Origin of the sequence: Streptomyces sp. PTY087I2 (assembly GCF_001687325.1) — a bacterium.
GTDB lineage: Bacteria > Actinomycetota > Actinomycetes > Streptomycetales > Streptomycetaceae > Streptomyces.
In genome coordinates this window covers 115344-463136 of sequence record NZ_LZRD01000001.1, presented here as the reverse complement: position 1 = coordinate 463136, position 347793 = coordinate 115344, and the positions used below count along the sequence as shown (strand labels likewise).

The following is a 347793-nucleotide window of genomic DNA, read 5'->3' as shown; positions in this document are numbered from 1 at the left end:
CCCGCCCCAGGCGTCCGCCCCCACGCCGAACGGACGTCCGCAGCAGCCCCCCGGCCAGGCCCCGCCCCTCCCGCTGCGCGCCGAGCGCATCGACCGGCCCGCGCCCCCCGCCTCCCCGCCCGAGCGCGGCGGCCCGAGCGCGGCGGCTGTCCATGAGCGTGACGACCGGCCCGCCCCGGCCGCCGTCCACGAGCGCGATCACGCGGCGCCCTCTCCCGCCCGGCCCGAACTGCCCAAGCGGACGAACCAGGAAAGCCTCGTCCCGCAGCTGCGCGAGGCCCCCGCCCCGCGCGTCGAGGACGAGCACGCCCTGCACGACCCCGGCCTCATGGCCGCCTTCCGGCGCGGCGTCGACCTCGCCGAGGCCCAGAACGCCGAGGAGGAGAGCCCCGAGAGCGGATACGGGAACCCCGGCGGCACCACGACGACCGGGGGGCAGACCGCGCTCGACGCCCCTCTGGAATCCCTCTCGCCCCTCCCCGTACGCGGGGCCACCGCACCGCACGACCGGCCGGGTCCGGCCCGTGGATCGCGGCCGGACCACGCGCTGCCCGCGGGCGGCCTGCCCGTACCGGACAGCTACCCGCCCGACGCGTACCCGCACGACACCGCCACGTACCGGCGCGGCAGCCGCACCGAAGGCGCCCACGACCGTGGGACGGGCGAGCCCTTCGTGCCGGGCCAGGCCGTCCCGGAACCCCGCAAAGACACCACCTTCAAGGAGTAGACACCATGACGAGCGATATGCCGTCCGGCCAGGTCTCGGACCTGGACTGGCTGCTGAGCGGGCTGGTCCAGCGCGTGCCCTACACGCGCAGCGCGGTGCTGCTCTCCGCCGACGGGCTGGTGAAATCCGTGCACGGCATGGACCCCGACAGCGCCGACCACATGGCCGCCCTGGCCGCCGGTCTGTACTCGCTGGGCCGCAGCGCCGGGGCCCGGTTCGGGGACAACGGCGACGTCCGGCAGGTGGTCGTCGAACTGGACTCCACGCTCCTGTTCGTCTCCACCGCCGGATCCGGCACCTGTCTCGCCGTCCTCGCCGGACGTGAGGCCGACGCCGCGGTGCTCGGCTACGAGATGGCGATGCTGGTCAAGAGCGTCCGTCCCTATCTGACGACCCCGCTGCGGCAGCCGGCCGGCGCGCCGTTCACCCCGGGGATCTGAGGATGCCGGCCCCGCAGGACGGGCCCCTGCTCGACGACGCGGCCGGCCGGCTGATCCGCCCGTACACGATCAGCAACGGCCGGACCCGGCCGTCCACCGCGTTCGACCTGCTCTCCCTGATCATGGCCACGGGCATCGAGCCGGACATCCCGCTCGGCCCGGAACACACCATCGCCCTCGGCATGTGCGAAGGGCCGATGTCCGTCGCCGAGATCGCCGCACACCTCCGGCTGCCCGCGGTCGTCGCCAAGGTCATCCTCTCCGACCTGGTCGCCTGCGGCGCGGTCACCGCGCACGCTCCCGCTTTCCACGACATGCCCACCGACCGATCCCTGCTGGAGGCAGTGCTCGATGGTTTACGACGACAGCTCTGACCGCACCGGAACCGCCGAGTTCTTTCCCGTGGCCCTCAAGGTTCTGGTCGCCGGAGGATTCGGCGTCGGCAAGACGACGTTCGTGGGCGCGGTCAGCGAGATCGCCCCGCTGTCCACCGAGGAGTTGCTGACCCAGAGCAGTGTGGGGACGGACAACCTGGAAGGGGTCGAGTCCAAGACGGCCACCACCGTCGCCATGGACTTCGGCCGGATCACCCTCTCCGAGCAGCATGTGCTCTATCTGTTCGGCACCCCGGGCCAGGAGCGCTTCTGGTTCATGTGGGACGAGCTCTCGCAGGGCGCGCTCGGAGCGGTCGTGCTGGCCGACACCCGGCGCCTCGCCGAATGCTTCGGCGCGATCGACTTCTTCGAACGGCGCGGCATCGGATTCATCGTCGCCGTCAACGAGTTCGACGGCGCCTACCGCTACGAGCCGGACGAGATCCGCGCCGCGCTCGACCTCGGGCCCGAGGTGCCCGTCGTCCTGTGCGACGCCCGGATCGCCAGCTCCGGCACGGGCGCCCTCGTCACCCTGGTCCAGCACCTCATCAACGCCACCTCGGCGCCCGCCCCACTCCAGACCTTCGGAGCCCACCCGTGACATCCTTCGCCACCGGCCGGATGCTCCTCACACCCGCCGACCGGCACGGCCCGGCCCGCGCCAAGCGGCTGCGCAAACTGGACCTCGGCGAACGCCCCGACGCCTCCTACGACAACTTCGACGCCTTCGCCGACAAGGTGGCCGAAGTCACCGCCACGCCCTTCTCGATGGTCAACTTCATCGACGAGAACCGGCAGTTCTTCGCGGGGCTGCACACCCCGGCGGGCAACCGCGGTGGCCGGGACCTCGGTTCGGCCGCGGCGGGCAGCAACCGCAGCAGCCGCTACCTGGCCCGCGACCACGGCTACTGCCCGCACGTCCTCGTCCGGCGCAAGGCCCTCGTCCTCGACGACGTCTGCGACTACCCGCGCTTCGCGGGCAATCCGGTGGTGGACGACATAGGCATCCGCTCCTACCTCGGGGCGCCGCTGATCGACCGCACCGGCATCGCGCTGGGCACCGTCTGTGCCATCGACACCGTGCCACGCCCCTGGGGACGGGCCGGACTCGACACCATCAAGTCGCTCGCCCATGAACTCGTCCGCCAGATCGACGACCGGGAGGGCCACCGCACCGTCTGACACCGCCGCCTCCCCCCCGGCGCTCAACTCCCGGGCGGCGCACCGGTACTGCCCCGCAGGACCACGTTCCCCTCGATCCGCAGCACCCGCGAGCGCCTCGCCCCCGAAGGCGTCCGCAGGGCGAGGGCGATCACCTGCTCGCCCATCTCCGTGAGCGGCAGCGCCACCGTGGTCAGCGGCGGCGACACCTCCCGTACGACGGGGATGTCGTCGAACCCCGCGAGCGACATGCCCTCCGGGACGCGCACACCGGCCTCCCGCAGCGCGGCCAGCGCGCCGACCGCCATCACATCGGTCACCGCGAACACACAGGTCGGCCGCGCGCCCCCGGCGGCCAGCAGCTGACGGGCCGCCGCGTGCCCGCCCTCCCGGGTGAACGCGCCCCGCACCACCCGCCGAAGGGTGATGCCCGCGGCCGCCAGCCCCTCGCGGAACCCCGCCAACCGGTCGGCCACCGTGGTCAGTTCGGGTGGACCGCTGAGCACCGCGAAGTCCCGGTGCCCCAGCGCCACCAACGAGGCAGCGAGCGCCGCCGCCCCGGCCCGGTTCTCCGGCTGCACGGTGTCCACCCGCATCGACCGGTGCCGGCTGACCACCGCGACCCGGCCGCCCGCCCGGACGTACGGCTCCAACTCGGCGTCCATCGCCCGCTCCCAGGCCCGGTCCTGGAAACCCGAGCCGATCAGCAGGATCGCCCGAGCCCGCTGGGCCCGCAGCATCGAGACGTACGCGATCTCCCGCGCCGGTTCCCGGAAGGTAGAGGCGAGCATCACCAGCAGATCCTGCTCGGCGGCCGCGCGCATCACCCCGCTGGCGATGCCCGCGAAGTACGGGTCGCCCACGTCGTGGCAGATCAGCCCCACCGTACGGTTGCCCTCGGCGCTGGCGAGGGCCTGGGCATGGGCGTTGGGGATGTAGCCGAGGAGATCGGCCGCCGCACGCACCCGGCCGCGCAGATCGTCGCGGACCCGGGTGGTGCCGTTGAGGGCCCGGGACGCGGTGGCGAGCGAGACGCCGGCCTCGCGCGCCACCGCGTCGAGCGTCACATGAGCGGCGGGCGCCCGTCGTCGCGTATCGGGGTGGACCGGTGTTTCCCGTTCACTCAACTCGACCCCCAGGGGTGCGGTGGTGGCAGGGCCCCGAAACTTCGGGACGACCTCTTGACCGTGCGCGGGAGCAGTCATTAGCGTGGCGGCACCTTACCAGAAAGCGCTTTCTGAAAGCGCCTTCACGGTCGGCCCGCAGCATCGCAGCATTGCACAGCTCTCCACAACTGCCCTCTAAGTTCAGGGAGTTCACCGTGAGCCAGAGCGCGCTCAGCAAGCGCCCCGCCGATGCGGCGGGGGTCGCCCGCAGGGCCGGTCCCACGCCCGGGGAGCGGCTCGTCCGCGCGGCGGAGCAGAGCTGGCGGCCCCTCGCCCTGCTGCTGGCCGCTCTGGTCGTCTGGTGGGTGATCGCGGCCGCCGAGCTGATCGGGGCCTATCTCGTGCCGTCGCCCGGTGCGACGCTCGACGTCCTGACCTCGAAGGCCGGTTACCTCTGGCAGCACACCTGGGTGACGACGTACGAGACGCTCCTCGGCTTCGCCATCGCGGTCGCCGTCGGGGTGCTGGCCGCGGTGGTGATGGTCTACTCCTCGACGGTCGAGCGCACGCTCTACCCGATCCTGCTCTTCGCCCAGGTCGTGCCGAAGATCGCCATCGCCCCGCTGTTCGTGGTGTGGCTCGGGTTCGGCATCGCGCCCAAGATCCTCATCGCCGTGCTCATCGCGTTCTTCCCGGTGGTGATCTCGATGGTCACCGGGCTCAAGGCCGTCGACCCGGAAATGCTCCAACTGTCCGCCACGATGGGGGCGAAGCCCTGGCAGACCTTCGTGAAGATCCGCTTCCCGGCGTCCCTGCCGCATCTGTTCTCCGGACTCAAGGTGGCCGTCACGCTCGCGGTGACCGGCGCGGTCGTCGGCGAGTTCGTCGGGGCGAACGAAGGGCTCGGCTACGTCATCCTCCAGGCCAACGGCAACCTCGACACACCGATGCTCTTCGCGGGGCTCCTGGTGATGTCGCTGATCGGCGTCGTGCTGTTCGTCGTCGTCGAGATCGCCGAGAAGCTGCTCCTGCCGTGGCACGCCAGCCGCCGGGACACCTCGGCCACCACCACGTTCTGAACCACGCACCGACCTCCTCGTGAGAAGGGCCAGCCCATGCATGCGCGCAGACTCCTGATCGGTGTCGTCCCCCTCGTCCTGGTGGCCACCGCCTGCGGCGGCGAGGACTCCTCGACCAGCACCAGCGACTCCGGCAAGAAGCTGGACAAGGTCACGCTGACGCTCAACTGGTATCCGTACGGCGAACACGCGCCGTTCTACTACGGCAAGCAGCAGAAGATCTTCGAGAAGCACGGCATCGACCTGGACATCCGGGCGGGTCAGGGCTCCCAGAAGACGGTCCAGGCGACGGCCGCCGGGCAGACCGACTTCGGCTGGGCCGACACCCCGGCCCTCCTCGCGGGTGTCGACCAGGGCGTGAAGGTGAAGAGCCTCGGTGTCTTCCTCCAGACGACCCCGGCCTCCGTGCAGTCCTTCGACGCGAAGGGCATCAAGGGGCCCGGCGATCTGAAGGGGCGGACGATCGCCGGGACGGCCGGGGACGCGCTGTCCAAGACCTTCCCGATCTTCCTGAAGAAGAACGGCATCGGCGAGTCCGATGTCACCGTCCAGAACACCGACCCGGCCGGCAAGATCGCCGCGGTGATCTCCGGAAAGACCGACGGCCTCCTCGGTTACGCCAGCGACCAGGGCCCGACCATGCAGGACAAGGCCAAGAAGCCGGTCTCCTACCTCCGGTTCTCCGAGCACGGCCTGAACTTCTACTCCAACGGTCTGCTCGCCGGGCAGAAGATCCTCGCCTCGAAGCCGGCGGTGGCGGAGCGCATGGTGAAGGCGGTCAGCGAGGCCTGGGCGGCCGCCGCGAAGGCGCCCGAGCCGGCGGTGGCGGCCATGGAGGGGGCCTCCGAGCAACTGCCGCCGAAGACCGTGCTGTCCGAGCAGTTCGCGACGACGCTGACCCTGCTCCACACGGCGGCGACCGAGGGCAAGGCGCCCGGCGTCAACACCGAGGCGGACTGGCAGCAGACCATCGACGTGTTCGCCGAGGCCGGCATGGTCACCAAGCCGAAGGCCGTCGGGGAGTACTGGGACACGAAGACGGCCCTGAAGGGATGACGATGCCGAAGCAGCAGACGACACCGCGCGTCCCGGCCGCCGCAGGGGCGGGACCGGCGGCCGGGGTCCGGCTCGCGGACGTGGCGGTCCGGTTCCGGAGCAAGAAGCGCGATGTCACCGCGCTCAGCGATGTCTCGCTGGACGTGGCGCCGGGGGAGTTCGTCGCCATTGTCGGACCGTCGGGGTGCGGCAAGTCCACCCTCCTCAAACTGGTGGCCGGTCTGCTCACCGCCTCCTCGGGGGACGTCCTGCTCGGCGGCGAGCGCGTCACCGGCCCCCGCCACGACATCGGTTACGTCTTCCAGCGCGCGGCCCTGCTGGAGTGGCGCTCGGCGCTGCGCAACATCCTGCTCCAGGCCGAGATCCGCCGCATGGAACCGGCCGTGGCGCGCGCCCGGGCCGACGAGCTGATCCGGATGACCGGACTGGGCGGATTCGAGGACGCCTACCCGCACGAGCTCTCCGGCGGGATGCAGCAACGCGTCGCGCTCTGCCGGGCGTTGCTGCACGAACCGCCGGTCCTCCTGATGGACGAGCCCTTCGGCGCGCTGGACGCCCTCACCCGCGAGCAGATGAACACCGAGCTGAACCGCATCTGGCGCACCACCGGCACGACGGTCCTGTTGGTCACCCACTCCATCTCGGAGGCCGTCTACCTGGCCGACCGGGTGGTGGTGATGAGCCCGCGCCCCGGCACCGTCACGGAGATCATCGAGGTGGGCCTGCCCGCCGAGCGCGACTACAGCGAGACGCTGGGCCGCCCGGAGTTCCGGGCGGCGGCGGCCCACATCCGCGATCTGCTGGGGGCGGTGTCCGCGCACGACTGAGGGCGTCCGCGTTCGTGGAGAAGGTTTCGGTCCCGGGCAGGGTCTCCTGCCCGGGACCTCTGCGTTAAGGGGTCTAACGAAAGCCATTGCGGTGAGCGCTCGCAGTGGTTATGGTCTCTAACAGAAGCGAGCGCATCAAACTCACGTGCTTCCGCTTCCCTCGCTGCCTCCGCCCGAAGGGACCCGTCATGACCGCCGCCCAGCCCCTCCACACCGTCCTCGGCTCCGGACCCGCCGGTACCGCCCTCGCCCGCGAGCTGGTCCGCCGGGGCCACCCCGTACGGCTCGTCGACCGGTCGGGGAGCGGCGCCGCGCTCGAAGGCGTCGAGCGGTACGCCGCCGATGTCGCCACCTCCGAGGGCGCCCGCGACGCCGTGGCCGGGGCCGCCGTCGTGTACCACTGCGTCAACGTCGGGTATCACCTCCAGGTGGAGGTCATGCCGAAGATCCAGGAGGCGGTCCTCGATGCCGCCGAGGCGGAGGGCGCGCGGCTCGTCGTGCTCGACACGCTCTACCCGTACGGGGAGACGCACGGCGCGGTGATGACCGAGGACACCCCGTGGAACGCCACCACCCGCAAGGGCCGGATGCGGGCCGAGCTGGACGCCCGCTACCTCGCCGCCCACCGTGAGGGCCGGCTCCCCGTCGTTCTCGGGCGCTCCGCCGACTTCGTCGGGCCCGGGGTCCTCAACTCCACGCTCGGCGGGGCCGTCTTCCCGGCCGCGCTCACGGGGCAGCCCGTGCCCGCACTCGGCGACATCGACCTGCCGCACAGCTACACGTACATCGAGGACGTCGCGGCCGGCCTCGCCACCCTCGGCGAACACCCGGACGCCGACGGGCGGGTGTGGCACCTGCCCACCGCACCGGCCCGCACCACCCGGGAGATCCTCACGCTCATCGAACAGCGCACCGGCCGGCCGATCGACCTCACCGTCATCACCGAACCGCGCCCCTTCGGCCCGTTCGACGAGACCTTCATGGCGGAGTACGCCGAGATGTTCTACCAGCACACCGAACCGCAGATCCTCGACTCCTCCGCCATCGAGAAGGCCTACGGACTCACCCCCACCCCGCTGGAGACGGCGCTGGACGCCACCCTCGCCTGGTACGAGGAGTTCTTCGCCGCCCACCGCTGAGACGCGGCCCGGCCCCGGGCGCCGTACCGCACACCCGGGGCCGGACCGCGACCACGACGGCTCAGTAACGCAGCCGGGACAGATACCGGTAGCTGGCCCGCGCCGAGGCGAACGGATCGGCCGGGGCGTCGTGCTCCACCAGCCACTGCTTCACCCCGCCCTGCCGCGCGGTGTCGAACATCGCCGGGAAGTCCAGGATCCCCGACCCGACGTCCGCGAAGTCCCCGTTCGGCGCCATGTCCTTCACATGGAGCGCGGGGAAGCGCCCCCGGTGCCGGACGAACAGCTCGCCCGGGTCGGACGAGCCGCCGTCGGCCGCCCAGTACAGATCCAGCTCGAAACCGACCAGCTCCGGATCGGTCTCGTTCAGCAGGATGTCGTACAGGCTGACGCCGTCCACCACCTCATGGTCGCTGCCGTGATTGTGGTACAGCAGCTTCAGCCCGGACTCCCGGGCGGCCAGACCCGCCCGGTTGAACTGCCGTGCCACCTCCCGGTATCCGTCCGGCGAGTGCAGCGAACCGGGCAGGCTCGGCACCACGATCCACTGACCCCCGAGGGTGTGGACGTCCTCCAGCGCCTGCGGAAGCCCGGGACCGGTCACGATGTCGTAGCCGACATGTTCCAGCACCGCCTTGAGCCGGGTTCGGTCCAGCATCTGCCGTATCGCGGCGGGGGAGTTGCCGTGCCGGCCGCTCACGCCGACCGTCGCGTACCCGATCTCCGCGAGCTGCTCCAGCGTGCCCTCGAAGTCTTCCGCGAGCGGCGTCCGCATGGTGTACAGGTGCATGCCGATCCCCGACGGCGGGATCCGCCGGCACCCTCGGCGGGCCGTCGCGGCGGCCGGGGAAGCGCCCAGGCCGACGGCGGCCACCGCCCCCAACGCCGTACCGAGAAAGGCTCTTCGGGCTCCGTTCGCGTGCTGCGTTCCCACGGGACTCCTCACTTCACGTCGATTCACTTCACGTCGATGCGGACGGCGCCGGTGGTCGTGTCGCCCTTGTTGTCGGTGACCGTCAGATGCGCGGTGTAGGCGCCCTTGCGGTCGTAGGTGTGCGTCGCCGTGGGCCCCTCGGTGCCGGACGGCTTCACGTTGTCGCCGAAGTCCCAGTGGTACGAGGCGATCGTGCGGCCCTCGGCGGGCTCGACCGTGCTGCTCAGCGAGACAGCGAACGGAGCGGTACCGGACGCCGGTTCGGCCTTCACCGTCACCGTCGTCCCGCCCTCCTTCTCCACGCCCGGCCCGTTGAAGTGCAGCCAGTCGACCGAGAACAGGTCGGCCTTGTCGGGAGCCCAGTCCGGGTTGGTGAAGACCGCGTACAGCGTGGTCGACCCGCCCGGGTCCTTGAGCTCCGTCGTCGGGGAGATCAGCTTCTCGTAGCCGCCGGTGTTCGGGATCTCGACCGAACCCAGCAGCTCACCGGTGGGGGAGCCGGCCCGGAACTCCACCGTGCCGCCGAGCCCGCCGGAGGACGCGCCGACCGTCACCGATTCGACGTTGGCGAGGTTCACCGGGGCGAAGGCGACCCAGTCGCCGTCCTCGATCTCGATCAGCCGCTTCCCGCCGGACGCGTCGGCCCGACTCCCGATGTCCGCACCGCCGTTGGCGCCACCGGTCGCCGTGCGGTGCTCGGCCTCACGGAAGGAGGTGCGCAGGGTCAGCGAGGTGGATCCGGTCAGCGCCGGGGCGTCCGGGGCGCCCTTGTCCTCGTACTGGGCGGTGATCCCGTAGTAGAGGTTCTGCCCCGGACCGTGGCTGTCCCCGGCGTCCGTGACGATCTCCCCTGTGCAGCCGGTGTAGTTGTCCAGCGGATGCAGATGGGTGTCATGGCCGAGCTGCGACTGCACCACGACCCGCGAGCAGTCGATCGGCCCGCTCTCGTCGTCCTCCGCGTCGGTCACCTTCACCGTGAACGGGATCGTGTCGCCGAAGCTGAACATCCCGCCGTCCGGCGGCTGTTGGATCGTCACCTCGGGCCGCGTATTGCCCACCGTGATGTCCTGCACCGCCAGCGCCGTCAGCTCGTCGGGGCCGGTCACGGTGAGCCGCGCGGTGTGCAGCCCCTTCGCGGTGTACGTGTGCGAGGGCGCGGCCTCGGTCGAGTCCGTGGTGCCGTCACCGTCGAAGTCCCAGGCGTAGGTGACCGGTTGATCGTCCGGCAGTCCTGAACCCTCGCTGGAGAACTTCACGGTCAGCGGATCCGGCCCGCTGTCCCGGTCGACGGAGATCTTGGCGTCGGGCAGCCGCCCGTCACCGACGTAGTCGATCCGGTAGATGCCCGCACCCTCGTTGCTCCCGCCGCGTCCGGTACCGCTGCCGAGGCCGAAGTCGATGACGTACAGCGCCCCGTCGGGACCGAAGTCCGCGTCGAAGGGCTGGTTCCACTCCATGTCCTCGAAGATGCCGTTGATCGACTGGAGATCGCCCGCCTTCACCGGGTCGAACCGGGGATCGGTGAACGTCTGGTCCTCGCTCTGGTACGAGAACGTCTTGAACCAGCCCCGCGTCAGCTCGTAGTTGAACGCCTTCCCCTCGAAGTACTCGGGGAACTTGGTGCGGTAGGTGTTGTCCGGGTCGAAGTCGTAGACCGGGCCGCCCATCGGACCGCCTCCCCCGGTACCCACCTCCGGGAATTCGGCGGATGCGGAGTACGCGTACCAGACCGTGGCGGGCTGGGCCGGCGGCAGTTCCCGCAGACCGGTGTTGTTCGGCGAGTCGTTCACCAGAGCCGAGCAGTCGAACTTCGGGCCGGACGTCTTCGTCACGAAGTCGTAGTCGTTGAACGGAGTGTTGTCGCCGATGCAGTACGGCCAGCCGAAGTTGCCCGCCTCCGTGATACGGGTGAACTCGACCGTGCCCTCCGGCCCCCGGTCCGCCTTCGCCTCACGGGCGTCGGGGCCGTAGTCCGCGACCATCAGGGCCCCGCTGATCGGATCGGTGGTGATCCGGAACGGGTTGCGCATGCCCATCGCATAGATCTCGGGCCGCGTCTTCTCCGTACCCGGGGCGAAGAGGTTCCCCTGGGGGACGGAGTACGTCCCGTCGTCCTCGGGCGTGATCCGCAGGATCTTGCCCCGCAGGTCGTTGGTGTTGCCCGCGGTGCCCTGCGCGTCCCAGGCGCGGCGGCCCTCGCCCTCGTCGATCGGCGTGAAGCCGTCCGAGGCGAACGGGTCGGTGTTGTCGCCGGTCGCCGCGTACAGATTGCCGTCCTTGTCGAAGGCGAGCGAACCGGCCATGTGCGAGTTGGCCCGCCCCTCGCCGCGCAGCGTCGGCACGGTCAGCAGCCGCTTCTCGGATGCCGGGTCGACGGTGGTGCCGTCAGCGGTGAAACGGGACAGGTTCAGCCGCTTCTCGACCTTGTCGGAGTAGAGCAGATACAGCCAGTTGTTCTCGGCGAAGCCGGGGTCGAGCGTGAGGCCCAGCAGGCCGTCCGACTGACTGGTCATCTCCGGGGTGTACGCGAAGTCCAGCGCGGTGGAGACCTTCATCGTCTCCTGGTCGATCACCTTCAGCTTCCCGGTCCGCTGGGCGAAGAACACCCGGCGGTCGGGGGCGACGGCCAGCTCGAACGGGTCGGCCAGATCGCTCGTGGCCAGCGGGGTCCGCTGGAACGAACCGGTGCGCGTCGCGGTGCAGTCACCCTCCGCCGCACCGGCCGCCCACTGGATGCCGCCGAGCAGGTGCTGGACGAACGCCTCCTCCTGGAAGGCCGCCTTGTCGTGCCCGCCCGCCGTGAACCAGGAGCGGCCCCCGTCGTAGTTCTGGCACCAGGAGAACGGGTGGTCGACGCCCTCGTCGAGCCCGTCGATCCCGTCCCGCACCTTGATCTGGGCGAGGGTGTGCACCTTGGACGTGGGGTTGGTGCGCCAGTTGTACCACTCCTCCTGGCGCTCCCAGAGGTCGGGAAGGTGCTGTGTGGAGGGGTGCGCGTGGTCGAGGACCTTGATCCGGCCGGTCTGCGGGGCGGGGTGCTTGTCGAAGATCGCGCCGACCAGGCCCTCGTACCACTCCCAGTCCCGCTCGCTCGCGGACGCGGAGTGCAGCCCGACCCAGCCGCCGCCCGCGCGGATGTACCGCTGAAGCGCGGAACGCTCCTCCGCGTTGAGCAAGTCACCTGTCTCCGGCGTGGAGTTGGTGTTGTTGAAGACGACCGCCTGGAAGCGGCCGAGGTCGGCGTCGTTGAAGACCGAGGAGTCCGCGGTAGCCTCGACCGCGAAGCCGTGCTCGGCCCCGAGCTTCTCGATGGCCTCGATGCCCGCCGGGATCGAGGGGTGGTCGGAGTTGGTGACCTCGGAGTACACGAGCACCCGGTACGCATCGGCCGCCTGCGCGCCGGCCGGCGAGGCCACCAGCAGGGCGAGGACCAGCGCCAGGAGCGAGGTGACGACGATGAGGGGGGACGGGCCGCCGGGGGATCGGCCGACGCGGCCGGCCCGGCGTAACGAACGGCGTCTCATGGGGCGCTCCCTGTGCGGTAGAAGCCGACTGTGGGGTAAATAGAAAGCGCTTTCTGAAGTACGCCGTTCAGAGTAGGTTCAGCCCTTCGGCGGGGTCAATGGGTGTGCAGGGCCCACGGTGTGGAGCGGGGCGCGGGGTCGTGGGCGGGGGGCCGGTCGCGGGTGGATGTCGGTGCTGGGCGTTACGGTCGGATCGAACCCGGCAACAGGGTGCCGGGGCGCCGTCGAAACGGAGACCCGGGATGACCGCCGACGCCACGATCACCGCCGCCGACGTCCGCTCGACGGCGCTCTCCCTGCCCGACACCACCGAGAAGCTCGCCTGGGGGCAGCCCACCTTCCGGGTGGCGGGCAAGATCTTCGCCTCGCTCGGCGACGACGAGATGTCGATGGGCGTGAAGTGCCCCCGCGAGGACCGCGCCGAGCTGATCGCCGCCGAGCCGGAGAAGTTCTTCATCCGCGAGGGGCACGACGACCACTACGCGTGGATGCGCGTCCGGCTGGCGGCGCTGGAGGACGCGGACGAGCTGGCCGCGATCCTCGCCGACTCCTGGCGGCAGGTCGCCCCACGCCGGCTGGCGGCGGCGCATCCGGAGCTGGCTGCGCCGGAGCCGGACGCGCCGGGGAAGGGCGAGCAGGGGGAGGGTTGAGGGCGGCAGACCGCCGGGGTCCCCCGGGCATTCGTCGGGGTCCCCTGGGCATTCGGGGGAGGGGCTGAGGGCGGGGGCAGGCCGTCAGGTCCCCCCACCGGGCATTCGCCGGTCACGTCAGGGGCGCAGGAACCCGGTGATCCGCTCCCGCAGGCCCTGCGGGTCCAGGCCGTGGGCCGTGAGGTGCTCCTCCATCTGCCCGTACCGGCGCAGCTCGGCGCGGCCCACCCCCAGCCCGAGCACCCGGTGCGGCAGGTCCATGAGCGCTTCGCCCGCGGCGGCGGATGAGGTGCCCGCGAGATACGGCTCCACGATCACCACGTCCGCGCTCGTGGCGGCACCGGCGGCCCGGCGCACCCCCGCCGCGTCGAAGGGCCGCACCGTCGTCACGTACAGCACGGTGACGTCCAGCCCCTCGGTGGCGGCGAGGACGTTGTCGAGCATCGGGCCGACGGCGATCACGGTCCCGCGCCGCCCTTCGCGCACCACGCTGAATCCGCCCGCGCCGCCCACCGGCCGCGCCTCCCGGTTCTCCTGGAGCGAGAGACGTACGTACACCCGGTCGTCGCCGGTGACCGCCTTCCGCAGCAGGGCCTCGGCCTCGTCCGGATGGCCCGGCACGTGCACCGTCCAGCCGTCCAGCGTGTCGAGGAGGGCGACATCGCCGGGTGCCATATGGGTGAAGCCCCCGGCCGGCCAGTCGTACGAGCCGGCGGCGCTCACCAGGACGCCGCCGACGCCCTGGTGCCCGAAGTCCAGCTTGACCTGCTCGAACGGCCGCTCCACCAGGAAGCTGGCGAAGGTGTGCACGATCGGCCGCATCCCTGTCAGCGCCATGCCGGCACTCGCCCCGACCAGCAGCTGTTCGCGGATGCCGACGTTGATCACCCGGTCCGGGTGGGTGCGCCGGGCCGGGGCGAAGCCGTCGGCGCTGATGTCGGCGAGCACGACGGCCAGCCGTGGCTCCTCGTCCAGGAGCTGCGAGGTGGTGCTGATGAATCGGTCGCGCATGGTGTCCATGAAGGGTCCCTCCCGGGTTCTCGGTCCGCTGCGGTCAGTTCTTGGGTTCGACACGGGCGACGACGGCCAGCGGCCGGCCCGGGTGGGGCGTGCTGTACGCCTCGTACAGGGCCTCGTGGTCGCGGCCGTCCACGGTCACCGCGTCCCATCCGGCGGACGCGAAGCGGGAGGCGATCCCGCCGGGCCAGCCGTGGGTGGCGGACGCGTTGTCGATCACGAGGGTGTGGAGCTGTTCGAGCCCGGCGGGGCCCGCGTGGGCGATGGCCTCGTGGTTGCTGCCCTCGTCCAGCTCGGCGTCGCCGATCAGTACCCAGACCCGGGGATCGGTGCGGCCCTGGGCGCGCAGCCCCAGCACCGTCCCGACGGCGAGCGGCAGCCCATGCCCGAGGGACCCGCTGCCGATCTCCGCCCCCGGCACCAGCAGCCGGTCCGGGTGGTGGCCGAGCGGCGAGTCGTACGACCCGAAGCCGGGCAGCACCTCCTCGCCGAAGAAGCCGTGCGCGGCGAGGACGGCGTAGTAGGCCATCGGCCCGTGCCCCTTGGACAGCAGGAAGCGGTCCCGCCCGGGATCGTCGACCGTCTCCGGTGTGACCCGGAGCACCCGGTTGTAGAGGACCCACAGGGCGTCGAGCGTGGAGTGGGCGGCGGGGGCGTGCTTCTCCGCCCCGGTCATCAGAGCGATCAGCCGGGGCAGATCCCGGAAGTCGGGCGAGGGTACGGGCGTGGGCGCGGGTGCGGCCTGGCGGTCGGGGGCCGGTGCGGCAGTCGAGTTCGTCATGACCCCGAGCGTTCAACATCAACCATGGTTGAGGTCAAGCGGGGAATGGTGTTGGTGACCACCTGCCGGAGTGCGGTATTGTTCTCATGCGCGTTCGGCCAGGGGAAACCCCAGGTCAGGCGGGTATCGGGACGTGGCGCAGCTTGGTAGCGCACTTGACTGGGGGTCAAGGGGTCGCAGGTTCAAATCCTGTCGTCCCGACTGGAGACAGTCGTAGATCAGGGCCGGTTTCGGAGCAATCCGAAACCGGCCTTGATCGTTTTTGGGGACCGGCTGGGGACCGGTGGTGAGCAACGGGGAAGCCCTCCCTCCGCGGCTTCGACGATCGACCGGAGTCACCCCTCGGCTTCGTCCTCGTCAGCCTTCCTTCCGGAGGCCACCGCCCGCCGCCAGGGTCGATCTTCATTTCGAACGAAGCCACCCACGGGTGAAAGCCATGCCGACGCTCGCGAGCGAGCCTGTCGGGGAGCGCCTGCTCTGGTGGGATTGCCGAAGTCATCCACTGATCCACCTGTTGTCCACGTGGATCGAACCCCGGAGGAATTCATGAAGCTTGTCAGCGGCAGCCGTGTGGGGCTCGCGATCGCCAGTGTGATCGCGTTGCCGATTCTCGCCGTTGCGGTGCCGACAGCCCTGGCCGGCGCCCAGCCCTCGGCTGCCCTCTCGGCCAAGGCCAAGCCTGCGCCGACGGTGACGGTGACGCGTACGGTGAAGCCCAAGCCTGCGCCGACGGTGACGGTGACGCGTACGGCGAAGCCGAAGCCCGCACCCACCGTGACGGTGACGCGTACCGCGAAGCCGAAGCCCGCACCCACCGTGACCGTGACGCGTACCGCGAAGCCGAAGCCCGCACCCACCGTGACGCGTACCGCGAAGCCGAAGCCCGCACCCACCGTGACCGTGACGCGTACCGCGCAGCCCAAGCCCGCACCCACCGTGACGGTCACCCACACCGCACGCCCCTGGATCGACGTGGACGTGACCGCCGACACCCGGTGACCGCCCGATCGAGCCGGCTCGCCGCAGGGATACTGGGGTGAGCGTGCGTGCGCGGGGATCAGGGGGCGGTGCCGATGATGTTCGGCTACGGGGACGAGTGGTGGGTGCTGCTGGTCGTCCCGGTGTTCCTGTGGATCCCCTTCGGGCCGCTCGTCATGGCAGGGATGGGCGTGTGGTGCGCGTTGCGACCCGGTCGACGGCCACGGCTGTGGTCGGTGCTTCTGCCGCTGCTGCCCGTGGCGGTCTCCGCGACCCTGGTGACCCTGCCCATGGACAGCTGGGGCCGGCCCGGCCACACACGCGACGTCGTCCACTACGTTCTCGCGTACGTCGGGGGCCTTACGGTGCTGCCCTGGCTGCTCGGCCACGGCATCGCACGCCTCACCCGCGCCCTGCGCGCCCGCCGCGACCGGGCCGGATCGGATGCGGCGGGCGCTCCGGACCAGCCCTGAAGGCTGCTGCACAACGGCGATCATGCTGAGCGGAACGCGGTGTCCGTCGCGGACACCACCGCCTTCGCGGCCTTCTCCGCGTCGCTGAACGTGCCGGGCAGCGCGGTGACCGCCAGACCCACCGATCGGCCGTCGTCGGTGGCGCCGCCCCGGGTTTCGTAGCCGTCGATGTCGCCGCCGTGCCCCCAGTACTCGCCGCCGCAGCTCAGCGGGATGCTGAAGAGGCCGAGTCCGTAAAGCCATCCGGGCATGAGCGGCGCGTCGACCGTCTTGCGCATCTCGGTGAGTTGCTCGGGTGCGAGGAGCTTTCCGTCGAGGAGCAGGCGGGCGAACTTCGCGAGGTCGCTCGGCGTGGAGATCATCTGGCCGGCGGCTCCGCCCCAGGTTGCACCTGAGGACACCTCGGTGTCCCGCCCATGCCTCCGCTCTCCGGCCGTGCGGGACCGACGCCTATGATCACCAGCCCGGAATCCGACGCTGAGGAGGCGGGTCAACTGCCTGCCGTCGTACTCGTCCACGGCCTGTACCACCGCCCCGAGCACTTCGATGCGGTCGCGCACCGCCTGCGGTCCTCGGGCGTCGAAGCCGTCGCCCCCGAACTCCACCGGGGCTCACTGGCGGCCGACATGAAGGCGGTCCAGGCCGCCGTCGACGCGCTGCACGAGCCGCCGCTGCTGCTCGGGCACTCCTACGGCGGATCCGTGATCACCGGAGTGCGCGGAGCGCGCCATCTCGTCTATCTGGCGGCCTTCGCCCTGGACACCGGGGAGAGCGCGGCCGCTCTGGGCGGGGCGTCCGCGGAGCTCAGGGACGCGATCAGGCCCGAACCCGACGGATCGACCAGCCTGTGCCCCGACCGCGCTGCCGACGTCCTCTACCACGACTGCCCCGCACCACTCGCCGCCCGGGCAGTCGGACTGCTCCGCCCCCAAGCCCCCGGCTGCGGGCGGGGAGTTCCGCGGCACCACAGCTGGAAGGACACCCCGTCCACGTACATCGTCTGCGCCCAGGACCGGGCCATCGACCCCGCTCTGCAACGGACGATGGCCTCACGCTGCACAGCGGTACGCGAGTGGGGGACCGGCCACTCCCCGTTCGTCGGGCAGCCCGATCTCCTCGCGGGATTCCTGCGGGAACTGCTCGTACCGGGGTACCGCCCGTAGTTCGCGACGAGCCCATGGGCCAGAGTGGGGCCCATGTCCACCACATACGCGACCATGCCGTTCCACCTGGAGACCGAGCGCCTGATCCTCCGGCCGTGGGCCGAATCCGACGCCGCCGAGTTCTGCGACCTCCTTGCCGAACGCGGCAACGGGAAACCCCCGGTGGAGCGCATCCGGACATCCATCGCGGAGTTCCTCACCGCGACGGAGACCACGGGGATCGCCCTGCTGCCCGTCCAGCGCCGGGAGGAAGGCGATTTCATCGGCTACTGCGGACTGATCATCGGCCGCACCACGCTGGAGGAGCCCGAGATCGCGTACGAGCTGTTCCGGCACGCGCACGGGCGCGGTTACGCCACCGAGGCGGCCGGCGCCGTACTGGAAGCCGCCGCGGCGACCGGGCGCAAGCGGCTGTGGTCGACCGTCGGCACATGGAACACCCCGTCGCTCCGGGTACTGGAGAAGCTCGGATTCCATCGGGATCACGTCTCCACGGAGGAGAACGGCGAAGTGGTCTGGCTCACACGATCGTTGCCGTGAGGCGAGGACGCGCGTGCTGGGCGTACCTCCGGCGTTCACCGATGCGTCATGGCCCCTTCCGTTCTGTTCGGTTCTCTTGGAACATCCTGTTCGCTTCTGTTTCCCACACCTCAATCCGTTCCCCACACCCCAAGAGGCCCCTCACTCATGGCAGATATGAATCGGCGCCGCTTCTTCCAGATAGCCGGTGCGACGGCGGGATTCGCCGCCTTGTCGGGCAGCATCGACCGCGCCGCCGCCATCCCCGCCCACCGTGCCTCCGGGACGATCAAGGATGTCGAGCACATCGTCGTCCTGATGCAGGAGAACCGTTCCTTCGACCACTACTTCGGCGCGCTGAAAGGCGTGCGGGGGTTCGGTGACCCGCGGCCCGTGACGCTGCCCAGCGGGAAGTCCGTCTGGCATCAGGCCGACGCGGCGGGCAAGGAGACCCTGCCGTTCCACCCGACCGCCGACGACCTGGGGATGCAGTTCCTCCAGGGCCTCAACCACGACTGGGCGGGCGGCCACCAGGCGTACAACGACGGGCGTTACGACCGCTGGATCCCGGCCAAGACGCCGACGACCATGGCCTACCTGACCCGGGACGACATCCCCTTCCACTACGCGCTCGCCGACCGCTTCACCGTCTGCGACGCCTACCACTGCTCGTTCATCGGGGCCACCGACCCCAACCGCTACTACCTCTGGTCCGGTCACACCGGCAACGACGGGGCGGACGGCGGCCCGGTGCTCGGGAACGAGGAGCAGGGGTACGGCTGGCGGACGTACCCCGAGCGGCTGGAGGAGGCCGGGGTCTCCTGGAAGATCTACCAGGACATCGGTGACGGGCTGGACGCGGCGGGCCGCTGGGGCTGGATCGACGACGCCTACCGGGGCAACTACGGCTGCAACTCGCTCCTCTACTTCCACAACTACCGGAACGCCGAGCCCGGCGACCCGCTGTACGAGAAGTCGCGCACCGGCACCGACGTGTCGGCCGGCGGCGGCTACTTCGACGAGATCGCCGCCGACGTCAAGAACGGGAAGCTGCCCCAGATCTCCTGGGTCGCCGCCCCCGAGGCCTTCAGCGAGCACTCCAACTTCCCCTCCAACTACGGCGCCTGGTACATCGCGGGACTGCTCGACGCCCTCACCTCCGACCCCGAGGTGTGGAGCCGCACCGCCCTGTTCATCACCTACGACGAGAACGACGGCTTCTTCGACCACGTCGTACCGCCCTACCCGCCGACCTCCGCGAACCAGGGCCTCTCCACGGCAGACACCTCCACCGAGGTGTACGCGGGCGGCCCCTCGTACGCCCCCGGCGTCTACGGGCTCGGGCCGCGCGTCCCGATGCTGGTCGTCTCGCCCTGGAGCACCGGCGGTTACGTCTGCTCCGAGACCTTCGACCACACCTCGGTGCTCCGCTTCATGGAGCAGCGCTTCGGGGTGCGCGAGCCCAACATCTCGCCGTGGCGGCGCGCCGTCTGCGGCGATCTGACGTCCGCCTTCGACTTCGCCCGTACCGAGCCCGCCCCCGGCGACCTGCCGGACACCGCCGCCTACGAGCCGCCGGACCGCGAACGGCACCCGGACTACCGGCCCACCCCGCCCGCCGTCGGCTCGATGCCGAAGCAGGAGCCGGGCAGCCGCCCCACCCGGCCGCTGCCGTACGCCCCGTACGTCGACGGCGCGGTCGACGCGGCCACCGGAAAGATCTCGCTCACCTTCAGCCCGGGGACGGCGGCCGGTGCGCAGTTCTACGTCACCTCCGGCAACCGCACCGACGCCCCGTGGACGTACACCGCCGAGGCGGGCAGGACGATCTCGGACGCCTGGAACTCCGCGTACTCCGGCGGCACCCACGACCTCACCGTCCACGGCCCGAATGGTTTCCTCCGTACGTTCAGGAGCCCGGGTCCGACCGCCGGTCCCGAGGTCACCGCCCGGCACAACGACGGGAGCGGCAACCTCGACCTGACCCTCACCAACCCCGGTGACACCGAGGTCCGGCTCACCCTCGCCAACGCCGCCGCCTACGGGGGAGCGGAGCAGACGGTCACCGTCCGGCCCGGCGCCACGGTGTCGCGCACGATCGACCTGCGGGCGGGCAAGCGCTGGTACGACGTGTCCGTCACGGCCGAGGGCGACCCCGTCTTCCTGCGCCGCTTCGCCGGCCATGTCGAGACGGGGGCCGCCGGGGTCAGCGACCCCGCCACCATCACCGGCTGAGGGCGGGGCCGGAGGAGCAGAGGCAGACGGCGGGACCCGGGCCGTTTCCGGTCCGGGCCCCGCCGTTCGCCGTTTGTCGTTCGCAGTTCCGTGCGGTGTGGTGCGTGCGGGTCAGACCTCGCCGCCGTTGCCTCCTCCGGCACCGGACGCGGCCTTGATCCCGCCCGTGATCTCGTCCAGGACGGACAGCTTCGGAGCGTCCTTGTTGATGTCGAACCCGGACCGGACCACGACGAGCATGTTCTTGGAGACGGGGGAGGGGAACACCAGCGATTCCACGTAACCGTCGTCGCCCTTCTCCGTCACCACCTTCCAGCGCACGACGTACCCCTTGCCGCCCGCCACCGTGACGGCCTCGGACTTCAGCTCCTCGTGCGAGGTGATCTTCCCGTAGCTCTTGCCGCCGTAGGATTCCGTGGCGTTGACGGTGATGTCCTTCTTCGCCGCCTCCTCCGGACTCCCCGCGGCGAGCTTCATGGCGGCCGCCGGGGCCGAGAACACACCGCCGCGCACACAGGTCTCGGAGCTGTCGCCGGGGCACGCGTGCTCACCCGTCGTCAGCCCGGCGCCGACCGCCCCGGACGTTCCCTTCCACCCCTCGGGCACCGGCAGGCTGATCCCGGCGGCCAGGTCCGTGGCGAAGCCCGGCTCGGTCGGCGGGAGCTGCTGCCCCGGCCCCTGGTCTTCGCCGTTCTCCCCGTCGTTCCCCTCGCCGCCCCGGCCGCCGTCCTTGTCGCCGCCGTCGGGTGCGCCCGGCAGATCGGGGGCGGCGGACGGTGAGGAGGCCGCGGTGTCCGGCCGGCCGCCGTCGCGGTCCTCGCCCAGCAGATACACGCCGCCCCCGATGGCGGCGAGCACCACCACACCGACCGTCACACCGACGCCGACGCGGATCCCGCGACGGCGTGCCGCACCGGGCGACGCGCGGACATGGCCGGTCCACCGCGCCCCGTCCCACCAGCGTTCCTGAGCGGGGCCTTTGCCTGAGTGCCCGGGGTCTGGATGCCAGCCGGGCGGGGTCATCTGGGTCACGGGGGCACCTTATGCGGATCGGGTGAGAATCACATGAACCGACCAGGCGCCCTCGCCCGGTCCCGGTCAGGGTTCGATCAGGCCGGCCCGGATCGCGTAACGGGTGAGCTCCAGACGGTCCCTGAGGCCGAGCTTCTGGAGCAGGTTGGCGCGGTGCCGCTCCACCGTCTTCACGCTGATGACGAGCATCTCGGCGATCTCCTTCGAGGAATGGCCCTCGGCGACCAGCTTGAGGATCTCCTCCTCGCGCTCCGTGATGGCCCGCGCCGGCAGGTCCTCACCCTCCTTGGCCCGGTCGAGGAAGTTGCGGATCAGCGCAGTCACCGCGCCCGGGTAGAGGAACGGCTCGTCGCGCATCGCCGCCCGGCAGGCCTCCACCAGGTCCCGGTCCGCGACCGACTTGAGGACGTACCCGGCGGCACCCGCCTTCAACGCCTCGAAGAAATACTGCTCGTTGTCGTACATCGTGAGCATCAGGATGCGCAGGCCCGGCATGACCCGGGAGAGTTCGCGCGCCGCCTGGAGGCCGGTGAGGCGGGGCATCGCGATGTCCAGGATGACCAGGTCGGGCTGTTCGCTGCGGGCCATCTCGATGGCCTCGGCGCCGTCGCCGGCCTCGGCGACGACCGTCAGGTCCGGTTGGCCGTCGAGGATCAGCCGGACTCCACGGCGTACGAGGGCGTGGTCGTCCGCCAGCAGGATGCGGGTCGGGGCGGCGGCGCCCCTGGCGGGCGTGGCGATGGACGGGGAGGTGGGCATGGTCACTTGCTTCCGTTGCTTCCGTTCGGGACGGGCACATCGAGCCGTACTTCCGTGCCGCCGTGCGGCCCGGGACCGAGGGAGACCTCGGCGCCGACCAGCAGAGCGCGTTCACGCATACCGCGCAGACCGGCCCCCTCGGGGGTGTCGCCGAGACCGCGGCCGTCGTCGCGGATGAGCAGCTCCACCCCGCCCGGGCTGCGCCGCAGCGAGAGTTCCAGGTGGGTGGCGCGGGCGTGCCGGACCGTGTTGGTGAGGGCTTCCTGCGCGATCCGGTAGACGACCAGTTCGGCCTCCGCGCCCAGCTCCGGCAGATCCTTCTCCATCCGGCGGCGGATCGTCAGCCCGTCCGGCGTCGGGGTCTCGGTGATCAGTGCCGTCAACGCGCTCACCAGGCCCAGTTCCTCCAGCACTCCCGGCCGCAGCCGGCGCGCGATCCGGCGGATCTCGTCGAGCGACCCCCGGGTGATCTCCTGGACCTGCCGCAACTCCCCGCGCAACGGCTCCGGGGCATGGTCCGCGACCCGCTTCAGCTCCAGCAGCACCGCGGTCAGCGTCTGCCCGACCTCGTCGTGCAGCTCCTGCGCCACGCGGCGGCGCTCGGCCTCCTGGGCGGAGAGGGCGCGGGCGCTGCTGGTGGCGCGCTCGGCCTCCAGCCGGTCCAGCATCGTGTTGAACGTCTCGATCAGCGACGCGACCTCGCCGTGCCCCGCGACCTCGGGACGCGGGCTCGGGCGCAGCAGATCGGTGGTCGTCATCGCACGGGTGACCCGCTGGAGAGGAAAGAGGCCGATCCGGAGCAGGGCCGCGTTGGCCGCGAGCATGAACGCGATGCCGCCGGTCAGGATCATGGCCTCGGTCAGCAGGACCGGGGTCGAGATGGTGATCGGCCCGAGCAGCAGCAGGGCGCCGGCCGCGACCAGCACGGCGGCGTTGAGCAGGAAGATCCGCCAGAACAGGGACAAGGTCGAACGGCTCCTTCGGAGGGTCGGGTTGTACGTGTCGTACGTGCGCGCTGACAGCCTCCACTATCGCCGCTGCGGCGGGTGTGTTTGTCATCCGCCCGTCCGTTCCCGTCTGCATGGTGCGCACCCCCGGATATGGGTGCTGCCCCTGATGGCCCCCGAAGGCCCTCCCCGACGACCATGAGGTCCAGGGCCCCGGGGGCCCTGCCCCGTGCCGCACCGCGGGGACCGGGGCTTCAGAGGCCGAGAGGTTTCCGTACCGGGAGGGAGACACCATGCCCACGTACGACGAGCGGCTGCGCGATCTCGAGGAGCAGCTGCGCCACGATGATCCCGGCTTCGCCGAGGCGATGTCCGACGGGACCCCGCGCTCCCCGCGCGAGTACCGCCGGCGCAACGCCTGGCTGTGGCTCGCCGTCGGACTCGCCGTCCTGGGCCTGGGCATCACCATGGGTCACGGCCTTCTGATCGCCACGGGCCTGGTCGTCTCCGGCGCGGCGGCCAACCTCTTCGACCCGCAGCGCGGGCGCCTGCACGGGCGGGACATCCCCAGCACCCGCTGACGCGCACCCTCTGCTTCCTGCTCCTGGCGGTGCCCGCATACACCGCCTCCTCCGGCCTCCTTCCGGCCGGTGCCAGGCCTCGTCCGGACGCCGGACGAGGCCTTCGCACGTACGGCACGTGACGAGGTCTTCGCACGTACAGAACAAGAACGCATGGCCGATGGGTCTGTGGTCCGACCACAGGCTCCGTGTGACATAGGCTGCTTGTCCGGATCCGGCCGAGGCAGGGAGTGACGGATGCCCGTCGAATGGCAGCCCGTGCAGCAGTCCCGTACCCATGAGCTCGTGCTCCGCAGCATCGAGGAACGGGTCGTCGCCGGAGAGCTCCGCGCCGGTGACCGGCTGCCGCCCGAACGGGAACTGGCCCCGGTGCTCGGCGTCAGCCGCTCCGCCCTGCGCGAGGCGCTGCGGGTGCTGGAGACCATCGGCGTCCTGGTGGCCCAGCCCGGCCGGGGGCCCGACGCCGGGGCCCGGATCGTACGCAACCCGGACGACGCCCTGGGCCGCCTGCTCCGCCTGCACTTCGCCCTCGGCAGCTACAGCCTCCACGACGTTCTGGAGGCCCGCGTGGTCCTGGAGCGGTCCAGCTTCGAGGGCGCCGCCTGTCACGCTCCGGACGAAGACCTCGACGAGGCGGAGAAGCTGGTGGCGGCCATGGCGGAACCGGGGATCGGCGTCAATGCCTTCAACGATCTGGACACCCGCTTCCACGTCCTCATCGCCCGCAGCTCCGGCAACGCCCTGACGTCCACGCTGACCTCCGCCGTACGCGAGTCCGTGCGGCCACTGATCCTGCGCGCCCTGGAAGCCGCCGAGGACTGGCCGGCCACCGCCCGCGCTCTCAACGCCGAGCACCGCACGCTTCTCAACCTCGTACGGGAGGGGAGCGGCCCGGAGGCCGCAGACCTGGTGGAGTGGCATATCCGCGGGCTGCACGGGACTTTGGTGGACGGCCCCGTCGAGCCCACAGGCCCTGGCAGCTCCTAAAAGGCTGGGCGCAACCCCCCGCCCCGCCCCAGGTTGAGTCCGGCAACGCCACGCGTCGCCGGACGTTCCCTTCAGCGGCCCGCGCCTAGTATGGTCCGACCATAGAAACCTCAACGCTGGCTGAACCCGACCGGGGAGGCGCCCCATGCGCATCGGACTCTTCGCCACCTGTCTGGGAGACACGCTCTTCCCCGACGCGGTGAAGGCAACCGCGATCCTGCTCACGCGCCTGGGCCACGACGTGGTGTTCCCGCCGGGCCAGACCTGCTGCGGGCAGATGCACATCAACACCGGCTACCAGCGTGAACCCGTGCCCCTGGTGCGTAACTTCGCGGACGGGTTCGGTGACGCCTCGATCGAGGCGGTCGTGATGCCGTCGGGTTCGTGCGCCGGTTCCGTCCGGCACCAGCACCGGATCGTCGCCGACCGCTACGGGGACGCAGCGCTCCGCGCCGGAGTGGACGCCGTCGCCGCGAAGACGTACGAGCTCTCCGAACTCCTCGTGGACGTCCTCGGCGTCACCCGGGTCGGCGCGTACTTCCCGCACCGGGTGACGTACCACCCCACCTGCCACTCCCTGCGGATGCTCCGCGTCGGCCACAGACCGCTCCAACTCCTCCGCGCCGTCGAGGGCATCGACCTCGTCGAGCTGCCCGGCGCCGACTCCTGCTGCGGCTTCGGCGGCACCTTCGCGCTCAAGAACGCCGAGACGTCCACCGCGATGCTCCACGACAAGATGGACAACATCACGGCCACCGGGGCCGAGGTGTGCACTGCCGGGGACTCCTCCTGCCTGATGCACATCGGCGGCGGGCTCTCCCGGATCCGGTCCGGTACCCGCACCCTGCACCTCGCCCGGATCCTCGCCGCGACCCGCACCACGCCCGACGTCCTGACGGAGGCCTCCGTATGAGCACGTTCCTCGGCATGCCCGCCCCGCCGCCCCGCTCCCCGTACGGCACCGGCAACCTCCGCGGCGACCGCGCCTTCCCCCGCGCCGCCCACGACGAACTGGGCAACGACCAGCTCCGCCGCAACCTCGGCCGCGCCACCGGCACCATCCGCGCCAAACGCCTGAGCGTCACCGGCGAACTCCCCGACTGGGAAGCCCTGCGCGACGCCGGCTCCGCCATCAAGACCGACACCATGAACCGGCTCCCCGAACTGCTCGAACAACTGGAGCGCAAGGTCACCGAGCGCGGCGGCACCGTCCACTGGGCGCGCGACGCCGCCGAGGCCAACGCGATCGTCGCCCGCCTCGTGAAGGCCACGGGCAGCGACGAGGTCATCAAGGTCAAGTCCATGGCCACCCAGGAGATCGGACTCAACGAGCACCTGGAGTCCATCGGCATCACCCCGTACGAGACCGACCTCGCCGAACTCATCGTCCAGCTCGCCGACGACAAGCCCTCGCACATCCTGGTGCCCGCCATCCACCGCAACCGCGACGAGATCCGGCAGATCTTCCTCGACCGGATCCCCGGCGTCGACCCGGAACTGGACAACGTCCCCGCCCACCTCGCCGCGGCCGCGCGCAGCTACCTCCGCGAGAAGTTCCTGACCACGAAGGTCGCCGTCTCCGGCGCCAACTTCGGCATCGCCGAGACCGGCACCCTGGCCGTCGTCGAGTCCGAGGGCAACGGCCGCATGTGCCTGACCCTGCCCGACACCCTCATCACCGTCATGGGCATCGAGAAGGTCCTCCCGCGCTACCAGGACCTGGAAGTCTTCCTCCAGCTCCTGCCCCGCTCCTCGACGGGAGAGCGGATGAACCCCTACACCTCGCTGTGGACCGGGGTGACGCCCGGCGACGGGCCCCAGGACTTCCACCTGGTCCTCCTCGACAACGGACGCACCGCCGCCCTCGCCGACGCGATCGGCCGGGCGGCCCTCAACTGCATCCGCTGCTCCGCCTGCCTCAACGTCTGCCCGGTGTACGAGCGGACCGGCGGCCACGCCTACGGATCGACCTACCCCGGACCCATCGGCGCCGTCCTCACCCCGCAACTGGCCGGAATGCACGCGGCGAAGGACGACCCCAACAGCTCCCTGCCGTACGCTTCCAGCCTCTGCGGAGCCTGTTTCGACGCCTGCCCGGTCAAGATCGACATCCCCTCGCTGCTGGTGGAGCTGCGCCATCAGCACACCGAACAGACCGGCGTCACCCCGGAGAAGCTGGCGATGAAGGCGGCCGCCGCCGTGATGTGCCGCCCGGCCCTGTACACCGCCGCACAGAAGGCGTCCGCCCTCGGCAGGGTCGTCGCCGGGCGCGACGGGACGATCTCACGGCTGCCCCCACCACTCAGCGGCTGGAGCGGCAGCCGCGACACCCCGGCCCCGCCCCGCGAGACCTTCCGCTCCTGGTTCGCCTCCGAGGAGGGCCGAGCCACCCTGCGAGCCGCGGCCACCGACCGGAACAGCGAGCAGAAAGGCGAGGACGCGACATGAGCAGCGCCCGCGACACCGTGCTGGGCCGGATCCGCGACGCGCTCGCACTGGCCCCGGCGCCCGCCGTCACCGTCCCGCGCGACTACCGCACCGGCCGCGCCCTGCCCGACGGCGAACGCCTCGCCCTCTTCACCGACCGGCTCCTCGACTACAAGGCACAGGTGCACCCCTGTACGGCGGACCGCACCGCCCAGGTCATCGGCGAGGCCCTGCGGGAGCACGGCGTGCGCCGCATCGGCGTGCCGGCCGGGCTGGACGCGCGCTGGCTCAGCCGGTACGAGGGCGAGGTGCGGGAGGACCACCCCGAAGTCCCGCCCGCACAACTCGACGCCCTGGACGCGGTGGTGACCGCATCGGCCGCAGGCTGCGCCGAGACCGGCACGATCTTCCTGGACGGTTCGCCCGGCCAGGGGCGCCGGGCGCTGTCCCTCGTCCCCGATCTGCATGTCTGCGTCGTCGACCTTTCCACCGTCGAGGCGGGGGTGCCCGAGGCGGTGGCACGCCTGGCGCCCGAACGGCCGACGACGTTGATCAGCGGGCCGTCCGCCACCTCCGACATCGAGCTGGAGCGGGTGGAGGGCGTCCACGGCCCCCGTACGCTGGTGGTGGTGATCCGCACAGACGCGTAGGGGGCTTTACGGGCATCCCCAGGGGCCTCTATCCGTGACCGACCGTCACCGCGTCCCGGCCGAAGGCGATACGCGTCCGCGCCCCGTCCTCCGCCCAGTACACGGTGACCGTGTCATCGGCCACCTCCACCCGGTCCACCACCTCGTCCAAGGCCCCATCCCCAAGGGCGGCCTCCGGATCGGCCGTGAGGGAGGCCAGCGCCGCCAGGACCGCCGTGCCGGTCACCTCGGCGCCGAGCCGGGGCACGGTCACCCAGCGTGCGAACGCCGTTCCCTGCGGGGCCCGTACGTCCTCGGGCGCTTCCCACCCGTGCAGGCCCCGCAGCAGCGAACGCACCGGGCCGCCCGGATCGGTCGCCCAGCCCGTCAGCTCGGCCCGCGCCCCGTCCGGCGCGCCCAGCACCCGGTGCACCCGCAGCTCATGGCGGCCCCGCGCCACGGTCACGCTCTCCACCCGCAGCCCGGGGACGGTGGACGGGCCCGCCGGGAACACCGGCAGATGCCAGGAGGCCGCCCAGCCCCAGCCGTCACCGTGCCCGGACCCCAGCGGACGGATACGCCGCCGGGCGCTGCGCGCCCCGCCGACCGTCACCGACAGATGGTTGTCCGCCGTGTTCGCCGCCGAGGTCGGCCCGGTCACGGTGGAGTACGCGAGGCGCGCGTAGTGCGGGTCCTCGTCGGCGGCCGACTCGCCCTCGTCCGGGCGGACATGGTCGCTGCCGTGGTTGTGCAGCCGCACCACGCCGTCCGCCCCCGTCGACTGCACCAGAAAGCCCGCCGCCGGAACGGACAGCACCCGGTCGGGACCCTCACTCGGAGCCGCCTCCTCCGGCGACGCCCACAAAGGATGCTCGGCAGGCGCCAGGAGAGCCACGAACGCTTTCGACGCCCAATAGGGCGACGCGGGACCGGAGTACGTCTGGAGCGTCGCCGTGTGCGGACCGTGCCAGCCCAGGCTCAGCAGCCCGTCGTTCCCGACCGCGCCGCGCTCCAGGAAGTACCGCAGCGCCCCGCTGACCACGCGCCGGGAAGCTCCCGGGGTGAGCGGCGTGTGTCCGGTCACCGCGCCCAGACCCACCCCCGCGCTCGCCGCGAACCGGTAGGTCAGCGAACGCCCGAAGTGCAGCGGAGCCCCGTCGCCGCCGAACATCAGCGAGAAGCTCTCCAGATGCTCGCGCAGCCGCGCCCCGTAGTGTGCCGACTCCCTTTCGTCGCCCGCCAGATGGGCGTCGAGCAGCGGATACAGGTGCAGCGCCCAGCCGTTGTAGTGGTCGAAGGCGCGCCCGTCCCCGTCGGCGTACCAGCCGTCGCCCCGGTACCAGTGCTCCAGCAGCTCCGACGCCCGCTCCCGGGCCCGCGCCGTCTCCGCGTCGCCCCGGCCCACCGACTCCAGGAACCCGGCGACGGTGTACGGGAAGAGATACCAGTTGTTGCCCGCCGGAACATGCCGCAGCGCGCCCCGCAGCCACTGCTCCGCCCGGTCCTGTACGCCGGATGCCAGCCGGTCCCAGAGCCAGGGCCGGGTGAGCCGCAGGCCGAGGGCGACGGAGGCGGACTCCACCATGGGCTGCCCCTGCACATGGTGGTCGAGGATCAGCGGCCAGGACTCCGCGTCGTCCCGGCCCGGCGTCCGCGTACCGGCGTCGAGCCCGTCGGCGTACCGCTCCAGCAGACCGTTCGGGTCCGTGCCGCCCGCCCCCGCGACCCGGAACCCGGCCGCCAGGAACGTACGCGCGTACCCCTCCAGGCCGTCGGAGCGGACCCCCGAGTGCGACGGGGGCCCGGGCAGGTCGAGCCGGGCGCCGCCGGGCGTGGCCCACTTCCAGGCCGCCTCCAGCATGCCGTCGGCGGCCGCCTCCCAGTGGGCGCGCGTGTATCCGGTGTACGGGCTCGACGTGCGGTCTTCCGGAGGGAGTCCGAAAAGGTCACCAGCAGAGGCGTTCATGCGTGAATCCTGATCGAGCGATCAATGAGGGTCAATGAATCGATCAGAGGCAGGCTCAATCGATCAAACGCTCAGGAACGGGATCAGGAGCAGAGATTACAGAGAACAGGGGAGCGGGATCGAGGAACAAGGTCAGGGAAGCAGCAGCCAGTCCGTGCCCACGGCGGCCAGCAGTCCCGCTCCCAGCAGCCAGCTGGCCAGCCGGGTGCGGCCGTTCCTGCTCAGCTCGATCATCACGCCGCACAGGATGAGCGCGAGCCCGTAGACGCCGACGACGAGCACCGATGAACGGCTCGCGATGCGCAGCGCGAGCACGACGGCCATCGCGGCCATGCCCAGCGAGGAGAGCACGATCCGCAGACGCCGGGCCTGACGCGGAGTGAGTCTCTTCTCGTCCTGACCGCCCGAAGCGCCGAGCGCGTCGCCCTCGGCCTGCGCCTGCGCCTGCGCCTCCGCGTCCGCATCCGACTCCACCTCCGGATCCGCATCCGCCTCGGTCTTCGCGGCGGCCCCCGTGGCCGTGTCGGTGTCGGCTATCGGAACGTCGACGTCCCTGCGCTGGTCCTGGTCCTGGTCAGAAGTGCTCATGGAGCCGGATCGTAGTAGCTGTAGAGGCCCCGGGTTCGCGGACCCGGACCTTCCGGTCGCCTGCCCGGGCCCGAAGCAGCCTTCGGGCTATCCCCGCAGGCGGGGCGCCTCGGCCGCCGCGTCCACCGGCGGGCCCGATTCCACCCTGACCGCCAACTCCCGTGCCCAGTCGGACAGGGCCGCGACCTCGATCCCGTACGGATCGGCGTCGGCGAACGGGGCGAGCGCCCCCGCGCCCCGGCGCAGCAGCCGCGCCCCGCCCGCCGTGTTGCCCCGGGCGGAATGGGTCAGCCCCACCGCGAGCTGGGCCAGCCCCCTCCAGAGCTCGCGTTCGTCCTCCGGCCCCGACTTCCAGGCGTCCTCGAAGACCTCGTGCGCATGGAACGGCATCCCCGCGTCCAGCAGGCGCTGCGCCTCCGTGAGCGTCTCCGCAGGCGTGCGGACGACCCCCTCCGGCTGTCGTTCGACGCCCGGCGCCCCGTACGGCAGGGGGCGGCCCAGTCCGTCACGGGGGCGCGCATTGCGCGCCCGTCCCTCGGCATCACGGTCTCTGCGCGTCTCGTTCACCACTCGATTGTGCCCCGCACCTGCGGGGAATCGTGCGAACCCGCTAGACGAGCACCCGCGCACGACTAGGCTCGACCGTCGAGAAGACTGCCTCTGTGGGAAGGGTGGGCATGAAGCCGTCCCGGCCGTTGTACGAGCGTGAACCGGAACTCGCCGCCGCTGCCGAGGCGGTGGACGCCCTCTGCGGGGCGCAGGCCGTCGGCGGGCTCCTGGTCTTCAGCGGAGAGGCGGGGCTCGGTAAGACCGCGCTGCTCGCCGAGATCCAGGCGATGGCCGCCGACCGCTGCACCGTGTGGTCCGCCCGGGGAGGCGAGACCGTCACCTCCGTACCGTTCCATGTCGTACGGCAGTTGCTCCAGCCGGCCCTCGACCGGTTCCCGCCCGACGAGACCCGGGCCCTGTTCGGCGACTGGTTCGAGATCACCGCCCCCGCCCTGGGTCTTGCCGAGCCGAGCGGTCCGCAGCCCGATCCCCAAGGTGTGCGCGACGGACTGGACTTCGTCGTCGGCCGGCTCGCATCCCGGCTCAGCCACCGGCCGTTGCTCCTCATCGTGGACGACGCCCACTGGGCGGACGGCGAATCCCTCGCCTGGCTGGCCTCGTTCACCGCCCGCCTCGGCGAACTGCCCGTCCTCGTGGTGCAGGCCCACCGCCCGCAGGAGCTGGCCGAACGCGACGCCAACTACATCGCCGACCGGGAGGCCGAACGAGGCGGCAGCCAGGGCACGGTGACCCGGGTCGCGCTGCGGGCCCTGACCCCGGACGCCACCGCCGTCCTGGTCCGCGCGGGCCTCGGCGAGCACGCCGACGACCCGTTCTGCCGCGAGGTGTGGGCCGTCACCGGAGGCAACCCGTACGAGGCGGTCGAGCTGGTCGCCAAGGTCCAGGACCGCGAACTGCCGCCGGTGGAGGAATCGGCGGGCGAACTGCGCGAACTCGGCGCGTCCGCCCGGGGCAGCGGGCTCGTCGCCCGGCTGGAGCGGCTCGGCACGAACGCCAACCGGTTCGCCTGGGCCGCAGCCGTCCTCGGCACCGACATCTCCCAGGAACTGGCCGCCACCCTCGCCGGAATGAGCCCGGCGGAGGCCGCCGACTGCACGGCCCGGCTGCGCGACGCCCGTATCGTCAGCGGCTTCGACCCGCTGGAGTTCGTCCACCCGCTGATCGCGACCGCCGTCTACCGCTCGATCCCGCCGGCCACCCGAACCGCCATGCACGGGCGCGCCGCCTGGGCGATCACCCGTGCCGGTCTGGGTGCCGCCGCGGCCTCCCGGCATCTGCTGGAGGTCCACCCGGACGACGACCAGGAACTCGTCGCGCAGCTGCGGGAAGCCGCCGGCCAGCACCTCGCCGTCGGTGCGCCCGAGGCCGCCCGACGCTGCCTGGAACGCGCCCTGGAGGAGCCGCCGCGCCCCAAGGACCGTGCCGTCCTGCTGTATGAGTTGGGCTGCGCGACGCTGCTCAGCTCCCCGCCCACCACGGTCCAGCACCTGCGCGCCGCCCTCGACATGCCGGGGCTCGACGACGGGCTGCGGGTCGACGCGACCTTCCGGCTCGCCGCCGCCCTCGCCCACAACAACCAGCTCAAGGACGCGGCCCTGTCGCTGGCCGCCGAGGCCGCGCGCACCGCGCCCGGCCCCGGGCTGATGCGCCTCCAGGCGGCCCACTTCATGTGGGAGGGCATGCAGGCGGCCGAGGACGACGGGCCGGCCCGCTCCCGACGGCTCACCCGCAACGCCGACCACCTCAAGGGCCGCGACAACTCCGAACGGGCCCTGCTCACGCTGCGGGCCTTCGACGCCATGCTGCGCGGCGAGAACGCCCAGCTCATCGTCGACCTCTGCGAACGCGCCCTGGTCGACGGCAGCCCCGCTCGCGGCCTCGGCTGGACCGACTCCGAGTGGGGCTTCGAGCTGCCCACCATGGTCGGTATCACCTACACGTTCGTCGACCAGCTGGACCGCGCCGAGAGCCTTTTCGGCGAAGCGGTCCGGGCCTTTGAGATCTCCGGCTGGAGCGGCGCGCACCTGGCGTTCGCCCACACCCTGCTCGGCATGGTCCACCGGCGCCGCGGCCGTCTCGCCGAGGCCGAGGGCTTCCTGCGCGAAGGGCTCCGCCTCGCCGACCGTGTCGGCTCCGGGCTGCCCGTGCACTGGGACGCGGCCTGCCTGCTCATCGACACCCTGCTGGCCCGGGGCCGCACCGACGAGGCCCGCAGGATCGCCGACCGGTACGACTTCGGCCCGCCCTACCCCAGCGCCATGGTGCTGCCTGACGGACCGTGCGTACGAGGCCGCCTGCTGCTGGCAGAAGGCCGCAAGGAGGAAGCGATCGCCGAGCTCGAAGCGGCGGGCGCCGCTCTGGAGCCGCGCGAACGCTTCAACGGCATCTGGGCCCCGTGGGCCGGTGACCTGGCCCGCGCCCTCGCCGAGGACGACCCGGCCCGCGCGGCACACCTCGCCGCCCGGAACCGCGTCCACGCCGAACGCTTCGGCACACCCACCGCCCTCGGCGAGGCCCTGCGCTGCGTCGCCCTCTTCGCACCCCCGGAGCGCTCCGCACAACTCCTCGCCGAGGCCGTGGGCCACCTGGAGAAGTCCTCCTCCGCCTACGAGCACGCCCTCGCCCGGGTCGACTACGGCATCGCGATCGGCTCGCACCGTGAGCTGGCCCGCGCCCAGAAGCAGGCCATGGCCTGCGGGGCCGAGGGACTGGCCGCCCGCGCCCAGCAGGCACGCGCGTCGATACGGTCCTCGGAGTGAGGTAATGTTTGTCCTGCGTGGTCACCCGGGGCAACCGGGAGGAAACGCGGCGGGACGTGGCGCAGCTTGGTAGCGCACTTGACTGGGGGTCAAGGGGTCGCAGGTTCAAATCCTGTCGTCCCGACTCGTGAGAGTCGTTCAACTGTGGGGCCGGATCAGAGGAATCTGATCCGGCCCCACAGTCGTTCCGGCGTCAGGCCAGCAGCTTCGCCTTCGCGCGCTCGTACTCCTCGGCGTTGATCGCGCCCTTGTCCTTGAGCTCGGCGAGCTTCGCCAGGTCGTTCACATGGCCGCTGCCGCCCGAGCCGCCCTCCGTCCCGGCGGCGCGGCGTACGTAGTCACGGAACGCGGCCTCCGAGTCCTTGGCCAGCTTCTCGTCGCGCTCGTGCATGCTGCGTCCGCGGACGATGAGGTAGATCAGTACGCCCAGATAGGGCAGCAGGATGACGAGGACCAGCCAGCCCGCCTTGGCCCAGCCGTTCAGGGAGTGGTCCCGGAAGAGGTCGGTGACCACCTTGAACAGCAGGAAGAACCACATGACCCAGAGGAACAGGTACAGCATGGTCAGGAAGAGGTTCAGCAGCGGGTAATCGTCCATGGGAGCCTACTCCGATCGCACGGATGGTCCCTTATTCATACAGCTGGTCCGATTGGTCCGCATCCGGCGATCCGCAGCACGTGTGCCGGCGGGTGCGTGACGCCCAGCTCCGGTCGCCAGGCCGCCAGGATCTGCGCCGACGGATCGAACAGCGGGGCCGGCAGCTCCTCGGGCGCGGTCCACCGCCAGGCGCTGATCAGGTGCGGCTCCGTCACCTCGGGGTCCCCGGAAGTGAGCCGTACAGTGGCCGCCATGCTGATGCGGTTGATCCCGCCGATCACGTCGTGGACCATCGCGATGATCTCCACGGACGCCTCGTCGACCACCAGGCCCGTCTCCTCGCGCAGCTCCCGGACGGCCGCCGCGGCGATCGACTCGTGCGTCGCGTCGACCTTCCCGCCGGGCAGCTCCCACGTACCGCTGTGATGCCGGCCCAGCAGAATGCGCCCCCGGCCGTCCTCGACGATCACCCCGACTCCGAGGGCGGCCTGTGCCGTGGGCGGGCGGGTGTTGCGGGCGGGCGCGGTGACGGGGTCGGCCGACATGGTGCTGGTTCTCCGCTCTCCGGTACGGGTACGAGTACGGGCCACCGTAGCGAAACCGCCGGGCCGCGCGCGCTCAGATCACCAGGCGCAGCGATCTCTCCGCGATGCCGAGCCGTACGCTCTGACCCCAGGTCAGCTCCAGCGCGTCGGACTCCATCCCGTCGCCGAAGACCACGATCCGGTCCGACTCCACGGTCAGCCGCAGCCCCTGCCCGCGCGTCAGCTCGCCCGCCACCCGCGATGTCCCGGTCGCCGGGGACGGCCAGGCCTCACGCACGAACCACAGGAGGCGCGCGTCGCACGGCGCGGGCAGCGGCAGCGCGCTGCCGCGCTCCAGCCACAGCGAGCGGAGCCAGCCGGTGGCGCCCGTGCCGGTGCCGACCAGCACCCCGGAGGACGCCTGCGCCTCGCCGGGGGTGCTCTCGCCGTCGTCGCCCAGGCGGTAGCGGGCCGTCTGGTGGCCGGGTGGCCCGAGGTAGATCTCGTTGAGGGCGATGAGGCGCTGTGTGTCGTCGGCGACGGCCTCGACCATGGTCAGCTCATCCGCTTTCCCTCCGGCGGCTGTCGCGGAGCGCAGCAGGGCCGCCGCGTCGGCGTGCCGGTGGCGTACCAGGACGCCGGGATTGCGCCCCGGGGCCGTGTCGATACCCACCACCGGCTGCCCGGACAGATACTTCGCGGTGTTGGCGACCAGACCGTCCTGGCCGACCACGACCACCACGTCCTCCGGGGCGAACAGGAAGCGGTCCAGGTCCGCCCGCTCCACCCGGGTGGAACGCCAGGTGAGTGGCACCGCCGCCGCCACCTCGCGCAGCGCCTGCCGGGTGGCCTCGTGGCGGCGGGCCACCTCGTCGATCGAACGGCCCCGGCTGGACAGGAAGAACGCGGCCTGCCCGTGCGTCCCGTGCCGGGCGAGCAGCTCCTCGTACTCCGTCCGCCGGTGGACGAGCACCGCCCGGGGCGCCAGGCTCACGCTCCCGCCCCGCCTTCCGGGCGGCCGAGCTTGGCGAGCAGCCCGGTGAGGACGTCGGGGGAGAGGGTGAGGCTCTCGATGCGCGGCAGGTTCTCCGCGAGCCGGGTCGCCGCCAGGGCGTGCAGCGTGGCCGGATCGACCTCGCCGTGCACCCGTAGCCAGGCGGCCTGCGCCTCGGCCCGGGCCCCGCCCGTCTCGCGCGCCGCCTCGGCCTCCGCCCGCGCCAGGCGCACCTTGCGGGCCGCCTCCGCCTCCGTCCGTACGCCGTCGGCGGCGGCCTTCTCCTCGGCCTCGCGGCGGGCGTTCGTGCCGCGCTGGTCGACCAACTGCTCCTCGCGCCGGGCCAGTTCGATCTGGCTGGCCAGCTCGTTCTCGGCGATGGCGCGTTCGCGTTCGACGGCCACGGCCCGCCGTTCGTAGGTCGCCCGGTCCGCCTCCTGCTGGATCTGCTCGCGGGCCGGGGTGCGCAGGGCGCGCTCCACCTCGGCCTCGGGGCGGATCGCGACGACGCGCACGGCCACCACGTCGATGCCGGTGGCAGGGAGGCGGGGCTCGGCGGCGAGACCGGTGGCGACCCGTTCGCGTACGGAGGCGACGCCGTCGACCAGGGCCACGGCCAGCGGGGTGCGGGCCAGGACGTCCAGGGTGTGCTGCTGCGCGGTCTCGGTGAGGAGCGTGGCGATCTGCTCCAGCGGGGCCCCGCGCCAGCTGCCGGTGTCCGGGTCCACGGAGAAGTCGAGCCGGTTCGCCGCCTCGGCCGGGTCGCTGATCCGGTAGGTGACGGTGGCCTGCACGGTCACGTCCTGGAAGTCGGCCGTACGGGCGTGGAACGCCATGGCCAGCTCCCGGTCGTCGACCGGCACCTCGGAGAGCGCCGCCGACAGCGACCGGTACCAGAAGCTGAGCCCCTGGCCGTCGTGGGCGAGCTTGCCGCGCTTGTGGTGGCGGATGTGGGCGGTGGGCGCGGAGCGCAGGTGACGCCAGCCGAGGCGCCGGGTGATGTCGGCCATGATGGAGACCCTCTTGGATTTCGTCATGACGACGATAAGGGGTGAATGCTATTAGAGTCAAGGTGACTATTAAGGGGGTGTGGGGTGGCGGGTGGCCGCGTACCTGGCCGGGATCTCGCCGCCTCCGTGTACGGCGAGGTCGGCGCCGTTGACGTACGAGGAGAGGTCGCACGCCAGCCAGAGGCAGGCCCGCGCCACATCGTCCGGCTCCGCCAGTCGCCCCATCGGAACGACGCCCGCCACCGCGTTCCCCTCGTCGTCCCCGTACAGCGTGGTCGCGTTCTCGGTCCGGATGAGGCCCGCCGTGATGTGGTTGACCCTGACCTGTGGCGCCCATTCCAGGGCCAGCGCCCGGGTCAGTCCGAGCAGGCCCGCCTTGGCGGCGGAGTAGGCGGCGGTGCCCGGCTGCGGGTCGTGGGCGGAGACGCTGCCGATATTGATCACTCTCCCGCCGCCCGGCTGCTCCCGCATCACCAGGTTCGCCGCCTGGGCCGTATAGAAGGGGGCGAGAAGGTTGAGCGCGACCACCTTCTCCACGAAACGCGGCGAGACTGTCGCCGCGTCGGCGTCCGGGGAGCCGCCGGCGTTGTTCACGAGCACGTCGAGCCGCCCGAACCGCTCGGCGGTGGCCGCGACGAGATCGGCAGCCTCCGCCGGATCCCGCAGGTCGGCGGCGCGGAACGCGGCTTCGCGCCCGTCCGCCGATGGTGGGGCGGCAGGTGCGCCCCGCCCGCAGATCATGACGTCCGCGCCGCTCGCCAGGAAGGCACTCGCGATCGCCGCCCCCAGGCCCCTGGTGCCGCCGGTGACGAGCACGGCCCGCCCGGTGAAATCCATCGCGTGGGAGTGGGATCGGTCATCCATGGTCGGCCCTCCTCCGCGGAATCTACCAAGCGCTTGTTAGGTGCGGTAGAGGGCTGCCCGAGCAACGCGCGGATACACGGGCGGCCGGTGACCTCCGCAGAGGTCACCGGCCGGCCGGGCGGTGCGCCGCCCCCGTCCCCACGGTGCGGCGCGGGTGGACCGTCCCCCTCCGCGGGGGCGGGCGGTCCACGTCTGTCAGGACTCCGGCGCTCCCGCCGTGAGTCCGAGGCCCGGGAGGATCGCCCGCTCCACGAACCGGGTCAGATACGCGGCGTCGGCGTACCGCCCCTCCAGCAGCGGCCGGGCGCGCAGCACACCGAGCAGCTGGGCCGCCACGAACTCGGCCGCCGGCAGGTCCGCCGCGATCTCGCCGCGCTCCTGGCCCCGCCGGACCATCGCGTCGATCGCCGCGACCTCCGGCAGGATCAGCGCCTCGCGCAGCGCGCACAGCAGCTCCGGGCTCTGTAGCGCGGCATGGCTGAGGGCGTGCATCAGCGGGGTGTCGCTCCCCGAAGCCTCGCCGATCGCCCGCGCGGCCTCCAGCAGGTCCCCGGCCAGCGTCCCGGTGTCGATCTTCGGGAGGCGCATTCGCCGGGTGCCGTGCAGCGCGGCCACCACCAGCTCCGGCTTGGAGCCCCACTGCCGGTAGAGCGTCGACTTCCCGCATCGCGTGCGCGCGGCGACGCCCTCCATGGTCAGCGACTCGTAACCGCTCTCCCGCAACAGTTCCAGCACCGCCGTGTAGAGCTCCTGCGCCCGCTCCGGTGTGATCTTCGACCGGGGGGACGAGAGGGCTGACTCCGGTACGGAATCGGGCGACGGCATGGGCTGTACCTCCAGCAGCGGTGCGGCGAGGCTCTCGATACGCCAGTGTACCGATACGCGCGTGTACCGATACGCCGACGTATCGGTACACTGGCGTATCGATACGGCGTGGATCGGAACGACCGGGCCGTCCCGCTACCGCTTCGCATCCAAGGGGGCACGGGTGAGACTCGCCCGCACCGAGCCCACGGACCAGGAGCCGGACATACGTGCCCGACCGCCCCTCGTCCGCGAGTTCCTTCTCGTGGCCGGACTCTTCCTGGCCTACAAATTCGGCCGTCAGGCCGCCAACGGCCATGTCGAGGAGGCGTTCCGCAACGCGGGGAGCGTCTGGGACCTCGAACGTGCCCTGCACCTCCCCGGTGAGGAAGCCGTCCAGAGGCTGCTGCTGTACAGCCAGCCCCTGATCCACGCGGCGAACACGTACTACGCCGCCGTGCACTTCCCGGCCAAGGCCCTCTTCCTGGTCTGGCTCTACTGGCGTCGCCCCGCCCATTACGTCCGGTCGCGCCGGGTACTCGCCGCGCTCACCGCCTCGGCCCTGGCGCTGCACCTGCTGTTCCCGCTGGCCCCGCCCCGGATGCTTCCGGCGGGCGGGCTCGTCGACACCGGCCAGGTCTACGGGCCGACGGTGTACGGGCAGACGCCCGCGACCGACACGATGGCGAACCAGTTCGCCGCGATGCCCTCGTTGCACGTCGGCTGGGCCGTGATGGTCGCCGTCGGGCTGATCGCCGCCACCCGCTCGCGGTGGCGTTGGCTGTGGCTGTTGCACCCGGCGATCACGCTGTTCGTTGTCGTGGGTACGGCGAACCACTACTGGCTCGACGCGATCGTGGTCGTGGCCCTGCTCGCCGTCGCCCTCGCCGCGTTCCGGCTGCCGGTGCGAGGCGGGTCCGCCCCGGCCTGGCCGGCGAGCCGCGTGCCCGCCGGGGCGACCGGCGTACGGTCCGTCGCGCAGGCCACCCCGGAGGCCGCGCGGGAGTGGACCCCGGAGCGCACCCCGAGCGGGGTCGGCCGATGAACGCCACCCTGCTCGCCGTCGCGCTTTCCCTGGTCTCCGCCGGTGCCTATGCGGCCGCCGCCGTCGCCCAGTCCCGGCTCGCCGGGCGTACCGACCCCGGCACCGGAGTCCTGCGGATGCTGGGCCGGGGCGCCTGGTGGTCGGCGGTCGGCCTCAACGCCGTGGGCGCGCTGCTGCACGTCGCCGCGCTCAACTACGGCCCGCTCACCCTGGTCCAGCCCCTGGGCGCGCTCACCCTCGTCGTCGCCGTCCCGCTCGGGGCGCGCGCCGCCGGGCGCCGCGTCGGCCGCATCGAGTGGCGGGGCACCGCCCTGACCCTGCTCGGCCTCGGCGCGCTGCTCCTGACCGCGGGCGGCTCCGCCCCGCACGAAACCCTCACCCTGCCCGAAGCCCTCGGCGTGGGCGCGGCCACCATGGCGGTCGTCGCCGGGCTCAGCCGGCCCGGGGCCCGTCCGGGGCTGCGGCACGCCGCGGCGTCCGGGATCACCTCCGGTGTCGCCTCCGCGCTCACCCAGACCCTCACGGTCGCCGTCACCGACCACTCCGGCGGCCCGCTGTTCAGCTGGCGGCTGCTGACGGTGGCGCTGCTTGTCTCCGCCTTCGCGATGGGCGGCCTGCTGCTGTCCCAGACCGCGTACCGGGGCGGGCTCGGCGCACCGCTCGCCGTGGTCACCCTCGCCAACCCGGTCGCCGCCGCCGCGATCGGCCTGGCCCTGCTCGGTGAGCGTCTCCAGGGCGGGCCGGTCAGCCTGGTGCTCGCCCTCCTCGGTACGGCGGCGGCCGCGCGCGGGGTGATCCTCCTCAGCCGGGCCCAGGCGCGGAACGCGGACCCGGGTGAGGTGGTCGAGGGGCCCGTGCCCTTGGATCCAGTGCCCTCGCGGGTCGTGATCGGGAGCCCTCGCCCCGCGGTCGTTCCGAAACCCGTGGCCGTACGGGCGGGCGGGGCGCCGTACCCGTAACGCGGAGCCGTAGCCGTCATGCCGAGCCGCACGCGCAATGCCGAGCCGCACCCGTAACGCGCGCCGCGCCTGTGATGCGGGGCGCCACGCCCGTAAACGGTCCGTGTGGTCAGGCGGCGTCCAGGTCCGCGATCGCCCTGGTCAGCCAGCCGATCCAGAACGTCTCCAGGTCGATGCCGCCCCGCAGCACCAGGTGGCGCAGCCGCCCCTCGTCGGTCGTCGGCGGCGGGGAGAAGTCCCGCTCCTCGATCTCCTGGTACTCCGCCAACTGCCGCTCGTGCAGAGCGAGGTGGCGGCGCAGCTCCGTGCCCAGGCCGGTCGTCCCGACGACCGCGGCCGCCCGCATCCGCACCAGCAGCGGATCGCGCACCGGGCGCGGATCCTCGGGGAGCGCCACCCAGGCCGCCAGCTCCTCGCGGCCCGCGGGCAGCACCTCGTACTCCTTCTTCTGCCCCCGGGCCGGCACCGCCGTGGGCAGCGCCCTGATCCGTCCCGCCTGCTCCAGTTTGCCCAGCTCGCGATAGATCTGCTGGTGGGTCGACGGCCAGAAGTAGCCGATCGACCGGTCGAACCTGCGGGTCAGTTCCAGGCCCGAGGACGGCTTCTCCAGCAGGGCGGTGAGAATCGCGTGCGGCAGTGACATGACGTGCATCCTAAGGACGGGGGCGCGCGGTGGTACGGCCCCCGCCCCGGGACGGGCTCAGAGTGTGGCGGCCAGCTCCGTGCCTTGGCGGATGGCCCGCTTCGCGTCCAGCTCGGCCGCCACGTCCGCGCCGCCGATCAGATGGACCGGGACGGACCCCGCGCTCAGCTCCTCGTACAGCTCGCGGCGCGGCTCCTGGCCCGCGCACAGCACGACCGTGTCGACCGGCAGCACCCGCCGCTCACCGTCGACGGTGAGGTGCAGACCCTCGTCGTCGATGAGGTCGTACGAGGCTCCCGCGATCATCTCGACGCCCCGGTGGCGCAGTTCGGTGCGGTGGATCCAGCCCGTCGTCTTGCCGAGCCCCGCGCCGACCTTCGTCGTCCTGCGCTGGACCAGGTGGACCGTGCGCGGCGACTTGGGCCGCTCGGGGGCGCGCAGCCCGCCGCGGTCCTCGTACGCCGTGTCCACGCCCCACTGCCGGAAGAACGTCTCCGCGTCCAGGCTCGCCGCGTCGCCGCCGTCGGTGAGGAACTCCGCGACGTCGAAGCCGATGCCGCCCGCACCGACGATCGCGACCCGGTCGCCCACCGGCGCCCCGTCGCGCAGCACGTCCAGGTAGCTCACGACGTTCGGGTGGTCCGTGCCGGGGATCGCGGGCGTACGCGGCTCGACGCCGGTGGCCAGCACGATCTCGTCGAAACCGTCCAGGGTCCCGGTGTCGGCCCGGGTGGACAGCCGCACCTCGACGTCCAGCTCCGCCAGCCGCGTACGGAAGTAGCGGAGCGTTTCGTCGAACTCCTCCTTGCCCGGCACCCGGCGGGCCACGTTCAGCTGCCCGCCGATCTCGTCCGCCGTGTCGAACAGGGTCACCGCGTGTCCCCGCTCGGCCGCCGTCACCGAGCACGCGAGGCCCGCCGGACCCGCCCCGACCACGGCGACGCGTTTACGGGTCCGGGTCGGGCTGAGGACCAGCTCGGTCTCGTGGCAGGCGCGCGGATTGACCAGACAGGAGGTGATCTTGAGGCTGAAGATGTGGTCCAGGCAGGCCTGGTTGCAGCCGATGCAGGTGTTGATCGCGTCCGCCCGGCCGGCCGCCGCCTTCGCGACGAACTCCGGGTCGGCCAGGAACGGGCGGGCCATCGAGACCATGTCCGCCCGGCCGGAGGCGAGGATCTCCTCGGCGACCTCGGGGGTGTTGATGCGGTTGCTCGTCACCAGCGGTACGGAGACCGCGCCGCGCACCTTCTCGGTCACCCAGCTGAACGCACCGCGCGGCACGGAGGTGGCGATCGTGGGGATGCGCGCCTCGTGCCAGCCGATGCCGGTGTTGATGATCGTCGCGCCCGCCGCCTCGATCTCGCGTGCCAGCGTCACGACCTCGTCCAGCGTCGAGCCGCCCGGCACCAGGTCCAGCATGGACAGCCGGTAGATCAGGATGAAGTCGTCGCCGACCCGCTCACGGACCCGGCGCACGATCTCGATGGGCAGCCGGATGCGGTTCTCGTAACTGCCGCCCCAGCGGTCGGTGCGGTGGTTGGTCGCGGAGACGATGAACTCGTTGATCAGATAGCCCTCGGAGCCCATGATCTCGACGCCGTCGTACCCGGCGAACCGTGCCAGCTCCGCCGCCCGGACGAACTCCTCGATGGTCTCCTCGACCTGCTCGTCGGTGAGCGCGTTCGGGACGAACCCGCTGATCGGGGCCTGGATCGCGCTCGGGGCCACCAGGTCGGGGTGGTGCGCGTACCGGCCGAAGTGCAGGATCTGCATCGCGATCCGGCCGCCCGCCGCGTGCACCGCCGAGGTGATCTCGCGGTGCTGCTCCGCCTCCGCCTCGGTCGTCATCTTGGCCCCGCCGGGGAAGGAGCAGGCCCGCTCGCTGGGGGCGATGCCACCGGTGACCATCAGGCCGACACCGCCTCGGGCGCGCTCGGCGTAGAACGCCGCCATCCGCTCGAAGCCGCGCTCGGCCTCCTCCAGGCCGATGTGCATGGATCCCATGAGCACCCGGTTGGGCAGGGTGGTGAACCCGAGGTCGAGCGGGCTCAGCAGGGTCGGGTAGGGGCTCATCCGGGATCTCCTCCGCAGGGGGCGTCGGATCAGTTGTAGACCACCCCGAGCCGGTTATGCAACAAGTTGCATAATGATCTGCGTCGCACGGCGGGGCGTGTGGTGATTGGGCCGAGCCCCGTACGGCGTAGTCGGTCGCGCCCGCCGACCCCCTGCCGACGAGAGTGGGATCCGTATCGGAAACGCCTCGCCAACCTCTCTCGACAACCTCTCGCCCCTCCCTCGACAACCTCTCGCCCCGGGAGTCCTCATGGTCTGTTTCAACCGGCGTGATCTCGGTCTGCTCGCGCTGCGTGTCGGCACCGGCACGGTGCTCGCCGCCCACGGCAGCCAGAAGCTGGCCGGCTGGTTCGGCGGCGGAGGCATCCAGGGCACCACGGCGGCGATGGAGGCGATGGGGTTCCACCCGCCCAAGCCCAGCGCCGTGGCCGCCGGACTCGGCGAGGCGGGCGGCGGCACGCTGCTGGCACTGGGGCTCGCCACCCCGGCGGCGGGCGCCGCGGCCGCCGCCGCGATGGCGGGTGCGGTGGCCGTGCACGTCCCGGCGGGTTTCTTCGCCCAGGGCGGCGGCTACGAATACCCGGCGCTCCTCGGCTTCACCGCCGCGGCCATCGGCCTGACGGGGCCCGGGCGTTACTCCCTGGACCATGTCACCGGACATGTCCTCGACCGCCCGTGGATGGTCGCGCTGTCCTTCGCGGGCGCGGCGGTCGCGGCCGCCACGGTGGTGGGCAGGCGGGCGAAGGGGCAGGCGGCGCAGAAGCAGGAGACGTCCTGATGGGGGAGGACCCGTCCCGGGCGGCTGATGCTTCCCGGGGTGCGGATTCGCCCCGCGCCGTCGATGCGGCCCGGGCCGCCGACTCCGGGGCCGCCGACCCCTCCCGGGCCGGCGACCCGCCCGACCCACTCGACCCGTCTGGTCTCGGCCAGGGTCCCCGCCCCGGGCCCGGTCAGGGCGATACGCCGTGGCAGCGCGGCGACGGGCCGGCCGGGCCCGACCCGGACAACCTCTGGGTGACCGGCGGCGTGCTCTTCGCCGGCGTGCTGATGCTCTGCCAAGGCGTCGTCGCGGCCCTGGAGGGCATCGCGGCCCTCGCCGACGGGGACGTCTACGGCGATGTCGGCGAGTACGCCTACCGGATCAGCCTCACCGGCTGGGGCTGGATCCACCTCGTGCTCGGCGTCTGCGTCGCCGTCACCGGGGCGGGACTGCTCAAGGGGGCGCGATGGGCCCGGGTGACCGGCATCGTCTTCGCCTCCCTGAACCTCTTCGCGCACTTCCTCTTCCTGCCGTACGCGCCCCTCTGGTCGGTGATCGTCATCGCCCTGGACATCTTCGTGATCTGGGCGCTCGCCGCCTACCGGGACCCGGGCTGGGCACCCGGGGACGCACTGCGCCGGCCCTGAGGCGCTTGAGGCCCTTGCTCAGGACCTCTCGCGGCTCAGCGCCCCCGGCCACCACGCCTTCGGCCCGATGTCGCGGACCAGCGCCGGTACGAGGAGCGACCGGACGACCAGCGTGTCCAGCAGTACGCCGAAGGCCACGATGAACGCGATCTGGACCAGGAACGCCAGCGGGATCACGCCCAGCGCCGCGAAGGTGGCCGCCAGGACGACGCCCGCCGAGGTGATGACCCCGCCGGTCGTGGTCAGCCCGCGCAGGATGCCCTCCCGGGTGCCGTGGCGCAGCGACTCCTCCCGGACCCGGGACATCAGGAAGATGTTGTAGTCGACGCCCAGGGCGACCAGGAACACGAACCCGTACAGCGGAACCGACGAATCCGTGCCGCTGAAGCCGAACACATGGGTAAAGACCAGCGAGGAAATCCCCAGCGTGGCGAAGAAGTTGAGCGCCACGGTCGCCACCAGCAGCACCGGCATGAGCAGCGACCGCAGCAGGAAGACCAGGATCACCAGAATGATCGCCAGCACCACCGGCACGATCAGCGTGCGGTCGTCCTCGGCCGTGCGCTGGGTGTCGTACTGCTGCGCGGTGTAGCCGCCGACCAGGGCATCCGATCCCGGTACCGCGTGGACCGCGGTGCGCAGCGCGGCCACCGCCTCCTTGGCCTTGTCGCTGTCCGCCGCGTCTTCAAGCGTCGCGTCGATACGGACCTTGCCGTCGACGACGAGGGGTTCGCCGCCCGGCCGCCCGCTCGCGCTCACCGGTACGGCCGAGGCGACCCCGTCGGTGCGCGTCGCCGCCTCGGTCACCTCGGGCAGGCGGTCCGCAGCGGCGATGATCACCGCCGGATTGCCCGAGCCGCCGGGGAAGTGCTCGCTCAGCGTCTCCTGGGCAGCCACGGACGGCGCGTCGTTGACGAAGATCTCGTCCAGCGGCACGCCCTTGGAGGTGAGGGTCGGGGCGAACGCGGCACAGGTGATCAGGGCCGCCAGGGTGATCGCCCAGACCTTGCGGGGCGCCCGGTCGACGAGGGCCGCGACCTTGTGCCAGATGCCCTGCCCGCCGGACATCTGCCCGCCGGAATCCTGCCCGCCGGAGGCGCTGTGGTCGTCGACGGGCCTGGGCTTCGCCGGCCAGTAGGCCTTCCGGCCCAGCAGCACCAGGACGGCGGGCAGGAAGGTGAGGGCGCTCAGGACCGAGCAGACGATGCCGATCGCGCCCACCGGCCCGAGGGCCCGGTTGTTGGTGAGGTCGCTGAGCAGCAGCGCGAGCAGCCCTGCCGCGACGGTCGCCGCGCTCGCCGTGATCGGACCGAAGGACTCGCGCAGCGCCACCCGCATCGCGGCGAACCGGTCGCCGTGGACGGCGAGCTCCTCCCGGAACCGGGCGGTGAGCAGCAGCGCGTAGTCCGTCGCCGCGCCGATCACCAGGATCGACAGGATGCCCTGCACCTGACCGTCCACGCGCACGATGTCGTGGTCGGCGAGGACGTAGACGATCGCGCAGGCCAGACCGAGGGCGAAGACCGCGCCGAGGATGATGACGAAGGGCAGCAGCACACTGCGGTAGACCAGCAGCAGGATGACCAGCACGGTGATCAGGGCGACCCCGAGCAGCAGCCCGTCGATGCCCGCGAAGGCGTCGGACAGATCCGCCTGACTGGCAGCAGGCCCAGCGAGCCGCACCGTCGTGCCGGACACGGACGCGCCCGCCGTCTCGACCTCCTCCAGCACCGTCGGCAGTTCGTCCCCGAGATCCGGGCTCAGCTGCACGATGCCCTGGAGCGCGAGGCCGTCCTCGGAGGGCAGTGCGGGGGAGGGGGTTCCCACGACGCCGTCCTTCCCGGCGAGTGAGGCGAGGGCGCCGGTCACGGCCTCGCGCTGCCCGTCGTCGACCGGGGCGTCCTTCTCCGCCGAGGTCCAGACGAGGATCACCGGCAGGGTCTCGTTCTGCTGGAACGCCTTCTGGGCTTCGATGACTTGCGTGGACTCGGCGTTCCGGGGCAGGAAGGCTGCCTGGTCGTTCGTGGCGACCTCGCCGAGCTTTCCGGCGTACGGTCCGAGCCCGCCGCCGATGCCGAGCCAGGCGATCAGCAGGACGACGGGGACCAGCCAGCGGACCGACCGTGCGGGGGTGGGCATGTCTCTCCCGAGGGGTGGAGATGTCTCATCGATGAACAATCTCAATTGTTGAAATACATTACGGGACGGCTGCCCGGGAGTTCGTACGGGGGGTGAAGGGGCGGGCGTAGGAACGGAGGAGCGAGGGAAGTTCAGCGACGCGTCGGGGGGACCAGGGGAAGTTCAGCGACGCGTCGGGGGAACCGGGGGAATCTCCACCAGCTCCTCGTTCATCGCGGCGAGGAAGCGCAGGACGGTCGTCAGTTCGCCCTCGCCGAAGCGCGCCCTGGCTCGTGCCGTGGCCTCGGCGAGCGGCATGAAGTAGTCGCGGGCGACGGTCCGGGCGCTCGGCTCGTAGTAGACGTGCACCACCCGGCGGTCCGCGCTCTCCCGGGCCCGGCGGATGTGCCCGGCCCGCTCCAGCCGGTCCAGACAGGCGGTCACCGCGCCGGAGGTGAGCCCCAGATGCTCCCGCAGCGCCCCCGGTGTCAGGGGTGACGGGGCGTCGAGGATGGCCGCGAGCGCACTCACGTCCGTGGGGTGCAGCTGCTGGTTCACCGCGAAACCGTGGGTCATCCGGTTGATCTCGCCGTTCATCCGGCGCAGCTCGACCGCGAAGGCGTGAAGGTCTGCGAGCGGCGCCTCGGAATCCGAGGCGCCGCTCCGGGTCGGTCGGTCGTCGGCGTGTCTCACGCCTTCAGCGTATAGAACCCCCGCTCAGGGGCCGCGCGGTGTTCCGGTGTCCCGGTGTTCCTAGGACGGCGGCATGAGCACCGTGTCGACCAGGTTCACCGTGGCGTTGGCCGTCGGCACATCGCCGCAGACGATCTTCGAGGAGTCGTTCACCGTGAACGCGGTGCCCGAGCCCTTCGTCGTGAGGTCGCTGCCCTCCAGCGTCTTGAAGGTGCCGTCCTCCATCTGCTGGGTCGTGACCTTCTCGCCCACCACGTGGTACGTCAGCACCTTGGTGAGCTGGTCCTTGTCGTTGAGGAGCGCCTCCAGATCGGCCTGCGGGATCTTCTCGAACGCGGCGTTGGTCGGCGCGAACACCGTGATGTTCTCCGCGTTGTTGAGCGTGTCGACCAGGTCGGCCTTCTTCACCGCGTCGACGAGGGTGGAGAGTTCGGGGTTGTTGGACGCGGCGGTGGCGACAGGGTCCTTCGCCATGCCTTCCAGGCTGCCCGCGCCTTCCTTCGGTACGGAGGCGCAGGCGGGGCCGTACGGGTCGGCGGGGGCGGCAGCCTGCGCCTGCGGAGCGAGGAACGCCAGAGAGGCGGGAAAGGCGAGGGCCGCGGCGGCCGCCGCGGTGCGCTGTAGACGGGTGATCGTCATGATGTCTCCTCCGGCGATCGAGGGGGGCTTCACCGTCGCCCCTATGGGTCTTCTCCGACATCCCCACGCTGACGCGCGTCCGCCCGCTCCGCCTGCCGCGTCGATTCTGCGTCGAAACCGCCTCCCGGGACCTCCGCCGCCTCGATGCGCCGCATTGATCCGCGGCGCGGGGGCAACCGGGATGACATGAATACCCGTTCAGCAGCAGCGCAGGGGAGTGGCCGGGCACGGCGTGCCGCGAACAGTGACGCCATGGAGGCGGCGGGCCGCGCCGGGTTCGCCGCCCGTGGGGTGATCTACGTTCTCGTGGGCTTCCTCGCCCTGCGGATCGCGTTCCCCGGAGGCGACGGGAAGCAGGCCGACCGGGGTGGTGCGATCGCGGAGATAGCCGAGAAGCCCTTCGGAACGGTTCTGCTGTGGGCGCTGGGCGCAGCCGTGGCGGGCATGGCGCTCTGGCGGCTGTCCGAAGCGCTGTTCGGCGGGGCCGGACCCGACGAGCACAAGCCCGGCAAGCGGGCCATGGCGGCGGGCCGCGCGGTCTTCTACGCCTTCGCCGCCTACTCCGTGCTGTCCTTCGCCGCCGGGGACTCCGGCAGCGGCAGCGGCTCGTCCGACCAGCAGTCGCAGGACATCACCGCCACGGCGCTCGGCTGGCCGGGCGGTCAGTGGATCGTCGGCATCGGCGGCGCCGTGGTGGCCGGCGCGGGCCTCTGGATCGCGGTCCGGGCCGTCATGCGCACGTACCACAAGCACCTGAAGCTGTCGCAGATGTCCCGCCGGGTCCGCCGGGCCGTGGACGTGACCGGGGTGTCCGGCGGAGCGGCGCGCGGCAGCGTCTTCGCCGCGGCGGGCGCGTTCGCCATCGCCGCCGCCATCGAGCACGAGCCCGACAAGTCCAAGGGGATGGACGACACCCTGCGCTCCTTCGCCGACACCCCGGTCGGCCCGTGGCTGCTGGTGCTCATCGCCCTCGGACTGGTCGCCTTCGGCGTGTTCTCCTGGTTCAACGCCCGCTACCGCAAGGTCTGAGCGGATCCGTCCCGCAGCGGGCCGCCCGCCGCCGTCCTCCCGCGGCGGCGGCTTCGCGCGCGGCCTGCTCGGGGTGGCGGCGACGCCAGTACGGGTTGTCGTGCGGCAGGCCGCCGGTCACCCGCCCGTACATCCCGAACGTGAGGATCAGCAGCCCCATCACAAAGCTGAAGATGACGTTCGGCATGCTGAAGTCCAGGACGTTCGCGGACCGGTCCAGGACGAAGAGATGGCCGAAGCCGCTGAGCAGGAAGAGCGAGCCGACGGTCATGTTCACCGTGGAGGCGACATTGCCGCCCACCGCCGCCCCGGCGATCAGCACCGCACCGACGAGCAGCGAGATCAGACTGAGGAGCCCGTTGGACGACAGTCCGGCGATCCGGCTGCCGTCGGTGGTGAAGAAGCTCAGCTGATTCGCGAAGCCGAGAGATCCGAACACCACCAGGATCGCTCCGCAGAGCCCCGCGCCGATCCGGTACACCGTTGCCAGCCAGTGGTCGACGGGGAGTTCGTCGCTCAGTTTCATGACCGTCTCCTGTCTCTTGTCGCTTCTCTTGCCGCTCCTGTCCCGGTGTCTCAGCGAACCGCTCGGGGATGCGCCGGACAACATGCGTCGCTTTTGCGTCGTATGGTGGATTTATGGATCCGGCAAGCGATCTGGTCCCGGAAGCCCCGGCCGACGGAGGTCTGACCACTGGCGCGGTGGCCCGCCTCCTGGGCGTCGCACCGACGACGCTGCGCTCGTGGGACCGCCGCTACGGCATCGGCCCGGCCGCGCGGGAGGACGGCCGGCACCGCCGCTGGACCGGGGCGGACATCGCGGCTCTGCGGAACATGTGCGCACTGACGAGCGCAGGCCTGCCCCCGGCCGAGGCTGCCCGCACGGTCCTGGCCGGAGCGTCGGGCGCGGGGCCGTCGGCCGCCGCATCGTTCGGCGGGGGAGAGCCGCACACCGGACCGTCGGGCGCCGTCTCGTCGGACACCGGATCGTCGGCCGCCGCGTCATCCACCGCCCCGGGCGCGCCCCGCTCGGCGCGCGCTTCGCGGGCTCCCGGGCCGCTGCCGGTCGGTCGGGCCCGCCAGGAGTGCCGGGGTCTGGCCCGGGCCGCGGTCCGGCTGGACGCGCCGGCCCTGGACGACCTGCTCACGGCGGTGCTCGACCGTTACGGGCTCCCGGCCGCCTGGGACGAGGTGATGATGCCGGTGCTGCACGCGGTGGGCCGTAAGTGGGAGACGGCGGGGGAGCGGTACATCGAGGTCGAGCACCTGCTGTCGTGGCATGTTTCCGGCGCGCTGCGCGGGGTCGCGGCCGGGCACACCCCCGCCCCCGGTGCGGGCCTCGCCCTGCTGGCCTGTGCGCCCGGCGAGACCCACACCCTCGCCCTGGAAGCACTCGCCGCGACCCTCGCCCAACAGGGCCTGCCGGTCCGCATGTTCGGCGCCGCCGTGCCCGCCGGGGCGCTGGAGGACGCGGTCCGGCGCACCGGCCCCGCCGCCGTGGTGCTCTGGGCGCAGTCCCGGGCGACGGCGAGCCCCGCGCTCGTGGCCCGGTTGGACGCGATCGAGTGGGGCGTACGGGGCGCGCGCAGACGTCCCGTCGTCTGCGTGGCCGGACCCGGCTGGGCCGGACGGCGGGCCCCCGGGGCCCGCCGCCTGTCCGGGCTGGCCGATGCGGTGGACACCCTCGCCACGCTCTAGCGGGTGTGCGGCAGGTCAGGGCCGGACACGCGCCCCACTGCCCTCCGTCAGCGCAGGCAGGGGCCAGGGCCTGATAAGCCCACGGCCCGCCGTCAGCCCAGGAAGTCCGACAGCCCCGTCAGAAGCCGCTCCACATCGCCCGCGTCGTTGTACGCGGACAGCCCGACGCGCAGGCCGCCGCTCTCGCCGATCCCCAGATGCCGGGAGGCCTCCAGGGCGTAGAACGAACCGGCGGGTGCCTGCACACCCGAGCGAGCGAGAGCACGGTAGGCGTCCGCCGCGTCCCGGCCCTCGAAGGTGAGCAGCAGGGTGGGGGTGCGCTCGGCGGCCCGCGAGTGCACCGTCACCCCGCCCCATTCGCGTACACCCTTCTCGATGCTCTCCCGCAGCGCGGTCTCGTGGGACTCGATCGCCGCGTACGCCGACAACAGCCGCTCACGACGCCCCGCGAGCCCACTGGCCGCTACGGTCCCCAGGCCCGCGATGAAGTCCACCGCCGCGCGGGTCCCCGCCATCAACTCGTACGGGAGCGTCCCGAGTTCGAAGCGCTCCGGTACGGCGTCGGTGGACGGCGCCAGCTTGTCCGGGCGGAGCGTGGCGAGCAGTTCCGGCCGGGCGGCGAGCACCCCGTGGTGGGGGCCGAAGAACTTGTACGGGGAGCAGACGAGGAAGTCCGCCCCGAGCCGCTCCAGGTCCACCGCGCGGTGCGCCGTGAGATGGACCCCGTCCACGTACAGCAACGCGCCCGCTCCGTGGGCGAGTCGGGCGATGGCCGGGATGTCCGGCCGGGTGCCGATCAGGTTCGAGGCGCCGGTCACCGCGACCAGCCGGGTGCGCCCGGTGATCCGCGCTTCGACGGCCTCCGGGGGCAGTTCGCCGGTCGCCGGGTCGAAGTCGGCCCACCGCACCACCGCCCCCACCCGCTCGGCCGCCTGCACCCATGGGCGGATGTTGGCATCGTGGTCCAGCCGGCTGACCACCACCTCGTCGCCCGGCTCCCAACTCCTGGCCAGGGTGCGCGAGAAGTCGTACGTGAGCTGGGTGGCGCTCCGGCCGAACACGATCCCGCCCGGATCCGCGCCCAGCAGATCCCCCATCGCCCGCCGGAATTCCCGGACGATCTCCTCCGCGTTGATCTCGCCGGGCAGTGTGGTGCCCCGGTTCGACAGCGGACGGCTCATCGCCTCGCCGATCGCGGCGACGACGGAGGCCGGGGTCTGGGTGCCACCGGGGCCGTCGAAGTGCGCCGTACCGGAGCGCAGGGCGGGGAACTGCGCGCGCACCGCGCTGACGTCGTACGACAAGGAGGCTCCTCGGTTCGCTGGTGGGGCTGCCGGATCTCGCCGCGATCATCGCAGGGCGGCGCCCTCCGGCGGAAGGAGCCCGGGGCCCGCCCGCCGTGCACGCCCCGATGAGGAGCACGCGGCGACACCGCTCGCGCGCGGGCGCACGGCTCCCCGCTCCGACGCACGCCCGAGCGCGGGAATTCGCCTCCCGGCGCACAGGAATGCGCCGTCCCCCGACCTGGAGATGATCCTACGAAGTCATTTCCCCGAAACGTGACCTCGCTCGGTTGTGCGATCCTTTCCGTATCGCCTTTCGTGGAGAAAGTCCCGGTCGATTTCTCTACGTCGGGCGTGATTAAAGCCGTGGGATCGGGAAATAGATGATCTGGGCTGATGGGGTCGGGGGCATCAGTTCACGCCACGGCCGAATTCCATCCGAGCCGGGTGTCTGAAATACATCAGTGCGGGGCCATGGTCGCCCAGGAGTTCACCGAGACTCCCAGAGCCGGTCCGGCCTGCGCTGATGCCAAGGAAATGGTCTCTCCCGGTTGCGTTCCCTTGTAGGGGGTCACGTATGGACGAGCGCGAGCGCGCCGCCGATGGCGAAATTCATTCGGCCGACTATTCGGTTCCAGGGGAGGGGGTCGCAGAGAATTCTGCTTCCCGTATTCTCCGTGCCGTCGCCTACCCCGTACTCCTTCTCGCGGTCGTGTGCGTCGCGGCGTTCGCATTGCGCCTGCGATGGGATCCGGCGTGGGTCAGCCCGCTTTTCCTGATCGGGGTGATCGCCTATCTGGCCATCCTGGAGCGGCTGATTCCTTACGACCGGAACTGGCACCCCGGAAAGGCCGAATGGCGTTGGTACGGCATCTACTTCCTGCTCACCATGGCCGGAAGCGGACTGGCGCAACTGCTGGTCGCCCTGGCCGTCGGCCTGATCTCGCCCGAGGAGCCGGCCCACCACCTCTGGGCCGAGATCCCGGGCGCCCTCCTCACCGGATCGCTGGTGAGCTACGCCGTACACCGGCTGGGCCACCGGAACGCCTTGCTCTGGCGACTGCACGGGGTGCACCACGTGCCGGAGAAGGTCAACGTCGCCAACAACGGGGTCAACCATGTGCTGGACATCGTCCTCGCGCAGAGCCTCGTCCAACTGGCCCTGGCCCTCGTCGGGTTCTCCCGCCCCGCCGTTCTGGTGGCCGGACTCTTCGTCGCCGCACAGGGCTACTTCGTCCACGCCAACATCGACGTCCGGATCGGCCCGCTCAACCATCTGCTGGCCAGCCCCGAGCAGCACCGACTGCACCACAGCACCGATCTGTCCGAAGCCGGCCACTACAGCTCCGACCTGTCGTGCTGGGACCACCTCTTCGGCAGCTTCACCTGGCGCCCCGGCCGCGAACCCACCGCCGTCGGCCTCCACGACCCCGCCTCCTTTCCCGGCACCGGTGAAATCCTCGCCGCCCTCCTGCACCCCTGGCGACGCGGACCCGCCCCGCGCCCCGGCCCGGAGTGAGAGCCCCGCTCCCCCCACGTGCCTCACCACGCCTTACCGCACCACGACTTGAGGAGTTCGAATGGCCGACGCGAACAGCCGGGCGTTACGGAACAAGGTGGCGATCATCGGGATGGGCTGCCGCCTGCCCGGCGGTGCCTCGGACCACCGCACGTACTGGCGGAACCTGGTGGCGGGCAAGGACTGCATCACCCCCACCCCGCCCGACCGGTACGACGTCCGCACGCTCGGCAGCCGGTTCCGCGACAAACCCGGGCGGCTCGTCGGCGGCCGCGGCGGATACATCGACGGCTTCGACGAGTTCGACCCCGCGTTCTTCGGCATCAGCCCACGCGAGGCCGACCACATGGACCCGCAGCAGCGCAAGCTGCTCGAAGTGGCCTGGGAAACCCTGGAGGACGGCGGCCAGCGCCCGGCCGACCTCGCGGGGAGCAACGTCGCCGTCTACGTCGGCGCGTTCACCCTGGACTACAAGATCCTGCAATTCGCCGACCTCGGCTTCACCTCGCTGGCCGCCCACACCGCGACCGGGACCATGATGACGATGGTCTCGAACCGCATCTCGTACTGCTTCGACTTCCGCGGCCCGAGCCTGTCCGTCGACACCGCGTGCAGCTCCTCCCTGGTCGCCGTCCACCTCGCCTGCCAGGCGCTGCACAACGGGGAGAGCGACCTCGCGCTGGCCGGCGGCACCCTGCTGCACATGGCCCCGCAGTACACCGTCGCCGAGACGAAGGGCGGGTTCCTGTCGCCCGAGGGCCGCTCCTGTACGTTCGACGCCGCCGCCGACGGCTATGTGCGGGCCGAAGGCGTCGGCCTCGTCGCGCTGAAGCGGCTGGACGACGCCGTACGGGACGGGGACCGGATCCACGCGGTGATCCTGGCCAGCGGCGTCAACCAGGACGGTCACACCAACGGCATCACCGTGCCCAACCCCGACGCCCAGGTCGACCTCATCCGCCGGGTCTGCGCCGAGGCGGGCATCACCCCCGGCGACCTCCAGTACATGGAGGCGCACGGCACTTCGACCCCCGTCGGCGACCCGATCGAAGCGAACGCCCTGGCCCGCGCGCTCGCCGTCGGACGGGCCCCGGGCGCCCGCGCCTACGTCGGCTCGGTCAAGACGAACATCGGCCACACCGAATCCGCCGCCGGGATCGCCGGGCTGATCAAGACCGTACTGAGCATCGAGCACCGCACGATCCCGCCCCACATCAACCTGGAGAACCTCAACCCCGCCATCGACCCGGCGTCCCTGCCGTACGAGATCCCCACCCGGCCCACCGCCTGGCCCGCCCACGAAGGGCCCGCCCGCGCCGGGGTGAACTCCTTCGGCTTCGGCGGCACCAACGCCCATATCGTCCTGGAGGAGGCCCCGCCGCCCGTTCCGCCGGCCCCCCGGAACGCCGCAGCCGCCGAACGGCGCTGGAGCATCCTGCCGCTCAGCGCCCGTCGCCCGGAGGCCCTGCCGGAGCTGGCGGCCGGGATCCGGGCCGAACTGGCGGGCGACGACGGCCCGGCCGTGGCCCTCGACGACCTCGGCCACACCCTGGCCCACCGCCGCCAGCACCTGCCCGAACGGCTGGCCGTCGTCCACTCCTCCCGCGCCTCCCTCGACGAGGCCCTGGCCGCCCACGAGCGGGGCGAGCCGCACCCCCGGGTCGTCCACGGCCGGGCCCGGGACGCCGCCGACCGCAAACTGGTCTGGGTCTTCACCGGCATGGGCCCCCAGTGGTGGGGCATGGGCCGTCAACTCCTGGCTGAGGAACCGGTATTCCGGGAGGCCGTCACCGCGTGCGACCGCGCGCTGCGGGAGTTCGCCGACTGGTCCCTCGTCGAGGAGCTGACCGCCGACGAGTCCGTCTCCCGGATGGCCGAGACCTGGCTCGCCCAGCCCGCGAACTTCGCCGTACAGGTCGGCCTGGCCGCCCTGTGGCGGTCCCACGGAGTACGCCCCGACGCCGTGGTCGGCCACAGCACCGGCGAGATCGCCGCTTTCCACGCGGCGGGCGTCTACTCCCTGCGGGACGCGGCCAGGATCGTCGTGCACCGCAGCCGTCTCCAGCAGACCCTGGCCGGCACGGGCACCATGCTCGCCGTCGGTCTCACCGAGGACGAGGCCGAGCGCCGGGTGCGCCCCTACAGCGACCGGGTCTCCATCGCCGCCGTCAACAGCCCCACCGCGATCACCCTGGCCGGGGACGAGGCGGCGCTGACCCTGCTCGCCGAAGAGTTGCGGGCCGAGCAGCAGTTCGCGAAGTTCCTCACTGTCGAAGTGCCCTACCACAGCGTCGGCATGGAACGCATCAAGGATGAACTGCTCGCGGAACTGGCCCCGTTGGAGCCGCGTGCGGCTCAGGTTCCGTTGTATCTCACGGGTGTCGAAGGAACCGCCCGGGGCGGGGAACTCGACGCCGCCTACTGGTGGAAGAACGTCCGCGACCGGGTCCGCTTCCGGTCGGCGATCGACCGTATCGCCGACGACGGCCACCGCGTCTTCCTGGAGATCGGCCCGCACCCCGTCCTCGGCCACGCGATCCGCGAATGCCTCGACGCGGGCGGGAGGTCCGCGCTCACCCTGCCCTCGATCCGCCGCAAGGAGGACGAGACCGAGCGTTTCGCCGTCTCCCTCGGTACGCTCCACACCCTCGGCGTCCCCGTCGACTGGGACCTGCTCCAGCCCACCGGCCGGCCCGTCACCCTGCCCCGCCACCCCTTCCGCCGCGACCGCCACTGGACCGAGCCCCGCCCGGTCGCCCAGGTCCGGCTCGGCCACCGCGACCACCCGCTCCTCGGCCGCCGCACCGACGCCACCGAACCCACCTGGCAGGCCCGCCCGGACACCGAGGCCCTGCCCTACCTCGCCGACCACCGCATCCAGGACACCGTGGTCTTCCCCGCCGCCGGCTACCTGGAGATGGCGGCCCAGGCCGTCCTGCGGCTCACGGGCGGCACCACCGCCGTCCTCGCCGACATCGATCTGCGCAAGGCGCTCTTCCTGCCCGACGGCGAGGACCGCACCGTGGAGGTGTCCCTCTCCCTGGAGAACGCCGCCTTCACCATCGCCTCCCCGACCGGGGAGGACGGCGAACGGGCCGTCCACGCCGCCGGAATCGTCCGCACCGGCCAGCGCCGCCGCACCGCTCCGCCGCTCGACGCCCCCGCGATCCGGGCCAGATCCCGCCGCCACCTCGAAGGGCCCGACTGCTACACCGCGCTGGCCGCCCTCGGCTACCACTACGGGCCCGCCTTCCAGGCCGTGGAGGAGGTCTGGATCGGCGCCGACGAGGTCCTCGCCCGGATCCGCCCGCCCGAGGCGATCGGCGACGACGCCGCCAGCCACCACCTTCACCCCGTCCTGCTCGACGCCTGCTTCCAGACGCTCCTGACGCCGCTGATCCCCGTGGCCCCCGAGGACCCCGCCCCGGCCACCGGGATCAGGCTGCCGCTCTCTCTGGACGAGGTCGCCCTCGAACCCATCGGCGACCAGCCCTTCTGGGCCCACGCCACCCTGCTGCCCGCCGACGCGGACACCACCCTCGGCAACATCGCCCTGTACGCCGACGACGGCACGCCCCTCGGCCGTATCGAAGGCTTCCGCGCCGCCGACGTCGAGAAGGCCGCCACCGCCGTCGCCCGCACCACGATCGACTCCTGGCTCGCCGAACCCGTCTGGACCGACTGCCCGCCGCTGCCCGCCGAGGACACCGCAGCCCCGGCGCGGGACGTGAGCTGGCTGCTCCTCGCCGACACCGGAGGCCTCGCTGACGCCTTCGCCGCCCTGGCCGAGACCCGGGGCGAACGCTGCCGCCTGGTGCACCGGGGCGCGGCCTACACAGCCTCCGCCGACGGCCGCACCTACACCGTCGACCCCGCGTCCGACACCGACCTGCGACGCCTCTTCGCCGACCTCGACCGCGACGGCGGGCCCTTCCGGGGGACCGTCCTGCACCTGTGGAACCTGGACGCCCCCGCCCTCGCCGCGTGCGACCGGACCGCCCTCGCGGACCACACCGGCGCGGGCGCGTACTCCCTGATCGCCCTCGCCCGCCAGCTGTCCTCCCGGGGCGAAGGGGGCCGCCTGCACATCGTCACCCGAGGCGCCCAGCCCGCCCTGCCCGGCGAAGCCCCCGAACCCCTCGGAGCACCCGCCTGGGGCATCGGCCGCGTCCTGCGCCACCAGGAACTCACCGACCACCCCGGCAAACTCATCGACCTCGACCCCCGGCGCCGGCCCGGCCCCGAAGGCGACCGGGCCGAGGCCGCCGCACTCCTGGCCGAAGCGCTCAGCGACGACGAAGCGGAGATCGCCCTGCGCGACGGCGGCCGCCGCACCGGCCGCCTGTGCCCCGCCGGGGACCTGACCCGGCCGTTGCCGCTGCGCCTGCGGGCCGACGGAAGCTACCTCGTCACCGGCGCGTTCGGCGCGCTCGGCCGGCTGCTGTGCCGCACGCTCGTACGCCGGGGAGCCCGCCGGATCGTCCTGGTCGGGCGCACCCCCGTACCGCCCCGGGAGAAGTGGGCCGGAACCGACCCCGCCACCGCCGAGGGCCGGGCCGTGGCCCTGCTCCGCGAGCTGGAGACGCTCGGCGCACACCCGGTCCCGGCGGCCTTCGACATCACCGACGAGGACGCCCTGACCGGCTGGCTCGACGCCCACCGGCGCAGCGGAGCACCGCCCGTACGCGGGGTGTTCCATCTCGCCGGCCAGGTCCGCGACACTCTTGTCGCCGATCTCGACCGGGCCGCCTTCGACGCCGTCCACGACCCCAAGACCGTCGGAGCCCACCTGCTGCACCGGCATCTGCGGGACGAACCTCTCGACCACTTCGTGCTGTTCGCCTCGATCGCCTCCCTGCTGACCACGGCGGGCCAGACCAACTACGCCGCGGGGAACGCCTTCCTGGACGCCCTCGCCCACCACCGCCGCGCCCAGGGCCTGCCCGCGCTCAGCCTGGACTGGGGCCCCTGGGCCACCGGCATGATCGAGGAACTCGGCCTGGTCGAGCACTACTTGCACAGCCGGGGCATGAGCTCGCTCTCCCCGGACACGGGTATGGCCGTCCTGGAGCGCGTCATCGGCCAGGACCACGCACAGCTCGTCGTCGCCACCGTCGTCGACTGGCAGGTCTTCCTCGCCTGGTACCCGTCCCCGCCGCCGCTGGTCGCCGACCTCGCGGCCGCCGCCGCCCCGCCCGCGGAGACCGCCTCCGGCAACGGGTTCCTCGACACCTTCCGTACGGCCGGGGACGAGGCCCGACGCGCCCTCGTCGCCGAGCGGTTCGCCGCCCTGGCCGCCACCGTCCTGCGTACCGGCGCGGACCGTATCGACCCCGCCACCGGTCTCGGCGAACTCGGCCTCGACTCGCTCCTCGCCATGGAGTTACGGGCCCGGATCCACGCCGAACTCGGCGTCGCCCTGCCCGTGGTCGCCCTGCTCAGCGGCACCCCGGCCGGGGAACTCGCCGCGCAGCTCCACGACGGAATCAGTGCCCTGGCATCCACGACAGACCCCGAAGGAACGGCGGGCGCGGTCCAACTCCACAGCGACGAACGGCAGTACCCGCTGACCCAGAACCAGAAGGCGCTCTGGTTCCTCAAGCACCTCAACCCCGATGGTTACGCGTACAACATCGGCGGGGCCGTCGAGGTGAACGTCGCCCTCGAACCGGATCTGATGTTCGAGGCCGTCCGCCGGCTCATCGCCCGCCACCCCGCGCTGCGCACCAACTTCCTTCTGGCGGACGGGCAGGCCGTGCAGCGGGTCTCCGAGGACGCCAGGACCGACCTCGCCCTCTTCGACGTCCAGGGCGAGGACTGGGAGACCATCCACGCCACGATCGTCGAGGAGTACCGCAAGCCCTACGACCTCGCCCACGACCCGCTGATCCGCTTCCGCCTCTTCAAACGGGGGCCGGACCGCTGGATCATCATGAAGGCCGTCCACCACATCGTCTCCGACGCCATCTCCACCTTCACCTTCATCGACGAACTCCTCGCCGTCTACGAGGCGTTGCGCCGCAACCAGGAGCACCGGCTCCCGCCGGTCGAAGCCCGCTACCTCGACTTCCTCAACCAGCAGAACGCCTTCCTGGCCGGACCCGAAGCCGCGGGCATGCTCGACTACTGGCGGTCCCATCTGCCGGCCGAGGTCCCGCTCCTGGACCTCCCCGTCGACAGACCGCGCCCGGCGGTCCAGACCCACAACGGGGCCTCGGAGTTCTTCGTCCTCGACGACGCGCTGAGCGCCCGCGTCCATGCCCTGGCCCGGACACACGGTGTCACCCCGTTCATGGTGCTGCTCAGCGCCTACTACCTCCTGCTGCACCGCTACTCCGGGCAGGACCACATCGTCGTCGGCAGCCCGGTGACCGGCCGCACCCGGCAGGATTTCGCCTCCGTCTACGGCTACTTCGTCAACCCGCTGCCCCTGCACGCCGACCTGTCCGACGACCCGACCGTCGCCGAACTGCTCCAACAGGTCCGCCGGACCGTGCTCGGCGGTCTGGACAACCAGGAGTACCCCTTCGTCCTCCTCGTCGAGGAGCTGGGCCTCCAGCACGACCCCAGCCGCTCCGCCGTCTTCCAGGCGATGTTCATCCTCCTCACCCACAAGGTGGCCACCGAGCAGTACGGGTACCGCCTGGAGTACATCGAACTACCGGAGGAGGAAGGCCAGTTCGACATAACGCTGTCCGTCTACGAGGACGAGGCGGAAGGCCGGTTCCACTGCGTCTTCAAGTACAACACCGACCTCTTCCTCCCCGAGACCATGCGCCGCATGGCCGCCCACTACACCCGCCTCCTCGACCGGATGACCCGCGCACCGGGCGAACAGTCCGCCTCCCGGCTGGCGATGCTCGGCGACGGGGAGCGGGAACGGCTCGTGGGGGAGTGGAGCCGTCCGGCGCTGCCGTCCAACGGCCCCCAGGACGACGGTCCCTTCACTCCGGTCCACGCGCTGATCGCCCGCGCCGCGGCCGAACACCCCACGGCCGTCGCCGTCATTACTCCCTCTCCGCACGGCGATGCACACCGGCTGACGTACGCGGAACTGGAACGGCGGGCCGCCGACACCGCCGTTCGCCTGCGGACGCTCGGGATCGGCGAAGGCTCGGTCGTCGTGCTCAGCCTGGACAAGTCGCCCGAGCTGATCGTCGCCCTGATCGCCGTGCTGAAGGCGGGCGCCGCCTATCTCCCGCTCCGGCCCGACCAGCCGGCCGACCGGCTCGCCCACCTCGTATCGGCCACCGGGGCGGAGCTCGTCCTCGTCGCCGACGACTCCGGGCCCGGGGCAACCGGAGCACTGACCGTCCCGACGCTCACCCTCGCCGCCCTCGCCCGCACCGAACCGCACCCCGACGGCCCGGCGGCCCCGGCCGCCCCGGACTCACCCGCGTACGTCATCACCACCTCCGGCTCCACCGGCCGCCCCAAGGCCGTACGCGTCAGCCATCGCAACCTGGCCTCCGCCCAGGCCGCATGGCGTGCGGCGTACCGGCTGGACACGGACGTGAGAACCCACCTCCAGATGGCCGAACCCTCCTTCGACGTGTTCACCGGCGACCTGGTGCGCGCCCTGTGCTCGGGCGGCACGCTCGTCCTGGCCGACCGCGACCTCCTCTTCGACACCACACGCCTCTACCGTACGATGCGTCAGGAACGCGTCGACTGCGCCGAGTTCGTGCCAGCCGTCGTCCGCGGACTGATGGACCACTGCACACGGGAAGGACTGCGGCTGGACTTCCTGCGGCTGCTGGTGGTCGGCTCGGACGCCTGGAGCGTGGGCGAGTACCGCAGGCTGGCCGAGCTGTGCGGACCCGGAACCCGGCTCGTCAACTCGTACGGCCTCACCGAGGCCACCATCGACAGCGCGTACTTCGAGGGGCCTGTCGACGACCTGGAGCCCGGCGCGATGGTCCCGATCGGCCGCCCCCTGCCCAACAGCTCCCTCCATATCCTCGACGCCCACGGCGAGCCCGTCCCGCCCGGTGTGCCCGGCGAACTCTGGATCGGCGGCGACGGCGTCGCCCTCGGCTACGCCGGGGACCTCGAACAGACCGAGGAGCGTTTCATCACCCGTACGCTCTCCATGGCCGCCGACGCCCGCCCCGAACGGCTCTACCGCACCGGCGACATCGCCCGCTGGGACGCGCACGGCCGCGTCCATCTGCTCGGCCGGACCGACGGGCAGATCAAACTGCGCGGCCACCGCATCGAGATCGGCGAGATCGAGGCGCACCTCGCCCAGTGGCCGCCGCTCGCCCGGGCCGTCGTCACCGTACGCACCGACACCGGGGGAGACGAGGCCCTCTGCGCCTACTGCGTACCGGAGGCCGGAGCGACCCTGGACGTCCGGGCGCTGCGCCGCCATCTGGCTCGCTCACTGCCCTCGTACATGATCCCGTCGCACTTCACCGAGCTGCCCGAACTGCCGCTCACCGCCAACGGTAAGGTCGACACGGCCGCCCTGCCCGCACCCGGCGCCGAGGCGGGCGACCGGCCGCACGAAGAACCCGTGACGCTGTACGAGACCAGTGTCGCCCGGCACTGGAAGGCACTCCTGGGGCGCGAACAGGTGGGCCTGGAGGACGACTTCTTCGAGCTCGGCGGCAGCTCGATCAAGCTCATCGAACTCCTCCACCTCCTGCGCACCGAGTTCGGCATCGGCGTTCCCGTCAGCAGGCTCTACCAGGTCACCACCCTGCACGGCATGGCCGCCACGGTGCAGGACGTCCTGCTCGGGGCGAGCGCCGACGAGCTGCCCAGCCTGACCTTCAACGCCGGACAGCACCCCACCCTCTTCTGCTTCCCGCCCGCCGGCGGCCACGGGCTCGTCTACCGGGGCCTGGCCGCCCAGCTCCCCGACCACCGCGTCATCGGCTTCAACTACCTCCCCGGCGACGACAAGATCGCCCGGTACGCCGACCTGATCGAGGCCGACCAACCCGAAGGGTCGTGCCTGCTCCTCGGCTATTCCCTCGGCGGCAACCTCGCCTTCGAGACCGCCAAGGAGCTGGAGCGGCGGGGCCGCCGCGTCGCCCACGTCGTCATCCTCGACTCCCGCCGCATCCTCACCGCCTACGAACCGGACGCCTCCGGCATCGCCGCCTTCGAGGCCGAACTCGCCGACCACGTACGAAAACACACCGGATCCGACGCCGTCACCCACGAAACCCTCGCCCACGCCGCCGAATACCTCGCCTTCTGCGGGCGCACCCCCAACACCGGCACCGTCGCCGCGACGGTCACCGTCATCACCGACGAGGAGAAGGCCGCCCTGTACGCCGCCGGGGAACACGGCACTTGGCACGGCAGCTCCACCGGCGCCACCGCCGTACTGCGCGGCTCCGGCGTCCACGCCGACATGCTCGACGCCAAACACCTGGTGCGCAATGCCCAGTTGGTGCGCTCGGTCATCGCCGGGGAGGTGCCCCATGACGGCTGAGAACAGGACCGCCCCCACGGAGTCCTCCGACTGGACGACCAGGGAACGCACCCCCGGCACCCCGCCCCGCGTCATCGTCGTCGGTGCGGGTGTGGCCGGCCTCTCCACCGGCTGCTACGCGCAGATGAGCGGTGCCAGGACCCGCGTCTTCGAGAAGCACGTGCTGCCCGGCGGCTGCTGCACCGCCTGGTCGCGGGACGGCTACCTCTTCGACTACTGCATCGAATGGCTCATCGGCACCGCCCCGGGCAACGACGCCCACCAGGTGTGGGCCGAACTCGGCGCGCTGGACGGCAAGTCCGTCACCAACTTCGAGCTGTTCAACAAGGTCGAGGACGAGTACGGCCGGTCGGTGACGTTCTACAACGACCCCGACCGCCTGGAGGCCCACCTCCTGGACCTGTCGCCCGCCGACGCCCCGCACATCCGGGCCTTCACCCGGGACCTGCGGCGGTTCATCGACATCGAGCTGTACCCGTTCCTGACCGCGCCCGCCCTGCGGACCGTACGGGAACGGGCCGAGACCCTGCGGACGGTGCTCCCCGCCTTCCGGCTGTTCTGGCGGACCGCGGCGACCCCGATGCACGCCTTCGCCGACCGGTTCCAGGACCCGCTGCTCCGCAAGGCGTTCCGCAACATCTTCTTCCAGGACCCGGGAGGCTTCCCGCTGCTGCCGTACCTCTTCAACATGGCGGCCGCCCACCACGGCAATGCCGGTTTCCCGCAAGGCGGTTCGCTCGGCCTCGCCCGGTCGATCGAGGAGCGTTACCGGAGTCTGGGCGGCACGATCACCTACCGGGCCCGGACGGAACGGATCCTGGTCGAGAACGACCGGGCGATCGGCATCGAACTACGCGGCGGAAAGCGGTACTTCGCCGACCATGTGGTCTCCGCATGCGATGGTCACACCACCGTCTACGGGCTCCTGGGCGGCCGGTACACCGGCCCCCGCATCGACAAGCTCTACACCGACCTCCTCCACCGTCCCGGCACCCTCTTCCCCGCCGTCGTCTCCGCCTTCGTCGGCCTGCGCGGCGACCTGGACCCCGACGAGGCGCACAGCACCACCCACCTCCTCGGCCCGGCCGACGCGGACCACCTCCCCGGCGCGTTGCAGGACAGCCTCGTGGTCCAGGCCCGCTCCCGCTACTCGGGAGGCTTCGCGCCACCCGGCCGCTCCGTCCTGCACTGCACCTACTTCAGCGACTACGCCCACTGGAAGGACCTGCGCACCCGCAACCGCAAGGAATACCGCCGCCGCAAACGCGAAGTCGCCGACTTCGTCCGGGACTTCCTGGAGCGCCGTACCCCCGGCATCGCCGACCGCATCGAGATCGTCGAGGTCGCCACGCCCGCCACGACCCACCGCTACACCGGCAACCTGGGCGGCTCCATCCTCGCCTGGAAGGCCTTCTCCGACGCCGACGACGTCGCCGCGCGCCTGGTCGGCAAGGACCGGATGCGGCTGCCCGGACTGAGCGGCTTCTCCATGGCCGGCCAGTGGGTCGGCATGGGCGGTCTGATCCGCGCCGCCTCCACCGGCCGCTTCGCCGTCCAGTACCTCTGCCGCGAACTCGGCCTGGAATTCCGGGCCTGGGAGAGCAAGGGCGACGAACCGTGGCACCCCGGAAAGCTGGGGCACCTGCCGCAGCTCGACCGGTGGTCGGCACGCGAGGGCGAGAACTCATGAGCGGCAACAGGAGCAGGCCCCGGCGAGACGGCGGCGCGCGCAGCCCCCGGGAGACGATGATCATCATCGGGGCCGGGCTCGGCGGCCTCTCCACCGGCTGCTACGCCCGGATGAACGGCTACCGCACCCGCGTCCTGGAGATGCACGAGATCCCCGGCGGCTGCTGCACCGCCTGGGAGCGCGGCGGCTTCACCCTGGACGCCTGCGTCAGCTGGCTCCTCGGCAGCGGCCCCGGCAACGAGATGCACCAGATCTGGCTGGAGCTCGGTGCCCTCCAGGGCAAGGAGATCCGCCACTTCGACGTCTTCAACATCGTGCGCGGCACCGACGGGCGGGCCGTCCACTTCTACTCCGACCCGGACCGTCTCGAAGCCCACCTCATCGGCATCTCACCGGCCGACGCCCGCCTCGTACGGAGATTCTGCGGACAACTCCGCAGCTTCCGCAAGGCGTTGGCCGTCTACCCCTTCCTCAAGCCCGTCGGACTGATGGGGCGGCGGGAGCGCTGGCGGATGCTCGCCTCGTTCCTGCCGTACTTCAACGCCGTACGCACCTCGATCACCGTCCTGATGACCGACTTCTCGGCGCGGTTCAAGGACCCCCTCCTGCGGGAGGCGTTCAACTTCATCCTGTACGAGAAGCACCCGGCCTTCCCCGTCCTCCCGTTTCACTTCCAACTCGCCTCGCACGCCAACCTCTCCGCGGGCGTCCCCGAGGGCGGCTCCCTCGGCCTGGCCGAATCGATCGAGGCCCGCTACCGGCAACTCGGCGGCGAGGTCACGTACAACACGAAGGTCGAGTCGGTGATCGTCGAGGACGACCGGGCGGTGGGCGTCCGGCTCAGCGACGGCGGCGAACTGCGCGCGGACATCGTCGTGTCGGCCTGCGACGGCTACACCACCACGATGAAATTCCTGAAGGGCGCCTACCTGGGCGAGGACTACCGCAAGCTCTACACCGAGACCATCCATGAACCCGGCATGGTCTTCCCCGGCTACTTCACCCTCTTCCTCGGTCTCTCCCGCCCCTTCCCCGAAGGTGACCCCTGCACCACGCACCTCATCGACGAGGCCCTGGCCGCCGAGCTGACCGGCATCCGCCACCCCAGCATCAACGTCCAGTTCCGCAGCCACCATTACCCCGAGCTGTCCCCGGACGGCACCACCGTCGTCTACGCCACCTACTTCTGCGACATCGCCCCCTGGCGCGCCCTGGACGAGGGCCCCGAACAGGTCACCCGCACCCGTGGCGGCCAGGAACTGCACACCCTGCCCGTACGTCACGGGCGCGGCTACTACGCGGCGAAACGGCGGGCCCGCGAAGCGCTCGTCGGCTTCCTGGAACAGCGCCACCCCGGCCTGCGGGACGCGATCGTCGTCCGGGACGTCTCCAGCCCCCTCACCCAGGTCCGCTACACCGGCAACTACGACGGGACCGTGCTCGGCTGGCAGCCGTTCGTGGAGAGCGGGGAGAAGCTCGAAGAGCTGGTCAAGAAGCACGGCCCGGGCCTTCCCGGGCTGCGCGACTTCTACCAGTCCGGGGTCTGGGCCACCACCGGCGGCCTCATCCGGGCCGCCGCCGCCGGACGCCACGTCATGCAGTTCGTCTGCCGCGACGACGGCAAGCCCTTCACCGCGTCGGTCGACCCCACCGCACCCCCGCCGACCCACCGGGTCATCCCCGTGCCGATCCGCCCCGCCGCGCCGACGGAGAGGAAGCCATGAAGACCGCGAAATGGGTGGTCCGCGAACACATGGAGGGCGTACCCGACGTGGGCCGCGTCTACGAGAAGGTCGTGGAACACGTCGACGTCACGCTGGCCCCCGACGAGATGCTGCTGCGCACCCTGTACGTCTCCGTCGACCCCTACCTCCAGGGCATCGCCCTGGACACCCCCATCGGCCGGCACATGGGCGCCGACTCGATCATGGAGGTGGTGGAGGCCGGACCGCGCGCCGCCCACCGCGTCGGCGACCTGGTCCAGGGCTTCGGCGGCTGGCGTACGCATGTGATCTCGACCGGCGCCCCCGAACTCTGGCAGACCGGCACGTTTCCCATGGTCTTCCCGGCGTACCGCAGGCTCGACCCCCGCTGGTACGACGACGACCTGCCGCTGTCGACGGCCCTCAGCGTGATGGGCGGCCCGGGGATGACCGCGTGGGGGACCCTCTCCAAGTACATGACGATCAGCCCCGGCGACACGCTCGTGGTCAGCGGGGCCTCCGGCGCGGTGGGCGCCCTCGTCGGCCAGCTCGCGGCGCTCGCGGGGGCCCGGGTGATCGGCACCACCTCGTCCCCCGAGAAGGCGGACTACCTCACCGGGCTCGGGTTCGACGCGGTGATCGTCTACCGCCACGGGGACGGCGCGGACACCGTGCGCGAGGCGCTGACCCGGGCGGCCCCCGACGGCGTCGACCGGTACTTCGACAACCTCGGGGGCACGGTCACCGACGCGGTGTTCCCCATGCTCAACATCGGCAGCCAGGTGGCGGTGTGCTGGCAGTGGGCGACCCAGGTGGGCAACCAGGACACGGGCCCCCGGCTGCTGCCCTACCTGATGTTCCCGCGCGCCACGGTCCGCGGCATCTTCTCCCTGGAGTGGTTCACCGAAAGCAACTGGCAGGCCCTGCACACCGATTTGGGCGGCCGGGTCCGGCGCGGCGAGGTCGTCTGCGACCACACCGTGCACCACGGCTTCGACACGATCCCCGCCGCCTACGGCAGCCTCTACGGCAACAGGTCGGCCACCCGAGGCAAGGTACTGGTCGAACTCTGACTCTGAGCGCGGCCCACATCGCATCCACGCAAATCCCCACCCTGGGAGGCAAGGTGACCGAGACCGACTCCAAGGAATCGCCCCCGGCCCCGGAGCCGATGCACCGGCTGCACTTCGAGGAACCGGGGCCGCCCTGCCCCACCGAACTTCCGGGCGGCACGCCCGCCTGGCTGGTCAGCCGGTACGCCGACGTCCGCCAGGTGCTCTCCGACCCGCGCTTCGGCCGGGCACAGCTGTACGCCCCCGACGCCCCGGCCCTCTCCGGCGTACCGGACCTCGTGAACGACCCCGACCTGATGTTCAACCAGGACGGCCCGGACCACCTGCGATTGCGCCGCACTCTGCGGCGCGCGTTCACGCCGAGGGCGGTCGCCCGCTGGCGGCCGTGGATCGCCGCGATCGTCGAGGAACTTCTCGACCGGCTGGAGGCACGGCCGCAACCTGCGGACGTGGTGGCGGAGTTCGCGCTCCCGTTGCCGGTGGCGGTGATCAGCCGGCTGATGGGACTGGAAGAGTCGGCGTGGAACCGCCTACGGGAATGGAGCGAACACGCTTTCTCCGACGGCACCCACGAGGGTGAACAAGTTGCCGCGGCGCTGGGGGAGTTCAGCGCGTTCGGCGCGGCCCTCCTCGCGGAGCGGCGCCGGACGCCGGGCGACGACCTGGTCAGCGGCATCGTCACGGCGGCGGACGCGGAAGGAGGCGTCCTGGAGGCGCAGTTGGTGAGCCTGGTGTGCGGGCTGGTCGTCGGCGGCCACGACAGCACGATGACGATGCTCGGCAACGCGCTGCTCTACCTCCTGGGCGAACGCCGTGACACCTGGCCCCGCCTGGGGGCCGACGAGGAGGCCGCGGGACGCGTCGCGGACCGGCTCGTGCACCTCGTACCGCTGGGCGACGACCGGGGCAGCACCCGGCACGCCGCCACGGATGCCGAGGTCGGCGGGGTGACGATCCCGGCCGGCGCGATCGTGCTCGCCGACTGCGGCATGGCCAACCGCGACCCGGAGGTCTTCCCGCCCACCACGCTCCACGACCTGTTCGCCCCACTGGAGGCCCCCACGCTCTCCTTCGGCGCCGGCCCCCACTACTGCCTGGGCGCCTGGCTGGCCCGCACGGAACTCCAACTGGCCCTGCACCGCCTGGCCGCCCGCTTCCCGAACCTACGCCTGGCCGACCCGACGGACCCGATCGTATGGCGGACGGGAACCACCTCGCGCAGCCCGCGGCGGCTGGGGGTGAGCTGGTAACGGTGGGGATGGTCAGCGGTTGATCGGGCGTCTATAGCCTGTGCGCATGGGTCGCTAGCCGATTGCCGGCTCGGTAGGGGGAGATATGACGACGGTGACATCCGGGTGGGGACGTGTTGGGCACTGGCTCTTCGGCCGCACCGAGAATCGTGTGCGTGCTCGTGCGGATCAATCGATCAGTGAGGCGCTGGAGCGTATCCCATTGGCTGGGCCCGATCTGAGGGAGCGACTGGAGGCCGCTGCCTGTCGGCGAGATGAAGGAGGTGAGCGCTTCGTGGCCATGTTCATATACTCGCCTTTGGCCTTCGTGATCTGGATACCGCTCGCAGGGATGGCCGTCTTCGGTGGCGCACGGCTTTTCATGATCTTCACAGCGGTGATATTCACTTGCTTCACAGTGATGACGTGGCGAACGGTTCTTCACCGCCTACTGTTCGCCCGGCTGGTTTTCCCCCTGACCGCCTTCTTGGCCGTGCTCATGTGGGGGATGGTGTACAGCTCTGAACCCGGGCTCGTGATCTCGTCCTCCATCGCACTGTTCAGCATGTTGGTGTTGGTTCTCGGCTCTCTTCCCGCCGTCATCTGGCTCTACCGGAAATGGCGTAACTCTGCTCGACAGCAGGCCCACGCCTACGATGCTCTGGCGATGGCCGCAGTTCACGTGGTTGACGTGATTCATGGAGAGCGTCACCGTTGGCACCACGGCAAGCAGGTGCGTCGGTGGTGCGAGTTGCTGGAGAACTTCGCGGTCGAGGCCACTGTCTGCTTGTCGCTCAAGGACCGTGTTGATCCTGCTGATACCGGATTGCGGCGCGAACTTCGGGAGGAGGCGCTGCGTGTGGCTGAAGCGATCCGTTTGCACAAGCGGGTTCTGGTCACTGCCAACTGCACTGAAGATGTGGATGGAGTAGTCGAATCTCTCGTTCGTGGAATCGATGCTCTTGTGCGCGAGGATCGATCTGCTTTGCTGGCCAATGCCCCTGATCTCCCTTCGACGGCGAATAGATTGCGCGTAGCGGGTGCTCGACTGCTCCCCGGGGCTGTAGTCATCGGAAGTGCTTTTGCTCTGCCGCTGGTTCCCGGAATTCCTCCCTCTGTTGAGGAATCTGCTCGCTGGATGCTTGCTTTGGTGGGGGCGAGCATGATCCTTTCGTCAAGCCCGGAAGCGGTGGGGACCGTGCGGGATGTCCTGGGCAAGGTGCTCCCCTTTAAGTGACACATGGCCGCCGCTGCGCAGGAACGGCTGCGGAAGAGGGCGGGCCCGGAGGAAGTAGCATCGTCGCCGACGTGGCGAGGTGAAGGCCGTCGCCTGCTGACAAGGCGGTGTGAAGCGTGGAACAGAAGAAGCCCTGGACGATCCAGTGGCACATTGCCGCCGATGGAACGGTGATCAAGCAGCGGTCGCGGGGCAGTGCGGAGCACGAACAGCTCTTCCAGCAGTTCGCGACGGTGCGGACGCCGAAGATCGAGCAGCTCGATGCCATGGAGGAGGGGCTGCGGCGTGCCAGCACCTCTGGCGAGCGAAGCTCCAGGGCTCTCCTCCATGTGGCTTACGTGGCTTGCGCGGGGCTCGTGGCCGGGATCGTGTCGTCCTGGGCCGGCATCGATACCGGGTTCCTGACGCTGGGGTCGCTCGCTGTGGTCGTTCTCCTCGGGCTCAGCACGGGCGTCATCATGCGGGCATCGATCAGTCGCTATCAGCGCGCCCATCGGGAGGCCGGGTTCGCATCGTCGAACGGCGTCACGCTCGCCGCTCGCGAGGCCCGCACGATGATCGGTGAACCAGGTGCCGTTTCCGGCAGGGAGTTCGCCGCCGTCCGGGCCTGAGGGTCGAAGACCACCCGCTACCGCGATGACGCCCCGCAGGTGCGGGCCGCATCCTCGGTCCTGTCCTTGATGCGGTCGGCGGTGCCGGTGTACTGGCGCTGCACGCCGACCGTGTGCGTGGGTCAGTCCTCAGCCGCTCGGGTCCCAGCGGCGAGCAGGTCGATTCCGCACACCGTCGCAAGCTCTGCGGCCACTGAGGTCAGTGGGGTCTGGAGCGCTGCGAGGTCCGCGCGCATGGCGGCGGATCGTTTCCACTGTCGTTCATGTTCGACGATGCCGGTACCCGGTGGACGGGTGGCTTCGTATTCTTGCAGCGCGGGATGCCAGGTGGTCAGGAACGGTCTCAGGTGCTGATTGGCGAGGGTCGTCGCAAGGCCTGGCAGCGTGAGGGGTCCCGCTGTTTCGCCGGCCATGCGGTGGAGGACCTCGCGGATGGTGACGAACAGCGTGTGAAGTGAGGAGAGGGCTTCCCGCAACGATCCCTGCTCGGCGGCGAGCGGCTGGACTCCGACTCGGGTGACGAGTTCGACCTGGAGGTCGAAGGCTGCTGCTTGCTCAACGGTGCCGGAGGCCGCGGAGGGGCCTCTGTGCAACGGCGCTACGGCGGATGGCGGTCGAGGGACTGTGGAGGGTCGCTCGGAACCCTCGGGCGGGTTCAAAGAGTTCGGCGTCAGCGCGTGCAGGAGCGTGCGTCGGAGATCTTCCTGCCGCGCTGTGTCCTTGTCGTGGCGACGCACCGCGCGGGCCAGCAGAGGGTGGATGGTCCAGGACTGCTCCAGCCGGGGATCCGGGCGCAGTGCCCCGGACCCCAGGAGTGCCTCGATGGCCTCCGCGGCCAGCGACGTCACTTCCCACGGGGCGTAGGAGGTGGCTGTGGAGAGCAGGTCCTCAAGGGCGGAGCGCGTCAGTGGCGCCGGGCAGGCCAGGGCGAGCAGGCGCAGGATGTCGTCGGTCGGGAGATGGCCGGTCAGAGGGGCGGACAGCAGCGCCGTCGCAGAGGTGCGGGAGCCTCGCGCCTTCGGACCGCCCGGAAGGTGCCTGCCGGCCAGAATGTCGGGCCCGGGGGCGTGCAGCTGGTTTCGCAGGTGGATGAAGTCGCTGTGCGGAGCCAGGTTCGCGAGCAGGTTCAGTGCCTGAGGGAGGCCCCCGACGTCGTGGACGAGCGCGATCGCGGACGCGCGCTCCAGGCCGTCAGCAGGGCGTCGTCCGGACGTGAGCAGATGCAGGCCGTCGGAGTCGTCCAGAGGCGGTACGTCGATGGTCTCGGCGAACGAGGGATAGCGCAGCGACCGCGTGGTGACGAGTGTCGCGCTGAGCAGGTGCGGTCCGCGAAGGAGATGGAGATGTTCCTCGGCCAGGCCGTCGGGGACACCGTCCACCACCCACAGGCAGGGCGTGTTGCGTTCCCCCAGGTGCACCGCCAGGTGACTCAGCAATCCGGGCAGGGTTTCCGAACGGGCGTTCAGCCCCAGTGCCGACAGGACGGTAGAGATCTGATCGGCATACGCATCCATGACGTCCGACGGACCGGAGCCTTCACAGGAACTCAGGTCGAACCAGAAGACCCCGCCGGGAAACGAGGAGCTGAAGTGCAGGGCATATTCCTGGGCCAGCAGAGTCTTACCGATGCCCGGCATGCCACGTAGCTGCGCCGTTCGCCCGGCGCCGGCCTGCGCGACCAGCGGAGTGCGATGACGGTGCAGGGCCGTGTGGATGAGCCACTGCTCGGCGAGACGGCCGGTGAAAGCGACCGATCCGGTACGGGCCGGCGCAGGAAGCCACGGGACGAACGGCGCGTGAGCCAGGTTTCCCATGGGCGCGGTGATCACTTCGGTGTGGGCGGCCACGCGCTCGGCCAGCCGGGCGATCGCTGCCTGGGTGACGGGCCAGGGCCAGTGCCGGGCGTCGCGCAGTTCCACGGGATGCACATGATCCGCCGATTGCTCGGGGTTGATGACCAGGGCGCGGCGGCGAGGATCCCCTTCGTGCTGACCGCTCAGATAGGCGTACGTGAGTTCCCACTGGCATGCCCGCCGCTGCGGGTACTCGGTCGAGTACACAGCGAGCAGGACCTTGGAGCGCGAAAGAGCCTCTGTGATGGTGGCGGTGATCGATGCGAAGTCGTCCACTGCCGTGTCGTCGACGAAGACACGCAGCCCGGCAGTCCGGAGAGCGGGCACCAGGGCAGCGATTTTCTGCGCATCGGATCGGCTGTAGCTGACGAAGACGTCCCATTCAGCGTCGGCACCGGCGTGGTCCACCATCAGAGCGCTTCCCTCGCACCGTCAACCGGCAGGCACCCTGAATCCTGCCTGTACCCCGAAAACAGCGGGGGGGGGGGCAGGTTGACGGGTCGCACGTGCAAGGCGGGACGTTGTTGCGTGGGACAGGGAGATCATCACCGAACCATCATGCGACATGCGTGGACCCGGACGGGCGACCGGGCGATGCCGCTATTCCGACTCGCGCGGCCCGGAACCGGTCGTTGTCGCAGGCGGCGCGGACCGTACAGGGTGGTGCAGATACCCCGACGGATCCGGGATGCCGGCGATCTCCCCCAGGCCGATCACATAGGGGCGCAGCCTGAGCTGCAAGGAACGGAGTTCGGCACGGAACACCGCGTTCTCGTCCCATTCCGACGCATCCCGCTCCGGGTACGCCTCTTCGAACGCCCTCAGTCGTGGATGCCACTTGGCGAGAAATGGGGCCAGCTCAGCGTTGCGGATGTCCCGAGCAAGCTCGTACACGGAACTCCCTCTGGCGGCAGGAACCGGTGCGGAGTCGGGTTCAAGGGGTTCACGACAGAGGTCGAAGAGCGTCTTGAGGGATGTGAGCGCTTCGCGCAGGTTGCTGTCGTCGTCCAGTGGATGGATCGCTACGCGGGTGGCCGCCTGGAAGAACAAGCCTTGGGCGGCCTGACGCATATCTTCTGCCTTGGTCCGGAACGACTTCTCGCGGCGGAGCACGACGAGCCGCCCGTCCATCCGCTGGGTGGAGCCGCGGCGAAGCTCCGCTCCCAGGACCAGTGCGACTCCGACGAGACAGCCCACCACGATCGACAGCCGTCGACCTCCCGTCTGGCTGATCGAATATGCCGCGATGCCAACGACACCGCCCGCGAGTCCGGCGAGTACGGTGCGCGTTGCCACGCGTATCGCCATCGCGGTCCGCTGCTCCTGATTCCCTGCCAAGACTCCCCCTGACGGTGGGCCGGCCCTTGTCCCGGCGCACATCCGTCTCGTCCGCCCGTACACACAGCATCTCGCCCAACTCAGCGTGCTCACATAGAGGATAGAGATCCACCGGCACTCCCGAAGCGTGGTCCTGGGAACAACGGGGACATGGAACCGCTGTCCGCCCGACTGGGTGACGGTGATCACAGCCGCCCCCAGGGGGAGAGCTGCATAGGCTTGGGTCCAGAAGAACCCTGGGGAACGCCGCCCGCGCACGCGACGCGTTGTAGCCTAAGGAAACAGCCCTTGACCTGCAATAACGCAGGCAGGGAGCCAAAACTCGGGAGCACTCCGAATGATGCGCACCATGTTCAAGTCCAAGATCTGACTATTTGGCGCCGCCGCAGGTCAGGGGCATCATGTGCCCCCCTCAGGTCAGCAAACGGTCAGCACGCGTCCTAGTCGTGTCCTCGTTTGCTGACCTCGACCTGCAGTGCGCGGAGCCTGAGCATGATCCTTGGGCTGGAACGGATGGAGCTACACATGGTGCGACAGCTGGCCCGCGGCATGGGGTCCTTCTCCAAGAGCTGCGGCTGCGCCAAGCCGACCCGCTGCCCTCATCCCTACCTGATCCGCTTCAGGGATGCCCTCGGCAAGCAACGCGAGGAGTCCGGTTACGGCACGCAGGACGACGCGATCGAACGCCTTACGCAGCTCTACGCAGAGAAGAAGACCACGGCACCGTCGGTGGCGGCGGCCCGTCGGGAACTGGGGCAGCTAACAGTCGAGAAATACGCGAGGCAATGGCGGCCCCGGCAGCGCAAGATGACGGACTACTCCACGGGGGAGCACGTCGACAGTTCGATCAACGTTCACATCGTCCCGCGTCTGGGGTCACGAAAGCTGAACTCGGTCACACCGATCGTGGTCGAGCGGTTCCTGGATGAAATGGAGAACGACGGGGTTGGCCGCGGAAATCAGGTGAACATATTCCGCGTCCTCAAGTCCATTCTGAGGGATGCGTACGCCAAGGGGGCCATGGCGGACGACCCGGTGAAGGGAGTCCAGGACCCGGAATACGTGCGCGAGCAGGTCGCCATCCCGCCTCTCGTCTACGTGAAGCAGGCGCTGATTGTCGCCGATGAGGATCTCGCACTGGAGATTGCCATGATGGCGGGGTGCGGTCTCCGCAACGGCGAGGCGCGGGCAGTGAACGTCAACAACGTCGTGGCCCAGGACGTCTACCGAGTGCGGGAGCAGATCCATTCCAACACCCTGAAGCCGGCGAAGCTGAAGCATCGCAAGGTGGGGGAGTTCCGGGAAGTTCCGCTGCCGCAGTCGGTGCGGGAAGCGATCGAGCGCTACGAGGAGAAACACGGCACCACGAAGGACGGCTATCTCCTGCGAGGTCCGGGCGGCTACTTCACCGAAGGCATGGAGCGGCGGCGCGTCAAGCGGCTTTTCGTGAACCTTCCGCCGGAAGAAGACATCGGGATGTATGGCTTCCGGCACTACTTCGCCTCGAACGCTTTGGGGAACGGCATACCCATCACCGATGTCGCGGAATGGATGGGCCATAAATCCATCGAAGAGACGTACCGGACCTACCGGCATCTGATGCCGGGCAACATCACCAAGGCCGCCCGGATCCTGGAGGCCGGTCTCTGGGAAGCGGCTTAGTTCGGTTCGGGAGGCGCACCCCCCCCTTTAGCCAGTGACGAGATCCATCGGCGTGCGCCTCCCTGGGTGGTGACGCCGTGCTTGGGGCCTCCTCCGTGGCGGAAACATCCGACCGGGCCTGTTCACGCTCGCTGCTGCCCCTGGTGACGTTGCGGTACCTGTCGTCGTGCGGCTGGAGGACCCCCCTGTGCTGAGGATGAGCCCAGGGAACAGTCAGACGATGATCCTTTGTGTTCCCCCCGACGTCGGTCCTGAGCTTGGTTCGCCTGCTTGCGAGGGGGAAATGGCGTCGCTTGTCAGTGGAGGTGGGGAGAATGGGGGAGTGACAGACTACGTTTTCGGTTTTCATGTCCCTCGAGTGTGCAGGGTGCGGGGTGAGCAGGTCGCTGCTGAAGATCTGATCGTGCAGGCCGCCGAAGCGTTCCGAGCGGGCGATGAGAACGTGGTCATGGACGCCGAGCAACTTCGGCCGGGAGCCTTGGCGCTTCCTGCTGTCGTCGCGGCGGCAGGGGCCATGGTGGTGTTGGGAGAGCCCGGAGCAGGCAAGACGTCCGTCCTGGAGCAGCTCACCAATGAATTGCCCCGTGTCCTCGACACTTGGAGCCGAGCTGCCGACGCGTGTCTTTGGGTGACAGGTGGGGATCTCACCGAGCACTCCTACGAGGAGGAGCTGGGGTCTCATCTTCTCTCCTTGCCTTTCGGAGGAGACTCTGCCGGAGGCGCAGGAGTGCTGACGGTGGTCCTTGACCAGGCCGATGAGAGTCCACTTCTGTCTCGTCTGTCCAGGTTGCTGAGAAGGTCGTTGAGCGGCCGGGACACTAGCAGGGTTCGGTTTCTGATGGCCTGCCGCACCGCCGACTATCCGGCGGCGCTGACGTCTGCCTTGGCTGAGGCTTTCGGCGCGTGCCGATGCGTCGATCTGGCTCCGTTGAGCCGCATGGAGGCTGTCGCATTGGCCGACAGCGCCGTCGTCCGGGGAGAGGACCTGGTGGTAGCAGCTGAGTCGGCCGGCGCCGCTGTCCTGGCTGGCGTGCCGTTGACCTTGGAATTGCTGGTCCTGACCTATCAGGCTGACGGTCAGCTGCACGGGCGGCCAGAAGAGTTGTTCGCACGTGGAGTGGCGCGGCTTGCTGAAGGCCCCGCCCCTCACCGACTCAAGAAGCCGCTGATCACCACGGCTCTTCAGCGTCTGACGGTGGCGGGACGCATCGCTGCGTGGATGCTGTTGTCCGGCCACCGGACGGTATGGCGTGGCGCCGCGTTTGCGGCCGGCACCTACGATCTGCCCGGCGACGTACTAGTTGGGGGAACGGAGCGGACTGCGGCTGGACCGTTCGAGGTTTCGCCCCAAGTGGTCGAAGAATGCTTGGCAACCGCCCTGTTCACAGCGCCGGATGACGGCAGGAGGGCATTCCGCCATTCCTCCGTAGCCGCCTACCTCGCAGCCCGGTACCTGACCGATCGGAAGATCACGCAACGGCAGCTGGAGAATCTCTTCCTGGTCGGCGCACCGGACGGCGAGACATCGACCATTCCAGCACCGCTGCGGGAAACCGCGGCCTGGCTGGTGGCCATGAACCCCTCCGGCGGCGATTGGCTTGCTACCGCCGATCCTGAGAGCCTCGCGGTGCACAGCGCGCTCGTGCGTTCCGACGAGGTCCGGCGGCTCACGGTCACAGGCTGCTGGAACGTGCGGCGCAGGTCGAACTGGGAGACACGAGATGGCAGCTCGCCCGCTGGGATCTGCGCCATCCCGCACTCGCTGACCAGCTCGCCGACAACTTGGAGCTTGACCCTGCCGAAGGTTCTGCCAGCTGGCAGTCCACAGCACGAATCCGTCTGGCGATCCAGCTGGCCCAGGAAGCCGGTACCGGTCACCCCAGGTTGGCGGGCGCCCTGCTGAGGTTGGTGCAGGACGACACATGGCATGAAACGGAGCGTCGTTTGGCGGCGCGTGCCGCGTTCGCCTGCGACCCAGGCCGTGCCGTGCCCGTCCTCGTCGAGGTGCTCGACACGCTGTCCGACCCGCCTTCCGCCGAGCGGGTGGACCCCGACCACGAGCTCCGGGGAACTCTGCTGGGCCTTCTGTGGCCGCACCATTTGGACGCCGCGACGATGCTCGGTGCCCTCCGGCCTCCGTCTCCGGACCTGTACGGCAACTACGCCCACTTCCTCAGGAATATGCCAGGGGAGTGCAGCGATGAGGATCTGCCAAATCTTCTGGCTTGGGCATCCAACGTAGTCTGCCGACCGGACAGTGGCTATGTCTTCTCGCGCGATCGCTTCGAGATCTCGCTGATCAACGGGGTGATTGACCGTGTGATGAAGACATCGGAAGCGACCGAGTGCGTGGACACTTTGGCGAAGATCATTTTCAGTCTCCTCCATAGCCACCACAAGGTCCAGCTGCCGGACTGCCTGCAACCCGATGAGTACGGCGACGAGACGCAAGAGACTCGCTCACGACGCAGGCTTCTGACCCAAGCCCTTGTCAGAGAGGCTGTCCGAGCAAACTTCGACCCGCGCACGGCGGCCTACCAGATCGCGTACGACTGGGAACGACGCTCGTCGCTACGGCTCGACGCCGCCTCGGTGCCTGAGCCGGCGACCCGTCATCAGCTCATCGATCGGGAGGACTTCCCCTGGGCCTTGGAGCAGACCGCCGAGGCGGCGGGAGCCGGCGATGAAGCGGCCACCCGGGTGTACGGCGAGCTCGCCTCCTGGACGTTCCCATCGGACGACCTACATGCGTTCGAACTGGCCTACGACGAAACGCACCCGGCCTGGCCATATCTGCGCTCCTTCTATACGGCCATCCCTGTCAACAGTCCGCTAGCTGAGGCGCTGCGCCACAACTACAGCGCTGACAGAGCGCATTGGCCGGAAGCCGGAGCGTTCATGGCCCAGCAGGCACGGCTCCTCGCTGAAGCAAGGGCGGGCGACAACGACAGCCTGTGGCAGTTTCTGTGGGGTCTACGCGTTGACCTGCAGACGGGGGAATTTGCTCAGAATGCGTCGGGTGCCCTCTCAACCTGGCCAGCCGCCGTAGCTCTCGGTGACGATCTGTCGGATCTGCGTGAGCTCGCTCGCCGCTACCTCACCACCGAGCATGACCGTGCGGATTCCTGGCTTCCGCTCGCCCGTCGCAACAAGTGCTCCTGGGCGGGATACGCCCTCCTCACCGAGCTGCACAGAGCGGATCCCCTGATCGAATTCCCCGCGGAGGTCTGGAGCTCGTGGGCAGCCGCGATTCTCACCGAGTTCATGGGCATGGCGACGAGCTACATGGAACCCGTGCGAGTGGACTTGCTGCGCCTGGCAGCCCGTCATGCACCTGAGTCCGTTGCCCACCGCGTTGCCCAGGCAGCCCGAGCGGCGCTGACAGCAGGCCGACAGCCTATCGTGCTCAATGCGATTGATCCGCGCTGGGCTGCTGACCTACGCGTGTGTTTCGAGAACCTCGCCATTGAACTTTCCAGCTGTCTCGGGCTCGCGTCCGGGGCGGTCGAGAGGGCTCTAGCAGGCTCACCAGAGAATTCAGGTCACTTGGCAGGCTTGCCCGACAACGATGAGGGGCGTGAGGCCGCGCTGCGGACCTGGCACAGCATCCTGGCCGCCCTTCTCACCACCGACAGCCGAGTCGTGCACGAGATCATTGATGCCAGCGTCGACGGACCTCGAGAAACTCCACTCGCCGTACGAGCTGCCGTCCTCGCTATGCACGCCCTATTGACCGCGGACGCCGAGACGCACTGGCCACGAGCCAAGAGTTTCGCGGCGACTGACTCTGAACTCGGCCGCAGGCTGGCCGAAGCATGCGCTATGACGGAGGCGGAGCGCATCCAAGGCTCCCTCAGTGAGCCTCGCGTCGCCGACTTGTACTTGTGGCTCAGCGGGTTGTACGACCCCGAGGAGGACGAGCCTCTTCGCGGAGTTCGCTGGATCACGGATGAGGATCAAGCTCGCACATGGAGAGACCGCCTACTAGCTGAGCTAAGCCGACGAGCCACCGCTGAGGCAATTCGTCAACTGCGCCACCTCGCGACTCAGTACCCCACCCGACTGGTCATTGCCGCAGCACTCGGCGAGGCGACCAAGCAGTATGCCGTTGCGAGTTGGGGCCAGGTGCGCACAGAGGACGTCATACGACTCCTGCAGGACCCAGCACGGCGCGTCATCCGCACTAGCACAGATCTCTTGGATGTGGTGTACGAGGCCCTTGAGGAGGTGGGGCGGGCGCTTCCCACGCACTGTGAGTTGCTCTGGGACCGCACACCGGGCAACAGGCCCCGAAGGCCATCCGCGGAAAACCCAATCATCCCTGACGTGTGGCGTCCCAAGCCCGAAGCAGCCCTCTGCGCCTACCTCACACATGAACTGCTTCTGCGGCTGGCCGGCCGCCGTGTCGCGGTCAACCGGGAAGTGCTGATCCACCCCACCGACCCATACGGCGCGGGCGACCGCACTGACCTCCTCGTCGAGGCGATGCCCTCGCTGGGGGACGACCCCAACATCACTGCAGGGGAGTCCATCAAGCTGGTCATTGAGGTCAAGGGCTCCTGGAACGACGAAGTTCCGACGGCACAAGCGGAGCAGCTGGCAGATCGATATCTTCCGGAATCAGGAACGGACGCAGGCATCTACATCGTCGGTTGGTATCCGATCGAACTCTGGAACGCCACGGGTGACAAGCGCAAGACCCAAGCGAAGAAGCTCCGGCAGGATACGCTCCTCGCCCATCTGCTGGACCAAGCGGCGAGCCTCTCGCGAATCGGCACTGTTCACGTTCGCCCCATGGTGATGAACATTCCGAGGCCAGAGAGGCAAAGGGAGTGAACGGCAGAGCTCAGCGCAGCGCTCGTGCAACGGCCTGTCGGGAGTGGTCAGAGTCCTCTGTGGCACAGCAACCAGCTGGCGCCACGCTCGTGCCTTCCCGACAAACTGCCATCTTGAGTAGTTGACGTCTTCCTTCTAGGCGGCCTTGGCCAGTGGGCCCTGCGGGCCGGGACACGGCTGAGGGGCGACGCCGCTGGTGGCCCCGGTCCGTGCGGCCCGAGCCGCCCTGGTCGTTGCCCTGACCGCCGCCGTCATCCTGGTCGCCATCGGCTGGTGGCTGTGCCATGACGTCTACCGTCAGAGGACCAAGATCGCCCAGGACCAGGCTCAGGCCCCTCTCCTCGCTCTGGCCGACCCACTGCTTGAGGGCATGATTCCCAGCCGCAGAAGCGCCGTGCCGTACGAAGTCGTCGCGACCGGCCGCAGCACATCCGTCGCCTCCCCGGTGAACTCAGCAGCGCCGAGGCCGCAAACCTGGGCGTCGCCACGGACGCCACACTTCGGGTCCATGTGGTGGTGCTCCCGCACACGACGGGGGCGATCACCGACGAGATGGATCTCCTGCTGCTGCGGGCCTGATTCGTCGGCCTGGTACTGATCTCAGCCGTCACCTAATTCACCGTACGCATCGCTCTGCGGCCGGTCGAAGCGATCCGCGTCGCCACCGCCTCGCTCACCGCGAGCGACCCCCGTGAACGAGTCGCCGTTCCCGCTACGGGGCGCGAGATCACCGGCCTGGCCACCACCATCAACACCACCCGGCAACGCCTCGGTGACGCTGCCGCCCGGGAGCGACGCTTCGTCGCGCACGCAGCACACGACTGCGTAGCCCGCTCACCACCCTGTGGGCCAGCCTCGAGGTGGCCCACATCTACCCGGAACACACCGACTGGCCCACGGCGATCACCACCGCCGCGTGGCAGACCAGACTCTGGAGACCCTCGCCGAGGACTGCTGCTCCTCGCTTGCCTCGGCGCCCAGGCGCCGGCCGACTGTGGACCAGTCGACCTGGCGGCTCTCGTCTCGCAACTCGCCGAACGGGACGAACAAGCTGATCCTGTTACGAGTTCTCATCCTGGTGTTCCACGTGGCGAAGAACGTGGTTGCCTGGCTCAAATTAGGTAGCAAGTCCGTCGTCTATCGGCGGGGACGGGTGATGTACCAGGTGCCACCGACCACCAGCAGGGTGAAAAGCACGTGGAAGGCGCCCCACGCACCGATGAGGGCGAGTCTGTCCTTGAGGGTGAAGGAGCCGGTGAGGGAGACCTGCAGGCTGCCGACGGCGAATGCGATGGCGGAGGTGAAGACCGCGACGAGTTCGACGGAGCGTACGTGGTTGGCCCGAGCGGTCTCCTGGCTTTCGCGCTGGGCCTTCTCCAGTTCCTCGCTTCGCCGGTCGAGCTCCGAGCTGAGCTGCTCCCACCGCTGGTTGTGGCGGCGTTCCTGACCGGCGAGGACCCGGGCGTGTTCGGTGTCGAGTTCGGCGCGCAGGCGGCCTTCGAGGATGGCGTCGCGCTTGGCGATGAACTGTTCCTGAAGGAGTTTGTGGCTGCCGCGACTGCCCGATGCGGGGAGGTGGCGCAGTGCGGTGTCGATGCTGTCCAGGGCCGCGTCGTTGGCGCGGACCATGTGCTGCCCTGAGGCCAGCCGGAAGTGGAACATGTGGTCGTGCGGGTGGTCGCGTACCGCCTCTGCGGCCCGGTCGCGCAGGAGTTCGCCGTGTCCGTCGAACGGAGTGGCGAATTGAATTCCGTTGAGGCAGATGTCCACGACATGGCGGGTGCGCTCGGGGGAGGACCAGGCGTGATCCAGCAGTCCGATCGCGTGCTCGGCGGTGATGGCGCGGCTACCGAAGGCGGCGAAGGAACGCAGGGCGGTGAACAGAGGTGCTTGGCGATGTACGCCAGCGGCGAGGGCGAGGAGCGAGGAGTCCAGGAACTGGTGCAGTTCATCGAAGCAGAGGTTCGCCCGCAGCTTTCCTGCGTGGTAGAGGGTGGCGAAGTGGGCGGTGTCGCCAGCCGAGGTGTCGGTTCCGACGATTTCTTCGGCTGCCCGGGAGAGCTCCAGGGCAGATTCGACACTGTCTCTGGTGATGAACGCGTACCCCAGGCTCCACTTCTCTTGCACCTCGGTGCGGTGCTCGCGGGCGATGTGCCTGATGAGCCAGGCGGAGCAGGCTGCTGCTGTGCGAATGTTCGGCCGGTCGAGGAAGCGCAGCCGCCAGTAGCGGTCGGCGCAGATCAAGCGGGCGTCCCCGCCGAAATCCGCCGACGTCACGTCGAACGACGGCTCTGTTCCTGCTTCGAACAGGGCGGTGGCGACCTCCTCGCAGACGCGGTCCACCTCACGTGAATCCGATGTCGAGACCTGATCGAGCCGTGCGAGATGTGCTGCGGATTCCACGATGATCCCCCAGGGTCGAGTGCTTCCGCTACGTGCCTACCACGACACGGTGGGCCAGGGAGCCATATCATTCGATCATGTGGGTGGATGTGGTGACGGCGGTGCATGAGCCCTACTCGGTGTTCCTTCCATCCGCGTGGCACTCACTCCGTAGGCAGGGGCATGCGGAGTGGACGTGGCTGGTGCAGATCGACGGACCACCGGACGAAGTCCTGGACGCGCTGCGCGGCTGCGGCGCCGCAGACGATCACCGGGTCTCCGTCGCAGCACACGGTACGACGGAGGGGCCGGCCGTGAGCAGGAACATCGCCTTGGGCCGGGCGACGGCGGCCCTCGTGCAGAACATGGACGCCGACGACGAACTGGAACCGGACGCGCTCGCCGCCCTGGCTGAAGCGCTCACTGCGCGTCCCGCCGTTGGCTACGCCGTGGGGCACGCCCGCGACCTCCTGCCCGACGGAGACCTGATCGACCATGCCCTGCCGGTGCCGGCGGGCGTCCTGCCTCGCGGTGCGCTGCTTGATCAATGGGCTGACGACGTGCCTGTCCATCCTGCGGGGGTGATGTGGCGGCGCTCCCTGCTCTTGTCGCTCGGCGGCTGGTCCGCACTCCACGGAATGGAGGACACCGCTCTGCTCATGGCCGCTTCGGCCTCCGCGGATGGCGTTCTCGTCGATGCGCCAACCCTCCGCTACCGCCGACACGCGGCTCAGCGATCTAAGCAAACCTCAAAATTTGCGGGGGGGGGGTGCAGGTTGCGCTCATCCGCAGACGAGCCGCCCTCCTCCGCGCACTGCCGTCGTGGACTGAGACAGCGGGCGATACTGAACCATCTTCTGACGATGGCTTCTGAGGCACCGCCGGGAAGCCCTGACAGCCTGGGAAGGTCGACGCGCTCGTCAGGGCCCATCCCGTCAGCATTTGATGATGCTCACTGCGACCTCGCCGCGTGCTCTCTCCTTGCACTTCACGGACCCGTCCGTGCCCTGTCGCGCTATGCCCTTGACCTGGATTTTCGGGAGGAGCTGAGGGCCAAGCGCGCGATTGCGGCGCGATTCCGCTCGCTCCTGACCGCAGGTCCACTCGTCGAGCGCCGGCATCCGGTGCATCACGCGCCGTCCCGTGCGGTAGCTGGGAGGTCTCAGGGCTTAGAGACGCCCTATTCTTGCTGTTCAGGGGCGCGTCCCTCCTGCGTGCCCCCGCCGGACATCCCGCTTCGTGAAGGCGCAAGACTAGCGGTCATACTGCGAGGCGGCGCATAACTGACCCAGAACGGAGACGCCGTGACGGACCTCCCCGAAGACGGCCAGGCCATAGAAGCCGTACCGACGGTGTACAGCGGCACCACCTTCCGTTCTCGGCTCGAAGCCGACTGGGCCTGCACCCTCGACACCCAACGCATCCTCTGGCAGTACGAGCCCGAGCAAATCACTTTGCCGTCAGGGGTGCGTTACCTGCCGGACTTCTGGCTGCCTGAGATCGGGACATGGCTTGAGGTCAAGGGACCAGCCACCCCCCGCAAGGAAAAGGCCGTCGAGTTGGGCAAGATGCGCGCCTGTTGTTGCGACGGCCCCTGCGCCTGCGCGTGGCCCGGTGGCGAGATGGTCCTCCTTGGCTGGGTCGCGGAACGCACTCACGGCGACATCAACGTGGCTCGCAGCCGGTCGGGCTACGCCAGTTGGGCCGCCGCTCACGGCCCCAGCGCGTACTTCGCGCTGTGCCCCTGGTGCGGGCTCAGGCAGTGGATTACCCTGCGGCGCCCGTGGCAGTGCCGCGCCTGTCGCTGCAGTCTCGAAAGCGAGGGGCTCTACCAGCCCCACGACCGTGTGCTGCCTTTCGGGAGCGGCTCAGGGTGGTCGCCTGCGGACACAGTGGCCATCCGCAGGGAGATAGCCGAACAGATAGCTGAGGAAGAGGCCGCCGACTCGGAGGACTCTTGCCCGTAAGCCCCGTACGAAGAGTGAGGGCGCGGACGCGCAATGCTCGCCCACTCGTGGGTGAAGGTCCACCCTCGGCTTGTACCGACTCGGCGCCGTGCGGTCGCCACAAGGCGGCGATATTTCGGAGGCCCTCCAGCCAGGTCGGTCGCAGCCGCTGAACCTTGCGGGTCTGAAACAGATCGGCGTGGCCGGCGTTCCGACAACATGGCGGCCTGACGCTGCGGGCCGCTTCCGCCGAAGGAGGCTCATCATCCGCGTCCACCGCCGACACCCCTACGCCGTCTTGGTCGATGCCGTCACCCTTCTCAATCAGGACCTGAGCCCCACCGCCCGCCTTGCATACGCAGTCCTCGCCGCAGACCAGCTGGTCGACGTGGGCAGCGCCACCTTTGACCTGGAACACATTGCCCGCACTGTGGGCCTGGCCGACTCGGACGCGCTGCTACCAGTCCTTGCTGAACTCACCGCGGTCGGTGTAGTCGACGAGCGTGAGCACCACGGACTGGGGCTTGCCCTCTCTGTCAACCTAGAGGCGATACCCCCAGCGAACCAGCAACCGTGCGTGCCCTGCGATGACTGCGGCCAATGCTCGTGCGGCGGCCTGAGAGGGGTTTGTCAGCCCTGCTCGGAGGCCCGGGCGTCCCGTGTCCCCGAGGCTGAGAGAGCCAACGAGATGGACTCCCGGTGGGTCTATGCCGTGTCCACCGAAGCCGACCCGACGTCCATAAAGATCGGTGTTGCCGCGAACATCCAGAAGCGCCTTAAGCAGCTCCAGCTTGGATCAGCTTCTCCCATAGTGCTGCGATGGCAGTCGCCGGGCGGATTCCCGTTGGAGAGCCACCTCCACGAGAAGTTCACCCGGCTGCGGATCGCAGGGGAGTGGTTCAACTTTCAGCGCACCGCAGACCCAGTGAAGGCCATCAACAAGGCGACGCAGACCTTCCTTCAGCAGTACGAATCCATCCACTGAAGTTGAGTTCGTGATGACGTGGCCGGTCGGGCGATTCTGATACCCAGTCCGGTCTTGGCGAGGCTGCGCCTCGCCAACTCATTGTCGGAGTCACTACCGACCAGCTGCGCCTGCACAGTGACATCAAAGAAGCGGCGGTTGTATTACCAAGTCCTAGGCGGATCACGCCCGTCGGGCGAGCGTAAGCAACGCACGGTGGACCGCATGATGGGGCCGCCCCCCCCCGCCTGATCGGCGTGGGGCGACCTACGGCGGTCCTGGGGCGCACTCCGGCGAGTCGGTTAGAGAGGTCGAGGCATCGGTCGCGAAAGAGACGGCTGGGCACAGGACGGTCACCTCGTGCACGGGCGGACGTATCAGGCGCGGCCAGCGGTCCAGGGCGGCGGGCCAGGAACCGAGGAGTGCCTCGGCAGCGGTGAGGACCGGCCCGTAGGCGCGGTGAACGGTGGACAACAGCGGGCGTCACCTAAGAGGGTGAAACGCTGCTCCCTCGTTGCACCCTTGGCTGTGCACAAACGCCCTGGTCAGCGCTGTGGGGACTTTGTGATCGCGACACGCTGGCTCACATGCTTGCCTTCACGTCCCGATAGTTCCGGCATCATCACCTCAATCACGCAGAGCTCTCTGTCAAGAACACTCAGTAAAGTGAGATGGAGGAGTGGCGGTGCTCGATGCCGTTATGAGCCGGCGCATGACCACGCTGGTCAGTGCCACGATTCGCCTTGGGTACGCCTGGATGGTCCGGCGCGAGGAGCCCCGGGCTTGGCGCGAAGTCATGAGTATGACCGGGGTGGTCAACTCAATCCTCGGCGCCGACCGAGAAGCCCTGAGCCCGGCTGAACTCGTAGACCAGCTGTCGAGGAAGCCGCTTCGGCATATCGCTCCCGACATTTTCAAGGATGATCCTCTGGGGCGGGTCACGATCCTGGAGTGGGGCGAGCTCAGTGACGACGTCTACTCCGATGGGTGCTCAGCGATTGTCGCCGTGCTTGAGCGAGGCGATCGCGGTCGTGGCTGGATGCCCACTTGGACGTGGATGCAGCACGAGATCATCGAGAACGAGGCGTTCCTCGGACTCAAGGCGGGGGCGAGCGATGCGGACTATGTGACGCGTCGGCGGTTCACGACCGAGCACCCGGCCGGCGAGCGTGAGGCCATCGCTGACGCCTGCAGCGATGCCGGGATCTTGCCGCCGGTCCGCTACGTTCCCCTCCCGCCGGATCGCGCTTACGAGGGGCGGTACTGGTGGCCCTGCCCTGTGTGCCGGTGGCCCATGCGCGTCAACGGGGCTTCCGTACGCTGCAGTTACTGGGCTCACAACGCCGAGTACGCCATCCGGAGCTTGAAGGATGGCCAGCCTCCCAAGCTCCGGCCCCGTGACGACACAGTGCGCAGGCAGCCAGCGGCCAAGACCGTACACCGGGACGGCGGCCGTCAGACGGTCTGCGTCGAGTTCTCCGTGTGGCGTTTTATCGTCGTACCAGGGATCGAAGAGCTCAAGTTGTACAAGAGGTGGGCAGGCAAGCCGCCGCTGATCGTCGAACTCTGGCCCCGTCAGGATCTCTACGACGTGAGGTTCGCGATCAAGGAGCTGGGTTGGGAGCTGGCGGTCGACCTCAAGGATGTTGCCAGCGCCTCCGGTCTGGCCGGCGAGATCGCCCAGAAGCCGCTCGCCGCGAAGACCATCGTCCTCCCGGATCATCGCGGCACTGCGCAGCGAGCGGAATTGCAGGACCTGCTGCCCGACTACACCGTCCTCATGGTCGAGGACGTGAACCGGATCGTGAAGAAGAAGCTCGCCGAAGCCAAGAAGGCACAGTGAAAGACGAACGCGATCGAGATGGCCTTGAGCGGAATCAATCCCGGCTCCTGTCGCGCCTACTGGCCTGCGCTTGTGCCTGTGCACAGGTATATTTCCCCGACGGGCGAGGAGGCACCACACTGACGGCCTCGCACTACCTGTTGACGGGAAAGTACGACACCTGGGCAGCCTTCGCGGACCTTCCTCTGGACGATCAACGTCGTCTCAGCCGTCTGCTCGCCCACAGGGCGAACCCTCTGGCAAATGACACAGCGTTCCGTGATTACGCCAGCACGAACTTCTTCGAGCGTCGGGTTCCCGGCTTCCGCCTGCAGGACGGTGAGGAGCAGGTAGTCGGCCACCACGGTCTTGACCCTCGAACCTGTGCGGATCAGCTCCTGGCGGAGATGGACGACATCCGGGCGTCCGCCCTGGTCGTGAGCGCGATTGCGAAACCGGGGGAGTACTCCCACACACTGCGTGTCCCGATGGCAGGCCGTCAGAAGGCCCCCGTACTCGCCTACTACACTTTTGAAGAGCACCAAGCGCCTCCACGCCAGCCACAACCGGTGCCACTACAAACGGCCCCCGAGCTTTCAGAAGTGGTGCTCAAGGTTGAGGACTTTCTGCAACTGAACACGGAACTCGATGAGGGGAAGGGAAGCGCGTTCCGGGCTGCGACGCTCGTCCCCTTCTTCGAGAAGATGCGGACCGTACAGGGGGAGGCCGCTGGTGGCGCCATGAAGTTGCGGGCGGGCCCGACCAGTGTGCTGAGCGCCCCCACAGGCTCAGGGAAAAGCGTCCTGCTTCGAAGCTACGCCACCTGGGCCGTGCAAGAAGGTCACACCGTGGCCCTGGTCGTCGATACCAACGCCAACGCGCTGAAAGTCGCGCACGGGATCGAGGAGGATCTTGAAGAGTGGGGTGTCCGAGAGCGGCTGGGAACCGAAGCCTCAGCGGTAGTGGTTCCGCTGATGTCGCCGAACAGCCTGATGCGGGAGCTGGATCGAGCCGTCAAAGGCTCGCATGATCCGGACTACATCGACTGGGTCTTCGCGAGGATCGGCTACTCCTGTCAACTGCCCGCGTGTGCCTCGGTGGAAGAAGCCGTCGACACGTGGGTGCCGGGTGGCGAACCCTGCACGAAGTTGACTCCCGTACGTCCCGAGCGTGGAGAACCCTACCGGAGCATGCCGGCACCGAAGGTCTGCCCCTTCAAGCAGGGATGCGGGAAGTTTCGGCTGGCCCGGCGGGCAAGCTCGGCACGCATCATCGTGACCACACACGCCAACCTCTACGAGGGACGCATGCACATCCCGTTGGAGGCGGATGACGGGACGGTGGACGAGAAGGTCAGTGTGGAGAAGTTCCTCATGACGCGCGCCCAGGTTGTGCTCATCGACGAACTCGACGCCTTTCAGTCGACCGTAATGGACCGATCCGGGCGCGGGCTGACTTTGGCGTGGGGCGATCGTGGACACGATCGCCCTCTCCTGGAAGTGGACACTCAGCTCGTCAGCGCGTTCGGCCGACTTCCCGGGGCTCTGGAGGAACGCACCCGGTCGAACGTTTCGGAGTGCAGGCGCCTGGCTGAGACGTACACGATGCATTTGGCCCGGGGCGATCTCGCTCTGAGTGACCAACTCCCCGACGAGCCACACCAGAAGCCGCGCAAACAGCGAGGCGGCCGTCGATGGATTGTCCCCCAGCGCTGGGATGGATGGCTGGGCAGACACCTCGCCGCCTTCCTCGCCGACGACGCGTCCAGCTCGTCGACCGATCCTGATCCACGAGATGCCGTGGGGGCGGCAGTACTCATGGAAGCGGTGTACGACAGCAATATCGCGAGCCATCTTCTGCCCGAGCACATCCGCGAGTTCGCGCGGCTGGTGCGGGGGATCACCTCCGCCACCGATACCGCCGGAGTCCTGGAGCATGCTCGCGGCGAGTTGTTCGAGTCACTTGCCCCCTGGGTTCCCGCGCCGAAAACACGGGCGGCGGTGATCGACCGCCTCGTGCGCAGGATGTTCCTTGTCCCGCTGAGGGGCATGCTGTATAGCTTCGTGCACGACGCACCGCAGCTCAAACTCGCCGGCGTTCCCGCGGCAGAGGAAATCACCCAGGCTCTGGGCGGCTACGAGATCTGGAGAGCAATTCCGCATGGTCCGCTCGGACGGCTAGTGTTCGCCTTTACCGAGGACCACAACCCCAAGTCGCCTCATGAGACCAAACTGAGCGCTGCTGCGTTCGGCGGTGACCCCCACCGGTACATCACCTCGCTGGGACAGATCACGGCGCTCGCTCACTCGGGGCACCCGAGAGTAGTCCTGGGGCTCTCGGCGACCGCTTACATGCCGGGGGCCCACCGGCACCACATTCACATCCGCCCCGAGTTCATCGTGCCGGACGAGGCATCGACCGTGGTCATTGATGCCCGGGCCATCCCGGACCTGGCGGGCGAAATGATCAGGATCTCGGGGCTTTCCGGAAAGCGGAGACGGGAAGCCACGCGACAGCTCGGGATGAAGCTGTGGAGTGAGCTCTCGCGAGAGCTAGAAGACCTCGCAACACAGGACGTCCCCGGCGTTCAGGACGCGATCTTGCTCGCCACGACCTCCTACCAAAGCTGCCGTGACCTAGCCGAAGGAATGCGCGCCGCCGGTGCTCCACCCGGGCTGATCGCGGTCGCAGTACGGCCCGACGCGGATGCTGACTCCGCGACGGAACTGGAGCCCGAGGACCGGCCTTGGATCGAGATCGCGGGAGACCAACTGGAGGACTTCGGCTCCCGAGCGCACGCACGGATCCTCATTGCTCCTCTCAAGCGAGCCGAGCGCAGCCTCAACATCCTCACACCGGGTGAGCGCCGATCCCGGATCGGTTCCATCTGGCTTGCGGTGCGCCCCATGTCCATCGTTGACGACCCCGACGAGCTGCTCGCCCACGTGGGCGCCAGGGCCCTCGACGACCGCCGTTCCTGCGACAAACCCTGGCTCGAACTCGCGCGCTCCAAGAAGACGGCCGGTCAGTACTTCGACGAACTGCTGAGCAGCGAGCGTTACTTCAGTGCGTTGCCTCGCCGGGCCAAGAAGGCTATCGCCGCTGAGCTCATCGCCTCCATCATCCAGTTGGTCGGCCGTGCGCGCCGGGGTGGGACACCAGGGCGTATTCGCCTCGTCGACTATGCCTTCCTCGACCCCAAGGGCAACTCCGACCTGCCCAGTCTCATCCGCCAACTCCGGGCCGACTGGGCCCGCTCCGGTGAACTCGGCACCATGCTCACGACCAACGGCGAGGCGCTCCGGGCCTTCTTCACCTTCGCCGACAACCACAAAGTCACCACAGACTCATTGGACACCGCATGCTGACCACCCTGGCCTACCTCCTAGCCCCCGAGCGTCTCGGCACCGTAGTCCTCTACCGACTGAACGAGGACTTCGCCGAGGCATGGAGCCAGCTGCCTCGCTTTCGCGACAACTACACCTCCAGGCCGATCCGGCCCGCATACGCAGGACTCGCCACAGCACTTTCCGCGGTGACCAACCAGCCCATCGTGATCATGCCGGACATCGACACCATGCCCGACGACGACCGCGCACTTCCCACCGTCCTGGCTACCACCAAGCCCATTGCGCCACGTCTGCTCACCAGGGCCGTCCGCAGCTGGGAACAGCTCATCCACGGTGGCACAGACGCCAACACCCTCTCCCCGCTTCTGGCGCAGAGCGAGATGGACAAGCCCAAGCTCGGATCCTTCATCCGCCACGCGGCCTCTGGCCGGCCGCGTGCCCCACAGTGGTTCTACCGAGTCGCCGCGTGGAACTTCGCCGCCGCACTCGCGCGCGAGCCGCTCCACCTTCCTGCCGGCACTACGGACGCAGGCCGTCGCCTCGAATGGCTGATGGATACCAGAGGCAGCCTGCTCGCCTGGGATCACGTTCTGAAAGGCAAAACGGAACGGCCGGCGAGGATCGGCTACGCGATGCACAAGCTCGACTTCCGCGTCATCACGCTGCCCGGCGAGCCACGGATCGGTATCCACGTTCTGCCCACCTTCAGCAGGATGGCCACACACTGGGCCGGCACGCGCACCGCATTCGTCGAACGAGGCAAGAACAACACCGTGCTTCGCCTGCCTGTCGGCCATCGCCGCGTAGGCGAAGGATGGGAGCCGTACGCTCGCAACTTCGCCGCCCAAGTCGTCGCTGCCTGCAACCTGGAAGCCATCAAACTTGGGACCAACGAGGCTCTCGCTGAGGTGAAGGAGTCATCGGTGAGGGCCTTGGTCCCTGGCCCCACCGACCATCCTCTGGGCAAGGGCACAGGTACGCGCTTCAACCTCTATCTCGCCAACCACGTGAAGGAGGTTGCGGCGAAGCTGAAGGTCGAACAGGTTGTGTACGAACGGACCGACGTCGAGGTCGTCCGTTACACAAAGGGCCCTGTCGCGCGGGAAGATCTCGACCACGCTCTGAGCGGCACGGGCCGAGACCAGGTGCGGGTCCTCGCCCTGTACGACGACGAGTACACGCGGGAGCGCATGATCACCGCTCTTACTCCATACCTTGAGGAACCGGAACAGACGGAGGAGTGGGGGGACAACCGCGATCACCGTCTTACCGAGCGGCTGTGCGTACAGCTGCGGCGCTTGCCCGCTTTGACCTCGTCGGCGCCGCCCGACTGGAATCGCGAGCTCTCCTTCCTCGCACCACTCTCGAGCACCATGCTCACTGGCGTGTGGGTCGAGACGATCTGGAATCCGAAGAAGCGAACCCCACGAAGGGGGCAACCGGACGTCTACGACCCGAAGCAGGATCTCCGCAGGCACTTCCATCGGCGCGGCGCTGTCTCCCAGTTCATTGCTCAGCGCCCTCGGCCGAAGCCGCCGAAGCTTGAAGACGAAAACGGGCTGTCCCAGGACTCGGCGTTGAACGCTGACCTTCAGGCAATGGTGGGTGACCTTGATGCAGAGCTTCAGGTAGGCGAGGAGGTAAAGAAGCCCAAGGGGAAGCGCCCGCGCCTGGACTACCCGGCCATTAACGGACTGCGTGACCTGATGTTCCGCCTCGGAGCGGTCGACGGACGCCTGGCCGAGGGCGTAACACTGGATCGCCCCACGATCCTGGTTGGCCTGCATCTACGTCAGCAGCGGGTCAGCGCGAAGTTCGGTTCTGCTGACAAGACCCAGATGGTGGAGGTCCTCACGGCACTCCACACCGATCCGGACCCGAGCAAGCCCTGGCGACTGGAGATGTACAGCCGTCGCGACCACGCCTGGCTACCCCTTCCGCTGGGAGAAGCAGCCTTCGGCTCCGGCCCGATCGGTGTGGACCAGCACGCCCGTCACAAAGAAGGAGCCGCGCTTGTCCGCGAGCACATCAAAGCCGCGCTACGGATCCTGCCCGGACAGTCGCCCCTCGTCATCTTCGTGGACACAGAAGCGTGCCGGACCATCTGGCCGGGACTGCAGCATGCCCAACTCGGCGAAGGAACGCTCCCCAGTGAGGGGCTCGACGACAACGACCGCTCGGTTGCCGTGGTCAGCATCAACACCTCGTACGGCGAGGTCCCCACGCCTGTGGACCGTGCCGACGCCCGGGGGCGACGCGACCCGGCGCGGCCACAGGCCCCGGACGCCTGGCTGCACGAACGAACCAGCTCCACAGGAGTATCCAGCTGGTACTTCGCCCAGAAATCACGTAGCTACGACGGCTTCGGCCAAACCGCCGTCAACGGAAGTACGTACACCCGCTTCACGATCCCCGAGGACCTCAAAGAGACTCTGCTACGCAAGGACTGGCACAGCTTCACCGCGACCCAGATCACTGTGCCGCAGCCGGGCGCGCATCGGCCGAAGGACCTCGCCGCGCTGGCGGCGGCGCTGTGCCATCAGTCCCTCGCCTGGGACGCGCGAACCCGCCATCCCGTCCCGCTCCACGTCGCCGGTGCGGTGGACCGAAACCACCCCGAGTACCGGGGCTCCAGCTTTGAAGCCGAGACCGACGAGCCCGGCGAGGATGCCTCCTGATCGCTGAGGCCGACGCTGTGGCCGCACCTGGTGACGCTCCGAGGACACCGGGCCGGCCAAGAAGGCACCAGAACCATCGATGAACGAGAAGGAACTGGGACATCCCAAGGACTTTTCGGGGATCTTCCGTCGCGTAAGCAGGGAAGGCCCGGACACCGCCGAAAGACACGAAGGCGCTGGGCAGGGCCTCGTTCAAAGCACTCGATGATGTTCACCGAGAGCCCGCCCCGCGCGGTCTCCTTACTTCACGCTCATGTGGGCCCTGGTCTCCTTCATGGCCTTGAAGACCTCGTCGAGGGAGACCTTGTGGCTGCCGTCGTCCCGTAGCACCATCCGGGCCGCCGACCATGTGGCAGGTCAGGCCCGGGCTGTGTTCCGTGGCGACCCGGGCGGCGTTCTCCACCTGCTCCGGGGAGCCGCCGAGGACCTCGGCCAGGGCGCCGACTGCCATTGAGCCAGCCGAGCCGACCTCTGCCCTCTGGTACGAGTACGCCCAAGACCAAGCTGGTGCCGCGGTCTGCACGAACCCGTCGGAACAAGGCCACGAGTCAGTCCTTTGGGGTATCGCGGTGGATGCAGTGGGAACTGGCCCGGCTGGGTATCTGCGTCAGGTATGTGCCTCGAGCGCGGCCGGACCGTGCTTGAAGTCCGGGTCGACCTGCTCTGCCAGGTCAATGCCCGTGGCCTGGTTGGCCCAGGCGGCGGCGTTGCGCAGGTGGAACTCGACGGCATGTTTCTGGAAGGCGGCCCAGTCTTTGGTCCGCTCGTCTACCGCTGTACGCAACTGGGCCAGAGTGTGCTGGTTGTGCGGCTCCAGATCGCCCTGAAGGCGACCCTGTTCCAGGGACCGCACCCAGGGCGAGTGCTGACAGTAGGCCAGCAGGTCGTCGCCGACGTGCTCCTTGAGGTAAAGCAGGTCGTCTTCCCCGGTGACCTTGTTGCCGATCACAGCGATCGGGATACCGAACTCATGTGCGTGGTCGCGATACTGCTGGTAGACCGAAACGCCTTTGCGGGTGGGTTCGGCCACGAGAAACGTCATGTCGAAGCGGGTGAAAAGTCCGGATGCGAAAGCATCCGCTCCGGCTGTCATGTCGACAACGATGTACTCGCCAGGGCCGTCGACGAGATGGTTGAGATACAGCTCGACCGCACCGAGCTTGGAGTGGTAGCAGGCCACTCCCAGGTCCCTCTCCTCGAACGTGCCAGTCGCCATCAGAGGGACGCCTCCCACGCTCTGGACGTGCCGTGTATGGATCTCGTCGTCGCCTAGCGGGCGCAGCAGCTTGGAACCCCGGCCTGGCGGAGTGGTCTTGACCATGCTTTGGCCGGATGCGATGCGCGGATTCGAGCCGCGCAGGTAGTCCTTGATCTCACGCAGGTTGTCGCTGAGCGGCGGCGCAGTGAACGGCTCGTCCCTGCCGAGGCTGAGGGCCTCGGCCAGATGCTGGTTGATGTCACCGTCTATGGCTACGACGGGTGCGCCCGAGCGTGCCAGCTGACGAGCGAAGAGAGCCGACAGTGTGGTCTTGCCACTACCGCCCTTCCCGACAAACGCGACGCGCACGACTAACCACCCCTATTGAAAATGAATGTCATGTGAGTTAGGTCTACTGGGGTGGTTGCGCCTCTGTCAAATCCGGTCTTCCTCAACTCGCTGGCACCGGAGCCAAGTTGACGCCAGGCCCTTGCTGCCTGCGGCCGGGGTGGGTCTTGTTCCTGAAATCCCCCAGCCGCCAGTGGTCGTTGGCCGGGTCGAGCGGGCGGCTCCCGACATGTCGGGAGCCGCCCGGCCTGCATGCTGACCGTCACGTGAGGCAGCGCCTTGGTTTCTGAGCAAAGAGGCGGCCCGGGAGTCGCCCCGTGACTCGCGGCCTCGCTCCCGGGGCGTAGCGGCAGTGTGGAACGGCTTCGGCGTCCGCCGCGATCAGTACTTGCGGCGTGTCGGTCAGGCCCTGGCGGCCTGGCTCGCGACGTGGAGAGCGCTGAGCGGCGGGGCTGGGGCAGTGTCTCCCTTGGTGGTCGAGTCCAGACCCCGCGCACCATGCCCAATATGGATATGATAACGATTGTCAGATGCGGTGGTGTCGGGAGGGTGAGACATGGCCAAGACGAAACGCACCACCGAGCTGCCTCTTGCAGCCGACGTTGCGGCACGGCTGGCGCGGAATCCGGAGGTGATGGCCTTCGTCATGAGCCCCGTGCTGCAGCTGTACCGCATGGACGTGCCCCGGCACGTCGAAGTGGGGGCACACGGCAGAGCGCGCCTGTGGTGGTTCGGCGTGATCCCTGGATGGACCCACCACATCATTGTGCGAGGGCTCGACTCGTTGGAGATCTGCACCGAAGAGCGCGGTGGGCCCGTGCGCATCTGGCGGCACCGCCTCACGTTCGTCCCCCTCGGAGAGCGCCGGTGCCGCTATACGGACGAGGTCGAGACCGAGGACGGCTGGCGCGGAGCGCCGGTACGGCTGTTCATCCGGCTCATGTTCCGTCACCGTCACCAACGGTGGCATCGACTGGCCCGCATGGTGAACTGAACTCACCGCGCGATCACCAACCCTGTAGCGATCCAGAGCGTCCTCAGTTGGCACACGCAGCAGGGTGCATACGGCATCGGAGAGGAACTGGCGATGGTGCACAGACATCAGATCGTGTTGGGGCCGGCGCAGGAGACGTTGCTAATTCCGCTCTATGGGCGAGCCGTCGAGACTCGTAAGCGTCATCCGATGGCGATCGACCCCCGCGCCGTGGAGATCGTAGAGGCGATCGACTACGACTTCGCCAAGTTCGACGGCGACCGGAGCCTGGCAGGTTCGGTCCTGCGTGGATTGATCTTTGATCACTGGGTTGCCGGCTTTTTGCGTGCGCATCCGTGCGGCACGGTGGTGGAGATCGGCGCAGGACTGAACACGCGGTTTGAGCGGCTTGATAACGGTTCTTGCCACTGGGTTGAACTTGACCTGCCCGACTCGATGGACCTGCGGAGGAAACTGTTCGAGGAGAGCGATCGACGTTCCATGATTGCGGCCTCGGTCGTGGACGACGCATGGGTGGCTCAAGTGCGTGAGTACCCTGGTCCGTACTTTTTCGTCGCTGAAGCGGTACTGATCTACCTCACCGAGGCCGATGCACGCAGGGCAGCTGGCCGGATCGCAGGCAGCTTCCCCGACTCCACGTTGGCCTTCGACACCTGGGGTGAATGGATCCTGCGCAACCAGCGGCGCCGTGTTCAGCGGCGGCGCGACCCTCTGAGAAAGATGTCCGCCACGCTTGAGTGGGCATGCGACGATCCCCGCGAGATCGAGTCGTGGCACCCCGGCATCACGTTGACTGCCAGTCACACCCTCGCAACGCCACCGCGCGCTGTCCGAACAGCACTCCCCTTGCACATGCGCGCTTTGCTGCCGGTGATGGGTGCACTTCCGCAGACGAAGGCCTATCGACTGAACCTGTTTGCTCTGGACTCAAATGCGAGCAAGACAGAGTAGTAAGCGACCTGGGGTTGATGGAGGTCCCTCAAAGCCTGGGGCGGCGCCGCTGAATTGAACCAACACGGCGAGGAACCGGAGGCGGCGCCGGTCGGCGAGGGCGGTCGCCGACACGCCGGGAGCGCGTTCGTTCAGGTATCGCCGCGCCCAGTCCAGTCCGCCACGCCTCTGTCAACCGGAGCCGCGGCCCGGCAGGCGCCCCACTGCGTCGATAGGAGCTCCCAGTGACCGCGAGCAGCGACTTGCGATCACGCGGCTATTGAAAACGATTACCATTGCGCTTATTCTCGCCTGGGAGGCTGCGCGTGGCGCTTCTTCGGCAGCCTAGGGGGGTTTGCCGGGGGAGTGCCGCACGCAGCCGACTCTCTTCGCGAAGGGTGGCTGCGGTATGTAGCGCTCGATGAATGACAGTCGGGTGTGATGGCTGGGAGCTGGGCTCGATTAAGTGCCTGGTGAGGCTGAGTGCGGGCCGCGAACCGATGCTCGGCTGTTGCTTCGCGGGAAGAGCGGACGCGGTGGGTGCCCGCTGGTGGGCTCCGATAGTGCGGCGAAGTGTGCCGTTCGGTGTGGGGCTTTCAGCCGGGAAGTTCGGGCTGGTCGCCTTTGTGCAGGTCGGCTGGGAGTGTTGGGCTGCCATTACCTCGGCTGAGGATGGTCTCCAGGCCATGGATACGTGGGCCCAGAACGCGTCGTGTCACCTCGGCTTCCATTGCTCCACTGAAGCCGCCTGTGGTCGGTGGGGCCGCGGCGATCGAGGTGTGGTCGCAGACCAGAAGGTCCAGGTTGATTGCTGTTGCAGCAGCGGATCCGGCCGCAGCCGCTACCGGTGCGCTGGCCAGTACATCGCTGACGCTTCCGGCCGCCCACACGCCGCTGACACCTGTGAAGCCGGACGAGTCCACTGCGACCTGCTCGCTGGCCTCCGTGGGGTGTGGGCGAATCGAGACGCCGAGGCCGTTCAAGAAATCAACACACGCCATGACGCGAGGTGAGATCACGAGTCTCTGTGCGGGTACCTGCGTGTTCGAGGTCAGGTGCGCACCGGCTAGTTGCCCGTGGCTGTCGATCTCCAGTCCGCCGATCTCGCCTTCCAAGATTCGAACTCCTAGTCCAGTCAGCTGCGCTCGTTGACCCATCGAGAGATCGTCTGCTCCGCGCAAGATCAGAGTCAGCTTCTCCGTGAGCTGGCGAAACAGCAGCGCCTGACGGAAGCTGCCCACCACGGCAATCGCCAAGTCGCGGGCTTCCCAGCGGTGGGTGTGACGCCAGTGCAGCACTTCGTGACCCCACCGCTCCTTGAGGCCTGGCACATCGGGCAGCTCGGCCGCGAGTCCAGCGGCCACCAGTACGCGACGGGACTGTATCCGTTGCCAATCCTCTGTCACGACTGAAAGCTCTTGTCCGTCCCGGTGCACCTGCGCTACTCGGCTTCCAAGGGTGGGACCTTATGCCGGGAGGCCTGCTCGCGCCCCATTCTCAGCAACTTCGTGTAGGAGGTTGTTCGACGGCCCAGGAGGCCGTGCATGTTGAAAGCGTCGCTGTCCGGGGCGGCGGGCGACTCCCCCGCGTCGATGACGAGAACCGACCTTCGCAGTCGTGCCAAGGTCAACGCTGCCGAGATCCCGGCAACCCCGCCACCGACCACGACCGCATCCCACACGCGTCCATCAAAGCTCAACTGCTCGATCTCCCTCATGGCTTCACCATGCGTCCGCCGGGCCGGTGGCGCAATCGTTCTTGCTGTTCCGGCAAGGCCGTGCCCTGCAGGGTGCGTCCCGGTGGGTGCGATTGGCCGGTTGGCGTCCTCGCCTTCGCCGGCCTGGTTGTCGCCCCAAGGTGTGGCGAACAGGGGTGCCTTGCGGTCGAGTCGTTACCGGGGAGCATTGTCAGCCCTTAAAATAAATGATAATCATTTTCAGTCATTGTTCCTCTCCTCCCGTGAGCCTCCTGTCGGGAGGGTCGTCGGGCTGCTCGCTCCCTGATGGAGCGATTCGAGTAAGCAAAAGGACACGCAAAGTGAGCTCTTTCAATCGTCGATCCTTCCTGGGGCTCGGCGCCCTCACCGCAGCAGGGCTGACGGGATTTCTGGCAGCATGCTCATCCGGATCCTCCGGGGGGCAGGGGGAGGGGGGGACTGTCCGTGCCGCCTTCGCCGGAGGCGGTTCCAGCGAAACCCTCAACTACTTCGTCGGGCCTACTGCCCTGGACTTCGTCCGCGCCCGACTTGTGCACGGGGCGCTCGGCGCCGTCGATCCCAAGCGCCCCGACGGCGTCGAGTACGGCGTTCTCGAAACGATCGACGTCAGCGACGACCTGACCACCTACACGCTGCGCTTGCGGGACGGCCTCACCTTCACGGACGGTTCCCCGCTGACCTCGGCCGACTTGCTGTACTCACTCTCTGCGCCGGACACTTTGCAGGGGCTCCCCTTCACCCGCATCGTGGGCCGAAGCTTTGACCTCAAGTCCGCCAAGGTTGAGGACGAGCTGACTGTCCGTCTCCCGGCCCGGACCCCGATCGCGGACGGGCGACTGCTGCTGTGCCAGAGCATGTTGGCGATCAAGGACGGCACTACCGACTTCACCCCGGACACCCCGTCGTGCGGGCCGTTCGTCATCCACTCGTACGAGCCTGGTCGGCAGACTGTGCTTCGTCGGAACCCCAAGTACGCGGCGCCTGACGCTGAGGCCATCAGCCTCAAGGAGATCCAGCTGCTTTCCATCGGAGACGCCGAGGCTCGCGTCAACGCGTTGCGCGGTGGGCAGGTGGAGTTCGTCAACGCTGTTTCGCCCACCGCCGCCCGCACATTGGCCAAGGCCAAGGGCTTTGAGGTCTCGGCAGGCAAGCCTCCGTACGTGTCGAACCTGCGCTATGTGATGAACCTTCAGCACAAGCCCTTCAAGGACGAACGGGTTCGGAGCGCGTTCCGACTGGCGGTCGACCGTGAGGCCATCGTCCGTTCGGTCTACTTCGGCCGCGCCTACCTTGGCAACGACGTTCCGGCGCTCGGGTTCGCGACCTACAACAAGGACCTGGAGCAGCGTGCTCAAGATGTGGAACGGGCCAAAGCGCTCCTTCGTGAGGCCGGCTATGACGGCATGTCCATTGAGCTGACGGTGGGTCCCGAACTGACCGGCATGGTGGAGACGGCGACGCTGATCATCGAGAATCTTCGGTCCATCGGCGTCGATGCGTCCCTCAAGGAGTTGCCGGCAGGACAGCTCTACGCGGATTTTGAGGCGTACCAGAAGCTTCCGTTCGCCGCTGGGTACAACCCGCCGGCGCCTTTCGAGCCCAACCATGTCCCTGGCAATTTCCCCGATGTCGACAAGCTGGTGGCTACCGCGCGCAGCGCCACCGAGCAAGCCGAACGGGCATCAGCGTCGGCAGACGCCCAGCGTCTCCTGTGGGAGAAGGGCAACGAGATCATTCCGGTATTCGTACCCACGGTTGATGTCCACGTCGAGACGATGAGCGGCGTACGCCACCTGCAGTTCCCCGACCTCTCCGCTGTGGAGATCGAATCGGTGTGAAGGGGAGGGAGGTAGTTTCTCGGGTCTTGGCGGCCCTTGTCACCCTGCTGGTGCTCTCGGTGGTGAGGTTCTTCGCCACCGAGTTGCTACCCGGGGACGCCGTCGGCGTGGCGGCCGGCAACGACGCCACGGAGGCTGAACGCGCTGAGATACGAGAGCGCCTGGGCTTGGACCAGCCCGCTATGAGCCGCTACTTGGAATGGCTGACACAGCTCCTTCGGGGGGACCTGGGACGGTCGCTGTCGAGTGGACGGGCGGTCGGTGACATGCTGAGTTCACGGTTTGGCTATTCGCTGGTACTTATCCTTCTGGCTGCCGCTGCTGTAGTCGTGCTCGCCGTCGTACTGGGCCTTGCCGCGGGGATGAGGGTCGACAGCAGGCTTGATCGGCTGCTGTCGGCCGGGACCGTCACATTGATCGCGGTGCCCGAGTTTCTGCTTGCCAGTGCCCTGTTGATGGTGCTGGCACAGCACTGGCGACTTCTCCCCGCAGTCTCGATGGTGCCGCCCGGGGACGCACCCTGGGCCCACCCCGATTTGCTTGTCCTGCCGGTGACAAGCCTCGTTCTCGGTGGGCTGGGAGTGGCCACCCGGCTGGTGCGGGCTGCCACGGCGGCCGTAGCCGACAGCCCTGCCGTCGAGCAGGCTCGTCTGGATGGGGAGTCGGGTTGGGCACTGGCGGTGTGGTATGTGCTGCCCGCTGCGGCTGGCCCTGCGGTTCAGGGCATGGCCGTCATGGTCTCCGGACTTCTTGGAGGAAGTCTGGTCGTCGAAGCGCTCTTCAACTACCCAGGTGTAGGCGCCGAGCTGGCCCGCGCCGTCGCCTACCGCGATGTGCCGGTCGTGCAGGGTTTCGGGCTGGCTCTGGCCGCAGCCGTACTAGTCGTTCTCTTTTTGGGCGACCTGCTCGGGAGACTCTTGGACGTGCGGTCGCGGCCGGGCACGCGGCGAGATCCGATAGCGGGGGGAGCGCCATGATCCGCCCCATTCTGAGATCACTTCCGATAGCAGTCCTGGGGCTGGTGGTAGTGGTCGCCCTGCTCGGCCCGTGGCTTCCCCTGCCGTCACCCACGCAGCAGGTGGGCATCCCGTTTGAGTCAGCAGGTGCCGATAGGCCGTTCGGCACGGACCTCCTTGGTCGCGATGCCCTCACAAGAACGCTGCACGGAGGCCGGATTCTCGTTCTGCAGGCCCTGGTGGCCACGGCCCTGGGAAGTGTCGTGGGCCTGGCTGTCGGAACTCTGGCCGGTCTGGCCGACCGCGGCCCGCTCGTCGGCCTCATGAGAATGGTGGACACGCTGGCCGCCGTGCCCCCGCTGCTCGTCATGCTGCTGGTCGCCGCCGGACGGCCCGGCAGCGACTGGGCCGTGATGGTCGCTGTCACAGCAGTCAGCCTGCCCTTCTCCATACGTGTCATCGGGGGGGCGACCGCGCGACTGGCTCACCTCTCCTATGTACGCACGGCGCTGGCGCGAGGAGACGGCAGGCTGCGCGTCATCCGATACGACATCCTGCCGAACATCGCACGGGAGGCCCTTGCCGAGGCGGGCATCCGATTCATCGCGGCCACCCAGCTCGCGGCAACAGCGGGATTCCTAGGGCTGGGATCCCCGGCTCCGGCAGCCAACTGGGGCCGCTTGGTGCGCGAGAACCTTCCAGGTGCGACCTTCAGTCCCTGGCCCGCCCTTGCCCCCGCCGTCTTGCTTGTGATCCTCGCACTGGGAGCCACTCTCGCGGTGGACCGTCTGACCCCCTTCCGGGGGCCTGCCAGGCATGAACGGAGCGAAGCGCAGTGAACCTGATCGAGATGTCAGGGCTGAGTCTTGTCGCGGCAGAGCGACCCGTGCTGACCGACTGCTCATTGAGCGTGCGGCAGGGAGAGCGGATCGGTCTGACAGGGGAGTCCGGATCCGGCAAGACTGCACTCGCCCATGCCTTGCTGGGATACACAAGGCGAGGCATTTCTCGCTCAGCAGGAACCGTACGGGTCACCGGTCGCGACCCGTTTGATCCGGTAGCAGCGAAGGCCCTACGAGGCACCACGGTGAACTACCTGTCCCAGGACAGCTCTAGTGCACTCCCTGCCGAACACCGCATCGCATGGGTGCTTGACCGAGCGGCACGGCGGGCCGGCACTCCGCAGGCGCACAGGCGGGTTCTTCGCGCTCAAGCGCTGGAGCGCATGCGGTTGCCCGCCAGTTTGGAACGCGCCTTTCCCCATGAACTGTCCGGTGGGCAGGCTCAGCGTGTTGCCTTGGCCGCCGCCCTGACGGCGGGAGCGAAGCTGCTGATTCTCGACGAACCGACCAGCGGTCTCGACCCGAAGCTGGTTGATGAGACAGTACGACTCCTCCGTACCATCCCGGCCGACATCGCCTTGCTGGTGGTGAGTCACGACCTGGAGGTCGTTTCCCGCCTCACTGAGCGCCGGCTGAGTATGGAGGAAGGACGACTGGTCGAATCCGGCAGGCCAGGGGCCCGCCCGGTAGTCAGCCAGGGGTCGGGCCTCTCAGGCGCTGCGCGGAAGGCGTCCCCGATGCTCGGCAACGTCGCGGCGAATGGGAGCAGTCCTGTCCCGGAAGGGGGACAACCCCTACTGAGCGCTCAGAACGTCGGTGGCATCTCCGACCGGCCACCCGTCCTGAGGGGCACTTCGTTGAGCCTGGTAGCGGGCGAGTGCGTGGCGATCGTAGGAGGATCGGGGGTCGGTAAGAGCACGCTGGCGTGTGCTCTGGCTGGGACATTGGCTCCGACCAGCGGAACCTTGTGGTTCGAAGGGAAAGCTCAGCCGTGGCTGACTTCCCGCCGCACGAGGGCTGGAAAGCTCTTCGTCGCCCATGTGGACCAGGACAGCAGGGCGGCGCTCAACCCTCGGGAACGCGTGGGGCCGGCTCTGGAGAGGGCGCGCTCTGCCGCGAGCCGAGGAGGCGGCGCGCCGCTGTCGGTGGCCGAGCTCCTGCAAGTCGTCGAACTCCCCGACTACGCGGCGGCCCGGCTTCCGAGCGAGCTCAGTGGCGGTGAACGGCAGCGTGTCAATCTGGCCCGTTCATTGGCCTCAGGGCCGCGGGTGCTGGTGTGCGACGAGGCAACTTCGGCGCTCGACCTGAGGACCGAACAGAAGGTCCTCGAGAATCTGGCTACTTTGCGGGCGGCCCAGGGCCTGTCAGTGCTGCTCATCACGCATCGTCGGCAAGTCGCAGCGGTGGCTGACCGGACCTACCTGCTCGCGGGCGGGACTCTCACCCCTTACGTCGCCGGTGACCCTATCTCCGGTGCGATTGATCGCTCTACCCCTTATTGATCCGCAGGGTCGGCCAAGGCTGCGAGGACGCTCCAGGCGGCAGCCGCCGACGGATATCCGAAAGCGAGACAACTGCAGTGAAACCTTCTCTGGCATGCGTAGAACGGCGAGTTCCGTTTGATCGTGACGTCATCGCGGTGGCGGCCGCGCTCGCCGCGGAGTCGACGGACGCCTACGTGCTGTACGAGAACCGAGAGGAGGTCTGCTGGGCGGAGGGCGAGGCCGCAGCCGTGGAAGTCGATGCCACGGGGGTCTGGCTCGAATGCGGAGGCGAGCGCAGCCCTCTGGATACGGACCTACGACCGCTGGCCGCTGCCGGACAGGCGCTGGCTGAGATGGGCGGAGCCGACTGGCGGGCTTACGGGTGGGCAACGTTCGAGCTGGCCACTTCCTGTAGCGACGCCGGTAAGTCGCCTGGGCCGCTGGCGCGGCTTTTCCTGCCCAGGGCGGAGATACGGTTCGGAGACGGAGTCGCGGTCCTGCGAGCCCAGGACGAGAAGGCTCTGGACGCCATGGTGCTTCGACTGGCGGGGGCGGAGAGCCGACCTGCTATCTCTGAAGGCCGGATTGAGGCCGATGTAGATTTCCACGGCGCCGATGCGTATCGCCAAGCGGTGGCCGAGGCCGTACGAGAAATCCGTCAGGGGGCCCTGGACAAGGTCATTCTCTCCAGAGAGGTGCCTGTGCCCGGGGAGATCGATCTGCCGGCCACCTACGTGACGGGGCGGAGGAACAACGATCCGGCCCGGTCATTCCTCCTCCGTCTCGGGGAATGGGAGGCGGCAGGGTTCAGCCCGGAGATCGTAGCCCGGGTGACCGCCGAGGGCGAGGTCAATGCGCAACCGCTGGCGGGTACCCGTGCCCTCGTGGGCGAACCCGCCGTGGATGACGCAGCACGAAAGGAGTTGCTGCGGGATGCGAAAGAGGTCTTCGAGCATGCCATCTCGGTGCGGCTGGCTGCCGAGGAGCTTGCCGAGGTCTGCGAGGACGGCACGGTCCGAGTGGCCGAATTCATGTCAGTCCGTGAACGCGGCAGCGTTCAGCATCTCGCCTCATATCTGGTAGGCAGCCTGCGGGAAGGAGCCACCAGTTGGGATGCGTTCGCCACGCTCTTCCCCGCGATCACCGCGTCCGGCATCCCCAAGAAGGAGGCGTGTGAACGGATTCGCCTCTCTGAGAAGACCAGTCGGGGGCTGTACAGCGGCGCCGTGATCATGGTCGACGGCGACGGGACTCTGGACGCGGCGCTTGTGCTCCGCAGCGTGTATCGGCGCGCCGGCCGTACGTGGCTGCGGGCGGGTGCCGGAGTCGTGGCACAGTCCGATCCGGAGCGGGAGCTGGAGGAGACACGAGAGAAGCTCCGCAGCGTAGGCCGCTTCCTGGTGCCTGCCGTTGAACCGGTGCATTCCGCTTCCTGAGCCGACGGGGCCTCGCTGTCCGAACCCGGGCGGGTGCCGGACAGCGAGGCGGTGGCCCTTCAGTCCTCGAACAGCTCGATCGCGCCGGCCGGGCACCGGTGCACAGCCTCCCGCACCGATTCGAGTTCAGTGTGTGGCGGCTCTGCATGCAGGAGCACGACGAGACCATCGTGTTCGTCCTGGTCGAACACCGTTCTGGCGGCTATCACGCACTGCCCGGCTCCTACGCAGACATCCTGATTCACCTGGATACGCATGACTCTCCCTTCTGCTGCTCTGCCCGGCTCGTCGACCGGGGCGGCGTACTGATCACTGAGTCTGGCTGCTGGATCCGTTCTCGAAGAGCGCTCGGAGTGCCTTCTTGTCGGTCTTTCCCACGGGGGTGAGCGGCAGGTGGGCGATCTTCCGTACAGAGTCGGGCGTCTTGTAGGGGGCGAGGCCGCGGTCCCGTAGGAACGCGGCGAGCTCGCGAGGTGTGGGCTCCTCTCCGCGGCAGACGACGAATGCCACGGAGCGTTCACCGAGGGCGATGTCTGTGGCCGGGACCATTGCCACGGCGAGGATGTCCGGATGCGCCAGAAGGTGATCCTCTACCTCTGTGGCGGCGATCTTCTCGCCGCCGCGGTTGATCTGGTCCTTCACCCGGCCCACGACATTCAAGTGACCGCTGGGCAGACGGCGCACGAGGTCTCCGGTCCGGTAGAAACCGTCTTCGGTGAAGTGGGTGGTGTTGTGCTCGGGGGAGCGGTAGTACCCGCGTAGCGTGTACGGGCCGCGGGTCAGCAGCTCACCCACCTCACCGTCCGGAACCTGCCTGTCGGTCCCATCGACGATGATGACCTCGTCCGCCGGGGAGACGGGATGGCCTTGAGTGGAGCACACGAGGTCCTCGGGATCGTCGAGCGCGGTCAGGTTGAGCAGACCCTCAGCCATGCCGAACACCTGTTGCAGACGGCATCCCAGCGTAGGACTGACGCGCCGAGCCAGATCATCGGCGAGCCTCGCACCGCCGACCTGGAGGACCTGAAGGCTACTGAGATCCGCCTCGCTCGTCTCGAACTCAGTCAGCCAGTAGGGAACGAGAGAGGGGTTGACGGCAGTGATCGTTACCCGCTCCCGCTCAATCAGCTCGAAGGCTGTGCTGGGGCTCGGACTGGGAGCGATGACGACCCTGCCCCCGGCCTGCAGAGTGCCCAGGATACCTGGGCAGCTCATCGTGAAGTTGAAGGCGATGGGGAGAATGGCCAGGTAGACGGTATCCGGCCCCATCTCGCAGGCCTCGGCCGCGGCTCGTGCGTTGTAGAGGTAGTCCTGGTGCGTCCGCGGTATCAGTTTGGGCGTCCCTGTGGTTCCGCCCGAGAGCAGCAGCAGGGCGAGTTCGCTGGCAGCCACGTCTGGGCGAGGTGCTTCCGCCTCAGGCACCTTCGAGGAGCGCAGCTCTTCGTACGTAGTAAAACCTGAATCACTGGCCACTTCTCCGACAACGATTACGTGGCGTAGCGATGGGTGCGCCGCACGCACGTCAATGGCCAACTCTCGGTGGTCGAAGCGAGCGTGCCGATCAGGGATGACGTAAGCCACCGCTTCGGTGACGGTGGCCAGATGGGAGATTTCGTACCGGCGGTGCCCCGGCATGGCGTGTACGGGGACAGCCCCCAAGCGTTGTAGCGCAAACCAGGTCGTGACGAACTCGGCACAGTTGGGCAGCTGCACGATGACGCGATCACCCTTGCGGAGGCCCAAGCGGTACAGCGCGCGGTAGACGGCGCCCACCTCGGCTTCCAGCGCACTGTAGGTCCATCGTCGGTGCCCGTCCACCAAGGCGATGTCGTTCGGCCGCTCTATCGCCTGGGTGGCAGGGAGCGCGCCGAAGACCTCTTCCTTCCAGTACCCCGCGGCTCGATAGCGCTGCTGCGCCGCCTCGGGCCAATCGGGCCAATCGGCTGGTTGGAGGGTTCCGGGTGCCGGTCGGGGGTTCGTCATGGGTGCATCTCCCTGCTGTTGCAGCGCTGTTCATCGCGCCGGAGGCCTGGGCTAAGGTACTTGAATATGATTATCATTCTTAACTAGTGCGAGGAGGGCATGTTCGTGGCAGAGATTTCACAACCGGAAGCCGGGACGCCGGGCGAGTCTGAGGTCGTGGCGGCGGTCTGCGCCGTTCTCGAAGTGCCCGCCGAGGACATAGCGCTCGATGTGGACCTCTTCGAGCTGGGGCTGGACTCGTTGGGCCTGATCCGACTCACGGCCGATTGGCGCCGGCGAGGGCTGAAGGTCACCTTCGAAGAGCTTGCCGAGGCCTCCACCCTGCGCCGGTGGATCGAGATCCTGCGCGACGCGGGAACAGCTACGTCGGCAACTGCCCAGAACGAGGTGCACAGGAAGACCAGGGAGCAGGAGCCGGCCTCCACGGACGAAGGCTTCCCTTTGGGCGTCATGCAGCACGCCTACTGGATCGGACGTCAGGACGACCAGCCCCTCGGTGGGGTGGGGGCACACTTCTATGCCGAACTCGATGGGGCGGGTGTGGATCCGGAGCGGCTCGATCGGGCCGTGGCCCAACTGCGCCGACGCCACGAGATGCTGCGTGTGACCGTGCTTGATGACGGGCACCAACGGATCCGCGAGTCCGTGTCCGGCCCCAGCGTCGTGATCCACGATCTGACCGGCCGGAGCGGAGAAGAACTCAACGAGGAACTCGGCCGGCTCAGGGACCTCTACACCCACCGCCGTATGGACGTGGAGAAGGGGCAGGTCTTCGACGTTGCTCTCAGCCTGCTCCCCGACGGTGCGACCCGACTTCACATCGACCTCGACATGGTCGCCGCGGACGCCGCGAGCATGCGCGTGCTCCTGCGGGATCTGCGGCATCTCTACGCCCGCCCCAACGCGCCGTTGCCCGAGATCAGCGGCAGCTACCGCGACTACTTGGAGACTGTGCGGTCGAGCCGGGAGGGGGACCGGGCCGACGCACGTAAGTGGTGGCAGCAACGGCTACCCGAGCTCAGCGCTCCGCCACAACTGCCCACCGTGGAGGACCCACTGAGCCCGGCCGCCGCCGGCAGCGCCTACCACCACACCACCCGGCTGTTCCACCGACTCGACGCCAGCCGCAAGCAAGTCCTCCTGGAACGGGCAAGGCGACACCGGTTGACTCCTACCGCAGTACTGGCTGCCGCCTTCGCAGAGGTGATCGCGGCATGGAGTGCGGAACCCCGCTTCCTCCTCAACCTCCCCCTGTTCCACCGCGATCTGGGCTATCCCGGAGCCGCGGACATGGTCGGCGACTTCAGCAGTTCGGTCCTGCTCGATGTGGACCTCACCGGCGAGAAGTCCTTCGCCGCTGTTGCGAACGAGATTCAGACCAGCCTGCGGACAGTCATCGCACGGGGCGCCTACTCCGGCGTGGAAGTGCTGCGTGATCTCACCCGTGCGGCCGGCGGGACACCCGTCCTCGCCCCAGTCGTCTACACGAGTGCGCTCGGACTCGGCGAAGTCTACGACCACGAGGTTCGGCACACATTCGGTGAGCCGACGTGGATCATCTCGCAAGGCCCGCAGGTGTGGCTCGACGCGCAGGTCACGGAACTCGACGAGGGACTGCTGCTCAACTGGGATGTGCGGGATGCCTTGTTCGAACCAGGCGTCCCGGAGGCCGCGTTCGACGCGTACCGGCGCCTCCTGGAAACGCTCCTTGACGACGAGGGGGCATGGTCCCTGCCAGCTCCGGTACACATCTCCGAGACGCAGCGCAGTACCCGCGCACAGGCCAATGACACCGACGCCGAAGGAGTCGAGGAGCTTCTCCACCAGGGTTTCCACCGGGCGGCGTCCCGCTCCGGGGAACGCGTCGCGATCATCGACGAGTCCGGACGGCAGGTGACCTACGGGGAACTCGCCGAACGAGCCGGTCGGCTGACAGCGCTCCTCACCGCTGAAGGGGTGCGTCCTGGAGACTCAGTAGCCATCTCGCTGCCGCGAGGCGTGGGGCAGGTAGCAGCCGTGCTGGGTGTCCTCGGTGCCGGCGCGACATACGTGCCCATCGGGCTCGACCAGCCGGCAGAACGCGTCACACGCATCCTCGATGTGGCCTCCGTTGCCGCGTTGCTGACTGATGCCCCGCATCTGGACGCGGAGAGGGGAACCACGGCCAAGATCCTGTCGGTGGAGCAGGCAGAAGGACTGCGACCCGCTCCTCCTTTCCTCGACCAGCCGGTCGAATCGATTGCTTATGTCATCTTCACGTCTGGGTCCACCGGTATACCCAAGGGCGTAGAGGTCTCCCACGGCGCGGCGATGAACACCATCGTGGCGATCAACAAGAAGTTCGACGTGAACCACGGCGATCGCAGCCTGGCTCTGGCGGGGCTGGACTTCGACATGTCGGTCTACGACCTGTTCGGTCCGCTGTCCGCCGGAGGTTCTGTCGTCCTGATCGGTGAGGGCTCCCGGCGTGACGCGGACCACTGGGTTCGCCTCATCCGCGAACATGGCGTGACAGTGGTCAACTGTGTTCCCGCACTACTGGAGATGATCGTGACTGCCGCCGAATCCTCTGCGGCGGTCATGGGGGAGTCACTGAGACTGACACTCCTGGGCGGTGACTGGGTGGGGCTGGACCTCCCCGGGCGCCTGCGCCGTCTGGTCCCGGAGGCGCGGTTCGTCGCGCTGGGAGGCATGACGGAAGCCGCAGTGCACTCGACCGTCTTCGAAGTCGATGAGGTTGACCCGCGATGGTCCTCCGTCCCCTGGGGGGTGCCGCTCGACAATATGCGGACGAGGGTGGCTGACTTCCGTGGCAGGGACGCCCCCGACTGGGTACCCGGCGAGCTATGGGTCAGCGGCGCGGGGCTGGCCGCCGGATACCGCGGTGACGAGAAGCGCACCGCGGAAAGGTTCGTCGAGCACGAAGGACGCCGCTGGTATCGGACAGGAGACCGAGCCCGCTACCGCTCCGACGGTGTCCTGGAATTCCTCGGCCGCATCGACCACCAGGTCAAGCTCCGAGGTCACCGGATCGAACTCGGCGAAGTGGAAGCGGCCGCCTCGGGCATAGACGGGGTGTCCGCCTGCGTGGCGCAGGTCATGGGAGCACCGCGGCGACTGGTACTCGCTGTCGCCAGCATGGCATCACCCACCCTCTCACCTGATGTCGTTCTGGAGGAGTTGGCGCGCCTGTTGCCGCCCTTCATGGTGCCTTCTCACGTACTGGTTCTCGATTCCCTGCCGCTGACTGCCAACGGGAAACCCGATCGCGCCAAGGTCGCGGCTCTCGCTGAGGCCCGCGCAAGCGACGGAGGGGACGAAGAGCGCGGAGAGACACCCCTGGGCTGGGCTGAGTCAGTACTCGCACAGGTGTGGTCCGAACTCCTCGGAGTTTCCGACATCCGGAGGGGGGACAACTTCTTCGGCCTCGGTGGAGATTCCCTGCTGGCCACTCGGCTCATCGCGGCCCTCCGAGCCCGCGGGGTCGGCGGAGCCAAGGCGACGCGGCTTTTCGCGAACCCGGGGCTCGCCGAGTTCGCCGAAGGGCTCTTCCGGGAGGACCAGGCCGGGGCGCAAGCCTTGGGGCCCGGCGACCCGGAACGGCGCCACGAGCCTTTCCCGCCCACGGACGTACAACGTGCGTTCCTGATCGGACGTGATGATCGCCTCCCGCTGGGGGGCGTGGGGACTTATCACTACAGCGAGTTCGACGGGGCGGACGTTGACATCGACCGTCTCCAACAGGCGTGGCGTGTCCTCATCGAGCGCCATGAAATGCTGCGGGCGGTCTTCGATGCCGAGGGTCAGCAGCGAATTCTTCCGGAAGTCCCCGACTTCGTCATCAGCGTGACCGACGTCGCAACCGAGACCGAGGCGGTCGAAGCTCTGGAGCGGCTGCGGACTAGTGCATCCCACGCGCGGCTGGACGTGACCCAATGGCCGCTGTTCGATCTTCAAGCGGTGCGCTATCCCCAGGGCGGTGGCACCAGGACCAGGGTTGCTCTTGGTCTGGACTACATCGTTCTCGATGGTGCCTCCATCATCGCTCTCCACGGAGAACTGGACGCGCTCTATTCCGACCTCAACACCCCTCTGCCGCCCATCGATGTCTCCTTCCGCGACTACGTCCTTGAGATCGTGCCCGAGAAGGACGACGTCGAGCGGGCCCGCGCCCACTGGTTGCGTCGGCTGGACGAACTCCCGCCCGCCCCCGCTCTCCCCCTGGCCGTCGATCCCTCGACCGTGTCCCGCCCCTGGTTCACCCGTCGCAGTCGTCCACTGGAGGCGGAGCGCTGGGAAACGCTGCGGGCCAAGGCACGGCACCACGGGCTGACGCCCTCAGCCGTTCTCCTGATCTGCTACGTGGATGTCCTGAGCGCGTGGAGCGACCAGGCCGGCGTCACCGTGAACCTCACCCTTTTCAACCGCCTGCCGGTGCATCCGCATATCTACCGGGTGGTGGGCGACTTCACTTCGGTATCCCTGGTCGGTCATGCGCCACAGGCGGGGGAGACCTGGCTGGAGGCCGCCCACCGTCTCCAACGTGTCATGGGGGAGGACCTCGATCACCGGGAGGCTTCCGCGATCTGGCTCATGCAGGAGTTGGCCCGGCGCACCGGCACGGTCGAGGCAGCGATGCCGGTGGTGTTCAGCAGCTCCGTCGGTGTGGGCGACATCGGGGTGAAAGACCTCTCGGAGACCTTCCCGGCGAAGGTCCACACCATCTCGCAGACTCCTCAGGTGATGCTCGACAATCAGGTGACTGAGTCGCGCGGCGGCATCATGGTCAGCTGGGACGCGGTGGAGGACCTTTTCCGCCCCGGGGTGCTCGACGCCATGTTCCATGCCTACAACGCCCTCCTGGACCACCTCGTCGATCACGACTGGGAGCACGAACCTCCATCGTTTGAGCAGCCGTCGTTCCCTGCGCTCGACCGCTCTCCCCGGCCTTCGGCTAAGGCCCCTTGCCTTGCTGGGACGCTGCACGCGGACGTCCTGCGCAAGATGCAGGAAGCACCTGACCTGACGGCCTTGCGGTGGCCGGGCGGCTCGATGACCTACGGGGAGCTGGAAGAGAACAGTGCCCGAGTGGCTTCGGGGCTCATCCGCCAAGGCGTCGGGCCCGGCAACGTGGTCGCGATCTCGCTGCCACGAGGCCCTGGGCAGGTCGTCGCCGCGCTCGGCACTCTGCGTACAGGCGCAGCCTTCGCCGCCGTGCCTGCCGATGATCTGACGGGACCGACGACCCAGTTTTTCCGAGCTGTGGACGCCCGGCTCGTCATTGAGGACACGCCGGCGCCGGACGCGGCCGAAGGAATCATCTCGACGAGCTTGGCCCAACTCGCCGAGGCCCCGGCGCAGGGATTCCCTGTCGTGTGCGATCCGGCCTCACCTGCTTACGTCATCGTGCTCACAGGGCAGGAGGACGGCCCCCTACGGGCGACAGCTATAAGTCACCATGCCGCGAGCAGTGCGGTTGCGGATGTCCGTAACCGGTCCGGCCTCGCCGAGAACGACCGGATGCTCGCCCTGACCGGACTGGAGTCGGACCTCTTCGTGTTCGATGTGTTCGGTCTGCTGGGCGCAGGCGGGACCCTTGTCCTGTCGGACACCATCCGGGTGACAGCTCCCGAGACCTGGGGGCGGAAGGCGACCGAACACGGGATCACGGTCTGGAACGGCCCCTCGGCGGTACTCGACGACCTGCTGACCGCCGACGCGCTTACCTCTGGTGAGGCCCTGGTCCCCACCGGGCTGCGTTTGGCACTGGTCTCCGGTGACCGGGTGAGCGCCGATCTGCCGGCCCGGCTCCGTGCCACCACCGCGCATCCATGCCGCTTTATCTCGCTTGGCCATGAGCCGGCAGTGGGTATCTGGGCGGCCGCGTACGAGGCGGGCGACGCGGTGCCCGAGGACCGCTCGTCGCTTCCCTACGGGGAACCGTTGGCAGGAAGGCGCCATCGGGTCGTTCACGTTCTGGGCCACGACTGCCCCGTGTGGGTTCCAGGGGAGTTGTGGGTCGGCAGCGAGGACAGCCCGGACTCGTTCGGTGAGAACAGTGGTGGGGCCGGAGCGGACCAGTGGCACCGCACCGGAGTCCGGGCTCGCTACCGGACCGACGGCACTCTGGAAGTGCTGGGGTCCGCTGACCGGCAGGTGAAGATCCGCGGGCGACGTGTCGAACTCGCTGAGCTCGAAGCCGCTATGGAGACGCATCCGGGCATCGTCCGGGCCGTGGCGCTGACCGTCGGGGAACAGAAGGACCCCAGGCTGCACGCGGTTGTGGTAGCACCCTTCGGGTTGCCAGCCGATCTCACGCGCCATGTGGCGGCTCTGTTGCCTCCTCACGCTCTGCCGGGCGGTTTCACGGCTGTGGAGCGTCTGCCTCTGGACACCGACGGACGCATCGACCGTCCGGCACTGGCCGCGTACGTCGCCGACCAGCCTGGTGCCGGCACCGAACCGAGCGGTCCGGTCGAGAAGAAGATCGCCGCCGTGTGGGCCGACCTGCTCGGCACCCAGGTAACGGACCGGCACGTCAACTTCTTCGGCGAGGGCGGAGACAGCCTGACAGCGCTTCGACTGGTCGCGGCGGTCAACGAGGCCTTCGGTGTGGAAGTCCCCGTTCGCTCGTTCCTCGCTGCCTCAACGCTGGCCGACCTTGCCGCACAGGTCGAGATCGCGGACAGCATTCGCACGACTGAAGAAAGTGGAGTCATATGAACGCCCAACGGATCGTTACGGATCTGGAGAAGGATGGCATCCGCCTCTGGGAAGAAGAGGGGCAGCTGCGCTTTCGTGCACCGCAGGGCGCGCTGACCGAGGAGCGCCGCGCACTGTTGCGCGGGAACCGGGAAGAGGTTCTGTCGTATCTGGCGGAGAGGGCCCAGGCGACGCAGCTGACGCCGGACCCCGCTGCCGCGAACCAGCCGTTCCCGCTGACGGACATCCAGGCCGCCTACCTGGTAGGACGCGGAGGCGCCTACGGCTACGGCGGAGTTGCCTGCCATGTCTACGTCGAGCTCTCCCATCCCGCCGATACCGACCCGGATCGTCTGGACGACGCGTGGCGGCAGCTCGTCCAGCGCCACGACATGCTGCGCGCCATCGTTCACCCGGACGGATTCCAGGAGGTCCTGCCGGAGATCCCGCAGCACCCCACGCCCGTGGCCGACCTGCGGGGCGCAGGGAAGCGGCAGGTGCATGACCACGTCGCCGGGGTTCGTGAAGAGCTGGCCGCACGTGTCCCGCGGACCGACGAGCCCCCTCTCTTCGAACTGCGTATGACCCGCTGCGACGACGAACTCATTCTGCATCTGTCGATCGACCAGCTGATCGTCGACTTCGCGAGCCTTCTTCTGCTTTTGGCCGAGTTGGAGGACATCTACCAGGGCGCCACCCTGGCACCACTGGAAGCCCGGTTCCGCGACTATGTGCTGACCCGGCGCAAGCAGACGCTCACCGGTGACTACGTTCGGCACCGTGAGTACTGGATGCAGCGCCTGCCGGACCTGCCACTGGCCCCGGACCTCCCCCTCTCGGCCAACCCTGACGAGGTGGGCCCGTTCCGCCGGTTCGAGACGGTGATGAGTGCCAAGGACCGCAAGGCGTTCGAGGCGAACGCGGCAGCCCACGGTGTCACCTCTTCCGCAGCCGCACTGACCGCCTATGCGGAGGTCATCGGCCGGTGGAGTCGCAACCAGCGCTTCATGCTCAACGTTCCCACCTTCACCCGCCTTCCCCTGCACGAAGAAGTCGATCGACTGGTGGGGGACTTCACCGCGGTGGAACTGCTCGCGGTGGACCTCAGGCCACAGCAGAGCTTCACCGAACGCGCCACCACCTTGCGGGCGAACTTGATGGAAGACCTGTCGCACTCGCTGTTCACGGGCAGCCAGGTCCTGTCCGAGATGACCAGGCTCAGCCCGTCGGACACCCTCCTCATGCCCGTCGTGTTCACCAGCACCCTGGGCTCGGCGACCACTCGGCAACCGGCGGCGACAGTCCGACATGCACAGACCCAGACGCCCCAGGTGTGGCTCGACTGTCAGGTAATGGAGCGGGGGGAAGGCCTGGCCATCAGCTGGGACGTACGAGAAGGCGTGCTCGCCGGCGACACAGCGGAGCACCTCTTCAGTGCCTACACCACGCTGCTTTCACGACTGGCCGCAGAGCCGTCGGCATGGGGCGAACCCGCCCTGGTCGAACTGCCCGAGGCCACACTTGAGGTTCGCCGGAGCGTCAACGACACCAACTCTCCTCTGACCCCCGCGTTGCTCCAGGACCCGGTCCTCGCTGCCGCTCGACGCGAGCCGGATCGGGTGGCCGTACGCGACGGCGAGCAATCGGTCACTTATCGAGAACTCGTGGCGAGGTCCACCAGTGTCGCCCGGGCCCTGACAGCTTCCGGAGTGGGAGCCGGGGACGTGGTTGCGATCACGATGGACAAGGGGTGGGAGCAAGTGGCCGGCGTGCTGGGTACGCTCCTAGCCGGTGCCGCCTACCTGCCGTTGGACACCACACAGCCCCTGCGGCGCCGTAACACGATCCTGTCGGACGCCGACGCCCGCACGGTCCTGACCCAGTCCTGGCTGGCCGCGGAGGGGGAGTGGGAGGAACATCTTTCGGTCATCGCGGTGGACACCCTTCCCGAGACAGACGCTCCCGCGCCTACCGCCGTGCACGTCGAGCCCGACTCGCTGGCTTACGTGATCTACACCTCGGGGTCCACAGGGGCCCCCAAGGGCGTCATGATCAGCCACCTCGCCGCTCTGAACACCATCGTCGACGTCAACCGCCGGTTCAACGTCACGCAAGAGGATCGTGTGTTCGCGCTGGCGCAACTCGGGTTCGACCTCTCCGTCTACGACATCTTCGGCCCCCTGTCGGTGGGAGCGACGATCGTGCTGCCCGACCCGGCGCGCCGTGGGGATCCGTCCAGCTGGGCCGAGATTGTCCGGAAGGAGGGCGTCACCCTCTGGAACTCGGTACCCGGACAGCTCCAGATGCTCAATGACTACCTTCGTGCCGACGACCCGCCGCTGCCTTCGATCCGACTGGCAATGCTCTCCGGCGACTGGATACCCCTCGCTCTCCCGGCATCGGCACGCCGCTGGGCCCCGGCAGCAGAGATCCACAGCCTGGGCGGTGCCACCGAGGCATCGATCTGGTCCATTCACCACCCCATCGTCGAGGTCGACCCCTCCTGGCGGAGCGTGCCCTACGGCAAGCCCCTCACCAACCAGACCTTCCACGTCCTGGACGAGCGGATGCGGCCCTGCCCCGACCACGTGACCGGCGAGCTCTACATCGGCGGCCTCGGACTTGCCCAGGGATATCTCGGGGACAAGGACCGGACAGATGCGAGGTTCGTGCTCCAGCCTCACACCGGAGAGAGGCTCTATCGCACCGGTGACCTGGGGCGCTACAACCCGGACGGCGTCATCGAATTCCTCGGCCGTGAGGACCACCAGGTCAAGATTCGTGGCTACCGGATCGAGCTCGGCGAGATCCAGTCCGTCCTGGAGGCCCAGCCGTCGGTCGGTGCCGCGACCGTGGTCGTCGCCAATGGCCGAGGGGACGCGAGTACCGGTTCCTCCCGTGCTCTGTCAGCTTTCGTCGAACCGGCCTACCGGGACACGATGCTGCCGCTTCCGGAGTCTTTCCTCGCCGCCGTGGAGAAGGCCGGACAAACTGCGGTCGCCGCGGTGGACGTCCCGGCGCTGGACGCGTTCCGCGCGGCGCTGAGCGAGGCAGCTCTGCTTTCCATCGCCGAAGCAGTGGAACCAGCCTTCACCGATGCGGCCAGGAGGCCGACCGCTGCTGAGGTGTGCGAGGCACTGGCTGTCGACGAACCGCATCACCGGCTCGTCCGCCGATGGCTGCGCGGACTCGCCTCCATGGGCCGCCTGCGCGCCTACCCCGGCGGCCGATATCACGGACTGGCCGCCCCCAAGCCCGGGGCAGTTGAACGTGCATGGGAATACGCGGCTGAGCTTGAACGGGCCGCCGCCTGGAGCACCGAGCTCTTCAGCGTGGTGCGGGACTGTTCTCGCAACCTTCCTCGCCTGCTCACGGGCCGGGCCGGTACAGGCGAGTTGCCGTTCTCGGGTGAGACCGCAGGAGCCCTCGCCGCCGCCTATAAGGACAACGCGGCTGCCAGCAGCCTCATGAAGGTCCTGATCGCAGGTGTGACCGAGATTGCCAGGGAGCACCGGGGAGACGCTCCACTTCGCGTCATGGAAGTCGGCCTCCGCGGGGGTGGGATCGTCTCCGATCTCCTCCCTGCCCTGGAGACGCATGAGATCGAGTACGTGGCCACAGACTCCTCGGCACAGAACAGGGCTGCGGTCGAGAAGCGGTGGGCAGAGGATCCACGCGTGCGCTGTCGGAGTTTCGACCCGTCCGCCAACGCCCGAGCCCAGGGGTTCCTCCCGAACTCCGTCGACGTTCTGGTCTGCGTCGGGGTGCTGGACAACCTGCCGGACGTGAACGCGGCACTCGCGGAACTGGAGACACTGATCTCTCCCGGAGGCTGGCTCGTACTGCTGAGCAATGCCGACGATGACGATCACGCTCTCCGCATCTCCACCGAGTTCCTGCCCGAACACTCCGGGCCTTTCACCGATGTGCGCGCAGACAGCGAACAGTCGTTCCTCAGCGCGGAACAGTGGACGGAACACCTGACCAGCCGAGCAGGCAGGGTCGTCTCGGAGTTCCCCACCGACTCCCGGGCAGCGACAGCCTTCGGGCAGCGTCTCTACTTCGCACAGCCGAAGCCTGCGCGGGAACCGGTCTCCGTGGCGGAACTGACCCGTCGCAGTGCCGAACTGCTGCCCGAATACGCGGTGCCCACGCGGTGGCAAGTGCTGGACAAGCTGCCTCTGACGGCCAACGGCAAGCAGGACAGGGCGACGCTGGAAAAGTGGGCCGGCATGGCCGACCAGCAGCTCGAGGCACCGGTTTCGAGTCAGCCTCAGGACGAGCTGGAGCGGGCGCTCGCCGCGCTCTGGGGCGAGCTGTTGGAGCATGACCATGTGGGCCGGGACGACGACCTGTTCGCCCTGGGCGGGGACTCGCTCCTCGTGGCTCGCATTGTCGGCAGGCTGCGGGACGGGCTCGACGGGATGGAAGGCGTCGAGTGGGACCTTGAATGGGAGGTCGTCCTGCGTCATCTGCTGCGCAAGCCTACGGTCGCCGGCCTGGCCACCTACCTGCGCAGCGTTTCCGCTGACCCTGACCAGGCTGCGCAAGGTGAGGCGTCGCCCATTGTGACGCTCGAGGAGTCGGACGGCGGACCTGTCACGGTACTGGTACACGCGGGCACCGGCACCCTCCTGCCGTACCGTCCGCTGATCACCGAACTCCGTGCTCATTCCACAGGCCGTAACGGTCTCGTCGGGCTGGAGATCCCCGAGCTCGACTCCTTCCTCGGCGCCGACCCGAACGGACTGATCGACCGGCTCGCCGCGCGATACGCCCACGCCCTGCTCGACGCCGGGCACACCCGCTTCGACATCGTCGGCTACTGCGTGGGCGGCGTCATCGCGACCGAAGTCGCTCGGGTGCTGTCGGAGTCGGGTGCGGAGGTACGGTCTCTCACAGTCATCAGCAGTCACAGCCCCACGTTCCGCCTGGACGATGAACTCCTCTCGGAGTACTCGTTCGCCCTCATGATGGGCATGGACCTGGAGCAGATCGGATTCCCAGCTGACCAGAATCGCGTGGGCGCCACTGTCGGCGCTGTGCTGGAGAGGTCACCCGAAGCGGTCCATGACGGAGCCGTTGCCGAACTCGACGGGGAATTCGCTGACATCGCCGCCGCGTTCTCCGCGCTGGAGACATCCCCCCGGATGCGCCGTGTCTCGCGCATGTGTGAGGCGCTGCCGCCGGAGCTGGCCGGCACATACCAGCCGGAGGGGCTGCTCCGAGCACTGCGGACTTACCAGCAGAGCACCTTCGCCCTGAGTCGGCACCGGGCCGAGCCGTACGCCGGCGACATCACGTTCCTGCGGCACAACGGTGCCTACCCGTTTCCGGGCAGTGCCGACACCATCACCGATCACTGGGCGAAGATCTGTCTCGGTGAGCTCACCAGCCGTGACATACCCGGCCAGCACTTCACCTGTATGACGGGCGAGCACCTTCCGACCGTCTTCGGTCACCTGAGCGACATCATCGAAGGGGCGGCCTCGTGATCGGCGTACTGGGGGCGTCCGGCGCCGTGGGGCGGCACGCTGTAGAGGCGCTCATCGCGTCCGGATGCGGCCCGTTGCGACTCGGAGCCCGAAAGCCCGAAGCCCTCTCCGCGGAGTTCTTGACGCAAGCGGTGGAGACACGTGCGGTCGATGCCACCGAGGAGGCCTCCCTCGCCGCGTTCTGCGACGGAACCCAGGTCGTCCTCAACTGCGCCGGCCCCAGCTATCTGCTCAAGGACTCAGTGGCCCGGGCCGCGCTGCGGGCAGGAGCCGACTACGTCGATGTGCTCGGCGACGATCCCGCACGCGAGGCACTGTCGGCCGCAGGCGAGCCCGCCACTGAACGCACCGTGGTCCTGTCCGCAGGCACCGTGCCCGGACTGTCGGCGCTCGTGCCCTACGTGCTCATGGAAGGCGGCGCTGGTACCTCTCCCCCCGAGCGCCTGGTCGCCTATGCGGGTGGACTGGAACGCGCTACGCCCACGGTTGCCGCTGACATCCTGCTCTCCCTCGATGTCGGCGGTGCCAACGGTGAGCCGTTCGGCCTTCCCCTCGCAGCCTGGCGACACGGCCGTCGTGAGCAGCGGGCCCTGCGCGTCGAGGAAAACGCCGAAATTCCCTTCCACCCGCGGCAGGTAGCACTTCAGCCCCTGCTGACGGCCGAGGTCGAACGCCTCGCGGCAGCGATGGGGCTCCGCGAGGCGGAGTGGTACAACGTTTTCCCCGGTCAGCAGATACGTTCACTGTTCACCGCACTTCCGACCCTGCCGGTGGATACTCCCGAGGAGCGGGAGGCTGTGATAGCTCGCATCCTCACAGCGGGGCAGATCGATCTCGCCGGTGCAGAGCCCTACTACCGTCTGGTGATGACGCTGTCCGGTGAAGACTGGTCCCGTACCGGCGTGGTGAGCACCGACGACAGCTACAGGCTCACCGGCGCCACCGCCGCCCATACCGTCCGCGCCCTCCTTGATGGCCGGATACCGCCAGGGCTGCACTTCGCCGCCGACGTTCTGAAGCCGCGGAATCTCATCGACGACCTTGTGCTGACCAAGGCTGCGGACTTCTCGGTCTATGAGGGCGCTGCAGGCAGCGGGGAGCGGGATGGAATGGGCTTCGAGGACGGTGAGCTGTGAACCCGTCGTCGAACCGACCGCTGCGCACGGTGGTGGCCGGCACGAACTTCGGCCGTTTCTATATCGATGCGGTTCGTAACCACCCGGCCTTCGAACTCGTCGGCATCCTCTCCAGGGGCAGTGGCCACTCGGCAGCCCTCGCCGAACGGCTTGGAGTCCCCTGCCACGTCGGGATCGACCAGATCCCGGCCGACCTCGATGCCGCCTGCGTCGCGGTTCCCGCCGCGGTGATGGGCGGAACGGGCACGGAGTTGAGCCAGGTTCTCCTGGACCGCGGCGTGCACGTGCTTCAGGAGCATCCAGTACACCCGGAGGAGCTGACGGAATCCCTGCGGCTGGCGCGAAAGAAGAGCGTCCAGTTCCGAGTCAACACTCACTACATCCACGTCGAACCGGTCCGCCGTTTCATCGAGGCCGCCCGCGAACTGCGCAAGAAGCAGAAGGTGCTGTTCGTCGACGCCACGGCACCGGTGCATGTCCTCGCTCCTCTGGTGGACATCCTGGGCAAGGCACTCGGAGGGATGAGGCCCTGGCGTTTCGACGATCCGGTCCAGGTTTCCGAGGAGGTCCGCACTGCCTCGAACGGAGGAGTGCCGGTTCGTCTTCTCCACGGCGTCGTCGCGGGGGCCCCGTTGACGTTGAGGGTCCAGAATCAGATCCATCCAGGTGACCGCGACAACCACGCGCTTTTCTGGCACCGTGTCTCGATCGGAACCGAGGGAGGGGTCCTCACCCTGGCAGACACTCATGGACCGGTCCTCTGGCATCCGCGGATGCACTCCCCACGGGACGCCGATCACCGTCTGGTCTTCGAGGCAGGCCCCGGGGCCGAAGCTCTGAGGCTGCCGACATCTACCGTTCTTGCCGCCCCGCAGGACGAGCAACTCACCTTCGAAGGGCTGTTCACCCAGGGCTGGCCCTCTGCTGTGGATGCCGCGCTGAGCGGATTCGCGGAGGCGATTGCAGCAGGATCCGATCCTTTGCGTACCGCACAGGGCGACTTGACGGTCTTCCAGATCTGGCGGGACCTGATGGCCAGGCTCGGCCCGCCTGAGCTCATCCGGCCCGCAACGCCCGTGCCACTCTCCGCGGCTGACCTGGGATTCGCGGCGACCGGCGTCGAGGCCAAGACGGTGCGAAAGCATCGTGCTGTCGCTGCCACGCACGCGGTGCACGAGAGGGAGGAGGGAGGCGCGGGCTACACCAATCCAGCTGAGTTCTTCGACCTCGGCGCACGGGAGCACACCGCACGCACGGGACCGGCTGTGATCGCCTCGCTCAGGGGCATCGACGTCGGCGCGGGGCCGCTGCTCGACATCGGGGCCGGAACAGGCCTGGTCACCAGGCAGGTGGCGGAGGCCTTCCCGGACGCTCGCATCCTGGCGACGGAGCCGTCGGCCGGAATGCGAGCGATCCTCACCAGCAGAGTGGCGGACGACCCCGATCTCGCAAGGCGGGTCACGGTGCGCGCGGCGGCCGCCAACGACCTGGCTCTGCCCGACAAGGTCAGTGCTGTGGTGGCCTGCGGTGTGCTCGGGCACATCGCCCCCGTCCGGCGGCGAGAGCTGCTGAGAGAACTCGCCGCGCGTCTGCCCGCCGGTGCGCCGATCGTCGTCGAGTTGATGGGATTTCACACCCCGGTGGTGATGCCATCGACTCGGCTCAGGCAGGCCGAGCTTGGCGGGCTGCGCTACGAGTGGTGGATGGCCGGTGAGCCGGCGGGCGAGGACCTCATGCGTCTGGATACCACGTGGCAGGTCTTCTCCGGCACCGAACTGGTGCGGGAGGTGAAGGACCACTACCACTGGCACACGGTGGACTTGGCCGGAGTTGCGGAGGAGAGCGGCTTGGACTTGGAGAGGCCCCCGGCGCCCCACGACATCGCCGTCCCGCACCTCGGCGTACTGCGAAGCACGGGACGGCGGTAGGTCACCAGGTCACGAGAACCTGTTCCGGCCCGAAGGCGATCCCTTCGTGCCGGAACCGGATCTCCTGCAGCGGTGCGACGGAGCGCAGTGTCGGGACGCGGTCCAGAAGCGTGCCGATCGCGATGCCGAGTTCCAGGCGCGCGATATTTTGCCCGACGCACTGGTGGATTCCATAGCTAAAAGCGACGTGCTGTCTTCCCTGCCGCTCAAAATCTATCTGACGAGAATCAGGGAAGACAGCGCTGTCGTGATTTGCTGCTGCCAACAATGGAATTATTCCGTCGCCTGCGGGGATTACTTGGCCACCGATTTCTATGTCTTCGGTGGCGGTGCGGAGTGCGATTGAGTCACCCACGGAGAGCACCCGGAGAAGCTCCTCGACCGCAGCAGGGAGCCGGGTGTGGTCCTGGCGCAATTCTTCAATCAGGTGAGGATTTTCCAGGAGGGCCAAAACGCTGAGTGCTATCTGGTTCGTCGTGGTCTCCCAGCCGGCCACGATCAGGATGGCGATGGTGGTGATCAACTCCTGCCGGGTGACTTTGCCCTCCTTCAGCTGTTCGACGATGAGCCGACTGAGTAGGTCCTCGCCGAGACGGGTCTCGCGGTCGCTTACCACCTTGTCCATTACGTCCGACAGGGCGCCGATGCCTTCGCTCGCCACCTCTGCGGTGCTCGCGCCGCCGCCGAAGACCTGGGACCCGAGTGTCCCTGTCACGCGCCGGAACCAGGGGTCGCTACGAGGGATGCCGACCAGCTCGCACATCACCGTGCTGGACACGGTATGAGCGAACTGGGTGACAAGGTCCACCGGCGGACCTCCGTCAAGCATCTCGTCGATCCGCTCGTCCACGATCCGCTGGATACTCCGGCGCATGCGCCGAGCCTTGCGCACCGTCATCTCGGCGAGCAGCATCCGTCGGAACCGAGTGTGCTCGGGGGGATCCATCCTGATGAACGGGCGGGTCCTCGCGCCGACTTCCTGCTCTCCTTCTGTGAGCGCGGGAAAGTTTGGGTGGCGGATGTCCGCGCTGATCCGCGGGTCAGCCAGGAGAGCGCGGACCTCCTGGTATCCGGTCACGACCCAGGCGGGACGTCCGGTGGGCAGGAGCACCCTGGAGACCGGGGCCTTCGCGTGGAGATCCGCATACGCGTCAGGTGCGGAAAATGGGCACGAGCGCGGGATCGGGAAAGGGTGCGGGGCGGTTTGATCGCCTGTGTTGTTTGTCATGAGTGATGCATCCTCCCTGCAATGGTGTCACTAAGGTATCCGTGGAACTGGTGCATAGCTAGAGCAAAGATGCAAGTCTTCAGGGTTGCGCATGACTTGTTTGTCTGCTGGGGTTGAAGTCAAGCATAATGCTGGAAGTCAGCCGTCCGAAGTCGTTGAAAAAAATCAAGAACGGGGCCCTGATGTCCATCGCCCATCAAGACCTGAGCGGCTGGTTCCGCCGACCCGTCAAGCGTCCTGATGCCCAAGTGCGCCTGATCTGTTTTCCTCACGCGGGAGGCGCCGCGTCGTCCTTCAGGCCATGGCAGCGTCTCCTCCCCGCCGGCATAGAACCTGTATCGGTGCAATACCCGGGCAGAGAGGACCGGTTCGCGGACCCGTTCGTGGGATCGATGGACGACGTCGTCCATGCGGTCGTCGACGGCTTGGTCCCGCTGTTGGACCGACCTTTGGCTCTCTTCGGCCACAGCATGGGCAGTGCCATTGCCTACGAGGTCGCTCTGGAACTTCGCCGACGGTCCCTGCCGGAGCCCGTCCGACTTCTGGCTTCCGGCAGGCCGTCGCCGCACCATGCTGCAGTTGGCGACATTCATCTTCAGAAGGACGCGGCGGTCACTGCCGAGTTGATGCGATACGGCAGCACCCCTGTCGAGGTGCTGTCCGACCCGGAACTGCGTGCCACCGTGCTGCGCTGCGTCCGGAACGACTACCGCCTCATCGAGACGTACAAGCCCCGTCAGGCTGTCGACCCTCTCGACTGTCCGATCAGTGTGCTGGTCGGAACTGAGGACCCCGAGTGCGGGGAGGTTGAGGCGAAGACGTGGGGAAGTGTCACGGCCGGATCGCTGACCATCACAGCGTTCGACGGAGGTCACTTCTTCCTCGTGCCTCAGCGCACGAGGCTTGTCGAGACCATTTGCAGAGAACTCGGGGTCGTCGACACCACCACCACGTCCGCTTGGCCCAGCACCCCCTAGCGCGAGAGAGGATCATTCATGGTTGCCGACTACTACACGAAGTCCGCCGAGTTCTACGAGATGGTCGCTGCCCGGCACGCCCACACCAGCGCCGGGCCACTGACGACTGCGCTCTCCTCCGTGTGCACGGAAGGCGGGCCCGTCGTCGAGATAGGGGCAGGCACTGGCCGGATCACCGAAGTCATCGCCCGGGCCCTTCCCTCAGTGCCCATCATTGCCGCCGAGCCGTCCGTGCCCATGCGTGCGATGCTCACCAGCCGGGTCTTCAACGATGCCGATCTGCGCAAGCGTGTGACGATCGCTGCGGAGCCGGCTCAACGACTCGCCTTGCCCCAACGGATCAGCGCAGTGGTGATCTTCGGTGTGGTAGGCCATTTGACCCAGGCCGAGCGCAGAGACCTCTGGCGTGAGCTGGGGGCCAGGCTTCCCGCCGGTGCTCCGATCGTGGTCGAGCTCATGGGGGTGGGGACCGCCCGCCACGTGCCCCCGTTCAGGATGCTCCGGGAGACCATAGGGGACCAGACGTACGAATGGTGGACCGAGGCGGAGCCACTCAAGGGGCAGGTGATGCGGTGGCGCACCTCGTGGAAGGTCCTGCGGGACGGCGAATTGGTACGCAGCACCACCGACAGCTATGACTGGGAGAACCTCACGCTGGAACAGCTCGCGGAGGAGGCGGGCATGAGTAGCAGCCTTATCAGCGCCGGAGGAGTGCCGGGCGCTCCGGAGATCGGCAAACTCTACCGCTGACCCTTTGTCGATCACAGTTCGACAAAGGGTCAGCAGTCCAACCACGAGTCAGCGCACGCCCGTTACCAGAAGCGTGGGATGGACGACGTAGTAGCCGGGGTCATCGAGTACGTAACGGGGCCCCGGCGACATGAGCTCTTCGGCCTCACGGACTTCTTCCGCGCTCATCCCGGCCTTTTGCCCGGCCGACCTGGCGGCTTCGAGTAGTTCAGGGAAGACGACCTTCTCCAGGTAGGGGCGTACGGAGGGGTCGCTGTCGGCCGGGAACCCGATTCGAGGGATCACGCGCAGACCCACTTCGCGCAGCCCGGACGCCAGCACCCAGTGGACATGGCGTTCGTAGTGGGTCGGCCCGCTTCCGGGAATGCCCCAGTTGAGCTCAGACGCCATCCGGAGCTTGTTCTGGAGCTGTGAGTGCCCCGGCAGGAACATCGATTGGTAGTAGTTGCTGGTGAAGATCGCGAGGGTGCCATCGGGAGCCAACGCTTGTGCCATCAGCGCTACTGCCTCCGCAGGGTCCTCGAAGTTTCCCGGCCAGACGACATCGCTGGCCCAGATCGCGTCGAAAGTACCTCCAGCGGCACCTGCTTCTCCGAGTACGTCCAACAAGTCAGCTTCCTTGAAGCTCACTTGGGATGCTACGCCCTTCTCGGTTGCATGCGTGTCCGCCAAGGTCAGGGCATCGTGATGGGCGTCGACGCCCAGAACCAGTGCGTCCGGTCCCCCTGCGAGTGCCAGCGGCGGGAGCGCGCCACCCGCCCCGGTGCCCGCGTCCAGGAGCCGTCGCCGTCCCGCCAAATCCAGTGTGTCGACAGCCTGCTGTACTGCCTGCGCCATGAAGGCGCGGTTGCTCAGTAGGTAGGAGACGAGTCCGGTCTGCCGGATGTCAGTCATGCGGCCTCCCCTTTCCGGGAGTTGCTGTTAATGATCTTTCTGGTGAGGCGGTGTTCGGTTCGTAGACGCCCGCCGACACGCCGGGCCGCTTCAGGCCTTGGTATTGAAAATGATTACCATCTCGCATAGCGTAGTGCCAGTCGCTTGGTCAGACCGGCGTCAGGCCGTTTTCGCTCAGCCGGTCGTGTGCAAGCGGGGGGAGCCAGAGAGGCAGGTGGGGAATGATCCGAACTTCTGCACGGTCGGCGCGCACAGCTGGAGTGATGGTCCGTTCGTCGCCGGGCCTCCTCCTGCGGGTGCTGGCTGCGGAAGGAGACGCAGACGGTGCCGGCTTCCTGCCGTCGGCCTAGGCTCCTGCGACCCAGTTGCTTCGAACAGGGTGTCCGCAGCTCCCCTTCACCAGTTGCAGGCACCCTTCCGCAGGTCGGCGCCGGGCACCCTCCTCACCCGGCGCCGACCCACCCCTCGCCTGTCGGAAGGTCCTGGTTGCGGGCGTTCCGGGTCGGCCCATGGGCCGCAATACGCCTGCGCCGCCTCCGGTGCCATCCAAGACGAATTACGCGCCTGTCTCGGAGTGTCAAGACGTGAACGTCAACCTGTTGCGTAAGAGAGCCTGTGCCACCGCGGCGCCGCCACTGCTGGCAATCTCGCTTGCCGTGCCTGCTCTCATGTCCGGGAACCCGCAGCTCGTCGAAGAAAGGCGCGCCGTTGAGCAACCCTGTCGCGGGGGTGCCGGGCCTGGTGACGTTCGTTTCGTCGTGGGCCTGCTGCCTTCCCGTGGCTCCACGGTCGTACGGACTCGTGATGACGCGATGACCCTTGCCGCCGACCGGGACTCGAAGAACGCTGTCCTGGACCTAGCGGGAACGGAGGGCGGCATCTTTGGTCCCGAGGCTGGGGGAATGCGGTGCTTTGACTGCTGGGTGGGCCCGCCCCGGCCCGCGCGGGGCGACGCCGTCTTGTCGAACGGCAAGGTAACGAAGTCGGTCGGAGAAGGAACCGCGGCATCCCACGAAAGTGCCGCACCGCTCTGGTGGGGGGTAGGCGTGGCAACCGTGGTGGCCGCCGTGGCCGGGACCGTGGTGTGGCACTCCGGGCGTCGGGAAACCCGAGTGGACCGTGTTCGCGGCACGGACAGGGCGGAGGAGCAGTAGAGATGGCTGGAGTTTGCCCACCCGAACCGCCAGTTCTCGGATCACGGCCAGCGGTGGTGGAACCCGGAACCGGCTCTTGCCTCAGTCGCATCGGCCCGGCTGCTTACACGGGATCGTGCGTCGATCAACAGGTGGGCCCGGGGAGTGATCTTCCGGTAGCGGCGGGGGAGTTGAGACAGTGAGACGGGTGAGGCCGAAACCGCAACGCCGACGGCGCGGACGAGAGCGCGTTGCTGAGCGACGGGCCGATGTCATTGCGGCACTCAAGGAGAACGCCGGCTTCCTCACCGCCTCCGAGCTGCACGCAACCATGGTGCGGAGCGGCAACACTATCGGGCTCACAACGGTCTACCGGGCTCTTGCCAGGGCCGAGCGTGAGGGGCTGCTGGAGGCGGTTCGGCAAGACGGGGGAGCTCGCGCCTACCGGCATCTGCCGCAAGTTCACGCCCACCACCTCACGTGCAGGGAATGTGGCCACGGCGTACTTTTCGCCTCGGCAGAGTTTGAGGCATGGGTCGAAACCCTCGGGCAGCGCTACGGGTTCCTGGACGTGCGGCACGCGGTGAGTGCGACGGGCACGTGCTCAGGGTGTACGACGGCGCTCAATCCTGACAGTGATTGAGCAGGGTGAGAGATGGCCTGTCGCTCCCAGACGTGAGTGTCGAACTTTGGCCCATCAGGCGGGCAGCCGTGTGGAGGGAGCTGCACGGAACGATGTCACGGCTACCCGCGAGTTTCAGGTGCGGCGTAGCTACGGGGACGTGAGTCCTCCGCCCCCACCGACTCTTAACGGCCCAGCACAGCAGACGCGTACAGTGTTCGCATAAGGTCACCCTTATTAGGGGTCGGCGTACGGCTGCGAACCCTTGGCGTGCCGCGGCGCGGCCTGAGCCATCAATGGCAAGGAGGAGACATGGTGCAAGCGAGATCCCTCACGGATCCTCAATCGACCGAGTCGGGGGAGAAACGACCGGGCAGCCGAGATCCCCTGATGTCCCTGCTCGGTAGCGTTCGTGGCCGGCTGATCCTCGCTCTCGCTGTGGGCGCGGCCGCGGGTGTACTAGGCGTTGTGGGTCTCGTACTGGTGGGGCTTGCACTTGAGGAGTTGTTCAGAGGGGAGCCTTCGAGTGCTGCGATCGCCTGGTTGCTGATCTTCGCCGGCCTCGCCATGATCGGCCGGTTCGCCCTGAGGAAGTGGGCGTTCGACCTTTCTCACCTGGCCTCCTTCTCGCTGGAGGCCACCCTTCGAGGTGACCTGGCGAAGCACCTCGCTGTCGTACCCTTGGGCCGGGTCCAATCCCTGGGTTCCGGCGCCTTGAAGAAGATCGTCCAGGACGATGTGAGGGCTCTGCACTCCGCTGTCGCCGACGCGACGCCGATGGTCGGAGCCGGGCTGGCCCAGCCGGTCGCGGCCCTCGTCGCGCTAGCGTTCGTGGACTGGCGACTTCTGCTCGCGGTTCTCGCGGTGGTTCCTGCCGTGGCGATCGGCTTCAGCCTGGTCACCCGCGACTATGCGGAACATCGCCGCGCCTATGACGAAGCGAATGAGGCCGTCAACGAGGCAGTGGTCGAGTTCGTCCAGGGCATGCCGGTTGTCCGTACCTTCGACGATGGAACCACCTCCTTCGCGCGCTTCGCGGAGAGGGTGGAGAACTTCAACCGGGCCACTGAACTATGGCAGCGCCAGGGGAAGACCGCCGGAGTGCTGACGCGTGCGGCGATGACCCCCCTGCCCACGTTGGTCATCGTCCTCGCGGTCGGTACGTGGCTTGTCTCCACCGGCTCCATGTCGATCATGAGCCTTGTCCTGGCGGTGCTGCTCGGCACCATGCCGATCGAGTCGGTGGTCCCCCTGATGTACCTCAGTAACTTCATCACCGAGTCCCGCGCCGGTGCGGTGCGAATCAACGAGATCCTCGCCCTACGGCCGCTGCCTGAGGCGAAGGCGCCGCAGCGACCGGTCGACGGATCCGTCGTCTTCTCCAATGTCGTCTTCTCCTACGACAGTGACGGACCGAACCCTCGTAAGGCCTTGGACGGAGTGGACCTGCACGTCCCCGCCGGCACGGTATGCGCGCTCGTCGGCGTATCAGGATCCGGCAAGTCGACGATCGCGCGACTTGTTCCCCGGTTCTGGGACGTGGACGCCGGATCTGTGAGCGTCGGTGGTGTCGACGTTCGAGACATCAGCTCGGAGATGCTCCTGAAGCACGTGGGCATGGTTTTCCAGGAACCGTTTCTCCTCGACGACACCGTGGCGGAGAACATCAGGCTTTCCCGGCCGGATGCCACCGATGAAGAGGTGGAAGCAGCTGCTCGGGCTGCTCAAGCAGACGAGTTCATCCGCACCGAGCTTCCCGACGGGTACACCACGCGGGTCGGCGAACGAGGCAGCCTGCTTTCCGGGGGCCAACGCCAGCGGATCACCATCGCGCGGGCGCTACTCGCTGACTCCCCGATCATCGTGCTGGACGAGGCGACAGCTTTCGCCGACCCGGAAAACGAAGCGGCTATCCAGCGCGGCCTGGCCGAACTGACGCGGAACCGTACTGTCGTTGTGATCGCGCATCGGCTGAACTCGATTGTCGACGCTGATCAGATCGTCGTCCTGGAGCGGGGGCGGGTGGCCGAGAGTGGCACGCATGACGCACTCCTGCGAACCGACGGACGATACGCGGCGATGTGGCGACAGCACATCCGGGCCGACGAGTGGGGCCTGGACAGCCACCGACCGGTCGCCTCCTCCGCCGACAAGACCACGGAGATACCGATATGAAGCGCCTCGTTCGACTGATGATGCTCGCTGCCGGATCACGAGGGCGACAGTTCTTTGCCGCCCTGAGAGCGTCCGTCGTCGGATCGGTCGCCCAGGCGGCCGCCTATGGCGTGCTGATTGGTCTCATCAACGAACTGGCCCAGCCCGAGGTGGACAGGACTGCGGCGTGGTCCTGGTTCGCGGCATTCGGCGCCCTCTACGCTGTCGAAGCGGTCTGTCGTCTGTCCGAGCTGCGTTTCCACTACGAAGAGTGGGCGCGGGTGATGTCCGATCTGAGGCTTGGGCTGGGTGAGAAGCTTCGCGCCATGCCGCTGCGTGACCTGGAACAACGTGCGGCCGGCGATCTCGGGGCACTGGTAGGGGGGAACGTCGCGACTGCTTCGATGGGAGCCTCCCAGGTTGCCTTCCTCTTCGTCCAAGCCGCAGTCGTACCGGTGGTTCTTGTCGGTGTGCTCCTGGTAGTGGACTGGCGCATCGGCCTGGTGCTCCTGGTGACCCTCCCGGCCGCAGTGCCGTTCGTCCGCAGAATCCAGCGGCGCTCGGGAGAAGGACTCAGGCTAGTCAACACCACCGACGCGGAAACCGCTTCGAGGATTGTCGAGTACGTCCAGGGGCTGCCGGTGCTGCGGGCGACAGGGCAGGCGGGCCCGTCATCCAAGCGTCTGGAGCACGCGTTGAAGCGGCAGACGCATGTCATGAGCGATACGCAGAAGTCGCTCACGCTGCCGAGCATTGTCGCGACGACAGCTATGCAGGTGGCCATCGTCGCAGCGGTGGCCGTGGGCGCGTCGCTCGTGCTCAAGGCCGACATGTCCGCGCCGCTTCTCGTGGCCCTGACGGTGGCCGCAGTGAAGCTTGCCGAGCCGCTCGCCAATGTGGCGTCCATGATCGCAGTCTTCGATCTGGCGGACGCGTCATTGGAGCGCATCGCTGAGGTGATGGACAGCGAGCCTCTACCGGTCGGTGACCCGGAGGCCCGCCTCGATCGCTTCGACATCGAGTTCCGGGACGTCACCTTTCACTACCACGCAGCAGCTGCCGAACCTGTCCTGAACGACGCTTCCTTCAGGTCGCCCGCGCGGTCGCTGACGGCGCTTGTGGGTCCCTCGGGCTCAGGCAAGACCACGATCTCAAGGCTCATTACCCGATACGCCGACCCGGAATCCGGCGCCGTGCTCATAGGGGGAAGAAACCTCAGGGACGTCGACCCCAAGGAAATCTACCGGTCCGTCGCCGTCGTCTTCCAGGACGTCTATCTCTTCGACGACACGATCCGAGCCAACATCGCCATGGCTCGCCCCGACGCCTCGGACGCAGAGGTGGAGGCCGCGGCCCGTGCGGCGAATGTGCACGGCTTCGTCACGAGACTTCCGCACGGCTACGAGACGAGAGTGGGCGAGATTGGGGGCGCCCTCTCCGGGGGCGAGCGCCAGCGGATCTCCATCGCCAGGGCCATACTGAAGGACGCTCCGATCGTACTGCTCGACGAACCAACTGCCGCGCTGGACAGCGAGAGCGAAGTCGCCGTTCAGGAAGCCATCGACGCACTTGTCGCGGACAAGACCGTGCTGGTCATCGCGCACCGCCTGTCGACCGTGGTACGAGCGGACCAGATTCTCGTAGTCGACGACGGCAGAATCGTGGAGAGAGGTGGCCACGACGAGCTGCTGCAGTCTGGAGGCCGGTACGCGGACATGTGGAAGGCTCAAACCGGTGTACGCCGGTGGAAGGTGAACAGCGCCTCAGCGTGACGAAGTCTCGTGCACGGTAGGCAGTGAAGCGCGTGGGCCTCGGCGTCTCACCGCCAACCGTGCACCAGTTCGTCAGTTCTACTTCTGGCGAGTGATGGTGTGCAACCCGTGGGCCGCGTCCACTGAGGAGACCACCAGACCGTGTGCCTGGAGTTCTGCCGACAACTGGTCGGTGGTGAATACGTGCCACAGATCGGAGGCGGTGAACTCATTGAGCGTAGTGCCGTTCTCCGTGACTCTGTACGTCATACTCCACGTCACGGAACTCTCGCCGGAGGGCTCGGCTGAGGCGGATGCAGCATAGACGCGGCGCCCGACCTTCACCTCATCCATCGGCGTCGAGGGGACGGCTTCCGGCCGGGTCGGCGGGTAAATATTCAGTACGGCCCGGCCACGCGGAGCCAGGTGTCGAGCCAGCAGGGCCCAGAGGGCGCCGCGCTCATCGGGTGTCAGGTGCCCGATGACGTTCATCGCCACGAACCCCGAAACCTGTTCGGGCAAGGGCGCCGACAGGATGTCCTCATCCAGCACCGTGACGCGAGTGGCCAGGTCGCGATCGGCGACGGTCCTGGCCAGCAGCGCGGTACGCAAGGAAGGATGGGGCTCCACCGCGAGGATCTCGGCCGTCGGGAGGGCAGTGGCTATGGTGACGGTGCCTCCACCGGTGCCGGCGCCGATGTCCACTATGGGGCCTGCTGTGGTGTCAGTGCCATCGAGTGCTCGGCCGAGGGCTGGACCGAGATCCTTCCATGCGCCCGGAAGCAGGAGAGCCACGTACTCAGCTGTCCTGTCGTAGAAGTGCTGCCCAGTGTTCGCGTGCATGTCGTCTCCAGAAGACCCGAGGATTTCGGCAGGCTTGTCGAGGGAGAGGCCCGGTGCCGCACACAAGGGCTGTACTTATTCGAGTCTGCCTGGCGAATTCGCAGCGGGGCGAGCGTCTCAACCCTGCAGCCCATCCTAGAGCGAAAATGATAATCATCAACAGATGGGCGCGGCCGACTCTTGGAGGCAGCGGTCAAGCCGGTGTGCCGCTGTTGCTGATCAGCGCGGTCAGGAGAGGCTTGACTGTCTCCGCGAACTCGTCCCGCGCATTCCCGTTGGCAGCAGTTGCGGCAGCTGCCAGGGAGGGGAAGCGATACGCGTCAATCCGTCTCACCGCCTCCTTGCGCTGGGTAGGTGGTTGTGGAGGAGTGAGTGGGTGCTGTGCCAGCAGCTCACCAAGGATGAGGTGCCAGCAGGCTTGAAACGCGCTGAGAGCTTCCCTCGCAGAGAGGCCGGCGGCGATGAAGTCGGCTACACAGGCTTCGGCGAAGTGAAAGGCCGTTTCGGCGACGAGTTCACCGCGGATGAGAACGTGCAGTACCCAGACATGGTGGGCCATATAGTCGTGGGCTTCGACCAGGCGTTCCAGCAGCCGTTCTTGGGGTGCTTCTCCTCGCACCTCGACTGGCAGGCCAGACGCCACCTGCTCCAGAATCGCCACCAGGAGGGCCTCGCGATCGGCTACGTGCCGGTAGAGGGAGGTGGCCGCAGTGTCGAGTTCTCGTGCGACTCCTCGCATGGTCAGCGCGTCCAGTCCCTCTCGCTCGATGAGCGCTCGGCCGGCTGCCACTACGGACTCGGGCGTCAGGCCTGGTCGGGGTCGACGCCGACCGTAGCGCCCCTGTGCGTTCGCCTCCTGTGTCATGGCGTTCATCGTTTCATGCCGGAGAAGGCTGCAGCGCACCCGCGAGCCGGTGCAGAAGACCCAGGTGGTGTTGACCTGGGAGTTCACGGTGCTATGGCGAGGTTGCGCATGGTGGCGACGGGTTGGACGACGCGCGGGCGAAGGTGTGCTCGGCACGGGCGTGTATGTGCCGGTGCTCGACGTCGTTTCCCGTGGCCGCCCAGGAGTGTGGGTCCGGCACTTCTGCGGGACAATGAGCCCGGTGCCAAGGTCCGGTTCCAGCGCGCCGCCTTCCCTTTTCGTCGACCCGGCCCGCTCTCCGCGCTCTTGCGCTGGGCCACCTCGGGGTTGCCATCGACGCCACCCGGGCTCCGGCAGCACGCCCCCGAGGTCACTCGAGCATTAGGCAGCGTCCGTGCACTTCAGCCGCTGAGGTATGACGGGCAAGTGCGCAGGGGGGGCATCGGAGCCGGGCCCAGACGCACTTCCCGCCGCACGGGCGCGGGACCCATCCGTGGTCGTCGGCCGGGATGTCCAGTAGGAGCAGACCGCGGCCGCCGTCCTCGTAGCCGGGGACACGGGCGGGGCTTGGGGGAAGGGGCCGGTCGCTGGCGTCGGTGACGGCAAGCACAACGTGACCGTACGACGGGTCGACGATCAGCTCCACTTCGTTGTCGTCAGTTGCGGCGATGGCCTCGTCGGCGACAACCGCGTTCGTCACCAGCTCGGAGACGGCGAGTACGACCGGGTCGCGGACGTCGGCCGGCAGCAGCGGGGCCGCCCATCGCCTAGCGGCGCTCACGGACATGGGATGCGGCGGCAGCAGCAGATATGGCATGGCGCTGAGTCCTCCCAAGGTGGTTCGGCGACCGACCGGTTTAGAGGCCCACCTCTTCGACGCTCAGGAGGAGGGCGTGTGACGCCCGCCTCCAGGATATCGCCGCCGAAGCACTCAAATTTTCCGTCCGCTGCGGCCACGGGCATTCTGCCCGAAGGACCGGTACGTGGAAGGTGTTTGGCCTTCCAAATGTGATTGCTTACCGGCGACAACGAGCGCGCGGCCCGGTACCTGGCCGCCCAGGTCGGCATCACCGACGTCCGCGCCCGACTCCTCCCCCAGGACAAGGTCGCCGCGGTCAAGGCGTGGGAGGCGGAAGGACGGCGGGTGCTGGTGGTCGGCGACGGCGTCAACGACGCCCCCGCCCTTGCCGCCGCGCACTCCGGTAACGCGCTGGGCAGGGCCGGCTCAGTTCGCTGGGCACGAGGACTCCACTGTCATCGTCGGCCTCAACGGCCTGCGCCTGCTGCGCGAAGCCGCCCGGCCCCGCCTGACCAATGACACTGCGTGAGTGCCAACGCATCCGCCGTATCGCTCCACGTCCTCCGTCGGTCCTCAGGGCGCCTGGACCATACGCGCCAACGACTGCCTCGACGCCCGCGAACGCGTCAACGTCATCGTCGTCCAGCCCCCACCGAAGGCCGCCGCAATGGGGGTCGGCCCGTCTGGCTCAGTCTGGTCAACGACCCCGCGGTCGCGCGAGGTGATCGTGGTCCCGCCGCTGCGCGCTGTAGTCCGGCCCGACCTGCCCCATAGCCCTCGGGGTTGCCGGGCATTTCCAAGGGGCGTCGAGTTACTGATGTACATGGGCACGCTGTCCGGCACGGTCGAAGACCATGATCAGCTCGGCCGGGCCGTCCAGGGCGGTGATCGCGTGCGGGACCATCGTCGCGAACTCCGCTGCCTCTCCTGTGGCGACATCGATACGCCGGTCTCCCAGCCACAGCCGTACGCACCCTTCCAGTACGAGGAACCAGTCATGACCTGGGTGCACCCGCCGGCCGGGCGACTCCTGGGACGGCTCAAGGCGGATCTTCACCGCGACCGTACGCCCGTCCGGACGGCTCAGCGGCCATGTCGTCCATGTGCCGCTGCTGTGTGCGACCGGACGAATGACGACGTCGTCATCGGCGGGCACCTCGAAGAGTGCGCCGAGACTCAGCTGAAGGGCGTTGGCCAGCGGAACGAGCACATCGAGACTCAGCGTGCGCTTTCCAGTCTCCACACGGCTGATGGTTGACGGGCTGAGGTTGGTGCGTTCGGCCAGTTCATCGAGGGAATACCCGAGGGTGATGCGCATGCTGCGCAGGCGGGACCGGGCCAGGGCTTCGATGTCGGCGACTTCGTTCATCCGTCCATGGTGGTGTGTCTTGCTGATTGTGCAAGGTTGCTTGCGGAAAATGCCAGCGGTTGTACCGTCGAGTTCATGAGCGAGCACCCCACACACAAGGCGCACTCGGCCTCGTCCGAGCCCACCGAGCAGGTCGGCCGCATCCCGTATCCCACCCTGGAACGCCATTGCGACGTCGCGGTGATCGGCGGTTCGGCCGCCGGTCTCGCGGCGGCCCTGCAGCTTTCCCGTCAGCGGCGCGGCGTTGTCGTGGTCGACGACGGCACCCCACGCAACGCCCCGGCCGCGCACATGCACGGATACCTGGGATGTGAGGGGGCCGCGCCCGGAGAGCTCGCGGAGGCCGGGCGCGCGGAAGTACGCATGTACGGTGGGGAGGTGCTCCCCGGGCGAGTCGTGGGGGTGTACCGTCGCGATGACGGCCGGTTCCGACTCGACCTCACCGGTGGACACACGCTGGTGGCCCGTCGCGTTCTTGCTGCGACCGGCCTGTCCGACGAGCTCCCTGCGATCGACGGCCTCGCCGAAGGCTGGGGGCGTGGCGTGATCCATTGCCCCTTCTGTCATGGCTTCGAGGTCCGCGATCAGCGCCTGGTGCAGATCGTCACACACCCGCTGGGCCTTCACCCGACCCCGCTGTACCGGCATCTGAGCGGCCGGCTCACCGTGGTGCTGCACGACCCGACCGGGCTCGACGAGAGTGGAGTAGAAGCTCTCGCCGCCTCAGGCGTCACCGTCGAGCGTGGCGAGGTCAGCCGAGTCGTTACCAGGCCGGGCGGTGAAGTGTCCGGGGTCGAGTTCGCCGACGGTCGCATGATTGAGGCCGACGCCGTGGTGGTCAGTTCACGCTTCCGTGTACGCGCCGACGTGCTGGCCGGGGTTGGGCTCACCACGACCCCGCACCCGACCGGTGCCGGTGACTTCGTCGCGGTCGACCCGCGCGGTGAGACCGCTGTACCGGGGCTCTACGCGGCCGGCAACGTCACAGACCCGAGCCTGCAGGTGCTGCCGTCGGCGGCCCAAGGCAGCCAGGTCGGCGCCATGATCGCCTTCAGTCTCGCGGAGGAGGACGTGCGCGCCGCCGTCCGGCACTCGGGCGAGGAAGCCGACTGGGACCACCGCTACGGGGGCACCGACCGCGCCTGGAGCGGCAACCCCAACGGCACGCTGGTCCACGAGGCCACCTCCCTGGCCCCGGGCCGCGCGCTCGACGTGGGCACCGGCGAGGGCGCCGACGCTCTCTGGCTGGCCGAGCACGGCTGGAAGGTGACCGCCACCGACATCTCCGGCAACGCGCTCGCCCGGGTACGAGCCGAGGCGGAACAGCGCGGGCTCGCCGTCCAGCTCGTCCGCAGCGACGCCAACGACCCGGCCCCCTTCGGCACCGAGGTCTTCGACCTGGTCTCCCTCCAGTACGGGTCGTTCAAGCGCACCCCCGACCAGCGCGGCTTGCGCAGTCTGCTCGCCGCCGTCGCCCCCGGCGGCACTCTCCTCGTCGTGCATCACGACCTCACTCCCCTGAGCGACCCGGTGGACGTGGCGGTCCAGACCCGGATGTACGACCCGGAGGCGTTCGTCGGGGTTGACGAGATTGCTGACGCGCTCGCCGCCGACCCCGAGACCTGGCACGTCGAGACCCACGAAACCCGGCAGCGCCCGCCCGGCGCGGCCAGCACCCACCATGTCAGTGACGTCGTGCTGCGTGCCACCCGACGAACCGGCTGAACACGCTGGAGGGATCGGCCGGCGTGTTCACGGATCGGTTCGGTCCCCGGACGGACTTGCCGCCGATACGGCCCTGCGCTTTGACCGCTCTGAAGCGTGTCAAGGCGCAGGGCCGTCGCATTGGGTGCCCGAGCCAGGATGCTTGTCCCCGCAGTAGCAACCGGAGTCCCGGCGGTTTGCGACGCCGCTCAGAAACGGTGCCGCCGGCTGCGCCGCCAGAACACCAGACCGGCGCCGACAGCTGACATGAGCGCTGCCACAGCGAGGAGCCGGCAGACCTCTGTGCCGGTCCGGGCGAGGGTACCGCCGTCCGTCACCGATACCTTGCCCACGTCTGAACCATTGCTGGTTCCGGCCGTACTCGGAACCGCCCCGGGAAGCGCCGAACCCGGGTGAGGTGCAGGGTCCGGCGGGAGCGCGGGGGAGGGGACAGGGGACGGAGAGACCACCGTCACCGGGGCTGAAGGCGCGGAGGTCTCGGACGGCCCTATCGCGTTCACCGCGGTGACTGTGGCCGTCCACCTGCCGGCCGGTACTCGGGTGAAGTCGGCGGACGCCACTCCTCCGCCCACCGTCCGGGTCATCCGCCGACCTGAATCGGGGGTGAGAGTCACGTGGTAGCGGGTGATGGGGGAACCGCCGTCGGCGGGGACCTTCCAGGACGCCGAGACGGTGGACCCGTCCGCCAGGGCCTTTGGTGCGGCGGGCGCCGTTGGGACGGTCGCCTGGGGATCGGTTCCGGAACAGTCGGCCGGATTCACGGAGGTGGGGTCGGTCCGGCCGACGACGACGCCGAGCGTGAACGCGTCCGACGTGTCATGGCCACCGGAAAGCGTGGTCGACCGTTCGAAGGAGAGGCAGTACACCCCCTCCGCGGAGAAGGCCCAGGAACCGTGCGCGTGCGTGTTCTTGGCGATCTCGAACGAATCCGCGCCGGTGATTCCGTCGCCCGTGTCGAACAGCACGTTTGGTACGCCGGTGAAGTCGGTCTGATACAGCGCGAACCTGCCTGGCCCGGTCAGGCCCGTAAGGGCCCACCGGACGCCGGTCCGGGTCGCCTCGACCGGGATCTCCTCAGTGGACCAGCCGGGCCAGAGCAGCCCGAGTTCGGTCTGCTGGACCTGCGTCACCTCCCAGACGGGTTCACCGGGCGCCCCCAGGAACTCGTAGGCGGGCTCGGCCGGCACCTCTGACCGCGACTGCGGCAGGAGTTGGAGAACGGTCTCCTTCATGGCCCGGAAAACGGGTGCGCCGTTCGAAGTGGCGTCCTTCACCGTGGTGCGCAGAGAGCCGTTCTCGATCGTGGAGGCGATATCGATGTGTCCGTTGTTGAGGATGGTCGCCCCCGAGTCGGTTCGCGACCCGTTCGGGACGTCCCAGTCAGGTGTTCCGGGGCCCGGGTCGCCTCCGCCGGGCGGTGTCGCCTTGCCCCCGTCGGCGCAGGGGACGATCTCTTCGCCGGCGATGTGGTCGGGCGAGGAACTGTCATCGGAACCGACCGCGAAGGTCAGGGTCTTGGTGACCGAGGCGTTCCGCCCATCGGGAAGCGTCGCGGTCCAGGTGAGCGGAACGCAGTACACGCCTGCGGCTGAGAAGTCCCACCAGGTGCTCCCTGCGCGGGAGGAGACGGGGAGCGTGGTGGAGGTAAGCGCTGGGTCGGCCGAGGACAGCCCCCCGGGACTGACCGGATCGAAGACGTTCTCGTAGCGGAAGGTTCCCGGCCCCTCGATCGTGCCAAGACCGAGCGTGACGGCGGTACCGGGCTCTGTATCGGCGGATGTGATCCCACCGGTGTCCAGGACCATGCTGGTGGCGTCCCGCCACGTACCGTCGGCGCGTTGTGAGTCAGGGCGGAAGATCACCCGCTCCGTGTCGACGTAGGAGTGCGGTTCCGGCACGGTTCCGGCGACGTCCGCCACCACGTCGAGGTTCTCGCCGCGCAGGTGAGCGGCCAGTGCGACGCCTCGGGTGGCATGGGGATCGTCGACGACGTGCCGGTCGGGGGAGACGGGCGCGGGGACAGCCGGTGGCGCGGGGGCAGGGATGGTGATGCCCTGTTGGGTGCAGGGGGCCACGGACCTGGGATCGCCGTGGTCCCCGACGACCATGGTCAGCAGGCCGGTGTCCTCGGACCAGTGGCCGTCGGCGAGTTGGCCCGTCACCGAGATGGACAGGCAGTACACCCCCGGCCTGGTGAATGCCCATAGAGGATGAGCGTGCGCGTGCGTGCCGATCTGGAACGCGGACGGTGTCCCGAGGCGGGTGTTGAACCAGGAGTTGGTGCGAAGGGAGGATGGATTCGACAGCAGGGCGACGTCGGTATCCTCCGGGTTGACGATGCCGTCGCGGGTGAAGCCGTTGAGGGAGAAGGTCAGAGGAGACCGCAGGTGTTCGGCGTCGAGCGACTCGGTACTGAACCCTGGCCACGCGTAGTTTTCTCGCGAACTGCTGGTGGGGAAGTACCAGTAGGGCGTGCCTACAGGGCCGATGGCCGTCAGGTCCGACGCGTTCGTCGGTGGGAGCACGGTTGCGCCCGGTGGGGTGCGTGCGATCACCACCTCGCGCCACGGGGTCAGTTCGGCGTCCAGCCCGAGTGACAACTCGTTGTCGACGATGCCCGCCCGTACGTCGTGGTGCCCTTCTGTGATCGTCTCCCAGGGGCGGTCGCCCGGATCACCGGGGTCCGGGTCGACGCCCTCCGGCGGTGTGACGCCGACCTGGGTGCACGGCCGGAGATCGTTGGGCACCGCCTGGCCTACGACGACCGTGTAGGTCGCTGCGTCCCAGACGGTGCCTTTGCTCGCCGAGATCAGGTCGAGGTCGACGGTGAGGCAGTAGATCCCCGGTGCAGTGGCATGAAGTTCGTGCACCGTGTCGCCGTTCTTGGCCCCGGTCAGCGGCTCCTGGGGGACGCCGTCCTGCGCCGACGCGCAGTCCCAGACGGGTGACGAGCCGTCCGGCACCCGCAGGGTGCCGCCCGACGCGGTCGAGCAGTTCCGCAAGGTGAACCGCGGTTGACGTGGCGTGGTCTCGATGTCGTTCTGGTACGCCGCATTGGGGCCGACGCCGTTGAAGAGGTTCGCGGACGTCACGCTGGCCAGGGTGGTTCCGAACAGGATCCGCCCGTCCTCGCCCTTGAGATATTCCTCTCGCTTGCCCGGTGTCGGTGGGAAGAGGAAGTCGGCGTTCGCCGTGCGGTACGCGTTCGGTGATGCGTCGAACTCGCGCTCGCTGAGGTGAAGGACGGCCTCCTCCGGGGCGTACCAGCGGTAGTCCGAAAGATCGGTCTTGTCGATCCACCCCATCTCGAACGACTCGATCCGGCCGTCGGCGCCCTCCATGAGTGGCGCGAGCATGAGGTTGCCCTTATCGAAGACCACCGGCGGCGCCTCGTCCCGGACCGAGGCGAGTGTCGGGTGCGCGGTGGCTGCGCTGAGCGACGCTCCGGCGATCACGGCGGCGGTGAACATCCCCAGCAGTGAGGAGAGCGAGCGGGGCACGGAGACCTCATTCGTCGGTGACGAGGGCGGTGACGGCGAGCGCCACGTCTGGTGAAGGACCGGCGGGCAGGCAGGACCGCCCGAGGGTGGTCCTCGCGTATTGCCGGGGAGGCGCGGGCGGAAGCCGCGCTCCTCCCCGGCGGAACGGCTGCGTCAGGAGACGAGGAACGTGTAGGTCGAAGTCGACCCGGTCCAGGAGTTGAGCGTGGTCGAGTTGTACGCGTAGAACTCCAGCGCGTACGTTCCCGGAGCGGAGAACGCCCACTTCGCGTGCTCGTGGATCGCTGACGAACCGCTGCCGACCGAGAAGTCGTGGCGGTCACCGGCACTGTCGTACCAGGTCGCCCCGCCGTGCGTCACAGTCACGGTCCCGGTGCCCGGCGATCCGTCGGGGTTGGTGTGCACGACGCTGTCGAGGAGCAGTGCGAGCGTGTCACCCGAACTGAACGCACCACTGCTGATCAGGTTCGAGGCTCCTCCGAAGCCCGCGAAGGGAACGTTGTAGGTCACGGAGTCGCTGTAGCTCTCCGGCAGTACGTAGCCGCCGAGTTCCGGCGTGTTGGGCACCGCGATGTCCCAGGTGCCGGCTGAGACGGACGGCCCCGGGTCCGGCAGGGTTCGCAGCGTCAGGTTCGTACTGCTGGTCGCTTCGGCGTACACGATGTCGATGTGGCCCGAGGCCCATGTCGCGGCATGGGCGGGACTGGCCCCGAACAGCGCCGTCGCCAGAGCCAGAACGACCGCCGCAAGCGGCGTCGCGAACCGGTACCGGACGGTCGTCGATCTTTCCTTCACTGCTGTCACTGAGTACTTCTCCTCACGTGAAGTGGATTGAACCGGACGAGAGTGGGGTGATGGCCTGCATTTATGCGTAATGCGTACGATTTGCAAGCCTTGTCAGACATGCGGAGGGTGGCCGCAAAGCGGCCTCCCTCATGCCTCGTGGGTGGTGCTCGACTGCCTCTGGAGCCGTCGGCGCGGACTCCGGGGAAGGTTCTCGGCGGTCCAAACGAAAATGATTATCAATACGATAAGGGAAGGTGTGGTGCGCCTGTCAAGTGCGATGAGTGTGGGGCGGCATGTCAACTGTGTTGCGAGCGGGTGGAGTTGATATTCGGTGACCGGGCTCGCCCCCGTTCCAGCGGGTGGTGCCGGAGGCGCCGTCGCGGCCGCAGGGTGGTGGGCGGCGTCGGCATGGCGACCGGGAGGTGCTGGCCGCGATCGTGTTCGTGGCCAGGTCGGGTTGTACCTGGCAGCAGTTGCCTTCGGCGTCGTTCGGACCGTCCTGAGCGACCGCCCACCGGCGGTTCTCGGAGTGGTCGAAGGCCCGGGTGTGGGCCAAGCTCCACCGCCTGGTCCTCGACGAACTCGGCGCCTGCGGCGAGCTGGACTGGTCGCGGTGCGCGATCGACTCGGTGAACATGCGGGCTCTGAAAAGGGGGACCTGACAGGTCCGAATACTGTCGACCGGGGCAAGTACGGCTCGAAGATCCACTCTGAGTACCCGGTCGTGCGCGTACGCGGACGCCGAAGCCGTGGCCTTCGTCGACGACCTCGCCGATAAGGGCGCCGAGTTGATGCGGGCTACCACCCTGATCGCCGATGAGCTTGTGCAGGCTTTCGGGATCCCTGAGGTCGCATTCACTGACCAGACGGCAGCCTCCGCTCGTCAACACGACTTGGCCTAGCAGGGCTTCGTACGGAGACCCGCTCCTCGACCCGAGCTGGTGCCGGACTCGGCGATGTGCAGGAGGCTGTGGGTGTTCCGGCGCGTGTCGGCACCTCGGCTGAGCCTCGTACTGCTGAGGGGGCTACCGCCCGGTGGCAGCCGACCAGCTCGGGCCCTTGGCCGAGCGAGAGGTGTGATCGCCCGGGCCCCAGACGTCGATTCCGCATGTATCTGCGCTCAGCGGCATGCGGCCGAGGCTCGCAAGCAAATCGCCAGGGGGGGGTGAACAGCGAGCCTCGCGATCACGGGCGAGGCGGAAACCCATGTCGATCGAGGTGATGGGCGGGGCGGCGCGGGCACTCACCACGAGATCGTGATCGGGGACCCGGTCACTGAGGTTCGCATCGTGGACGAAATCCGCAGCGGTCTTCTCACCCGATGGTCTCGCGGAGGCCGGCGCTAGGCAACCAACACAGAACCAGAGCGGACATTGGCCGCTGCCGCCGATTCCGCTACAAGCTGCAGCTTTGGTGCCTGGACTCGCTGGCACCACTTCTTGTACACGCCCCTGAACGGCACGAAGGCGAGATGCGGGGTACTGCCCTGAATGGTGCGGTGCCCCGTATCTCGCCGTGCGCGTGTCAGTGATCGTCCCAGTGGCCGTCGTGCTCGGCGTGGCGGTGGCCATCGTGGACATAGTCCACGTGATCATCGTGCGGAACGGCGACATGGCCGCAGTTCTCACCGTGCTGGTGATCATGGTCGGCATGGACCGAGTGCTGGGGGTTTACGCACTCGTCCGCGTGGTCGCCGTGCATGCGGTGGAGGTGATTGTCGTGTGCGTAGTCGACGTGGTCTCCGTGGGGTACCGCGACATGCCCGCAGCCCGAGGTGTGCTTGTGCGGGTGATCGAGGTGGGGGTGGTGTGCCGTCGTGGCAGACATCCTGGATGCTCCTCTTCGACTGAGCGTGGTCGGGCCCACGGAAGCGCAACCGCACTTCCGGCATATTCCGACCATATCGCCCTGCTCGATCAGGTGCCCTTCGGGAAACGCCGAGGTGGCGAGACCTTGCCCATCGGGCAATCACGGCTGCACCGCAGCGGAATCACTTGCTGGAACTGGAGTACGGGAGAAGGGCCATCTCGCGGGCGTTCTTGATGGCTGCGGCCACCTGGCGCTGTTGCTGGGCGCTGATCCGCGTGACGCGGCGGCTGCGGATCTTCCCCCGGTCGGAGATGAACTTCCGTAGCAGGTTGGTGTCCTTGTAGTCGATGTACGTGATCTTTGCCGCGTCGAGCGGATTCGGGCGGGCCTTCACAGGCCTGTGGGAATTGGGGTGGCGGGCCATCTGGGTCCTTCGCGGGGAAGAGGTGGATTCAGTGGACTGGATCGAGTATGTCGTCGAAAGCGGGAGGCAGGCTCTTCCACGCTTCTCGCCCGGCTGCATACTCCGCGTTGGTGAGCAGGCACGACTCAAGGAGGGCCGAGACACCCTCGCGGTCGAGGTCAGGGGAGACGAAGACCAGGTGCTGGCAGCAGTCGCCGTGCTCTGGGTGCCAGTCGAGAGCTGCAGCCGCGCGGCGGAACGGCGGCACCATGTCCCAGGCGGCGTCAGGCAGGGAAGCCAGCCAGGGGCCGTTGTCCTCAATGCACAGAGCGCCGCCGGCGGCATCCCACGAAAGGAGGGTGTCGGGCCGGTCGGCGAGCCAGAAACGGCCGCGGCTGCGTGCTGCCGCGCAGCACAGATCTTCCAGGGCCTCATAAAGGCGTTCAGGGTGAAAGGGCCGGTGCTGTCGCCAAACGAGGGTGCTGACACCGCATTCGTCCGCTTCCTGGGGAAGAAGTGCGCAGGCCGGGTGCTGGGCGGCGCCTGCCGCCTCTACGTCGAAGCCGGAGAGGGCCAGTGAAGTCAGCGTGTCCGACCCGGCCGCTGCCTGCGACGCAGTCGGGTGCAGCTGCCCGACGAGTGCGCGGTCTGTTTCATCAGCTTCCTCGCTTTCCACGAGGGCAATCACGGAGGAGTACTCCAGCTGTCGGGCCCAGGTGTCCCCGACGGTGCGCTGATCGGTGGCGGCTGCCGCAAGCCCTGCTTCTGCCAGGTCGTCGCCGTTCACCAAGTAGGGCAGGACAAGAGCTGGATCGACGGCGGCAACGACGCTTTTCACTTCCGCCCATCCGCTGCCGTGCGTGGCGATGACCTCGGCCATGGCCGAGGGTTCGACAGAGTCCCAGAGCTCGAGGACTGCCAGCCGGGGGGTGTCGTCAGCGGCCAGTCGCTCCAGCTCGGGAATCAGATCCTCGCGCAGCGCGCAGCAGGCGCAGTCGTTGACGAGCGGTACGTCACCGCTTGACTTCACTCCGCTCGCGTCGCGCACAGTGCGGCGTACGGTCCCTTCGACTGCCGAGGACAGGTCGTGGTGCAGGACGACACTGCCGGGGACGCTGTTGAGCAGCCCTTCCACCACTTCTCGCCGAGCGTCGGAATGGAGCCCGTTGACGATGATGACGGGCAGCTTCTGATTGGTCTCCATCACCGATCCGCTCGGGGGCCGTAGCGGCGCTCGAAGCGCTCGACGCGTCCGGCGGTGTCCAGGACGCGGGCGGTGCCCGTGTAGAAGGGGTGGCTCGCGGAGGAGATCTCCACGTCGACCACCGGGTAGGTGTTGCCGTCCTCCCAGGTGACGGTGCGGTCGCTGGTCATGGTCGAGCGGGTCAGGAACGCGAAGTCGGCGGCCTTGTCGCGGAAGACGACGGGGCCGTAGGAGGGGTGGATTGCGGGCTTCATGGGGGTGTCCTAGGTGTCTGGGCGGGTCAGCGCTCTTCGCGGAAGTCCACGTGTCGGCGGACCATCGGGTCGTACTTCCGCAGGACGAGCCTGTCCGGGTTGTTCCGTCGGTTCTTGCGGGTCACGTAGGTGTAACCGGTGCCCGCCGTGGAGCGGAGCTTGATGATCGGGCGTACCTCGTTGCGAGCCATGAGGCTAGTATATGGGAATGGTTTCCATGTTCAAGAATGGGGCCATGCTCATGAGAGGCAGGTAACACCGTGTCCGCCCACTGCCAACTGACCGGCGCACAGCCGGGCTTCGGCAACAACATCTCCCACTCGCACCGGCGTAGCTCACGCCGGTTCGATCCGAACATTCAGCGCAAGCGCTACTGGCTCCCCGCTGAGGGGCGCCACGTTCGTCTGACATTGAGCGCCAAGGCCATCAAGACCATCGACAACATCGGCATCGAAGCCGCGGTCGCGCGCATCCGCGCTCGGGGAGGAAAGGTCTGATGGCGAAGAAGAGCAAGATCGCGCAGAACGAGAAGCGCAAGGCCACAGTCGAGCGGTACGCGGCCCGTCGCGCTGAGCTGAAGGAAATCATCCGCCGTCCCGGCACCCCGGAAGGGGAAAGGGTCGCTGCGGTCGAGGAGCTGAGGCGTCAGCCGCGTAACGCAAGCGCCACGCGTGTGCGGAACAGGGACAGCGTGGACGGCCGCCCTCGGGGCCACCTGCGCAAGTTCGGACTCTCGCGTGTCCGTGTGCGTGAGCAGGCCCACGCAGGGTTCCTCCCCGGGGTGACCAAGTCGTCCTGGTGAGTGCCGCTCACCGGGGGAAGCTGTGACATGGGGAGGGGCGTGTCAACCTGATCAGGTTGACACGCCCCTCCCCATTATTCGTGCGGCCGCTTGAGCGGTCAGTGCTTCTTGACGCCACTCAGCTCGTTGGGCGCCTTCGGCAGATCCGTCGAGGCGGTCTGCTTCCCGGTCTCCAGATCGATGGCCAGGATCTTCTTCGCACCGGGGTCGGAGACGTAAGCAGTGTGGTCACGCACGAACAGGCTCGGGCGAGACTGCTGCCAGTCGAGCGGCTCCTGCCAGGAACCAAGGGCAGGGATCTGCTTGGTCACCTTGCCGGAGAGCGGATCGATGACATGGATCTTGCCGTCGGTCCCCAGTACAAGGGCCTCGCCGTGCGGTCCGCGAGACAAGGAGCGGAAGGTGTAGCTGGTGCCGATGTCGACGAGGCGCATCTTGCCCGTCTCCGTGTCGATCAGCGAGACCTGCTCCGGCCGCTCCAGTTCGGCGTCCGGGTCCTTCTTGAAGTCGCCGAGAACAACATGCGACGCGTCGGATCCGGCCTGGTTGCCGATCCTGCCGTACTCGCCGGGGCTCTTCACCTTCTTGATCTTTCCGTCCTTGTAGATCAGGACGCCGTCCTCGCAGCCGATCACTACGGCCTCGTTCTTCGCTGTGGCCTCGCCGTGAACGCCGGGGCATTCTTCGCTGCGCGTGATCTCCTTGCGGTCCTTGTCCAGGACCATGATGCCGACACGCTTCTCCTCCGTGCCAAGCGTGGTCACCAGCTCGCCATTCGCCAGCTCGATCGCAACGCCGTGGTGCGGCTCGGCTGAGGTGTACTTCTCGCTGTCGGGCTTGGCCGCGCCGAGATCGGCAGGGTCGAAGATCGTGACCTCGCCGGTACCGTCGGAGAAGAGGATGGTCTTGCCGGCGTGGCGTACGACGTGGCCGGGCTTGCTGCCCGCGAACTCTACGTCGGTCAGCTTCTGGCCCGCCGCGTCCATGACGCGGAAGCCCGTAGCGGTCGAGACCATGACGTGGCGGTCGTCGCCGGCCGGGTTGACGCGGTTGAACCCCTCCAGGGGTATGTCCTTCGTGACCTTCAACGTCGAGCCGTCGAGTACGTACAGACCGCCGTCGTAGGTGGTCACGAGCGGGTCCTTGACCAGTGCGGCGGGTGCGTCGGACGCGGTCCTCGGCTTCTCTGCGGTGGGGGATCCCTTGTCGCCACCGCATGCGGTGAGCGCGACGGATGCCACCAGCAGGACCGTGGTCGCTGCGGTCGCCCGGGAGCGTACTCCATGCTTCATTACAGGATCTTTCCTTTCCAAGCTGCCGCTCAAGAGCGGCGGCAGCACGTCTATCGGGGGTTGAGGCCCTCAGCGATGGCGGTGGTGTTGGCGCGCATCATTTCCAGGTAGGTGGCCGCACCTTTGCCTTCGGCCGTAAGAGACTCCGAGAACAGCTTCATGACGCGTACGTCGATCCCGCTCTCGTTCTTGAGTACGTGGGCGAGCCGGTCCGGCTGAGAGGAGTCTGCGAAGATGGCCTTGACGTTCGCCTTCTCGATCGCGCCGGCCAGGGACTTGAGGTCTGAGGCGCTGGGTGAGGCAAGAGTCGTCCCGCTGGGAATCACAGCGCCGACCACTCGGAAGTCGAAGCGCTGTGCCAGGTATCCGAACACGTGGTGGTTGGTCACCAGTTGGCGGCTTTCAGCGGGGATCGCATCGAAGCGCTCCCGCATCCACCGGGTGAGTTCGGAAACCTTCGCACCGTAGGCGGAGGCGTTCCGCTCGATCGCTGACCTGTCGGCCCCCTTCACGTGCTCGATGAGGTCTTCGGCGATGAGCTCCACGGCGTCCGAGACCCTCTTGGGGTCTGTCCAGAAGTGAGGGTCGGGCTCGTCTGCCGACTCGCCGGCTACGTAGGTGATGGGGGCGACGGAGTCTCCGACGGCCAGAGTGGGGACGCCGGATTCCCTCGCGGCCTCCACATGGCGCAGTACGTTCTCCTCCAGGCCGAGACCGTTGTAGACGACGAGGTCGGCCTGTTCGATGGCTGCGGCCTGCGGGGCGGAGATGCCGAAGGAGTGCGGGTCGGCGTTGGCTTTCATGAGCACCGTGACATCGGCCTCGTCGCCGACGATATTGCGTGTGATGTCACCCAGGATGTTGGTGGTGACGACCACAGTGGGGCGCCCCTGACCATTTGTGGAGCAGCCGACCAGTGTTACGGACAGGCAGGCGAGGGAGACCAGGAGAGATATGAGTGCCAGGGGAGAGCGGCTCGGGCGGAATCCTGTGCGGGCGGTCATCGGCCGGTCTCCACCATGTGTGTGGGGGAGAGGTCGAGTTTGAAGGTCCGAGCCATGCGGAGCTGGTCGTTGTAGTCGACCTCGTAGACCTTCCGCGAAGCGGCGTCGTTGATGTACGCACGGCTCGTGTCCACCTGTATGGACGAGGAATCGAGCGGTGTGGTGAGCACCCGCTTGTCGGCGGTCCGCTTGCCCGTGGAGATGTCGTAGGCGGCGAGGACGCCGTCCTTACCGAGCGCCAGCAGGGGCGAGCCCTCTCCTGCCGTGTTGGCCGATATGACGGGACCCGTATTGATGCGCTTCCACGAGCGTTTGGTCACGTCGAGCACCCACACCGCGTCCCTGCCGGACGGGCTCACCAGGGTCGTACTGCCGGGCCGATGGCGGAACTCCAGCGCGCGGTACCCAGCGTCGACATCGCTGTTGTAAGGGATCTTCTCCGCGGTGAATGTCTCCTTCTTCTCGCTGACTAGGAGAGCGCCGTCCGAGCAGCCGAACACCACGCCTCGGCGCGTCACTGCTTCTCCGTGCGGCTGCGGGCACTGCTCGGAGAGCGAGGAGACCCTTGCGCCCTTCCGATCGCGCACTTCTACGGAAGTGTTCGCCGCCCCGGCTCCCGCGACGAGGAGGTGCTCCTTGTAGGGAACGACAGCTCCGGAGCCCGCGTCGGGAAGGGAGCGGCTGTCTCCAACCGCACCTCCCTCGGACACCTTGCGGTCAAGAAGTCGGGCCGCGCCGCTGGATGAGGTGACCGCAGTGACTGCTGGATCGCTGTGGATGGCTCTTGGTGAGGCTCCCGGAATGGTTCCGACGTCACGTATGGCAGCTCGGTAGTAGTGAACATGGTCGCCGTGGTCGACCATCCATGCGCCGCTGTCCACCACGCGGGTGCCGTTTCCGGTGCTGAGGTAGGCGAAACGGCCGTCGGTGCGTATCGCCTTCACGCCGGTTGCCGGTTTGAGCGGCTTGACGTCGCCGGTGATGAGATCCAGCGTGCGGATCGAGCCGGTGCCGGCGTCGGCGATCACGAGGCGAGACTGCTGCTCCGCAGCCTCCTCGGCCCCTTCGATATAACCGTGCGGGGTGGCTGAGGGCTGGGGCTTTCGGTCTGCCGCATCACCGTTACCACCTTGGCAGCCGGAGAGCAGAGCAGCGCCGGCGAGCACGGCGAGCAGGACGATGGCGGTTCGGGACTTCCTGAGGGTTGTCATGAGGACATTTCCGTACGGGGAGTTAGGCGGGAGGCGGGGCGCGCGTACTGGGAGCGTCTGTCGCGGAGGGCGGAAGCCACTGTGGAGATCAGGAACTGGAGGACCGCGGTTGCGGCAATCGTCGCTCCGGCAGCCGTGTGGAGGTGCCACGAGAGCAGCAACCCGAAAAAGGTGGCGGTGGTCCCGAGGCATCCTGCACCGAGCATGATCATCGGAATACGTCGAGCCCACGGCAGCATCGCTGCGGGAGGTGCGATGAGCAGGCCGAAGACGAGCAGAGTCCCCACAACGTGGAAGGAGGCGACGATGGCCAGCGTGAGTAGGCCGAGCAAGGCCGCGTGTGCGACGCGTGGTCGCATGTGCAACGTGTGCGCTTTGCGCTCGTCGAAAGCGAGAGCGACGAAGGGCCGGTAGCCAACTGCGGAGACTGCCAGTGCCGCCACCAGGGCTATCGCGAGGTAGGCAAGGTCACTCGGTCGCACGGCGAGCACGTCGCCGAAGAGGAACCCGGTCAGGTCGACGGCGAACGACTGCGACCTGGAGACGATGATGACCCCGAGCGACAGCATTCCCACGAAGAGCAGGCCGATGCTCGTGTCCTGTGAGAGCCGTGGGGTGCGGCTGAGAGCGCTGACGCCGAGGGCCATCACGGCCGCACTGACCGCCGCTCCGAGTAGCAGGTTCCCTCCGAGGAGGGAGGCGAGCGCGATCCCTGGCAGCATCCCGTGCGACATGGCGTCCCCGAAGAAGGCCATGCCTCGGAGGACCACCCAGGTTCCGGCAAGAGCGCAGATCAGAGACACGAGGATGCCGCCCCACAGGGCTCGCTGGACAAAGGCCACCTCGAAGGGGCCCAGCAACCATTCCATGTAGCGGGACACTACAATGAAAATCATTATCACTACAAACAAGCGTGATGGGATGAGTCGAAGTGCGTCAACAAGTGGTGCTCGCCGGGGTCGCCGCCGGATACCCCGGTCGGCGGGTCCTTTCGCAACTGACCGCGCAGATACCGGCGTTCGCCACGACGGCTGTGGTCGGGCCCAATGGCTCCGGGAAGTCCACGCTCCTGGGAGTGATCGCGGGAGTGAACCAGATCACGGCCGGAGAGGTGGAGCACCACTCGGCCAGGCGTGCGGCCTTCGTGGTCCAGCGGAGCAGGGTCTCCGACGTGCTCCCCCTCACGGTGCGGGAAACGGTTGCGATGGGAAGGTGGGCCCACCTCGGCCCGTGGCGCAGGTTGAGCAGCGCTGATTGGGCAGTTGTCGAGTCCAGCATGGAAAGGCTGAACATCGCTGACCTCTCCCGTCGGCAGCTGGGGGAGCTGTCGGGTGGTCAGCGTCAGCGTGCGCTGGTAGCCCAGGGGCTTGCGCAGGAGGCCGACCTTCTCCTGCTCGACGAGCCGACCACCGGTCTGGACGTGACGGCTCAGGGCCTGATCTCGGACGTCCTGGCCGAGGTGGTGGCGAGCGGGGGCACGGTGGTGCAGGCCACCCATGATCTACAGGCGGCCAGAGCGGCCGACCATGTACTGCTCCTCCAGGATGGGCGGCTTTCCGGTAGCGGGCATCCGGACGCGGTTCTCACTGATGAGGCGATTGAGCACGTCTGGCAGATTCCGCGCCGCCGCTAGGAGTGGTTCAACGGGTGCCGGAGAGCGCGGTTCAGGCGCAACGGGTGCGCTGCACTCGACACTCAGGGGTGAAGTCTCAGTCGCTGGGAGGCCGGTCGATATACGGGGCGGAGGGCTGGGTGATTCGGAGTACATCCGAGACGTCCAACGCCACGGTGGCAGTGGGTGTGCCGAAGACGCCCTTCGGGTGCCAGGATCCCGTCACCCGGACCCATGCGTCAGCCGGTGGGGGTCGTACACCGTGCATGCGCACTGTCAGAGACTGGGAATCGGCGGCGCAGCAGGCGATCAAGAGCCGCGTCAGGTCCCAGGAGCCGTCCTCGCGGGGGGTGACGAACCCTTGCAGGACGACACGGCGCTCGGGGAGGGTGCCTCCGCGGTCCTGCTGGACCCGGGCGGTGAACTCGGTGAGGGAGAGCGGGACATCGCCGCTCTCCGGCAGAGGGCGGAAGCGGCCGTGGGCTTCGACCACCTTGTCGCTGCCGCGGGCCGCCGTGTAAGAACCGAGCGCGGGAGGCGCGAAGAACAGGAGAGCCAGCGTCGGGAGCAGCAGCAACCAGGCGACTCGGGGGCTATGGGCATGGCCGTGGTCGTGCTCCACGGAGTGACGGCTCATCGGGAGTGCATCCGAGGCGCCATGTTCGGTCGGTGAGGTCGATCGGGTGCCGACGTGCGCGGGAAGCATCTCCTTGACGATGCCGACCATCCCGGCGGCAAGAAGCACGAGGCCCGAGATGACGAGAAAGGGCTGGAGGCCCGCCTTCACGTAGCGCAGATAGATGTCGTCGAACAGCGAGATGCGCAGGAGGCCGACGCCGGTCAGTAGAAGCAGGAGTGGTTGGGTCGCGCGCCTCACAAGAACCACCACCCTACGACGGTGCTGGTGGCGATGGCGACGACGGCAGTGGCCATCGAGAAGCGAAGGGCGAAAGCGCGGCCGAAAGTGCCTGCCTGCAGGGCGGCCAGCTTCACGTCGACCATCGGGCCGACCACCATGAAGGCAAGCCGCGCGGTCGGTGAGAATCCGGTCAGGGAGGCTGCGACGAATGCGTCCGCTTCGGAGCACACGGCCAGGACGATGGCGAGCACCGAAAGGAAGAGCACGGACAGCCATACCGAGCCGGAGAACGTCTCCAACCATGAACGTGGCATGGAGGTGTTGAAGGTCGCGGCAGCCATCGCGCCGAGCACGAGGAAGCCGCCGGCGTGGAGGAAGTCGTGCTGAAACCCGAGCCGGAACTCGGACCACCGGCTGTGCCCTGTCCGGTGCCCGCGGTTTGCTGCCGACAATTGGAGCCACTCCGGGCGGCCGAGCCGAAGCCATAGCCATCCCATGGTCATGGAGACGGCGAGGGAGGCGATCAGCCGCGCAGCCACCATCTCGGGGCTGCCCGGGAAGGCCATGGCGGTGGAGATGAGCACGATCGGATTCACGGCTGGAGCGGACAGGAGAAAGGCGAAGGCCGCGGCGGGCGGGACGCCGCGCCGGATGAGGCTTCCGGCCACGGGTACCGAAGCGCACTCACAGCCCGGCAGGACGACTCCGGCCGCACTGGCCACGGGTACTGCCAGCTGAGGTTTCCGAGGTAGGGCCTTGCTGAAGGCTTCCGCAGGTACAAAGGCGTTGATGGCGCCGGAGATGAGCGTGCCCAGCACGAGGAACGGCATCGCCTGGACCGCGATGGCGACGCAGGTCGTCTGCCAGGCACGAAATCCTGGGCGGTCCAACCAGCCGATGGCACCACCCTGGATCAGGAGTGCCCCGAGGACCAGCACGGAGACAGCTACCCCGACCCCGGTCGTGGTGTCGATAAGACGGTTCGCACCTTCCTCGTCCGGCTCGACGGCGCGGTGCGCGGGCTCTAGCTCAGGTGCCATATTTGCGACTTACCCCTATTTTGTGGCATTTGACCTACCTGAGGTCTCAGGTTATCCGGTCGATCTGCGTGTCTGTGAGTTCCGTCATGGCGCGTCTCGTCTTGCGTCGCGTGCCGCTCCGGAGGGTGTGAGGCGTGTTATAAAAATGGAAACCATTTCCATTAAGAGGGGTGAGGTCCATGGAGAGGCAGCCGGGCCGTTCGGAAGCGGCAGATGGAAGCCGCCCCTTCACGTTGGTGCTGTGCACCCTCTGCCGCGACGGTAGGGGCGCCGATGTCACGGAAGTCCTGCGGCGCGCAGTCCGACAGTGTTCTCACGGCGTCATGGTGACCACCGGCTGTCTGAGCCGGTTTCTGGACTGCCGAGAGCAAACGGGCGTGTACGCGGCCGTGCAGCCGTGCACCGTGCAGCGTCGCCCGACAGGACCTGCGACGAGGCTGGGGCCCATGGTGACTGAAGACGACGCGACTCGCGTCGCGGACTGGCTACGTGCTGGTATGCCGCGTGGACGTCTGCTGCCGAACTCTCTGCGGGCGGCAGCCGCCTCGCGCCGCACTGCAGGGTTCAACTGATGTCGACGGAGGGATCCAAGGGGCTGCTCAGTGTCGTTACGGGCAACACGCCTGACGCTCGGCGGCGGGCTGTGGAGCGGATCCTGAGCGTCTCACCGCAAGCTGTCGTCATTGCCGTGGCGGTGCAGGACGGGGGCGAGGGGCAGCCGATAGTCCAGCGCAGTATGTCAGGGGTGGACCCGCGGCTTTTGGCGGTCCCGCCTCAGGCTGCGACGGGACGGCCGGCGGTGATTGTCCGGCAGGACCTCCTGTCCCTCCACCGGGTCGCCGGACGCGGCCACGTAGTCCTGGCTCTTCCGGACGACGCGAACGTGCTCCCCTTCCTGGTCGAGCTCTGGCGTTCCGGGAACGATGGCCGCAGCCTGGGCGATCACTACCATTCCGGGCCTGTCCTTGTGGGGGTCGACCCTTCCCGACTTCTGTCAGATATCGCATGCGCTCACCGGGCCACCCCCGTTTGGGAGGGCCGGGGCTACGGCTCCCCCCTCACGCTGGCCGAAGTCGCGGCGCGACAGATCGAGTCGGCGGACGTGCTGATGTTCTTCTCCAGAGGCGACGAGAACTCGAGTGCCCAGGGCGCAGCTGCACTGGCAAGGCAGCTCAACGCAACTGCCGACTACCTACCATCAGATGAGGGTGCGGCGGGGGAGGCGCTCATGAGATGTGCTCCTGCTGGGTTCGTCGACCGCTGGCTCGAGCGTCTGGAGCCCGTGACGACCGTCGGACTTCGGAGGGAGAGCGGTCAGAGGGTTCGATCGGTGCTGTGGCGCTCTCGCCGACCAGTGCATGCCCAGAGGTTGGCGGAGGCTCTTCATCCGGTGATGCAAGGGGTCGTGCGCAGTAAGGGGCATCTGTGGCTCTGCAATCGGCCTGACGCGGTACTGGCGTGGCGTTCAGCCGGGCCTCACCTGCAACTCAGGGAATCGGACCGCTGGCTGGGGCCGGATGACCGCCTGGCGTGGGAGGCGGCCTCGCCGCAACGGCGCACTCTCGCATCTTGGTTCTGGCACGACTACTACGGAGAGAGGCGCAACGAGATCGTCTTCACGGGAGTGGACTTGGATGAGGAACTTCTGCGCTCGACCCTCGACGCGACACTGCTGACGGACCACGAACTGTCTCTCGGGCGGGAAGGGTGGGTTTCGATACACGATCCGTTGCTTGACGTCGAAGGGAATTGAGAAACGCCCCCATTCAAGCCGGGCTCTTCCTGTCCAGCGGTTCTACGGGACAGTGAGATTACGGTGAGCGCGGTCGACGTCCTGTGGAGTACCAGGACGTCGACCGAGACCCCAGTGGCGTCCCCATCCGGGCCAGCCGTATCTCCCAGCGGTGCGTCCGCTCGTTACCGAGGAGCCCTTGCTGCCGAGCGCAGGATGGAGGTTGGGGAGATCTCGAAGGACGTGTGGAAGTGCCTTCTATGCCCTACGGGAGCTGGACGAGGCTGAGTCGATAGTCCTCGACCTGAGGGAGTCGCATCTTCGCGAGGCTGCTGCACGTCTCCTGATATGCGGCCGGCAGGCGATCGAACAGAGCTGGCGGAAGGTTGGCGAGCGTATGCGAGGCGAGCAGTTGTCCGCCTGACACCCAATCGGCGACGTGGGCCGGGTCGCCGCACGACCACCGCATGCGCGCTTCGACTTTGCTCAGTGCGTCGTGCTCGTCCTGGGCGTCGTACATGCCAGGTCCGGCGGTGTCGAGCGCCAGAAGAGAGTGGGGGAAACGGTCAGCGATCAGAGCCACAACCCGCTGCACATCCGCCTCGTCGAGGTAGGGCAGGACCGCCTCGGCGCAGAAGAGGTGGGGGCCGCCGTCTCCCTGTGCGGTGACGATGTCCGTCCAGGCCGTATCCGTTACGGACCCCTCGATCATCCTCCTTCGGGGGGTGTCCTCGAAGAACCTCCGGCGCAGCGCGATCACATCGGGTAGGTCGAGATCGAACCATCGAGCCCTTCCGTTGTCAGCGCGCTCGAAGCGGGTGTTGAGTCCAGTGCCGAGTTCCACGACGGTCCCAGTGGGATTCTCGGAGAGGAAAGCACGCACCCAGGCGTCGAACAACACGGTGCGCAGCACCGAGCCGGCCAGACTGGGGAGTTCGTGGAATTTGGTGAAGTCGTAGTCGATCGAATGGACCATCTCCTCAGCCTTCGGGTCGCGCAAGGCGGCATCGGCCTTTCGGTTCTCCACCGCGCGCCCGTAGAGCGGTATCAGCAGAGTCTCCTGGATGGTGCCCAAGCGAACTTGTCGGTCGGACATGTCGGTCTCCATTCTGTAGGTGCCCGCAGCGAGGAGCCACGACCGGAGCCGCCCCGGCGTCCACGGGTGTGGATGCCAGGGCGGCTGGTGTGTTGCCGGATCGGGCGGTGCCGTGGCTGCGACCACCGCCCGACCCGAGTCGGGAGTTTCGTGCTCACACGCATCGTCGAGGCCGTAGGTCTCCCAAGCGGGGAATGAGTCGGTGAGGGGGGCGGTCTCGCCGTCGGTGAGAAGGCACTCCCTCAAGGCATCCTGCAACGCCTGGGCCCGCAGTCCGGTGCCGATGAAGACCAGTTCTTGACCTTGCGTTGTATCCGTGTCCCGGGCTCCTGACGGTTCGAAGCGGGCGACGGCGCCCGCCTGAGACCACAGTCCCGTCACGCGGGGCCGACTGGCCAGCCAGAAGAATCCCTTCGACCGGAGCACCTGGCCGAAGCGGCCACTGTCCAAGTGCTCAGTCACAAGACTCCAGAGCCGACCGGGGTGGAAGGGGCGCTCGGATCGGAACACGGTCGAGGAGATGCCGTACTCCTCGGTCTCCGGGATGTGGTCTCCGTTGAGTTCCCTGACCCAGCCCGGTGCTTCTTGGGCCCGCTCGACATCGAAGAGCCCTGTGCCGAGGATGTCGCGTGGCTCGATTGCGCCCTGAGTGGCGGGGACGATCCGGGCAACGGGGTTGAGACGCACAAGAGCCGCCTGGAGACGCTCGGATTCCTGTGCGGGAACAAGATCGAGCTTGTTGAGCACGATCACGTCAGCGAACTCGATCTGGTCCATCAGGAGGTCGCTGACGGTTCGCTCGTCGTCCTCGTATTGATCAAGCCCTCGCTCGGCGAGCCCGTCCCCGCCAGTCAGTTCCGGGAGGAAGTTGGCTGCATCGACAACCGTGACCATGGTGTCCAGCCGGGCAAGGTCGCCGAGAGTTGCCCCGTCATCCCGAGGGAAAGAGAACGTGGCGGCCACCGGCATGGGCTCGGAGATGCCACTGGACTCGATGAGCAAGTAGTCGAAGCGGCCCTCGCGGGCCAGCCTGTCGACTTCCTCAAGCAGGTCGTCGCGCAACGTGCAGCAGATGCAGCCGTTGGTCATCTCGACGAGCCGTTCCTCCGTGCGGGAAAGGGCTGCCTCGCCCCCACGGACCAGAGCGGCGTCGATGTTGACCTCGCTCATGTCGTTGACGATCACGGCGACTCGAAGACCGTGCCGGTTGCTCAGGACGTGGTTGAGGAGAGTGGTCTTGCCCGCGCCGAGGAACCCGGACAGCACGGTGACGGGGAGGCGACGGTCGTCCATGGGGCGGTTCACCCCTCGGGACGCAGCAAGCCGCGCTCGTATGCCTTGGCCAGCCGTTGAGGCACCAAGTAGCTGGAGCCGTCCACTGTGATCGGCACGAGTTGAGGCGTGCTGGCCTTCCACTGTGCGCGCCTGTGGCGGGTGTTGCTGCGGGACATCTTGCGTTTGGGGACAGCCATGCGCATCTCCTTGGGATATGACTGAGCCAGCGTATATGAAAATGGATTCCATTGCCAAATAGGCATCCCGGGTGGGCTTCGCGCGGGAAGGTCGGCGGTGAGGCTGCCCGAAGGGGGCCTGTCGGCGTGCGGTGCGATCGCTCGCGCAGTCGCGTCCGTGGCGGCAGGTGGTGGGTGCGCCGAGGGTCGTGGGCTTCCCTGTTGTTCGGCCCGTGTCGGCCGAGTCGGTCGCGTGGGTTCTTGTGGGGCTCGTAGCCGCCCGCCGGTTCTCGGTGCCGGTTGATCGCGAGGGCGGTTGCCCTCCTGGTGGCCGCTCGGGCGTGATATACAAATGGAAACCATTTTCATTAGGGGGTGATGATGCGCAACACTGGACATGCCGAGGCTGGTGCTGGCGTCCTGCGTCCCTACACCCTGATCAGCTGCGCGACCTGTGGTGACCGCGCTGCCCAGGGGGTAATGAGCACTCTGCGTCAAGCTGTTCGGGAGTGCCCGCATGGCGTCATGGTGGTGACGCAGTGCCTCGGGAGCGTTCTCGACTGCACGGCAGGCCGAGGCGCGCATTTCATCGTGCAGCCCTGCACGGAAGGTGGGGCCCCGAGCGCGGCGGCCCTGCCGCTGGGGCCGGTGGCGAGCGCGGCCGAGGCCGAGATGCTTCGAGCGTGGCTGATGGAAGGTGCGCTCGACGCGGGAAGCCTCCCGTCTCTTCTTCGGGCTTCGCGCGCCTGGCGCGCCTCGGGCACCTGATGTCTACGGGCTCGCCGAGGGGCAGGTTGACTGTGGTCATCGGCAATACGCCGCAGAGCCGCGGTGACCTGATCGCTCGGTTGCCGTGTCCCCAGGCCGACCTGGTCGTCCTTTCCGTTTCGGTGACGAAGGCGCATTCGGGGCGCTATCCAGTAGTCCAGCGCTTGGTGAACGCGGGTGATGCGCGGAAGCCTGTGCCGGCCTCCGCGGGTGCGGTCGGCGACCCGGCGATCATCCTGCGGCAGGATCTCATCTCCCTCCGGCGTGCGAACGAGGCGGTTCACGTCGTCTTGGCGCTGCCCGAGGAGATCGACCTCCTGCCGTTCCTTCTCGATCTCTGGCGGCCCAGAATCGGGGCCGCCAGTCTGGAAGACCACTTTGACGCCGCCCCGGTCCTTATGTGTGTGGACCCCGCAGCTTTCACGGAGGAAATTTCCTGTACGCACCGTCAGGTCCAGGTCTGGGGCGCGGGATCCTGCGGTGAGCCTCTTACTGTGGCCGAAGTTGCCGCACGCCAGGTGGAGGCGGCCGATGTCCTTGTTCTGGCACACGTCTCACCAGGCGGTGAAGGTCCGGACCGGGACGCCGCACTTGCCCTGCGTCGCCTCAACGCGCGGGCGGGTATGACCACCCTCCAGGCAATCGGCGTCGGGCGAAAGGCCGCCGGTCATGCCCTCTCGCGTTCACGCCAGGCGGCGCGAGCGCGTGCTGAGTGGGCTGAGCGGCTGGATCCGGTGACTGCTCCGTACGCCCTCTCGGCGTACCCACACTCCGACTCCGGCTTCGTGTGGCGGGCGCGGCGTCCGTTTCACCCGCAGCGACTTATCGATGCGCTGGGGGAGGCGATGGCCGGCGTTGTGCGAAGTCGCGGAGTCATCTGGCTCGCCAATAGGCCCGATGCGCTTCTCACGTGGCGCTCGGCGGGCGGCCACTTGGAGATCGTCGAGGCGGGTCGGTGGTTGGAAGCTCCCGCGTCCGATGCCTGGGTGTCGGCTACGCCTCAACGCCGAACCATGGCCTGCTGGCTTTGGGATGACTACTACGGCGAGCGCCGCAACGAAATCACGTTCACGGGCGAAGGCATGGACAGCTCGCGCATCGCCAGCGCGCTTGACGATGCTCTGCTCCGAAATGAGGAGCTGGCGCTCGGTCGGGAGGGCTGGGCCCGTTGGGAGGACCCCCTCCTTGGCTCGCGGTAAGAAGGATCAAGGGCTGCCGGACAGCAAGTGACGGGCACCGGGGTGAGGTGCGGGCTCGTCCGTGCGATGACCCGGCACTTCAGGGGTGAATCGTGTCCGAGACGACACCCCCAGAGCCTTGATGAAAACGATTATCGTTATATCCTGCTGCTCCGGAAGCCTCGCGCCGACCGCGCTGTGATTCGGACAGTCGGCCTCCAGGGCCGCCCAAATCAGGCGATAGGCCCTCGTAAGCAAGTTGACAGAAAGAGAGATCCGGAATGATCGAAGCGCGCAGACGCTCCAGGTGGCGGCTAGGAACCGCCTCATTCCTCGCCCTGTCCGTGGCCCTGGGGGGAACCTCCCAGGCAGCGGACCCGCTTCTCCTCGACCACGGTCACATCGACGCCTTCAACGTCTCCGTCGAGGAGGGCGAACTCATCCTCGACCTCAAGGAGGACGTCACCGGCTCACACGTCAGGCATGCCGCCGAGGACGTGCTGATGCACGTCAAGGAGGACGCCCGAATAGACAACATCCCGGAGAACTACCCCGGCTCCCCGAGCGGTTACGTACTGCCGCTCACGCAGAACCAGAACCTAATCTGGCCGGGCTGGGACACCAACGGCACGGCAGGCAGCGGCTACACGGATGTCACGATCGACATCCAGGACGTGAGCGGGCCGGGCAAGGTCTACCTGTACACGCTGTCGGGCTTCGGAACGGTAACTTCGCTGTTGGAGGGTGGGGGTTACGAACTGCCCGGCAAGCTGCGGGAGAAGACCCCGGCGCACACGCATGCGCAGTGGACCTTCAGCAAGGCGGGCCAGTACACCCTCACGGCTCAGGCCAAGGCCACCAACCCCGCCAACGGCAAGAGCATCACGAGCAACACCGGTACGTACGCCATCTCGGTCGGTGAAGTGGAGGATCCGAAGCCGACCAGCTTGTCGATCGACGGGCTTGCCGACCACTATCACACCGGCGACCAGGTCGAATTGACGGCGATTCCCAACGTCGAGACCGACCTGGATCACTACCACTGGTACACGCGGGACAGCGCTGACGCGCAATGGAAGGCGGCCGCCGGCGGAAGCGGAGACAGCTACGTCGGTACAGCTGAGTTGGATGGCGAGCAGATCAAGGCCGAGCTGTACGACGAACACCATGAGGTGATCGCATCCTCCGAGCCGGTGACCGTGCACATTGACGACCACGGAGGTGACACCTCAGGAGGCGGCGACAGCACGTCTGGGGCAAACGGTGGCTCGGGCACGGACGGTGGCTCGGGCACAGACGGCGGAGGCAGCGACTCAGGCGGTACCGGCACTGACGGCGGGACGGGCGCGGACGGGGGCTCCAGCTCCGGGACCACGGCGGGCGGCTCCTCAGGAAGCGCGGCAAACGGCGGTGCGACCGCTGGCAGCACCTCTGGCGGTAGCGGCGGTGACAAGCAGATCTGCCTCCCTGTCGAGAAGCAGGGTGAGGCAACGAAGAAGCCGGACTCGGCAGGGGCACTCGTCCTTGACCACGGTCACATCGACGCCTTCAACGTAGGCGCCAAGGATGCGAAGCTCGTGCTGAACCTCAAGGAGGACGTCACCGGCAGCCACGTCACCCGTGCGCCCGAGGGAGTGACCCTCCACGTCAAGCCGGAAGCCCTCACCGCAGACATCCCGTCCGGCTACCCGGGGAGCCCTAAGGGCTACTTGCTGCCGCTGACTCAGGACCCGGACCTGATCTGGCCCGGCTGGGACACCAACGGCACGGCAGGCAGCGGCTACACCGATGTCACCATCGACATCAAGAGCGTGAATGGGCCGGGCAAGGTCTACCTGTACACCACGAACACCTTCGGCGGTGTGACCTCGCTGTTGGAGGGTGGGGGTTACGAACTGCCCGGCAAGCTGCGGGAGAAGACCCCGGCGCACACGCATGCGCAGTGGACCTTCAGCAAGGCGGGCCAGTACACCCTCACGGCTCAGGCCAAGGCCACCAACCCCGCCAACGGCAAGAGCATCACCAGCAACAGCGCCACCTACACCTTCGCGGTTGGTGATGCTCCAGCTCGGGGCGGCGCGCAGAAGGGCACAACGACGCAGACAGCTCTGGTCGGCAAGACGCCTGAGGGCAAGAACTGTGAACTCAGCCCGCAGGACAAGCTGGCCGCCAGCAACCAGCACGACGCACAAGGCAATCTCGCGAGCACCGGCAGCGGCATTCCGATGCCGCTGGTGGTCGGCAGCGTGGTCCTGCTTGTCGCCGGCGTCGTCCTGTTTGTCGTGATGCGGAGGCAGCAGGCAACGCGGAGCTGATACTTCCAGATTCCGAGGTCTCCATCGCGCGAGGTGGGGGAGGGGCCGGCTCGGCCCCTCCCCCACCCGGCATGGTGCTCCATGCCCCTGGCCCGACAGAAAAGTGACAGAGAGATTGACAGTTTCGATGAGCGGTAGAAGCCGTCCAGGGCGACGGCCGCGGGTGCTGTCGGCCGCCGCGGCCGTGCTGGCCATGCTGGTCAGCGGATGCGGCGGAATGTCAAGCCCGCAGGATGAGGAGGAGGAGGTCCGCGTCGTCACGACGACCGGAATCCTTGCCGATCTTGCGCGCAACGTTGGTGGCGAACGAGTGGATGTCAAGGCTCTGGTGCCAGAGGGCGGAGACCCGCACAGTTACGAGCCATCCTTGCGCGACGTACGCGACATCGTCTACGCCGACGCCGCGTTCAGCAACTACCTCATGCTGGAGGAGCAAAACCTCATTCGTGCGCTAGATGCCAATCTCCGCGCTGACGTCGTGAACATCTCGCTGGCCGAACGAGCAGTGAAGTACGCCGCCGAGATCATCCCTCTCGTTGAGCACGTCAACCTGGATACCATCTGGCTCGGCCTCAGGGTCAAGGGCACCGGAGCCGAACTGGGGGCCGACCGTTCCTCGGAGGTACGGCTGAAGGCCACCGGCCTGGATGGGCCTGGCGATCTGATCGGGTATCTCACCGAGACCTTTGGCGAACCCAGCGTGTACTTCGACTCCTCAGATGGCTTCGATGCCGGCGACGGATACCGAAAAGACACCGCGGTGCTGCCACCGGACGCCCATACCCATATGAGTTGGGCCTTCACCCGCCCTGGCGTCTACCGGCTTCAGCTGGCCGCCGAAGCGGTCCCCACTCCGCAGACAAAGCCTGTGCCGCTGGGGGAGGCCACCTTCACCTTCGCGGTAGGCGTCGACCCGCACACCGTGCCGGGAATGGCGGATGCCACTGTGCTTGACGGCGGGCACGCGGACATCACGACCGACTTGGACCGAGCGACGGGCAAGGGCCCGGGCAGCCTCTACCTCTACGCGGACCCCGAGGGAGGCGGAGACGCCCGCCAAGAGATCCACGACCCATCACGGACTGTCATCGAAGTACCGAACAAGGCGCGGACAGAGGTGCCCGGCGACCCTCGGTTCCGGCTGCTCGGTCGAGCCGGCACGAGCATCCATCAGCTTCCCCAAGCAGTCCTCGGACGTCACGTTCACGGAGAGATCGATCCTCATCTGTGGCAGAACGTTCGCAATGCCATCGCCTATGTGAAAATCATCCGCGACACGCTCATCGACATCGACCCCGAATACGCCATCACGTACAGGCGCAATGCGGAACGGTACATCGGGGAACTGGAGAAGCTCGACGCCTACATGGCGGAGACCATCGCCGAGATCCCCGAATCTCGTCGCTATCTCGTGACCACCCACGACGCCTTCGGCTACCTCGGCGAGGCGTACGGCATTGACATCGCCGGATTCGTGACGCCGAACCCGGCCACTGAGCCGAGCCTGACGGAGCGGCGAAAGCTGAGCGAGACCATTAGTAACCTGCACGTCCCCGCCGTATTCCTGGAACCCAATCTCCGTAGTCGCTCCAGCACCCTCGTGCAAGTTGCGAAAGAGAAGAGCGTCGAGGTCTGCCCGATCTACGGAGATGCATTCGACCAGCACGTCACCAGTTACACGGAAATGATGCGAGCCAATGCCGACTCGCTTCGCACTTGCTTGGGCGGAACGACGTCGAAGCGCATGTCCAAGTGAACGTGAAGCGACCTGCTTCGCCTCCGAACAAATCAGGAACCCCCATGCATCAGTTGCACATACCGCAGAGACCCTTGCGCCGATTCGCCTCGGTCCTACTTTCCGTCCCTCTCCTCCTCTGTCTGCTGGCACCGGCCGGATACGCCGACGACGGCGATCTCAAACAAACAGTAGACCCCGCCGAGAAGAACGTGGACGGCCGGGCTGTTCTCGACGCCGGGCACGTCGACATCGGTCCGCGGTTCATCGATGGCACCTGGCGTATCCAAGGACGGGACGATTCGAAGTCCCCGCCCGTCTGGCGCTCCCTTACGGATGTCGTCACCAAGGTGGTCGACGAGTCCAAGCAGAAGGCTCCCGACAGCCAGGACTTCTCCTTCCTGAATGCTGAACCAGGCAGCGAGGTGTTCGTCATACCTCAGACCCAGGCCCCCGAGATCGTCTGGCTGGGTTGGAACACGCAGGACCCCGAGGTCATGGAGAAGGTGAACCGCGGGGTGACTCTGACCATGCACAGCGTCAAGGGGCCCGGTCATTTCAGTGTGTTCCTCCAGAACGGAGACCTGGGGGCTCCCGACGTTCTCTGGGACGGTGACAAGTCTGGCGCGCAGGACCTATGGGTGGATGTCAACACCCACACGCACGCCAATTGGGTTTTCACCGAACCGGGTGTCTATGTCGTGGACTTCGAGGTTTCTGCTGAACTGGTCAGCGGCGAGCGCGTGACCGATCGTGCACCCCTGCGTTTCGCTGTCGGCGAGGAGACCGCGGTCGACGACGCATTCGATGTCGCAGCCCCGAGTGAAGCGGAGACTGGGCAGCCGTCGGTCACGAGCGCTGCGGACGATGACCCGGCGTCGGCTTCTTCAGAGAGCTCATCGCTCCCCGTGGTGCTGTTGGTCGTCGGTGCTGTGACGGCCCTCCTGCTGGTTGCTGTCGCGGCGGCCGCGGTGCGCGCCCGCCGTGCCCGACGGATCGCCGGGGCAGACCTCCCCACGGCGGAGTCGAAGAACTCCGAGGAAGGCACGCCGTGACTGCACTGTCCGTACGGGACCTGAACGTGTCTCTGGGGGGACGACTGGTGCTGCGTGACGTTGACCTCGCACTGGAGGCGGGTGACTTCATGGGGCTCATTGGCCCCAACGGAGCTGGCAAGACGACCCTCCTGCGATCCGTCCTCGGCCTTGTCGCGCCGCTCTCGGGCACAGTCCAGGTGACGGGGGCGACGATCAGGCAATCCCGGCGCCACGTCGGATATGTTCCCCAACGCCACGAGTTTGCGTGGGATTTCCCCATCAGTGTCGCTGACGCTGTTCTCGCGGGGCGCGTACGCCGCATCGGCTGGTTGCGCCGTGCGGGAGTGGCGGATTATCGGGCTGCCAATGCTGCGCTGGCCAGAGTCGGCATGACGGACCTGCGCGACAGGCCGGTGGGGCAGCTGTCCGGCGGGCAGCGGCAGCGCGTCCTCGTTGCCCGTGCGCTTTCCGTCGAACCGCGCGTCCTGCTGTTGGATGAACCATTCACCGGGCTGGACGTCCCCACCCAGGAACTGCTCACTGATCTCTTCAGAGACCTCAGCCGTGAAGGTAAAGCGGTGCTCATGACGACCCACGACCTGGTAGGAGCCCTGCACACCTGCGACAAGCTCTGCCTGGTCAACAAGACTGTGCTGGCCACCGGCGCGCCCGAAGATCTCCGTGACGCAGACCTGTGGCAAAGGGCATTCGGTATTCGCTCGGGCAGCCCGCTGCTCGCCGCCCTGGGAGTCAACTGATGCTTACTCCACAGGAGTTCATCGCGGACCTGTTCAATCCTGCGCTCTCCTTCCTTCCTAAAGCCCTGTTCGTGGCGCTACTCTCCTCGGCAGTATGCGGAGTGATCGGCTGCTATGTCGTACTCCGAGGTATGGCCTTCATCGGTGACGCCGTTGCCCACGCCGTCTTTCCGGGCCTCGCGGTCGCCTTTGTGATCCAGGGCAACCTGGTGCTCGGCGGCGCGGTGGCCGGCGTTCTGACTGCGGTCGGTGTCGCCGTCTTCTCCCAGAACCGCCGGTTGCGCGAGGACAGCGTCATCGGCGTCTTCTTCGTCGCGGCCTTCGCTCTCGGTATCGTGATCATCAGTCGTTCGCCCGGGTACTCCGGCTCCCTCCAGCAGTTCCTCTTCGGATCCATCACCGGCATCCCTGACGAGGACCTGGTCGTCGTCGCTGTCTCGACGGTCATACTGCTCCTGCTCGCCTTCCTCTTCCACAAGGAGTTTGTCTCCGTCACGCTCGACCGCGAGTCCGCACGCGCCCTCGGGCTTCCGGTCTTCGTGCTCGACCTTGCGCTCTACGTGATGGTCTCGGTCGCAGTCGTCATCTCGGTTCAGACCATTGGAAACATCCTTGTTCTCGCGCTCCTGGTCACTCCGGCAGCCACGGCTCGACTTCTCACTGACCGGCTGGGCGTGATGATGTTGCTTGCCCCGCTGTTCGGAGGTCTCGCTGCCTTTGTCGGCCTGTACTTTTCCTGGAGCCTGGATCTCCCTACGGGGGGCACCATCGTCCTGGTGGCCACGGCGTTCTTTCTGCTCTCCTGGGGCATAGCGCCACGGCATGGGGTGTTGGCCAGGCTCTGGCGGCGACGCCCCCAAGGGGAGGATGGCGGGGACGACTCCGAGGCCGACGCCGTCGAGCGCTCTCGCTTCGAGGCGGGTTCAGTGGAAAAGGCTGAGTCGCTTTGAGGAGCAGCACGCTGACCCGACTTCGGGGAGGAGCGGCCGGTCTGCCTCGTGGCGGAATCGGCTGCTCCGCTGCGTAGCACTGTTCATTCGGCAGCTTCTGTCCGTCACCGTTGCTGTGATGTCGGGTCCGCAGCTGTTGCCTATGGCGATGGCGCTGCTCCCACTGCGTAGTCTCTTGCAATGGAAGAGGCGGCGGACGAGCGCACGTGTGGCAGGGAACCGGACGCTGCTCCTGCGGAGGGCGGCTGTCCGGGGCGACTGGAACGTGCCCGCCAACCTCCGTTCCACAGGATCACGTTTGTCGCAATCGTCGTTCCGTACGCTCGAACCGCCCCGCCGGCATCCCTCGCCGGGCCTCGCAAGTAGCCGAACGAGCATGTGCGGCCACAGACATTGCGCTCCCTCCGCAAACGTGGGACTTCACCCCCGGAAGCGGACCGATGACGCTTAGAAGCGGGTGTACCTGGAAACGACTACTCCCGAGCGATCGTCGAATCGACGTTCGGCCGGCACTCGGGAGGGGCCTTACGTGGACGCACCTTTGTATCTGGGCCCCAGGGTGGAGCCGCCGCTTGCCGCACTGCTGGCGGACCGGTCGTTCCTGCACTCGCTCGTCGACGCCCTGGGGTCGCCGCTCAACGTGCTGCTCCCCGGAGCCGTAGCCGAGAACGCGGCCCGCTTCCGGGGCGTCTACGGTCGCCACCATCTCACCGGGCGGGTGTATTTCGCCCACAAGGCGAATAGGTCCAGCGCCCTGTTGCGGCGACTGGCGGTGGAGGACCCGGCCACCGTCGGTGTCGACGTCGCCTCGGTGGAGGAGTTGAAGCACGCGCTGGGTTGCGGGTTCACCGGCGACCGCATCATGGCCACCGGCCCCAAGGACGCGACGTTCCTCTGGCTGGCGGCCCGCGTCGGAGCGACGGTCAACCTGAACTCGCCCGGGGAACTGGAACGACTCTCCGGCCTCGTGCGCACGCATGGGCTCGGCCGGGTCGCCGTGCTGGTACGCCTTTCGGGGTTCGAATACGCCTCCGGTCGCGAGGGAGGGGGTACCCGACAGCTCTCTCGGCGCAGTCGTTTCGGTACTCCGGTACGGGACACGGAGGCGCTGTTGTCGGCGCTCGAACGCCACATGGAGACAGTGGAGTTCATCGGTGCCGCCTACCACCTCGACACCACCGGTGTCGAGGAGAAGGCGCGGGCGCTGGAGCAGTGCGTGCTCTTCATGGACGAATGCCGGGCACGGGGACTTACGCCGCGCGTCCTCGATATCGGGGGCGGATTCGGCGTTGGCTACGTTGCCGAGGCGGAGGAGTGGGAGCAGTGGACCACCGCGCTCGTCGAGGCAGTGCTCGGTGTACGCCCGCCATTGACCTGGCGTGGACACGCATACGGGCTGCGTAATGAGGGCGGCACAGTACGCGGTGCCGCCGCGCTCTATCCCGCGTACCGACCCACCGCCGGGCCCGGCTACCTGGACGAGCTGCTGTCCCTGCCTGCTCCGGTGCTGGGCCGCCCGCCTGCCACTCTCCTGCTGGAGCATCTCCACGACCTGTACATCGAACCCGGCCGCTCTCTGGTCGACCAATGCGGACTGTCGCTCGCCCGCGTGCTGGACGTACGCTCCGTGGACGCGGAGTCCGGTCACTATCTGGTGCACCTCGCCATGAACGCGGGCGACATGAGCCTGGAAGAGCACGGAGTCCTGGTCGACCCCGTCTTGCTGCCGCGGGCTGAAGCCGAGGCCGGTGATGGGAAGCCGGTCGGTGTCTACCTCGCCGGCAATCTGTGCTTGGAAGCCGATCTGATCACTCGCCGCTTGGTCTTCCTGCCCCGGCTGCCGCGAGCGGGGGAGCTGCTGGCTTTCGTCAACACCGCGGGCTACGCCATGGATTTCCACGCACATCGCGCTCAGCGGCAGCCCGTCGCGCGGGCAGTTGCGGTGGAGCGTCGAGGTACATCCTGGAACTGGTGCCTGGACGAGGACTACTGGCCGATCACATCCCTGGGAGAGCAGCCGGATGAGGTATGACAGCATCACCGAGGCCATAGGGAACACGCCTTTGGTGCGCATCGATCCCGCCGTGCACGGACTGCGCAACATCGACCTCTACGCGAAGCTGGAGATGCTCAACCCCTTCGGGTCCGTCAAGGACCGGCCTGCCTGGCACATGGCCCGGCCCCACCTGGAGGATGCCACTGACAGTGGCGGGACGGTTGTGGAGCTTTCCAGCGGCAATACGGCCAAGGCGTTGGCCCTGCTGGCCGGTATGCACGGAGTGAGGTTCAAGAGCGTCACCAACCGCATGCGCGTACCTGAGATCAAGGAACTTCTGCTCCTCATCGGTGCCGAGATCGAGGAACTTCCTGGGCGTAGTGAGTGCCTCGATCCGACCGACACGGACGACCCACTGACGCACTTTCACCGGGCGCTGTCCGACCCGGGGAGCACATACCTGCACACTGACCAGTACTTCAACCCCCGCAACGTCGAGTCGCACGTGGGGAGCACCGGTCCCGAGATCGTGAAGGATTTGGACGGCCGGGCGCCGGACTGGTTCATCGCCTGCGTGGGCACAGCCGGTTCGTCGACGGGTGTCGCCAAGGTTCTGCGCGAGCACGACTCACGCGTGCACGTCCTCGGCTTGGTCGCCCACAAATCGGACTTCATACCGGGCATTCGCACCATCGACGAGGTCCAGCAGGTCGGTCTGTTCGACCCGGCCACGTACGACACCATCGAGTCGGTCACCTCGGACGAGGCCATTGACGGGATGATCACCCTGATCCGCCGTTGCGGGCTGTTGAGCGGTCCCACCGGGGGCGCGGCCTACCAGGGGGCAGTTCGACAACTACGGTTTGCCGACGACGAGCTGGAGGGAACGGGGCAACGCGGCACGGCGGTGTTCATCGTGTGCGACCGGGCCGAGAGCTATCTCAGCTATGTGCGTCAGCGGCGCCCGGAACTCCTGGGCCGAACGGTCCGTGGGCGGTCTGCGGCAGCCGTCACCGACGCCGAAGCCCGGGCGGAGGCACAGGTCATCGGGGTGGATGAAGCTCGGCGCTGGTCTGCCGAAGGCGACCCCCGCCCACTCGTCGTCGACCTGCGCAGTCCGCACGCCTATGCCGCCCTGCATATCGAGGGCTCGGTCAACATCGTCGACGAGGTGTTCGATGACCTTCTCCGCGGCGGGCTTCCCTTTAGCAAGCGCACTCCTGTGCTGCTCGCCTGTCCCGTCGGCGAGAAGTCACTGCGTTACGCGGCCGCACTGACCCGGATGGGTCACCCGGACGTTCGCAGCCTCGTCGGCGGGATCGTGGCCTGGCGGGACGCGGGCGCACCGCTGGTGCGCGAATGAGCGCGAAGGGCCCACGTCCAACCGCAGAACCTGAGGACCCTGAGAACCCGTTCTGGCAGCAGGAAGCAAGGAATCAGTTTCCCATCGTCACGGCGCACCCGGAGCTGACATACTTCGACAGTGCGGCAACGTCCCAGAAGCCACATGCCGTGCTGGAGGCCGTTCAGACTTACCTCACGACGTCGAACGCCAACGCCGGCCGCGGCACTTACCCGTGGGCCAACCGGACGACTGAACTGGTGGAATCAACCCGGGAAACAGTCAAGGAATACCTCCACGACCCCGAACCGGTCCGCTCCGGAGTTCACTTCACCAGTGGTACCACCGATGGATTGCGGACCGTCGCCCGCGACTGGCTCGTGTCCTACCTCGCCGACGGGGACGAGATCCTCGTGCCGTACGGCGACCACAGGGCGAATCTCGACCCCTGGATCGAGGCTCGGAGGCTGCTGGCCGAGCGCGGCATCCACGTCCGGGTGCAGGCGCTGCCGTACCAAAGGGGCTCCGGAGACTACGACCATATGGCCCTGGCCCGGGCAGTGAGCCCGCGGACCCGCTTCGTCGCTGCCACCCACGTGCACCACGTCTATGGCGGTGACATGAACGTGCACCGCATCCGTGAAGTGGTCGGCCCGGACGTGCCTATCTGTCTGGACGCAGCACAGAGCGTCGGCCACATGCCCGTCCGCGTCGACGATTCGGCTCTCGACGTCGACTTCGTGGTCTTCTCCGGGCACAAGGCGATGGCTCTGCCGGGCTCAGGGGCGATTTGGGCGCGCAACGCGCGCGGGCCTGTGTTCCGGCCTGACGGCTGGCAGGGTTCGCCCAACACAGCGGGCATCGTCTCGCTGCGGGCCGCTCTCGACTGGCTGGACGCGATTGGACCGGAGCGCGTCGCGCAGTGGACAACCATGCTCTCCACCCGGTTGACGGACAGGCTCGGGAAGCTCGGGCCGTACGAGGTTCTCGGCTGTCAGGCGAGTCTGGCTGCCGACTCCGCCCTGCCCGCCGAGCAGCGCCGACGAGGCATCGTCACCTTCCGGCACCACGACATCCCTTCCGGCGATCTCGGGTTCATTCTCTTCAGCCATGGCTTCATGGTTCGAGCCGATCACCTGTGCCAGGCTGGAGCCGACGCCCGAGACGCGTCGGTGCGCGTGAGCCTGCACGTGTACAACACGACGGAGGAGGTCGACCGCCTGCTGACTGTCCTCGCGTCGCTGACTTGAAATGAAATTGATAATCGTTACCATTTATAGATCCGTCGGTGCCTCCGCGCGGACGAGAGACGGACGAGGTGACGCGAACTATGGGTGTGAGCATGGCGACGGCCCGGACCTGGGTCGAGCGCTGGGAATGCCAGCAGGAGCGGTATGCGGTGGATCGCGAGGAGCGGTTCACCGTGATCGCGGACGTCGTCGAACACGCCGTCAAGGGGCTTACCCGTCCCCTGCTGCTCGACCTCGGGTGCGGCCCCGGCTCCCTGGCTGCCAGGCTGGCCGATCGGTTCCCGCACGCCGAGATCGTGGCCGCGGACATGGACCCCGTGCTGCTGGAGCTGGGACGCACCCACCATGCCGACGCCGCCCGCTACGTTGACACTGTCATCGGCGCGGAAGGCTGGATCGGCGCCCTCGGGCTGGACCGCCCCCTGGATGCCGCCGTCTCGACGACCGCCCTGCACTACCTTTCCGAGCCGGTGCTGCTGCGCACCTACCGTTCCCTCGCCGCCCTGCTGCGCCCCGGCGGCGTCCTGGTCAACGGAGACCACTTTCCGCCGGACGTGGCAGCCTGCTCGGAGCTCACCGCTCATGTGGGCCGTCGCAGGTCTGAGCGCACTGGGGGCCACGCCAGGGAGGACTGGCGATCGTGGTGGGATGCTGCGGCTCAAGACCCCGAACTTGCCGACCTCCTGGACGAACGCCGGCGGCGGTACGCCCTTCATGCCTGCAGCGGTGGCGACGAGCAGGTCACGGTGTGCCGACACGCCGCACTGCTGCGCCGGGCTGGCTTCGCGCATGTCGCGCCTGTCTGGCAGTTCGGCGACAGCACTGTCCTGGTGGCAGTCATGGGCGGCACGGCTGAGGCGACTCCGACAAATGGGTGATCCGTAGCCGCTTACAAAGCCAGACTCATCAGGATCTCATCGCGGTCGTCGCCAGGGGCCACGCGCAAGGCGCCTGGCCACCTGCCTACCTCTGCCCACCCTGACTTGCGGTAGAACTCCTCCAGCCCCAGACCCGACCGCACGGCGAGTTGCAGCCGCTCCAGTCCCATCTCGTCGCGCGCGATGCCCTGAACCCCCCGCATCAGTGCCGCACCGACGCCCAGGCCGCGGAAGTGAATATCTGTCTGAACATGGTTCACCACGCCGCAATGCGCCGCGAGGGGATGCAACTCGCGGCGCAACAGCAGCCAGCCCGCGAGCGTGCCTTCCGCGGTCGCCAGGATGAGTCTGCTGTGGCTGGGGGACAGGCCATGAGCGATTCTTTCGACCGCCGGGCTGAGTGCCGCCTGGGATACAGGCGGAAGCGGACAATCCATCGGGATGACGGCCCCTCCCGCGTTCACGACTGCTGTCCAGCACGCCGTGAGTTCTCGCCGGACGGCTTCCGTGGCCTCACTGGGTCGGCTGAGCTGTGTGATCACGATGGTGGGTACCGCCTCATACGCTGTCACACCCGGTAGCTTGCCAGGTGCCCGAGACGTCGAGGGTGCCATCGGCAGTACTCGGCGGTGTTTCTCGTAGGAGGCCGGCGGCGCCGCGATCAGTACGGCAACAGCAACGTCAAGCGCGCCGAACCGTGTGGTGGCCCCCTGAGCGCCGGCCCGGGCGGCGTGACACTTTCCGGATCTCTTCCGTGAGCCTCCGCCAACCTGAAGCCGCAGTTCGAGGGGCTGGTGTGACTGGTCCTCAGGGTGCTCACGCTGGTCATAAGCGGCAGTCCGCAGAGAAGATCGTCCGCCAGCGGTTGACTTCGAGGTTCGCCATGACGAACAAGGCTCGCAGGAGTCGGGTGGCGCGTGCGGGGTCGGTGCGGAGCTTGGTGAGGATCTGCCAGTTCTTGAGGTGCGCGAAGCCGTGCTCGGCCGGTGCGCGTCCGACGGCAAGGACGCGGTTGGCTCCCTTCTGGCCGGGGGTGAGCTTGTGGGTGCGGCTGGCGGTGTAGCCGGTGACGATCACGGGGTCGGGGATGTCGTTGTCCAGGCCGCGGAAGCCCGAGGACGGCCAACGCGCCAAGGCTGGCGGCGCGCAGGTGGGCACGACCGGGATGAGAAGGACGGGCTGATGGTCGTCCGGCCCGTCGGGGGATCTTACCTAGCAGTAGTCCTCAGCGGACCGACTGAGTCAAGGGCGTTGCGGACTGGCTGCGCATGCGTCCGCACCACTACGAGCACCCGCCCGCCCGCCCGCCCGCCCGGATGGATGGATGTGGTCACTCTTTTGTCCCCCATCGCTTCGGGAGCCTCAGCCCCCTGCCGGTGTGTCTCCGCGTGCTAGACGCTGATGCATCGAATTCAAGGCAGCCCTGAGGGCTTTCTGCGCATAGCTCTCAAGTGACAAGTTCTGCTCAGCCGCCAGTCTCGCGAGATCCTGGTGGTCCTGTTCATCAAGCAGGACCACGACTCTGCAGGGTCGAGCAATATTCAGGCTCTGTGGCGTGCAAGGCCGACCCAGACGCTCTGAGAGTAGTTCAGCGAGAATTCCGGGTACCGGGGCTCTCGGCTTCTCGCCATGGCGAATCCAGCGGCTGACGCGAGTGCTGGACACGGCTATCCCGTTGTGCCCGTTCTTCACGGCCCGCAAGTTCACCCGTCGTGCCGTCTCGTGGTTGCTCCACCTCGCCTCTGAAAGGGCAAGGGCGAGCGGGTAGTTAGGTTTCTTGATGATGCATCTCCGACATAGGGGGTGGGCCTCTTGGGGGTGCGAATGTGTTCGCACCCCCAAGATGTGTAGACCTCGGATATTCGGAATGGCGATGGTGAGTGTGCATCCCTCAACCACGGGATGGCGGCTACCTTCTGAGGTGGCTGACGGAGCCTTCGAGGAGGCATTTCATGGAAACCGCAGTCCCCACGATCACCCCGGACGCCACAGGTGAGCTGTCCGACCTGCGCCGCCTGCATTTCATCGGTATCGGCGGAGCGGGCATGCAGTCCGTGGCCCGTGTCTGCGCCGAGCGCGGCTACAGCGTCTCGGGCAGCGACGCCCGGCCGTCCGCCCGACTCGAATCCCTGGCGCGGGTCGGCGCGCAGGTGGTGATCGGTCACCGGCCGGAGAACGTCCCGGCGGACGCTACCGCCGTCGTCTTCACCCACGCCATCGGTGACGACAACTCCGAGGTGGCGCAGGCGCGCAGGCTCGGAATCCCGGTCGTGCACCGCTCGTTGGTGCTGAACACGCTGATGGCCCGGAACACGTCGGTTGCGGTGATGGGGACGCACGGCAAGTCGTCCACCGCGGCGATCCTCGCCTTCACCCTCGCGCGTCTGGGCCAGGACCCCTCGTACATGGTCGGCGCCGACCTGGAAGGGCCGGGCAGCGGCGGGCACGCCGGACGGGGGGAGCTGTTCGTCGCCGAGGTCGACGAGTCCGACCGTACGCACATCGGTACGAGGATGGACGTCGCGGTCGTCACGAACATCGCGTACGACCACGTGGAGAACTACGCCGACCCGGCCGAGTACATCGCCGGGTTCGAGCAGTGCGTCCGTGCCGGCATGACCAAGAACGGCACGCTGATCCTGAACGCGGACTCCGCGGGATGCCGGGAGCTGGCGGCCCGGCTGGAGCGCAGCGGCAACGGCCCGAAGGCCGTCATGGTCGGAACGGCGGACGACGCGGACTGGCGCCTGACCATGGCCGTCACCTCGGGTGGTCGCAGCCGCGCGGTGCTGAGCGGCCCGGACGGGACGATGGCCGAGCTGGTGCTGCGCGTGTCGGGCGTCCACCAGCTCACGAACGCCGCCGCGGCGACGGTGGCCCTGCACGTTCTCGGACAGGACCTCGACCAGGCGGTCGAGCAGCTGCGCTACTTCGACGGGGTGCAGCGGCGTCTGACGCCTGCCGGTGAGACGGCCGGGGTGCGTGTCCTCGACTCCTTCGCGCACCACCCGGACGAGGTGCGAGCCGATCTGGCGGCGGCCAGCTCGCTCCTCGCCCAGGGTGGTCGTGTCATCGCGGTGTTCCAGCCCTCCGGCGCCCGGCGTCTGGACGCCTTCGGCGGTGACTTCGCCGTGGCGCTGTCCGCGAGCGACCTGACGGTGCTCACGGACAGCACCCGCGGCCTGCCGGCGGATGCGCTGGAGGTCCTGTCCACGCAGGTCTCCGACGCCGGGGGCTCCGCCCGGCAGGTTCCTGACCGTGCGGAGGCGGCGGTCTACGCGGCCGAGGCCGCGCGGCCGGGCGACGTCATCGTGCTGATGGGCGCCGGTGACATCGTCGAGACCGGCCCGGCGGTGCTCACGGCGCTGGAGGCGGTGGCCGTCGTAGCGGCCTAAGCCCCAGCAGGACCGGCGGGGGTCGGCTGCAACAGCGCGCTCGCGAGCTGTTGCAGTTCGACCCCGCGGCTGGCCTTGACTAGGACGACGTCGCCAGGCTGGAGGGTCGAGTGGAGCAGATCGAGAGCAGTCTCCTGGTCCGGCATCCACTCGGCCTTCCGGCCCGCACTGCGCACACCGTCCGACATCCACTGCGCTTCGTCGCCCCCCACCAGGATGATGCGGTCGAGCCCTCGCTCCGCCGCGTAGCGCCCGATCTCCTCGTGGGCGGTGCGCGAGTCGGTACCGAGTTCGTTCATCCGGCCGAGCACGGCCACCGCGCGCTGTCCGATCCCCCGGGTCATGGATGCCAGCGCGTCCAGGCTGTGCCGCATCGAGGACGGGTTGGCGTTGTAGGCGTCGTTGACGATGGTGACGTTGTCGGCCCGCGTCTCCGTCTCCATCCGCCATTTGGAGCGCGGCAGCGCACGCGACAGGCGCGCGGCGATCTCCGCTGTGTCCAGCCCGGTCTCACGGCCGACGGCGGCGGCGGCGAGGCTGTTGTGCACCTGGACGCCGCCCACGAACTGGAGCTGCACCGAGGCGGTTCCCTCCGGAGTCGTGAGGGTGTAGGAGGTGCGGCCCTGTGCGTCGGTGGTGATGTCCATGGCCCGGATGGTGGCGTTCTCGCCCAGGCCGTAGGTCACCACGCGCCCGCCGGAGCGTTCCGTCATGGGCTGTACGTAGTCGTCGTCGGCGTTGAGGACGGCGAGGCCGGCCGGGGGGAGGGCTTCGACGATCTCGCCCTTGGCCTGGGCGATGTTGTCGCGTCCGCCGAACTCACCGATGTGGGCGGTTCCGACGTTCGTGACGACGCTGATGTCCGGCTGCGCGATGCGGGTGAGGTCGCGGATGTCGCCGATGTGGCGGGCGCCCATCTCCAGGACGAGGTGGTCGGTGCCGGTGTCGGCCAAGGTGACGGTGAGCGGCAGGCCGATCTCGTTGTTGAAGCTCTGCGGGGTGGCTACGACGGTGCCCGGCAGGACCTGTGAGATGAAGTCCTTGGTGCTGGTCTTGCCCGCTGAGCCGGTGATGGCGACGACGCGGGCGCTGGCGAGCGGTCCGGTCAGCAGGGCGTGGGCCAGCTTCCCGAAGGCACCGAGGACGTCGTCGACCACGATGGCAGGGACGCCGACGGGGTGCGTGACGATGGCGGCGACGGCACCCTTGTTGCGGGCGGACTCGGCGTACGCGTGCCCGTCGACCTGCTCGCCCTTCAACGCGATGAAGAGGCTGCCGGGCTGTGCCTCCCGGGAGTCGAATACGGCGGGCTGCGTGACCCGATCCTCGGGGTCGAGGACATCTACAAGACGGCCGCCGACGACCTCAGCGATTTTGTTCAAGGACATGGAGTGCAAGGGGTTCTCCCTGTTCAGGCGATGGAATGTGACGCTACCGGCCGATGCGCGGTCGGTGGTGAACCGGCAAGTCGACCGGTGGCGCGCGTCATGCGTGGGACGGACGGCACGGCGAGCCGCCGTCTGTACCGTACGAAGTACGAGGCGAAACCGTCGGCGGGTGGCTGGGACAAGGCGCGGCTGCGGCGTGATGCCCTCCTGACGGGCTACGCGCCGCACGGTGCAGGTCGAGCGTGCGGGGAGAAGCCGAGGGAGCGGCTTCTCCCCGCACGCGATGGCGTCCGACCCCGGCCCTTGCTCAGGCCCGGCTGCCGGGTGCTGCACCCGCCCCCGGTTACGGAGGGCGGGCGTTCGGGGGCCCGTGCTCAGGAAGCAGGTGGTCGTGCCGGCGCGTGTCAGGAGCGAGCCGCCGAAAGCTGATGCGCGAGGTCATTGGGGGGTTCCCTTACTCGCTCTGGGGGACGCAGTCTCGGACACTTTGAGGTGATGACGGTGACCGAAACCCGTACGGATGAAGTCGGCGCCGTCGGAGGAGCTTTCGGTGCCCGATCCGGGGCGGGCGGTGTCCCTTCGCTGACGCGGGTCGCCATCGGGGCACGCGGCTTCGGCAGGGCCGGTCCTCGTCCTGTACGAGGCCCATACGGTCTCGCCGCGTGCCCTGGTGGTGGAGTGACCGAACTCATCGGCCAGGTCGAGGGCTCGGAGGATTTGCCCGTGCTCAACGGCGCCGAGTTCGTCTCGGAGAGCTGCCTCGGCATGGATCGCCGTGGGATTGACCGACATGGTCAGTTGCATGCCGTCGATGTGGCTGAGGACGCTGATGAGGATGGCGGCCCGCTCCTGGGGAGAGCGCACCGGGGGTTGAGAGGTTCCGGCGTCTTGCGAGTCGATCATCATGTGGCCGGTGGTCGCCGCAGCCTTGGAGATCCGAGCTTGAAGCGCCTGGGACCGTGCCGCTTCCTGCGGGTCCTGCACGCCGAGTTCGACGGCCACGTCCGGCGGGAACGTGCGACGGCTATGGCGCCCGGTGAATCGCTCGGCGGTCAAGATGCCCCCTGGCAAGTCGAGTTGAGCAGGTGGTCGAGCAATGTCAATGCGTGATGCCACCCGGAGCTCCCGGCTTCCGCCTGCGGAGAAACGGACGGGTGGCGGTACGGGCGGGTGGGCCGGCCGATGACTCCCCCACAGAGCCGTCGGCCGGGGCGCGGTCAGGTGCGCCGTCTCCCTCGTGCCCGAAGGAGACCCCGTTCTCGGTCCGCTCCCTGGTGCGGGGCGGAGGGCTGTGCCTCAGCGGCCCGCGGGCTCCCGTGCGGCCTCCTCGTAGGCCAGGGCCAACGCCTTGTTGACCGCCCGGCCCGTAGCGTCGCTGCTGACGGCGGTCTCGTCCTCACGGACGACTCGGAACTTCTCCCAGTACATGCGGCACGGCTTGGACCGCATGAGGTACCGGGCGTAGTGGAGCAGCTGCCGGTCGTCAGCGGCACCGAGGCGCTTGCGCAGACTCACCATGCACAGCAGCCAGTTCCCGCTCATCGCCTCCTGGTAGGACGGCGGTTCCATGTCGGCCGGGGCCCACATCGCGGCAGTTTCGCGGTGTGTGGAGACATGACGGAGCCAGGCGAGCTGGTTGCCCGCGAGCACGATCTCGTTCCTCTGCTCCTGGTGCCGGGCCTCCTGAAGAAGCCGGGCGATGCCGACGCCGACGAGAGCAGCCCCCGTCGACAGAATCGCGGTGCTGGTACGCATGCTTGAGACCCTTCGGTTGTACGGGCGGGTTACTGGCGTGGCCCCGCAGCTGCAAGGGAGGCGCGACGCGGTGCTGGCGACCGGGACTGGAACGGCAGCGACGGCGTGGTCGAACCGTTCGGAGGGGCGCGTACGGGGGCTGTGGTCATGCCGCCTCCGCGAGGTCGGCGCCGCCTGCCGCCGCGCCCGGCCGGTGAACGGCGGGCGGGTCCTCCGCGAGGCGGCGGCGCAGGCGTTCGAGCGCCTCCGCAGCGGGCGGGAGGTCCATCTGCGCCCTGCGGGCGTCGAGCCCTTCCGGCTCGTGTACGTCCGCCCGCTCCGGCCCGTGAGGACCGAGGAGGCGGCGGTACTGCGTGCCGTACACCTGGGGCGATCCGATGTTCAGGCGGTACCGGTCGTGCAGGTGTGCCCACAGTCGCGAGGAGGCGGTTCCCTGCTGTACGGCTGCGTACATCAGCCGGGCGGCGGAGAGTTGGACGTCCTTGCGGATGTCCGCGCGCAGGGCGATCTGCCATGCTGCCTCGGCGCCGTCGTCGCCGACGAGCTGTACGTCCGGCCAGCCGTAGTCCTCGATGATCCTCTTGAGGTACCCGGCGTTGAGGTAGTCGGTGTGGCGGCCCTGGCCGACCTGCTGGTCGGGCAGCGATACGCGGACGAGGCGGTGCCAGTGTTCGTCGGCCTCTGCGGCCCGGCAGATCAACTCGGCAGCCAGATCGGGGCGTCGCGGTCCTGCACTCATGCCGCACCGTCCTCCGGGTCGGGGTGCCGTGCGGTGATGTCGACGGAGACGATGACCGGCAGGTGGTCGCCGAGCTTCCGGGTCTCGGCCGTGTCCAGGACGTAGTGGCTCCGGAGACCTGGGGCGAGGCGACGTGACAGGAGTACGTAGTCGGATCTGCGGTCCCACGGTTCGCTGCCGCGCCCCCAGTGGCCTGCCGTACGCGGGGGCGTCATACCGAGCTGTCGGGGCGGGTCGACGAACCCGGCGCGGAGCAGGGCGTCCATGGCCCGGCGGTCGCATCCGCCGTACGTGCCGTCCGGCAGCATGATCCTGTGCCGTGAGTGCAGGTGTGCCGGTACACGGTCCCAGTCGTCCGGCTCCGGGTCTCCGATGCCGCCCGAGTTCGCATCGAGGATGAGCAGGGCGAGCTCATTGCCGTACTCCGTCAGGAATCCGGTCTCGGACAGCCGGATGCAAGGGCACATGGGGCTCAGGTGTCCGAGCAGTGCCGTCAGGTCGACTCCGTCGACCTTCAACTTGGCGCGGGCGACGGTGTGGTGGAACTTGCCGTCGGAGATGTCGGGCCGCCAGCCCAGGCACTGTACGCGTGGCCAGCGGTAGAGGAAGGCGACGTGGCAGCCGTGGCTCCGGGACAACGCCAGCTGCGCCTGCATCCCCAGCGCCTCGGCGGTTTCGAAGAGTCGGCGGCGGTCGTCGCGGTCCCAGTGCTTGGCCTCCTGGAGCCCCAGAATGTCCAGGTCCTGCGCCGCCAGAACGTCGAGCTGCGCGAGCCACCTGTCCTGTCCGCCGTCCATCACGTTGTAGGACGACACCCGAAGAAGCCCGGGGGCCTCCTCGGGCACGGCCGGAGCGGGGCGGAGGCCCGGACCGGGCATCCGGAGCGGTTCGACGAGTTGCACGCCACGGAGGGCACCACCCTGGCCCAGCGCAGGGTGCTCCGTACCTCGGGGCCCGGTGGTCAAGACCCTCTCCGGCGCTTCGCGGCGCCGCGGGGGAGCGGCCCCACCGCGAAGGCCGGAGAGGGGGATCACGGGGGTGAGGGAAGCCGCGCTCATCGGTCGCCCTCGGCGTCCTCTTCGACGAGGCGAAGAACGTGAAGCACGGCGACGCCCAGGCACGCCGTCCGCCAGAGCCGGCCGTGCGGGATGGAAGGAGCGTCGGCGAGCGCGGTCTCAGCAGTCCAGCGCAGCACGGCAAGAGCATCGGCGTCATCCGCATAGCCGTCCTGAGCAATCCAGATCAGGCGCGCGGCCGCGGCCACAAGTGCCCGTGTCGTGCTCTCCAAGGTCTCGGGGTGAGGGCTGAGCCGACGGATCCACCAGCCGCGCGCGTTACGCGCGGCCTCCCGGACAGCGGAATGGCTGAGGACAGCACCGCCCATCGCCTTCGTGCGCAGGTAGACGAGAAGGGTCTCCAGCTCGGGCGGGGAGGCCGCGGGAAACGGGAGGGTGGAGCGCACGGTCGAGCGCGCTCCCCGGTAGGCGGTGATGGTGCCCTCGTGGTGGAGGACGTGCAGGGCCTGACTCACGACTGACTGCGGAACCAACAGAGCGGCACACAGCTCCGGGAGCCGGGGAAGACGTGAGCCCGGCGGATAGACACCCTTCGCGACCATCATGCGCAACCAGGCGGCGATGTGGAGGGCTCGGTCACCGTCATGTTCCGTACCGGCGACGCGGGCCTTGTTGGAAGGGGAGATGATCACCGCACCCTCGGCGGCCAGGTCGCTCAGGGCCGTCTCGACACGGACGACGGAAGCCAGGGTGAGGCCCACGTCCACCGCGAGCCGTTTCACCCCGAGGGGCCTGCCCGGCGCGTACTCGCCGCTGCTGATCCCCTCGCGCAATCGGCGTCCGACCTCCTGAACGCTCGGACCGGGGCGGGCCGCCTCACGAACAGCCTGCAACAGCCGGCGCGCGGCGGCGTACAACAGCACAAGGTGGCCGGCCTTCTCGGTGTCGGGGCCGGGGCGCCGCAGTGGGCCGATGAGGTCCCGCCACCGGGCGAGGTCCGCAGGAGATCCCTCCGCGCCTCGGAGCCGGGCCTCCGCGACGACCACCCACCGGTCCATGAACGCATGGACCGTCTCCCGGTCGTCAGCGCGATCGGCAGTCCAGTCCATCTCGCTCGTCGTGCGCTGTAAAGCCCTTAACGCCTTGGTGGCTTCGTCGTACGTCGGCGACTGCGGCTGCTCGGCGGCGGCCGTCTCGACGACGCTGGTCTTCGCGGTGCTCATGATGCTCCTGATCACGGTGAAGAAAGGAAAGGGAAGACGCCGCTAGGTGCCGCACGACCGGTGCGCCGCGGGCGTCCCGCCCGGTGCTGGGTCGCTTCGACTTCTCGCGGGGGAGAGGGAAGCCGTGGTCTGCCAGCACCGGGCGGTCGCTCGTCGGACCGCAGGGGGCGCGGCCCGACGCGGGCGATGGGAGAGGTCATTCGACGTCGTCTCCCATCAGGTCGAGGAGAGCGGAGAGGACCAGGGCGTATCGGCGCAGATAGGGCCGCGCGTCGTCCAGGTCGGCTCGCTCGTTGGACAGGTCCCGCAGAAGCCGCAGCTCCTCCGTCGGATAGCCCGGAGCGCGGTACGGGGCGATCTGCATGAACAGGACGGTGGCCCGTTGGAACCGGGCCCGGACCCGTAGCGCGTCCTCCCTGCTGAGCGGTGCGCTCTCGAGGGGACGCGATCGGCGAGCTGGGAAGCCGAAGCGGACCAAAACGTCGTCGAGCCGTCGACCGCCAAGGGCCGGCGCGTCGCTGAGGACTTCATCGATGGTGACAATGAGGTCGTAGGCGATTCCCTCGGACAGGAGGGAGCGGTACATGACGTGGGCGAGCCGCCGCTTCGCTTCGTCCAGGGGCGTGATCTCGCGGCGCCGCAGAGGGCTGGCCGTCTCCTCGGTCACGATCATCACGGGCTTCCAGCTGGCGAACGGAGGACTGCCCAAGTGGTTCGTCCTTCGTCCTCAACGCCCCAGTCATGGGCAATGGCGTCGACGAGGACTAGGCCGCGTCCATGCACGTCGTCGTCCGAGGGGGTACGCATCTGCGGCGGAGTCGAATTCTCGTCGTTGACCTCGATACGGAGGATGCCGTCGTGTTGGAGAAGACGCAGGGTGACACGGCCGCGTCCGTGCACGATGGCGTTCGTGACCAGTTCGGAGACAATGAGCCGCGCTTCGTCCGACAGAGAAGTGGGCACCGCCCATCGCTCCAGACTGTCTGCCGTGGCGCGGCGCGCCACGGCGACATCAGCTTCGACCGGCGCCAGCTTGACCACTCGGACACACGATGTCAGGGGCATCGGACGTGCTTTTACGGGCGCGACAGCCGACGCCATTGCGCTACCCGTCCACGCGTACCTCATCGTCGGCGCGTTCACAGCCGCCCCTGGACTGAAGGCGCGATGACTCCTACGAACGCGCGGTGCAGCGCGAACCAGCGCAACTCCCGTTCGTACTGCTCAAAGTTGGGACTGATCACGCTGGTTGTCGCCACGACCACACCGTCTGCGTACCCCGCGCTGATCTGTCGTCGTACGAGCCCCCAACCCGGGCGCGCCTCGGGGGCGGGCGCTCCATGTGGATCGGTGAAGCTCTGCTGGTTCCCGTAGGTCTGCCATCCACTGCGGGTCGCGAAGATGGCAGCCGCTTTCAGCGAGTTGGATGGCCGCACCCCGCCGACGGAAAGGGCGTACAAGCAGACACGCGGCGCCCTACCGCGGTCCCGAACCGCGGTGACGACAGACCTGAGCACGTCGCCTCGCAATGCGGCGAGCCGCGCATGAGGGTCCGGCTCGACACGCACCTGGTCCGGGTGTAACTCCGCTTCGTACTGGCGTTCCAGGTCCATCCAGTCGGACCCCTGGAAACGATCGGCGGTGCTCTGACTCATCGATGCCTCGGCTCAGACTCGGGAGTGGTCGGGTCGATCCGAAGCGGCTTCAGGCCTCGGGGAGCCACCGCATCAGATCTGTGAGTAAGAGCTTCGTGAGCTGAGAGAGACGGAGCTACCCCAAGATCACCCTCGGACTGAGTCCCGGAGAATGAGGAGTCTCCTCGGAATGCCCTCTGCCCACCTCGAAGTCGTCCAACTACGCTGTTTTCGATGCGCTCATGGAGTTGGACGACCTACTGTCGGGGCTGGTGGCGCGTTGTGGTCCCAGATCAAGGAGGCGCGATGGTCACGTACTTCCGCAGACTGTTGGATGATCAGGGAATTCGGAGCCCGGCGGCGTTTCTGCACCGGTACAAGGGCGTGGCGGCGTCGCTGGAAGGGGGCCCATACGACCTGCCGGCAGAGAAGACGATCGAAGGCTGGCTCTACCAGGAACGACGGCCTCAGAACGCCTTTCGACCGGTAATCGTGGCGATGCTGGGCATGACCTTCAACGAGCTGTGGCAGGAAGCACCTGAAGGTGCCCCTCTCCGAGGTGCCACCACACCTGCGACACCACCATTTGGTTATGCCAATTCGGGCATGGCCGTGAGCGACATGAGAAGGACAGGTGCTATGGCGGTCCGACGTGCCCGGAAGTTTCTCCTCGACAGTGACCAGCAGCGTGTGGGAGAGAATTCTCTGCCGCTGCTTCACACCGAAGTCACACGGCTTGTCCGCGAGTACCCACGTGTTCCCCTCGGGGACATCTGGGAAGATCTCCTCGACGCTCAGGACCAGGTTCTGCACCTGATCGAGACGCGCCGATTCAACCCGTCCCAGCTGCGGGACGTGAACTTCTTGGCCGCGGTGGTTGGCTTCCTCGTTGCCAAGGGATTCAACGATCTTGAGGATCGCGACCAGGCACGCACGATGGCACTTGTCGCTGCTTCATCGGCTAAGGATGCTGAACACCCTGGACTCTTGGCCCTCATCAAGGGGCTCCAGTCTCTGATCGAGTATTGGGCTGACCGACCCACGGATGCCTTCTTCTACGCCAAGACTGGGGCGGACACGGCGACCAATCTCCGTGGCTCTGTCGGCCCGTGGCTGCTCGGTCTCCAAGCCCGCGCCTCCGCTCGGCTGGGAGACGAGGAGACCGTACGCATCGTGACCGCGCAGGCGGATGATTTGCGTGAGCGCGTCGTACCAGATGACCTTGACGAACTCGGTGGTCTGCTCACCTACTCCCGGACGAAGCAGCTCTACTACACGGTGGAGGCTGAAGCCCTTCTGGGGCATGGAGACGCCACCGTGATCGGTCAGGCGGAGGAGGCGGTCGCTGGGTTCAGCGACGTGCGGGCCGAGGATTGGGCGTTCGGAGACCTTGCCGGCGCTCAATGCAACCTCTCCCTGGTGCACTTGCACAGCGGAGACGTTGACGGTGCGGCGGAAGCGATCCGGCCGGTGCTCGATCTTTCCCCTGCCCTCCGCAACAACGGAATCGTCGTCTCCGCCTCGCGTGTCCAGGAAGCCCTGAGGTACAGCCCGGCTCGGACGGCGGTCACTGCTCGTGAGCTGAGTGAGGAGATCACGGCCTTCCCTCCACAGCGCCGCGCTCTGATGCCGGGCCGCAGTAGCTAGACGGTAGGGTGCGCCCGTGAACCCTGTATCGCGTGATGGCGCTCGGCTTCGGCTCCGTGAACTTCGTAAGGAGGATGCGGAGGCCGTCTTCGCGATCTACGGCAGCGCGGCCGCGACTGCGCACCTCTCCTTCGAGCCGCGCACCTTTGACCAGGTGCGCGGCATCGTGCAACGCGCGATAGCAAGTGCGCAGGAGACACCCCGCGCTGAGTACGTTCTTGCTGTTCTCGATCCGCAGCAGGAACTTGTCGGCTTCGGTCGACTGGCACTCGACCCCCATCAACCCCGCGCTGCCACCTTCGGGTTTGCACTGCGCCCGAGCGTGTGGGGACGTGGGTACGGCCTCGAAACTGTAGAACTCCTCTTGGGGTTGGCATTTGACGAGTTGGAACTGCACCGTGTGTGGGGAGCCAGAGCGCCGGAGAACACCGCGTCCGCTCGCACCATGGCCGCGGCGGGAATGGTGGAGGAGGGCATCATCCGTGAGCACATCACCAAGCGCGGTCGTTGGCGAGACTCCGTCGTTCACGCAATCTTGGAGCGAGAGTGGCGGGCGCGCTGCACCGACGCGCGTTGGTAGACGGCTTCGCCCCCACATCCATCAGCCTGTCGCGGGCTCGGTGGTGATAGTGGAGCCTAGGGGGTGCCGCGACCGTGGTTGCGTTCGTACGGCCCCTTCCCCCTTGATCGCGTGCCACTGAAGGGTTGCTCGCCGGACAGTCACTGCTCGGCGTAATCCCGGCGAGCACTGTGCCGTATGCGCTCCAAGGGCGGCACCGCGAAGTGCGCTCAGTTGGCGGCCCGGCCGAGATGCAGACACCTCCTCGCCTGCATGGCGACAGCACCCTCCCGGGCGGGTCGGCTGGGCAGACCTGTGCCGACAGGAGCGTGACGTTCGCGGGCACTCGCTCGATCAAATTTGCGACTGCGAGTAGATCCCGCGAGGACTGTTGCCGCGAGGCGGCGAGTCGAGCGAGCCGGATCGGCGCCCCCGGACCCTCGGTGGTGGACATGGGCATGGCTGGATCGATTCGGTCTAAGGGGGAGGGGCGATTGCCCTCATGTCCCAGCGGTCTGTCCGTATTGGGCTATATGAGATATATATCTCATGCCGAACCGACCGCAGGTCGGGTTTTTGGGTGTGAGGTATCTCGAATTGACAGCGAGCTAACCGCTTGGCTGGTCATGGCGCAGCATGCGCAATTACTCGCAAATTCCCAGCTGGGGGCGTCAGCCTGCTCATCGGCATGCTCGTTTTGTGAAGTTTTTTCTGCGGTGCAAACGCTCCCGCTATACCAACCGCTTGTCAGTTTTCGGTCAGGGTCCACTCAGACTTTCGCGTACTGTCCTAGAGGTCCCCGAAGCTCGGCGCGGTGAGGGGCGAATGCGTTACTCGTTCGCTACCGCGACACGTCGGCGTCGATGAGGCGCAGCTCCCTGGGCTGCAGCGGTGTCGTGCCGGATGTAGCCGAAGGCCGACGCCGCGCGCCGACCGAGGGTGGAGGGAACTACGAGTCATTGGTGCGCACGCGCCTAGTTCGGGGGGAGCTAACCGGTAGAAGGGATTTGTCATGTGGCCTGGGAAGAGTCTTCACGCTGAGCCCACGCAGCCGACCCGGGGGCAAGAGTCCCGACGGGCACCGAGTCGCCGTCGGGCGGTGGAGAAGGACCTGCACCGCTTCCTCCGTCGGGAGCTGCGCGATCTGGGGGTGCATCCGCCGCTGAACGTTGAGGAGCTGTGCTCGGCGCTCAGCCGTCGGCGGGGGCGGCCCCTCTATCTGCGGGAGGCGCCGCTGCCGAAGCCTGGGCCGACGGGGATGTGGGTCGAGTACGACGGCTATGACGTGATCTTGTATCAGCAGGAGACGACCCGTCTGCATCAAGATCACATCAAGCTCCACGAGATAGGGCACATCCTCGTGGCGGAGGCCGAGGACGCCGAGCAGGCGCCGGCCGAAGCGGCGGATCAGCCCCCCGCGCTCGATCCCGAAGAAGAGTCGGCCATCCTCGTGGAGGGCTGGGCCGCCATGCTCCCGGTATTCGACCCCAAGACGATCAAGCGCGTCGCGCGTCGTTGCTCGTACGACGACGGCGAGGAGTGCTCCGTCGAACTCGCCGCGACGATCGTCCTGGAATGGGCGTCAGTGCTGGACGACTCGGCTCCCCTCTCGGAGGACCCGTCGCTGCGGCGTGTGGAATCGGCCCTCGGAGACCGGCGAGGATGGCTGTAACCCGTGGAACTGCTACTCCTGGGGCTCGTGGGTGCCCTTGCCTGGAAGCTCTACAAGCTGTGGCGAACCCCCCACGACGCGCCTCTGCGGTCGGTGACCCTCTGCCTGCTCTGTGCCACGCTTTCCTATCCCATCGCTATGCCGGGAGGCGCGACCGGCGTCGACACGGTTGCGGGGCACGGGGCGGCGAAGTTGGTCCAGAACGTGCTGCTGATCGTCTCGATGTACTTCCTGATGTGCTTCTACCTCTACTCTGCGGCTGACGAGGAGGCGAGCCGTCGCAGGGCGAACAAGGAGGCGGTCGTCGTCGTGGCCGTCGTGGTGGTCATCACCTTGGCCGCCGTGTCGGTGCCTCACGAGGTCTTCGCCGGCAGTTTCAGCACCGCGGACATGACGGTTCCGCAGATCGCTGTCTTCTATGGCGGAGCCGGGTGCTACCTGACGTACGTCCTGGGCCTCGCCGCGAGGTGGACCCGCACCTACGCCCGAATGTCCCGGCGCCCTCACGCAACAGGGCTGTGGATGGCGGCTGTTGGTCTGGGCACGATGGCCGTGGCCTGCGCGATCAGGGCTGTCATCGTGGCCGTCCGCTGGGCGGATATCGAGGTACCCCAGCCTCTGATGGCTGCCGTCGCGTTCCTGTTGGTCGCATCCATACTTCTGTTCACGGCCGGCATCACTTACTCGGGGGTCCGCGCCCGAGTAGCTTCTTCGAAGCTCTGGTTCCAGCACCGGCGTGATTACCGCCGCCTGGCCGCCCTCTGGGAGCTGTTGGCCGAGGCGTTCCCCGACAACGTCCTGCCGCCGGCGTCTTCGTCCGCCCACGACCGACGGCGTGCTCGGGGGATTCACCGCCGTTACCACCGCCGCATCGTGGAGATCCGGGACGGCCTGGTCGCCATCAGCCCGTACCTCTTGGCGGACGACACCGACGCTGCAGCGCCCGATGTTGAGCCGGAGGAGCTGGCCGCCCGGCTTCGGCACGCCTCCGCCCGGATCATGGACGGAGGCCCCGCACCCCGCCGGGCGGTCCCCCTTGCCATGGCCCTGGGCAGCGATCGAGCGGCGGATGTGAAACAACTGATTGCGGTGTCCGACGCGCTGGTGGCAGACCGCGCGACCCCTCTCATGATCAAGGAGACACCATGCTGATTAGCGGAGGACGTGTGCTCGTCGGCACGGGCACGTATCTGGACGACGGCGCCGTCCTGGTCGAGGGCGACTCGATCGTGGCTGTGGGGCCGCGCAAGGAGATCGAGGAACAGGCCGCCGCCGACGTGCCGCGGTCGGTGTTCGACGGCACCCTCCTGCCCGGGTTGATCGATGCCCACGTACACCTCGTTTTCGACGGGAGCCCCGACCCGGTGTCCGCTCTCCAGGACTCGACGGATGAGGCCCTGCTCGCGGTCATGCGCCGCCGCGCGGAGGAACTGCTGCTCAGCGGCGTCACGACGGCTCGTGACCTCGGAGACCGGAACGGGCTGGCACTTCGCCTCGATGCGGAGATCGCCGACCAGCGCACGCCGGGACCGATGATCGTCTCCGCAGGCACGCCCCTGACCACCGTCGGCGGGCACTGCCACTTCCTCGGCGGTGAGGTCTCGGACGAAGCCGAGATCCGCGCTCTCATCCGTCTCAACCTCGAACGAGGTGCTGGGGTCATCAAGTGCATGGTCACTGGTGGCGGCCTCACCCGGGGCGGGCCCGCAAGTCACGAATCCCAGTTCTCTGCAGCGGAACTGCGACTTCTCGTGGATGAGGCTCACGCGGCAGGCGTCCCCGTCGCGGCCCACGCGCACGGAGCCGACGGCATCGCCGCAGCCGTGGAGGCCGGAGTGGACACCATCGAGCACTGCACGTGGATGACCGGCGACGGCCTCGACTTCCGCCGGGACGTGGTGCAGCAGATCATCGACCGTGGGATCACCGTCTGCCCAGCGGTAAGCCCCCATTGGCGGATGCTCCCCGCGCTCTTCGGCGAGGAGCGCGCCGCCGGGATGTTCGACCTGGTACGTCAGATGGCAGACGCGGGCGTGAAGCTGATCGCCGGCACGGACGCCGGAGTGCAGCGTGCCACCTTCAGCGGCCTGGTACCTGCCCTCTCGTTCTACGCCCACCTCGGCCTGGCGAACGCCGAGATCATCAACATGGCGACGACCGCAGCAGCCACAGCCCTCGGGCTCGGCTCCACAACCGGCCGTATCGCTCCCGGCTACCGCGCGGATCTCATCGCTGTCGGGGGAGACCCGCTCTCGGATCTCGACGCCCTCAAGAACATCAAGGCCGTATTCGCCTCCGGTCGGCGACACGAACCGAACGCACCAGCCGAGTAGTCGAGGCTGACCGAGCCCTGCCCTCCGGAGCCTCCAGAGGCCCGGAGGGCAGGGTCCTACTCGGCGTCCTCGGAGCCGACCTGTTTATCGAACTCGGCCTGCAAGTCCGTCAGGAGCGAGAGAACCTCGGGCGACAGACCCTCCGGGCCAAGGCCACGAGCCCGAACCCGTCCGATCTTCCCGTTCCGGGAAGCGAGCAACACACGAATCCCCTGGTACACCTGACGGGCGACGGCCTCGTCCGGCTCGAAGTACATGCGCTCGACGCCGAAGAACTCGGCAAGGCCCTCCAGGACAACGGGGTCCGGGCCGTCGGCGTCACCGGCACCTGTTCGGAGGGCCTCGACCTCCTTGGCCGTGACAACCTCCGCCCCTGCATGCCGGTTCACCGCCTCTGCGATTTCTCCATCCCCCGGAACTGCGCCCGCCGGGTAGGAGTGTTCCAGTAGGAAGCTGATCTTTTCCCCGAGAGCACGGGGGTGCTCGTCGGCCTCGGCCGCAGCGACGCTCTCGTCCCCGCCCTCTTCGACGACGTTTCCGAACGAGCGCTCCTGAGCTTGTTCCAGCGCCTTCTCCGATACGCTGTACGCCGCTGCCAGCTTCGGCACGTACTTCTCCTTGAGCCGCCGTACGCCGTTCTCGGCCGCAGCCACCGGGCCGTCGCTCTTCGTGCCGATGAATCTCGCCACCTCGTACCGGTAGAGGCCCGCGTCGCACCGCAGGTCGATCAGGTCGGGCGCGCCTTTACGGGGGAACAGCTCATCCAACGGTTTCCGGAGTACACGCGCGATGCCCGGCAGCTTCTCCTGGTCCGGGACGCTTGAGCCCAACTCCCACCCCGCGACGGTTGAGTCCGCAGCGTCGACGGCAGCCCCCACCTCGGCCTGCGGGATCTCTGCAGCCCGTCGTACGGCGCGCACCACTGTTCTGTCGAAGTGGCGAGCTGGCATCGAGACCTCTTTTTCGTCCGAGTCGAAGAACTATCGGCTCGTTGACCTTTCGTGCGAACCGGGATAGCTTCAGACTACCGAAAAACGGGGTGCCATGCATCCCCCGGCCAGGTTCCGCGCCTGCCGAGGACGTGAGGCTGAGGAGGAGAACACCTCCCTCGGCGCGCGCCCTGCAAGAGGGGGTGCCGACCGAACACGGGTCAAGGAGGGGGCGGGGGATGCACGCCAGCGGCCCGTAACACGACGAAGCAACGAAGAACCGGCGCCCGGGAGTTACCAGCTCCCAAGCGCCGGGCCGGCACCCCGAAGGGCGCCGATTCACATCTCGCGGGCGGCGGGGCTTTTGCACGAGAACCACCGCACCGCGCTCCTACAAACCACGGAGTATCGCATGCCTGCCATGCCGAGCGGAATCCTGGCCTGCCCGGACACCAGCCGCCGACACCGCCTCGCCGCCCAACTCGCCGACATGATCCCGGGCGCAGCCACTATCCGAGTCAGCCTCACCGACCCGGCGCAGGTGTGGCCCCACCCGCACACGATCGTGCAGGACGAGGCCGGTCGGTCGATGGAGCTGGGCCGGACGACATCCAGGGTCGCCGCTCGCTGGATCCTGAGGGTCTGGCCGGACGAGGACTGGACCCGCCCGCACACCTTCCGCCTCGCCGACGCCACCCTCACTTGGAGCGACTCGATCGCCGCCGAGCGGGGCCGCTGAGATGGCCCGGATCCGAACCGTCAAGCCGGAGGCGTTCACCTCCGAGTCGCTCGCCGAAGTGACCGTGGCGGCCGAGCGGACCTTCTTCGGCCTGCTCACCCAGGCCGACGACCACGGTCGCCACCGTGACAACGCCGCGATCATCGCGGGACTCCTCTGGCCTCTGCGCGCCGAGCACACCTCCGTCCACGTCGAGGACGACCTCCACCAGCTCGCGAACGCCGGTCTGATCTGCCGATACACCGGATGCGACGGCCGCCGCTACCTCCACATCGTCACCTGGTCCGAGCATCAGAAGATCGACAAGCCGAGCCAGTCCCGCCTGCCATCGTGCCCGCAGCACCAGGCTGCCGACCGGTGCGCACCGTGCAAGGGCTCCTGCACCCGGCGGACCGAGGGCTCGCACACGGCTCCCCGAGGACTCTCCGAGACCTCCGGGAGGGCTCCCCGAGCCCTCGATCTGCCTGCCGTACCCACCTCGCAGACGTCGAGCCACGCAGACGAGTCCGTCGCCGACCGGCAGGAGGCTGCCGACGGCGCGATCGGCACAGCGGGGCGAGCTGGTGCTAAGAGTGCAGGTCAGAAGGGATTCTCCGAGGACTCCCCGAACCTTCCCCGAGGCCTCTCCGAAGGCTCGGCGCCTGGATCTAGGATCTTGGATCCTGGATCTCTTGTCCCTACGGGGCGCACAGCGCCCGCAGTCGGCGTCTCCGCCAAGGACCTCGTCGGCGAGTACGTCGCCGGGTGCGACCAGCGCCCCCCGAACGACGTGATCGGACACCTCGGGCGGATCACCAAGAAGCTCCTGGACGAGGGGATCGCTCCGGGGCACATCCGGGCCGGTCTGGCGAACTTCGCGGCCAACCCGAAGCACCCGAGCGTGCTGACCAGCATGGTCAACGAGGCGATGAACGCGCGCCCCGGCGGTTTGGCGCGGCCGGGAATCCGGCCTAACGTGCCCGCCCACCAGGCGTGGACCAATCCGGCCAACGCTTCCGCCGCCTACGCCGAGGAGCTGTGATGCACACCCGTCACCGCGAACCGCAGCTCCTCGGCAACGAAGGCACCCTGGAGCGCATGGCCCGGATCCTGGCCGCCCGAAACATCGACCCGGCCGACGCCGCCGCGCTCCCCGACGACCCCGAGCCGTTCTCCCCGCTCGACGTCCTCCTGGCTGGTATGCCCCCGCGCTACCAGTCGGCCCTCGCCGACCACCCGATGGTCCTGGACTGGGTCGGGAAGGTCACCGAGGCAGCCGTCGCCCCCAGCCGGGGAGCCCGGCGGCAGGTCACCACCGGGCCCAGTCTCCTGATGGCCGGAGTCGTCGGCGCGGGCAAGACGCACCAGGCGTACGGCGCGATCCGAGCGCTCGTGGAGAGCGGGATCGGCGTGCGCTGGCGCGCGACCACCGCCGCCGACCTGTACGCCGATCTCCGCCCCCGGCCCGGGGCCGACAGCGAGCGGGAGCTGGCGGCGGTCAGCCGCTGCCCGCTCCTGATCATCGACGACCTCGGCGCGGCCAAGGCCAGCGAGTGGGTCGAGGAGATCACGTACAGGTTGATCAACCGCCGGTACAACCTCATGCTCCCCACGCTGATCACCACCAACCTGGCGATCAAGGACCTCCGCTCCTACCTCGGTGACCGTGTCGCCTCCCGACTCGCGGAGATGACCACCCGAGTCGAGTTCGAGCCGCTCGACCGCAGACGCTACCGCGCAGCAGCCTGACCTGCCGCAGGTCACCACTTCCGGGCCGCGCCCCTCTGCGCGCCGCCACGAGCAACTTCACGACCAGCGCACCTCTCCGCCGACGCCCCTGTGCGCGGAGAGCGATCGGAGCAACCCGCATGACCAGCACGACGAACAGCCCTGTCCGCCACCGCCGGCTCGGCGACCAGACCTGGCAGACCGACGCCGTCTGCCAGAGCACCGAGTACAACCCTGTGGACCCCGAAGTCTTCTTTCCCGAGCCCGACGAGACCGGCAAAATCGCCACGGCCAAGGCCCTGTGCGGCCAGTGCCCGGTCCGCCGCACCTGCCTGGACGCCGCCCTCGAAGCGGGTGACACCGAAGGGATCCGGGGCGGTCTGACGGAGGAGGAGCGCGGGCCGCTGCACGAGAAGCTCCCCAACCGCCTCGACTACAGCCGCGTCAACGCCACCATCGCCGGGCGCGACGTGCACCTCACCCATACGGAGCGCCGCGCGGTCGAGCACGCTGCCTACCGTCACGGGGTGAGCGAGCAGCGCCTGGCCTGGCTTCTGAAGGTCACCGAGGAGCACGCCAAGAAGCGATACCGCGAGATCCGCCGGGCCGAGCGCAACCGAACCCTGAACCAGCCCGAGGAGACCACCCTGTCACCTGAGGTCGACGGTGAGCACCCGGTCCGCGACGACTTCGGGACGGCGGCATGACCACCACGAGCACACCGAAGGCGGCGCATATATCCGCCTGGGACCGCGCGGTGGTCATCGCCCTGGGCGGCGCGGGGTGCGCGCTGTCGTACGACGCCCTCCAGCAGATGGCGGTCGCCATCCACGTCCGGGGGCTGTTGACCTTCGTCTTTCCGCTGGTGATCGACGGGTTCATCGCTTACGGCGTCCGCGCGCTCCTGGTCCTGCGCGACGCCCCGCTGCGCGCCCGGCTCTACGTCTGGACGCTCGTCGGCACGGCCACCGCCGCCAGCATCTGGGCCAACGCGCTCCACGCGGTGCGGATCAACCAGGACGCGGTCGCCGGCACCAGCCTCCGGCTCGGGGACACGGTGGTCGCGGTGCTGTCCACCATCGCCCCGCTGGCCCTGGCCGGAGCCGTCCACCTCTACATCCTCATCGCCCGGGGACCGGTCAAGGACAGTGACCGCGAGGACCTCGGCAAGGCCGGTCACCTCGGTCAGGCCAACCGGAGCGACGGCGCAGAGGTCACCCGGACCGACCTGGTCGGTCAGCAGCCGGAGGCCGGTCAGCCGGTCACCGCCCGGACCGACCGGCAGCCGCTCTCCCTGGACAAGCCGGTCTCCGCCCCCCGGTCGCTGAGCGGGGGCAGGGCTCCGGCGGACAGCAGCGCCCCGGTCACCGGTGACCGGAGCCAGCCGCACGAGGCCGCTGACCTGCCCGGACAGCCGGACACCGCGCGCCCGGTCACTGACCGCCCCGATGACACCACCTCGGCGACCGGCGATCAGGACAACCGAGGGTCGGACACTGCCCTGCCGGTCACTCCGTCGGTCACCGCCCCGTCGGTCACTGACCGGCGGGCCCGGACAGCCGGTGACCGGCGACCCGACCAGGACACCGAGGAGCTACTGAAGATCGCTCGGTCAGCGGTCAGGGCCGAGGGCAAGCTGACCCGCAAGGTGGTCGGCCAGGCGATCCGAGACCAGCAGATGACGCTCTCCAGCGACACCCTGACCACCCTGATGGCCCAGCTCCGCAAGCAGAACGGACAGCCGGTCAGCTCCGCCCGAACCTGATCGGACACCACGGAGCGGGTGACCGAGCTGGTCACCCCGGCCGGTCACCCGCTCCGCACACCCGCCCCACCTTCCCCCAGAGCAAAAGCGGAGTACACCCGATGCGCACTCACCCGGCCACCCCCGCCGAAGTCGACTCCTGGCTGACCGTCCTGCACCAGCGCGGCCACCTCCACCGCGCCCAGTCCGGCCCCGACACCACCTGGATCGTGCAACGCGAGCAGCACGACCGGCCCTGGACCCTCCACCACCCGGTCCTGGCCATGGACTGGATCGCGGACCTTGTCCACGAAATTCAGCAGCAGGACCCGGAGACGAGCCGGTGACCACCGACGACCCGGCGGTGGTCACGGCTGGGCAGCAGCGTGACCCCACCACGGCTCCTGGCGGAGCAAGCTATCGCGTACGACGGTCCTACGGCCCGTCGTACGCACTTGCCCCCGCCCAGGGGGGCGGGGGAAGCCCGGCTGGTCCCCGAGCGAGGGCGCACGGGGACCAGCCGGGCAACCGGCACCAGGGGGCGCCGGTCACGGGGGGAGAAGCCGAGTGCGACGACCAGCGTGCGCTGCCGAGCCCGAGCACGCCCGCCTTCCCCGACCGTAAGCCGCGCCGCCGCACCCGCAACGCCAGCGAGCGCACCCGTAAGACGACGACCCGCCTCTCCGACACCGAGAAGGCCGAGATCGCCGACGCTGCCGCGCAGCGCGGCATCACCGTCGCCCGCTTCCTCGCTGGTGCCAGCCTCGCAGCCGCCCGCGGTTCGACCGCCCTCCACCCCAACGAACGCTGGGACACGGCCATCGACGAACTCGCAGCCCTACGAACGGCCTTGGCCCGAATCGGCAACAACATCAACCAGATCGCCTACGTCCTCAATGCCGGCGGGCAGCCCCGCCCCGGCGAACTCGACCACGCGCTGAGCACGCTGCTCCGGCTCCTCGCCCGCGTCGACGACGCGGCGAACAACCTGGTGAACAGGCGGCTGTGATGGTTCCCAACATCGGACGCGGCTCCCGGACCCACGGCCTGCTCGTCTACCTGTACGGCCCCGGGCGACGGGAGGAGCACACCGACGTTCACCTCGTCGGCTCCTGGGACTGCTTCGCCCCGGATCCCGGCCGCGACACCAGCCCCAATCCCGATCCGAAGATCACCCTCGCCCGGCTCACCGCCGCCTTGGACCTGCGGGTCAAGCAGGCCGGAGACCGGGCGCCCGCCAAGCACGTCTGGCACTGCTCGGTCCGCACGGCCCCCGGGGACCGGCGGTTCTCCGACGAGGAGTGGAACGCCGTCGCCCAGCGCATCGTCCACGCCACCGGCATCGCACCAGACGGGGATCCCGACGGCTGCCGGTGGATCGCCGTACGCCACGCGGCAGACCACATCCACATCGTCGCCACCCTCGTCCGAGGAGACCTGCGCATCCCACGCCTGAACTACGACTTCAACAAGGCCCAGGCCGAATGCCGCCGCATCGAAAAAGAGATGGGCCTGCGCCGCCTCAACGCCGGAGACGGCACCGCAGCGAAGAACCCCACCAGCGCCGAGAGGTTCAAAGCCGAACGCACCGGCCGCCCCGAAACCCCCCGGGAGACGCTCCGCGAAGCCGTACGCCGGGCGCTCGCCGGAGCTGAAGACGAGAAGGAGTTCTTCACCCGTCTCCACGAGGCCGGCCTACGGGTGAAAGTGCGCCACGCCCCGTCCGGTGACGCGCTCGGCTACAACGTCGCCCTGCCCGGCGACCGCAACCGCGACGCCGAACCGGTCTGGTATCCCGGCTCCAAACTTTCCCCCGACCTGTCCCTTCCCAAGATCCGCCGCAGGCTGGCCGACGGCGCCGTCGAACACACTGCGCCTCCGGACTCCGGGGGACGGGCGGACTCGTCCCCGCCTGCCCGAGAACGACGCAGCGCCACCGCCATCGCCGAACGTGCCACCGTCATCCTCGACCAGGGTGACGACGGAGAAGCCGCCGCCCAGCTCGTCGGCGTCGGAGAACTCCTCGACGCCGTCGCACAGACCTCACCGGCCGCGACCCGCACCGAGCTGGCCGCCGCTGCCCGAACTTTCGAACGGGCGACCCGCAGCCACGTCCAGGCGGAACGCGCCGACACCCGAGCACTCCGCTTCGCCGCACGAGGAATCATCCGGGCCGGCGGCGCGCTCGGCCGGGGCGAGGACGGCGGCACCACCGCCATGCTCCTCTCCACCCTCGTCCTGGTCACCCTCGCCGCCGCCCACTGGCACTCCGCCCGGGGACATGCTCAGCAGGCCCACGCCTCCCGGCAGACCGCCGTGCACCTGCGCACCGCCTACCGACAGGCCGCCAGCACCCCGATGCGAACGCTGCACGAGCAGGGCCGCGCCCTCCCCGACGCCCAACGGCGGGCGTACGAGACCACCATTCGCGCCGCCCTACCGAACCATGGCGTACGAGAGGACGGTGTACCGGCGAAAACCGATGCCCTGGCCGCCACCCTCGCCCAGGCCGAGCAGGCAGGCCACGACCCCGAAGCTCTCCTTCGTCAGGCCATCGACATGCGCGAACTCGACACCGCCACAGACGTCAATGACGTCCTGGTCTGGCGCCTGCGCCGCATCGCCCAGCTCCCCGCCCACCCGGGTGCAACTCCCCGCCGCCCGAAGGACGGCAACAGCAACCCGAAAGCCTCGGCCAACCGCACCAGCAACCGAACGACACCAGCGACTGGAGTTCGCCCCGTCGCCCCCACTCCACGAAACCGCCCACCACGCCGCTGACGAAGATCCGGCGGGCTGGCCATCGGCTCGCCGGACTCCGAGAAGTCCCTGGACAACCGGTTCCACCGGCTGTTACGGATGGAAACAGAAGGACCTCGACCGGGAGATGACGCTCGTGCTCAGAACCACCGACCGCCCCGCGGAGTCGACACCCGCGCAGCCGGTCCTCCCCGCCGGCACCGATCCCCTGCTGCAACTCGCATACGAGACGCAGCCGCCCAGCGGCCCCGGCGCGACGCGCTGCCTCAGCCACCCTCGCGAACTCGCCCTTCGCGGGATCCCGGTGACGTGCACTGCCTGTCGCGCCCGGCGCGACTGGCTGCTCATCAACCACGGGCGCAACGTCTGGGTCTGCTGCCGCTGCAGCAACCAGTGGCTCGAACCCGAGATCAGCCGCGCCGACTTCGACGCCCTGATCGCGATCCCGGACGGAACGATCTACCCCAGCGTCGAGCAGGGCCTGGCCGCCTTGGGGTTCGACGGGGCCTTCGCCGGCACGTACCTCGACTAGGCGAGCGCAGGCGCGGAACGAGAAGGGGCGATACCGGCGGGTGTCGCCCCTTCTCGTCATAACTGGTCAGCTGTCGATTCCGTCTCTCGATAGCTGACCCCGGAAGCTGCAGCCAGGGCACTCGTCCTCGCCCTGAATGTGGCCCTCGTACCATCCGTGGACAGCGGCGTGCAGGATCGCCTCCTCCACCCGAGGCTTGACCGCTTCTGACTGACGCGATGGCGTTGCCGACGAAGTCGGAGCACGGCGCTGTCCAGTGAGGGGAAGGCTGGCGATGGCATGGGTGAGGCGGTCATGCCCTGAGCCTAGAGGCCCAACCTGCCCTATTCAGAGGAACCGGCGTTCGAGCGAAGCTCGCCGGAGCTGGTCAAGCGGTAGATGCTGAGCCGAACTGCAGCAGGGCGAAGCCCCAGTTCGCTCGCGAGAACGTCGACGGGCTGGTGGGGAGACGCTCGTAGTCGGTGGAGGACGGCGCGGTCGTTCGCGGCATCCTGGCACCGGCTGACGACGTAGGCACCGATGCCACCGGACGCCACGGCGAACAGAGCGACGCTGCAGACGGCGTAGTTGTCCTGGACAGCGGCGACGATGGCGGTGACCGCCCCGGCAGCGCTGAGCAGTGCCGAGCCTATGAACAGCCTGTTCATGAGGTTCCTCGTGCGGGAAGCGGTGTTGAGCCAGAGGGAGGCAGGCTGCCCGGGCTGTTCCGGTTCCGGGCCGTGCGGACGCTGGTGCCCCGGTGGGCAGCGCCTCCTCGATATCCCCAGAGCCGCTTTTCGTCGGACATCGGATCCTCCATGTCGGTCAGGTAGAGAGTACGCATCAGGTGGCTGGGCGTACGGCAAGGCCGCCCCTGCCTGATCCTTGGGTTCTAGTGGTCGTTGCAACACCCCAGTTCAGGGGATGCGATGGACTTCAAGATCCGCAAGGACCGGAAGCCTCAGGGAGCGAGAAAGCTCGCTGAGGAGCGAGCGGCATACTTCCAGCTCATGCAGCAGGGCATGAGCAACCCGCAGGCGTGCCGGGTTCTCGGGATCCACCGGCGGACCGGGCAGCGCTGGCGGAACGGGCGTAACGCGTCCGGCAAGGACAAGGCGGCACCACCGATTCGTGCGGTGGTGCCGCCTTCGATGTCGTCGCGGTACCTGCACGAGGCCGACCGAATCCACATCGCCGACCGGCTGCGGGAGAGGGCGACGATCCGGACGATCGCCGCCGAGCTCGGCCGCAGCCCGTCCACGGTCAGCCGCGAGATCCGCCGCAACCGGCACCCCATCAGCGGTCAGTACCGCCCGTTCGCAGCCCAGGCCCGGGCGGACGGGCGCCGCCCCCGCCCCAAGCCGGGGAAGATCGCCTTCAATCCCGAGCTGCGGAAGGCGATCCAGGACGGTCTGGACGAACTCTGGAGCCCTGAACAGATCTGCCACGCTCTGCGGGCACAGTTCCCCGATCGGCCGGAGATGCACGTGGCCCACGAGACGATCTACCAGGCCCTCTACATCCAGGGCCGCGGCGAAGTGCGGCGCGAGCTCGCCGGCGCCCTGCGCACCGGCCGGGCCTGCCGCAAGCCACGACGCCGGCCCGACTGCCGCCGCCCCCGCTTCATCGACCCGATGGTCATGATCAGCGAGCGTCCCGCCGAGGCCGAGGACCGGGCGATTCCCGGCCACTGGGAGGGCGACCGTGCGACACGAAGTCGCACGAATTTGAGTGGACTGACCGATTGGAGAGGCGGCTGATGGTGGGGCCGTAGGTGCAGTCACGGGTCCGTGTCCGTATGACCCGTCCCCGCCCTTGACGTGCGATGCCGGTAACGGTGTGGTGCGAAGCTCAGGGGGAAGCCCAAGGACTCCCGTTCCATCCGGGGGTTACCGGCAAGGGGAAGACCGGACGGGTGAACGCAAGTGAACTCCCGATGATGCCTCGTGATCCCAAGCCCCGCCGATGGAAGGTTCCAGTGGGGTGCATGGCTGGCCGCTGAGAAGCGGCAGGCGCTGGCCGGCAGAGGTCACTCCGGCCAGGTGGACACCGCCGCCTCGGGGTAAAGGGAGCACCCACCCCGGTCGTATCTCATTCGTGTGGAACGTGGAAACCCCGATGGGGTCCGGGCCTTCGTGGCCCGGTCGGCCGACTGTGAGGAAGGCTCAACTCCCCAGCGGGAACAGGATGGCCCAAGAAGCCAATGCCGGAAGCCGAAAGGAAACGGGAACCCGGGGCACCATGACCGGCCTCTCCGCTGGTCGCCCCGCATAACCGTCCGGATACGGGCGTCTGCCCGAGCCCGAAAGGGTGCTGACGTGGGCCAGGTGAGCCCGTGCGGACTCACTGGACAAGGACGACGGAACCGAGGGACAAGTTGGACACCATGACGGACACGGACGGGACGGTCCCGGCCGTCCCGTCCGCCGTCGCGACGGTGAACGGACCCGAGGACGAAGACCTGGACTGGGCGTCGATCGACTGGCGTCGGGTCGAGGAGGACGTACGGCGTCTGCGGCAGAGGATCTTCACGGCATCGCAGGCAGGGGACCTGAAGAAGGTCCGCAACTTGCAGAAGCTGATGCTCCGTTCCCGCTCGAACACGCTCCTGAGCGTGCGGCGGGTCACGGAGATCAATGCGGGACGCGCGACGGCGGGAGTCGACGGGAAGGTGGTACTGATGTCCCAGTCCAAGGCCGCACTGGCCGACTGGGTCCAGCACCGCGCCCGACCGTGGATCCCCAAGCCCGTCAAGCGGGTGTTCATCCCCAAACCGGGGACCACGAAGAAGCGCGGACTCGGGATTCCCGTGATCGTTGACCGGTGCCTACAAGCTGTGGCACTCGGTGCACTGGAACCCGAGTGGGAAGCGCGGTTCGAGCCGAAGTCGTACGGCTTCCGGCCCGGCCGCGGCTGTCACGACGCGATCGGGGCCATCTACTCCACGCTCAACGGGAAGAACCCGCAGCGTGTGTGGGTGCTCGACGCGGACCTGACGGCGGCGTTCGACCGAATCGACCACGACCGGCTCATGGCCGCGCTTGGCACCTTCCCCGCCCGGGGGCTGGTCCGGCAGTGGCTGAAGGCCGGGGCGGTGGATCGAGGCCGGTTCACCCCGACCGAAGCGGGAACTCCGCAAGGCGGAGTGATCAGCCCGTTGCTCTTCAACGTGGCCCTGCACGGAATGGAGGAAGCCGCCGGGGTCCGCTACTTCGCGACCGGCAGAGATGCCGGGAGCGCGCAGAGCGGCAGCCCCGTACTGGTGAGATACGCAGACGATTTTGTCGCGATGTGCACCAGCCGTGAGCAGGCCGAACAGGTCAAGGAACGGCTGGCCGCATGGCTGACGCCCAGAGGGCTCGCCTTCCACGAGGACAAGACACGCATCGTCCACGCGGAGAGCGGGTTCGACTTCCTGGGGTTCAACGTCCGCCGCTATCACGGCAAACTGCTGATCAAGCCGAGCACAGCGGCCCAACGACGGATCCGGGAACGGCTGAGTGCCGAGATGCTGGCCCTGCGAGGGGCCAACGCGGGTGCGGTGCTCAAGAAGATCAACCCGATTGTTCGGGGTTGGTCTGCCTACTACCGGACGGTGGTAGCCAGCGAGGTGTTCACCGCGCTGGACAACCACATGTGGAAGCTCGCTTACAAGTGGGCCAAACACAGCCACCCGAACAAGCCGAAGCACTGGATCTCTGACAAGTACTTCGGCCGGTTCAACAAGGCCAGGAAGGACCGGTGGGTGTTCGGCGACCGCGTCAGCGGCGCCTACCTGCTCAAGTTCTCCTGGACAAAGATCGTCCGGCACCAGCTGGTCAAGGGCAGGGCGTCTCCGGACGACCCGGCGCTTGAGTCGTACTGGGCCGAGCGGCGTCGCAAGGGACCAACTCCACCGGTCGACGGCATCACCGTGCGCCTGCTCCAAGCACAGCAAGGTCGCTGTTCGATCTGCGGAGGACTCCTGCTGCACGCCGATCACCCGCCACAAAGCCCCCAGGAATGGGAAACGTGGCGGGTCGTCGTCAGGAAAGCGATCTCCAAGCAGTATGTAGCGTTCCCTGGCGGTGACTCACCGGGCGATCAACGGCTCCGTCTCCTTCACACCCTTTGTCAACGGCGGGCTGGAGCCGCCGGGTCGACGAATCCTGCACCTTCTCCTGACCGCGAGCCCTTGGGGCTTGCTTGAGCCGTGTGCGGTGAATAGCTGCTTGCACGGTTCTGAGGGGGCGGGGACGCAGCAATGCGTCCCCGCTACCCGACTCATCATCGGCAGAGACGGGACCTCCGCGATCGGCACGCTGGTCGAACGCGCCACACGCTACGTGATGCTCCTACACCTGCCCCACGGACGCACCGCCGAGCATGTGCGAGACGCCCTCGTTGCCTCTGTCCAGACCCTGCCCGCCCACCTGAAGCGGTCCCTGACCTGGGACCAGGGCGCCGAGATGGCCGCCCACAAGAGCTTCACCATCGCCACCGACATCCCGGTCTACTTCTGCGACCCGGCCAGCCCCTGGCAGCGCGGCTCCAACGCGAACACGAACGGCCTGCTACGGCAGTACTTCCCCAAAGGCACCAACCTCTTGCTCCACGCCCCCGAGCACCTGGCCGCCGTCGCCGACCAGCTCAACCGCCGCCCACGCAAAACGCTCGGCTGGGAAACCCCAGCCGAGCGTCTGGCTAAACTCCTCGCTGCCTAGACAACCGACCACGTGTTGCAACGACCCTTAGAAACCACCGATCGGCGTGGGGCGGCCTTCTGCGGTTCGGTCAGACGTGGGCGAGGCGGTGCGAGAGGTTGAGGGCGGCGGTCGCGACCGAGAGGGCGGCGCAGAGGCCGAGCACCTCGTGGAGGGTGGGGCGGACCAGGTGCGGCCAGTCGTCCGGGGCGGCGGGCCAGGAAGCGAGGTGCACCTCGGCGGTGGCCAGGCCCAGGTGGGCGGTGACGTCCCAACCTGTGTGGGAGGCGGGCTCCCAGTGCAGGCGCACGCGGCCCTGAGAGAGTCTCGGGGTACCGGCGGCGAGCCAGGAGATGTCGAGCGGCCCGTCGGGCAGGCCGGAGATGCGTTGGACGAGCGCACCGCGCACGTCGTCTGGCATCGGGCGTACGGCAAGGCGGTGCAGCGGAAGGGTCTGCGGTGAGCGGGATCGCGACGGGATATGAGCCTCCGAGGTGGTTCGTGTGACGGTCAGGCCCAGGCCAGGGCATCGCTGACGGAGGGCGGGAGGTAGTCCTCCTGGCCGTCGTCGGCGATGAACGCTTTGCCGTCCCGGACGACGATCTCGGCTCCCAGGTAGTGGGTGAAAGGAAAGTCGGGGTTGATGGCGAGGCGGATCGGCAGGCCAGGGTCCAGGTTTTGGAGCTGGCGGAGCAGGTGTCCGACGGTCAGGTATTGGGGCAAGAGGACCTCCGAGAGCGGTACGGGATGAGGGGTCAGGATGCGGAGGAGGCGTTCTGCCCCTCGGCGTGGCTGGCGAGGTGCCGCTTGCGGCACTCGTTGACGTAGCCCTTTCCGGACTCCTCCTTCTTCCAGCCGCAGGAGCAGACGGCGCGGGTGTACGCGCGGCCGGGGCAGTCGGTGTGGAGCGGCTTGCCGGAGCTGGTGTGCTTGTGGTCCGCCGGGCAGAGACTCCCGTCGGCGTGATGGTTGGTGAGCGGGGCGCGAGAGGTCATGGTGAGGCGACTCCTCGTGGGAGGTGTAGACGGGCATCCGGAGCGACAGGTGTGGGGAGCGCGCCGCCAGGCGAAGGCGTCGCGCCGCCGCTGGCGTGTCACGGCGCGACGGGCGGCCCGGTGACGGAGGAGTCAGTGGGCCAGCCGGTAGAGCCGGGCCGGAGCGGAGGGTCCGGTCTCCGCTATGACCAGGCCGTCGGTGATCAAGCGCTGAAGCGAGCTGGCGACGCGATCGTGGTTCAGCCCAGTAGTGGAACTGATCTTGGAGAGGGGTGCGTTGGGGTTCGCGGACAGGCTGGCGACGACACGGGTGTCGCGGCGGCGGAGGTAGTCCTGGAAGATCCCGGCGGTGTACAGCAGCAACATCCCGCAGCAGACCTGAGGGATACCGCGCGAGGCCGTGCCGGAGCCCGCGATGGCGTCGTACGCCGCGAGGACGGCGGTGCCGGAGCCGACGATGTGGTTCGCGATTCTCACGAGGTCATCGGAGTAGAACGTCATTTCAACGCCTTTCGGTCAGGAACAAGAGGTTCGGCGGGTCTGCCGGGGTGGGCGGTGCGGGTGCCGGTGGGCGGGGCGTTGTCGGCTCGCTCTGGTCGTTCGGCGGTCAGTGCGAGGAGTGGGCGACGAGGGCGGCGAGGAATCCGGCGACGGCTTCGGAGGGGGTGTGGATGCCGAACTCCTGAACCCAAGGAGCGCCGTCGGCGGGCAGCACCTGGACGCGCCAGACGATGTCGCGCTTCCAGGCGGCGGGGTTTTCGGGGAGCCAGCCGACGTAGACGTGACCGTCCGGGCTGGTTGCGTGGACGTTGGCCTCCGGGGTGTCGACGACGGCCCAGCCGAGGCTGTTGAGGAGGTCGAGAACAGGACCGGCGCAGTGGTCGGAGGAGAGCCAGTAGCGGTCTTCCTGGGCCGGGCGGACGACGGCGGGCAGGAGGGTGGCGGAGGTGGTCACGGTTGAACGATCCCTTCGTTGACCTGCGGTTTTCCCAACACCCGTACGTTGACATGGGGTGTGGCGGAGTACGTAGTCGATTCGCAGGCAGCGGCGTCTGCCGTGGGCGAACTGGCCGACGCCATCAGGGCCGTGCGCCGGGAATGGAACGGCGAAGGGAGTTGTCGTACTGGGGTTGCGGCAAAGGGCCGCACGGGGTCGAAGGGGGAGCAGGGATGGCGAAGCCGAGCAGACACGAGGTCGGGATCGGGCTGGAGCGCAAGATCCGCGCCGCCGGGCGACCGTGGACGGTGGGCGACATCGCGATGGTCGCCGACGGCCAGTGGGCTGTCGGCGTCCAGCCCGAGGCGCGGTGGGACGACGGCGAGGTGGTCCTGGACCGCAGCGCTGACGGACATCGCGTCGAGTTGACGGTGGAGGAGCTGGCCCGCGCGGTGGGCTCCAGCATCTGGATGCGCACGGACGGCCAGAGCGATCCCGCCCACCGCGACGAGGACCACGACTGATCGATCAGCGACTTGGCCCCGGGCCAGGTGCCGGCGGCCGGACGACGGCCGGAGGAGCGGCCTGGTCCGGTACCTGGCCGAGGACGTGTTGATCGCGCCCGGAGCGGGCAACAGCGGCCTGCGCCAACCGGGTTGCTGGGACACGGCCCGCCCACGCGGCGGCCTCACGCGCCTGGACCACATGGCTGATCGCCTGAAGGGCCGTACGGCTTTCGGCTTGGGCGACGCGAAGGTCGGCTGCGGAGCTGGTGATCCGTTGCAGGTCGTAGAAGGCCGGGGCGTGGCCGGGACGGGTGAGGGCGTGCAGGCGCTCCTGGTGCACGGCCACGGAGCTGCCGGCGGTGACCAGGAGGGCCGAGCGGATGTGCATGACCGAGCGCAGGAGAGGGTCGTCGGTCGGGCGGCGGACCGCGATCGACTCCAGAGCTTCGATCGGACGGCCCCAGGCTTCCTCGATCATGGTCGTGGCCTGGTCGAGTGCGGTGGCGTCGGGCATGGGGGAACTCCCGGCATTCGAAGGGGGGTGGAGGCGGTGCTCCGGAAGAGGAGCAGGGGTCAGCGGCTGCGGCGCGGGGTCGACGCGCTGGCCGACGGCCTGGCCGCGAGAGCAGGCGCGGGACTCCCGGACGGGTTCAGGGCCGAAGCCGACGTGCGGCTTCGGGCGGCCATGACCCGGAGATCGGCGGCCGTCCGGGGGAATCGCGCGGCGCGTTGGACGGCCTGCGTGACAGCAGTGCGGCGTACGTCGAGGGGAGTGGGAGCCCGGGGGACTTGGGGTGTGCTCGGGGTGACGGGGGTGAGCGAGACCAGGTGCGCCACCTCTCGGTGGATGTGGTGGCGCTCGCGTACCACCGGGGCTGGATCGACCATGGTGGCTGCAGTCGCGGCTATCAGGTGGGAGGGCGTACGAGCCGAGAAGACCGCCTCCGCTCGGGTGCCCCAGCCGCGTGGACCCGCCCAGAGCGTGACGGCTTCGTCGTCATGACGGTAGAGGCGGTTGTCGATGAGGGCGCCTGCTTGTCCGTCCGGAGCGACGATCTCGACGGTGCCGGATGCGGCTCCGCCGTTGCGAGTCCAGCCGGCGTCGGTCAGTGGCCGTACGGCGTCGGCCCAGTAGATCGACGGGTTCTCAAGGAAGCGTCCGTTGCCGTCGTAGACATCGGCTTCGGCGTAGTCGCGGGCCAACGCGGTGGTCAGGCCGACGACGATCTCGGGGGGCGTGTTGTGGTTGAAGGTGGCCGTCCAGCGGGTCGAGGAGGTGGCCTCTGCGGCTGCGGTGATCTTCCACAGTTCGAAGTCGTCGCCGTACCAGCCGATGCGAATTCGGTCGTCCGGCGAGGTGATGACGAGCTGGCAGGGGCCGTCGTCGAGGTAGCGGTGAGGCCAGTGGGCGACCGGTTCGAAGCTGGGGTCGCCGGTCCCGCCGGTACCGGCCAGGTACATCGGGCTGACCAGTACCTCCTGGGACAGATAGTTGTCGTTGGGCTGCTGGACGCTCATGGTCGAGACTCCGGGCACGTAGGGGGGAACGAGCCCGCGTGTGCGGCAGGGTGAAGGGCTGCGGTGCACGCGGACGCGGTGACAGCGGCGAGACGACACTGGCTCTCAGCACCAGCACCTGGATCACCGCCCCCGGCCCGGGGCCGACCGGGCGGTGACAGCCGCTGGCATCCGCGGTTGCGGCTGCGGCGCGTGGCTGAACAGGTCGTTCGGCGCGGTGGCACTCCGACGCAGGGCCGCTGCGGTCCGGCCACCGTCCCCTGCCAGCCGGGCATTCGTGTGGGCCCGTGTGGCCGCCGCGACGCGGGCGGGACTCGACGAGGTCTTGAGCGTGGTGATGGGTTCGCTCCAGTGCTCGACGGTCGTGTAGACGGCTCCCAGCGCCTGACCAGCATCGGTCAGCGTGTAAGGGTCACCGTGGCGCGGGCCTGTGCGAGTGATCAGGCAGGCAGCCTGGAGCCGGGAGAGCTGCTGCCCGCTAAGACTGTTGCTCAGGCCTGCCTCCTCGGCGATGTGGGCGTATCGCATCGGGCCGACCGCGTCGAGGATCTGAATCACGGCGGTCGAGTGCCGATGATGTAGACGGCGCAGTGCGTCTTCGACGCGTTCGGCTTCTGCCATCTGGCCGAGCGGGAGGTAAGCATGGGACCAGTCCGAAAGGGTGTGGAATACGGGAGCGAGGGACTCGCCGAGCGTGCTCAGCCGGTACGGAGCACCGCGACGGTCGTCGTCCCGAGTAACCAGCCCGTCAGCGTGCATCGTGGCCAGACGCTTACCGATGAGTTGCTCGCTGACGAAGGGGAGCTGGGCGGCGACGTCGCGGATGCGCATGGGACGGCTCTCCTGGGCCAGGGTCATCGCCGACCAAGCAGTCCACTTCGGCCCCATAAGGGAGAGCGCGTCTTCGACGCGCTGAGCATCGACCGCGCCTATGGGGAAGGAGGGAGGCTTCATCGAGGTGGACACGGGCGCGTCCTTTCTGGAAGGGGTCAGCGAGAACGGGAGGGGGCGCCGGCCGTTGTGGTGATGGGAAGGGTGGCCGAGTCGGCGAGCGCGCCAGACTTGGTCTGCATGGTGGTGCGGCCGAGGGCGGCGGACACCCGTGACGTCGTCGCACGACCATCACGTAGGGCGGCTTCACCCTGCGCAGTGAGCGAGAGGAGCTGGCCTGGCTGATACACGTTCTCGTTGGTGTCCTGATGCAGTAGCCCGTCGGCGACCAGCCGCTGCATGGTCTGCGGGAAGACCGCCAGGTCCTGCCGCTGGGCTTTCTCCCCTGAAATGTACGGGTCCTCGCCGATCGCGTTGCGACGAACGCGAACGCCTCCGGCCGCTACGGCTTCGAGGGCTGCCAGCCCGCGCTCCCCTGCGACGGCCCAGTCGTCGTTCCGGTCGGGCCTCGTCTTCTGGACCTGCCCGTGGCTCTTGTCCGTCGCACGCTGAGCAGGATCAGGCGAGGTAAGAAGCCGCCGGTAGTCGGACATCGACTCGACGAGCTGGCTGTATGCCCGGTCTTGCTGCGCTAGAACGTCACCGAGTTCGGGGAGGGCGGCCTGCAGCAGCATGTACGACACCTTGGCGCGGCTGACTTCACCGCGACCGACGCCATCGAGCAGCCGCTGAGCCCGCTGGACCACGTTGAGCACGTTCTCGTGTCGTTCATCCAATGCCGCTGCGGCTCCGATGACGCGCGTCGCGGCCTGGTGCAGGGCCTTCCCTGGACGATGCGCGAGGGCGGGCACGCTGACATTCCCGACGCCGAGCACTTCGACGACGTAATAGGGCCCAGGCTGTGTGTCTGCGTCGTACGGGTTCACTCCGTGGCCTCCATCCGGGCGAGCAGCGAACGGACTAGAGTGGGAAGGCTGTCAGGACCGTCGCCGAGCCGGACGTGGTCAGTCACCTCGTCGAGGACGTACGTGGCGTCTTCGAGAAGGCCGCCGGAGATCTCCATGCAGGCGTCGGTGATCCGGGAGGCAGCGAGCAAGGACTCGGAGAGCACCTCGACGTATTCGTCCGGCGCGAGACCGGCGGCGTCGGCCGCAGTACGGATCGCCTCCAACTCCAGCGCGCTGAAACTGAAGTCGAAGTCATGGCCCTGCTCCACGCTGGCCGGGGCGGAAAAGGCGGAGTCCGGTGGTTCCGTGGGGATGCCGACGCGTGTGCAGATCCGGTCGACCGAAGCGGTCAGCTCGGCCAGGGACTCGGTGAGCCATCCCAGCGCGGAGGCGTAGGAGGCCAGGGTGAAGAGACCTGCCGGCGTCGTGGGGAGCGGATCGTCGGCCACGAACCCTTCGAGCCGGTCGTTCAGCTCGCAGATCACCTGGGGCCCGGCGGACAGAGCACCGAGTACGGGATGAAGGTAGGAGCGGCTGGCGGCCGTCGGATAGTCGGCGGTGAGGATTCCAGAGACGCGGTGCGCAGCATCGGTGAGCAGGCTTGCCAGTTCGGCCCTGAGCGGGGCGTGATCGGAGGTCATCGCTGGGGAGCCTTTCGAGAGGCAGCGGCCGGAGACTGGGCTGCTGCTGGATAGGTCGACGGAGCAGCCGTCGACTGGTTCGCAAGGGGCGAGCGGGCGCGGGCGGCCTGCACCCGGGCCGCCGTACGGGAGTCCGCCTCGGTACCTCGCTCAGGGCCGGTACGGAGGTGAGCGGAGCGGTAGACCGAGTAGTCCTTCCGGCTTCCGGCGGCAACGAGGTAGACCTCGCGCTTGTGGTTCGAGCTGGGCGGGGCCGGGCGGAACTGGATGACCATCCGGTAGGAGACGGACGGATCCACGTACACCTTGTGATATCCGGCGAGACGCCCCTTCAGGGGTAGGCAGTCGTCGCTTCCGTGGACCAGGTTCTGCAGCTCCAGCAGCGCCAGATCACGGATGCGATCGGGGAGGTTCCGCAGATCCTCAATGGCGTCGGGATGCGCTGCGAAGGCGAAGCGGGCGCTCACAGCAGCCTCCCCTGTACCGAACGCTGTACCGGTACGGCTGCCGCGGACTGGTGGGCACCAGAGGCGGTCTTCGGTATCTCGGAGCTGCCGGCCGAGCGGGCGAGGGCGGCACGGGTCCGGAGAGCGGCAGCTTCACCGAGGTGGTCCGGTGGCTGCGGCAGCGGGGTGCTGCGGTCGTCCAGCCAGCGGAGAGCGGTCTCCTCATCGGGGAACGCGCCCTCGCGCAGCGTGTACGTGTGGGCGTTGGAGTCCCCCTCTTCGAGGAAGAGGCGAATGGGTGCCTCAACGGCCTCGCCATCGCGGGTCAACGTCCATGCCTCGCACGGGTCGTAGTCCGAGGTCTGGCTCTCGATGACCTCGTACCGCGCGCCTGACTCCCGGATCTGTGCTTCGATACGAACGGTGAGATCGTCGGCGGGAGTGGAGAATCCGGCGCCTACTTCGGCTATCTGGTCGGGTGGACAACCGTGCTCGATCAACCAGTTCTGGGCGAAGGGGACCGTGGCGTGGTAGGCCGCCTCCATGGTGAACGTGTTGAGGCTGAGATCCCGCGCGACCTTGATCGCGGCTACCTGCGGCTCGCCGGGGACACCCCACGTGACCGACCCATCATGAGCGACGACGTAAGAGTGTGAGCCGTGGGGAGCTGTGTGGTGCTCGGTCAGGACCGTCAGGTCGCCTGACCAGAACTGCTGCTCCGCGTACTCGGAGTCAGCGTCGGCGGGTGCAAGATCGTCGAGGTGAAAGTCGAGTTCCGTGCTCATTCCGTCGCTCCCGACTGCTCAGGCGCCGGGGTGACCAGCACTCGGTGGTTCGGCCGGGTCGGGCTCGTCGTACACGCGGCGAAGGGGCCGTCGGGGGCCCGGAGGTGGACCAGCGCCTGGTCCAGGTGGTCGCGGTGCCAGGTCGAAGGACCTGACAGGCCGGCCTCGGTATCAGTGAGCTGCTGCCACGCGAGCCAGAGCGCGTGCAGCCGGGCGACGGCCTCCGGGTGTTCGTCCCACCGCGCGCACCACGGGCGGGACGAGCTGATTTCTCGTCCGTAGACGGGGAGGAAGAGGTAGTTCACCCAGTCGCTGAGCGCGGTGAGTTCGGCGGTGTACGCTTCCCCGCCCAGGGCGAGGATGAACACCGAGGCGGGGCCCTCTCCCTGCGCGGAGTCGGCCGCCTCGGCTTCCGGAACGTCGTCCGTGTGCTGGTTGGCAACCGGAACAGGATCGGAGCCGAGGCGGTCGAGGAGGGCGCCGTGCTGCCTGACCTCGGCCATGGTCTTGGCGAGGGTGCTGGCGAGGTCGTCGAGATCCCCGTCGGGGATGCGGAACGGCTCGGGGCCGGGGGTGGTCGGGCTGGTGTCGGACATCGGGGCGTGCTCCATCTGTGAGACGGCGACATGCCCGAGAGGATCCGGAGAATCCGCGGTTTGGTGCGGCCGGAAAGATCCGGTAGTGGGGCGCTACCCGCCCGCGCAGCGAGGACAGCGAGGGAAGGACGGTGCCAGCAACTGCATTGCCCTTGCCGCTTGTTGAGGGACGACACCGTTGCCGAGCGCGGTGAGCTGCGCCGGTCGTCCGAGTCCCGGCGTGGCGGTGACCCAGCCGGCATCGAGGCCCTGCAGCCATTCCACGAAGTCGGCGCGGAGCCGACCGGCCGCGTCGGTGGGCTCGGGGACCGGCCGGGTGAGCATCTCCCATCGGGTGATTGCTGCTGCGTACGGCCCCCATCGCCGGTCCGCTCCGCGGACTCCGTCGACTCCTCCGTCCAGAGCGGCAGGACCACCGCCGACAAGCAGGGACGCCACCCCTTCCCCGGGCGGCGGCCCGGAGTCCCCGTGTCGCTGGCCCTCGGCGTGGGCAGCAGCGACGCCGCCGCACTGGGCAGGGTCATGTCCCCGTTGCCGTGCCGCTGGTTCGGCGAGCCCTTGATCCCGTCCGACGCCTTCGGGGTCGGCAGCAGCAGCCACTCGACCTCGTCGGCCAAGTTCGGACCGTGCCCCCCGCTCTTCCTCTTCGCCGGATGCTGCGAGCCGCCGTTCTTCCCGATGTTGCTGGTCGGCGTCTTCAGCAGGGTCTCCGGTGGGCCAGGCGGCGAGGAAGGTCCGCTCGCGGCGGTGCGGGGCCCCGACGTCGGAGGCACGAAGCACGAGCCACGTCGCGTCGTACCCGAGGTCGGCCAGGGATCCGAGTACGGCACCGAGTGCCCGCAGAGGAGGCTGACCTGCGGTGTCTCCCAGACACCACGGGCAGAATTCCACGTCGCCAGGGGAACCGGCGGGGGAGGTGAGGAGGCCGCGCACATTCTCGATCACAACCAGGCAGGGACGGAGGGCCTCGACCGCACGGGCGACGTGCAGCCAGAGCCCGGAGCGGGTCTGGGCGTTGAGACCGGCCCGACGGCCGGCGACCGAGACGTCTTTGACAGGGGAAGCCGGCCGTCAGGACACACACCCGGGGAACGAGGGACCAGTCGACGGCTGTGATGTCGCCCAGGTTCGGGACGCCCGGCCAGTGGCGGGCCAGGATGCGCGAGGCGTTCGGATCAACCTCGGCGTGCCAGGCCAGCGTCCCGCCGAGGGCGGACTGCACGCCCAGGTCCAGCCCTCCGTACCCCGAGCAGAGCGACCCGATGAGCGGAGGGCGCACGATGGCGGTCCGCATGTCACCGCCCCCGTGCGGTCCGGCTCGAGGCAGCAGCCGCCGGTGGAACGGTGGAGGGAGCTGCGGCGGGAAGCGGGGCCGCGGTCGTGGACCGGCTGCGGGCGGCCCGGAGCTGCCGGGACGGAGGCGACGCCGCTGCCGCCGCAGCGTAAAGGGAGTAGGAGGCGTCCCGGAGGGACGCGTCCGCCAGACCGAGCGCGTCACCTATCACCAGCGTGGCCGCTTCGCGCGCATCCATCGCGTCGGGCTGGTCGCGCAGGTGCTCGGTTCGCTCAAGGAAGGAGAGCTGGTGCGCCACCGAGCCGAGCGCGGAAGCCACCTCCCCGGCGGGCTCCACAGCAACGGCGAAGCCCCTGACGACCCTGGTCGTGTGATCGTCCAGGTCCGGAGACGCGGTGCGGAAGAGGATCTCGTCGCCCAGGGCGGTGATCCTCTTTCCGAGTTCCGAGATCTGCTTGGCGACCGTCACGCTGTCCGGTCCGCGGAGAGGATCTCCGGGGATCGGGAGCTTGCCACGTAGAGCGTCGAAGTTCTCGGCTGCGGACCGCAAGGCTCGGACGTCGGATACAGGTGTGGTGTTCACGATGAGGTCCAGTGGAGAGGAGTGACGTGCGGGGGAGGCTTCAGCTGGGGCCGAGGGACCGTGGTCGTACGGCGGCTGACCTGGGCGCACCTCGGGATAGCGCCGAGGGCGGCGAGGGAAGGCTCGGTGAGCTGCGGGCGAGGGCGGCCTGCACCTGGGCGGGGCGAGGCACGTTGTCCGAAGGAGCTGGGGCCTTCGGCGCCGGAGGCGGGTCGCCGGTCGCCAACTGCCAGCGGGTGCGCACCTCGTCGAGAGGACCGAGTACATAGAGCGCGTGGTTGATCAGTGGCCCGGGGCCCAGGGCCTCGTCCTGGGCCAAGGCTCGGACGGCGCGGGCGGAAGCAGCTGCGGTGCGGGTCACGGAGGACCGCATGACCCGTTCACCCAGCCATTCCGCGCTGCCGGGGCCTACGCCGTCGCAGATCGCGGTGAGCTGCTCGCCCGACAGCGTGCCGTCCGCCAGAAGGCCCCGCCGCTGGGCCTCCCAGAGCAGGGTGATCCGGTCGATGGGCTCGCCCCGGTGGTGCAGGGCACCGAGACACCGGTAGAGCTGCCCGTGGCCCGGGTCGGCGAAGTCCCCCGGCCGCAACCAGCCCACCACCTCCTCCATGCCCTTCGGCTGCTCGGCGAGGACGGCGAGCAGGAAACGCTCGTCCCCGGCAACCTGGTCGGCCTGAACCGTCGGCGTGGTCGGAACGGTGGTCGGCGGGGCAGGCGGCGCGACCGGACGCGGTTCGGTACCCCAGCGCCGCGCGAGATCGGTGAGCACCCCGGCCAGGACATCCGCCGACCGCAGCGCACCCTCGACCTCTCCCCGCAGGACGTCGGCCCGAGCCGCCTGGTGGAGACGGATCGCGTGCTCGGCAACGGTCCGGTGGATCGCACCCTCCAGCACCATGCGGCCGTACACCGGAGCATGCTCGGGACGCGGGCAGGCCGAGACCAGGGTGTGGGCGTACACCGCGGTCAGCCCTCGGACGTGACGGTCGGCCTCGACGACGGAGTCGGTCACCCACGACAGAGGCACCGGACCATCAGCCGCTGCCGCCGGGTGACCGTCGTGTCGGAGCTTCCGCAGCGCGGTGAACAAAGCCCGGTGAACCGGACGGTCGAAGTGATCGGGCGCGAGCCAGTCCAGGTGCGCGAGCTGGTTCGGGTCGAGCAGTACCGAGCCGAGGACTGCCTGCTCCGCCCGCAACAGCGGGTTCATCGTCGCCCTCGGCTACGAGAAGCCAGCGGATCGCCCTGCGCGGTGCGCAGAACGGCGACCGACTGGTCGGCGGCGGCCATCAACGCGGCGAAGCGGTCCAGCTCGCCGGTGAAGGCCGGATCGGTAGCGATGACCGAACCCGAATCGACGACTAGGCACCACTTGCCGTCACGCCGTACGGCCGGCGACCCGGCGAGCCGTCCGGAGCGAGGTACGGAGAAGGGCACGGAGGAGTAGTTACTGCGCGAGGACACGATGGGACTCCAGAACGCGGAGAGGTGGGGGGCGCCCGACTGCCTGGACGGGGGCGCCGGATCGGCAGGGAACAGCGGTCCGGCTTGCCGTTCTCCGGGGTGGCGTCCGCGACGGCGTCGAAGACGTCGACCGTCGTCCCGAGCGCTCGTGGACAGTGCCCCGGTCGATCGGTGCCTGATCCAGAGGCCGCCGGCTGCTATGCAGAAGCGCCTCGGGGACGGGGGCGATCATGCCGACAGCTCGAAGTCGTCGTGGCCGATGGTCTTGGCGAGGGCTCGCTCGGTGATCGCCTTCGTGGCACGGGCGGAGGCCGGCCCGACGACCTTGGCGGAGGGCTCCTTGTACCAGGGCCTGAGGTTGAGCATGGCGACCCGGATCCCGGTGGCCAGCAGCAACACCTTGCCCTTCGGGAGGGCGCGGATCGCGTCGGGCGGCAGGATCCGCTCGGTACGCATGCTCACCGAGGTGGACTTGCCACCCTCGCTGGTCGACACCGAGGTGGTCTGGACGTCGTGGTCACCGACCTGCCGACTGAGACGGTCGGCGAAGTCGGCGTCATCAATGCCCGAACCGATGATCTTGACGGTGGCGGCGGAGTACAGGGCGTCCATCCCGGCCTCGCCCCAGCACCGCTGGCCCTGCCGATAACTCTGCAAGATCGTCATCGGGATCACGCCCCGGCTGCCCAAGTGGCTGTAGAGATCGGGGAGATCGGAGATGCGGCAGACGTTCGCGGCCTCGTCGAGGACGCACAGAGCAGGCGGGTCGAGTCGCCCGCCGGAGCGCTCGGCGACGATGACCGCCGCGCGCATGACGGCGTCGGCCGCCGCCGCGATGATCGCGCTCGCGCTGCCGCCGCCGTCCTTGCTGAGGAGGTACAGCGTGTCGCGAGACGTGGCGAAGGCGAAGGGCTTGAACTCGGGGAGGTCCTCGTTCGGCGTGACCCAGGCGGCGACATCCGGGTCGAGCAGGCAGCTCGCGTACTGCCTCGCGGTCTCGAAGATGCCATCGCGGGTTTCGGTTGCGCCGGAGACGGTGCCCTGGAGCTGGGCGGCGACCGCGTCGTGGCCGGCGTCGGTGAGCAGGTCCACCGGGGTGCGGTCGGCCGGGGTGGCGAGCCAGGCCAGGACGTCGGTGATCGGCCGCCGGTGGCTGGCGGCGGCCAGGAACAGCGCGCCGAGGGTGTTGCTCGCGGCGGTGGACCAGAAGTCGGAGCCCGACGACTCGTCCACGCTCGCGGAGACGAAGTGCCCGGCCAAGCGTTTCGCCCCAGCCAGGTCGCGGGCGTCGGCCAGGATGTCCCACCACATCTCGCGCGGGTGGTGCGCGATCTGCTGCGGATCGAGGGTCCAGACGGTGCCGACCTCGGCGCGGGCGTCCACCGTCGCGGTGAAGGCGTCGTTCGCGGCCTTGTTACTGGTGAGCAGGACCGGGCCGGGAGCCGAGAGAATTGCGGGGATCGCCAGTCCGGATGTCTTCCCGCTTCGAGGAGCCATGATCGCGACGATCACGTCCTCCCAGGAAGCCCGGACCTCGGCACGACCGGGGTCGAGGGTGCCGAGCAGGATGCCGCGGTCGGCGGGCGCGACCTCTTTTACGCTCCCGGTCGCTGAGGGAGGGGCGGAGGCTCTTCGCCTTCGCGGTGCTCTCCTTGTCCAGCAGCGGCGCCAGCTCGCCCTTCCGGGCGAGGCCGGTCCTGGAGCCGGAGCGCCAGCGCATCCACAGCACGAGGCCGGTGGTGGCCAGGGCCAGGGTGATCAGGCCGGGGACGAGGCGGGCGCCGACCAGCAGCGCGGTGGTGCTCAGGGTCGGCCACAGCACCTCGGGGTGCAGCAGGGCGTCCGTCGCGCGGAACGGTGTCCACGGCCCGCTGCCGAAAAGGGAGTTCATGACATTGCCGGTCAACCAGGCGAGAGAGCCGAAGGATATGGCGGCGCCGAGGACGCCGAAGAGGAGGTAGAGGAGCGCGTCCGACCCGGTGGTGGTCGAGGGCGCACTGGTACGTGGGGGCACGGCGGTTCCTTGAGGGTGCGAGCGGGCGATGGCGGGGCGCGCTCGGCTCTCGTGTCGTTCACGGGTCTGCTCCTTGACGGCCGGAGGGGAACGTTTCAGCGCTGGGGACTGGCAGGCCGTGCCGTGGGCGGGGGCGGCGTGGCGGGGCACTGGTCTCGACGCCGGCCTTGGCCGCGACGGGCGAGACCTGGAGGGCGACTGCCTGCAGCCGGACCTCGGGATCGAGATTCCCCTCGGTGGTGCGAGCGACCAGGTCCGGGGCGACCGAGCCGGCACCGAAGACGTCGTCGAGCAGTTCCCGGCTCCGCAGGGTGCGGACGTTCTCGTGATGCCGGAGGTCTGCCCGCTGGGCCGGGCACGCGGCGACCCCGTCCGCAGCGACCGCCAACTCCTCGTGGACGTCGCGGAGCATCTCGTGTGCGGCGGCCAGTACCTTCCAGGTCTCCCAAGTGGGGTAATAGACTTCGGGGTCGGCGGGAAACTCCAGGCGGCCACGGGTCCAGTCGGCGGCAGTGGCGACGAGTTCGGTCAGTTCGGGCAGAACCCCGACCAGCGCGCCATTGATCTCCTTGATGATCCCGGCCACTTCGTCGGGCGTGGCGTCCTCGTGGAGGCGAGCGATCATTCCGCGGACTGAGTACGGATCGGCGGAAGCGCTGGGCAGGTGCCGGGCCTGCAGTGGGCTGTCGGAGCCGGGCGCGTTGCTGCGCTGGGCGAGCCGGATGTTGTGCTGCATGGCAGCGCCGACGGCCTCGCCGATGCTGGAGTAGTGCTCGGGCATGTCGCCCTCCTTAGTAGTGGTCGTGGACGGGCGAGCCGACTGCGGGCGCGCGACGGGCTGGCGGCTGGCGGCGGCCAGGACGACCTGAGTCACAGTCGGGGGCCTGGCGCGCGCGGCGGGAGGCCGGCCGCGCTGGGCTGCGTCGATCGAGAGTCGGGAGACGCGGAGACCTGAGCCTTGGCCGCTGCAGGCGAAGCGGCGACGGCGGCGCCTCGGAATTGAGGGAGCCATCGAGAGCGCGTCTGCGCCTGGTCCGAGGGCTGTTGCCCACGGCCGACACCGAGCAACTCGTCGTCCGAATCAACGAGTTCCGACATGGCCGAGTGGACGAAGTCCTCGGCGAAGCCGAACCGGTCGGCGAGCTGGAACGCCTCATCGTCGAGATCGGTGATCTGCTCGCCTGCCGCCTCCAGCGCCTCCCGGATGCGCTCCAGCGCGCCGTGCTCGGGATCGAGGAGGTGGTCGAGAGCCTGCTTCAGGTCGACGCCGGTCTCGGCGGACCTGATCTGTTCGGTGAGCCGGAGGAGTTCCGCTCCGGCGGCGTAGGGCCCGAGCGGATTCGCCGAGGTGAACGCCTTGGTGGTGTCCAGGGCGGGGTCGAGGTCGACACCGTAGCGAGCGGCGCGGAGCATCTCGGCAGCGTGGGTGGCGATGGCCGCCCGGTCATCGGTCGGGGTAGTGGTGGGGAGGCGGTGACGTCGGCCGTACCAGTCGTCGATCTGCTGGAAGCCGGCGTGCTTGAGGAGTGTGGCGGACAGGTCGTCGCTGGCGCCCTTGGCCGAGACGCTGCCGCTGGGCTCGGCGGTGATGGTGATGGAGGGGGAAGGCATGCGGGTCTCCTGGGTGCGGGGCGTCGATTGCGGAGCGATGGGCAGGTGGCCCAGCTCGGCGGCGAGAAGTTGGCACTCGGATTGCAGACGGAAGGCGTCGCGATAGCCGTTGTGGAGGCTTCCGTCCTCACGAGCGATGGTGGCCACGACGTGCACCTGCCGTGGCCGGTTACGTACGGCGATCCACCGACAGGCATCCGGATCACCTTCCGGAGCGATCCCGGTGACGTCCACCAAGCGCCGGGCGACAGCGGCCCACTGCGAGTCGGTGAGGTCCGGCTGTCGAGGATCGGAGCGAACCGAGCAGACCCACGTCGGCTGCGCGGGTACACGAGTACCGAGCCGTTCGACGGGTGCGTCGAGGGCGTGCGCCAAGTAGGGCAGCGAGCCGGGCTCGGCAAGCAGTTCGATCGGGGCTCCGTGACCTTCGCCCGCGATCAGCCGAGGGCTGACGTGGTCGCCACGTTCGCCGGGACCGTACAGGTACGAGAGCAGCCCCTCGGTGTTGCTGGCACGCTGCAGGTGAGCGATCACGGCGTCTACCTCGAAGGAGTAGCGGACACGAGCCCGGTGTTCGGGCCGTCACGGGAGAGGATCCGCGGAATCCGCGATTTGGCCCGGCCGGACTTTGCGGGTAGGTGTCGCCGCTTATCCCAAGGCACTGAGGGCGTGTGAGTTGCCGCGACCGGCGGCCATGGTTCGGCTCGGGGGAAGTGGTGTTGGACGGATCGCTTCGCGCCCGTCGGCCAGCAGTTGGAGGCGTGCTGTAGTAGCGCCCCGCCCGGATGGGTGACATGTAGTGGTTCGACCAGCTGTCAATCCCGGTTTGCGAGACCCTCAAGCTATGACGGAACACAGCGCAGCAGCATCCGAAGTCCGCGTCAATATCACTGCCTTGAACCTGTCGTTCGCGGATCTGGCGATTACCAGCGCGTCCACCGACGTGGTACGTGGGTTCGGAGGAGACCTGGTTGAACTAGAGGAATGGGTGCGGGACGGCTTCGCCGATGGCGCCTCGTGGTGCCGAATCGGCAACGAGGCCCATACCGTGAGCGAAGGCGACGCCGAACTCCGCCTTGTGCCGCGGTCGGATACACCGGACTGGCACCTGAACTACTTTTACGCCGGTTGGGAATCTGAGGAGGGAAAGCAGATTCCGCCGCAGTATCGGCTGCAGTACGCGCGGTATGTGGACCGCCGACACGAGGTGCGTGAAGGGTGCCTCACAGGCAAGGACCTGCGTGTCGTTGCGGCGAAGGATGGGGCTGAAGGCGTTGACCTGCTGGTACGGCACCATCGCGCCCAGCTCACCGAGTGGTATAAAGCCCTCGACGCCCTTCTCTCTTCGGTCCAGAGCACCCCGGACCTCCCTGGATGGGCAAAGGCGGTTGCTAAGGAAGAATTGCTGAACTGGCACCGAACCCGCGAATACATGACGAGCGCCGTGATGGAGTACCACCACGGCGACGCCGGGCTTCGCCCCGAGACCGTGTGGGGAAATCTGCGTTTTGACTTCTCCGCGACCTCGGTGGACCTGGTTCCCTGATTCCGGTCGATGGCCATTACAGCTCGGACTGCGCCCCGTCGTTAGCTGAACCTCACGAAGGGAGGCGGGCCGGGGCGGGGCGCCGGGCCGTCAGAAGTGGGGGTTCTCCGTCGGCCGGTCGGCCTCGGTGGCGGCCTGGAGCAGCTCGGCGAGGTCTCCGGGCTCGGAGGAGCGCTGGTCGATCCACCAGCCGGCGCGAGTGACGAAGCGCGCGGCCTCCTCGATCGCCTCCCACTCCTTCTCATCGGTTTCCCCTTCGAGTACCAGGGCGGTGTAGGCGGCGGCGAGGACCTGATGACGACAGCGCACACCCCAGGCGACGGCCCGCTCGGTCCCCTCCAGCGGAGGCATCCGGTACTGCTCCGACCAGGCTTCCGACTCGGCCTGCTCTTCGGCTCGCTTGGCCTCCAGCCAGGCCGCCTTGTCCTGCTCGTCCCCCACCTTGGCGGCCCGCCAGCAGTCCGTGCACTCCTGCTTGGCGAGCCATTCGGCGAAGCCCGCGCGGCGATCGGCCGCCCGGCCGGACAGGTCGCGCTCGGTGTGGTGGCCGCACGAGTGGGTGATGGGCCAGATGGTCTTCACAGCCATGAGAACTGCTCCTTACGGAAGGTGAGTTAGCGATTTCGGGAGAACGCGATGCGCGGGTCGACGGGGCGACCTGAAGCTCCGGAGGCAGCGGCGGCGGGAGTCGGCGCCTTGTCCCGGAGGCCCGAGCGCGCTGGGCTCGCTGCGAGCGCGGCGGCGTCGCGAGATTTGTTGGGCGTGGCGCCCTGACCGGGGAGGAGGCGCTCGGCGCTCGTGGGCGCGGGAGCGCGGCGCAGCGCCGCGTCGTGGGCGAGGTGGGGATGAACAGCGACCTGGAGACCGGACCGCTGCATCGCCACCGTGGCGCTGGCGACCTTCTGCACGGACTCGGTGCGGTCGGCGGTGACGGGCAGCGTGTAGATGTCCAGATTCGGGTCCAGCCGCCAGCCGTGCTCCTCCAGGATGAGCTGGCCGCCGAGCGCCGAGGAGTGGTCGCTGGTGGCCGCAACGATGCCGAGCTGCGGATGCTCGGCGAACGCCACCTCGGGATCTGCGCGCGGGGCCCGGTCACGGGTGGAGTTCGCACGGGAGGCCAGCGAGGGGTCGTACGCGGCGTCCACGTCGACCTGGTAGCCGGCCTCGCGCAGCAGCGCGACTGCCCGGGAGGTACGCCCCGGTCCGTCACGCTGCTGATCAGCCAGTGCGTACAGCGTCGGCTGGTCCGGTACGGGGTGGAAGTCGAACCGAGCCAACATCCACACGGTGGAGACGAGTTGCTTCGGGTTCGCGGCGACGATGCCGTGGTCAGGGTGGTGACCGAAGGCGACATCGGGAAGTGATTGGTAATGGGTGGGCATGGCTGATCCATCCGGTGTGGGCGTGCAGGGCAGGGGCCAGGTCCGGGATGGCTCTGGTGGTACGAGGCACGGAGGACTCTGAGAGGGGAGGCGGTCAGCGACCGGGGGCGGACGGGGGGCGGGCCGGAGGTACGGGACTGACGGCCGCCGCCGTGGAAGGGAGCGCCGAGGAAGCACGGCGCTGCGCAGCCGTCGGCGAGGGCGCGAGAGCAGCACGTACCCGTGGTGGCGCAGGCGTCGACGCAGCGACCTGGTTCTCGCGGACCCGGTCCTTCCCGGGGCGCACGGCATGGCGGTCGGCCAGATCGCCGCGTATCGCGCGCAGCTCGATCGCGTAGGAGTCGAGGCTCTCAGCGATGGTGCGCAGACGCTGCGCGTAGCGGTGATCGGCTGGTTCGCCGAACCCTTCCCACCACTCGGCCGTCGTGTCGAGGATCTCCACGACCCGCTGAAGAACGCCGTCGCCCGGGGCGGTCACTTCGCTCAGGTTGGCGACCATGTCGCGCGTATGCGTCGACGCCTGGATGTGTTTGGCCAGAAACCCGAGGCGGTCGCCGAGGCTCGTCTCCGGGATCCAGTGGGGAGGCATGTCGTGTTCCAGCAGGTCAGGGTCGCACGAGACATCGAAGCCGTCGGCCCGCAGCATGTCGAAGGCCCGGGTCACCACCAGCCGCTGCTCCTCAGGGTCGGTCATGGCCGAGGGCAGCCGGTGGTAGTGCCCACCGCCGAACTCGACGGCCGGGACGAAGCCCGCGCGGTGGAGCACCGCGTCGGCGGCGATGTCGTGAGCGAACCGTTTCGGCTCTGTTCGTGGAGGTACGCCGAGCTGATCCAGACGGGTGTCGACGGCGGCCAGCAACCTTGTGACGTCGCCGCGGTGCCGGGCGTGCGGGCCGTCCGGCTCCGAGTCGTAGATCACTTCGTAGGCTGCTGGCTCATCGCTGCGGTGGCGGGTGACGAGCCAGCTCTCGGGATACCCGGGTGGGTGCTCGCTGGACGGTTCCTGCGGCGGCGAGATGATCACGTCGCTGCCGTCTGGAAGCGAGGCATGGACGAAGTAGTCGCTGAGGCCGTACTCGACGGTGCAGACCAGGCCGCGTTGCCGAAGGGGGGATGTGAGGTGCCCGTACCCGCGTTCCTGCTCCGGGTCGCTGTCCGGCGCCCGTGAGGCAGCGGGCCCGCTTGTACGCGCGGTGACACGCGCGCCCTCCCGTTGGAGGGTAACCAGGGGCTGATCGGGGGGCATCGATGGTCTCCGTGGCTGAGCGCCCCAGAGTCGACGACACGGGTCAACGTGAGGGGCGCGTGTATGGGTACCGGTGTTATGAGGATCCGGAGATCGGCAGGTTTGGCCGAGCCGGAATGCGGTGGTAGTGGCGTCAGCGGGACCGATGGGGAGGTGTCGGCGACGCCGGAGGCACAGGGGGCGGGGTTGGTGGAGCTGTGCTGGTGCCGGAGGCCGATCGCTTGAGCGCCACCCGCACCCGCTCGGTCTGCGAGGGCTGCTCGGGTTCCGGCCGAGAGGTCACGTATTCAGCGGCCCGCACCAGCGCCGGGCCGTGCAGCGACAGCTCGTGCGCGTCGTGCCAGCCCTCGGCGTTCCGGATTTCACGGGCCCGGCCCTCGTAGAGCGCCCGGGTGCCGGGGAGGGAGCCGTCCATGATCGTCATGACGTCGTCCCACTCGCGCTGGATCTGTCCGGCGCGCTTCAGGGCGGCGTCGATGCTGCTCAGGCGCCGGAGGTCCTCACTGATCGGCTCCCCGAGGTAATCGGCACCAGTAGCGGCAGCGCGGACCCCGGCCAATACCTCGGGACCGTGAGCGAGGAAGACCTCGACGTGTTTCCACGCCTGGGCGTCGCGTACGACCTTGCCGTCCGCGTAGCCCTTCTCGTCCACCGGCCAACCGTCGTGGTCGCAGAAGTAGTCCGAGACGGCGTCCCAGGCGTCTTCTGCCTGCTTGATACCGGCAGAAGCGGAGGCCAGTGCCGGGACGTGTTGCCGCCACGCCATGTGGTCGTTGCCTGCCGGTGACTGATCTTCGTTAGGTGAGGGAGAGCTGGACGAAGTGGGCACGTTGAGTCCTTGGTTCCGGTGGCGGCGCCACCGCGAATGCGGCAGCGAAGAGGGATGGCGGCGGGTGGACGCCGACGGGTTCCTCTGCGTCCCGGCGGAACCGCGTCCGAAGGCGGGCTTCGGCACGACGGCCCAGTGGTGAGCTGGGCTGGGCTGGGCCGGCCTTTCCAGTCGTCCGGCGGTTCGCGGACACTGAGAATCACCGCAGGGGTGCAGCCCGTCTCGGGAAGCAGGCGATCCGTGAAGGTAAGCAACTCGACTGCGGCTAGAAGCGGTTGAGCTATCCCGACATGCGTGCGTCAGTGTCGAAGAGTTCGCGTTCGGAAGGGTGGAGGAGGTGTTGGGTGACGAAGCTCCGACCGGCGACCTTCCACAGGCCCCTGCCCTTGGTGAGGGAGGAGACGGCCTGGGTTTCTACTCCAGTGAGCCCCAACAGTGCTGCTGCCGCTGCTAGTTGATCGCTCTCCTGCCGGTAGATGATGCGTGTGCTGCAGTCCGCGAGGAGCCCCTCGGCCAGTACCCGGCCGCGCGATCCGGCGTCGCCCGCGCTGAGCAGGTCGGAAAGCCGGTGGATGACCAGCAAGTTCGCGATGCCGAGCCCTCGACTGAGCTTCCACTGGCTCTGCATCCGTTCCAGCAGCGCGATGTGCTTCAGGACGCGCCATCCTTCGTCGTAGATCACCCAGCGTCGGCCGCCGCCAGGGTCTGCGAGAGCGGACTCCATCCAGGCGCTGGCGCAGGTCATCGCCAGAACCAGACCGGTGTCGTCGCCTGAGTTGCCGAGCCGGGAGAGGTCGATCGAGAGCATCGGCGTCGTCGGGTCGAAGGCGACGGTCGAGGGGGCGTCGAACATCCCGCTGAGGTCTCCATGTACGAGCCGACGCAGGGCGTGGGCAAGGTCCTGAGCTGCGTGACCCATCCCGTCGGCGGGGCGGCCGAAGCCGCGGTCGAGGCGGTCCGGCGAGCCCATGACATCGGCGATGTCGCCGAGGAGCGGCACCGTGCCGCGAACCTTGGCCTCGGCGACGACCAGGTCCAGGCCGAGGTCGAGGGCCGTGTGCTCCATCGGCAGCAGATCGCGGTTCAGTACGGTGCGGGCAAGGCTGGCCAGCAGCGCGAGACGCCGTTTGCGTACTTCGGCGGACCAGTCCTCTTCGGTCACCGACGCGGGCCGCGCCGGGGCATCCAGAGGATTGAGACGTCCGGGGAGCCCCGGTCCCAGGGCGATGGTGTGGCCGCCGAGAGCCTGTGCCACGTTCGACCATTCACCCTTCGGGTCGCTGGGCACATAGATCTTGTAACCGTGGGCGATGGCACGCGTCGCGATGGACTTCGCCAGCGCCGACTTCCCCATGCCGATGATTCCCGCCAACACCGCGTTGGGGTTGGTGAAGCCCTCGATCCGCCCGCTGTTGTACAGGGCGAACGGGTCGTAGCAGAAGGCGGCCTCCGCGTGCACGTCCCTGCCGATGAAGATCCCGGACGAGCCGAGTCCGCCCTCGGCCAAGAACGGGTAAGCGCCGCTGACCGTGGCGGTCGTCATCCGGTGAGCGGGCAGCCGCAGCTTGCTGCCGCGCGCCGAGGCAGGTCCGGGCCGCCCCGACGCCGGGTAGACCGGTCGCAGCTCCGGGTCGAGGGCGGCCTCCTTGCGGTGCTTGGGCGGTGCCCCGGCCAGTTGTGCCTGGCGGCGGGCGGCGGCGAAACCGGCGCGGGCCGCGCGCTGTTGGGCGCGGGATGCCTTGCGGGGGACGAACAGGTGGGAGGCGCTGGCGCGGGTCCTGGGCATGAACGTTTCTCCGGGGGGTGAGTGGTCAGTGGCGGATCTGGCCGGTGAACGGCGCGCGCAGGTCGGCGGGGCTGGAGTGGCGCCGTACGAGGCGGGCGGTTCGCTGGTGGCGCTGGCAGATGGTGAGTTCCGGAGCGCCTTCGGGCAGTCCGGGGCGGCACGCTTCCCGGGTAGGAAGCTCGCCGGAGCCGGGCCGGGGGGATGCGTGGTAGGCGCTGTGGATGTGGTCGGCGGCCTGCCAGATACGGGTGCGCGCACCGTGGAGGTGATCGCCTTCGACCGGTACGAGGGGACCGGTGCGTGAGGTGTGCGCGTCGAGCAGCCCGTGCAGGGACACGAGGTGGGCGTGCAGGGCGTCCAGCTCGTCCCGGGACGCGACGAGCGGGCCGGCGGGGAGGTTGAGCGCTCGGTGGAAGTCGAGCGCGGCGGTCGCGAAGGGTACGAAGTCCTGCGCGGGCGGGGCAGGGGTACGGGACATGAGGGTGCTCTTTCCGGACGCGGGGAGGCGCGGGCGTCAGGCGGCGAGCGCGAGCGGCATCGCCGCAGCGGTGAAGGCGCTGGCCTGCTGCCAGGTGAGCGGGCGCAGGTCGAGCCCGGCGCCGACCGCCGCGGTTTCCACCACCGCGCAGTCGGAGCGCAGCTCGTCTTCGGAGTCAGCGGAGACGGTCAGCAGACCCGTCAGGGCCACATCCGCGTGGCCGGCGATGAGCTGACGCTCACGCGCCTGGATGTCCTGGTACTCGATCGCGTCCGCCTCGGATTCGACCTGGCCACGCCGTGCGCGCTCGGCGGCGTCCGCGACCACGCTCGCCTTCTTACGCTGGATGTCGCGCAGGGCGGCGTCCACGCTCACCGGCTCGTAGGCGAGCGAGAGCGTGCGGCGCACGCCCGCCGTGAACAGGAGCTGGTGCAGGAACCCGGCTCCGACCGTGGTGCGGGGCCAGTTCTCCACCCAGTAGGTGGAATGGAACGCGGAGTCGGAGACGATGTGGTCGCCCTTCTCCACGACCACGACGGGGCCGGCGGCGGCGGGCTCGGCCTCGGGGCGGCCGGAGGCGGACCAGCGGTCCAGCGCGGGCAGGGCCTTGGGGTCGTACGCCGTGCGCACGACGGCCGCTATCTCGCGAGCCGTGAGCCAGCCGGTGGGGTTGAGTCCGGCGGTCCGCGCGGCCTGTTCGAAGGTCGATGTCAGCTGGGCCAGGACGCTGAAGCTGCCGGGGAGGCCGCCGCCAGCCCGGTTGATCAGCCGCTGTGCGGCCTTGGCGTCCAGGCTGATGGCGACGTACGCCTCGTGCGGCGCGGCGGCGGGGCCCGCGCTCTGGATCAGCTCGGTGTAGATCGCGCCCGCGAGCGGGGTGTCGGGCCGGCCGTGCTCCTCCCAGTACCGGCGAAGGGCGTCACCGCTGTCGGGGACCGTACGCTCGACGACCTGGATGCGGGCGACGTGCCCGGTACGGGCCAGCGCGGCGAGCGCCCGGCCCCACCCGGCGACGTTCGCGTTCTGCGTGCCCGGGTCCAGGAGCGCGTAGGCGCGGGAGGAGACCTTGACGACGGCGGTCAGCGACCCGGTGTGGGGATCGTGCACGGCGCCGTACCGCCGGTCGGGCGCGGTGACGACACGCAGGCTGGCGGAGGTGCCCGGCAGATTGAGGTGCCCCTCACGTACGGGACGTCGGGACGGGCGGGCGAGCCAGATCAACTGGCCCCGCATCCGGCGCAGCGCGTACCGGAGGACGATCGGAGTCCAGTCGGCGAGGGACCGACCGCGCTTGCGGACGAACACGAGCAGGGCGATGGCGCTCCACAGCGGGATGAGCTGGAGCGCGCCGACGACGCCGCGGGTCATGATCACGGCGAGCAGCAGCAGCCCGGTGAGCCCGGCGACGATGAGCTGGGGGACGGTGAGGCCGAGCAGTACGCCTCGGCGACTGCGGTGCGGGAACTTGACGGTGGCCGAGGCGGTTTCGGCCTGGGATCGGGCAGACATGGCGGGTCCAGACAGTGGGTGCGAGTGCGGCAGGGCGGAGGGCGCGGCGCTCTTCTGGAGGACATGGCAGGGCTCCTTCGGTGGTGATCGGGGGAGTCGGGGGCGGACTGCTGGGTGCCAGCCCGCCCCCGTACTCGTGGCGGGTCAGGATCCGGACGGCGGACGGGTCGGGAAGACCCAGTTCGTCTCGGACCCGGTGGGCGATGGACCGCCGCCGGTCGGCGGCGGAGACCCGGGGCCGCCCGGAGCTGCCGAGCCGACGCGCGGCATGCTCCCGCCCGGAATCGACACCGCAGCGGGCTGGGCTGCGGAGCCGTCCTCGCCATCGGCGGCTTCCGTGCCGCCGGGTCGGTTGATCAGCGGTGGGATGCCGGGCCGCTGGATGAGGGCCCGCCCCTTGTCACCGGAGGCGTCCGGGTCTTCGCCGTACCGGAAGTTCGTCCGGGCCTTCGGCGGTCCGGAGTCGATGCCCTCCTTGCTCAGGTTCCCGCCGGTGGGGTTGATGCCGGAGGTGACACCGTCGCTCCCCGCGCCGGGAACCTCGCTGGGCCCCTGCGGGGCGGGGGTGCCGGTGCCGGCCTGCATCGCGAGGGTGCCGGCCGTCTTCGCGGCGCCTGCGGCAACCGCCACTCCGGCGACGCCGGTGCGGTGCAGATCGTCGTTACCGCCGCCGTCGCTGGCCCAGTGAATGAACTTGTACGTCGCGTAGGGGCAGAGCAGCACCAGGATCATGACGACGAGTCCGGCCAGTGCGTCGGAGAGCGCGGCCATGCCGTCCTGCGAGTCGGCCTTGCCCATCGCCGAGACGCCGATGAGGAAGACCACGGTCATCAGGAGCTTTGACACGACGAGCGTTGCGGTGGCTTCGATCCAGCCGCGCCGCCAGCGCTTCGCCACCTCCCAGCCGCCGCCCGCTCCGGCGAAGACTGCCAGGGAGACGAGGATCAGCACGCCGACCTTCCGCGCGACCATGACGCACCAGTACATGAACGCGCCGATGGCACAGCCGAAGGCGACCAGGGACGGGACGCCCCAGCCCAGGCCGTACATCGCTCCAAGTTGCTGAACGTTGATGATGCGGCGGATGGCGTCGTCCACCGAGGTGTTCGCGGCTTGGAACAGGCCGTCGGACAGCACGTCGACGACCGTGATCGCGACGGACGTGAAGGCGACGGCGCAGAAGCTGAACAGGATCCCGGTCATCGTGCCGACCGCAGCCTGCGCCAGGGCACGCTCGTCCCGCCTCCAGGCGGCGGACACCAAGGCGATGCAGAAGAAGCCGACGGTAAGCGCGAGGCCGACCGGAAGCAACAGCTCGTAGTTGGTCCTAAACCACTGAGCGTTGAGGTCGATCGCGGTGGTCGAGTTCACGGCGTCGGCGGCGAGATCCGCAGCGCTCGCCGCGAGTTCACCCGCGGACTTCGCGATCCACGCCCCGATGCCGTCGGTGACGGCCCCGGCCGGGTTGCTGGCGAAATCGACCGCGCCGCAGACCTTGTCCATCAGCGGAAAGTCGCAGACTCCCATGGCGATACCTCCTTTCTGAGGGTGGGGTCAGGGCGCGACGGCCGGCAGAACACCGGCCAGCGTGCAGGGAGAGGAGGGGCGGCACTGGACCGCGAGGGTGGTGACGCGGCTCTCCGCGCCTCCGGCCGGGGAGCCCTTCCACGCGATCGACTGCTTGCCGGAGACCGTCACGGCGTACAGGTAGGTCTGCGTGATCGCTCCGGGATCGTCCTGGAGAGCCCGGGTGAACGAGTCGGGGAAGTGCCCCTCGTTCACGACCCCCTTGGCGCGCTGACCGTTGTCCGCCATCTGCTTCCAGAGCACGGGCGACGGGACGAGCTTGGCGACCGAGGCGGTGTCGACGTACTTCTTCTCTCCGGTCATCCACTTGCGCAGCCCGGACAGCAGTGCCTGCTGGGAGTAGGCCCGGGTGTCGTACGACCACAGCGCCGCTGCCGCCGCCTTTCCGTAGACGATCGGGTCGTGCGTCTTCGGCGGTCGAGGCAGAGCCCGGTGATTCGCGTGCGGAGGCGGCGATGCCGACGGCGCCGCGCTGGAAGGAGGCGGTGTCGCCGAACTGCTGTGTGGTGTGGGCGTGGAGGGGGCCCTGGCGTCGCGCGTGAGGAAGGCGAGTAGGCCGGCGAGGGCGACGAGCACCACCAGGACGGCGGTGCCGAGCAGCGCCCGGCGGCGCACGCGAGATGCGCCGCCGGGGTTGGAGGAGTGGGCAGGCATCAGCGGACCTGCGTTCCCAGCGTGCTGAAGAAGGCAACGATCCCATTCGCTGCCCCGAGCAGGAGGGCAGCTCCAGAGCTGACCAGCACGCCCTTCTTGCCGTTCGCCTCCGCCTGGTGCCCACCACTGTGATGGCCCCAGGCCCAGACGCCCGCGCTGACGGCGAGCGCGCCGACGATGGCGACGAGGCCGAAGAGGTTGATGGAGCCCATCACCTGCTTGAGGACGGAAAGGCCGGGGAGCCCGCCCTCGTTCGGCTTGATGCCGGGGTCGTAGGCGAGCTGGATGACCTTGTCGGCCAGATACATAGCGAACTCCAGTTCGATTTAGTGCACGCCGAAGCCCGAGAGGTGGAGCGGCGACGCGAGAAGAGAGGAGGAGGGGAGGGGAGAGGCCGGGTCAGACGACGCGGCGGGCCGCGAGGATCTGCGGCTTCCAGGAGGCGAAGGTCGTGATGCGCACGACGTCACCGGTCTTCGGCGCGTGCACGATCAGCCCGTGGCCAATCGCCATGCCGACGTGCTCCGGCGTGGCGGCGGACCCCTCGGTGAACAGGAGGTCCCCCGCCCGTACGGAGCCGACCGCTACCGGCTTGCCTTCCTTGACCTGCGTGTAGGTCGTCCGCGTGAGGGAGACCCCGGCGGCCTTGTAGGCGCCCTGCATCAGGGACGAGCAGTCGCACCGGCCCATCGGGTCCTTGCCGTGCGAGTCGGCGCAGCTCCCGCCCCACTGGTACGGGGTGTCGAGCTGGCCCAGAGCCCAGCGGATCGCCGTCTGGACTTTGGCCGGAGCGTCCGCCGGGATCTGGTACTCGTCGGGTACCGATCCGGGCGGGATGGTGCCGAAGTCGGTCCCGTCCGAACCGGTCGTACAGCCCCCTGCAGCGGCCGGAACTCCTCCGGGGCCGGAGGGAGCGGCCGACGCGTCGTCGCCTTTCGTGAGCAGCGGCTCGATCGCGCGCTGCAGGGCGGTCGCCAGCGGCTCCCACTTCGCGTACGCCTCGGGGTAACCGCTCAGCTGCACTGCCTGGGCGGCCTGAGTTACGGACAGGGATTCCCAGCCCGAGACCTTCTTGAGCCCCTCGTAGAACTTGGTGCTCGCGTGGACCGGGTCGAGAACCTCGGTCGCCGAGCCCCAGCCCTGGGACGGGCGCTGCTGGAAAAGCCCCAACGAGTCACGGTCGCCGTAGTTCAAGTTCCGCAGACCGCTCTCCTGCAGAGCGGTGGCCAGGGCAACGACCTGCCCCCGGGGAGGGACGTTCATCGCGACGCCGGTGGCCTGGATGGTCTTGGCGTGCGGGATCTGCTCGGCGGGCGCGTCCAGACCCGGCACGGACACTGAGTCCTTTTCGCCCCCGTCCAGAATCGCCTTCACCTGCTTGGCGACGGCCGCACTGTCCACCGACTGCTCACCGCCGACGGGGCAGGTGGCCGCCGAGGCGTTGCTGGCGGCGTAGCCGAGAAGCGGCAGGGCCAGCAGGGATCCGGTGGCACAGAGACCGGCGACGGCTCCCAGGGCCTTCTTCATCGCGACCGCCGGTCAACAGCGGGGCGGGGTACGCCGAGAGACGTGGGCGTGGAGGGGTGCGGGCGTATCAGGGCATGCTGCATCGCAGCGGCTCCTCGTGTTCGTAGGAGGCGCGGTGCCGACCTCTCGTGCAAAGCCGTCGGCACCGCGCCGATGTGCGTCCGCCTCTCAGGGCGGGCCCGGGTCAAGGGAGTTGGTAGCTCCCGGACACCGGTCTCCGGTCAAGCGCGGCAGCGAGCCGCGCTCGTAATCTCAGGCGGTACACCTTGCCTCCTGACGGCGCGTGGAACGAGGGAAAAGCGTGCCGCCCCGGGCTGCTCGATAGGACAAGACAGCACGGATAAGCACAGCTCAGCAGGGGTGAAGCGAGGCTTCGTCCCGGTGACACGGCGAGACAGTAGACCGGGAATCCGGCCGCACCAAACGACTCCCGGACCCGGGGCCGCAGCACGGCACACCTCGTTAGGCCCGGCCGGAGATCACGGCTAATCTCCGGCACAACCCCGCCCGAGATGAGTGCCGTTGAGCATGGTCCGGAGCGGGAACAGCCCCGTCATGCCCTGAAAGAGGCCCTCCACATGAGCTACACGCTGCACCGAGGCGACGCCCTCACCGTGATGAAGACCCTTCCGGATGAGAGCGTCGACGCGTTCATCACCGACCCCCCGTACAACAGCGGTGGCCGAACCAGCTCCGAGCGCACCGGTCGAACGGCGCGAGCGAAGTACGTCACCAGCAACTCGGCGCACGACCTCGCCACCTTCCCCGGCGAGAACCGTGACCAGCGCTCGTACCGCTCCTGGCTGACCGAGCTGCTGACCGAGGCATACCGGGCATCGACCGAGCACGCGGTCGCCGTCGTCTTCTCGGACTGGCGCCAGGAGCCCACCACGTCCGACGCCCTCCAGATGGCGGGGTGGACCTGGAGCGGAACGATCCCGTGGATCAAGCCCGCCAGCCGGCCTCGCAAGGGCGGGTTCAAGCAGTCCGCCGAATTCATCACCTGGGGAGTCAAGGGCAGCCTGGCCAAGGGCCGGGACCTCTACCTGCCCGGACACTTCATCGCGTCCCAGCCCCGTAAGGGCAGGGTGCACATCACCCAGAAGCCGGTCGAGGTCATGCAGCAGCTCGTACAGATCTGCCGCGAAGGCGGAACGGTGCTCGACCCGTTCACCGGCAGCGGCTCCACGGGCGTCGCGGCCCTGCGCGAAGGCCGCCGCTTCGTGGGCGTCGAACTGTCCTCGCACTACGCCGACGTGGCCGAGCAGCGGCTCCGCGCGGAGCTGACGCAGGACGACGTCGCCCTGGCCGGACCGGAGGCATGATCATGAGAGCGAAGAGAGCCCGGGGCCAACGGGCCGCAGACGCCGAAGGGCGGCTGGAGCATCGAGAATCGATGCTCCAGCCGCCCTTCTCGTTACGTCAGGCCGCCTCGAACGCCTTCCGGATCAACGGCGTTGCCCTCTCCAGGTCGTCCGCCGACGCGAGGCGCACCTCCACGTCCCCGGTGCCCAGGTGCCCGATGCCGCGCATGTCCCGGGAGAAGCCCTCCTCCAGCACGACCGAGCCCGGGTCGAGTCTGAGGTAGACCAGGATCGCCTCGTGCCTCGGACGGAACAGCACCGATGCCACGTTCACCAGCCGCCGGTAGGCGATGTAATGCCGAAGCGCTGCCACCTCGACCTCGCCCCACGCCGTCAGGGCGTCGTCCAGTTCCGCGTACAGGTCCCGCAGGCACTCCGGGACGAGGCCGGCACTTCCCGCCGCTGGACCGGCCGGCACCGTCGGCGCGCTGACGGCTGCGGCGTCCCGCTCCCGGTGCCGCCGGGACGCAGCCGGGTTCGGGGAGCCTGGTGAGGAGTCGACGAGCAGCAGGCTCAGCAGGCCGCCGTCGAAGACGCGGTAGCGCACCAGGTCGATCCGCTCGGGCAGCCGCTGCACGGCAATGCGATCGTGGTGGGAGAAGCCGGCCGCGATGCAGACCATCCGCGGTCGACGCCAGTCGATCGACTCGACGGCCTCCGCGCCCAGCATCCTCCGGACAAGCGCCTCGAACTCGTGGTGCGCCGAGTCCAGCCAGGACAGGTAGGAGACGGCCTGCGACAGCACCCCGCTGTCGGAGCCCTTCTTGAACTCGATCACCACCGGGGCACCGTTCTCGTCCAGCCCAAGGGTGTCGATCCGCCCTCGATGCCACGGACCGGTCGGGTACTCCGACGCCAGGAACCGGATGCCGAGCATCTGCTCCAGACTGGCCTCGACCCGCCGCTGCAGCTCCACCTCCAGCGCCACCGTCGAACCCCGCAGCTCGACGTCCTGCCCGTCCGCGTCTCGCCGGAACAGCATCAGCTCGCCCACCAGGGCCCCCTCCTGAGATAACTACTAAGGGGAATCGAAATCGCCAGAGGGATATTCCGGAACCGAGCCCCCCGTTGACGCTGCTAGCGTCCCTAGTCGAGGTACTCCTCGGGGCCCTCGCGCGAGGAGCGAGACCGGCGGCCCGGTCGGACTGTGGAGGACTGCAACTGGCTTCGCGCACACCGCCGACGTCGGTGAAGTTCTGGACGATCCGTATTCCCCGCTTCGGCACCAGCAGCCGGCCCGTCTTGATGGCGGACGCTTCCGCCTACCGGATGCCGTTGTACCCCAACGTGAAGATCATCAGCTGGTACTCGCCCGCTGCGGGAGCCAGGTGCTCCGGCTGGCTGTAGTGAGGTAGACGTGCTGATCCTCATCGTCCGATCGCGGGAGTTCGTGGTCGTGACACGGGCTCGTGCTGATGCGCTTCGAGAACACGGCGTGCTTCATCACCATCGACAGCACCCGGTAAGCCTTGATGATCCGCGCGGACCCGAGGAGCTTCCCTGACTTGCCGGGCTTGGTCTCGAGCTTGGTCAGCCAGGCGGGCACGTCCTCCCCTGATCGCCGAGACCTGCCAGTCACGCCACTTCGGGATGACGTAGTTGTCGAAGAGATCCCGGTAGTCCCGGCGGGTGGTCGGGCTGATCTTCCGCTTCGAGGTGAACCACTCCTTGGCCGTGATCTTCGCCGCGGCCTTCCCCGACTTCGGCTCCCGGTAGCTACGGCCTGCCGCTGGTCGTTGCCGGGGATGACGAAGGGGAGCGGACGTCCTGTTGGAGGGCCTGGAACGGATGAGTTGGAGGCTGTGCGTCTGGGCCTGGCCAGGATCGTGACGCAGGCGGTTGAGGTGCTGGGCGAGACGGCGGGGGGAAGCGGATCCGAGGGCGGCCATAGTTTGCCTGTTGCAGGCTGAGGCTCTGGGGGCGTCGGCAAGTGAGGATGGCGCGAGCGCCTGATACCGATCGTGGGGGCGGGTGCTTCCTTCCGTGCGCCGTCAGTCCTCCTCGTGGTATGCCTCGCTTAGGTGAGGGGGGAAGCCATCAAGCACCGCGACGTAGCACGCTGCGGCACGGAAGGTGAGGCGGTTGAGCTCTCTGGTCAGGCCGGTGAGGTCTGCCATGTCGAGGGGGACGAAGTCGGGTTCGGGTTTGAGGCGCCTACTACGGGAGGTGCCGGGCAGCCCGTCCGGGCCCTGCCAGCTGACTGCGCCGTGAACGTAGCGGTTCCGCCGCTCGAACGCTTTCCCGCAGTCGTCGAGGGTTTCCTTGAACCTGGCGCGCCATTCGTCTGTGGCGTCCTCGCGGGCCAGGATGAGTGCTCTGCACCCTGCTATGACCCGGCTGACGTTCTCTCCGCTGACCAGCAGGGCACCGTAGGGGCTGCCGCTGAGTGCTTTGGCGGTCTGCTCAAGGAAGTATTCGAGCGTTGATGCCTGGCGGACCATCTTCCCGAGGTGGACGTCGAGGGCTTCGTCGGCCCTCATCCATTCGATGGGGTGCATCGTCACAGACTCGGCTGCTGGCAGCTACCTCCGCAACCTGATTCTGGGTACTGGTGGCGCGCGGTGACGTTGAGGGCGAGAGTGCCCGCCCCGGGGCCTTAGGGTGGGCGCTCAGCTGTGTGGGCCGCCTACTCGGGCAGGTACACGCCAGCGGCGCGGGCAATCTGCTGGACGTCTATGAAGGGCTGGAGCGGGGACGGCTTGCGCCCAGAAGCCTCTTGGATGAAGCCGCCCTTGTCGGCCTGTTTAGCGTTTCACCCGCGGTCGAGGACGGGAAGGCGCAGCCAGTTGACGGGCTCGCCGGTCTTCTCGTGGGCGGGGTGGGTGGAGTGGATCAGGAAATCCTCGCCGAGAAGGTAACTCGAGGGCACGGTCTGGTGAGAGGCGTTCTCAAACGCGCCGTCACCAGCGCCGGGCTGGCGGCCGAGCCTCTTGATGTTCGCCTCGCGTGGCGCATCCACCGCACACATGCGAGGGTTGCTATATATTGATGTCGCCATGTGTGTGGCGCAAGGCAGGGTTCCGCCTTGTCCTGCACCGAACGACGAACAGGGAGCAGTAATGACTACAGCCGCTGAGCATCGCACGCACGACAATCACGGCCACGCGCACGGTGAGGGGTGTGGACACGTCGCCGTCCCGCACGGTGACCACACCGACTACGTGCACGACGGCCACCTCCACAAGATTCACGACAGTCACGTCGACGAGTGCGCCACCGCTGGCCACGTCGCCCATGACGGCCACACCCACGCGCATGGTGAGGGGTGCGGTCACGTCGCGGTCCCTCATGGGGATCACACCGACTACGTGCATGATGGCCACCGCCACGCCGCCCATGAGGGTCACTGGGACGACCACTGAGGGGGTAGTCGGGCCCGGCGGCCCAGGGGTCGAAAATGATTGTCACATGCTAATATGCGCATATGGCAACCCTTCCTTCTCCGACGGACGAGCCGATACGAACATTGCAGGCGGCCAGCGAACTCCTCAGGGCGCTGGCCTCACCTGTGCGCCTCGGCATCGTCCGCGAGTTGTCGAAGGGACAGAAGTACGTTCACGAATTGGTTGCCGCACTTGGAGTGAGTCAGCCGCTCGTCTCCCAGCATCTACGGATCCTCCGCAACTCCCGTATCGTGACGACGCGCCGGGAGGCTCGTGAGATCCAGTACGGCCTGACTGACGATCACATCGCCCACATTGTGCTGGACGCGATCAAGCACGCCCAAGAATAGCTGGGTGTACCCGGGGCCGCAGGCACGTTTCACCAGAGGGGCAGCGGGCCGCAGATTTCGCCAAGCCGAAGATGCGTGTGCGTCGAGCCCTTGTTCGTCCAGTCCAGTCACTTCTCTGAAGTGGCACCTCCGCGCATGCGGGAGCTCTCGGCATGCTGGCCGGCAGAGCCCAACGTTGGCCGACGCTACGGTCCTCCCTGCCGAGGGTTCCCTGCTCCTGTGTCTCCTGCCAACAACGAAGCGGTCCTCTACCCGTGCCGTCGACAGATTGGTGCCCGATTGCGGCTGCACTGGGCGTGCGGTACTCGCGGGCTGACGGTGGGTTCCCCGTGAGATGTGCCGGCATCCTGCGCCGGGCCCCGGGGGCAACCGCGATGAAATCCTCACGAGCTTTCCCTGTGGGCTTCTCCGACCGCAGGGTGGTGGGGAGGCGAGAGTCTGTCAGTTCTTCTGAGCCACCAGCGCGCAGCCTTCTTCGACCTCCCGGACACGGGCAGTTGGACGACCCCGCTGCGCGGAGGAAGCGTCAGCTTCGAGACCCAGGCAATGGGGGAGAGTAACGAAGACGCATCGTGACCAGCCGGACCTCGAGGGGGCAGTCAGATGCGTGTGGACAGGCCAGCCATCGGGGAACGGGAAACTTGCCCGCCGCGACGTGTCTGGACACGCATATGCTCCGCCGCCGGTCATGGGCACCTGTCGTACTGAGACTGACCAGACGGATCGTCACGCAAGCCTTCGGGCCAGTCTGTGCCGACGAGGAGTCGCCTAGGGCGCGAATCGAGTCGTGATCAATCTGCGGGATTCGCTCTCGCGGCGGGGCCTCGTCTGGTAGATCGTTTTCATGACGCGGGTGCAACTGACGGACGCAGAGTGGGAGTTCATCGGGCCGTATCTGCTGATCGGTAGGTACGGCCCGTATCGCGAGCGGCTCCGGCAGCAGTTCGAGGGTATGATCTGGCGGTTCGGGACCGGCGGGCAGTGGCGGGAGATGCCGCGGGAGTTCGGCGCCTGGTCGACCGTGCATAACCGCTTCCGGCAGTGGCGTGACGCTGGCGTCTTCGAGGCCCTGCTGGAGGGCCTGATCGCGGGAGCGGCGAAGCGGGGCGAGGTGGGCCTGTCCCTGGTCAGTATCGACTACACCACCGTGCGGGCACACCACGATGCCGCTGGGATGCACCTGAGCGAGGACGCCATCACTGCGTTGGAGAAGGCTGCCGCAGAGGAGGAGAAGGCCAGGTCAAAGGGGGCAGCCTCAAGGAACAAAGCGGGCAGGATCTCACAGCAGATCCCGAGCGGGAGGAGCGACGACGTATCCGGCGCCGGCGGAGAGTCCGTCTGAAGGCCGCTCTCCTCGGACGCTCCAGGGGCGGACAGGCCAGCAAGGTCCATCTGGCCGCCGACCGCAAGTGCCGCCCGCTGGCGTTCGTGCTGACCGCGGGCCAGGCCGCGGACAGTCCGCAGTTCATCCCGGTGCTCAAGAAGTTACGGGTTCGCGGGCCCGTCGGCCGTGCCCACACCCGGCCGGACGCGATGGGCGGAGACAAGGCCTACTCGTCCCGCGGTAACCGGGTCCACCTGCGAAGACGCGGTATCAAGGCAGTGGTCCCGGAGAAGAAGGGCCAGGCCGCCAACCGGAAGAAGAAGGGCTCCGGGGGTGGTCGACCCGTCAGTCACGACGCCGCCTTCTACAACGAGAAGAACACCGTCGAGCGCCTGATCAACAAACTCAAGTCCTGGCGAGGCATCGCGACCCGATACGGCAAGACCCCGGACAGCTATCTCACCGGCCTCCACCTACGAGCCTCGATGATCTGGATCAAAGACCTCGCCCGGACCACACCTTGAATCACCATCCAATATGCAACCGACCGACCTCGTACACGACTTACCGTGCACGGGGTCGTTAGTCCCACACAAGTGACAGGAGATGGTGCCGCTCTGGAACGGCAGGTATCTCTGCGAACCAGTCAGAGGGGTAGACAAGTCCTTCGATGATGCCGCTGCTCTGCAAGAGTTCGGCGTCCAGGCGCCGTTCAATCTCGTCCGCTGCGGCGCTTGTGCAGATGGCGACCGCTTCAGCCGAAATGTCGGGAAAATCGCTGTCGAACATCTCCTCGTGCAACTGGACTCGCATCCAAGCCACATCAGCTGCCTCTTGAAGAACGGACAAGCGCTGATGGATCGTCTGGAGCGGCGGGCGCCCGTACCCCCACTGGTTGGGCGCGACTGATTCCTGCTGCTCGTTGTCGGCGAAGAACTCGTCCAGCGTGAGAAGTGGAAGCGCTCCGTCTCCTGCGGCGGCCCGCTCCAACACCTCAATCCGTGTGATCACCCCACCACCATAGCGACCGGCGCACTCGGGCCACCCATTGATCACAACCCAATACGCGCCCTAGCTGGATCATCCGGGAGCTGGGTGACCGGCATCGTCGCGAGGATGGCAGTGAGCTCGCCGGGCAGGCGACAACGTCCTCAGAATCGGTCGCCCAGCAACAGCCCCTCGTGGCGTCGGCTCCTGGTCGGACTCCGCTGCCAAGGCTGAGTGCCTTGGGCGCGGCGGAGAGGACAGCTGACGCGCTCGGCGGTGTCCTACGCGGCGCGTCATCGCCCCGCCAGTAGCCGTAGGCGCGATCGCCCGTACGCGTGTGGACCGGCAATGACTTGGGACGGCCCGCGATGGTGATCTTCAAATCGGCATACGTGGACGGCGCTAGGATTCCGGAATGACCAATGCTGTGAACGGGCGGATCAAGAAGAGGAAGCCCGCCGACGCTGCCTTCTGGCTGGCGTATGAGAAGCGAGTGGCCGCACTCGTAATGGCGCTGGACGCCAACGCATCGATCACGCACAACGAGATACGAGTCGGTGTGATGAGCGGCGTGCCGCGTCAGCTCGATGCACTGGCCGTGGGCTCTGTCGCAGGGCAGAAGCTGAGTGTTGTCATTGAAGCCAAGTGCTACGGTCGACGTGTCTCGATCGGTACTGTCGATGAGTTCATCGGTAAGTTGCTCGACCTAGGTGCTGCCCGCGGCATCCTCTACGCGGCAGGGGGGTTCACGACAGGAGCCGTCAAACGTGCGGAGCGGGCGTTGAACCCTGGTGTCGCTCTGGAACACCTCGCGAATCTAATCCCGCCCCGGCCCGTGCCCGAACCGAAGCCCCGTCGTGAAGACGGGGATCGCCTCAGTCGATTTCCGCCCGCCATTGACTATGTTCTGCCGATCGCTCACAAATACGCACGGATCGAGGCGCGTGGGGATGAACCGCACTACCTGCGAATGCACGAGAGGGAGCTTAAGGTCGAAGAAACTTATTGGCCTTCCGTGCCCACTACCAACAGCTACCGGGCCTTTCTGCTTGGTGAAGCCTTCTTCTACAAGGTCTGAATTGCATTTGGCTCCGATATCGTGCGAGCTGTGGGCCCGGATGAACGGGACCGCAACCGAACGCGCCGAATCCGCACGGTTGGCCGCGGGTCCGTCGTCAGCCGGCTCGCACGCTTTGATCCCCGCTCTACTGAAGGAGTCTGACTCCTCGTGCAGGCAGGGACTGAGCTGAGGCCGCGGGCCGACGGTGGCCCTTTCCGCCAGGCCGCCCGAGGCACCTTTGAGGCCGGGGCATCCGCGCGCACCTTCCCGCACCGGTGGTCGCTTGAGCCGAGCAGGCGATGGCCAGCACGTAGCTGGCCCCGTGTTCCTCCAGCGCGGAGCGCAACCACGGGTGCCGCCGTAGGCTTCGTACCTCGTGATCTAGCCCACGCGGTGCCCCGGCGTACAAGAGACTGAGGCCCCCACGCAGGCGCCCTGATTCACCCAGCCGCTCCGGGTACCCGGAGCGGCTGGGTGAATCAACGGCCAGCTGGAGCGCCTGTCACATCACCGGCAAGATCACGAACTCCGGCTGGAGTATTGGGCGGCAAGGTTAGTATCGCTTGGATCTGGCGGCCCTTCCGGCTGTCCGCTTCCCCTGCGGAGTAAGGCGGAATTTTCATTCGCTTCAGTTGCTCCGATGCGTGCACGTGAAGAATCTCTGGTGTGGAGATGATTAGAGGGCAGTGGGCGGGTCCTGAGTAGAGGGAAGCGCTAATGGATCTTTTGCTGCTCCAGCCATTTGAACACCTCGGCCCTCTTGTACAGCACCTTGGCGTTCCTGCCTCGGCCGAGTTTGTAGCCCTTCAAGCCAAGTTTTGACGCCTCCCTGTAGACCCAGCTCGTCGACATGCTGAGCAGAGTGGCGACTTCGCTGGTGTCTATGAGTACAGGCTCGATAGATTGGGTTTTGGGTGATCGGTCGTTGTTCGTGCGGCTTTCGCCGGGGTACGACTGCGCTTCCGTAGACAAGAAGGCTCCTCTTGAGGCTGGTTTCCAAACCGATCGTTGTGTTGACGTTCGGTTCCAGCCAGATCTCGAAGGGTGATGGGCGCCCGCTTTGTGCTACTCCGAAGGGTTGGTGGCGGGCCGTAGCCATGGTCGTGAGAATTGGCGGCTTTGCTGGCCTGTGGTTGGCTGCTAGATTGCCGCGCCGCGTCGAGCTCCCATGTGCTGGCAAGGCCCTTCCGCGGGCATGGGAGGCAGACGCTCGTCGTCGGCTTGATGTGCGGCGATGATCGCGGATGCTGACGGAGGAGCTGCGGAGTCGTCGCAGTAGGGCTTGGGGGCCTTCCGAGTCCTGCCTGACGGATGGTCAGGAAACTCAGCAAGTGGTCAGCATGAGTCCTGAAAAACCTGGGGAACGCTGCTCGAACACGCGACTCGTTGTAAGGTGAGCGGACAGCCCTTGACCTGCAAAAACGCAGGCAGGGAGCCTATGCGCAGGAGTACCTCAATGATACGTACGATATTCAAGTCCAAGATTCACCGGGCCACCGTCACCCAGGCCGACCTGCACTACGTCGGGTCCGTGACGGTCGACGCCGCTCTGATGGAGGCCGCCGACCTGCTGCCCGGTGAGCTGGTCCATATCGTTGACATCGACAACGGCGCCCGCCTGGAGACGTACGTCATCGAGGGCGAGCGCGGCTCCGGTGTCATCGGGATCAACGGCGCGGCCGCACACCTCGTGCACCCCGGTGACCTGGTCATCCTGATCAGCTACGCGCAGGTCGACGACGCGGAGGCCCGGGCCCTCGTGCCGCGGGTCGTGCACGTGGACGCGGACAACCGGATCGTGGAGCTCGGCACCGACGCGTCGGCGCCGGTCCCCGGAAGCGGTACGGAGCGGAGCCCGCAGGCCGTCGTCGCGGGCGGGCGGTAGCGCCGTCCGCGCCCAGGGACAGGGACAGGGACAAGGGCTGACGAGAGGGCACAGGCCGATGGCGGAGAACGCTGCTGTGGAGATCAGGGACGACCGGGAGCACGGCAACCTCGTGGCGTACGAGGGCGGTGAGTCGGCCGGGACCATCGCGTACTTCGTCATGGACCCGGCTCCCGGTGCGCTCGTGGCCGTCCACACCGTCGTCCGGCCCGAGCACGAGGGCAAGGGCATCGCGGGCGCGCTCGTACGGGAGTTCTACGCGATGGCCGCCCGCGAGGGAGTCCCCGCCGTTCCCCTGTGCCCGTACGCGGCCAAGTGGGCGAAGCGCCACCCCGACGAGGCGCCCGAGGCGTCGGCCGAGCTCGTCCAGGAAGCGGAGCGCCAGCTCAGGAACCACCCCGAGCTGTTCTGACCGGCCCGGCCCGGGGCTCGTGGTGTCGGCCCGGGGCGGAGCCCGTGGTGGCCGCCCGGGGTGGATCCCGTGGCGGCAGCCGGGCGTGGAACCCGTCGCGGGTCGCACCCGGTCACGCGCTCAGTTCCGTGGCCGAATCGCCCCGCCGCCCCAGGTCCTCCCGGATGTACCACTCGGTGCCCAGCACCTCGCGCTGAACGGCCGGCGGCAGCGCGGCGATCCGGCCCGGTGCCGCTCCTCGTTCCACCTCGCTGCGGTGTGCGAGGATCGCGGCCAGCTTCTGCGGAAGCCACGGGCGTACGTCGACGGTCGTGGTGATCCAGGCGTCCTCCGAGCAGTACAGCGCCTCGGCCGGGGTGCCCGACCTGGCAAGCCGTTCGCCCAGCGCGAGGCCCGCCGAGCGGGGGTGCGTGGCCAGGTAGAGGGCGCTCGGCTGCCAGGGGATGCCGGCGCTTGGGCGGAACGCGGGGAGTCCGGCGGCCCGTACCGCCAGTGCGGTGACCCGGTGGGTGTGGACGTGGTCCGGGTGGCCGGTCATGCCCCCGTAGGCGTCCGTCGTGATCACGATCTCCGGGCGTACGTCACGGATGTGGCCCACCAGGGCCGCCACGGCCTCGTCCAGCGGTGCGTCCAGGAGCCGGGGCCTTCCCGGGGCCGACTCCGGTACGCGGGCGTCCGCGTAGCCGAGCAGCCGCGGTGCGCCCGCGCCCAGGGCGTCCAGGGCCCGGGCGAGCTCGCCGACCCGGTGCGTCCCCTCCGCCCAGGTCGCCGTGACCACCGCCGTACGGGCCCCGGCCACTGCGTGCTGGGCCAGGACACCTCCGCAGAACAGGGCCTCGTCGTCCGGATGGGCGTGGACGGCGAGAACACTCGGCAGGGGCATGGGGTCACCTTTCGCAGTGGCGGCGACGGTCCTGGATCCGGGCGGTCCGGGCGTCGTGCCCGGAGTCTGCCCACTCCGCAGCGCCCCGCACCTGTGCCCGTGCGCACCGCGGTCACCGGGCGCATGTGTGGACTCGGCAGGCGCGGGCAGCCGCACCGGGAGACGGTGGAGGAAAGCTCCATCTGTCCTTTTCGTGCCGTTGTGGAGGATCGCGATGACCCACCCGTACCCCGACCCCGTACCGCCCTCGCCGACCCCTCCGCCCGTGCCGGGCCCGCCCACGCCGGTGCCCAGTCCGCCTCCCGTGCCGCCGGGGCCCGGGCCGATGCCGCCCGGTCCCGCACCGGACCCGATCCCGCAGCCGCCGGGTCCCAGCCCGGACCCCGTACCGGATCCGGAGCCTGAGCCGCAGCCGGCCGGGACGTGACCGGAGGGGCCCCGGGCGGCGACGAGCGTCGCTACCCGGGGGCTCCTCGGGCGATGGACGGCGGGCGCGTCGCCCGGGGCGCCTCGGCCCCGTCCGTGCCGCCCGCTCAGTCGTTCCGCTCCATCAGGGCGTCCGCGTGCGCGAGCCCGCTCTCCGCCGCGATCGAGTCCAACGACTGCGGCCCCCGCACCGTCGCGAACGTCACCGCCCCCGCGGGCCCCGCCACCCGGAATCCGTACACCGCCGGGCGGGGCAGGCTGTTGTACGCCCACGGGGTGGAGAAGTAGTACGCCCCCGTGTCGTACAGCACCACCACATCGTCCTCGGCCAGCTCCGGCAGCTCCCTGCCGTACGCCACCACGTCCCCCGCGAAGCAGCAAGGACCCGCGATGTCCTGCGCCAGCAGCGGACCGTCCTTGGGCGTGCCGTCCGGGCCGAACGCGCCGATCCGCAGCGGCCAGGCGTCGGGCATCAGGACGGTACGGGTGGCCGTCTGCGCCCCCGCGTGGGTGAGCGCGATCCGGCGGCCTCCGGCGTCCTTCGTGTACTCCACCCGGGCCCCGATGAACCCGTTCTTCGCCAGCAGCGACCGGCCGAACTCCGTGACCAGCGCATAGCGGCCGGAGAAGAGCCCGGGGGCGGCGGCCGTCAGCGCCGCAACGTAGTCCGCGTAGGTGGGGCGCACGGTCTCGTCCACGAAGTTGACCGGGAGCCCGCCGCCGATGTCCAGGCTCGTGATCTGCCGGACGCCCAGCGCGGCGTTGATCTCCTCGGCCAGCTCGTACGTCCGGGCCACCCCGGCCGCGATCAGCTCCAACGGGCAGCCCTGGGAACCCACATGGGCGTGCAGCCGGGTCAGCCACGGCCGTGCCCGGAAGGCCTCCACGATCGCCTCGCGGGCCCCCGGGTCGCACAGGGCCACCCCGAACTTCGAGGTGTCCGTCGCCGTGCTCATCGGCCCGATCGAGCCACCGCCCACCTGGGGATTGACCCGCAGCCCGAGCACCGAGGAGGTGCTCGGGTTCCGGAGGGCGTCGATGCGGCGCAGTTCAGCGAGGCTGTCGGCGTTGACGGCGACGCCGAGGGCGAGCGCCAGCCGGATCTCCTCGCGGGTCTTGGCGGGGGAGTCCAGGACGATGCGGGACGCGGGGAACCCGGCCTCCAGGGCCAGGCGCAGTTCGCCGGGGCTCGCCACCTCGCACCCCATGCCGCTGTCGGCCAGCAGCCTCAGCACCGGGATGAGGGAGCAGGCCTTGGCCGCGAAGGTGTGCAGCACCCCGGGCGTGGCGGCGAACGCGTCGTGCAGGGCCCCGACGGAGGCGCGTACCCCCTCCGTGTCGATGAATCCGGCGACCGGGTCGCTCTCGCCCAGCAGCCCCTGCCCGACCGCCGCCCGGACGACGGCGTCATAGCGTGCGGGGGCGGCGGGCGCTGCGGCGGTGCCGCCTGCGTGGTGTGCGGAAGTCGTCTGCGTCATACGGCCAGAGTCCCTGATCGCTGCCCCCAGGTCTTCGACTCGGCTCGACCGGAAGCGGTCAGGCGATCAGGCCGACCACGGCCTCCGGCGTCAGCATCCGGAAGGTGAACGCCTGGTGGAAGTAGAGGTGGATGCTGGTGGCGTCGTGGTCCGCGTAGCCGATCGACAGGTCCTGGCCCAGGCAGAGTTCGAAGTCCCCGCCCCGCGTCGACAGCAGCACCCCGCCCTTGACCGCGGGCGCCCACAGGATCTCGTCGTCCACCAGCCGGCTCAGGTGGGTCTTGACCGGATACCCGTGGTCCGAGGTCTCGGCCGCCTCGGTGAACGCGTCCGCGCCGAGCAGCAGCCGGTACGGTCCGTCGACCCCGGCCAGCCGCAGCCGGGTCACGGCCTGGCTGACCGCCACCGGATAGTCCCGCGCGTCGGCGGGCAGCGGCAGCGGTTCGTGCGAGGAGCCGTCCCGCAGCCCGGTGATCCCGGCCGCCCCGTACCCGTCGATGATCGCCATGTCCTCGGCGAACGCACACGTGCGTGCCGCGTCCTTGACCGGCTGCCAGTCGCTGTCGGCGGAGCCGCGCTCCACGTCGTCCACGGCCTGGCGGCTCACCGTGAACGGCACCCGCCACTCGATGACCGGCATCGATGTACGGGACCGTGCCACCACGTCCGGGGTGGGCGGATCGATGTCGCGCAGATGGCCGTCGCCCACGGCGGCCAGCGTCGGACCGTCCGGATCGGACACGTCGACGACCCGGCGGCCGGCCACATGGCGGCGGAAGGTGCGCCGGGCCTCCTCCTCGATCTCGTCCCAGGCGGACGGGGTGACCGGTGCGAGTTCGCGGTGCAGATTGTTCATCACTGGGCACTTTCTTGCAGGCTGCCGATGCGCAGCGAACCGTGGTCGGAACCGGCCGGGACCGGCTCCTGCCGGACGGGGTCGGGCGCCGGCTCCGGCCGGGCCGGTACGGAGACCGGTTCCGGCCGGTCCCCGGAGCGGGTCAGGGAGGGCGGGGGCGGCGGGGAGTCCAGGAAGTCGGCGCGGGGGGCGAAGAAGAGGGAGCCCGTGACCGCGGTGGAGAAGTCGAGGATGCGGTCGTGCGTACCGGGCGGGTCGCCGAGGAACATGTTGCGGAGCATGCGCTCGGTCACGTCGGGATCGGCGGCGTACCCGATGAAGTACGTACCGAACTCGCCCTTCCCGAAGCTCCCGAACGGCATGTTCGCCCGCAGGATGTCGCGCTCGGTGCCGTCCGGGTCGGTGATGGTGTTGAGCTTGATGTGGGAGTCGGCGGGCTTCTCCTCGTCCGGGAACTCCACGTCGTCCAGCTTGGTGCGGCCGATGACACGCTCCTGCTCCTCCACGGAGAGCGCGTTCCAGGACGTCAGGTCGTGCAGGTATTTCTGTACGACGACGTAGCTGCCGCCCTCGAAGTCCGGGTCCTCGTCCGCGCCGACCAGCGCCGCCGCACGGGCGTCGTCGCCGACCGGGTTCTCCGTACCGTCCACGAAGCCGAGCAGGTCCCGGTGGTCGAGGTAGCGGAAGCCGTGCGTCTCGTCCACGATCCGCAGGGCACCGCCGAGCTTGTCGAGCAGCTGGGCCGCCCACGCGTAGCAGACGTCCATCCGCTCGGCCCGGATGTGCAGCAGCACGTCGCCGGGGGTCGCCGGCGCGTGGTGGAGCGGACCCCGCAGCTCCGGGAACGGGTGGAGCTGAGCGGGGCGCGGCCCGGCGAACAGCCGGTCCCAGGCGCTGGAGCCGAACCCCGCCACACAGGCGAGATCGGAGTCAGGGAACCGGAAGCCGAGCGACCGGGCCACGGCCGCGAGATCCGGCAGCACGTCCCGTACCGCGCTCTCGCCGCCCGGCTCGATCGTGCCGACCAGGATCAGCGCCGCGTTGGTCAACGGCGCCACGACGGGCTGTACGGAGACGGGATCGGGGACGGCGTCGGGCATGCGCTCACTCCAGTACGACGGTGAACAGGGCTCGCAGCCACTAACCCACGCCCCGCCCCCGCCCGCACGCCGGGAGCGCCCGGCCGGGTCAGCCCGCCTCGGGCCGGGGACCGGTCGTGGCGGGCAGCCCGTCTCAGCCTGGGGCCGGTCGTGTCGGGTCAGCCCGCCCTTCGGCCTGGGGCCGGTCGTGTCGGGGCCAGCCTGCCCTTCGGCCTCGGGCCGGTCGTGCCGGGGCCAGCCCGCCTCGGCCTCGTACCGGTCGTCGTGCCGCGTCAGCCCGCCTCGACCTCGGACCGGTCGCCGCCCCAGAGCGTGTGGAACGAACCCTCCCGGTCCGTACGCCGGTAGGTGTGCGCCCCGAAGAAGTCTCGCTGGCCCTGGGTGAGCGCCGCGGGCAGCCGGTCCGCGCGCAGCCCGTCGTAGTACGCGAGCGCGGCGGCGAAGCCCGGCGTCGGCACGCCCTGGCGTACGGCCTCGGCCACCACCGCCCGCCAGTCCTCCTGCGCCGCGCCGATCTCCTGCCCGAACTCCTTGTCGGAGAGCAGGCTGACCAGATCGGGCCGGCTGTCGTACGCGGCGCGGATGCGGTCGAGGAACGCCGCCCGGATGATGCAGCCCGCCCGCCAGATCGCCGCCACGGAGCCGAGGTCGATGTCCCAGTCGTAGGCCTCGCTGCCCGCCCTGATCTGGTGGAACCCCTGCGTGTACGAGACGATCTTGGAGGCGTACAGGGCCTGCTCCACCTGGTCCGCGAACGCCGCCGCTGCCGCCTCGTCGAGCGGCTCGGGCGTGGGCCCCGGCAGGCCGCGCGCCGCCTCCCGCAGATCGGCGTGGCCGGAGAGCGACCGGGCGAAGACCGCCTCGGCGATCCCCGACACCGGAACCCCGAGATCGAGCGCGATCTGTACGGTCCAGCGCCCGGTGCCCTTCTGCTCCGCCCGGTCCTGCACGATGTCGACGAACGGCTTCCCGGTCGCCGCGTCCGTGTGGGCCAGGACCTCCGCCGTGATCTCGATCAGGTACGAGTCGAGCCGGCCGGTGTTCCACGTACGGAAGACGTCGGCGATCCGCGCGGGGGAGTACCCGGCGACGGAGCGCAGCAGGTCGTACGCCTCGGCGATCAGCTGCATGTCCGCGTACTCGATGCCGTTGTGGACCATCTTCACGAAGTGACCCGCGCCGTCCGGGCCGATGTGCGCGGTGCACGGCGTGCCGTCCTTCGCCTGCGCGGCGATCCTCTCCAGCATCGGGCCCAGCGACGCGTAGGACTCCGCCGAGCCGCCCGGCATGATGCTGGGCCCGTTCAGCGCGCCCTCCTCGCCGCCGGAGATGCCCACCCCGACGAAGTGGATCCCGCGCTCGCGCAGCTCCTTCTCGCGGCGGCGGGTGTCCTCGAAGTGGGCGTTCCCGCCGTCGATGATGACGTCGCCCTCCTCCAGCAGCGGCGCGAACTCCTGGATCACCGCGTCGGTGGGATCCCCCGCCTTCACCATGATCACCAGGCGCCGGGGGCGCTCCAGCGCGGCGACGAACTCCTCGGGCGTGCGCGCCGCGACGAACGTTCCCTCGTCGCCGAACTCCTCGACCAGGGCGTCGGTCCGGGACGTGGTGCGGTTGTGCAGGGCGACGGTGAAGCCGTTGCGGGCGAAGTTCCGGGCGAGGTTGCGGCCCATGACCGCGAGTCCGGTGACGCCGATCTGAGCGGTGCCGCTCATCTGTGTGCTCCTGGGGGTCCGAGGGCGGTGGGTGCGTACGCCGCTGCGCTACGGGTGCCGCGCTTCGGGCGCCGCGCTGCGGCCGGAGAAGTACGCCGGGGAGTACGCGGGCGGGTACGTCAGGGAGTACGCCGGTGGGTACGCCAGGGGAGTACGGGCGCGGGGACAGCCGCGTTCAGGGGCGGGCGCTCGCCGACGGCCCGCTCAGGGCGAGGGCTAGGGAGAGGGCGAGGCCGCCGTGCCACCGGTGGCGGAATCGGTCCCGGAGGCGCCCGGGACCGGCGAGGGCTCCAGGAGCGCGTCGTCGTCCCCCGGCTCGGGGATCACATGCATCGCGGCCTCCTCGGCCGACGCCGCCGCCCCGTCGATGCCCACGTCGCTGGCGGTGAGGGTGGCCGGGACGGTGCCCTCCGCCTGCTGGGTCAGCCGCCCGGCGCGGGCGACGCCCACCTCGTTGTCCCAGGGCTCGCCGTCGCCGTCCACGAGATCGCCCACACCGTCGCCGAGAGAGCCGTCAGGCTCGGGAACCTCCCTCGTCAGCCGTGTTTCGAGGGATTCGCCGGTGTGCCGCTCGTTGGCCGTGGTGCCGAGCCCCTCGACCACCCACGGGCGGTCCGGGGGCGCGTAGCCCTCGTCCAGCGGATCGCCGGTGCCGGACGGGTCCATGAGCGTGTCCTCCGCGCCGAGCTGCTCGGCGGGGTCGGAAGCCTCGGGTTCCTGGGGCTGGTAGACGTCGTCCCCCCAGTCGGTGTCGCTCATGGCGCGTCCTTTCCTCCGGGAGTCTCCGGGAGTACCGAATACCACTGTCCCCTGTACGCAATTCCACTCCGGTCCCGCTCCGGCCGCAAAGGGAAGATCGGATTCCGGTGCCCTGAGCGGGTGGCACGAAACGGTCCGTACGCAGGTGGCGCCCCGTTCCGCGGCGTACGCAGACTCTTGGGACGCCGGGCTGTTCGAATCGTCGAACAGCCCGGCATAGGGTGATCTCCATGGGGAACGGACAGCAGTCGCCCGGGGGCGATCACCAGCAGCAGGGACCATGGCAGCCGTACGCGGGACAGCCGCCCGCTCCCGGGGGAGGCGCGACCTGGACCGGGCACCCCGGCCCGGCCCCGTCCCCGTCGCCGTCCCCGTCCGGTGGCGGTAGCCGCCGTAGCTCGGTCATCGCCGTCGTCGCGGCCACCGCCGTCGTGCTGGCCGCCGGGATCACCGGATTCCTGGTGCTCGGCGGCGACGGGGACGACGGAAAGCCGGCCGCGGGGCCCACCGGGACGGACACCGTCCCGCCGTCCGCGTCCCCGGGGGAGGCCCGGGACGGAGCCGAGTCCGCGCCCCTCGTGCCCGGCTGGAAGACGGTGATCAACCCCAAGCGCGGCATCGCCTTCGACGTGCCGGTGGACTGGGCGGTGAAGTCGTCCGGCTGGGTGACGTACGTCGCGGAGAACGGCGACCCCGAGGAGACCCCGCTCGTCGGATTCGCCGCCCCGGCGATCCTCAAGGAGAAGTGGTGCCGGTCCGACGACGACGGCAACGGCATCCAGGAGGACACCCCGCTGGCCTCCGTGGGCTCCCGGGCCGAGCCCGACGCCCGCGACACCGCGGAGGCGGCCCGGGAGAACGCCCGCCTGTGGGTCTACGGCAGCTACGCCCAGCCGGCGAAGGACAAGATCACCACCGGGGCCGCGAAGCCGTTCACCACGAAGTCCGGTCTCACCGGGAGCGTGGCGACGGCGACCTCGACCGGCGTCGACGGGACGGGCCGTTGCACCCACGACGGCAAGGCGACCGCGTTCGCCTTCGAGAATCCGGCGGGGGAGACACTCTCCTGGACGTTCGTCGGGGGCCGCGGCGTCGCCGACGAGGTGCCCGAGCCGACCGTGCGGAAGATTCTCGGCACGGTCCGGCTCATTGACGGCACATCCTGACCGCCTCGAAGATCAACTCACTGGCGGCGGCGCCGGTGACCTGCGATCCTGGCCCGGCCGCGCCGAACGCCGGACGGGGCAGGAGCGGGGGAATCGGTAGCTGTGGACGTCTTCACGACGAAGTCCGGAACGGTACGGGGGCGGCGCGCCGAGCGGGATCCCGGCATCGTCGTCGTACGCGGACTCCCGTACGCGGCACCGCCGTTCGGCACCCTGCGCTTTCGGGAGCCGCGGCCGCCGGACCCCTGGGACGGCGTACGCGACTGCACCGCTTTCGGCCCGGTGGCCCCGCAGTCGGCCGAACTGCCGGGCGCGCCCGTCTGGTCACCCGGTGACGAGGACATCCTCACGCTGAACATCTGGACGCCCGCCGAGGACCCGGGCGACCTGCCCGTGCTGGTCTGGATCCACGGCGGCGCGTACGTCTTCGGCTCCTCGGCCCAGCCCGACTTCGACGGCACCGCGCTGGCGGGCGAAGGGCTCGTCGTCGTGACCCTCAACAGCCGCCTCGGCTTCGAGGGATTCGGGCATGTCCCCGATGCCGATGCCGACATGCCCGACGCCGAGGTCGAAACCGACACCGACACCGCAAGCGGCTTCGCGGCCTTCCCCGACAACCGGGGTCTCCTCGACCAGATCGCCGCCCTGGAATGGGTCCGCGACAACATCGCCGCGTTCGGCGGCTCGCCCGACCGGGTCACCCTGGCCGGGCAGTCCTCGGGCGCGACCTCCGTGGCCTGCCTGACGGTGGCCGACCGGGCACGCGGCCTGTTCCGCCGCGCCGTCCTGCACAGCGCCGTCAACGCCTTCGCGACGCGGGAACAGGCGGCCCGCACCACCGCCGAAGTCGCTGCCGAGGCCGGGGTGCCCGCCACCCGCGCCGGGCTGCTCGCCGCCCCGCCCGAGGCCCTCGTGGCCGCCACGGACCGGGTGTGCGCGCGGTATGCACAGGACCCCGCCTCGGGGCAGCGCCACTACGACCCGGCGATCTACGGTCCGGTCGCCGACGGGGTCCTCCTGACCGCCGACCCGCTGGCGGCGCTGGCGGCCGGAGCGGGCGGCGCGGTGGAGCTGCTGGTCTGCCACACCACGGAGGAGTACTGGCTCCTGGACGCGGTCGGCAGCAGCGCGAAGATCACGACAGAGGAGCAACTGGCCGCCTTCGCCGCCGACTTCGGGCTCCCGGCCCCGCTCGTCGAGGGCCACCGCGAACGGCTGCCGGACGCGCCGGTGCTCGATGTCTACCTGTCCCTCTACTCCGGCCTCCTGTTCGCCGAGTACAGCTCCCGCCTCGCCGAGGCCCACGCCCGGGCGGGCGGCCGGGCCTTCCTCGCCCGCTTCGACCGCCGCCGGGACCGTGCGGGGCAGCGGGTCCGCGCCTGGCACTGCGCGGACGTCCCGTTCGCCTTCGGCAACCTCCACGAGGAGTCCGTCCACTTCCTCGTAGGCGGCCCGCCCGGCGAGGCCGACGAGGAGCTTTCGCGGCGGATGACCGGTGCCTGGGCCGGGTTCGCCGCCCAGGGCGACCCGGGCTGGGAGCCTCTGGACGGACCTGCCGGGAGCGGTGCGACGGTACGGGTCTGGCGTACGGCGGCGGAAGAGGGCCCCGATGGGGAAGCGGCCGAGCGCCGTCGGGCGGCGGCCGGGCCGGCCGGGGACGTCTCCGGGGCGCGGGACGGCTTCCGTGATCTGTGGCGTACCGCCGGCCTGCCCCTGCTGGCTCCCTGAGCCGACCGATCCGGCGGGGCCGTCCGCGTAAGCCGTCGTCGCCTAGGCCTGGCCGTCGGCGCGTGCCAGCCAGCGGCCGGCGTGCCGGGTCACCTCGATGGGGCGGCCGAAGCAGGCGCTCATGCGCTCGGCCGTGAGGACGTCCTCGATCGCCCCGCGCGCCAGGACGCGCCCCTCGCGCAGGAGCAGGGCGTGCCCGATCGCCGGGGACAGCTCCTCCAGGTGGTGGGTGACGGTCACCGTCGACAACTCGGGCCGGGCCGAGGCGAGATGGCGCATCGTGTCGATGAGGTCCTCGCGCGAGGGCAGGTCGAGCGCGTTGAACGGCTCGTCGAGCAGCAGCAGCGCCGGGTCCGCCATGAGGGCACGGGCGATGAGGATCCGGGCCCGCTGACCACCCGAGCAGACGCCGTACTCGCGGTCGGCGAGGTCCTTGATCTGGAGTTCGGCGAGCAGCGCGTGGGCCCGCTCGCGCACCTCGCCGTCGTACTTCCTCCACAGCGGCTGGACCGTGCCGGTGTGGCCGGTGAGGACGACTGCGTGGCCGGTCAGGTCGCCCGGGACGCGCTGGGAGGTGGAGACATGACCGATGAGGGCGCGCAGGTCCCGTACGTCGACGCGGCCGAGCCGGTGGCCGAGGACCTCGACCGTGCCGGCCGTCGGGAAGGCGATGGCGCCGACGAGACGCAGGACACTGGTCTTCCCCGCCCCGTTGGGGCCGAGCAGCGCCCAGTGCTCGCCGGACCGCACGGCCCAGTCGACGGCGTCCAGGATGACCTGACCGCCCGCGTGGCGGCGCATGCTCACGCCGTCGAGGGCGGCGACCACGCGCCTGTGACTGGTGCCGGTGTTCCCGTCCATGGCGTCGGTCAGCCCCTTCGCTCGGTGTGTACCGCACGAAGGGTAGCTGTAGACGGCATTTACCCGCGTGGGTGACTGCATCGTGGAATCGGGGCCGTGGTGTGCGCGGCCCCGAGGGCTTCAGCGCCGGGCCAGCGCCAGCACGCTCAGCCCGAACATCAGGACGCCCAGAGGCAGATGGACCGACGGTAGGTGCGCGATGCCGACCGCCACCTGGACCGAGGCGAGGACCAGGAAGCCGACGGCGTGCCCGACGGGCCGGGGCGAGCCGCCGCCCGGCTTCCACGCCAGCACGGCGGCGAGCACGTACAGCATCGACGCCCCGTACATCACGCGCGCCCCGACGCTGTGCAGGACCTCCCCGTAGGCCGACGTCATCAGCAGTCCGGAGGAGACCGCCTGAAGGAAGATGGTCAGGGTCTGGAGGGCGATCGCGATCCGCAGGAACGAGAAGCCGCTGCGCTGTGCCGTCACTCGGGTGGTCGTCATGCCATGCCCCCATTTCCCGCCCGTGGGCGGTAGATCGATAAGGTCTCACCAAACCGACGAGATGGGCCCGCGAAAGGTAAGGCGAGGGGGCGGTCGTGAGCAGGGGAACGGCGGGGACGCGTGCCGACGCGATAGCCGGTGAGCGGCGCCAACTGCTCAATGTCGCCTACCGGTTGCTCGGCTCGGTCGCCGAGGCCGAGGACGCCGTCCAGGAGGCGTACACCCGCTGGTACGCGCTGCCGCGCGGCCGGCAGGGCGAGATCGCGTCCCCCGGCGCCTGGCTGACGACGGTCACCGGCCGCATCTGCCTGGATGTGCTCGGCTCGGCACGGGCCCGGCGGGAACGCTATGTGGGCGCGTGGCTGCCCGATCCGCTGCCCGACCGCGCCGAATGGGGTCCCGGCCCGGGCGCGGACCTCGCCGACCCGGCCGACCAGCTGGTCCTGGACGAGTCGGTGACCATGGCCTTCCTCGTCGTCCTGGAGTCGATGACACCCGCCGAGCGCGTCGCGTTCGTCCTGCACGATGTGTTCCGCTACCCGTTCGCCGAGATCGCCGCCGTCCTCGGCCGTACCCCCGCGGCCTGCAAGCAACTGGCCGCGTCCGCCCGGCGCCGGGTGCGCGACGCACGGGCTCCGGCGTCGGTGGCGGAGGCCGGGCGGGCCGACGCGGTGCGGCAGGTCAAAGAGGCGTGGGAGAGCAAGGACATCGCCGCCCTCGTCGACCTCCTCGACCCGGCCGCCGTGATGACCGCCGACGGCGGCGGCCTGGCCGGAGCCGCCCTGCGGCCGGTCGAGGGAGGCGCGCGCATCGCCCACTACATGGTCGCCATCGCCGACAAGGCTCCGGGGCTCGAACTCCTGGAGCGGTCGGTCAACGGCGTGCCGGGCCTGGTGGCCCGGCGCGACGGCGTCGTCATGACCGTGGCGTCGTTCGACGTCGCCGACGGCCGTGTCACCCGGATCTGGGCGGTCCGCAACCCGGAGAAGCTACGGCCGTGGGCACGCCATGACACGGCGTAGGGCGTGACCGGCGAACAGGGCGCCTCCTACTCGTACCGGTACTTCAGCGATTCCGCCTCCCGCTGCTCGATGTCGGCGATCGTCAGCCCCGGCGTCCGCAGCTGCGCCAGCGTCACCTCGGCCGAGGTCGGCTGGGCGTCCGCCGGCAGCCACTGCTCCGGCTTCCAGGCCCCGCTGCGCATCAGCGACTTCGGGCAGTGCGGGTAGACCTCCTCGATCCCGATCACCAGGGCGCTGGCCGGAGGCTTGCCCACGGGGGTCAGCTGTGACAGCAGCTCCGGGCGGGTGGAGACACAGGCCCGGCCGTTCACCCGGAGCGTCGTGGTGCGCCCCGGGATGAAGAACAGCAGCCCGGCCCGTCCGGTGGCGATGACGTTCTGGAGGGTGTCCAGCCGCTTGTTGCCGGTCGCGTCGGGTATCGCCACCGTGCGTGCGTCCAGGACGGAGACGAACCCGGCGGGGCCGCCGCGCGGCGAGACGTCACAGTTGCCCTCGGCGTCCGCGCTGGCGACCAGGACCAGTGACGAGCATCCGATCAACCGCTGTGTCTGCTCGGTGAGTTCGGTCATCTGCTTGCGTACGGCCGCGGCCCCGGGCAGCTCGTAGGCCCGGCGCAGCGCCTCCTGGTCGGCCACGGCGTCGAGCCGGAGCGAGTCGAAAGCGCTGCCTGCTAGGAGTGTCGTCATGCCTCCGACCCTAGCGAGCCGGCCCGCTGTCGGCTTCGACCGGCTGGCACGGCCGGTCCGTCAGTACGGTGGCAGCCGCAGCGCCCCCGTGCCCTCGCGCACGTCGTGGACGAGGCGGATCTTCCCCACCGGATTGCCGCGCCCGTCCGTGGTCACCAGGGCCGCGTCGTCGGGGTTGACGCACTGCCCGCGCGCCCCCGGCTCGGGGCAGAACAGGACGTAGCCGGTCTGGCGGTCGACGCGGCCCGGCTCCAGCTGCCAGATCCACTGGTAGGTGCTCATGACCACCCGGGGGTAGGTGGCGCGCAGTTGCTCCTTCACCGCGTTCTGCACCGTCTCGCCGAACTTCTCGCGCTCCCGGAACGGGCGGACCACCCGGGCGCGGCCCGTCGTGTCGACCCGGCCCGCCTCGATGTCGTAACTCGCCGAGACGTAGGCGCGCTTGTTGAGCGAGGCCAGCAGGTTCGTCCGGGTCAGCCGCATCACCGTGGGCCAGGAGGCCTTGCCCCGGTCACGCCGGTCGGCGACGGACGGGGAGACCACGTTCACGTACGAGGCCTGAGCCTTCGCCAACGCGCTGTCCGCCCCGCTCGCGGTGACCCACCGCTGCACGCACTCCCCGATCTCACCGAGCACCTTCGCCACGGTGGCGTTCGTCAGCTCGGCCACCACGTAGGGCGAAGTGCCCGTCGTGCCCAGGGCGATGACCTCGTAACCACAGGCGTCGAAGGCGCCTTTGAGCGTACGGAAGTCCTCGGCCTGCTGCCGCCCGCGCTGCACGGCCTCGGCCAGTACGCCCGCGCACTCCTTCCGGTCGCACATGCCCCGGTCCGCCGCGTCCGCGTCGATGCGGAGCCGGACCATGGCGTCGCGGTCGTCGGTCACCGCGAACGTGACCTCCGAGCCGCCGGAACCCGGAAAGAGCGTGCGGGCCCCGACCGTCTTGAGCTGCCCGGGGAAGTGCTTCTCGGCCAGCTCCTCCGCCGCCCTGCGGTCGTCCTTCGTGTCCACCACGCCGCACGCGCCCACCAGCACGACCAGCGAACCCGCCAGCGCGCCGGTGAGCGCGGCTCTCCACCCTCTGCGGCGTGATCCGGCCATGATCTGCTCCTCCACCTGGTCCTGCCGTCCGGTCCTGCTCCGTATTCCTGTGACCGTACGACCAGTCTCCGCGGGGCGGATGAGTACGCCTACTCAACCCTGCCGCGCACAGCGCCCCGAACCCCTCCCGCACACCTCCTGTCATTGGCATGGACCTGACTCTTGAACTCCGCTACAGTCCGGGAACGGCACATCTGAGAGCGCTCTCAAAAGCACGATCGGATCGCGCTCCCGGACGCCTCCCGTTCCACCCCCACGTCGTTGGAACAACAGGAAGGGTCACTCCCTTGAGACACGCAACCCTGCTGCGGACCGGTCTGTCCGCGCTCCTGGTACTCGGAGCCTGGACCGCCGCCGGTCCGGTGTCCGCCTCCGCCGCGCCCGCCCCCGCCGAACCCGCCGCCTCCGCCGCCCTGCTCTCCGCGATGCAGCGCGACCTCGGCCTCACCGAGAAGCAGGCCCTCACCCGGCTCGCCGACGAGAAGGCCGCCACCGCCCTGGAGAAGAAGGCGCAGCGCGCCGCCGGCTCCGCCTTCGGGGGCTCCTGGCTCGACGCGAAGACCGGCAAACTGACCGTCGCGGTCACCACCGCGGACAAGGCCGAGGCCGTACGGGCGACCGGTGCCGACACCCGGCTCGTCGAGCACTCGGCCAAGAGCCTCGACGCGGCCAAGGCGCGGATCGACGCTCTGAAGGCCCCGTCCGGTGTGAGCAGCTGGCACGTCGACCCGGCCACCAGTCGCGTCGTCGTGAACGTCGTCGCCGCAGAGCAGACTGACAACGATGTCCGCGCCTTTGTCGCCAAGGCCCGCAAGGCCGGTCCCGTCACCGTGAAGACGGCCGCCGAGGCTCCGCAGACCTTCGCCGCCGGAACGGTCGGTGGCGACCCGTACTACACGGGCAACGTCCGCTGCTCCATCGGCTTCTCCGTGCACGGCGGCTTCGTCACCGCCGGGCACTGCGGCGGCACCGGCCAGCAGGTCCGCGGCTGGGACAACTCCTACATCGGCAACTTCCAGGGCTCGTCCTTCCCCGGTGACGACTACGCCTGGGTGAACGTCGGCAGCGGCTGGTGGACCGTCCCGGTCGTGCTCGGCTGGGGCACCGTTCCGGACCAGCTCGTCCGTGGCTCGAACGAGGCCCCGATCGGCGCCTCGATCTGCCGCTCCGGGTCCACCACGCGCTGGCACTGCGGCCGCGTCCTCGCCAAGAACGAGACCGTCAACTACAGCCAGGGCGCCGTCCACCAGATGACCAAGACGAGCGTCTGCGCCGAGGGCGGCGACTCCGGCGGCTCGTTCATCAGCGGTGACCAGGCCCAGGGCGTCACCTCCGGCGGCTGGGGCAACTGCACCAGCGGCGGCGAGACCTGGTACCAGCCGATCAACGAGATCCTCAACCGGTACGGGCTGACCCTGCACACGGCGTGATCCCGGGAAGCCGCCCCGCCGTCCTCCCCGGCGAAGCGGGCCCCGGCGGTACGACGTAGGACCAGTGAGCGGCCCCGCCGGTGTGCGGGGCCGCTTCCGTGTGCCCGCACCCCTGGGGGTGCGGGCGGCCCGTGAGCGTGGAGCCCCGGGCCGACTCGTACCCTCACCGCCCAACAGCCCTTGGGCGGTGCATCGTTCACAAGCTATTGACACCTTCTCAGCCTCGGCGCAACACTGGCACCGCTTTGGAGAGCGCTCTCCCAGAGGGATCCCGCGGTCCGCCGGCCTCGTGACGCGCAGGGTGGAGTCTCTTCCCGGCTGCACCGTCCAGCTCACCCTTTCCCCCCACCGTGCACCCGAAGTGCAGGGATGAAGAGCGGCATGGAGGTCCCTATGGTGACAAGACTCAACCGAACAACCCTGGTGTCTGTGCTGGTCGTGGCCACCGCCCTGGCGCTGGTCGCGCTCGGACTGTCCGCGATCGCGAGCGCCGGGCCGACCGCCGCCGACGCGGCCCCGGAGGTGGCCGGCAAGCCCGCCGCCGCCTCGCACGTCATGCAGGGGCACAAGATGGCGCCGGCCAAGCCCGTGGCCTTCGGGGACGACCCCGACGGCGACGGCTACATACCCGCGGACCCGCCGGTCACGGGCGTGGAGCCGTCCGACGAGATCCCGCCGCACCGCTACTTCCACGAGTTCCAGGCGAACTGCTCGGTCAACCACACGGCTCCGGACGACCCGATCGTCTATCCGGGGCAGGCCGGCGCCTCGCACGACCACACGTTCATGGGCAACGACACCACGAACGCGAACAGCACCACCGCGTCCCTGAGCGCCGGCGGCACCAAGTGCCTGGCGCCCGGCGACCTGTCCGCGTACTGGATGCCGACCCTCTACAACGGGGACGAGGAGGTCCGCCCGGTCGGTCCCCAGACCATCTACTACAAGGCCGGAGTCACCGACTACCGCACCGTGCGGCCCTTCCCCAAGGGGCTGCGGTTCGTCGTCGGCAGCCCCACGCAGACCGCCGAGGAGTTCCGCAACCACCCCGGCATGGTCGAGGGGTACGAGTGCGGCGAGAGCTACCACAACTACGACTTCCCGGCCGCCTGCCCGACCAGCCAGGACACCCAGCTCAACCTGCGTATGCAGGCACCCAGTTGCTGGGACGGCAAGTATCTGGACACCCCCGACCACAAGGCCCACATGGCCTACCCGGTCGTGATGGGGGCCAACCAGGACGTCTGCCCGCCGAGCCACCCGGTCGCCCTGCCGATGATCGAGTTCAAGATGGCGTGGCCGGTCAACGGTGACATGTCGCAGGTGAGACTGGCCAGCGGCACCGGCCACTCCTTCCACTACGACTTCTTCAACGCCTGGGACGACGCCACGCTCGACGCCCTGGTCGACCACTGCATCGTCGGTGCTCTCCAGTGCAACGCCCGTGGCTACGACGAGAACAACCCGGGCGAGGGCGCGGTCCTCGACGAGAACTACGAACTGCCCCGAGCCTGACCCCTGGGCCCTGCGCCCTGACCCCGCCCCATCGCGCTCTCCCTCACGGGTGTACCGCGCCCACGAGGGAGAGCGCTCTCCAACCTTTCCCGCCCCCCCGGCATCCCACCCGCACCCGCACCCGCACCCGACTCCTGTGAGGAGCTTCTCCCCCCATGATCACGTCCCGATCTCGACGACCGGCCCGCCCCCGGGGCCGTACCACCGCACGCCTCGCCGTCGCCGGTCTGCTGGCCGCCGCGGCGGCCGCCCTTCCGGTCCCGGCCGCCCAGGCCGCCGGAAGCGTGGTGAAGGTGACCGGCTCCCAGGGCGCCTGGCAGCTGACCGTGGACGGTGCCCCGTACACCGTGAAGGGCCTGACCTGGGGTCCGTCCGTCGCGGACGCCGGGCAGTACATGCCCGATGTGAAGTCGATGGGCGTCAACACCATCCGTACGTGGGGCACCGACGCCACCACGAAGCCCCTGCTGGACAGCGCGGCCGCGAACGGCATCAAGGTGATCGCCGGGTTCTGGCTCCAGCCGGGCGGCGGCCCCGGCAGCGGCGGCTGTGTGAACTACCTGACGGACACCGCGTACAAGGAGGACATGCTCGCCGAGTTCCCGAAGTGGGTGGAGGCCTACAAGGACCATGAGGGCGTCCTCATGTGGAACGTCGGCAACGAGTCGGTGCTCGGCCTACAGAACTGCTACAGCGGCGACGAGCTGGAGCGGCAGCGCGACGCGTACACCACCTTCGTCAACGAGGTCGCCAAGAAGATCCACGCGGTCGACCCGAACCACCCGGTCACCTCCACCGACGCCTGGACCGGGGCCTGGCCGTACTACAAGAAGAACGCGCCCGACCTCGATCTGTACGCCGTGAACTCCTACGACGCGGTCTGCGACATCCGCGCCACCTGGGAGAGCGGCGGCTACGACAAGCCCTACATCGTCACCGAGGGCGGGCCCGCCGGAGAATGGGAGGTCCCGGACGACGCCAACGGCATCCCGGACGAACCCACCGACGTGGCGAAGGCGGAGGGCTACCAGCGGGCCTGGGACTGCGTCACCGGGCATCAAGGGGTGTCGCTCGGGGCCACGCTGTTCCACTACGGCACCGAGTACGATTTCGGCGGCGTCTGGTTCAACCTGCTTCCGGCGGGCCAGAAGCGGCTCTCGTACTACGCGGTGAAGGAGGCGTACGGAGCGGACACCTCCGGTGACAACACCCCGCCGGTGATCAGCGGTATGACCGTCGACAACGCCTCCGCCGTCGAGGCGGGCAAGCCGTTCACGTTCAGGGCGTCCGTCTCCGACCCGGACGGCGACGCGCTCACCCACCAGGTGCTGGTCAACTCCAAGTACATCGACGACAGCGGCCAGTTGACGGACGCCGACTTCACCGACCGGGGTGACGGCACCTTCGAGGTCACCGCGCCGGACAGGCTCGGCGTCTGGAAGGTCTACCTCAAGTCGAGCGACGGGAAGGGCAACGTCGGCATCGAGACGAAGTCCTTCACGGTGGTTCCGCCGAAGGTCGACGGGGTGAACCTGGCATCGGGCAAGCCCGCCGAGGCCTCGTCGTTCCAGCCGGACAGCGTCGGCTGCCCCTGCCCGCCGGCCAACGCCGTCGACGGCTCGTTCGACACCCGCTGGGCCAGCGAGTGGGCCGACCAGCAGTGGATCCAGGTCGACCTGGGCGCGACCACCTCCTTCGACCACGTCCAACTGGCCTGGGAGGCCGCCTACGCCAAGGCGTACACGGTCCAGACCTCGGACAACGGCCAGGACTGGAACACCGTCCACACCGAGACGGCGGGCAACGGCGGCATCGATGACATCCCGGTCACCGGCAACGCGCGCTATGTCCGGGTGAGCGCCTCTGAGCGCGGCACCCCGTGGGGCTACTCGCTCTACGAGTTCGGCGTCTACCGGAGCTGATCCGACGGGGCCCGCGAGCCCTCCGCGCCGTCCCATCCCCGCTGTCGGCGCGGCGGGAGCCCGCGGCGGCCACGGACATCCGTGGCCGCCGCGGGCTCGTCACGTCGTTCTCGGGCGATGCGGGGTAGCGTCCTCGGCATGGACTCTCGAACCACCGTCGAGCGCGCTCAGCGCCTCAAGCAACTGCACGCCGAACACCAGCCGTTCGTGCTGCCCACCGTCTGGGACGTCTGGTCCGCGCGGACCGCGGTCGCTGCCGGCTTCCCCGCGCTGACCATCGGCAGCCACCCCCTCGCCGACTCCCGGGGGGCCGAGGACCAGGAGGGCCAGACCTTCGAGGAGGTGCTCGCCGCCGTCAGGCCGATCATCGCGGCGGTCGACGTCCCCGTCTCCGTGGACCTGGAGTCCGGCTACGGCCAGAAGCCCGCGGATCTCGTCGCCGGTCTCATCGAGGTCGGCGGTGTCGGTCTCAACATCGAGGACACCGTCCACTCGGAGGGCGGACGCGTGCGCAGCACACAGGAGCACGCGAGCTACGTCGCGGGTCTGCGCGCGGCGGCCGACGACGCGGGCGTCCCGGTCTGGGTCAACGGCCGCACCGACCTCTTCGTCCACGCGGAGAATCCCGCCGACGTCCTCGACGAGGTCATCGAGCGACTGCGCGCCCTGGAGCAGGCCGGCGCCGACAGCGTCTACCCGGTCAAGATCCAGGACAACGACGAGCTGCTCGCGGCGGTGACCGCCGCCGTCACCGTTCCCGTGAACACCACGGCACACCCCGTGAAGCACGACCTGGAGCGCTTCCGCCGCCTCGGCATCGGCAGGATCACCTACGGCCCGCTGCTGCAATTCGCGCTGACGGACGCGATGAAGGACATGCTGAAGCCGTGGGCGCCCCAGGGGGTATAGCGAAACCGGTCGACCACCGCGAGCGGCGCGCGCAAGGAGGGCTCCCGGTCTTCCGTTGCGCGGTCGCCCGTCCTTGCAGCAGGGATCGCAGCCGAGAGTGTCGGTACCCGAGTCCGGTCACCGCACCGCCTCACGGATGAAGATCCACTTCCGGCAGGCAGCCCTGACCGTGCCGTCACCCGTTTGCACTGCGAGCGATGGTGGCGCGGTGGGGCGGCCCGTAGCTTCCGAATGTCAGCAAGCTCGACTTCGAGGAGCTGGAACATGAGCGGTGATCCGATCCACGCCGAGCTCGACGAACAAGCCGAGGTAGTCGAGCAGCAGGTCATCGAGTGGCGACACCATCTCCACCAGAACCCGGAGCTGTCCAACCGCGAGGTCGACACGGCCAAGCTGATCACGGACCACCTGACCTCCCTGAACCTCGACGAGGTCCGTACCGGCATCTCTGGACACGGTGTCGTCGGCGTACTCAGGGGAGGCAAGCCCGGCGACCGGGTCGTCGCGCTGCGCGCCGACATCGACGCCCTGCCGGTCAAGGAGGACAGCGGCGAGAGCTTCGCCTCCACGGTCGTGGACCAGGACTATCCCGGCGGTCCGTTCCCGGTCGCGCACGCCTGCGGCCACGACGGGCACACCGCCATGCTGCTGGGCGCCGCCACCGTCCTGGCCGAAGTCCGCGAGCAGCTGCCAGGCACCGTGCTGTTCGTCTTCCAGCCCGCCGAGGAAGGCGCGCCGGCCGGGGAGTCCTCCGGGGCGAAGCAGATGATCGACGAGGGGGCGTGCAACGACCCCGCGCCCACGATGGCGTTCGGCATGCACCTGGGTCCGCTGCCCAGCGGATACGTCGGCTACCGGGTCGGTAACCAGTTCGGCGCCTCCAGCATGGTCAAGATCGTGCTCACCGGGCAGCAGGTCCACGGCTCCACCCCGTGGATGGGCGTCGACCCCATGCCCGCGGCCGGCGCGATCACGGTGGGCGTCGGACAGCTCTACCGGCAGGTGTCCGCCTTCGACCCGATCACCGTGACCATCGGGCACATCGAGGACGTCGGCCGCTTCAACATCGTGCCCGGGACAGTCACCCTGTGGGGCACCATCCGCTGCTCGGTCGAGGAGGACATGGCCGACATCCAGAAGCGGCTGACGACCCTGGCCGAGCAGACGGCCGCAGCGTACGGATGCACCGCCGAAGTCACCTATCTCCAGGACGTGCCCGCGGTGCACAACCTCAAGAAGTGGACGGACGCGGTCCTGCCCACCGTCAGGAGCGTCGTCGGCGCCGAGAAGGTCTTCGACACCCCACCGACCCTCGGGTACGACGACGTCTCCGAATTCGTCAACAAGTACGGCGGCGTGTACCTCATGCTCGGCGCGCAGGACGGCGAGCTGACCGACGACGGCACCGTGGTGCCCACCTCCGGCGGGCGCGGCCTCGTCCCCAACCACAACCCGCGCTTCTACGTCAACGACGACGCCCTCACGCAAGGCGTGCGCCTCCACTGCCATGTCGCCTACGACCACCTGAACGGCACGATCACCCCTGCCGAGTAGAGCGAGTCCGCCGCCCCCCCCGGGGCCCGGCCTGCCTCCGCGGTGAGGCGGCAGGCCGGACGTACCCCTGTTCGGGCCGCTGCGCCGGTCGGCACGGGAAACGAACCCGGACCGGCGTCGGCACACCACCGACCGGCATCCAGGAGGAGCCCGAGCATGACCGAGCCGGCGCGCCGTCGCACTCGCCCTGCCCCGGGGCACCGCCGGTGAATGCCCTGGTCCAGGTCGCGTCGCCGGACGGAGCCGCCGTCATCGGCACCGCCCAGCAGGTCGCCGACCTGGTGGCCACCTTCGCCTTCGGGGTCTCCGGCGCTCTGCTGGCCGTGCGCAAGGGGTACGACTTCATCGGCCTGAGCGTCCTGGCCTTCGCGACGGCCTTCGGCGGCGGCGTCATCCGGGACGTGATCATCAACAAAGGAGTCCCCGTCGCCTTCGTCGACCCGCAATACGTGTGGGTCTCCCTGGCCGCCGCCGTGATCATCTTCGTCATCGATCCCCCCGCCCGCCTCACCCACTGGCCACTGAACATCGCCGACGCCGTCGGCCTGGCCCTGTTCTGCGTCACCGGCACCCTCACCGCCCACCGCAACGGCCTGGCCGCCGTCCCCTCCGCCCTGCTGGGCATCCTCACCGCCATCGGCGGCGGCATCATCCGCGACCTGCTGGCCAACCGCACCCCACCGGTCCTGCGCCCCGACCAGGACCTCTACGCGGTCCCCGCCATCATCGGCGCCACCATCAGCGCACTCCTGCTCCACTTCGACAGCTACAACACCCTCACCGGCGGAGCCGCGTTCCTCGTCGCGCTCTCCGTCCGCCTGCTGGCCCTGCGCTTCCACTGGCACACCACCGTCGCCGTCGCCAAAACCCTCCGCAGACCCAAGCGGTGACAGGCCACCGTGGGGCCGTGCCGCCTTCGGAGAAAAGTCCGTGTCCCCGGGCTCGCCGCGCGAGGCGAAGCCGTTCGCCCTGGTGGGGCGGGGGTGCGTCGGCCCTGGAATCCCGTTGCCCCGGTGTCCGTCCAACGGGCACGCTTCCGGCATGCGATTCCCCGCCGAAGCCCGCCGCGACGTCCACGTCCGCTACACCCGGCCGAGCTGTATGGGCGGGTTCGCCTGGTTCACCGTGGATTTCGAGCCGCTCCCGGACGGGCGGCTCGGCTTCGAGTTCGTCAATCCGCTCGGTCCGGAGGACATCGACGCGGAGTGCGCGCAGGCGGTGAGCGACGGGATACTGCTGTGGCTGATCGGAGCAGGACCGCAGAACGTCAACTTCGACCGCCCGCCCCTCCCCACGGCGACGGAACTCGCGGCGGGAGTGCCCGTCCGCCCGGACGCCGGGCCGGGGTTCATCGCCCTGCGCGCCGTACTCCGGCACTCACGCCTGCACCCCGTCGACTCCCTGCCCTGGACCCATGCGCGCGCCGGGTGGCGGGCCGCGGACAAGAGCTGGCGGGGCGCGGAGGCGAGCGACGACCCGATGGATCGTGCGCCGTAGCGTCGTGCGGTCCCCGCGGAGCCGACGGGCCGGACCGGTCTCTCCCGTGCCGGTCGTCAGCTGCTGAGGTCGAAAACGCCCCACTCGGTGAACGGTTCGGCCTGGACGTAGATCCTGCTGCCCCGGCCGACATCGGTCTGCTTGACGGATGTCTCGGCGAGCTCTGCGTGGACGAGTCGGTCCTGCTCTTCGCCGTAGCCACCGTAGAAGGCCACTCGTTCACCGTGGACGGCCACCGCCTTCGCTCCCCGCACCTGGTTCGTATCTCGACGAGCGGGAAGTCCGTGTACGGGCAGGCCCAGACGGCGGTGCCCGACACGTTCAGGGCGTAGCAGTCGAACAGGGTGTCGAAGGGCGGGACATCGCCGCCGGGCTGCGGAACATGCTCGCCGAGCAGCCAGTGGGCGGCGCCGAAGACATCGACGGTACTCGTCAGGACGTGGAGGCTGTGGTGCGCTCGGGGGAGGCGGGCGTAGGGCATGAGGGCGGTCCGGACGCCACGGCCCTTTCTGGTCGTCACGGGGTGGATCCTCGCCGACGCTCGAACCTTCGGCAGCGCTCATCCGGCCGCGGCGAGGGATTCGCCGCGGCCGGAGGGGCCGGCAGGTGCCGGTGGGGGAGGGTCAGGCGGCCGTCCGGCCGTCGCGGCGCGCCGCGTGTTCCCGGACGAGCTCCGCGTACCGGAGTCCGCTGCTCTTGACCGTACGGCGCTGGGTCGCGTAGTCCACGTGGACCAGGCCGAACCGTTTGTCGTAGCCGTACGCCCACTCGAAGTTGTCCATCAGGGACCAGGCGAAGTACCCGGCCAGCGGAGCCCCCTTGGCGACCGCGCGGGCGCAGGCGGCCAGGTGCTCCTCCAGATAGCGGACGCGCTCCGGGTCGTGCACCGAGCCGTCCGCCGCGACGACGTCCTCGTACGCCGAACCGTTCTCGGTGACGTAGATCCGCCCGACGCCGTACTCCTCGGTCAGCCGCAGCAGCAGCTGCTCCAGGCCCTCCGCGTGGACCTCCCAGTCCATGTGGGTGAGCCGGGCGCCGGGGACGGAGACCTGCTTGGCCCGGGGTGCGGTTCCGTCGGGGTCGGCGGTGACGATCTGGCGGAAGTAGTAGTTGAGCCCCAGCCAGTCCAGCGGGGCCGCGATCGTCTCCAGGTCGCCGGGCTGAACCGGGAGTTCTACGCCGTACTCCTCCACCATGTCCTGTGGGTAGCCGCGCCCCAGGATCGGGTCCAGCCACCAGCGGTTGATGTGGCCGTCGGCGCGGCGGGCGGCGGCGAGGTCGGCCTCGCTCGCGCTCGCCGGCTCGATCGGGCTGAGGTTGTTGACGATGCCGACCCGGGCGTCCGAGGAGGCGGCCCGGATCGCCCGAACCGCGAGGCCGTGGCCCAGGTGCAGGTGGTAGGAGGCGCGCACGGCGGCGGTCAGGTCGGTGAGGCCCGGTGCCATCCGGCCCTCCAGGTGTCCGATCCACGCCGAGCACAGCGGCTCGTTGAGCGTCGCCCAGTCCTTGACCCGGTCGCCCAGGCGCTCCACCACATGGGAGGCGTACGCCGCGAAGTGCTCCGAGGTCTCCCGTACGGTCCAGCCGCCCCGGTCCTGGAGCACCTGCGGCAGGTCCCAGTGGTAGAGCGTGGCGAACGGGGTGACGCCCGCCTCCAGCAGGCCGTCCACGAGCCGGTCGTAGAAGTCCAGGCCCGCCTTGTTGACCGGCCCGTCGCCGCCGGGCACGACGCGCGGCCAGGCGATCGAGAAGCGGTAGGCGTCCGCGCCGAGTTGCTTGATCAGGCCGATGTCCTCGGGCACCCGGTGGTAGTGGTCGCAGGCGATGTCACCGGTTTCGCCGCCGTCGACCTTGCCGGGGGTGTGCGAGAACGTGTCCCAGATGGAGGGGGAGCGGCCGTCCTCGGCCACGGCTCCCTCGATCTGGTACGCGGCGGTGGCGACACCCCAGGTGAAGTCGGCCGGGAGTGCGGTGAGGTCGGACACGTACTGCCTTTCTGTGGAGGTCACTTGACGGCTCCTGCGGTGAGACCGGCCACCAGGTAGCGCTGGAGCAGCAGGAACCCGACGACGATCGGGACGCTGACGACGAGGGACGCGGCCATGACCTGGTTCCAGTACACGTCGTTCTGCGTGGCGTAGCCCTGGAGGCCGACGGAGAGGGTCCGGGTCTCGTCGTTCGTCATGACGGAGGCGAAGAGCACTTCGCCCCAGGCCGTCATGAAGGAGTAGACGGAGACCGCGACGATCCCCGGCACCGCTGCCGGCACGACGACCTGGAAGAGCGCGCGGACCGGTCCGCAGCCGTCCACCAGGGCCGCCTCGTCGAGGTCGCGGGGGATGGAGTCGAAGTAGCCGATCAGCATCCAGATGGAGAACGGCAGCGAGAACGTGAGGTAGGTGAGGATGAGTCCGCCGCGCGAGCCGTACAGCGCGACGCCGGTGCTGTTGCCGATGTTGACGAAGATGAGGAACAGCGGGAGCAGGAAGAGGATCCCCGGGAACATCTGCGTGGACAGCACGGTGACGGTGAAGACCCGCTTGCCCCGGAACCGGTAGCGGCTCACCGCGTACGCCGAGAACACCGCGATCGTCACCGACAGCACCGTCGCCGAGCCCGCCACGATCAGCGAGTTGACGAAGTACTTGGCGAGCGGAACGGTCTCCCAGATGTCGAAGTACGGCTGGACCGTCAGCGTCGACGGGAGCCACTGGAACTTCCCCGACACGTCCTGGAGCGGCTTCAGCGAGCTGCTGACCATGACGTAGACCGGCAGCAGGACGAACCCGGCGAGCAGGGTCAGGATGATGCGCCGGGTCCACAGGAAAGACTGCGGGGCCGCCATCGGCGAGCGGGCCCGCGACCGGGCGGTGCGGGTCGGCCGCGTGAGGCTAGACATCGGCGCCCTTCCTTCCGCGCGAGGTGAAGAACAGGTAGACGGCCGTCACGATCAGCAGGAACAGCAGCAGCAGGACGGACATCGCCGATCCGGTGCCGAAGTTCCAGGTGACGAACGACGACTGGTAGATGTGGATCGAGATCAGGTCCGCGTTCTCCGGCGCCGACTTCCCGAACAGCACGAACGGGGTGTTGAAGTCGTTGAACGTCCACAGGAAGAGCACCAGGACCAGTACCTGGTTGACCGGGCGCAGCGAGGGCAGCGTGATGCGGCGGATCTGCTGCCAGATGCCCGCGCCGTCGATCGAGGCGGCCTCGTACAGCTCGCGCGGGATGTTCTGGAGCCCGGCCATCAGCATGAGGAAGGCGAACGGCCAGCCCTTCCACACCGAGACGATGATCAGGGTGTAGAGGCTGTTGTCGCCGATCAGCCAGAACGACGGCTCGTCCGTGATGCCGAGCTGGTCGTGCAGGACGTGGTTGATCATCCCGTTGTCCCGCTGGAACATGAACGCCCAGGTGATGACCGCCGCGTAGACCGGCAGGGCGTACGGGACCAGGAAGATCGTCCGCAGCACGCCCCGGCCCCGGAAGCTCTCCTGGAGCAGGATCGCCGCTGCTGTGCCGAGCAGCCAGGCCAGACCGACGGAGAAGAACGTGAAGACGCAGGTGACGAAGAACGAGTGGAGCAGGGCCTCACCGATCGGCGCGTTGACATCGACGGCGATCTTGTAGTTGTCGAGGCCGGACCAGGGCGCGGCGCCCCAGTTGTTGATGAAGAACTGCGTGAGCTGCCGGAAGCTCATCACGATCCCGATGACCATCGGGATGATGTGGATGAGGAGTTCCAGCAGGACGGCGGGCAGAAGCAGGAGATAGGGCAGTCCGCCTTGGCGGATCCGGTCGGGGATGCGCGGCAGTCTCCCGCGCGCACCCCCGGTGCCCCGGCTCGTACCCCTGCCGGTCGACTTGTCGACCTCGGGGTCCGTGGTGACGGTGGCGGTCATGGATCAGGGCCTCACTGCTGCATCGTCTGCTGGGCCTTTTCCAGGCGCGCCTTGACGGACTCCTCGGTCACGGGGCGTCCGGCCGCCGCGTCCGCCCACAGCTCCTTGACGGCCGTGCCCACGGCCGTCTCGAACTGCGACTCGTTGGGGACCTGGGGGAGCGGGGCGGCGCTGGTGGCGAGGGTGTCGCGCAGGACCTTGAGGTCGGGGGCGCCGAACGCGTCGTCGGCCTGGGCGGCCTTGACCGGCGGGATGGAACCGTAGGTCTTGTTGAGCAGCTTCTGCTCGGCGTCGCTCGTCATGAACTTCACGAACTTCTTCGCGCCGTCGATGTTCTTGCTGTTCTTGAACACCGCCATGTTGATGCCGGCGACCATGGAGTTGACCTGCTTGCCGGTCCCCGGGGCGCCCGAGGGGACCGGCACCGGGGCCGCGCCCCAGTCCTCCGGCTTCATGCCCTGGGCGGCGAAGGTGGAGGCGGCCGCCTGCCACAGCACCATCGCCGTCTTGCCCTTGGCGAAGTCGGTGAGCGACTGGTTCTGGGCGTACTCGGCGTTGCCCGGGGCGATGATCTTGTCCTTGGCCATGAAGTCGATGTACTGCTTCACCGCCGCGACCGCACCGTCCGAGGTGAACGTCGCCTTGCCGTCCTGGTCGAAGAAGTCGGCGCCGTGCTGCTGGCCCAGGACGAAGGTCTGGTGGATGTTGTTGGAGAGGTTGCCGCCCTCGGCGCCAAGCCCCCACTTGCCGTCCTTGGATATCTTCTTGCCGGTCGCGACCAGCTCGTCCCAGGTGGCCGGCGGCTTCTCGATGCCCGCCTCGGCGAACATCTTCTTGTTGTAGTAGAGGGCGTACGCCAGCGAGTACAGCGGCACGGCGGCGGGCGGCTCGCCCTCCTTGCCGGCCGAGGCGACCGCCGAGTCGACGAAGCGGTCCCGGCCGCCGATCGCCTCGAAGTTCTTGTCGTCCCACGGCAGGAGCGCGCCGGTCGCCTGGAGCGAGGCCGACCAGGTGTTGCCGATGTTCAGCACGTCCGGGCCCTGACCGGAGGTGGTGGCGGCGAGGATCCGGTTCAGCAGGTCGGCCCACGGCACGACCTCCAGCTTCACCTTGATCCCGGTCTCCTTCTCGAACTTCTTCAGCTCGGGAGTGAGGATCTTCTTGTCGGCCTCGATGCTGGGGCCCTGGTTGGACGCCCAGTACGTGAGGGTCTTCGGCGACTCGTTGCCGCCGCCCGACGTGGTTCCCCCACCACAGCCGGTGGCGGCCACGGCGATGGAGAGGGCGAGGGTGACGGCGCTTGCGGCTCTGAGATGACGCATGAGAGGTGGCCCCTTTCCGGGGGTGGCTGCGTTCGGGAACCGAACGGCCTCCATGACTTAATTTATGCCGTGATTTAAGAGGTGAGAGAAGGTCGCGTCAAGGGCTTGGGCCGGGGTATGTTCCTGGACGGGAAGGAGCACCATGGCCGAGCGCAACAGACGAACCGTGCGTGACCTGCGGCGGGGCAACCGGGCGCGCGTATTGCAACGGTTGTATTTCGACGGCCCGCTGAGCCGTCAGGAGCTCGGCCCGGTCACGGGCCTGAGTTCAGGCTCCATCAGCAACGTCGTCGCGGAGCTGTCCGCCGAGGGCCTGCTGGAGGAGGCGGGCGTCGTCGACTCCGACGGCGGCCGCCCCCGTACGCTGTTGCGCGTCGCCCCGGACGGCGGCCTCCTCGTCGGTATCGACATCGGCGAGACCCGCGTCCGCGTCGAGCTGTTCGACCTCTCGCTCACCGAACTGGCCCGCACGGAACGGCTGCTGGCCCAGCACGGTTACGACGTCGAGCGCATCGTCGGCCATGTCCGCACCGGTGTCGCGGACGTGCTGCGCGACGCGGGCGCCGATCCGCGCCGGCTCCTCGGCATCGGGATCGGGGTCCCCGGCATCATCGAGCGCGACGGCCCGGAAGGACCCGACGGCACGCGCGGCGCGGTGGTGCACGGCCAGACGATCGGCTGGCGCGCGGTCCCCTTCGAACAGCTGCTGCGCGAGGCGGTCGACGTACCGCCCGAGGTGCCGCTCTTCATCGACAACGGCGCCAAGACGCTCGGCCAGGCCGAGATGTGGTTCGGCGGCGGCCGGGGCGCGGGCGCCGCCGCCATCGCCCTGATCGGCTCGGGTGTCGGCGCTTGCGTCGACCATGGCGACATCCTCGACGAGGACCGCACCAGCCTCGCCCTCGAATGGGGCCACACCACCGTCCAGCTGCGCGGCCGCCGGTGCCGCTGCGGCTCCATCGGCTGCCTGGAGGCGTACGCGGGCGCGGAGGCCCTGCGCGAGCGCTGGCGGGAGGCGGGCGGCCCGCTGCCCGAGGACGCCGACGACGAGACCGCGCTCGCGGCCCTGCTCGCCGCCGCCTACCCGGCACGCCGGGGCGCCACCCCGGACCCAGTCGCCCTCGCCCTGCTCGACGAGACGGCCGAATGCCTCGGCGCGGCCCTCGCCGACCTGGTGAACCTCTTCCTGCCCGAGCGGATCCTGATCGGCGGCTGGGCGGGCCTGCTCCTCGGCCCCCGCCTGCTCCCGGAGATCCGCCGGTACGCGAACGAGTACGCCCTGAGCCACGCGGCGGCCCGCATCACGATCGAGATGGGACGCCTCGGCCCGGACGCGGTCACCGTGGGCGCGGCGACGCTCCCGCTCGCGGACTTCCTGACCCGCGGCGGCAGCCGCCCGGAGCCGGGCGGCACCGGCGCGCCACCGCGTACGGCCGTGGACGCGGTACGGGAACGGCATCGGTCCTCGGTCAACTGAGGGGGCGGGGGAGGAGGGTAGCGGTCATGAACCGCGTCCTCGCGTACGTCGGTGAGCACCCGCCCCCGGTCGGTGCGTCCCCGCCCGGCACACCCTAGGCCGACCCCCGTACCACCAGCTCCGGTTCGAAGATCACTGACGTCACCGGGCCGTCCGGGCGGGCCAGTCGGTCCAGCAGCAGGCGTGTCATCTCGGCGGCCATTCCCTCCACCGGCTGGCGGACCGTGGTCAGCGGCGGGCGGCAGGCCAGGGCCGCGCTGCTGTCGTCGAAGCCGACCACCGCGACGTCCCCCGGCACCGAGCGGCCGTGCTCCCGCAGGACGTGGCAGGCCCCCAGCGCCATCAGGTCGTTGGCGGCGAAGACCCCGTCCAGGTCCGGGTGTTCCGCCAGCAGCCGTTCCATCGCCGCCTCGCCGCTCTCCTGGGTGAACTGCCCCTCGACGATGGGGATGTACGGGTTCCCGTGGCGCGCCATCGTGTCCCGGAACCCGGTCAGGCGCGCCTGCCCCGCCGGTACGTCCAGCGGGCCGCTGATCGTCGCTATCCGGCGGCAGCCCCGGCCGAGCAGATGCTCGGCCGCCAGCCGCGCGCCGTCCTGGTGCGCCAGATCGACATAGCTGACCGGGACCGGCCGCGCCGGGCGGGCGAACAGGACGGCCGCCAGGCCCGCTTCGGCGATCAGGGCGGGCAGCGGATCCTCGGCGTGCGTCGAGACGACCAGGGCGCCGTCCGCGCTGCCCTGCCGGAGGTACGCCACCACCTCCTCGCGCGCCCGCGAGGACTCCGCGAACATCAGCACCGGGTGCATCCCGCGCGGCCGCAGGTAGTTGACCACTCCGGTCACCACCCGGCCGAAGAACGGGTCGGCGAAGACCTGCGCGGTGAAGGAGCTCCCGTCCCCGTCCCCGGATGTACCGGCCTCCTTGGCTCCGGAGGCCCCTGCCGCCCCGCCGTCGGGGGCCTCCCGCGTCGCCTCCGGCTCGACGCCCGCGCCCGACACCACGAGGGCCACGGCATCGGCCCGCCGTGTGACCAGGGACCTGGCCGCCCGGTTCGGGGTGTAGCCCGTGACGGAGACCGCCTGCCGCACGGCCTCCTGGATCACCGGGTCGACATTGCGTACCCCGTTGATGACCCGGGAGACGGTGGCGCGTGAGACACCGGCCGCTCGCGCCACGTCCTCCAGGGTGGGTGCTCCGGCCGCCCGCCGATCATCCGTCATGGGCGCCTTTATAGCACTAACGGAGAGCGCTCTCCACGAGTCGGTCGCCCGGCAGCCGGTCAGGCCAGCGAACCACCCGTCGCGTCGATCCAGTGGCCCGTGATCCACCGGCCGTCGTCCGAGGCGAGGAAGGCCACGACATCGGCGATCTCGGCGGGGGTGCCGACCTTCCCCAGGGTGGACAAGGCCTCCGCGCCCGCCCAGGCCTCGTCGCTGGCGCGCAGCCGGTCCGAGGTGGAGTCGGTGTCCACGAGCCCCGGGGCCACCGCGTTGACGGTGATGCCCCGGCTGCCCAGCACCTTCGACAGGTACCGCGTGAACACGTCCAGCGCGCCCTTGGTCATGGCGTAGGCGATCAGGTCCGGCATCATCGCCGCGTGGCTGAGGCCCGTCGAGATGTTGATGACGCGTCCGCCGTCCCGCAGCCGGTCCAGTCCCAGCCGCGTGAGGAAGAACGGCGCCTTCGTGTTGACGGCGAACAGCCGGTCGTACTCCTCCTCCTCGATCTGCGCGAAGTCCTGCGAAGCGCCTATCCCGGCGTTGTTGACGAGGATGTCCACGCCGTCCGCGTGCTCGTCGAAGGCGGCCCAGAGCGCGGCGGCGGAGCCCGGATCCGCCAGGTCCGCACGCAGCGGGAACGCCGTGCCGCCCGCCTCCTCGATCGCGGCCACGGTCTTCAGGGCCGCCGCCTCGTCGCGGCCGTAGTGCACGCCGACGACCGCTCCGTCCCGGCCCAGCCGTTCGGCGATACCCCGTCCGATGCCCCTGCTGCCGCCGGTGACCAGTGCCGTCTTTCCCGTGAGCGAGCCCATGGCTCCGCCCTCCCCTTTTGTGATGAGCGATGTGTGTGATGAGCGATTTTATTAGCGGTCGCTACAGAAGTGACCGTAACACGTTCTCTAGTGGTCGCTATAGAATTGGCGCATGGTGACGAAGCAGCGCGGCAGGCCACGGTCGTTCGACCGGGAGGCCGCTCTCCGGCAGGCGACGCTGACCTTCTGGGAGCAGGGGTACGAGGCGACCTCGATCGCGGACCTGACCCGCGTGATGGGCATCGCCGCGCCGAGTCTGTACGCCGCGTTCGGCGACAAGCGGACGCTGTTCGACGAGGTCGTCGAGGCGTACGGAACCCTCTTCGGCGGTTTCGGCGCCCGGGCCCTCGCCGAGGAGCCGACCGCCCGCCGGGTCTTCGCGCGGATGCTGCGCGAAGCGGCGAAGGAGTACACGGAGCCCGGCCGGCCGCACGGCTGCATGGTGCTCAGCGCCGCCGAGAACTGCTCGTCACCGGAGGTGGTGGCGGTGCTGCGCGACCGACGCCTGCGGAACGTCAGCGAGTTCCGGCAGCGGATCCAGCAGGACGTCGACGCGGGAGTGCTCCCCGCGGACACCGACGCGGCGGCGCTCGCGCGCTGTACGGCGGCCGTCATCCAGGGGATGTCGCAGCAGGCCCGGGACGGCGCGAGCCGTGCGGAGCTGGAGGCGCTGGCGGAGACGGCCATGCGCGGCTGGCCGGAGGAGTCCCGGGAGGCCTGAACGCATCCGGGCGGGAGGCGCGTTCAGGGCGGCGGTATTCGGCCACGGATCGGCCGGGGGCGGCCGAGTATCACGTTTTGCTTGTGATCAGTCACGGTGCGGACCTACGTTGCCCCTTGCGAGATGTACCGAAGCCAGTGGGGAGCCACGTATGGCCGCGACCGGACGGCACCGCAGGTATCAGCCCAGTCGGATCAACCGTGCCTCGCTCACGGTGACGGCGGGCGGCGCGGGCATCGCGCTCCCGCTCATCACCGCGGCCTCGGCCGGTGCCGCGTCGAGCGATGTCTGGGAGAAGGTCGCCGCCTGCGAGTCCAGCGGCAATTGGGCCATCAACACCGGCAACGGCTATTACGGCGGGCTTCAGTTCAGCGGCTCCACCTGGGCCGCCTTCGGCGGCACGCAGTACGCGCCGCGCGCCGACCTCGCCACCCGTGAGCAGCAGATCGCCATCGCCGAACGGGTGCTGGCCGGCCAGGGTCCCGGAGCGTGGCCCACCTGTTCCGTACGGGCGGGGCTCACCCGGGGCGGCGACGCACCCGACACCACCCCCGGGACCGGGACCGCTCCGCAGAGCGCGGGCAGCCGGACGGCCCAGGCAGCGGCGGCCCCGCAAAGCACCCCGCCCAAACAGCCGCAGACCCGCCCCGCCGCCGCGACGCCCACCCATGTGCCGGGCAAGCGCGACGCGTACACCGTCGCGACCGGCGACTCCCTCTCCGGGATCGCGTCCGCCCAGCGGGTCCCCGGCGGCTGGCAGGGCCTCTACGCCGCCAACCGCACCGTCGTCGGGGACGACCCGGACCTGATCTTCCCCGGTCAGCGGCTCAGCCTGGACGGCAGCCGGGCGCCGAAGGCGGGGGAGGGCACGAGCGCCGGGAAGCCCGCACGGCAGACCGCGCCGAAGCCCTCGGCTGCCGCGCCCGGAACCAAGAAGGCGGACCAGCGCCGGGCCGAGCCCAAAAAGGAAGCCCCGAAGGAAGCCCCGAAACAGCAGGCTCCTGAGCAACAGGCGCCCAAGAAGGAAGCACCCAAGCAGGAGGCGCCGAAGAAGGCCGCCCCCAAGAAGGAGCAGCCCGCTCCGGAACGGGCCGTGCAGCACTCCGGATTCAGCGCCCCCGTCGCCGCCGGCACCGGCACCCCGTACCGCCAGGCCGGCTCCTGGTCCAGCGGCTACCACACCGGCGTGGACTTCCCCGTGCCCACCGGGACGTCGGTGAAGTCGGTGGCCCCGGGACAGGTCGTCTCGGCCGGCTGGGCCGGAGCGTACGGCTACGAGGTCGTCATCCGGCACGGCGACGGCAAGTACAGCCAGTACGCCCATCTCTCCGCGCTCCATGTGCGCGCCGGGCAGTCGGTCTCCGGCGGGCAGCGCATCGCCCGCTCCGGATCCACGGGCAACAGCACGGGCCCCCACCTGCACTTCGAGGTCCGCACGGGCCCGGGCTACGGCTCGGACGTCGACCCGCTCGCCTATCTGCGAGCAGGCGGCGTCAGGGTCTGACCGTCCACCTGCCTTCGGATTACCTCCGGGCAGGCGGCGTCAGGGTCTGAACCTTCCGCTCGGAGCGGGGGCGCCGCAGCGTGGCTCCGCCGCGCCGCTGCTGTTCCGCGAGCGGGCCCGGCGTACCGAACTCCACCTGCGGCACGGCGCGCCCCGGCGGCAGCGACGACGCCTTGGGCGCCGCGGGCAGCTGACCAGGCGCAGGTTCCGGCACGGCGGGCGACGGCGACGGACGCCCCGCCTCCACCACCTCCGCGCCACGGGCCACGTCCTCCGCGCCCGGACCGTCGGCCGGGACCGCGCGCCGGGCGCCGGAACCCACCGGCTCCGGGTTCGCCCGCGCCTCCTCGGCGTGTTCCCGGTGCATCCGCTCCCGCGTCAGCATGATCAGACCGGCGGCGGCCAGCGCCCCGCAGGAGAGGGCGAGAACGGTGCCGGGGACGCCGAGCCGGAAGTGCTCGCCGAACAGGGTGATGCCGATGGCGGCGGCCACCACCGGGTTGACCACCGTCACCGTCGCGAGCGGAGCCGTGAGCCCGGCGCCCCGGTACGCGGCCTGGGACAGGAACAGGCCCGCCGCGGCGAGCCCGGCGATCACCAGCAGCGGCAACGCACCCGAGCGCACCGAGCCGGACGTCCACTCCACGGCCACGGTCTTCGTGAACACCGAGGCCATACCGAACGCCGCGCCCGCGCCCGTGGCCAGGACGATGCTGCGCAGGACCGGCCGGCGCAGCGTACGGGAGAGGACGACGAGCGCGCCGACGGCCCCGAACGTCACCGAGGCCAGCAGCGCCTGCTCGGGACCGTTCAAGGTGTGCGGTTCGGCGTTCCCCGTGAGCGCCAGGAGGCCGCCGAGCCCGGCCGTCGCCATCAGCGCCCCGCGCCACGCCGTCGCCCCCGCGCGCCGCCCGACGAACAGGGCGGCCATCGGCAGGGCGAAGACGATCGTCAGCGCTCCGAGGGGCTGGACCAGGCTGAGCGGACCGTAGGCGAGCGCCACCACGTGCAGGACCGCGCCGACCCCGTTGAGGACGACGGCCACCCACCACACGCCGTTGCGCAGCAGGGCGTACCAGGCGTTGTCATCGGTCGCGGCCACGCGCTCCTGGATGATCGCCCCGCCCGCGTAGGCGACCGCGGAGATCAGTGACAGCAGCACGGACAACGCAAGGGAACTCATGTACACCACGATGTCCCGTCCGGGGCCCCACGTCGTCGTCCTTGAGTCTGCACTTCGGCCTACTGCCCCAGTAGTACGCCTGTTGGACCGACGTCCTCCTCCCGACGGTAGTCCTGCCGCCCCCAGACGTCAGAAGTTGGCGCCCGGCGGATACGGTGAGCCGCCGGGACGCCACAGTCGGTGTCCGCGGGACCGGTCACCGGAGCGGGGCCGCGGACGGACCGGAGACGGAGGGGGAGCAGGCCATGGACCTGGCACTACTGGCATCGGTCGGGGGATTCTTCGCGCTGCGGACCACCCCGGTGCCGGGCGGCGGGCACCGGCCGCTGGAGCGGTTGTACGCCGGTGAGAACGGTCCGCTCGCCGCGCGTGTCGACCGGGTCGCGGCGCGGCTCGAGGCCCCCGAGCGCAGGGTCGCCGCCTCCATCGCCCATCTCGGTCTGGCCGCGCGGCTTTGGTCCGTCGCCCTGGGCCCGGCCGCGCTGTTCGGGCGGATCCCCGCCCTGGCCCCCGGCGATCTGCACTGGGACCCGTCGGCCACCTCGCCCGACGACCTGTGGCTCGCGGGGACGGCTGAGCTGCCCGGCACGGCGGCCCGGATCCGCGAGGAGGTCCAGCATGGGCATCTGGTCCCGCTGGCCGAGGCGTTCCGGCGCGACGGGAACATCTCCCCGCAACTGCTGCGGGGCAACGAGGGATCCGCGCTCGCCGGGGCCGTACGCGAACTCGTCGCCTTCGCGCGCGCCCACGACCGGCCGGACGTGGCCGCACGGGCCCGCGCGCTGGCGGCCGAGCTCTTCGACGACGAGACGCTCCGCGACACCGGATTCCCGCACGGCCCGGCGTTCCGGCGGCGCAGCTGCTGCCTGTACTGGCGCTGCCCCGGCGGCGGGCTGTGCGGCGACTGCGTGTTCGACCGGGCGCCCGGCTCCGCGCGGGGCCGGGGCGTCACGTCGTAAAGAGGTCAGGAAGGCAGCACGACGTCTATGGCGTCGTCCACGGACGGCAGGACGGGCAGGGCGCTGTCGAGGCCGATCATGCCGATCAGACGCCGCATGAACGGGGACGGGGCCGCGAGACGCAGCCGGTCCCCGAGCGCGGTGTGCCCCTGGAGGAGCACGTTCACCGTCGTCGAGTCCGCGAAACCCACACCGGAGAGATCCACGACGACCGGGCCCGAGCCGTCGCCGGCCGCCGAGGTCAGCGCCAGGCCCAGGGGGGCGACGCTGTCGATGTCGAGGTCACCCGACACGGCGAGGACCAGAGCCCCGCGCTCCCGCCGGGTGGTGATTCTGACGGCTCTGTCCTCGTTGGGCGATGAAAGCACGGAAGGCACCTCGGGCGGGATCGGAAGGGAGCGGAGAGCCGTGTCGCCGGACGGGTCGGCAGCGTTCCGTCCCTGGTCGCGGCGGGGTAACGGGATAACGATAGAAGTAACAGTTGTCATTTGACAACATTCTCCATGGGGTAACAATCTGATCCCCGACGGTTGATCGTCCGGCTGTCGACGGCGGAGAGCCGATGGATGCGGAAGCAGGAGCTGGATGAGGCTAGGCGCTGTCGGCGACATCATCGCGGAGCCGGGAGGCGTCCGTGTCCCCGTGCGGGGAAAGGCGCTCCGAAGCCGCTGCGTGGAAGGCCGCGAGACCGTCCGTGAGCGCCGCGAGGTCGGCGGGAGCCATCCGCTCCAGCACGGCATTCAGCTCGGCGGCGCGCAGGGCCCGGTACTCTTCGAGAAGGGCGCGGCCGCGCAGACTCAGCCGCAGTTCCACTTCGCGTCGGCTGGTCGGGCTGGGCGCCCGCAGGACGAGCCCCATCGCCTCCATCCGGTCGCAGAGCCGGCTGACGGAGGGGGCGCGAGAGCCCAGGGCCTCGCCCAGGGCTCGCAGGTTGGTGCCTTCCTGCTTCTCGATCACGAGCAGGGCGCGGAGCTGGGAGGGCGATACGGTTCCCGAGGCGGCGGATTCCTGGCCCCGGCCCCACAGCACCTCCAGCAGCTCCGAGGCGGCGACGGCGTAGGCGGACGCCTGTTCGCTACTGCTCGGGCGGAATCCTCGGTGGGGCATTCAGCCACTGTGTCACCCGTCAGCCCCACTTGTCAGCCCGGGCCCGGCCCGTACCACGTCGCAGGACGAAGATTGCGCGAGAGACCGTGAACAGACGAACGGACATCGAGGCCGCCGTACGGGCCGCAGCACCGCACGCCCTGCTGGCCACCCTGCGCACCCAGCTCAGCGCCGCCTACGGGGCCCTCGCGGTGGAACTTCACCTCGCCGACTACGGTCTGCGGGTCCTGAAGTCGCTGGACCGGCCCGACGGCGAGAGCGAGCCGCTGTCCCTCCACAACAGCCCCGAGGGCCGGGCGTTCGGCAGCCAGGAACCCCGCGAACAGCAGGTCCGGCACAACGACGCCGTCGACCATCATCTGCCCGTGACCGTGAGGGGAGAACGGCTCGGCATCCTCACCGTCCGGCTGCCCCAGACACTGTCCACCCCGGAGCTGGTCGGCGAGCTGACCCACGTCGCCGACCTGCTGGGACACGAGATCCTGGTCGCCGAGCGGGACACCGACCTGTATCAGCGCGCCCGGCGCACCAGCCGTCTCACCCTCGCCGCCGAGATGCAGTGGCAGCTGCTGCCCGCCCGCGCCTGCACCGCCGCCGAGTTCGCCATCGGGGCCCAGCTGGAGCCCGCGTACGCCATCCACGGCGACAACTTCGACTGGGCCGCCGACGGCGAGGAGCTGACCCTCGCGGTGACCAACGGCATGGGCGAGGGCATACAGGCCTCCCTCCTCACCAACCTCGCCGTCAACGCCCTGCGCAACGCCCGCCGGGCCGGCATCGGCATCGCGGACCAGGCGGCCCTCGCCGACCAGGCCCTCTACGACCAGCACCGCGGCGCCTCCCATGTCTCCACGCTGCTGCTCCGTTTCGAGCTGGCGACCGGCCGGGTCGGCGTCGTCGACGCGGGATCGCCGCAGCTGTGGATCCAGCGCGGCCGCTCGGTCCGCCGTATGGAGCTGGAGGCGCAGCTGCCGCTCGGCATGTTCGAGGAGTCGCAGTACACGGTCCAGGAGTTCCACGTCGAGCCCGGCGACCGGCTGCTGCTGTTCAGCGACGGCGTGTACGACGCGGTGTCCCCGCTCGGTGAGGCGTACGGGGACCGCATGCTGGCCCGCGCCATCCAGTCGACCCGGCTCCTGCCCGCCGCCACCGTCCCGCGCGCGATGCTCGGCGAACTGGCGGAGTACCGGGTCACGGAGACGCTCGACGACGCGCTGGTGCTGTGCCTGGACTGGTTCGGCCGGCCGAAGGGCTGACCGTCCGGTGGGCTAGGGCGCGTCGAAGGCGCGGCGGGACGCCTCGATGTGGCCGATGTGTTCATGGGTCCAGTCGCACATCACATGCACCGTCCGGCGCAGCCCCTGCCCCGGCTCGGTGAGCGTGTACTCGACGCGCGGCGGCACGGTGGGGTGCACGCACCGCTCGACGAGTCCGTAGCGCTCCAGCATCCGCAGGTTCTGGGTGAGCATCTTGTGGCTGATGCCCTCGACCTCGCCCCGCAGCTCGCTGAAGCGGAGGGTGCCCTCGCCCAGGGCCTCGATGATCAGGAGCGCCCACTTGTTGGCGACGTCGGAGAAGATCTCCCGCGCCAGCGAGTCCGCGCGCCGCAGATCCGAGTCCTCGGGCGAGCCGCTGAACTGCTTGGTCACCATCAGGTTCCCCTGTCACCGAAAAGTGCGTTCTTCCTTGTCGACGCACACTCTCCTACGGTTCCTGAGTAACCACAAGTGACCGGTGACCGTCCGGTCCGGTGGAGAATCGGGGGCACGGCCCCCGGAACGAGGAGGCGAGAGGTATGGCCATCACCCTGGTGAACCCGAGCGGACTGCCGGAGATCGGTGCCTACCGGCAGGTGTCGGTAGCGACCGGATCGAAGCTGGTCTTCATCGCGGGACAGGTCGCCTGGGACGCGGAGGGCACGACCGTCGGCGCCGGCGACCTCGCCGCGCAGGTCGAGCAGTGTTACGTCAACGTCGGCACGGCCCTCGGCGCGGTCGGCGGCACCTTCGAGGACGTGGCGAAGCTGACCGTGTACGTCGTCGACTGGACGCCCGAGAAGATGCCGCAGTTCATGGAGGGCGTCACCCGGGCCGCCGCGCGACTCGGGACCACTCCCGTAGCGCCCGGCACGCTGGTCGGCGTCGCGGCCCTGGACATCCCCGACCACCTGGTCGAGGTGGAGGCCACCGCCGTACTCGACTCCTGAGAGGCGGGCCGGCCGGGCTCAGGTGCTGAGCTGGAACTCCGCGCGGATCCGCTTGCCCACCGGCACCCGCTCGGCGGTGAGCCGGTCGCACAGCGCCACGACGATCTCCATGCCGTGGCCGCCGAGGCGGGACGGGTCGGGGGCGTACAGCACGGGCATCGCGGTGCTGCTGTCGTAGACCGTGACGCTGATGAGCTGCGCGTTGCCCTCCAGCTCCAGCAGATAGGGGCCGTGGCTGTAGCGGTCGGCGTTGGTGACCAGCTCGCTGACCGCCAGCATCAGATCGCTGCGCGTGTGCTCGCCGACCGGGGCGAGGCACTCCACCGCGAGCCTCGTCAGGAAGCGGTCGGCGAGCGCACGGGCCAGCGCGATGCAGCCCGGCTCGCCGTCGAAGACCTCGGCGCTGAGCAGCACCTCGGCGGCGGGCGGTACCTCGATGGAAGCCGGCCCCGGACCCGGTTCTTCCGGTGGGGAGGTGACCTGTTCGTTCATGTGCTCCAGCCAGGGCGCCGCAGTGAGGTCGGAGACCTTTTCCGCCAATCGTCTACCCCTGGCGAACGATCCCACTCCAGGAGATCCGGACCGATCCTACGCACGTCCGGGCAGCCGCACCACGGTCACGAAGAACTCGTCGATCTGGCGGACCGCCGCGATGAACTGGTCGAGGTCCACCGGCTTCGTCACATAGGCGTTGGCGTGCAGTTTGTAGCTGCGCAGGATGTCCTCCTCGGCCGAGGACGTGGTGAGCACCACCACCGGGATGAGGGAGAGCTCCGGGTCGCCCTTGATCCGCTCCAGCACCTGCCGGCCGTCGTACTTGGGCAGGTTCAGGTCCAGCAGCACCAGGTCGGGGCGGGGGGCCTCGGTGTACTCGCCGCGCCGGTAGAGGAAGTCCAGCGCCTCCTGGCCGTCGCGCACCACATGCAGGGTGTTGCGGATCTTGTTGTCCTCGAAGGCCTCACGGGTCATCAGCTCGTCGCCGGGGTCGTCCTCGACGAGCAGGACCTCGATGGGCTGGACAGGGGTGTTCACGAAGGGTCTCCCGGCTGGCTGGTGAGCAGGGCGGGAGCGAGCAGCTCCGCCGTGGTGTGCGCGGGCGCCTCGGGCGCGACGGGCAGGGTGAAGTGGATCCGGGTGCCTTCGCCCGGTTCGGGCTCCAGCCAGATCCGGCCACCGTGGAACTCGATGATCTTGCGGCAGAGCGCGAGGCCGATGCCCGTGCCGTCGTACTCGTCACGGGCGTGCAGCCGCTGGAAGATGACGAACACCTTGTCCGCGAACTCGGGCGCGATCCCGATCCCGTTGTCGGACACGGTCAGATGCCAGTTCTCGCCCTCGCGCACGCAGTCGACGGTGATCCGGCACGGGACGCCCTCCCGGCGGAACTTCACGGCGTTGCCCACGAGGTTCTGCCAGACCATGGTGAGGGCGGTGGCGTCCCCGACGAGCTCCGGCAGCTCCTCGGGCCGCTCGACACTCGCCCCCGACTCCTCGACCGCCGTGGCCAGGTTGCCCAGGGCGCGGTCCAGGGCGCGGCCCAGATCGACCGGCTTCCAGCTCTCCTGCACCCGGCCCACCCGCGAGAACGTCAGCAGATCGTTGATGAGGACCTGCATCCGCTTCGCCCCGTCCACCGCGAACGCGATGTACTGCTTGCCCCGGTCGTCCAGCTCCGTCCCGTACCGCTTCTCCAGGAGCTGGCAGAACGAGGCGACCTTGCGCAGCGGTTCCTGGAGGTCGTGCGAGGCGACGTACGCGAACTGCTCCAGCTCGGAGTTGGAGCGGCGCAGCTCCTCCGTCTGCTCCGCGAGCAGGGACTCGCGGCTCTGCGCCTCGGCCAGCTCGTCGGCCAGCCGCCGCCGCATGTCCTCCACCGCCCAGGCCACGGCCTGCACGTCGGACGGCCCCTTGATCTCGATCCGCTTGCCGAAGGCGCCCGACCTGACCTGCTCGGACGCGGCGCGCAGCCGGTTCAGCGGGACGCCCACCACCCGGTGGAGCAGCACGCTCAGCGCCACGATGGTCAGCACGAGAACACCGAGCAGGATGCCCACTACCCAGTCGCGGGTGGAGCGCGCGGCGTTCAGGTCGGCCCGGGCCCGGTCACGGGCCTCGGCCAGATGCTCCTGCTGGGCGGTGTACGCGCGCCGCAGCGTGTCGAACTCCGACTTGCTGCTCTGGAGCTGCGCGGTGGTGCCGGACCGGCTGGGACCGCTCTCCCGTACGGCCGCGATCAACGGCTCGGCCTTGTCCTGCCGCCACCGGTCGGCGGCGGCCTCGATGGCGTCCAGGTCCTGCGCGAGCCGCTCGTCGTCGCCGACCAGCTCCCGCGCCCGGGCCAGCCGCGTCCGCTCGGCGCTCTTCCCGGCCTCGTACGGCTCCAGGAAGGACCGGTCACCGGTCAGGGCGAACCCCCTGACCCCCGTCTCCTGGTCGAGCAGGGCGTTCTGGAGCTGGAACGAGACCGACCGCGCCGGCTGGATACGGTCCACCAGCTCGTCGGTGCGCTCCGACATCCGGGACAGCACCAGGCCGCCGATCACCAGGCAGCCGCAGACGACCACCACGAAGCCGCCGAGTATCAGGTGGACCCAGGACTGCACCGAAAGCCGGGCGGCGATGCCCTCGTCCGGTATCCCCTCGGCGTGGTCAGTGCTCATCGTCGTCCGATCCCCAGCCCAGGTGCAGTACGGCCACGTCGTCCGCGAGCCCGCCGTACGGCGCGGCCCCCTCGGCGGCTCCCGCCACCAGGGCGTCCACGAAGGCGCGGGCCGGCAGCTGTCCGTTGGCCCGTGCCATCGCCAGCAGCCCTTCCTCGCCGAGCCGGCTGTCCGGCCCGTCGCGCCCCTCGAAGAGCCCGTCCGTGAAGAGCACCAGACCCGCGCCGGGCGGCAGCGGGATGTCCACCGTCGGCCATCGGCCCACCCCCGGCAGCAGCCCGAGCGCCATACCGCCCCGGGGCTCCACCCAGCTGACGTCCGTGCCCTGGCGCAGCAGCAGGCCCGGGTGACCGGCCCGCAGGACCTGTACGTGCCCCTGCTCCGGCGGGAACGCCAGCGAGGTGACGGTGGCGAAGACATGCGAGTCCGAGCGCTCGGCCACCAGGATCTCCTCCAGCAGGGCGATCTGCTCGGGGTGCGGCGTACCGCACAGCACGGCGGTGCGCCAGGCCACCCGCAGACACACGCCGAGCGCCGCCTCGGCCGCCCCGTGCCCGGAGACATCGCCGATCACCGCGTGCACCGTGCCGTCCGCGGTCTGCACGACGTCGTAGAAGTCACCGCTCAGCAGCCCGTGGACACGCCCCGGCTCATAGCGGGCGCGGGCCCGGAAGCGGTCGTCCCGCAGCAGCGGGACGGGCAGCAGGCCGCGCTCCAGCCGGGCGTTCTCCTGGGCGGTCAGCCGGTTGGCGCGCAGGGCCGCGGCGGCCCGTTCCACTTCCTTGCGCTGGAGGGCGTAGCGGATCGCGCGCGCGAGCACCTCGGGGTCCAGGCGGCCCTTGACCAGATAGTCCTGGGCGCCTCCGGCGACCGCGCGGAGCCCGGTGCCGGACTCCTCCAGGCCGGTGAGGACGACGATCGCGGCGTCGCTGTCGGACGCCAGTATCTGACGTACGGCGTCCAGGCCGTGGACGTCGGGAAGATGCAGATCGAGCAGGACGCAGACCGGGACGGTGGAGGCGTTCAGGAAGGCGCGTGCCTCGGCCAGGGTCTTGCACCAGGTGAGGGCGGAGTCCAGCTCGCTGTCGGTGAGCATCTCCTCGACGAGCAGCGCGTCACCCGCGTCGTCCTCCACGAGCAGGATCGACGCGTCCAGGTTCCACAGCGGGGCGTCGGCGGGTTGCGACGCTCCTACCTGCTGGGAGGGAATTCCGGAGATGCCCACAGGAATCGGCGAAGTGCCCACGGGCGACTCGGTCAACCCTCCACCCCCTTGTATGACGGCGCGGTTCGTCCGGCCTGATCGTCAGGAAGCATAGGCGAGCGCGGCCCCGCAGTGGACCCGGCCGCCGGGCCGACGGCACGAAGCCGCCCGCCCGGAAGGGCGGACGGCCGCACGGCGCGCGAAGCCCGGAAGGTCCGCGCGGGCTCACGCCTCGACGCTCATCCCCTTGCGCAACCGCTGGACGATCCTGCTGAGCAGCCGCGACACATGCATCTGGGACACGCCCAGCTCCTCGCCGATCTGCGACTGCGTCATCTCCGCCCCGAACCGCATCTGCACGATCCGCCGCTCCCGGTCGTCGAGCTGCTCCAGCAGCGGGGCCAGGGTGTGCAGGTTCTCGACGGTCTCCATGCCCGGATCCGCCTCACCGAGGACATCGGCGTACGCCCGCTGCTCCTGGCCGGAGTCGCTGTCCGCGGACGGGGTGTCGAGCGAACCGGCCGAGTAGCCGTTGGCGGCCACGAGCCCCTCGATGATCTCCTCCTCGGGGAGATCGAGGTGGGCGGCCAGCTCCTTGACGGTGGGGTCGCGGTCGAGCTGGGCGGAGAGCTGCTCCTTCGCCTTGGCGAGATCCACCCGCAGCTCCTGGAGCCGCCGCGGCACATGCACCGACCAGGTGGTGTCGCGGAAGAACCGCTTGATCTCCCCGACGATGTAGGGGACGGCGAAGGTGGCGAACTCGACCTCGCGGGACAGGTCGAACCGGTCGATCGCCTTGATCAGGCCGATCGTGCCGACCTGGACGATGTCCTCGGTGTCGTCGCCGCCGCGGTTGCGGAACCGGGACGCGGCGAAGCGCACCAGGGAGAGGTTCATCTCGATCAGTGTGTTGCGCGCGTACTGGTGCTCGTGCGTGCCCTCCTCCAGGACCTGGAGCCGGTCGAAGAAGATCTTCGACAGGGCCCGGGCGTCCTGCGGGGCGATCTTTCCGGCGTCCTCGACCCAGGGCAGCTCTCCGGGGACGTCCGCCGTACGCACACCGGTACGGTCGTCGCCCAGCGGCGTCGTCGTTCCGGTGGCTCGCGCTGACATCGCCGTCATGGTGTCACCCTCCCTGCTGCCCAATGTGTCGGACGGTCGCCTGCCCCGTCCCCGCGAAGTCATGCCTGCCCTCTTCCGCCTTTCTTCGCCCGAACGGAGCAGTGGCCCGCGCATGGCAGACTTGAGCGGGGTGTTTCGGCCTGCGGTGACCCACGACCCGCGGCGAGAAGATGACAGAGGAACGGCAATGACGGTGACAGAGGACAGCCCGGAGCTCGCTCCCGGAATCGAGGAGTTCGGTCCCGGAATCGACCCGGAGCGGCTGGCCGTCTGCCTGAGCGTGCTCGACGAGCTCGACAAGATCGAGGTGGACCACCCGGACGCCATCCTCGTCCGCCGCGCCACCGCCGGGATCTACCGCACCGTGAAGCAGCGCCGCCGCCAGGAGCGCCGCGCCGCGAAGACCGCCCACGACCGGGCCGTCACCGAGGCCACCGCGACCGGCTCGGCCGACCGCATCGACGACGAGACGCAGGGCGTGCTGCCCTCCTCCACCGCCACGGCCGAGATCGCGGGCATCCTCCAGCGCCCCAGGTCCTGCTACATCTGCAAGACGCGTTACGTCGAGGTCGACGCGTTCTACCACCAGCTCTGCCAGCCCTGCGCCCAGGAGAACCGCGCCCGCCGCGACGCCCGTACGGACCTGACCGGACGCCGGGCGCTGCTCACCGGCGGCCGGGCGAAGATCGGCATGTACATCGCGCTGCGGCTGCTGCGCGACGGCGCGCACACCACCATCACCACCCGCTTCCCCAACGACGCGATCCGCCGCTTCAAGGCGATGGAGGACAGCGACGAGTGGATCCACCGGCTGAAGATCGTCGGCATCGACCTCCGCGACCCGGCCCAGGTCGTCGCGCTGGCCGACTCCGTCGCCGCCGAAGGACCGCTGGACATCCTGATCAACAACGCCGCCCAGACCGTGCGCCGCTCCCCGGGGGCTTACAGCGAGCTGGTCGGCGCCGAGTCGGCGCCGCTGCCGGCGGGCGAGCTGCCCGCCGCCGAGGTCATCGGCACCTTCAACAGCGGTTCGGTCGACCGGGTCGCCGCCCTGCCCTCCGCCCGCAAGGAGGGCCTGAGCGCCCAGGAGGTCACCGACCTCGCCCTGGTCACCGGCTCCGCCTCGCCGGCCCGGATCGCCGCGGGCACCGCGATCGACGCGGGCGGCCTCGTCCCCGACCTGCACGACACCAACAGCTGGATCCAGACGGTCGACGAGGTCGAGCCGATCGAGCTCCTCGAAGTCCAGCTCTGCAACTCCACCGCCCCGTTCATCCTGATCAGCCGGCTGCGCCCGGCGATGGCGGCGACCGCCGCGAAGCACGCGTACGTCGTCAACGTCTCGGCGATGGAGGGTGTCTTCAGCCGCGGCTACAAGGGTGCGGGCCACCCGCACACCAACATGGCCAAGGCCGCGCTCAACATGCTGACGCGCACCAGCGCCCAGGAGATGTTCGAGAAGGACGGCATCCTGATGACGGCCGTGGACACCGGCTGGATCACCGACGAGCGCCCGCACCCGGACAAGATGCGCCTCGCCGAGGAGGGCTTCCACGCCCCTCTCGACCTGGTCGACGGGGCGGCCCGGGTCTACGACCCGATCGTGCGCGGCGAGGGCGGCGAGGCGCTCTACGGCTGCTTCCTCAAGGACTACGCCCCGGCGAACTGGTAATCCCGACGGCCCAACCGGACCGACGGTCTCCGCGCGGCGACCGAGAACCCGGCCCAGGATGATTCCTGGGCCGGGTTTTCGCTGTACCCGGTGGCCGAAAGTGACCTACCGCACACGTTCTATCGAGCGCGGCGGCGCTCATTTGGTTACGCTGGGGCGAACGGACGCCATCGAGGGGCCCACGAAGGTTCCTCGACCGTCCTGGGACACGGTCGGAAACCCGGCCGCTGTTCCGCCCCGAACCGGCGCCACCGCGACCGAACAACACCATCCCTGCCCCGCTCGGGGCGGTCGCGCTCCGGCATCGGTGCCGGAGCGTCGGCGACGCCCTGGGTGACGCGACACAGAGGAGTGCGCGGTGACGACACCGGAACTGACCGAACGCGAAAAGCGCCCCGCCGAACGGATCTCCGGCCGGCCCGGCAGCCCCGAGAAGCTGCGGAACATCGAGGTCTGGGCCAGGTCCGCCCCGATCCGGCTCGCCGGGTACGAGGACGACCTCGCCGAGCCGCACATCCTGCCCGGCATCGACTGACCCCGAGGTCTTCTAGCGCGTCCCGCGGCCCGTCTCCCCGCCCCTCCGCTCCGGCGGCAGCGGCCGGGAGACGGGCCGCAGGAATTCCCGGACGTAGGTGCGGTGCCACCAGCATCCGGTGGTCCGCAGCTCCCGGAGCCCGGTGAACCGGTAGTGGTACACCCGGGCGCGCACCCGGCGGGGCGGTCCGTCGGGGAACGGGTTGTGGCCGAGCAGCCGGAGCGTGTCCCGGTCGCCCTCCAGCAGCCGGTCGGCGAACGGCCCGAACCAGGAACGGGCGTACACGGGGGAGAGCGCCGCGAACCACATCATCCAGTCGAGCCGCAGATGGTACGGGGCGAACAGGCGCGGCAGCCTGCGCGGATCGCCGGGCTTGCCCCGGAAGCCGTACTCCCGCCACTCGGCGCCCTCGTGCGCCACCGGATCGGCGCTGCCCTCCACCACGACCTCCAGCCGCATCCGGCTGATCGAACCGAACGCGCCATAGGTGTTGACCAGGTGCAGCGGATCGTAGGACCGGTTCATCGCCTGCCGCCGCGCGAGCAGATTGCGCGCCGGCCGGTAGCTGAGCACCAGCACGAGAGCCGTTACGGCGATGACGACCACCTCGTACCAGAGGGGCGGCGCGACCTGGGCCGGCGGCGGCCCGGCCAGGGGAGTCCAGTCGATCACCGAGAGCGCCAGCGCGATGGTGAGCCAGTTCAGCCAGGCGAAGTTCCCCGACAGGACCAGCCAGAGCTGGGTCAGGACCATCAGCCCGGCCGCCGCGCTCGCCACCGGCTGCGGGGTGAACAGCAGGAAGGGCACCAGCAGCTGGGTGACATGGTTGGCCGCCGCCTCCACCCGGTGCACGGGCCGGGGCAGATGGTGGAAGAACCAGCTCAGCGGCCCCGGCATCGGCTGGGTCTCATGGTGGAAGTCCAGACACGTCAGCCGCCGCCAGCACGCGTCGCCGCGCATCTTGATCAGCCCCGCGCCGAACTCCACCCGGAACAGCAGCCACCGCAGCAGCCACAGCACCAGCACGGGCGCGGCCGTGTCCCCGGTGCCGAGGAAGATTGCCAGGAACCCCGTCTCCAGCAGCAGCGACTCCCAGCCGAACCCGTACCAGACCTGACCCACCTGGACGATCGACAGATACAGCACCCATGGCAGCGCCCAGAGCAGCATCCCGCCCCACAGCGGCAGCAGACCGTCGAGACCGGCGATCAGCGCCACCGAGACGGCGCAGCCGCTCCAGGCGACGGCGGCGAAGAAGCGGTCCGAGTAGTGGAGCCGGAAGAGCCCCGGGGCGGCCCGCCACGGGGTGCGCCGCAGCAGTTCGGGGACGGGCAGCATGCCGCGCTCGCCGATCAGCGCCCGGAACTGGAGGGCGGCGGAGAGGAAGGCGACCAGATAAACCACGGCCAGGGCCCGCTGGAAGATCAGCCGGCTCAGCCAGTAGCCGTCCGCGGTGAACCATTCCATCCCTGCCAGTATCGGACGGCCCGGGGCCCTTCCGGCCGAAGCCGGCCGGGTCCGTCAGCCAGCGGCGACGATCCGGCGGAGCGTCCGGCCGAGCCTGCGCGCGTACCAGTGCTGCACGACGGGCACCAGCGGCCCGCCGAGCCGGGCGTACCAGGAGGCGGGGCGCGAGAACGCCAGGACGGTGAACCACACCGTGCCGTCGTCCGCGAGATCCACCACGAAGCACTCCTCGCCGCGCTCCGGATGCCCGGCCAGGGTGCCGTATCCGAAGCCGGTGCGGCCGTCCTCCCCGTACGCCGTCCAGATCACCTCGCACGGGGCGGTGAAGCGCAGCGGGCCCAGGCCCAGGGAGACCCGGACGTCCCCGCCGGGCTCCGCGCGCCGGGCCGAGGCCTCCACCCGGGCGCCCGACGCCCGGTGCATCCGCCACTCGGTTATCGCCGCGCCGGCGGCCTCGAAGTCCGCCGCGCCCCGGCCGACCCGGGTGCGGTGGTGGAGGTGGTGGTAGCCCCGGGGGAGCGGGCCGAGCCGGGTCGCGCCGACCTCCGGGTAGGTGAGGGTGCTCATGCGGTCCTGCCTTCGGTGTGGGTGCGGGCGGCGGTACGGGCTTCGGTGCGGGCGGCATCGTCGGTGTGGATGCGCCGCCAGGCCAGCAGCGAGCAGAGCGCGAAGCCCAGCGCGTTGCCCAGACCATGGGTGGCGGCCATCCAGGTCACGTCGGGGTGGGGGAGTCCGGTCGCCTCGCCGAGCGCCCAGCTCAGCGCGAGCAGCATCGTCGCGACCAGGACGGCGGCGGAGGAGAGCAGCAGGAGCCGCGTCGTCCGGTCCCGCCCCTCCTCGTGCCCCATGCGCCAGGTCAGCAGGCCCACGGTCCACATCCCGGCCGTCAGGACGACGGCCCCGGCGAGTTCGGCCCAGTCGCCGATGAAGTACCCGACGAGGACGAGCAGGGTGCCCAGCGGCACGCTCAGCGCGGCGAAGCGGCCCGCGGGGCCGTCGGCGACCCGGCAGACCAGCCCGGCGATCAGGGCGGCGGCGAATCCGGCGAAGTGGAAGTGCGGCACGGTCAGCGCCAGGATGCCGAGGTCGAACCCGAACAGCTCGTGCCCCGAGCGCTCGGCGACCAGGGCGGTCGCGGCGACGGCCGGGGTGACCAGGGCGGTGAGCAGGGCGATCCGGGCCGGGGTGAGGTCCCGGACGCGGGCCGCCCGGCGCGGGGCGTGCAGGGCGAGCAGAACGGTCCCGGCGGCGTAGACGCAGGCCGGCGCGGTGGCCGTGGCGCCGCGCGGCAGCCAGAGGGCGAGCGCGCCCGGCGCGGCGAAGAGCGGCCAGAGCCGGCGGATCCGCTCCAGCTCCGTCAGCCCGGTCAGCCGCAGACCCGCCGGCACGACGACGAGCATGCCCAGCATGACGATGGCATTGACCAGTGCGGACATGACTTCCCCCTCCCTGGTTTGAACGTGTTCAACTTCTGGCTGTGAGCGTAGACGATCAATTGAACGTGTTCAAGACTGGGGTGGCGGGCATCCGTCCGCTTGCGGGCCCGTGTCCGGTGCGGCACAGATGGTGACACCGATCCTTATCCCCCGGGACAGGCAGGAGACCTCTGTGCGCTCACAAGGACGTTTCCGGCGTACCGCGCTCGCCGCGCTGTCCGCCGGGGTGGTGCTCGCCGCCGCCGGCTGCGGCCAGGGCGGCGACCGTACGGCGAAAGGCACCACGGGTACCGCGGAGGCCAGGGACGTCCTGCTCCAGCCGCTCGCGTCCCCCGGCCCCGGACCCTTCACCGCGTCCACGGCACGGGCCACGGACTCCCCGTCCCCCAGTGGAGCACCGGACGACGAACCGACCTCCGCCACCCGGACGGTCCATCCGGTCTCCGGCGCCGTCCCCGGCCTCTACGGCGGCACCCGATCGGTCGCCGCCTGCGATGTCGAGCAGCAGACCACCCTCCTGACCGACGACAAGGCCAAGGCGAAAGCCTTCGCCGAGGCGGCCGGCATCGAGGCCGTGCAGATCCCGGGCTATCTCAAGTCCCTCACCCCGGTCGTCCTGCGCGCCGACTCCCAGGTCACCAACCACGGCTACAGCGCCGGGTCGGCCACCGCCTTCCAGGCCGTGCTCCAGGCGGGCACCGCCGTCCTGGTCGACAGCCGCGGCATGCCCCGGGTCCGCTGCGCCTGCGGCAACCCGCTGGGCCCGCCCGTGGTCGCCGACGGGAAGGTCGCCCACCGGGGCGAGCGCTGGCCCGGCTACGACCCCGCGCGCATCGTGGCCGTCGAGCCCGGCGTCAAGGCGGCCACGAGCCTGATCATCGTGAACGCCGACGACAACTCCTGGATCGAGCGGGCCATGGGCGACAGCGGCGGCCGCGACCGGGACCCGGACGACCCGCCGCCCTTCGAGCCCGACGCCGACCTGCTCTTCCCGTCCCCGGGCCGCCCCTCCGAGCCCCCGTCCCCGGACTCCAGCCCGTCCGGCCCGGCCCCCTCCGAACCGGAAGTCCCGACGGACCCCGGACCCGACGAGTCGTCCGACGACTTCGGCGACCCGCCGCCCGAGGAGCCGTGGGAGTACGAGGAGGGCGAGCCGGAAGTGGTGCCGGAGCCGACCCAGGTCTTCCCGGCCGAGCCGGACGGTCCGGACGGGCCGGCGGAGCCGGACGAGCCCATGGAAGCGGATCTCGGCGACGTGTTCGCCGGCTGACCGGTCGACGTCCGAGCGGCGGAATCGGACAAGAGGAATCGGAAAAATGGTGGCAGAGTGGCCCACATGGATGATCGGGTAGCGGGTGCCCTGTCACTCCCCGACGACTGGCCCGCCCACCCGGACCTCAGCCTCGCCCTGAACCGAATGGGCAGCTTCGACTGGGATCTTGACACCGGCCTCATGCACATGGACCGGACCGCCCTCGACGTGTTCGATCTGACCCCGGACGAATACGACGACCGCCCGGCCTCACTGTCGCCGCGCGTACCGACGGACGAGGCCCAGCGCCTGGACGGGCTGGTCTCGCACGCCCTGAAGAGCGGGCGCACCAACTACGGCGCGTACTTCCGCATCCAGCGGCGCGACGGCACCCTGCGCTGGACCCACACCCAGGGCTTCGTCCGCCGGGACGGGACCGGACGCCCGCGCCGCATCATCGGGATCGTCCGCGACGCCACCCAGGAACTGGCCGACTCCACCGCCCGCCGCGAACTGGACGAGGAGCGCCGCCAGCGCACCAGCCTGGTCGAGGGCACCACCGCCGCCCTGGCCCACGCCCGTACGGTCAAGGACGTCATCGCCGTCCTCAAGAACTCCCAGGGCCTCGCCCACCTCGGAGCCACCAGCCTCGTCATGGGGCTGCTGGAATCCGGTCGCATCCACCTGGTGGCCGACGGACCCGAAGGCGCGTACGTCCCCGGCACCCGGTACACCCGGGTGGACGAGCAGTACCCGATGAGCGAAGTCGTCCGCACGCTGTCCCCGCGCTTCATCGAGTCCGCCGAGGACTTCGCCGCCTCCTACCCGATCCTGTGGCCCAACATCAGCCACCTCGGGATCACCTCCGCCGCCTATATGCCGCTGATCGCCCAGGCCCGCCCGATCGGCGCGCTCGGCCTGCTCTACCGGGACAAGGCCGGCTTCACCGCCGACGAGCGCAATCTGCTGATGGCGCTCGGCACGTCGATCGCCCAGAGCCTCCAGCGCGCGATGCTCTACGAACAGGAGCACGACCTCGCCGAAGGCCTCCAGCAGGCCATGCTGCCGCGCCGCATCCCGTCCGTGCCCGGGGCGCAGGTCGCCGTCCGCTACCGCTCGGCCCGTCTCGGCCGGGACATCGGCGGCGACTGGTACGACCTGATCCCGCTGCCCGGCGGCCGGGTCGGCGCCGTCATCGGGGACGTCCAGGGGCACGACACCCACGCCGCCGCCGTCATGGGGCAGCTCAGGATCGTGCTGCGCGCGTACGCCGCCGAAGGGCACAGCCCCGCCACGGTCATGGCGCGCGCCTCCGTCTTCCTGCACGAACTGGACACCGACCGCTTCGCCACCTGCACCTACGCCGAGGTCGACCTCACCACCGGGGTCGTGCAGGTGGTCCGCGCCGGGCATGTGGACCCGGTGGTGCGGGACGTGGACGGGAGCTGCCGCCGCGTGGTGTCCGAGGGCGGTCTGCCGCTCGGCCTCTCGGCGGAGTTCGGCCGGCTGGAGTATCCGGTCTCCACGGTCGAGCTGGACCCCGGCCAGACGATGATCCTGTTCACCGACGGCCTTGTCGAACTGCCGGGCTCCGACCTCGACGAAGGCATGCAGCGGCTCACCTCCCTCGTCGCCAACGGCCCCCAGGACCTCCAGAAACTGGCCGACCAGCTCTGCGACGCGGTCGACGGGCGCGGCGGCCAGGACGATGTCGCGGTCCTGCTGCTGCGCCGCCGGGCCGCGCACGCCCCGCAGCCGGGCGGCCGGCTCCAGCAGCACGTCGCCCAGAACGACCCCGAGGCGCTGAGCTCCGCCCGGCACATGATCCGGGCCGCGGTCCGGGCCTGGGGGGCGAAGGACCGGGCCGACGAGATCGAGCTCGCGGCCGACGAGCTGATCACCAACGCGCTCATGCACACCGACGGCGGGGCCATCGTGACCATCCGGGTGCTCGCCGGAACCGAACGACGGCTGCGCGTCGACGTCGAGGACCGCTCCAGCGCGCTGCCCCGGCGCCGCGACGCGGGGGAGGACGGGGTGTCGGGGCGCGGGCTGATGCTGGTCGACCGGCTGGCCGACGTCTGGGGCGTGGAGTCGCGGGGCAGCGGCAAATGCGTGTGGTGCGAGTTCCTCATCCCGACCCGCTGAATCCGCACGAGCGCGTAACAGTACGTAACATGTCAGTGCTTGACCGTAATCGACCGCGAACGATTGACTGCGGGGACCGGCCGCACCCCGGCCCCGCCGCCCTCGACGACATGAGGCCCCCGTTGAGTACCGAGCTTCTCGCCCCGCTCGATCTTGCCTTCTGGCACCTCGAATCGGACGCCCACCCGATGCACCTGGGCGCGCTCGCCGTCTTCGCCCCGGCGCCCGGCGTCGGTCCCGGGCGGATCCTCGACCTGCTCGGGACCCGCGCCGCCGCGATCCCCCGGCTGCGCATGTGCGTACGGGACGTCCTGCTGCCGGTCGGCGGCAAGGCCTGGACGGTGGACAAGGACTTCGACGTGCACCGGCACGTCGAGCGGGTCGACGTGACCGACGGCGACTTCATGGCGGGGGCCACCCGGCTGGCCGGCGAACTGATGGAGCGGCCGCTCGGGCGCGGCCTGCCGCCCTGGCGGATGTACCTGCTCCGCGGAGCGGACGGCGGGCCCTTCGCCGTCCTGGTCAAGCTGCACCATGCCCTGGCCGACGGGATGCGGGCCGTCGCCATCGGGGCCGGGATCTTCGACGAGATCGCCGCCGTCACCAGTGCCCGCACCACTGCCCGGGGCCGCACCGCCGTCCCGCCCCGCTCCTGGCTGCCCGACCCCCGGGAGATGGCGGGCATGGCGCTCGGCCGGATCGGCGAGGTCGGCCGGGCGCTCGGCGTGGGGGCCTCCGTCGTCCGCGCGGGCCGCCTCGACCTGTGGGGCCCCTCCGCCCTCACCGCCCCCTCCAGCGGCACCCGGCGGCTGGCCACCGCCGACCTCGACGCCGGGGACCTCCAGCGGATCCGGCGCGCCGAGGGCGGCACGGCCAACGACATCCTCCTGGCCGTCGTCGCCGGGGCGCTGCGCCGCTGGATGGCCGAGCGGGGCGAGTCCCTGCCCGCCGCCGACCCGCGCGCCCTGGTGCCCGTCTCCCGGCGGCGGCCCGGCGGACCCGCCGCCTCCGGCAACCGGCTCTCCGCCTATCTGCTGGGCCTGCCGGTCACCGCCGCCGACCCTCGGAGGCGGCTCCGGGCGGTCCGGACCGCGATGGATCGCAACAAGGCGGCGGGCCCCCTCAAGGGCGCCGGAGCCGTCGCCGTACTCGCCGACCAACTGCCGCCGCTGGCCCACCGGTTCGGCGCACCGCTCGCGGCCAACGCCGCCCGTATGCTCTTCGACGTCCTGGTCACCAGCGTGCCGCTGCCCCGCTCCGCGCTCTCGCTGGGCGGCTGCCCGCTGACCGCCCTCTACCCCATGGCGCCGCTGGCCCGGGGCCAGTCCCTGGCGGTCGCCCTGTCCACCTACGGCGGGCGGGTGCACGTGGGCCTGGTGGCCGACGGCAAGGCACTGCCCGATCTGGACCGGCTCGCCGCCGCCGTCGAGGACGAGTTCACGGAGCTGTACGCCCTCGTCACCGGCCAGGACCGCACACCGGTGTCCTGACAGGCGGCGGCGCACCGGCTGCGGCAGGCTTGAGCCATGCCCGAACTGCCCGAAGTCGAAGCCCTGCGGGTCTTCCTCGACGACCACCTGGCCGGCAAGGAGATCGCCCGTGTGCTCCCCCTGGCGATCAGCGTCCTGAAGACGTACGACCCGCCGCTGACCGCCCTGGAGGGCACGAGGGTCACCTCGGTCGCCCGGCACGGCAAGTTCCTCGACATCGAGGCGGGCGGACTCCATCTCTGCACCCACCTCGCCCGGGCCGGCTGGCTCCGCTGGAAGGACTCCTTCCCCGCCGCCCCGCCCCGACCCGGCAAGGGACCGCTCGCCCTGCGCCTGGTCACCACGGACGGCGACGGCTTCGACCTGACCGAGATGGGCACCAAGAAGAGCCTCTCGGTCCACCTCGTCCGCGACCCCATGGACGTCCCCCGCATCGCCCGCCTCGGCCCCGACCCCCTCGCCGACACCTTCGACCGCGACGCGTTCGCCGCGCTGCTCGCCGGGGAACGCCGCCAGATCAAGGGCGCGCTGCGCGACCAGGCGCTGATCGCGGGCATCGGCAACGCCTACAGCGACGAGATCCTGCACGTCGCGAAGATGTCCCCGTTCAAGCGGACCGCCGACCTGACCGAGGACGACGTCACCCGGCTGTACACGGCGCTGCGCACCACCCTGCGGGACGCCGTGGACCGCTCCAGCGGGGTGGAGGCGGGAAAGCTCAAGGCGGAGAAGAAGACCGGGATGCGGGTCCACGGGCGTACCGGCGAGGCCTGCCCGGTCTGCGGGGACACCATCCTGGAGGTCTCCTTCAGCGACTCCTCGCTCCAGTACTGCCCCACCTGCCAGACGGGCGGAAAGCCGCTGGCCGACCGCAGGCTCTCCAAGTTCCTGAAGTAGCGGCGGACCCGCACTCCCGAAGTGAGCCTCTGGCTCACCGTGACCGGCGTTCCTGAAATGGCGTCGTACCGGCTCACCGCGTGACCGTCACCAGTCGCCGCCCGTCCGCCGTGCGCACCTCGAAGTGGTCGATGCCCTCCGGCCGCAGCGCCGCCCCGCCCGACACCTCCACCGGACCGTCCTTCGCGCCCCCGGCCGACCAGCTGCCCACCGTCTCCTCGCTGCCGTCCCGGCCCACCGCGACCAGCGCGCACACCCCCACCACCGGAACCCGCGCCACCTCCAGCGCGACCGCCGTCCCCCACTCGCGCCCCGCCGCCGTCACCACCGCGGCCACCCCCGACGCCCCGTCCGTCCCGGACCACCGCTGCGTCGCCGCCCCCTCCGCCGGACCGCCCGACAGCCCGGCCACCGCAGCCGGGCCGCCCACCGCCAGCACCACCGCGGCCGCCACCAGCGCGAGCCGCCGCCGGCCCGCCCTGCGCCGCCCCGCCGCCACCGCCGCCGTCAGGCGTTCCGCGAGCCCGGGCCCCGGGGCCACCGGCGGCCCCACCACCGCCAGGCCGTCCCGCACCCCGGCGAACTCACCGGCCCGCACCCGGCACCCGGGGCACTCCGCCAGATGCTCCTCGAAGCGGAAGGTGTCGGCGCTCCCGAGCACGCCCAGCGCATAGGCCCCCACCCGGACGTGGGGTTCGGTCGTCTGCATGTACTGCGGTACGGGAACAAGCCGCGCATCACTCAAGCCACAGCCCTGGATACCCCCTAAACTCCGGCCTCATGCTGCGCGTACTCGCCGTCGACGACGAACAACCCGCCCTGGAGGAACTCCTCTACCTCCTGCGCGCCGACCCCCGTGTCCGCAGCGCCGAGGGCGCCACCGGGGCGACCGAGGCCCTGCGCCGCATCGGCAGCGCCGTGGACGCGGGCCCCGACGACCCGTCTGCCATCGACGTGGTCTTCCTCGACATCCACATGGCCGGTCTCACCGGGCTCGACGTCGCCCAGCTCCTCGCCGGATTCGCCGCGCCCCCGCTCATCGTCTTCGTCACCGCGCACGAGGGCTTCGCCGTCCACGCCTTCGACCTCAAGGCCGTCGACTACGTCCTCAAACCCGTCCGCCGCGAACGCCTGGCCGAAGCCGTCCGCCGGGTCGCCGAACAGGTGGGGGACCGGTCCGCACCCGTCCACGACAGCGCGAGCGACCAGATCCCCGTCGAACTCGGCGGCGTCATCCGCTTCATCCCCATCGACGAGATCGCGTACGCCGAGGCGCAGGGCGACTACGCCCGCCTGCACACCGCCGGCGGCAGCCATCTCGTCCGCATCCCGCTCACCACCCTGGAGGAGCGCTGGCGCTCCCGAGGCTTCGTCCGGATCCACCGCCGCCACCTCGTGGCGCTCGGCCGGATCGACGAGCTGCGCCTGGACGCGGGCAGCATGAGCGTCCGCATCGGAGAGGCCGAGCTCGCCGTCAGCCGCCGCCACACCCGCGCCCTGCGCGACCTCCTGATGCGCCAGGGCGGCCGCTGACCCGGGCCGGGAGGCCGCCGCTGACCTGGGGAGACCTTCCGGGGACCCTTCCCAGCACCACCCCGCGACGCCTACACTCCGAGCCCATGTCCGCAGAGCCAACCCCCCGGCGCGAAGTGGTCACCGGAGAGCCGCGGCGGGTGCGCCCGCTGCCCCGCTACCGCACCCAGTCGGAGATCGACGAGCAGACCGCCCTCGGCGGCGCCTACGTACGCTCGCTGATGCGCGGCCAGCTGCGCGCCGGGCTCACCGTCTTCGGCGTCCTCGCCCTCGTCGCGGGCACCTTGCCGCTCCTGTTCGAGGCGCTGAACAGCTCCGCCCTGGTCTGGGCGGTCCTCGGCTTCGCCACCTACCCGCCGCTCACCCTCGCCGCCTGGTGGTACGTCCGCCGGGCCGAGCGCAACGAACGCGACTTCGCCCGGCTGGTGGAGGGCCGCCCCGCCCCGTGAGCACCCCCGACCACATGGCGTCCTGGGTGGCGGTCGCCCTCGTCGTCCTCGCCACCGTCCTCGTCGGCGGCTTCGGCCTGCGCATCTCCCGTACGACCTCCGACTTCTACGTCGCCTCCCGCACCGTGCGGCCCCGCCTCAACGCCGCCGCGATCAGCGGCGAATACCTTTCCGCCGCCTCCTTCCTCGGCGTCGCCGGGCTCGTCCTCGTCCACGGCCCCGACATGCTCTGGTACCCGGTCGGCTACACCGCCGGATATCTGGTGCTCCTGGTCTTCGTCGCCGCACCGCTGCGCCGCTCCGGGGCGTACACCCTGCCCGACTTCGCCGAGGGCCGGCTCGAATCACGGCAGGTCCGCCGCCTGGTCAGCGCGCTCGTCGTCGGCGCGGGCTGGCTCTACCTCGTACCGCAGCTCCAGGGCGCCGGGCTGACGCTGAAGATCCTCACCGGCGCTCCCGGCTGGCTCGGCGACGTCCTCGTCGCCACCGTCGTCGCGGCCGCCGTCGCCGCGGGCGGCATGCGCTCCATCACCTTCGTCCAGGTCTTCCAGTACTGGCTGAAACTCACCGCCCTCCTCGTCCCGGCCCTCTTCCTGGTCCTCGCCTGGCAGGGCGACGGCCGCCCCCGGGTCAGCTTCGACGACCAGCTCGCCGTCTTCCGCGCCGACCACCCGCTGTACGCCACGTACGGGCTGATCGTGGCGACCTTCCTCGGCACCATGGGCCTGCCCCACGTCGTCGTCCGCTTCTACACCAGCCCCAACGGCCGCGACGCCCGCCGCACCACCGTCGCTGTCCTCGCCCTGGTCGGCCTCTTCTACCTGCTGCCCCCGATCTACGGGGCGCTCGGCCGGCTCTACACCCCCGAACTGCGGTACGGGGGAGACGCGGACGCCGCCGTCCTGCTGCTGCCCGCCCGGGTCATCGGCGGACTCGGCGGCGACTTCCTCGGGGCGCTGATCGCGGGCGGGGCGTTCGCCGCGTTCCTGTCCACCGCCTCCGGGCTCACCATGGCCGTCGCCGGGGTCATCACCCAGGACGTCCTGCCCTCGCGCGGGGTACGCCACTTCCGGCTCGCCACCGTCCTCGCCATCGCCGTGCCGCTCGCCGGGTCCCTGCTGGTCAGCCGGGTGCCGGTGGCCGACGCGGTGGGCATGGCCTTCGCCGTCTCGGCCTCCTCCTTCTGCCCGCTGCTCGTCCTCGGCATCTGGTGGCGGCGGCTCACCCCGCCCGGGGCCGTCGCGGGGCTCCTGCTCGGCGGCGGGTCCGCGCTCCTCGCCGTGGCCATCACCGTCAGCGGAGCCGTACGCCCACCGGGCTGGCCGCACGCCCTGCTCGCCTGGCCCGCCGTCTGGTCCGTGCCCGTCGGCTTCCTCGCGATGATCCTCGTCTCGCTCGCCACCCCGGGGCGCATCCCCCCGGGCACCAACGCCGCCATGACCCGCTTCCACCTCCCCGAAGCCCTCTCCTCCGCGCGAGCTGCCGTCGGGAGGGAGCGATGACCGGGGCCGCCGTCGCCGTGGTCGTCGTCCTCGCCGCGCTGCTGCTCGGCACCGGCTGGCTGCTGGGCCGCCGCACCGCCCGCCCGGTGCGCCCCAGCGACGTCGGCACGCCCGTCGAGCACGCCACCTTCGAGACCCTGCACACCGCGTCGCTGGCCGCCCCGCCGCTGCGGGCCGGGCTCACCGAGGAGAGCGCCCGGCGGGCCGCCCGCAGGCTGCGCTCCCTCCTCGGCACCGACGCCCTCTGCCTCACCGACCGGGAGCGGGTGCTCGTCTGGGACGGGGCCGGGCACCACCACGGCAAGGACGTGATGGGGCATCTGAAGGTGCTGCTGGACAACGGCCGCGACACCGCCTTCGACAGCGGCTGCGGTGACCTCGACTGCCCGCTGCGCTGGGCCGTCGCCGTCCCGCTCACCGTTGAGAACCGGGTCCTGGGCGCGCTCGTCGCCTACGCCCCGCGCGAGTCGGCGGTGCTGGCCCGGGCGGCGGGGGAGGTGGCGCGCTGGGTCTGCGTCCAGTTGGAACTGGCCGAGCTGGACCGCTCCCGTACACAGCTCATCGAGGCCGAGATCAAGGCGCTGCGAGCCCAGATCTCCCCGCACTTCATCTTCAACTCCCTGGCCGCCATCGCCTCGTTCGTCCGGACCGACCCCGAACAGGCCCGCGAACTGCTCCTGGAGTTCGCGGACTTCACCCGCTACTCGTTCCGCCGGCACGGGGAGTTCACCACCCTGGCGGACGAACTGCACTCCATCGACCAGTACTTGGCCCTCGTCCGCGCCCGCTTCGGCGAACGCCTCGCCGTGACCCTCCAGGTCGCCCCCGAGGTGCTGCCGGTCGCGCTGCCGTTCCTGTGTCTCCAGCCGCTGGTGGAGAACGCCGTCAAGCACGGCCTCGAAGGGGCGGTCACCCGCAGCCGGATCACCATCAGCGCCCTGGACGCCGGTTCGGAGGCGGAGGTGGTCATCGAGGACGACGGGACCGGGATGGACCCCGAGCGGCTGCGCCAGATCCTGCGCGGCGAGGGCGGCGCCTCCACCGGCATCGGCCTGCTCAACGTGGACGAGCGGCTGCGCCAGGTGTACGGGGACGACTACGGGCTCGTCATCGAGACCGGGGTCGGAGCGGGCATGAAGATCACGCTGCGGCTGCCCAAGTACCGTGCGGGCGTGCACGGTTCCTGAAGAGGTCCGTCAGCACAGATGGACGGCCAGATGCCCCAGCGGCAGCCCCAGCTGCCAGGCCGGCGTCCAGACCCGGACCTCGCCCTCCTCCGCCGGATCGGCCGACGACTCCCAGGCGCCGGGGCCGATCGCGTCCAGGTCCGCCGCGAGCAGCTCGGTCTCCTCCAGCCAGCGCCAGGTTGCCCGGGCCAGCGCCAGATCCGGATCGCCGGGCCCGGCGCACCGTTCCGACTCCGTCAGCCGCTCGCAGATCCAGCTGCGCCAGGTGCCCTCGTACGCCGTGAGCACACGTAGTTCGTCCACCCGGGGCTCGGGCAGGGCCCGCGGGGCGGGCGCGTCCCGGGGGAACTCGCACAGGAACATCGTCAGCGCGAGTGCGTCCCGCCCTGCCCGGAACTCCAGCGTCGTCGGCTCCATCAGATCGCCGGTCCGTAACAGCTCATCGGCCAGATACTCGGTGGTCAGCCAGGTCATCGGGACCCGGAGCCCGTTCCCACCGGTCCCATCCGTATCCTCGGGACGCATCCCGTCTCGCCTCTTTCCTTGCTCGGTACCGGGCTTCACGCAGCATTGAACCGGGGGCGGACGCCCCGCGTGGGCAGAAGGGGAGGATCGCCCAGGAGATGCGAGGCTGCGAATGAGTGCCGACCCCGGCGACGACCCGCATGTGCGCCTGCTGCTGGGGGCGTACGTCCTGGACGCCCTGGACGCCGAGGAGACCTGCCGGGTCGCCCGTCATCTCCAGGGCTGCGACGCCTGCGCCCGGGCCTATGTGGAGGTGGCCGACGCCTCCGCCCTGCTGGCGCTGCTCCGGGCGGAGGACCTGCGGGAGTAGCCGGGCAGCGTACGGGAGAGGACCCGAAGGGCATAGTACGAACGGGACTTGACGGTCCCCGCCGGGATGCCGAGCACCTCCGCCGTCTCGCCGACGCTCAGCCCGCGGAAGTAGATCTGCACCAGCACCGCGCGGTGCTCCGGGCTCAGGGTGCGCACCGCCTCCCGGACGTCCAGGGTGCGCACCGCGCGGTCCGCGGTGTCCAGGGCGTCCGGAGTGCTCTCCAGCACCGTGTCGCTGACCTCGACGGGACGGGCCTGGCGGGAGCGGCGCGCGTCGATGGCGAGGCGGCGGCCGACGGTGAACAGCCACGGCCGCATCGAGTCGTAGGGCGCGTCGAACGCCTCGGGGTGCTGCCAGGCGCGTACGAGCGTCTCCTGCACCAGGTCCTCGGCCCGCTGCCGGTCCCGGAAGGTGAGACCGAGGAGGAAGTGGAACAGGGCGGGGCCGTGTTCCCGCTGCAACTCCGCCAGGGTCCGTTCGTCGGTCGTCGTGGTGGTCTTCATGAACGTCCTCTCCCGCCGAGGCCCCTGACGGCCGCGTTGCCGACTGGCGTATACGAACGCATTCGGCGGCGCGGGAACAGGCGGTGCGCCGAGGCGTGCGACGAGCGGTCGCTCAGTGCGGCGAATGGTGCGGTGAACGGTCGAGGGGCCGTCGGGGTCGGCCGGTACGACCAGTTCAGCTAGGTATGCGGCAATGCTCCTTGATTCTCCGATATGAAGATCTGTGTAGTCGGATGGTCGTAATCATCCGAACATGGAGTCGAGCAGATGACGCAGCGCATCCGACCGGGCACCGTGGCCGCCCTCGCCCTTCTGCTCGCCGCGGCCACCGGCTGCACCGGGCAGCAGCCCACGACCCCCGCGCCGAGCGGATCGCCCGCCGCCGCCCGGGGTGCGGGCGGCCAGGACGCCGACGGGCCCCGCCCGTTCACGCTCCTCGCCGCGGGTGACGTCCTGCCGCACTCCTCCGTCATCGACCAGGCCGCCGTCGACGCGGACGACGCCGGCTACGACTTCGCCCCGATGCTGGCCGGTGTCGCCCCGGTCGTCTCCGGCGCGGACCTGGCGTTCTGTCATATGGAGACCGTGTACGGGAAGGAGGGCGGCCCCTACACCGGCTACCCGAACTTCAAGTCGCCCCCCGAGATCGCCACGGCCCTGCGCACCACCGGGTTCGACTCCTGCTCCACCGCCTCCAACCACACCCTCGACGACGGGGCCGACGGAGTCCGGCGCACACTCGACGCCCTGGACGAGGCGGGCATCCGGCACGCCGGCTCCGCCCGTACCGCCGCCGAGGCCGCCCGCCCCACGATCCTGCCCGCCGGACCGGGGAAGGGCGCGGCCAAGGTCGCCCACCTCGCGTACACCTACGGCACCAACGACATCCCGCTCCCCGCCGGCCGGCCCTGGACGGTCAACGTCACCGACGAGCGGAAGATCATCGAGGAGGCCAGGGCGGCCCGCCGGGCCGGCGCCGACGTCGTCGTCCTCTCCATCCACTGGGGCACCGAATGGCAGGACGAACCCGACGCGCGGCAACTGGAGCTCGCCGAGCGGCTCACCGCCTCCACGGACAACGGCCGCCCCGACATCGACCTGATCATCGGCACCCACGCCCATGTGCCCCAGGCGTACGAGAAGGTCAACGGCACCTGGGTCGTCTACGGCATGGGCGATCAGATCGCCGGAGCGATGGTCAACTACGAGGGCGCCCAGGACCCGCGCGGCAACCAGAGCTCGATGGGCCGCTTCACCTTCGCGCCGCCCGCGAAACCCGGTGAGCGCTGGACGGTGAGGAAGGCGGAGTTCGTCCCCCAGTGGTACGACACCGTCACCGGACGGGCCGTCAACCTCAATGCCGCCCTCGGCTCTTCCGGGGAAGGCGCCGAGCAGCTGCGCGAGGTCCGCGACCGCATCCGTACCGTCGTCCTCGGCCGGGGCGCGGACCGGGACGGGCTCCTCATGGGCAAGTAGCGGTCGGCGGCGGGGCCTACGGCACCACGGTGACCGGCCAGCGCCCCGCCTTCACCAGCCGCACCGCCACCGAACCGATGAAGCGGTGCCCGGCCGACTCCGATGCCCCGACCACCACCGCGTCCGCCTTCAGCTCGTCGGCCGCCGTCACCAGCCCGTTGTAGGGGTCGCCCCGGAAGGTGTGGAACTCCCAGCGCACGTCCCACACATCCCTGAAGCGCTCCGCCGCCTCCCGGATCTCCGAGACCAGGGCGTCCGCGACCTCCCCCGTCGCATCACCCACCGGTACGCCCAGGGCGGCGCCCGCCGTCATGACCGGCTGGACGTACACCAGGGTCAGCACGGCGTTCTGCCGGCGGGCCAGTCCGGCGGCGTAGGCCGCCGCGCGCATCGACGAATCGGAGCCGTCCAGCCCCGCGACGATCACCTTGGGGCCGTCCGTACCGCGTTCGAACCGATCGGGCTGCTGCTCTGTCACGGCTCCGAGGCTATCGGCTCGTCCCCGGAGGAAGCAGCCGGGCCGTCGGCGGGCCCCGACGAATATGAACATACTGCGTCGATCGGGTACAAAACGGTCGAGATCCGGTGTCGACGGGCGGGGCGGACGTCCGGCCGTGCGAGCAGTTGGCCATGACACGCGATCACACCGGACCCGAGCGCCGCACCCTGCTGAGGATCGCCCTCGGCCTCGGAACCGCCGCCGCCGTACACCTGGTCGTCGCCGATCCGGCATCGACGCCCGGCCGCCCCGCCCGCACCGCGGGCACCCCGCCCGCCGCTGCCGCCGGGCCTCCGGCGAACGTGCGGGGCCGGCCCTCCCCGTACCGGCTCGACCCCATGACCGCGGGGACGCCCGCCCGGTTCAGGCCGGCCAGGCCGCCCGTGCGGACCCGGCCCTTCGAGCACCTTCCCGACCTCGGTCACTCGATGGTCCTCAGCTTCGACGACGGCCCCGACCCGCTGTACACCCCGGGCATCCTGGCCACGCTGCGCAAGCACTCGGTCCGCGCGATGTTCTTCGTCTGCGGCGAGATGGCCGACGGCAACCCGGACCTGCTGCGCGCGATGGCCGACGACGGGCATGTGGTGGGCAACCACACCTGGTCCCACCCGCTGGTCCCGAAGCTCTCCCGCCCCGCGATCCGCGACGAGCTGGGGCGTACCAGCGACGTGGTGGAACGGGTGCTCGGCGCCCCGCCGCTGTGGTATCGCGCCCCCTACGGCGCGTGGAACCGCAACTCCTTCGAGATCGGGGCCGAGTTGGGCATGGAGCCGATGGCCTGGACCGTGGACACGCTCGACTGGAAGACACCGGGGACCGGCACGATCGTCCGCCGGGTGCTGGACGGGGCGGCGCCCGGTGTCGTCGTCCTCTCGCACGACGCGGGCGGCGACCGCTCCCAGAGCGTCGCCGCCCTGCGCCGCTACCTCCCCCGGCTGCTGGCGGACGGCTACCGCATCACGGTGCCGCACCGCGTCTGAGCACGCGCACACGACGGTGTCCCCGGCGGATCGCCGGGGACACCGTCGTGCGGGGACGCGTACGGTCAGCGGGTGTCGACGAGCCGGGCGAAGACCACCACGTTGCCGTCGTAGCCGCCCGCCTTGGAGTAGCCCCCGCCGCAGGTGATGACCCGCAGCTCCGCGTGGCCGGTGTCGCCGTAGACGCGGGAGCCGGGGAAGTCGTTCTTGGCGAAGACCTCCACCCCGTACACCTCGAAGATCCCGACCCGGCCGTCGTAGCGGGAGACCTCGACGCGGTGCCCCTTCTGGAGCGAGCCGAGACCGTAGAAGACCGCGGGGCCCGCCATGTTGTCGACATGGCCGACGACCACGGCGGTGCCCTTCTGACCGGGGGCGATGCCGTTCTGGTACCAGCCGGCGAGGTTGGGGTCCTCGGCGGGCGGGGCGTCGATCCAGCCGTTGGCGTCCAGGTTGACGTCGATGATCGGCGCGTCCACGTCGATGGAGCCGATCTTCACCCGGGAGGCGGGGGCGTACGGCAGCGGCTGCACCGGCTCGCCCTCCACCGGCGGGCCCGGGGCGTCCTGGGTGAGATCCAGCGAGGCGGCGGCCGCGGGCTGCGGCGGGCCCGCCTCCGAGAACTCCGTGCCGTTGCGCATGAGAGCGAGGCCGCTGAGCATCACCAGAGCGATCGCACCCCATGGCACCCGTCTGGTCCGCTCGCCCCCGGTGTAGTCCCGGCCCATGGTTCTCCCTTCGTCGCGACGCTGTGAACGTTAAGGGCGTCGCGTCCGGTCGGCGATCAGGGAGAGGCGAACGGGTGGCGGAGGGGCGGGCCCCACCGGGTGCCTCCGAGGGGTGACTGCCCATCGGAGTAATGAGCAGATAAAAGTTCTGACGGCCCGTGACCTGCGGATCCGTCAGATTCGGGGGTTCCCGTACGGCGTGTCGCGTCATCAAGGTGGAGCAACGCCGAAGTGCGATGCATCGGTCGACTGGTGAGTGTTCGTCATGGGAGACGTTCTCGTCGATCCAGCTCCGGGGGACCAGCCCCCGGGGGCGTTTCCCGCTGGAGGTTCACACCATGCGTGGTTCACGCGCTCTCGCGGTCACCGCGACCGCTTTCGCGGCCGTCGGGCTCGCGGCCCCCATGGCCGCCGCCACCAACGGCCCGGTCAACGTCGCCGTCAACCCTCAGTCCGTCCACCAGGGAGGCACGCTGAAGATCACCGCGCAGGGCTGCGGCCACGGCGGCAAGGTCTGGTCGAACGCGTTCCCGACGACCACCCTCTCCGCGGGTGACGGCACCAACTACGCCCACGCCCGGGTCCGGGACAACACGACGCCGGGGCAGTACCACCTGTCCGTGAAGTGCAACGACAACGACCGGGTCGCCACGCACAAGTTCACCGTGCTCGCCGGCAACGGCGCGCAGGGCGGGCTCGGCGGCTCGATGGGCCCGAGCTCCGTGGAGATGCAGGTCGGCGGCGGTCTGGTGGCCGCTGCGGCCGTCGGCGGCGCGGTCTTCCTCGTCCGGCGCCGGCGGACGAGCCATGCGGCGTTCTAAGGCGTCGAACCTCCCGCCCGGCCCGATACGCCCGTCGCCCCGAGTCCTGGATCAGGACCCGGGGCGACTGCCGTGCGCCGCATGTTCGCGGTCAGTGGCGGCGGTCGGCGTTACGGCGACGCGCGAAGTAGAGGGCGCCCGAGGCCGCCGCGACCACCAGGGCCCCGCCCGCCGCGACCTCCACCGTGTCGGTGGTGGCGGAGCTGCCGCCGAGGCCGCCGCGCACACCGCCCGGCACGAGCGCCGTCGAGCTGGCGGTCGGGACCGTGGTGGGCGTCGGGGTCGGGGTGGGCGTGGGGCTGCTCGTGGCGCCGCCGGTGATCGTCAGGTTGACGTTCCGGGAGGTGCCGGTGGAGCCGCACGTGAACGTCACCGCGTAGACGGCGCCCCGCCGTGCGTCGGTGTCGACGGTGGCGGTGGCCGTCGTACTGCCGCTCGGGATGGTGGTGGTGTCGAAGATGCCCGAGCTGACGGTCGTCTCGCCTGTGCACCCGCCGGCACCGAGGGTGATCCGGCCGCCCGGTGCGATGACCGAGGGGGTGATCGTCGGGTTGAACGTGCTGGAGGCCCCGTCCGGCGCGGCGAAGGCGGCGGACGGGGCGAGGAGCGTCAGGGCACCGGCGCCGAGCAGGGCGAACGGTGCGACACGTATCGCGCGCATGGTGGATCCTCCGGGTTCCCCGAGGGGCAGCTGCGGAATGATTTTCCACATAGCAGGAAAAATGCACCTCGATGCCCGACACGCTAGGAGGGGTCCGACCGACCCGCGATCGGTGTCCGGCGAATGGGTCACGCTGTCCCCCGACCGGCGCACCGGTCTGCTTGCCGGCCGGGGGAGCCGCAGGTCAGCGGGTGATGCCCGGGAACATGTCGAAGAAGGGGTCCGCGGTGGCCGAGATGCCCCGGCCGAAGGGCGCGTCGAAGTCCCAGATCAGAAAGAGCAGGAACGCGATCAGCGCGCTGAACAGGCCCGCCAGGAGCAGTTCGCGGAAACTTCTGCGGATCTGGAGCGTGAAGATCAGCCCCACGGTCACCAGCGCCCCGATGATCAGCCCGAACCAGACGACCCCGGGCATCGTCGCCCCGGCGTTCTGCTCCCGTGAGCTGCGGGCGTCGTCCGCCGCGGCCACCTGGTCGACCAGCGGCTGGTAGGCCTGCCCCTCGTGATCGGTCTTCGGCTCGTAGTCGGTGACGTCCGCCCTGACCTTGTCCAGCAGTTCGGTGCCGCGCTCGGTGAGCGTGTTCCGCTCCGACATCACCTTCCACTCGTCGGTGACGACATGGCTGACATAGGCGTCGACGTCCGCCCGGATCCGGTCGCGGACCTCCGCCGGATAGACGGAAGCGCGCGCCTGCACCTCGTGCAGCGCCTGCGCCTCGATGCGTACGGACTCCTGGGCGGCGCTGCGCCCCTCCCAGACCCCGGCGATGGCGAGCCCCAGGACGATCGCGTAGACCACCCCGATCATCATCGTCATGTACTCGATGACGTCAGGCGTCTCGGAGGGATCGTCGTCATCCCCGACCCGCCGGTTGTTCAGGACGACGATGATCAGGACGACCGCGCAGGCGGACGCCATGGCAATGCTCAGTACGAGCCATTCGGACATGCATCTCTCCTGGTCAGCGGGGCGACCGCGGCCGCAGCACGGCGACGGCGAACACCGCCGGGGCGGTGATGAGCAGCGTCAGCGACACCAGCGACGGCCCGCTCCGCGGCTTCTTGCGGGGCGGTTTGCGGTACGTGGGCAGCGCGACGGGCCGGGGTTTCGGCGGCTCGGTCCGCACCGGGGGCTTCGGCGAGGGCGAGGGCGAGGGCGAGGGCGAGGGCTTCGGGGGCGGCGCCGGTGCCGGAGGGGGTGGTGGCGGAGGAGGTGGCGATGGCGGAGGGGGTGGTGGAGTCGGCGGTTCCGCCACCACGGGCGGAGGTGGTGGTGGGGGCGGCGGGGGAGGAGGAGGTGGAAGTGGCGGCGGAGGCGGAGGCGGAGGGGCCGGTTTCGGCGAGGGCGGTGGCGGAGGCGGCTCCGGCTCGGTGACCGCGACGCAGCCCCCGTCGCCCGCCACGGCGACCGAGGAACCGCTCCCGTCCTGCCCGATCGAGGCCACCGCGCAGTTGTCCGCGGTCGCGGGCAGCGGTACGGCTGTCAGCCAGAGAAGTGCGGCGGCCGCCGTGAGCCGCGCGATGCGTGATCCGTACACGACGGGGAGCATGATCCACGCCACCGGGGAACACGCGGTCGGCGCAATCGATTCGCCTGATCGGGCGGTTGATGGGCCATTCGTGTTTGCCCGGCCGTCCTGACTCCCCGAATTCTTCTCGGACTTCCTTTGAACGCGACCCCGTCGGCTTCCCGTACCTAGGGCCACGAACGGCGCGGTCCCGCGCCGGCATCACAAGCGCTACGACGAAGCACCACGGGAGTCGACATGAACACCTGGCGCAACGCCTCGCTCGCGGTCACCGCGGCGGCTCTGTTGACGCTCACGACGGCGTGCGGTCAGGAGCAGGGCAGCACGTCGCCGAACGGCCAGGCGGTGGGCAACGCCGCCCCGGCCCAGCAGCCCGCCGAGAGCGGGTACGGATCGTCCGGCGGAGGATACGGCTCCGGGTCCGACACGGAAGCGGCGGAACCCAAGGAGGCCGGTCAACTCGCCGTCCAGGAAAGCAAGAAGCTCGGCAAGGTGCTCACCGACAGCGAGGGCTTCACGCTCTACCGCTTCGACAAGGACACCGCGAATCCGCCGAAGTCGAACTGCGAGGGAGACTGCGCCAAGGCCTGGCCGGTGGTGGCGTCGGGCAACGCCGTCGCCGCGGCCGGCACCGACGAGGAACTCCTCGGCGAGGTCTCCCGCCCCGACGGCACCAGCCAGCTCACCGTCGACGGCTGGCCGATGTACCGGTACGCGAAGGACACCGCCCCCGGCCAGGTCAACGGGCAGGGAGTCGGCGGCACCTGGTTCGCCGCGGCCCCGGACGGGAAGAAGGCGGCCAAGAACGCCGACAGCGCGGGGGCCGCCGAACCGGCCGATCCCGCGGGCCTTTCGGTCCGCAAGGACCCGGAACTCGGCGACATCGTGGTGGACGGCCGGGGCATGACGGTTTACCGCTTCACCAAGGACTCCGCCTGGCCGATGAAGACCGCCTGCACCGGCGAGTGCCTCAAGAAGTGGCCGGTAGTCGCCCCCATGGCCAAAAACGCGGTGGACGGTGTCACGACGAAGGGATTCGTCACCTTCGACCGCCCCGACGGCATCAAGCAGCAGACCATCGACTGCTGGCCGATCTACACCTTCGCGGGCGACAAGAAGCCCGGAGACACCAACGGGCAGGGTGTCGGCGGAACCTGGTACGCCGTTTCCCCGGATTCGAAACTCGTCGGCGCCACCAAGTAATCACGGACTCCCCAGAACAATCGCCCAGGAGCCCCAAGTGGCCCCGAACCACCGGGAAACGGCGCCCGGAGTGCCGGTCCGTCGCTGCCCGCACACGCGCAGCGACGGACCGGCCGGGTATGCCACCTGAGTGTGACCAATAACGGATCGCTAATTTCCGTTTCCACTCGCTCTCTTGGCGGCCGATCAGTAGCCTCTGGTCAACACTGACCATGAACATGGCCGGATCGCCGTGGCGAACTTGTTGGAGACATCGATGGAGCGTCCCGCCTGGGCACCGCAGGGCATAGACATTTCGGTGCCGAGCGTGTCCCGCATGTACGACTTCTATCTGGGCGGATCGCACAATTTCGAGGTGGACCGGGAAGCCGCGCGCAAGGCCATGGAGTTCCTCCCGGGCCTTCCCAAGATCATGCAGGCCAATCGCGCCTTTATGCGCCGGGCCGTGCGGTACGCCGTCGACTCGGGCATCGACCAGTTCCTGGACATCGGCTCCGGCATCCCGACGTTCGGCAACGTCCACGAGGTCGCCCAGGCCGCCGACCCCGGCGCCAGGGTGGCGTACGTCGACCACGACCCGGTCGCCGTCGCCCACAGCCAGGCCGTGCTGGAGGGCAACGACCGCGCGGTCATCGCCTCCGCCGATCTGCGCCGCCCCAAGGAGATCCTGGCCACCCCGGAGGTCGCCGGACTGCTCGACCTGGAGCGGCCGGTGGCCCTGCTGCTCGTCGCGGTGCTCCACTTCATCGAGGACGCCGACGAGCCGTACGCCGCGGTCGCCGAACTGCGCGAGGCTCTGGCCCCCGGCAGCCTCATCGTCCTGACCCACGCCTCGTACGAGGGCATCCCGCTGCCCGAGGAGGAGGCGGCCGGTACGGTCGGCGTCTACAAGAACATCCGCAACCCGCTGATCATGCGCTCGCACGAGGAGATCGGCCGGTTCTTCGAGGGCTACGAGATGGTCGAGCCGGGACTCGTGTCGATGCCCGAATGGCGGCCCGACACCCCGCAGTCCCCGGAGCACGAAGACCCGTACGCCTTCTCGGGCTTCGGCGGGGTCGGGCGCAAGGCGTGAGCATTCCCGCCCAGGCGTCCGGAGAGCCGGACGCGGAACCCGACGGCCCCGAGGGCCGGCTCCGGAGATTCGCCAGAATCTGGAGCCGGGCCATCTTCCCCCTGACGGCCACCTCCCTGACCCGGCCGGAGTTCGAACAGCATCTGCTGCCCCTGGCACGCGAGCTGAACGGCATCCTGCACGCCCACCCCTTCGACGCCTCGCCCGCCCAGCGGATCGGCGCGGCCCTGATCGACGCGCACTGCACTGATCCGGACGCCCTCAGCTCCACGCTCGGCGTCGTCGACTCCTACCTCGTCCTCTACTGCGGCGGCAACGGACCCGGCGCGCTCTCCACCGAGGACGGCCGCGCCCGCTGCGCCCGGATCCAGCACACGCTGGCCGCCGGGTTCACCGGGGCCCTGCGCGAGCGCACGCTCGCCGAGCAGGAGGCCATCGCCCGCTCGGCGCTGACGGCCCGTTCGCACGCCGAAGAGGCCCTGCACGCCACCGAGGCCCGGTTCCGCGCGGTCTTCAAGGACGCCGCCATCGGCATCGGCATCGCCGACCTGGACGGCAACATCCTGGAGATCAACGACACGCTCACCAGGATGTTCGGCGGTCTGGAGCACCACGTCCGCAGCCACAAGGTGAACGAGTGGGTCCACCCCGAGGACTCGCCCCAGGTGTGGAAGTACTACGACGAGCTGGTACGCGGCGAACGCGAGCACTACCGGGTCGAGAAGGCGTACTACCGCAACGACGGCACCGTCCTGTGGACCAACCTCACCGTCTCGCTGCTGCGCGACTCCGAGGGCCGCCCCGAGTACCAGCTCGCGCTGATGGAGGACACCACCGAGCGCCGGCTGCTGAATCTGCGGCTGCGGTACGAGGCCACCCACGACGCGCTCACCGGCCTGCCCAACCGGACCCTGTTCTTCGAGCGTCTGGAGAAGGCCCTCACCGCCCAGGAGGGCGTCCGCTTCGGCCTCTGCTACCTGGACCTCGACGGCTTCAAGGCCATCAACGACAGCCTCGGGCACGCCGCCGGCGACCGCCTCCTGGTCGAGGTCGCCGACCGGCTCCAGAGCTGCGCCACCGCGCCCGGCGAGATGGTCGCCCGGCTCGGCGGAGACGAGTTCGTCGCCCTGACCACCGGACCGGACACGGCCGAGGACGTGCACGAACTGGCCGGCCGCATCCTCAACGCGCTCGCCACCCCGATCCGTCTCGACGGCCGTGAACTCTCCGTCCGCGGCTCGATCGGCATCGTCGAAGGGCCCTCCGGGGAGCGCAGCGCCGCCGAGGTGCTGCGCAGCGCCGACATCACGATGTACCGGGCCAAGGCGGCGGGCGGCAACCGCTTCCAGCTCGCCGACGCGGAGGCCGACGCGCGCGCCATCACCCGGCACGGGCTGACCACCGCGCTCCCGGCCGCCCTGGACCGGGGCGAGTTCTTCATCGAATACCAGCCGCTCGTGCACCTGGGCGACGGCACGGTGCACGGCGCGGAGGCGCTCGTACGGTGGTGCCATCCGCAGCACGGGGTGCTCGGCCCCGACCGGTTCATCCCGCTCGCCGAGCACACCGGGCTCATCGTGCCGCTCGGCCGCTGGGTGCTGGAGGAGTCCGTACGGCAGGCGAACTTCTGGCAGGAGCGGCACAGCGACGGCGGCCCGCTGCGGATCAACGTCAACCTGTCGCCGACGCAGCTGCACCATCCCCGGCTGGTCGCGGAGACGGTCGACGTGCTGGAACGTTCCGGTCTGGAGCCGGGAGCGCTCTGCCTGGAGGTGACGGAGTCTGCCCTGATCGGCGCCGACGACGATCTCCTCAAGCCGCTGCGGCAGCTCGCGGAGATGGGCGTCGACATCGCGCTCGACGACTTCGGCACGGGGTACTCGAACCTGGCGAACCTGCGCCGGCTGCCGGTGAGCGTGCTCAAGCTGGACCGTTCCTTCACCCGGGGCATGCAGCAGCACCCGGCGGACCCGGTCGATCTGAAGATCGTCGAGGGCATCGTGTCGCTGGCCCACAGCCTGGAGCTGGCCGTCACGGTGGAGGGCGTGGAGACCGGCGCGCAAGCCGAGCAACTGCGCCGGATCGGCTGCGACACGGCCCAGGGCTGGTACTACGCCCGCCCTGGGGCCCCGGACCGCATCCACTCCCTGCTGCTGGCGGACGCGGTCTGAGCGATCGCCGGGCGGGAACCTCGCCCGGCGCGCGCCGCCCGGTGGCCGTGCGCCCCAGCCCGTCCGGCAGGTCGTGCGCCCGGCCCAGCGCGGCAGCTGGGCGTCCAGCCCGCCTGCCCGGCGGCCGTGCGCCCCGGGCCGCCGCCGCACGTCAGCCGCGTACCGGCCGGTGCTCCAGCAGCATCCGCTGGAGTTCGCGCGCGGCGCGCGGCGGGTCCACGTCGCTGCGGTGCGCCAGCGCGATCGTGCGCCGCAGCCCGGCACCGGCCAGCGCGGTCCTGCGCAGGTCGTGGCCCGCCCGGGCGGCGACCATGCTCGGCACCACGGCGATGCCGAGCCCCGCCCGTACGAAACCGAGCACCGCGTCCATCTCGCCGCCCTCGACGGTGAACGTCGGCTCGAAACCCTCCGCCCGGCACGCGGCGAGCGTCAGCTCCCGCAGGTTGTACCCGTGCCGGAACATCACCAGCGGCGCCCCCTCCAGATCCGCGATCCGGATCGAGCCGTCCCGCCCCGGCGGCGGCTCCGTCGCCGCCGACACCACCACCAGGTCCTCCCGCAGCAGCTCCACCGTGGTCAGTGCGGGGGATGCGGCCGGCAGCGGCAGCACCACCAGCGCCAGGTCCAGCGCCCCGCGCGCCAGCTGACGTACGAGATCGTGCGAGCCGCCCTCCTCCAGCAGCAGCCGCACCCCTGGATGCCGGTCGTGGAAGGCGCGCAGCAGGTCCGGCAGCAGCCCGGTGCACAGACTGGGCGTCGCCCCGAGACGCACCCGCCCGCTGCGCAGCGAGACCAGCTCCTGCACCTCCTGGCGCGCGGTCTCCGCGTCGGCGAGGATCCGCCGGGCCAGCGGCAGCAGCGCCTCGCCCGCGTCCGTGAGAGTGATGTTCCCCCGGGCCCGGCTGAACAGATCCGCGCCCAACTCCGCCTCCAGCGCCCGGATCTGCTGGGAGAGCGAGGGCTGCGACACATGCACCGCCTCGGCCGCCCGGGTGAAGTGCCGGGTCTCGGCGACGGCCACGAAGTAGGTGAGCTGCTGGAAGTGCATACGCCGACGATAAACCTCACCGATAGGCCCTGCCTATGGAGATCAGCCGGACCATGTCTTGGACTGATCAGGCCCTCCGCCCCTACCGTCGTGTCCATGGCATTGGCAACGCGGACGGACCGACGGCCGTCGATGACGCGTACGCTCTGGGACTCGACCGTCGGCAAGAAGACGATCATGGCCGTGACCGGTCTGGTCATGCTCGGATATCTCGTCGCCCACATGGTGGGCAACCTGAAGATCTTCTTCGGACCCGGTGAGTTCGACGGGTACGCCCACTGGCTGCGCACCATGGGCGAACCGATCCTGCACTACGAGTGGGCGCTCTGGATCGTCCGCGTGGGGCTCGTCGCCGCCGTCGTGCTGCACGGCGTCTCGGCGTACCAGCTGAGCCGCCGCGACATCAAGGCGCGCCCCGCCAAGTACGTCCACAAGAAGCCCCGCGCGAGCTACGCCACCCGGACCATGCGCTGGGGCGGCATCATCCTCGCGCTCTTCATCGTCTGGCACATCCTCGACCTGACGACCGGCACCGTGCACACGAGCTTCGAGGCCGGGCACCCGTACCAGAACGTCATCGACACCTTCTCCACCTGGTACGGCAACGTGATCTACATCGTCGCCGTGCTCGCCATGGGCCTCCACGTCCAGCACGGATTCTGGAGCGCCGCGCAGACCCTGGGCGTCGGCAACGCGACCCGCGACCGCATCCTGAAGACCCTCGCCAACGCCCTCGCGGCGGTGCTGACCCTGGGCTTCGTCTCCGTACCCGTCGCCGTCATGACCGGAGTGGTGAGCTGACATGCCCGACTACACGCAGTACCGCACGGGCGAGCCCGCCGTCGACACGAAGGCCCCCGAGGGCCCCGTCAACGAACGCTGGGACACCCGCCGCTTCCAAGCGAAACTCGTGAACCCCGCCAACCGGCGCAAACACACGGTCATCGTCGTCGGCACCGGCCTGGCCGGCGGCGCGGCCGGCGCCACCCTCGCCGAACAGGGCTACCACGTCGTCCAGTTCTGCTTCCAGGACTCGCCCCGGCGCGCCCACTCGGTCGCCGCCCAGGGCGGCATCAACGCCGCGAAGAACTACCGCAACGACGGCGACTCCATCCACCGGCTGTTCTACGACACCGTCAAGGGCGGCGACTTCCGGGCCCGGGAGTCCAACGTCCACCGGCTGGCACAGATCTCGGTCGAGATCATCGACCAGTGCGTCGCCCAGGGCGTCCCCTTCGCCCGCGAGTACGGCGGCCTCCTCGACAACCGCTCCTTCGGCGGCGTCCAGGTCTCCCGTACGTTCTACGCGCGCGGCCAGACCGGACAGCAGCTTCTCCTCGGCGCCTACCAGGCGCTGTCCCGGCAGATCGCCACCGGCGGCGTCGAACTCCACGCCCGTACCGAGATGCTGGACCTCATCGTGGTCGACGGAAAGGCGCGCGGCATCGTCGCCCGCGACCTCGTCACCGGGAAGATCGACACCTACTTCGCCGACGCGGTCGTCCTGGCCACCGGCGGCTACGGCAACGTCTTCTACCTGTCGACCAACGCCATGAACTCCAACGCCACCGCCATCTGGCGGGCCCACCGGCGTGGCGCCTACATGGCCAACCCCTGCTTCACCCAGATCCACCCCACCTGCATCCCGCGCACCGGCGACCACCAGTCCAAGCTGACGCTGATGAGCGAGTCGCTGCGCAACGACGGCCGCATCTGGGTCCCCAAGGCCAAGGGCGACACCCGCCCGGCCAACCAGATCCCCGAGGACGAGCGCGACTACTACCTGGAGCGCATCTACCCCGCCTTCGGCAACCTGGTACCCCGCGACATCGCCTCCCGCGCCGCCAAGAACGTCTGCGACGAGGGGCGCGGCGTCGGCCCCGGCGGGCAGGGGGTCTACCTGGACTTCGCCGAGGCCATCCAGCGCATGGGCCGCAAGGCCGTCGAGGCGAAGTACGGCAACCTCTTCGACATGTACCAGCGGATCACCGACGAGGACCCCTACACGGTCCCGATGCGGATCTACCCCGCCGTGCACTACACGATGGGCGGCCTCTGGGTCGACTACGACCTCCAGACCACCATCCCCGGCCTCTTCGCCATCGGCGAGGCCAACTTCTCCGACCACGGGGCCAACCGGCTCGGCGCCTCCGCCCTGATGCAGGGCCTCGCCGACGGCTACTTCGTCCTGCCGTCCACCATCAACGACTACCTCGCCCGCAACCCGCACACCGAGAACGTCGACGCCGAACACCCGGCCGTCACCGAGGTGGTGGCGGAGACCGAGGACCGCATCAACCTGCTGCTCTCCGTCGACGGCGACCGCACCCCCGACTCCTTCCACCGAGAGATCGGTGAACTCATGTGGGAGTACTGCGGGATGGCCCGCACCGAGGACGGACTGCGCAAGGCGCTCGCCCGAATCCCGGAGATCCGCGAGGAGTTCTGGCGCCGCATCAAGGTCCCCGGCACCGGCGAACAGTTCAACCAGTCGCTGGAGAAGGCGAACCGCATCGTCGACTACCTGGAGCTCGCCGAGCTCATGTGCCTCGACGCCCTGCACCGCGCCGAGTCCTGCGGCGGCCACTTCCGTGAGGAGTCCCAGACCCCGGACGGCGAGGCCGAACGGCGCGACGAGGAGTTCTCCTACGCCGCCGCCTGGGAGTTCACCGTCACCGGCGGCGCCCCCGTCCTGCACAAGGAAGACCTCGTCTTCGAGTACGTCCACCCCACCCAGCGGAGCTACGCATGAAGCTCACCTTGCGCGTCTGGCGTCAGCGCAACGCCGAAGAGCCCGGCGCCATGGCCACCTACGAAGTCGACAACATCTCGCAGGACATGTCGTTCCTGGAGATGCTCGACACCCTCAACGAGGAACTCACCCTCGCCGGGGACGAGCCCGTCGCCTTCGACCACGACTGCCGCGAGGGCATCTGCGGCGCGTGCAGCCTCGTCATCAACGGCGACGCCCACGGGCCGGAGCGCACCACCACCTGCCAGCTCCACATGCGGTCGTTCTCCGACGGCGACACGATCGACATCGAGCCCTGGCGCGCCTCCGCCTTCCCGGTCATCAAGGACCTGGTCGTGGACCGCTCCTCGTTCGACCGGATCATCCAGTCCGGCGGCTACATCTCCGCCCCCACCGGCACCGCACCGGACGCCCACGCCACCCCGGTGCCCAAGCCGGACGCGGACTTCGCCTTCGAGCACGCCGAATGCATCGGCTGCGGGGCCTGCGTCGCCGCCTGCCCCAACGGCTCGGCGATGCTGTTCACCTCGGCGAAGGTCAACCACCTCAACGTCCTGCCGCAGGGCGCCCCCGAACGCGAGACCCGCGTCCTGGACATGGTGGCCCAGATGGACGAGGAGGGCTTCGGCGGCTGCACCCTGACCGGCGAATGCGCCACGGCCTGCCCGAAGGGCATCCCGCTGCCGTCGATCGCCGCGATGAACAAGGAGTGGCTGCGGGCAACCCGTAAAGTCCGCCGCTGACAGGGGTGTTGATCCCGTACGGTTCCGAACTCTGCGGAGCCGTACGGGATCAGCGCCGCAGCGCCTCGGCCAGATACGGCGCCGTACGGCTCTCCGCCGACCGCGCCACCTCCCGAGGCGTACCGGTCGCCACGATCCGTCCGCCCCGGTCGCCACCACCCGGCCCCAGGTCGATGACATGGTCCGCGCCCGCGACGACGGCCATGTCGTGCTCCACGACCACCACCGTGCTCCCGCCGTCGACCAGCGCGTGCAACTGCCGCATCAGCACCTCCACATCGGCCGGATGCAGACCCGTCGTCGGCTCGTCCAGCAGATACAGGGTGTGCCCGCGTCGGGTGCGCTGAAGCTCCGAGGCGAGCTTGATCCGCTGCGCCTCGCCCCCGGACAACTCGGTGGCGGGCTGGCCGAGCCGCAGATAGCCGAGGCCGACATCGATCAGGGTGGTGAGGGCGCGCTCGGCGGCCGGGGTCCCGGCAAAGAACGAGGCGGCCGACTCCACGGTCAGGTCGAGGACCTGAGCGATCGTCAGCCCCCGCAACGTGACGTCCAGGGTCTCCGGGTTGTAGCGCGCACCGTGACAGTCCGGGCAGGGCGCGTAGGTGCTGGGCAGGAACAGCAGCTCCACCGAGACGAACCCCTCGCCCTGGCAGGTCTCGCACCGTCCGCCGCTCACGTTGAACGAGAACCGCCCCGCGCCGTAGCCGCGCTCCCGCGCCGTCTCCGTCCGCGCGAACAGCTTCCGTACGGTGTCGAAGAGCCCGGTGTACGTGGCCAGGTTGGACCGGGGCGTCCGCCCGATCGGCTTCTGGTCCACCTGGACGAGCCGGTCCACGGCCTCCAGCCCGGTGACCGAAGCGCAGAACTGCTCGCCCGCTCCGGTCGCCTCCTCGCCCGCCTGCCGGTCCGCGAGCACTCCGGCGAGCACCTGGCCGACGAGGCTCGACTTGCCCGAGCCCGACACCCCGGTCACCGCCGTGAACACCCCGAGCGGGAACGCCGCGTCGACCCCGCGCAGGTTGTGCCGCTCGACGCCGGTGAGCCGGATCCATCCGGTGGGCGTGCGCGGCTCCCGTACCGGCGTCGCCCCGCCGTCGCCCGGGAACAGGAACCGCCGCGTCGCGGACTCCGGCACCTCGGCCAGCCCCTCCGGCGGCCCGCTGTGCAGCACCCGGCCGCCGTGCTCCCCGGCCAGCGGCCCCACGTCCACCAGCCAGTCCGCCCGCCGCACCACATCCATCTGGTGTTCCACCACGAAGACCGAGTTCCCGGCCTCCTTGAGTCGGCCGAGCACGCCGAGCAGGGACTCCGTGTCGGCGGGGTGCAGCCCGGCCGACGGCTCGTCCAGGACGTACACGACACCGAACAGGCCTGACCTCAACTGCGTGGCCAGCCGCAGCCGTTGCAGCTCACCGGAGGAGAGCGTCGGGGCCGTGCGGTCCAGGCTCAGATAGCCGAGCCCCAGCTCGGTCACCGTTTCGATCCGGGCGAGCAGATCCCCGGTCAGCACCCGGGCGGTCTCCTCCCCACCGGCTCCCCCACCGGCCCCTGCCCCGGTCCCCGCGCCGGCCAGTGTCTCGGCCAGAGCGGAGAGCGGCAGCGCGGCCAGCTCCGCGATGGTCCGCCCCGCGAAGGTCACCGCCATCGCCTCCGGCCGCAGCCGGCTCCCACCGCAGACCGGGCACGGCACACTGGTCAGAAAGCGCTCGGCCTTCGCCCGCAGGGTGCGGCTCTTGGTGTCGGCGAAGGTGTGCAGCACATAGCGCCGGGCGCTCATGTACGTTCCCTGGTAAGGGCGTTGGATGCGCCCCGCGTCCCGTACCGGATGCACGGTCACCACCGGCTGCTCATCGGTGAAGAGGATCCACTCCCGGTCCTTCGCGTCCAGCTCGCGCCACGGCCGGTCGACGTCGTACCCGAGCGCGTCCAGCACATCGCGCAGGTTCTTCCCCTGCCAGGCTCCCGGCCAGGCGGCGATCGCCCCCTCCCGGATGGAGAGCGAGGGGTCGGGGACGAGCAGTTCCTCGTCCGTACGGTGGATGCGCCCGAGACCGTGGCACTCGGGGCAGGCCCCGGCCGCCGTATTGGGGGAGAAGGCGTCGGAGTCCAGCGGTTCGGCGCCCGCCGGATAGTTCCCGGCCCGGGAGAACAGCATCCGCAGCGAGTTGGAGAGCGTGGTCACCGTCCCCACGGACGACCGGGCTCCGGGGGCCGAGCGCCGCTGCTCCAGCGAGACGGCGGGCGGCAGCCCGGTGATCTCCCCGACGGCGGGCGCGCCCACCTGGTGGATGAGCCGGCGGGCGTACGGGGCGACGGATTCGAAGTAGCGGCGCTGGGCCTCCGCGTAGATCGTGCCGAACGCCAGCGAGGACTTGCCGGAGCCGGAGACCCCGGTGAAGACCGTGAGGGTGTCGCGCGGGATGTCGACGTGCACGTCCTGAAGATTGTGCTCACGCGCGCCGCGCACCCGGACGTACGGATCGTGGGGGGAGTGCATGGGGCTCGGCTCCGTACAGGGGAGGGAAGGGAAAGGGAGGAGGGGACAAACGGTTCGATTCTAGGCGTATGCCGTCGGATCACCCGGTCAGGCCGGCGATCCGGGCCAGCCGCCCCAGCGAGTCCACCAGCGCCTCACGGTCGTACGAACTCGTCGTCACGAGCACCTCGTCCGCCCCGGTCTCCTTGATCGCCCGCTCCAGCTGCTCGGCGACCTGTTCCTCCGTGCCGTGGATGTGGCCCGCCAGCCCGCGTTCGTACAGCTCCCGCTCCTTCGCCGTCATCGTGCGGCGCTCGATCTCCTCGGCGGGGGCCAGCGGCGGAAAGTCCCCGTGCGTACGGGAGTACGCCATGGCCCACGCCTCCGGTACGAGCAGCCGGCGGGCCGCCTCCTCGGTGCCGGCGACGGCCACCGTGCCCGCGACGATCACCTCGGGGCGCTCGGCGCGGGCGGACGGGCGGAAGTCGCGGCGGTAGACCTCGATGGCGCGCAGCACCGTGTCCCGCCCGCGCAGATCGCCGATGACGAGGGGGAGACCGGCGGCCGCCGCGACCGACGCGCCTTCCCCGATCGCGAGCACGTACGCGGGGATCCGCAGGCCCTCCGCCGGATGGGCGTGCACCCCGGGGTGGGTCTGCTGGGTGCCGTCGATCCAGCCGAGCAGTTCGGCCAGGCGCCCGGGGAAGTCCTCGGCGTCCTCCTTGCCGTGGCCGAGCGCCCGGCGTACGCCGTCGGTGAAGCCCACGGAGCGGCCGAGCCCCATGTCGATCCGGCCGGGGAAGAGGGAGGCGAGCACCCCGAACTGCTCGGCGACGACCAGCGGCCGGTGGTTGGGCAGCATCACTCCGCCGGTGCCGACCCGGATGGTGGAGGTCGCGGCGGCGACGGCGGCGGCCAGCACTGTCGGCGCGGACCCCGCGACCCCCGGCACACCGTGGTGCTCGGAGACCCAGAAGCGGTGAAAGCCGAGCGTTTCCGCCTCCCGGGCCAGATCCACGGTGTCGCGCAGCGCCCGGGGGCCGTCGTGCCCCTCGCGGGTGCGGGAACGGTCCAGGACGGAGAAGCGGGTCGACGCGATCACGGAGCTCACGCCCTTTTCAACACCGCCGCCCGCCCAGGATTCCCGAGGTGCTTCCTAAGCTGGGGGAGTGGACAACGACGCGCGGCCGCTGGCCGTATTCGACCTGGACAACACGCTCGCGGGCACCGCTCACCGCCAGCACTTCCTGGAGGGCGCCAAGCGCGACTGGTCCGGCTTCTTCGCCGCGGCCGTGGACGACCCGCCGCTCCCCGAGGGCGTACGGATGGTGCACGCGAACGCCGAGGAGTGCCGCATCGTCTATCTGACCGGACGCCCCGAGCGGTGCCGCCGCGACACCGTGCGCTGGCTGAGCCGGCACGGGCTGCCCGAGGGCACGCTGTTGATGCGGCGCGACGACGACCGGCGCCCCGCCCGCCGGACGAAGCTGGACATCCTCCGGCGGCTGGGGCGGACGGGGCAGGTGCGCATGCTCGTGGACGACGACGAACTGGTCTGCGATGCGGCCGAGGTGGCTGGATTTGCCGTGGTGCGGGCTCGTTGGGCCGATCCGTCGGATGCGCTGAAGGACGCCCAGGAGCGCGAGGGGCGTACCTGATCAGCTGTTTTCGTCGAGCCGAAAGCCCACCTTCAGGCCGACTTGATAGTGCGCGATTCGGCCATCTTCGATATGGCCGCGAACTTGATTAATCTCGAACCAATCGAGATTGTGCAACGTTTCCGCCGCTCTTGCGACGCCGTTCCGGATCGCCGCGTCGACGCCCTCGTCGGAGGTTCCTACGATCTCGGTGACCCGATAAGTGTGATTCGCCATTGTTTGTCTCCTCTCCTGTGACCACGGTGCCCCAATCCCGGGCGTCCCGCGAGAGGGAGGCTGGAGCGAATCGCGGCGGGCAGCCGCCTTGACCTACCCATTGGTCCATACCAAAATTCAGCCAACCACCCGTGCGAGCGCCGCCCGCAATCCCCCCACACCGGGTCCCGATTTCGTTGTGCCGTTTCGCAGAAGGTGACCACGTGAAGAACCGCATACTGGCCGGAGCCGTCGCGCTTGTCTCGACCGTCGCACTCAGCGGATGCGGCTTGATATCGGGCGCGGGCGGCGGTGACCGGACAGTGACGGTCTGGCTGATGAAGGACAGCGTCTCGCCCGGCTTCCTGGACAAGTTCACCCGCGCGTACGAGGAGGAGAACCCCTCGATCGAGCTGGACTTCAAGATCCAGGAGTGGAGTGGCATCGGCCCCAAGGTTATCGCCGCGCTGGAGGGCGACGACACCCCCGACGTGATCGAGGTCGGAAACACGCAGGTCGCGCAGTACGCGGAGAGCGGCGGCCTGCGGGATCTGACCCTGGAGTCGATGCGCGACCTGGGCAGCGAGGACTGGCTGCCCGGCCTGGCCCAGCCCGGCAGCATCAACGGCGTGCAGTACGGCATCCCCTGGTACGCGGCCAACCGGGTGGTGATCTACAACAAGGAGATCTTCCGGGAAGCGGGCATCGACGCCGCTCCGAAGACGCGCGCCGAGTGGATCGCCGCCACCGAGAAGCTCAACAACTCCGGAAACCAAGGCATTTACCTGGCCGGCCAGAACTGGTACGTCCTTGCCGGATTCATCTGGGACGAGGGCGGCGAGCTCGCCGACGAGAACGGCGGCGACTGGCAGGGCGCCCTGGACACCCCACAGGCCCTGGCGGGCATGGAGTTCTACCAGAAACTCCAGGCGCTCGGCGAGGGCCCCAAGGACGCCGACGAGGAGAAGCCCCCGCAGACCGACGTATTCGCCAAGGGGGACGTCGCCCAGATCATCTCCGTGCCGGGCAGCGCCGCGCTCATCGAGCAGAAGAATCCCGAACTCAAGGGAAAGCTCGGCTACTTCCCCATTCCCGGCAAGACCGCGAAAGAGCCCGGCTCGGTATTCACCGGCGGCTCCGACCTCATCGTCCCGAAGAACGCCGACGAGCGCAGCGCGGGCATCGCCGTCGTCAAGGCGCTGGCGAGCGAGAAGTGGCAGACGGAGCTGGCCCGGGGCATGAGCTACGTCCCCAACAAACCGAGCCTCGCCCATGTCATCGAGGGCGACGAGGGCACCGCTGCGATGGCGGAAGGCGCCACGCGCGGCCGCGCCACTCCCAACTCGGCGCAGTGGGCCAGGGTCGAGGCGGAGAACCCGATCAAGCCGTACATGACGGCCGTGCTCCAGGGCGGCGACCCGGCCCGCGAGGCCAAGGCCGCCTCCGAGCGCATCACCGCCCTGCTCACCGGCACCGGCTGACCCGAGCCCGGGTGGCGGACGGCGGACCGGGGACGCTCCGTCCCTGGGGATTCAGCCGTCGCACATCCGCGCTCCCCACGGCGGTCACGTCGAATCCAGCCGGTGACGGAAGAAGTAAGGGGTCGGTGCGTCGCACCCGCGACGGTCCGGCCCCAGACCTCTTCCGTCCCCGGAGACCGCCATGACCGTGCTGCCCGTCGCCCCGCACCACGCCGCTCCCGCCGCCGCCCCGGCCCCGGCCCCCGCCCCCGAGCCCGTCACCGCCCCGGAACCGGCCTACCGGGTCTCCCTCGCCACCTGCCAGGAGGATGTACGCGCGGCGCAGCGGCTGCGCCACCTGGTGTTCGCCGGGGAGCTCGGAGCCCGGCTGGAGGGACCCGAACCCGGCCTGGACAGCGACGCCTTCGACGCGTACTGCGACCACCTCCTGGTCCGGGAGACCGCCACCGGAGACGTCGTCGCCACCTACCGGCTGCTGCCGCCCGACCGCGCGCGAATAGCCGGACGCCTCTACGCGGAGAGCGAGTTCGATCTCACCAACCTCGCCCCGATCCGCGACGACCTCGTCGAGGTCGGCCGCTCCTGCGTCCACCCCGCCCACCGCGACGGCGCGGTCATCGCCCTCGTCTGGGCCGGACTCGCCCGCTACATGGAGCGCACCGGCCACACCTGGATAGCGGGCTGCTGCTCCCTCCCGCTGGCCGACGGCGGCGCGTCGGCTGCCCGCAGCTGGAACACCGTACGCGCGGCACACCTCGCGCCCCAGGAGTACTGGGTCACCCCGCACCGCCTCTGGGACTCCTCCGCGCACGGCCCGGAAGCCGGCTCCCGGGCCGACCTCCCGCCCCTGCTGCGCGGCTACCTCCGGCTCGGCGCCCAGATCTGCGGCGCACCGGCGTACGACCCCGACTTCAACGTCGCCGACCTGTACGTCCTGCTCTCGCTGCGCCGGACCGACCCCCGCTACCTGCGCCACTTCCTCTCCCTGGCCCCGCTGCGATGAGCGGCTGGCTGCCCGTCGCCCCGTGCACCCCGGACGGCTGCGCCCGGCACACCGGGGCCGTACGCGCTCCGCTGCCCGCCGCGCTCCTTCTGCTGTCCGGCTGCATCCTCGTGCTGCTGGGAGTGGCCTGCGTCCCGCTGGTCCGGCTGCTCGGGGCCGGGCCGCGGAGCCGGCTGACCCGGCGCTGGGCGCGCGCCGTTCCGCAGGCCTTCGGTGTACGCGTCACGGTCCGGCTCCCCGCGCCGGAGCGCGCCCCCGAGTGCGCCCCGGACCGCGTCCAGGGCGGTGGCGAACTGGTCGTCGCCAACCACATCTCCTGGCTCGACATACCCCTGGTCGCGTCCGTACTGCCCGGCCGGATGCTCGCCAAGCGCGAGATCCGGTGCTGGCCGCTCCTCGGGCCCCTCGCCGCGCGTGGCGGCACCCTGTTCATCGACCGCGACCGGCTGCGCTCGCTGCCCGAAGCCGTACGGACCATCGCGACGGCTCTGCGCTCCGGATCCCGGGTCGTGGTGTTCCCCGAGGGCAGCACGTGGTGCGGACGGGGAGGCGGTGGCGCGTTCCGGCCCGCCGTGTTCCAGGCGGCGATCGACGCAGGGGCGACGGTCCGGCCGGTCCGCATCACCTATCGCACGGCGGCGCTCGGCACAGTGGCGGGCCTCTCCGCGGGTCAGGCCGCGGGCGCCGTCGCGTTCGTCGGGGCCGACCCGCTCGCCGCCTCCCTGTGGCGGGTCGTGCGGGCGGCCGGGCTCACCGCCCACATCGACGTGCTCCCACTGATCCCCGCAGACGGCGAGGACGGCCGCCGCGCCCTGGCGAGCAGGGCACGAGCGGCCGTCCTCGGCCCCGAAGAGCCCCGTAAGCCGTGCCTGTCCGGCCGGTCCGGTCAGACCGCCGTGGCCAGCGACAGGGCGAACCGGCCCGCCGAATCCGTCCACCACTGAGCCAGCCGCATACCGGCGGCGGCCAGCTCCTCGCGGACGTCCTCCTGCCGGAACTTCGCCGACACCTCCGTACGCAGTTCCTCACCGGCCTCGAACGGCACCACGAGGTCCAGCTCCCGGATCTTGACGCTCAGCGCCCGACGGGCCCGCAACCGCATCTCGATCCACCGCCGCTCCGGATTCCACACCGCGCGGTGGTCGAAGCCGTCGAGCGGGAAATCGGCCCCCAACTCGCGGTTGACGACGCTCAGGACGTTCTTGTTGAAGGCCGCCGTCACCCCGGCCGCGTCGTCGTACGCGGCCACCAGCGTCTCCTCCTCCTTCACCAGGTCCGTGCCCAGCAGCAGCGCGTCACCGGGGGAGAGCAGCGCGCGTACCGACCGCAGGAACGTGGCGCGCTCCTCCGGCAGCAGATTGCCGATCGTGCCGCCCAGGAACACCACCAGCCGGGGCCCCGGCGTCTCCGGCAGGGTCAGGCCGGCGGTGAAGTCCGCGATCAGCGCGTGCACGGACAGGCCGGGGTGTTCGGCGAGCAGCGACTCGGCCGCCCCCGTCAGCGCGCTCTCGCTCACGTCCACGGGGACGTAGGCGTGCAGGTCGGGGAGGACTTCCAGGAGATGGCGGGTCTTCTCGGACGACCCCGAGCCCAGCTCGATCACGGTCCGGGCGCCCGAAGCGGCGGCGATCTCCTCGGCCCGGGTCTGGAGGATCTCCCGCTCCGCGCGGGTCGGGTAGTACTCCGGCAGCCGGGTGATCTCCTCGAACAGCTCGCTGCCGCGAGCGTCGTAGAACCACTTCGGCGGCAGCGTCTTGGGATGCCGGGTCAGGCCGCTGAGGACATCGGCGCGCAGCGCCGCGTCCGTCGCGTCCACCGGCAGGGTGCGGGTCAGGGAATAGGGACTCACGCGGGGGGCTCCTTGAGCGGGGTGAGCAGGACGTCGGAGGCGGTCGCGACCAAGAGGGTGCGGTCGGGGACCTCGCGCCAGAGCGGATCGTCGTCGTACGGCTCCGAGGCGACCGCGGTACGGCGGCCCGGCTCCGTGAGGTACCAGAGGGTGTCGCCCCAGGCGGTCGCCGTGATGGTGGTGCCGTCGGTGAGCAGGAGATTCAGCCGGGATCCCGGCGCGGCGGCCGCGACCTCGCGGACCGTCTCCGCGACGGCACGCGCCACCTCGTCCCCGGCGTCGGTCCGGTGCCGGATCAGCGCCCAGACCAGCGCCGAGTCGTTCCGGGCGGCCAGCGACAGAAGTTTCTCGGCGGGCAGGGCCGCGGCCGCGCCGGCGAGCGATGCGGGCCAGCCCTTCACCGCCCCGTTGTGGCTGAACAGCAGCCGCCCGGCGGTGTACGGCGCGGCTGCGGCCTCCCCGTCCGCACCCGCCTCGGTGGCATCCCGTACGGCGGCGAGCAGCGCGGTGCTGCGGACCACCCGGGCCAGATCGGTGAAGGTCTCGTCGCCCCATATGGGACCCTGGCGGCGGTAGCGTCCGGGGGCAGGATCCCCGTCCGCGTACCAGCCGACGCCGAAACCGTCCGCGTTGACCGTGCCGTAGCGCTGGCGGCGCGGCTCCCAGGACTGCCGCACCAAGGAGTGCGGAGGCCGTACGAGCACCTCGCCCAGCGCCACCGGCTCGCCCACATAGGCGATATGACGGCACATCAGGCATCCCTCGCCGTACGGAAACCGGCGAAGATCTGCCGCCGCACCGGAAGGTCCCAGTTGCGGAAGGTGCCCCGGCAGGCGACCTGGTCCACGGCGAACGACCCGCCGCGCAGCACCTTGTGCCCCGGACCGAAGAACACTTCCGAATACTCGCGGTAGGGAAACGCCACGAACCCCGGATAGGGCAGGAAGTCGCTGGCCGTCCACTCCCACACATCGCCGATCAACTGCCCCGCCCCGGCCGGCGACCGGCCCAGCGGATACGCCCCGGACCGCGCCGGACGCAGATGCCGCTGCCCGAGGTTGGCCCGCTCCGGCGTCGGATCCTCGTCGCCCCACGGATAGCGCCGCGAGCGGCCGGTCGCGGGGTCGTGCCGGGCGGCCTTCTCCCACTCGGCCTCCGTGGGAAGCCGCCGCCCCGCCCAGCGGGCGTACGCGTCCGCTTCGTACCAGCTGACGTGCAGCACCGGTTCGTCGTACGGCACCGGCTCGGTCACCCCGAACCGGCGGCGCAGCCACTGCCCCGCCTCCCGCCGCCAGAACAGCGGTGCGGACAGGCCGTGTTCACGGACCATGGCCCAGCCCTCGGGCGCCCACCAGCGCTCGTGCCCGTACCCGTCGTCCTCGATGAAGCGGAGGTACGCGCCGCAGGTGACCGGCGCGGAGTCCAGATGGAACGCCGCCACGTCACGCCGGTGCGCGGGGCGTTCGTTGTCCAGGGCCCACGGCTCGGCAGAGGTCCCCATGGTGAACGGGCCGCCGGGGATGAGGACTTCGCTCGGAAGCGCCTCCGGACCGACGGGCTCGGGCGGTGCGGGAGGCGGTGGCGCGGTGAGAGCAGCCGGCCCCGCTCGCAGCTGATGGGTGATCAGCATCGTCTCGTCGTGCTGCTGTTCGTGCTGGGCGATCATCCCGAAGGCGAACCCGGCCCGCTGCAACGGCCCCCCGCCCTCGTGCAGGGGCGTGTCCTCCAGCAGCTCCAGCGCCCGTCCCCGTACGTCGGAGGCGTACGTCCTGGCCTCGGCAGGGGCCAGGAGCGGTAGCGAGGGACGCGAGGCGCGCGAGTGCTCGAAGGCGTTGTACAGCCCGTCGATCTCCGGGCGCAGCGCTTCCCGGCCGCCGACGGCGCGCAGCAGCCACTGCTCCTCCTGGTTGCCGATGTGCGCCAGGTCCCAGACCAGCGGCGACATCAACGGGGAGTGCTGGGCGGTCAGTTCGCCGTCGTCCACGCTGTCGGTGAGCAGCGTGGTGCGGTCGCGCGCGGCGAGCAGCGCATCCAGAGCGCGCCGCCGCAGGGCCTCCGGATCGACGCCGGGGGCGAAGGGGAAACCGGCGGCGTCGGGGCCGGAGACCTGAGAGGGATCGAACGCGTCGGACAGCTCACGGGGCTTTTCGTCGTCACGGTGCTCGGTCATGCGGAGGCCGCCTTTCCAGGGTGCGGCGTCGGCCGGTCGGCTGCCAGGCCCTCGTGCGGATGCGCGGGTGGACCGGAGTGTGCCTGCGGGCCCGGATCGGGCAGCAGCCCCCGGTCGGTCAGCAGGCTGAGATCGGTGAGGTCGCCCGGCTCCGGCAGATCGTCGGCCGGACATCGGCCCCGGGCGACATAGCGGTCCGTGAAGGCCGCCACCGTGTCGCGCACCGCGTCGCTCGCGCCCATCCGCTCCAGCGCCGGGAGCGCCGCCCCGAAGCAGGTGACGGCCGCGGCCCGCAGCTCCGGATCGGCGAGACCCTCGCGGGCGGCGGCCGTCCAGAGCGGATTGCGCGGGGCGGCCGCCGCGCCCGCCGTCTCGGCCAGCGGTTTCACGGCCCGGTACACGGTCTCGGCGGCCTCCGGATCGTCGAACAGGGCCGTGGCGACGGCGAGCGGCACCAGCCACCCGTCGGGTCCGCTCTGCGCGTCGATCATGCGCAGTTCGAGATGGCCGCGCGGCCGGATCGGCGGGAACAGCGTGGTGAGGTGGTAGTCGAGATCGGCCTGCACCGGCGGCCTGGGCACCCCGGTGCGGATCCACTCGCGGAAGGTGAGCCCTTCGGGAACGTCCCACGGGCCCTTCTCGCACCGGATGCACAGCACGGTCGTGTCCAGGACATGGGCGGCCCAGGCCTCGCGAGGCGCGCGGTCGGTGCCCGGGGCTAGGGTCCGGCCCGGATCGAGGTCGGCCCACAGCGCCTGCCGGGTGGAGGACCAGCCGGTCCGGCGGCCCTGCTGGAACGGCGAGTTCGCGAACGCCGCCACCAGCACCGCGCCCAGCAGGTGCGCGAGCTGCCAGCGCCGCCCGTAGCCGAGCGGCCCCGGCTCCTCCTCGCCCGCGTCCAGACAGACCTGGACCGACGCGGAGGTGCACATCATCGCCCGCCCGGCCGGCCCCGCCCGGTCCAGCGCGGCCTCCATCGCCTCGTAACGCGGCTCCCGCAGTCTGCGGTGCGCGATCTGCCACGGATCCACGCCGAGCCCCACCGGCGCGAGCCCAGCGGCGCCGAGCGAGCCACGGACCGCCGCCAGATCGGCCGCGGTCGTCGCGACGCACTCCATCAGCGAACCGGCCGGCTGCGAACTGAGCTCCAGCTGCCCGCCCGGCTCGAACGTCAGTGCGGCGCTCAGGGGCAGTGCCCGGACCGCCTCCACGGCGCTGTCCAGCCGCTCCTGGCCGACCGGGACGTGGGGACGTTCCCGGTCATGGATGAGCCATTCGAGTTCCACGCCCACAGTCCGGGGCGGACCCGTCTTGAAACATATGCCGCGCAGTAAATCCTCTGCCCCGCGCTCGTCGAGCGGGGCGGCGTCCGGTCGCGCGCCGGTTGCGCCGGGAATGTCCAAGGCCATCAGGGCCTCCTTCTCAGCTGTCTGCCTACCAGCCAAACCCGTACCCGGAGATCGCACAAGGGTGCCCCCGCGCCAGGAAAATACGATTGCGCCCAGGCCGGGTTCCCCGCCAGCATGCCCCGTATGCACCACACGGGGGAGCGCCCATGAGCGCGCGGCTGCGCGGGATCGCGCGCGAGACGGAAGCGGTCGTCGAGGCCGGGCGATATCGCAACGCGGCAGGTCAGGACGTGTCCATCGAGCGAGCGGTGGCCGCCGCACGCTCCGGCACCACGCTCTACGGCCCCGATCCGGTGCCCGTCGCCGCCCTGGACACCGACCGCACCCCGCACATCGAGGTCACCGCCGAGAGCAGCCTCGCCGCGGCCCGCCGGATGACCGGCGAGGCCCCCGGCCGGGTCGCCGTCCTGAACTACGCCTCGGCCCGCAACCCCGGCGGCGGCTACCTGAACGGCGCGCAGGCCCAGGAGGAGGCCCTGTGCCGGGGATCGGCCCTCCACACGACCCTGCTGCGCGCCCCCGAGTACTACGCGCACCACCGCGCGGAGCGCAGCGCCTTCTACACCGACCGGGTGATCCACTCGCCCGCAGTGCCGGTCTTCCGCGACGACCGAGGCCACTTCCTGGACGCCCCGTACACGGCGGGATTCCTCACGTCGCCCGCGCCGAACGCCGGAGTGATCCGACGGCAGACCCCCGAGGACGCCCACCGGATCCCGGCTGCCCTGGCCTCCCGCGCCGAACGGGTGCTAGAGGTCGCGGCCGTACGGGGCTATCGCAGGCTCGTCCTGGGCGCCTGGGGCTGCGGGGTTTTCCAGAACGACCCGGGCCAGGTGGCGGAAGCGTTCCGGGCGCTGATCGGCGAGGGCGGCCGGTTCGGCGGCCACTTCGAGCAGATCGTCTTCGGGATCCTGGACCGGAACCCCGACTCCGCCGTCCGCGCCGCCTTCGCCCGGACCTTCGCCTGACCGGCACCATGCCCGGGGGTGCTCAGCTCCAGCCGTACCGCTCGCGCAGCCGCCCCACGACCCGGTCGAAACGCTCCCGGTCCAGCGCGCACGCCTCCCGGCGCATCCCGTCCTCGTGGACGCGCAGCACCCGGTCCAGATCGGCCCAGGACGGCCGCCCCGAGCTGTCCCACGGGCCCGCGCCCAGAGACACCCACTCGTGGTCCCGGTCGTGCTGCTTGCTGGAGAGCTGGACGGCGAGGACCGTGCCCGCCTCCTCGCGGGCCACGACGAGCACCGGCCGGTCCTTCCCGCGCCCGTCGTTCTCCTCGAAGGGCACCCAGGTCCAGACGATCTCGCCGGGATCGGGATCGCCGTCGCGATCGGGGGCGTAGGAGGTGCGCACGGAACCCACCTCGGCGGGATCGGCCTGCACCGTGGCGGTCGGCCCGCTGCTGCCGGGCACGTCAAAGGGGTTGTCGGAACGGTAGGCGCTGTCTTGGAAGGTCATCACCACACCGTAGAACCCCTGCCCCCGGATCCCGGGAGGGGGGCGTCGGACCGGGAGCGCGGGGCGGTGTTCCGGCCACCGTGACCGGACCTGCGGGGCCCGGGCCGAAACCCGCTCCCACGGGTCTGGAAGACTGCCCGACGCCATGAGCCAGTTACCCAAGCAGCCCGCCGAAGTCTCCGTCCCGACCAGCGCCGATGTGGCCCGCCTCGCCGGAGTGTCCCGGGCCACCGTGTCGTACGTGCTGAACAACAACACCGGCGTCCGGATCAGCGATCCCACCCGACGCCGGGTCAGGGAGGCCGCCCTCCAGCTCGGTTACGTACCGCACGCGGCCGCCCGCAGTCTGCGCGCCGGACACAGCCGCATGGTCCTGTTGCCCTCCGGCCAGATACCCGGGGGGCCACTGCACCAGTACTTCTTCGAAGAACTCCAGTCGGGGTTACGCCGGCTGGACTACACCGTCGTGCAGTACGGCAGCGTCGGCCTCACTGCCGACGAGGCGGCCACCGCCTGGGCCGAACTGCGCCCCGTCGCCGTCGTCGTACCGCCGGGCATCACCCTCACCCCGCACGGCACGGGCATACTGACCCGCTCCGGCGCCAAGGCGGTGATCACCCTCGGGCCCGACCCGGTCCCGGGGGCGCACGGCCTCGTCATCGACCAACGCCGGGTCGGGGAAAGCGCCGTGGAACACCTGCTGGCCCGGGGCCGCCGCCACATCGGCGTGGTCATGCCCCAGGAACCGTGCCGGGAGTCCTTCTCGGAAACCCGCCTCGCCGGGGCCCGGCGCGCCGCCGAAGCCGCCTCGGCGCGGATCTGCCCGCTGCCGCTGCGGTACGAGGAGGAGTCCGCGCAGCAGTTGGCCGCCCGCTGGGGCGAACTGGGGCTGGACGCGGTGTTCGCGTACAACGACGAGTACGCCATGCTGATGATGCGGGCGCTCCAGGACGCCGGGGTGGCCGTGCCCGCCGACACGGCGGTGATCGGCGCGGACGACTCCCTCATCGGCAGGCTGCTGCGCCCCCGGCTGAGCACCGTCCGGATGGATCTGGCTATGCCGCAGCCGCTGGCGGAGACGATCGACCGCATGGTCCAGCACCCGGGCGGGCCACCGGTCCACCACGACCTGCTCCGCACCAGCGCCGTCCACCGGGAATCCAGCTGACCGCCTCCGGCGCTGGGCATGCGCGGTGCACGGCGCATGTCTAGCGTCGGAGGCATGAGCCATCCGCAGAGTTACGAGCTGCTCCTGATCCCCGACCACAGCCGGACCCGGAGCGGTGGCCCCGGCCGGCCGATCCGTTCCGCGGTCGTCGCCGCCACCGGCGAGACGGGGGCATCGGGCTATCCCCGGTACGCCGGCGAGGGCATGGAGGCGGACGTCGATCCGGTGACCCGGACGGTGGAGGCCGTGCTCATCGACGGCGAGGAGCTCGACTACGGCATGTCGGTGCGTGTCGCCGGGGCCGAGGGCGAGCGCCGACCGGGCGGCTAGGGCGTGTCCGGCGGATCAGGACCGGATAGGCCCTAGGGAGCGCGCCGGGCGGCTACTGGGCCTCCGGCTGCCCCTGCCCCGCCTCGGCCGCCCGCTTCTGCTCCTCGACCGACTTGCGGACCTCGTCCATGTCCAGATTCCGGGCCTGTCCGATGACGTCCTCCAGGGCCGCCTCGGGCAGCGCGCCGGGCTGCGCGAAGACCGCGACGTTGTCACGGACGATCATCAGCGTCGGGATGGAGCGGATGTCGAAGGCCGCCGCCAGCTCCTGCTGCGCCTCGGTGTCGACCTTGGCGAAGACCAGATCCGGGTGGCGCTCGGAGGCCGAGTCGTAGACCGGCGCGAACTGCCGGCAGGGGCCACACCAGGAAGCCCAGAAGTCGATCAGGACGAAATCGTTGTCGCTGACGACCTGATCGAAGTTTTCCTTGGTGAGCTCGACGGTGCTCATACTGGGGAACCTCTTCCTGTGCCCGTGGGGTCCTGTCCGGTCCTGTCCGGCACAACGGTGACTGCTCTTGCGCTATTCCGCCTGCCCATGTGGCCGGTGCGCACACCCACGAGGAGACTGTTTCCATGACTGACGCAGGGAAGATCTCCGAAGGCTCGCCCTACGACGTCGTGGTCGTCGGGGCGGGGCCCGTGGGCGAGAACGTCGCGGACCGGGCGCGGGCCGCCGGGCTCACCACGGCGGTGGTGGAATCCGAACTGGTCGGCGGCGAATGCTCCTATTGGGCCTGCATGCCGAGCAAGGCGCTGCTGCGCCCCGTCGTCGCCCGTGCCGACGCCCGCAGGGTGCCGGGGCTGAGCGCCGCCGTGCAGGGCCCCCTGGACGTGGGGGCCGTCCTCGCCCACCGGGACGCGGAGACGAGCCACTGGAAGGACGACGGCCAGGTCGCCTGGCTGGAGAGCGTTGGAGCGGACGTCTACCGGGGTACGGGCCGGCTCACCGGCCCCCGCGAGGTCACGGTCACCGCTCCCGACGGCACGGAGCACCGGCTCACCGCCCGGCACGCCGTCGCTGTCTGCACCGGCAGCCGGGCCGTCGTCCCCGCCCTGCCCGGCATCGAGGAGGCCCGCCCCTGGACCAGCCGCGAGGCCACCAGCGCCAAGGAAGCTCCCGGCCGGCTCGTGGTCGTCGGCGGGGGAGTCGTGGGCGTGGAGATGGCCACCGTCTGGCAGGCGCTGGGCTCCGAGGTGACCCTGCTGATCCGGGGCGGCGGCCTGCTCCCGAAGATGGAGCCGTTCGCGGGCGAGCTGGTCGCCGAGGCGCTCACGGAGGCCGGGGCCACGATCCGTACGGGCGTCTCCGTCACCGCCTTGCACCGCCCCGCGCCCGACGGACCGGTCACCGTCGAACTGGACGACGGCGACCGCGTCGAGGCCGACGAGATCCTCTTCGCCACCGGCAGGGCCCCGCGCACGGACGACCTGGGCCTGGAGACGATCGGCCTCGAACCGGGCTCCTGGCTCACCGTGGACGACAGCTGCCTCGTGGAGGGCACGGACTGGCTGTACGCGGTCGGGGACGTCAACCACCGCGCCCTGCTGACCCACCAGGGCAAGTACCAGGCCCGGATCGCGGGCGCGGCGATCGCCGCCCGCGCCGGCAACGCCTCCCTGGACACCGCCCCCTGGGGCACCCACGCGGCCACCGCCGACCACCGGGCCGTCCCCCAGGTCGTCTTCACCGACCCCGAGGCCGCGTCCGTCGGCCTGACCCTCGCCGAGGCCGAACGCGCGGGCCACCGCGTCCGCGCCGTCGACCACGACCTCGCCTCGGTCGCCGGCTCTGGCCTCTACGCCGACGGCTACCGGGGCCGCGCCCGCATGATCGTGGACCTGGACCGCGAGATCCTGCTCGGCGTCACCTTCGTCGGCCCGGGCATCGGCGAACTCCTCCACTCGGCAACGGTCGCGGTCGCGGGGGAGGTCCCCATCGACCGTCTGTGGCACGCGGTCCCGGCGTACCCGACGATCAGCGAGGTGTGGCTGCGGCTGCTGGAGACTTGGCGGGGGTAGGAGCCGCCGGCGCGTACGGACCGGCCGTCAGGCCGCCTCCGCGGGCGCCGGCTCCTCCACGCTGCGGGAGTTGGTGAGGCTCAGCGCACCGACCGTCGCGATCAGGCCTACGGCGACGGCGAGCACGGCGTACGCGATCCGCTCGCCGTGGAAGAAGGAGGCGACCAGGTCGCTGCTCCACACGCCGGCCGGGAGCTGGGTGGTGACCAGCGCGGCGATCAGCGTGCCGACCGCGGCGGTGCCGACGCTGGTGCCGACCTCCTGCGCGGTGTCGTTGAGCGCGGTGCCCATCGAGGTGCGGTTGGCCGGCATCGCGTCGACCAGCGCGACCGCGCAGATCGTCATGACGGTCCGCAGTCCGATCGTCATGAGCACCATGCAGAGCGCGATGACGACGTAACCGTGCTCGACACCCCAGGACAGTCCCGCCAGCGCGACGGCCAGGCAGGCCGCGCCCACCAGGCAGGCGACACGGTGACCGTAACGCCGGGCCAGTCCCTCCGAGACGGGCGTCGCGAGCAGCATGGTCACGATCAGCGGCAGGTTGGCGAGGCCGGCCCGTACCGGGCTCCAGCCGTACGCGTACTGGAAGTGGAGGATGAGCCCGAACATCACGCCGGCCATCGCGATGGACGTACCGATCTGCGCCACGGCGGCGCCGCGGACCGTGCCGTTGGAGAACAGGCCGAGGTCCAGCATGGGCGCCGGGCTGCGGCGCTCGTGGAGGACGAAGGCGATCGCGGCGACGGCCGCGCCCACGACCGAACCGATGGTGAGGGCCGAGAGCCAGCCGTTCTCGACGCCGCTGGTCAGCGCGTAGCAGGCGAGCCCGATGGTGAGGACGCTCAGCGCTGCGCCCGGCACGTCGAGCCGGTCGCGGGTCAGGTCCTCGGGCCGGTCGGCCGAGACGCCGAGGCGGACCCCGATCCAGGCGATCACCGCGATCGGGGCGTTGACGACGAGCAGCCACTCCCAGCGCACATGGGCCAGGGCCGTGCCGCCGATCAGCGGTCCGAGGATGAAGCCGGACATGCCGACGACGATCATCACCGTCATGGCGCGCATCCGCAGCGCCTTGTCGTCGAAGAGGCGGAACACCAGCGAGTTCGTGATCGGGGCCATCGCCGCGGCGGCGATGCCGAGCAGGGCGCGCAGGGCGATGAGCTCGCCCGCGGTGGTAACCCAGACGGCGCACAGGCTCAGCGCGCCGAACACGGCCAGCCCGACGAGCAGGACGCGGCGGCGGCCGAGCCGGTCGGCCAGGGAACCGGCGGTGAGCAGCAGGCCGCCGAAGGTCAGTGAGTAGGCGCTCGTGACCCATTGCAGTGCGGTGGTCCCGCCGCCGAGGTCGCGCCCGATGGTGGGCAGCGCGATCGACAGCAGGGTGTTGTCGACCATCTCGACGAAGAAGGCCAGGCAGAGAGCGGCCAGCGGGATCCACGCGGCGCGCAGGGAGGGATAGGTACGGGAAGCGGGGGGTTTCAGTATCGCGGTCGTCATGGCGGCGCTCCTTTCATCGAACGCCGCTCGACTATCGAACGATGTTCCATAAGGTACGATAGAACAGCGTTCGATAGAGATGCAAACGAAGGGCAGAGGCCATGCCGCGCCACCAGAACCGGGCCGCCGCGGGCGGCCGCCGCCGGGCTTCGCACTCGATGGAGTCCGTGCTCACCGAGGCGGTGGCGCTCCTCGACGAGGCAGGTCCTTCGGCGCTGACGTTCCGGGCCCTCGCACAGCGCCTCGGGGGCGGCGTGGCCAGCATCTACTGGTACGTCGCAAGCAAGGACGAGCTGCTCGACCGCGCCACCGATCACGTCATCGGCGGCGTTCTCGCCGAGATCGAGGCGATCGAGCCCGGCGACGACCCGATCGACCATCTGCGCGCGATGTCGCTGACCCTGTTCGACGCGATCCTGGTACGGCCCTGGCTCGGCAACTACTTCATGCGCAACACCGACATCCAGGGCAACGCCCTGCGCCTGTACGAGAAGCTGGGGCAGCCGACCCTGCGGCTGAAGCTCACCGCGCGCCAGCGGTTCCACGCCGTCTCGGCGATCACAACGGTCGTTGTGGGCTCCGCCGTCGACCTGGGGCAGGAACCGCCCGAGGAGGTTCTCGACGGCGCCGTCGGCCGCGACGAGTTCCTCGGCCGCTTCGCCGCGACCTGGCGGCAGCTCGACGCCGCCGCCTTCCCCTTCGTGCACGAGATCGTCGACGAGTTCGACGGGCACGACGACGTCGAACAGTTCCGCGCCGCGCTGGACCTGACCCTGGCGGGGCTGCGCCTCCAGGCCGGCGACTGAGCGGGTCGCGTACAGCGGACCGGGCAGTGCGTTCCGGGGCTCCGGACGCGTTGTCAGTGGTGGCGCCTAAAGTTTCTCCCAATCGTCACGGTGCGTTGCCGTCGACGGGTTTCATCAGCATGCCGCCACGGCGGCGGCTGTCCGGCACGACGGGGAGAACAGCGCATGGGGTGGGTCTCGGCGGGCGACTACGAAGTCGCTCTGGAGGCGGGCAAGGTGGTCTGCCGCAACGGGAAGGGCCGACGGCTGAAGTCCGTTCCGGCCAAGGTGAAGGACGATCCGGCGGTCGTCGGCCTCCGGCAGCTGACCGAGTGGCTGGAGCGGCACGAGAGCCGGTGCCTGAGCGATGTCGAGCAGTGGATGGTGCGTTCGCTGCCCGTTCCCACCGCCGTGCTCGCCCGGGTCTGGCCCGACCCGGCGTGGCAGGCGGCCCTGCGGGACGTGGTGGTCACCGGCGCGGACGGCGGGGTCGCCGGGTTCCTGCGCGACGTCGACCCGGAGCGCGGTCTCGGACTCGTCGACCTGGACGGTGACACCGTCCGCATCACCCCGGACGTCGTGAGCGTGCCCCACCCCGTCCTGCTGGAAGACCTCGACGAGCTGCGGGAGTTCGCGGTCGAACTGGAAGTGCGCCAGAACGTGGAGCAGCTGTTCCGCGAGGTGTGGCACCGCCCGGCCGGCCTCGCCCCGGACACCACCTCCGTGGACACCTACGCCGGCGGCGCGTTCAAGGAACTGCGCTTCCTGCACGGCCGTGTCACCCAGCTCGGGTACCGGTCGCGCGGCGGTTACGCGGTCTGCCCGGTCGTCGAGGACGGCGCGAGTGTCGAGGCGCGTATCTGGATCGGCGAGCACGACGGATACGACGCGTACGACACCGAGACGGGCCCCCTGGGCTGGACCGACGCCTCGGGGCGCGCGCTGACGGCGGCCGAGGTCGGCCCCGTGGCGTGGTCCGAGGGTATGCGCATGGCGGCGGCGCTCTACGCCGGCCGCGACGTGGCGGACGAGGAGCGGGCGGCATGAGCATCACGACGAACACCGAAGCGAACACGGCGGCAGCGGGCTCGACGGCCCTCCCCGCCCAGAACCGGGGCCGCGGCGCCGACGCCCGCGCCGCTGACGCCCGCGCCGCTGACGCCCGCGTGGCGACCCTGCTGGACGCGGGCGCGATCCTCCCGGCCGGGACCACCGACCGGGACGACGCCGACACACTGACCGCCCGCACCTACACGCACACCGCCCTCGGGGACCGCGCGGTGGTCCGGCTCGTCCCCGGCACGCTCGGCGAGGCCGAGGACCTGGCCCTGGAGTTCCTCGGGCTGGCCCGGACCGCGGAGGCCCCCGTCGTCGGGCAGGTCCGCCGCGAGACGCTGGGCTTCCCCGCCTGGGCCCTGGTCAACGACCCGGCCAACGGGCACCACGCCCTCGCCCTGGTCAAGGACATCGAGCGGCTGGGCCGCCAGGCCAAGACCCGCGCCGGCGCGGCCAAGGAGGGCTTCGACGAGCTCGGCACCCGGCTCGGCCGGGCCGTGCCGCACTTCCTCCCCACCTACTACGAGCAGGTGGCCCGCCTCTTCCTCCAGGCCGAGAACGCCACGTACGCCGCCTCGTTCTTCGGCAAGGCCCGCGAGGCCGAGCGCGTCCATGGCCTCGTCGTGGACGAGGACCGGCAGCGCGCCGTCTTCCTGGAGTTCGCCCTCGCCGGCGCGCTGACCGTCAAGGCGCTGCGCCAGTACGTGCGCGACCTGGTGGCCCGGCTCGCACCGGCGGACGCCTGGGCGCAGTTCCGCCGCTTGCTGGTCGAGCGCTGCGCCGCCGGTATGCCGCCGTACGCGGCGCTGCCGCAGGACGTCCGCACGCTGGTCAAGGCCGCCGGGCTGGACCGCGAGAGCGCCGAACGCGAGCTGGTGGCCGACCTGATCGGCTCTCCCGGAGTCGTCCGCGCGCCCGCCTCGTTCTGGGCGACCTACGGCTCCGCGCTCACCGCTCTCGCCCGGGCGGACGTGTCCGTACGGGCCCGGCTCCTCGGGTTCTTCCCGGAGACCTTCAGCGAGAACGGCCGCGACACGGACGGCGAATCCGACTGGCTCGCGCTGCTGACTGAGTCCGGCGCGGAGGAACTGCTGACCGCCCTCCCGGCATCCGGCCCGGCTTCCTCCGGCCCGGCCTCCTCCGACCTGGCCTCCTCCGAGTCCGCCGGTCGCTTCGACGCGGCCGTCTCCCCGGCGGACTGGCTCGCCCGCTGGGAGGCGTACCGACGCCGCAACCGGACCACCTCGGGCCGCAGCCCCCGCACCCTGGACCTCGCCGCCCGGATGACGGACCGGCTGCGCGCCGACGGACGCCCCGTCGAACTGTTCCAGGGCCGCTGGCAGCCCACCGCCGACCTGGACCTCCTCGACCTCTGCCTGGCCTCCGGAGTCCCCGTGGCCGAGCCGGACGACCAGGGCACGGGCCGTGGCCACGGGCGGTCGCACGGCTTCTCGCTGGGCCAGTGGCTCGCCGACGACGCGCCCGGACGGCGGGATCTCGCCGCCGTCGCCGAACACCCGGGCTTCCGCGACCTCCTCCGCCGGAACGTCGGCGGACTCGGCGACGGTCGCGGCCAGCGGCTGAGCGACACCGGTATGGCGAAGCTGGCCGCGCACCCCGTGCTCTCCGTCCTCCTGCGCGAGTGGCTGACCGGCTGCGCCGAGGAGTACACCGCAGCACGAGGACTCCCCGGGCTGCGCATCGCCCTCAACAAGCTCTCGCCGTTCCGCGCCGTCGTCGCGGACGTCGCCCCGGAGGCCGCGCGCCTCCTCGAGCAGCACGACATCGTCCCGCTGCTCGGCTCCACCCTGCGCACGGGCGTCTTCGACGAACTGGGCTGGCCCGCGCTCGACGAGACGTACGCCGAACTGGCCGCCGAGGCTGCCACCGTGGCGCGCCGGGGGAACAACCGGTCGCAGAACGTCGGCGTCACCGGCGCCTGGCCCGCGCTGATCCTGAGCACGCCGGAGCGGGCCGTCGTCGTCGGCCCGGAAGGCGTTCTGCTGCGGCACACCCTGCGCCTGCCCCCGAGCACCGACCAGTGGCGGACACCCTTCTTCCGTTTCGTCGACGGCGAGTTGCTGGTGATCTGGTGGGAGGACGGCAAGCAGCGCGGCTACTGGTCGCACCGCCCCGCCGAGGTCTTCACCGTCGGCGGCGACCAGGTCCCCCGCTGGGGCCGCCCCAGCCTCTCGGACGAGGTCTGCGTACCGCTGCCCGGCGGCGGTCGCGCCACCGGCGGCAAGGCCCTGCACGCGGGCGACACCACCCTCCCGCCCCAGCGCGCCGTCCTCGCCGACGGCACCGGACACTGGCGGGAGGGCCACCAGGGCACTCGGACGGTGTGGCTGGAGTACGACCCGGTCAGCGGCACCCACGGCCGCGCCTCCCTCCCCGCCTTCCTCCGCTCCGGGGTGCAGGACGGCACCCGGCTGCTCGCCGAGCACTGCCAGGTGCTGCCCCTCCAGCCCGGTCTGGAGACCACCCCGTTCGGCACGGACGGCACGGTCCTCGGCCGCTGGGTCCGCCGCACCGCCACCGAGCCCGGCACGGCCGCCCCCGCCGAAGGCGACCGGACCGTCGCCGGCACCCCCGACGGCCACACGGTCGCCCTGCCGCACCCGCTGCCCGACGGCGCCACCGTGGTGCCGCTCGGCGCCCTCACCCTGCCCGGCGGGTCGCGGCCCGTCGTGGTCCTGCGCCACCGGTCCGTCGAAGCGCACCCGGCGGACACCGACGGCACCGGCGGCGGCCTGTGGTCCGTCGGCACCGACTCCTCCGGCGGGAACGACGCGGCGGGCACCCCCTACGTGCCTCCCGCCGTCTACTGGCACGCCCTGCGCCCGAGGGACGAGGAAGGCTCCGCCGCCCTGCGGAAGCTGACGGACGCCCGGGCCGACGAGCTGTTCGAGGAGGTCGCCGCCGCGGTCGCCCGGCACCTCAAGGCGTTCCGGGCGGTCGAGGAGTACACCGGGCCCTCGTCGCGGGAGATGAGCCAGGAGGCCGTCGCCCGGGTGCTGCCCGAGGTGTCCGACGTACGCCTGCTCGCGGGCGTCACCGCGCTCGTACGGAACGCCGTGGACCGGGCCGTCGCCGTCGCCCAGTACCTGGAACCGCCCGCGCCCGCGCAGCCGGTCACGCCCCGGAACACCGCACGTACCCAAGGCATGTTCTTCGACCACGAGCCCGAGCACGGCGACGACACGACCCTGCGGGCCGCCACCGCCTGGGGCTCCGAGCAGATGCGCGGCAGCTGGTGGGGAGGGGGACACCGGTGGACGGTGATCCGGCAGATCCTCGCCGTCAACCACGTCCTCGGCGGCGAGCCGGCGTTCGGCCCGCCCACGCCGTCGAAGGTCCCCTTCACCCCCGTGGACGGCTGGCAGCGCGACGAGTACACCGTGCCCGGGGTATCCGTCACCTGGACCTCCCTCCTCGACAAGCTGCCCGAACTGGCCTACCGGGCCGCCTCGGAGGCCACCTCCGCCGAGCACCGCACCGGACTCCTCGTGCTGCTGGAGGCGCTCGCCGCGGGCCCGCTGGCCGACCCGGCGGGCACGGTCCGGCGGGTGGAGCTCATCGAACCGCTCGACGTGGCGGCCCCCGGTCGGACAGGACGTCCCGAGGCCGTGCACCGCCTCGGCCAGGTGTTCCGCAAGGGCTCCCGCACCGTCGTGATCCTGGCCGAGCAAGGCCGCAACTCCCGGGACGACGCGGTCCGCTGGCTCGCCCTGGACCACGACCCGACCGGAGCCTTCGGACCCGTCCCCGGCTTCACCCTCGACCGCGAGCACGTCCACCGGCAGGGCATCGCCCGCGACCGGCTCACCCGGCTGACCGCCCTGGTCCGGGACAAGGGCCCGGCGCCCTGGCGTCCGGAAGCCGCCGAGGCGTTCCACACGGCCACCGGAATCGGCCCCCTCCAGGCCACCGCGCTGCTGTCGGCGGCCGTCGAGGAGCCCGGCGCCGAGGCGCTGGCCCTTCTCGGTACGAAGACCCGCGCCTTCGAGACGGCCCAGGACCGGCTGGACGCCCTGCCCCGCGACGAACGGCACACCGTGCTCCGCGCGTTGCTGCCCGAGGACCCGGCCGAGCTGTGGTCCACGGGCCCCGACGTCCGGGCCGCCGCCGAGGCATGGGGCGAACACCTGGGCTCCCTCGTCCGCGTCCCCGAGGAACTGGACCTCGACCTCAGCGGCGCCACGGCCGCCTCCGTCGACCTGATCCTCAACGCGGGCACCCGCAGCTGGCTCGCCCACGGCACCCCCGTACCGGACGGCACCGCCCGCCCGGCCCTCCACCGGGTCAGCGCGCGCGGAGCGGTCGCGAACGCCCTGACCGCCCTGCGCACCCTCGCGTACACGCTGCCGTACGGGCACCCCCTGCGGGCCCACCTGCCCGTCGGCCTCGCGGCCCTGCGCAGCCGCCTCGCCGACCCGGGACTGGTGCTGGACATCGGCCTCGACTGGACCGATTCGGGGATCCCCCTCGGCACCGCGATCCGCGCCGCGCACGGGCTCCCCGAGTCCGGCGGCGCCGAGGCCGACGGAATGGTCCGGGCCGGATCGGCGCTGCTCCTCACCCCCGGTTACGGCAACAACGAGAAGCTGCTCATCCGCCCGGCGGGCCTGGCAGGCCCCGACGACCCGGCGTTCGGCCTGGTCGAGGGCACCGTCAGCCCCCACCTCACCGGCGACCTCCTCGCCCTGCGCGCCCTGCTCGACCAGGAGACCGACGCACTGGTCTCGGCCGGCGCACCCGACGGCTCCGCGCACCACCCGGCCCAGGACCCCACGCGTACGGTGCCGGACCTGGTGGCCGAGACGGCCGACGCCCTCGCCCTGAGCACGGACGCCGCCGCCCTCTACCTGATGCTGCTCGCCCTGCCCGACCCCACGGACCGCAACTGCGTCCGCTGGACCGAGTGGAAGCCGGCCCGGATCAAGAAGGCCCGCGCGGAACTCGCCGCCACCGACCTCGTCGTGGAGGCGAAGCGCTCCCGCGCCGGCCGCACCCTGTTCCTGCCCTGCGGCTGGCTGGAGCGCGGAGCCCCCGGGCTGCCGCTGGAGACCTGGAAGGAAAGCCTGTACCCCCTGGCCGGGTCCGCCCGGATCCTGCCCCACCTCCCCGTCCCCGCGCTGTACGCAGCCGCCTGGGCCCGGGTCCGGGGCGGCGACGCCCCCGCCTTCGAAGAACTGGACACCCGCGCCACCCGGAAGGGCCGCCGCCGATGACGAACGACACCACGACCACCCCGGACAGCACCACCACCGGAGACATCCCCGGCCAGGCGACAGCCCCCGGCCACGAGCCACGGCAGATCACCCCGCCCGAGGACCGGTACGCCACCGAGCTGGCCTTCCTCGCCGCGCACGACTCCGGCCCCCGCCCGCCCGGCTGGCTGCTCACCCCCCGGGCCGTCGTCACCTTCGTGATGGGCAGCGCGGGTGACGCCCTGAGCCTGCCGAAGGGGGCCCGGCCCGGAGCCGGAGTGCCGCGCCGCCTCGTGATCGAGCAGAAGTTCGTCGGCGAACGCGCCCTGGTCGAACGGTGTGTGGTCACCCTCGCCGGGGAACGCGGGCTGCTTCTCGTGGGCGAACCGGGCACCGCGAAGTCCATGCTCTCCGAGCTGCTGTCGGCGGCCGTCTGCGGGACCAGCGCGCTCACCGTGCAGGGCACCGCGGGCACCACGGAGGACCAGCTCAAGTACGGCTGGAACTACGCCCTGCTGCTCGCCCAGGGCCCCACCGAACAGGCCCTGGTTCCGTCCCCGGTCCTCACCGCCATGACCCGGGGGGCCGTAGCCCGCGTCGAAGAGGTCACCCGCTGCTTGCCGGAGGTCCAGGACGCCCTGGTGTCCTTGCTCTCCGAGCGGCGGATCGCGGTGCCGGAACTGGCGGGCGGTGCGGGAGCCCAGGTGCACGCGGCCCCCGGCTTCACCCTCATCGCCACGGCCAACCTCCGGGACAAGGGCGTCTCGGAGATGTCCGCCGCGCTGAAGCGGCGCTTCAACTTCGAGACCGTGGGCCCCATCGGCGACGTGGACGCCGAGACCGCACTCGTCCGCCGCCAGTCGCGGGCCGCCGTCGAACGCGTGGGCGCCGCCTACCAGGTGGACGACGCGGTCCTCGAAGCCCTCGTCACCGCCTTCCGGGACCTGCGCGAGGGCCGCTCCGTGGAGGGCTGGGAGGTCGAACGCCCCTCCACGGTGATGAGCACGGCGGAGGCCGTTTCCGTCGCGGGCTCCCTGGGCCTGGCCGCCGCCTATTTCCCCGGAGACCGGGACGTGCTCTCGCTGCTGCCCGGTCATCTGCTCGGCGTCGTCCGCAAGGATGACCTGGCCGACGCGGCACGGCTGCTGGGGTACTGGGACGGGCCGGTGCGCAGGCGAGCGGAGCAGGGGTCGGCCACGTGGCGCGCGCTGTGGGACCTGCGCGCGGTGCTGGAGAGCTGAGGGATGAACGAGTCGACGATGGCCGGGGCCGGGGCCGGGGCCGGGGCTGGTACGGGGACGTTGGCGGTGGCGGGCGCCGATGGGGCGGGCGTCACTGCGGAGGTGTCGACTGCCGGCGCCGAGGTGCCGACCGCCGGTTCCCTCCTGCGGGGTCCGGAGGGCGGACTGGCCACCGCGGAAGCCGCGGTGGAGGCCCTTGCGGCGGCGGGTCCCGGGGCGCCGTTCCTGATCGGGGTGCGTCACCACGCGCCCTCGCTGGCGGCGGCCCTGCCCGCCCTGTTGGACGCGGCGGCCCCCGACGTGCTTCTCGTCGAACTGCCCGCAGAGTTCCAGCCCTGGATGGGCTGGCTCGCCCACGAGGAGACCGAGGCCCCGGTGGCGCTGGCCGCTGTGCCCGGAGTCGGTTCGGCAGGTGAACGGGGCCCGGCCTTCTACCCGTTCGCGGACTTCTCGCCCGAACTGGTCGCGCTGCGCTGGGCGGCGAGGAACGGCGTCCCGGCCGTGGCCTGCGACCTGCCTCTGGCCGACCGGGCGTGGGCGGAGGGCCGCGACGGAGCTCCCGCCCCCGTTCCCGGCGCAGCCTCCGCACCCGTGCCGGGGGAGGGGCACGGGCTGTCCGACGCGCTCCGGTCCCGGCTCACCGGCAGGGACGGCGACGACCTGTGGGACCGCCTGGTGGAGGCACAGGCACCCGGTTCGACACCCGAGGCGCTGCGCCGTGCAGCCCTGCTCACCGGCTGGGCGCTGCGTTACGAGGCCGAGGCGCGGGGCGGGGTGCACGGCACGGACCTGGTACGCGAGGCATGCATGCGCGGACATGTCGCCGAGGCCCTGGCGAACGGACGGCGGCCCGCGGTGGTGGTGGGTGCCTTTCACACTCCGGCGCTGCTGATGTCTGCGGCGGGGGTGAGTGGGGCGGGCAGGGCGGCAGGGACCGCTGGGGCTGCGGGGAAGGCCGAGGAGTCGGACCTGGCTGCCGTGTCGGAGCCGGGAACGCAGGGCCTGGCCGAGGCACCGGAGGCGAGCGCGGGCGGGGACCCCGACGGCACTGCCGGGGACGCCTCGTGCACGGTCTCCCTGATCCCGTACACGTATCCGTTGCTCGACTCCCGCTCCGGTTACCCGGCCGGTATCCGGGACCCGGAGTGGCAGCACACCGTCCTGGAGGCCGCCGGGGACCCGGCGGCCGTGCACGAGGCGCTGGTCCGTACCGCCGTACGTCTCTGCGCCGCCCTGCGCGAACAGGGCCACCCCTACGGGCCGGCGGACGGCCGGGAGATCGTCCGGGTCGCCGGTGACCTGGCCCGGCTGCGCGATCTGCCCGCGCCGGGCCGCGGCGAACTCCTGGAAGCCGTCCAGACGGTGCTGGGGCGCGGCGAGACCTACGGCACGGGCCGCGCTGTCGCCCAGGCCCTCGAACGCGTACTCGTCGGAGCCCGCACGGGAAGGCCCGCGCCCGCCGCCCCGCGCAGCGGACTGAGCCCCGCCGTCGAGGCCGAGACCGCGGCGCTGGCGCTTCCCGGGCCGCAGGACGCGCACGAGAAGGCACCGCGCGACCTTCGGCTCGATCCGGCACGCTCCGCCCTGGACCGTCGCCGCGAACTGCTGCTGCGCAGGCTGACGGTGTGCGGCATTCCCTACGCGCAGGAGCAGGAGGTGACCGGCGCGGCGGGCGGTGAAGGGCTGACGACGCGCTGGCGGGTGCGGTGGACCCCGGCGACCGCCGCGATGCTCACCGCCGCCGGGGCCCGTGGTGTCACCCCGGCCCAGGCGGCCGAAGGTGTGCTGCGGCAGCGCCACGCGGCCGAGCGCGCGGAGGGCGGTCCGACGGCCGCCCAGGTCGTCCGCGGCCTCGCGGAGGCCGCCGCGTGCGGGCTGCCCGGCCCGGCCGACGACCGGCTGACCGAACTGGCCGCCGTGCTCCCCGCGAGCGGCACCCTTCCCGAACTCCTCGCCGGGCTCGACCTGCTGGACCGTATCGACGCGGGCCATCTGCCGGGCCTGACGGTGACGGGCGGCCCCGACAACCGGCCCGACAGCTCCGACGTACCGTCCGACGCTTCCGGCGGGCCGTCAGGCGGCCCGGCGGCCCCGGACACCGCCAGGGCCGCCCGCACCGCGCACGCGGCGGAGCTGCTGACCGCCGCCGCGGTGCGCCAGGTCGAGGGCCTGACCGGCTCCGAGAAGCCGGAGGACGCCCGCGCCCTGCTCGAACTGGCCCAGCGGGCCGACCGGCTGGGCGGCATCCGGCTCACCGATGCCCTCGCCCGGCTGGCCGCCGACGGTGCCCCGTTGATCGCCGCGGCCGCCGGAGCGGTCAGGGTGCTCACCGGCCACGAAGAGGCCGAAGCGTTCGGTGAGCGCGTCGCCTCCTGGGTGGACGGGGCCGTGGACAGCACCTCCCGGGCCATGCTCACCGCCCGTCTCTCCGGCGTCCTGACGGTCGCGGGCCCGCTGCTGACCGTCGGCGTCGGCACCCTGGACCCGTTGCTCGACCGGGTCGTCGAGCTGGACGACTCCGCGTTCCTGGCCCGGCTGCCGGCGCTGCGCGGTGGCTTCGACACCCTGAGCCCGGCCGCCCGGGACCGTTTGCTGGGCACCGTCGAGGAGCGGTTGGGCGAACGGGTGGACGACCTCGACGCCGACGATCCGGCCGAGCTGGCCCGCCGTACGGCCGCCGACCTCGCGGCCCGGGAGCTGCTGACGGTACTCGGCCTTCCGTTCGCGGCACCCGCCCACGACGACGGGCTCCCGCCGCCGTCCGGCGACCCCGTTGCCCCCGCGACTGCTCCCCTCGCTGGGGGAGCCGCCGCGTCTGTGCCCCCGGCCGAGGAGGCCTCCGCGACGACACTCCCCGCCACGACGGCCCCGACCACGGCGTCCTCCACCGGGGCGATCCCCGCCACGATGACGCCCCTGACAATGGCGCCCCTCACCGGGGCAGCAGCCGCCGCAACCGTGGCCCCGGCCGAGGAGGCCTCCGCGACGACACTCCCCGCCACGATGGTCCCGGCCACGGCGTCCTCCACCGGGGCGATCCCCGCCACGATGACGCCCCCGACCATGGCGACCCCCACCGCAGTCGTCCCCGTCACTGCACCCTCTGCCGAGGCGGCCCTCGCCACCGTGCCCCCTGCCGAGGCGGTCCTCGCCACGGCACCACCCGCCGAGGCGACCCCCATCGAGGCCCCTGCCACGGCG

297 protein-coding genes, 2 tRNA genes and 14 pseudogenes (1 of these 313 cut by a window edge) are annotated in these 347793 nt (G+C 69.6%); 158 read left to right on the top strand and 155 right to left on the bottom strand.

All coding sequences use genetic code 11. The features are described 5' to 3' along the window. The 5 genes and pseudogenes from A3Q37_RS02010 to A3Q37_RS01990 form a co-directional block, all read left to right on the top strand. Window positions 1-727 (top strand): annotated as a pseudogene (locus A3Q37_RS02010) (ATP-binding protein); the annotation flags it as partial. 5 nt (window positions 728-732) lie between these two features. Further along, a complete protein-coding gene (locus tag A3Q37_RS02005) occupies window positions 733-1167 on the top strand; it encodes a roadblock/LC7 domain-containing protein (protein WP_006128963.1) in 435 nt (144 codons plus the stop codon). A gap of 2 nt (window positions 1168-1169) precedes the next feature. Beyond that, complete coding sequence (locus A3Q37_RS02000; RefSeq protein WP_065476692.1) at window positions 1170-1541, top strand: DUF742 domain-containing protein; 372 nt, start codon at window positions 1170-1172, stop codon at window positions 1539-1541. Next, window positions 1519-2142, top strand: a complete 624-nt coding sequence (locus tag A3Q37_RS01995; protein ID WP_010057974.1) for an ATP/GTP-binding protein — start codon at window positions 1519-1521, stop codon at window positions 2140-2142. The genes A3Q37_RS02000 and A3Q37_RS01995 overlap by 23 nt, the downstream gene beginning before the upstream one ends. Beyond that, window positions 2139-2723 carry a GAF domain-containing protein gene (locus A3Q37_RS01990; RefSeq protein ID WP_065476690.1) on the top strand — a complete coding sequence of 195 codons (585 nt, stop codon included), beginning with the start codon at window positions 2139-2141 and terminating at the stop codon, window positions 2721-2723. Before A3Q37_RS01995 ends, A3Q37_RS01990 begins: the two co-directional genes overlap by 4 nt. A gap of 23 nt (window positions 2724-2746) precedes the next feature. Here the strand turns inward: A3Q37_RS01990 and A3Q37_RS01985 are convergent, their stop codons facing one another. Next, window positions 2747-3769 (bottom strand): LacI family DNA-binding transcriptional regulator, encoded by a 1023-nt coding sequence (locus tag A3Q37_RS01985; RefSeq protein ID WP_065476688.1) that lies wholly within the window; start codon window positions 3767-3769, stop codon window positions 2747-2749. Between the two features lie 254 nt (window positions 3770-4023). Here A3Q37_RS01985 and A3Q37_RS01980 point away from each other — a divergent pair, with 254 nt between their 5' ends. From A3Q37_RS01980 to A3Q37_RS01965, 4 genes are all read left to right on the top strand, one after another. Further along, window positions 4024-4887, top strand: coding sequence for an ABC transporter permease (locus tag A3Q37_RS01980; protein ID WP_065476687.1), 864 nt, complete (start codon window positions 4024-4026; stop codon window positions 4885-4887). 36 nt (window positions 4888-4923) lie between these two features. After that, complete coding sequence (locus A3Q37_RS01975; RefSeq protein WP_065476685.1) at window positions 4924-5943, top strand: ABC transporter substrate-binding protein; 1020 nt, start codon at window positions 4924-4926, stop codon at window positions 5941-5943. Then, window positions 5940-6770, top strand: coding sequence for an ABC transporter ATP-binding protein (locus tag A3Q37_RS01970; protein ID WP_032785921.1), 831 nt, complete (start codon window positions 5940-5942; stop codon window positions 6768-6770). The genes A3Q37_RS01975 and A3Q37_RS01970 overlap by 4 nt, the downstream gene beginning before the upstream one ends. Window positions 6771-6958: 188 nt before the next feature. Continuing rightward, the gene (locus tag A3Q37_RS01965; protein ID WP_065476682.1) at window positions 6959-7909 is read left to right on the top strand and encodes an SDR family oxidoreductase; all 951 of its coding nucleotides are present in this window, start codon (window positions 6959-6961) and stop codon (window positions 7907-7909) included. Window positions 7910-7970: 61 nt separating this feature from the next. Here A3Q37_RS01965 and A3Q37_RS01960 read toward each other — a convergent pair whose 3' ends face one another. Continuing rightward, entirely contained in the window at window positions 7971-8699 is a 729-nt protein-coding gene (locus tag A3Q37_RS01960) for a sugar phosphate isomerase/epimerase (RefSeq protein WP_255311709.1), read from the bottom strand. A gap of 167 nt (window positions 8700-8866) precedes the next feature. Then, window positions 8867-12367 (bottom strand): ThuA domain-containing protein, encoded by a 3501-nt coding sequence (locus A3Q37_RS01955; protein WP_065476677.1) that lies wholly within the window; start codon window positions 12365-12367, stop codon window positions 8867-8869. 242 nt (window positions 12368-12609) lie between these two features. On the opposite strand from A3Q37_RS01955, the gene A3Q37_RS01950 reads away from it, so the two are divergent. Further along, window positions 12610-13017, top strand: coding sequence for an MmcQ/YjbR family DNA-binding protein (locus A3Q37_RS01950; RefSeq protein ID WP_065476676.1), 408 nt, complete (start codon window positions 12610-12612; stop codon window positions 13015-13017). A gap of 117 nt (window positions 13018-13134) precedes the next feature. On the opposite strand, the gene A3Q37_RS01945 is transcribed toward A3Q37_RS01950, so the two are convergent. Both A3Q37_RS01945 and A3Q37_RS01940 read right to left on the bottom strand, forming a co-directional pair. Then, window positions 13135-14037, bottom strand: coding sequence for a transketolase family protein (locus tag A3Q37_RS01945; RefSeq protein ID WP_065476674.1), 903 nt, complete (start codon window positions 14035-14037; stop codon window positions 13135-13137). A gap of 34 nt (window positions 14038-14071) precedes the next feature. Beyond that, window positions 14072-14710, bottom strand: a complete 639-nt coding sequence (locus A3Q37_RS01940) for a transketolase (protein ID WP_255311708.1) — start codon at window positions 14708-14710, stop codon at window positions 14072-14074. Window positions 14711-14942: 232 nt separating this feature from the next. Here A3Q37_RS01940 and A3Q37_RS01935 point away from each other — a divergent pair. The 3 genes from A3Q37_RS01935 (at window position 14943) to A3Q37_RS01925 (ending at window position 16266) form a co-directional block, all read left to right on the top strand. After that, a tRNA-Pro gene (locus A3Q37_RS01935) sits at window positions 14943-15016 on the top strand. Window positions 15017-15361: 345 nt separating this feature from the next. Beyond that, window positions 15362-15814, top strand: coding sequence for a hypothetical protein (locus A3Q37_RS37080; protein ID WP_065476671.1), 453 nt, complete (start codon window positions 15362-15364; stop codon window positions 15812-15814). 47 nt (window positions 15815-15861) lie between these two features. After that, window positions 15862-16266, top strand: coding sequence for a hypothetical protein (locus A3Q37_RS01925; RefSeq protein WP_255311705.1), 405 nt, complete (start codon window positions 15862-15864; stop codon window positions 16264-16266). Between the two features lie 20 nt (window positions 16267-16286). Here A3Q37_RS01925 and A3Q37_RS01920 read toward each other — a convergent pair. Further along, window positions 16287-16673, bottom strand: a pseudogene (locus tag A3Q37_RS01920) (serine hydrolase); the annotation flags it as partial. 87 nt (window positions 16674-16760) lie between these two features. Between A3Q37_RS01920 and A3Q37_RS01915 the strand changes: the two are divergent. The 3 genes from A3Q37_RS01915 to A3Q37_RS01905 all read left to right on the top strand — a co-directional run bounded on the left by A3Q37_RS01915 (window position 16761) and on the right by A3Q37_RS01905 (window position 20183). Then, window positions 16761-17429, top strand: a complete 669-nt coding sequence (locus A3Q37_RS01915; RefSeq protein WP_065476754.1) for an alpha/beta hydrolase — start codon at window positions 16761-16763, stop codon at window positions 17427-17429. Between the two features lie 33 nt (window positions 17430-17462). After that, window positions 17463-17969, top strand: a complete 507-nt coding sequence (locus tag A3Q37_RS01910) for a GNAT family N-acetyltransferase (RefSeq protein WP_065476669.1) — start codon at window positions 17463-17465, stop codon at window positions 17967-17969. 147 nt (window positions 17970-18116) lie between these two features. After that, window positions 18117-20183, top strand: coding sequence for a phosphocholine-specific phospholipase C (locus A3Q37_RS01905; protein ID WP_065476667.1), 2067 nt, complete (start codon window positions 18117-18119; stop codon window positions 20181-20183). A 111-nt stretch (window positions 20184-20294) separates the two neighbouring features. Here A3Q37_RS01905 and A3Q37_RS01900 read toward each other — a convergent pair whose 3' ends face one another. The 3 genes from A3Q37_RS01900 to A3Q37_RS01890 form a co-directional block, all read right to left on the bottom strand. Then, the gene (locus tag A3Q37_RS01900; protein WP_079137618.1) at window positions 20295-21206 is read right to left on the bottom strand and encodes a DUF2510 domain-containing protein; all 912 of its coding nucleotides are present in this window, start codon (window positions 21204-21206) and stop codon (window positions 20295-20297) included. Window positions 21207-21281: 75 nt separating this feature from the next. Beyond that, a complete protein-coding gene (locus A3Q37_RS01895; RefSeq protein ID WP_065476662.1) occupies window positions 21282-21974 on the bottom strand; it encodes a response regulator transcription factor in 693 nt (230 codons plus the stop codon). 2 nt (window positions 21975-21976) lie between these two features. After that, on the bottom strand, window positions 21977-22939 hold the full coding sequence (locus tag A3Q37_RS01890; RefSeq protein ID WP_065476659.1) for a HAMP domain-containing sensor histidine kinase: 963 nt from the start codon (window positions 22937-22939) through the stop codon (window positions 21977-21979). A gap of 275 nt (window positions 22940-23214) precedes the next feature. Between A3Q37_RS01890 and A3Q37_RS01885 the strand changes: the two genes are divergently transcribed. The 5 genes from A3Q37_RS01885 (at window position 23215) to A3Q37_RS01865 (ending at window position 27566) form a co-directional block, all read left to right on the top strand. Next, complete coding sequence (locus A3Q37_RS01885) at window positions 23215-23502, top strand: DUF3040 domain-containing protein (protein WP_065476657.1); 288 nt, start codon at window positions 23215-23217, stop codon at window positions 23500-23502. 237 nt (window positions 23503-23739) lie between these two features. After that, window positions 23740-24489 carry a FadR/GntR family transcriptional regulator gene (locus tag A3Q37_RS01880; protein ID WP_065476655.1) on the top strand — a complete coding sequence of 250 codons (750 nt, stop codon included), beginning with the start codon at window positions 23740-23742 and terminating at the stop codon, window positions 24487-24489. 145 nt (window positions 24490-24634) lie between these two features. Further along, window positions 24635-25402 (top strand): (Fe-S)-binding protein, encoded by a 768-nt coding sequence (locus A3Q37_RS01875; protein WP_065476653.1) that lies wholly within the window; start codon window positions 24635-24637, stop codon window positions 25400-25402. Then, window positions 25399-26937 (top strand): lactate utilization protein B, encoded by a 1539-nt coding sequence (locus tag A3Q37_RS01870; RefSeq protein WP_065476652.1) that lies wholly within the window; start codon window positions 25399-25401, stop codon window positions 26935-26937. The genes A3Q37_RS01875 and A3Q37_RS01870 overlap by 4 nt, the downstream gene beginning before the upstream one ends. After that, on the top strand, window positions 26934-27566 hold the full coding sequence (locus A3Q37_RS01865) for an LUD domain-containing protein (protein WP_065476650.1): 633 nt from the start codon (window positions 26934-26936) through the stop codon (window positions 27564-27566). The genes A3Q37_RS01870 and A3Q37_RS01865 overlap by 4 nt, the downstream gene beginning before the upstream one ends. Before the next feature lie 28 nt (window positions 27567-27594). On the opposite strand, the gene A3Q37_RS01860 is transcribed toward A3Q37_RS01865, so the two are convergent. From A3Q37_RS01860 to A3Q37_RS01850, 3 genes are all read right to left on the bottom strand, one after another. Then, window positions 27595-29511: a DUF2264 domain-containing protein gene (locus A3Q37_RS01860; RefSeq protein ID WP_065476648.1), complete on the bottom strand. Its 1917-nt coding sequence runs from the start codon at window positions 29509-29511 to the stop codon at window positions 27595-27597. A 132-nt stretch (window positions 29512-29643) separates the two neighbouring features. Then, window positions 29644-30099 (bottom strand): hypothetical protein, encoded by a 456-nt coding sequence (locus tag A3Q37_RS01855; RefSeq protein WP_065476646.1) that lies wholly within the window; start codon window positions 30097-30099, stop codon window positions 29644-29646. 87 nt (window positions 30100-30186) lie between these two features. Next, on the bottom strand, window positions 30187-30666 hold the full coding sequence (locus A3Q37_RS01850; RefSeq protein ID WP_065476752.1) for a DUF309 domain-containing protein: 480 nt from the start codon (window positions 30664-30666) through the stop codon (window positions 30187-30189). A gap of 110 nt (window positions 30667-30776) precedes the next feature. Here A3Q37_RS01850 and A3Q37_RS01845 point away from each other — a divergent pair, with 110 nt between their 5' ends. Further along, on the top strand, window positions 30777-33428 hold the full coding sequence (locus A3Q37_RS01845) for an AAA family ATPase (protein ID WP_065476644.1): 2652 nt from the start codon (window positions 30777-30779) through the stop codon (window positions 33426-33428). 50 nt (window positions 33429-33478) lie between these two features. After that, a tRNA-Pro gene (locus tag A3Q37_RS01840) sits at window positions 33479-33552 on the top strand. Window positions 33553-33621: 69 nt separating this feature from the next. Here A3Q37_RS01840 and A3Q37_RS01835 read toward each other — a convergent pair. The 6 genes from A3Q37_RS01835 to A3Q37_RS01810 all read right to left on the bottom strand — a co-directional run bounded on the left by A3Q37_RS01835 (window position 33622) and on the right by A3Q37_RS01810 (window position 38243). After that, entirely contained in the window at window positions 33622-34026 is a 405-nt protein-coding gene (locus A3Q37_RS01835; protein WP_065476642.1) for an SHOCT domain-containing protein, read from the bottom strand. A gap of 35 nt (window positions 34027-34061) precedes the next feature. Then, window positions 34062-34571, bottom strand: coding sequence for an NUDIX hydrolase (locus A3Q37_RS01830; protein WP_065476639.1), 510 nt, complete (start codon window positions 34569-34571; stop codon window positions 34062-34064). Between the two features lie 73 nt (window positions 34572-34644). After that, on the bottom strand, window positions 34645-35544 hold the full coding sequence (locus tag A3Q37_RS01825; RefSeq protein ID WP_065476636.1) for a hypothetical protein: 900 nt from the start codon (window positions 35542-35544) through the stop codon (window positions 34645-34647). Further along, window positions 35541-36554 (bottom strand): SPFH domain-containing protein, encoded by a 1014-nt coding sequence (locus A3Q37_RS01820; protein WP_065476633.1) that lies wholly within the window; start codon window positions 36552-36554, stop codon window positions 35541-35543. The genes A3Q37_RS01825 and A3Q37_RS01820 overlap by 4 nt, the downstream gene beginning before the upstream one ends. Before the next feature lie 69 nt (window positions 36555-36623). Beyond that, window positions 36624-37418, bottom strand: coding sequence for an SDR family oxidoreductase (locus tag A3Q37_RS01815; RefSeq protein WP_065476630.1), 795 nt, complete (start codon window positions 37416-37418; stop codon window positions 36624-36626). Between the two features lie 195 nt (window positions 37419-37613). Then, window positions 37614-38243, bottom strand: a complete 630-nt coding sequence (locus tag A3Q37_RS01810; RefSeq protein ID WP_065476626.1) for a TetR/AcrR family transcriptional regulator — start codon at window positions 38241-38243, stop codon at window positions 37614-37616. A 163-nt stretch (window positions 38244-38406) separates the two neighbouring features. Between A3Q37_RS01810 and A3Q37_RS01805 the strand changes: the two genes are divergently transcribed. Beyond that, complete coding sequence (locus tag A3Q37_RS01805; RefSeq protein ID WP_065476750.1) at window positions 38407-39267, top strand: phosphatase PAP2 family protein; 861 nt, start codon at window positions 38407-38409, stop codon at window positions 39265-39267. Continuing rightward, window positions 39264-40226 (top strand): DMT family transporter, encoded by a 963-nt coding sequence (locus A3Q37_RS01800; protein ID WP_065476748.1) that lies wholly within the window; start codon window positions 39264-39266, stop codon window positions 40224-40226. Before A3Q37_RS01805 ends, A3Q37_RS01800 begins: the two co-directional genes overlap by 4 nt. A 109-nt stretch (window positions 40227-40335) precedes the next feature. Here the strand turns inward: A3Q37_RS01800 and A3Q37_RS01795 are convergent, their stop codons facing one another. Beyond that, window positions 40336-40869: a PadR family transcriptional regulator gene (locus A3Q37_RS01795; protein ID WP_065476623.1), complete on the bottom strand. Its 534-nt coding sequence runs from the start codon at window positions 40867-40869 to the stop codon at window positions 40336-40338. Between the two features lie 57 nt (window positions 40870-40926). Next, window positions 40927-42942, bottom strand: coding sequence for an NADPH-dependent 2,4-dienoyl-CoA reductase (locus A3Q37_RS01790; RefSeq protein WP_065476621.1), 2016 nt, complete (start codon window positions 42940-42942; stop codon window positions 40927-40929). Between the two features lie 250 nt (window positions 42943-43192). Between A3Q37_RS01790 and A3Q37_RS01785 the strand changes: the two genes are divergently transcribed. Together A3Q37_RS01785 and A3Q37_RS37075 are read left to right on the top strand one after the other, a co-directional pair. Further along, complete coding sequence (locus A3Q37_RS01785; protein WP_065476618.1) at window positions 43193-43720, top strand: DoxX family protein; 528 nt, start codon at window positions 43193-43195, stop codon at window positions 43718-43720. Next, a complete protein-coding gene (locus tag A3Q37_RS37075; RefSeq protein ID WP_176711323.1) occupies window positions 43720-44349 on the top strand; it encodes a hypothetical protein in 630 nt (209 codons plus the stop codon). Before A3Q37_RS01785 ends, A3Q37_RS37075 begins: the two co-directional genes overlap by 1 nt. An 18-nt stretch (window positions 44350-44367) precedes the next feature. On the opposite strand, the gene A3Q37_RS01775 is transcribed toward A3Q37_RS37075, so the two are convergent. From A3Q37_RS01775 to A3Q37_RS01765, 3 genes are all read right to left on the bottom strand, one after another. Next, window positions 44368-46488 (bottom strand): MMPL family transporter, encoded by a 2121-nt coding sequence (locus tag A3Q37_RS01775; protein WP_065476615.1) that lies wholly within the window; start codon window positions 46486-46488, stop codon window positions 44368-44370. Between the two features lie 162 nt (window positions 46489-46650). Next, window positions 46651-47160: a MarR family winged helix-turn-helix transcriptional regulator gene (locus A3Q37_RS01770; RefSeq protein ID WP_065476612.1), complete on the bottom strand. Its 510-nt coding sequence runs from the start codon at window positions 47158-47160 to the stop codon at window positions 46651-46653. Between the two features lie 60 nt (window positions 47161-47220). Beyond that, on the bottom strand, window positions 47221-47799 hold the full coding sequence (locus A3Q37_RS01765) for a fasciclin domain-containing protein (RefSeq protein ID WP_065476609.1): 579 nt from the start codon (window positions 47797-47799) through the stop codon (window positions 47221-47223). A 186-nt stretch (window positions 47800-47985) separates the two neighbouring features. On the opposite strand from A3Q37_RS01765, the gene A3Q37_RS01760 reads away from it, so the two are divergent. Further along, complete coding sequence (locus tag A3Q37_RS01760) at window positions 47986-48828, top strand: DUF1206 domain-containing protein (protein ID WP_079137605.1); 843 nt, start codon at window positions 47986-47988, stop codon at window positions 48826-48828. Here A3Q37_RS01760 and A3Q37_RS01755 read toward each other — a convergent pair. Continuing rightward, window positions 48803-49354 carry a DUF4383 domain-containing protein gene (locus tag A3Q37_RS01755; RefSeq protein ID WP_255311704.1) on the bottom strand — a complete coding sequence of 184 codons (552 nt, stop codon included), beginning with the start codon at window positions 49352-49354 and terminating at the stop codon, window positions 48803-48805. The two genes, A3Q37_RS01760 and A3Q37_RS01755, sit on opposite strands and share 26 nt — an antisense overlap. Window positions 49355-49467: 113 nt before the next feature. Between A3Q37_RS01755 and A3Q37_RS01750 the strand changes: the two genes are divergently transcribed. Beyond that, the gene (locus A3Q37_RS01750; protein WP_065476606.1) at window positions 49468-50526 is read left to right on the top strand and encodes a MerR family transcriptional regulator; all 1059 of its coding nucleotides are present in this window, start codon (window positions 49468-49470) and stop codon (window positions 50524-50526) included. A 92-nt stretch (window positions 50527-50618) separates the two neighbouring features. Here the strand turns inward: A3Q37_RS01750 and A3Q37_RS01745 are convergent, their stop codons facing one another. After that, window positions 50619-51830: a cysteine desulfurase-like protein gene (locus A3Q37_RS01745; protein WP_065476603.1), complete on the bottom strand. Its 1212-nt coding sequence runs from the start codon at window positions 51828-51830 to the stop codon at window positions 50619-50621. A 556-nt stretch (window positions 51831-52386) separates the two neighbouring features. On the opposite strand from A3Q37_RS01745, the gene A3Q37_RS01740 reads away from it, so the two are divergent. The 8 genes from A3Q37_RS01740 (at window position 52387) to A3Q37_RS01705 (ending at window position 70319) form a co-directional block, all read left to right on the top strand. Beyond that, complete coding sequence (locus A3Q37_RS01740) at window positions 52387-53328, top strand: sterol desaturase family protein (protein ID WP_079137604.1); 942 nt, start codon at window positions 52387-52389, stop codon at window positions 53326-53328. A 61-nt stretch (window positions 53329-53389) separates the two neighbouring features. Further along, the gene (locus tag A3Q37_RS01735; protein WP_065476600.1) at window positions 53390-62776 is read left to right on the top strand and encodes a non-ribosomal peptide synthetase/type I polyketide synthase; all 9387 of its coding nucleotides are present in this window, start codon (window positions 53390-53392) and stop codon (window positions 62774-62776) included. Continuing rightward, entirely contained in the window at window positions 62766-64466 is a 1701-nt protein-coding gene (locus tag A3Q37_RS01730) for an NAD(P)/FAD-dependent oxidoreductase (protein WP_065476593.1), read from the top strand. Before A3Q37_RS01735 ends, A3Q37_RS01730 begins: the two co-directional genes overlap by 11 nt. Next, window positions 64463-66190, top strand: coding sequence for an NAD(P)/FAD-dependent oxidoreductase (locus A3Q37_RS01725; protein ID WP_065476590.1), 1728 nt, complete (start codon window positions 64463-64465; stop codon window positions 66188-66190). Before A3Q37_RS01730 ends, A3Q37_RS01725 begins: the two co-directional genes overlap by 4 nt. Further along, the gene (locus A3Q37_RS01720; RefSeq protein ID WP_065476587.1) at window positions 66187-67242 is read left to right on the top strand and encodes an NADP-dependent oxidoreductase; all 1056 of its coding nucleotides are present in this window, start codon (window positions 66187-66189) and stop codon (window positions 67240-67242) included. Before A3Q37_RS01725 ends, A3Q37_RS01720 begins: the two co-directional genes overlap by 4 nt. A 98-nt stretch (window positions 67243-67340) precedes the next feature. Further along, complete coding sequence (locus A3Q37_RS01715) at window positions 67341-68492, top strand: cytochrome P450 (protein WP_065476740.1); 1152 nt, start codon at window positions 67341-67343, stop codon at window positions 68490-68492. Window positions 68493-68766: 274 nt separating this feature from the next. Further along, window positions 68767-69708, top strand: a complete 942-nt coding sequence (locus A3Q37_RS01710) for a hypothetical protein (RefSeq protein WP_065476584.1) — start codon at window positions 68767-68769, stop codon at window positions 69706-69708. 116 nt (window positions 69709-69824) lie between these two features. Then, window positions 69825-70319 carry a hypothetical protein gene (locus A3Q37_RS01705; protein WP_065476580.1) on the top strand — a complete coding sequence of 165 codons (495 nt, stop codon included), beginning with the start codon at window positions 69825-69827 and terminating at the stop codon, window positions 70317-70319. Between the two features lie 122 nt (window positions 70320-70441). On the opposite strand, the gene A3Q37_RS01700 is transcribed toward A3Q37_RS01705, so the two are convergent. Both A3Q37_RS01700 and A3Q37_RS01695 read right to left on the bottom strand, forming a co-directional pair. Continuing rightward, on the bottom strand, window positions 70442-72583 hold the full coding sequence (locus tag A3Q37_RS01700) for a TIR domain-containing protein (protein WP_065476577.1): 2142 nt from the start codon (window positions 72581-72583) through the stop codon (window positions 70442-70444). A 189-nt stretch (window positions 72584-72772) separates the two neighbouring features. Then, window positions 72773-73480, bottom strand: coding sequence for a hypothetical protein (locus A3Q37_RS01695; protein WP_065476573.1), 708 nt, complete (start codon window positions 73478-73480; stop codon window positions 72773-72775). 555 nt (window positions 73481-74035) lie between these two features. Between A3Q37_RS01695 and A3Q37_RS01690 the strand changes: the two genes are divergently transcribed. From A3Q37_RS01690 to A3Q37_RS01680, 3 genes are all read left to right on the top strand, one after another. Continuing rightward, window positions 74036-75172 (top strand): site-specific integrase, encoded by a 1137-nt coding sequence (locus A3Q37_RS01690; RefSeq protein ID WP_065476738.1) that lies wholly within the window; start codon window positions 74036-74038, stop codon window positions 75170-75172. 322 nt (window positions 75173-75494) lie between these two features. Then, entirely contained in the window at window positions 75495-77075 is a 1581-nt protein-coding gene (locus A3Q37_RS01685) for a hypothetical protein (protein WP_141693540.1), read from the top strand. A 5-nt stretch (window positions 77076-77080) separates the two neighbouring features. Further along, window positions 77081-80008 carry a hypothetical protein gene (locus tag A3Q37_RS01680; protein ID WP_141693539.1) on the top strand — a complete coding sequence of 976 codons (2928 nt, stop codon included), beginning with the start codon at window positions 77081-77083 and terminating at the stop codon, window positions 80006-80008. 1137 nt (window positions 80009-81145) lie between these two features. Here the strand turns inward: A3Q37_RS01680 and A3Q37_RS01665 are convergent. Then, a complete protein-coding gene (locus tag A3Q37_RS01665) occupies window positions 81146-82411 on the bottom strand; it encodes a hypothetical protein (RefSeq protein ID WP_065476557.1) in 1266 nt (421 codons plus the stop codon). 77 nt (window positions 82412-82488) lie between these two features. Between A3Q37_RS01665 and A3Q37_RS38275 the strand changes: the two genes are divergently transcribed. From A3Q37_RS38275 to A3Q37_RS37070, 6 genes are all read left to right on the top strand, one after another. Next, the gene (locus A3Q37_RS38275; RefSeq protein WP_218064541.1) at window positions 82489-83673 is read left to right on the top strand and encodes a glycosyltransferase; all 1185 of its coding nucleotides are present in this window, start codon (window positions 82489-82491) and stop codon (window positions 83671-83673) included. A gap of 21 nt (window positions 83674-83694) precedes the next feature. Beyond that, window positions 83695-84357, top strand: a complete 663-nt coding sequence (locus tag A3Q37_RS01655) for a hypothetical protein (protein WP_065476551.1) — start codon at window positions 83695-83697, stop codon at window positions 84355-84357. Window positions 84358-84445: 88 nt separating this feature from the next. Further along, complete coding sequence (locus tag A3Q37_RS01650) at window positions 84446-85321, top strand: GIY-YIG nuclease family protein (RefSeq protein WP_176711322.1); 876 nt, start codon at window positions 84446-84448, stop codon at window positions 85319-85321. A 691-nt stretch (window positions 85322-86012) separates the two neighbouring features. Next, window positions 86013-87143 carry a hypothetical protein gene (locus tag A3Q37_RS01645; RefSeq protein ID WP_141693537.1) on the top strand — a complete coding sequence of 377 codons (1131 nt, stop codon included), beginning with the start codon at window positions 86013-86015 and terminating at the stop codon, window positions 87141-87143. Next, window positions 87140-90490: a hypothetical protein gene (locus tag A3Q37_RS01640; RefSeq protein WP_141693536.1), complete on the top strand. Its 3351-nt coding sequence runs from the start codon at window positions 87140-87142 to the stop codon at window positions 90488-90490. The genes A3Q37_RS01645 and A3Q37_RS01640 overlap by 4 nt, the downstream gene beginning before the upstream one ends. After that, entirely contained in the window at window positions 90484-93150 is a 2667-nt protein-coding gene (locus A3Q37_RS37070) for an RNaseH domain-containing protein (protein ID WP_065476537.1), read from the top strand. The genes A3Q37_RS01640 and A3Q37_RS37070 overlap by 7 nt, the downstream gene beginning before the upstream one ends. Window positions 93151-93347: 197 nt before the next feature. On the opposite strand, the pseudogene A3Q37_RS37570 reads toward A3Q37_RS37070, so the two are convergent. Continuing rightward, a pseudogene (locus A3Q37_RS37570) lies at window positions 93348-93628 on the bottom strand (L-serine ammonia-lyase, iron-sulfur-dependent, subunit beta); the annotation flags it as partial. Window positions 93629-93757: 129 nt separating this feature from the next. After that, complete coding sequence (locus tag A3Q37_RS01625; RefSeq protein ID WP_065476530.1) at window positions 93758-94717, bottom strand: ATP-binding protein; 960 nt, start codon at window positions 94715-94717, stop codon at window positions 93758-93760. Between the two features lie 535 nt (window positions 94718-95252). Between A3Q37_RS01625 and A3Q37_RS01620 the strand changes: the two genes are divergently transcribed. Beyond that, the gene (locus A3Q37_RS01620) at window positions 95253-95690 is read left to right on the top strand and encodes a hypothetical protein (RefSeq protein ID WP_065476527.1); all 438 of its coding nucleotides are present in this window, start codon (window positions 95253-95255) and stop codon (window positions 95688-95690) included. 93 nt (window positions 95691-95783) lie between these two features. Further along, on the top strand, window positions 95784-96641 hold the full coding sequence (locus tag A3Q37_RS01615) for a class I SAM-dependent methyltransferase (RefSeq protein ID WP_065476524.1): 858 nt from the start codon (window positions 95784-95786) through the stop codon (window positions 96639-96641). A 575-nt stretch (window positions 96642-97216) separates the two neighbouring features. Here the strand turns inward: A3Q37_RS01615 and A3Q37_RS35265 are convergent. Both A3Q37_RS35265 and A3Q37_RS37565 read right to left on the bottom strand, forming a co-directional pair. Then, a complete protein-coding gene (locus tag A3Q37_RS35265) occupies window positions 97217-98026 on the bottom strand; it encodes an FAD-dependent oxidoreductase (protein WP_255311703.1) in 810 nt (269 codons plus the stop codon). A gap of 35 nt (window positions 98027-98061) precedes the next feature. Beyond that, window positions 98062-98337 (bottom strand): FAD-dependent oxidoreductase, encoded by a 276-nt coding sequence (locus A3Q37_RS37565; protein WP_065476521.1) that lies wholly within the window; start codon window positions 98335-98337, stop codon window positions 98062-98064. Window positions 98338-98657: 320 nt separating this feature from the next. Here A3Q37_RS37565 and A3Q37_RS01605 point away from each other — a divergent pair, with 320 nt between their 5' ends. The 5 genes from A3Q37_RS01605 (at window position 98658) to A3Q37_RS01585 (ending at window position 104893) form a co-directional block, all read left to right on the top strand. Next, entirely contained in the window at window positions 98658-100175 is a 1518-nt protein-coding gene (locus A3Q37_RS01605; RefSeq protein ID WP_065476519.1) for an ABC transporter substrate-binding protein, read from the top strand. Next, on the top strand, window positions 100172-101152 hold the full coding sequence (locus tag A3Q37_RS01600; protein WP_065476517.1) for an ABC transporter permease: 981 nt from the start codon (window positions 100172-100174) through the stop codon (window positions 101150-101152). The genes A3Q37_RS01605 and A3Q37_RS01600 overlap by 4 nt, the downstream gene beginning before the upstream one ends. Further along, the gene (locus tag A3Q37_RS01595) at window positions 101149-101970 is read left to right on the top strand and encodes an ABC transporter permease (protein WP_065476515.1); all 822 of its coding nucleotides are present in this window, start codon (window positions 101149-101151) and stop codon (window positions 101968-101970) included. Before A3Q37_RS01600 ends, A3Q37_RS01595 begins: the two co-directional genes overlap by 4 nt. Further along, entirely contained in the window at window positions 101967-103475 is a 1509-nt protein-coding gene (locus A3Q37_RS35260; RefSeq protein WP_079137602.1) for an ABC transporter ATP-binding protein, read from the top strand. Before A3Q37_RS01595 ends, A3Q37_RS35260 begins: the two co-directional genes overlap by 4 nt. A gap of 77 nt (window positions 103476-103552) precedes the next feature. Beyond that, window positions 103553-104893, top strand: a complete 1341-nt coding sequence (locus A3Q37_RS01585) for a salicylate synthase (RefSeq protein WP_065476508.1) — start codon at window positions 103553-103555, stop codon at window positions 104891-104893. A gap of 59 nt (window positions 104894-104952) precedes the next feature. On the opposite strand, the gene A3Q37_RS01580 is transcribed toward A3Q37_RS01585, so the two are convergent. Together A3Q37_RS01580 and A3Q37_RS01575 are read right to left on the bottom strand one after the other, a co-directional pair. Further along, complete coding sequence (locus A3Q37_RS01580; protein ID WP_065476505.1) at window positions 104953-105150, bottom strand: ferredoxin; 198 nt, start codon at window positions 105148-105150, stop codon at window positions 104953-104955. A gap of 52 nt (window positions 105151-105202) precedes the next feature. Next, window positions 105203-106876, bottom strand: coding sequence for a (2,3-dihydroxybenzoyl)adenylate synthase (locus tag A3Q37_RS01575; RefSeq protein ID WP_065476502.1), 1674 nt, complete (start codon window positions 106874-106876; stop codon window positions 105203-105205). A 99-nt stretch (window positions 106877-106975) separates the two neighbouring features. Here A3Q37_RS01575 and A3Q37_RS01570 point away from each other — a divergent pair, with 99 nt between their 5' ends. From A3Q37_RS01570 to A3Q37_RS01555, 4 genes are read left to right on the top strand one after another with little or no spacing between them, the layout of a single operon-like run. Then, complete coding sequence (locus tag A3Q37_RS01570) at window positions 106976-113599, top strand: non-ribosomal peptide synthetase (RefSeq protein WP_065476499.1); 6624 nt, start codon at window positions 106976-106978, stop codon at window positions 113597-113599. Continuing rightward, window positions 113596-119073, top strand: a complete 5478-nt coding sequence (locus tag A3Q37_RS01565) for a non-ribosomal peptide synthetase (protein ID WP_065476497.1) — start codon at window positions 113596-113598, stop codon at window positions 119071-119073. The genes A3Q37_RS01570 and A3Q37_RS01565 overlap by 4 nt, the downstream gene beginning before the upstream one ends. Continuing rightward, the gene (locus tag A3Q37_RS01560; protein WP_065476493.1) at window positions 119070-120209 is read left to right on the top strand and encodes a saccharopine dehydrogenase NADP-binding domain-containing protein; all 1140 of its coding nucleotides are present in this window, start codon (window positions 119070-119072) and stop codon (window positions 120207-120209) included. The genes A3Q37_RS01565 and A3Q37_RS01560 overlap by 4 nt, the downstream gene beginning before the upstream one ends. Continuing rightward, window positions 120206-122137, top strand: coding sequence for a Gfo/Idh/MocA family oxidoreductase (locus A3Q37_RS01555; protein WP_065476487.1), 1932 nt, complete (start codon window positions 120206-120208; stop codon window positions 122135-122137). Before A3Q37_RS01560 ends, A3Q37_RS01555 begins: the two co-directional genes overlap by 4 nt. Before the next feature lies 1 nt (window position 122138). On the opposite strand, the gene A3Q37_RS01550 is transcribed toward A3Q37_RS01555, so the two are convergent. Further along, window positions 122139-123050, bottom strand: a complete 912-nt coding sequence (locus A3Q37_RS01550) for a cytochrome P450 (protein WP_255311702.1) — start codon at window positions 123048-123050, stop codon at window positions 122139-122141. A gap of 443 nt (window positions 123051-123493) precedes the next feature. Here A3Q37_RS01550 and A3Q37_RS01545 point away from each other — a divergent pair, with 443 nt between their 5' ends. Further along, the gene (locus A3Q37_RS01545; protein ID WP_255311701.1) at window positions 123494-124342 is read left to right on the top strand and encodes a thioesterase II family protein; all 849 of its coding nucleotides are present in this window, start codon (window positions 123494-123496) and stop codon (window positions 124340-124342) included. An 18-nt stretch (window positions 124343-124360) separates the two neighbouring features. Then, entirely contained in the window at window positions 124361-125092 is a 732-nt protein-coding gene (locus A3Q37_RS01540) for a trans-aconitate 2-methyltransferase (protein ID WP_107471467.1), read from the top strand. A 48-nt stretch (window positions 125093-125140) separates the two neighbouring features. On the opposite strand, the gene A3Q37_RS01535 is transcribed toward A3Q37_RS01540, so the two are convergent. Beyond that, window positions 125141-125986 carry a class I SAM-dependent methyltransferase gene (locus tag A3Q37_RS01535; protein ID WP_065476479.1) on the bottom strand — a complete coding sequence of 282 codons (846 nt, stop codon included), beginning with the start codon at window positions 125984-125986 and terminating at the stop codon, window positions 125141-125143. A 1332-nt stretch (window positions 125987-127318) separates the two neighbouring features. Here A3Q37_RS01535 and A3Q37_RS38270 point away from each other — a divergent pair. From A3Q37_RS38270 to A3Q37_RS01525, 3 genes are all read left to right on the top strand, one after another. Continuing rightward, window positions 127319-127762, top strand: coding sequence for a Fur family transcriptional regulator (locus A3Q37_RS38270; protein WP_079137601.1), 444 nt, complete (start codon window positions 127319-127321; stop codon window positions 127760-127762). 291 nt (window positions 127763-128053) lie between these two features. Then, window positions 128054-129916, top strand: coding sequence for an ABC transporter ATP-binding protein (locus tag A3Q37_RS01530; protein ID WP_065476476.1), 1863 nt, complete (start codon window positions 128054-128056; stop codon window positions 129914-129916). After that, a complete protein-coding gene (locus tag A3Q37_RS01525; protein WP_065476471.1) occupies window positions 129913-131667 on the top strand; it encodes an ABC transporter ATP-binding protein in 1755 nt (584 codons plus the stop codon). The genes A3Q37_RS01530 and A3Q37_RS01525 overlap by 4 nt, the downstream gene beginning before the upstream one ends. A 78-nt stretch (window positions 131668-131745) precedes the next feature. On the opposite strand, the gene A3Q37_RS01520 is transcribed toward A3Q37_RS01525, so the two are convergent. The 3 genes from A3Q37_RS01520 to A3Q37_RS01510 form a co-directional block, all read right to left on the bottom strand. Continuing rightward, complete coding sequence (locus tag A3Q37_RS01520) at window positions 131746-132489, bottom strand: cyclopropane-fatty-acyl-phospholipid synthase family protein (protein ID WP_065476468.1); 744 nt, start codon at window positions 132487-132489, stop codon at window positions 131746-131748. A 193-nt stretch (window positions 132490-132682) separates the two neighbouring features. Continuing rightward, window positions 132683-133441: a TetR/AcrR family transcriptional regulator gene (locus A3Q37_RS01515; protein ID WP_141693535.1), complete on the bottom strand. Its 759-nt coding sequence runs from the start codon at window positions 133439-133441 to the stop codon at window positions 132683-132685. Between the two features lie 283 nt (window positions 133442-133724). Then, window positions 133725-134171, bottom strand: a complete 447-nt coding sequence (locus A3Q37_RS01510) for an ATP-binding protein (protein ID WP_065476462.1) — start codon at window positions 134169-134171, stop codon at window positions 133725-133727. 195 nt (window positions 134172-134366) lie between these two features. Here A3Q37_RS01510 and A3Q37_RS35250 point away from each other — a divergent pair. Next, window positions 134367-134682, top strand: a pseudogene (locus tag A3Q37_RS35250) (HAD family hydrolase); the annotation flags it as partial. A gap of 282 nt (window positions 134683-134964) precedes the next feature. On the opposite strand, the gene A3Q37_RS01505 reads toward A3Q37_RS35250, so the two are convergent. Further along, window positions 134965-135522, bottom strand: a complete 558-nt coding sequence (locus A3Q37_RS01505; protein WP_065476459.1) for a helix-turn-helix domain-containing protein — start codon at window positions 135520-135522, stop codon at window positions 134965-134967. A 75-nt stretch (window positions 135523-135597) separates the two neighbouring features. On the opposite strand from A3Q37_RS01505, the gene A3Q37_RS01500 reads away from it, so the two are divergent. Next, entirely contained in the window at window positions 135598-137247 is a 1650-nt protein-coding gene (locus A3Q37_RS01500; protein ID WP_065476455.1) for a bifunctional NAD(P)/FAD-dependent oxidoreductase/class I SAM-dependent methyltransferase, read from the top strand. A gap of 188 nt (window positions 137248-137435) precedes the next feature. Here the strand turns inward: A3Q37_RS01500 and A3Q37_RS01495 are convergent, their stop codons facing one another. Both A3Q37_RS01495 and A3Q37_RS01490 read right to left on the bottom strand, forming a co-directional pair. Beyond that, window positions 137436-140747 (bottom strand): choice-of-anchor M domain-containing protein, encoded by a 3312-nt coding sequence (locus tag A3Q37_RS01495; RefSeq protein ID WP_065476452.1) that lies wholly within the window; start codon window positions 140745-140747, stop codon window positions 137436-137438. A 153-nt stretch (window positions 140748-140900) separates the two neighbouring features. Further along, window positions 140901-141551, bottom strand: a complete 651-nt coding sequence (locus A3Q37_RS01490) for a TIGR03769 domain-containing protein (RefSeq protein ID WP_176711319.1) — start codon at window positions 141549-141551, stop codon at window positions 140901-140903. A 341-nt stretch (window positions 141552-141892) separates the two neighbouring features. On the opposite strand from A3Q37_RS01490, the pseudogene A3Q37_RS01485 reads away from it, so the two are divergent. Together A3Q37_RS01485 and A3Q37_RS37065 are read left to right on the top strand one after the other, a co-directional pair. After that, window positions 141893-142242 (top strand): annotated as a pseudogene (locus A3Q37_RS01485) (transposase); the annotation flags it as partial. Between the two features lie 40 nt (window positions 142243-142282). Further along, window positions 142283-142435 (top strand): hypothetical protein, encoded by a 153-nt coding sequence (locus tag A3Q37_RS37065; RefSeq protein ID WP_176711309.1) that lies wholly within the window; start codon window positions 142283-142285, stop codon window positions 142433-142435. A gap of 622 nt (window positions 142436-143057) precedes the next feature. Here the strand turns inward: A3Q37_RS37065 and A3Q37_RS01480 are convergent. From A3Q37_RS01480 to rpmG, 5 genes are all read right to left on the bottom strand, one after another. Then, window positions 143058-143360: a hypothetical protein gene (locus A3Q37_RS01480; RefSeq protein ID WP_065476444.1), complete on the bottom strand. Its 303-nt coding sequence runs from the start codon at window positions 143358-143360 to the stop codon at window positions 143058-143060. Window positions 143361-143523: 163 nt separating this feature from the next. Further along, on the bottom strand, window positions 143524-143766 hold the full coding sequence (gene rpsR / locus A3Q37_RS01475) for a 30S ribosomal protein S18 (RefSeq protein WP_065476441.1): 243 nt from the start codon (window positions 143764-143766) through the stop codon (window positions 143524-143526). Between the two features lie 28 nt (window positions 143767-143794). Continuing rightward, the gene (locus A3Q37_RS01470; protein ID WP_065476438.1) at window positions 143795-144949 is read right to left on the bottom strand and encodes a GTP-binding protein; all 1155 of its coding nucleotides are present in this window, start codon (window positions 144947-144949) and stop codon (window positions 143795-143797) included. Next, on the bottom strand, window positions 144949-145203 hold the full coding sequence (locus A3Q37_RS01465; protein ID WP_065476435.1) for a type B 50S ribosomal protein L31: 255 nt from the start codon (window positions 145201-145203) through the stop codon (window positions 144949-144951). Before A3Q37_RS01465 ends, A3Q37_RS01470 begins: the two co-directional genes overlap by 1 nt. A 26-nt stretch (window positions 145204-145229) precedes the next feature. Further along, the gene (gene rpmG / locus A3Q37_RS01460; protein ID WP_065476432.1) at window positions 145230-145394 is read right to left on the bottom strand and encodes a 50S ribosomal protein L33; all 165 of its coding nucleotides are present in this window, start codon (window positions 145392-145394) and stop codon (window positions 145230-145232) included. A 69-nt stretch (window positions 145395-145463) separates the two neighbouring features. Here rpmG and rpmB point away from each other — a divergent pair, with 69 nt between their 5' ends. Both rpmB and rpsN read left to right on the top strand, forming a co-directional pair. Continuing rightward, window positions 145464-145700 carry a 50S ribosomal protein L28 gene (gene rpmB, locus A3Q37_RS01455; RefSeq protein ID WP_065476429.1) on the top strand — a complete coding sequence of 79 codons (237 nt, stop codon included), beginning with the start codon at window positions 145464-145466 and terminating at the stop codon, window positions 145698-145700. After that, the gene (gene rpsN, locus A3Q37_RS01450) at window positions 145700-146005 is read left to right on the top strand and encodes a 30S ribosomal protein S14 (RefSeq protein WP_065476428.1); all 306 of its coding nucleotides are present in this window, start codon (window positions 145700-145702) and stop codon (window positions 146003-146005) included. Before rpmB ends, rpsN begins: the two co-directional genes overlap by 1 nt. Before the next feature lie 98 nt (window positions 146006-146103). Here rpsN and aztD read toward each other — a convergent pair whose 3' ends face one another. Genes aztD through aztB form a run of 4 tightly spaced genes read right to left on the bottom strand, consistent with a single transcriptional unit; the run spans window position 146104 to window position 150381 of the window. Further along, the gene (gene aztD, locus A3Q37_RS01445) at window positions 146104-147297 is read right to left on the bottom strand and encodes a zinc metallochaperone AztD (protein WP_065476423.1); all 1194 of its coding nucleotides are present in this window, start codon (window positions 147295-147297) and stop codon (window positions 146104-146106) included. A gap of 50 nt (window positions 147298-147347) precedes the next feature. Further along, window positions 147348-148301, bottom strand: a complete 954-nt coding sequence (aztC, locus tag A3Q37_RS01440; RefSeq protein ID WP_065476420.1) for a zinc ABC transporter substrate-binding protein AztC — start codon at window positions 148299-148301, stop codon at window positions 147348-147350. Next, on the bottom strand, window positions 148298-149512 hold the full coding sequence (locus A3Q37_RS01435) for a hypothetical protein (RefSeq protein ID WP_065476417.1): 1215 nt from the start codon (window positions 149510-149512) through the stop codon (window positions 148298-148300). Before A3Q37_RS01435 ends, aztC begins: the two co-directional genes overlap by 4 nt. Next, a complete protein-coding gene (aztB, locus tag A3Q37_RS01430) occupies window positions 149509-150381 on the bottom strand; it encodes a zinc ABC transporter permease AztB (RefSeq protein WP_065476733.1) in 873 nt (290 codons plus the stop codon). Before aztB ends, A3Q37_RS01435 begins: the two co-directional genes overlap by 4 nt. A 62-nt stretch (window positions 150382-150443) precedes the next feature. Here aztB and aztA point away from each other — a divergent pair, with 62 nt between their 5' ends. Further along, a complete protein-coding gene (gene aztA / locus A3Q37_RS01425) occupies window positions 150444-151145 on the top strand; it encodes a zinc ABC transporter ATP-binding protein AztA (RefSeq protein WP_065476414.1) in 702 nt (233 codons plus the stop codon). A gap of 76 nt (window positions 151146-151221) precedes the next feature. On the opposite strand, the gene A3Q37_RS01420 is transcribed toward aztA, so the two are convergent. Both A3Q37_RS01420 and A3Q37_RS01415 read right to left on the bottom strand, forming a co-directional pair. Continuing rightward, a complete protein-coding gene (locus A3Q37_RS01420) occupies window positions 151222-152013 on the bottom strand; it encodes a TIGR03943 family putative permease subunit (protein WP_255311700.1) in 792 nt (263 codons plus the stop codon). Beyond that, window positions 151998-153023, bottom strand: a complete 1026-nt coding sequence (locus A3Q37_RS01415; protein WP_079137599.1) for a permease — start codon at window positions 153021-153023, stop codon at window positions 151998-152000. The genes A3Q37_RS01420 and A3Q37_RS01415 overlap by 16 nt, the downstream gene beginning before the upstream one ends. Before the next feature lie 571 nt (window positions 153024-153594). Between A3Q37_RS01415 and A3Q37_RS01410 the strand changes: the two genes are divergently transcribed. Then, entirely contained in the window at window positions 153595-154776 is a 1182-nt protein-coding gene (locus tag A3Q37_RS01410; protein WP_255311699.1) for a GTP-binding protein, read from the top strand. A gap of 244 nt (window positions 154777-155020) precedes the next feature. Here the strand turns inward: A3Q37_RS01410 and A3Q37_RS37060 are convergent. From A3Q37_RS37060 to rpmF, 3 genes and pseudogenes are all read right to left on the bottom strand, one after another. Further along, a pseudogene (locus A3Q37_RS37060) lies at window positions 155021-155782 on the bottom strand (class I SAM-dependent methyltransferase); the annotation flags it as partial. A 207-nt stretch (window positions 155783-155989) separates the two neighbouring features. Further along, window positions 155990-157144: pseudogene (locus A3Q37_RS37055) on the bottom strand (GTP-binding protein); the annotation flags it as partial. Between the two features lie 8 nt (window positions 157145-157152). Further along, complete coding sequence (gene rpmF / locus A3Q37_RS01400; protein ID WP_065476412.1) at window positions 157153-157323, bottom strand: 50S ribosomal protein L32; 171 nt, start codon at window positions 157321-157323, stop codon at window positions 157153-157155. A 779-nt stretch (window positions 157324-158102) separates the two neighbouring features. On the opposite strand from rpmF, the gene A3Q37_RS01390 reads away from it, so the two are divergent. The 10 genes from A3Q37_RS01390 to A3Q37_RS01345 all read left to right on the top strand — a co-directional run bounded on the left by A3Q37_RS01390 (window position 158103) and on the right by A3Q37_RS01345 (window position 171509). Beyond that, on the top strand, window positions 158103-159269 hold the full coding sequence (locus tag A3Q37_RS01390) for a GTP-binding protein (RefSeq protein WP_255311707.1): 1167 nt from the start codon (window positions 158103-158105) through the stop codon (window positions 159267-159269). Window positions 159270-159529: 260 nt separating this feature from the next. Continuing rightward, window positions 159530-161563 carry a choice-of-anchor M domain-containing protein gene (locus A3Q37_RS01385; RefSeq protein WP_079137596.1) on the top strand — a complete coding sequence of 678 codons (2034 nt, stop codon included), beginning with the start codon at window positions 159530-159532 and terminating at the stop codon, window positions 161561-161563. 163 nt (window positions 161564-161726) lie between these two features. Continuing rightward, window positions 161727-163319 (top strand): anchored repeat ABC transporter, substrate-binding protein, encoded by a 1593-nt coding sequence (locus A3Q37_RS01380; protein ID WP_255311698.1) that lies wholly within the window; start codon window positions 161727-161729, stop codon window positions 163317-163319. A 44-nt stretch (window positions 163320-163363) separates the two neighbouring features. Next, a complete protein-coding gene (locus A3Q37_RS01375) occupies window positions 163364-164353 on the top strand; it encodes a choice-of-anchor M domain-containing protein (RefSeq protein ID WP_065476397.1) in 990 nt (329 codons plus the stop codon). Next, window positions 164350-165093, top strand: a complete 744-nt coding sequence (locus A3Q37_RS01370; RefSeq protein ID WP_065476391.1) for an anchored repeat-type ABC transporter ATP-binding subunit — start codon at window positions 164350-164352, stop codon at window positions 165091-165093. The genes A3Q37_RS01375 and A3Q37_RS01370 overlap by 4 nt, the downstream gene beginning before the upstream one ends. After that, window positions 165093-166043, top strand: a complete 951-nt coding sequence (locus A3Q37_RS01365) for an anchored repeat-type ABC transporter permease subunit (RefSeq protein ID WP_065476388.1) — start codon at window positions 165093-165095, stop codon at window positions 166041-166043. Before A3Q37_RS01370 ends, A3Q37_RS01365 begins: the two co-directional genes overlap by 1 nt. 529 nt (window positions 166044-166572) lie before the next feature. After that, entirely contained in the window at window positions 166573-168075 is a 1503-nt protein-coding gene (locus A3Q37_RS01360; protein WP_065476385.1) for a Y4yA family PLP-dependent enzyme, read from the top strand. Then, complete coding sequence (locus tag A3Q37_RS01355) at window positions 168065-169402, top strand: pyridoxal-phosphate dependent enzyme (RefSeq protein ID WP_065476382.1); 1338 nt, start codon at window positions 168065-168067, stop codon at window positions 169400-169402. The genes A3Q37_RS01360 and A3Q37_RS01355 overlap by 11 nt, the downstream gene beginning before the upstream one ends. Further along, complete coding sequence (locus A3Q37_RS01350) at window positions 169399-170631, top strand: aminotransferase class V-fold PLP-dependent enzyme (RefSeq protein ID WP_065476377.1); 1233 nt, start codon at window positions 169399-169401, stop codon at window positions 170629-170631. The genes A3Q37_RS01355 and A3Q37_RS01350 overlap by 4 nt, the downstream gene beginning before the upstream one ends. 80 nt (window positions 170632-170711) lie before the next feature. After that, window positions 170712-171509 carry a class I SAM-dependent methyltransferase gene (locus A3Q37_RS01345; protein ID WP_065476374.1) on the top strand — a complete coding sequence of 266 codons (798 nt, stop codon included), beginning with the start codon at window positions 170712-170714 and terminating at the stop codon, window positions 171507-171509. A gap of 11 nt (window positions 171510-171520) precedes the next feature. Here the strand turns inward: A3Q37_RS01345 and A3Q37_RS01340 are convergent, their stop codons facing one another. Both A3Q37_RS01340 and A3Q37_RS01335 read right to left on the bottom strand, forming a co-directional pair. Further along, window positions 171521-172081: a GNAT family N-acetyltransferase gene (locus A3Q37_RS01340; RefSeq protein ID WP_065476371.1), complete on the bottom strand. Its 561-nt coding sequence runs from the start codon at window positions 172079-172081 to the stop codon at window positions 171521-171523. Between the two features lie 253 nt (window positions 172082-172334). Then, a complete protein-coding gene (locus A3Q37_RS01335; protein ID WP_255311697.1) occupies window positions 172335-172667 on the bottom strand; it encodes a transposase family protein in 333 nt (110 codons plus the stop codon). A gap of 794 nt (window positions 172668-173461) precedes the next feature. Between A3Q37_RS01335 and murC the strand changes: the two genes are divergently transcribed. Then, window positions 173462-174904, top strand: a complete 1443-nt coding sequence (gene murC / locus A3Q37_RS01330) for a UDP-N-acetylmuramate--L-alanine ligase (RefSeq protein WP_065476369.1) — start codon at window positions 173462-173464, stop codon at window positions 174902-174904. On the opposite strand, the gene murF is transcribed toward murC, so the two are convergent. The 9 genes from murF to A3Q37_RS01290 all read right to left on the bottom strand — a co-directional run bounded on the left by murF (window position 174901) and on the right by A3Q37_RS01290 (window position 182680). After that, window positions 174901-176292 (bottom strand): UDP-N-acetylmuramoyl-tripeptide--D-alanyl-D-alanine ligase, encoded by a 1392-nt coding sequence (gene murF / locus A3Q37_RS01325; RefSeq protein WP_079137595.1) that lies wholly within the window; start codon window positions 176290-176292, stop codon window positions 174901-174903. The two genes, murC and murF, sit on opposite strands and share 4 nt — an antisense overlap. A gap of 438 nt (window positions 176293-176730) precedes the next feature. Further along, window positions 176731-177348, bottom strand: coding sequence for a hypothetical protein (locus A3Q37_RS01320; RefSeq protein ID WP_141693533.1), 618 nt, complete (start codon window positions 177346-177348; stop codon window positions 176731-176733). Between the two features lie 240 nt (window positions 177349-177588). Continuing rightward, window positions 177589-178047 (bottom strand): DUF6082 family protein, encoded by a 459-nt coding sequence (locus A3Q37_RS01315; protein WP_065476356.1) that lies wholly within the window; start codon window positions 178045-178047, stop codon window positions 177589-177591. 145 nt (window positions 178048-178192) lie between these two features. Continuing rightward, window positions 178193-178786 (bottom strand): DUF6624 domain-containing protein, encoded by a 594-nt coding sequence (locus A3Q37_RS01310; RefSeq protein WP_065476353.1) that lies wholly within the window; start codon window positions 178784-178786, stop codon window positions 178193-178195. Next, the gene (locus A3Q37_RS36280; RefSeq protein WP_255311696.1) at window positions 178783-179688 is read right to left on the bottom strand and encodes an endonuclease/exonuclease/phosphatase; all 906 of its coding nucleotides are present in this window, start codon (window positions 179686-179688) and stop codon (window positions 178783-178785) included. The genes A3Q37_RS01310 and A3Q37_RS36280 overlap by 4 nt, the downstream gene beginning before the upstream one ends. A gap of 152 nt (window positions 179689-179840) precedes the next feature. Next, window positions 179841-181025 (bottom strand): GntR family transcriptional regulator, encoded by a 1185-nt coding sequence (locus A3Q37_RS01300; protein WP_065476341.1) that lies wholly within the window; start codon window positions 181023-181025, stop codon window positions 179841-179843. A gap of 196 nt (window positions 181026-181221) precedes the next feature. Further along, on the bottom strand, window positions 181222-181734 hold the full coding sequence (locus A3Q37_RS01295) for a hypothetical protein (protein ID WP_255311695.1): 513 nt from the start codon (window positions 181732-181734) through the stop codon (window positions 181222-181224). After that, window positions 181698-182066, bottom strand: a complete 369-nt coding sequence (locus A3Q37_RS35230; RefSeq protein WP_176711316.1) for an ATP-binding protein — start codon at window positions 182064-182066, stop codon at window positions 181698-181700. The genes A3Q37_RS01295 and A3Q37_RS35230 overlap by 37 nt, the downstream gene beginning before the upstream one ends. Window positions 182067-182164: 98 nt before the next feature. Then, window positions 182165-182680: a hypothetical protein gene (locus A3Q37_RS01290; RefSeq protein ID WP_065476333.1), complete on the bottom strand. Its 516-nt coding sequence runs from the start codon at window positions 182678-182680 to the stop codon at window positions 182165-182167. 285 nt (window positions 182681-182965) lie between these two features. Here A3Q37_RS01290 and A3Q37_RS01285 point away from each other — a divergent pair, with 285 nt between their 5' ends. The 5 genes from A3Q37_RS01285 to A3Q37_RS01265 all read left to right on the top strand — a co-directional run bounded on the left by A3Q37_RS01285 (window position 182966) and on the right by A3Q37_RS01265 (window position 188870). Beyond that, window positions 182966-184306, top strand: a complete 1341-nt coding sequence (locus A3Q37_RS01285; RefSeq protein ID WP_255311694.1) for a hypothetical protein — start codon at window positions 182966-182968, stop codon at window positions 184304-184306. Between the two features lie 16 nt (window positions 184307-184322). Further along, on the top strand, window positions 184323-184886 hold the full coding sequence (locus A3Q37_RS01280) for a GNAT family N-acetyltransferase (protein WP_065476327.1): 564 nt from the start codon (window positions 184323-184325) through the stop codon (window positions 184884-184886). Between the two features lie 1078 nt (window positions 184887-185964). Beyond that, window positions 185965-186537: a hypothetical protein gene (locus tag A3Q37_RS01275; protein ID WP_065476325.1), complete on the top strand. Its 573-nt coding sequence runs from the start codon at window positions 185965-185967 to the stop codon at window positions 186535-186537. A 3-nt stretch (window positions 186538-186540) separates the two neighbouring features. Further along, complete coding sequence (locus A3Q37_RS01270; RefSeq protein ID WP_065476321.1) at window positions 186541-187689, top strand: MAB_1171c family putative transporter; 1149 nt, start codon at window positions 186541-186543, stop codon at window positions 187687-187689. After that, complete coding sequence (locus A3Q37_RS01265; RefSeq protein WP_065476318.1) at window positions 187683-188870, top strand: amidohydrolase family protein; 1188 nt, start codon at window positions 187683-187685, stop codon at window positions 188868-188870. The genes A3Q37_RS01270 and A3Q37_RS01265 overlap by 7 nt, the downstream gene beginning before the upstream one ends. Window positions 188871-188926: 56 nt before the next feature. On the opposite strand, the gene A3Q37_RS01260 is transcribed toward A3Q37_RS01265, so the two are convergent. Next, entirely contained in the window at window positions 188927-189820 is an 894-nt protein-coding gene (locus A3Q37_RS01260; protein WP_065476315.1) for a helix-turn-helix domain-containing protein, read from the bottom strand. A gap of 391 nt (window positions 189821-190211) precedes the next feature. Between A3Q37_RS01260 and A3Q37_RS01255 the strand changes: the two genes are divergently transcribed. From A3Q37_RS01255 to A3Q37_RS01215, 9 genes are all read left to right on the top strand, one after another. Next, window positions 190212-190538 carry a transcriptional regulator gene (locus A3Q37_RS01255; RefSeq protein ID WP_065476313.1) on the top strand — a complete coding sequence of 109 codons (327 nt, stop codon included), beginning with the start codon at window positions 190212-190214 and terminating at the stop codon, window positions 190536-190538. A 1-nt stretch (window position 190539) separates the two neighbouring features. Next, a complete protein-coding gene (locus A3Q37_RS01250) occupies window positions 190540-191559 on the top strand; it encodes a hypothetical protein (protein WP_065476311.1) in 1020 nt (339 codons plus the stop codon). Further along, window positions 191559-192266 (top strand): ATP-binding protein, encoded by a 708-nt coding sequence (locus tag A3Q37_RS01245; protein WP_065476307.1) that lies wholly within the window; start codon window positions 191559-191561, stop codon window positions 192264-192266. Before A3Q37_RS01250 ends, A3Q37_RS01245 begins: the two co-directional genes overlap by 1 nt. A 119-nt stretch (window positions 192267-192385) precedes the next feature. Continuing rightward, window positions 192386-192952 (top strand): WhiB family transcriptional regulator, encoded by a 567-nt coding sequence (locus A3Q37_RS01240; RefSeq protein WP_065476304.1) that lies wholly within the window; start codon window positions 192386-192388, stop codon window positions 192950-192952. Continuing rightward, the gene (locus A3Q37_RS01235) at window positions 192949-194010 is read left to right on the top strand and encodes a DUF2637 domain-containing protein (protein ID WP_065476301.1); all 1062 of its coding nucleotides are present in this window, start codon (window positions 192949-192951) and stop codon (window positions 194008-194010) included. Before A3Q37_RS01240 ends, A3Q37_RS01235 begins: the two co-directional genes overlap by 4 nt. A 101-nt stretch (window positions 194011-194111) precedes the next feature. Next, window positions 194112-194336, top strand: coding sequence for a hypothetical protein (locus tag A3Q37_RS01230; RefSeq protein WP_030804596.1), 225 nt, complete (start codon window positions 194112-194114; stop codon window positions 194334-194336). Continuing rightward, entirely contained in the window at window positions 194333-194998 is a 666-nt protein-coding gene (locus A3Q37_RS01225; protein WP_065476298.1) for a MobC family plasmid mobilization relaxosome protein, read from the top strand. Before A3Q37_RS01230 ends, A3Q37_RS01225 begins: the two co-directional genes overlap by 4 nt. Next, complete coding sequence (locus A3Q37_RS01220) at window positions 194998-196770, top strand: relaxase/mobilization nuclease domain-containing protein (protein ID WP_065476295.1); 1773 nt, start codon at window positions 194998-195000, stop codon at window positions 196768-196770. The genes A3Q37_RS01225 and A3Q37_RS01220 overlap by 1 nt, the downstream gene beginning before the upstream one ends. 106 nt (window positions 196771-196876) lie before the next feature. After that, a complete protein-coding gene (locus A3Q37_RS01215) occupies window positions 196877-197281 on the top strand; it encodes a hypothetical protein (protein ID WP_065476292.1) in 405 nt (134 codons plus the stop codon). A gap of 323 nt (window positions 197282-197604) precedes the next feature. Here A3Q37_RS01215 and A3Q37_RS01210 read toward each other — a convergent pair whose 3' ends face one another. After that, entirely contained in the window at window positions 197605-197928 is a 324-nt protein-coding gene (locus A3Q37_RS01210; RefSeq protein ID WP_065476289.1) for a hypothetical protein, read from the bottom strand. Between the two features lie 261 nt (window positions 197929-198189). On the opposite strand from A3Q37_RS01210, the pseudogene A3Q37_RS01205 reads away from it, so the two are divergent. The 3 genes and pseudogenes from A3Q37_RS01205 to A3Q37_RS01195 all read left to right on the top strand — a co-directional run. Next, window positions 198190-198963, top strand: a pseudogene (locus tag A3Q37_RS01205) (IS30 family transposase); the annotation flags it as partial. A 683-nt stretch (window positions 198964-199646) separates the two neighbouring features. Beyond that, window positions 199647-201449: a group II intron reverse transcriptase/maturase gene (gene ltrA / locus A3Q37_RS01200; protein ID WP_065476286.1), complete on the top strand. Its 1803-nt coding sequence runs from the start codon at window positions 199647-199649 to the stop codon at window positions 201447-201449. Window positions 201450-201522: 73 nt separating this feature from the next. Beyond that, window positions 201523-201963: pseudogene (locus A3Q37_RS01195) on the top strand (IS30 family transposase); the annotation flags it as partial. A 70-nt stretch (window positions 201964-202033) separates the two neighbouring features. Here the strand turns inward: A3Q37_RS01195 and A3Q37_RS01190 are convergent. The 5 genes from A3Q37_RS01190 to A3Q37_RS01170 form a co-directional block, all read right to left on the bottom strand. Continuing rightward, on the bottom strand, window positions 202034-202363 hold the full coding sequence (locus A3Q37_RS01190) for an esterase (RefSeq protein ID WP_065476280.1): 330 nt from the start codon (window positions 202361-202363) through the stop codon (window positions 202034-202036). Window positions 202364-202452: 89 nt separating this feature from the next. Further along, the gene (locus A3Q37_RS01185; RefSeq protein ID WP_065476273.1) at window positions 202453-202665 is read right to left on the bottom strand and encodes a hypothetical protein; all 213 of its coding nucleotides are present in this window, start codon (window positions 202663-202665) and stop codon (window positions 202453-202455) included. Between the two features lie 32 nt (window positions 202666-202697). Then, window positions 202698-202937: a hypothetical protein gene (locus A3Q37_RS01180; RefSeq protein WP_065476270.1), complete on the bottom strand. Its 240-nt coding sequence runs from the start codon at window positions 202935-202937 to the stop codon at window positions 202698-202700. Between the two features lie 132 nt (window positions 202938-203069). Further along, window positions 203070-203414, bottom strand: a complete 345-nt coding sequence (locus tag A3Q37_RS01175) for a MarR family transcriptional regulator (RefSeq protein ID WP_255311693.1) — start codon at window positions 203412-203414, stop codon at window positions 203070-203072. A 130-nt stretch (window positions 203415-203544) separates the two neighbouring features. Continuing rightward, window positions 203545-203892, bottom strand: coding sequence for a DUF317 domain-containing protein (locus A3Q37_RS01170; RefSeq protein ID WP_065476265.1), 348 nt, complete (start codon window positions 203890-203892; stop codon window positions 203545-203547). A gap of 215 nt (window positions 203893-204107) precedes the next feature. Between A3Q37_RS01170 and A3Q37_RS01165 the strand changes: the two genes are divergently transcribed. Next, window positions 204108-204398 carry a hypothetical protein gene (locus A3Q37_RS01165; protein WP_065476262.1) on the top strand — a complete coding sequence of 97 codons (291 nt, stop codon included), beginning with the start codon at window positions 204108-204110 and terminating at the stop codon, window positions 204396-204398. Window positions 204399-204402: 4 nt separating this feature from the next. Here the strand turns inward: A3Q37_RS01165 and A3Q37_RS01160 are convergent, their stop codons facing one another. The 16 genes and pseudogenes from A3Q37_RS01160 to A3Q37_RS37555 all read right to left on the bottom strand — a co-directional run bounded on the left by A3Q37_RS01160 (window position 204403) and on the right by A3Q37_RS37555 (window position 217704). Next, window positions 204403-204894, bottom strand: coding sequence for a hypothetical protein (locus A3Q37_RS01160; protein ID WP_065476257.1), 492 nt, complete (start codon window positions 204892-204894; stop codon window positions 204403-204405). Window positions 204895-204953: 59 nt separating this feature from the next. Then, window positions 204954-205898 (bottom strand): DUF317 domain-containing protein, encoded by a 945-nt coding sequence (locus A3Q37_RS01155; RefSeq protein ID WP_065476252.1) that lies wholly within the window; start codon window positions 205896-205898, stop codon window positions 204954-204956. Between the two features lie 123 nt (window positions 205899-206021). After that, window positions 206022-206864: a winged helix-turn-helix transcriptional regulator gene (locus tag A3Q37_RS01150; RefSeq protein WP_255311692.1), complete on the bottom strand. Its 843-nt coding sequence runs from the start codon at window positions 206862-206864 to the stop codon at window positions 206022-206024. A 23-nt stretch (window positions 206865-206887) separates the two neighbouring features. Then, complete coding sequence (locus tag A3Q37_RS01145; protein WP_065476247.1) at window positions 206888-207715, bottom strand: large ATP-binding protein; 828 nt, start codon at window positions 207713-207715, stop codon at window positions 206888-206890. Then, window positions 207712-208377, bottom strand: a complete 666-nt coding sequence (locus A3Q37_RS01140) for a hypothetical protein (RefSeq protein WP_065476244.1) — start codon at window positions 208375-208377, stop codon at window positions 207712-207714. Before A3Q37_RS01140 ends, A3Q37_RS01145 begins: the two co-directional genes overlap by 4 nt. Then, window positions 208374-208844 carry a hypothetical protein gene (locus A3Q37_RS01135; RefSeq protein ID WP_065476241.1) on the bottom strand — a complete coding sequence of 157 codons (471 nt, stop codon included), beginning with the start codon at window positions 208842-208844 and terminating at the stop codon, window positions 208374-208376. Before A3Q37_RS01135 ends, A3Q37_RS01140 begins: the two co-directional genes overlap by 4 nt. Next, a complete protein-coding gene (locus A3Q37_RS01130) occupies window positions 208841-209608 on the bottom strand; it encodes a glycosyl hydrolase (protein WP_065476238.1) in 768 nt (255 codons plus the stop codon). The genes A3Q37_RS01135 and A3Q37_RS01130 overlap by 4 nt, the downstream gene beginning before the upstream one ends. Then, the gene (locus A3Q37_RS01125) at window positions 209605-210204 is read right to left on the bottom strand and encodes a DUF4913 domain-containing protein (protein WP_065476235.1); all 600 of its coding nucleotides are present in this window, start codon (window positions 210202-210204) and stop codon (window positions 209605-209607) included. The genes A3Q37_RS01130 and A3Q37_RS01125 overlap by 4 nt, the downstream gene beginning before the upstream one ends. A 93-nt stretch (window positions 210205-210297) precedes the next feature. Then, window positions 210298-211203, bottom strand: a pseudogene (locus A3Q37_RS35220) (DNA cytosine methyltransferase); the annotation flags it as partial. A 121-nt stretch (window positions 211204-211324) separates the two neighbouring features. Further along, a pseudogene (locus A3Q37_RS37560) lies at window positions 211325-211498 on the bottom strand (DNA cytosine methyltransferase); the annotation flags it as partial. A gap of 1 nt (window position 211499) precedes the next feature. Beyond that, complete coding sequence (locus A3Q37_RS01115) at window positions 211500-211967, bottom strand: hypothetical protein (RefSeq protein WP_255311691.1); 468 nt, start codon at window positions 211965-211967, stop codon at window positions 211500-211502. Between the two features lie 154 nt (window positions 211968-212121). Then, window positions 212122-213291: a DnaB-like helicase N-terminal domain-containing protein gene (locus tag A3Q37_RS01110; protein WP_065476230.1), complete on the bottom strand. Its 1170-nt coding sequence runs from the start codon at window positions 213289-213291 to the stop codon at window positions 212122-212124. Then, the gene (locus A3Q37_RS35215; protein ID WP_369691435.1) at window positions 213288-213545 is read right to left on the bottom strand and encodes a hypothetical protein; all 258 of its coding nucleotides are present in this window, start codon (window positions 213543-213545) and stop codon (window positions 213288-213290) included. Before A3Q37_RS35215 ends, A3Q37_RS01110 begins: the two co-directional genes overlap by 4 nt. A gap of 228 nt (window positions 213546-213773) precedes the next feature. Further along, a pseudogene (locus A3Q37_RS01105) lies at window positions 213774-215559 on the bottom strand (type IV secretory system conjugative DNA transfer family protein). 58 nt (window positions 215560-215617) lie between these two features. Continuing rightward, window positions 215618-216340 (bottom strand): hypothetical protein, encoded by a 723-nt coding sequence (locus tag A3Q37_RS01095; RefSeq protein ID WP_255311690.1) that lies wholly within the window; start codon window positions 216338-216340, stop codon window positions 215618-215620. An 89-nt stretch (window positions 216341-216429) separates the two neighbouring features. Then, the gene (locus tag A3Q37_RS37555) at window positions 216430-217704 is read right to left on the bottom strand and encodes a hypothetical protein (protein ID WP_255311689.1); all 1275 of its coding nucleotides are present in this window, start codon (window positions 217702-217704) and stop codon (window positions 216430-216432) included. 310 nt (window positions 217705-218014) lie between these two features. Here A3Q37_RS37555 and A3Q37_RS01085 point away from each other — a divergent pair, with 310 nt between their 5' ends. After that, the gene (locus A3Q37_RS01085) at window positions 218015-218716 is read left to right on the top strand and encodes a hypothetical protein (RefSeq protein ID WP_065476212.1); all 702 of its coding nucleotides are present in this window, start codon (window positions 218015-218017) and stop codon (window positions 218714-218716) included. Window positions 218717-218806: 90 nt separating this feature from the next. On the opposite strand, the gene A3Q37_RS01080 is transcribed toward A3Q37_RS01085, so the two are convergent. From A3Q37_RS01080 to A3Q37_RS01030, 11 genes are all read right to left on the bottom strand, one after another. Then, on the bottom strand, window positions 218807-219304 hold the full coding sequence (locus A3Q37_RS01080; RefSeq protein WP_065476208.1) for a hypothetical protein: 498 nt from the start codon (window positions 219302-219304) through the stop codon (window positions 218807-218809). Between the two features lie 26 nt (window positions 219305-219330). After that, complete coding sequence (locus tag A3Q37_RS01075) at window positions 219331-220098, bottom strand: hypothetical protein (protein WP_065476206.1); 768 nt, start codon at window positions 220096-220098, stop codon at window positions 219331-219333. 94 nt (window positions 220099-220192) lie between these two features. Next, window positions 220193-221122, bottom strand: coding sequence for a hypothetical protein (locus tag A3Q37_RS37550; RefSeq protein ID WP_255311688.1), 930 nt, complete (start codon window positions 221120-221122; stop codon window positions 220193-220195). Window positions 221123-221477: 355 nt separating this feature from the next. Continuing rightward, the gene (locus tag A3Q37_RS01065; protein WP_065476198.1) at window positions 221478-222110 is read right to left on the bottom strand and encodes a hypothetical protein; all 633 of its coding nucleotides are present in this window, start codon (window positions 222108-222110) and stop codon (window positions 221478-221480) included. A 343-nt stretch (window positions 222111-222453) separates the two neighbouring features. Next, window positions 222454-223959, bottom strand: a complete 1506-nt coding sequence (locus A3Q37_RS01060; protein ID WP_065476195.1) for an ATP-binding protein — start codon at window positions 223957-223959, stop codon at window positions 222454-222456. A 25-nt stretch (window positions 223960-223984) separates the two neighbouring features. After that, on the bottom strand, window positions 223985-224437 hold the full coding sequence (locus tag A3Q37_RS01055) for a DUF6238 family protein (RefSeq protein WP_065476193.1): 453 nt from the start codon (window positions 224435-224437) through the stop codon (window positions 223985-223987). A 36-nt stretch (window positions 224438-224473) separates the two neighbouring features. After that, window positions 224474-225946: an SCO6880 family protein gene (locus A3Q37_RS01050; protein WP_065476190.1), complete on the bottom strand. Its 1473-nt coding sequence runs from the start codon at window positions 225944-225946 to the stop codon at window positions 224474-224476. A 144-nt stretch (window positions 225947-226090) separates the two neighbouring features. Then, on the bottom strand, window positions 226091-227473 hold the full coding sequence (locus A3Q37_RS01045; protein WP_065476186.1) for an ATP-binding protein: 1383 nt from the start codon (window positions 227471-227473) through the stop codon (window positions 226091-226093). 27 nt (window positions 227474-227500) lie between these two features. Beyond that, the gene (locus A3Q37_RS01040; RefSeq protein ID WP_065476183.1) at window positions 227501-228187 is read right to left on the bottom strand and encodes a hypothetical protein; all 687 of its coding nucleotides are present in this window, start codon (window positions 228185-228187) and stop codon (window positions 227501-227503) included. Next, entirely contained in the window at window positions 228187-228495 is a 309-nt protein-coding gene (locus tag A3Q37_RS01035) for a DUF6112 family protein (RefSeq protein ID WP_030578070.1), read from the bottom strand. The genes A3Q37_RS01040 and A3Q37_RS01035 overlap by 1 nt, the downstream gene beginning before the upstream one ends. A gap of 91 nt (window positions 228496-228586) precedes the next feature. Then, a complete protein-coding gene (locus tag A3Q37_RS01030) occupies window positions 228587-229714 on the bottom strand; it encodes a C40 family peptidase (RefSeq protein ID WP_065476180.1) in 1128 nt (375 codons plus the stop codon). 578 nt (window positions 229715-230292) lie between these two features. On the opposite strand from A3Q37_RS01030, the gene A3Q37_RS01025 reads away from it, so the two are divergent. Continuing rightward, entirely contained in the window at window positions 230293-231039 is a 747-nt protein-coding gene (locus tag A3Q37_RS01025) for a DNA methyltransferase (protein WP_065476177.1), read from the top strand. 97 nt (window positions 231040-231136) lie between these two features. On the opposite strand, the gene A3Q37_RS01020 is transcribed toward A3Q37_RS01025, so the two are convergent. The 3 genes from A3Q37_RS01020 to A3Q37_RS01010 all read right to left on the bottom strand — a co-directional run bounded on the left by A3Q37_RS01020 (window position 231137) and on the right by A3Q37_RS01010 (window position 233576). After that, window positions 231137-232072, bottom strand: coding sequence for a DUF5655 domain-containing protein (locus A3Q37_RS01020; RefSeq protein ID WP_065476173.1), 936 nt, complete (start codon window positions 232070-232072; stop codon window positions 231137-231139). Window positions 232073-232375: 303 nt separating this feature from the next. Further along, entirely contained in the window at window positions 232376-232624 is a 249-nt protein-coding gene (locus A3Q37_RS37545; RefSeq protein ID WP_065476170.1) for a hypothetical protein, read from the bottom strand. A gap of 445 nt (window positions 232625-233069) precedes the next feature. Then, the gene (locus tag A3Q37_RS01010; protein WP_141693531.1) at window positions 233070-233576 is read right to left on the bottom strand and encodes a hypothetical protein; all 507 of its coding nucleotides are present in this window, start codon (window positions 233574-233576) and stop codon (window positions 233070-233072) included. A 561-nt stretch (window positions 233577-234137) separates the two neighbouring features. On the opposite strand from A3Q37_RS01010, the gene A3Q37_RS37540 reads away from it, so the two are divergent. The 3 genes and pseudogenes from A3Q37_RS37540 (at window position 234138) to A3Q37_RS35180 (ending at window position 236659) form a co-directional block, all read left to right on the top strand. Then, complete coding sequence (locus tag A3Q37_RS37540; protein WP_079137592.1) at window positions 234138-234440, top strand: hypothetical protein; 303 nt, start codon at window positions 234138-234140, stop codon at window positions 234438-234440. Window positions 234441-234502: 62 nt separating this feature from the next. After that, on the top strand, window positions 234503-234811 hold the full coding sequence (locus A3Q37_RS00995) for a helix-turn-helix transcriptional regulator (protein WP_065476155.1): 309 nt from the start codon (window positions 234503-234505) through the stop codon (window positions 234809-234811). 844 nt (window positions 234812-235655) lie between these two features. Continuing rightward, window positions 235656-236659: pseudogene (locus A3Q37_RS35180) on the top strand (IS5 family transposase). Window positions 236660-236717: 58 nt separating this feature from the next. Here A3Q37_RS35180 and A3Q37_RS00980 read toward each other — a convergent pair. Continuing rightward, window positions 236718-237146: a hypothetical protein gene (locus A3Q37_RS00980; RefSeq protein ID WP_065476147.1), complete on the bottom strand. Its 429-nt coding sequence runs from the start codon at window positions 237144-237146 to the stop codon at window positions 236718-236720. 391 nt (window positions 237147-237537) lie between these two features. On the opposite strand from A3Q37_RS00980, the gene A3Q37_RS35175 reads away from it, so the two are divergent. Beyond that, the gene (locus A3Q37_RS35175; protein ID WP_079137591.1) at window positions 237538-238200 is read left to right on the top strand and encodes a restriction endonuclease; all 663 of its coding nucleotides are present in this window, start codon (window positions 237538-237540) and stop codon (window positions 238198-238200) included. Window positions 238201-238394: 194 nt separating this feature from the next. On the opposite strand, the pseudogene A3Q37_RS37535 reads toward A3Q37_RS35175, so the two are convergent. Together A3Q37_RS37535 and A3Q37_RS35170 are read right to left on the bottom strand one after the other, a co-directional pair. Then, window positions 238395-238551 (bottom strand): annotated as a pseudogene (locus A3Q37_RS37535) (IS701 family transposase); the annotation flags it as partial. Between the two features lie 345 nt (window positions 238552-238896). Then, the gene (locus A3Q37_RS35170; RefSeq protein ID WP_079137590.1) at window positions 238897-239154 is read right to left on the bottom strand and encodes a helix-turn-helix domain-containing protein; all 258 of its coding nucleotides are present in this window, start codon (window positions 239152-239154) and stop codon (window positions 238897-238899) included. Between the two features lie 484 nt (window positions 239155-239638). Here A3Q37_RS35170 and panD point away from each other — a divergent pair, with 484 nt between their 5' ends. Together panD and A3Q37_RS00970 are read left to right on the top strand one after the other, a co-directional pair. Continuing rightward, a complete protein-coding gene (gene panD / locus A3Q37_RS00975; RefSeq protein WP_065476142.1) occupies window positions 239639-240067 on the top strand; it encodes an aspartate 1-decarboxylase in 429 nt (142 codons plus the stop codon). Between the two features lie 58 nt (window positions 240068-240125). Further along, entirely contained in the window at window positions 240126-240479 is a 354-nt protein-coding gene (locus A3Q37_RS00970) for a GNAT family N-acetyltransferase (protein WP_065476138.1), read from the top strand. Between the two features lie 112 nt (window positions 240480-240591). Here A3Q37_RS00970 and A3Q37_RS00965 read toward each other — a convergent pair whose 3' ends face one another. The 6 genes from A3Q37_RS00965 to A3Q37_RS00940 form a co-directional block, all read right to left on the bottom strand. Continuing rightward, a complete protein-coding gene (locus A3Q37_RS00965; protein ID WP_065476134.1) occupies window positions 240592-241362 on the bottom strand; it encodes a PIG-L family deacetylase in 771 nt (256 codons plus the stop codon). 533 nt (window positions 241363-241895) lie between these two features. After that, window positions 241896-243266: a diaminopimelate decarboxylase gene (locus A3Q37_RS00960; protein WP_065476131.1), complete on the bottom strand. Its 1371-nt coding sequence runs from the start codon at window positions 243264-243266 to the stop codon at window positions 241896-241898. 58 nt (window positions 243267-243324) lie between these two features. Continuing rightward, window positions 243325-244122, bottom strand: a complete 798-nt coding sequence (locus A3Q37_RS00955) for a family 1 encapsulin nanocompartment shell protein (RefSeq protein ID WP_065476128.1) — start codon at window positions 244120-244122, stop codon at window positions 243325-243327. After that, a complete protein-coding gene (locus A3Q37_RS00950) occupies window positions 244122-245222 on the bottom strand; it encodes a Dyp-type peroxidase (RefSeq protein WP_065476125.1) in 1101 nt (366 codons plus the stop codon). Before A3Q37_RS00950 ends, A3Q37_RS00955 begins: the two co-directional genes overlap by 1 nt. A gap of 272 nt (window positions 245223-245494) precedes the next feature. Then, on the bottom strand, window positions 245495-246937 hold the full coding sequence (gene gndA, locus A3Q37_RS00945; RefSeq protein WP_065476122.1) for an NADP-dependent phosphogluconate dehydrogenase: 1443 nt from the start codon (window positions 246935-246937) through the stop codon (window positions 245495-245497). Window positions 246938-247153: 216 nt separating this feature from the next. Then, window positions 247154-247696 (bottom strand): DUF5709 domain-containing protein, encoded by a 543-nt coding sequence (locus tag A3Q37_RS00940; protein WP_065476120.1) that lies wholly within the window; start codon window positions 247694-247696, stop codon window positions 247154-247156. A 230-nt stretch (window positions 247697-247926) separates the two neighbouring features. On the opposite strand from A3Q37_RS00940, the gene A3Q37_RS00935 reads away from it, so the two are divergent. Continuing rightward, window positions 247927-248862, top strand: a complete 936-nt coding sequence (locus tag A3Q37_RS00935) for a hypothetical protein (protein ID WP_065476118.1) — start codon at window positions 247927-247929, stop codon at window positions 248860-248862. Between the two features lie 102 nt (window positions 248863-248964). After that, complete coding sequence (locus A3Q37_RS00930) at window positions 248965-250590, top strand: carboxylesterase/lipase family protein (RefSeq protein WP_065476115.1); 1626 nt, start codon at window positions 248965-248967, stop codon at window positions 250588-250590. Between the two features lie 42 nt (window positions 250591-250632). Here the strand turns inward: A3Q37_RS00930 and A3Q37_RS00925 are convergent, their stop codons facing one another. Together A3Q37_RS00925 and A3Q37_RS00920 are read right to left on the bottom strand one after the other, a co-directional pair. Then, window positions 250633-251451, bottom strand: coding sequence for an ABC transporter ATP-binding protein (locus A3Q37_RS00925; protein ID WP_065476112.1), 819 nt, complete (start codon window positions 251449-251451; stop codon window positions 250633-250635). Between the two features lie 120 nt (window positions 251452-251571). Next, entirely contained in the window at window positions 251572-251940 is a 369-nt protein-coding gene (locus A3Q37_RS00920) for a hypothetical protein (protein ID WP_065476109.1), read from the bottom strand. Window positions 251941-252035: 95 nt separating this feature from the next. Here A3Q37_RS00920 and sigJ point away from each other — a divergent pair, with 95 nt between their 5' ends. Then, window positions 252036-252962: an RNA polymerase sigma factor SigJ gene (gene sigJ / locus A3Q37_RS00915; protein WP_065476106.1), complete on the top strand. Its 927-nt coding sequence runs from the start codon at window positions 252036-252038 to the stop codon at window positions 252960-252962. A gap of 26 nt (window positions 252963-252988) precedes the next feature. On the opposite strand, the gene A3Q37_RS00910 is transcribed toward sigJ, so the two are convergent. Both A3Q37_RS00910 and A3Q37_RS00905 read right to left on the bottom strand, forming a co-directional pair. After that, complete coding sequence (locus A3Q37_RS00910) at window positions 252989-253648, bottom strand: MSMEG_1061 family FMN-dependent PPOX-type flavoprotein (RefSeq protein WP_065476103.1); 660 nt, start codon at window positions 253646-253648, stop codon at window positions 252989-252991. Between the two features lie 60 nt (window positions 253649-253708). Next, window positions 253709-254749 (bottom strand): SCO7460 family lipoprotein, encoded by a 1041-nt coding sequence (locus A3Q37_RS00905; RefSeq protein WP_065476718.1) that lies wholly within the window; start codon window positions 254747-254749, stop codon window positions 253709-253711. A gap of 287 nt (window positions 254750-255036) precedes the next feature. On the opposite strand from A3Q37_RS00905, the gene A3Q37_RS00900 reads away from it, so the two are divergent. From A3Q37_RS00900 to A3Q37_RS00870, 7 genes are all read left to right on the top strand, one after another. After that, window positions 255037-256179 carry a S1 family peptidase gene (locus A3Q37_RS00900; RefSeq protein ID WP_176711314.1) on the top strand — a complete coding sequence of 381 codons (1143 nt, stop codon included), beginning with the start codon at window positions 255037-255039 and terminating at the stop codon, window positions 256177-256179. Between the two features lie 393 nt (window positions 256180-256572). Next, on the top strand, window positions 256573-257694 hold the full coding sequence (locus A3Q37_RS00895; RefSeq protein WP_065476100.1) for a DUF1996 domain-containing protein: 1122 nt from the start codon (window positions 256573-256575) through the stop codon (window positions 257692-257694). Window positions 257695-257849: 155 nt separating this feature from the next. Beyond that, on the top strand, window positions 257850-259616 hold the full coding sequence (locus tag A3Q37_RS00890) for a discoidin domain-containing protein (RefSeq protein WP_065476097.1): 1767 nt from the start codon (window positions 257850-257852) through the stop codon (window positions 259614-259616). 138 nt (window positions 259617-259754) lie between these two features. After that, window positions 259755-260525 carry an isocitrate lyase/phosphoenolpyruvate mutase family protein gene (locus A3Q37_RS00885; protein WP_065476094.1) on the top strand — a complete coding sequence of 257 codons (771 nt, stop codon included), beginning with the start codon at window positions 259755-259757 and terminating at the stop codon, window positions 260523-260525. 264 nt (window positions 260526-260789) lie between these two features. After that, complete coding sequence (locus A3Q37_RS00880) at window positions 260790-262079, top strand: M20 family metallopeptidase (RefSeq protein WP_065476091.1); 1290 nt, start codon at window positions 260790-260792, stop codon at window positions 262077-262079. Between the two features lie 206 nt (window positions 262080-262285). After that, a complete protein-coding gene (locus A3Q37_RS00875) occupies window positions 262286-262969 on the top strand; it encodes a trimeric intracellular cation channel family protein (RefSeq protein WP_065476088.1) in 684 nt (227 codons plus the stop codon). A 151-nt stretch (window positions 262970-263120) separates the two neighbouring features. Continuing rightward, window positions 263121-263576, top strand: coding sequence for a hypothetical protein (locus A3Q37_RS00870; protein WP_065476085.1), 456 nt, complete (start codon window positions 263121-263123; stop codon window positions 263574-263576). 56 nt (window positions 263577-263632) lie between these two features. Here A3Q37_RS00870 and A3Q37_RS37530 read toward each other — a convergent pair whose 3' ends face one another. The 5 genes from A3Q37_RS37530 to A3Q37_RS00845 all read right to left on the bottom strand — a co-directional run bounded on the left by A3Q37_RS37530 (window position 263633) and on the right by A3Q37_RS00845 (window position 268803). Then, on the bottom strand, window positions 263633-263791 hold the full coding sequence (locus A3Q37_RS37530; protein WP_255311687.1) for a hypothetical protein: 159 nt from the start codon (window positions 263789-263791) through the stop codon (window positions 263633-263635). A 408-nt stretch (window positions 263792-264199) separates the two neighbouring features. Beyond that, on the bottom strand, window positions 264200-265561 hold the full coding sequence (locus tag A3Q37_RS00860) for a GH1 family beta-glucosidase (protein ID WP_065476080.1): 1362 nt from the start codon (window positions 265559-265561) through the stop codon (window positions 264200-264202). Window positions 265562-265581: 20 nt separating this feature from the next. Beyond that, window positions 265582-266475, bottom strand: a complete 894-nt coding sequence (locus A3Q37_RS00855; protein WP_065476077.1) for a carbohydrate ABC transporter permease — start codon at window positions 266473-266475, stop codon at window positions 265582-265584. After that, a complete protein-coding gene (locus tag A3Q37_RS00850) occupies window positions 266468-267481 on the bottom strand; it encodes a carbohydrate ABC transporter permease (RefSeq protein ID WP_065476074.1) in 1014 nt (337 codons plus the stop codon). Before A3Q37_RS00850 ends, A3Q37_RS00855 begins: the two co-directional genes overlap by 8 nt. Window positions 267482-267492: 11 nt before the next feature. Further along, window positions 267493-268803, bottom strand: a complete 1311-nt coding sequence (locus A3Q37_RS00845) for a sugar ABC transporter substrate-binding protein (RefSeq protein ID WP_065476071.1) — start codon at window positions 268801-268803, stop codon at window positions 267493-267495. 142 nt (window positions 268804-268945) lie between these two features. On the opposite strand from A3Q37_RS00845, the gene A3Q37_RS00840 reads away from it, so the two are divergent. Continuing rightward, the gene (locus A3Q37_RS00840; RefSeq protein WP_065476067.1) at window positions 268946-270280 is read left to right on the top strand and encodes an ROK family transcriptional regulator; all 1335 of its coding nucleotides are present in this window, start codon (window positions 268946-268948) and stop codon (window positions 270278-270280) included. Between the two features lie 94 nt (window positions 270281-270374). Here the strand turns inward: A3Q37_RS00840 and A3Q37_RS00835 are convergent, their stop codons facing one another. Then, entirely contained in the window at window positions 270375-271502 is a 1128-nt protein-coding gene (locus tag A3Q37_RS00835) for a LacI family DNA-binding transcriptional regulator (RefSeq protein ID WP_065476064.1), read from the bottom strand. Between the two features lie 59 nt (window positions 271503-271561). Continuing rightward, complete coding sequence (locus A3Q37_RS00830) at window positions 271562-272314, bottom strand: SDR family oxidoreductase (RefSeq protein ID WP_065476061.1); 753 nt, start codon at window positions 272312-272314, stop codon at window positions 271562-271564. Window positions 272315-272426: 112 nt separating this feature from the next. Here A3Q37_RS00830 and A3Q37_RS00825 point away from each other — a divergent pair, with 112 nt between their 5' ends. Together A3Q37_RS00825 and A3Q37_RS00820 are read left to right on the top strand one after the other, a co-directional pair. Beyond that, window positions 272427-273035, top strand: a complete 609-nt coding sequence (locus tag A3Q37_RS00825; protein ID WP_065476059.1) for a TetR/AcrR family transcriptional regulator — start codon at window positions 272427-272429, stop codon at window positions 273033-273035. 151 nt (window positions 273036-273186) lie between these two features. Then, window positions 273187-274539, top strand: coding sequence for a transglycosylase family protein (locus A3Q37_RS00820; RefSeq protein ID WP_065476056.1), 1353 nt, complete (start codon window positions 273187-273189; stop codon window positions 274537-274539). A 19-nt stretch (window positions 274540-274558) separates the two neighbouring features. On the opposite strand, the gene A3Q37_RS00815 is transcribed toward A3Q37_RS00820, so the two are convergent. After that, the gene (locus A3Q37_RS00815) at window positions 274559-275722 is read right to left on the bottom strand and encodes a DMT family transporter (RefSeq protein ID WP_065476714.1); all 1164 of its coding nucleotides are present in this window, start codon (window positions 275720-275722) and stop codon (window positions 274559-274561) included. Between the two features lie 245 nt (window positions 275723-275967). Between A3Q37_RS00815 and A3Q37_RS00810 the strand changes: the two genes are divergently transcribed. Further along, on the top strand, window positions 275968-276681 hold the full coding sequence (locus A3Q37_RS00810; RefSeq protein ID WP_065476054.1) for a (2Fe-2S)-binding protein: 714 nt from the start codon (window positions 275968-275970) through the stop codon (window positions 276679-276681). A gap of 5 nt (window positions 276682-276686) precedes the next feature. Here A3Q37_RS00810 and A3Q37_RS00805 read toward each other — a convergent pair whose 3' ends face one another. Both A3Q37_RS00805 and A3Q37_RS00800 read right to left on the bottom strand, forming a co-directional pair. Continuing rightward, the gene (locus tag A3Q37_RS00805; RefSeq protein WP_079137589.1) at window positions 276687-277049 is read right to left on the bottom strand and encodes an STAS domain-containing protein; all 363 of its coding nucleotides are present in this window, start codon (window positions 277047-277049) and stop codon (window positions 276687-276689) included. Window positions 277050-277272: 223 nt separating this feature from the next. Next, a complete protein-coding gene (locus A3Q37_RS00800; RefSeq protein WP_065476049.1) occupies window positions 277273-277788 on the bottom strand; it encodes a MarR family winged helix-turn-helix transcriptional regulator in 516 nt (171 codons plus the stop codon). Between the two features lie 86 nt (window positions 277789-277874). Between A3Q37_RS00800 and A3Q37_RS00795 the strand changes: the two genes are divergently transcribed. Continuing rightward, window positions 277875-279044: a PP2C family protein-serine/threonine phosphatase gene (locus A3Q37_RS00795; RefSeq protein WP_065476046.1), complete on the top strand. Its 1170-nt coding sequence runs from the start codon at window positions 277875-277877 to the stop codon at window positions 279042-279044. A 12-nt stretch (window positions 279045-279056) separates the two neighbouring features. Here A3Q37_RS00795 and A3Q37_RS00790 read toward each other — a convergent pair whose 3' ends face one another. Then, window positions 279057-279440 (bottom strand): helix-turn-helix domain-containing protein, encoded by a 384-nt coding sequence (locus A3Q37_RS00790; protein WP_065476042.1) that lies wholly within the window; start codon window positions 279438-279440, stop codon window positions 279057-279059. 143 nt (window positions 279441-279583) lie between these two features. Here A3Q37_RS00790 and A3Q37_RS00785 point away from each other — a divergent pair, with 143 nt between their 5' ends. Next, entirely contained in the window at window positions 279584-279994 is a 411-nt protein-coding gene (locus A3Q37_RS00785) for a RidA family protein (RefSeq protein WP_065476040.1), read from the top strand. Window positions 279995-280012: 18 nt separating this feature from the next. On the opposite strand, the gene A3Q37_RS00780 is transcribed toward A3Q37_RS00785, so the two are convergent. From A3Q37_RS00780 to A3Q37_RS00760, 5 genes are all read right to left on the bottom strand, one after another. Next, window positions 280013-280486 (bottom strand): ATP-binding protein, encoded by a 474-nt coding sequence (locus A3Q37_RS00780; protein WP_065476710.1) that lies wholly within the window; start codon window positions 280484-280486, stop codon window positions 280013-280015. Window positions 280487-280582: 96 nt separating this feature from the next. Beyond that, window positions 280583-281026, bottom strand: coding sequence for a response regulator (locus tag A3Q37_RS00775; RefSeq protein ID WP_065476035.1), 444 nt, complete (start codon window positions 281024-281026; stop codon window positions 280583-280585). Next, complete coding sequence (locus A3Q37_RS00770; protein WP_065476032.1) at window positions 281023-282654, bottom strand: ATP-binding protein; 1632 nt, start codon at window positions 282652-282654, stop codon at window positions 281023-281025. The genes A3Q37_RS00775 and A3Q37_RS00770 overlap by 4 nt, the downstream gene beginning before the upstream one ends. Next, window positions 282644-283879, bottom strand: coding sequence for a PP2C family protein-serine/threonine phosphatase (locus tag A3Q37_RS00765; RefSeq protein ID WP_065476026.1), 1236 nt, complete (start codon window positions 283877-283879; stop codon window positions 282644-282646). The genes A3Q37_RS00770 and A3Q37_RS00765 overlap by 11 nt, the downstream gene beginning before the upstream one ends. 204 nt (window positions 283880-284083) lie before the next feature. Further along, on the bottom strand, window positions 284084-284980 hold the full coding sequence (locus A3Q37_RS00760) for an RNA polymerase sigma factor SigF (protein WP_065476020.1): 897 nt from the start codon (window positions 284978-284980) through the stop codon (window positions 284084-284086). A 187-nt stretch (window positions 284981-285167) separates the two neighbouring features. On the opposite strand from A3Q37_RS00760, the gene A3Q37_RS00755 reads away from it, so the two are divergent. Together A3Q37_RS00755 and A3Q37_RS37045 are read left to right on the top strand one after the other, a co-directional pair. Continuing rightward, on the top strand, window positions 285168-286652 hold the full coding sequence (locus A3Q37_RS00755; protein WP_065476019.1) for an SDR family NAD(P)-dependent oxidoreductase: 1485 nt from the start codon (window positions 285168-285170) through the stop codon (window positions 286650-286652). A 358-nt stretch (window positions 286653-287010) separates the two neighbouring features. Further along, window positions 287011-287187 carry a hypothetical protein gene (locus A3Q37_RS37045; protein ID WP_176711313.1) on the top strand — a complete coding sequence of 59 codons (177 nt, stop codon included), beginning with the start codon at window positions 287011-287013 and terminating at the stop codon, window positions 287185-287187. 12 nt (window positions 287188-287199) lie between these two features. On the opposite strand, the gene A3Q37_RS00750 is transcribed toward A3Q37_RS37045, so the two are convergent. From A3Q37_RS00750 to A3Q37_RS00740, 3 genes are read right to left on the bottom strand one after another with little or no spacing between them, the layout of a single operon-like run. Further along, the gene (locus A3Q37_RS00750; RefSeq protein ID WP_065476018.1) at window positions 287200-288654 is read right to left on the bottom strand and encodes a lipase maturation factor family protein; all 1455 of its coding nucleotides are present in this window, start codon (window positions 288652-288654) and stop codon (window positions 287200-287202) included. A 54-nt stretch (window positions 288655-288708) separates the two neighbouring features. Beyond that, entirely contained in the window at window positions 288709-289221 is a 513-nt protein-coding gene (locus A3Q37_RS00745; RefSeq protein ID WP_065476015.1) for a DUF1990 family protein, read from the bottom strand. Then, window positions 289218-290090 (bottom strand): YndJ family protein, encoded by an 873-nt coding sequence (locus A3Q37_RS00740; RefSeq protein ID WP_065476014.1) that lies wholly within the window; start codon window positions 290088-290090, stop codon window positions 289218-289220. The genes A3Q37_RS00745 and A3Q37_RS00740 overlap by 4 nt, the downstream gene beginning before the upstream one ends. A gap of 172 nt (window positions 290091-290262) precedes the next feature. On the opposite strand from A3Q37_RS00740, the gene A3Q37_RS00735 reads away from it, so the two are divergent. The 4 genes from A3Q37_RS00735 to A3Q37_RS00720 all read left to right on the top strand — a co-directional run bounded on the left by A3Q37_RS00735 (window position 290263) and on the right by A3Q37_RS00720 (window position 295877). Then, on the top strand, window positions 290263-291360 hold the full coding sequence (locus tag A3Q37_RS00735) for a DUF6777 domain-containing protein (RefSeq protein WP_065476012.1): 1098 nt from the start codon (window positions 290263-290265) through the stop codon (window positions 291358-291360). 66 nt (window positions 291361-291426) lie between these two features. After that, entirely contained in the window at window positions 291427-293490 is a 2064-nt protein-coding gene (locus tag A3Q37_RS00730; protein WP_065476010.1) for a SpoIIE family protein phosphatase, read from the top strand. A 122-nt stretch (window positions 293491-293612) separates the two neighbouring features. Next, window positions 293613-294980 carry a wax ester/triacylglycerol synthase family O-acyltransferase gene (locus tag A3Q37_RS00725; protein WP_065476007.1) on the top strand — a complete coding sequence of 456 codons (1368 nt, stop codon included), beginning with the start codon at window positions 293613-293615 and terminating at the stop codon, window positions 294978-294980. A 36-nt stretch (window positions 294981-295016) separates the two neighbouring features. Beyond that, on the top strand, window positions 295017-295877 hold the full coding sequence (locus tag A3Q37_RS00720; protein ID WP_065476004.1) for an Fpg/Nei family DNA glycosylase: 861 nt from the start codon (window positions 295017-295019) through the stop codon (window positions 295875-295877). A 73-nt stretch (window positions 295878-295950) separates the two neighbouring features. On the opposite strand, the gene A3Q37_RS00715 is transcribed toward A3Q37_RS00720, so the two are convergent. Then, the gene (locus tag A3Q37_RS00715; RefSeq protein ID WP_065476001.1) at window positions 295951-296586 is read right to left on the bottom strand and encodes a zf-HC2 domain-containing protein; all 636 of its coding nucleotides are present in this window, start codon (window positions 296584-296586) and stop codon (window positions 295951-295953) included. A 71-nt stretch (window positions 296587-296657) separates the two neighbouring features. Here A3Q37_RS00715 and A3Q37_RS00710 point away from each other — a divergent pair, with 71 nt between their 5' ends. The 4 genes from A3Q37_RS00710 to A3Q37_RS00695 all read left to right on the top strand — a co-directional run bounded on the left by A3Q37_RS00710 (window position 296658) and on the right by A3Q37_RS00695 (window position 300548). Beyond that, entirely contained in the window at window positions 296658-297410 is a 753-nt protein-coding gene (locus A3Q37_RS00710; RefSeq protein WP_065475998.1) for a LytTR family DNA-binding domain-containing protein, read from the top strand. Window positions 297411-297496: 86 nt separating this feature from the next. Next, window positions 297497-297859, top strand: coding sequence for a hypothetical protein (locus tag A3Q37_RS00705; protein WP_006129159.1), 363 nt, complete (start codon window positions 297497-297499; stop codon window positions 297857-297859). Then, window positions 297856-299361: a cation acetate symporter gene (locus tag A3Q37_RS00700; RefSeq protein WP_065475995.1), complete on the top strand. Its 1506-nt coding sequence runs from the start codon at window positions 297856-297858 to the stop codon at window positions 299359-299361. Before A3Q37_RS00705 ends, A3Q37_RS00700 begins: the two co-directional genes overlap by 4 nt. Next, window positions 299358-300548, top strand: a complete 1191-nt coding sequence (locus A3Q37_RS00695; protein WP_065475993.1) for a sensor histidine kinase — start codon at window positions 299358-299360, stop codon at window positions 300546-300548. Before A3Q37_RS00700 ends, A3Q37_RS00695 begins: the two co-directional genes overlap by 4 nt. Before the next feature lie 9 nt (window positions 300549-300557). On the opposite strand, the gene A3Q37_RS00690 is transcribed toward A3Q37_RS00695, so the two are convergent. Next, window positions 300558-301073 carry a hypothetical protein gene (locus A3Q37_RS00690; RefSeq protein WP_065475990.1) on the bottom strand — a complete coding sequence of 172 codons (516 nt, stop codon included), beginning with the start codon at window positions 301071-301073 and terminating at the stop codon, window positions 300558-300560. 112 nt (window positions 301074-301185) lie between these two features. Between A3Q37_RS00690 and A3Q37_RS00685 the strand changes: the two genes are divergently transcribed. Continuing rightward, window positions 301186-301383, top strand: a complete 198-nt coding sequence (locus A3Q37_RS00685) for a zf-HC2 domain-containing protein (RefSeq protein WP_065475987.1) — start codon at window positions 301186-301188, stop codon at window positions 301381-301383. On the opposite strand, the gene A3Q37_RS00680 is transcribed toward A3Q37_RS00685, so the two are convergent. Beyond that, window positions 301317-301889, bottom strand: coding sequence for a sigma-70 family RNA polymerase sigma factor (locus A3Q37_RS00680; RefSeq protein ID WP_065475984.1), 573 nt, complete (start codon window positions 301887-301889; stop codon window positions 301317-301319). The two genes, A3Q37_RS00685 and A3Q37_RS00680, sit on opposite strands and share 67 nt — an antisense overlap. Before the next feature lie 267 nt (window positions 301890-302156). On the opposite strand from A3Q37_RS00680, the gene A3Q37_RS00675 reads away from it, so the two are divergent. Beyond that, window positions 302157-303365: a CapA family protein gene (locus A3Q37_RS00675; protein WP_065475982.1), complete on the top strand. Its 1209-nt coding sequence runs from the start codon at window positions 302157-302159 to the stop codon at window positions 303363-303365. A gap of 16 nt (window positions 303366-303381) precedes the next feature. Here the strand turns inward: A3Q37_RS00675 and A3Q37_RS00670 are convergent, their stop codons facing one another. Further along, the gene (locus A3Q37_RS00670; RefSeq protein ID WP_065475978.1) at window positions 303382-303843 is read right to left on the bottom strand and encodes a universal stress protein; all 462 of its coding nucleotides are present in this window, start codon (window positions 303841-303843) and stop codon (window positions 303382-303384) included. A 152-nt stretch (window positions 303844-303995) separates the two neighbouring features. Here A3Q37_RS00670 and A3Q37_RS00665 point away from each other — a divergent pair, with 152 nt between their 5' ends. Further along, window positions 303996-304847: a polysaccharide deacetylase family protein gene (locus tag A3Q37_RS00665; protein WP_065475975.1), complete on the top strand. Its 852-nt coding sequence runs from the start codon at window positions 303996-303998 to the stop codon at window positions 304845-304847. A gap of 65 nt (window positions 304848-304912) precedes the next feature. On the opposite strand, the gene A3Q37_RS00660 is transcribed toward A3Q37_RS00665, so the two are convergent. Further along, the gene (locus tag A3Q37_RS00660; RefSeq protein ID WP_065475974.1) at window positions 304913-305575 is read right to left on the bottom strand and encodes a class F sortase; all 663 of its coding nucleotides are present in this window, start codon (window positions 305573-305575) and stop codon (window positions 304913-304915) included. Window positions 305576-305913: 338 nt separating this feature from the next. Between A3Q37_RS00660 and A3Q37_RS00655 the strand changes: the two genes are divergently transcribed. Then, complete coding sequence (locus A3Q37_RS00655; RefSeq protein ID WP_065475972.1) at window positions 305914-306396, top strand: hypothetical protein; 483 nt, start codon at window positions 305914-305916, stop codon at window positions 306394-306396. Window positions 306397-306487: 91 nt separating this feature from the next. Here A3Q37_RS00655 and A3Q37_RS00650 read toward each other — a convergent pair whose 3' ends face one another. From A3Q37_RS00650 to A3Q37_RS37040, 3 genes are all read right to left on the bottom strand, one after another. Beyond that, on the bottom strand, window positions 306488-307057 hold the full coding sequence (locus tag A3Q37_RS00650) for a hypothetical protein (RefSeq protein ID WP_065475969.1): 570 nt from the start codon (window positions 307055-307057) through the stop codon (window positions 306488-306490). Window positions 307058-307241: 184 nt separating this feature from the next. Next, window positions 307242-308006, bottom strand: a complete 765-nt coding sequence (locus A3Q37_RS00645) for a DUF4239 domain-containing protein (protein WP_065475966.1) — start codon at window positions 308004-308006, stop codon at window positions 307242-307244. 13 nt (window positions 308007-308019) lie between these two features. Then, window positions 308020-308184, bottom strand: coding sequence for a hypothetical protein (locus A3Q37_RS37040; RefSeq protein WP_176711312.1), 165 nt, complete (start codon window positions 308182-308184; stop codon window positions 308020-308022). A gap of 92 nt (window positions 308185-308276) precedes the next feature. Here A3Q37_RS37040 and A3Q37_RS36275 point away from each other — a divergent pair, with 92 nt between their 5' ends. The 5 genes from A3Q37_RS36275 to A3Q37_RS00625 all read left to right on the top strand — a co-directional run bounded on the left by A3Q37_RS36275 (window position 308277) and on the right by A3Q37_RS00625 (window position 313035). Next, entirely contained in the window at window positions 308277-308432 is a 156-nt protein-coding gene (locus A3Q37_RS36275) for a hypothetical protein (protein WP_176711311.1), read from the top strand. Continuing rightward, window positions 308429-308698, top strand: coding sequence for a hypothetical protein (locus A3Q37_RS37035; protein WP_065475963.1), 270 nt, complete (start codon window positions 308429-308431; stop codon window positions 308696-308698). Before A3Q37_RS36275 ends, A3Q37_RS37035 begins: the two co-directional genes overlap by 4 nt. Before the next feature lie 125 nt (window positions 308699-308823). Next, entirely contained in the window at window positions 308824-309789 is a 966-nt protein-coding gene (locus A3Q37_RS00635; protein ID WP_065475960.1) for an SCO0930 family lipoprotein, read from the top strand. Between the two features lie 256 nt (window positions 309790-310045). Continuing rightward, window positions 310046-310864 carry an SAM-dependent methyltransferase gene (locus A3Q37_RS00630; RefSeq protein WP_065475955.1) on the top strand — a complete coding sequence of 273 codons (819 nt, stop codon included), beginning with the start codon at window positions 310046-310048 and terminating at the stop codon, window positions 310862-310864. Next, entirely contained in the window at window positions 310861-313035 is a 2175-nt protein-coding gene (locus tag A3Q37_RS00625) for a bifunctional diguanylate cyclase/phosphodiesterase (RefSeq protein WP_065475952.1), read from the top strand. Before A3Q37_RS00630 ends, A3Q37_RS00625 begins: the two co-directional genes overlap by 4 nt. Before the next feature lie 151 nt (window positions 313036-313186). Here the strand turns inward: A3Q37_RS00625 and A3Q37_RS00620 are convergent, their stop codons facing one another. Further along, window positions 313187-314083 carry a LysR family transcriptional regulator gene (locus A3Q37_RS00620; RefSeq protein ID WP_065475949.1) on the bottom strand — a complete coding sequence of 299 codons (897 nt, stop codon included), beginning with the start codon at window positions 314081-314083 and terminating at the stop codon, window positions 313187-313189. 132 nt (window positions 314084-314215) lie between these two features. Between A3Q37_RS00620 and A3Q37_RS00615 the strand changes: the two genes are divergently transcribed. Genes A3Q37_RS00615 through A3Q37_RS00605 form a run of 3 tightly spaced genes read left to right on the top strand, consistent with a single transcriptional unit; the run spans window position 314216 to window position 317578 of the window. After that, on the top strand, window positions 314216-314884 hold the full coding sequence (locus tag A3Q37_RS00615; RefSeq protein ID WP_065475944.1) for a succinate dehydrogenase cytochrome b subunit: 669 nt from the start codon (window positions 314216-314218) through the stop codon (window positions 314882-314884). Window position 314885: 1 nt separating this feature from the next. Further along, on the top strand, window positions 314886-316835 hold the full coding sequence (locus tag A3Q37_RS00610; protein WP_065475937.1) for a fumarate reductase/succinate dehydrogenase flavoprotein subunit: 1950 nt from the start codon (window positions 314886-314888) through the stop codon (window positions 316833-316835). Beyond that, window positions 316832-317578, top strand: a complete 747-nt coding sequence (locus tag A3Q37_RS00605) for a succinate dehydrogenase/fumarate reductase iron-sulfur subunit (protein ID WP_065475935.1) — start codon at window positions 316832-316834, stop codon at window positions 317576-317578. The genes A3Q37_RS00610 and A3Q37_RS00605 overlap by 4 nt, the downstream gene beginning before the upstream one ends. 49 nt (window positions 317579-317627) lie before the next feature. Here A3Q37_RS00605 and uvrA read toward each other — a convergent pair whose 3' ends face one another. After that, window positions 317628-320075: an excinuclease ABC subunit UvrA gene (uvrA, locus tag A3Q37_RS00600; RefSeq protein ID WP_065475933.1), complete on the bottom strand. Its 2448-nt coding sequence runs from the start codon at window positions 320073-320075 to the stop codon at window positions 317628-317630. Between the two features lie 79 nt (window positions 320076-320154). After that, a complete protein-coding gene (locus A3Q37_RS00595) occupies window positions 320155-321156 on the bottom strand; it encodes an LLM class flavin-dependent oxidoreductase (protein WP_065476707.1) in 1002 nt (333 codons plus the stop codon). 67 nt (window positions 321157-321223) lie between these two features. Between A3Q37_RS00595 and A3Q37_RS00590 the strand changes: the two genes are divergently transcribed. Further along, window positions 321224-321712 carry a hypothetical protein gene (locus A3Q37_RS00590; RefSeq protein WP_065475930.1) on the top strand — a complete coding sequence of 163 codons (489 nt, stop codon included), beginning with the start codon at window positions 321224-321226 and terminating at the stop codon, window positions 321710-321712. Here the strand turns inward: A3Q37_RS00590 and A3Q37_RS00585 are convergent, their stop codons facing one another. Next, the gene (locus tag A3Q37_RS00585; RefSeq protein WP_010058938.1) at window positions 321713-321928 is read right to left on the bottom strand and encodes a dodecin; all 216 of its coding nucleotides are present in this window, start codon (window positions 321926-321928) and stop codon (window positions 321713-321715) included. A gap of 203 nt (window positions 321929-322131) precedes the next feature. Between A3Q37_RS00585 and A3Q37_RS00580 the strand changes: the two genes are divergently transcribed. The 3 genes from A3Q37_RS00580 (at window position 322132) to A3Q37_RS00570 (ending at window position 325335) form a co-directional block, all read left to right on the top strand. After that, window positions 322132-323388: an extracellular solute-binding protein gene (locus tag A3Q37_RS00580; RefSeq protein WP_065475923.1), complete on the top strand. Its 1257-nt coding sequence runs from the start codon at window positions 322132-322134 to the stop codon at window positions 323386-323388. Between the two features lie 181 nt (window positions 323389-323569). Next, on the top strand, window positions 323570-324391 hold the full coding sequence (locus A3Q37_RS00575) for a GNAT family N-acetyltransferase (protein ID WP_065475920.1): 822 nt from the start codon (window positions 323570-323572) through the stop codon (window positions 324389-324391). Beyond that, window positions 324388-325335 (top strand): 1-acyl-sn-glycerol-3-phosphate acyltransferase, encoded by a 948-nt coding sequence (locus tag A3Q37_RS00570; RefSeq protein ID WP_065475916.1) that lies wholly within the window; start codon window positions 324388-324390, stop codon window positions 325333-325335. Before A3Q37_RS00575 ends, A3Q37_RS00570 begins: the two co-directional genes overlap by 4 nt. Here the strand turns inward: A3Q37_RS00570 and egtD are convergent. Genes egtD through egtA form a run of 4 tightly spaced genes read right to left on the bottom strand, consistent with a single transcriptional unit; the run spans window position 325278 to window position 329819 of the window. Then, entirely contained in the window at window positions 325278-326240 is a 963-nt protein-coding gene (egtD, locus tag A3Q37_RS00565) for an L-histidine N(alpha)-methyltransferase (protein WP_065475911.1), read from the bottom strand. The two genes, A3Q37_RS00570 and egtD, sit on opposite strands and share 58 nt — an antisense overlap. Beyond that, window positions 326237-326992, bottom strand: coding sequence for an ergothioneine biosynthesis protein EgtC (egtC, locus tag A3Q37_RS00560; RefSeq protein ID WP_065475908.1), 756 nt, complete (start codon window positions 326990-326992; stop codon window positions 326237-326239). Before egtC ends, egtD begins: the two co-directional genes overlap by 4 nt. Beyond that, complete coding sequence (gene egtB / locus A3Q37_RS00555) at window positions 326992-328410, bottom strand: ergothioneine biosynthesis protein EgtB (RefSeq protein ID WP_107471463.1); 1419 nt, start codon at window positions 328408-328410, stop codon at window positions 326992-326994. Before egtB ends, egtC begins: the two co-directional genes overlap by 1 nt. After that, complete coding sequence (gene egtA, locus A3Q37_RS00550; protein ID WP_065475904.1) at window positions 328407-329819, bottom strand: ergothioneine biosynthesis glutamate--cysteine ligase EgtA; 1413 nt, start codon at window positions 329817-329819, stop codon at window positions 328407-328409. The genes egtB and egtA overlap by 4 nt, the downstream gene beginning before the upstream one ends. A gap of 146 nt (window positions 329820-329965) precedes the next feature. On the opposite strand from egtA, the gene A3Q37_RS00545 reads away from it, so the two are divergent. Next, a complete protein-coding gene (locus tag A3Q37_RS00545) occupies window positions 329966-330787 on the top strand; it encodes a TIGR02452 family protein (protein ID WP_065475900.1) in 822 nt (273 codons plus the stop codon). 22 nt (window positions 330788-330809) lie between these two features. On the opposite strand, the gene A3Q37_RS00540 is transcribed toward A3Q37_RS00545, so the two are convergent. Continuing rightward, window positions 330810-331277 (bottom strand): type II toxin-antitoxin system PemK/MazF family toxin, encoded by a 468-nt coding sequence (locus tag A3Q37_RS00540; protein ID WP_065475896.1) that lies wholly within the window; start codon window positions 331275-331277, stop codon window positions 330810-330812. A 145-nt stretch (window positions 331278-331422) separates the two neighbouring features. Here A3Q37_RS00540 and A3Q37_RS00535 point away from each other — a divergent pair, with 145 nt between their 5' ends. Beyond that, window positions 331423-332445, top strand: coding sequence for a LacI family DNA-binding transcriptional regulator (locus A3Q37_RS00535; protein WP_065475893.1), 1023 nt, complete (start codon window positions 331423-331425; stop codon window positions 332443-332445). Between the two features lie 54 nt (window positions 332446-332499). Beyond that, the gene (locus A3Q37_RS00530; RefSeq protein WP_065475891.1) at window positions 332500-332775 is read left to right on the top strand and encodes a hypothetical protein; all 276 of its coding nucleotides are present in this window, start codon (window positions 332500-332502) and stop codon (window positions 332773-332775) included. A 52-nt stretch (window positions 332776-332827) separates the two neighbouring features. On the opposite strand, the gene trxA is transcribed toward A3Q37_RS00530, so the two are convergent. After that, window positions 332828-333226 carry a thioredoxin gene (trxA, locus tag A3Q37_RS00525; RefSeq protein WP_010058956.1) on the bottom strand — a complete coding sequence of 133 codons (399 nt, stop codon included), beginning with the start codon at window positions 333224-333226 and terminating at the stop codon, window positions 332828-332830. A gap of 125 nt (window positions 333227-333351) precedes the next feature. On the opposite strand from trxA, the gene A3Q37_RS00520 reads away from it, so the two are divergent. Further along, window positions 333352-334797: an NAD(P)/FAD-dependent oxidoreductase gene (locus A3Q37_RS00520; RefSeq protein WP_065475888.1), complete on the top strand. Its 1446-nt coding sequence runs from the start codon at window positions 333352-333354 to the stop codon at window positions 334795-334797. A gap of 27 nt (window positions 334798-334824) precedes the next feature. On the opposite strand, the gene A3Q37_RS00515 is transcribed toward A3Q37_RS00520, so the two are convergent. Further along, entirely contained in the window at window positions 334825-336297 is a 1473-nt protein-coding gene (locus A3Q37_RS00515) for an MFS transporter (RefSeq protein ID WP_065475884.1), read from the bottom strand. 158 nt (window positions 336298-336455) lie between these two features. Between A3Q37_RS00515 and A3Q37_RS00510 the strand changes: the two genes are divergently transcribed. The 5 genes from A3Q37_RS00510 to A3Q37_RS37525 all read left to right on the top strand — a co-directional run. Continuing rightward, window positions 336456-337103 (top strand): TetR/AcrR family transcriptional regulator, encoded by a 648-nt coding sequence (locus A3Q37_RS00510; RefSeq protein ID WP_065476703.1) that lies wholly within the window; start codon window positions 336456-336458, stop codon window positions 337101-337103. 165 nt (window positions 337104-337268) lie between these two features. Continuing rightward, window positions 337269-338129 carry a DUF4132 domain-containing protein gene (locus tag A3Q37_RS00505; RefSeq protein ID WP_065475879.1) on the top strand — a complete coding sequence of 287 codons (861 nt, stop codon included), beginning with the start codon at window positions 337269-337271 and terminating at the stop codon, window positions 338127-338129. After that, on the top strand, window positions 338126-343372 hold the full coding sequence (locus tag A3Q37_RS00500; RefSeq protein ID WP_065475875.1) for a hypothetical protein: 5247 nt from the start codon (window positions 338126-338128) through the stop codon (window positions 343370-343372). The genes A3Q37_RS00505 and A3Q37_RS00500 overlap by 4 nt, the downstream gene beginning before the upstream one ends. After that, window positions 343369-344592, top strand: a complete 1224-nt coding sequence (locus A3Q37_RS00495) for an AAA family ATPase (protein WP_065475872.1) — start codon at window positions 343369-343371, stop codon at window positions 344590-344592. The genes A3Q37_RS00500 and A3Q37_RS00495 overlap by 4 nt, the downstream gene beginning before the upstream one ends. Before the next feature lie 3 nt (window positions 344593-344595). After that, window positions 344596-347793, top strand: the 5' portion of a protein-coding gene (locus A3Q37_RS37525; RefSeq protein WP_255311686.1) for a DUF5682 family protein. It continues 1185 nt past the right edge of the window; the window shows 3198 of its 4383 coding nt (coding positions 1-3198); the start codon lies at window positions 344596-344598; the stop codon falls past the right edge of the window.

Bases quoted from the DNA above. Each gene is read 5' to 3' on its own strand.
- A3Q37_RS02005 (WP_006128963.1), top strand. From the start codon at position 733: ATGACGAGCGATATGCCGTCCGGCCAGGTCTCGGACCTGGACTGGCTG.
- A3Q37_RS02000 (WP_065476692.1), top strand. From the start codon at position 1,170: ATGCCGGCCCCGCAGGACGGGCCCCTGCTCGACGACGCGGCCGGCCGG.
- A3Q37_RS01995 (WP_010057974.1), top strand. From the start codon at position 1,519: ATGGTTTACGACGACAGCTCTGACCGCACCGGAACCGCCGAGTTCTTT.
- A3Q37_RS01975 (WP_065476685.1), top strand. From the start codon at position 4,924: ATGCATGCGCGCAGACTCCTGATCGGTGTCGTCCCCCTCGTCCTGGTG.
- A3Q37_RS01970 (WP_032785921.1), top strand. From the start codon at position 5,940: ATGACGATGCCGAAGCAGCAGACGACACCGCGCGTCCCGGCCGCCGCA.
- A3Q37_RS01965 (WP_065476682.1), top strand. From the start codon at position 6,959: ATGACCGCCGCCCAGCCCCTCCACACCGTCCTCGGCTCCGGACCCGCC.
- A3Q37_RS01960 (WP_255311709.1), bottom strand. From the start codon at position 8,699: ATGCACCTGTACACCATGCGGACGCCGCTCGCGGAAGACTTCGAGGGC.
- A3Q37_RS01955 (WP_065476677.1), bottom strand. From the start codon at position 12,367: ATGAGACGCCGTTCGTTACGCCGGGCCGGCCGCGTCGGCCGATCCCCC.
- A3Q37_RS01950 (WP_065476676.1), top strand. From the start codon at position 12,610: ATGACCGCCGACGCCACGATCACCGCCGCCGACGTCCGCTCGACGGCG.
- A3Q37_RS01945 (WP_065476674.1), bottom strand. From the start codon at position 14,037: ATGGACACCATGCGCGACCGATTCATCAGCACCACCTCGCAGCTCCTG.
- A3Q37_RS01940 (WP_255311708.1), bottom strand. From the start codon at position 14,710: ATGACCGGGGCGGAGAAGCACGCCCCCGCCGCCCACTCCACGCTCGAC.
- A3Q37_RS37080 (WP_065476671.1), top strand. From the start codon at position 15,362: ATGAAGCTTGTCAGCGGCAGCCGTGTGGGGCTCGCGATCGCCAGTGTG.
- A3Q37_RS01910 (WP_065476669.1), top strand. From the start codon at position 17,463: ATGTCCACCACATACGCGACCATGCCGTTCCACCTGGAGACCGAGCGC.
- A3Q37_RS01905 (WP_065476667.1), top strand. From the start codon at position 18,117: ATGGCAGATATGAATCGGCGCCGCTTCTTCCAGATAGCCGGTGCGACG.
- A3Q37_RS01900 (WP_079137618.1), bottom strand. From the start codon at position 21,206: ATGACCCCGCCCGGCTGGCATCCAGACCCCGGGCACTCAGGCAAAGGC.
- A3Q37_RS01895 (WP_065476662.1), bottom strand. From the start codon at position 21,974: ATGCCCACCTCCCCGTCCATCGCCACGCCCGCCAGGGGCGCCGCCGCC.
- A3Q37_RS01885 (WP_065476657.1), top strand. From the start codon at position 23,215: ATGCCCACGTACGACGAGCGGCTGCGCGATCTCGAGGAGCAGCTGCGC.
- A3Q37_RS01880 (WP_065476655.1), top strand. From the start codon at position 23,740: ATGCCCGTCGAATGGCAGCCCGTGCAGCAGTCCCGTACCCATGAGCTC.
- A3Q37_RS01875 (WP_065476653.1), top strand. From the start codon at position 24,635: ATGCGCATCGGACTCTTCGCCACCTGTCTGGGAGACACGCTCTTCCCC.
- A3Q37_RS01870 (WP_065476652.1), top strand. From the start codon at position 25,399: ATGAGCACGTTCCTCGGCATGCCCGCCCCGCCGCCCCGCTCCCCGTAC.
- A3Q37_RS01865 (WP_065476650.1), top strand. From the start codon at position 26,934: ATGAGCAGCGCCCGCGACACCGTGCTGGGCCGGATCCGCGACGCGCTC.
- A3Q37_RS01860 (WP_065476648.1), bottom strand. From the start codon at position 29,511: ATGAACGCCTCTGCTGGTGACCTTTTCGGACTCCCTCCGGAAGACCGC.
- A3Q37_RS01855 (WP_065476646.1), bottom strand. From the start codon at position 30,099: ATGAGCACTTCTGACCAGGACCAGGACCAGCGCAGGGACGTCGACGTT.
- A3Q37_RS01845 (WP_065476644.1), top strand. From the start codon at position 30,777: ATGAAGCCGTCCCGGCCGTTGTACGAGCGTGAACCGGAACTCGCCGCC.
- A3Q37_RS01835 (WP_065476642.1), bottom strand. From the start codon at position 34,026: ATGGACGATTACCCGCTGCTGAACCTCTTCCTGACCATGCTGTACCTG.
- A3Q37_RS01830 (WP_065476639.1), bottom strand. From the start codon at position 34,571: ATGTCGGCCGACCCCGTCACCGCGCCCGCCCGCAACACCCGCCCGCCC.
- A3Q37_RS01820 (WP_065476633.1), bottom strand. From the start codon at position 36,554: ATGGCCGACATCACCCGGCGCCTCGGCTGGCGTCACCTGCGCTCCGCG.
- A3Q37_RS01815 (WP_065476630.1), bottom strand. From the start codon at position 37,418: ATGGATGACCGATCCCACTCCCACGCGATGGATTTCACCGGGCGGGCC.
- A3Q37_RS01810 (WP_065476626.1), bottom strand. From the start codon at position 38,243: ATGCCGTCGCCCGATTCCGTACCGGAGTCAGCCCTCTCGTCCCCCCGG.
- A3Q37_RS01800 (WP_065476748.1), top strand. From the start codon at position 39,264: ATGAACGCCACCCTGCTCGCCGTCGCGCTTTCCCTGGTCTCCGCCGGT.
- A3Q37_RS01795 (WP_065476623.1), bottom strand. From the start codon at position 40,869: ATGTCACTGCCGCACGCGATTCTCACCGCCCTGCTGGAGAAGCCGTCC.
- A3Q37_RS01790 (WP_065476621.1), bottom strand. From the start codon at position 42,942: ATGAGCCCCTACCCGACCCTGCTGAGCCCGCTCGACCTCGGGTTCACC.
- A3Q37_RS01785 (WP_065476618.1), top strand. From the start codon at position 43,193: ATGGTCTGTTTCAACCGGCGTGATCTCGGTCTGCTCGCGCTGCGTGTC.
- A3Q37_RS37075 (WP_176711323.1), top strand. From the start codon at position 43,720: ATGGGGGAGGACCCGTCCCGGGCGGCTGATGCTTCCCGGGGTGCGGAT.
- A3Q37_RS01775 (WP_065476615.1), bottom strand. From the start codon at position 46,488: ATGCCCACCCCCGCACGGTCGGTCCGCTGGCTGGTCCCCGTCGTCCTG.
- A3Q37_RS01765 (WP_065476609.1), bottom strand. From the start codon at position 47,799: ATGACGATCACCCGTCTACAGCGCACCGCGGCGGCCGCCGCGGCCCTC.
- A3Q37_RS01760 (WP_079137605.1), top strand. From the start codon at position 47,986: ATGAATACCCGTTCAGCAGCAGCGCAGGGGAGTGGCCGGGCACGGCGT.
- A3Q37_RS01755 (WP_255311704.1), bottom strand. From the start codon at position 49,354: ATGAAACTGAGCGACGAACTCCCCGTCGACCACTGGCTGGCAACGGTG.
- A3Q37_RS01750 (WP_065476606.1), top strand. From the start codon at position 49,468: ATGGATCCGGCAAGCGATCTGGTCCCGGAAGCCCCGGCCGACGGAGGT.
- A3Q37_RS01740 (WP_079137604.1), top strand. From the start codon at position 52,387: ATGGACGAGCGCGAGCGCGCCGCCGATGGCGAAATTCATTCGGCCGAC.
- A3Q37_RS01735 (WP_065476600.1), top strand. From the start codon at position 53,390: ATGGCCGACGCGAACAGCCGGGCGTTACGGAACAAGGTGGCGATCATC.
- A3Q37_RS01730 (WP_065476593.1), top strand. From the start codon at position 62,766: ATGACGGCTGAGAACAGGACCGCCCCCACGGAGTCCTCCGACTGGACG.
- A3Q37_RS01725 (WP_065476590.1), top strand. From the start codon at position 64,463: ATGAGCGGCAACAGGAGCAGGCCCCGGCGAGACGGCGGCGCGCGCAGC.
- A3Q37_RS01720 (WP_065476587.1), top strand. From the start codon at position 66,187: ATGAAGACCGCGAAATGGGTGGTCCGCGAACACATGGAGGGCGTACCC.
- A3Q37_RS01715 (WP_065476740.1), top strand. From the start codon at position 67,341: ATGCACCGGCTGCACTTCGAGGAACCGGGGCCGCCCTGCCCCACCGAA.
- A3Q37_RS01700 (WP_065476577.1), bottom strand. From the start codon at position 72,583: ATGGTGGACCACGCCGGTGCCGACGCTGAATGGGACGTCTTCGTCAGC.
- A3Q37_RS01695 (WP_065476573.1), bottom strand. From the start codon at position 73,480: ATGGCGATACGCGTGGCAACGCGCACCGTACTCGCCGGACTCGCGGGC.
- A3Q37_RS01690 (WP_065476738.1), top strand. From the start codon at position 74,036: ATGGTGCGACAGCTGGCCCGCGGCATGGGGTCCTTCTCCAAGAGCTGC.
- A3Q37_RS38275 (WP_218064541.1), top strand. From the start codon at position 82,489: ATGTGGGTGGATGTGGTGACGGCGGTGCATGAGCCCTACTCGGTGTTC.
- A3Q37_RS01645 (WP_141693537.1), top strand. From the start codon at position 86,013: ATGACCACGCTGGTCAGTGCCACGATTCGCCTTGGGTACGCCTGGATG.
- A3Q37_RS37070 (WP_065476537.1), top strand. From the start codon at position 90,484: ATGCTGACCACCCTGGCCTACCTCCTAGCCCCCGAGCGTCTCGGCACC.
- A3Q37_RS01620 (WP_065476527.1), top strand. From the start codon at position 95,253: ATGGCCAAGACGAAACGCACCACCGAGCTGCCTCTTGCAGCCGACGTT.
- A3Q37_RS01615 (WP_065476524.1), top strand. From the start codon at position 95,784: ATGGTGCACAGACATCAGATCGTGTTGGGGCCGGCGCAGGAGACGTTG.
- A3Q37_RS37565 (WP_065476521.1), bottom strand. From the start codon at position 98,337: ATGAGGGAGATCGAGCAGTTGAGCTTTGATGGACGCGTGTGGGATGCG.
- A3Q37_RS01595 (WP_065476515.1), top strand. From the start codon at position 101,149: ATGATCCGCCCCATTCTGAGATCACTTCCGATAGCAGTCCTGGGGCTG.
- A3Q37_RS01580 (WP_065476505.1), bottom strand. From the start codon at position 105,150: ATGCGTATCCAGGTGAATCAGGATGTCTGCGTAGGAGCCGGGCAGTGC.
- A3Q37_RS01575 (WP_065476502.1), bottom strand. From the start codon at position 106,876: ATGACGAACCCCCGACCGGCACCCGGAACCCTCCAACCAGCCGATTGG.
- A3Q37_RS01570 (WP_065476499.1), top strand. From the start codon at position 106,976: ATGTTCGTGGCAGAGATTTCACAACCGGAAGCCGGGACGCCGGGCGAG.
- A3Q37_RS01565 (WP_065476497.1), top strand. From the start codon at position 113,596: ATGAACGCCCAACGGATCGTTACGGATCTGGAGAAGGATGGCATCCGC.
- A3Q37_RS01550 (WP_255311702.1), bottom strand. From the start codon at position 123,050: ATGCTGCTCGCCGAGATGACGGTGCGCAAGGCTCGGCGCATGCGCCGG.
- A3Q37_RS01545 (WP_255311701.1), top strand. From the start codon at position 123,494: ATGCTGGAAGTCAGCCGTCCGAAGTCGTTGAAAAAAATCAAGAACGGG.
- A3Q37_RS01540 (WP_107471467.1), top strand. From the start codon at position 124,361: ATGGTTGCCGACTACTACACGAAGTCCGCCGAGTTCTACGAGATGGTC.
- A3Q37_RS01535 (WP_065476479.1), bottom strand. From the start codon at position 125,986: ATGACTGACATCCGGCAGACCGGACTCGTCTCCTACCTACTGAGCAAC.
- A3Q37_RS01530 (WP_065476476.1), top strand. From the start codon at position 128,054: ATGGTGCAAGCGAGATCCCTCACGGATCCTCAATCGACCGAGTCGGGG.
- A3Q37_RS01525 (WP_065476471.1), top strand. From the start codon at position 129,913: ATGAAGCGCCTCGTTCGACTGATGATGCTCGCTGCCGGATCACGAGGG.
- A3Q37_RS01520 (WP_065476468.1), bottom strand. From the start codon at position 132,489: ATGCACGCGAACACTGGGCAGCACTTCTACGACAGGACAGCTGAGTAC.
- A3Q37_RS01510 (WP_065476462.1), bottom strand. From the start codon at position 134,171: ATGCCATATCTGCTGCTGCCGCCGCATCCCATGTCCGTGAGCGCCGCT.
- A3Q37_RS01505 (WP_065476459.1), bottom strand. From the start codon at position 135,522: ATGAACGAAGTCGCCGACATCGAAGCCCTGGCCCGGTCCCGCCTGCGC.
- A3Q37_RS01500 (WP_065476455.1), top strand. From the start codon at position 135,598: ATGAGCGAGCACCCCACACACAAGGCGCACTCGGCCTCGTCCGAGCCC.
- A3Q37_RS01480 (WP_065476444.1), bottom strand. From the start codon at position 143,360: ATGTCTGCCACGACGGCACACCACCCCCACCTCGATCACCCGCACAAG.
- rpsR (WP_065476441.1), bottom strand. From the start codon at position 143,766: ATGGCCCGCCACCCCAATTCCCACAGGCCTGTGAAGGCCCGCCCGAAT.
- A3Q37_RS01470 (WP_065476438.1), bottom strand. From the start codon at position 144,949: ATGGAGACCAATCAGAAGCTGCCCGTCATCATCGTCAACGGGCTCCAT.
- A3Q37_RS01465 (WP_065476435.1), bottom strand. From the start codon at position 145,203: ATGAAGCCCGCAATCCACCCCTCCTACGGCCCCGTCGTCTTCCGCGAC.
- rpmG (WP_065476432.1), bottom strand. From the start codon at position 145,394: ATGGCTCGCAACGAGGTACGCCCGATCATCAAGCTCCGCTCCACGGCG.
- rpsN (WP_065476428.1), top strand. From the start codon at position 145,700: ATGGCGAAGAAGAGCAAGATCGCGCAGAACGAGAAGCGCAAGGCCACA.
- aztD (WP_065476423.1), bottom strand. From the start codon at position 147,297: ATGAAGCATGGAGTACGCTCCCGGGCGACCGCAGCGACCACGGTCCTG.
- aztC (WP_065476420.1), bottom strand. From the start codon at position 148,301: ATGACCGCCCGCACAGGATTCCGCCCGAGCCGCTCTCCCCTGGCACTC.
- A3Q37_RS01435 (WP_065476417.1), bottom strand. From the start codon at position 149,512: ATGACAACCCTCAGGAAGTCCCGAACCGCCATCGTCCTGCTCGCCGTG.
- aztB (WP_065476733.1), bottom strand. From the start codon at position 150,381: ATGGAATGGTTGCTGGGCCCCTTCGAGGTGGCCTTTGTCCAGCGAGCC.
- A3Q37_RS01415 (WP_079137599.1), bottom strand. From the start codon at position 153,023: ATGGCACCTGAGCTAGAGCCCGCGCACCGCGCCGTCGAGCCGGACGAG.
- A3Q37_RS01410 (WP_255311699.1), top strand. From the start codon at position 153,595: ATGTCGACGGAGGGATCCAAGGGGCTGCTCAGTGTCGTTACGGGCAAC.
- rpmF (WP_065476412.1), bottom strand. From the start codon at position 157,323: ATGGCTGTCCCCAAACGCAAGATGTCCCGCAGCAACACCCGCCACAGG.
- A3Q37_RS01385 (WP_079137596.1), top strand. From the start codon at position 159,530: ATGATCGAAGCGCGCAGACGCTCCAGGTGGCGGCTAGGAACCGCCTCA.
- A3Q37_RS01375 (WP_065476397.1), top strand. From the start codon at position 163,364: ATGCATCAGTTGCACATACCGCAGAGACCCTTGCGCCGATTCGCCTCG.
- A3Q37_RS01365 (WP_065476388.1), top strand. From the start codon at position 165,093: ATGCTTACTCCACAGGAGTTCATCGCGGACCTGTTCAATCCTGCGCTC.
- A3Q37_RS01355 (WP_065476382.1), top strand. From the start codon at position 168,065: ATGAGGTATGACAGCATCACCGAGGCCATAGGGAACACGCCTTTGGTG.
- A3Q37_RS01350 (WP_065476377.1), top strand. From the start codon at position 169,399: ATGAGCGCGAAGGGCCCACGTCCAACCGCAGAACCTGAGGACCCTGAG.
- A3Q37_RS01345 (WP_065476374.1), top strand. From the start codon at position 170,712: ATGGGTGTGAGCATGGCGACGGCCCGGACCTGGGTCGAGCGCTGGGAA.
- murC (WP_065476369.1), top strand. From the start codon at position 173,462: ATGGAAACCGCAGTCCCCACGATCACCCCGGACGCCACAGGTGAGCTG.
- murF (WP_079137595.1), bottom strand. From the start codon at position 176,292: ATGTCCTTGAACAAAATCGCTGAGGTCGTCGGCGGCCGTCTTGTAGAT.
- A3Q37_RS01315 (WP_065476356.1), bottom strand. From the start codon at position 178,047: ATGCGTACCAGCACCGCGATTCTGTCGACGGGGGCTGCTCTCGTCGGC.
- A3Q37_RS01310 (WP_065476353.1), bottom strand. From the start codon at position 178,786: ATGAGTGCAGGACCGCGACGCCCCGATCTGGCTGCCGAGTTGATCTGC.
- A3Q37_RS01300 (WP_065476341.1), bottom strand. From the start codon at position 181,025: ATGAGCACCGCGAAGACCAGCGTCGTCGAGACGGCCGCCGCCGAGCAG.
- A3Q37_RS01290 (WP_065476333.1), bottom strand. From the start codon at position 182,680: ATGAGTCAGAGCACCGCCGATCGTTTCCAGGGGTCCGACTGGATGGAC.
- A3Q37_RS01285 (WP_255311694.1), top strand. From the start codon at position 182,966: ATGGTCACGTACTTCCGCAGACTGTTGGATGATCAGGGAATTCGGAGC.
- A3Q37_RS01265 (WP_065476318.1), top strand. From the start codon at position 187,683: ATGCTGATTAGCGGAGGACGTGTGCTCGTCGGCACGGGCACGTATCTG.
- A3Q37_RS01260 (WP_065476315.1), bottom strand. From the start codon at position 189,820: ATGCCAGCTCGCCACTTCGACAGAACAGTGGTGCGCGCCGTACGACGG.
- A3Q37_RS01255 (WP_065476313.1), top strand. From the start codon at position 190,212: ATGCCTGCCATGCCGAGCGGAATCCTGGCCTGCCCGGACACCAGCCGC.
- A3Q37_RS01250 (WP_065476311.1), top strand. From the start codon at position 190,540: ATGGCCCGGATCCGAACCGTCAAGCCGGAGGCGTTCACCTCCGAGTCG.
- A3Q37_RS01245 (WP_065476307.1), top strand. From the start codon at position 191,559: ATGCACACCCGTCACCGCGAACCGCAGCTCCTCGGCAACGAAGGCACC.
- A3Q37_RS01240 (WP_065476304.1), top strand. From the start codon at position 192,386: ATGACCAGCACGACGAACAGCCCTGTCCGCCACCGCCGGCTCGGCGAC.
- A3Q37_RS01235 (WP_065476301.1), top strand. From the start codon at position 192,949: ATGACCACCACGAGCACACCGAAGGCGGCGCATATATCCGCCTGGGAC.
- A3Q37_RS01230 (WP_030804596.1), top strand. From the start codon at position 194,112: ATGCGCACTCACCCGGCCACCCCCGCCGAAGTCGACTCCTGGCTGACC.
- A3Q37_RS01220 (WP_065476295.1), top strand. From the start codon at position 194,998: ATGGTTCCCAACATCGGACGCGGCTCCCGGACCCACGGCCTGCTCGTC.
- A3Q37_RS01215 (WP_065476292.1), top strand. From the start codon at position 196,877: ATGACGCTCGTGCTCAGAACCACCGACCGCCCCGCGGAGTCGACACCC.
- A3Q37_RS01210 (WP_065476289.1), bottom strand. From the start codon at position 197,928: ATGAACAGGCTGTTCATAGGCTCGGCACTGCTCAGCGCTGCCGGGGCG.
- ltrA (WP_065476286.1), top strand. From the start codon at position 199,647: ATGACGGACACGGACGGGACGGTCCCGGCCGTCCCGTCCGCCGTCGCG.
- A3Q37_RS01190 (WP_065476280.1), bottom strand. From the start codon at position 202,363: ATGCCAGACGACGTGCGCGGTGCGCTCGTCCAACGCATCTCCGGCCTG.
- A3Q37_RS01180 (WP_065476270.1), bottom strand. From the start codon at position 202,937: ATGACCTCTCGCGCCCCGCTCACCAACCATCACGCCGACGGGAGTCTC.
- A3Q37_RS01165 (WP_065476262.1), top strand. From the start codon at position 204,108: ATGGCGAAGCCGAGCAGACACGAGGTCGGGATCGGGCTGGAGCGCAAG.
- A3Q37_RS01160 (WP_065476257.1), bottom strand. From the start codon at position 204,894: ATGCCCGACGCCACCGCACTCGACCAGGCCACGACCATGATCGAGGAA.
- A3Q37_RS01155 (WP_065476252.1), bottom strand. From the start codon at position 205,898: ATGAGCGTCCAGCAGCCCAACGACAACTATCTGTCCCAGGAGGTACTG.
- A3Q37_RS01140 (WP_065476244.1), bottom strand. From the start codon at position 208,377: ATGACCTCCGATCACGCCCCGCTCAGGGCCGAACTGGCAAGCCTGCTC.
- A3Q37_RS01130 (WP_065476238.1), bottom strand. From the start codon at position 209,608: ATGAGCACGGAACTCGACTTTCACCTCGACGATCTTGCACCCGCCGAC.
- A3Q37_RS01125 (WP_065476235.1), bottom strand. From the start codon at position 210,204: ATGTCCGACACCAGCCCGACCACCCCCGGCCCCGAGCCGTTCCGCATC.
- A3Q37_RS01110 (WP_065476230.1), bottom strand. From the start codon at position 213,291: ATGAACCCGCTGTTGCGGGCGGAGCAGGCAGTCCTCGGCTCGGTACTG.
- A3Q37_RS01095 (WP_255311690.1), bottom strand. From the start codon at position 216,340: ATGCCCGAGCACTACTCCAGCATCGGCGAGGCCGTCGGCGCTGCCATG.
- A3Q37_RS01085 (WP_065476212.1), top strand. From the start codon at position 218,015: ATGACGGAACACAGCGCAGCAGCATCCGAAGTCCGCGTCAATATCACT.
- A3Q37_RS01080 (WP_065476208.1), bottom strand. From the start codon at position 219,304: ATGGCTGTGAAGACCATCTGGCCCATCACCCACTCGTGCGGCCACCAC.
- A3Q37_RS01075 (WP_065476206.1), bottom strand. From the start codon at position 220,098: ATGCCCACCCATTACCAATCACTTCCCGATGTCGCCTTCGGTCACCAC.
- A3Q37_RS01065 (WP_065476198.1), bottom strand. From the start codon at position 222,110: ATGGCGTGGCGGCAACACGTCCCGGCACTGGCCTCCGCTTCTGCCGGT.
- A3Q37_RS01060 (WP_065476195.1), bottom strand. From the start codon at position 223,959: ATGCCCAGGACCCGCGCCAGCGCCTCCCACCTGTTCGTCCCCCGCAAG.
- A3Q37_RS01055 (WP_065476193.1), bottom strand. From the start codon at position 224,437: ATGTCCCGTACCCCTGCCCCGCCCGCGCAGGACTTCGTACCCTTCGCG.
- A3Q37_RS01050 (WP_065476190.1), bottom strand. From the start codon at position 225,946: ATGTCTGCCCGATCCCAGGCCGAAACCGCCTCGGCCACCGTCAAGTTC.
- A3Q37_RS01045 (WP_065476186.1), bottom strand. From the start codon at position 227,473: ATGGGAGTCTGCGACTTTCCGCTGATGGACAAGGTCTGCGGCGCGGTC.
- A3Q37_RS01040 (WP_065476183.1), bottom strand. From the start codon at position 228,187: ATGCCTGCCCACTCCTCCAACCCCGGCGGCGCATCTCGCGTGCGCCGC.
- A3Q37_RS01035 (WP_030578070.1), bottom strand. From the start codon at position 228,495: ATGTATCTGGCCGACAAGGTCATCCAGCTCGCCTACGACCCCGGCATC.
- A3Q37_RS01030 (WP_065476180.1), bottom strand. From the start codon at position 229,714: ATGAAGAAGGCCCTGGGAGCCGTCGCCGGTCTCTGTGCCACCGGATCC.
- A3Q37_RS01025 (WP_065476177.1), top strand. From the start codon at position 230,293: ATGAGCTACACGCTGCACCGAGGCGACGCCCTCACCGTGATGAAGACC.
- A3Q37_RS01010 (WP_141693531.1), bottom strand. From the start codon at position 233,576: ATGCACCCCATCGAATGGATGAGGGCCGACGAAGCCCTCGACGTCCAC.
- A3Q37_RS37540 (WP_079137592.1), top strand. From the start codon at position 234,138: ATGACTACAGCCGCTGAGCATCGCACGCACGACAATCACGGCCACGCG.
- A3Q37_RS00995 (WP_065476155.1), top strand. From the start codon at position 234,503: ATGGCAACCCTTCCTTCTCCGACGGACGAGCCGATACGAACATTGCAG.
- A3Q37_RS35175 (WP_079137591.1), top strand. From the start codon at position 237,538: ATGACCAATGCTGTGAACGGGCGGATCAAGAAGAGGAAGCCCGCCGAC.
- panD (WP_065476142.1), top strand. From the start codon at position 239,639: ATGATACGTACGATATTCAAGTCCAAGATTCACCGGGCCACCGTCACC.
- A3Q37_RS00970 (WP_065476138.1), top strand. From the start codon at position 240,126: ATGGCGGAGAACGCTGCTGTGGAGATCAGGGACGACCGGGAGCACGGC.
- A3Q37_RS00965 (WP_065476134.1), bottom strand. From the start codon at position 241,362: ATGCCCCTGCCGAGTGTTCTCGCCGTCCACGCCCATCCGGACGACGAG.
- A3Q37_RS00960 (WP_065476131.1), bottom strand. From the start codon at position 243,266: ATGACGCAGACGACTTCCGCACACCACGCAGGCGGCACCGCCGCAGCG.
- A3Q37_RS00955 (WP_065476128.1), bottom strand. From the start codon at position 244,122: ATGAACAATCTGCACCGCGAACTCGCACCGGTCACCCCGTCCGCCTGG.
- A3Q37_RS00950 (WP_065476125.1), bottom strand. From the start codon at position 245,222: ATGCCCGACGCCGTCCCCGATCCCGTCTCCGTACAGCCCGTCGTGGCG.
- gndA (WP_065476122.1), bottom strand. From the start codon at position 246,937: ATGAGCGGCACCGCTCAGATCGGCGTCACCGGACTCGCGGTCATGGGC.
- A3Q37_RS00940 (WP_065476120.1), bottom strand. From the start codon at position 247,696: ATGAGCGACACCGACTGGGGGGACGACGTCTACCAGCCCCAGGAACCC.
- A3Q37_RS00935 (WP_065476118.1), top strand. From the start codon at position 247,927: ATGGGGAACGGACAGCAGTCGCCCGGGGGCGATCACCAGCAGCAGGGA.
- A3Q37_RS00925 (WP_065476112.1), bottom strand. From the start codon at position 251,451: ATGGACGGGAACACCGGCACCAGTCACAGGCGCGTGGTCGCCGCCCTC.
- A3Q37_RS00920 (WP_065476109.1), bottom strand. From the start codon at position 251,940: ATGACGACCACCCGAGTGACGGCACAGCGCAGCGGCTTCTCGTTCCTG.
- A3Q37_RS00910 (WP_065476103.1), bottom strand. From the start codon at position 253,648: ATGACGACACTCCTAGCAGGCAGCGCTTTCGACTCGCTCCGGCTCGAC.
- A3Q37_RS00905 (WP_065476718.1), bottom strand. From the start codon at position 254,749: ATGGCCGGATCACGCCGCAGAGGGTGGAGAGCCGCGCTCACCGGCGCG.
- A3Q37_RS00895 (WP_065476100.1), top strand. From the start codon at position 256,573: ATGGTGACAAGACTCAACCGAACAACCCTGGTGTCTGTGCTGGTCGTG.
- A3Q37_RS00890 (WP_065476097.1), top strand. From the start codon at position 257,850: ATGATCACGTCCCGATCTCGACGACCGGCCCGCCCCCGGGGCCGTACC.
- A3Q37_RS00885 (WP_065476094.1), top strand. From the start codon at position 259,755: ATGGACTCTCGAACCACCGTCGAGCGCGCTCAGCGCCTCAAGCAACTG.
- A3Q37_RS00880 (WP_065476091.1), top strand. From the start codon at position 260,790: ATGAGCGGTGATCCGATCCACGCCGAGCTCGACGAACAAGCCGAGGTA.
- A3Q37_RS00870 (WP_065476085.1), top strand. From the start codon at position 263,121: ATGCGATTCCCCGCCGAAGCCCGCCGCGACGTCCACGTCCGCTACACC.
- A3Q37_RS00855 (WP_065476077.1), bottom strand. From the start codon at position 266,475: ATGTCTAGCCTCACGCGGCCGACCCGCACCGCCCGGTCGCGGGCCCGC.
- A3Q37_RS00850 (WP_065476074.1), bottom strand. From the start codon at position 267,481: ATGACCGCCACCGTCACCACGGACCCCGAGGTCGACAAGTCGACCGGC.
- A3Q37_RS00845 (WP_065476071.1), bottom strand. From the start codon at position 268,803: ATGCGTCATCTCAGAGCCGCAAGCGCCGTCACCCTCGCCCTCTCCATC.
- A3Q37_RS00840 (WP_065476067.1), top strand. From the start codon at position 268,946: ATGGCCGAGCGCAACAGACGAACCGTGCGTGACCTGCGGCGGGGCAAC.
- A3Q37_RS00835 (WP_065476064.1), bottom strand. From the start codon at position 271,502: ATGACGGATGATCGGCGGGCGGCCGGAGCACCCACCCTGGAGGACGTG.
- A3Q37_RS00830 (WP_065476061.1), bottom strand. From the start codon at position 272,314: ATGGGCTCGCTCACGGGAAAGACGGCACTGGTCACCGGCGGCAGCAGG.
- A3Q37_RS00825 (WP_065476059.1), top strand. From the start codon at position 272,427: ATGGTGACGAAGCAGCGCGGCAGGCCACGGTCGTTCGACCGGGAGGCC.
- A3Q37_RS00820 (WP_065476056.1), top strand. From the start codon at position 273,187: ATGGCCGCGACCGGACGGCACCGCAGGTATCAGCCCAGTCGGATCAAC.
- A3Q37_RS00815 (WP_065476714.1), bottom strand. From the start codon at position 275,722: ATGAGTTCCCTTGCGTTGTCCGTGCTGCTGTCACTGATCTCCGCGGTC.
- A3Q37_RS00810 (WP_065476054.1), top strand. From the start codon at position 275,968: ATGGACCTGGCACTACTGGCATCGGTCGGGGGATTCTTCGCGCTGCGG.
- A3Q37_RS00800 (WP_065476049.1), bottom strand. From the start codon at position 277,788: ATGCCCCACCGAGGATTCCGCCCGAGCAGTAGCGAACAGGCGTCCGCC.
- A3Q37_RS00790 (WP_065476042.1), bottom strand. From the start codon at position 279,440: ATGGTGACCAAGCAGTTCAGCGGCTCGCCCGAGGACTCGGATCTGCGG.
- A3Q37_RS00785 (WP_065476040.1), top strand. From the start codon at position 279,584: ATGGCCATCACCCTGGTGAACCCGAGCGGACTGCCGGAGATCGGTGCC.
- A3Q37_RS00780 (WP_065476710.1), bottom strand. From the start codon at position 280,486: ATGAACGAACAGGTCACCTCCCCACCGGAAGAACCGGGTCCGGGGCCG.
- A3Q37_RS00770 (WP_065476032.1), bottom strand. From the start codon at position 282,654: ATGAGCACTGACCACGCCGAGGGGATACCGGACGAGGGCATCGCCGCC.
- A3Q37_RS00760 (WP_065476020.1), bottom strand. From the start codon at position 284,980: ATGACGGCGATGTCAGCGCGAGCCACCGGAACGACGACGCCGCTGGGC.
- A3Q37_RS00755 (WP_065476019.1), top strand. From the start codon at position 285,168: ATGACGGTGACAGAGGACAGCCCGGAGCTCGCTCCCGGAATCGAGGAG.
- A3Q37_RS00750 (WP_065476018.1), bottom strand. From the start codon at position 288,654: ATGGAATGGTTCACCGCGGACGGCTACTGGCTGAGCCGGCTGATCTTC.
- A3Q37_RS00745 (WP_065476015.1), bottom strand. From the start codon at position 289,221: ATGAGCACCCTCACCTACCCGGAGGTCGGCGCGACCCGGCTCGGCCCG.
- A3Q37_RS00740 (WP_065476014.1), bottom strand. From the start codon at position 290,090: ATGTCCGCACTGGTCAATGCCATCGTCATGCTGGGCATGCTCGTCGTC.
- A3Q37_RS00730 (WP_065476010.1), top strand. From the start codon at position 291,427: ATGGATGATCGGGTAGCGGGTGCCCTGTCACTCCCCGACGACTGGCCC.
- A3Q37_RS00720 (WP_065476004.1), top strand. From the start codon at position 295,017: ATGCCCGAACTGCCCGAAGTCGAAGCCCTGCGGGTCTTCCTCGACGAC.
- A3Q37_RS00715 (WP_065476001.1), bottom strand. From the start codon at position 296,586: ATGCAGACGACCGAACCCCACGTCCGGGTGGGGGCCTATGCGCTGGGC.
- A3Q37_RS00710 (WP_065475998.1), top strand. From the start codon at position 296,658: ATGCTGCGCGTACTCGCCGTCGACGACGAACAACCCGCCCTGGAGGAA.
- A3Q37_RS00705 (WP_006129159.1), top strand. From the start codon at position 297,497: ATGTCCGCAGAGCCAACCCCCCGGCGCGAAGTGGTCACCGGAGAGCCG.
- A3Q37_RS00695 (WP_065475993.1), top strand. From the start codon at position 299,358: ATGACCGGGGCCGCCGTCGCCGTGGTCGTCGTCCTCGCCGCGCTGCTG.
- A3Q37_RS00690 (WP_065475990.1), bottom strand. From the start codon at position 301,073: ATGCGTCCCGAGGATACGGATGGGACCGGTGGGAACGGGCTCCGGGTC.
- A3Q37_RS00685 (WP_065475987.1), top strand. From the start codon at position 301,186: ATGAGTGCCGACCCCGGCGACGACCCGCATGTGCGCCTGCTGCTGGGG.
- A3Q37_RS00680 (WP_065475984.1), bottom strand. From the start codon at position 301,889: ATGAAGACCACCACGACGACCGACGAACGGACCCTGGCGGAGTTGCAG.
- A3Q37_RS00675 (WP_065475982.1), top strand. From the start codon at position 302,157: ATGACGCAGCGCATCCGACCGGGCACCGTGGCCGCCCTCGCCCTTCTG.
- A3Q37_RS00665 (WP_065475975.1), top strand. From the start codon at position 303,996: ATGACACGCGATCACACCGGACCCGAGCGCCGCACCCTGCTGAGGATC.
- A3Q37_RS00660 (WP_065475974.1), bottom strand. From the start codon at position 305,575: ATGGGCCGGGACTACACCGGGGGCGAGCGGACCAGACGGGTGCCATGG.
- A3Q37_RS00655 (WP_065475972.1), top strand. From the start codon at position 305,914: ATGCGTGGTTCACGCGCTCTCGCGGTCACCGCGACCGCTTTCGCGGCC.
- A3Q37_RS00650 (WP_065475969.1), bottom strand. From the start codon at position 307,057: ATGCGCGCGATACGTGTCGCACCGTTCGCCCTGCTCGGCGCCGGTGCC.
- A3Q37_RS00645 (WP_065475966.1), bottom strand. From the start codon at position 308,006: ATGTCCGAATGGCTCGTACTGAGCATTGCCATGGCGTCCGCCTGCGCG.
- A3Q37_RS36275 (WP_176711311.1), top strand. From the start codon at position 308,277: ATGGCGGAGGGGGTGGTGGAGTCGGCGGTTCCGCCACCACGGGCGGAG.
- A3Q37_RS00635 (WP_065475960.1), top strand. From the start codon at position 308,824: ATGAACACCTGGCGCAACGCCTCGCTCGCGGTCACCGCGGCGGCTCTG.
- A3Q37_RS00630 (WP_065475955.1), top strand. From the start codon at position 310,046: ATGGAGCGTCCCGCCTGGGCACCGCAGGGCATAGACATTTCGGTGCCG.
- A3Q37_RS00620 (WP_065475949.1), bottom strand. From the start codon at position 314,083: ATGCACTTCCAGCAGCTCACCTACTTCGTGGCCGTCGCCGAGACCCGG.
- A3Q37_RS00615 (WP_065475944.1), top strand. From the start codon at position 314,216: ATGACGCGTACGCTCTGGGACTCGACCGTCGGCAAGAAGACGATCATG.
- A3Q37_RS00610 (WP_065475937.1), top strand. From the start codon at position 314,886: ATGCCCGACTACACGCAGTACCGCACGGGCGAGCCCGCCGTCGACACG.
- A3Q37_RS00605 (WP_065475935.1), top strand. From the start codon at position 316,832: ATGAAGCTCACCTTGCGCGTCTGGCGTCAGCGCAACGCCGAAGAGCCC.
- uvrA (WP_065475933.1), bottom strand. From the start codon at position 320,075: ATGCACTCCCCCCACGATCCGTACGTCCGGGTGCGCGGCGCGCGTGAG.
- A3Q37_RS00585 (WP_010058938.1), bottom strand. From the start codon at position 321,928: ATGGCGAATCACACTTATCGGGTCACCGAGATCGTAGGAACCTCCGAC.
- A3Q37_RS00575 (WP_065475920.1), top strand. From the start codon at position 323,570: ATGACCGTGCTGCCCGTCGCCCCGCACCACGCCGCTCCCGCCGCCGCC.
- A3Q37_RS00570 (WP_065475916.1), top strand. From the start codon at position 324,388: ATGAGCGGCTGGCTGCCCGTCGCCCCGTGCACCCCGGACGGCTGCGCC.
- egtC (WP_065475908.1), bottom strand. From the start codon at position 326,992: ATGTGCCGTCATATCGCCTATGTGGGCGAGCCGGTGGCGCTGGGCGAG.
- egtB (WP_107471463.1), bottom strand. From the start codon at position 328,410: ATGACCGAGCACCGTGACGACGAAAAGCCCCGTGAGCTGTCCGACGCG.
- egtA (WP_065475904.1), bottom strand. From the start codon at position 329,819: ATGGCCTTGGACATTCCCGGCGCAACCGGCGCGCGACCGGACGCCGCC.
- A3Q37_RS00545 (WP_065475900.1), top strand. From the start codon at position 329,966: ATGAGCGCGCGGCTGCGCGGGATCGCGCGCGAGACGGAAGCGGTCGTC.
- A3Q37_RS00540 (WP_065475896.1), bottom strand. From the start codon at position 331,277: ATGACCTTCCAAGACAGCGCCTACCGTTCCGACAACCCCTTTGACGTG.
- A3Q37_RS00535 (WP_065475893.1), top strand. From the start codon at position 331,423: ATGAGCCAGTTACCCAAGCAGCCCGCCGAAGTCTCCGTCCCGACCAGC.
- A3Q37_RS00530 (WP_065475891.1), top strand. From the start codon at position 332,500: ATGAGCCATCCGCAGAGTTACGAGCTGCTCCTGATCCCCGACCACAGC.
- trxA (WP_010058956.1), bottom strand. From the start codon at position 333,226: ATGAGCACCGTCGAGCTCACCAAGGAAAACTTCGATCAGGTCGTCAGC.
- A3Q37_RS00520 (WP_065475888.1), top strand. From the start codon at position 333,352: ATGACTGACGCAGGGAAGATCTCCGAAGGCTCGCCCTACGACGTCGTG.
- A3Q37_RS00515 (WP_065475884.1), bottom strand. From the start codon at position 336,297: ATGACGACCGCGATACTGAAACCCCCCGCTTCCCGTACCTATCCCTCC.
- A3Q37_RS00510 (WP_065476703.1), top strand. From the start codon at position 336,456: ATGGAGTCCGTGCTCACCGAGGCGGTGGCGCTCCTCGACGAGGCAGGT.
- A3Q37_RS00505 (WP_065475879.1), top strand. From the start codon at position 337,269: ATGGGGTGGGTCTCGGCGGGCGACTACGAAGTCGCTCTGGAGGCGGGC.
- A3Q37_RS00500 (WP_065475875.1), top strand. From the start codon at position 338,126: ATGAGCATCACGACGAACACCGAAGCGAACACGGCGGCAGCGGGCTCG.
- A3Q37_RS00495 (WP_065475872.1), top strand. From the start codon at position 343,369: ATGACGAACGACACCACGACCACCCCGGACAGCACCACCACCGGAGAC.